354 protein-coding genes, 12 tRNA genes and 11 pseudogenes (2 of these 377 only partly in view) are annotated in these 461,373 nt (G+C 71.0%); 166 read left to right on the top strand and 211 right to left on the bottom strand.

The annotated features are described in order from the left end of the window. The 6 genes and pseudogenes from OG206_RS22600 to OG206_RS22575 form a co-directional block, all read right to left on the bottom strand. Positions 1-464 carry the 5' portion of an SMI1/KNR4 family protein gene (locus tag OG206_RS22600; protein WP_327118916.1) on the bottom strand. The gene continues 145 nt to the left of window position 1, outside the view, so the window shows 464 of its 609 coding nt (coding positions 1-464); the start codon lies at positions 462-464; its stop codon lies beyond the left edge, outside the window. Positions 465-835: 371 nt separating this feature from the next. Next, positions 836-1,213, bottom strand: a complete 378-nt coding sequence (locus OG206_RS22595; protein ID WP_327118914.1) for a hypothetical protein — start codon at positions 1,211-1,213, stop codon at positions 836-838. A gap of 130 nt (positions 1,214-1,343) precedes the next feature. Continuing rightward, positions 1,344-2,183: pseudogene (locus OG206_RS22590) on the bottom strand (FUSC family protein); the annotation flags it as partial. Between the two features lie 590 nt (positions 2,184-2,773). After that, positions 2,774-2,847, bottom strand: a tRNA-Ile gene (locus OG206_RS22585). Between the two features lie 209 nt (positions 2,848-3,056). Then, positions 3,057-3,129, bottom strand: a tRNA-Asn gene (locus OG206_RS22580). A gap of 5 nt (positions 3,130-3,134) precedes the next feature. Then, a tRNA-Asn gene (locus tag OG206_RS22575) sits at positions 3,135-3,207 on the bottom strand. Positions 3,208-3,388: 181 nt separating this feature from the next. Here OG206_RS22575 and OG206_RS22570 point away from each other — a divergent pair. The 4 genes from OG206_RS22570 (at position 3,389) to OG206_RS22555 (ending at position 8,988) form a co-directional block, all read left to right on the top strand. Further along, a complete protein-coding gene (locus tag OG206_RS22570) occupies positions 3,389-3,691 on the top strand; it encodes a YtxH domain-containing protein (protein ID WP_327122363.1) in 303 nt (100 codons plus the stop codon). 80 nt (positions 3,692-3,771) lie between these two features. Beyond that, the gene (locus tag OG206_RS22565) at positions 3,772-5,217 is read left to right on the top strand and encodes an FGGY family carbohydrate kinase (protein WP_327118912.1); all 1,446 of its coding nucleotides are present in this window, start codon (positions 3,772-3,774) and stop codon (positions 5,215-5,217) included. A gap of 112 nt (positions 5,218-5,329) precedes the next feature. Continuing rightward, positions 5,330-7,063, top strand: a complete 1,734-nt coding sequence (locus OG206_RS22560) for an ABC transporter ATP-binding protein (RefSeq protein WP_327118910.1) — start codon at positions 5,330-5,332, stop codon at positions 7,061-7,063. Next, positions 7,063-8,988 carry an ABC transporter ATP-binding protein gene (locus OG206_RS22555; protein WP_327118908.1) on the top strand — a complete coding sequence of 642 codons (1,926 nt, stop codon included), beginning with the start codon at positions 7,063-7,065 and terminating at the stop codon, positions 8,986-8,988. Before OG206_RS22560 ends, OG206_RS22555 begins: the two co-directional genes overlap by 1 nt. Positions 8,989-9,018: 30 nt before the next feature. Here OG206_RS22555 and OG206_RS22550 read toward each other — a convergent pair whose 3' ends face one another. The 6 genes from OG206_RS22550 to OG206_RS22525 all read right to left on the bottom strand — a co-directional run bounded on the left by OG206_RS22550 (position 9,019) and on the right by OG206_RS22525 (position 16,491). Beyond that, entirely contained in the window at positions 9,019-10,095 is a 1,077-nt protein-coding gene (locus tag OG206_RS22550) for an RNA polymerase sigma factor (RefSeq protein WP_327118906.1), read from the bottom strand. A 178-nt stretch (positions 10,096-10,273) separates the two neighbouring features. Further along, complete coding sequence (gene dnaG, locus OG206_RS22545) at positions 10,274-12,181, bottom strand: DNA primase (RefSeq protein ID WP_327118904.1); 1,908 nt, start codon at positions 12,179-12,181, stop codon at positions 10,274-10,276. A 99-nt stretch (positions 12,182-12,280) separates the two neighbouring features. After that, the gene (locus OG206_RS22540; RefSeq protein ID WP_327118902.1) at positions 12,281-13,540 is read right to left on the bottom strand and encodes an NAD(P)/FAD-dependent oxidoreductase; all 1,260 of its coding nucleotides are present in this window, start codon (positions 13,538-13,540) and stop codon (positions 12,281-12,283) included. Positions 13,541-13,658: 118 nt separating this feature from the next. After that, positions 13,659-14,987, bottom strand: a complete 1,329-nt coding sequence (locus OG206_RS22535; protein ID WP_327118900.1) for a deoxyguanosinetriphosphate triphosphohydrolase — start codon at positions 14,985-14,987, stop codon at positions 13,659-13,661. A 35-nt stretch (positions 14,988-15,022) separates the two neighbouring features. Beyond that, positions 15,023-15,925, bottom strand: a complete 903-nt coding sequence (locus OG206_RS22530; RefSeq protein ID WP_327118898.1) for a sirohydrochlorin chelatase — start codon at positions 15,923-15,925, stop codon at positions 15,023-15,025. A 254-nt stretch (positions 15,926-16,179) separates the two neighbouring features. Continuing rightward, a complete protein-coding gene (locus OG206_RS22525; protein ID WP_327118896.1) occupies positions 16,180-16,491 on the bottom strand; it encodes a hypothetical protein in 312 nt (103 codons plus the stop codon). Positions 16,492-16,779: 288 nt separating this feature from the next. Here OG206_RS22525 and OG206_RS22520 point away from each other — a divergent pair, with 288 nt between their 5' ends. Both OG206_RS22520 and OG206_RS22515 read left to right on the top strand, forming a co-directional pair. After that, a complete protein-coding gene (locus tag OG206_RS22520) occupies positions 16,780-17,541 on the top strand; it encodes a SanA/YdcF family protein (RefSeq protein ID WP_327118894.1) in 762 nt (253 codons plus the stop codon). Positions 17,542-17,608: 67 nt separating this feature from the next. Next, positions 17,609-19,684 carry a molybdopterin oxidoreductase family protein gene (locus OG206_RS22515; RefSeq protein ID WP_327118892.1) on the top strand — a complete coding sequence of 692 codons (2,076 nt, stop codon included), beginning with the start codon at positions 17,609-17,611 and terminating at the stop codon, positions 19,682-19,684. On the opposite strand, the gene OG206_RS22510 is transcribed toward OG206_RS22515, so the two are convergent. The 3 genes from OG206_RS22510 to OG206_RS22500 are packed head-to-tail and all read right to left on the bottom strand — an operon-like array spanning position 19,647 to position 21,068. Further along, positions 19,647-20,105 (bottom strand): gamma-glutamylcyclotransferase family protein, encoded by a 459-nt coding sequence (locus OG206_RS22510; protein WP_327118890.1) that lies wholly within the window; start codon positions 20,103-20,105, stop codon positions 19,647-19,649. The two genes, OG206_RS22515 and OG206_RS22510, sit on opposite strands and share 38 nt — an antisense overlap. Continuing rightward, a complete protein-coding gene (gene cutA, locus OG206_RS22505) occupies positions 20,102-20,440 on the bottom strand; it encodes a divalent-cation tolerance protein CutA (RefSeq protein ID WP_327118885.1) in 339 nt (112 codons plus the stop codon). The genes OG206_RS22510 and cutA overlap by 4 nt, the downstream gene beginning before the upstream one ends. Positions 20,441-20,495: 55 nt before the next feature. Next, the gene (locus OG206_RS22500; protein ID WP_327118883.1) at positions 20,496-21,068 is read right to left on the bottom strand and encodes an NADPH-dependent FMN reductase; all 573 of its coding nucleotides are present in this window, start codon (positions 21,066-21,068) and stop codon (positions 20,496-20,498) included. 69 nt (positions 21,069-21,137) lie between these two features. On the opposite strand from OG206_RS22500, the gene OG206_RS22495 reads away from it, so the two are divergent. The 4 genes from OG206_RS22495 (at position 21,138) to OG206_RS22480 (ending at position 24,139) form a co-directional block, all read left to right on the top strand. Next, positions 21,138-21,932, top strand: a complete 795-nt coding sequence (locus tag OG206_RS22495; RefSeq protein WP_327118881.1) for an aminotransferase class IV family protein — start codon at positions 21,138-21,140, stop codon at positions 21,930-21,932. Between the two features lie 62 nt (positions 21,933-21,994). After that, entirely contained in the window at positions 21,995-22,456 is a 462-nt protein-coding gene (locus OG206_RS22490; RefSeq protein WP_327118879.1) for a DUF5990 family protein, read from the top strand. Positions 22,457-22,819: 363 nt separating this feature from the next. Further along, on the top strand, positions 22,820-23,485 hold the full coding sequence (locus tag OG206_RS22485; protein WP_327118877.1) for a hypothetical protein: 666 nt from the start codon (positions 22,820-22,822) through the stop codon (positions 23,483-23,485). A 21-nt stretch (positions 23,486-23,506) separates the two neighbouring features. Continuing rightward, entirely contained in the window at positions 23,507-24,139 is a 633-nt protein-coding gene (locus OG206_RS22480; protein WP_327118875.1) for a class F sortase, read from the top strand. On the opposite strand, the gene OG206_RS22475 is transcribed toward OG206_RS22480, so the two are convergent. After that, on the bottom strand, positions 24,140-24,931 hold the full coding sequence (locus OG206_RS22475; RefSeq protein WP_327118873.1) for a sulfite exporter TauE/SafE family protein: 792 nt from the start codon (positions 24,929-24,931) through the stop codon (positions 24,140-24,142). Positions 24,932-25,079: 148 nt separating this feature from the next. Here OG206_RS22475 and OG206_RS22470 point away from each other — a divergent pair, with 148 nt between their 5' ends. From OG206_RS22470 to OG206_RS22455, 4 genes are all read left to right on the top strand, one after another. Further along, positions 25,080-26,318 (top strand): NAD(P)/FAD-dependent oxidoreductase, encoded by a 1,239-nt coding sequence (locus OG206_RS22470; RefSeq protein WP_327118871.1) that lies wholly within the window; start codon positions 25,080-25,082, stop codon positions 26,316-26,318. Then, on the top strand, positions 26,318-28,903 hold the full coding sequence (gene nirB / locus OG206_RS22465; RefSeq protein WP_327118869.1) for a nitrite reductase large subunit NirB: 2,586 nt from the start codon (positions 26,318-26,320) through the stop codon (positions 28,901-28,903). Before OG206_RS22470 ends, nirB begins: the two co-directional genes overlap by 1 nt. Further along, the gene (gene nirD / locus OG206_RS22460) at positions 28,903-29,262 is read left to right on the top strand and encodes a nitrite reductase small subunit NirD (protein WP_327118867.1); all 360 of its coding nucleotides are present in this window, start codon (positions 28,903-28,905) and stop codon (positions 29,260-29,262) included. Before nirB ends, nirD begins: the two co-directional genes overlap by 1 nt. Before the next feature lie 116 nt (positions 29,263-29,378). Then, positions 29,379-30,545 carry an alkaline phosphatase PhoX gene (locus OG206_RS22455; RefSeq protein WP_327118865.1) on the top strand — a complete coding sequence of 389 codons (1,167 nt, stop codon included), beginning with the start codon at positions 29,379-29,381 and terminating at the stop codon, positions 30,543-30,545. Between the two features lie 58 nt (positions 30,546-30,603). Here the strand turns inward: OG206_RS22455 and OG206_RS22450 are convergent, their stop codons facing one another. After that, positions 30,604-31,020, bottom strand: coding sequence for a VOC family protein (locus OG206_RS22450; RefSeq protein ID WP_327118863.1), 417 nt, complete (start codon positions 31,018-31,020; stop codon positions 30,604-30,606). Between the two features lie 165 nt (positions 31,021-31,185). Between OG206_RS22450 and OG206_RS22445 the strand changes: the two genes are divergently transcribed. Beyond that, the gene (locus OG206_RS22445; protein WP_327118861.1) at positions 31,186-31,770 is read left to right on the top strand and encodes a DUF4287 domain-containing protein; all 585 of its coding nucleotides are present in this window, start codon (positions 31,186-31,188) and stop codon (positions 31,768-31,770) included. A 4-nt stretch (positions 31,771-31,774) separates the two neighbouring features. On the opposite strand, the gene OG206_RS22440 is transcribed toward OG206_RS22445, so the two are convergent. The 6 genes from OG206_RS22440 to OG206_RS22415 form a co-directional block, all read right to left on the bottom strand. Beyond that, positions 31,775-32,788 carry an ArsR/SmtB family transcription factor gene (locus tag OG206_RS22440; protein WP_327118859.1) on the bottom strand — a complete coding sequence of 338 codons (1,014 nt, stop codon included), beginning with the start codon at positions 32,786-32,788 and terminating at the stop codon, positions 31,775-31,777. Between the two features lie 475 nt (positions 32,789-33,263). After that, the gene (ppdK, locus tag OG206_RS22435) at positions 33,264-35,975 is read right to left on the bottom strand and encodes a pyruvate, phosphate dikinase (protein ID WP_327118857.1); all 2,712 of its coding nucleotides are present in this window, start codon (positions 35,973-35,975) and stop codon (positions 33,264-33,266) included. A 573-nt stretch (positions 35,976-36,548) separates the two neighbouring features. Beyond that, positions 36,549-37,697 (bottom strand): tRNA dihydrouridine synthase DusB, encoded by a 1,149-nt coding sequence (gene dusB / locus OG206_RS22430; protein WP_327118855.1) that lies wholly within the window; start codon positions 37,695-37,697, stop codon positions 36,549-36,551. Between the two features lie 116 nt (positions 37,698-37,813). Then, positions 37,814-38,017 carry a DUF6243 family protein gene (locus OG206_RS22425; RefSeq protein WP_327118853.1) on the bottom strand — a complete coding sequence of 68 codons (204 nt, stop codon included), beginning with the start codon at positions 38,015-38,017 and terminating at the stop codon, positions 37,814-37,816. Between the two features lie 223 nt (positions 38,018-38,240). Further along, positions 38,241-38,444 carry a hypothetical protein gene (locus OG206_RS22420; RefSeq protein WP_103513797.1) on the bottom strand — a complete coding sequence of 68 codons (204 nt, stop codon included), beginning with the start codon at positions 38,442-38,444 and terminating at the stop codon, positions 38,241-38,243. 93 nt (positions 38,445-38,537) lie between these two features. Then, positions 38,538-39,920, bottom strand: a complete 1,383-nt coding sequence (locus tag OG206_RS22415; RefSeq protein ID WP_327118848.1) for a glycine--tRNA ligase — start codon at positions 39,918-39,920, stop codon at positions 38,538-38,540. Between the two features lie 217 nt (positions 39,921-40,137). Between OG206_RS22415 and OG206_RS22410 the strand changes: the two genes are divergently transcribed. The 4 genes from OG206_RS22410 to OG206_RS22395 all read left to right on the top strand — a co-directional run bounded on the left by OG206_RS22410 (position 40,138) and on the right by OG206_RS22395 (position 43,320). Then, a complete protein-coding gene (locus tag OG206_RS22410) occupies positions 40,138-41,100 on the top strand; it encodes a metal ABC transporter substrate-binding protein (protein WP_327118846.1) in 963 nt (320 codons plus the stop codon). A 77-nt stretch (positions 41,101-41,177) separates the two neighbouring features. Beyond that, on the top strand, positions 41,178-41,918 hold the full coding sequence (locus OG206_RS22405; protein WP_327122362.1) for a metal ABC transporter ATP-binding protein: 741 nt from the start codon (positions 41,178-41,180) through the stop codon (positions 41,916-41,918). Next, a complete protein-coding gene (locus OG206_RS22400) occupies positions 41,918-42,817 on the top strand; it encodes a metal ABC transporter permease (RefSeq protein ID WP_327122361.1) in 900 nt (299 codons plus the stop codon). The genes OG206_RS22405 and OG206_RS22400 overlap by 1 nt, the downstream gene beginning before the upstream one ends. Before the next feature lie 65 nt (positions 42,818-42,882). Continuing rightward, complete coding sequence (locus OG206_RS22395; protein ID WP_327118844.1) at positions 42,883-43,320, top strand: Fur family transcriptional regulator; 438 nt, start codon at positions 42,883-42,885, stop codon at positions 43,318-43,320. A 40-nt stretch (positions 43,321-43,360) separates the two neighbouring features. Here OG206_RS22395 and OG206_RS22390 read toward each other — a convergent pair whose 3' ends face one another. The 4 genes from OG206_RS22390 to leuA all read right to left on the bottom strand — a co-directional run bounded on the left by OG206_RS22390 (position 43,361) and on the right by leuA (position 47,730). Further along, entirely contained in the window at positions 43,361-44,173 is an 813-nt protein-coding gene (locus OG206_RS22390; protein WP_327118842.1) for an isoprenyl transferase, read from the bottom strand. A gap of 22 nt (positions 44,174-44,195) precedes the next feature. Further along, entirely contained in the window at positions 44,196-44,942 is a 747-nt protein-coding gene (recO, locus tag OG206_RS22385; RefSeq protein WP_327118840.1) for a DNA repair protein RecO, read from the bottom strand. 90 nt (positions 44,943-45,032) lie between these two features. Next, positions 45,033-45,734 carry a TerB family tellurite resistance protein gene (locus OG206_RS22380; RefSeq protein ID WP_327118838.1) on the bottom strand — a complete coding sequence of 234 codons (702 nt, stop codon included), beginning with the start codon at positions 45,732-45,734 and terminating at the stop codon, positions 45,033-45,035. Between the two features lie 202 nt (positions 45,735-45,936). Next, the gene (gene leuA, locus OG206_RS22375) at positions 45,937-47,730 is read right to left on the bottom strand and encodes a 2-isopropylmalate synthase (RefSeq protein ID WP_327118836.1); all 1,794 of its coding nucleotides are present in this window, start codon (positions 47,728-47,730) and stop codon (positions 45,937-45,939) included. A gap of 292 nt (positions 47,731-48,022) precedes the next feature. On the opposite strand from leuA, the gene OG206_RS22370 reads away from it, so the two are divergent. Both OG206_RS22370 and OG206_RS22365 read left to right on the top strand, forming a co-directional pair. Next, positions 48,023-49,099 (top strand): M4 family metallopeptidase, encoded by a 1,077-nt coding sequence (locus OG206_RS22370; RefSeq protein WP_327118834.1) that lies wholly within the window; start codon positions 48,023-48,025, stop codon positions 49,097-49,099. Positions 49,100-49,152: 53 nt separating this feature from the next. Further along, positions 49,153-49,419, top strand: a complete 267-nt coding sequence (locus OG206_RS22365) for a protealysin inhibitor emfourin (RefSeq protein ID WP_327118832.1) — start codon at positions 49,153-49,155, stop codon at positions 49,417-49,419. A gap of 45 nt (positions 49,420-49,464) precedes the next feature. Here OG206_RS22365 and OG206_RS22360 read toward each other — a convergent pair whose 3' ends face one another. From OG206_RS22360 to OG206_RS22330, 7 genes are all read right to left on the bottom strand, one after another. Then, the gene (locus tag OG206_RS22360) at positions 49,465-50,493 is read right to left on the bottom strand and encodes a GTPase Era (RefSeq protein WP_327118830.1); all 1,029 of its coding nucleotides are present in this window, start codon (positions 50,491-50,493) and stop codon (positions 49,465-49,467) included. 51 nt (positions 50,494-50,544) lie between these two features. After that, on the bottom strand, positions 50,545-50,898 hold the full coding sequence (locus OG206_RS22355) for a cytidine deaminase (protein WP_327118828.1): 354 nt from the start codon (positions 50,896-50,898) through the stop codon (positions 50,545-50,547). 61 nt (positions 50,899-50,959) lie between these two features. Beyond that, the gene (locus tag OG206_RS22350; protein ID WP_327118826.1) at positions 50,960-51,313 is read right to left on the bottom strand and encodes an MmcQ/YjbR family DNA-binding protein; all 354 of its coding nucleotides are present in this window, start codon (positions 51,311-51,313) and stop codon (positions 50,960-50,962) included. Next, positions 51,310-52,593, bottom strand: a complete 1,284-nt coding sequence (locus tag OG206_RS22345) for a hemolysin family protein (protein WP_327118824.1) — start codon at positions 52,591-52,593, stop codon at positions 51,310-51,312. The genes OG206_RS22350 and OG206_RS22345 overlap by 4 nt, the downstream gene beginning before the upstream one ends. Next, the gene (ybeY, locus tag OG206_RS22340; protein ID WP_277334053.1) at positions 52,590-53,087 is read right to left on the bottom strand and encodes an rRNA maturation RNase YbeY; all 498 of its coding nucleotides are present in this window, start codon (positions 53,085-53,087) and stop codon (positions 52,590-52,592) included. Before ybeY ends, OG206_RS22345 begins: the two co-directional genes overlap by 4 nt. A gap of 12 nt (positions 53,088-53,099) precedes the next feature. Continuing rightward, complete coding sequence (locus tag OG206_RS22335; RefSeq protein WP_327118820.1) at positions 53,100-55,202, bottom strand: PhoH family protein; 2,103 nt, start codon at positions 55,200-55,202, stop codon at positions 53,100-53,102. Positions 55,203-55,328: 126 nt separating this feature from the next. After that, entirely contained in the window at positions 55,329-56,432 is a 1,104-nt protein-coding gene (locus OG206_RS22330; protein WP_327118818.1) for a carbohydrate kinase family protein, read from the bottom strand. Between the two features lie 378 nt (positions 56,433-56,810). Between OG206_RS22330 and OG206_RS22325 the strand changes: the two genes are divergently transcribed. Beyond that, on the top strand, positions 56,811-58,169 hold the full coding sequence (locus OG206_RS22325; protein ID WP_327118816.1) for an MFS transporter: 1,359 nt from the start codon (positions 56,811-56,813) through the stop codon (positions 58,167-58,169). On the opposite strand, the gene OG206_RS22320 is transcribed toward OG206_RS22325, so the two are convergent. The 7 genes from OG206_RS22320 to hrcA form a co-directional block, all read right to left on the bottom strand. After that, positions 58,133-59,125: an adenosine deaminase gene (locus tag OG206_RS22320; RefSeq protein WP_327118814.1), complete on the bottom strand. Its 993-nt coding sequence runs from the start codon at positions 59,123-59,125 to the stop codon at positions 58,133-58,135. The genes OG206_RS22325 and OG206_RS22320 overlap by 37 nt on opposite strands. A 10-nt stretch (positions 59,126-59,135) precedes the next feature. Then, complete coding sequence (locus OG206_RS22315; RefSeq protein ID WP_327118812.1) at positions 59,136-60,044, bottom strand: ribonuclease Z; 909 nt, start codon at positions 60,042-60,044, stop codon at positions 59,136-59,138. 234 nt (positions 60,045-60,278) lie between these two features. Next, positions 60,279-60,638 carry a histidine triad nucleotide-binding protein gene (locus OG206_RS22310; RefSeq protein WP_327118810.1) on the bottom strand — a complete coding sequence of 120 codons (360 nt, stop codon included), beginning with the start codon at positions 60,636-60,638 and terminating at the stop codon, positions 60,279-60,281. A 100-nt stretch (positions 60,639-60,738) separates the two neighbouring features. Then, a complete protein-coding gene (locus OG206_RS22305) occupies positions 60,739-61,485 on the bottom strand; it encodes a 16S rRNA (uracil(1498)-N(3))-methyltransferase (RefSeq protein ID WP_327118808.1) in 747 nt (248 codons plus the stop codon). Further along, positions 61,482-62,555, bottom strand: a complete 1,074-nt coding sequence (locus OG206_RS22300) for a nitronate monooxygenase (RefSeq protein WP_327118806.1) — start codon at positions 62,553-62,555, stop codon at positions 61,482-61,484. The genes OG206_RS22305 and OG206_RS22300 overlap by 4 nt, the downstream gene beginning before the upstream one ends. 123 nt (positions 62,556-62,678) lie before the next feature. Next, positions 62,679-63,818: a molecular chaperone DnaJ gene (gene dnaJ, locus OG206_RS22295; RefSeq protein WP_327118804.1), complete on the bottom strand. Its 1,140-nt coding sequence runs from the start codon at positions 63,816-63,818 to the stop codon at positions 62,679-62,681. Further along, complete coding sequence (hrcA, locus tag OG206_RS22290) at positions 63,819-64,835, bottom strand: heat-inducible transcriptional repressor HrcA (protein WP_327118802.1); 1,017 nt, start codon at positions 64,833-64,835, stop codon at positions 63,819-63,821. 164 nt (positions 64,836-64,999) lie between these two features. Between hrcA and OG206_RS22285 the strand changes: the two genes are divergently transcribed. Both OG206_RS22285 and OG206_RS22280 read left to right on the top strand, forming a co-directional pair. After that, positions 65,000-65,722, top strand: coding sequence for an MBL fold metallo-hydrolase (locus OG206_RS22285; protein WP_327118800.1), 723 nt, complete (start codon positions 65,000-65,002; stop codon positions 65,720-65,722). A 25-nt stretch (positions 65,723-65,747) separates the two neighbouring features. Next, positions 65,748-66,566, top strand: coding sequence for a DUF3097 domain-containing protein (locus tag OG206_RS22280; RefSeq protein WP_327118798.1), 819 nt, complete (start codon positions 65,748-65,750; stop codon positions 66,564-66,566). Positions 66,567-66,612: 46 nt separating this feature from the next. Here the strand turns inward: OG206_RS22280 and hemW are convergent, their stop codons facing one another. The 4 genes from hemW to lepA form a co-directional block, all read right to left on the bottom strand. After that, positions 66,613-67,845, bottom strand: coding sequence for a radical SAM family heme chaperone HemW (gene hemW, locus OG206_RS22275; RefSeq protein WP_327118796.1), 1,233 nt, complete (start codon positions 67,843-67,845; stop codon positions 66,613-66,615). A 58-nt stretch (positions 67,846-67,903) separates the two neighbouring features. Beyond that, positions 67,904-69,805 carry an ATP-binding SpoIIE family protein phosphatase gene (locus OG206_RS22270; protein WP_327118794.1) on the bottom strand — a complete coding sequence of 634 codons (1,902 nt, stop codon included), beginning with the start codon at positions 69,803-69,805 and terminating at the stop codon, positions 67,904-67,906. Positions 69,806-69,978: 173 nt separating this feature from the next. Continuing rightward, positions 69,979-71,868 (bottom strand): AMP-dependent synthetase/ligase, encoded by a 1,890-nt coding sequence (locus tag OG206_RS22265; RefSeq protein ID WP_327118792.1) that lies wholly within the window; start codon positions 71,866-71,868, stop codon positions 69,979-69,981. 314 nt (positions 71,869-72,182) lie between these two features. Then, positions 72,183-74,057: a translation elongation factor 4 gene (gene lepA / locus OG206_RS22260; RefSeq protein ID WP_327118790.1), complete on the bottom strand. Its 1,875-nt coding sequence runs from the start codon at positions 74,055-74,057 to the stop codon at positions 72,183-72,185. A 215-nt stretch (positions 74,058-74,272) separates the two neighbouring features. Here lepA and rpsT point away from each other — a divergent pair, with 215 nt between their 5' ends. Then, positions 74,273-74,539: a 30S ribosomal protein S20 gene (gene rpsT, locus OG206_RS22255; RefSeq protein WP_014156344.1), complete on the top strand. Its 267-nt coding sequence runs from the start codon at positions 74,273-74,275 to the stop codon at positions 74,537-74,539. 328 nt (positions 74,540-74,867) lie between these two features. Here the strand turns inward: rpsT and holA are convergent, their stop codons facing one another. Beyond that, entirely contained in the window at positions 74,868-75,857 is a 990-nt protein-coding gene (gene holA / locus OG206_RS22250; RefSeq protein WP_327118783.1) for a DNA polymerase III subunit delta, read from the bottom strand. Positions 75,858-75,959: 102 nt separating this feature from the next. Between holA and OG206_RS22245 the strand changes: the two genes are divergently transcribed. Continuing rightward, positions 75,960-76,205, top strand: a complete 246-nt coding sequence (locus OG206_RS22245) for a hypothetical protein (protein WP_327118781.1) — start codon at positions 75,960-75,962, stop codon at positions 76,203-76,205. A 28-nt stretch (positions 76,206-76,233) separates the two neighbouring features. On the opposite strand, the gene OG206_RS22240 is transcribed toward OG206_RS22245, so the two are convergent. After that, complete coding sequence (locus OG206_RS22240) at positions 76,234-77,079, bottom strand: arylamine N-acetyltransferase family protein (RefSeq protein ID WP_327118779.1); 846 nt, start codon at positions 77,077-77,079, stop codon at positions 76,234-76,236. Between the two features lie 111 nt (positions 77,080-77,190). Continuing rightward, positions 77,191-77,802: pseudogene (locus OG206_RS22235) on the bottom strand (ComEC/Rec2 family competence protein); the annotation flags it as partial. Between the two features lie 188 nt (positions 77,803-77,990). Between OG206_RS22235 and OG206_RS22230 the strand changes: the two are divergent. After that, positions 77,991-78,908 carry a hypothetical protein gene (locus tag OG206_RS22230; protein WP_327118777.1) on the top strand — a complete coding sequence of 306 codons (918 nt, stop codon included), beginning with the start codon at positions 77,991-77,993 and terminating at the stop codon, positions 78,906-78,908. Positions 78,909-79,059: 151 nt separating this feature from the next. Here OG206_RS22230 and OG206_RS22225 read toward each other — a convergent pair whose 3' ends face one another. Then, positions 79,060-79,260: a helix-turn-helix domain-containing protein gene (locus tag OG206_RS22225; RefSeq protein WP_327118775.1), complete on the bottom strand. Its 201-nt coding sequence runs from the start codon at positions 79,258-79,260 to the stop codon at positions 79,060-79,062. Positions 79,261-79,446: 186 nt separating this feature from the next. On the opposite strand from OG206_RS22225, the gene OG206_RS32630 reads away from it, so the two are divergent. Next, on the top strand, positions 79,447-79,767 hold the full coding sequence (locus OG206_RS32630; protein WP_442805883.1) for a transposase: 321 nt from the start codon (positions 79,447-79,449) through the stop codon (positions 79,765-79,767). 285 nt (positions 79,768-80,052) lie between these two features. Here the strand turns inward: OG206_RS32630 and OG206_RS22220 are convergent, their stop codons facing one another. Continuing rightward, a complete protein-coding gene (locus tag OG206_RS22220) occupies positions 80,053-80,187 on the bottom strand; it encodes a hypothetical protein (RefSeq protein ID WP_327118773.1) in 135 nt (44 codons plus the stop codon). A 107-nt stretch (positions 80,188-80,294) separates the two neighbouring features. On the opposite strand from OG206_RS22220, the gene OG206_RS22215 reads away from it, so the two are divergent. Then, the gene (locus OG206_RS22215) at positions 80,295-81,329 is read left to right on the top strand and encodes a hypothetical protein (protein WP_327118771.1); all 1,035 of its coding nucleotides are present in this window, start codon (positions 80,295-80,297) and stop codon (positions 81,327-81,329) included. Between the two features lie 382 nt (positions 81,330-81,711). Then, positions 81,712-83,187: a hypothetical protein gene (locus tag OG206_RS22210; protein WP_327118769.1), complete on the top strand. Its 1,476-nt coding sequence runs from the start codon at positions 81,712-81,714 to the stop codon at positions 83,185-83,187. A 515-nt stretch (positions 83,188-83,702) separates the two neighbouring features. Here the strand turns inward: OG206_RS22210 and OG206_RS22205 are convergent. Both OG206_RS22205 and OG206_RS22200 read right to left on the bottom strand, forming a co-directional pair. Continuing rightward, the gene (locus OG206_RS22205) at positions 83,703-85,772 is read right to left on the bottom strand and encodes a Shedu anti-phage system protein SduA domain-containing protein (RefSeq protein WP_327118767.1); all 2,070 of its coding nucleotides are present in this window, start codon (positions 85,770-85,772) and stop codon (positions 83,703-83,705) included. Positions 85,773-85,884: 112 nt separating this feature from the next. Beyond that, the gene (locus tag OG206_RS22200) at positions 85,885-86,019 is read right to left on the bottom strand and encodes a hypothetical protein (RefSeq protein ID WP_327118766.1); all 135 of its coding nucleotides are present in this window, start codon (positions 86,017-86,019) and stop codon (positions 85,885-85,887) included. Between the two features lie 123 nt (positions 86,020-86,142). Between OG206_RS22200 and OG206_RS22195 the strand changes: the two are divergent. After that, positions 86,143-86,350 (top strand): annotated as a pseudogene (locus OG206_RS22195) (helix-turn-helix domain-containing protein); the annotation flags it as partial. 19 nt (positions 86,351-86,369) lie between these two features. On the opposite strand, the gene OG206_RS22190 reads toward OG206_RS22195, so the two are convergent. The 3 genes from OG206_RS22190 to OG206_RS22180 all read right to left on the bottom strand — a co-directional run bounded on the left by OG206_RS22190 (position 86,370) and on the right by OG206_RS22180 (position 91,208). Further along, on the bottom strand, positions 86,370-88,895 hold the full coding sequence (locus OG206_RS22190) for a helicase C-terminal domain-containing protein (protein WP_327118764.1): 2,526 nt from the start codon (positions 88,893-88,895) through the stop codon (positions 86,370-86,372). A 287-nt stretch (positions 88,896-89,182) separates the two neighbouring features. Beyond that, complete coding sequence (locus OG206_RS22185; protein WP_327118762.1) at positions 89,183-90,409, bottom strand: helix-turn-helix domain-containing protein; 1,227 nt, start codon at positions 90,407-90,409, stop codon at positions 89,183-89,185. Beyond that, a complete protein-coding gene (locus OG206_RS22180) occupies positions 90,402-91,208 on the bottom strand; it encodes a hypothetical protein (RefSeq protein WP_327118760.1) in 807 nt (268 codons plus the stop codon). The genes OG206_RS22185 and OG206_RS22180 overlap by 8 nt, the downstream gene beginning before the upstream one ends. 243 nt (positions 91,209-91,451) lie before the next feature. On the opposite strand from OG206_RS22180, the pseudogene OG206_RS22175 reads away from it, so the two are divergent. Then, positions 91,452-91,566 (top strand): annotated as a pseudogene (locus tag OG206_RS22175) (IS5/IS1182 family transposase); the annotation flags it as partial. Between the two features lie 513 nt (positions 91,567-92,079). Here the strand turns inward: OG206_RS22175 and OG206_RS22170 are convergent. The 10 genes and pseudogenes from OG206_RS22170 to leuS all read right to left on the bottom strand — a co-directional run bounded on the left by OG206_RS22170 (position 92,080) and on the right by leuS (position 108,015). Continuing rightward, complete coding sequence (locus OG206_RS22170) at positions 92,080-93,222, bottom strand: hypothetical protein (RefSeq protein WP_327118758.1); 1,143 nt, start codon at positions 93,220-93,222, stop codon at positions 92,080-92,082. A gap of 329 nt (positions 93,223-93,551) precedes the next feature. After that, entirely contained in the window at positions 93,552-93,965 is a 414-nt protein-coding gene (locus OG206_RS22165) for a hypothetical protein (protein WP_327118756.1), read from the bottom strand. After that, on the bottom strand, positions 93,962-96,031 hold the full coding sequence (locus OG206_RS22160; RefSeq protein WP_327118754.1) for an integrase: 2,070 nt from the start codon (positions 96,029-96,031) through the stop codon (positions 93,962-93,964). Before OG206_RS22160 ends, OG206_RS22165 begins: the two co-directional genes overlap by 4 nt. Continuing rightward, positions 96,028-97,947: a hypothetical protein gene (locus tag OG206_RS22155; RefSeq protein ID WP_327118752.1), complete on the bottom strand. Its 1,920-nt coding sequence runs from the start codon at positions 97,945-97,947 to the stop codon at positions 96,028-96,030. Before OG206_RS22155 ends, OG206_RS22160 begins: the two co-directional genes overlap by 4 nt. After that, positions 97,931-99,397 (bottom strand): hypothetical protein, encoded by a 1,467-nt coding sequence (locus tag OG206_RS22150; RefSeq protein ID WP_327118750.1) that lies wholly within the window; start codon positions 99,395-99,397, stop codon positions 97,931-97,933. The genes OG206_RS22155 and OG206_RS22150 overlap by 17 nt, the downstream gene beginning before the upstream one ends. Positions 99,398-99,515: 118 nt before the next feature. Continuing rightward, positions 99,516-101,543, bottom strand: a pseudogene (locus tag OG206_RS22145) (ComEC/Rec2 family competence protein); the annotation flags it as partial. Then, positions 101,540-102,163 (bottom strand): helix-hairpin-helix domain-containing protein, encoded by a 624-nt coding sequence (locus tag OG206_RS22140; RefSeq protein ID WP_442805882.1) that lies wholly within the window; start codon positions 102,161-102,163, stop codon positions 101,540-101,542. The pseudogene OG206_RS22145 and the gene OG206_RS22140, both read right to left, overlap by 4 nt. Positions 102,164-103,121: 958 nt before the next feature. Then, entirely contained in the window at positions 103,122-103,967 is an 846-nt protein-coding gene (locus tag OG206_RS22135) for a DegV family protein (RefSeq protein ID WP_327118746.1), read from the bottom strand. A gap of 216 nt (positions 103,968-104,183) precedes the next feature. Then, positions 104,184-104,879 carry a hypothetical protein gene (locus tag OG206_RS22130; RefSeq protein WP_327118744.1) on the bottom strand — a complete coding sequence of 232 codons (696 nt, stop codon included), beginning with the start codon at positions 104,877-104,879 and terminating at the stop codon, positions 104,184-104,186. A gap of 262 nt (positions 104,880-105,141) precedes the next feature. Then, positions 105,142-108,015, bottom strand: coding sequence for a leucine--tRNA ligase (gene leuS / locus OG206_RS22125; protein ID WP_327118742.1), 2,874 nt, complete (start codon positions 108,013-108,015; stop codon positions 105,142-105,144). A 484-nt stretch (positions 108,016-108,499) separates the two neighbouring features. Between leuS and OG206_RS22120 the strand changes: the two genes are divergently transcribed. Then, positions 108,500-109,753, top strand: coding sequence for a hypothetical protein (locus OG206_RS22120; RefSeq protein WP_327118740.1), 1,254 nt, complete (start codon positions 108,500-108,502; stop codon positions 109,751-109,753). Next, complete coding sequence (locus tag OG206_RS22115) at positions 109,750-111,324, top strand: NADH-ubiquinone oxidoreductase-F iron-sulfur binding region domain-containing protein (protein ID WP_327118738.1); 1,575 nt, start codon at positions 109,750-109,752, stop codon at positions 111,322-111,324. Before OG206_RS22120 ends, OG206_RS22115 begins: the two co-directional genes overlap by 4 nt. Positions 111,325-111,395: 71 nt before the next feature. On the opposite strand, the gene OG206_RS22110 is transcribed toward OG206_RS22115, so the two are convergent. From OG206_RS22110 to OG206_RS22070, 9 genes are all read right to left on the bottom strand, one after another. Further along, positions 111,396-111,468: transfer RNA gene (locus OG206_RS22110), tRNA-Ala, on the bottom strand. Positions 111,469-111,611: 143 nt separating this feature from the next. Next, positions 111,612-111,845 carry a hypothetical protein gene (locus OG206_RS22105; protein ID WP_327118736.1) on the bottom strand — a complete coding sequence of 78 codons (234 nt, stop codon included), beginning with the start codon at positions 111,843-111,845 and terminating at the stop codon, positions 111,612-111,614. A 424-nt stretch (positions 111,846-112,269) separates the two neighbouring features. After that, a tRNA-Ala gene (locus OG206_RS22100) sits at positions 112,270-112,342 on the bottom strand. Between the two features lie 117 nt (positions 112,343-112,459). Continuing rightward, a complete protein-coding gene (locus OG206_RS22095; protein WP_327122359.1) occupies positions 112,460-113,113 on the bottom strand; it encodes a histidine phosphatase family protein in 654 nt (217 codons plus the stop codon). Then, positions 113,110-113,541 (bottom strand): ribosome silencing factor, encoded by a 432-nt coding sequence (gene rsfS / locus OG206_RS22090; protein WP_327118734.1) that lies wholly within the window; start codon positions 113,539-113,541, stop codon positions 113,110-113,112. Before rsfS ends, OG206_RS22095 begins: the two co-directional genes overlap by 4 nt. Positions 113,542-113,601: 60 nt before the next feature. Then, positions 113,602-115,362 carry an LCP family protein gene (locus tag OG206_RS22085; RefSeq protein WP_327118732.1) on the bottom strand — a complete coding sequence of 587 codons (1,761 nt, stop codon included), beginning with the start codon at positions 115,360-115,362 and terminating at the stop codon, positions 113,602-113,604. 19 nt (positions 115,363-115,381) lie between these two features. Further along, a complete protein-coding gene (gene nadD / locus OG206_RS22080; RefSeq protein WP_327118729.1) occupies positions 115,382-115,999 on the bottom strand; it encodes a nicotinate-nucleotide adenylyltransferase in 618 nt (205 codons plus the stop codon). Between the two features lie 39 nt (positions 116,000-116,038). Then, positions 116,039-116,200: a hypothetical protein gene (locus tag OG206_RS22075; protein WP_327118727.1), complete on the bottom strand. Its 162-nt coding sequence runs from the start codon at positions 116,198-116,200 to the stop codon at positions 116,039-116,041. Between the two features lie 84 nt (positions 116,201-116,284). Next, the gene (locus OG206_RS22070) at positions 116,285-116,437 is read right to left on the bottom strand and encodes a hypothetical protein (protein ID WP_327118725.1); all 153 of its coding nucleotides are present in this window, start codon (positions 116,435-116,437) and stop codon (positions 116,285-116,287) included. A 110-nt stretch (positions 116,438-116,547) separates the two neighbouring features. Here OG206_RS22070 and OG206_RS22065 point away from each other — a divergent pair, with 110 nt between their 5' ends. After that, a complete protein-coding gene (locus OG206_RS22065; protein ID WP_327118723.1) occupies positions 116,548-117,714 on the top strand; it encodes a M48 family metallopeptidase in 1,167 nt (388 codons plus the stop codon). Here OG206_RS22065 and OG206_RS22060 read toward each other — a convergent pair. From OG206_RS22060 to proB, 5 genes are all read right to left on the bottom strand, one after another. Next, on the bottom strand, positions 117,647-118,768 hold the full coding sequence (locus tag OG206_RS22060; RefSeq protein ID WP_327118721.1) for an SCO2583 family membrane protein: 1,122 nt from the start codon (positions 118,766-118,768) through the stop codon (positions 117,647-117,649). The genes OG206_RS22065 and OG206_RS22060 overlap by 68 nt on opposite strands. A 620-nt stretch (positions 118,769-119,388) precedes the next feature. After that, positions 119,389-119,976, bottom strand: a complete 588-nt coding sequence (locus tag OG206_RS22055; RefSeq protein ID WP_327118719.1) for an SCO2584 family spore wall biosynthesis protein — start codon at positions 119,974-119,976, stop codon at positions 119,389-119,391. A 77-nt stretch (positions 119,977-120,053) separates the two neighbouring features. Then, entirely contained in the window at positions 120,054-121,337 is a 1,284-nt protein-coding gene (locus OG206_RS22050) for a glutamate-5-semialdehyde dehydrogenase (protein WP_327118717.1), read from the bottom strand. Positions 121,338-121,434: 97 nt separating this feature from the next. After that, on the bottom strand, positions 121,435-121,920 hold the full coding sequence (locus OG206_RS22045) for a hypothetical protein (RefSeq protein ID WP_327118715.1): 486 nt from the start codon (positions 121,918-121,920) through the stop codon (positions 121,435-121,437). Between the two features lie 121 nt (positions 121,921-122,041). Continuing rightward, the gene (proB, locus tag OG206_RS22040; RefSeq protein WP_327122358.1) at positions 122,042-123,169 is read right to left on the bottom strand and encodes a glutamate 5-kinase; all 1,128 of its coding nucleotides are present in this window, start codon (positions 123,167-123,169) and stop codon (positions 122,042-122,044) included. Positions 123,170-123,443: 274 nt separating this feature from the next. Between proB and OG206_RS22035 the strand changes: the two genes are divergently transcribed. Further along, positions 123,444-124,871, top strand: a complete 1,428-nt coding sequence (locus tag OG206_RS22035; RefSeq protein ID WP_327118713.1) for a polysaccharide pyruvyl transferase family protein — start codon at positions 123,444-123,446, stop codon at positions 124,869-124,871. 94 nt (positions 124,872-124,965) lie between these two features. On the opposite strand, the gene OG206_RS22030 is transcribed toward OG206_RS22035, so the two are convergent. Continuing rightward, positions 124,966-126,273 carry an acyltransferase family protein gene (locus OG206_RS22030; protein ID WP_327118711.1) on the bottom strand — a complete coding sequence of 436 codons (1,308 nt, stop codon included), beginning with the start codon at positions 126,271-126,273 and terminating at the stop codon, positions 124,966-124,968. A gap of 293 nt (positions 126,274-126,566) precedes the next feature. Between OG206_RS22030 and OG206_RS22025 the strand changes: the two genes are divergently transcribed. Further along, complete coding sequence (locus tag OG206_RS22025; RefSeq protein WP_327118709.1) at positions 126,567-128,594, top strand: glycosyltransferase family 2 protein; 2,028 nt, start codon at positions 126,567-126,569, stop codon at positions 128,592-128,594. Positions 128,595-128,652: 58 nt separating this feature from the next. Beyond that, positions 128,653-129,252: a dTDP-4-dehydrorhamnose 3,5-epimerase gene (gene rfbC, locus OG206_RS22020; RefSeq protein ID WP_327118707.1), complete on the top strand. Its 600-nt coding sequence runs from the start codon at positions 128,653-128,655 to the stop codon at positions 129,250-129,252. Positions 129,253-129,328: 76 nt separating this feature from the next. Here the strand turns inward: rfbC and OG206_RS22015 are convergent, their stop codons facing one another. The 10 genes from OG206_RS22015 to rplU form a co-directional block, all read right to left on the bottom strand. Beyond that, positions 129,329-130,123, bottom strand: a complete 795-nt coding sequence (locus OG206_RS22015) for a class I SAM-dependent methyltransferase (protein WP_327118705.1) — start codon at positions 130,121-130,123, stop codon at positions 129,329-129,331. 188 nt (positions 130,124-130,311) lie between these two features. After that, complete coding sequence (rfbD, locus tag OG206_RS22010) at positions 130,312-131,196, bottom strand: dTDP-4-dehydrorhamnose reductase (protein ID WP_327118703.1); 885 nt, start codon at positions 131,194-131,196, stop codon at positions 130,312-130,314. Next, entirely contained in the window at positions 131,193-132,179 is a 987-nt protein-coding gene (rfbB, locus tag OG206_RS22005; RefSeq protein ID WP_327118701.1) for a dTDP-glucose 4,6-dehydratase, read from the bottom strand. Before rfbB ends, rfbD begins: the two co-directional genes overlap by 4 nt. Beyond that, complete coding sequence (locus OG206_RS22000) at positions 132,176-133,243, bottom strand: glucose-1-phosphate thymidylyltransferase (protein WP_327118699.1); 1,068 nt, start codon at positions 133,241-133,243, stop codon at positions 132,176-132,178. Before OG206_RS22000 ends, rfbB begins: the two co-directional genes overlap by 4 nt. A gap of 159 nt (positions 133,244-133,402) precedes the next feature. Next, positions 133,403-134,647, bottom strand: coding sequence for a glycosyltransferase family 2 protein (locus tag OG206_RS21995; RefSeq protein ID WP_327118697.1), 1,245 nt, complete (start codon positions 134,645-134,647; stop codon positions 133,403-133,405). 246 nt (positions 134,648-134,893) lie between these two features. Then, positions 134,894-136,999: a hypothetical protein gene (locus OG206_RS21990; RefSeq protein WP_327118695.1), complete on the bottom strand. Its 2,106-nt coding sequence runs from the start codon at positions 136,997-136,999 to the stop codon at positions 134,894-134,896. Positions 137,000-137,226: 227 nt separating this feature from the next. Next, on the bottom strand, positions 137,227-138,726 hold the full coding sequence (locus OG206_RS21985; RefSeq protein WP_327118693.1) for a bifunctional cytidylyltransferase/SDR family oxidoreductase: 1,500 nt from the start codon (positions 138,724-138,726) through the stop codon (positions 137,227-137,229). A 279-nt stretch (positions 138,727-139,005) separates the two neighbouring features. Beyond that, positions 139,006-140,442, bottom strand: a complete 1,437-nt coding sequence (obgE, locus tag OG206_RS21980; RefSeq protein ID WP_327118691.1) for a GTPase ObgE — start codon at positions 140,440-140,442, stop codon at positions 139,006-139,008. Between the two features lie 143 nt (positions 140,443-140,585). Continuing rightward, positions 140,586-140,843, bottom strand: a complete 258-nt coding sequence (gene rpmA, locus OG206_RS21975; RefSeq protein WP_014045902.1) for a 50S ribosomal protein L27 — start codon at positions 140,841-140,843, stop codon at positions 140,586-140,588. A gap of 14 nt (positions 140,844-140,857) precedes the next feature. Beyond that, the gene (rplU, locus tag OG206_RS21970; RefSeq protein ID WP_015577124.1) at positions 140,858-141,178 is read right to left on the bottom strand and encodes a 50S ribosomal protein L21; all 321 of its coding nucleotides are present in this window, start codon (positions 141,176-141,178) and stop codon (positions 140,858-140,860) included. Between the two features lie 358 nt (positions 141,179-141,536). Here rplU and OG206_RS21965 point away from each other — a divergent pair, with 358 nt between their 5' ends. Next, positions 141,537-142,148, top strand: a complete 612-nt coding sequence (locus OG206_RS21965) for an acyltransferase (RefSeq protein ID WP_327118668.1) — start codon at positions 141,537-141,539, stop codon at positions 142,146-142,148. Positions 142,149-142,206: 58 nt separating this feature from the next. Here the strand turns inward: OG206_RS21965 and OG206_RS21960 are convergent, their stop codons facing one another. The 19 genes from OG206_RS21960 to OG206_RS21870 all read right to left on the bottom strand — a co-directional run bounded on the left by OG206_RS21960 (position 142,207) and on the right by OG206_RS21870 (position 170,780). Then, the gene (locus OG206_RS21960; RefSeq protein ID WP_327118666.1) at positions 142,207-143,490 is read right to left on the bottom strand and encodes a nucleotide sugar dehydrogenase; all 1,284 of its coding nucleotides are present in this window, start codon (positions 143,488-143,490) and stop codon (positions 142,207-142,209) included. Continuing rightward, positions 143,487-145,115 (bottom strand): glycosyltransferase family 2 protein, encoded by a 1,629-nt coding sequence (locus tag OG206_RS21955; protein ID WP_327118664.1) that lies wholly within the window; start codon positions 145,113-145,115, stop codon positions 143,487-143,489. The genes OG206_RS21960 and OG206_RS21955 overlap by 4 nt, the downstream gene beginning before the upstream one ends. After that, positions 145,112-146,689: a glycosyltransferase family 4 protein gene (locus OG206_RS21950; protein ID WP_327118662.1), complete on the bottom strand. Its 1,578-nt coding sequence runs from the start codon at positions 146,687-146,689 to the stop codon at positions 145,112-145,114. Before OG206_RS21950 ends, OG206_RS21955 begins: the two co-directional genes overlap by 4 nt. Continuing rightward, positions 146,679-147,656: a Gfo/Idh/MocA family protein gene (locus OG206_RS21945; RefSeq protein ID WP_442805955.1), complete on the bottom strand. Its 978-nt coding sequence runs from the start codon at positions 147,654-147,656 to the stop codon at positions 146,679-146,681. The genes OG206_RS21950 and OG206_RS21945 overlap by 11 nt, the downstream gene beginning before the upstream one ends. A gap of 38 nt (positions 147,657-147,694) precedes the next feature. Next, the gene (locus OG206_RS21940; RefSeq protein ID WP_327118658.1) at positions 147,695-148,813 is read right to left on the bottom strand and encodes a DegT/DnrJ/EryC1/StrS family aminotransferase; all 1,119 of its coding nucleotides are present in this window, start codon (positions 148,811-148,813) and stop codon (positions 147,695-147,697) included. A gap of 204 nt (positions 148,814-149,017) precedes the next feature. Beyond that, complete coding sequence (locus OG206_RS21935) at positions 149,018-153,172, bottom strand: Rne/Rng family ribonuclease (protein ID WP_327118656.1); 4,155 nt, start codon at positions 153,170-153,172, stop codon at positions 149,018-149,020. A 229-nt stretch (positions 153,173-153,401) separates the two neighbouring features. Next, a complete protein-coding gene (locus OG206_RS21930; RefSeq protein WP_327118654.1) occupies positions 153,402-154,181 on the bottom strand; it encodes a TIGR03936 family radical SAM-associated protein in 780 nt (259 codons plus the stop codon). Between the two features lie 122 nt (positions 154,182-154,303). Next, complete coding sequence (locus OG206_RS21925) at positions 154,304-155,437, bottom strand: hypothetical protein (RefSeq protein ID WP_327118652.1); 1,134 nt, start codon at positions 155,435-155,437, stop codon at positions 154,304-154,306. Positions 155,438-155,513: 76 nt separating this feature from the next. After that, entirely contained in the window at positions 155,514-157,439 is a 1,926-nt protein-coding gene (locus tag OG206_RS21920) for a TIGR03960 family B12-binding radical SAM protein (protein ID WP_327118650.1), read from the bottom strand. A gap of 50 nt (positions 157,440-157,489) precedes the next feature. Further along, positions 157,490-159,016 (bottom strand): CYTH and CHAD domain-containing protein, encoded by a 1,527-nt coding sequence (locus OG206_RS21915; RefSeq protein WP_327118648.1) that lies wholly within the window; start codon positions 159,014-159,016, stop codon positions 157,490-157,492. 46 nt (positions 159,017-159,062) lie between these two features. Beyond that, positions 159,063-160,253: a rod shape-determining protein RodA gene (gene rodA / locus OG206_RS21910; RefSeq protein ID WP_327118646.1), complete on the bottom strand. Its 1,191-nt coding sequence runs from the start codon at positions 160,251-160,253 to the stop codon at positions 159,063-159,065. Next, positions 160,253-162,430 (bottom strand): penicillin-binding protein 2, encoded by a 2,178-nt coding sequence (gene mrdA / locus OG206_RS21905; protein ID WP_327118644.1) that lies wholly within the window; start codon positions 162,428-162,430, stop codon positions 160,253-160,255. The genes rodA and mrdA overlap by 1 nt, the downstream gene beginning before the upstream one ends. A 73-nt stretch (positions 162,431-162,503) precedes the next feature. Next, positions 162,504-163,166, bottom strand: a complete 663-nt coding sequence (mreD, locus tag OG206_RS21900; protein WP_327118642.1) for a rod shape-determining protein MreD — start codon at positions 163,164-163,166, stop codon at positions 162,504-162,506. An 11-nt stretch (positions 163,167-163,177) separates the two neighbouring features. Further along, positions 163,178-164,224, bottom strand: a complete 1,047-nt coding sequence (gene mreC / locus OG206_RS21895) for a rod shape-determining protein MreC (RefSeq protein ID WP_327118640.1) — start codon at positions 164,222-164,224, stop codon at positions 163,178-163,180. 98 nt (positions 164,225-164,322) lie between these two features. Beyond that, positions 164,323-165,342 carry a rod shape-determining protein gene (locus OG206_RS21890; protein WP_104785636.1) on the bottom strand — a complete coding sequence of 340 codons (1,020 nt, stop codon included), beginning with the start codon at positions 165,340-165,342 and terminating at the stop codon, positions 164,323-164,325. Positions 165,343-165,634: 292 nt separating this feature from the next. Next, positions 165,635-166,048: a nucleoside-diphosphate kinase gene (ndk, locus tag OG206_RS21885; RefSeq protein ID WP_033299402.1), complete on the bottom strand. Its 414-nt coding sequence runs from the start codon at positions 166,046-166,048 to the stop codon at positions 165,635-165,637. 92 nt (positions 166,049-166,140) lie between these two features. Next, on the bottom strand, positions 166,141-166,509 hold the full coding sequence (locus OG206_RS21880) for a DUF4233 domain-containing protein (RefSeq protein WP_327118634.1): 369 nt from the start codon (positions 166,507-166,509) through the stop codon (positions 166,141-166,143). A gap of 3 nt (positions 166,510-166,512) precedes the next feature. After that, complete coding sequence (gene folC, locus OG206_RS21875) at positions 166,513-168,036, bottom strand: bifunctional tetrahydrofolate synthase/dihydrofolate synthase (RefSeq protein ID WP_327118632.1); 1,524 nt, start codon at positions 168,034-168,036, stop codon at positions 166,513-166,515. Positions 168,037-168,158: 122 nt separating this feature from the next. Continuing rightward, complete coding sequence (locus OG206_RS21870; RefSeq protein WP_327118630.1) at positions 168,159-170,780, bottom strand: valine--tRNA ligase; 2,622 nt, start codon at positions 170,778-170,780, stop codon at positions 168,159-168,161. 137 nt (positions 170,781-170,917) lie between these two features. On the opposite strand from OG206_RS21870, the gene OG206_RS21865 reads away from it, so the two are divergent. Then, positions 170,918-171,955: a hypothetical protein gene (locus OG206_RS21865; RefSeq protein ID WP_327118628.1), complete on the top strand. Its 1,038-nt coding sequence runs from the start codon at positions 170,918-170,920 to the stop codon at positions 171,953-171,955. 70 nt (positions 171,956-172,025) lie between these two features. Here OG206_RS21865 and clpX read toward each other — a convergent pair whose 3' ends face one another. The 5 genes from clpX to OG206_RS21840 all read right to left on the bottom strand — a co-directional run bounded on the left by clpX (position 172,026) and on the right by OG206_RS21840 (position 176,743). Beyond that, complete coding sequence (gene clpX / locus OG206_RS21860) at positions 172,026-173,327, bottom strand: ATP-dependent Clp protease ATP-binding subunit ClpX (protein WP_327118626.1); 1,302 nt, start codon at positions 173,325-173,327, stop codon at positions 172,026-172,028. A 156-nt stretch (positions 173,328-173,483) separates the two neighbouring features. After that, positions 173,484-174,167: an ATP-dependent Clp protease proteolytic subunit gene (locus OG206_RS21855; RefSeq protein WP_327122357.1), complete on the bottom strand. Its 684-nt coding sequence runs from the start codon at positions 174,165-174,167 to the stop codon at positions 173,484-173,486. 66 nt (positions 174,168-174,233) lie between these two features. Then, positions 174,234-174,839, bottom strand: coding sequence for an ATP-dependent Clp protease proteolytic subunit (locus OG206_RS21850; RefSeq protein ID WP_327122356.1), 606 nt, complete (start codon positions 174,837-174,839; stop codon positions 174,234-174,236). 273 nt (positions 174,840-175,112) lie between these two features. After that, entirely contained in the window at positions 175,113-176,516 is a 1,404-nt protein-coding gene (gene tig, locus OG206_RS21845) for a trigger factor (protein ID WP_327118624.1), read from the bottom strand. A gap of 150 nt (positions 176,517-176,666) precedes the next feature. Then, a tRNA-Pro gene (locus OG206_RS21840) sits at positions 176,667-176,743 on the bottom strand. 179 nt (positions 176,744-176,922) lie between these two features. Here OG206_RS21840 and OG206_RS21835 point away from each other — a divergent pair. After that, positions 176,923-176,996: transfer RNA gene (locus OG206_RS21835), tRNA-Gly, on the top strand. A 54-nt stretch (positions 176,997-177,050) separates the two neighbouring features. On the opposite strand, the gene OG206_RS21830 is transcribed toward OG206_RS21835, so the two are convergent. Further along, on the bottom strand, positions 177,051-177,245 hold the full coding sequence (locus tag OG206_RS21830; RefSeq protein WP_073746901.1) for a hypothetical protein: 195 nt from the start codon (positions 177,243-177,245) through the stop codon (positions 177,051-177,053). A gap of 480 nt (positions 177,246-177,725) precedes the next feature. Here OG206_RS21830 and OG206_RS21825 point away from each other — a divergent pair, with 480 nt between their 5' ends. Next, the gene (locus tag OG206_RS21825) at positions 177,726-178,889 is read left to right on the top strand and encodes an acyltransferase family protein (RefSeq protein WP_327118614.1); all 1,164 of its coding nucleotides are present in this window, start codon (positions 177,726-177,728) and stop codon (positions 178,887-178,889) included. Between the two features lie 47 nt (positions 178,890-178,936). Here the strand turns inward: OG206_RS21825 and OG206_RS21820 are convergent, their stop codons facing one another. Continuing rightward, positions 178,937-179,437, bottom strand: coding sequence for an HD domain-containing protein (locus OG206_RS21820; RefSeq protein ID WP_327118612.1), 501 nt, complete (start codon positions 179,435-179,437; stop codon positions 178,937-178,939). Positions 179,438-179,588: 151 nt separating this feature from the next. On the opposite strand from OG206_RS21820, the gene OG206_RS21815 reads away from it, so the two are divergent. Next, positions 179,589-180,767 (top strand): cation:proton antiporter, encoded by a 1,179-nt coding sequence (locus tag OG206_RS21815; protein ID WP_327118610.1) that lies wholly within the window; start codon positions 179,589-179,591, stop codon positions 180,765-180,767. A 120-nt stretch (positions 180,768-180,887) separates the two neighbouring features. Here the strand turns inward: OG206_RS21815 and OG206_RS21810 are convergent, their stop codons facing one another. Then, positions 180,888-182,033: a PP2C family protein-serine/threonine phosphatase gene (locus OG206_RS21810; protein WP_327118608.1), complete on the bottom strand. Its 1,146-nt coding sequence runs from the start codon at positions 182,031-182,033 to the stop codon at positions 180,888-180,890. Between the two features lie 105 nt (positions 182,034-182,138). Here OG206_RS21810 and OG206_RS21805 point away from each other — a divergent pair, with 105 nt between their 5' ends. Further along, complete coding sequence (locus tag OG206_RS21805) at positions 182,139-183,371, top strand: GNAT family N-acetyltransferase (RefSeq protein WP_327118606.1); 1,233 nt, start codon at positions 182,139-182,141, stop codon at positions 183,369-183,371. Between the two features lie 21 nt (positions 183,372-183,392). On the opposite strand, the gene OG206_RS21800 is transcribed toward OG206_RS21805, so the two are convergent. Further along, positions 183,393-184,214 carry an Fpg/Nei family DNA glycosylase gene (locus tag OG206_RS21800; protein WP_327118604.1) on the bottom strand — a complete coding sequence of 274 codons (822 nt, stop codon included), beginning with the start codon at positions 184,212-184,214 and terminating at the stop codon, positions 183,393-183,395. A gap of 74 nt (positions 184,215-184,288) precedes the next feature. Further along, positions 184,289-184,777 carry a ribose-5-phosphate isomerase gene (locus OG206_RS21795; protein WP_327118602.1) on the bottom strand — a complete coding sequence of 163 codons (489 nt, stop codon included), beginning with the start codon at positions 184,775-184,777 and terminating at the stop codon, positions 184,289-184,291. Between the two features lie 250 nt (positions 184,778-185,027). On the opposite strand from OG206_RS21795, the gene OG206_RS21790 reads away from it, so the two are divergent. After that, positions 185,028-186,467 (top strand): amino acid permease, encoded by a 1,440-nt coding sequence (locus tag OG206_RS21790; RefSeq protein WP_327118600.1) that lies wholly within the window; start codon positions 185,028-185,030, stop codon positions 186,465-186,467. Positions 186,468-186,680: 213 nt separating this feature from the next. On the opposite strand, the gene OG206_RS21785 is transcribed toward OG206_RS21790, so the two are convergent. Continuing rightward, positions 186,681-187,274 (bottom strand): biotin transporter BioY, encoded by a 594-nt coding sequence (locus OG206_RS21785; RefSeq protein WP_327118598.1) that lies wholly within the window; start codon positions 187,272-187,274, stop codon positions 186,681-186,683. A gap of 258 nt (positions 187,275-187,532) precedes the next feature. Between OG206_RS21785 and OG206_RS21780 the strand changes: the two genes are divergently transcribed. From OG206_RS21780 to OG206_RS21770, 3 genes are all read left to right on the top strand, one after another. Beyond that, positions 187,533-188,927: an amino acid permease gene (locus OG206_RS21780; RefSeq protein WP_327118597.1), complete on the top strand. Its 1,395-nt coding sequence runs from the start codon at positions 187,533-187,535 to the stop codon at positions 188,925-188,927. Between the two features lie 118 nt (positions 188,928-189,045). After that, positions 189,046-190,461: an amino acid permease gene (locus OG206_RS21775; protein WP_327118595.1), complete on the top strand. Its 1,416-nt coding sequence runs from the start codon at positions 189,046-189,048 to the stop codon at positions 190,459-190,461. A gap of 36 nt (positions 190,462-190,497) precedes the next feature. Beyond that, on the top strand, positions 190,498-191,148 hold the full coding sequence (locus OG206_RS21770; RefSeq protein WP_327118592.1) for a CatB-related O-acetyltransferase: 651 nt from the start codon (positions 190,498-190,500) through the stop codon (positions 191,146-191,148). Here the strand turns inward: OG206_RS21770 and OG206_RS21765 are convergent. Continuing rightward, positions 191,136-192,101 carry an ArsR/SmtB family transcription factor gene (locus tag OG206_RS21765; protein WP_327118590.1) on the bottom strand — a complete coding sequence of 322 codons (966 nt, stop codon included), beginning with the start codon at positions 192,099-192,101 and terminating at the stop codon, positions 191,136-191,138. The two genes, OG206_RS21770 and OG206_RS21765, sit on opposite strands and share 13 nt — an antisense overlap. Positions 192,102-192,160: 59 nt before the next feature. Here OG206_RS21765 and OG206_RS21760 point away from each other — a divergent pair, with 59 nt between their 5' ends. Together OG206_RS21760 and OG206_RS21755 are read left to right on the top strand one after the other, a co-directional pair. Next, on the top strand, positions 192,161-193,354 hold the full coding sequence (locus tag OG206_RS21760; protein ID WP_327118589.1) for an MFS transporter: 1,194 nt from the start codon (positions 192,161-192,163) through the stop codon (positions 193,352-193,354). Between the two features lie 165 nt (positions 193,355-193,519). Next, positions 193,520-194,161 (top strand): superoxide dismutase, encoded by a 642-nt coding sequence (locus tag OG206_RS21755; RefSeq protein ID WP_327118587.1) that lies wholly within the window; start codon positions 193,520-193,522, stop codon positions 194,159-194,161. A 116-nt stretch (positions 194,162-194,277) separates the two neighbouring features. Here the strand turns inward: OG206_RS21755 and OG206_RS21750 are convergent, their stop codons facing one another. The 4 genes from OG206_RS21750 to OG206_RS21735 form a co-directional block, all read right to left on the bottom strand. After that, positions 194,278-197,496, bottom strand: coding sequence for a penicillin acylase family protein (locus OG206_RS21750; RefSeq protein ID WP_327118585.1), 3,219 nt, complete (start codon positions 197,494-197,496; stop codon positions 194,278-194,280). Between the two features lie 200 nt (positions 197,497-197,696). Further along, a complete protein-coding gene (locus OG206_RS21745) occupies positions 197,697-199,166 on the bottom strand; it encodes a pyridoxal phosphate-dependent decarboxylase family protein (RefSeq protein ID WP_327118583.1) in 1,470 nt (489 codons plus the stop codon). Continuing rightward, positions 199,156-200,529 (bottom strand): MFS transporter, encoded by a 1,374-nt coding sequence (locus tag OG206_RS21740; RefSeq protein ID WP_327118581.1) that lies wholly within the window; start codon positions 200,527-200,529, stop codon positions 199,156-199,158. Before OG206_RS21740 ends, OG206_RS21745 begins: the two co-directional genes overlap by 11 nt. Before the next feature lie 119 nt (positions 200,530-200,648). Continuing rightward, entirely contained in the window at positions 200,649-201,299 is a 651-nt protein-coding gene (locus OG206_RS21735; RefSeq protein WP_327118579.1) for a mycothiol-dependent nitroreductase Rv2466c family protein, read from the bottom strand. Positions 201,300-201,431: 132 nt separating this feature from the next. On the opposite strand from OG206_RS21735, the gene pepN (OG206_RS21730) reads away from it, so the two are divergent. From pepN (OG206_RS21730) to pepN (OG206_RS21705), 6 genes are all read left to right on the top strand, one after another. Further along, on the top strand, positions 201,432-204,014 hold the full coding sequence (gene pepN / locus OG206_RS21730; RefSeq protein ID WP_327118577.1) for an aminopeptidase N: 2,583 nt from the start codon (positions 201,432-201,434) through the stop codon (positions 204,012-204,014). Positions 204,015-204,139: 125 nt separating this feature from the next. Continuing rightward, positions 204,140-205,147, top strand: a complete 1,008-nt coding sequence (locus OG206_RS21725; protein WP_327118575.1) for a hypothetical protein — start codon at positions 204,140-204,142, stop codon at positions 205,145-205,147. Between the two features lie 124 nt (positions 205,148-205,271). Continuing rightward, on the top strand, positions 205,272-205,955 hold the full coding sequence (locus OG206_RS21720; RefSeq protein ID WP_327118573.1) for an alpha/beta fold hydrolase: 684 nt from the start codon (positions 205,272-205,274) through the stop codon (positions 205,953-205,955). A 278-nt stretch (positions 205,956-206,233) separates the two neighbouring features. Further along, positions 206,234-209,545, top strand: coding sequence for a S8 family serine peptidase (locus tag OG206_RS21715; RefSeq protein ID WP_327118571.1), 3,312 nt, complete (start codon positions 206,234-206,236; stop codon positions 209,543-209,545). Between the two features lie 186 nt (positions 209,546-209,731). Next, positions 209,732-210,760 carry an aspartate-semialdehyde dehydrogenase gene (locus OG206_RS21710; protein WP_327118569.1) on the top strand — a complete coding sequence of 343 codons (1,029 nt, stop codon included), beginning with the start codon at positions 209,732-209,734 and terminating at the stop codon, positions 210,758-210,760. Positions 210,761-210,995: 235 nt separating this feature from the next. After that, the gene (gene pepN / locus OG206_RS21705) at positions 210,996-213,572 is read left to right on the top strand and encodes an aminopeptidase N (RefSeq protein ID WP_327118567.1); all 2,577 of its coding nucleotides are present in this window, start codon (positions 210,996-210,998) and stop codon (positions 213,570-213,572) included. Positions 213,573-213,744: 172 nt separating this feature from the next. Here the strand turns inward: pepN (OG206_RS21705) and alc are convergent, their stop codons facing one another. From alc to OG206_RS21680, 5 genes are all read right to left on the bottom strand, one after another. Beyond that, positions 213,745-214,890: an allantoicase gene (gene alc / locus OG206_RS21700; RefSeq protein WP_327118565.1), complete on the bottom strand. Its 1,146-nt coding sequence runs from the start codon at positions 214,888-214,890 to the stop codon at positions 213,745-213,747. A 76-nt stretch (positions 214,891-214,966) separates the two neighbouring features. Next, positions 214,967-215,908, bottom strand: coding sequence for a LysR family transcriptional regulator (locus OG206_RS21695; RefSeq protein WP_327118563.1), 942 nt, complete (start codon positions 215,906-215,908; stop codon positions 214,967-214,969). A 78-nt stretch (positions 215,909-215,986) separates the two neighbouring features. After that, positions 215,987-216,217 (bottom strand): hypothetical protein, encoded by a 231-nt coding sequence (locus OG206_RS21690; protein ID WP_442805881.1) that lies wholly within the window; start codon positions 216,215-216,217, stop codon positions 215,987-215,989. A 56-nt stretch (positions 216,218-216,273) separates the two neighbouring features. Further along, positions 216,274-218,433 carry a 4-alpha-glucanotransferase gene (gene malQ / locus OG206_RS21685; RefSeq protein ID WP_327118561.1) on the bottom strand — a complete coding sequence of 720 codons (2,160 nt, stop codon included), beginning with the start codon at positions 218,431-218,433 and terminating at the stop codon, positions 216,274-216,276. Then, complete coding sequence (locus OG206_RS21680; protein WP_327118559.1) at positions 218,434-218,745, bottom strand: hypothetical protein; 312 nt, start codon at positions 218,743-218,745, stop codon at positions 218,434-218,436. 302 nt (positions 218,746-219,047) lie between these two features. Between OG206_RS21680 and OG206_RS21675 the strand changes: the two genes are divergently transcribed. Continuing rightward, positions 219,048-222,047 carry a beta-N-acetylglucosaminidase domain-containing protein gene (locus OG206_RS21675; RefSeq protein WP_327118557.1) on the top strand — a complete coding sequence of 1,000 codons (3,000 nt, stop codon included), beginning with the start codon at positions 219,048-219,050 and terminating at the stop codon, positions 222,045-222,047. On the opposite strand, the pseudogene OG206_RS21670 reads toward OG206_RS21675, so the two are convergent. After that, positions 222,023-222,621: pseudogene (locus OG206_RS21670) on the bottom strand (HNH endonuclease). The gene OG206_RS21675 and the pseudogene OG206_RS21670 overlap by 25 nt on opposite strands. A 316-nt stretch (positions 222,622-222,937) precedes the next feature. Here OG206_RS21670 and OG206_RS21665 point away from each other — a divergent pair. The 18 genes from OG206_RS21665 (at position 222,938) to OG206_RS21580 (ending at position 249,666) form a co-directional block, all read left to right on the top strand. Beyond that, positions 222,938-224,002 carry a mechanosensitive ion channel family protein gene (locus tag OG206_RS21665; RefSeq protein WP_327118555.1) on the top strand — a complete coding sequence of 355 codons (1,065 nt, stop codon included), beginning with the start codon at positions 222,938-222,940 and terminating at the stop codon, positions 224,000-224,002. Positions 224,003-224,160: 158 nt separating this feature from the next. Next, positions 224,161-225,366, top strand: coding sequence for an ROK family transcriptional regulator (locus OG206_RS21660; RefSeq protein ID WP_327118553.1), 1,206 nt, complete (start codon positions 224,161-224,163; stop codon positions 225,364-225,366). Between the two features lie 86 nt (positions 225,367-225,452). After that, entirely contained in the window at positions 225,453-226,787 is a 1,335-nt protein-coding gene (locus OG206_RS21655; protein ID WP_327118551.1) for an ABC transporter substrate-binding protein, read from the top strand. Between the two features lie 6 nt (positions 226,788-226,793). Then, on the top strand, positions 226,794-227,735 hold the full coding sequence (locus OG206_RS21650) for a carbohydrate ABC transporter permease (RefSeq protein ID WP_327118549.1): 942 nt from the start codon (positions 226,794-226,796) through the stop codon (positions 227,733-227,735). Positions 227,736-227,738: 3 nt separating this feature from the next. Further along, entirely contained in the window at positions 227,739-228,638 is a 900-nt protein-coding gene (locus OG206_RS21645; RefSeq protein ID WP_327118547.1) for a carbohydrate ABC transporter permease, read from the top strand. Between the two features lies 1 nt (position 228,639). Next, entirely contained in the window at positions 228,640-229,905 is a 1,266-nt protein-coding gene (locus OG206_RS21640) for a 6-phospho-beta-glucosidase (protein ID WP_327118545.1), read from the top strand. After that, the gene (locus tag OG206_RS21635; protein WP_327118543.1) at positions 229,896-230,870 is read left to right on the top strand and encodes an N-acetylglucosamine kinase; all 975 of its coding nucleotides are present in this window, start codon (positions 229,896-229,898) and stop codon (positions 230,868-230,870) included. The genes OG206_RS21640 and OG206_RS21635 overlap by 10 nt, the downstream gene beginning before the upstream one ends. A gap of 293 nt (positions 230,871-231,163) precedes the next feature. Continuing rightward, complete coding sequence (locus OG206_RS21630) at positions 231,164-232,489, top strand: hypothetical protein (protein WP_327118541.1); 1,326 nt, start codon at positions 231,164-231,166, stop codon at positions 232,487-232,489. Positions 232,490-232,500: 11 nt separating this feature from the next. Continuing rightward, a complete protein-coding gene (locus OG206_RS21625) occupies positions 232,501-233,535 on the top strand; it encodes a glutamate ABC transporter substrate-binding protein (RefSeq protein WP_327118539.1) in 1,035 nt (344 codons plus the stop codon). Between the two features lie 44 nt (positions 233,536-233,579). Continuing rightward, positions 233,580-234,917: a hypothetical protein gene (locus OG206_RS21620; RefSeq protein ID WP_327118537.1), complete on the top strand. Its 1,338-nt coding sequence runs from the start codon at positions 233,580-233,582 to the stop codon at positions 234,915-234,917. Continuing rightward, entirely contained in the window at positions 234,914-237,637 is a 2,724-nt protein-coding gene (locus OG206_RS21615) for a serine/threonine-protein kinase (RefSeq protein WP_327118535.1), read from the top strand. Before OG206_RS21620 ends, OG206_RS21615 begins: the two co-directional genes overlap by 4 nt. Before the next feature lie 2 nt (positions 237,638-237,639). Then, positions 237,640-239,001 (top strand): protein phosphatase 2C domain-containing protein, encoded by a 1,362-nt coding sequence (locus OG206_RS21610; protein ID WP_327118533.1) that lies wholly within the window; start codon positions 237,640-237,642, stop codon positions 238,999-239,001. Between the two features lie 129 nt (positions 239,002-239,130). Further along, the gene (locus OG206_RS21605; RefSeq protein ID WP_327118531.1) at positions 239,131-240,492 is read left to right on the top strand and encodes a vWA domain-containing protein; all 1,362 of its coding nucleotides are present in this window, start codon (positions 239,131-239,133) and stop codon (positions 240,490-240,492) included. Positions 240,493-240,599: 107 nt separating this feature from the next. Further along, the gene (locus OG206_RS21600; protein WP_327118529.1) at positions 240,600-241,889 is read left to right on the top strand and encodes an FHA domain-containing protein; all 1,290 of its coding nucleotides are present in this window, start codon (positions 240,600-240,602) and stop codon (positions 241,887-241,889) included. 99 nt (positions 241,890-241,988) lie between these two features. After that, on the top strand, positions 241,989-242,393 hold the full coding sequence (locus tag OG206_RS21595) for a globin (protein ID WP_327118528.1): 405 nt from the start codon (positions 241,989-241,991) through the stop codon (positions 242,391-242,393). Between the two features lie 214 nt (positions 242,394-242,607). Then, positions 242,608-245,937, top strand: a complete 3,330-nt coding sequence (locus tag OG206_RS21590; RefSeq protein ID WP_327118526.1) for an ABC transporter permease — start codon at positions 242,608-242,610, stop codon at positions 245,935-245,937. A 1-nt stretch (position 245,938) separates the two neighbouring features. Further along, positions 245,939-248,713, top strand: coding sequence for an FtsX-like permease family protein (locus tag OG206_RS21585; protein ID WP_327118524.1), 2,775 nt, complete (start codon positions 245,939-245,941; stop codon positions 248,711-248,713). Further along, positions 248,710-249,666 carry an ABC transporter ATP-binding protein gene (locus tag OG206_RS21580; protein ID WP_327118522.1) on the top strand — a complete coding sequence of 319 codons (957 nt, stop codon included), beginning with the start codon at positions 248,710-248,712 and terminating at the stop codon, positions 249,664-249,666. The genes OG206_RS21585 and OG206_RS21580 overlap by 4 nt, the downstream gene beginning before the upstream one ends. 22 nt (positions 249,667-249,688) lie before the next feature. Here OG206_RS21580 and OG206_RS21575 read toward each other — a convergent pair whose 3' ends face one another. From OG206_RS21575 to OG206_RS21545, 7 genes are all read right to left on the bottom strand, one after another. After that, positions 249,689-250,387: a hypothetical protein gene (locus OG206_RS21575; protein WP_327118520.1), complete on the bottom strand. Its 699-nt coding sequence runs from the start codon at positions 250,385-250,387 to the stop codon at positions 249,689-249,691. Further along, on the bottom strand, positions 250,384-250,806 hold the full coding sequence (locus OG206_RS21570) for an acyl-CoA thioesterase (RefSeq protein ID WP_327118518.1): 423 nt from the start codon (positions 250,804-250,806) through the stop codon (positions 250,384-250,386). The genes OG206_RS21575 and OG206_RS21570 overlap by 4 nt, the downstream gene beginning before the upstream one ends. Positions 250,807-250,811: 5 nt before the next feature. Continuing rightward, positions 250,812-252,476, bottom strand: coding sequence for an energy-dependent translational throttle protein EttA (gene ettA, locus OG206_RS21565; protein ID WP_327118516.1), 1,665 nt, complete (start codon positions 252,474-252,476; stop codon positions 250,812-250,814). Between the two features lie 183 nt (positions 252,477-252,659). Then, positions 252,660-254,102 carry an LAETG motif-containing sortase-dependent surface protein gene (locus tag OG206_RS21560; protein ID WP_327122354.1) on the bottom strand — a complete coding sequence of 481 codons (1,443 nt, stop codon included), beginning with the start codon at positions 254,100-254,102 and terminating at the stop codon, positions 252,660-252,662. A 232-nt stretch (positions 254,103-254,334) separates the two neighbouring features. After that, positions 254,335-254,760, bottom strand: coding sequence for a single-stranded DNA-binding protein (locus OG206_RS21555; RefSeq protein ID WP_327118514.1), 426 nt, complete (start codon positions 254,758-254,760; stop codon positions 254,335-254,337). Positions 254,761-254,970: 210 nt separating this feature from the next. After that, positions 254,971-256,986 carry a YfjP family GTPase gene (locus OG206_RS21550; RefSeq protein WP_327118512.1) on the bottom strand — a complete coding sequence of 672 codons (2,016 nt, stop codon included), beginning with the start codon at positions 256,984-256,986 and terminating at the stop codon, positions 254,971-254,973. Further along, complete coding sequence (locus tag OG206_RS21545; RefSeq protein WP_327118510.1) at positions 256,983-258,626, bottom strand: dynamin family protein; 1,644 nt, start codon at positions 258,624-258,626, stop codon at positions 256,983-256,985. The genes OG206_RS21550 and OG206_RS21545 overlap by 4 nt, the downstream gene beginning before the upstream one ends. Before the next feature lie 317 nt (positions 258,627-258,943). On the opposite strand from OG206_RS21545, the gene OG206_RS21540 reads away from it, so the two are divergent. Beyond that, positions 258,944-259,016 (top strand) — tRNA-Arg (locus OG206_RS21540). Positions 259,017-259,199: 183 nt separating this feature from the next. On the opposite strand, the gene OG206_RS21535 is transcribed toward OG206_RS21540, so the two are convergent. After that, positions 259,200-263,276: a carboxypeptidase regulatory-like domain-containing protein gene (locus OG206_RS21535; RefSeq protein WP_327118508.1), complete on the bottom strand. Its 4,077-nt coding sequence runs from the start codon at positions 263,274-263,276 to the stop codon at positions 259,200-259,202. A 976-nt stretch (positions 263,277-264,252) separates the two neighbouring features. Between OG206_RS21535 and OG206_RS21530 the strand changes: the two genes are divergently transcribed. The 7 genes from OG206_RS21530 to OG206_RS21500 all read left to right on the top strand — a co-directional run bounded on the left by OG206_RS21530 (position 264,253) and on the right by OG206_RS21500 (position 271,622). Then, entirely contained in the window at positions 264,253-265,524 is a 1,272-nt protein-coding gene (locus tag OG206_RS21530) for a phosphoribosyltransferase family protein (protein WP_327118506.1), read from the top strand. A 146-nt stretch (positions 265,525-265,670) separates the two neighbouring features. Next, positions 265,671-266,279: a GNAT family N-acetyltransferase gene (locus tag OG206_RS21525; protein ID WP_327118504.1), complete on the top strand. Its 609-nt coding sequence runs from the start codon at positions 265,671-265,673 to the stop codon at positions 266,277-266,279. Positions 266,280-266,550: 271 nt separating this feature from the next. Further along, positions 266,551-268,074 carry a sugar ABC transporter ATP-binding protein gene (locus OG206_RS21520; protein ID WP_327118502.1) on the top strand — a complete coding sequence of 508 codons (1,524 nt, stop codon included), beginning with the start codon at positions 266,551-266,553 and terminating at the stop codon, positions 268,072-268,074. After that, positions 268,071-269,123: an ABC transporter permease gene (locus tag OG206_RS21515; RefSeq protein ID WP_327118500.1), complete on the top strand. Its 1,053-nt coding sequence runs from the start codon at positions 268,071-268,073 to the stop codon at positions 269,121-269,123. Before OG206_RS21520 ends, OG206_RS21515 begins: the two co-directional genes overlap by 4 nt. After that, on the top strand, positions 269,107-270,147 hold the full coding sequence (locus OG206_RS21510; RefSeq protein WP_327118498.1) for an ABC transporter permease: 1,041 nt from the start codon (positions 269,107-269,109) through the stop codon (positions 270,145-270,147). The genes OG206_RS21515 and OG206_RS21510 overlap by 17 nt, the downstream gene beginning before the upstream one ends. A 57-nt stretch (positions 270,148-270,204) precedes the next feature. Then, a complete protein-coding gene (rhaS, locus tag OG206_RS21505; protein WP_327118496.1) occupies positions 270,205-271,290 on the top strand; it encodes a rhamnose ABC transporter substrate-binding protein in 1,086 nt (361 codons plus the stop codon). Between the two features lie 17 nt (positions 271,291-271,307). Then, positions 271,308-271,622, top strand: coding sequence for an L-rhamnose mutarotase (locus OG206_RS21500; protein ID WP_327118494.1), 315 nt, complete (start codon positions 271,308-271,310; stop codon positions 271,620-271,622). Positions 271,623-271,782: 160 nt separating this feature from the next. Here OG206_RS21500 and OG206_RS21495 read toward each other — a convergent pair whose 3' ends face one another. The 9 genes from OG206_RS21495 to iolC all read right to left on the bottom strand — a co-directional run bounded on the left by OG206_RS21495 (position 271,783) and on the right by iolC (position 284,602). Then, positions 271,783-273,372, bottom strand: a complete 1,590-nt coding sequence (locus OG206_RS21495; RefSeq protein WP_327118492.1) for a vWA domain-containing protein — start codon at positions 273,370-273,372, stop codon at positions 271,783-271,785. A gap of 125 nt (positions 273,373-273,497) precedes the next feature. Next, positions 273,498-274,382: an ABC transporter permease gene (locus OG206_RS21490; RefSeq protein ID WP_327118490.1), complete on the bottom strand. Its 885-nt coding sequence runs from the start codon at positions 274,380-274,382 to the stop codon at positions 273,498-273,500. Continuing rightward, positions 274,379-277,147: an alpha/beta fold hydrolase gene (locus OG206_RS21485; RefSeq protein WP_327118488.1), complete on the bottom strand. Its 2,769-nt coding sequence runs from the start codon at positions 277,145-277,147 to the stop codon at positions 274,379-274,381. The genes OG206_RS21490 and OG206_RS21485 overlap by 4 nt, the downstream gene beginning before the upstream one ends. Positions 277,148-277,260: 113 nt before the next feature. Continuing rightward, the gene (locus tag OG206_RS21480; protein WP_327118486.1) at positions 277,261-277,914 is read right to left on the bottom strand and encodes a DUF4291 domain-containing protein; all 654 of its coding nucleotides are present in this window, start codon (positions 277,912-277,914) and stop codon (positions 277,261-277,263) included. 156 nt (positions 277,915-278,070) lie between these two features. Then, a complete protein-coding gene (locus OG206_RS21475) occupies positions 278,071-279,570 on the bottom strand; it encodes a CoA-acylating methylmalonate-semialdehyde dehydrogenase (RefSeq protein WP_327118484.1) in 1,500 nt (499 codons plus the stop codon). A 14-nt stretch (positions 279,571-279,584) separates the two neighbouring features. After that, positions 279,585-281,522 (bottom strand): 3D-(3,5/4)-trihydroxycyclohexane-1,2-dione acylhydrolase (decyclizing), encoded by a 1,938-nt coding sequence (iolD, locus tag OG206_RS21470; RefSeq protein ID WP_327118482.1) that lies wholly within the window; start codon positions 281,520-281,522, stop codon positions 279,585-279,587. After that, positions 281,519-282,403, bottom strand: a complete 885-nt coding sequence (iolB, locus tag OG206_RS21465; RefSeq protein WP_327118480.1) for a 5-deoxy-glucuronate isomerase — start codon at positions 282,401-282,403, stop codon at positions 281,519-281,521. The genes iolD and iolB overlap by 4 nt, the downstream gene beginning before the upstream one ends. 130 nt (positions 282,404-282,533) lie before the next feature. Beyond that, complete coding sequence (locus OG206_RS21460) at positions 282,534-283,439, bottom strand: Cgl0159 family (beta/alpha)8-fold protein (RefSeq protein ID WP_327122353.1); 906 nt, start codon at positions 283,437-283,439, stop codon at positions 282,534-282,536. Between the two features lie 62 nt (positions 283,440-283,501). Continuing rightward, positions 283,502-284,602, bottom strand: a complete 1,101-nt coding sequence (gene iolC, locus OG206_RS21455) for a 5-dehydro-2-deoxygluconokinase (protein WP_327118478.1) — start codon at positions 284,600-284,602, stop codon at positions 283,502-283,504. 191 nt (positions 284,603-284,793) lie between these two features. Between iolC and OG206_RS21450 the strand changes: the two genes are divergently transcribed. Together OG206_RS21450 and OG206_RS21445 are read left to right on the top strand one after the other, a co-directional pair. Beyond that, the gene (locus OG206_RS21450) at positions 284,794-285,720 is read left to right on the top strand and encodes a sugar phosphate isomerase/epimerase family protein (protein ID WP_327118476.1); all 927 of its coding nucleotides are present in this window, start codon (positions 284,794-284,796) and stop codon (positions 285,718-285,720) included. Positions 285,721-285,931: 211 nt separating this feature from the next. Further along, positions 285,932-286,123, top strand: a complete 192-nt coding sequence (locus tag OG206_RS21445) for a helix-turn-helix transcriptional regulator (protein WP_327118475.1) — start codon at positions 285,932-285,934, stop codon at positions 286,121-286,123. A 118-nt stretch (positions 286,124-286,241) separates the two neighbouring features. Here OG206_RS21445 and OG206_RS21440 read toward each other — a convergent pair whose 3' ends face one another. Continuing rightward, positions 286,242-287,285: a zinc-dependent alcohol dehydrogenase family protein gene (locus tag OG206_RS21440; protein WP_327118473.1), complete on the bottom strand. Its 1,044-nt coding sequence runs from the start codon at positions 287,283-287,285 to the stop codon at positions 286,242-286,244. A 324-nt stretch (positions 287,286-287,609) separates the two neighbouring features. On the opposite strand from OG206_RS21440, the gene OG206_RS21435 reads away from it, so the two are divergent. Continuing rightward, positions 287,610-287,915, top strand: a complete 306-nt coding sequence (locus tag OG206_RS21435) for a heavy-metal-associated domain-containing protein (RefSeq protein ID WP_327118471.1) — start codon at positions 287,610-287,612, stop codon at positions 287,913-287,915. Between the two features lie 206 nt (positions 287,916-288,121). Then, positions 288,122-290,611, top strand: coding sequence for a heavy metal translocating P-type ATPase (locus OG206_RS21430; RefSeq protein ID WP_327118469.1), 2,490 nt, complete (start codon positions 288,122-288,124; stop codon positions 290,609-290,611). A gap of 509 nt (positions 290,612-291,120) precedes the next feature. Here OG206_RS21430 and OG206_RS21425 read toward each other — a convergent pair. Together OG206_RS21425 and recD2 are read right to left on the bottom strand one after the other, a co-directional pair. Further along, positions 291,121-292,419, bottom strand: a complete 1,299-nt coding sequence (locus OG206_RS21425) for a citrate synthase (RefSeq protein ID WP_327118467.1) — start codon at positions 292,417-292,419, stop codon at positions 291,121-291,123. A gap of 197 nt (positions 292,420-292,616) precedes the next feature. Further along, positions 292,617-294,848 (bottom strand): SF1B family DNA helicase RecD2, encoded by a 2,232-nt coding sequence (gene recD2 / locus OG206_RS21420; RefSeq protein ID WP_327118465.1) that lies wholly within the window; start codon positions 294,846-294,848, stop codon positions 292,617-292,619. Between the two features lie 213 nt (positions 294,849-295,061). On the opposite strand from recD2, the gene OG206_RS21415 reads away from it, so the two are divergent. After that, positions 295,062-295,568, top strand: a complete 507-nt coding sequence (locus OG206_RS21415) for a DUF6584 family protein (protein ID WP_327118463.1) — start codon at positions 295,062-295,064, stop codon at positions 295,566-295,568. Between the two features lie 271 nt (positions 295,569-295,839). Then, positions 295,840-296,574, top strand: a complete 735-nt coding sequence (locus OG206_RS21410; protein WP_327118461.1) for a class I SAM-dependent methyltransferase — start codon at positions 295,840-295,842, stop codon at positions 296,572-296,574. Positions 296,575-296,615: 41 nt separating this feature from the next. On the opposite strand, the gene OG206_RS21405 is transcribed toward OG206_RS21410, so the two are convergent. The 4 genes from OG206_RS21405 to OG206_RS21390 form a co-directional block, all read right to left on the bottom strand. Next, positions 296,616-298,556, bottom strand: coding sequence for a glycosyltransferase family 2 protein (locus OG206_RS21405; protein WP_327118459.1), 1,941 nt, complete (start codon positions 298,554-298,556; stop codon positions 296,616-296,618). A gap of 320 nt (positions 298,557-298,876) precedes the next feature. After that, positions 298,877-299,710, bottom strand: coding sequence for a sugar phosphate isomerase/epimerase family protein (locus OG206_RS21400; protein ID WP_327118457.1), 834 nt, complete (start codon positions 299,708-299,710; stop codon positions 298,877-298,879). After that, complete coding sequence (locus OG206_RS21395; RefSeq protein ID WP_327118455.1) at positions 299,707-300,849, bottom strand: dihydrodipicolinate synthase family protein; 1,143 nt, start codon at positions 300,847-300,849, stop codon at positions 299,707-299,709. Before OG206_RS21395 ends, OG206_RS21400 begins: the two co-directional genes overlap by 4 nt. Then, positions 300,846-301,997 (bottom strand): Gfo/Idh/MocA family protein, encoded by a 1,152-nt coding sequence (locus tag OG206_RS21390; RefSeq protein ID WP_327118453.1) that lies wholly within the window; start codon positions 301,995-301,997, stop codon positions 300,846-300,848. The genes OG206_RS21395 and OG206_RS21390 overlap by 4 nt, the downstream gene beginning before the upstream one ends. A 110-nt stretch (positions 301,998-302,107) precedes the next feature. On the opposite strand from OG206_RS21390, the gene OG206_RS21385 reads away from it, so the two are divergent. From OG206_RS21385 to OG206_RS21365, 5 genes are all read left to right on the top strand, one after another. Continuing rightward, positions 302,108-303,172, top strand: a complete 1,065-nt coding sequence (locus tag OG206_RS21385; protein WP_327118451.1) for a LacI family DNA-binding transcriptional regulator — start codon at positions 302,108-302,110, stop codon at positions 303,170-303,172. Positions 303,173-303,256: 84 nt separating this feature from the next. Further along, the gene (locus OG206_RS21380) at positions 303,257-306,370 is read left to right on the top strand and encodes a type 2 lanthipeptide synthetase LanM family protein (protein ID WP_327118449.1); all 3,114 of its coding nucleotides are present in this window, start codon (positions 303,257-303,259) and stop codon (positions 306,368-306,370) included. Then, positions 306,367-306,561, top strand: coding sequence for a hypothetical protein (locus OG206_RS21375; RefSeq protein ID WP_327118447.1), 195 nt, complete (start codon positions 306,367-306,369; stop codon positions 306,559-306,561). Before OG206_RS21380 ends, OG206_RS21375 begins: the two co-directional genes overlap by 4 nt. Before the next feature lie 78 nt (positions 306,562-306,639). After that, the gene (locus OG206_RS21370; protein WP_327118445.1) at positions 306,640-309,555 is read left to right on the top strand and encodes a helix-turn-helix transcriptional regulator; all 2,916 of its coding nucleotides are present in this window, start codon (positions 306,640-306,642) and stop codon (positions 309,553-309,555) included. 212 nt (positions 309,556-309,767) lie between these two features. Further along, positions 309,768-311,651 (top strand): AfsR/SARP family transcriptional regulator, encoded by a 1,884-nt coding sequence (locus OG206_RS21365; RefSeq protein WP_327118443.1) that lies wholly within the window; start codon positions 309,768-309,770, stop codon positions 311,649-311,651. On the opposite strand, the gene lanKC is transcribed toward OG206_RS21365, so the two are convergent. The 3 genes from lanKC to OG206_RS21350 all read right to left on the bottom strand — a co-directional run bounded on the left by lanKC (position 311,638) and on the right by OG206_RS21350 (position 316,078). Continuing rightward, positions 311,638-314,253, bottom strand: a complete 2,616-nt coding sequence (gene lanKC, locus OG206_RS21360) for a class III lanthionine synthetase LanKC (protein ID WP_327118441.1) — start codon at positions 314,251-314,253, stop codon at positions 311,638-311,640. The two genes, OG206_RS21365 and lanKC, sit on opposite strands and share 14 nt — an antisense overlap. A 75-nt stretch (positions 314,254-314,328) precedes the next feature. Further along, positions 314,329-315,666 (bottom strand): MFS transporter, encoded by a 1,338-nt coding sequence (locus tag OG206_RS21355; RefSeq protein WP_327118439.1) that lies wholly within the window; start codon positions 315,664-315,666, stop codon positions 314,329-314,331. A gap of 253 nt (positions 315,667-315,919) precedes the next feature. Then, positions 315,920-316,078 (bottom strand): hypothetical protein, encoded by a 159-nt coding sequence (locus OG206_RS21350; RefSeq protein ID WP_327118437.1) that lies wholly within the window; start codon positions 316,076-316,078, stop codon positions 315,920-315,922. Between the two features lie 360 nt (positions 316,079-316,438). Between OG206_RS21350 and OG206_RS21345 the strand changes: the two genes are divergently transcribed. From OG206_RS21345 to OG206_RS21315, 7 genes are all read left to right on the top strand, one after another. Then, complete coding sequence (locus tag OG206_RS21345) at positions 316,439-317,524, top strand: radical SAM protein (protein WP_327118435.1); 1,086 nt, start codon at positions 316,439-316,441, stop codon at positions 317,522-317,524. Further along, positions 317,521-318,255 carry an iron-containing redox enzyme family protein gene (locus OG206_RS21340; RefSeq protein ID WP_327118433.1) on the top strand — a complete coding sequence of 245 codons (735 nt, stop codon included), beginning with the start codon at positions 317,521-317,523 and terminating at the stop codon, positions 318,253-318,255. Before OG206_RS21345 ends, OG206_RS21340 begins: the two co-directional genes overlap by 4 nt. Then, positions 318,252-318,497: an aroma-sacti cluster domain-containing protein gene (locus tag OG206_RS21335; RefSeq protein WP_327118431.1), complete on the top strand. Its 246-nt coding sequence runs from the start codon at positions 318,252-318,254 to the stop codon at positions 318,495-318,497. Before OG206_RS21340 ends, OG206_RS21335 begins: the two co-directional genes overlap by 4 nt. An 87-nt stretch (positions 318,498-318,584) precedes the next feature. Next, positions 318,585-321,701, top strand: a complete 3,117-nt coding sequence (locus OG206_RS21330; protein ID WP_327118430.1) for an AAA family ATPase — start codon at positions 318,585-318,587, stop codon at positions 321,699-321,701. Between the two features lie 3 nt (positions 321,702-321,704). Beyond that, positions 321,705-322,586: a S8 family peptidase gene (locus OG206_RS21325; RefSeq protein WP_327118428.1), complete on the top strand. Its 882-nt coding sequence runs from the start codon at positions 321,705-321,707 to the stop codon at positions 322,584-322,586. A gap of 4 nt (positions 322,587-322,590) precedes the next feature. Beyond that, positions 322,591-323,166 (top strand): GAF domain-containing protein, encoded by a 576-nt coding sequence (locus tag OG206_RS21320; protein ID WP_327122352.1) that lies wholly within the window; start codon positions 322,591-322,593, stop codon positions 323,164-323,166. 109 nt (positions 323,167-323,275) lie between these two features. Beyond that, positions 323,276-324,064: a sugar phosphate isomerase/epimerase family protein gene (locus OG206_RS21315; protein ID WP_327118426.1), complete on the top strand. Its 789-nt coding sequence runs from the start codon at positions 323,276-323,278 to the stop codon at positions 324,062-324,064. A 1-nt stretch (position 324,065) separates the two neighbouring features. Here OG206_RS21315 and OG206_RS21310 read toward each other — a convergent pair. Next, a pseudogene (locus OG206_RS21310) lies at positions 324,066-324,212 on the bottom strand (EamA family transporter); the annotation flags it as partial. Between the two features lie 274 nt (positions 324,213-324,486). On the opposite strand from OG206_RS21310, the gene OG206_RS21305 reads away from it, so the two are divergent. Next, on the top strand, positions 324,487-326,325 hold the full coding sequence (locus tag OG206_RS21305) for a glycoside hydrolase family 3 protein (RefSeq protein ID WP_327118424.1): 1,839 nt from the start codon (positions 324,487-324,489) through the stop codon (positions 326,323-326,325). A 57-nt stretch (positions 326,326-326,382) separates the two neighbouring features. On the opposite strand, the gene OG206_RS21300 is transcribed toward OG206_RS21305, so the two are convergent. From OG206_RS21300 to OG206_RS21290, 3 genes are all read right to left on the bottom strand, one after another. Further along, complete coding sequence (locus OG206_RS21300) at positions 326,383-327,864, bottom strand: S28 family serine protease (protein WP_327118422.1); 1,482 nt, start codon at positions 327,862-327,864, stop codon at positions 326,383-326,385. A 76-nt stretch (positions 327,865-327,940) separates the two neighbouring features. Continuing rightward, complete coding sequence (locus OG206_RS21295; protein ID WP_327122351.1) at positions 327,941-328,300, bottom strand: hypothetical protein; 360 nt, start codon at positions 328,298-328,300, stop codon at positions 327,941-327,943. A gap of 213 nt (positions 328,301-328,513) precedes the next feature. Next, positions 328,514-332,248: an ABC transporter ATP-binding protein gene (locus OG206_RS21290; RefSeq protein ID WP_327118420.1), complete on the bottom strand. Its 3,735-nt coding sequence runs from the start codon at positions 332,246-332,248 to the stop codon at positions 328,514-328,516. A 180-nt stretch (positions 332,249-332,428) separates the two neighbouring features. Between OG206_RS21290 and OG206_RS21285 the strand changes: the two genes are divergently transcribed. Continuing rightward, positions 332,429-332,791: a hypothetical protein gene (locus OG206_RS21285; protein ID WP_327118418.1), complete on the top strand. Its 363-nt coding sequence runs from the start codon at positions 332,429-332,431 to the stop codon at positions 332,789-332,791. Positions 332,792-332,849: 58 nt separating this feature from the next. Here OG206_RS21285 and OG206_RS21280 read toward each other — a convergent pair whose 3' ends face one another. The 3 genes from OG206_RS21280 to OG206_RS21270 all read right to left on the bottom strand — a co-directional run bounded on the left by OG206_RS21280 (position 332,850) and on the right by OG206_RS21270 (position 337,102). After that, entirely contained in the window at positions 332,850-334,532 is a 1,683-nt protein-coding gene (locus OG206_RS21280) for a thiamine pyrophosphate-binding protein (protein WP_327118416.1), read from the bottom strand. After that, positions 334,529-335,497 carry an agmatinase gene (speB, locus tag OG206_RS21275; protein ID WP_327118414.1) on the bottom strand — a complete coding sequence of 323 codons (969 nt, stop codon included), beginning with the start codon at positions 335,495-335,497 and terminating at the stop codon, positions 334,529-334,531. Before speB ends, OG206_RS21280 begins: the two co-directional genes overlap by 4 nt. A 141-nt stretch (positions 335,498-335,638) precedes the next feature. Then, positions 335,639-337,102 carry a sodium:solute symporter gene (locus OG206_RS21270; RefSeq protein WP_327118412.1) on the bottom strand — a complete coding sequence of 488 codons (1,464 nt, stop codon included), beginning with the start codon at positions 337,100-337,102 and terminating at the stop codon, positions 335,639-335,641. Positions 337,103-337,235: 133 nt separating this feature from the next. Here OG206_RS21270 and OG206_RS21265 point away from each other — a divergent pair, with 133 nt between their 5' ends. Then, positions 337,236-338,714, top strand: coding sequence for a PucR family transcriptional regulator (locus tag OG206_RS21265; RefSeq protein WP_327118410.1), 1,479 nt, complete (start codon positions 337,236-337,238; stop codon positions 338,712-338,714). A gap of 178 nt (positions 338,715-338,892) precedes the next feature. Then, positions 338,893-339,303, top strand: a complete 411-nt coding sequence (locus tag OG206_RS21260; protein ID WP_327118408.1) for a RidA family protein — start codon at positions 338,893-338,895, stop codon at positions 339,301-339,303. 14 nt (positions 339,304-339,317) lie between these two features. Here the strand turns inward: OG206_RS21260 and OG206_RS21255 are convergent, their stop codons facing one another. Further along, positions 339,318-339,626 carry a hypothetical protein gene (locus tag OG206_RS21255; protein ID WP_327118407.1) on the bottom strand — a complete coding sequence of 103 codons (309 nt, stop codon included), beginning with the start codon at positions 339,624-339,626 and terminating at the stop codon, positions 339,318-339,320. A 347-nt stretch (positions 339,627-339,973) separates the two neighbouring features. On the opposite strand from OG206_RS21255, the gene OG206_RS21250 reads away from it, so the two are divergent. The 9 genes and pseudogenes from OG206_RS21250 (at position 339,974) to OG206_RS21210 (ending at position 349,865) form a co-directional block, all read left to right on the top strand. After that, on the top strand, positions 339,974-340,768 hold the full coding sequence (locus OG206_RS21250; RefSeq protein ID WP_327118406.1) for a helix-turn-helix domain-containing protein: 795 nt from the start codon (positions 339,974-339,976) through the stop codon (positions 340,766-340,768). Next, on the top strand, positions 340,758-340,982 hold the full coding sequence (locus OG206_RS21245) for a DUF397 domain-containing protein (RefSeq protein ID WP_327118404.1): 225 nt from the start codon (positions 340,758-340,760) through the stop codon (positions 340,980-340,982). The genes OG206_RS21250 and OG206_RS21245 overlap by 11 nt, the downstream gene beginning before the upstream one ends. Before the next feature lie 38 nt (positions 340,983-341,020). Continuing rightward, positions 341,021-341,170, top strand: a pseudogene (locus OG206_RS21240) (DNA-binding protein); the annotation flags it as partial. A gap of 177 nt (positions 341,171-341,347) precedes the next feature. Beyond that, entirely contained in the window at positions 341,348-342,640 is a 1,293-nt protein-coding gene (locus OG206_RS21235) for an ABC transporter substrate-binding protein (RefSeq protein ID WP_327118402.1), read from the top strand. A 31-nt stretch (positions 342,641-342,671) separates the two neighbouring features. Further along, positions 342,672-343,616, top strand: a complete 945-nt coding sequence (locus tag OG206_RS21230) for a carbohydrate ABC transporter permease (RefSeq protein WP_327118400.1) — start codon at positions 342,672-342,674, stop codon at positions 343,614-343,616. 14 nt (positions 343,617-343,630) lie between these two features. Next, positions 343,631-344,458: a carbohydrate ABC transporter permease gene (locus OG206_RS21225; protein ID WP_327118398.1), complete on the top strand. Its 828-nt coding sequence runs from the start codon at positions 343,631-343,633 to the stop codon at positions 344,456-344,458. A gap of 47 nt (positions 344,459-344,505) precedes the next feature. Next, positions 344,506-345,507 (top strand): LacI family DNA-binding transcriptional regulator, encoded by a 1,002-nt coding sequence (locus tag OG206_RS21220; RefSeq protein ID WP_327118396.1) that lies wholly within the window; start codon positions 344,506-344,508, stop codon positions 345,505-345,507. Positions 345,508-345,563: 56 nt separating this feature from the next. Next, entirely contained in the window at positions 345,564-347,498 is a 1,935-nt protein-coding gene (locus OG206_RS21215; RefSeq protein WP_327118395.1) for a cellulase family glycosylhydrolase, read from the top strand. 39 nt (positions 347,499-347,537) lie between these two features. Continuing rightward, positions 347,538-349,865, top strand: a complete 2,328-nt coding sequence (locus OG206_RS21210) for a glycoside hydrolase family 3 N-terminal domain-containing protein (RefSeq protein ID WP_327118393.1) — start codon at positions 347,538-347,540, stop codon at positions 349,863-349,865. A gap of 63 nt (positions 349,866-349,928) precedes the next feature. On the opposite strand, the gene OG206_RS21205 is transcribed toward OG206_RS21210, so the two are convergent. After that, positions 349,929-350,369: an Asp23/Gls24 family envelope stress response protein gene (locus OG206_RS21205; RefSeq protein WP_327118391.1), complete on the bottom strand. Its 441-nt coding sequence runs from the start codon at positions 350,367-350,369 to the stop codon at positions 349,929-349,931. 515 nt (positions 350,370-350,884) lie between these two features. Here OG206_RS21205 and OG206_RS21200 point away from each other — a divergent pair. From OG206_RS21200 to OG206_RS21185, 4 genes are all read left to right on the top strand, one after another. Next, positions 350,885-352,042 (top strand): acyl-CoA dehydrogenase family protein, encoded by a 1,158-nt coding sequence (locus OG206_RS21200; protein ID WP_327118389.1) that lies wholly within the window; start codon positions 350,885-350,887, stop codon positions 352,040-352,042. A gap of 20 nt (positions 352,043-352,062) precedes the next feature. Further along, positions 352,063-352,938: an acyl-CoA thioesterase gene (locus tag OG206_RS21195; protein ID WP_327118387.1), complete on the top strand. Its 876-nt coding sequence runs from the start codon at positions 352,063-352,065 to the stop codon at positions 352,936-352,938. A gap of 28 nt (positions 352,939-352,966) precedes the next feature. Further along, entirely contained in the window at positions 352,967-353,926 is a 960-nt protein-coding gene (locus OG206_RS21190; RefSeq protein WP_327118385.1) for a cation diffusion facilitator family transporter, read from the top strand. Between the two features lie 129 nt (positions 353,927-354,055). Next, complete coding sequence (locus OG206_RS21185) at positions 354,056-355,288, top strand: cytochrome P450 family protein (RefSeq protein WP_327118383.1); 1,233 nt, start codon at positions 354,056-354,058, stop codon at positions 355,286-355,288. A 13-nt stretch (positions 355,289-355,301) separates the two neighbouring features. Here the strand turns inward: OG206_RS21185 and OG206_RS21180 are convergent, their stop codons facing one another. Beyond that, complete coding sequence (locus OG206_RS21180) at positions 355,302-356,450, bottom strand: epoxide hydrolase family protein (protein ID WP_327118381.1); 1,149 nt, start codon at positions 356,448-356,450, stop codon at positions 355,302-355,304. Positions 356,451-356,515: 65 nt separating this feature from the next. Here OG206_RS21180 and OG206_RS21175 point away from each other — a divergent pair, with 65 nt between their 5' ends. Beyond that, positions 356,516-357,478 carry a helix-turn-helix transcriptional regulator gene (locus OG206_RS21175; protein WP_327118379.1) on the top strand — a complete coding sequence of 321 codons (963 nt, stop codon included), beginning with the start codon at positions 356,516-356,518 and terminating at the stop codon, positions 357,476-357,478. A gap of 28 nt (positions 357,479-357,506) precedes the next feature. On the opposite strand, the gene OG206_RS21170 is transcribed toward OG206_RS21175, so the two are convergent. Next, the gene (locus tag OG206_RS21170; protein WP_327118378.1) at positions 357,507-358,298 is read right to left on the bottom strand and encodes a phosphatase; all 792 of its coding nucleotides are present in this window, start codon (positions 358,296-358,298) and stop codon (positions 357,507-357,509) included. A gap of 100 nt (positions 358,299-358,398) precedes the next feature. Continuing rightward, on the bottom strand, positions 358,399-358,758 hold the full coding sequence (locus OG206_RS21165) for an HGxxPAAW family protein (RefSeq protein WP_327118377.1): 360 nt from the start codon (positions 358,756-358,758) through the stop codon (positions 358,399-358,401). 92 nt (positions 358,759-358,850) lie between these two features. Between OG206_RS21165 and OG206_RS21160 the strand changes: the two genes are divergently transcribed. Continuing rightward, positions 358,851-359,354, top strand: a complete 504-nt coding sequence (locus OG206_RS21160; RefSeq protein ID WP_327118375.1) for a MarR family winged helix-turn-helix transcriptional regulator — start codon at positions 358,851-358,853, stop codon at positions 359,352-359,354. Here the strand turns inward: OG206_RS21160 and OG206_RS21155 are convergent. After that, on the bottom strand, positions 359,351-359,965 hold the full coding sequence (locus tag OG206_RS21155) for an SACE_7040 family transcriptional regulator (protein ID WP_327118373.1): 615 nt from the start codon (positions 359,963-359,965) through the stop codon (positions 359,351-359,353). The two genes, OG206_RS21160 and OG206_RS21155, sit on opposite strands and share 4 nt — an antisense overlap. Before the next feature lie 110 nt (positions 359,966-360,075). Between OG206_RS21155 and OG206_RS21150 the strand changes: the two genes are divergently transcribed. From OG206_RS21150 to glmS, 10 genes and pseudogenes are all read left to right on the top strand, one after another. Further along, a complete protein-coding gene (locus OG206_RS21150; RefSeq protein WP_327118371.1) occupies positions 360,076-361,692 on the top strand; it encodes a carboxyl transferase domain-containing protein in 1,617 nt (538 codons plus the stop codon). Positions 361,693-361,705: 13 nt separating this feature from the next. Next, a complete protein-coding gene (locus OG206_RS21145; RefSeq protein WP_327118369.1) occupies positions 361,706-363,751 on the top strand; it encodes an ATP-binding protein in 2,046 nt (681 codons plus the stop codon). A gap of 17 nt (positions 363,752-363,768) precedes the next feature. After that, on the top strand, positions 363,769-364,686 hold the full coding sequence (locus OG206_RS21140) for a hydroxymethylglutaryl-CoA lyase (RefSeq protein ID WP_327122350.1): 918 nt from the start codon (positions 363,769-363,771) through the stop codon (positions 364,684-364,686). Between the two features lie 8 nt (positions 364,687-364,694). Continuing rightward, positions 364,695-365,861 carry an acyl-CoA dehydrogenase family protein gene (locus tag OG206_RS21135; protein ID WP_327118367.1) on the top strand — a complete coding sequence of 389 codons (1,167 nt, stop codon included), beginning with the start codon at positions 364,695-364,697 and terminating at the stop codon, positions 365,859-365,861. Between the two features lie 163 nt (positions 365,862-366,024). Further along, on the top strand, positions 366,025-367,053 hold the full coding sequence (locus OG206_RS21130; protein WP_327118365.1) for an ABC transporter substrate-binding protein: 1,029 nt from the start codon (positions 366,025-366,027) through the stop codon (positions 367,051-367,053). Between the two features lie 85 nt (positions 367,054-367,138). Then, positions 367,139-367,646: pseudogene (locus tag OG206_RS21125) on the top strand (SidA/IucD/PvdA family monooxygenase); the annotation flags it as partial. Further along, positions 367,633-367,962: pseudogene (locus OG206_RS21120) on the top strand (GNAT family N-acetyltransferase); the annotation flags it as partial. The pseudogenes OG206_RS21125 and OG206_RS21120, both read left to right, overlap by 14 nt. Next, positions 367,959-368,545: pseudogene (locus tag OG206_RS21115) on the top strand (IucA/IucC family protein); the annotation flags it as partial. The pseudogenes OG206_RS21120 and OG206_RS21115, both read left to right, overlap by 4 nt. 104 nt (positions 368,546-368,649) lie before the next feature. Further along, entirely contained in the window at positions 368,650-368,925 is a 276-nt protein-coding gene (locus OG206_RS21110) for a hypothetical protein (RefSeq protein WP_327118363.1), read from the top strand. Positions 368,926-368,981: 56 nt separating this feature from the next. Beyond that, positions 368,982-370,811, top strand: a complete 1,830-nt coding sequence (glmS, locus tag OG206_RS21105; protein WP_327118361.1) for a glutamine--fructose-6-phosphate transaminase (isomerizing) — start codon at positions 368,982-368,984, stop codon at positions 370,809-370,811. A gap of 108 nt (positions 370,812-370,919) precedes the next feature. Here glmS and OG206_RS21100 read toward each other — a convergent pair whose 3' ends face one another. Continuing rightward, positions 370,920-371,441: a universal stress protein gene (locus OG206_RS21100; RefSeq protein ID WP_327118359.1), complete on the bottom strand. Its 522-nt coding sequence runs from the start codon at positions 371,439-371,441 to the stop codon at positions 370,920-370,922. Positions 371,442-372,265: 824 nt separating this feature from the next. Here OG206_RS21100 and OG206_RS21095 point away from each other — a divergent pair. The 4 genes from OG206_RS21095 to OG206_RS21080 all read left to right on the top strand — a co-directional run bounded on the left by OG206_RS21095 (position 372,266) and on the right by OG206_RS21080 (position 377,314). Continuing rightward, positions 372,266-373,498 (top strand): helix-turn-helix domain-containing protein, encoded by a 1,233-nt coding sequence (locus tag OG206_RS21095; protein ID WP_327118357.1) that lies wholly within the window; start codon positions 372,266-372,268, stop codon positions 373,496-373,498. A 9-nt stretch (positions 373,499-373,507) separates the two neighbouring features. Then, positions 373,508-374,116 carry an oligoribonuclease gene (gene orn / locus OG206_RS21090; protein ID WP_327118355.1) on the top strand — a complete coding sequence of 203 codons (609 nt, stop codon included), beginning with the start codon at positions 373,508-373,510 and terminating at the stop codon, positions 374,114-374,116. Positions 374,117-374,239: 123 nt separating this feature from the next. Continuing rightward, positions 374,240-374,312, top strand: a tRNA-His gene (locus tag OG206_RS21085). A 389-nt stretch (positions 374,313-374,701) separates the two neighbouring features. After that, on the top strand, positions 374,702-377,314 hold the full coding sequence (locus OG206_RS21080) for a carboxypeptidase regulatory-like domain-containing protein (protein ID WP_327118353.1): 2,613 nt from the start codon (positions 374,702-374,704) through the stop codon (positions 377,312-377,314). A 158-nt stretch (positions 377,315-377,472) separates the two neighbouring features. Here OG206_RS21080 and OG206_RS21075 read toward each other — a convergent pair whose 3' ends face one another. The 10 genes from OG206_RS21075 to OG206_RS21030 form a co-directional block, all read right to left on the bottom strand. Further along, positions 377,473-378,657: an RNA polymerase sigma factor gene (locus OG206_RS21075; protein ID WP_327122349.1), complete on the bottom strand. Its 1,185-nt coding sequence runs from the start codon at positions 378,655-378,657 to the stop codon at positions 377,473-377,475. A gap of 8 nt (positions 378,658-378,665) precedes the next feature. Next, positions 378,666-379,073, bottom strand: a complete 408-nt coding sequence (locus OG206_RS21070; RefSeq protein ID WP_327118351.1) for a YciI family protein — start codon at positions 379,071-379,073, stop codon at positions 378,666-378,668. Positions 379,074-379,356: 283 nt separating this feature from the next. Beyond that, a complete protein-coding gene (locus OG206_RS21065) occupies positions 379,357-380,403 on the bottom strand; it encodes a LacI family DNA-binding transcriptional regulator (protein WP_327118349.1) in 1,047 nt (348 codons plus the stop codon). Between the two features lie 225 nt (positions 380,404-380,628). Next, entirely contained in the window at positions 380,629-382,089 is a 1,461-nt protein-coding gene (locus tag OG206_RS21060; protein ID WP_327118347.1) for a GH1 family beta-glucosidase, read from the bottom strand. Positions 382,090-382,274: 185 nt separating this feature from the next. After that, positions 382,275-383,201 carry a carbohydrate ABC transporter permease gene (locus tag OG206_RS21055; RefSeq protein WP_327118345.1) on the bottom strand — a complete coding sequence of 309 codons (927 nt, stop codon included), beginning with the start codon at positions 383,199-383,201 and terminating at the stop codon, positions 382,275-382,277. Positions 383,202-383,216: 15 nt separating this feature from the next. Continuing rightward, on the bottom strand, positions 383,217-384,215 hold the full coding sequence (locus OG206_RS21050) for a carbohydrate ABC transporter permease (RefSeq protein ID WP_327118343.1): 999 nt from the start codon (positions 384,213-384,215) through the stop codon (positions 383,217-383,219). A gap of 169 nt (positions 384,216-384,384) precedes the next feature. Then, positions 384,385-385,707, bottom strand: coding sequence for an ABC transporter substrate-binding protein (locus OG206_RS21045; RefSeq protein ID WP_327118341.1), 1,323 nt, complete (start codon positions 385,705-385,707; stop codon positions 384,385-384,387). Between the two features lie 641 nt (positions 385,708-386,348). After that, on the bottom strand, positions 386,349-387,818 hold the full coding sequence (locus OG206_RS21040) for a glycoside hydrolase family 18 protein (protein ID WP_327118339.1): 1,470 nt from the start codon (positions 387,816-387,818) through the stop codon (positions 386,349-386,351). Positions 387,819-387,946: 128 nt separating this feature from the next. Then, on the bottom strand, positions 387,947-389,410 hold the full coding sequence (locus OG206_RS21035) for a sensor histidine kinase (protein ID WP_327118337.1): 1,464 nt from the start codon (positions 389,408-389,410) through the stop codon (positions 387,947-387,949). After that, positions 389,407-390,111 carry a response regulator transcription factor gene (locus OG206_RS21030; protein ID WP_327118335.1) on the bottom strand — a complete coding sequence of 235 codons (705 nt, stop codon included), beginning with the start codon at positions 390,109-390,111 and terminating at the stop codon, positions 389,407-389,409. Before OG206_RS21030 ends, OG206_RS21035 begins: the two co-directional genes overlap by 4 nt. A gap of 78 nt (positions 390,112-390,189) precedes the next feature. Between OG206_RS21030 and OG206_RS21025 the strand changes: the two genes are divergently transcribed. Then, the gene (locus OG206_RS21025; protein ID WP_327118333.1) at positions 390,190-390,732 is read left to right on the top strand and encodes a hypothetical protein; all 543 of its coding nucleotides are present in this window, start codon (positions 390,190-390,192) and stop codon (positions 390,730-390,732) included. 6 nt (positions 390,733-390,738) lie between these two features. Here the strand turns inward: OG206_RS21025 and OG206_RS21020 are convergent, their stop codons facing one another. Both OG206_RS21020 and OG206_RS21015 read right to left on the bottom strand, forming a co-directional pair. Then, on the bottom strand, positions 390,739-391,626 hold the full coding sequence (locus tag OG206_RS21020; protein WP_327118331.1) for a spermidine synthase: 888 nt from the start codon (positions 391,624-391,626) through the stop codon (positions 390,739-390,741). Positions 391,627-391,716: 90 nt separating this feature from the next. Beyond that, positions 391,717-392,088, bottom strand: coding sequence for a hypothetical protein (locus tag OG206_RS21015; RefSeq protein WP_327118329.1), 372 nt, complete (start codon positions 392,086-392,088; stop codon positions 391,717-391,719). Positions 392,089-392,330: 242 nt separating this feature from the next. On the opposite strand from OG206_RS21015, the gene OG206_RS21010 reads away from it, so the two are divergent. Then, positions 392,331-393,686 carry a tetratricopeptide repeat protein gene (locus tag OG206_RS21010; RefSeq protein WP_327118327.1) on the top strand — a complete coding sequence of 452 codons (1,356 nt, stop codon included), beginning with the start codon at positions 392,331-392,333 and terminating at the stop codon, positions 393,684-393,686. 136 nt (positions 393,687-393,822) lie between these two features. Here OG206_RS21010 and OG206_RS21005 read toward each other — a convergent pair whose 3' ends face one another. Both OG206_RS21005 and OG206_RS21000 read right to left on the bottom strand, forming a co-directional pair. After that, positions 393,823-394,575 (bottom strand): SDR family NAD(P)-dependent oxidoreductase, encoded by a 753-nt coding sequence (locus OG206_RS21005; RefSeq protein ID WP_327118325.1) that lies wholly within the window; start codon positions 394,573-394,575, stop codon positions 393,823-393,825. A gap of 283 nt (positions 394,576-394,858) precedes the next feature. Then, complete coding sequence (locus tag OG206_RS21000) at positions 394,859-395,455, bottom strand: histidine phosphatase family protein (protein ID WP_327118323.1); 597 nt, start codon at positions 395,453-395,455, stop codon at positions 394,859-394,861. A gap of 311 nt (positions 395,456-395,766) precedes the next feature. Here OG206_RS21000 and OG206_RS20995 point away from each other — a divergent pair, with 311 nt between their 5' ends. From OG206_RS20995 to OG206_RS20960, 8 genes are all read left to right on the top strand, one after another. Then, on the top strand, positions 395,767-396,714 hold the full coding sequence (locus OG206_RS20995; RefSeq protein ID WP_327118321.1) for a phosphatase PAP2 family protein: 948 nt from the start codon (positions 395,767-395,769) through the stop codon (positions 396,712-396,714). Next, positions 396,611-397,795 carry a hypothetical protein gene (locus OG206_RS20990; RefSeq protein WP_327118319.1) on the top strand — a complete coding sequence of 395 codons (1,185 nt, stop codon included), beginning with the start codon at positions 396,611-396,613 and terminating at the stop codon, positions 397,793-397,795. Before OG206_RS20995 ends, OG206_RS20990 begins: the two co-directional genes overlap by 104 nt. Further along, positions 397,786-399,405, top strand: coding sequence for a hypothetical protein (locus OG206_RS20985; protein WP_327118317.1), 1,620 nt, complete (start codon positions 397,786-397,788; stop codon positions 399,403-399,405). The genes OG206_RS20990 and OG206_RS20985 overlap by 10 nt, the downstream gene beginning before the upstream one ends. Then, positions 399,402-400,736: an AAA domain-containing protein gene (locus tag OG206_RS20980; RefSeq protein WP_327118315.1), complete on the top strand. Its 1,335-nt coding sequence runs from the start codon at positions 399,402-399,404 to the stop codon at positions 400,734-400,736. Before OG206_RS20985 ends, OG206_RS20980 begins: the two co-directional genes overlap by 4 nt. A gap of 73 nt (positions 400,737-400,809) precedes the next feature. Then, positions 400,810-401,151 carry a hypothetical protein gene (locus OG206_RS20975; RefSeq protein WP_327118313.1) on the top strand — a complete coding sequence of 114 codons (342 nt, stop codon included), beginning with the start codon at positions 400,810-400,812 and terminating at the stop codon, positions 401,149-401,151. 174 nt (positions 401,152-401,325) lie between these two features. Beyond that, positions 401,326-402,012 carry a hypothetical protein gene (locus OG206_RS20970; protein WP_327118311.1) on the top strand — a complete coding sequence of 229 codons (687 nt, stop codon included), beginning with the start codon at positions 401,326-401,328 and terminating at the stop codon, positions 402,010-402,012. Then, positions 402,003-402,076: transfer RNA gene (locus OG206_RS20965), tRNA-Lys, on the top strand. Before OG206_RS20970 ends, OG206_RS20965 begins: the two co-directional genes overlap by 10 nt. 257 nt (positions 402,077-402,333) lie before the next feature. Further along, the gene (locus tag OG206_RS20960) at positions 402,334-406,500 is read left to right on the top strand and encodes a carboxypeptidase regulatory-like domain-containing protein (protein ID WP_327118309.1); all 4,167 of its coding nucleotides are present in this window, start codon (positions 402,334-402,336) and stop codon (positions 406,498-406,500) included. 97 nt (positions 406,501-406,597) lie between these two features. On the opposite strand, the gene OG206_RS20955 is transcribed toward OG206_RS20960, so the two are convergent. Further along, a complete protein-coding gene (locus OG206_RS20955; protein ID WP_327118307.1) occupies positions 406,598-407,839 on the bottom strand; it encodes a M6 family metalloprotease domain-containing protein in 1,242 nt (413 codons plus the stop codon). 401 nt (positions 407,840-408,240) lie between these two features. Between OG206_RS20955 and OG206_RS20950 the strand changes: the two genes are divergently transcribed. Next, positions 408,241-410,079, top strand: coding sequence for a putative bifunctional diguanylate cyclase/phosphodiesterase (locus OG206_RS20950; RefSeq protein ID WP_442805880.1), 1,839 nt, complete (start codon positions 408,241-408,243; stop codon positions 410,077-410,079). A 40-nt stretch (positions 410,080-410,119) separates the two neighbouring features. Here the strand turns inward: OG206_RS20950 and OG206_RS20945 are convergent, their stop codons facing one another. Together OG206_RS20945 and OG206_RS20940 are read right to left on the bottom strand one after the other, a co-directional pair. Further along, entirely contained in the window at positions 410,120-411,220 is a 1,101-nt protein-coding gene (locus OG206_RS20945; RefSeq protein ID WP_327118305.1) for an LLM class flavin-dependent oxidoreductase, read from the bottom strand. An 88-nt stretch (positions 411,221-411,308) separates the two neighbouring features. Beyond that, positions 411,309-412,073 (bottom strand): maleate cis-trans isomerase family protein, encoded by a 765-nt coding sequence (locus OG206_RS20940; RefSeq protein ID WP_327118303.1) that lies wholly within the window; start codon positions 412,071-412,073, stop codon positions 411,309-411,311. Between the two features lie 176 nt (positions 412,074-412,249). Here OG206_RS20940 and OG206_RS20935 point away from each other — a divergent pair, with 176 nt between their 5' ends. The 6 genes from OG206_RS20935 (at position 412,250) to OG206_RS20910 (ending at position 417,483) form a co-directional block, all read left to right on the top strand. After that, entirely contained in the window at positions 412,250-413,209 is a 960-nt protein-coding gene (locus tag OG206_RS20935) for a D-2-hydroxyacid dehydrogenase (protein WP_327118301.1), read from the top strand. Positions 413,210-413,427: 218 nt separating this feature from the next. Further along, a complete protein-coding gene (ehuB, locus tag OG206_RS20930) occupies positions 413,428-414,330 on the top strand; it encodes an ectoine/hydroxyectoine ABC transporter substrate-binding protein EhuB (RefSeq protein WP_327118299.1) in 903 nt (300 codons plus the stop codon). Between the two features lie 19 nt (positions 414,331-414,349). After that, positions 414,350-415,084, top strand: coding sequence for an ectoine/hydroxyectoine ABC transporter permease subunit EhuC (gene ehuC, locus OG206_RS20925; protein WP_327118297.1), 735 nt, complete (start codon positions 414,350-414,352; stop codon positions 415,082-415,084). After that, positions 415,081-415,725: an ectoine/hydroxyectoine ABC transporter permease subunit EhuD gene (gene ehuD / locus OG206_RS20920; protein WP_327118295.1), complete on the top strand. Its 645-nt coding sequence runs from the start codon at positions 415,081-415,083 to the stop codon at positions 415,723-415,725. Before ehuC ends, ehuD begins: the two co-directional genes overlap by 4 nt. Continuing rightward, the gene (ehuA, locus tag OG206_RS20915; RefSeq protein ID WP_327118294.1) at positions 415,715-416,548 is read left to right on the top strand and encodes an ectoine/hydroxyectoine ABC transporter ATP-binding protein EhuA; all 834 of its coding nucleotides are present in this window, start codon (positions 415,715-415,717) and stop codon (positions 416,546-416,548) included. Before ehuD ends, ehuA begins: the two co-directional genes overlap by 11 nt. Before the next feature lie 176 nt (positions 416,549-416,724). Next, positions 416,725-417,483: an IclR family transcriptional regulator gene (locus OG206_RS20910; protein WP_327118293.1), complete on the top strand. Its 759-nt coding sequence runs from the start codon at positions 416,725-416,727 to the stop codon at positions 417,481-417,483. A 51-nt stretch (positions 417,484-417,534) separates the two neighbouring features. Here OG206_RS20910 and OG206_RS20905 read toward each other — a convergent pair whose 3' ends face one another. The 6 genes from OG206_RS20905 to OG206_RS20880 form a co-directional block, all read right to left on the bottom strand. Then, a complete protein-coding gene (locus OG206_RS20905; RefSeq protein ID WP_327118292.1) occupies positions 417,535-419,151 on the bottom strand; it encodes a glycoside hydrolase family 13 protein in 1,617 nt (538 codons plus the stop codon). Positions 419,152-419,222: 71 nt separating this feature from the next. Continuing rightward, entirely contained in the window at positions 419,223-422,168 is a 2,946-nt protein-coding gene (locus OG206_RS20900; RefSeq protein ID WP_327118290.1) for a carbohydrate-binding protein, read from the bottom strand. Positions 422,169-422,196: 28 nt separating this feature from the next. Next, positions 422,197-423,084, bottom strand: coding sequence for a carbohydrate ABC transporter permease (locus OG206_RS20895; protein WP_327118288.1), 888 nt, complete (start codon positions 423,082-423,084; stop codon positions 422,197-422,199). 14 nt (positions 423,085-423,098) lie between these two features. Continuing rightward, entirely contained in the window at positions 423,099-424,079 is a 981-nt protein-coding gene (locus tag OG206_RS20890) for a carbohydrate ABC transporter permease (protein WP_327118286.1), read from the bottom strand. 2 nt (positions 424,080-424,081) lie between these two features. Beyond that, on the bottom strand, positions 424,082-425,446 hold the full coding sequence (locus OG206_RS20885; protein ID WP_327118284.1) for an extracellular solute-binding protein: 1,365 nt from the start codon (positions 425,444-425,446) through the stop codon (positions 424,082-424,084). A gap of 167 nt (positions 425,447-425,613) precedes the next feature. Continuing rightward, complete coding sequence (locus tag OG206_RS20880) at positions 425,614-426,624, bottom strand: LacI family DNA-binding transcriptional regulator (protein WP_327118282.1); 1,011 nt, start codon at positions 426,622-426,624, stop codon at positions 425,614-425,616. A gap of 245 nt (positions 426,625-426,869) precedes the next feature. On the opposite strand from OG206_RS20880, the gene OG206_RS20875 reads away from it, so the two are divergent. Beyond that, positions 426,870-426,943: transfer RNA gene (locus OG206_RS20875), tRNA-Lys, on the top strand. Between the two features lie 59 nt (positions 426,944-427,002). Here OG206_RS20875 and OG206_RS20870 read toward each other — a convergent pair. The 3 genes from OG206_RS20870 to OG206_RS20860 all read right to left on the bottom strand — a co-directional run bounded on the left by OG206_RS20870 (position 427,003) and on the right by OG206_RS20860 (position 431,372). Continuing rightward, positions 427,003-427,593, bottom strand: a complete 591-nt coding sequence (locus OG206_RS20870; RefSeq protein WP_327118280.1) for a lytic polysaccharide monooxygenase auxiliary activity family 9 protein — start codon at positions 427,591-427,593, stop codon at positions 427,003-427,005. Positions 427,594-427,768: 175 nt separating this feature from the next. Next, positions 427,769-430,060, bottom strand: coding sequence for an SPFH domain-containing protein (locus OG206_RS20865; RefSeq protein ID WP_442805879.1), 2,292 nt, complete (start codon positions 430,058-430,060; stop codon positions 427,769-427,771). Between the two features lie 37 nt (positions 430,061-430,097). After that, the gene (locus OG206_RS20860; protein WP_327118278.1) at positions 430,098-431,372 is read right to left on the bottom strand and encodes a peptidoglycan-binding protein; all 1,275 of its coding nucleotides are present in this window, start codon (positions 431,370-431,372) and stop codon (positions 430,098-430,100) included. Positions 431,373-431,542: 170 nt separating this feature from the next. Here OG206_RS20860 and OG206_RS20855 point away from each other — a divergent pair. From OG206_RS20855 to OG206_RS20845, 3 genes are all read left to right on the top strand, one after another. Then, positions 431,543-431,616, top strand: a tRNA-Lys gene (locus OG206_RS20855). Between the two features lie 319 nt (positions 431,617-431,935). Next, complete coding sequence (locus OG206_RS20850; protein ID WP_327118276.1) at positions 431,936-433,840, top strand: glycosyltransferase family 2 protein; 1,905 nt, start codon at positions 431,936-431,938, stop codon at positions 433,838-433,840. After that, entirely contained in the window at positions 433,837-435,771 is a 1,935-nt protein-coding gene (locus OG206_RS20845) for a kelch motif-containing protein (protein WP_327118274.1), read from the top strand. The genes OG206_RS20850 and OG206_RS20845 overlap by 4 nt, the downstream gene beginning before the upstream one ends. A 34-nt stretch (positions 435,772-435,805) precedes the next feature. Here OG206_RS20845 and OG206_RS20840 read toward each other — a convergent pair whose 3' ends face one another. After that, complete coding sequence (locus OG206_RS20840; RefSeq protein ID WP_327118272.1) at positions 435,806-436,576, bottom strand: GbsR/MarR family transcriptional regulator; 771 nt, start codon at positions 436,574-436,576, stop codon at positions 435,806-435,808. Positions 436,577-436,799: 223 nt separating this feature from the next. Between OG206_RS20840 and OG206_RS20835 the strand changes: the two genes are divergently transcribed. From OG206_RS20835 to OG206_RS20825, 3 genes are read left to right on the top strand one after another with little or no spacing between them, the layout of a single operon-like run. Further along, positions 436,800-437,468, top strand: a complete 669-nt coding sequence (locus OG206_RS20835) for a DUF4097 family beta strand repeat-containing protein (RefSeq protein WP_327118270.1) — start codon at positions 436,800-436,802, stop codon at positions 437,466-437,468. A gap of 14 nt (positions 437,469-437,482) precedes the next feature. After that, a complete protein-coding gene (locus OG206_RS20830; protein WP_327118268.1) occupies positions 437,483-438,445 on the top strand; it encodes an ABC transporter ATP-binding protein in 963 nt (320 codons plus the stop codon). Then, a complete protein-coding gene (locus OG206_RS20825; RefSeq protein WP_327118266.1) occupies positions 438,442-439,227 on the top strand; it encodes an ABC transporter permease in 786 nt (261 codons plus the stop codon). The genes OG206_RS20830 and OG206_RS20825 overlap by 4 nt, the downstream gene beginning before the upstream one ends. Before the next feature lie 201 nt (positions 439,228-439,428). On the opposite strand, the gene OG206_RS20820 is transcribed toward OG206_RS20825, so the two are convergent. From OG206_RS20820 to OG206_RS20795, 6 genes are all read right to left on the bottom strand, one after another. Beyond that, positions 439,429-440,442 (bottom strand): glycoside hydrolase family 6 protein, encoded by a 1,014-nt coding sequence (locus OG206_RS20820; protein WP_327122346.1) that lies wholly within the window; start codon positions 440,440-440,442, stop codon positions 439,429-439,431. Between the two features lie 288 nt (positions 440,443-440,730). After that, positions 440,731-441,420: a class F sortase gene (locus tag OG206_RS20815; RefSeq protein ID WP_327118264.1), complete on the bottom strand. Its 690-nt coding sequence runs from the start codon at positions 441,418-441,420 to the stop codon at positions 440,731-440,733. Between the two features lies 1 nt (position 441,421). Beyond that, a complete protein-coding gene (locus OG206_RS20810) occupies positions 441,422-441,982 on the bottom strand; it encodes a hypothetical protein (protein WP_327118262.1) in 561 nt (186 codons plus the stop codon). 66 nt (positions 441,983-442,048) lie between these two features. Next, positions 442,049-442,843 carry an HAD-IIA family hydrolase gene (locus OG206_RS20805; protein ID WP_327118261.1) on the bottom strand — a complete coding sequence of 265 codons (795 nt, stop codon included), beginning with the start codon at positions 442,841-442,843 and terminating at the stop codon, positions 442,049-442,051. Between the two features lie 142 nt (positions 442,844-442,985). Continuing rightward, entirely contained in the window at positions 442,986-443,855 is an 870-nt protein-coding gene (locus OG206_RS20800) for a hypothetical protein (RefSeq protein ID WP_327118259.1), read from the bottom strand. A 240-nt stretch (positions 443,856-444,095) separates the two neighbouring features. Then, positions 444,096-445,226 carry an ROK family transcriptional regulator gene (locus tag OG206_RS20795; protein ID WP_327118257.1) on the bottom strand — a complete coding sequence of 377 codons (1,131 nt, stop codon included), beginning with the start codon at positions 445,224-445,226 and terminating at the stop codon, positions 444,096-444,098. A gap of 56 nt (positions 445,227-445,282) precedes the next feature. On the opposite strand from OG206_RS20795, the gene OG206_RS20790 reads away from it, so the two are divergent. Both OG206_RS20790 and OG206_RS20785 read left to right on the top strand, forming a co-directional pair. Beyond that, positions 445,283-446,389 carry a Gfo/Idh/MocA family oxidoreductase gene (locus OG206_RS20790; RefSeq protein ID WP_327118255.1) on the top strand — a complete coding sequence of 369 codons (1,107 nt, stop codon included), beginning with the start codon at positions 445,283-445,285 and terminating at the stop codon, positions 446,387-446,389. After that, positions 446,386-446,865 carry a heme-degrading domain-containing protein gene (locus OG206_RS20785; protein ID WP_327118253.1) on the top strand — a complete coding sequence of 160 codons (480 nt, stop codon included), beginning with the start codon at positions 446,386-446,388 and terminating at the stop codon, positions 446,863-446,865. The genes OG206_RS20790 and OG206_RS20785 overlap by 4 nt, the downstream gene beginning before the upstream one ends. 105 nt (positions 446,866-446,970) lie before the next feature. Here OG206_RS20785 and OG206_RS20780 read toward each other — a convergent pair whose 3' ends face one another. The 4 genes from OG206_RS20780 to OG206_RS20765 all read right to left on the bottom strand — a co-directional run bounded on the left by OG206_RS20780 (position 446,971) and on the right by OG206_RS20765 (position 449,715). Next, positions 446,971-447,831 (bottom strand): fumarylacetoacetate hydrolase family protein, encoded by an 861-nt coding sequence (locus OG206_RS20780; RefSeq protein ID WP_327118251.1) that lies wholly within the window; start codon positions 447,829-447,831, stop codon positions 446,971-446,973. Positions 447,832-447,954: 123 nt separating this feature from the next. Continuing rightward, the gene (locus OG206_RS20775; protein WP_327118249.1) at positions 447,955-448,725 is read right to left on the bottom strand and encodes a YidC/Oxa1 family membrane protein insertase; all 771 of its coding nucleotides are present in this window, start codon (positions 448,723-448,725) and stop codon (positions 447,955-447,957) included. 83 nt (positions 448,726-448,808) lie between these two features. After that, complete coding sequence (locus OG206_RS20770) at positions 448,809-449,141, bottom strand: DUF6412 domain-containing protein (RefSeq protein WP_327118248.1); 333 nt, start codon at positions 449,139-449,141, stop codon at positions 448,809-448,811. A gap of 43 nt (positions 449,142-449,184) precedes the next feature. Further along, a complete protein-coding gene (locus tag OG206_RS20765; protein WP_327118246.1) occupies positions 449,185-449,715 on the bottom strand; it encodes a winged helix-turn-helix transcriptional regulator in 531 nt (176 codons plus the stop codon). 130 nt (positions 449,716-449,845) lie between these two features. Here OG206_RS20765 and OG206_RS20760 point away from each other — a divergent pair, with 130 nt between their 5' ends. The 3 genes from OG206_RS20760 to OG206_RS20750 all read left to right on the top strand — a co-directional run bounded on the left by OG206_RS20760 (position 449,846) and on the right by OG206_RS20750 (position 452,863). Further along, on the top strand, positions 449,846-451,243 hold the full coding sequence (locus OG206_RS20760; RefSeq protein ID WP_327118244.1) for an MFS transporter: 1,398 nt from the start codon (positions 449,846-449,848) through the stop codon (positions 451,241-451,243). Between the two features lie 198 nt (positions 451,244-451,441). Further along, a complete protein-coding gene (locus tag OG206_RS20755; RefSeq protein ID WP_327118242.1) occupies positions 451,442-452,449 on the top strand; it encodes an SEC-C domain-containing protein in 1,008 nt (335 codons plus the stop codon). A 201-nt stretch (positions 452,450-452,650) separates the two neighbouring features. Continuing rightward, positions 452,651-452,863, top strand: coding sequence for a DUF4287 domain-containing protein (locus OG206_RS20750; protein ID WP_327118240.1), 213 nt, complete (start codon positions 452,651-452,653; stop codon positions 452,861-452,863). 23 nt (positions 452,864-452,886) lie between these two features. Here the strand turns inward: OG206_RS20750 and OG206_RS20745 are convergent, their stop codons facing one another. Further along, a complete protein-coding gene (locus OG206_RS20745) occupies positions 452,887-455,190 on the bottom strand; it encodes a SpoIIE family protein phosphatase (RefSeq protein ID WP_327118238.1) in 2,304 nt (767 codons plus the stop codon). A gap of 304 nt (positions 455,191-455,494) precedes the next feature. Between OG206_RS20745 and OG206_RS20740 the strand changes: the two genes are divergently transcribed. Genes OG206_RS20740 through OG206_RS20730 form a run of 3 tightly spaced genes read left to right on the top strand, consistent with a single transcriptional unit; the run spans position 455,495 to position 460,500 of the window. After that, entirely contained in the window at positions 455,495-457,024 is a 1,530-nt protein-coding gene (locus OG206_RS20740) for an ATP-binding protein (RefSeq protein WP_327118236.1), read from the top strand. 58 nt (positions 457,025-457,082) lie between these two features. After that, on the top strand, positions 457,083-460,013 hold the full coding sequence (locus tag OG206_RS20735; protein WP_327118234.1) for a Z1 domain-containing protein: 2,931 nt from the start codon (positions 457,083-457,085) through the stop codon (positions 460,011-460,013). A 19-nt stretch (positions 460,014-460,032) separates the two neighbouring features. After that, positions 460,033-460,500: a very short patch repair endonuclease gene (locus tag OG206_RS20730; protein ID WP_442805878.1), complete on the top strand. Its 468-nt coding sequence runs from the start codon at positions 460,033-460,035 to the stop codon at positions 460,498-460,500. Here OG206_RS20730 and OG206_RS20725 read toward each other — a convergent pair. Then, positions 460,435-461,373: the 3' portion of a DNA cytosine methyltransferase gene (locus OG206_RS20725; protein WP_327118230.1), read on the bottom strand. It continues 357 nt past the right edge of the window; only the last 939 of its 1,296 coding nucleotides appear in the window; its start codon lies off the right edge, out of view — the gene reads right to left on this strand; it ends in the stop codon at positions 460,435-460,437. The genes OG206_RS20730 and OG206_RS20725 overlap by 66 nt on opposite strands.

The raw sequence follows: 461,373 nt of genomic DNA, 5'->3' as shown, positions 1-461,373 counted from the left end.
TCGCCGAACGACACCTCCCCGATTTCACCGAAGTGACCGGGCCGGTGGTCGACGAAAAGCAAGTCGCCGGTGACGCTCCCCGCGAATGGAACCCACTGGCGATGAGCGGTCCTTCCGACCACCTCCTCCTCGTAGCCGTCCTCGACAGCGTCGCGCGCCATGGAGACGAGGTACAGATGAGATTCCAGAATCTTGTCGGAAGCCAGAGGGCTGTACCCGACAAAAAATGCCCCGGGTTCCATGCTGGACCTTCGGGGCGTGACACCGTCGACCGCTTCGAGAAGAGACCGCAGTTCGGAGTGGAGTGAAAATCCTATCTCGTTCTCCAGCGCCGACACCTCGGAAGCGGGCACGCCCGGGCGAAGCACGGAAAAATCACCAGGGGCATTCGCCCGGAGCCAGCCTTCAAATCGCCGCCACAGAAGCCGGAGGTCACGGGTCCCGTCCGGCGCAGAGCTATTCATTCAGTATCCTCCGTGCTTGCAGTCGCCCAGAATGTGCGTGAACACCGAAAAGCAATTGTCATCCTATCGAAAACCGGCGTCTGGCCGTACGCCCACCAGTCATTGATACGCGAAGGTGCGCTTGCGAGCTTCGCCCCACTTCTGGAAGCGCCGCCGTCACCGCGCCGGCCGTGAGCCGGAGCCTTCGACGGTGTCGGAGTGGGCCGGTCAGGCGGATGACGCAGCGGATGCCGGTCGGCGTAGTACCGGCTCCGCCCGCTGCGAACGACTGGCCGGTGGCGCGGGCCGACGTGACCGCGGCCGACGCGGCACTCGGGGTACGTTCCGCGACCCTGCGCCGCAGGTGCGACGGAGGGCCCCGGCGCCGGCGGTCAGACCCCTTCCACCCGAATGGGATGGCCTGTCAGGAACTTGTCCATGCCGTCGGCATCCGAGGTGAAGACCGTGACCTCGAAGCCGCGCTCCGCAGTCTTGACGGCCACGGCAGCCAAGACTGCATCAATGGCGTATTGGTGCCCGAGCAGCCCGGCGGTCTTCAGCATGCCGCGGGCCAGGGAGATCACCTGGTCATCGGTGTGCTCCACATCGATCCGGGACAACGCCCAGTCCCACAGCCCCTGGCGCGCACCCTGTTGAGGGTTCCACGCCTCCAGCGTGGTGAGCGCGCTGGTGACGACAGCGATGTCCAGGCCGGGCGCCGCCTTCACCAAGGCCGCCATCTGACGGTCGCCCTGGACCGTCTTGGACAACGCCTGGGAGTCGAGGACAAAGGCGCGCCCCACCGCACGACGAACGCCACACGCAAAACGCCGCCAGAAAACGCGTTTCCCACGTTGCGGACTGCGTCGCCTATGGGAGCGCTCGCCGTCGCCAGGACAGTCACCCACCCCGGTGCGCGGGTCCTGAGCCATCGCCTTCAGCCTCTGTGGCCTCCCGCACCCGCTGCTCCTCGCGCACGGAGCCGACATCGCGCTCCAGAGGGGTGCGGCTCACGGCTGTCGCAAGGTCCTCCAAGGCGTGCTTCTGCAGGTCCGCCTCGCGCCGTAGCGCTGGGCTCCGGGCGCAGGCGCCGTCCCACGCCTGGAGAGCTCTCTCCACGCGTCCCCAGTCCGGATTCCTGTGCCCGCGCATGTCGGCTGCCGCCTGCGCCGTGTCCGCTTCCAGGGCCTTGGCGAGCTCCTTCGCCTCGAGGGCGGAGGGGTCCTCGTCCTGCGGGACGTGGTGCTGCATGAGCGTTGCCGCCCTGTCGAACTCTTTGAGCGCCTCCTGTGCCTGCTCCGCCTCACGCGAAGTCAGGCCCCTGGGGCGAACCGGTTCCTGCTTGGCCTGGTCGTATGCCTCCTGCCAAGCGGCACGCGCTCTCCTGCTCGCCAGTTGGGCACTGCGCATGTCGGCACGGCGCTCCCTGGTCGGCTCGGCGTAGCTGCGGAGTACCGCGGCCGCGTAGTGGCCGTTGGCGGCGAGCCAGTCCGCGAGCCGGCCCGGCAGCCGGGACGTCTCCCACGCCGGAAACACCGCGTAGGCCAGCATCGCCAGGGCCCCGCCCAGCAAGGTGAGTACCATCCGCTCCGGAACCGTCTGTTCCCATGCCTGGCCGCCCATGCCGAGCAGGAAGACGACGTACGCGGCAGTGAAGCACTGGGAGTAGGCGTAGCCGGTGCGGACCAGGGTGTAGGACAGTCCCGCCGAGACCACCGCCAGCGCACCGAACACGTAGGCGCAGGCCGCAGGATCACACTCGGGTCAGGCGAGCGGAGTCGGCCGCTGCTCCTGGTACACCGGCTGCGTGACACATCCGATCAGCGATCCGAAGCGCCCGCTGATGACAATGGCCCAACGGAACATCGGGCAGAAGACGCCAGCGAACACCGACGTCAGTAGGGGCACCACCGAGGTCCTGCCCAGGTGCACACCCAACCGCACGGCAGGAGCGCGCAGGCCGGGCCTTGAACCCTACGAACGCGGTGTCTTCCCCGTCCTGCCCGACCGCTCAACGGGCCTCGCGCTGCGTCGCCCAGCGCCAGCGGCGCACAGGCCCCGGAACTCAAGGCGAACCAGAGTTGACTCAGCGGCTGGGAGAAGGGGCGAGGGCTGCACCGCTTGCCGCCGCATTCGACCACAGCCGTGGGACCGCACCACGACGCTCTCTCAGCGACCGCCGCAAAAGGCCAGGTCAGACGCATCCAAGGTGCGCTGACACGCTGCAACAGCGGGTCAGTACCGCACGACGCGCGGCTAGTACCGCACGGAAAACCGCCCCAGAAAACGCATTTCCCCAGGTCAGAACGATTCTGCCTGGGGATGCTGGGTGGGGCGGGTGGGACTCGAACCCACGGCCGACGGATTATGAGTCCGCTGCTCTAACCGGCTGAGCTACCGCCCCGTATCGGCGTGGCGCGTACACGTGTGCGCGCCGTCTGCCGCAGCATAGCCGGTCATACGATCTCCTGCTGCGGGTGGTCGGCTTCGCGCGACCATGAAGACCTCGCTGCGTGCTGCCCGGTTCCGGACGCGGGGAAAACACCCCGAAAGAGTCAGCGGCGGCCTCGCGGGCACAAGAAAAAGGACCCCGCAGGGTCCTTTTCCGTTCCGCTCCCCCGACTGGACTCGAACCAGTAACCCTCCGGTTAACAGCCGAATGCTCTGCCAATTGAGCTACAGGGGATCGCGCTCCCCCGACTGGACTCGAACCAGTAACCTGCCGGTTAACAGCCGGCTGCTCTGCCAATTGAGCTACAGGGGATTGCTGCGTTGCCTCGAATCGTACCTGCCTGGCGGCTGCCGAGCGGCGCGCGTTCGCTGCGACACATACATTAGCGCAAGCAGGGGGGTGCTCCGCCAATCGGTATGCCCCGGGGTGATCTCGGGCGTGCGCGGGTAGGCGGGCAGCACACGTCGCACGGAGCGAAGGAAGGGTGGCAGCCATGCGGTACCGGCTCACGTTCATCGCCGGAGTGGCCCTCGGTTACGTGCTCGGCACGCGAGCCGGGCGCGAGCGTTACGAGCAGCTGAAGAAGTCGGCGCAGCGGCTCGCCGAGAATCCGGCGGTGCGCAACGCGGCGGAGTCCGCCGCGCACGGTGGCCGGGAGTTCGCCGGCAAGGCGTACCACTCGGTGAGCGAGAAGGTGGGCGACAGGGTGCCCGTGTCCGTCTCCGACCGGGTGCGTTCGCTGAAGGAGCGCAGCGGCCAGAACGGCAGCGACGACTGGGGCACGACCAACACCTGAGGCCAACACCTGAGGACCTTTCCCGTACCGGGCACCCGCCCGGTACGGGAAAGGTCCTCAGGTGCGGCAGAATCTTGGGTATGGGCATAGTCGCCGGCTTGGACAGTTCGTCCGCCTTCACACACATCGTCGTCTGCGACACGGACACCGGTGCGGTGCTGCGGCAGGGGTACGCCGCACATCCCATCGAGGCCAAGGCCTCCGAGGTGGATCCGCAGGCGTGGCTGCTCTCACTCGGTGAGGCGGCCTCCGGGGGGCTGCTCGAAGGCGTACAGGCGATCGGTGTGTCCGCGCAGCAGCACGGCCTGGTGCCGCTGGACAGCCAGGGCAACCTCGTGCGCCCGGCTCTGCTCGGCAACGACCGGCGGGCGCAGGCCGCCGCGGCCGACCTGATCGACGGACTCGGGGGCCGGCAGGCGTGGGCGGAGGCCGTCGGAGCCGTGCCGCAGGCCGCGCAGCCGGTGGCGAAGCTGCGCTGGCTGGCGCGGACCGAGCCGGAGAACGCGCAGCGGGTCGCCGCCGTCCTGCAGCCTCATGACTGGCTGGTGTGGCAGTTGCTCGGCCGGCCTGCCCGGCGCACGACCGACCGGGGTGCCGCGTCCGGGACCGGCTACTGGTCCGCCGGCTCCGGGTCCTACCGCCCCGATCTCGTGGAGCTCGCGCTCGGCCGCCAGGCGGCGCTCCCCGAGGTGCTCGGCCCGGCCGAATCCGCGGGGACGACGCCGGAGGGGCTGCTGATCTCGGCGGGCACCGGCGAGACGATGGCGGCGGCCTTCGGGCTGGGCGTGGCCGTGGGGGACGCGGTGGTCTCGCTCGGTGCCTCGGGTTCGGTGATGGCCGTGCACCACGAGGCGCTGGCCGATCCGACGGGGATGATCACCTCCTTCGCCGACGCGACCGGGATGCACCTGCCGGTGGTGTCCACGTCCAACGCGGTGCGCGCGCTGCGCGGAGCGGCCGAGATGCTGGACGTGGGCGGGCTGGACGAACTGTCCGCCCTGGCCATGAAGTCGACACCGGGCGCCTCCGGGCTGGTGCTGCTGCCGTACCTGGAGGGTGAGCGCACCCCGCACCTGCCGCACACGGCGGGCACGCTGAGCGGGCTGCGCCGCGAGTCGATGAAGCCCGAGCACCTGGCGCGGGCCGCCTTCGAGGGCATGCTGTGCTCGCTGGCCGACGCACTGGACGTGCTGCGCGGCAGGGGCGTGGAGGTGCGGCGGGTGTTCCTGCTGGGTGCGGCGGCCGAGCTGCCCGCCGTGCAGGCGCTGGCGCCCGCGCTGTTCGGAACCCAGGTCGTCGTGCCGCAGCCCGCGCAGTACGGGGCGCTGGGAGCCGCCCGGCAGGCGGCGTGGGCGCTCGGGGTCTCGCAGGGCACGCTCGATCCCCGCACTCCCCCGGCCTGGCACGGCGCCGCGGCGCAGGTGCTGGAGCCGGGCGAGGAGCTCGCCGTGGGCCGCGCCGTACGTCAGCAGTACGGAGCCACCCGGGACCAGATCCACCCCGGGGCGTTCGACACGACCGTCTGAAGGGGCAACGGTCCGGATTTGACCCGGGCTTGAGGAAAAGTGTTGGCCGCCACGGCGCGGTGTACCGGAGTATGGATCGGCCTCTGCCCTTCGCCGACTCCGAGAGACTCGTGTGCTCATAAAAATCCTGCGGACCTACCTGGGTCCGTACAGACAGCCGATCCTGCTGCTGGTCCTGCTCCAGCTCCTGCAGACCTCGGCAAGCCTCTACCTGCCCAGTCTCAACGCGGACATCATCGACAACGGTGTCGTGCGGGGGGACACGGACTACATCCTGCGCTACGGCGCGGTGATGATCGCCGTGAGTGTCCTCCAGGTCGTCTGCAACGTCGGGGCGGTCTACTACGGCGCCAGGACGGCTTCCGCGCTCGGACGGGAGGTTCGGGCGTCGGTCTTCGGCCGGGTGCAGTCGTTCTCCGCGCGCGAGGTCGGCAGGTTCGGTGCTCCTTCGCTGATCACGCGTACGACCAATGACGTGCAGCAGATCCAGATGCTCGTGCTGCTCGCCTTCACCCTGATGGTGTCGGCGCCCATCATGTGCGTCGGCGGGGTCATCCTGGCGCTCGGCCAGGACGTGCCGCTGTCGGGCGTCCTGCTGGCCGTGCTGCCCGTCCTCGGCATCTCGGTGAGCCTGATCGTGAGGCGGATGCGTCCGCTGTTCCGCACGATGCAGGTGCGGCTGGACACGGTGAACCGGGTGCTGCGCGAGCAGATCACCGGCAACCGGGTCATCCGCGCGTTCATACGGGACGACTACGAGGAGGGGCGCTTCCGGGGCGCGAACACCGAACTGACGGACGTGGCGCTGTCGACGGGCCGTCTGATGGCCCTCATGTTCCCGACCGTGATGACGGTGGTGAACCTGTCGTCGATCGCGGTCGTCTGGTTCGGTGCGCACCGGATCGACAGCGGTGGGATGCAGATCGGGGCACTGACGGCCTTCCTGGCGTATCTGATGCAGATCGTCATGGCGGTGATGATGGCCACCTTCATGTTCATCATGGTGCCGCGCGCCGAGGTCTGCGCGGAGCGCGTCCAGGAGGTACTGGACACCGAGTCGAGCGTGGTACCGCCGAGCGCCCCGGTCACGAAGCTGCTCAAGCACGGCCACCTCGAGATACGGGGTGCGGAGTTCCGCTACCCGGGTGCCGAGGAGCCGGTGCTGCGGGCGGTCGATCTCGTGGCTCGGCCCGGGGAGACGACCGCGATCATCGGGTCGACGGGCAGCGGGAAGTCGACGCTGCTCGGCCTCGTGCCGCGGCTGTTCGACGCGACGGACGGCGATGTGCTCGTCGACGGTACGGACGTGCGGACCCTGGATCCCGCCCTGCTGGCGAAGACGGTGAGCCTGGTCCCCCAGAAGCCGTACCTGTTCTCGGGGACGGTCGCGACGAACCTGCGGTACGGCAATCCGGACGCGACCGACGAGGAGCTGTGGCACGCCCTGGAGGTGGCGCAGGCGAAGGGCTTCGTGGAGGAGCTCGAACACGGCCTGAACGCACCGATCGCGCAGGGCGGCACCAATGTGTCCGGCGGACAGCGCCAGCGCCTCGCGATCGCGCGGACGCTGGTGCAGCGGCCGGAGATCTATCTCTTCGACGACTCGTTCTCGGCACTGGACTACGCGACGGACGCCGCCCTGCGGGCCGCGCTGTCCGAGGAGACGGCGGCGGCGACCGTGGTGATCGTCGCGCAGCGGGTGTCCACGATCCGTGACGCCGACCGGATCCTGGTTCTGGACGAGGGCCGGCTCGTCGGGACCGGCAGTCATCGCGAGCTCATGGACGGAAACGAAACCTACCGGGAGATCGTGCTCTCCCAGCTGACGGAAGCGGAGGCCGCCTGATGGCCGGGCCTGGCGGACGGATGATGTCCATGGGACCCACCGAGAGGTCGATGGACTTCAAGGGGTCCGGGAAGCGGTTGCTGAGACGGTTCAGCAAGGAGAAGTCGTCGCTGTCCCTGATGCTGGGGGCGGGGACGCTGAGCGTGGCGCTCTCCGTGGCGGGGCCGAAGATCCTCGGTTCTGCCACGGACCTGATCTTCGCCGGGGTCGTGGGCCGGGAGCTGCCGAAGGGCACGACGAAGGAGCAGGCCGTCGAGAACCTGCGGGAGAAGGGCAGCGGCGGTCTCGCGGACGTGCTGTCCGGGGTGGACTTCACCCCCGGCAGCGGCATCGACTTCGGAGCGGTGGGCAACGTCCTTCTGGTGGCGCTGGCGGTGTACGTCGCCGCGGGACTGCTGATGCTGGTGTCGACACGGGTCTCGATCAGGGTCATCAACCGGGTCGTGTTCCAGCTGCGCGAGGACCTGCAGACGAAGCTGGCGCGGCTGCCGCTGTCGTACTTCGACCGGCAGCAGCGCGGTGAGGTGCTCAGCCGCGCGACGAACGACATCGACAACATCTCGCAGACGATGCAGCAGACGATGGGCCAGCTCATCAACTCCCTGCTCACCATCGTCGGCGTACTGATCATGATGTTCTGGATCTCTCCGCTGCTGGCCCTGGTGGCGCTGGTGACGATCCCGCTGTCGGTGGTCGTCGCGACGCGGATCGGGAAACGCTCGCAGCCGCACTTCGTGGCGCAGTGGAAGGTGACGGGCGCGCTCAACGCGCACATCGAGGAGATGTACACCGGCCACACGCTGGTCAAGACGTTCGGGCGGCAGGAGGAGTCCGCGCGGGACTTCGCCGAGCAGAACGACGCGCTCTACGAGGCCGGCTTCAAGGCCCAGTTCAACAGCGGGATCATGCAGCCCCTGATGATGTTCGTGTCCAACCTGAACTACGTCCTGGTCGCGGTCGTCGGTGGTCTGCGGGTGGCGTCGGGCTCCCTGTCGATCGGTGACGTACAGGCGTTCATCCAGTACTCCCGGCAGTTCTCGATGCCGCTGACCCAGGTCGCCTCGATGGCGAACCTGGTGCAGTCGGGCATCGCGTCGGCCGAGCGGGTCTTCGGCCTGCTGGACGCCGAGGAGCAGGCGCCCGACCCGGACACGGCCGAGCGGCCCGCGGAGCTGCGCGGCAGCGTCTCGCTGGAGAACGTGTCCTTCAGGTACGACCCCGAGAAGCCGCTCATCGAGGACCTCTCGCTGAGCGTGGAGCCGGGCCACACGGTCGCGATCGTCGGACCGACCGGCGCGGGCAAGACGACACTGGTCAATCTCCTGATGCGGTTCTACGAGGTGACGGGCGGCCGCATCACCCTCGACGGGGTCGACGCCGCGCGGATGACGCGCGACGAACTCCGTTCGGCCATAGGCATGGTGCTCCAGGACACCTGGCTGTTCGGCGGCACGATCGCGGAGAACATCGCGTACGGCGCCTCGCGCGAGGTCACCCGGGAGGAGATCGAGGAGGCGGCGCGCGCGGCCCACGCCGACCGCTTCGTCCGTACGCTGCCGGACGGCTACGACACCGTGATCGACGACGAGGGATCAGGGGTCAGCACGGGTGAGAAGCAGCTGATCACGATCGCCCGGGCGTTCCTCTCCGACCCGGTGATCCTGGTGCTCGACGAGGCCACCAGCTCGGTGGACACCCGGACCGAGGTGCTGATCCAGAAGGCGATGGCACGGCTGGCTCACGGCCGTACGAGCTTCGTGATCGCGCACCGCCTCTCCACCATCCGGGACGCCGACGTGATCCTGGTGATGGAGAGCGGCTCGATCGTCGAACAGGGCACGCACGACGAACTGCTGGCGGCCGGCGGCGCCTACGCCCGGCTGTACGCGGCGCAGTTCGCGCAGGCACTGGCGGAGGTCGACTGATTCAGCCCACCCCTCATGCGCCGGTCGGGCTCAGTCCAGGTAGCCGCGGAGCTGGTCGGCGAAGGCGTGGTCCCGCAGCTTGTCGAGCGTCTTGGACTCGATCTGGCGGATGCGTTCGCGCGTCACGCCGAAGATCCTCCCGATCTCCTCGAGCGTGCGGGGCCTGCCGTCGTCCAGTCCGTAGCGCAGCTGGACGACCTTCCGCTCGCGTTCTCCGAGGGTGGAGAGGACCGTCTCCAGGTGCCGGCGCAGGAGGAGGAAGGCGGCCGACTCGACGGGGGACGCGGCGTCGCCGTCCTCGATGAGGTCCCCGAAGGCGACGTCGTCCTCCTCGCCGACGGGGGCGTGCAGGGAGACGGGTTCCTGGGCGAGCCGCAGGACCTCGCCCACGCGTTCGGGGGTCAGGTCCAGCTGGGCGGCGACCTCCTCGGCGGTCGGTTCGTAGCCGCGCTCCTGGAGCATCCGGCGCTGGACGCGGACGACCCGGTTGATCAGCTCGACGACGTGCACCGGGACCCTTATGGTCCTGGCCTGGTCCGCCAGGGCGCGTGACATGGCCTGGCGGATCCACCAGGTCGCGTACGTGGAGAACTTGTAGCCCCGGGCGTAGTCGAACTTCTCGACCGCCCTGATGAGGCCGAGGTTGCCCTCCTGCACCAGGTCGAGCATGGTCAGGCCGCGTCCGACGTAGCGCTTGGCCACGGAGACGACGAGGCGGAGGTTGGCCTCGATCAGCCGGCGTTTGGCCATCCGCCCCATGACGACGAGCCGGTCCAGGTCGACGGCGAGCCGGGTGTCGGGGTCGGGGGTGCCGGCGAGGCGTTCCTCGGCGAAGAGCCCGGCCTCGACGCGGCGGGCGAGCTCGACCTCCTCGACCGCGCTCAGCAGCGGTATCCGCCCGATCTCGCGTAAGTACTGGCGGAAGAGGTCGGAGGACGGGCCGCCCGCCTCCCGGCGGCTCCGCGGCTCCGGGGGCCGGGGGGGCTCCACCGGTTCCTCCAGTACCGATTCGGGTGTACCCGCCGTCTCCGGGTGTCGTGAGGCCCGGTTCTGCACGGGAATCGCCGGGACGTGCTCGGTCGTGGTCGGCGCGGTCCGGGTCTGCACGGGGGCGGCCTCCAGGTGATCGCTGCCGGATCGCGGGGATGGGGGTCCGCCCTGGGTGGACCGGCCGCGCTCCGATGACTCAGGCACCGCCACCCAGTGTGGGGTACGGCACATCACTGTCACGAGGGGCGTGCGGTGACTTTTTGCGTCCGGTGGGTGACAGGGTGCTGATCGTCGCTCAGAGCGCGTCGGCGCCGTGGCTCCGCAACGACTGCGCGTACTGCTGGAGGACCCAGACCTCGTTCTGGGCGGCGGCCAGGTCGTCCGGGGCCACGTTGCTCCCCAGCCGGGCCAGGCTGCCCTGGACGTCGTCGATCCTGCGGTCGACGGCCCGGAGGCGGACCTGGACGAGCTGCATGCCGGCGTAGGTCTCGTCGATGGTCTTGCCGTGGAAGACCTCGACGGCGAGCTCGGTGACGAGCTTGCGCACGGTGTCGTCGGGGGTCGCGTCGAGTACCTGGACGAGGTACTCGCGGGTCTCGGCGACACCCATCTCGGCGCCGCCCGCCTCCGCGATGCACTGGCGCACCGCCGCGTAGGGCGGGGCGGTGAACTCGTCGATGCCGTAGGCGTCGAAGGCCGGCGACACCAGGGCGGGCTTCTGCAGGGCGAGCTTGAGCAGCTCTCGCTCCGTGCGGTGCGCGGGGCTGCGGAGGTTCAGCGCCGGGCCGGACGGCGCCGTGGGTGCCTGGATCCGGTGCTGCGGGGCACCGCCCCGGGAGGGCTTGCCCGGCGCGGGTCCGCGCTCGCCCCGGCCGCGGGCCCACTGGGCGAGCTGGTTGACCCGGTGGACGACGAACTCCTGGTCGAGGATGCCGACGAAGCCGGCGAGCTGGACGGCCACCTCCCGCTGCACGCTGCTGGTCTTGATCTTCGCGACGACGGCGGCGGCCTCGTCGAGCGCGGCGGCCCGGCCGGCGGGGGTCTCCAGGTCGTAGCGGGCGACGATCTGCCGGAGTGCGAACTCGAAGAGCGGGGTGCGGGGTTCCACCAGGTCGCGCACGGCGTCGTCGCCCTTGGCCAGTCGCAGGTCGCACGGGTCCATGTTGTCCGGGGCGATCGCGATGTACGTCTCGGCGGCGAACTTCTGGTCGTCCTCGAAGGCGCGCAGGGCGGCCTTCTGCCCGGCCGCGTCACCGTCGAAGGTGAAGATCACGCGGGCGCTGCCGTTGTCCATCAGGAGCCGTCGGAGGATCTTGATGTGGTCGTTGCCGAAGGCGGTACCGCAGGTGGCGATGGCGGTGGTGACCCCGGCCAGGTGGCAGGCCATGACGTCGGTGTAGCCCTCGACGACGACGGCCCGGCTCGCCTTCGCGATGTCCTTCTTGGCCAGGTCGATGCCGTACAGCACCTGGGACTTCTTGTAGATCGACGTCTCGGGGGTGTTGAGGTACTTCGGACCGTTGTCGTCGTCCCGGAGCTTCCTGGCGCCGAAGCCGACGATGTCCCCGGAGGTGTCGCTGATCGGCCACATCAGCCGGCCCCGGAAGCGGTCGATGGGGCCGCGGCGGCCGTCCTGGGAGATGCCGGAGCTGATGAGCTCCTTGTCGCTGAAACCCTTGCCGCGCAGGTAGCGGGTGAGGTGGTCCCAGCCCGTGGGGCTGTAGCCGACACCGAAGTGGGCCGCCGCGTCCTGGTCGAAGCCGCGCTCGGCGAGGAACTTCCGGCCGATCTCGGCCTCGGGGCCGTTCAGCTGCTCCCGGTAGAAGTCGGCGGCGATCTTGTGTGCCTCGACCAGGCGGATGCGTTCGCCGCGCTGGTGGGAGGGGTTGTAGCCACCCTCCTCGTACCGCAGGGTGATGCCCGCTTTGGCGGCGAGGCGCTCGACCGTCTCCGAGAAGGTGAGGTGGTCGATCTTCATCACGAAGGCGATCGTGTCGCCGCCCTCCTGGCAGCCGAAGCAGTGGAACAGGCCCTTGCCGGGACTGACCTGGAAGGAGGGGGACTTCTCGTCGTGGAAGGGGCACAGGCCCTTGAGGTTCCCGCCGCCCGCGTTGCGGAGCTGGAGATACTCGGAGACCACGGCGTCGATCGGGACCGCGTCCCGGACCGCCTTCACGTCGTCGTCATTGATCCTGCCTGCCACGCGTGAAGTCTACGGGTGGGCCCGGACATCCGGGACCGGCCGTGCGGGCGGGCCGGTCCCGTCGTGGGACCCGCCCGCCCCAGGGGCGGGCAAGGCGGGTCAGAGCAGGGAGTCCAGGGGCACCGACGGGTCGCCCAGGGCCTCCGGGTCGACCGGTACGGCGGCCCGGACCAGCTTCTGGATGTCCTCGGTGACGTCCCACACATTCACGTTCATCCCGGCGAGGACGCGGCCGTCCTTCAGCCAGAAGGCGATGAACTCGCGTTTGCCGGCGTCCCCGCGCAGCACGACCTGGTCGTAGGAGCCGGGCGGCGCCCAGCCCGAGTACTCCAGCCCGAGGTCGTACTGGTCGGAGAAGAAGTACGGCACCCGGTCGTACGTCACGTCCTGGCCGAGCATGGCCTTGGCCGCTGCCGGTCCGCTGTTCAGGGCGTTCGCCCAGTGCTCGACGCGCAGCCGGCCGCCGAACAGCGGGTGGTCCACGGACGCGATGTCCCCGGCGGCGTAGATGTGCGGGTCGGAGGTGCGCAGGGAGGCGTCGACGAGGACCCCGCCGCCCTGGTCCCGTGCCGCCATGTCGAGCCCGGCCGCCTCGGCGAGCGAGAGGCGCGGCGCCGCGCCGATCGCGGCGAGCACGTCGTGGGCCGGGTGCTCCTCGCCGTCGTCGGTGCGGACCGCGAGGACCATGCCGTCCTCCCCGGTGATCTCGGTGAGGCGGGCGCCGAAGTGGAAGCGGACGCCGTGCTCGGCGTGGAGGTCGGCGAAGATCTGGCCGACCTCGGGGCCGATCACGTGGTGCAGGGGGGTCGGGGAGGGCGCGACGACGGTGACCTCCGCGCCGTAGGTCCGGGCCGCGGCGGCGATCTCCAGTCCGATCCAGCCGGCTCCGGCGATCACCAGGTGGCCGTTGTCGCGGCCGAGCGAGGCGAGGACGTTCCGCAGCCGGTCGGAGTGGGCGAGCCGGCGCAGGTGGTGCACGCCGACCAGATCGGTGCCCGGGATGTCGAGGCGGCGGGGCTCCGCTCCCGTGGCGAGCAGCAGCTTGTCGTAGTGGACGACGGTGTTGTCGCCGAGGAGCACGGAGCGGCCCGCGCGGTCGACGGAGGTGACCACCTGGCCGAGGTGGAGCTCGATGTCGGCGCCCGCGTACCAGGCGGTCTCGTGGACGAAGACGGAGTCCCGTTCGTCCTTGCCCAGCAGGTACCCCTTGGACAGGGCGGGCCGTTCGTACGGCTGGTCGCGTTCGTCGCCGATGAGGATCACCCGGCCGCTGAAGCCCTCCGCCCGGAGTGTCTCGGCTGCCTTCGCTCCGGCGAGTCCTCCGCCGACGATGACGAACGTCCGATGTGCGTCGACCACTTGATGCCTCCTCGGTACTGTGCTGTGCGGCGCCACCACCCGCGAGCGTCCCGCACGCAGCGTGATGGCGAAAGAGGGTGTGCCCCGATCGGGCCGAAGCCACCGGCATGTGGCCCGGTCATGGTCCAGTCTGCCGGGCGCCCGTGAGCGTTCGGTGAAGGGAGCGCGCGGAGGCGTCGGTGAGTGCGGCGATCTGGTCGACGAGTACCCGCTTGCGGGCCCGGTCGTCGGGCGCCGTGGCGAACAGGGTGCGGAACTGCGGCTCCAGGCCCTCGGGCGCGCGGGCGGTGAGCGCCGCGGCGAGTTCGGCGATGACGATCCGCTGGTCGGCGCGGATGGCCTCCTGCTCGGCACGCTGCATGACGTAACGGTCCGCGACGGCCTTGAGCACGGCGCACTCGTTGCGGACGGAGCGCGGGACGACGAGCTCGGCGCCGTAACGGCCGAGCCGTCCGGGTCCGTACCGCTCGTGGGTCGCCGCCTCGGCGGCGAGGCAGAACCTGCCGATGAGCTGGCTCGTGGCGTCCTTGAGCCGGGCCTGGGCGACCGCGGTGCCGTCGTAGCCGTGCGGCCACCATTCCTGGGCGGTGAGCCGGTCGAGGGCTTCGGCGAGCTCCTGCGGGTCGGTGTCCGCCGGGACGTACCGTCCGATGGCCACCTCCCAGATCTCCCGGCGCTCCGGATCGGAGAAGAGGCAGCCCGGGTCGACGTGTCCGGCGTGCAGGCCGTCCTCGAAGTCGTGCACGGAGTACGCGACGTCGTCGGACCAGTCCATGACCTGTGCCTCGAAGCACTTGCGGTCCTGCGGAGCACCCTTGCGGACCCACTCGAAGACCGGCAGGTCGTCCTCGTACACCCCGAACTTCGGTGAGCCGGGGTCCGTGGGGTGCGCGCCCCTGGCCCAGGGGTACTTGGTGGCGGCGTCCAGCGCCGCCCGGGTCAGGTTGAGCCCGACGCTGACGAGTTCGCCGCTGCGGGGATCGCGCACGAAGCGTTTGGGTTCGAGGCGGGTGAGCAGGCGCAGCGACTGGGCGTTGCCCTCGAAGCCGCCGCAGTCGGACGCGAAGTCGTTGAGTGCCTGTTCGCCGTTGTGGCCGAAGGGCGGGTGGCCCATGTCGTGGGAGAGGCAGGCCGCCTCGACGAGGTCGGGATCGCAGCCGAGTGCGGCGCCGAGTTCCCTGCCGACCTGGGCGCACTCCAGGGAGTGGGTGAGCCGGGTGCGCGGGCTGGCGTCCCAGGCCCGTCCCCGGGTGCCGGGGGTGACGACCTGGGTCTTGCCCGCGAGCCTGCGCAGGGCGGCGGAGTGCAGCACGCGGGCACGGTCGCGCTGGAACGCGGTGCGCCCGGGCCGTTTGTCCGGCTCGGTGTCCCAGCGCTCGGTGTCGGCGGCGCCGTAGGGCGTCGCGCCGCGCTCCTGGGTGTCCGGGGTGTGGTGCGTACCGTCCATGCACCGACAGTAGACGTCCGGGCTGACAGGAGGGCTCAGGCGGAGGCCAGGAGGCGCGCGTGGGCGAGGGCGTCGAGCGCGGGCGCCGCGGCGGTCAGGGCCTGGTCGTAGCGGTGGAGCAGGAGGCGCGCCATGGCGGGGTGCGAGCCGAGCGGGGCGGCGGCGATCCCCGGGGCGGCGTCGGCGGAGGCGGTCGCGAAGCGCCCGGGGGCCGTGAAGTAGGAGGCGACGGCGACCCGGTGGCGGCCGCGTGCGGCGAGGGCGCGCACAGCGGCGGGCACGGTGGGGGTGGCGGCCGAGGCGTAGGCGGGCACGACGGGCACCCCGCCGAGGCGCGCGCTGAGCATGGCCGCGGTGCGACGGGCGTCGACGCCGGAGTCGGGGTCGCGCGAACCGGCGGCGGCGAGCACGACTCCGGCGCTGCGGCTCGTGCCGTCCCCGTCCCGCCAGCCCGCCTCGACGAGCCGCTCGTACAGGGTCTCCACGATGAGGGGGTGCGGTCCGAGGGGTGCGGCGACGCGGGTCCGCAGGCCGCTCGCGGCGGCTGCCCGGGGCAGGTCGTGCCGGACGTGGTGGCCGCGGCCGAGGAGCAGCGGCACGAGCACCGCCTCGCCCTGCCCGATCCCGGCCAGGGTGTCCGGGAGGAGGGGTTCGTTGAGCTCGATGTGGCCGAGCCGCACGTCGAGTCCGGGCCGCAGCTCCCGTACCCGGTCCAGGAGCTCCAGGGCGGTCCGCAGGGCCTGCGGGTCCCGGCTGCCGTGTGCGACGGCGACCAGGGTGGGGCCGGGGATTCGGGTGCGGTGCATGGGCCTGCGGGTTCCGTTCAGGGAGACGAGGCTGAGCTGGGTTCCGAGCTGGGAGGTGATGCGTGTCAGGAGTTGCGCCGTGCTGTCGAGGGGCAGGGCTTCACGGGGTTGTTCCGGTGCCGGCTCCGTCATGCACCGAATCGTGCCGGGCGGACGTTGCCGGGCCGTTTCGCACCGGTGACGGGTGTTTGCCTGGGCCTCACCGAGCCTCGTCCCACGGTGTCAGCTTGTCGTTCGTGGCCGCCGTCGAACGCGGCTCGGACTCTGCCGGTGGCCCGGCCACGACGGACCGCTGCGTCGCCGTGGCCCGGGAACCGCCACGGCAGACCGGCTCGTGGACGGCCCGGGCCGGCATGCCTGCCACCGCCTGAGGTCGAACGACGAGCTCACGAGCCGCCTTCGTGCGGGGGCTGTCGCCCGCCGGTGTCCGGCTCGGAACGCGGGGAGCGAAGCATGATCATCAGGAAAGCGGCTGTGGCGAGGGCCGTCCCGAGCACCACGGACACCAGGGCCGCGTCCGAGACGGTCCGCCAGGTGGCGCCGGTCGCGGGCCGGCACGTCGGATCGCAGTCCCACGAAGTCGCCCGATGCCTTCTGGCGGACCAGCCGGCGGCCAGACCGAAGCCGAGGAGCAGGACGCCGGCCCAGAACATTCTGCGGACCACGAGCAGGTACCTGCGCGAATGGGTGTCGACCATCACACCACGGTCCCAGGTGACGGAGCTGACGGGCAATGGGGTGAGCCGGGTTTCGACCTCGTGCGTCGGGTCCCGGGCCGGCGACGCCGTTGCACAGGAGCTCGGCGGCGAACGGTGACCGTTACGGGACACCGGCCGGACGCCGGGGCTTCGTACCGCACTTCCGCACGCGCTGGGCAACTCCTCACGCCTCGCCGGCAGGAACCGCTGGGGGCCCGGCCGAACCTTTCGTCCCCGCCGGGCGTCCCCCTGGGTGAGAAGTCCGGTACGAGCTCGGGGGGGCGCTGCATGCGGCTGGGGACGACGGAGCGGTTCGCGCCGGCGCGACGGTGGGCGGGGAGGCGGGGACGGCTGTCGTCCGCGCTGCCGCGGCTGCCGAGGACCCGGCGGGGGCAGCGGCGGCTGGTGCAGGCGCTGATGCTGGCCTGCGCCGTGGCCCTGGCGCCCATGGCCTGGCTGCACGCCTCGGCCGACGCCCGGGTGCGGACCGCGGCCGACGCCCCGGCGGCACAGGTGGCCGTGGTGTTCGGGGCGGGCCTGTGGCAGGGCAGGCCGTCGCCGTACCTCGCGCACCGGCTGGACGCAGCCGCCGAGCTGTACAGGTCCGGAAAGGTGCGGGTCGTGCTCGTCACCGGGGACAACAGCCGCGTGGACTACGACGAACCGGACACCATGCGCACGTATCTCACCGCCCGCGGGGTTCCGGACACGCGCGTCGTCAGCGACTACGCGGGGTTCGACACCTGGGACTCCTGTGTCCGGGCCAAGAGGATCTTCGGCGTCGACCGGGCGGTCCTGGTCAGCCAGGGCTTCCACATCCGGCGCGCGATCGCCCTGTGCCGCTCGGCCGGGATCGACGTGTACGGGGTGGGGGCCGACGACGTACACGATGTGACCTGGTACTACGGCGGGATCCGGGAGGTCTTCGCGGCGGGGAAGGCGCTCCTGGACGCGGTGTTCGAGCCGGATCCGCACTTCCTGGGCCCGCGGGAGTCCGGGGTGACGGAGGCGCTCGCCGACGACCTCACCGCGGCCGGCGGGGCGGGCTGAGGGGCGTGTACCGGGGGCGTAACCGGACGCACCGGCCGTCGTAATACCCGGCTCGCACGCTGGGTGCATGGCCCGCACCGACACGTCCACGCATTGCCCGTACTGCGCGCTCCAGTGCGGGATGAAACTCCGGCCCGTCGCCGATGGCGGGGTGGTCGAGGTCGTCGAGCGTACGGAGTTCCCCGTCAACCGGGGCGCCCTGTGCGGCAAGGGGCGCACGGCACCCGCCGTGCTGGCCACCGGTGTCCGCCTGACCGGGCCCCTCGTCCGCGACGCCGGCGGCGATCTGGTGCCGGCCGGCTGGGACGAGGCACTGGGACGGATCGCGGAGGGGCTGCGCGGGACCCGGGCGGAGTACGGCGCGGACGCGGTGGGGGTGTTCGGCGGGGGCGGGCTCACCAACGAGAAGGCCTACTCCCTCGGGAAGTTCGCCCGGGTGGTGCTGGGCACGTCGCAGATCGACTACAACGGCCGCTTCTGCATGTCGTCGGCGGCCGCCGCGCACCAGCGGGCCTTCGGCCTCGACCGGGGGCTGCCGTTCCCGCTGGAGGACGTCCCCCGGACGGGGTGCGTGATCCTGGTCGGCTCGAACCTCGCGGAGACGATGCCGCCCGCGCTCCGCTACCTGACCGAGCTGCGGGAGAACGGCGGCCGGCTGATCGTCATCGATCCACGCCGCACGAGGACCGCCGAGCAGGCCGACCTGCACCTGGCCCCGCGGCCGGGCACCGACCTGGCCCTCGCGCTCGGCATGCTGCATCTGGTGGTGGCGGACGGCCGGGTGGACGAGGAGTTCGTCCGGACCCGGACGCATGGCTGGGACGAGGCGCGGGCGGGCGCGATGGCGCACTGGCCGGAGCTGGTGGAGCGTCTCACCGGGGTGCCGGTGCCGCAGCTGCGCGAGGCCGTGGAGATGTTCTGCGGGGCGGGGAGCGGGATGGTGCTCACCGCGCGGGGGCCCGAGCAGCAGGCGAAGGGCACGGACACCGTCGGGGCGTGGATCAACTTCTGTCTGGCGACCGGCCGGGCGGGCCGTCCGCTGTCCGGGTACGGCTGCCTGACCGGCCAGGGCAACGGTCAGGGTGGCCGTGAGCACGGTCAGAAGGCCGACCAGCTGCCCGGCTACCGCAAGCTCACCGATCCTGCCGCGCGCCGCCATGTGGCCGGGGTCTGGGGCGTCGACCCCGACACGCTGCCGGGGCCCGGCCGCAGCGCCTACGAGCTGCTGGACGCGCTCGGGCGGGACGTCAGGTCGCTGCTGGTCATGGGGTCCAACCCGGTGGTGTCGGCGCCGCGCGCGGGGCACGTCGAGGAGCGGCTGAGGTCGCTGGACTTCCTCGCGGTCGCGGACGTGGTGCTCTCGGAGACGGCTGCGCTGGCCGATGTGGTGCTGCCCGTGACCCAGTGGGCCGAGGAGAGCGGGACGACGACCAGCCTGGAGGGCCGCGTGCTGCTGCGGCAGCGGGCGGTCACGCCGCCCGAAGGGGTGCGCAGCGACCTGGAGGTGCTGCACGCGCTCGCCGGGCTCCTGGGGCACGGGAAGGGGTTCCCGGCGGACCCGGAGGAGGTGTTCGACGAGCTGCGGCGGGCCTCGGCGGGCGGCCCGGCCGACTACGCGGGCATCACGTACGCCCGGATCGCGGCGGAGGACGGGGTGTTCTGGCCGTGCCCGGACGAGGCGCACGCCGGGACGCCGCGGCTGTTCCTGGAGCGGTTCGCGACGGACGACGGGCTGGCCAGGTTCGTCCCGGTCACGCACCGGCCGCCGGCGGAGGAGACGGACACGGAGTACCCGGTGGTGCTGACCACCGGGCGCGTGGTGGCGCAGTACCAGTCGGGGGCGCAGACCCGCCGGGTGGCGGAGCTGAACGCGGCGGCGCCCGGGCCGTTCGTGGAGCTGCATCCGCGGCTGGCCGAGCGGATCGGGGTGGCCGAGGGCGAGAGGGTCGCGGTCACCTCCCGGCGGGGGCGGGCGGTGGCACCGGCGAGGATCACCTCGTCGATCCGGCAGGACACCGTCTTCATGCCGTTCCACTGGCCGGGCGAGGGCCGGGCGAACTCGCTGACGAACCCGGCACTCGACCCGGTGTCGCGGATGCCGGAGTTCAAGGTGTGCGCGGTGCGGGTGGAGGCCGCCGGGTGAGCCAGTCACCGCCGGGCACCACCGTGCCGCCGGTCCGCAGGGAGCGGGTGACGGCGGTGGCGGCGAGGTAGACCCAGGCGCGGACCGGCCCGGGAGGAGGCGGGTGGTCCGCCCGGGGAAGGACCGTCCGGACCACCCGCTCGTAGAGGTTGCGCGGGTGGTCAGGGCCGAGGTACTCCTCCAGGTCGTCCAGGAGCCGGAGCAGCTCCGTGTACGAACCCGGCGCGGCGGTGACCAGGGCGCCGGAGACCGTGCCGTGGCCGTCGATCGCGTACGGGTAGCCGGGACCCTCGTAGAGGAGGGCCCCGGGCAGCACGGCGGGCCGCTCGTCGCGCGTGCGGCCCCGGAGGAATCGGTCGTGGTTGTGCTCGCCCGGCAGCAGGGTGCCGTACACGAAGAACGGCAGCGGCACCTGCGTCACAGGTCCGCCGTGGGTGCCGTCTCGGTGCTCACCCAGGCGAGGTAGCGGCTGCTGCCGCGCACGACGGGCGTCGCGATGATCTCGGGTGTGGCGTAGTCGTGCGCCGCTACGAGGTGGGCCTCCAGTGCGTCGTAGCGCTGTGCCGTCGTCTTGAACAGCACCTGCCACTCCTGGCCGGTCTCCACGGCGTCCTGCCACCGGTAGACGGAGGTGACGGGAGCGGAGATCTGCGCGCACGCGGCGAGCCGTGCGTCCACCGCTCCCCGGGCCAGGGCATGGGCCTTCTCCTCGCTGTCCGTCGTGGTCAGCACGGTCAGCACTGCGGGCTCGGTCATCCCGGGCCTCCTCGTCCTCGGCGTTCGTGACCACCCGATTGTCGCCCCCGGGGCGTCAGTTCCCGTAGGGGTGCCGGGTCCTGGCGTCGCGCAGTGCCCGGCCCCACCAGACCAGCTGGTCGAGCAGCCGTTCGGCCGCGCCGTCGGCAGGTCCGGGGTCCTTGGGCTGCCCGCTGTCGTCGAAGAGCGCGCCCGCACCGTGGAAGGAGACGGTGTCGCGCACGGTGGTCGCGTGGAGTTCGGCGAAGACCTGGCGCAGGTGCTCGACGGCCCGGAGGCCGCCGGAGACACCGCCGTACGAGACGAACGCGACGGGCTTGGCCTGCCATTCGGCGAAGTGCCGGTCGATGAGGCTCTTCAGCGGGGCGGGGTACGAGTGGTTGTACTCGGGGGTGACCACGACGAAGGCGTCGGCCTCCGCGAGACGCGGCACGGCGCGGGCGCCCGGAGTCTCGGTCTCGGCGACGTCGACCGCTCCGGCCTCGATGCCGGGGTGGTCGGCCGCCCGGCCGAGGAACCAGTCCGCGACGACGGGTCCGAAGCGGCCTTCGCGGTTGCTGCCGAGGATGACGGCCACCTTCAGCGGGGCGTCGGAGGAGCCGGGAACACGGGGTGTGGTGAGGTCCATGAACGGAAGAGTCACACCTCGACCAAGGTTGAGGTCAAGCGTGTCGGGCCGGCCGCCTACGGTGGGGCCATGACGACTCCCGCAGCCACCCCGTACGCGGAGTTCGACGGCCGCCCCGCCACGCCGGACGACCTCCGGATCCCGGCCTTCGCCGGCTACGGCCACTTCACCGCGATGCAGGTCAGGGACCGGACGGTGCGCGGCCTGGACCTGCATCTGGAGCGGCTGGACTCGGCGAACCGCGAACTCTTCGGGCCGCCCCTTCCCGGACACCGGGTGCGGGAGCTGATCGGACACGCGCTCGACTCCACCGGGACACGGGACGCGTCGGTGCGGGTGCACGGCTTCATGCCGCCGGGCAGCACGGAGACGGTGACGATGGTGGCGGTCCGCGGGCCGGCGGGGATGACCCGGGAACCGCGGCGCCTGATGTCGGTCCCCTACGCGCGTTCCGTGCCCCACATCAAGCGCCCGGGCGAGTTCGGCCAGACCTACTACCGGGAGCTGGCCGGGCGTTCGGGCTTCGACGAGGCGCTGCTGACCCTGCCCGGCGGAGTGGTCACCGAGGGCTCGATCACCAACATCGGCTTCTGGGACGGCACGTCGGTGGTCTGGCCGGACGCTCCGGCACTGACCGGCATCACCATGGCACTGCTGGAGGACGGACTCGCCCGCGCGGACCGGCCTTCGGTGCGGAGGCCGGTGACGCTGGACGGCCTGGGCGCCTACCGTGCCGCCTTCCTCAGCAATGCGCAGGGGATCGCGCCGGTCCGGCGGATCGACGGCACCCCGTTCGCGGTCGACGAGGACCTGATGAAGCAGATCGGACAGGTCTACGAGGACGCCCCCCGCGACGCCGTGTGACCTCGCCCGGGGTGCGCGGCCGGGAGCTCACCGCCGACCGCCGGTACGGGACCATGGGCCCCATGCAGATCCACATCGAAGCCTCAGACCTTCCGGGCCGCACCTGCGGTCCCGGCACCGGCTTCGCCGGTTTCGACAACATCCATGTCGGCGTGCAGCGCAAGGACCGGCCGGGCGAGCTGCTGGGCCTGCACCCGGGCGACGCGCCCCGTGCGGAATGGACCCTGGACTGCACGGCCGTGTCCACCGCCGAGGGGGTCGGGATCTCGGGGCCGTACATCCAGAACCGGCTCGGCGGGCATTTCGTCTACCTGTCCTGGGGCACCGTCGACGGGTCCGGCGACTTCACCATGTTCCGGCGCGCCAAGCTGATGATCGGGGACATCGGTCCGGAGGTCGTCGAGGCCGCGGCACGGACCGGGCACCTCACCGCGCGACTGCGTCTGACCGACGACCAGGGCGGACCGAGGTGCGGCCGTGTGCGCCCGCCGGACATCACCTGGTCCGCGACCGAGGGGGCGTGAGGGCCCGGCGATACGCGGGGACATGGCACCGCCCCCACCGGTCCCGGGGGGGGATGGGCCGGTGAGGGCGGTTGCCGGGGGCCGGCGGGGGCTGCCGTCCCGTGGGGGGGTGTGGTGCGTTTGCCCGCCCCCGGCAACCCCATTCATGTGATGTACGCCACACCCGGAAGGCGGGGGTGTCACCCGATCGGCACCGGACGCGCTCCGCCGCCGCCACCGGCGCCGCGACCTGCACGGAACGGGTGCGAAGGGCGCGTCACCCGGGGCCGTACGGGTGAGAGCTGACCGTGCGTCAGCGTGCGGCCCGGCCGCACGACCCGTTACCTCGGAGGGAGGACACATCCGTCTGCCCGGAGGATTCCCATGCGCAGCCCCGCCCGCCTCGTGACCGGTACAGCCGCCGCGGCCCTCACCGCCGCCGCGCTCGGCCTCGCCGCCGCCCCGTCCGCCCACGCGGACGTGACCGGCCTCGGCAGACCGGAGATCACTGCGGCGGTGGTACCGGCCCCCGGTGCCGCGGAGTGCGGGTCCGAATACCCCGCGGGGACGGGGGACCCGGACGCCTCGGCCGCCTGCGACACCGATGCGGCACCCGCCGACGAGCCGGCGCCGGACGCCGTCGACGAGCCGGCCGCCCCCGAGGACCTGGCTGCCACGGATCCCCTAGTGGCGGCCGACGACCCGGCGGCGCTGTCCGGGTCGCTCCGGCCGGAGACCGACGAGGACCCGCTGGAGGACCCGTTGGCGGACGACCTCGGCACCGGCATCGCGGAGAAGCCGGGGACCCGGCCCGAGCCCCTGACCCCGCCCGGCACCGACCCCGGGCATGCCAAGCCGCCCACGGGCAGGCCCACGACACCGCCGGGAAACCGGCCCAGTGAGCCGTCCGGTCACGTCAGGACGGGAGTGGGCGGGAGCGCCGCACCCGACACCGCCCAGCTCGCGGCCGGAGCCGGCCTCGTCGCGGCGGCGGCCGGCAGCGGCATCCTGCTCCTGCGCCGCCGGCGCTCGGACGGCGCGCACGGCTGAGCCGGCCCGGAGGAGGACGACGTGAACAGCACCGCGCTGCAGGCCAGGGCCTGGTTGGCCGGCATCGTCGCGCTGTGCGGTCTGTGGCTCGTCGAAGAGGGCGCGGCCGCCCGGCTCGCCGCACCCCAGCCGTCCACCGGGGAGGCGTTCGCCGCCGGCCCCGGGGTGCGGCCCGGAGCACCGGTCGCCTCGCCCCTGCACCCGTCGGCGCCGGTCAGGATCCGCGTCCCGGACATCGGTGTGGACGCGCCCATGACGGGGCTCCGGCTGGGCGCGGACGGCAGCCTGGACGCGCCCCCGGCCGAGCGCCGCAACCTCGCGGGCTGGTACGAGGACGGCACACCCCCCGGTGCGAAGGGGACGGCGATCGTCGCCGGTCACGTCGACAACGCCGACGGGCCGTCCGTCTTCTACTCCCTCGGGTCCCTGAAGAAGGGCGCCCGGATCGAGGTCGACCGCGGTGACCACCGCACGGCGGTCTTCTCGGTCGACGCGGTCGAGGTGTACGACAACGACCGTTTCCCTGACGAACGGGTCTACGGCGCCACCGCCCACGCCTCGCTGCGCCTGATCACCTGCGGCGGCGGCTTCACCCGCGAGACCGGCTACCTGGGCAACGTGGTCGCGTACGCACATCTCACCGAGGTGCGGTGATCAGGCGGTCCACTGGTCGAAGCCGAGCTTGGCGACGAGCGAGAACACCACGACCAGCAGGACCCCGCGCACGAAGCCGCTGCCCTTCCTGAGGGCCATGCGCGCACCGAACATGCCGCCGGCCAGGTTGAACACGGCCATCAGCGCGGCCAGCTGCCACAGGACGGTGCCCTGGTAGGCGAACATCGCCAGGGCTCCGGCGTTGGTGCAGACGTTGACGATCTTCGCCGTGGCGGAGGCGGTGACCAGGTCGAGGTGGAGGACCGCGGTCAGCGCGAGCACCAGGAACGTGCCCGTGCCCGGCCCGAACAGCCCGTCGTAGAAGCCGATGCCGCCGCCGACCAGCACGATGGCGGTCACGGTGCGCGCCCGGGTGACCTCCCGGCCCGTGCCGTCGCCGGCCGCCGCCGTGCCGAAGGAGGGCCGCAGCATCACGAAGGCGGCGACGCCGAGCAGGACCACCATGATCACCGGACGCAGTACGTCGCTGCTGATCCCCGCGGCGAAGAAGGCGCCCGTCATCGACCCCGCGAGCGCCGTGAGCCCGATCCGGACGGCGGTCCCGACCTGGACCGGCGCCTTGCGGACGTAGGTGGCGGCGGCGCCCGAGGTGCCGACGATGGCGACCGCCTTGTTGGTGCCGAGGATGTGCGCGGCCGGGACGTGCGGAAGGCCCAGCAGCAGGGCGGGCAGGAGGAGCAGCCCACCGCCGCCGACCACCGCGTCGATCCAGCCGGCAGCGGCGGCCGCGAGGCACAGGAGGACGAGGGTGGTCAGCGTGATGTCGGGCATGAACGCGACCTTAGGCAAGCGATAGGTGCCCCGTCCAACCAGTCTCGCCGCGCCTCACAGGAGCCGTGAGGGCGCGCTGAGCGCAAGGTTCCTCCCGGGAAACAGGAGGGATGCGGTCGGGTAACACCGGCCCCGCAGTCTCTTCGTCATGAGGACACGGAGCGGGAACACGGCGCAGGTGGTGGTGATCGGCGCCGGGATGGCGGGCGCGCGGCTCGCCGCCCGGGTGCCCGGTGTCACCGTCATCGGCGAGGAGGCCCACGCACCGTACAACCGGGTGCTGCTGGCCGAGGTCCTCGCGGGCCGGTACGAGCCGGACGTGATCGCGCTGCCGCCCGCCGGGGTGCGGCGCGGGGTGCGGGTCGTGCGGATCGACCGGGCGGCCCGCGAGGTCCTGTGCGACGACGGCGGCGTCATCGGCTACGGGCGCCTGGTGCTGGCCACCGGCTCGAACCCGGTGCTGCCACCGCTGCGGGGTATCGGCCGCACACTTCCGGACGGGGTGCATCCCTTCCGCACCCTCGACGACTGCCTCGCCCTGCGGGCCGCTGTCCGTCCCGGATCGCGCGCCGTCGTCATCGGCGGCGGGCTCCTCGGCGTGTCGGCCGCCCGCGCGCTGGCGGAGTGCGGCGCCCAGGTGGTGCTGGCCCAGCAGGGCGAGCACCTCATGGAGCGGCAGCTGGACGCCGAGGCGGCGGGGCTGCTGCGGCGCCACCTGGAGGCGCTCGGCGTCGAGGTGCACACCGAGAGCCGGGTTCGCGGACTGCGCTGCACGGACGGTGCCGTCCCGGCGGTGCGTGCGGTGGAGATGGCCGACGGCTACGAACTGGAGGCCGAGATCACGGTCCTGGCCTGCGGGGTCCGCCCCAGGACGGGTCTGGCGCAGGCCGCCGGCCTCGACGTCCGCAAGGGCGTGGTCGTGGACGACGAGCTGCGCACCTCGGACCCGTACGTCCACGCCGTCGGCGACTGCGCCGAGCACGACGGGACGGTGTACGGGCTGGCGGGCGCGGCACTCGAACAGGCCGACGTCCTGGCCGAGGTACTGGCGGGCCGGACGGCCCGCTACCGGGGCACCCGAGCCCTGACCCGGCTCACCCTGCGCCCCTCCGCGGCCGTCCCGGTGGCCGCCGGGGCCCCCGGCGGCCTCGACCTGGCCGCCTTCGGCGACTCCCGCCCGATGCCGGGGGACGACGTGGTGCGGCTGGCCGACGCCACCCGGGGCGCCTACCGCACGGTCGTCGTCCGGGGCGACCGGCTCGCGGGCGGCGTGCTGTTCGGCGATCTCGGCGCGGTCGGCACCCTCGCCCGGACCTGGCAGGACGACGAGCCCCTGCCCGCCGACATGTCCCTGCTCCACCTGCTCACCAACGACGGAGGCCTCTGATGCCGGTGCCCACTCCCCCGACCGCCCCCACCGCGAGTGTGCCGACGATCGTGGTCGTCGGGCACGGCATGGTCGGGCAGCGGTTCCTGGAAGCGCTCGCCGACCGCGGTCTCACCGCCACCGCGGGCACGGCCCGTGTCGTGGTGCTCTGCGAGGAGCCCCGCCCCGCGTACGACCGGGTGCAGCTGACCTCGTACTTCGCCGGGAGGACGCCGGAGGACCTCTCACTCGTCGAGCCGGACTTCATGGCCAGGCACGGTTTCGAACTGCGCGTCGGCGATCCGGCGGAGAGCGTCGACCGTGAGGCGCGCACCGTCACCGCGCGCTCCGGGGAGACCTTCGCCTACGACACGCTGGTGCTGGCCACCGGCTCGTACCCCTTCGTCCCGCCCGTGCCGGGCAAGGACGCCGAAGGCTGTTTCGTCTACCGCACCATCGAGGACCTCCTCGCGATCGAGGAGTACGCGAAGGGCGCGAGGACGGGCGCGGTCGTCGGCGGCGGGCTGCTCGGCCTGGAGGCCGCCGGCGCTCTCAAGGGCCTGGGACTGCGGACGCACGTCGTGGAGTTCGCGCCCCGGCTGATGCCCGTCCAGGTCGACGAGGGCGGCGGGGCCGCTCTCCTGCGCACCATCGAGAACATGGGGCTCTCCGTCCACACGGGGGTCGGCACCCAGGAGGTCACCGCGGGCGAGGACGGCCGGGTGGACGGCATGTCCCTGTCGGACGGCTCCTCCCTCGCGACGGACCTCGTCGTCTTCTCCGCCGGGGTGCGCCCCCGGGACCAGCTGGCCCGTGACTGCGGTCTGGAGGTCGGCCCGCGCGGCGGCATCGTCGTCGACGAGCAGTGCCGCACCTCCGACAGCGACGTGTTCGCGATAGGCGAGTGCGCGCTGGCCTCGGACGGCCGGGTGTACGGCCTGGTGGCACCGGGCTACGAGATGGCGGCGGCGGTCGCCGAGGTGATCGCCGGCAACGCGGCCTCCTTCACCGGCGCCGACCTCTCGACGAAGCTGAAGCTGCTCGGTGTGGACGTGGCCTCCTTCGGCGACGCGCACGGCGCGGCAGAGGGCTGCCTCGACGTCGTGTACGCGGACTCCCGCTCGGGTGTCTACAAGAAGCTGGTGATCGGGCAGGACGGCACCCTGCTCGGCGGTGTCCTGGTCGGTGACGCCGACCAGTACGGCACGCTGCGGCCGATGACCGGCACGGTACTCCCGGTCGCCCCCGAGCAGCTGGTGCTGCCGGCCGGTGCGGGCGGTCCGGTCACGCTCGGCCCGTCGTCGCTGCCCGACGAAGCGGTGATCTGCTCCTGCCACAACGTCACCAAGGGTGCGATCTGCGAGCACAGCACGCTGCCCGAGGTGAAGAAGTGCACCAAGGCCGGTACGGGCTGCGGAAGCTGCGTCAAGGTCATCGGCCAGCTGCTGCCGCAGCCCGAGGACCAGGGGCTCTGCGGCTGCTTCGCGTACACCCGGAGCGAGCTGTACGAGATCGTGCGCACCCTCGGTGTCACGTCGTACGCCGAGCTGCTCGACTCGCACGGCCGCGCGGAGGCCCGGGGCGGTGACGGCTGCGAGGTATGCAAGCCGACGGTCGGCTCGGTCATCGCGTCCCTGGCCCCGACGGTCGGCGCGAGCGGTTACGTGCTGGACGGCGAGCAGGCGGCGCTGCAGGACACCAACGACCACTTCCTCGCCAACCTCCAGCGCAACGGCTCCTACTCGATCGTGCCGCGCATCCCCGGCGGTGAGATAACCCCGGAGAAGCTCATCGTGATCGGCGAGGTGGCCCGGGACTTCGGCCTCTACACGAAGATCACCGGCGGTCAGCGCATCGACCTGTTCGGCGCCCGCGTCGACCAGCTGCCGCTGATCTGGACCCGGCTGGTGGAGGCGGGCTTCGAGTCCGGGCACGCCTACGGGAAGTCGCTGCGGACGGTCAAGTCCTGCGTGGGGCAGACCTGGTGCCGCTACGGCGTGCAGGACTCGGTGAGGATGGCGATCGACCTGGAGCTGCGCTACCGGGGTCTGCGCTCCCCGCACAAGCTGAAGTCGGCGGTCTCGGGCTGCGCCCGCGAGTGCGCGGAGGCCCGTGGCAAGGACTTCGGGATCATCGCCACCGCACAGGGCTGGAACCTGTATGTCGGCGGCAACGGCGGCGCCACCCCGCGCCACGCGGACCTGCTCGCCCAGGATCTGTCCGACGCCGAACTGGTGCGTCTCATCGACCGGTTCCTGATGTTCTACATCCGCACGGCGGACCGCCTGGAGCGCACCTCGACCTGGCTGGACCGCATCGAGGGCGGCCTGGACCACGTGCGCGACGTCGTCGTCCACGACTCGCTGGGACTGTGCGACGAGCTGGAACGCCTGATGGCCGACCACGTCGCCGGCTACCGGGACGAGTGGGCCGAGACCATCAACGACCCGGAGCGTCTGCGGCGCTTCGTCACCTTCGTCAACGCCCCCGACGCCCCCGATCCCTCGGTCAGGTTCGTCCCGGAGCGCGACCAGGTCAAACCCGACCTGGACATCCTCGCGGGCCCGGTGCTCGCCATCCGTACTCTCGAAGGGACCCCCTCCTGATGACGACCACGACGATGGAGACCGCGCGGGACACCGGGACGCTCCGGCTCGCGGACGGGGACGACTGGCTGACGCTCTGCGACCGCTCGCAGCTGACCCCGGGGCGCGGCGTGGCGGCGCTCCTGCCGGACGGGCGGCAGGTCGCGCTGTTCATGGACCGGGCGGGGCGGGCCTACGCGATCGACAACCGCGACCCGTTCACCGGCGCGTACGTCCTGTCCCGGGGCCTGCTCGGTTCCGCGGGCGGCCGGCCGTTCGTCGCCTCACCGCTCCTGAAGCAGCGCTTCGACCTGGAGACGGGCGCGTGCCTGGACGACGACGCCGTGTCGGTGCCGGTCTTCCCGGTCCGCGCGGACTGACCGCGCCCTGTTCATGACACGTTGGAGCTGTGTCCACCACGCGCCTCTACTGTCCTGACGTTCGACCCGCCGGGCCGACCGGGCCGGCGGGCCAGCACGTCACCCGTGGAGTGATCGTGGAACGTCGGACCTTCTTGCGCACAGCGGTGATCGGTTCATCGACGGCGGCCTTCGGCGGCACCCTGTGGAGGGGTGCGGCCTCCGCCGCCCCCGCCCAGCCGGCCACCGGTCCGTACGGTGCGCTGCAGGCCGCCAACGCGAACGGCATCCTGCTGCCGAGCGGCTTCACCAGCCGCATCGTCGCGCGTTCGGGGCAGACCGTCCCCGGCACCTCGTACACCTGGCACAGCGCGCCCGACGGAGGCGCCACCTTCACCGACGGCAGCGGATGGATCTACGTGTCCAACGCCGAGGTGTCCTCGGGCAGCGGCGGCGGGGCGAGCGCGGTGCGCTTCGACGCCTCGGGGACCGTCACCTCGGCGTACCGCATCCTGTCCGGCACGAACAACAACTGCGCCGGCGGCCGCACCCCGTGGAACACCTGGCTGTCCTGCGAGGAGGTCACCCGCGGGTTCGTCTACGAGACGGACCCCTGGGGCGTGAACGCGGCCGTGCAGCGTCCGGCACTCGGCCGCTTCAAGCACGAGGCGGCGGCGGCCGACCCCGACCACGGCTACGTCTACCTGACCGAGGACGAGACGGACGGCCGCTTCTACCGCTTCCGTCCCACCACCTGGGGCAGCCTGTCCGCCGGCACCCTGCAGGTCCTGGTGGCCGGCACCGGCACCTCCGGACCGGTGACCTGGACGACGGTCCCCGATCCGGACGGATCGCCCACCCAGACCCGCTACCAGGTCTCCGGCGCCAAGGTGTTCAACGGCGGCGAGGGCTGCTTCTACGCGGCCGGCACCTGCTGGTTCACCACCAAGGGCGACAACCGGGTGTGGGCGTACGACGCGGACTCCTCGTCCCTCTCGCTCGCCTACGACGACTCGCTCGTCACGAGCGGCACCGCGCCGCTCACCGGCGTGGACAACGTCACCCGGTCCGCCTCGGGCGACCTGTACGTCGCCGAGGACGGCGGCACCATGGAGATCTGCCTGATCACACCCGCCGACACGGTCGCGCCGTTCCTGCGGATCAGCGGCCAGTCGGGCTCGGAGATCACCGGGCCCGCCTTCTCCCCCGACGGGAAGCGGCTCTACTTCTCCTCGCAGCGCGGTACCAGCGGCAGTTCCTCGGGCGGCATCACCTACGAGGTCACGGGGCCGTTCCGCTCCTGACCGGTCCCCGGCGCGGCTGTCGTGGTGCGTGCACCGCGGCAGCCGCCCCGTCCGGACGTCAGGCCTGTCCCTCGACCGCGGCCGGGTCCATCCACACGACCTCCCAGATGTGGTGGTCGGGGTCCTGGAAGGAACGGCCGTACATGAAGCCCTCGTCCATGGGCTCGTTGGCCGGCGAGCCGCCCGAAGCGAGCGCGGCGTCGGCCATCTCGTCGACCTCGGCGCGGCTCCCGGCGCTCAGGGCGATGAGGACCTCGGTGGTCGCCGACGCGTCGGCGATCTCCTTCTTGGTGAAGTCCTTGAAGCGCGGCTCGCTGATGAGCATGGCGAAGATCGTGTCACTGATGACGAGACAGGCGGTCGTGTCGTCGCTGAACTGCGGGTTGAAGCCGAAGCCGAGCTTCGAGAAGAAGGTCTTGGTCGTCTCCAGGTCCTTCACCGGCAGGTTCACGAAGATCATCCGAGGCTGAGGCATGGTTCCCACTCTTCCGTCCGGCACTCTGCGGTGCTCCGGCGCGCTCCCTGCGAGCGCTCACAAGAGGTAGACGGCCGCGGCGCGCGGAACTCATCGCCCGGGACGGGGCGGCTTCCCGCGCGTCACCGCCGGTGCCGCGCGGAGGGGGCGCATAGCTTCGGGGGCATGAGCGGATCGACGGGCCGAAGGATCACCGAGAAGCTGTCGGACGACGCCCTGCGGGGAGCGACCGGCCGGAGCTGGGCGGACTGGTTCGCCGTGCTCGACGCCTGGGACGCGACGCGGCGCACCCACGCGGAGATCGCCGCGTACCTGGGCACGGAACACCGGATGGGCGGCTGGTACGCCCAGTCGGTCACCGTCGGGTACGAACAGGAGCGCGGCCTGCGGGAGGTGGGGCAGTCCTCCGCGGGCGACTGGAACACCTCGGGCAGCCGGACCCTCGCGGCGCCGCCGGAGCGCGTCCTGGACGCCTTCACCGAACCGGTGCTGCGCGGGCGCTGGCTGCCGGACGTGGAACTGTCCGTGCGCGGCCTGCGGCCCGGCAGGTCCCTGACCGCGGGGTTCCGCGACGAGTCCGGGGAGGCCGCCGGAAGCATCTCGGTGCGGCTGGAGGCCCTGCCGCACGGGCGCACGCGCGTGGGCGTGGGCCACGGGAAGCTGGCGGACGCGGGGGCGGTGACACGCTACAAGGCGTTCTGGAAGGAGCGTCTGGCCGTCCTGAAGGCGGTGCTGGAGGAACGGGGCTGAGCGGTCAGGACAGGGCGAGCGGGGCCCCGCCCCGGAGCAGCGCGTCCCCCAGCGGGGTCAGCGTGTGCAGGACCGAACTGCCGTGCCGCAGGGTGCGGACGAGGCCGGCTTCGCGCAGCACGCAGGCGTGCTGGCTGGCGGAGGCCAGGGACACCCCGGTCCTGCGGGCCAGTTCGCTGGTCGTGCAGCCGTTGCCGATGGACCGCAGGACCGCGGAGCGGGTGTGGCCCACGAGCCGGCCGAGCCAGGGCCCCGGCTCCGCGAAGGCCGGGGCGTCGGGGTGGGTGACCGGGTAGACGAGGACGGGCGGCAGGAGCGGGTCCCGGTAGACGACGGGGGTGCCCCGGCAGAAGTACGAGGGCTGCAGGAGGAGACCCCGGCCGTCGAGGTGCAGTTCCCGGTCGACGGGGTAGTCCGCCTCCAGCACCGGCGCACGCCAGCGGATCATCGGGGGCAGGGTGGCGAGGAGTTCGTCCGCCCCGCCGTCGAGCAGAGCCCGCCCCCGCACCGCGCGATCGGCCTCGACGCTCGCCCGGATGTGCGGCCAGTAGGGTTCGACGGCGGCACGGTGGTAGGCGCGCAGGGTGGAGATGAGCCGGCCCAGCGGCTCCGTGCGCCCCTCGGCGAGCGCGTCCGGCAGGGCGTCCGCGGTGGGGCCGCCCGACGGCCGCCTCAGCAGAGGGGCGTTTTCGGCCAGAAGCGCGGTTTCCGCGCGGATCCGGTCGGCCGGGGTGTCGCGCAGCGCTTCCGTTCCGGTGTCGAATCCGAATGGTTCGGCACCCTCGGCGGAAGGCGTCAGGAAGTCGGGGAAATAGCCGCGGGGCGGAACGAGAGCCGACAGCAGACGTGCTTCACCATTCAACCGGGTCCGGGATTCCTTGCGCCATTTCCCGAACACCGAGGAACCCCGCCGGTCCCTCAGCCTGTGAAAACTGAGGATGGTTTCCCACATCGCGTCCGGCCTCGCGGCCATCCGCACCCGCGAAAGGTCCATCCCGGACACATGGATACGCAGCACCGAACCCCCACCTGTTGCACCCGCAATTGCCCCCGTCGAAGGGTATGCACAGCGTCACAGGAGGTCACCACGGGGTTTCGGCCACAGTTGAAAAGCCTCGCCCGTATCCGCCGCACCCGAAAGGCTGTACGACGTCGGGTACGCATCCGGCGTCACCGAAAGAGCGGGTGAGGGCCGTGGGGGGCTTTGCCCGTTCGGCGGCGGTGAACGACGGTGCGGCTCCGTGCCCGGCAGGGGTAAGCGGGTGCGGCCCAGGGGTGGGGATCCCTGGGCCGCACCCCGGCGGCCGGCCCCCGATTTGCGCACCGAACGGTGAAAAGAAACAACGTTGAACGGTTCGCGATTCAATTGACGAAGCGGCGGCACCCCCGCACAGGGTGCCGCCGCTTCCGGGTAATCCGGCTCCGCCGTCGGATCGTCGAGGGTGTAAGTGATCCGACGGCGGCACCGGAGTCGCGTCGCTCCCCGCAGGGACTCAGCGACTGTCGCTGCCCCTGGATTCGGCGGCAGCGCGGCCCGCTTCCAGCCGGGCGACCGGAATGCGGAAGGGCGAGCAGGAGACGTAGTCCAGACCCACCTCGTGGAAGAAGTGCACCGACTCCGGGTCTCCGCCGTGCTCGCCGCAGATACCGAGCTTCAGGTCCGGGCGGGTGGCCCGGCCGGCCTCCACGGCGCTGCGCACGAGGGCGCCGACGCCGTCCTTGTCGATCGTCTCGAACGGCGACACCCCGAAGATGCCCTTCTCCAGGTACGCCGTGAAGAACGAGGCCTCCACGTCGTCGCGGGAGAAGCCCCACACCGTCTGCGTGAGGTCGTTCGTGCCGAACGAGAAGAACTCCGCGGCCTCGGCGATCTGACCGGCGGTCAGCGCGGCGCGGGGCAGCTCGATCATCGTGCCGATGCTCAGCTTCAGCTCCGTGCCGGTGGCCGCCTCGACCTCCGCGATGACCCGGTCGGCCTCCTCGCGGACGATCTCCAGCTCCTGGACGGTGCCGACGAGCGGGATCATGATCTCGGCCCGCGGGTCGCCCTTGGCGTTCTTGCGCTGCGCGGCCGCCTCGGCGATCGCGCGGACCTGCATCGCGAACAGCCCCGGGATGACCAGGCCCAGACGGACCCCGCGGAGCCCCAGCATCGGGTTCTGCTCGTGGAGCTTGTGCACGGCCTGCAGGAGGCGCAGGTCGTTCTCGTTGGCGTCCTTGCGGGACTCGGCGAGCGCGACGCGCACCGAGAGCTCCGTGATGTCGGGCAGGAACTCGTGCAGCGGCGGGTCGAGCAGCCGGACCGTGACGGGCAGCCCGTCCATGGACTCGAACAGCTCGATGAAGTCGGCCTTCTGGAGCGGCAGGAGCGCCTCCAGGGCGGCCTCACGCTCGTCGTCGGTGTCCGCGAGGATCAGCTTCTCGACCATCTCGCGGCGCTCACCGAGGAACATGTGCTCGGTGCGGCACAGGCCGATGCCCTGGGCGCCGAAGCGGCGGGCCCGTGCGGCGTCCTCGGCGTTGTCCGCGTTCGCCCGTACCCGCAGACGGCGTACGCGGTCGGCGTAGGCCATGATCCGGTGCACGGCGGCGACGAGCTCGTCGGCGTCGTCGGCGCCCGCGTGCATGCGGCCCTCGAAGTACTCGACCACCGGGGACGGCACGACGGGGACCTCACCGAGGTACACCTTGCCGGTGGAGCCGTCGACCGAGACGAGGTCACCCTCCTCGACGACGGTGTCCCCGACCGTGAGCCGGCGCCGCTTGGTGTCGACCTCGATCTCCTCCGCGCCGCACACGCAGGTCTTGCCCATGCCCCGGGCGACGACTGCGGCGTGCGAGGTCTTGCCGCCGCGCGAGGTCAGGATGCCCTCGGCGGCGATCATCCCGTCGAGGTCGTCGGGGTTGGTCTCCCGGCGGATGAGGATGACCTTCTCGCCGGACCGCGACCACTTGACGGCGGTGTACGAGTCGAAGACGGCCTTGCCCACGGCCGCGCCCGGGGAGGCGGCGATACCCCGGCCGAGCAGGACACTGGCGGCATCGTGGTCGAAGCGCGGGAACATCAGCTGTGCGAGCTGGGCACCGTTGACCCGCTGGAGCGCCTCGGCCTCGTCGATGAGGCCCTGGTCGACGAGCTGGGTGGCGATCCGGAAGGCGGCACCGGCGGTGCGCTTGCCGACCCGGGTCTGCAGCATCCAGAGCTGCCCGCGCTCGATGGTGAACTCGATGTCGCAGAGGTCCTTGTAGTGGGTCTCCAGCGTCTCCATGATCTTCATCAGCTGGTCGTACGACGCCTTGTCGATCGACTCCAGCTCCGCGAGCGCCACGGTGTTGCGGATGCCCGCGACGACGTCCTCCCCCTGCGCGTTCTGCAGGTAGTCGCCGTAGACACCCTGGTGGCCGCTGGCCGGGTCACGGGTGAAGGCGACGCCCGTGCCGGAGTCGGGCCCGAGGTTCCCGAAGACCATCGAACAGATGTTGACGGCGGTGCCGAGGTCGCCGGGGATGCGCTCCTGCCGGCGGTAGAGCTTGGCCCGGTCGGTGTTCCACGAGTCGAAGACCGCCTTTATGGCCAGGTCCATCTGCTCCCGGGGGTCCTGCGGGAAGTCGCGCCCGGCGTCCCGCTCGACGATCCTCTTGAACTCCTTGACCAGCTTCTTGAGGTCCGCCGCGTCGAGGTCCACGTCGACGGTGACGCCCTTGGCCTCCTTGGCGGCCTCCAGCGCCTCCTCGAAGAGCTCCCCGTCCACACCGAGCACGGTCTTGCCGAACATCTGGATGAGACGGCGGTAGGAGTCCCAGGCGAAGCGCTCGTCCCCGGCCTGCGCGGCGAGGCCGACGACGGAGGCGTCGGAGAGGCCGATGTTGAGGACCGTGTCCATCATCCCGGGCATCGAGAACTTGGCGCCGGAGCGGACCGAGACCAGCAGCGGGTCGTCGGCCTGGCCGAGCGTCTTGCCCATCCGCTTCTCGAGCGCCGCGAGGTGCGCACCCACCTCGTCGCGCAGCGGGGCCGGCTCGTCGCCGCTGTCGAGGTAGACCTTGCACGCCTCGGTGGTGATCGTGAAGCCCGGAGGGACGGGAAGCCCGAGGTTGGTCATCTCCGCGAGGTTGGCGCCCTTGCCACCCAGAAGATCTTTCAGATCCTTGTTGCCCTCGGTGAAGTCGTAGACGAACTTCTGGGGATCTTTGTTTTCCGACACGGGTCTCGACTCCTCGAGGACGCGGTGGCTGCCCTGACGGCGAGGAACATACCCAGATCGAAGGTGTCTGGGTACGGCCACTTGCGCGTCGTGAGGTCTCAACCACCCGTCCGCCAGCAGATCGAAAGTGGTGCGGTGCCACGGTCCGACGTCCGCGTGCATTCATCTCTTGAAGACAAGACCACCGAGCGTGCGCAAATTCCCGCGACATGAGCACGCAGAGTGCCGGATGACTTGATCGATCAAAGTAAAGTCGCCTGGCACCCAGTGCCGTCATTTGAGAAGTACAGCGTCAATCAAAGCGCTCATCTGAGCCAAACACTTCTCAGGGGTGGCGAGAATCACGCCCCAAGGCGCGCTCAGATGTCATCATCCGGACGCTCGCAGGGCCGGTGCACGTCACTCTGCGGCAACGGATCGCGCACGAGGAGTCAACTGACGGTGCTTACCGAGGGCGCGCTACACGCCCGCCGTCGATTTTTGACAGAAGTCGCCCGGAAAGCACAGGGCGGGCCCGCTCAATTGAGCGGGCCCGCCCTGGGGCACTCGGTGCCGCCGTAAGGGAGGCTGCGCTCAGCCGCCGGAGGTGTCCAGCTCCGCGTCGGCGCCCACACCCGCGCAGTCATAGGGGTCGTTGAGCCAGCCGTCCGGAAGGGCCACCCGGTTGTTGCCCGAGGTGCGCCCACGGGGCCCGTCCGCGCCGTCCGGCCACGGCTGGTCGAGGTCCAGGCGCTGGAGCTGCCCGGCCAGTTCCTCCAGCGTCGATGTGACCGCGAGGCACTTGCGCATCTCCGAGCCGACGGCGAAGCCCTTGAGGTACCAGGCCACGTGCTTGCGGAAGTCGATCACCCCGCGGCTCTCATCGCCCATCCACTCCCCCAGCAGCGTGGCGTGACGCACCATGACGCCGGCCACCTCGCGCAGGCTCGGCCTCTGCCTCGCGCCCGTGCCGTCGAAGGCGCCGGCCAGGTCACCGAAGAGCCAGGGCCGCCCGAGGCAGCCTCGGCCCACGACCACTCCGTCGCAGCCCGTCTCACGCATCATCCGCTGCGCGTCCTCGGCGCTCCAGACATCGCCGTTGCCGAGGACGGGGATCTCCGGAACGTGCTCCTTGAGCCGAGCGACGGCGTCCCAGTCGGCCGTGCCGCCGTAGTGCTGAGCGGTGGTCCTGCCGTGCAGGGCGACGGCGCTGATGCCCTCCTCGACCGCGATGCGGCCGGCGTCGAGGTAGGTCATGTGGTCGTCGTCGATGCCCTTGCGCATCTTGATCGTGACCGGGAGGTCGCCCGCCTGCGCGACGGCCTCGCGGAGGATCGCACGCAGCAGCGGCCGCTTGTACGGGAGCGCGGAGCCGCCGCCCTTGCGGGTGACCTTGGGGACCGGACAGCCGAAGTTGAGGTCGATGTGGTCCGCGAGGTCCTCGTCGACGATCATCCGGACCGCCTTGCCGACGATGGCCGGGTCCACTCCGTACAGCTGGATGGAGCGCAGCGTCTCGCTCGCGTCGAAGTGGATGAGCTGCATCGTCTTCTCGTTGCGCTCGACCAGGGCGCGTGTGGTGATCATCTCGCTGACGAACAGTCCCCTGCCCCCGGAGAACTCGCGGCAGAGCGTGCGGAAGGGAGCGTTGGTGATGCCCGCCATGGGGGCGAGCACGACCGGCGCCTGCACGGTGTGCGGGCCGATCCGGAGCGCGGGGGGAGCGGGAGCGAGCGTGGTCATGGCCCCATTGTCCCGTACTCGGCGCGGGGCCCGGATACCGCCCTTTACGGGGGCACGCGAGGCGGGCCCGGTCACCGAGGTGGTCCGGGCCCGCGCTCGTACGGGTGGCGAGGAGGTCAGCTCCCGGCCGGTGCGTCCCCGTCCGGGGCGGCACCGGCCGACGCGGCGCGCTCACGCATCTTGCGCACCAGCTCCTGCTTCTTGTCCTCGGCGTCCTTGCGGTCCTTGTCGCGCGCGGGACCGGCGCCCTGCTGTTCGGCGCGGGACAGCTTCTTGCGCTGTCCGCCCACACCGAGGAGGTTGTTGCGGCTCTTGGCCACGGGGTTCTCCCATTCGTGGTGAGAAGTGAGGTCCGGGGTGACCGGAGATCACCGGGGGATCGGTTCGATGGGTGACGGGCGGCGAGGGCCCGTCACACGCTCACTCGTAGATCTGGAAGAACGAGGACATGCCGAAAAGGTACCCCGGTCCGGCGGTCGCCCTCACCAGGTTTTTCCCGCGCGGTCCGGCGGCGCCCTCACCCCGGCGCGCGCCCGGCCCGGTTCACGCGGTCGGGTCGACCGTCGCCTGGTGGGCCTCGGTGAGGTGCTCCTCGGCCTTCAGCCAGGGCAGGAACTGCGCCCCCTTGCGCCATCCGCAGGTGCCGCAGGTCAGCTGCCGCTGCATCCCCGACTTCCGTACGTGGACGACGTGTTCGCGCCCGTGCTGGTCCCATCTGCTGACCTTGCTCGTGGTCATGGACGGCATCCTGGCCTCCCCTGTGGACGAGTTCGCCCAGTGTGCACGAAGCCCCCGGTTCCGTAGGCCGGAACCGGGGGCTTCGTCAGGGGTTCACCACACTCAGCAGCCCAGGAGGCGGGAGCCGAGGTAGCCCTGGATCTGGTCCAGGGAGACACGCTCCTGCTTCATGGTGTCGCGCTCGCGCACGGTCACCGCGTTGTCGTCGAGGGTGTCGAAGTCGACGGTGACGCAGAACGGCGTACCGATCTCGTCCTGACGGCGGTAGCGGCGGCCGATGGCGCCCGCGTCGTCGAACTCGATGTTCCAGTTCTGCCGCAGGTCCGCGGCGAGGCCCTTGGCCTTCGGCGACAGCTGCGCGTTGCGGGACAGCGGCAGGACGGCGACCTTGACCGGCGCCAGGCGCGGGTCGAGGCGCATCACGGCACGCTTCTCCATGACGCCCTTGGCGTTGGGCGCCTCGTCCTCGCTGTAGGCGTCGAGGAGGAAGGCCAGCATCGAGCGGCCGACACCGGCCGCCGGCTCGATGACGTAGGGCGTGTAGCGCTCGCCCTTCTCCTGGTCGAAGTAGACGAGGTCCGTGCCGGAGGCCTCGGAGTGCGCCTTGAGGTCGTAGTCGGTGCGGTTGGCGACGCCTTCCAGCTCGCCCCACTCGCTGCCGCCGAAGCGGAAGCGGTACTCGATGTCAGCGGTGCGCTTGGAGTAGTGGGAGAGCTTCTCCTTCGGGTGCTCGAACCACCGCATGTTCTCCTCGCGCAGGCCCAGGCCGGTGTACCAGTTCCAGCGCTGCTCCATCCAGTACTCCTGCCACTGCTCGTCCTCGCCCGGCTTGACGAAGAACTCCATCTCCATCTGCTCGAACTCGCGCGTGCGGAAGATGAAGTTGCCCGGAGTGATCTCGTTCCGGAAGGACTTGCCCATCTGCGCGATGCCGAACGGCGGCTTCTTGCGCGAGGTCTGCTGCACCTGGCCGAAGTTGGTGAAGATGCCCTGGGCGGTCTCGGGACGCAGGTAGGCGACCGAGCCGGTGTCCTGCGTGGGGCCGAGGTGGGTGGAGAGGAGCCCCGAGAACGCCTTGGGCTCGGTGAAGGTGCCCTTGTTGCCGCAGTTGGGGCAGTTGAGGTCGGCCAGGCCGTTGACGGGCGGCTTGCCGTGCTTCTCCTCGTACGCCTCCTCCAGGTGGTCGGCGCGGTAGCGCTTGTGACAGGAGGTGCACTCGGTGAGCGGGTCGGAGAACGTGGCGACGTGTCCGGAGGCGACCCAGACCTCGGGGGCAAGGATGACCGACGAGTCGAGACCGACCACGTCCTCGCGCGCGGTGACCATGTAGCGCCACCACTGGCGCTTGAGGTTCTCCTTCAGCTCGACGCCCAGGGGCCCGTAGTCCCAGGCGGCCTTCTGGCCGCCGTAGATCTCACTGCTGGGATAGACGAAGCCACGGCGCTTGCTCAGGCTGACGATGGTGTCGATCTTGTCGGCGGCCACGGTGCTCTCTTCATTACGACGGCGGAACTGGACAGGGGCGGCGCGGAGCGCCTCGCTGAGGGGATGTGCACGAGGCGGGCGGGCGAATGCCCCAGATTACCGGCGGGCGCACCCCCCGGATCAAATCGGTGGGGCGCATAGCGGTACCAGGGCTGCGATCCGGGCATCTCATCAGCCTTGTTGACAATCGTTTCCAGTTTTGTTGAAAATGACTGTCATGAACGTACGCCGCCTGATACCCACAGCCGCCGTCGCCGGAGCAGTCGCCCTCGGCCTCACCGCGCTCTCCGCCTGTTCCTCGTCCGACGCGGCCGAGGGAGGGAAAGACGGCAAGCTGGACGTGGTGGCGTCCTTCTACCCGATGCAGTTCCTCGCCGAGGAGATCGGCGGGACGCACGTCTCCGTCACCACCCTCACGAAGCCCGGCGCCGAGCCGCACGACCTGGAGCTCTCCCCCCGGCAGATCGGTGGCCTGAGCGACGCCGACTACATCCTGTTCCTCAAGGGCGTCCAGCCCGCCGTGGACGACGCGGTCGCGCAGGCCGGTGTGAAGAACACCGTGGACGCGTCGAAGCTGACCACGCTCGAGAGCCACGGCTCCGAGGTCGGCCACGACCACGGCCACGACGAGGGCGAGGAGCACGGCCACGAGGACACCGGCCTGGACCCGCACATCTGGCTGGACCCGGTGAAGTACGCCGAAGTGGCCAAGGGCGTCGGCAAGTCCCTGGAGAAGGCCGACCCCGGCAACGCCGCGGACTACCGCAAGAACACGGACACCCTGGTCGCCGAGCTGAACGAGCTGGACACGGCGTACAGGACCGGGCTGAAGGACGCCGCCACCAGGACGTTCATCACCACGCACTCCGCCTTCGGATACCTCGCCGAGCGCTACGGCCTCACCCAGGAGGGAATTGCCGGCATCGACCCCGAGGCAGAGCCCAGCCCGGCACGCATCGACGAGATCCACACAGCCGCCGAGAAGAGCCGGGCCACCACCGTGTTCTTCGAGACGCTCGCCAGCGACAGGACCGCGAAGACCCTGGCCAAGGACCTCGGCCTGAAGACCGGCGTCCTGGACCCGCTGGAGGGAATCACGGACAAGTCCGCGGGTGCTGACTACATCGAGGTCATGAAGTCCAACCTGACCGCGCTGCAGAAGGCGCTCGGCGCGAAGTGACCCACGAACTGCCCGTACCCGCAGCAGCACCGGAGGCGACCGTGCCCGAGCCGAGTACGCCCGAACCCGTGATCAGGATGTCCGGAGCGACGGCGACGCTCGGCGCGCGCCCCGTGCTGCGCGGCGTCGACCTCGCCGTCAACCGTGGCGAGGTCGTGGCGCTGCTCGGCGCCAACGGCTCCGGCAAGTCGACCGCCGTACGGTCCGTCATCGGCCAGGTTCCGCTGACCGGTGGCACCGTGGAGCTCTTCGGCACGCCGCTGCGGCGCTTCCGCCAGTGGGCCCGCATCGGTTACGTGCCGCAGCGCACCACGGCGGCCGGCGGTGTCCCGGCCACGATCCGCGAAGTCGTCGCCTCCGGGCGGCTGTCCCGCACGAGGCTCGGACTGCCCGGCCGGGCGGACCGGGCCGCGGTGGACCGTGCGATCGGGCTCGTCGGCCTCGGGGACCGTGCCAAGGACTCGGTGAACGCCCTCTCGGGAGGCCAGCACCAGCGGGTCCTGATCGCCCGCGCCCTCGCCTCCGAGCCCGAGGTGCTGATCATGGACGAGCCGATGGCGGGCGTCGACCTCGTCAGCCAGGAGATCCTCGCCACGACGCTGCGCGAGCAGGTCGCCGGCGGTGCCACGGTGCTGCTCGTCCTGCACGAGCTCGGGGCCCTGGAGCCCCTGATCGACCGGGCGATCGTCCTGCGCGACGGCTGCGTCATGCACGACGGTCCGCCCCCCCAGGCCACGGGCCAGCACGCCCTTCCCGGCCACGACCACGTACATCCCCACGCGGCCTCCGAGCCCGTCCGGACGGGACTGCTGACCTGATCATGCTGGAATTCCTGAACCCTCCCTTCATGCAGCGGGCCCTGCTCGCCGCGGTCCTGGTCGGGATCACCGCGCCCGCCATCGGCATCTACCTCGTCCAGCGCCGCCAGGCCCTGATGGGCGACGGCATCGGGCACGTGGCCCTGACGGGTGTCGGCCTCGGCTTCCTGCTCTCCGTCAGCCCCGTCTGGACGGCGACGCTCGTCGCCGTGGCCGGCTCGGTCGTGATGGAGCTGATCCGCTGGTACGGCCGCACCCGCGGCGACATCGCGCTGGCCATGCTGTTCTACGGCGGCATGGCGGGAGGCGTGATGCTGATCAACCTCTCGGACACCGGCTCCAACGCCAACCTGACGTCGTTCCTCTTCGGCTCCCTGTCGACGGTCTCCGAGGAGGACGTCACCGCGATCGTGGCGCTCGCCGCCTTCGTGGTGCTCGTGACGGTGGGGCTGCGGCGCCAGCTGTTCGCGGTCAGCCAGGACGAGGAGTTCGCCCGGGTGAGCGGCCTGCCGGTGCGCGCGCTCAACCTGCTGGTCGCGGTGACCGCCGCGATCACCGTCACCGTGGCGATGCGGGTCGTCGGCCTGCTGCTGGTCAGCGCCCTCATGGTGGTGCCGGTCGCCGCCGCGCAGCAGATCTCGAAGTCCTTCAAGGTGACGTTCGTGCTGGCCGTCGTCATCGGTACGGCGGTCACCCTGGCCGGCACCGTGACCTCCTACTACGAGGACGTGCCACCGGGCGCGACGATCGTGCTGATGGCCATCGCCGCCTTCGTCCTGCTCACCGCGCTCGCCACGCCGCTGGCACGCAGGCGTGCCAGAGCGAGCGAGGCCGAGGCGGCCCGGTGCACCCTTGAGGTACCGGCGGCCCGCCCGGCCAAGGACGACGTGCGGGTGTGACCGTGACCACGGAACGGGCTGGCACAATGGCCCGACACACGCACGGGCGACACGAGGAGGCAGCTGTGGCGACGGCGCCGATCAGTGGCACGAACGCGGCTCCGGTGCGCGGCCGGTCCACCCGGCAGCGGGCGGCGGTCGCGGCGGCGCTCGACGAGGTCGACGAGTTCCGCAGCGCCCAGGACCTGCACGACGTACTCAAGCACAGGGGCGACTCCGTCGGGCTGACCACCGTCTACCGCACCCTCCAGTCCCTCGCCGATGCCGGTGAGGTCGACGTGCTGCGCACCACGGACGGCGAGGCCGTCTACCGGCGGTGCTCGACGGGTGACCACCACCACCACCTGGTGTGCCGCGTCTGCGGGAAGGCCGTCGAGGTCGAGGGCCCGGCGGTGGAGCAGTGGGCCGAGACCATCGCCTCGCAGCACGGCTACGTGAACGTGGCCCACACGGTGGAGATCTTCGGGACCTGCGCGGACTGCGCGGGCGGCGCGAAGAAGTGAGTCCGGCGGGGCCCCGGCACCGGGGCCCCGCCGTGCCGTCTCAGCCCTCTGCGATCTCCTCGGCGCCTCCGAAGCGCCGGTCGCGCTTGGCGAATTCGAAGCAGGCGCGCCACAGGTCACGGCGGTCGAAGTCCGGCCACAGGACGTCCTGGAAGACCATCTCGGCGTACGCGCTCTGCCAGATCAGGTAGTTGGACGTGCGCTGCTCGCCGCTGGGACGCACGAAGAGGTCCACGTCCGGCATGTCCGGGTAGTAGATGTACTTCGCGAACGTCTTCTCGTTGACCTTCGACGGGTCGAGCTTCCCGGCCGCGACGTCCTGGGCGATGCGCTGCGCGGCGTCGGCGATCTCGGCCCGGCCGCCGTAGTTGACGCAGAAGTACAGCGTCATCCTGTCGTTGTCCTTGGTCTGCTCCTGGGCGACCTGGAGCTCCTGGACGACGGACTTCCACAGCTTGGGCATGCGCCCGACCCAGCGGATGCGGATGCCGAGTTCGTCCATCTCGTCGCGGCGGCGGCGGATGACGTCGCGGTTGAAGTTCATGAGGAACTTCACCTCGTCCGGCGAGCGCTTCCAGTTCTCCGTGGAGAACGCGTACAGCGAGAGGTTCTTGACGCCCATCTCGATGCAGCCCTTGAGGACGTCCATGACGACGCCCTCACCGACCTTGTGGCCCTCGGTGCGCGGGAGTCCCCGCTCCTTGGCCCAGCGGCCGTTCCCGTCCATCACGACGGCCACGTGCTTGGGCACGAGCTCACCGGGGATCTTCGGCGGGGTGGCGCCGGAGGGGTGCGGCTCGGGGGTCTTGTACTCACGCCGGTTACGGCCGCCGAGCATCCCGCGTACTGCCATGGGCTTCTCTCGTCTCCCTGTGTCACTTCTCTACGTACCGCAGCGAGCGCAGACCGCGCTCCAGATGCCAGTGCAGATAGGCGGACACGAGTCCGCTCCCCTCCCTGACATGACGCGCCTCGCACGCGTCCGCCGTCTCCCAGTCACCGGTGAGCAACGCGCTCAGCAGTTCGACGGCCTCCGCCGAGGGTACGACGCTGCCGGGTACCCGGCAGTCGGCGCATATGACGCCGCCCGCCGCGACGGAGAAGAACCGGTTCGGTCCGGGCATTCCGCACCTGGCGCAGGCGTCGAAGCTGGGGGCGTAGCCGTTGACGGCGAGCGAGCGCAGCAGGAACGCGTCCAGGATCAGGTTCGGTGCGTGCTCGCCGCGCGCGAGGGTCCTCAGGCCGCCGACCAGCAGCAGGTACTGCTGGACCGCCGGCTCGCCCTCGTGGTCCGTGAACCGCTCGGCGGTCTCCAGCATCGCGGTGCCGGCGGTGTAGCGGCCGTAGTCGGAGACGATCCCGCCACCGTACGGAGCGATCGTCTCGCTCTGGGTGCAGAGCGGGAGCCCCCGGCCGACGAGTTCGCTGCCGCGCGCGAAGAACTGCACGTCCACGTGGGAGAAGGGTTCGAGCCGCGCCCCGAACTTGGACTTGGTGCGGCGCACTCCGCGGGCCACGGCGCGCACCCGGCCGTGGCCGCGGGTCAGGATCGTGATGATCCGGTCGGCCTCGCCCAGCTTCTGTGTGCGCAGCACGACGCCGTCGTCCCGGAACAAGCTCATGCGCCCATTGTCGCCCACGGGAGCACAGGCGCGGCAGAGGGTTCCCCGGGCCGGGGTGCGACACCGCGCCGCCGTGGCCCTCAGGAGGCCCTAGGAGGGCGTACGGGCGGCGGCCGCGAGCAGGGCGGCCGTGTCGGCCGGGCAGAGCCTCAGAGCGCTGCCCACCGTGGTGAGCACCTCTCGCTCCGCCTGGTTGTACGCCCCGTCCGCGAGCGCGATCCTGGCGCCCTGCAGCAGGACGGCTTCCCGGCCCGTCGTGGCCAGGTGCGGTGCGAGGGGTTTCAGGGCCTCGTGCAGTTCGATGGCGAGGGCCGCCCCGCACGCCTCCGCCGCCGGGCCGGCGCCGCCGGCCCCGGTCTCGGCGGCGAGCACCTCGACGATGGTGAAGAGCTGCTCCTGGGTGCAGTCGTCGAGACCGGCCTCGCGGACCGTGGCCGCCGCGGTCTCCAGGACCGTGCGGGAGGTGGTGCCGCCGGCGGCGAGCACGGCGAGCGTGACGGTGTGCACGGCCTCCCGCAGCATCGCGGAGAAGCGCGTGGTGGTGGGGTGGTCCAGGACGTCGGTCCCGAAGTGCGTGCCGCAGGCGGCGCACTCGACGACGGGCCCCGCGCTGCCCCGGGGGAGCAGCGGCAGACCGAGGACGGTCAGACGGTGGCGCCCGGTGAGGCGGCGGTAGTTGCGGTCACCCCCGCAGCCGGGGCAGAAGAACTCGCCGTCGCCGACGGTTTCCCAGACGGTGCGGCTGCCGCAGATACGCAGTCCTGTGGCGCGTTGTCCTTTGGCTGTCCGCACGTCGCACACCTCCGTAACCCCACGGCAACATTGCCGCGCTGGACGTGATGTTAGCCACATGCGTGATGTGGCGTCAGCATTCCGGACGTCACAACCCCCGGAGATGGCCGAACCCCGCCCACCCTCGACGGGTGAACGGGGCTCCGTAGCCGCACGATTCGGCACTCTTGCGGGTGTCTGCCCGGTATGCCGCGCGATGACGTCAGCGGCCCGACCGGTTGACCGCCGAGACGACAGCCTTCAGCGACGCACGCGTGGTGTTGGCGTCGATTCCGATGCCCCACAGCACCTTGCCGTCGATCGCGCACTCGATGTAGGAGGCGGCCTGCGCGCTCGCACCCTCGCTCATCGTGTGCTCGGTGTAGTCCAGCAGGCGCGCGTCGATGCCGATGGCCTGCAGCGCTCCGAAGAACGCGGAGATCGGGCCGTTGCCCGTGCCGGTCAGCACCGTGTCCGAGCCGTCGACCGTGGCCTCGACCGTGATGGTGTCCTGCCCGTCGGAACCGGTCGTCGTCTGGCCGGACCGGATCTGCACGCGCCCCCAGGCGTTCTCGGGGTTGGGCAGGTACTCGTCCGCGAACGCCGACCAGATCTCCGCGGGCGTCACCTCGCCACCCTCGGCGTCGGTCTTGGCCTGAATGATCCGGGAGAACTCGATCTGCATCCGGCGGGGCAGGTCGAGCTTGTGGTCGTTCTTCAGGACGTAGGCGATGCCGCCCTTGCCGGACTGCGAGTTGACACGGATGACGGCCTCGTAGGAGCGTCCGACGTCCTTCGGGTCGATCGGCAGGTAGGGCACGGCCCACTCGATGTCGTCGACGGTCACGCCCCGGGCGGCCGCGTCCGCCTCCATGGCGTCGAAACCCTTCTTGATGGCGTCCTGGTGGGAGCCGGAGAAGGACGTGTAGACCAGGTCGCCCGCGTAGGGGTGGCGCGGGTGGACCTCCATCTGGTTGCAGTACTCGCTGGTGCGGCGGATCTCGTCGATCTGCGAGAAGTCGATCTGCGGGTCGACGCCCTGGGAGAACAGGTTCATGCCCAGGGTGACCAGGTCGACGTTGCCGGTGCGCTCGCCCTGGCCGAACAGGCAGCCCTCGATGCGGTCGGCTCCCGCCATGATCGCCAGTTCCGCGGCGGCGACGGCCGTACCGCGGTCGTTGTGCGGGTGGACCGACAGGCAGACGTACGGCCGCCGGGTCAGGTTGCGCGACATCCACTCGAAGCGGTCGGCGTGGGTGGACGGCGTCGAACGCTCCACCGTGGCGGGCAGGTTGAGGATGATCTCGCGGCCTTCCTCGGGCTGCCACACGTCGCAGACCGCCTCGCAGACCTCCAGGGCGAAGTCCAGCTCGGTGTCGGTGAAGATCTCCGGACTGTACTGGTAGCCGAAGATCGTCTCGTCGCCCAGGATCTTGTCCGCGTACTCCATGACCAGGCGTGTGCCGTCCACGGCGATCTGCTTGACCTCCTCCTTCGTGCCGCGGAAGACCACGCGGCGGAAGGTGGGGGCGGTGGCGTTGTACAGGTGGACGGTCGCCCGGCGGGCTCCGCGCAGCGACTCGACGGTGCGCTCGATCAGTTCCTCGCGCGCCTGGGTCAGGACGGAGATCGTCACGTCCTCGGGGATCGCGCCCTCTTCGATGATGGAGCGCACGAACGCGAAGTCGGTCTCGCCGGAGGACGGGAAGCCGACCTCGATCTCCTTGTATCCCATGCGTACGAGCAGGTCGAACATCTCACGCTTGCGGGCCGGCGACATGGGGTCGATCAGGGCCTGGTTGCCGTCGCGCAGGTCGGTCGACAGCCAGCGGGGAGCTTGCGTGATGCGGTTGTCGGGCCAGGTGCGGTCGGAGATGTCCACGGCGTCGTACCCGCGGTACTTGTGGACCGGCATCCCGGACGGCTTCTGCAGCTGCTTCGCGTTGGTCACCGGGGTCGGGCCGCCCACGGGAGTGGCTGTGGCGTCGGCGTGCACACGGGAATTCGCGGGGGTCATGGCGTACGGCTCCTCTGAGGTCCAGCAGGGGCGGCCGACTGTGTCGCTGCGACAGCGAACTCCGCGGGGAGGGAGCCGGCCTACGACTACAGGCCCTCGCCGCGGCAGCTAAGAAGGAGCAGCCCGAAACGCATGATGCGGCAACACTAACCGAGGGGCGCCCGATACGTCGGTCCGTATCAGTATGCGGGATCGGCGCCTTGTAAAGGCTGAACGGTGATACATCACTCTATTTCGTCAATCACGATCGCAAGCAGTGACAGAGTGGTGACTCAGTGCCACAGTCATTTACATGCAGCCTCGACCGAACAACGGGCTCCTGCCCGTCTTCTGCACCATCGTTCCGCCCCACCTCCTCGACAAGCTGGCCCAGGCGGACGACCCGCTCCTGGCCGAACCCGCACGACGCACCCTGGAGGCCGACGGGGCCCGGCGTCACCACCGGCAGGTGACCGCGCTGGCCCGGACGCCGCAGGCCCACGTCACCTCCGCACCGGTCCCCAGCAAGCCCCACCGCACCCTGTACGACTGCCGGCACAGCACGTACCTGCCGGGCCGCAAGGTCCGCGACGAGGGCGACGAACCCACCAAGGACGCCAGCGTCAACCGCGCGTACGCGGGCCTCGGCGCGACGTTCGACCTGCTGCTCACGGAATACGGGCGGAGCTCGATCGACGGTGCGGGACTGCCGCTCATCGGTTCCGTGCACTACGACGAGAAGTACAACAACGCGTTCTTCGACGGCGAGCAGATGGTCTTCGGGGACGGCGACGGGGAGATCTTCCTCGACTTCACCCTCGCGATCGACGTCATCGCCCACGAGCTGGCGCACGGACTCACCCAGTACACCGCCAACCTGGCGTACGAGGGCCAGTCGGGCGCGCTCAACGAGTCGGTGTCGGACGTCTTCGGGGCCCTGGTCAAGCAGTACTCGCTGGGTCAGAGCGCCGACCAGGGCGACTGGCTGATCGGTGCGGAGCTGCTCGCCCCCCGGGTGAGCGGGGTGGCCCTCCGCTCGATGAAGGCACCCGGCACGGCGTACGACGACGACGTGCTCGGCAAGGACCCGCAGCCCGCGTCGATGGACGACTACGTCGAGACGGAGGAGGACAACGGCGGGGTGCACATCAACTCCGGCATCCCGAACCGGGCCTTCCACCTGCTGGCCACGGCGCTCGGGGGCAACGCCTGGGAGCGGGCCGGACGCATGTGGTTCGACGTGCTGACCGGCGGCGAACTCACCCAGGACGCGTCCTTCACGGACTTCGCCAAGCTGACCGTCGCGGCGGCGCAGCACAGGTTCGGGGAGGGCGACGAGGCCGAAGCGGTGCTCAAGGCCTGGTCGGAGGTGGGCGTACCGACCAGGTGACCGGGTAGGTAGGAAGCGGACCGTCCGACCGGGCCAGGCAGGAGCCATCACGCATGCGTATTCGGGTCAGGCGGACCGGCGGGTTCGCCGGCATCGCCCGCGACGGCGAGGTCGACACCTCGGGACGGCCGGACGCCGCGGAATGGGAAGCCCTGGCCGAGGCGGCTCTCGGCGCGGGCCGGGGCGGGCCTCCCGCGGGCGTGCCGGACGGATTCCGCTACACGATCACGGTCGGCGACCGGACGGTCGACTGTGCGGACCCCCGGCTCACCCAGGAGCAGCGGACGCTGATCTCCCGGGTCCTCAAAGAGGGGGCGTAGCCCCGGGTCCGCCGCCGCACTCCGCGGGACCGGACCCGGGGGCCGTCAGAATCCCAGCTTCCGCAGCTGCTTCGGGTCGCGCTGCCAGTCCTTCGCGACCTTCACGTGCAGGTCCAGGAAGACCGGGGTGCCGAGCAGCGCCTCGATGTGCTTGCGCGACTTCGTGCCGACGTCCTTCAGCCGCTTGCCCTTCGGACCGATGATGATGCCCTTCTGGCTGGGCCGCTCGATGTAGACGTTGGCGTGGATGTCCAGCAGCGGCTTGTCCGCCGGGCGGTCCTCGCGTGGCAGCATCTCCTCGACGACGACCGCGATGGAGTGCGGCAGTTCGTCCCGGACGCCTTCCAGCGCCGCCTCGCGGATGAGTTCCGCGACCATGACCATCTCGGGCTCGTCGGTGAGGTCGCCCTCGGGGTAGAGCGGCGGGCTCTCGGGGAGCAGGGGGGCGATGAGGTCGGCGAGCAGGCCCACCTGGCCGGCTCCTCGCTTGTCACCACCCTTGTCCGAGGAACCGCGTCCCCCCTCCCGCTCCTCCTCGACGGCGGAGACCGGCACGATCTCCGCCCACTCGAAGCCCAGCTCGTCGGCCAGCGCGGCGACGGCGAGCAGCTGCTCGGCGAGCACCTTGGACTCGACGAGGTCGGTCTTGGTGATGATCGCGATCTTCGGGGTCTTCTTGATCCCGGCGAGTTCCTTGACGATGAACTTGTCGCCGGGGCCGAGTTTCTGGTCGGCGGGCAGGCAGAAGCCGATGACGTCGACCTCCGCCCAGGTGGTCCGCACGACGTCGTTCAGGCGCTCCCCGAGCAGGGTCCGCGGCTTGTGGAGGCCGGGCGTGTCCACCAGGATCAGCTGGGCGTCGTCGCGGTGCACGATGCCCCGCACCGTGTGCCGGGTGGTCTGGGGGCGGTTGGAGGTGATCGCCACCTTCTGACCGACCAGAGCGTTCGTGAGGGTGGACTTGCCCGCGTTGGGGCGCCCCACGAAGCAGGCGAAGCCGGCCCGGTGGGGGGCGTTGTTCTCAGCCTGCTGGGCAGCGGCTTCTGTGTTCGGTCGAGCGCTCATGGCGCCCATTCTCCCCGATCCCGGCGGCGGCGATGCACAGCAGGGCGCGACGGCCCCGAATCAGCCCGCCGCGGCGGCGGAGCGGACCGTGCCGTCGGGGGCGGCGAGCAGCACGGGTGTCTGCGGCCCGCCCAGGTCACGGACGGCGGCGCGGTCCGCGTCGGACACGGTTCCTGCCCCGGAGACCACAGCCGCGGCCTCCAGCGACGTGGCACCACTGGCCACCGCCATCGCGACGGCCGTCTGCAGCGCGCTGAGCTTCAGCGAGTCCAGGGTCACGGTGCCCGCGGCGTACGTACGCCCGGTCTCGTCCCGTACCGCCGCGCCCTCCGGCACTCCGTTGCGGGCACGGACGCTGCGTGCCAGCGTGACGATCTTGCGGTCCTCGGGGCCGAGGTCGGTGATGTCGGTCATGTGCCGAGCATACGGAGGAGGCAGGGGCGCTCTCCGCGACGGGGTGTGTTCCGTCCCGGCGCTACGGCCGGTCCAGGCGCAGCCGTTCCGCCTTCGGAAGGCCGGCCACCACGAGGTCGTAGCTGTCCTCCACGAGCTCCCGGACCATCCGGTCCGGGAGCTCGGAGACCGACACCGTGTTCCAGTGGCGCTTGTTCAGGTGCCAGCCGGGAACGATCGCGGCGTGCTCCTTGCGGAGCCGCAGGGCCTCGTCCGGATCGCACTTCAGACTCGCCTGCAGCGGAGAGGCGTCCAGGGCACTGAGTGCGAACATCTTTCCCAGCACCTTGAAGACGGAGGCCTCGGGGCCGAAGGGGAACTCCTCCGTGCTCGCGTTGAACTCCAGGCAGAACCTGCGCAGTTCCTGGGGGGTCATGCCGCCTCGCTTCCCTCCGGCTCCACGAGCACCGTGACGATCTTGTTCCTGCGGCCCGCCGGCGACTCAGCCGTGAGGCGGAGCTTGCGTCCGTCGGGAAGGTCGACGATCGAGGAGGCTCCGGAGATCGGGACCCGCCCGAGCGCCTTCGCCAGCAGCCCGCCGACCGTCTCGACGTCCTCGTCGTCGTACGCGTCGAGGCCGAACAGCTCCCCTAGGTCGCCGATGTCGAGCCGGGCGGTCACCCGGAAGCAGCCGTTCTCCAGCTCCTGGACCGGCGGGAGCTCACGGTCGTACTCGTCGGTGATCTCGCCGACGATCTCCTCGAGGATGTCCTCGATGGTGACGATGCCGGCCGTGCCGCCGTACTCGTCGATGACGACGGCGACGTGACTGCGGTCCTGCTGCATCTCGCGGAGGAGGTCTCCGGCGTTCTTCGTGTCGGGGACGAACGCGGCGGGACGCATAGCCGTGGAGACCACGTCCGCCTCCGCCTCCCGGTTGATGTGCGTCTTGCGGACCAGGTCCTTCAGGTAGACGATGCCGACGATGTCGTCCTCGTTCTCCCCGGTGACCGGGATGCGGGAGAAGCCGGAGCGCAGCGCGAGGGTGAGCGCCTGCCGGACCGTCTTGTACCGCTCGATGCAGACCAGGTCGGTGCGGGGCACCATCACCTCGCGCACGAGGGTGTCCCCGAGCTCGAAGACCGAGTGCACCATGCGGCGTTCCTCGTCCTCGATGAGCGACTCCTGCTCGGCGAGGTCGACCATCGCCCGCAGTTCGGACTCACTGGCGAACGGCCCCTTGCGGAAGCCCTTGCCCGGGGTCAGCGCGTTTCCCAGGAGGATCAGCAGCTGCGGGACGGGCCCCATGATCCTGGCCAGGGGCAGCAGCACGTACGCCGCCGCCGTGGCGGTGTTCAGCGGGTGCTGACGGCCGATGGTGCGCGGCGAGACCCCGATGGCGACGTAGCTGACGAGGACCATGATCCCCACCGCGAGTGCCAGCGCCTCCCAGGTCTCGGTGAGTTCCTGGAGGCAGGCGTAGGTGACGAGCACGCCGGCCGACGTCTCGCAGGCGACGCGCACGAGCAGCGCCACGTTGAGATAGCGGGTGGGGTCGGCGGCGACCTGCGCGAGCTTGGCGCTTCCGCGCCGCCCGGCGCGCACGGCCTCGGCCGCCCGGAAACTGGACGTGCGGGCGATTCCGGCCTCGGCGCACGCGGCGAGCCACCCGACGACGACCAGCAGGATCGCGCCCGCGACGAGGGGAAAGCTCACGAGACGGTGGGGGCGGGGGACGGGCCGGTCAGGCCGCGCTCGCCGCGCCAGCCGTCGACGATCGCCGCCTGGAGGCCGAACATCTCCGCCTTCTCGTCCGGCTCCTCGTGGTCGTACCCGAGGAGGTGCAGCACCCCGTGGACGGTGAGCAGTTGCAGCTCCTCGTCCATCGAGTGCTGCGTCTCGGCGTCCTCGCCCTGCTTCTTGGCGACCTCCGGGCACAGCACGATGTCACCGAGGAGGCCCTGCGGGGGCTCCTCGTCGTCCTTGGCCGGCGGGCGGAGTTCGTCCATCGGGAAGGACATGACATCCGTCGGGCCCGGGAGGTCCATCCACTGGATGTGGAGCTGCTCCATGGCGGCGGTGTCCACCACGATCACCGAGAGTTCGGACAGCGGATGGATCCGCATCCGGGCGAGGGCGTAGCGGGCGATGTCGAGGATCGCCTGCTCGTCGACCTCGGTTCCGGACTCGTTGTTGACGTCGATCGACATGGTGCGCTGCGACTACTTCCCGTTGCGGCCGGTACGGCCCTCTGCGTTGTCGTACTTCTCGTACGCGTCGACGATACGGCCGACGAGCTTGTGCCGGACGACATCCTGCGAGGTGAGCCTGGAGAAGTGCACGTCCTCCACGCCGTCCAGGATCTCCTGCACCTGACGCAGACCGCTCTTGGTGCCGGTCGGCAGGTCGACCTGGGTGACGTCACCGGTGATGACGATCTTCGATTCGAACCCGAGCCGGGTGAGGAACATCTTCATCTGCTCGGCGCTGGTGTTCTGCGCCTCGTCCAGGATGATGAAAGCGTCATTGAGCGTGTTGTGTGTCAGCAGGTAATCCTGGGTGACGTACAGCGAGTCCTCGGCCGCAACCTGGATGCACACGGCCTCCTCGCGGCCGGCCGGTTCGATGCTGTCGATGAAGCGCGTCGGGCGACCGCCGCCCCCGGCCGCGTGGTATTTCTCGGCCTTGCGGGCGAGCCGGAAGGGCTCGATGCCTTCGGGGAGCCGGATGTCGACGATGTGCGCGTCGTGGCGGTGATGCACCTCGCGGCCCTTCGCCATGCCCGGTGCACGCCCCTCGGCGGCCCTGCTACGCGTGTACGCGACTCCGCCGAGCGATCGCACGAGCGAGATCACGTCGTCGCGCAACATGATCGATGCCGTCCCGTACTGGATACGGCACGTACGGTCCGCCTGAGTGACCGGTCCGCCGTCCGCGTCCAGCAGTCCCTGCAGTACGGCAAGACGGACATCGGCGGAGTTGGACAGGTAGGCGTCCGGGACGAACTTGGAGTGCGAGCGGGTACCCAGCAGGTCGAGTTCACGCAGGGCACAGGTGACCGGGTTCTCCAGCGTGATCACGTCTCCCGGGGCCTTGACCCGGTTCAAAACGTAGCCCGGTCCACCCTTGTGCCGCACGGAGACGCCGGTCAGCGCCCCCTCGAGCGCCTCGGCCAACTCGGGATCCGCAGTGGCGAACGAAGGCGTCGTGGACCCCGTCAGGCACCCGTCCCCGAGCAGCAGACCCAGCGCGTACGGGTCCATCGGCACCTCGCGCTCGGGGAAACCGACCGGTGCGGTGAGCATCGGCAACTCGTACCTGCGGGTGTGTGCCGCCCGGAGATTGCCGATCATGTCCTTGGTCTCGAGGACCCGCCACGGCTTGTCACGCCGCTTGTCCGATGCCGTGCGGACCGTCCACAGGTGCTCGCCGCAGCACAGGGTCCACGATCCGTCCTGGGCACTGACGCGGTAGATGTCCTTCTCGCCCTGCGGGTAGACGCCCAGCACCGGAGTCGGCTCGCCGTTCGACCCGATGACGAGGTCGCCGACGTGCAGATCACCGATCGGCCGCCACCCGTCCGGGGTGAGGACGTTGGTGAAGAGCGGTTGGGCGCGTCCGCGCATGTAGGCCAGTGGTGCGACCTCGATCGTGCCCGCGGCCATGAGCCGGGGGATCGAGTCGGGGTCGAGCATGTCGTGCAGGGCGTCGTAGAGCGGGCGCAGGTACGGGTCGATCTTGTCGAAGAGGGTGCCCGGCAGGAAGCCGAGCCGCTCACCGGCCTCCACGGCGGGCCTGGTCAGGATGATCCGGCTGACCTGCTTGGACTGCAGGGCCTGGACCGCCTTCGCCATGGCGAGGTAGGTCTTGCCCGTACCCGCGGGGCCGATCCCGAAGACGATGGTGTGCTTGTCGATCGCGTCGACGTACCGCTTCTGGTTCAGCGTCTTGGGACGGATCGTGCGTCCGCGGTTGGACAGGATGTTCTGGGTGAGCACCTCCGCGGGGGTCTCGGTGCCGTCCCCGTCGCCGTTTCCGCTCGCCCTGAGCATGGCGATCGAGCGTTCCACAGCGTCCTCCGTCATCGACTGCCCGGTGCGCAGCACCAGAACCATCTCGTCGAACAGGCGCTGGATCAGCGCGACATCCGCCGCGCCTCCAGTCGCACTGATCTCGTTGCCCCGGACATGGATGTCGACGGCCGGGAACGCCGTTTCGATCACGCGCAGCAGGGAATCGCCCGACCCCAGGAGCATCACCATGGGGTGTGCGGCCGGAATGCTGATCCGGGCCGTCGCCTGCGGCTGTGTAGGTGACTGCGTCATGGGCCGGCCCTCGGGCCTGCGCATACCTCCCGTTGCAGGGCCGTCGCTGCTCGACTGCCTCTGGAGTACCAGCGTACGACTCCGCACCGACATCGCAGAGAGATTTACCGGGTGATCATCTGCCCTTCACTGCCGGAAGCCGATCGTCGGAACGGCCCGGCGCAACGGCCACGCCCTGCTCGTCTCGGGCAGCAGTTCCTCCAGGAAGGCGTAGCGCTCCAGCGCGGCCGGGTCCTGTTCGGCGAAGGTGCGCACCTGCTGCCACCAGGCGGCGACCTCCGCCCATCCGGGGGCCGAGAGGGAGCCGCCGAACTCCTGCACCGAGAGGGCGGCCGTCAGTCCGGCGAAGGCGAGGCGGTCGGCGAGCGGCCAGCCGGCCAGGGTCCCGGTGACGAAGCCCGCGACGAAGACGTCACCGGCCCCGGTGGGATCGAGCGCCTCCACGTCGATGGCGGGCACCGAGGCGGTCGCGCCGGTCGCCCCGTCCACCGCGTAGGCGCCGTCGGCCCCCAGGGTGACCACGGCGAGGGGGACCCGTTCGGCCAGGGCGTGGGCGGCGGCGCGGGGGCAGTCGGTACGCGTGTAGCGCATCGCCTCCTCGGCGTTGGGGAGGAAGGCCAGGCAGTGACCGAGGTCGGGCAGTGCGTCCAGGTCCCAGCGGCCGGACTCGTCCCAGCCGACGTCGGCGAAGAGCGTCGCGCCGTTACGGGCCGCGTCGGCCACCCAGGGCTCGCTGCGGCCGGGCGTGAGCGAGGCGATGGCGGCGCGGGCGCGCGGCGGACAGGAGGGCAGCGTGCGGCCGGGCACCGCCGACGGGCCGGGGTCCGGGGCCTCGTGGCCGTGCGACACCATCGTGCGTTCGCCCTCGTAGGCCATGGAGACGGTGACGGGCGAGTGCCAGCCGGGGACCGTGCGGGACATGGACAGGTCGATGTGCTCACCCTGTTCGAGGGCGTCCCAGCAGTACTCGCCGTAGTGGTCGTCACCGAAGGCGGCGGCCAGGGACGTGCGCAGGCCCAGGCGGGCGAGGGCGGTGGCCATGTTGGCGACGCCGCCGGGGCTGGATCCCATCCCGCGCGCCCAGGACTCGGTCCCGCGCACGGGGGCGCTGTCCAGTCCGGTGAAGATGATGTCCAGGAAGACCGGGCCGGTCAGGAAGACGTCGCAGGCCGGGTCCTGGGGGGCGCGCAGCCCGAGCAGCGGGTCGATGCCCGGATTACCTGTACTCACCTTGCGCTCCCGGCCGTGGCGGATCTGATCAGTGCGAGATCCGGCCAGTCTGCCGGATCGGCAGCGCCGTCCGGAGCGTACGCGCCGGGCCTCGCATACTCGCCCTCACCTGCATAAACATGCGCTGTTACCCGGCCTTGCCGTGCATAAACATGAGAGTGACCCAGATCACATCGAGCCGACTTTCCGTCGCCAGTGCGTGCTTGATACAAATTGGCCCGCGAGCACCGTTCGGGACAGTTGACGACGAGTGCCGCTTCTCCCGCTTTTTCTCGCTTTACCCTCCCCTGCCTTTCTGCGCCCCACCCTCCCCTGCTCCACCCCGCTCCGCCCTCCCCTGCCTTCTCCTGCCTCTTCGGCATGTCCTCAGGAACGCCCATGTCCTCGCGCCCTCGCGCCGCGTGGCCCTTGGTGGCCGTGTTCACCGCCGGTTACCTCGCCGCCTATCTGCTCCCCACCATCGTCGGCCGCCTCAGCACCTGTCTGGGGCTGAGCCCGGCCCACGCCGGCCTGGTCGGCAGCGCCCTCCTGCTCAGCTCGGCCTCTGCGGGCTTCACGCTGGCCGGACGCGTCGAGAAGTACGGTTCGCGCAGACCGGCGCGTGCCGGCCTGGTCCTCGCCGGACTCGGCTACGGCTGCGCGGCGCTGACCACCTCGGTGCCTCTGGTCGTACTCGGTGCGGTGATCGGCGGATTCGGCTCCGGCACGGCGACCGCCGTGGCGGCGTCGGGCATCGCGGCGCAGAACGACCCGCACCGGACGTCGTCGCTCGGACTGCTCAGCGTCTCGGCGACGGCGGGCGCCCTCTACCTCACGATCCCTCACCTCGGCGGCGGCCACCGGCTGCCGTTCGCGTCGATCGCACTGGTCGCCCTGCTCGTCTGGCCCGCCACGTCCCGGCTGGGCGGCTCCGTGCCCGCGGGTGCGGCCTCACCCGTCCAGGGGCGGCTGCCGCACCGCCGCTCCGGCCTGGTGCTGGCGGGCGGGATGCTTGTCTGGTCCATGGCGCAGAACGCCCTCTGGGGCGTCAGCAGCCGTATCGGCGTCGGTCAGGCGGGGCTCTCCGAGGTGACCGTCGGCGCCGTGTTCGCCGCGGCGCTCGGCGCGGGCCTGCTCGGCGTCATGGGCGCGGGCGTGCTGGGTGCCCGGCTCGGGCGGGCGGTACCGATCGGCCTGGGGACGATGATCATCGCGGGCAGCATCGTGCTCAGTTCGTCCGCCGACGACCTCGGGTCGTTCGCGACCGGTGAGGTCGTGTGGAACACCTTCTACCCGGTGGTCCTGTCCTACCTCATCGGTCTGGCCGCCTCGCTGGACGTGCGCGGCCGCTGGGCCGTCCTCGCGGGCTCGGCGTCGTCGGTGGGCGTGGCCTGCGGCCCCGTCCTGGGGAGCGTGCTCTCCCAGCAGGCGGGCTACGCCGTGATGGGCCTGATCCTGGGCGCGGCCACACTCCTGGTCGCCGCCCCGGTCACCGCCGTCGCGCTGCACACCGGCGGACGCCCGCTGGTGCCCGGTTCGGTCCGCCGCAGGGGTGGAGCGCCCGCCGCGCTCCTCGCCGCCACGACCGGCAGCCTGCCCGGCGCGGTGCCCAAACTGGGTGCGCCGGAGCAGGCGGTCACGGAGATCAGCGTCCCCGGCCTCCGGCGGAGGCGGCTGGTCCGCAGCGCGATCCGCACCGCCGGCCCCGCCGGTTCGGCCGGTCAGTCGAACGCGTACGCCTCGACCTCGGAGAGGTAGCGCGCCCTGCGCTCCTCGTCGTGGTCGAGGAAGGCCGCTTCGAACGAGTTGCGGGCCAGCGTGCGCAGCTGTTCACGGTCCAGGCCGAGTGCCTCGTGGACGGCGTGGAAGGTGTCTCCGACGTAACCGCCGAAGTAGGCGGGGTCGTCGGAGTTCACCGTGCAGAGCAGTCCGGCGGCCATCATGGCGGGCAGCGGGTGCTCCTCCAGTACGTCGATGGCGCGCAGCCGTACGTTGGACAGCGGGCAGAGCGTGAGGGCCACCCGGTCGGCGACCAGCCGCTTCACCAGGTCCGGGTCCTCCATCGCGCGCAGTCCGTGGTCGATGCGCTCGACGCCCAGGACGTCCAGGGCCTCGCGGATGTAGGCGGGTGGGCCCTCCTCGCCCGCGTGGGCGACCTTGCGCAGCCCGAGAGCCCCGGCCGCCTCGTACACCTCGCGGAACTTGGACGGCGGGTGGCCGACCTCGGCCGAGTCGAGACCGACGGCGCTGATGCGGCTCAGGTACGGCTTCGCGGCCTCGAGAGTCTCCAGCGCCGACTCGGCGGACTTGTCACGCAGGAAGCACATGATCAGCTGCGTGGAGATGCCGTGCTTCTCCACGCTCTCGTCCAGCGCCCGGCCGAGCCCTTCGACGACGGTCCCGATCGGCACGCCCCGGTCGGTGTGGGCCTGGGGGTCGAAGAAGATCTCCGCGTGCCGGACGCCCTGCGCCGCGGCACGGGTGAGGTAGGCGTCGGCCAGTTCGGCGAAGTCCTCCTCGGTGCGCAGGACCGCCATGAGCGCGTAGTAGAGGTCGAGGAAACTCTGCAGGTCGTCGAAGAGATAGGCGGTGCGCAGCTCCTCGGTGTCCGCGTAGGGGAGGTCCACGCCGTTGCGTGCCGCGAGCGCGAAGGCCAGCTCGGGTTCGAGGGTCCCCTCGATGTGGAGGTGGAGCTCTGCTTTGGGGAGGTGCACGGTGATCTCGTTACTGGTGGCGGGTGGGTACGGGAACCCTGATGAGGTCCTGGGCGATGGTCAGTCCGCCTTCGAAGCCGGCTGCCCTGGCCTGTTGTTCGAAGACGTCGGGGTCGCTGTAACGCTGGGAGAAGTGCGTCAGCACGAGGTGCCGTACGCCCGACTCCTTCGCCACGCGCGCCGCCTGTCCCGCGGTGAGGTGGCCGTGGTCGGCGGCGAGCCGGCCGTCCTCGTCGAGGAACGTCGACTCGATGACCAGCATGTCGCATTCCTCCGCGAGCGCGAACGCGCCGTCGCAGAGCCGGGTGTCCATGACGAAGGCGAAGCGCTGTCCGCGTCGCTCCTCCGAGACGTCCTCCAGGGTGATGCCGCGCAGGACGCCGTCCCGCTGGATGCGTCCCACGTCCGGCCCCGCGATGCCGTGCTCGGCCAGCTTCCCGGGCAGCATGCGCCGCCGGTCGGGTTCGGTGAGGCGGTATCCGAAGGACTCGACCGGGTGCGAGAGCCGGCGGCTGTCGAGGGTGTACGCCGCCGTGGTCGCGAGGACTCCGTCGGCGGCCACGGGGACCTCCGCAAGCTCGACGGACTCGCGGTAGGCGGTCGAGTACCGCAGCCGGTCGAAGAAGTGCTGTCCGCTCGCCGGGAAGTGGGCGGTGACGGGGTGCGGGACCTGGTCGAGGTTGATCCGCTGGATCACACCGGCGAGGCCCAGCGCGTGGTCGCCGTGGAAGTGGGTGACACAGATCCGGTCGATGTCGTGCGCGGCGACACCCGCCCGCAGCATCTGGCGCTGCGTTCCCTCCCCCGGGTCGAAGAGGATGCCTTCACCGTCCCACCGCAGCAGATAGCCGTTGTGGTTGCGGTGGCGGGTGGGGACCTGGCTGGCGGTGCCGAGGACCACGAGTTCTCTTACGGACACGTCGCTTCCGGGGTCGTTCGTCGGATCGGGGCGGATCGGGCGCCGGGACCTCCGCCGTGCGCCCCGATGGGCAGGGCGCGGACCGAGCGGCGTCAGCCGGCCGGGGCCCCGGCCGCCGCCGGCGCCGCGTGCGGGAGCGCCCGCCCCGGCGCGGTCCGTACGGGAGGACCTGGGCCTCTCGTTCGGATCATGCTGGGCTCGCGGGCCCTGGCACCGCGCCTCGCGGCGTGGTCGCTAGCCGGGGGGCCACTGCATCCCGCGTCCGCCCAGGACGTGGGCGTGCGCGTGGAAGACGGTCTGTCCGGCGCCGGCACCGGTGTTGAGGACGACGCGGTAGCCCGATTCGGTGAGCTTCTCGTCCGCCGCGACCAGGCCGGCTTCACGCAGCACGTCCGCCGCGATCTGCGGCTCGGCGGACGCGAGCGTGGCGGCGTCCGGGTAGTGCGCTTTGGGGATGACCAGGACGTGCGTGGGTGCCTGGGGGTTTATGTCGCGGAAGGCGATGGTCGTATCGCTCTCGCGGACGACGGTGGCCGGGATGTCCCCTGTCACGATCTTGCAGAACAGGCAGTCGGTCTGCGGCTCTCCCGCCATGGCCCGGTCCCCTCGGTCGTTCGGTCTCGTGATCAGTACACCGGCATGCTATCCGGCCGCACCGGAGCGGCGTGGGTGGCTCCGCGGGGACGGCCGGGCGTCAGCCCCAGCGCCCGGTGCGCCCCATCAACAGGGCGGCGGCCGCCGTACCGGCCGTGGAGGTGCGCAGCACGCTGGGCCCGAGGCGGTAGGCGGGCGCGCCCGCCTCCGCGAAGGCCGCCAACTCCTGGGGGGACACGCCGCCCTCCGGCCCGACGACCAGCACGATGCCGCCCTCCCCGGGAAGTACGGCGGTCGCGAGCGGCTCACTGCCGGAGTCCCGGTCCTCGTGCAGAACCCCGGCGAAGTCGGCCCCGGCGAGGAAAGCGGCGACCTGCCTGGTCGTCATGAGGTCGGTGACCTCCGGGAAGCGCACCCGGCGGGACTGCTTGCCGGCCTCCCGCGCCGTGGCGCGCCACTTCGTCAGGGATTTGAGCCCCCGGTCGCCCTTCCACTGCGTGATGCACCGGGCCGCCTGCCAGGGCACGATCACGTCGACGCCGGTCTCGGTCATCGTCTCCACCGCGAGCTCCCCGCGGTCGCCCTTGGGGAGCGCCTGGACGACGGTGATGCGGGGCGTGGGCTCCGGCTCCTCGTGGACGCGCGCGAGGCCGGAGACGACGAGCCGGTCCTTGCCCTCGGCCGCGCGCACGACGCCCTCGGCCCAGTGACCGCGGCCGTCGGTGAGGACGACGTCCTCCCCGGGATTCAGCCGTTTCACGGAGACGGCGTGCCGTCCCTCGGGGCCGTCCAGGACGAACTCCGACCCACTGGGGAGGTGTTCGACGACGAAGACCGGTGCCGTCACGGGGCACTCCTCACGTTCACTGCCGCACGCGCGGCTTCCATTTCTGCGGCGAGCAGCCCGACGAGCTCTCCCGCGGGCATCTCTCGGGCCATCCGGTGCCCCTGCCCCGCCCACAGGGCCATGCCCTGGGCGTCGCCCGTCCTGGCGGCCGCACCGCGCAGCGGGCTGGTCACCTGGTGGACCTGCGGGTAGGCGGCGGGGGCGTAACGCCCGTGCTCCCGCACGAAGCGGTTGACCAGTCCGCGCGCGGGCCGTCCGGAGAACGCGCGGGTCAGGGCCGTGGTCACGAACAGCGGGTCGGTCAGGGCCTGTTTGTGCAGCGGGTGCGCGCCGGACTCCGGGCAGGGCAGGAACGCCGTGCCGAGCTGTGCCGCGTCCGCGCCCGCCGCGAGGACCGCCGTGATCTGGGAGCCGCGCATCAGTCCGCCGGTCGCGACGAGGGGCAACGCCACGGATTCTCGGACCTGGGCGATCAGGGAGAGCAGGCCGGTGCCGGCGAGACCGCCCTGCGGGTCGTCGTGGTGCGTGGACTGGTGGCCGCCCGCCTCGACGCCCTGGACGCAGAGGGCATCTGCCCCCGCCCACCGGGCGTTCCGTGCCTCCTGGGCCGAGGTGACGGTGACGACGGTGAGCGTGCCGACGGCGGCGAAGGCTTCGAGGACCTCGCGCGCCGGGCAGCCGAAGGTGAAGGAGACGACGGGCACCGGGTCCTCGAGGAGGATCGCCACCTTGGCCTCGTAGCCGTCGTCGCCGCAGGCGTCCGGGTCACCGAGCGGGGTCTCGTACCAGGCGGCCTCGCCCGCGAGCTGATGACGGTAGACCTCGACGGTGCTCGGGTCGGCGACCGAGGGCTGCGGTATGAAGAGGTTCACGCCGAAGGGCCGGGCGCTCGCCCTCCGCATCTCCCGGATCTCCTCGTACATCCCGTCCGCGGTCTTGTAGCCGGCGGCGAGGAAACCGAGCCCCCCGGCCTCCGCCACGGCGGCCACCAGTCCGGGGCGGGACGCGCCGCCCGCCATGGGGGCCTGCACGATCGGGTACCGGCAGAGATCGGTCAGGGCCAAGGACATGACCGCATCGTGCCACGTCCGGTGAACCGTGCCGAATCAGTCGTTCCGCGGTGCGCGCGGGCTGTCGTGGAAACACCGCACCGCCCGCCGGTGAGGAACCGGCGGGCGGTGCGGTGAAAGGGGTCAGCGGCCGTTGAAGGCATCCTTCAGACGGGAGAAGAGCCCCTGCTGTCCTGGCTGGAACTGGCCGGTGGGCCTCTCCTCGCCGCGCAGCTTGGACAGCTCCCGCAGGAGGCGCTCCTGCTCGGGGTCCATCTTCGTCGGGGTCATGACCTCGACGTGCACGATGAGGTCGCCGCGGCCGTTGCCGCGCAGGTGCGTGATGCCGCGCCCGTGCAGCGGGACCGACTGGCCGGACTGGGTGCCCGGCCTGATGTCGATCTCCTCCAGGCCGTCCAGCGTCTCCAGCGGCACCTGAGTGCCGAGCGCCGCCGCCGTCATCGGGATGGTGACCGTGCAGTGCAGGTCGTCACCGCGCCGCTGGAACACCGGGTGCGCCAGCTCGTGGATCTCGACGTACAGGTCGCCGGCCGGGCCGCCGCCGGGGCCGACCTCCCCCTCGCCCGCGAGCTGGATCCGGGTGCCGTTGTCGACACCCGCCGGGATCTTCACCGTGAGCGTGCGGCGGGATCGGATACGGCCGTCCCCCGCGCACTCGGGGCAAGGGGTCGGTACGACCGTGCCGAAGCCCTGACACTGCGGGCAGGGACGCGAGGTCATGACCTGGCCGAGGAAGGACCTGGTGACCTGGGAGACCTCACCGCGGCCGCGGCACATGTCACAGGTCTGCGCGGAGGTGCCGGGTGCGGCTCCTTCGCCACTGCAGGTCGTGCAGACGACCGCGGTGTCGACCTGGAGGTCCTTGGTCGTGCCGAAGGCCGCCTCGGAGAGGTCGATCTCCAGCCGGATCATCGCGTCCTGGCCGCGGCGGGTGCGCGAACGGGGTCCGCGCTGCGACGCCGTGCCGAAGAACGCGTCCATGATGTCGCTGAAGTTGCCGAAGCCGCCGGCCCCGAAGCCTCCCGCGCCGCCACCGCCGCCCGAGGAGGACAGCGGATCGCCGCCGAGGTCGTAGACCTGCTTCTTCTGCGGGTCCGACAGCACCTCGTAAGCGGCGTTGATCTCCTTGAACCGCTCCTGGGTCTTCGGATCCGGGTTGACATCCGGGTGCAGCTCGCGGGCGAGCCGACGGAATGCCTTCTTGATCTCGTCCTGAGATGCGTCGCGGCGCACGCCGAGTACGGCGTAGTAGTCCGTGGCCACTTACGACTCCGCCAGGATCTGTCCGACGTAACGTGCCACTGCGCGTACCGCTCCCATCGTTCCGGGGTAGTCCATGCGGGTCGGTCCGACCACGCCGAGTTTGGCGACTGCCTCGTCGCCCGAACCGTAGCCGACCGCGACGACGGACGTGGCGTTGAGGCCCTCGTGGGCGTTCTCGTGCCCGATCCGTACGGTCATGCCCGAATCCGTTGCCTCACCGAGCAGCTTCAGCAGCACGACCTGCTCCTCCAATGCCTCCAGCACCGGCCGGATCATCACAGGGAAGTCGTGTCCGAAGCGGGTGAGGTTGGAGGTGCCGCCGATGATCAGCCGCTCCTCCGTTTCCTCGACCAGAGTCTCGAGGAGGACGGAGAGCACCGTCGACACGGTTCCCCGGTCCTCGCTCTCGAACGACTCCGGCAGATCCTGCACCAGCTGCGGGACGTCCGCGAACCGCCGCCCCACGACCCGGCTGTTGAGCCGGGCCCGCAGATCGGCCAGTGACGTGTCACCGAACGGAGCAGGGCAGTCGATCATACGCTGTTCGACCCGGCCCGTGTCCGTGATCAGCACGAGCATCAGCCTGGCGGGGGCCAGGGACAGCAGTTCCACGTGCCGCACCGTCGAACGGGTCAGTGAGGGGTACTGCACGACGGCGACCTGTCTGGTCAGCTGTGCGAGCAGCCGCACCGTGCGGCCCACGACGTCGTCGAGGTCGACGGCGCCGTCGAGGAAGTTCTGGATGGCCCTGCGCTCCGGCGACGACAGGGGCTTGACGCCCGCGAGTCGGTCGACGAAGAGGCGGTAGCCCTTGTCCGTCGGAATACGCCCCGCACTGGTGTGCGGCTGGGCGATGAAGCCCTCGTCCTCCAGCACCGCCATGTCGTTACGGACGGTGGCCGGGGAGACCCCCAGGCTGTGCCGTTCCGTGAGCGCCTTGGAACCGACCGGCTCCTCGGTGCCGACATAGTCCTGGACGATGGCGCGCAGCACTTCGAGTCTGCGTTCGCTGAGCACCGCGCACACCTCCAGCTGTTGTTCTCCGGTGTCTGCCTGGCACTCTGCGCGTTCGAGTGCCAGCTATCCCCCGGTCAGTGTACGGGGGTGGGGCGGGCCCGGGGCAAGGCCGACCGGCCGGTCCGTCCTGGGACCGCGCAGGTCGATGCCGATAGCGTCGTCCTATGGACGCCTCTTGGGAAGAGTTCGGCTGGGAGCGGTTGGGCAACGGTATCGGGCGCCGGCGCCTCCCCGTCTGGGACGCGACCGTCACCCTGGTGGCGGGGGCGGACTCCGTGCTGCTCCACGACACCGGTTCGACGCTCCGCGAAGGGGCGGAGGTACGGGCGCAGGCAGAGGCCCTGCTGGGCCGGAGGGTGACGCATATCGCACTGAGCCATCCCCACTTCGACCATGTCCTGGGGACCGCCGCCTTCGCCGGTGCGGAGGTCTACGGCGCCGTCGGCACGGCGGAGCTGCTGGGGCGTGGCGCGGACGCGCTGCGCGCGGACGCGGTGCAGCACGGGATGAGCGAGCGGGACGCGACGGCGGCCGCGGACGCGCTGGTGGCTCCGCGGCATCAGGTCAGCGGTGAGTGGACGCTGGACCTCGGCGGCGGACTCCAGGTGCTGCTGGCCAACGTGGGACCCGGCCACACCGGGCACGATCTCGCGGTGCTGGTGCCGGGCTCGCCGGTCGTGGTGCTCTGCGGGGATCTGGTCGAGGAGTCCGGCGAACCGCAGGCGGGCCGCGACGCGGTTCCCTCGCACTGGCCGGCGGCGCTCGACCGGCTGCTGGAGCTGGGCGGCGAGGACGCGCTGTACGTTCCGGGGCACGGGGCGGTGGTGGACGCGGCGTTCGTGCGCGCCCAGCGCGACCGGCTAGCCGCCCGGTTCTGCGTGTCGTGAAAGGGCCCCCGCTTATCGTCGTGCCATGCGCAGCTACCAGCCGGACCTGACCCCGCCGTGGAAGAGGTCCTCCCCCGCCCCCGAGGTCCCCGCCGAACCCGATCTGGTCGTCGAGGAGGCCGTGACCGGTTTCTGCGGGGCGGTGATCCGGTGCGAGAAGACCGCCGAGGGGCCGACGGTGACGCTGGAGGACCGCTTCGGCAAGCACCGGGTGTTCCCGATGGTGCAGCGCGGCTTCCTGCTGGAGGGCAGGGTGGTCACCCTCGTACGCCCGTCGGCGGGCGGTCCGGCAGGTCCTTCCCGGACGGCGTCGGGTTCGGTTGCGGTGCCGGGCGCCCGGGCACGGGTGGCGCGGGCGGGGCGCATCTACGTCGAGGGGCGGCACGACGCGGAGCTCGTCGAGCGCGTCTGGGGCGACGACCTGCGCATCGAGGGCGTGGTGGTGGAGTACCTGGAGGGGATCGACGACCTCCCCGCGATCGTGCGCGAGTTCGCACCCGGCCCCGACGCACGGCTGGGTGTGCTGGTCGACCATCTCGTGCCGGGCTCCAAGGAGTCCCGGATCGCCGCACAGGTCACGGACGCGAACGTGCTCGTGGTGGGACACCCGTACATCGACGTCTGGGAGGCCGTGAAGCCCTCGTCCGTGGGCATCCCCGGGTGGCCCGTCGTTCCGCGGGGCCAGGACTGGAAGACGGGCGTGTGCCGTGCGCTGGGCTGGCCCGCGAACACCGGCGCGGCCTGGCAGCACATCCTGTCCAGGGTCGCCTCCTACAAGGACCTGGAGCCGCAGTTGCTGGGCCGGGTCGAGGAGCTGATCGACTTCGTCACCCTGCCCGGCTGACCCGTCCCGGCGGGGACCGGCCGCGGGAAGCGGCCGGGCCCCGCTCTCAGTCCACCAGGTCCCGCACCACGGCGTCGGCCAGCAGGCGGCCCCGCAGCGTCAGGACCGCGCGCCCCTCGGCGTACGGTCCTGGCTCCAGCAGCCCGTCCGCGACGGCGCGGCCGGCCGCCGCGAGGCCCGCGGGGGCCAGCAGCGACAGCGGGCAGCCCTCGACGAGCCGCAGTTCCAGCAGGATGCGTTCGACCCGCCGGTCCTCGTCGCCCAGGACCTCGCGGCCCGCGCCGGGCGAACGGCCCTCCGCCAGGGCCTGCGCGTACGCTCCGGGGTGCTTGACGTTCCACCAGCGCACTCCGCCGACGTGGCTGTGCGCCCCGGGCCCTGCGCCCCACCAGTCCGCGCCGCGCCAGTACAGCTCGTTGTGCAGGCAGCGGCCCTCGGGGGTCCGGGCCCAGTTCGACACCTCGTACCAGGAGAAACCCGCCGCCGCCATCGCCTCGTCCGCGATCAGGTAGCGGTCGGCGTGGACGTCGTCGTCCGTCATCGGGACCTCGCCCCGGCGGATGCGGCGCGCCAGCTGGGTGCCCTCCTCCACGATCAGCGCGTACGCCGACACATGGTCGGGCCCGGCACCGATCGCCGCGTCGAGAGAGGCCCGCCAGTCGTCGTCGGACTCGCCGGGGGTGCCGTAGATCAGGTCGAGGTTGACGTGCTCGAAACCGGCTTCCCGCGCCTCGGCGACGCAGGCCTCCGGCCTGCCCGGCGTGTGCGTGCGGTCCAGGATCTTCAGGACGTGCTGCCGGGCGCTCTGCATGCCGAAGGACACACGGTTGAAGCCGCCCTCGCGCAGGGCCGTCAGATACGCCGGGTCCACGGACTCCGGGTTGGCCTCCGTGGTGATCTCGGCGTCCTCGGCGAGGCCGAACTCCTCACGGATCGCGGCGAGCATCCTGACGAGGTCGGCGGCGGGCAGCAGCGTCGGGGTTCCGCCGCCGACGAAGACCGTGCGGACGGGGCGGGGGTCGTCGCCGAGCACCTTGCGCGCCTGGCGGACCTCCTCGACGAGATGGGCCGCGTAGTTGTCCCGGGAGGCGAGGGCACCGCCGGAGCCCCGCAGCTCGGTCGCGGTGTACGTGTTGAAGTCGCAGTAGCCGCAGCGGGTGGCGCAGTAGGGCACGTGCAGGTAGAAGCCGAGCGGCCGGTCGGCTGCGCCTTCCAGGGCGTGGCGGGGCAGCGCCCCGTCGTCGGGCACGGGCTCACCATCGGGCAGTACGGAAGGCATACCGTCCATTGTCACTCGCCGCCGGAGCTCCCCGGCACGCCTGACTGTGGGCCCGGTCTCAGTCCACCTGGATCACCATCAGGGCGAGGTCGTCGTCCGGCGGGCGCTCGGCGAAGGTGTGGACGGCCCGCTTGATCCGGTCGGCTATCCCGGCGGCGGAGAGCCCCGCGCAGTCCGCCAGCACCCGTGCGAGACCGTCGCCGTCGTCGAACATCAACCGCCCCGAACGCCGCTCCGTGACCCCGTCCGTGACGCAGAGCAGACTCTCGCCCGGCGCCAGGTCGAAGGTCTGGCTGTCGTACGCCACGTCCTCGACGACCCCGAGCAGCACCTGCGGCTCCGCCGCCGGGCGTACGGATCCGTCGGGGCGCAGCAGCAGCGGCAGCGGATGACCGGCGCTGGCCACGGTGCAGCGCACGCTGCCGTCCGGGAGCGGCACCAGGTCGCCGTACAGCAGGGAGAGGAAACGGGACTGGGGGCCGTCCTGGATCTGCTGGCCGCCCGCCGCCGCGACCATGAGGGCGGCGGCTTCGGCCGCCTCCATCGCGTCGTCGAGGAGGAGCCGGTTGAGCCGGTCGAGGACCTCGCCGACGCGGAAGCCCTCCCGGGAGAGCAGGCGGAGCCAGGGACGGGCGAGCCCGGTGACGACGGCGGCCTCGGGGCCGCTGCCCTGGACGTCACCGAGGACGAAGCACCAGCGGCCGCCGGGACACGGGAAGAGGTCGTAGAAGTCCCCGCCGACGACACCGTCGTCCCCCGGCTCGTACACCAGGGCACTGGTGACGCCGGGTATCTCGGCGACCTTGCTGGGCAGCAGGCCGCGCTGCAGGATGCGGCTGATGGTGGCCTGGCGGGTGTAGGCGCGGGCGGCGCCCACGGCGAGGCCGACACGGCGTACGAAGTCCGCGAGGAGGGCGACGACCTCGTCGGGGATGTGGTCGACGCCCTCGCGTCCCACGAGGACCGCGCCGAGCGTCCGCCCGCCCGAGACGATGCGGTGCGCCAGGGCGGCTCCGGTGACGCTCTCACGCTCCGCCGTGGCGCTGCCGGGCCAGGGCATGGGCACGGGGCCGGTGCCGACGCTGCCGGGCAGCCGGAGCGGTTCCTTCTCCAGCGCGGGGCGCAGCAGCGCCGTGCGGGCCTCGTCGCTGTGCCAGACCCCGGCGAGCCGGGGCACGGCACCCGGGCCGCCGCTCTCGCTCTCCAGCCATATGGCGCACCAGTCCGCGAGCCGGGGCACCAGGAGCGGGCCCGCGGTCGCGGCGACCAGGTTCTCGTCGAGCTGGCCCGCGAGCATGCCGGACGCCTCGGCGAGGAACGAGGGCCCTCCGCGGCCCGCCCAGCCGGCGTCGTCGCGCTCCGGCCTCCCGCCCGCGGGGGCGAGGCTCCCGGCCGGACGCGGGCGCGGCCGGGAGGCCGCCTCTCCGGCGGGCGGGGCGTCGGGCAGCCCGAACCGGTCGTCACCGGGCAGGCGGGCCCAGACGGTCTTGAGGCCGGTGCGGTAGGTGATGCCCCAGGACTCGGCGAGGGTGGCGACCAGCTGCAGCCCACGGCCGTATTCGGCCGGATCGGGCCGCTCGGTTCGGCCGTCGCGCACCGAACGTGCCGGGTGGTGGTCGGTGATCTCCAGCACGAGCGCGAGCGGCTCGGGTCCGGCCGAGTCCTCCAGCCGGATGAGCAGCTCGACCGTCGTACCGGCGTGCACGACGGCGTTGGTGACCAGTTCGCTGGCCACGGTCAGCGCGTCGTCGGTGAGCCGCTCGCCGAACTCGCCGGTGTTCGGCAGACCGAGCCCGCTCCAGTCGGCGAGCGCGGCGCGGACGAACCTGCGGGCCGCGGACGAGGCCTGCGGGATACCCGGCAGGCTCGTGTGCGCGACCGGACGCGGGTCGTCGCCCTGACCGGCGACGACGGTTGCGGGACGGTGCACGATGTCCCGCTGCAAGGGAATGGGCCCCACGGTGCGGCTCCTGACAGTCTCGCGAACGCCGCTGACGTTCTACGACAGAGTGACAGACCGGCCGTGCCCATAAGCGCCGAGTGACGGAAGTCGCCCGAGTCGGGCGGCAACGGGACAGGGGCCGGTGGACGCCTCCGCGTCCACCGGGCCCTGTCCGGCTCACCGAACCCGGCTCACTTCTCGCGGGAGCCCGCGTACATGTCGTCGATGAGGTCCTGGTACTCGCGCTCGACGACCGGCCGCTTCAGCTTGAGGCTGGGGGTGAGCTCACCGTGCTCGATGTCGAGGTCGCGCGGCAGCAGCCGGAACTGCTTGATGGTCTGCCAGCGCTGCAGGCCCTCGTTGAGGCGCGTCACGTAGCCCTGGACGAGCTCCACGGCCTGCGGGGACGCGACGACGTCGGCGTACGGCTTGCCGCCCAGGCCGTTCTCCTCGGCCCAGCCGAGGATGGTCGGCTCGTCGAGGGCGATGAGGGCGGTGCAGAAGTTCCGGTCGGCGCCGTGCACCAGGATGTTGGACACGAACGGGCACACTGCCTTGAACTGTCCCTCGACCTCCGCGGGGGCGATGTACTTGCCGCCGGAGGTCTTGATCAGGTCCTTCTTGCGGTCGGTGATCCGCAGGTAGCCGTCCTGGGACAGCTCGCCGATGTCACCGGTGTGGAACCAGCCGTCGGACTCCAGCACCTCGGCGGTCTTCTCGGGCAGCCGGTGGTAGCCCTCCATCAGGCCGGGACCGCGCAGCAGGATCTCGCCGTCGTCCGCGATGCGGACCTCGGTGCCGGGGAGCGGCTTGCCGACGGTCCCGGTGCGGTAGGCCTCGCCGGGGTTGACGAAGGAGGCGGCGCTGGACTCGGTGAGGCCGTAGCCCTCCAGGATGTGGATCCCGGCACCGGAGAAGAAGAGACCGATGTCGGGGGCGAGCGCGGCCGAACCGGAGACGCAGGCACGGAGCCGGCCGCCGAAGGCCTCGCGGAGCTTCGCGAAGACGAGGGCGTCCGCCACCTTGTGCTTGGCGCCCAGCGCGAAGGGCACGGAGGCCCTGCCGGTGCGGCGGAAGTTGTCCTGCGACACCGTCGCGTACTCGCGGGCGACGCCCGCCGCCCACTGGAAGATCTTGTACTTGGCGCCACCGCCGGCCCGTGCCTTGGCCGCGACCCCGTTGTAGACCTTCTCGAAGATCCGGGGCACGGCCGCCATGTAGGTGGGCCGGACGACCGGCAGATTCTCGATGATCTTGTCGACGCGTCCGTCGACCGCCGTGACGTGGCCGACCTCGATCTGACCGGAGGTGAGCACCTTGCCGAAGACGTGCGCGAGCGGCAGCCAGAGGTACTGGACGTCGTCCGCGGTGATCAGGCCGGTGGCCACGGTCGCCTTCGCCATGTACGACCAGTTGTCGTGCGGCAGCCGTACGCCCTTGGGGCGGCCGGTGGTGCCCGAGGTGTAGATGAGGGTCGCCAGCTGGTCAGGGGTGATGGCGGCGACGCGGTCGGTGATCGCGTCCGGGTTCTTGACCAGGTGTTCGGCGCCTCTGGCCTCGAGCTCGGCCAGGGTGAGGACCCAGCCCTCGGGGTCGCCCTCGACGGGGTCGACGCCCGCCGGGTCGATGACCACGACATGGGCGAGAGCGGGCAGCCCGGCCCTGCTCTCCCTGGCCTTCGCCAGCTGGGCGGCGTCCTCGGCGATCAGGACACGGCTGTCGGAGTCGGCCAGGATGAAGGCGGACTCCTCGGTGTTCGTGGACGGATAGATCGTCGTCGTGGCCGCGCCCGCGCACATCACGCCGAGGTCCGCGAGGATCCACTCGACGCGGGTGGAGGACGCCAGCGCGACCCGCTCCTCCGGCAGGACGCCGAGCCCGATCAGCCCGGCCGCGATGGCGTGGACCCGCTCGGCGGCCTGCGCCCAGGTCAGCGACTTCCAGTCGTCCGGGCCCTCGCCCGAGGCGGCGGGCACCGGGTAGCGGTAGGCCTCCCCCTGCGGGGTGGCCGCCACGCGGTCGATGAAGAGGGACGCCACGGAGGGCGGCCGGCTGTCGATCAGGGTCTGTGTGTCGCTCACGACGTCCTCCGGGCCTGCGGCATTGCTACGACCGGTTTCTTGGGGCTGCTGCTGCTTGTATTCCTGCTTCTCGTTCCCGCTCGGCCTGCTTGTTTAACTGGCGAGTAACTAACGGGTGGTGATCAGAGTAGAGCGCGCGGGACCCTGGCGTAAGGGGCAACAGGCCGCCGCTTCATAACGAACCTGGCCCCTGTGCCGCGGACGTCCGCGGCACAGGGGCCAGTTGGGCTACTCCCGGGTACTTCCAGGTCGTCGCGCTCCCGGTGACCACCGGGGCGCGCTCCTGGTGACGCCAGGGCCGGGTGTGACAGGGGTTACTTCTTCGCCTTGCCCTCGCCCGCGGACTCGTCGGTCGACAGCACGGAGATGAACGCGTCCTGCGGCACCTCCACGTTGCCGACCATCTTCATCCGCTTCTTGCCTTCCTTCTGCTTCTCCAGCAGCTTCCGCTTACGGGAGATGTCACCGCCGTAGCACTTGGCGAGGACGTCCTTGCGGATCGCGCGGACGGTCTCACGGGCGATGACCCGGGAGCCGATGGCCGCCTGGATCGGCACCTCGAAGTTCTGCCGGGGGATGAGCTTCTGCAGCTTGGCCACGAGGCGGACCCCGTAGGCGTAGGCCTTGTCCTTGTGCGTGACCGCGGAGAACGCGTCGACCTTGTCGCCGTGCAGCAGGATGTCGACCTTGACCAGCTGGGCGGACTGCTCGCCGGTGGGCTCGTAGTCCAGGGAGGCGTAACCGCGGGTCTTGGACTTCAGCTGGTCGAAGAAGTCGAAGACGATCTCGGCGAGCGGCAGGGTGTAGCGGATCTCGACCCGGTCCTCGGAGAGGTAGTCCATGCCGAGCAGGGTGCCGCGCCTGTTCTGGCAGAGCTCCATGATCGCGCCGATGAACTCGCTGGGCGCGAGGACCGTGGCCCTCACGACCGGCTCGTGCACCTTGTCGATCTTGCCCTCGGGGAACTCGCTCGGGTTGGTGACGACGTGCTCCGAGCCGTCCTCCATCTCCACGCGGTACACCACGTTCGGGGCGGTGGCGATGAGCTCCAGGCCGAACTCGCGCTCGAGGCGCTCGCGGACCACGTCGAGGTGGAGCAGGCCGAGGAACCCGACGCGGAAGCCGAAGCCGAGCGCGGCCGAGGTCTCCGGCTCGTACACGAGGGCGGCGTCGTTGAGCTGGAGCTTGTCCAGGGCCTCGCGCAGGTCCGGGTAGTCCGAGCCGTCCAGCGGGTACAGGCCGGAGAACACCATCGGCTTGGGGTCCTTGTAGCCGCCCAGCGCCTCGGTCGCCCCCTTGTTCAGGGAGGTGATGGTGTCACCGACCTTGGACTGCCGGACGTCCTTCACGCCGGTGATGATGTAGCCGACCTCACCGACGCCGATGCCGTCGGACGGGGTCATCTCCGGGGAGGAGACACCGATCTCCAGCAGCTCGTGGGTGGCGCCGGTCGACATCATCTTGATGCGCTCGCGCTTGTTGAGCTGGCCGTCGACGACCCTGACGTAGGTGACGACTCCGCGGTAGGGGTCGTAGACCGAGTCGAAGATCATCGCGCGGGCCGCCTCGTCCGCCAGGCCGACGGGGGCGGGGACGTCCCTGACCACGCGGTCGAGCAGGGCGTCCACTCCGACACCGGTCTTCGCGGAGACCTTGAGCACGTCCTCGGGCTGGCAGCCGATGAGGTTGGCCAGCTCCTCGGAGAACTTCTCCGGCTGGGCGGCCGGCAGGTCGATCTTGTTGAGCACCGGGACGATGGTGAGGTCGTTCTCCATCGCCAGGTAGAGGTTGGCGAGCGTCTGCGCCTCGATGCCCTGGGCGGCGTCGACCAGCAGCACCGTGCCCTCGCAGGCGGCCAGGGAGCGGGATACCTCGTAGGTGAAGTCCACGTGGCCCGGGGTGTCGATCATGTTGAGGATGTGGGTCGAGCCCTTGCCCTCGCCCTCGGTGGGCGCCCACGGGAGACGGACCGCCTGGGACTTGATGGTGATGCCGCGCTCGCGCTCGATGTCCATCCGGTCGAGATACTGAGCGCGCATCTGCCGCTGATCGACCACTCCGGTCAGCTGGAGCATCCGGTCGGCAAGCGTCGACTTGCCGTGGTCGATGTGCGCGATGATGCAGAAGTTGCGGATCAGCGCCGGGTCGGTACGGCTCGGCTCGGGCACGTTGGTAGGAGTCGCGGGCACGCAGGGTCCTGATTCTTGAGACGCCGAACGCCGTGTCTCGGGTCGATGTCGGGTCGGACGGATCGATACGTAGCCTCCATGCTCCCACGCCTGCGGGACCGGAACCGGTTTGGGCCGGTCCGAGGGTGACTGCTACCGTGGGCAGCTGTGCCTCGTGGCCCTCAGAAGCGGCGTGGCGCACATAGAAGATCCAACGAACCTGAAAAGGCTCTTTCGTGGCGAACATCAAGTCCCAGATCAAGCGGAACAAGACGAACGAGAAGGCGCGCCTGCGCAACAAGGCCGTCAAGTCCTCGCTCAAGACCTCGATCCGCAAGGCCCGTGAGGCTGCCGCTGCCGGTGACGTCGAGAAGGCCACTGTGGCCGTCCGTGACGCGTCGCGCCAGCTCGACAAGGCTGTCTCGAAGGGTGTCATCCACAAGAACGCCGCCGCCAACAAGAAGTCGGCGCTGGCTCTCAAGGTTGCCGCCCTCCAGGGCTGAGCTACTGATGTGATCGCCGGAACGGAATCAGCGGGCCCTCTCTCCCGCTCCTGACCGGCACCCCGCGCCGCACACCGAACCTGCGTTCGCCACGCGGGTGCGGCGCACCGTGCTTTGACCGAAGGCCCCGGCCGAAGTCCTCCCCAGGACGACGGCCGGGGCCTTCGCGCGTGCGTGGGGCGGGAGCCCTGGGCGCTGCGCGGCGCTTTGGCGCCGGCGTTGGGGGGCCCTCTGGGCTCGGCGGGGGCGCTGGACTCGGCGAGAGTGCTGCTGGGCGGCTCGGCTCGACGAGGGCGCTGGGTACGGGGGCGGCTGGGTACGGGGCCGCTCAGCGGCCGCCGGAGCGGGCCGCGCGGGCGATGGCGACCACGGCTTTCTCCAAGGCGTACTCAGGGTCGTCGCCACCACCTTTGACCCCCGCGTCGGCCGCCGCGACCGCGATCAGTGCCGCGGCGACACCGTCCGGAGTCCATCCCCGCATCTGCTGACGTACCCGGTCGATCTTCCACGGCGGCATACCGAGCTCACGGGCGAGATCCGCGGGCCGCCCGCCGCGGGCGGAGGAGAGCTTGCCGATCGCCCGGACCCCCTGAGCGAGAGCACTCGTGATCAGGACGGGGGCGACACCGGTCGACAGCGACCAGCGCAGCGCCTCCAGTGCCTCCGCGGCGCGGCCCTCGACCGCCCGGTCGGCGACGGTGAAGGACGATGCCTCGGCACGGCCCGTGTAGTAGCGCCCGACGACGGCCTCGTCGATGGTCCCCTCGACATCCGCGACGAGCTGCGAGGCGGCGCTCGCGAGCTCCCGCAGGTCGCTGCCGATGGAATCCACCAGCGCCTGGCATGCTTCGGGCGTCGCGGAGCGACCGAGCGCACGGAACTCCGAACGGACGAAGGACAGCCGCTCGGCCGGCTTGGTGGTCTTGGGGCACGCCACCTCGCGCGCCCCGGCCTTCCGCGCCGCGTCCAGCAGCCCCTTGCCCTTGGCTCCGCCCGCGTGCAGGAGCACGAGGGTGATCTCCTCGGCAGGAGCCCCCATGTACGCCTTGACGTCCTTCACGGTGTCGGCGGAGAGGTCCTGGGAGTCGCGCACGATCACGACCTTGCGCTCGGCGAAGAGCGAAGGACTGGTCAGTTCGGCGAGAGTGCCGGGCTGCAGCTGGTCCGGGCTGAGATCGCGGACGTCCGTGTCGGCGTCGGAGGCGCGGGCCGCCGCCACCACGTGCTGCACGGCGCGGTCCAGGAGCAGGTCCTCCTGGCCCACGGCGAGCGTGACGGGAGCGAGCGGGTCGTCGGTGGAACTGCGTCTGGTGGCCATCGCGCTCCAGCATCCCACGCGCCACCGACATCGATACGTGTAAGCGGCTTCCGGCGGCTGCAGGCGCTCAGGGCAGTCCGGTGCGTACCGGAGAATGGCCGGGTGAGCGATGTGAGACACGTACTGGTACTGCCCGACCGGGATTCGGCCGAGGCGGTCGCCGAGGAGCTGCCCGACCGGTTCCCGGTCACCGAGGAGCCCCAGCTCGTCCGGGACGCACTGGCCGGGGAGGACGACGCCGAGGACGCCCAGTGGCTGGTGGTCGTCGAGGACCCGGCAGGACGGCTGGACTCCGCGGCACTCGATACCTTCGCCGCGGAGTACGAGGGCTGGCTGGAGACTCCGTAGCCCGGAGTATCGGCAGATGCCGCGTATGTCACTCCCTCAGGGCCGCCGCACGCGCTTCCGGCACCTGATCCAGCACCATTCCGAACTGATCGAGATAGGCCAGGAGTACGTCCTCGTCGGTCGCCAGCTCCTCCGTACGACGTTTCCCGCGCACGGTGGAGATGAGGGTACGGCCGCGAAGTGTCACCCGTCCGTCCTCGGTCAGCCGCGAGCAGACGACGGACCGGGTGAAGTGGGACTCGGGCGAGGTGCGGTGGTACCAGGAACCAGCCCGGAAATCCGAGAGTGCACGCGGTCGCAGATCGAGACGGAACTGCCGGGAACCGTCCCGCAACAGGTCGAGGTCTCCTCGCGGTGCCTCCCTGAAGCGAAATCTTCCGCTCGTGTCCTCCTGCTCCGCGCGGGAGTCGAGGGCCAGCGGTTTCACGGCATGGTCGCCGAACCCCACATCGGCGAGCCACGGGCCCGTACCGTCCTCCGTCTCCACCCGCAGCGCGACGTGGTCGTACGGAATACCGAGGCGCCCTCCGTCGCCGAAGACCCGGGCCTGGAGCAGCGTGACCCGGAAGCCCAGGCCGCGCAGCAGTGCGGCGAAAGCGCCGTTGAGTTCGTAACAGAAGCCGCCCCGGCGGTGCGTGACGATCTTGTCGACGAGCCTCTCCTCCTCCAGGGCGATGTCCTGGCCCACATGGATGGACAGGTTCTCGAAGGGCACGGTCATGAGATGGCGGCGCTGCAGTTCCCGCAGAGCGGGCGCGTCGGCCCGGGAGGGGCGTGCGACTCCGATGCGCTCCAGGTAGGCGTCCACACGCGCTCCGGCGAGGGCGGGGGCCGCCCCGGGCGGTCCTTGGGTGGTCCCGGGGGATTCGTCCATGACGGAAGTCTGCCCTCGTGCGCGGGGTGGCGCCATGAGCCGGTGGACCTGGAGGCTTTCGTCTTGCCGGTCACCGGCCCACGCACCGGAACCCGTGCCCTTTTTTCCCGTTCATGACCGAGCCGCCGCAGCAAGCCCCCTACCGCTTCCCGTGACCGCGATCGGACCGTCCCTGTCGGTCCGCAGGATCTCCGCCCCCGTCGCTTCGAGCGCTTCGAGCGTGCGGGCGGCGGGATGCCCGTACGGGTTGTCCACGCCGCAGCTGATGAGGGCGAGCCGAGGGCGGGCGCTGCGCAGCAGGGCGGAGTCCTGATGTGCGGAGCCGTGGTGCGCGACCTTGAGAACGTCCACCCGTGGTAGCGCCGGAAAGGCACGCAACACCCCCTGCTGGGAAGGGGGTTCGAGGTCACCGAGCAGCAGCAGGGTCAGCCCTCCCGACCGGACCAGGAGCGTGACACTGGAGTCGTTCGGCTCCTCGGTCACCGGAGCCGGCAGCGCGCCCCGCCCGGCCGCGGCGGGCCACAGCACCTGCCAGTCGACCGGGCCTGCCCTGCGCCGCTCACCCGGAGCGGCCCGGACCAGCGGGATGTGGGCCGCCGCGGCCGTCCGCTTCACGAAGGCGGCCTGCTCGGGTGGTTCGTCGAGCACCGTCGTCTGGATCGCGCCGACCTCGCGGCCCCGCAGCACGCCCGGGAGACCGCGTACGTGGTCGGCGTGCACGTGTTCTCCACCGTCGTGCACTCTCATGAGAGTGCCACTCGTTGACTCAACCAGGCTGGCAATGGGGCTTCTTGCCGCTCGGTCTCACGGCGGTGAGAGTTAGGCTTCCTGCCCGAGATCCACGCGGAAGAGTGAGACTTCGGCGTTGCGCAACAGGCCGCTGGAATGGTGTCCAGCAGGTAGGAGTGGCGATGAACACGGACGACGCAACAGAGTCCGTTCTGCGGCTGATGATTGACAAGCCGCGGGAGCTGACGGCCTTCGCTTCCCTGATCGCTGGTCTGCGGTTTCAGGGGTTGTTGGCTGAGCTGATAGGAAGCCCCGAGCGACAGGAATGCACATATAGGTATTCTCCAGCGATTCCCGTCGACGCGGAAATCAAGATCAACGGCGTCGCCGGATTCGTCGATCACACCGTGGTGCCATCACCGCAGGAGAACCCTCTTCGCATTGCGACGCAGGATACCGTCGCCCACGAGCTGATCGATCTTCTTAAAGATCTGGCAGCGGAAGCACCGGGCGGCGGCCTTTGGGTATCGATCAGTGCTGGGCCATGGATGGGTGCGAGCAAGAAGGAGCGTGATCGCCTTTATCGTCGCGTGGTGGAAATGGCCAGCAAAGCGGTCGAGCGAGGCAAGCCCTTTGTCGACCTCAGAAGACCTCCGCAGGGGCCGTTCCCCCTGCCCACCATCGACTTCTGCGAAGCCCCTGATGCCGACCACCGGGTCACCATCGCCTTCGATGATCTAACAGCAGGCTGGTCTGGACACGTGTCGCGCGATGGTCAAGGCTGGTCTTGCAACGTGGGAGAAATGCGTAGCAGCGTGGGGCGCGCGATGGAAAGCAAGCTCAAAAGACAGCTTGCCCGCGTGCGCGCGGTCGCACCGGATAAACCCATCGGACTCCTGCTCGATAGCCGACCGATGCGCGGGAAGAAGGGAAAACCGGAGCCGGTGTTTGACCTTCCGCCGCTAATCCTCAGACAATTGCTTTTTGAAATCACCCAAGACTGGCCCGGCGTTCTAACCAAAGCATGGCTGATTTCGCCCCTCGGACTGAGTTCAATCCATGGAGATCCTCGGACATTCGACTGGGAACTCCCTGGCTAAACTCCACGCGACGCCGGGACGCAATGATTTAGCCTTTTGGCACTCAGCCCGCAGCATCTGATTGTCGCGGTGAGCCGGGCGGCGACCTCAGCGGCGGGCGGTCAGCTGCTGGTCGGCCCCATTTTATCGATGGGACCAAACCTAGGCATTGTCACTCGCTCGGCTCATCGAAGACGCTTAGGAGCGACGACGGGGAAATCTGGAGCCCCCTCGACAAGCTGAGGATTGTAGTCAAGCTCGGATTGCGGCGCCCATGCTCGATGTAGACCACACCCCGGAAGCTCATTGCGCTCCTATCCGCTAGCTCTTCCAGCGTGAGCCCTTGCTCCTCACGCAACTTACGCAAATGCATACCAAAGCTATGGAGGGCAGGGCTTGGGTGATCCGGTACTGGCACACCACTGACTCGAACAGCGGCACCCGCTTGACCGCCATGAACAGCTGTGCATAATCAGTGTTGCTTCTGGCCTGAGTGGCTAGCACTTGTTAGCGACCGAGTCGGATGCAGTCCTACTATCAGCTGCGGAGTGATTAACGTATGCCCGCTCACCGCAAGTATCCACAGGAAGTCATCGAACGCGGGGTGCAACTGGTTCTTGAGATGAGGGAAAGATCACCAGACCGTTCAGGAGTGGTACAGGAGGTGGGAGAGCTCCTAGGCATTCATCCCGAAGCTTTGCGGCATTGGGTGAGAAAGGCTCAGACAGAAGGCCGGGGTGGCACTGCATCTCAAATCACCGACGCGGAGCTCATCCGTCTTCTACAAAAAGAGATCATGGAACTACGACGCAAGAACACCGTGCTAAAGGCGGCGGCAACGATGTTCGCCTCTGACCTAAATGCAATAAATCATACCTGACTGCTTCCCCGATAGGCATCTTCACATTCAAGGACTAGAGCAATTAGGCGAATTCGCTAAGCAAGATCTCGCCCAACAATTCATGGGCCGGCTGACCGCATGGTGTTCCGAATTGGCGCCCCAGTCTCATAGTTGACGACGAGGTAGATGTGCGCCGACTTCCCCTGCTTGAAGATCGTTTCCGAACACGTCGCGCAGTCGACTTGACCACCACTGCGGACTCGTTTAGACGCGGGCGCCGTTGCTGAGCTTGCAGTCAGATCTCAGCAACGGCACGCGGACGGCTCACATGTTCCGCAGGTGCCAGAACACCAGCTCCAGCACCAGCCGCAATCCCAGCCGCAGCGCGACCTTCCGCCACGCGGCCCAGCTGAGGCTCCTCTCCAGCGCGCGCTCCTGCCCCTGCTCGTACTCCGACATTCTGGTGTCCCTTCTGCGTTGTCGAGAGCCCATCGGACCGCAGATGTTGGAATGAAAGTCGGCAGAAAACTGGACCCCGCGCCAGCGTCTGCGCGTAGCGTCGGGTCATGAGCCGTACCAACGAGCCGCCCACCGCGTTCGGTCCCGTCCGGCAGGCCCTCAATGCCGCCGGCTACGGCCTGGACGTCTACAGCGACCGGACACTTCTTCGGGACTACAGGGCGCGCTTCATCCCGCGCCTGCCCGTAAACGCCACGGCCGAAGAGTTCGACAACGCAGTCACGGCCGCGAAAATCTGCGCTATGGCACGTTCTGGCGGCCACCTGTGCCCGGTGCTGGGGTGGAGGATGCTGGCGATGAACCCGGATCCCCTCGCCACCCGGGAGATCCGGACTGCAATCCGCAAAGGCGTTGAGAACCTGAAGAGATACGAGGACGGACCGCCGATCCCCAAGATCAACGCCCAATCGGGGAAGGCCATCGAGGCGTTACTTCCCGTCTCCCCTAAGCCAGTGCTGGAGATGGTCGCCCACCTCGCCCGATCCCGCGGGCTCAGCCAGGCGCAGATCGATACCTTCGTCAAAGACGTGCAGGAATCCACCGGAGAGAGACCCGACAAGCGATCGCCGAGCACCGGCCTGCGCAATGCCTTCCGGATCATGTGCGCCGAGATCGGGGAGCCTCTCACCGAGCTGAGCCAAAAGGCCCTGGACGATGCCTTCCTCTCCTCCAACCCTCCAGCGAGACGCCTCCGCGAGCTCATTGAAGAACAGGGCCACAAGTCTGGAGCCAGGCCAAGCGGCGGCATGGTCAGCCTGATCGACATGGTCAGCACGGCCAACCTCACCGACACCGACCGCGCGCTGCGTCTGCTGGATGAAAGCGGCAACGATGCCGTACGGGGAGCGGTTCTGCATGTGGGCCAGGCACGGCGTACGGGAGACTTCCCGCAAGAGGACCACCACATGCAGAGGTGCCGGGCCGCCGCCGATTGGGACGCGCTCATGACGTGCCAGATCCTCGACCCAGCCACCTACCTGTGGTGGAGAGCCTCCCACGGGGAAGCCGGCCCGCTGCTGTCCTTTGCCACGCATTTCCTCGCCGAAGTAGCCCGTGGCGCGCGGGAGGAGGGCGAATGCTGACGCCGAGGCCCGCGCCACCAGCCCCGTAATCCTTGGAGGCGGCGGCCCTGTTACTGCTGCTCCTAGCCCTGCCTCCGCGCGCCTCGCCGACATCGTCGACTGGACGAGTTGGACGTTCTCGACGTCGGCGTCGCCACCTCTGCGCGCTGCGGACAGCCTCCCGACGAAGGACCCTGAACCCGGGGCACGGGAAGGTCGAACGTCCAGCCCTCGTATCCGTGCCCGCACGCGGGACAGGGGCTTGAGGAGCATCTATGTCAGATCGTGCGCGGCGCCGACGTTGGCCAGGTGGGCGGCTGACTAGGCGTCGGTAGCCGTTCTCGTGCGCGAGATATCAGGCCAACAGAGCTCGCCACCGCGTGTGCTCGGCCAGACTGTCGGGGTGATCGAAATTGCGTGGGCTGCTCTGGGCATGGTCCTTGAAGTGGTCTTGTTCCTGGTCAGCTTGTTCCTAGTGCTTGCACTGCCGGGCATAGTCGTATGGGGGATATCGGAGACGGTCGACCCGCGTGACGTGTTGCGGATCCGGTGGTTCCTGCAACGGCTGCTTTCCCTGGCCGAACTCGTCGGACGGGCTCTGCTCGCCACGGGCGAGTGGGTGTACTCACACACTCTGGGCCGTGTAGTGACCTCCTACGTCCGGTGGAGCAGGCGCAGGGTTGCGGAGCATCTGGCGTGGGTGAGGCGGCCTTTTGGCCCGGATGCCTACAGGCTGTTTCCTGTTGGCCGGCACGTGCGCGCTGCGTTGCGCTCGTGGCATCAAATCGCGCCGCTGGCTGCGGTCGCCTACCTCGTCAAGGCGTTCTTCCTGTTGCAGATCCTGCTCAACCTGGGGGGCATCGTCAATTTCGTCATCAGGTGGTCGTCCCATGTGTGGGCGGAGAGCGAAAAAGCTCCCGTTGTGTGGTGGGCGCCCGGCGGCGGCTTGTGGGGTCCGGCCCGGCAGGTCGATTGGACCGGCGAGCAACCAGACATCGATGTGACGGTAGTGACGATCTTCCGGGCCTTCGGTGAGTCGATCTGGAGGAAAGCAGCCCAATATCTTCCAGCACTGGGTGCCCCGGAAGGCCGCCCCGCCGAGGCGGCTACTGCGGTGTTCGGGTTCGTTCTGGCTGCCGCGCTTCTCCTTGCGCTACGAGCCGTGCTGGGACTACTCGGCCAGCACGGGCCGACCCGGGCAGACAGCAGGCGCGGTCCAGGCTTCGCCGCCCCTCCTCCTCGCGGGTGGTGGCTGCGGTCGCTGCTGAGTCTGCACCCGGGAGCGGCCAGGCGTACCCGGCCTGTCGCGGTTCTGATCGATTGTGTCGGCCGCGCGGGGGCGGCCCGGCGTCACTACTACCAGACCGTCATGCAGCCCCATAGCGCTGTCTACGTTCCGCGCGTGGACCTCTCCAAGGTTGAGCAAGTGGTGTGGTCGGCGTGGAAGGTCCGGCATCGTCAGGTGCCCGGACCGCGCCGGCGCGAGTACCGGAAGCATGCGGCCGACGTAGTAGGCGCGGTCCGGCGGCTAGAAACACGGCAGGACATCGACGCCGACACAGGCCAGGTGTTCGAGGAGATGACGCGCATGCTGGTAACAATTACTGAACGGTACGCGCAAGGCCGCATACTCGCCCTGCTCGATCCCAAGGACTTGAAAGACGTAGATCCCGCCGTCAATCGCGAATGGGTGCGGCTGGTCATCCTTGGTGTGGTGATGACCGGTGCCGCCATCGCAGCAGGCTTGTCGAAGCTCTCGGCTGCCGGATCGACTCAGATCATTGCCGTGGTCGGCGCCGTCACTTGGGCGCTTTTGTACCGTGATCGGCTGGCCCCGGGCGATGTGCTCGATGTGATGCGTGGCCAGAGCCGCAAGTGACCGCATGAGACCGACATGGACCCGGGCCGTTTCGTTTGGATCATCTGGCAGATCAGAGGAAGATGCCCGGGATGGTTCGATCTGCCGGCATGAATCGCCGCCGTCAGCGGTGGCGCACTGGCCGGAAAGCCTCTCCTCGGCGCCGCAGTCGGCGCCGGCTTCGGCCTGTCGGCCCTCCACCAAGCAGCCAGCCAAGATCACAGCCATCTCCGCAGCGGCGCCCCCGTCGCCGGCTACCTCCATAGCGTCGAACAGTCTCTCACCCCTCAGTTAGCTCCTGCAGCACCTCGCCCTGCCCCCGTGAAGCCCGGCCAGTTCGGAGACCGGAGCGAAGACACGCGGCCAGACCGGCAAGTCTCCAACTGCTTCGCCCCCCGAAGGTCGGGCACGCGGTCGGCGGAGGTCACCTGATTCGGTGGTCAAGATCGTGCGGCAAGCAGCCACGCCACACCCTGGTACCGCCCGCCGGCCGGGAGACAATGGGGTCGTGGGCGAGCACAGTACGTGACCTCTGCTTAGCGATCTTCGACGATGAAGCACGCTCGCTGGTAGAGCTCGTCGAACGTGATGATCTCGACGTCCTGGATCGATGTCCGGTACAGCTCGAAGGAGTTGATCTTCTCCGGGTTCACGGCGCCATGGTGAGTGAACTCGAGCAGACTCCCGATCACCACGATCTGCCGGGGCCGGGTAGTGGACAGTTCGATGCCGGTCGGGGTGCCGTCGTCGTCGTAGATGCGGGTAAGGAATTCGCGGGAGATGTGCTGCTGGGCCTTGCTGGCGGTCTTCTGCACCTGCGCCACGCCGCCGCCCAGTTCTTTGGAGGCCTGGTAGACGCCTGCGCGGTACGGGGTCTTGGCGAGTAGCTCCGTGTCGTGGGTCTTGATTTCGCAGAAGAGCATGCTGCTGATCAGGCCCTTGGAACGCATGATGGCGTCGATACGTTTCCCGGCTCCGCCGAATATGTCCGCACCGGTGGTGATGCGCTCCAGCTTGCCGTCGTCGATGGATTCGCAGGCGATGAGGTTGAGTCCGTAGCCGAAGATCCACTGGTTCGCCTCGAAGAAAGCCTGCCAGACCGCTTCCGGCCCGCGCGTCGTTGCCAGACCCTCCTCCTGTTGGAAATAGTCCGGATCTGTCAGTAGCTGCTCGAACCTCTGGAGCTGCTCTCTGCGGTTGCTGATCAGCCGGATGTCCTCCTCGGTGAGCCCACCGCCGATTGCGGTCCTGACCGCACCGAGAACCATCGTCCGGTCCTGGCCGGTCAGCAGCTGGGTCAGGTGGACCTCGTCCCTGGCCACGAGATGGAGGGAGCCGCCGGGCGTGCTCAGCCCCGTGCAACCCTGGAGGAAGTTGATGACCTTCCAGAAGTTCTCGTGGACGTCCCCGGTGTCGACGAGCGCTTTGACAGCCCGGGTGGCCCCGTTATCGGGCATCGTTTGCGTGGCGGAGACCTCCCCTGCCTTCCTCTTATCCCTCTTCCACAGCTTGATCCTCGGCGTGAAGGTGTCGCCCTTCTTGATGATGGTGACGTTGCACAGTGTGGCCACCCGGGGCCGGTCGTCGAGGACGAAGTCGGTGATCATCCGGCGTGCGCGGGTGTCGTAGAGGTAGTGGAACCCGCTGCTGTCCTGCGAGCCGCGGATCTCCAGATCGGCGAAGTCCCCGCAGGTGACGTCGAACTCGGTAGTGGAGAAGGGGAGGCGGAGACCGCGAACGATGGGGGTAGCGGGTGCCGCAGCCTGAGTCCGCCAGTCCGGCGAGATGTTGGGCAGAGGCCGGGTATCACCTTCAACCACGAGGTCCAGGACGTCGGTACGTCCGAGCTGGCTGAGCAGGTGCTCCAGGGTCCGCCAAATCACCTCCTTCATCTCCGGGGTACAGGCGGGCTGGAGCTCGCGCTCCACAGTCAGGACCGCCTCGTAGGTGTCCGCTGTCCAACTGTCACCAGGCATGGGGTGGATGAAGCCACCATCGCGGCGCAGGGTCAGGACAGCGGTGCGTAGCAGGTCGCGTGCGGTCTCCTCGCCGGCGCAGTCCAAGAGGCTGTAGGTCTGCCCGAGGACCAAGTCGAGCTTGCTGGTGTCGTCGTCGTTCAGCGGCAGCGGGACCAACAGGCCCGTGGGCGGTAGTCGGACCGGCGTGTAGATAGGGCGGCCAGAGAGGAACTCGTAGGCACGCAGGCGCCATCCGTCCGGAGCCAGCAGCCGGTTCAGCTCCTCGACCTGTTTCGTGGCCGCCTCGACGTCGGCCGCGACCTCGGGATGAACGGTTCGTGCGAGGAAGGCGAGCAGCACCTCGTCCGGTCCGTCGGAGAGCTCCAGCCGGGAGTCCTCGAAGATCCAGTCGTCAGGCAGGTCACAGTTGTTAAACCGGTGCTGCTGTATGTCGGCGCGGACAGTCGGGAGTCGGCTGTCCGCGGCCGTAGGTCGGTCCAGGTCGTATAGGACCTCCAGGAACGCAACCTCGTCCAGCTTCCCCCACCAGGGGCTCGATATCCCGCGCAGGTAGTTGAAGATGTCGTGCCGCGTCACCATTGTGATCGATGGCTGCGCATGTGTCGGGGCGGGGTTGCTGGACGTCATGTGTCCAGGATGGAGGGTAGAGCAGTCACGCGTCGGCCTATCGGGACTTTCCATCTCCCGAACGATCGGGCCTGCCTGCCGTCGTCAGGTGAGAGATGCGCGGGCAGGCGGTTCACTGTTCGTTCCCGGCCCCGGTCCCGTCCCACAGACGGGCGAAGTCCTCCATCTTCCGCTCCCGCGTGTCGAACCACTCCGCCCGCGACCACTGGGCTTCCTGCTTGCGCTTCTCGGCATTCTCGCGGCGCATCCTCTCGTGAGCGTTTTCAGAGTGGTCACCGATGGAGTGACGGCGTCGAGGGCGCAACGCACGAGGCACCTGTGCCGTTGAGGGAGACATTCGAGGTCTCAACTCACCAGCGCAGGTGCCTCATTGGTTGCCTATCCTGTCGCGCTCGACCTGCCTCACGCGCAGGTCGAGCGGGTAACCTTGCTCATCGTCACCCGCGAGGGTGACCACCGCTGCAAGCTCCCGCCGCACCAACGCGCGCGCTCGTCGCTCTGGTGTACCTGCGCAAGCACGACACCCTGCCCCAGATAGCCGTCGGCTTCGGGATCCCGGTGGCACCGCCCACGCCTATACCGCACGCCCAGACAAGGTCACGCCGGCGCCGGTCGCGCCGTCTCCGCGAAGGTAGCGAGGAGCGCTCCCGCAGTGAGCTTGGCCCGGGCGAACTCGGCAGCGACGGCCTGCTCATCGGCCCATCTGCCTTGGCCGGCGGCCAAGGCCGTGGCAACGCTTGCCACGGCCTCCCTCAGATCGTCGAGCTTCGACGGCGTAACCACCCGCAGGCCGGGCAGAGGCGGACTCTGCTCATGGAGCATGCTGCTTGGGTGAAGCATGACCGGAGTAGCCCGGACGCTGGGATCGATCGATTCATGCCACCGAACGCTCCCGCCGAGCTGATCAATATCGTCCTTGGAGATCGAGTTAGTGGTGCAGCCTGTCTTGAGCTCGATGATGCCGTGGTGATCGCTCGTCATGGCCCACCGACTGTCCGGGCCGATCTTGAACGTCTTGTCAGGCCGATCGCTACGGAACCCGAGATGGCATCCCAACAGTTCCCATGCAGCCTCAGCGTCATCCGCCCTCTCCTCATCGCCCCACACGATGCGGTCGAAAATCTGACGGACGCCGAGCACCAATTGGACGCCGTCTGAGTAGGTCCGCCCGAGGAATTTGGAAGCGGCACGGGCCTGGACAGCCGTAGCCCTGATCCGGCGCGGAGTCACATCGTCGACCGGCCGCTGAACCCTTGGGTTCTCCATGACTGCGGTTGCCAGTACGTTCTGTGCGGCAAGGGGGTCTACGTGATGAAGGTAAGTCGCCTTCTGTTCCATCAGCCAGCCGCGTAGTGCCTTGTCCTCCAGGCTGTTGATGGCGACCTGAAGGCGATCCGCCGAGGCCCGGTACTGTCCAACACAGGCCAGGTCGAACGCCTCTCGGCCAGCTGTGGCCTCAGCACGAACGTTACTCACTTGCTCGTACTGGACATCGGCCAGGGCCCGCCGACTCGGGGTCAGCCAGTGTTGTTGGCGTTCCAAACAGGCATCGATGGCTTCCCTCACCTGCGGCAGTCCCTCGCCGGCGATCATGTCAGCGACACGCTGGCTTACTCGCAGTTGCGCACGGGTCGCGGGGGAGAAGAGATCAAGACGACGGGGATCACGAATGGCGAGACCGAGCTCGGCACCCATGAGAAGAACTGCACAGTAGTCTTCTCGGTCCCGCACCCCACGGCCCATGCCTTGCTCGATCCGCTGGATACCCTGGGCCACCCGGAAGCGGCTGTCGGGAAGAAGAGATGCCTCCCGACGTTCGGCAGCGTCCAAGGGCAGGGGCACCCCATCGAGGATGAGTAGTCGGCAGGCGTCGTTGGGCAAGTCGATGCCGTCGTACTTGTTCACCAGTACGACGAGTCCGACGTGCTCAGCCTCGCGCAGCTCCTTGACCCCGGCCTCCAAGGTGTTCGCCGCGTGAGTCCGGTCGGCGTACGGCTTCCAGGCAGTAGCCCGATTCGCGCTGGGCACGATGACGACCACGTTGACCGGCTTGCTGTCAGGCACGCCGTCACCGTTTCGGTCACCGTGTGCAAACTGCTGAGCCATGCGGCGCACTGCTTCTTCATCCAGTGCCGGATTAAGGGCAAGCGGCGCGAGGATCAGTCGGTCGCCCAGGTCTGCGGCACTGCCCGGGGTGACCGGACGCGACAGAAGTGGCGGAGCAGCATCCAGGACAGTGGCCAAAGCGCTGTCGTCCGCCAGGGTTGCTGTCAGGTAGACGCGGCGCTGAGCATTGGTGAAGGCCGGGATCGCGCTGACGGGAGGGCACGGAGGCCGGATCTCCACGCCGCGGCTTGTCACGGACGCGGCACACAAAGGCAGCACGTCCGCAACGAGCGGCCAGGTATACTTGAAGGTTTCATCATCTCCGTGTGGGTGGAGTAGATCCATGACCTCTTGGTGCCGATCGGACCAGGCCCAGAAGGGGATGCGCACGAGTGCGGAGTAGTCGCCGGCCTGGACATCACGCCAATGCTTGGGGGCCTGATCCTTCAGTTCGCCTGCGAACATGGCCACGAGCGTGTCGTGGACCTTGTGTTCGCGGGGGATGAAGAGCTGGAACTGGCCAGTGACGGTCGTCAAGGCTGCGTGAGCGTCATCGATGACGACGACGCCGAGCGGCATGGTCGGGCGGTTGCTACCAGCTACTCCGAATACGGACATGCCATTGAACAACTTCTTGAAGTTGGTCACGAGGATGGATCGCTCCGCCTGAAAGGCGGGATCTCGTGGATCCACGACCGTCGCGAGCCCGAGCCTCGCGGCTTCCTCCCGAACCTGACCGGTTGCGTAGTGAGTGTCTCCTGCGAGATAGACGGCCTTCCCAACACCTTCATTCAATGTGCTTTGGGCGATCAACAGGCCCGCAGCAGTCTTGCCACCGCCCGTGTTCTGCTTGATCACTACATCTCTGTCGGTGCGACGCTCGAACCAGCGGTCCAGCACCTCGCCCTGCTCATGACGCAGATAGGCCCACGGCCGGGGGCCTGCTACATAGATGTCCCGTGGTCGCAGCAGCGGTTCGGTTTCACCAGAGTCAACCTTGCTCCAGTCCAACGGCACGTTGAGCGCCCCCTTCGATCTGATCTACTCGCCCCATCATCGCGCCATCGAGGCGTCCGCCGAGGTCGATTTTCAACACCGCGACTATGGATCGGCGAGTTCAGACCGGAAGGAAGAGGCTCAGAGCTTCCAAGACTCGGGGCAGGCGGAGAAGGGCACAGGTTGCAGATCCCTGGGTGCGGCCCAACACGACCAGCATGCGGGCGATCCTCTCGACGACTAGCAGCGCCACAATGAGAATCGGATGCCAGGGCTGAAGCTTCCTTTCAAAGCACTTCAGCCCGGAGTCACACGGCTTCAGATGCTTGGGGCGCGCTACTGACCAGTCGAAGGATCGGACGATCTCCCTCTATGCCGAGAATCTGCCGAACTTGAGGAACTGTCCAGGCCAGCTCACGTGCAAGTTCCGTGACCGACAGACCGTGATCGCAAGCGAGGCTGAATGCTTGAGACAACAGCGCGGGCTGCTCGCTAGGGAAACCAGCCAGGGGTTCCGGAGCGAATCCGGGCTGCCCCTTTAGCTCATTCAAGCGCTGGTAGGCGCGACTGGCCGAGGAGTCTGACAGGAGGCCGAGTTCTCGGCAGCGGTAGAGCAGAGAGTGTACCGAAACCCCCCACGCATTTCGCAGTTGTGACAGCTTGTGCAAATCTGCCCGACTAGGCAGCTCAGGCAGGATCGACTCGCGGGGCGTGAGGAATTCTGCTGCAAAAGCATCAGCCTCCCGCTCCTGAGTGATGTCACCTGGAGTAGCTTCGCCGTGCAGGGTCAAGTGGCCCAACTCATGGGCTGCGCTGAACCGATGCCTGTAGACATCATCCGTCCTGTTCGGTGTCAGCACGATCATCGGGCGCGGAAGGTGTGATGTGGAAAAGGCGTCGACGGAACGCAGATCCTCGTCGCGCTGGGGAGTGATCACCACTATTCCGTGTGCTTCCAGTCGCCGAACTAGGTGAGTAATTGGTCCGGTGCCTAGCCCCCATGCAACTCGCAAGGCTCGGGCGGCTGAGGCTGGATCACTGGGTAGTTCAGTACCCGGGTGGACCTCGCCACCGGTAAAGCCGGGCAGGTCCACCATCGGCAGCTGGACACGCTTCTCCAGCGCATAGGTCAACTCCCAGACCTGCTCAGTAAACGCGACAGCCTTGGCACGCTGATAGGCTCGGGTGCTGCGAAGACTGCGAAAGTGCGCAGCCGAGGGGTCCAGCCGTGCGTGAGGACGCCCTGACAAGAAGAATGTCAACGGCACATTCAAAGTTTCAGCCAGCCGCGGCAACAAATCTGGGCGAGGTCGGTTGGTGCCCATCTCGTACTGGCTTACTGCGGCCGGCGTCACCCCGAGTTCGTCGGCCAGCCGCCTCTTAGTCATCCCAACAAGGTTGCGCGCCTGAGTTAGCCGGGCGGGATCGAATACCTCGTGAACCGCCGCGGGTGAGGGCTGCCCCAGGCTGACGCGGCCTTTACGCAATCCGCGTCCAGACGTGGTGAACAGTGTCGGCTGGTTATCCTCATTCATTACTGTCTTCTGCCTCAGGAATGGCTGGTTCTCGTTCAGCGGACGGACGGTGGGCGACCTCGGAGCGTGGAGTGACGACCAACGAAGGAATGGCACCCTCGGCGAAACCGCGCGTGGGGATGTCAGTGCCCGCGCCGTGAAGGCTGCCACGAGCGTCACTGGAGGACTGCGCGACTGCGATGCTCATGTCGAGCCGCTCGGGTGACCACGACATCGTGCCGTCGTCTTCCAGTGAGTTCGGAGTGCCCCACCAGGCGCCCAGAACTTCGTCGCTGTCAGAGTTAGCGACGTACGCGATGTACACCACCGTCAACTTCTCGGCCCTGGCCGCCGAGGCCGCATCGGCTACCGACGGATCCGTCACCACCTCGGAGGAGCCGAGGACGTCGAACAGCGTCTGCGCCGGCTCCACGCCGTTATCCCGGGACACCTGTTTGGGAATCTTCGTGCTTAGTTTTGCACTGGAGATCGGCTCCTTCAGCGACGTGGCGTGTCGAAATGGGATCAATACGCACCCGTTGATTACGGCCAGGCTGTACGACGCCCCCTTGGGTTTACGCGCCTCGTACCCAGGCATGTCCGCCAAGTCGAACTGTTCGATGACCTGGCTATAGCGCGTAGCCCACATGCTGCCGTAGGGCCGCTTATCCTTGGCTCCCGCGTTCTTAGCTGCCACTTGGACCAAGCGGGCTGACCGCTGACCGCGCGCCAGCCCGGTGACGACGCGCTTCGTCACCTCTGCGGCCTGCTCACCGAATCGCTCGACGGCCCACTGCGACGGCGTGACCCCATCAGCCATGACCCCTCCAAGGGCTAGCCACTTATCGAAGGTAGATCAACATAGCACGCTAGCTTAATTTCTGTGCATCCATTGCCCACTTTGGTGACTTGCGCACGCTGGTTCACTCACAGACCAGCGGTGCGAGTCGAGCCCAGCGCCTCGAAGGGCGGGGTGATGGCTAGAGGATGCCTCCTTGACCTCCTCGTCGATCGATCGGATATGTCCGTCCGATTAGTGATCACTGATGCGATATGAGACCGGATCGAGCTGGCGATACCCGACCGATCCGGTCTGCGGTCGACGATGCGCCGACCACCGTCGAACCTTGGAGGCCATCGCGTGGAAGTACCGCACCGGCTCGTCGCGGCGAGACCTGCAAGACGACCATCGACGAGATCAAAACCCACCTGGGCGGTCCCCGCTTCGTCCTGCGCTCCCAGCATCCGGTCGGGGCCGAGCAGGAGATCTTCGCGTTCCTCCTCGTGCACCACGCCCTGCGCGACCTCATGCACCAGGCCGCCCAGCACGAGAGAGAGGACCCGGACCGGATGTCCTTCACCCGCACCTTGCGCGTCGTCCGCCGGCAGACCTCCAGCCAGGTGGGACTTTCCCCCCACCCGGCTCACCCGGGCGCTCACGCAGACCCTGCATGAAATCACCGAACGTCTCCTGGAACCACGACGGTTACGGTCCAACCCGCGAGTGATCAAACGCAAAATGTCCAACTGGGCGCTCAAACGCACCGAACACAACAATCCGCCTCGCCCGGACACCCCAGTCGTCGTCCTTGCTAAGCCCACCAAAACATCCCCAACCCCACGGACGAAGCCCTAAAGCACCGGTATTGCATCTAGGCGCGGAAACCCGAAAACGAGCAATAGCGGGAGGGTCAGAAGAACGTCGTCAGCTCGACGCGCTTGTCCTGCGAATTGAACTTGAGTCCGATCGTGAAGGTCCGGTACCGACCGTCCTCCACCTTGACATCAACCAGTGCTGTGTAAAGCAGGTTCCCGTACTCGTTGAGGCGCAGGTTATACAGGTAACCCTGTGCTACCAGTCTGCTGACTGCGGCCTCCAATGCGGGCTGGCTCAAGGTGAGCAGGCCGGCCTGCTCCAAAGAGTCACGGTGCTTGCCGTCCTGGAGGTACCCATAGCGAGCCGGCGTCATCCAGATGTCGGGGGCTTCCAGGTGTGCGGCATCAGGGCTGAGTGCGGTGAGCGCTGAACGGTTGTCTTCACGGTTCCGGCCGGTGAGTTGGCTGTTTATGCGATAGCCAAGGAACGGCAGGAACAGCTCGTGGAGCACGGGCCTAGGCGTAAAGCCGAGCGCCTCAAACGGCAGCCCTGCGCCGTTGGGCGTCTCGCCGGGTTCGGCCACGCCTTCCAGCATCATGTCGCCCACGCGAAGGCCAGAATTCGCCAGGGATCGGCCCAGGATCTCCTTGAGGACGCTGCGGTCAGTGCAGTCGGCGTGCCCGACGTAGGCGGGGTGCTCTGCGGCGCTGGAGATGAGCGTGCTGGCCTGCTCCTTGGACAGGTTCGTGACGTACACGCAGTACACCTGAGATGGGTGGATGACCGTGAACGGCTGGTGGTAGACGACGTCCCTGTCCATGACCGCCTGCACTTCATCGCGGGTGCCGTAGAGGATGTCGCCGCGCAGGATGGAGTTGACGGGGACTCCTTTTCGCGGTCGCGGCAAACCCGCTATCCACGCCTCCGCCACGTCAATGCCGTAGAAGCCGTTGGAGCTCAAGGAGGCCACAGCGGAGTCGAAGAGGAGAGCGATCTCTTTGCGGCGGTGATCCGGCACCAGCGCCTTAGCGAGGCTGCTGTAGGCGATGCCAAACTCGTCCAGGGTTTGGGTGAGCTTGAGGTGATCGGCACGCATGATGCGGTTCAACGCCCCGTCGGTCAGGTCAAACATGTCCCGCATCGCATCGAGGACGACGTTGTTGTGGGTCGTGACCGAGTGGATGTTGAATGGTTCGGCCAGCAGCTCGTCCCATGTCACCGGGCCATCGGTGGCCATCGGCGCCTCCTCGTGTAGGGGTCGCCGCAAGATGGGCGAACTAGAGAGACTAAGCGGCGAAGTACGCGCGTACCCCTCCAATTTCCACCGCCACGCCCAATAGCCAGCCACAACCGGTCAGTTTTCGCCAGCTTGGTCGCGCCTCCGGCAGCATCCCACGAAGGAAGGCTGCGTTTCGGTCTCAATGGAGAGGCTGGCCTTCTCGGCCTCGGCCTGGTCATGCGGTTCCAACAAGAAGGCGACTTCACTCGCACCCGCCCCGTCATGCTGGCACCCGAGTGGGTGGTGAGCACCTTCGACGATCCGCTCGCCGATACGCGTGAACGCGCTCAGCTCTTCGGTCGAGGCGGCAGTTCGAAGATGTTGCCCTCCGCTTGGTGCTCGGTCCGAAGCAGCTGATTGTCGTGGTAGAGCGAGGCGACGACCGTAATCGCGGCGGTCAGTTGCCGGTTGAGCTCGGTGATCTCCTTCTTGGCCGCAGCGAGCTGACGGCGGAGGTCGTTGCTGTCGGCGTCTCGGCGGGCCTCGCCAGGAGTGAGGCTGCCGTGGGTGTCTATATGAGTGTCCCAGTCGGCCAGCACCGCCTTCGCGCGGAACATCGTGGCTGGGCTGACGCCCGCTTCCAGGGCGAGGTTGTTCTTCGTGAGCCGGCCGTCGCTGTGCTGCGGCTTGCCCGACACGAGCCGGTCCATGGCCGCGCGGAGCTTGTGCTCGGCCTTGGCCGAGACTCTCGCGTCGCTCATCGTCCGGCCTTCCGCAAAACGGCCCGTGCCTCGTCCCGCTGTTGTTCGAGGGCCGCGCGGTGGCCGGAGGCCAGGCGACGGGTGTCCAGGAGCTTGGTGAGAGACCGTTCTTCGCTGTCCCAGATCTCGACGTGTTGGGGGCCGATCATGCTGTTGCCGCACCGGTCTGGGCGACAGCGGTCCGGCAGGGGTCCGGTGTGTCCGGGCGGGATCACGGCGTTCTCCAGACAAACGGCGCCAGCCGGGTTGGCGGCGTCGAACAAACAGTTGTTCAAGGTGCCGAAGCGGATGGAGACGCGGGCCTGCCGCAGCAGCGCGTGCTCGACCGTCGCGTCACCGTCCTGGGCCGCGACGGACTCGCGGATCTTGTCGAAGGTCCGGGTCAGCTGCTCAGCGCCGGGGCCGAAGCCGATCGGTTCGTTCTCCTTGTGGACGTCGAAAAGATCCCGCAGGCCCCGGAAGCGGGCGGCTTCGATCGCCCCTTCGAGGTGTTTGGCCCAGGATGCCGCAGAGGCTGCATAGCCCTGGGTAGTGCGGTTGGCCAAGGCCCGTGAGGCAACGTGTTTCAGCTGGATGCCCAGGGCGATCTCGGACCCAGGGAACTGGTCGGTCAGCATACTCATGGTCCTGCGGAACATGTGTGGGGCGACCCGCTCGGGTGGGATGGGCTCCAGCCCGTTGACTGCGGTTCTGGCGTTCACGTGCTCGACGAACGCCTTGATCCCCGCGGCGGCAGTGAACCTTTCCGCGTTCCTGATCTGGCCGTTGAGTCCAGTGAACAGTCGCTCGGAGTGCGGGGTGATCGCCTCGGCCAGAGCCAGCGCTCGGGCGACCGGCTCGATGATCCACCAGTGCTTGCGCGGAAAGTCCTCCTCGTCCTTGACCTCTGCCGAGACCACGGCCGGCGCCCCGAAGTGCTTGACCACCGAGCCCTTGAGAACCTCCTGGACTTCCGAGTCGCGCATCATGCTCAACGCGGTGACGAAGATGTAGCAGGCGACCCGGAGCATCTGGATCTCCCGCGCCAGGCCGCGGAGATCGATCCCCCAGCTCCAGCCGCCCAAGGTGCCATCAGCGCGTTCGACCTGGGTGTACTCACTCAGCAGGCTCGCCGTCGCACACTGCCCGCGGTCCACCGCCTCCTGGACAATCGGGCGGAGGGCCCGGATGTTGCTGAAGACGTGCGCCCGCGCGTCGATGCCGATCAGCAGGGACAGCAGATTCCAGTAGACCGTGCCTGCATCCGTGATCCGGGACGGCTTCGACTCGTGGTGCATCGGGACGGAGCTCCCCGGCGTGGCCAGCCAGGCTCGCAGTCGCTTCTCCGCCCCCACCGACGAGTTCACCGCTTCTGTCTGAAGTTGTCGGTAGCGCTCCTCGGCTCGCAGGATGTCCGGGGCGAACTTGTTGATGTAGGTCCAGGCGGCTCGGATTAGCGGGAACCACACCTGCGGCGGAATGACCGGGGTCGACAACCTTCCGCGACCGTCCGATGTGGAACCCGCGACCGCCCGCGCGGACATTCCCGGCCAGGGATCGCAGGTCAGTCCGCCGTCGGTCAGCAGCGGGCCGCAACGCTCAAGCTCACGGATTAACTTGACGTGACTCACCACGGTGCTGAGGCTCAGCTCCTCCCGCAGCTCGGCCACACGAACGTGCAACTGGTGCTCCGGCCAGGCCCCCAAGTCGTGCGGCAGTCTCCGCTCCGTCGCCCATGCCTCCAGACCCCGCAAAGCGCTGAGCATCTTGATGGCCGTCCGCGCCTTGACCGGCCGCCGGGGTGCGGGGATGCCCGCAGCCATCATCCTGGGATGCCGCGGATTCAACGCGATCATGGCCAGCTCGCGCGCCCGGAGATTCCAGAGGCCACTAAAGCCGTTGAACTTCATCTTCCAATCAGCCGGGTGCAAGTTGGCCGGGCGCCGCAGCGCCCCGTTGAGATTCCACTCGTCGTGCTGTCCAAAGACGGGACTGATCGCGCCCGGCAGGAGAGGGTGCGAGCCCAGAACGGGCTCGTCGATGCCAAAGGCCGTTGTGACCAGTGAGCTGGGGACGGTGCGGTTCATGCATCAAACTCCGCTCGTGCAGCAAGGGGAAGGTGCAAGGTGGCGGTGCCGTCAGCGATGTGCCGACGGGCCGCTGCGATGTCGGCCTCCGTCCGGTCAGCGAGGACCGCCGCCAGGTTGGCGGCGGTCTGCTCCCAGAGGGTGTGGAAGTGGATCGGGCTCAGTCGGGTGCGCAACCGGTCCAGGTGGTCGGCGAACAGCAGCAGCTGGGGCAGGTGGGAGGGGAGAATCCAGGCATTGCGGCATTCCAGGCAGCGCAACGGTGCGACCGAGCAGAGATCACCGGAGCGGGAGAAGGGCGAGTCGAACGGATCACGGCAGCTAGTCACCCCCATCTCCAGAGCCCCGCTTCGCAAGTCCTCGACCTGCCCAGCACTCAGTCCGAGTTCACCAAACGCTGGTGAATCCGCCTGGTGGAGAGCCGCCTCGGCCGTGGTGTCCACGACGACCGGGCCCGCGATGGCTTTTTCAAACCACGATTGTTGAGCGGCCGTGATCACCTGTCCGGAGATCACCCGCAGTGTGGTGCCCTGCGCATAGTGGCCGCGGAACGTCTCCTCGTGGTGGTCGTCTGCGATGTCCGCGATGCGGCCACCGAAGGCGACGGCCTTCTCCACCTTCGTCGACTTCCTCAGCCGGCGGATGTCGGCCGGGCCCTCCAGTTCGAGCCCCACCGCCTTCACCCAGTCCTGAAACAGCCGCAGTCGCCCCTGGCTGACGGTGAACTCCCACGTGCTCGTCGGCAGCGTCCCCTGCAAGAACAGCGGCGCGGGACGCTTTCCATACAGATCACGCAGCGGCGCGGTCACGTCCATCAGCCGCCGGACGATCTCCGACACTTCCAGGCGAGGCCGGTCCGCGTACTCGTGAACGTGCTCAACCTCAGTCGCCCTGTCGACCCGGCTGAAGGCCCTGCGGTGAATCCTGCGGGCCCGGTTCTTCGTCATGGTCAGCCGGACGCCGCCTGCGGTGAACTCCACCGACTCATCAGACAGACCTGTTACCTCCTCCGGGGCATGGCCTGTCGCGGCCACCAAGAGCACCCGGAAGGCATGCAGGTCTCGACCGTTGGGATAGAGCTGATGCAGCAGGCCGCGGACCAGGAAGTAGCAGCGCATTCCACTGCTCGATCCAGTGACCTTGACGTACTCCGGGATGAGCGCCCGCAGCTCCGGCGACAAGGGGAACACAACTTTCGCGGCCATCTCCCGGGGTGAGACAGCCTGATGAGATAGGGCCCAGAGAAGGTCAGGCATACGGGACCAGCCGCGTTCCGCAGGATGGCCCCCGGCAGCGACCATCGCCCAACCGGCTTCCAGCCGCTTACTGAGCCGGCTGACGTCTTCCCATGCGGCCCTGACCAGCGCGGCCTTGTCCTTGCGGGAGTACTCGTCCAGCTCGTTCGAGGCGCCCCAGGACAGCCCGTGCTGGTCTGCGGCCACCCGTCCCAGCCTCTCAGCGACCTCCCGGTCCGAATGCCGCTGACGCCGGCTGATCAGAATGCGGAGATTCGCCGCAAGCGACGCTGGACGCGTCGACCCCTGAGGCCACCGGGCCGGCAGCGAGTATTCCCAGGCCAGCAGCACCTCAGCCAGATCCGGGTCCGCTCCGCCCAAAGACGCCGTCGGAGCCCGCCCTGGCAGATGCGCGTCAACGAACTCGCAAAAGAGGGTGATGCTCTGGCGGTGGAAGATGGCCGTGCCCGTCCGGCGAGCAGCCACCTCGACATATTCCGCCCACTCGTCCGCCAGCTCCTGCGCCAGCAGTTGGCAGGCGAAGCGCGACGGGTCGAACCGCAGAACGCTCTTCTTCCCATTGGCTTCCAGCGTGACCACCTGCCGCACCCCGATCCGCGCCGGACCAAGGGCAGGGTCGTCGTGCCGGAAGTCCCGGCTTCGCTCACCGCGGCGTGGCATGACCGGCTTCCTCAACATCCATGGTCCGCAGGGCGATGTCCGCGTAAGTGTCCCCATCGCTCGCCGCCCACTGGGCGAACACGGCGTCAACGTAGGCCATCGGGTCTTCCAGGTAGCGCAAGTACTCGTAGGTCGTGGCTGGGCTCGCATGACCGAGTCTGCGGCTGACAATCAGTAGCGGATTGAAGGCAATATGCTCGGCGAGCGTCGCCATGCCCGCCCGGACTACCGACCGCTCGCGCTCGGCCGCCCGCCGCATCAAGAAGTCCAAAAGCCGCAGGGCAAACGTGTGCCTCAGATCGTGGAATCGATAGCGTTTCAGGGGGATTTGAGGGGCCAGAACGTCGTCCCGGACAGTCGTCATCCGGTCCCATGCCTGGCAGCGGATTCGGTCCCACGACGATGAGGTGAGCATCAGGCTGCCGTGTCCGATGAACACCGCCAGAGGCTCAAGCCCGGCCGGTCCCTCGTGGACTGTGACCCGCCGCAGCCTCGGCGACATCGCCGACCAGGTAAATTGCCGTTCCCTGCCCTGCCAGCACCCCCTCAGTCGGCCGCGCGCGTAGTCGATCTCGCTGACCACGAGCAGCTCGCGATGGCGCCTTTCAAGCGTGCGGACCAGGCCCTCGGCCATCTCCGGCCGCTCGATCAGCAAGAACCGGTCCACCGAGGTCAGCGCGTCGCGCGGGACAAAGACGGTGCGGTGCTTCTTGTATTTCGCGCATGCTTGGAGGTCGAATTGCACGACCTCTCCGGCCCGCCGCATCCCGACCGCGAGCTCCGGCAGCAGCACCGTCGACCACTCCTGTGGTCGCATCCCGGTCATCAGCCCCAGGTCCGCAGCTGCTCGGCTGCGGTTCGGCGCCCAGCCGCGAAAGGACCGATCGACCTCGCCACCCAGCGTCTGCCCGCCCAACCCGATGTCCCGGAAAAACACATACTGCCCTAGCGACAGGTGCCGGATGTCCATGTCCCGGCTCAACCCGCTGGACAGCGGGTTCGAGGAGCCGACCGCCCGCAGCGGTGACGTGCGCCGCAGCCCCCGGCCGACCATCCAGTCCAGCAGTGTGTTGATCACCGACGCTTCTCGGTCCCAGGCCGTTCCGCCCACCGGCACATCCTGCAACTCGATCCGCGACCGCCGGTAGGCCACCAGATCGGACTCGGCCGCAGTCCCCAGCTCGCGGCCTCGCTCGGCCAGAAACTCCATCAGCCGCAGCACGATGTACGCGTAGTGCCGCAGCGTGTTCTCCGGATCACGCCCCAGGTAGGCCAGGTACCGAAACCAGGAACAGGCCGGCTCCACCGGCCGCATCTGCCCGTCCACGATCACGGGCAGACGATCCGGCAGAGCCCGGAAGTCCAGCCGTCGTACAGCCTCCGCGCCCACCCCGCTGTACAACTCTGGCCGTTCCTGTACACGGGCCCGGCTGACGAAGAACAGATCCACTTACCCCTCCGACTGAGAGAACCCAACACCGTCAGAGGTAACGAGGAAGCTCGCACACAGTGTTGGGCGGCCCCTGCAGGGCCGCCCTCAATGAGAGCGTCTGAAACTATCGGGAGAAGAAGTGGGTGAGAAGCAGGAGGGGAACACGGGTGATGTCCAGGTCGCGCAGGCACCCGTCGACAAGGCGTGGTTCGGGGCCGGCGTCGACGACCACCCCCGAACCCTCCCCCGTGGCGAGCACCATGGCGTCGCCCTGTCCGACGTCGCACAGGGCGAAAGCCCAGCCGGGAGGCGGCCAGCCCGTCATGAGCCGGGTGAGTGGCACCGGTCTCCATACCGCCAGGACGAGCAGAAGCGCGGCAGTCGAGCAGAGCCACGGGTGACGGGCCAGACGGTGGGCGGAGAGCAGCAGCACGACGGTGAGGACGGCCAGCAGGGCGGCACCGCGCCAGCCACCGGGCCAGTCCGCCTCCGCCCCAGGAAGGGCCGCCCCGGTACGGGCCACGTACGCGACCCAGCTGACGGGCCAGCCCGCAACCGTGGCCAGTCCCACGGCCGCCGGCATCCACAGGGGGGCCGCGGCGAGTGAGGCGAAACCGAGGACCGTCGCAGGCGCCACCGCGAACTCGGCCAGCAGATTGCAGGGGATCGCCACCAGGCTGACCCGTGAGGCGAGGACCACGACCACGGGCGCACAGACCGCTTGGGCGGCTCCGGCGGCCGCCAGCATCTCGGCCGGCCGGGCCGGGACCCCGCGTCGTTGCAGCGCACCGCTCCACCGCGGGGCCAGCGTGAGCAGCGCCCCGGTGGCGAGCACGGAGAGCAGGAATCCGTAACTGCGGGACAGCCACGGGTCGTACAGCACCAGGAGCAGAACGGCCGCGGCGAGTGCGGGAATCAGCGATCTGCGCCGTCCCGTTCCGATCGCGAGCAGGGTGATCAGACCGCACGCCGCCGCGCGCAGGACACTCGGTTCGGGGCGGCAGACGATCACGAAGGCAAGCGCGATGGTCCCGCCGAGGACGGCAGTCATGCGCAGCGAGATCCCCAGCCTGGGTGCCAGTCCGCGACGTTCGCTGCGCAGGGCCGTGCCCGGTGGCCCGATGAGGAGGAAAAGCAACACGGACAGGTTGGCACCGGAAACCGCGAGCAGGTGGGTGAGGTCGGTGGCCTTGAAGGCGTCGTGCAGGTCGGGCGGGACACGGGAGGTGTCTCCGACCACCAGCCCGGGCAGCAGAGCACGGGCGTCGGGGCCGAGCCCGTCGGTGGCCTCCCGGAGGCCGGAGCGCAGTCGCCCCGCACCACGTTGGAGGAAAGTCGGTCCGGCACTCGTCCTCGGTGGCTCGTCCGCGTCGATACCGAGAACGGCTGCGATGCGTTCACCCTCGTGACGCGGTGGTGCGAGGCGCCCGCTGACGCGGAGCCGGGTCGAGGGCAGCAATTGCCGCCAGTTCGCGACCGCCCGACCGGGAGCGACCATGACGAGAACCGGGGTACGGAGTGCGGTGACCCGCCCGTCGGGAGCCGTCAGCCGGGTGACCTCGGCGTCGATGAGAAGGGATACGGGCGTGCTGTGATCACCCTGGACACGGGGGCGGGTCTGTCGCGGGTCGGACGTCAGGGTCACGTCGGCCTCGACGCTCGCATACACCTGCGCCAGCCCCGGGACGGGCCCGCTGCGGGAATCCGCTCCGTGCAGCCCTCCCGCAGCCGTGCCGGCGGCGGCGCACAGGAGCATCCCGGCAGCGGCGGTGGCACGCGGCGTGGCGCGCCGCACCCACCCCGCGGGGCCCGTCGGCTGCCGGGGTGTGTCGGAGTGCGCGGCCCGCCGCGGGATTACCCGCGGAGGCGCCCCCTCGGAGTGCGCCGTCCACCGCGAACTCGCCCGCAGGGGCCACCCGTCGGCGGGCCCTCCCGCGGTTCGGGACCGGGCGGTTCGGGACCGGGCGAGGAGGCACACGCCCGCGCAGGCGCAGAGAACGGCTCCCACCGCCGCCCAACGGCCGGGCGCGCCGAGAGCCACCGCTGCCGCTCCCCACGCCGCCAGCGCGGGAGGCACCAGCCGGAGATCGGCCGGAGCTTCCTGCTGCGGGTGGGCGGCTCCCAGCCGAGATCCCGATTCCCCGTGCACATCGGTGCTGTTCACGGCGTGACCAGTGCCCGTAGATCCGCGAACCGGCGATCGCCGATCCCGTTCACCTCACGGAGCTCGTCGACGGAGCGGTAGCCGCCGTGCGCGGTCCGGTAGTCGATGATGTGCTGGGCGAGAACGGGACCCACCCCCGGCAGGGTCTCGAGCTGCTCGACGGTGGCCGCGCCGAGACTCAGCGGCGTCACCGGTCCGGTGCGCCCGGGCCCTGCCCCCGTGCCTCCGTCCGGTGCAGGCTGTGCGGCAGGCAGCCCCACCGCGACCTGCTCGCCGTCCGTCAGAACGCGCGCTCGGTTGAGTCCCGTGACATCCGCTCCTTCACGGACGCCTCCCGCGGCCCGCAGCGCGTCCGCGACACGGGAACCGACCGGCAGGTACTGGATCCCGGGATGGCGCACCTTCCCGCTCACGTCGACGACGATGCGTCCTCCGGGAGTCGGGCCGGCCGACGACCCGGCGGTCAGGGGCGAGGGATAGCCGGGCCCGGGAGCGCCAGGCGTGCCCGCCTGGACGGCTGCGGCCTCGGCCACCCGTTCGGGAGCACGAACGGTCTCGGGCCGAGCGGACCAGAAATGGGTCGCCGCAAGGATCAGGGCGCCGGCGAGGACGACCGCCACCGCTGCGAGCGCACGCGGTTCAAGACCGCATCGGAGCTGCAACCACAGAGGGAGGCGGTCCCGCAGTGCGGGTCCGGCCTCCCGCCACCACCGTGCCCGCGCTGCGGAGGCACGGGGCACTTCCTGGTCAGGTGGTCGGAGCGGGCCCGCAACGGCCGGAGCGGACAGCCCAGCGGGCTCCGGGCAAGTTCCACGGCCCGGCGGGCGGAGCAGCCGCCCGGCCACGGGCGGCGCAGTCGTCGCACCGCGCACCGGACGCGCCTCCGGGACCATGCGAGGGCTTGCGCCGGGCGTCGCACACCACCGGGCAGCCGAAGCCGAAGCCGCAGTCGAAGCCGTCGCTGTGCTGCCGGGCCCCGGTCGCGCCGCCGGCACGGCGGGCGTCGGCGGGCCCCCGGTGGAAGCGGCCGGCTCGTCCTGGTCAGCAGCCCAGGACGGTGCCGCGCGAGCCCGCCCGGGCGCGACAGGGGGCGCGACATCCACGCTCGCTCCCGCATTCGTCGGCAGGGGGCGCTCGCCCGCCATCAGCGCGTCCGCCCGTAGCCGCGAGGCCGCCGCGGCCTCGGCGTCGAATCCGCGCGCGAGGCGCCTCCGCCCGTGCCGGGCTCCGTAAGCGGTTCCCGGCGAGGTGCCGGCCGCGCCGCCCGGGCGGACACCGGATCTGTGCCGGGCACGCCCGGTGGGGCCGGTCCCGCGCACCGGACGCCGATCAGCGCGGTGCGTGTTCGCGCCGGCACGCTGGGAGGGATGCGCGTGTACCTGTCCGGTCCGGTCGTGAGCGATGCGCGGCGCGTCGCTGGATTGCCGCTGCGGGACGGCCGGAAGGCCGGGCGTCGGGAGTGATCGGTAGCTCATGCCGCACGACGCTAGACACTTCTGCCGGAATGCGCCGACGCGCCCGATATCCGGTGGATAACTCACCGGTTGTGCATATCTTCGCCACCCGCAGGGATGGAATTCAGCGCGGAGAGACGACAGCGCCCAGCAGTCCGGGCCCGGTGTGCGCTCCGATGACCGCGCCGACTTCGCTGACGTACAACTCGACCAGTCCGGGCACCCGGCCCCGCAGTCGCTCCGCGAGCCGTTCGGCTCCTTCCGGCGCGGCCAGATGATGCACGGCGATGTCCACCGCGCCCGAACCGGCCTGCTGCGCGACGATCTCCTCGAGCCGGGCGATCGCCCTGGAAGCGGTCCGCACCTTCTCGAGCAGTTCGATACGGCCGCCGTCCAGCCGGAGGAGCGGCTTGACCGCGAGCGCGGATCCCAACAGCGCTTGAGCGGCGCCTATACGACCGCCCCGGCGCAGGTAGTCCAGCGTGTCGACGTAGAAGTAGGCGGACGTGTCCGCAGCCCGCTTCTCGGCTGCGGCGACCGCCTCTTCCGGACCGCCCCCCGCTTCCGCGGCCTCGGCGGCAGCGAGCGCGCAGAACCCCAGGGCCATGGCCACCATGCCCGTATCGACGACACGCACGGGCACGGGTGCGTCCTTCGCCGCCAGCAGCGCGGCGTCGTACGTCCCGGAGAGCTCGGCCGACAGGTGGAGGGAGATCACGTCGGTGGCGCCGGCGTCCGCCACGGCGCGGTAGGTCGCGGCGAAGACCTCGGGACTGGGCCGCGACGTGGTCACGGAGTGGCGTTTCTGCAGGGCCAGAGCCAGCGACCGGGCCGAGATCTCCGTGCCCTCCTCCAGTGCTTGATCACCCAGGACCACGGTGAGCGGCACCGCGATGATGCCGTGCCGTTCCATCGTCCGGCGTGGCAAGTAGGCCGTTGAATCGGTGACGATAGCGACATGGCGGGACATGAGCCGGAGATTACCTTCCAGGGCGGGGGCGCGGCAGCCCGGGACCGATCTACTGATCATTTCCGCTCGCCCTGCAAACATTCATCCGTCGAACTCGGACACGCGTCGACCAGCCCGGACACACACGGTCAACGTCGCCGCCCATGTACATGCAGGTTCCTCACGGGCCCTCAGCGGGGCGCGACCGCGCGACCGGTCACCCGGCTTTCCGCCGGTTCAGTTCGTCGTCTCCGGCTTGGCCGACTTCTGCCACGGGTAGCCGGTATCCGAGCGAGGATCCGGAGAGGTGATCGCCTGCGGTGACGGCTCGTCCGCCGGAGCGGTCCAGTGGTGCCCGGCAACGTCACCGCCCTGTGTCTGCGGTTCCTCGGTCGTCCAGTGCCGCAGGGCGCCGGCCTCCACGTCGATCTGTGCGTTCAGCGCGGCCAGGTCGTCGTCGGCGAACTGCCTGGCCCGGTCACGCGCCGCCCAGCGCAGCGATTCCGCCGAGTGCGTGATGCGCTCGGTGCGCTCCTTGAGGCCCGGGAGCAGGGAGGCCACGGTCGCCCGGTCGGGCTCGCGCTCCAGCCGCTTGAGGTCGTGATCGAGCTCGCGCCCATGGGCACTCAGCCGGTGGAACAGGTTCAGCGACTCCGAGAGGGAGGCGTCCTCCGCCGCTCCGGCGTTCAGCGCCTCCTGCGTGGCCCTCATCGACGTCCGCAGAGCGAGCCTCAGCTGTGCGAGCTCTCCCGGTACCCCCGGCTGCCCGTAGCTCTTCGCCCGCAGTGCGGTGTCCTCGACGGAGCGGCGCGCCTGCGTGATCGTCCGGTCCACGCCCCGCTTGGCGGCCCGCACCGCCTTCACACCGGCGTACACACCGAGCGCCACGAACGCGACGAACAGCAACGTCAGGATCAGGATCGCGGCTTCCATGGACGCCCCTCGGTTGTCGGTTCGGCTGCCGGTTGCGGCCCGCCCCTCCACCGTAAACGGAACGGGCAGGCCGAGGGTTCCGGAGGAACCCCCAACCTGCCCGTAGGGGAAAGCCCTGGCCGCGGGGAAAGTACAGGCCGGGGCACCCCTGGCCGTACGGAAAGCCCGGGCGTGCCCCGACGGACTTCCCGGGTCACTTCTGCGGCTCGCCCCACAGGACACGGAGCGCCCCACAGGAGACGGGGCGGTCCGCAGGACGCCCCTATGCGGGGACGATGTTGACCAGCTTCGGCGCCCGGACGATCACCTTGCGGATCCCGGCCCCGCCCAGGGCGGCGACCACGTTCTCGTCGGCCAGGGCCAGCGCCTCCAGTTCCTCGTCCGTGATCGACGGGGAGATCTCCAGGCGCGCCCTGACCTTGCCCTTGACCTGTACCACGCAGGTGACGGTCTCGTCGACGACGTAGGCGGGGTCGGCGACCGGGAAGTCCTGGTGCACGACGGACTCGGTGTGGCCCAGCCGGCGCCACAGCTCTTCCGCCACGTGCGGCGCCAGCGGTGCCACCAGCAGCACCAGTCGCTCGGCGACCGACCGCGACAGCGGAGCGCCCGTCTTCGTCAGGTGGTTGTTCAGCTCGGTGACCTTGGCGATCGCGGTGTTGAAGCGCATCCCCGCCATGTCGTGACCGACACCGTCGATGGCCTTGTGCAGTGCCCGCAGCGTGTCCTCGCCGGGTTCCGCGTCGACGACGGTGACCTCACCGGTCTCCTCGTCGACGATGTTGCGCCACAGACGCTGCAGCAGCCTGTACTGGCCGACGACCGCCCGGGTGTCCCACGGGCGCGAGACGTCCAGGGGCCCCATGGCCATCTCGTACAGGCGCAGGGTGTCCGCGCCGTACTCTCCGCAGATCTCGTCGGGCGTCACCGCGTTCTTCAGCGACTTGCCCATCTTGCCCAGGACGCGGCTGACCTTCTCGTCGCCGTGGAAGTACGCCCCGTCCCGCTCCTCGACCTCGGCGGCCGGGACCGCGATACCGCGGCTGTCCCGGTAGACGAAAGCCTGGATCATGCCCTGGTTGTACAGCTTGTGGAACGGCTCGGCGGACGAGATGTGCCCCAGGTCGTGCAGGACCTTGGACCAGAACCGGGCGTACAGCAGGTGCAGAACGGCATGCTCGGCGCCACCGACGTACAGGTCGACACCGCCGGTCGGCAGGCCGTCGCGCGGCCCCATCCAATACTGCTCGATCGCCGGGTCGACCAGTCGCTGGTCGTTGTTCGGGTCCAGGTAGCGCAGCTCGTACCAGCAGGAACCGGCCCAGTTGGGCATGGTGTTGGTCTCGCGGCGGTAACGTCGCGGGCCGGCGCCGTCGCCCAGGTCCAGCGTGACGTTGACCCAGTCGGCGTTGCGGGACAGCGGGGTCTCGGGCTGGGTGTCGGCGTCCTCCGGGTCGAAGGTGCGCGGCGAGTAGTCCTCGACCTCGGGCAGTTCCAGCGGCAGCATCGACTCGGGCAGCGGGTGGGCGATGCCCTCCTCGTCGTAGACGATCGGGAAGGGCTCACCCCAGTAACGCTGACGGCTGAACAGCCAGTCGCGCAGCCTGAAGTTGACCGTGCCCTCGCCGACCCCGTGTGTCCGCAGCCACTCGGTGATCTTCGCCTTGGCCTCGACGACACCCAGGCCGTCGAGCGAGATCTCGCCGTTCGCGGAGTTGACCAGCTTCGCCTCGTACGAGGAGAACGCGTCCTCCCACGTGGAGGGGTCCAGTCCGCGGTCGTCCGACGGCTCGACGACGCAGCGCATCGGCAGCTCGAAGGCGCGCGCGAAGGCGAAGTCGCGCGCGTCGTGCGCCGGTACCGCCATGATCGCGCCGGTGCCGTAGCCCATCAGGACGTAGTCGGCGATGAAGACCGGCACCTTGTCGCCGCTGACGGGGTTGGTCGCGTACGTCCCGGTGAAGACACCGGTCTTGTCCTTGGCCTCCGCCTGGCGCTCCACATCGGACTTGGCCGCGGCCTGCTTGCGGTACGCGGTGACCGCCTCGGCCGGGTTCGCGTGGCCGCCGGTCCACACCGGGTGCGTTCCCTCGGGCCAGGCGGCGGGGATGATCCGCTCGACCAGCTCGTGCTCCGGCGCCAGCACCATGTAGGTGGCACCGAACAGCGTGTCCTGCCGGGTGGTGAAGACGGTGATGTCGCCGGCACCGTCGACGGGGAAGTCGACGCGCGCCCCCTCGGACCGGCCGATCCAGTTGCGCTGCTGCAGCTTGATGGCCTCGGGCCAGTCCAGGCCGTCCAGGTCGTCCAGCAGCCGGTCCGCGTACGCGGTGATCCGCATGTTCCACTGGCGCAGCTTCGCCTTGAACACCGGGAAGTTGCCCCGCTCGGACCGGCCGTCGGCCGTCACCTCTTCGTTGGCCAGCACGGTGCCCAGACCCGGCGACCAGTTGACGGGAGCGTCCGAGGCGTAGGCCAGGCGGTACTGCCCCAGGACGTCGGCACGCTCGGCGGCGGTCAGCGCACCCCATGCGCGGCCGTCCGGCAGCGGGCGCTCACCGTTCTCGAACTGGGCGACCAGGTCGGCGATCGGGCGGGCACGGTCGGCCTCGGTGTCGTACCAGGAGTTGAAGATCTGCAGGAAGATCCACTGGGTCCACTTGTAGTACTCGGCGTCGATCGTCGCGAAGGAGCGGCGCTTGTCGTGGCCCAGGCCCAGCCGTCGCAGCTGGACCTTCATGTTCTCCATGTTGGCCTCGGTGGAGGCCCGCGGGTGCGTGCCCGTCTGTACGGCGTACTGCTCGGCCGGCAGACCGAACGCGTCGAAGCCCAGGGTGTGCAGGACGTTGTGCCCGGTCATCCGCTGGTGGCGGGCGTAGACGTCGGTGGCGATGTACCCCAGCGGGTGGCCGACGTGCAGACCGGCGCCCGAGGGGTACGGGAACATGTCCATGATGAAGCGCTTCGGCTTCGCCGCCAGCCCGGAGCCGTCCGACAGGTCACCGGTCGGGTTGGGCGCCTCGTACGTCCCCTCGGCGTCCCAGAAGTCCTGCCAGCGTGCCTCGATGTCGGCGGCCATCGCTGCCGTGTAGCGGTGCGGCGCGGCCGCCTCGGCCGCGGAATTCGTCTCGCTCATGATCCTCAAAGCTCCATCGATCGTCATCTGCCGGCGCCCACCGTCTACGGACACACGTCTACGGAAACGAAAAATCCCCTCGCACAGGAGGGGACGCCGCGCCGAGTCCGACCAGGCGTTCTCACCGGTCGGGAGTGGTCAGCGCGGCTCGCTGAGCAGAAGGCATACGGCACGCATGGCGTCAGGGTACCGCACGGGCCCGGAGCCCGGCCCGGCAGTTACCCGGCGAACGCCTCACTCAGGACCCGCCCCGACCGCGAACCCTGGGCACATGATGGGCACGAACCCTCCGCAGGACCTACACAGTCCGGGGGTTACTCCGCGTACTGCCCCCTATCGGGGCAACACTTCAAACCTCGTACCGGCCAGTATGCGGCGACCTAGCATGCGGCAACGGGACCGCTTTGCCGAACCATTCGGAGTCGCCCCCATGAAGCCTCATCGCAGGATCCGCTCGTCCCCCTCCATGAGTCCGAGTCCAGGTATGAGCCGCCAGACACAGGGCGGAATGACCGTCGCGGCGCTGGTCCTCATTCCGCTGCTCGCCGTCGCCGGGAGCGACGGCATGCGCACCGCGTTCGACTTCACCACCGGCGTCCTGACGCTGGTGTTGCTCACCGCGGCCGTCGCATGGGGCCTGCTGGCCACCGACCGGCTGTTCCTCTCGACCCGCCAGCGGCTCGTCTGCCAGGGCATCCACCGGGCCGCCGCCGTCAGCTCGCTCGGCCTCCTCCTGCTGCACGGCACGGTGAAGGTCGCCCTCGGGCACGTCGGTCTGCTGGGTGCCCTCATACCCTTCGGCACGGGTGTCGGCGGCACCGCCGGTCTGATCGGCTTCGGCTCGTTGGCCGGACTGCTCATGATCGTCACCGCTGCCACCGGCGCCATGCGCAGCGCGTTCGCGACACCCGGCAAGATCGCCGGCCGCTGGCGCGCGCTGCACGCACTGGCATACCCGGCATGGTGCTCCGCCCTGGTACACGGTCTGTACGCGGGTCGGCAGCCGGCGACCTGGGTCGTCGTGATGTACATGCTCTGCCTCCTCGCTGTGGCGGCCGCGCTCTGTCTGCGGCTGCTCCCCGGCCCGGCCAGGAGGCTGATCGTCGAGCTGGTCACCGACCTGATCGGCTCGGCGGGGCCGCCGTCGGCATCCGACCCGGTCGTCCGCTCCTCGCCGCTCCCCGGTGCGGAACACGCGCCGCCGCAGCCACGCCGGGGTCTGCCGCCGGACGCTCCCGGCTGGGGTGACGACGACCGCGGCGTACGCGGCACCCCGGTCCGCCCCCGGACACTGGCGGCACCGTCGTCTCCGCCCCTCGACGCACCCGGGTTCGGGTACGGGTCCGCGGCGTACGGCCAGGCACCGTTCGAGCAGACTCCCTACGCGCAGCCCCCGTACGAGCAGCCGCGTTACGAGGCTCCGTCCTACGAGGCGCCGTACGAGGCCCCGCCTCGCGTCTCCGACCGGCTCGGGCCGGCACCGGGGGCGTCCACCGGAACGCGGCCGGGCATCTCGGCGGCGTACCGGGCGGTCTCCCGGGCGTCCGCCGCCTCGCAGGAGGGAACGGACGCCCGCTGGCCCGCCCCCTCCCCCGCTCTCCCGGCTCAGGCACCCACGCCCGCGCAGACCGCTTATCCGGCCACCGCATCCGACCAGGAGACCGAGCAACTGCCCGGGCCGCTCTACCCGCCCCCGGCCGGGGCACCCTGGCACGCACCCGCAGGAGAACGACCTTGAACGTCCCCCTCCCCGATGTACCCGAGGTCCGCGTCGTCGGCCTCCCCCAGCTGACCACCGGCTTCGACCTGGTGGAACGCCTCGATCTCGCCATGCACCTGAAGGTGCACGGCCCGCTCGAACCGATGACGGGCGAGCGACTCGCCGAGCTGGCCGAGGCCATCTCCCTGCGCGGCCGGGGCGGCGCGGGATTCCCGTTCGGTAAGAAGCTCCGCGCGGTGGCGAAGGCGTCCATACGGCGCGGGGTGAGGCCCGTCGTCGTGATCAACGGCAGCGAGGGCGAACCCGCCTGCCGCAAGGACACCGTGCTGCTCAACCGTGCTCCGCACCTCATCCTGGACGGCGCACTGCTCGCCGCCGAGGCACTCGGTGCCCGCACGCTGGTCGTGGCCGTCACCCGCAACTCCACGGAGATATCCGTCCGGGCCGCCCTGGCCGAACGCGGTCTGTCCGACAAGCGCGGCCAGCACCTGCGAGCCCGCGTCGTGCGCACCCCCGAGCGCATGGTCTCCGGGGAGGCGTCCGCCGTCATCCGGGCCGTGAACGGCGGTCCCGCACTGCCTCCGGGGCGCCGCGAGCGCGCGGCCGAGTCGGGCGTCGCCGGCGCACCGACACTGCTGTCGAACGCGGAGACGTACGCCCAGCTCGCGGTTGCCGCGCGTATCGGTTCCCGCCGCTACGGGCACACGGGCCTGCACGACGAACCGGGCACGGTCCTGCTCACCGTCTCCGGGGCCGTGGCGACCCCGATGGTCATCGAGGTGCCCACCGGGGTACCCCTGCGGTACGTCCTGCAGCTCGCGGGAGCCCCGCCCCTGCCGCAGGGGGTCCTCACCGGCGGCTATCACGGCAACTGGATCGACGCCATCGCCTCGCACGATGCCGTGGTCTCCAGAGCCTCCCTGGCGGCGGCGGGCGGAGCACTCGGCGCCGGGGCCATCCTGCCGATCGGCCCCGACACCTGTCCGATCGGCGAGTCTCTCCGGATCGCCAACTGGCTGGCCGCCGAAACAGCCGGCCAGTGCGGGCCCTGCAAGCTGGGACTGCCGGCGGCGGCGGGCGGCCTCTCGGACGTGCTGAACGGCGGCGGGCCGGCGGCGCTGGAGGCACTGCGCGAGGTGACCCAGGCCGTGAAGGGCCGCGGGGCCTGCAAGCACCCGGACGGCTCGGCCCGCTTCCTGTCGTCCACCCTCTCCGCCTTCACGGACGACCTCGCCGCACACGTTCTGGACGGTGGCTGCGGACGCGAGACGCTGGGCGTGCTCCCGCTGCCCGCCGCTGGATACGAGGACCTGGAGGAGTCCATCCCGAGCGGGGAGAAGCTCGCCGTGGACTGGACGCTCTGCCAGGGACACGGGCTCTGCGCGGACATCGTCCCCGAGCTGATCAGACTGGGGCCCGACGGCTATCCCGCACTCGCGGACGCCGCCGTTCCGATGCACCTGCGGGGCCGGGCCCAGCGAGCGGTACGGCGCTGCCCGGCACTGGCTCTGCGCATGGAACAGGCACCCGCCGAACGCCCCGCACTGCCCAGCGCCCAGCGCAAGGCACTGGGCAGCGGCCGGGGCTGACCACCCCGACGAGAGAGGACCCGAACAACGAGAAGCGGGTCACCCGATGTGGATGACCCGCTTCTTCTCTGTGGAGCTAAGGAGAATTGAACTCCTGACCTCCTGCATGCCATGCAGGCGCTCTACCAACTGAGCTATAGCCCCGTGTTGTTTGCCGCCCGGTTTCCCTGGCGACATCGAGAACATTACACGGTCCCCCCGGCCCATCAAAAATCGTTTCCACCTGGGCTCGGCCCGACCGGCAGCCGGCCCCCGGCGTACGGTTCGTACGGCTCCGGCCGCCCCCGTCAGGCGGTCGCGAAGGAGTAGAACCGCTTGAGAGTGCAGTGCTCCTCAAGGAGCCGTCCGTAGATCGGCTCCCCTTCGAGCTCTCGGTACGTCTCGATGGCGTCGCCTTTTATGATCAGCGCCCGCGCGCACTCCTCGCACCAGTACTGGAACTCCGCGTTGACGGGGTCCATGTCCCTGACGATGGGCGTGCCGCTGCCGCACCAGTCACACTTCCGCCTGTGTGCACCCATCCGGTCAGCTCCGACTGTGGCCGCAGGCCGTGCACGCGAAGGAGTTCTCTCGCGGAACGGCGTAGCCGCCGTCCGCGGTGGGGCCATGGGTCGCGGTGAGGGCAAGCGGCGGGTCGGGGACCCGTACGCGGCTCGCAGGCATCGCGCTCCCTCCCGATCGGTCCGTCGCCCCCTCCGGCGCTCCGATTCTGCCATGGCCCCGCAAGGGGGTCAGCCCGACGACGGCCCCGTCACCCGCCTTTGGCCTGAAGGAACGGCACCGCGCGGGCCGACACGTCGCCGGGACAGGGGCCCGGGCACCCTGTCGCCCCTTGTGCCCGGCGGGGCAGGGCAGTTGGGGAGGCGCCCGCGCGAGTCGCCCTTCCCGTCCCCAACAGGGGGCGAAAAAAGATCCCGTCCCCTGTTGGGGACGGGATCTTGACTGTGGAGCTAAGGAGAATTGAACTCCTGACCTCCTGCATGCCATGCAGGCGCTCTACCAACTGAGCTATAGCCCCGCTGTCCGCTGTGTTTCCCTGCGTTTCCGCGCTGCGAACAAGAAGAACTTTAGCCTGCGACAAGCCGGAAAGCGAAATCCGGTCCCGACCGGCGGTGGAAGGGCCTCGCGGCACCCGTCAGTCGTCGTCCCCGAGCACCGGTTCGGGAAGCGTCCCGGCGTTGTGCTCGAGCAGGCGCCAGCCGCGGGCGCCCTCGCCCAGAACGGACCAGCAGCAGTTCGACAGCCCGCCGAGCCCTTCCCAGTGATGGGACTCGAGACCGAGCAGACGGCCGATGGTCGTCCGGATCGTGCCGCCGTGACTCACGACGACGAGCGTCCCCGCGTCCGGCAGCTTGCCGGCGTGTTCCAGGACGACCGGGGCGGCCCTGTCGGCCACCTCGGTCTCCAGCTCGCCACCGCCCCGGCGCACGGGCTCGCCGCGCTTCCACGCGGCGTACTGCTCGCCGAACTGCTCGACGATCTCCTCGTGCGTGAGCCCTTGCCAGGCACCCGCGTACGTCTCGCGCAGGGCGGAGTCATGCGCGACGGCCAGGCCCGTGACCGAGGCGAGCTCGGCGGCCGTGGCCGCTGCCCGGTTCAGGTCGGACGCCACGATCGCGTCCGGCCCCAGCGAGGCGAGCAGCCGGGCGGCCCGACGGGCCTGCCCGACGCCGGCCTCGGTCAGCTCGATGTCCGTGGACCCCTGGAAGCGCCGCTCCAGGTTCCACGCCGTCTGGCCGTGGCGCCAGAGGACGATCCTGCGGCCTCTGCCGCTGCTGCTGCCGTTCAGCTCTGCTCACCTTCCGTGCCGCCGTTGAGCTGGGCGTGCTCCTCGGCCTTGCCCCGGGTCTTGACCGCGTCCTCCGGAAGGGCGATCTCGGGGCAGTCCTTCCACAGTCGCTCGAGCGCGTAGAACACGCGCTCCTCGCTGTGCTGGACGTGGATCACGATGTCGACGTAGTCGAGCAGGATCCAGCGGGCGTCGCGGTCGCCCTCGCGGCGCACCGGCTTGGCGCCGAGCTCCTTCTGCAGCCGCTCCTCGATCTCGTCGACGATCGACTTGACCTGGCGGTCGTTGGGAGCCGAGGCCACGAGGAAGGCGTCGGTGATCGACAGGACGTCGCTGACGTCGTAGGCGATGATGTCGTGCGCGAGCCGGTCGGCCGCCGCCTGGGCGGCGGCGGTGATGAGCTCGATGGAGCGGTCCGTGGCGGTCACATGCAGGCTTTCGTCGGCGGTCAGATCAACCTCTAGGGTCTCACGGACCGCCGACAGCCCTTACGACGTCTGCTTCGGGATCTCGTAGTCCTGACCGAGGACCACGGTCACGTCCGCGTTGGCGGCGGGCTTGCCCTTCTCGGCGGCGCTTTCCGGCAGCCCGAGTGTCTTCGCGACCTCGACCGCCTTCGCCTTGTCCTCCGCGGCCCCGTAGACCACTGCGGAAGAGGCCACCGTGTCCGCCCTGCCGCCGTCGACGAAGGCGTAGCCGCCGTTGACCAGCTGGACCCGGGCGCTCTCGGTACCGCGGGTGCTGCCAGTGGCGTTCTTGATCCCCACGCGCACCGCCGCGTCCTGGTCCGGAGCCTTCACCTTGCCGCCCAGAACGTCCTTGACGACGCTCTCGGTGGCACTGTCGGTGAGGGTGCCGTCGTTCTGGACCGGAAGCAGTTCCGTCTTGTAGTCACCGACCTTGGCGTGGCCGGCGAGCTTCGCGAGCGAGGCACCGAGGTCCTGCTCCGGCAGGGACGGATCGAGGATCTGCGCGAGCGTCTCGATGGTGACGGTCGCCGCCTTGGGGTCCTCCGAGAGCTTGCGGAGCACGCCGCGCATGACCTGCCCGAAGCGCATGAGCTGGTTGGCCTCGGGCTCACCCGGCCCCTGGTAGGTGGCGTACGCGACGGCCGTCTGACCGCTCAGCGTCTGGCCCTCGCCCTTGCGTACCAGCGGTGAAGCGCCCTTCTCGGCGGCGGGCACGGCTGTGTCGGTGTCGACCTCGATGTTGCCGACGAGCTCGACGAGGTTCTCGAGGTAGGGCGTGTCGAGCCGCCAGGTGCCGCTGATGCTGGTGCCGAGCAATGTGTCGATCGCTTCGCGGGTTCCGCTGGAGCCGTCGTCGTCGACGGACTTCCCCAGGGTGGTGGTGGAACCGTCGTCCCCGGCCACCGCGAGGGAGTTGGGCAGAAGGACGGTGGTGCCCTGCTTGGTGGTGACGTTGTCGACGAGCAGCGCCGTGGAGGTGCCGCCCTTCTTGGTGTTGTGCAGGTGGACGACTATGACGTCCCTCTTCTGCGGGCCGGCGGCCGCGGCACTCTGCTCGTCCTTGCCCGCGACACCCGGGATCTTTCCGGCGAACCAGAGGTAGCCGGCTCCGCCTACGACCACGAGTGCCACGACGACTATCAGCGCGACCATCCGGTTGTGCCCGCGCCGCCGTGCCTCCTCGCGCCGCTCGCTCCTGCTCTCGGTGAATTTCAGCCAGTCGATGACGTCTTCGGAGTTCTCGTCCGGCTCCTCGATGAAGGAGAACTGCTCCGTGCGGTAGTCGCCGTCGGCGCGGCGCTGCCCGGGCACACCGGGACCTGCCTGCGGCTCGGGCTCGCGCCGCTCGTCCGGCGGCGGAGCTGCGACGGGGGCGGGGGCGGGCGCCGGGGCGGCGGGGGCCGGGACGGGGGCGGCGGCCCACTGCTGGGTGGAGTCGTCCACGACGGGCTGCGTGCCGGTGCCGTAGCCGTGACCGGCGTAGCCCTCGTCGTACCCGTACCCCTGCTGGGCCTGCTGTCCCTGCTGCTGCGCGTGCTGGGCCGCGTACGGGTCGTACTGCTGCGTTCCGGCGTACGGGTCGTAGCCGTAGCCCTGCGGGGACTGTCCGTCCTGCGAGGACTGTCCGTCCTGCGGGGTCTGCTGGGTCTGCTGTTGCGTGTACGGGTCGTACTGCTGCTGCCCCTGCTGCTGGTAGACCGGCTGCCCGTACTCGTCGTAGCCGATGATCTGCGGCTGCTGCTGGTAGTACGGGTCGTACGGGTTCTGGCGGTCGGTCACAGGTGCCCCTCTCCGTGGCTCATTCGCCGCGGTACAGCTGGCGCTTGTCGATGTAGCGGACGACACCGTCCGGCACCAGGTACCAGACCGGCTCCCCTTGCGCGACCCTCGCCCGGCAGTCCGTGGACGAGATCGCCAGTGCGGGCACCTCCACCAGCGAGACACCGCCCTCGGGCAGTCCGTCGTCGGTCAGCACGTGACCCGGCCGGGTCACACCGATGAAGTGGGAGAGCGAGAACAGCTCCTCGGCGTCCCGCCAGGTGAGGATCTGGGACAGGGCGTCGGCGCCGGTGATGAAGAACAGGTCCGCGTCACCGTGGGCCGTGCACAGATCCCGCAGCGTATCGATCGTGTAGGTCGGACCGCCACGGTCGATGTCGCTGCGGCTCACCGAGAACTGCGGGTTGGACGCGGTGGCGATGACCGTCATGAGATAGCGGTCCTCGGCCGGGGACACCTGCTTGTGGCTTTTCTGCCACGGCTGCCCCGTCGGCACGAAGACGACCTCGTCCAGGTCGAAATGGGCGGCCACTTCGCTGGCAGCCACGAGGTGGCCGTGATGGATCGGGTCGAACGTCCCGCCCATCACGCCGAGTCGGCGCTTGCCGCGTCCGGTAGGCACTTTCTGCTCTCCCATGCGTGCAGACCCTACTGGCACAGCTGTTCGCCCTCCGCCTCAGCGGTCCCGGTTGAAGCGGGTGGTGACCCAGAGCAGGAGCAGCAGCACGAAGAGCGCGCCGCCACCGGTGAGGTACGGGCTGAGGCTTTCGTGGTTGCCACCCTGCTCACCTTCGGCGGCGAGGTTGACCAGCTGGTGCGCGGTGCTCGTGAGGCTCATCTTCTGCAGGACCTATCCATCGGGGATCTGGAGGGAGACGTCGCGCACATCGTATGCGGGCGCCGCGGGCACGCTCACGCCGACTCAGTCGTTGTTGTCGTCGTTGCGGTATCCGCGCAGCAGGAACCAGCCGAGCAGAGCGGCTCCCACGAGCGAGACGAGGAGTACGACGCGGAGCGTGTCGCCCGGCCCCTGGTCCTCGGACACGGCGGCGAGCAGTACTGCGATGTGCGGCATTCCGGGCGCTCCTCAAAGTTATCCACAGCCCCCCGCACACCGTAGCGCCAGCACATACGCTGGCTTTTGTCAGGGGGACGAGAGACGTCTCGTACGAACAGGGGGCATCCATGACCGACACCGGCCACGAGGGCGTGCCGAGCAGGCAGCGCAAGCGATTCCCGGGCATCTCGTCCCGGGCGTACGAACACCCGGCGGACCGCTCGGCGCTGGTGGCCCTGCGGAAGCTGAGCGGCTTCGACACCGTGTTCAAGGCGCTGAGCGGCCTGCTTCCCGAGCGCAGTCTGCGACTCCTCTTCCTGTCGGACTCCGTCCGGGTGAGTGACGCGCAGTTCGCGCATCTCAACGACATGCTGCGGGACGCCTGTTACATCCTTGACCTGAAGAAGGTCCCGTCCATGTACGTCACGCAGGATCCGCGGCCCAACGCCATGTGCATCGGTCTCGACGAGCCGATCATCGTGGTGACGACGGGGCTCGTGGAGCTGCTCGACGAGGAGGAGATGCGGGCCGTCGTGGGCCACGAGGCGGGCCACGCCCTGTCGGGTCACTCGGTGTACCGGACGATATTGCTCTTCCTCACCGGTCTCGCGCTCAAGGTGGCGTGGATCCCCCTGGGCAATGTCGCGATCATGGCGATCGTGACGGCACTGCGCGAGTGGTTCCGCAAGTCGGAACTGTCCGCCGACCGGGCAGGGCTGCTGGTGGGGCAGGACCTGCGTGCGTCGATGCGCGGGCTGATGAAGATCGCGGGCGGCAACCACCTCCACGAGATGAACGTGGACGCCTTCCTCGCCCAGGCCGACGAGTACGAGAAGGGCGGAGATCTCCGCGACTCCGTGCTCAAGATCCTCAACGTGCTGCCCCGGACACATCCGTTCACCACGGTGCGTGCCGCCGAGCTGAAGAAGTGGTCGGAGTCGCGGGACTACCAGCGCCTCATGGACGGCCACTACCCCCGGCGCGACGAGGACAGGGACACCTCGGTGACGGACTCCTTCCGGGAGTCCGCGGCCCACTACGCGGACACGGTGCGCACGAGCCGGGACCCGCTGATGAAGCTCGTCGGTGACATCGCGGGCGGTGCCGGCGACCTCGGAGGCAAGCTCCGGGACAGATTCACCGGGGCGAGCGGTGGAACCCCGGCAGGGGGCGGGGCCACCGGCAAGGGCGGCGCGTCCACCTCGGACACCAGGACCGGCACCGACGCTACGGGCGGCTCCGAGGGGACTTGGCGGCGTCCGGGCCCCGAGGAGGAGCCGGAGGCTGGGAGCTGACCGCCAGGGTGCCGCAGAGGGCCGCTGTGGGCACGCCCGTGGCGTAGGGATCGGTGCCGGCGGGACCCCGGGTGTCCGCTCGCTCGCCGGCGAGCAGCGGACGGAGGACACCTGCCATGTCGGCGGAGCAGGACTGGGGGCCGGCCTGGACGTATGCGCTGCGGACCTCGAGCCGGTGGAGCCGGATGTCCTCACGGTCGAGGAAAAAGCGCAGCACGCGGCGCACGGTGAACAGCGAGGCCGCGTCGGCCCGGTGGGGGCCGGACACGGCGGGGCGCAGCGTGTACGTGAAGGTGTGGTCGGACACGACTTCCAGGGTGTCCGCCCCGGCCTCCGCGTAGGTGAAGGTGCCCTGGACCCGGATCTCCGGGTCGGCCAGTTCCACCTCGGCCGGGTCGAAACGCACCAGCCAGCCGGTCGCCAGGTGCTCACCGTCGGCGGACGGCGAGCCCACGCTCCGGTCGAACTGCACCGTCTGGTCCGGGTCGAGGAGGCGCCCGACCGGCCGGACGACTCCTCCGGTGAGGACGTCGGGGTCCAGCGCCGATGCGACCAGGTAGTCCTTGACCGTGGTGAGGCCCATGGTCACCTGGCTGTCCGAGAAGTTCTTCGTCCTCCGTACGGCCGGAAGGTTGATGCCCGAGGCGCCGGTGCGGAAGCCCGCGGCCGGGCCGTCGTCCAGGAGGGACTCCGGTGTTCCCGCGGGCACCGGCCCTTGGGGGGCGAGCGGGACGACGGTCGTGTGCAGCGATTCGGCACGCCGTCCTACGGGGGCCGGATAGGGGTTCCGGAAGCCCATGTAGACGGCGGTGGCGAACGCCAGGGCGATCAGCACGACGAGCGCTATGCCGGCCCTGGAGCGGCGCCGGCGGGCAACCTTGCCAGGGAGGGACCGCACGGCGCGGGCAGGTTCGCCCATGCGTTCCCTGGCGGAGAACTCCTGCAGCTTGGCGGCGCGCACAAACGATTCGTCGAAGACGAGCGAGCGGTACTCGTCCTCACCGCCCGAAGGGTTCTCGGGCGTCCCTTCCGGCGGTTCTCCGCGGCCTGCCATGACTCCTCCCGATCTCCGCGCGCCGCCGGTGAGGGCGGGCGCTGGGGTGCGCCCCAGCCACGCGGCTGCCGGCGGACCTGTCCGTCACGGGTTCGGTATCAGGCCCTCTCCCCGGAGACGGGGACGGGAGGAGGGGTCACAGGGTCGTACTTTCAGATTGGGTCGATCGTCATCACGGTAAACGCCGCCCAGGTAGGAGCGCAGTCGGAAGCCCGGCAGGGTTCGCCGACGGGCCGGCCCCGCACGGTCTCGCCGGCCGGGCTCGATCGCGCGACTGTGCTCCCGCATCCGTACGGGTGCCGCTCACAGGGACCGGGGGCTCCGGCAGCGGAGCATCCCCCGCCCATTACTCCATCCGGGTTCCCCCACCCGACGTCGACGGCGGCCAACCGCGCTGCGCCGGGCCCCAGCCTTTGCGCCGGGCCCCAGCCTCGACGCCGTACCCTCCCGGAACCGGTACGGCGTCCTCAGCAGCGGGCGTCCACAGATGTCCTGCTGGACCGCGCCCGGCGGGACAGCCATGCGCGGCACACAGCCGTGCGGCCGGGACAGCTACGAGGGCAGGGCAGGGCAGGGCAGGGCAGCCCAGCGGCAGGGCAGCCCTACGGCGCCGACTCGGCTCAGGGCGTGCGCGGGACCGCGGAGACGGCCGGGCGGGAGTGGCCGGCGGAGAGCGAGGGAGTCGGGCCCGGCTTGTCCACGCCGCTCGTGGCCGGGGGCGGCACCTTTTCCTGCCGGTTGTTCGCCGCGCCGCGGTAGACCGCGCTGAAGGCCAACGCGACCATCCCGATGCCTATGAGCACGGCCAGCAGCCAGGCGATCGGCCGGTGCCAGTGTGCCGTGCCGCGGTAAGGACGCAGAGCGCCGCCGTCGGGCCCGTAGGGGTCGGAGGCGGCCTCCCCTGCGCCGTCGGGGTCCCAGAAGCCACCGCGAGCCCTGTGACGGCCGTACGCGCCGTCCGGCCCGTAGTCGTCGTGGGAATCGGCATCGCGGGAACCACGACGGAAGCGTGCCCTGCTCGCCTCTGCTTCTGCGCGGGCCTCCGCGGCGGCGAGGAGTCGCTCGACCGCGCTGGGTTCGTGGATCTCGGCGGACCGCACGAAGTCCTCGTCGAACACCACGGAGGCGAAGTCCTCGTCCGCGCCCCCGCGGTCGTCGTCGGGCTCCCAGCCGTCCTGGAACGGCCTGCCCCCCACGTCGTCCGGCACGGATTCAGCGTAGCCCCCGACAGGGCGATTCGGGCAGAGAGCGCACAGAATCGCCCGCACCGCCGGGGGCCGCGCGGCTAACGGATGTGACCGTCCCCCGTGACGATGTACTTCGTCGATGTCAGCTCCGGAAGCCCCATCGGGCCCCGGGCGTGGAGCTTCTGGGTGGAGATGCCGATCTCTGCCCCGAAGCCGAACTGGCCGCCGTCGGTGAACCGCGTGGACGCGTTCACGGCCACCGTCGTGGAATCGACCAGCTGGGTGAACCGGCGGGCCGCGGCCTGCGAGGTGGTGACGATCGCCTCCGTGTGGCCGGAGGACCAGAGCCTGATGTGCGCCACGGCACCCTCCAGTGACTCCACGACGGCGGCCGCGATGTCGTAGGAGAGGTACTCGGTCTCCCAGTCCTCCGGCGTCGCCGCCACCACCGTCGCCTTGGACCCCTCGGCGTAGGACAGGACCCGCTCGTCGCCGTGCACCGTCACACCCGCGCCGGCCAGGGCGTCGAGGGCCAGGGGCAGGAACTCGGCGGCGATGTCCTTGTGGACCAGGAGGGTCTCGGCGGAGTTGCAGACGCTCGGGCGCTGCGCCTTGGAGTTGACCAGGATCTCGACGGCCATGCCGAGATCGGTCTGCGCGTCCACGTACACGTGGCAGTTGCCGGTGCCGGTCTCGATGACGGGGACGGTCGACTCCTCCACGACCGTACGGATGAGGGAAGCGCCGCCGCGCGGGATGAGCACGTCGACCAGGCCGCGGGCCCGCATCAGTTCGCGCACCGAGTCGCGGTTCTCCCCCGGCACGAGCTGCACCGCGTCCGCCGGGAGACCGGAGCCGCCCACCGCGTCACGGAGAACCCGCACGAGAGCCGTGTTCGAGGCGTACGCCGACGAGGAGCCGCGCAGCAGCACCGCGTTGCCCGACTTGAGACACAGAGCGGCGGCGTCGACCGTCACGTTGGGGCGGGCCTCGTAGATGATGCCGACCACCCCGAGCGGTACCCGGACCTGGCGCAGGTCGATGCCGTTCGGAAGGGTGGAGCCGCGGACCACTTCGCCGATCGGGTCGGGCAGGGCGGCCACGTCCCGGGCGTCCGCGGCGATGGCGCGGATTCGCTCCGGGGTGAGCGTCAGCCGGTCGACGACGGACTCGCTCGTCCCGGCTTCCCGGGCCCGCGCGATGTCCTCGGCGTTGGCCTCGATGATCTCGCCGGTGCGCACCTCGAGCGCGTCCGCGATCGCCAGAAGGGCGTCGTCCTTCGCCGCGCGCGGGAGTGGCGCGATGTCGTCGGCGGCGGCGCGTGCCCGGTAGGCGGCCTGGGCGACCGGGGACATGTTGTCGTACGGCGAAAGCGTGGTCATGCCCGCAGGGTAGTGCGCCCGCTGCGGGCATCCCTCACGTATCCCGTGATGCGAGACGGGCGTTTCGGCGCCCGTGCACCCGGTCCGGTACACCCGGTCAGTACGGGTGCACCCCGACCGGGGCCGCCGGTGGCGGACCATAGCCCTCGGCGATGCGCAGGTGGTACGTCTGCCTGTCGATGACCTCGAGGCCGACGATCTCCCAGGGAGGCAGCCGGGCGCTCGACCGGTGCTCTCCCCACAGCCGGAGGGCCACCGCCGCGGCGTCGTGCAGGTCCCGGGCCTCTTCCCAGTAGCGGATCTCGGCGTGGTCGTTGGCGTACCGGCTGGTCAGCAGAAAGGGGTGATCGTGCGCCAGCTGTTCGAGCCCGCGTCTGACCTCGCTCAGTGGCGTCTCACTGCCGGAGACGCTGAGGGTGATGTGCCACAGCCTGGAGCGGATCCACTCCTCGTCCGTCACCCCCGGTTCCTGCTCGGGGGCCTGGCCGTCGGGGGCGTCGACGAAGTCGGCCCCCGCTCCGACGCTGGTCAGGGCGCGGCTGCCCGTTCCGCGGGGCGGCGCCCCCGGGCGCGCTCGTCTCACCGGCGGCCTCCTGTGAATGTGTAGCTGTCCTGACCCCTTTGTGTCCCCGTGACAAAGTTGACCAGTCCGGAGCGGGGTATGGGGCGGTTTTCGTGAAGGTCTCCGCCCGAAGGCTGGACTTTCAGCCGTTTCGGGGGCCCGGATGAGGTGTGAGGACGACGAGATCGTCCCTGTGTACGACCTCCCGTTCGTAGGCGGGCCCGAGTTCGCGCGCGAGGTCGCGGGTGGACCTGCCGAGGAGCTGGGGGATCTCCTTGGCGTCGAAGTTGACGAGTCCGCGGGCCACCGCGCGGCCGGCGGGGTCCCTCAGTTCGACCGGGTCACCGGCGGAGAATTCGCCCTCCACCGCGCTGATCCCGGCGGGAAGCAGAGACGTACGGCGTTCGACGACGGCACGCACCGCCCCTTCGTCGAGGGTCAGGGCGCCCTGGGGTGTCGAGGCGTGGGCCAGCCAGAGGAGCCGGTCGGCCGAACGGCGTCCCGTGCGATGGAAGTGTGTGCCGGTGTCCCGCCCCGAGAGGGCGTCCGCCACCCGGCTGGCGGATGTGAGGACCACCGGAATTCCGGCGGCGGTCGCGATCCGGGCGGCTTCGACCTTGGTGACCATGCCACCGGTGCCGACACCGGCTTTGCCGGCGCTGCCGATGACGACGCCCTCCAGGTCGGCAGGGCCGTGGACTTCGGCGATGCGCGTCGTGCCGGGCGTGCTCGGGTCGCCGTCGTAGAGCCCGTCCACGTCGGACAGGAGGACGAGGAGATCGGCGTGCACGAGATGGGCGACGAGGGCGGCGAGCCGGTCGTTGTCGCCGAACCGGATCTCGTCCGTGGCCACCGTGTCGTTCTCGTTGACGACGGGGAGGGCGCCCATCTCGAGGAGTTGGTCGAGCGTGCTGTAGGCGTTGCGGTAGTGCGCCCGCCGGCTGGTGTCGTCGGAGGTGAGCAACACCTGGCCGACCCGGACGCCGTAACGGGCGAAGGAAGCGGTGTAGCGCGCCACGAGCAGCCCCTGGCCGACGCTGGCGGCGGCCTGCTGGCGCGCCAGGTCCTTGGGCCTGCGGACGAGTCCGAGGGGCGCGAGCCCCGCCGCGATGGCGCCGCTGGAGACGAGGACGATCTCGCGTTCCCCGCCGCTCCTGACCTTGGCCAGCGCGTCGACCAGCGCGTCGACCCGGTCGGCGTCGAGGCCTCCCGCGGCGGTGGTCAGCGAGGAGGACCCCACTTTGACGACGATCCGGCGGGCACCGGTCACGTCCGGCCTGAGCCCGGCGTCGCCCTCCGGGGGTGTGCCGAGTGCGCCTTCGGAATCCCTTGCCCCTGACACGTACGCCTGTCCCCATCACGTCGTCCTGCGCGGTTCCCCTCAATCTACGCGAGGGGCCCGCACCGCACCGGACCGTCTCAACTGCTGACGCGGTACGGAGGCGGCCCTACGGACGAGCCGCTCCGACGATCGTTCCGACATGCCCACGAATGGAGTCATTTACGTAATCTCCACAGGCCTTTCATCGGGCTACCCTCCTTAGGTGACTGATGAACCCACCCGCCAACGACGCATTCTTCTCCGATCAGGTAAAAGCCCCTTCGATGTGGACACGCTCGAACAATCGCTCCACAGAGATGTTTTCGCCACGAACGCGGGCAACCTGATCTTCAGCGACGCGTCGCACAAGATCCTCACGACTCCACGGGCAGAGGTCTTCTCCAACGGCATCCGTACCGATCCGTCGGCGGCCGACCGCATAAACGAGGAGTTCGACGTATTCGTCGTTCCTCTGGCGAACGCGTTCCGTCCCACCTTCGAGCGACCCCTGAAGCGGATGACACAGCTGATCAAGAAGCTGCGCATTCCCGTCGTCGTCCTGGGTGTCGGCGCGCAGGCCGACCTCAAGTACGACGCGGCCAGGCTGAAGCCCATGGAGCCGACGGTCAGGGAATTCGTCACCGAGGTGCTCAACCGCAGTGCGTCCATCGGCGTGCGGGGGGAGTTCACCGAGCAGTACCTGAAGAACATGGGCTTCCGGGACGTCGAGGTCATCGGATGCCCCTCGATGTTCATGAACGGCGAGACGTTCACGCTCGAGAAGAAGTCCGAGTCGCTCACCGCGGAATCCCGCATCTCGGTGAACGGCTCCCACAGCGCCGTACGGTCACACGGCCTCGACGCCATCATCCGGCAGGCTCACCAGCGGTATCCGCATCTCCGGTTCGTCGGGCAGAACCTCCTCGAGGCCCAGCTGCTCCACTGGCGGGAGACGTCGAACCCGATCGGCGCCCAGACCTCGATGCCGACTCATCCGTCGCACCCGATGTACCGCGAGGGCAAGGTCCGGCTCTACATCGACCCGGCCACGTGGATCGAGGAGCTGCGCGCGTTCGACTTCTCGTTCGGTTCCCGCATCCACGGCAACATCGCCGCGCTGCTGGCCGGAGTCCCGAGCACCGTGCTCTGCAGCGACTCGCGGACCCTGGAGCTCTGCCGGTACTTCGGCATCCCGCACCGCAAGATCTCCGAGACGCCGAAGAACATCGACCCCGCCGAGCTGTACGAGGCGGCCGACTTCGGCGAGCTGGTGAACGGCCACAAGGAGCGGTTCCTCCGGTTCACCGGCTTCATGGAGAAGAACGGCCTGGAGAACACCTTCCACCACGGCGACAGCGGCAAGGCGTTCGACGCGCTGCTCGCCAAGCGCGCCCTGCCGGCCGCCGTCCGCCCGTGGACCGACACCGACGCGGAAGCGATGAGCAGCCGGTTCAGCTTCATGCAGAGCCGTCTGGCGGAGCTCTCCGAGCAGAACACCCTGCTGCTCAGCCAGCTCGAGGGGAAGACCGGCCGGCCGATCAGCATCAAGCTCCAGGGCAGCGAGGGAGCGACCGCGTGGCCGTCCGCCTACCGGCGTGCGCGGCGCGTGGTGGGGCGCCCGGTCCGGAGGCTTCTGCGCCCGGAGCAGTGACGGGCGGGCCCGCCCGTCCCCCTGCCCGCCGCCGGTGCCCGTGCGGCGAGCGGGGCGGGCAGGGTGACGGGCGGGCCGCGCGTGATCAATGCGGCTAGCGCGTCGCGCCCGCTCGCCCACCGCTCGCCGGGACCGCGTCGGCGGCTTCGGGAGCGAGGCCGGCCGGAGCGGACCCGGAGCCCTGCGTGCCGGGGGCCGCCGGCCGGGCCGCACCGCCCGCCTCCGCCGCCCCGGGCCGGACCGCACGGGGCGATCCGAGGTCCTTGAGGCGCATCGAGGGACGCTCCACCAGGTGCCACGAGAGCACCGCGGCGGTCAGGGCGCCGGCGAGGGACATCGCCAGGTAGGGCCAGAAGCCCCAGCGGGTGAATCCGACCGCGACCAGCGACTGCTGGACGACGAAGCCGTAGATGTACATGCCGTACGAGTAGTCGTGCCGGGCGCCGATCCGCCGGAACGGTGCGGGCAGGCGGATGGCGAGCCACAGCAGCAGGTAGGCGAAGGCGGGCAGCCCGACGACGAAGAAATATCCGAAGCGCAGGCTTCCGAGGAAGACCAGCCCGGAAACCACGCCCAGATGATCGCTGACCGGAATCCGCTCGCGGTAGAGCTCGATGGCCGCCCCGAGAGCGAAGGCAAATCCGAGATAGAGGACGACGTCCGGGTCGAAGCGACCGGTGACCTGGAAGAACTCGATACTCGCGTGGTAATTGGAGTCGTCGAAGCCTGACCAGAACGGCACGTCCATCGCGTCCCGGACGATCAGCACCCCCATGACGCCGACGATCAGGAGCACGATCCGGCGGGCCCGCGTGAGTGCGCCCGTCACGGCGAGCAGGGCGACCCCGAAGTAGCAGAGCACCTCGTAGCGCAGCGACCACAGAGCCGCGTCGATGCTGGGGCTGTGCGCGAGGCCCGACTCACCCGCGGTGGCCACCACGCCGGACACGTCGTTCTGCCGGGGTGCGACGGCCCAGTTGGACGTCATGTAGCTCCACGGCCCCTCGGAGTGGCCCCAGAAGCCGCCCAGGCCGCCCTGCTGCCGCCAGTACAGGAAGGGAGCGACCACGAAGGCGGTCACCGCGAGGCAGACCCACAGCCCCGGCAGCAGCCTCAGAGCGCGGTGCCACAGGAAGCGCCCGAGAGGCAGCCGCTTTCCGCTGCGGGTGACGAGGATCCCCGAGAGGACGAAGAAGCCGTAGACCGACATCTTGCCGAGGTCGGTCTGGCCGTGGCTGAAGTGGTGCCCGAACTCCTTGTCCCCGAATCCGAGGATCCGGGCGTGGGAGACCACGACCGCGGAGGCCAGGGACAGGCGGAGCAAACCCAGGCTGTTGTTGCGGCCGGAGAAGAGTTCGGCGACCGAGCCGCGCGACCAGCGCACCTCACCTGGACCGCTCACATTGCGCCAACGGATGGCGGCCTCCCGAAATCGATTGGATAGCACGCGCCGCGGCCCGATCGTCGTGCGTATCGGAAGGGCGAGGGGCGGGCGGCCCGGACGGACCCGGGTGTGATGGGCCGCCTGCCTCGGGCCGGCGACCCTGGAACCTTACCCTCTGTCCCGGGACCCGAACTGTTCGATCCGCGCAAGCGCTAGAGTGCAGGCGGGCGGCGGCCCCCCGTGCTTCGAAGTCGACTGCCGGTCCCAACCCCCACCTTGTCGTCCATGGTTCTCAGAGATGGGGCACAGTCGTGTCAGTCAAAGTGAGTGTCGTCATCCCGGTCTACAACCCGGGCAAGTACATCGATCCCTGCATCGATTCCCTGTTGCGTCAGACCCTTCCCGCGGACGAATTCGAAGTCCTCTTCGTCAACGACGGGTCGACGGACGACACCCGCGAACGGCTCGAGAAGCTGGCCACCCAGCACTCGCATTTCCGAGTGATCACCATCCCGAATTCGGGCTGGCCGGGAAAGCCTCGCAACATCGGGGTCGCGGAGGCCGCCGGCGAGTACGTGCAGTTCGTCGACCAGGACGACTACCTCGCCCCCGAGGCGCTGCAGCGCCTGTACGCGATGGGTGACCGGAACGGCTCGGACATCGTCATCGGCAAGGTGGCCAGCAACTTCCGCGGCGTCCCGCACGGTGTCTTCAAGAAGTCGCGCGAGAAGTGCACCCTGCGCGACGCCCCGCTGTACGACAGCCTGACCCCGCACAAGATGTTCCGCACGGAGTTCCTCCGCGAGAACGGGATCGCCTACCCGGAAGGGAAGCGCCGTCTCGAGGACCAGCTCTACATGATGCAGGCCTACTTCCCCGCGAAAGTCGTCTCCATCCTCGGCAACTACACCTGCTATTACTACTCCAAGCGCGACGACGGAAAGAACGCCGGATCGGCGAAGATCGTCCCGACCGGTTACTACGGAAATCTCCGCGAAGTGCTCGACGTGGTCGTCGAGAACACCGAGCCAGGTGAATTCCGTGATCTCCTTCTCCGCCGCTTCTACCGCGTGGAGATGCTGAGCCGTCTCAGCGAACCCGCCGTCCTCAAGTACACGCCCGAGTTCCTCGACGAGATGTGCGACGCCGTCGAGGACGTGGCGAAGGACTTCATGGACGACGGAGTCCACGACGGGCTCGGCCCCGTCCAGCGGCTGCGGTCGACGCTGCTGCGCAACGACGACCGGCAGGGCCTCCTGCGGATCGCCCGGTTCGCCGCGTCCGTCAAGGCGGCCGCACGGCTGGAGGAGTTCGCCTGGCAGCCGGACGGCACCGTCGCCGTGGCCGTCACCGGCCGCCTCGTGCACGGTGACGACAAGGCGCCGCTTCGGCTGCTCAACCGCGAGGGCCGTTACTACCTCCACCCCGACTACACGGACGGGCTGATGCCCGAGGGCGAGCTTCTCGACGTCACCGACGACATCGACGGGTTCGCGGCGGAGATCTCGCTGCGCAACCGCGACACGGCCGTCGAATGGCCCTTCCCGGCGAAGTTCACGACCGGGTTCAAGGAGCTCGGCGACGGTGTCTGCGAGGTCGTCCTGAGCGGCTCCGGGACCATCTCCTCGGAGCGAGTGAAGGGGCGCGGCCGGGTGTCGCGCGGATTCTGGGACGTGTGGGTGCCGCTGCGGGGCCTCGGGCTGGTGCGCAAGGCGAGGCTCGGCTCCGACCGTGCCGAGCAGGTGGACGCGGCGTGTCTGCCCGCCTCGCTGGGATCCCCGGCCCGAGCCGTCATCCCGTACTTCACCGAACCGCACGGCAACCTCACGCTCGACGTCGCCCGTCGCAGCAAGAGGCTGGCTCCCTACCTCGAGGACCGGGCGGCCCTGCTGGTCGCCTCCAGCCGGCCCGAACTCCGGCTGGACCTCTTCACCTCGGAGGGCACCGCCCCCTCGACGGTGCAGCTGGTGCTGAGCTCGCCCTCCGCGTCCCACACCCTGCCCGCCGTGCTGCGGCCCGTGGAGGGGCGTGCCCACCTCCCCCTGCCCTCGGAGGCGCCGAAGGTACCGGCCGGCTCCTGGAGCCTCTCCGTCCGCCTGGACGGCGGGACGTACGCCCCGCTCGCCCTGTTCGACGTCACCGTGGACTCGCGCGGACGGATCGTGCTTCCCACCGGGCTGCCCCGCGCCGACGCGGAGCTCACCCGCAGGGTGTCCGCGCAGCAGCGGAAGACGACCATTCGCCGTGCGCTGCGCCGGGTCGGTGGTCCCCTGACCCGCCGGCTGCCCAGCGGGGCCCGCAAGCGCGCACGCCGGCTCGCCGCGCGGATCGTCGGCTGACCGCGCGCGCACGAGGCACGAGTACCAGCACCTTCACCAGCACAAGGACGTGATCGACATGCGGCAGCTTTCCATCTCCGGGGCCCTGGTCCACGAACCCAAGATCTTCCCGGACAGCCGCGGCAGTTTCCACGAGTGGTTCCAGGCGCCGTCCTTCGCCGAGGGCGTCGGGCACCGGCTGAGGCTCGAGCAGGCGAACTGCTCGGTCTCCAGCCGCGGCACACTGCGCGGAATCCACTTCGCCGACGTACCGCCGAGCCAGGCCAAGTACGTCAAGTGCGTCCGAGGCGCCGTGCTCGACGTCATCGTGGACATCAGGGTCGGTTCACCGACGTACAAGCAGTGGGAAGCGGTGCGGCTCGACGACGTCGACCACCGGTCGGTGTATCTCGCGGAGGGCCTCGGCCACGCCTTCATGGCGCTGACCGACGACGCGACCGTCGTCTATCTGTGTTCGGAGGGGTACTCCCCCGGCCGCGAGCACGGCATCAACCCGCTCGACCCCGAGCTGGGCATCGAGTGGCCCGCCGATGTCGCCCCGCTGCTCTCCGACAAGGACGCGGCGGCTCCGACGCTGGCGGAGGCCGAGGCGGAGGGCCTCCTGCCCTCCTACGAGGACTGCCTGGCCCACTACGCCGAGCTGGCCGCCCGCGGCTGATCCCGCGGCGGGCCGCACACGAAGCCCCCGACCGTCCTCGACGGTCGGGGGCTTCGTCACGTCCGCGGGACCGGGGTCAGGCCGTGACCTTCTCCACGCTCCTGCGGAGCGGAGCGAAGGCGGAGCGGGGGCGCCGGAGGTTGCGCGCCCGCGCGAGGGCCGGCCAGAGATCCAGGCCGAGGAGCTCCTCCGGCTTGACCGCGTTCTTGCGGACGAGCACCTCGTCGGGCACGTTCTGCGGGTCGGGTACGACGTACTCCTCGATGATCCCGTCGTAGGCGTTCTTCAGGACCTGGCTCCCGGGGTCGGCGCCGAGGACCACCAGGACCCCGGTCGGCTCGGTGTCCACTTCGATGACGAGCAGGTCGGGACGGAAGCGGCGCAGCACCTGGGCCACCTTGTAGACGTCGCCGGTCCAGAACTGGGTGTGGCGGTCCCTGGCGGCCTCGTCGACGTCGCGCGGGAGCATGTCGTCCAGGACGATCACGCTCGACCAGCGGGAGTGCCGCTCGACGTTCATGAAGTCGCGCAGGGCGTACTCGAAGAGGTGCATGCCGTCGATGAAGGAGAGTTCCAGCTTCGGGTCGGCACCGAGGAGGTTCAGCGGATCCCGGCGGGCGAGGGCTCGGAACGGGTTCCGGCCGTTGCGCAGGTGCAGCAGCGGGTCCTTGCGTGCGAAGAAGTCGTCACTCGTGGCCCTGACGAGATGAACGTCGCAGCTGATGTCCGTCACCACGCGGAAGGCCGGGTCCACAGCGACGGAGGGCACCCTGGAAAGGGCCAGGCTCCGGCCGTCGTTGACGCCGATCTCCAGGTAGTTCCGGGGACGGTATACACGGTGCAGAGACCGGAGGAACTCATGGCGATTCACGTGGAGCAGCCCTTCGACAGGGACCAACTGGCCAGGTTTTCGAGCAAGCTATCCCATGAATGTGTCGTACGGGAGGCTTTACGTACGACATCTCCGCGGCCTGCGGACGATGAAGTCCGGATACGGCGACGGCCGGGTTCCTCCCCGTGGGAGGAACCCGGCCGTCGCTCCTGTCGCACCGCCGGACGTCAGGGCCTTTCCGCGGCGAGCAGCCCCGGGAAAGCCTCGCCGAGCGCGGACCTCCAGTCGCGGACCGGCTCGATTCCGGCCGCCTTCCAGCGGTCGTGCCCCAGCACGCTGAACGAGGGCCGGGGGGCGGGCCGCACGAAGGCCTCGCTGGTCGTGGGACGGACCCTTTCCGGATCCGCTCCCAGCAGCCGGAAGATCTCCCTGGTGAGTCCGAACCAGGTCGCGTCACCGGCGCTGGTGCCGTGGTAGACACCGGCCGGAGCGGTGCCGGCGAGAGCGCCCAGCCCCAGCAGGACGAGCCGGTCGGCGAGGTCCACGGTCCAGGTCGGCTGCCCGCGCTGGTCGTCCACCACGTCGAGGGTGTCCTTGACGCCCTCCAGCCTGATCATCGTCCGGACGAAGTTGCCGCCGCCCGCGCCGTACAGCCAGGCCGTCCTGACGACGTATCCGGTGTCCGGCAGCGTGTCCAGCACCGCGCGTTCCCCGGCCAGCTTGGTACGGCCGTACGCGCTGCGCGGTGCGGTGGGGGCGTCCTCCGGGTAGGGGTGGGCGGCGTCTCCGGCGAAGACGTAGTCCGTGGAGACCTGCAGGAGTACGGCGCCGTACTCCCGGCACGCCTCCGCGAGCACCGCCGGGCCCTCGCCATTGACGCGGAGCGCGGCTTCCTCGTCCGTCTCCGCGTCGTCGACGGCGGTCCAGGCGGCGCAGTTGACGACCACCGCGGGGCGGTGCTCCTCGAAGGCGGCACGCACCGAGGCGCTGTCCGCGATGTCCACGGCGTCCCGTCCCGCGGCCACGGCGGGGATGCCGGCACCGGCGAGCCGGGCCAGGACGTCCTGGCCCAGCATTCCGGCTGCTCCGGTGACGAGCCAGGCGGCACTCACAGCGCCGCCCGGTCCTTGAGCGGCTCCCACCAGGCGCGGTTGTCGCGGTACCACTGCACGGTCTCGGCCAGGCCGGTGGCGAAGTCCTTGCGGGGCTCGTAACCGAGCTCCTCGCGGATCTTCGTGCAGTCGACCGAGTAGCGCCGGTCGTGGCCCTTGCGGTCCTCGACGTAGGTGACGCTGGTCTCCCAGTCGGCGCCGCAGGCGTCCAGGAGCAGACCGGTCAGCTCCTTGTTGGAGAGCTCGGTGCCGCCACCGATGTTGTAGACCTCGCCGGCACGGCCCTTCGTGCGGACGAGCTCGATGCCCTGCACGTGGTCGTCGATGTGCAGCCAGTCGCGCACGTTGGCGCCGTCGCCGTACAGCGGCACCGTTCCGCCGTCCAGGAGGTTGGTGACGAAGAGCGGGATGACCTTCTCGGGGAAGTGGTGGTGCCCGTAGTTGTTGGAGCAGCGGGTCACCCGCACGTCGAGACCGTGCGTGCGGTGGTAGGACAGGGCGATCAGGTCGCTGGACGCCTTGGCCGAGGAGTACGGCGAGTTGGGCTCGAGCGGGTGGGTCTCGGGCCAGGAGCCCTCGTCGATCGACCCGTAGACCTCGTCCGTGGAGATGTGGACGAAGGTCTTGATTCCGGCCAGGTGTGCGGCGTGGATCAGGGTGTGCGTTCCGACGACGTTCGTGCGGACGAACTCGGCACCGCCGTCGATGGAGCGGTCCACGTGGGACTCGGCCGCGAAGTGCACCACCTCGTCGTGCTGGGTCATCAGCTTGCCGACCAGCTCGGCGTCACAGATGTCACCCTCCACGAAGGTGAAGCCCGGGTGGTCACGGACCTCGTCGAGGTTGGCCGGGTTGCCCGCGTAGGTGAGCGCGTCGAGGACGGTGACGGCGACGTCGCCCGGTCCCTGGGGGCCCAGCACGGTACGGACGTAGTGGGAGCCGATGAATCCGGCCCCGCCTGTCACCAGGATGTTGGTCGTCATGAGGAGATCTGCACCTTGCTGTGGTCGCCGAGCACGAGTCGGTGGGCGGAGGGGTTGCGGGGCGCGGGGGTGACCTCGACGTCCCGGCCGATGAGCGAGGCCTCGACACGGCGCACACCGGTGATGGACGCGCCGCGCAGGACGATGGAGTACTCGATCTCGCTGTCCTCGATCCGGCACCCCTCCGAGACCGACGTGAAGGGGCCGACGTAGGCATCGCTGATGACCGCGTCGGCTCCGATGATCACCGGGCCGACGATACGGCTGCTCGTGACGCGTGCCCCCGCCTCGATCCGCACCCGTCCGATGATCTCGCTGCTCTCGTCGACCGTTCCCTCCGTGGAGGGCTTCAGGGTCTCCAGGACGGAGCGGTTGACCTCCAGCATGTCGGTGACGTTGCCGGTGTCCTTCCAGTATCCGGAGATGGTCGTGGAGCGGACGTCGCGCTGCTGGTCGATCAGCCACTGGATGGCGTGGGTGATCTCCAGCTCGCCGCGCCAGGACGGCTCGATCGAACGCACGGCTTCGTGGACGGCCGGGGTGAAGAGGTAGACGCCGACGAGTGCCAGGTCGCTCTTCGGTTCCTTCGGCTTCTCCTCGAGGGACGCCACCCGTCCTTCGGTGTCGAGTTCCGCGACACCGAAGGCGGTCGGGTTGGGCACCTTCGTCAGCAGGATCTGCGCGTCGGGGCGGTCCACACGGAACTCTTCGACCAGTCCGCTGATACCGCCGACGATGAAGTTGTCGCCGAGGTACATGACGAAGTCGTCGTCCCCCAGGAAGTCGCGCGCGATGAGCACCGCGTGCGCGAGGCCCCGGGGCTCGTCCTGCGGGATGTACGTGACGTCGATCCCGAGGGCGGACCCGTCGCCGACGGCCTCGCGGATCTCTGGCGCGGTGTCACCCACGATGATGCCGACGTCGGTGATCCCTGCCTCGGCGATGGCTTCCAGCCCGTAGAAGAGGACGGGCTTGTTCGCCACCGGGACCAACTGCTTGGCCGACGTGTGCGTGATGGGGCGAAGACGGGTGCCCGCCCCACCGGAGAGTACGAGAGCCTTCACGATGTCCCTGTCCCGATGATGATGATATGTAGATCCCTTGAGGGACCTTGAATATTGTGCGAGTTTATCTCCGAGTTCGACGCGGCTCGGCCACCAGGCACCCCGCCGGACCTGAACGGCCCCAGGGTGCGGCGACCGGGCGACCGGCCGTGCGGGCCGTCAGCCGGTGCTCAGGCGGGCCCGCCAGCCACGGAACTCCCTGCGCAGCCGCCGGACGATGCGCCTCAGCACCGACGGCCGTTCCGTCTGCGGCCTCAGGATGCGCTTCGGCCTCGTGACCCGGTCCCCGCCGTGCCAGTCGGGGACGGTGACCTGGTAGTCGGCGTCCCGGAGTCCGGCCGCCTCGTCCCGGAAGTGGGGGTAGGCCAGGAAGAGCTTGTCGCCCTTGGCCGAGCGGACCAGTTCGGGGACCTCTCCGGTCCGGATGAACTTCAGCACGTCGGTCAGCAGGTCGAGGCGGCCCTGGGCGACACAGGCGAGCCTCAGCCGCTCGGCCACCTTGATCCGCCGGGCCACACCGTTCGTCCAGTAACTCCGCATCAGCGGAGCCGCGAGTTCCAGCTTGTGCCGCTGTTCGTCTTCCGGCTGCTTCAGGAACCCGGGACCGAACTGCTGGAGCATTCCGACGGTGAAGGGCCTGACCATGAGGTAGTCGCGTTTCGGACCGGCCGGCTCCAGCCTGTGGATGAGCTCCATCATGGCCGCCATGGAGTCGAAGCGCAGGGTGTAACTGCCCCGCTTGGTGGCGTGCTTGCCGTCGTCGCGGCCGACCAGGTGATAGCAGGTGTAGTCGGCGATGACGGAGACACCCGCGCCGCGCAGATACGCCTCCATCGTGAAGAGGGCGTCCTCACCCGTCTCGAGTCCCTCGTCGAACCGCAGGCCGATGCGTTCGAGCAGTTCACGCCGGAAGAGCTTCTGCGCGCTGAGCGTGTAGATGACCTTGGACCGGTGCACGTCGACGCGCTCCTCGGTCCGCGCCCACATCGACTTGGGCGCCCCCCTGTTGACGCCGACGACCTTGCCCAGCACCACGTCGGTGCCGGCCCGGTCCCCCATCGCGACCATCCGCTCCAGGGCCTCTTCGCCGAAATAGTCGTCCGCGTCCAGGAAGAAGACGTATCGCCCCCGGGCGAGCCCGAGACCGACGTTGCGGGGCCCGCTGGGGCCACCGGAGTTCTCCTGCCGGACGACGCGCATGTCGATCTCGGTCCGGGCCGCGAACTCCTCGAGGTACTCCCCCGTGCCGTCGGTCGACCCGTCGTCGACAGCCACGATCTCCATGCGGCCGGCCGGGAGCGTCTGCGCTTCGACGGACTCCAGGCAGCGGATCAGGTACGGCATCGCTTCGTAGGCACCGATGATCACGGTCACATCGGGTGCGGTGGTAGTGGTGGCGCCCATCTCTCCTCGGTTCACACATAAGCGTACCAATCAGGAGAAACGATGGAACGGCGATATACCCCCCGTTCCGGGCACGGACACGCCGAACGGCCCGTACGTTCCCCTCCCCGAGAAGGAGACGGACGGGCCGTTGCATGGGTTGCGTCGCGAATCGGACGGATTTCGAACACCTGGAGGACGACCGGATCACACCTGCCCGTCATCTCCGCATCCGGCCGCCCCGGTCACGCTCCGGGCGGACCGCGCTCAGCGGACCGCCGAGGGGCCCGCGCCGATGCCCGCATCGGCATCCGGCCCGGCGGGCACGTCCGGGTCGACCGCGGCATCCGCCTCGGCGACGACCTCAGCCGTGCCGTCGCCCGCCCCGCTGGACGCCGCCTCCGCGTCAGGGAGGGGAGCGGGGGGCTGCTGCCCGCCCAGGCGCTGCGCGACACCCGCGTTGCGGGCCTCGGCCTTGACCGCGAGGGCCCGGACGGCGGCGTCGAACTGCTCCATGGAGGTCGGCTCGTCCGGACCCAGCAGATAGGTCTTCAGCTCGTGGCGGGCTTCGGCCAGCGGGTCCGCCGCCGGGTCGGTGACGGCGGACAGAAGCTCGTCGATCTCCTCTGCGCTGTTGGAGAGAATGACGGCCGCACGCACGGCGGTGTTCTGACGCTTGAACTCCTCCGCGCCGAGCTCGGCCGAGTCCGTGACCGCGTAGGGCTTGCCGCTCGCGATGAAGTCGGACACCACGCTGGAGATGTCGGAGACCATGGCGTCGGACTCGTTGAAGCAGTCGTACAGCTTCGGCTGCGCACCCGTCACCGTCATGTGCTCCCACCAGCCGAGGGAACGCCAGTAGGCGTCGTTCCACTCGGTCCGCAGCGTGGAGATCTCGGTCTGACGGGCCGGGTCGGCGAGCGAGAGGCGGGACTCCTCCGACTCGTCGCCCCCGGCGCGGCCCGGCTTCGAAAGCTCCGCCAGGCGGGCCTCGATACGGACGAGTTCCGCCTTGGCCGCAGTGTGCCCGGCAGCGGCGGCCGAGGCCTCCTTCACCCACCTGGGGTCCGCGGCACGCTTCTGCGCAGCGGTCTCGATCAGGTTCCTGATCTTCGCGTCGACAGCCTTGGCCTTGGCACTGCGGATACCGGTGAAGGGGTGCGGCTTGTAGATGACCCGGACCGGGTTGTCCGCCTTCAGCAGCCGACGGACGATCTTCTCACCGGCCAGCAGCAGCGAGGTGTTGCCGGGGTTGTCGTCCCAGCCCTCCCACGTGGGGGCGTACAGCACCGTGGGAACGGGGTTCCTCGTGGTGCCGGTCCAGCTCTTGATCGGAGCGAGCTGGGGGCGTCCGACCTCGACGATGTCCTCGTCGCGGACACCGACGTCGGCGAGGGCGTAACGGTCGCGGCCCGCGCGGCCGGCCGTCCACACCTCGTCGTACACCTTGGAGTAAGGGTTGACGCTGGCCAGCTTGTCGCTGTCGCCGTGGCCGATGAAGACGTGCTTCATGGTCGGGACGCGCAGCATGTGGATGTTCTTTCCGACGTTCGCCGGATACAGGCAGACCCGGACGCTGGAGAGGTCCATGTTCATCAGGTGGGTGCCGGCGGGCACGCACACCACGGGCACGGACGTGTCCGCGAGCTGCGGGACGAGGTTCCGCTCGCGCATGACGATCAGCGGGCGTCCCTCGACGGCGGCCATGGTGTCGAGCCACATGTTGCCCTGGTAGGCGGACTCGCTGGAGCCGGAGAAGTAGAGGACGACCGTCGGCTGGTACTCGCGCAGCCAGGCGTCGAGCGCCTTCAGTACCGCGGGAGCCGAGGGCGCCTGCCGCTTCTTCCGGAGATAGGGGACGAGCAACGCGGTGTAGAGGCCCGCGAGCAGCAGCGTCACACCGGCACCGATGTACCCGATGACGTCTTCGCCCGTGCCCGCCGCGAGCAGCACACCGGCCACCGCGGGGAGGTCGAGGTGCAGCATCTTCTCGCTGGAGCGGTGCAGCAGGGCGCGCGGCGGGGCGTCGGGGATGCGTATGGCGTGCAGGTCCACGTTGCGGGTGACGATGGGCAGGCTGCGTCGCAGCCGGATGAGTGTCGTCAGCGCGCCGTGCGGGGCCTGCAGCCCGTAGAAGAGCAGGAAGCAGGCGACCGCCGCGTAGAAGAGCGGTTCCTCGGCGAGGTCCAGCCGGGCCAGCAGGAGGATGATCATCAACTGGCGGAGGAGGAAGCGGATGGACAGCCCCGCCCGCACCTTTCCGAGCCTGTTGACCAGATAACTGCCGCGCTGGTGCAGGTACCAGTCCGCGAGGTAGGTGACAGCCGTGGCCGCCGCGAAGAACCAGATATCGGGGACAAGAGCGGCGACCATGACGCAGGGATAACCCAGCATCATCAGTATCGCTGCCGCCAGTTCTGACCGACTGCCCACACGGGCCAGCCGGATGGCTGTCGAAATCACGAAGAACCTGCTCCAGGGGGTGCCGGTTGTTTCACGTATTGAGGGAAATGTGAAGATGCGGCTTCACGCATACGGGCCCCTGGAATCACCTTTCAGCGATTACAGGGGCCCGTTAAAAAAGCAATTGTCAAGAATTATTACACATCTTCTTGACGGTCCAGTACCGAGGCCAGGGCCTGCTCGAATCCCGAAGCCTCGGTGACATCACGCGTCGGATCCTGCTGACGTACGTCGATGACGTGACCCGTCATCGCGGACAGGAGGACGTCGAGCGAGGTGCGCGCGACGGCCTCGGAGGAGAGCAGCGAACCCTCCGGCTCCTGGCCGAACGCCTTGGTCCTCATGGGGGTGGCGGTGCGCTCCGGGTTCACACAGTTGACCCTGACACCCTCGCCTGCCCACTCGTCGGCCAGCGCCTGGGTGAGGTTCACCATCGCGGCCTTGGTGGAGGAGTAGAGGCTGTACTCGGCACGGCCCCGGGTGTAGCTGCTGGAGGTGTACAGGAGCAACTGCCCCTGCGTCTCCGCCAGGTACTTGTACGAGGCGCGCGCGATCTGCACCGGCGCCAGGTAGTTGACGTTCAGCGCTTCCTGGATCGTCGCCGGGTCCGTCTCGGCCAGCTTGCCGATGCGCAGGACGCCCGCGGTGTTGATGACGTAGTCGATGCGGCCGGTCTCGGCGTACGCCTTCGACAGCGCGTCGTCGATGTGCTCCGGGTTCTCGACGTGCGTACCCGTGGTGGAGCGGCCCAGTGCGTAGACGGTGGCACCGTACTGCTCGGCCAGCGTGGCGATGTCGGCACCGATGCCGTACGAGCCGCCGAAGACGACCAGGGTCTTGCCCGAGAGCAGCTGGCGGTAGGCGGCCTCGTCTGCCTGGCGCGGGGCGGCGGTCGAGGCGAGCTGGAACAGCTTGTCGGTGATGAAGACGTCGACCGGCTGCGTCACCTTCATGTTGTACTCGTCGCCCGCGACCACGTAGATGGGCACGTCGGGGAGGTACCGCAGGACGACCGAACAGTCGTCGGTGGCCTGGAAGTTCGGGTCACCGGCCGCGACGGCGTACGCCTTGCGGATGGTGGACAGCTTGAAGGCCTGCGGGGTCTGGCCGCGGCGCAGCCGGGACCGGTCCGGGACGTCGGTGATGAACTCGCCGTCCTCGCCGTGGGTGCGGGTCACGATGATGGTGTCGGCGGACGGGATGGCGACGTCGACGGCCTGGTAGCGGTCGAGGGCGTCGACGCAGTCCTTGATGACGCGCTGCGACAGGAGCGGGCGGACCGCGTCGTGGAACAGGACGTTGCGGTCCTCACCGTCGGCGAGCCCTTCCCCGAGGGCCGCGATGGCACGCTCGGTGGTCTCGTTCCTGGTGCTGCCACCCTCGATGACCTTGACGACCTTGGTCAGCCCGGCCTTGGCGACGATCTTCTCGACGTCGGGCACGAAGCCCGGCGCCATCAGCACGATGACATCGTCGATGCCCTCGGCGTTCTCGAAGATGGTCAGCGTGTGCTCGATGACTGCCTTACCGGCGATCTTCAGCAGCTGCTTGGGGATCGACAGCCCCACACGTTGACCGGTCCCACCGGCGAGCACGACCGCTGTGGTCCGGGGCTTGGCTTCATGCGGCACAGACACAGACGACCTACCTTGCGATGACAGGGGGGAACTGTGTGATGGTCGCACTCTCCGCGACCGTCTCGCAAGGCGGACGTTTACCGGTGCTTGCCCCTGGGAAACCCGCAGTTCACTGCCTGGCCAGGCACATTGGCCTCCGCGACGCCCGGGCCCGCAGTGACGGACTCCACAGATGTGTGACGCAATCTGCACATGAGCGGTCGCCGCAGGCTCGTCACCTGGCGGTTCTCGGTGAATCCGGGGGCGTCCCCGCAGTGCGGGGACGCCCCGTGCCCGGGCCTAGAAGGGGTCGAACTCGTCGTACTCGCGCTGCGCGTCGTCACGCTCGGAGTCACGGTCACGACGCCGCTGCGCTGCGGGACGCGGGGCCTCGAGACGGTGGTCCTCACCGCGTCGTCCCAGCATCTCGGCGCCGGCGGCCATGGTCGGCTCCCAGTCGAAGACGACCGAGTTCTCCTCGGCACCGATGGCGACGCCGTCGCCGGCCTGGGCGCCGGCCTTGCGGAGCGCGTCCTCGACACCGAGGCGGTTGAGCCGGTCGGCGAGGTAGCCGACGGCCTCGTCGTTGTTGAAGTCGGTCTGGCGGATCCAGCGCTCGGGCTTCTCGCCGCGCACGCGATAGATGCCGTCCTCGTCCAGGGTGACCGTGAAGCCCGCGTCGTCGACGGCCTTGGGACGGATGACGATCCGGGTCGACTCCTCCTTCGGCTGCGTGGCCCGCGCCTCGGCGATGATCCCGGCAAGGGCGTAACTGAGGTCGTTGAGGCCCTTGTGAGCGATCGCCGAGACCTCGAAGACGCGGTAGCCGCGTGCCTCCAGGTCGGGACGGATCATGTCGGCGAGATCCTGCCCGTCCGGGATGTCGACCTTGTTGAGCGCGACGATGCGCGGCCGGTTCTCGAGACCGCCGTACAGCCGGAGCTCCTCCTCGATCATGTCGAGATCGGAGACGGGGTCGCGGTCCGACTCGAGCGTCGCGGTGTCCAGGACGTGCACGAGGACGGAGCAGCGCTCGACGTGCCGCAGGAACTCGAGGCCGAGGCCCTTGCCCTGGCTGGCGCCCGGAATGAGACCCGGGACGTCGGCGATGGTGTATACGGTCGAGCCCGCGGTGACGACGCCCAGGTTGGGGACGAGCGTCGTGAACGGGTAGTCCGCGATCTTCGGCTTGGCCGCGGAGAGCACGGAGATCAGCGAGGACTTGCCCGCGCTCGGGTAGCCGACGAGGGCCACGTCGGCGACGGTCTTGAGCTCGAGGACGATGTCCCGGCTCTCGCCCGGCTCACCGAGCAGAGCGAAGCCGGGCGCCTTGCGACGGGCGGACGCCAGCGCGGCGTTGCCGAGCCCACCGCGGCCACCCTGGCCGGCGACGAAGGTGGTGCCCTGACCGACGAGGTCGGCCAGGACGTTGCCGGCCTTGTCGAGGACGACGGTGCCGTCCGGGACGGGCAGGACGAGGTCCTGGCCGTCCTTGCCGGAGCGGTTGTCACCCGCGCCCGGCTGGCCGTTCGTGGCCTTGCGGTGAGGGTGGTGGTGGTAGTCGAGCAGAGTGGTGACGGACTGCTCGACGACGAGGATCACGTCGCCGCCGCGTCCGCCGTTGCCCCCGTCGGGACCACCGAGCGGCTTGAACTTCTCACGGTGCACGGAGGCCACGCCGTGGCCTCCGTTACCCGCGGCGGCATGCAGCTCGACGCGGTCCACGAAGGTGGTCATGGTTGGTGCCTCCAGGTACAGCGGGAAAAAAAATACGGAATGTCTCTAGTCGTAACGCGCCGAGGGCGGACCCGCTTCCCCGCATACCGGGAAAGCTGAGATCCGCCCTCGGAAGGTGCTGTGTCGTTCGGTCGTCGCCAGACTCAGGCGGCGACGGGAACGATGTTCACGACCTTGCGGCCACGGTGCGTACCGAACTCCACCGCACCGGCGGTCAGCGCGAACAGCGTGTCGTCGCCGCCACGGCCGACGCCCGTGCCCGGGTGGAAGTGGGTGCCGCGCTGGCGGACCAGGATCTCACCGGCGTTGACGGCCTGACCGCCGAAGCGCTTCACGCCGAGCCGCTGAGCATTGGAATCGCGCCCGTTCCGAGTGGACGATGCGCCCTTCTTGTGTGCCATGTCTCCTCAGTCCCTTACTTCGCAGCCGCGGGGATACCGGTGACCTTGATCGCCGTGTACTGCTGGCGGTGACCCTGGCGACGGCGGTAACCCGTCTTGTTCTTGTAGCGAAGGATGTCGATCTTCGCGCCCTTGTGGTGGTCCACGATCTCGGCCTGGACCTTGATGCCGTCCAGCACCCACGGGTCGCTGGTCACGGCGTCACCGTCGACAACGAGCAGGGTCGAGAGCTCGACCGTGTCGCCAACCTTGGCGGTGGAAATCTTGTCAACCTCAACGATGTCGCCGACAGCAACCTTGTGCTGGCGACCACCGCTGCGCACGATGGCGTACACGCGGATCTCTCTCTCACTCGGAACGGATCCCCTGATGCCAGCCGCCCGCGCAGGCCGGAGCCCACGACAGTCCGGAAGGATGAGCGGCCTCCCCCGGGGACGGATCACCGGGAGGGATGTGCTCAGGGGGTAGGCGCACAGAAACACGCCGAGGGTCAAGATTACGGGGCGGACCCCGGGGGGTCAAACCGGCTCTCCCCCGCCGCCTCCGTCCGAACGGGCGCCGCGAACGGTCGTCCCGCGCGTGATTCCACGGCAGACGGAGCAACTCGTTCCGCCCGCACGGCGGGAGGTCGCGGAGCGCACGGGCGAGCGACCGTACGCTTTGTCCTGTTCCGCTCCCCGAAAGGTGCCGCAGGTGAACTACACGGTCCAGCCCACCGCACAGGTCGACGAGAGTGCCGAGATCGGGGACGGCAGCAGCGTCTGGGAGCTCGCCCAGATCCGTGAGGGCGCCAGGCTCGGCGAGGGCTGCGTGATCGGCCGCGGGGCGTACGTGGGAACGGACGTCCGGATCGGCAACAACGTCAAGCTGCAGAACTACGCCCTGGTGTACGAGCCCGCCGAGCTCGGTGACGGTGTCTTCGTCGGCCCCGCCGTGGTCCTCACCAACGACCGCAACCCGCGCTCCGTCGATCCCGAGGGCAGGCAGAAGCGCGGGGGCGACTGGGAGCCGGTGGGCGTGACGGTGGCCGAGGGCGCCTCGCTCGGCGCACGGTCCGTGTGCGTCGCACCCGTACGGATCGGCCGCTGGGCCATGGTCGCGGCGGGCGCCGTGGTGACCGGCGACGTCCCGGACTTCGGGCTGGTCGTGGGCGTGCCGGCCCGCCGGATCGGCTGGGTGGGGCGCAGTGGCGTGAAGCTGGCCGAGCGGCCGGACGAACCGGGCGTCTGGGAGTGTCCGAGGACCGGCGCACTGCACGACGAGACCGACGGGGTGCTCACGGAGCGTGCCCCCCTGGCACTCTGACGCGGGAGGCGCGTGCCGGATCCGCCCCGCCGGGGCCGCGCCGCGGCCGGCCCGCCGGTCAGCCGCCGATGACGACCCGGCGCACGCCCGCCCATCGGGCCGGGTCCGTCGTACGGCGGCCGTCGACGAGGACGCGGACGTCGGGCAGGGTGTCCGCGGACAACTCGCGGTACTCGGGGTGGTCGGTCTGGAGGATCGCCGCGGTGACGGCCTGGTTCTCGTGCGGGACCAGCCCCTGGGCCTTCAGTTCCTCGGGGCTGTACAGGGGGTCCGAGACGAACGGCACCGCTCCACGCTCCCGCAGCGCCTCGACCACACCGAAGACACCGGAGAACGCGGTCTCCTTGACGCCGCCGCGGTAGGCGGCGCCCAGCACGAGGACGCCGACGCCGTGCAGGTCGCCGTAGGCGGCGGCCAGCAGGTCGACGGCGTAACCGGGCATCGCCGCGTTGGCCTCGCGGGCCGCCCGGACGACGGTGGCATCGGGGTCGTTCCACAGGTACATCCGCGGGTAGACCGGGATGCAGTGGCCGCCGACGGCGATTCCGGGCCGATGAATATGACTGTAGGGCTGGCTGTTGCACGCGTCGATGACCTGCTCGACGTCGATGTCGTGCAGGTCGGCGAAGCGGGCGAACTGGTTGGCCAGACCGATGTTGACGTCCCGGTAGGTGGTCTCGGCGAGCTTCGCCAGTTCGGCGGCCTCCGACGTACCGAGGTTCCAGACGCCGTTGGGGCGGGGCAGGTCGTCGCGCTCGTCGAAGTCGAGCGCGGCCTCGTAGAACTCGGTGCCGCGCAGCGTCGACGCCTCGTCGATGCCGCCGACCAGCTTGGGGTAGCGGCGCAGGTCGGCGAAGACGCGGCCGGTCAGGACCCGCTCCGGGGAGAAGACGAGGGGGAAGTCGCGTCCGGGTGTGAGGCCGGATCCCTCCGCGAGCATCGGAGCCCAGCGGTTACGGGTGGTGCCGACCGGCAGGGTGGTCTCGTAGCTGACGAGCGTGCCGGGGCGCAGGCCCGCGGCGACGGCCTTCGTCGCCGCGTCCATCCAGCCGAAGTCCGGGGTGCCCTCGCCGTCCACGAAGAGCGGGACGACGATCACGACGGCGTCGGACGCCGCGACCGCGGCCGTGGTGTCCGTCGTCGCGGAGAGCAGGCCCGCGCCGACCGCCTCCTTGAGCTTGACGTCCAGGTCGTGCTCGCCGGGGAACGGCTCGGTCGCCGCGTTCACCAGGCCCACGACCTCCTCGTCGACGTCCGCGCCGATGACCGTGTGGCCCTTGGCGGCGAACTGCACGGCGAGCGGGAGCCCGATCTTTCCCAGTGCGACTACGCAGATGTTCATCGGCTTCGCTTCCTCTTCGGTCTCAGCAGACTCCACAGCCTGCTACCCCGTACGCCCCGGGGCTCCACGAGTGGAGCCGTCGTGACCACGAACCGGCCCTTGGTGTTCGGACGCGCCGCGACGCGGTAGGGACCGGGCTCGCCCCACCGGCGGGCCAGCGGCATGGGCCGCCCCTCGGTCCGCACCGGGATCTCGTAGGTCGACCCCGCGACGTCGACGTAGACGCGCAATCCCTTGCTGGCGGAGACGGCCGGGACCGGGACGCGGGCGCTCACCTGCGTGCCGCGTCCGTCCGCGGCCGGCTCGACGGCGAAGTCGCCGGGTGCCGGGGGGCGGACGTCCTGCCCCTGCAGCCTGCGGGCGCCGGGCCGGTCAGCGCTCTGCGGCATGGCTCCCTGCACCAGGGCGACCACCGCTGAGGACACGTCTCCGGTGACTCCGAGCCGCACCCGCACGGTGAGCCGGAGGCCCGCGCCCGACTGCTCCCAGCCGGCCGACTCGAACTCCGTCCCCGCCGCGAGCCGGCCCGCCACCGTCTCGCCGAGGACCTCGTAGTACCGGTCGTCCAGGCCGACCGCGGGGTCCCGGAAGCCCGGGTAGGCGGCGAAGGCGCGGTCGCCTTCCAGCCGGAAGGGCGGGGCTCCGTGTGCGGCCTCGTCCGTGATGGTCCTGCTCAGGGCCTCCACGGCCCCGCGCCCGGCCAGACCGAAGCGGACCCGGCGCCTCACGCCCGTACCGTCGCGCAGCGCCTCCGTGTAGTACGTGTCGAGCAGCACGGAGAGCCCGTCGCAGAGCTGCCGCCGGGTACCGAGGTCGAGTGCCGGGAAGTCCGTCATCAGGAGCTTGGAGAGTTCCCAGGCGAAGTGGCGTGCCAGGATCGCGTCCCGTCGCGGCCCCGGCGCGACGAGACCGGCGACGTGGTCCATGATCCGCGCGGTGCACCGCAGCCGGGCCAGGTGGTCGGCCCGGTAGGTGATGTTGCTCGCGTCGCCACGCTTCACGGCGTAGTAGCAGGTGTAGTCGGCGAGTACGGAGATCCTGCGGGCCCGCACGCAGGCCTCGATGGTGAACGGCTGGTCGCTGCCGACCGGCAGGTCCTCGGGGAAGCGCAGGTGATGCTTTTCCACCAGGTCACGTCTGAACAGCTTGGTGTTCGCCAGTGTGAACGGCAGAGGGGAGTGGTACAGGCTGATGTCGGGGGCGTTCTCCGCGTACAGCTTCTGGTGCACGTAACGCCCGTTGACCCCGACCATCCTGCCGGCGACGACGTCCGACTCGTGCGTGTCCGCGTAGGCCACCAGCCGTTCCAGGGCCTCTTCGCCGAGGTAGTCGTCCGAGCCGACGAAGTAGACGAAGCGCCCGGTGGCCTTGTCCAGTGCGCGGTTGCTGGGGGCGGCCGGGCCACCCGAGTTGGCCTGGTGCAACACGGTGACCACACCTGGGTACCGATCGGCGAACCGGTCGAGTTCGCCGCTGCTGCCGTCCGTGGATCCGTCGTCGACCGCGATCACTTCGAGGCGTTCCAGCCCGATGCTCTGCCCCACCAGGGAGTTCAAGCACTCCGTCAGGTAGGGCATCGTGTTGTACACGGCCACGATGACGCTGACGTCGGGGCACGCGGTCATGACGTCACCGGGGCCATCCGTTCACCCACCGGGGCACGCACGCCCTCGACGAGCCTGGAGTACACACCGTCGAGGACAGCCGCCTGCGCCTCCCAGGTCCATTCCGTGAGCATGCCCGGCCGGTCGTAGGCGTCCCGGTAGCGCTGCGGGTCGGCCAGGACAGCGGTCACGGCCCGTACGTAGTCCGCCACGTCCTCGGCCGTGAAGACCTCGCCCTGTCCGGTGGCGGCGACCGTACCGCCCATCGTCCGGACATCGCTTACGACGAGGGGGAGCCGCGCGTGCGAGTACTCGAAGAACTTCGTGATCAAGGCGATCTCGTGGTTCGGCCAGTGGTGGATCGGGATGACCCCGACGTCCGCCGCTGCCAGGTGGCGGACGACCTGGTCGTGCGGCACGTAGGGCAGGATGTGCATCCGGTCGGCCGCGCCGAGTTCGGCCGCTCGCGCCCTGAGGGCCTGCATGTAGGGCGAGTTGCCGCGCGGGACGATGAAAGCGGCATGTGTGGCCGGGAGCTGCGGCAGGGCTTCGATCATGATGTCAAGACCCCGCTGCGGGGCCGCGGAACCGCTGTAGACGGCCAGCGGCACCTCGGGACCGATTCCGCACAGCTCCCGCAGGTCGGGGACGGGCTCCGCGGCCCGGTCCTCGGGAATCAGGGCGTCGGGGGCGTTGAGCACCACCTCCGGCAGGTCGACCAGCCCGTGGTGCTCCGCCAGCATCTGCGCGAGGGTGGCCGACACGGTGGTGACCGCGTCGGCGTACTTGGCGTGTTCCCGCTCGTGGGCGCACTGGGCGACGTGCCAGCGGGGGTGCGGGTTCCAGGGCTTGATACCGGGCAGGTACTCGTGCGCGTCCCACACCAGTTTCACGGTACGGCCCTTGGCCTCGGCCCGTAGTTTGGCGCGCGCGCCCACGCCCAGCATCCGGAAGTCGTTCGCATGGATCAGGTCGGGTTCGAGACGGTCGATGACCTTCCCGTAGGCGAGCTCCAGGTCCCACAGACCGGGGTCGAGCCGGCGCCAGGCCCGCTCCCCCATCACCCGGACCCAGAAGGCCGTGGTGAACCGGTCGAGCGGGGTGTCCATGTCCTTGCGGCGAACCTCCAGCGCGGCGGTCTGCCGGGCGCGGAGCCGGACCCACTTGCCCACGCCCCGGGACAGCAGCCGCGTCGGCAGCAGGCGTGTGCGCGCGAGGGCGGATCCGCTCCGCCCGGTCTCGATGACCCGGAGGTTGAGCTCCGCGCGCCATGCCTTCATCCGCTGCTTGCGGTACTCGGCCAGCGGACCCGGCGGGTACGCGAGCGGGGCGCGGAGGACCGCCCGGCGGTATTCGTGACGGCGCCGGTGCAGGGGCGTCGGCACCGTCAGCAGGCGTACCCGGGCCTCCCCCAGCCGCCAGCTCCTCGCCTTCTTGTCGGGCGACTTGCCCAGAAGCACCACGTCCCAGCCCGCGGCGGCGGCGGACCAGGCCTCCTTCTGCACCCGGGAGTCGCCCTTCACGCCGTTCTCGACCAGCATGACGATCTTCCCGCGGTGGCGTGGGGGCTCCTCCGCCGGGCGGTCAAGCACCATGGCCGACCGCCGCCTCCGCCTCGAAGACCACCGTGCGGCCGCTCCTCGCCGAATCCAGCAGTGAGGCGGCCACCTCCACGGTGCGCAGCCCCTGCCGCAGCGTGCAGATGTCGGAGGAGTTCCCCTGCACGGCGTCCCGGAAGAGTTCGTGCTCGACGAGCAGCGGCTCCCGCTTGGGAATCGCGTAGCGGACCATGTCCCCCTCGGAGACCCCTCGGAAGGCGCTGAGTGCCTCCCACTCGGTGGCGACCGAGGCGTTCGAGTAGAACGTCAGGTCGGCGGTCAGGGTGTCGGCGATGAGGCAGCCCCGCTCCCCGGTGACCGAGGTGAACCGCTCCTTGAGCGGGCTCAGCCAGTTGACCAGGTGGTTGACCATCGTCCCGTCGCTGAGCCGGCCGACCGCGCTCACCATGTCCTCGTACGGGCGGCCCGACTTCGACACGGTGTGGGCCGCGATCGACACGTAACTCCGGCCGGTCATCCAGGCCGTCAGGTCGATGTCGTGGGTGGCGAGGTCCTTGACCACTCCGACGTCGGCGATGCGGTGCGGGAAGGGGCCCTGCCGCCGGGTCACCACTTGGTACACGTCGCCGAGTTCGCCGGTCTTCAGGCGGCTGCGCAGCGAGCGCAGGGCGGGGTTGCACCGCTCGATGTGGCCGACACCGGCGACCAGGTTCCGCGACTCGAAGGCATGCACGAGACGCAGGGCGCCCTCGACGGTGTCCGCGAGCGGCTTCTCGACCAGCACGCAGACGCCGGCCTCGGCCAGCTGCAGGCCGACCTCCTCGTGCAGGCCCGTCGGACAGGCCACGACGGCGTAGTCGACCCCGAGGGACAGGAGGTCTTCGACACCTGACAGGACGGGTGCTCCCTGGGCCCAGCCGTTCTTGTCGCCCAGCGGATCGACCACGCCGACCAGCTCGACGCCCTCCAGGGCCATGAGTACACGGGCGTGGTGACGGCCCATGGAGCCGAGGCCGATCAGACCGGCCCGCAGTCCGGCGTTCACTGCATTGCCTCCAGAGCGTTGACGGCGACGGCCACGCGCTTCAGATCCTCCGGCGTGAGGGACGGGTGCACGGGCAGGGAGACGGCCTCGGCGGCGGCCCGCTCCGTCTCCGGGAGGTCCCAGAGACGTCCGGCCTTCTGGTCCGGCTCCCAGTAGGGCTTGAGCCGGTGGATCGGCGTCGGGTAGTAGACCGCGTGGCCGATGCCCGCCTCGGCGAGCGATGCCATCGCGGCGTCCCGGGCACCGCGGACGCGCACGGTGTACTGGTGGTAGACGTGCCGGGCCCCCTCGGCGACCGGCGGCGTGGTGACGCCGGGGTGGGTGATGTGCGAGTCGAGGAAGGCGGCGTTGGCCCGGCGCTGCTCGGTCCAGGCCCCGAGCCTGCCGAGCTGCACGCGGCCGACGGCGGCGGACACGTCGGTCATCCGCATGTTGGCGCCGACGACCTCGTTGGCGTAACGCTGCTCCATGCCCTGGTTGCGCAGCAGCCGCAGCATGCGGGCCAGCTCGGCGTCCGCCGTGGTGACCATGCCGCCTTCGAGGGAGTGCATGTTCTTGGTCGGGTAGAAGCTGAAGGCGCCGCCCGCGCCGAACGCACCGACCGGGGTTCCGTTCAGCGCCGCGGCGTGCGCCTGGCACGCGTCCTCGACCACGGCGAGCCGGTGCTTGCCGGCGACGCGCATGAGCCGGCCCATCGCCGCCGGGTGACCGTAGAGGTGCACCGGCATGACCGCGGCGGTGCGCGGCGTGACCGCGGCTTCGACCGCGGCCGGGTCGAGACCGAAGCTTCCCGGCTCGATGTCCGCGAACACCACGTCGGCGCCGGTCAGCCGTACCGCGTTGGCGGAGGCGGCGAAGGAGAACGAGGGGACGATCACCTCGTCACCCCTGCCGATGCCAAGGGCGAGGAGAAGCAGGTGCAGGGCCGACGTGCCGGAGTTGACGGCGACGCAGTGCCGCCCGCTCACCAGGCCGGAGAAGTCCTCCTCGAAGGCGGCGACCTCGGGGCCCTGTACGACCCGGCCGCTGCGCATCACGCGGACCACTGCCGCGATCTCGTCCTCTCCGATGACGGGACTGGCTGCGGGAACCGGCTGCTCGTTGATGCTCGTCATCGACGCCCTCCTTGACGAGTGCGCCGATCGCGCGCTCCTCGCCCTGCCACACCAGGGATGCATCGAATCATGACACAGAGGACATATGTAGCGCAGGAATGAGGCTCCTCGACCGGCCGGGACGTCGCAGCCCCGCAACGCACGCGTCCCGCCCCCAAGAGCTCGGGGCGGGACGCGTGCGGGCGAACGAGTGTTACGGGGTCATCAGCGGCCCGCCGACTCCCCCTCGTCGGTGCGCGCGGAGGCGACCACGGAGGGCGACGACTGCTCGGCCGCGACGGTCTTCTTCGCCGCTGCCTTCTTGGTCGTCGCCTTCTTCGCCGTGGTCTTCTTCGCGGCCGTCTTGGCGGCGGCCTTCTTGGGGGCGGCCACCTTCTTCGCCGTGACCTTCTTGGCCGTCTTGCGCGCGGCCGTCTTCTTCACCGGAGCATCGGATTCCGAGACCTCGGCCTCGGGAGCCTCCGGCGTGTCGGAACCGTCACCGGTGACCACGACGACCGCGGCTTCCTCGGCGCCGGCCGGAGGCCCGGCGGGAGCCGTGGCCTTCCGGGTCGCGCGCCGACGCGCACGCGGTGCCGGAGCCTCGGCTTCCGCCGCCTCGTCCGAGGGGGCGGGCGCCGGGGCCTTGACGACCGGGTCCTCGATCGCGACGGGGTCCGCAGTGGGCTCGGCCGGGTGCACCGGGGGCGTCACGTCGGCCTGCTGGGGCGAGCCCGCCGGAGCGGTCGCCTTGCGCGTCGCCCTGCGCCGGGTGCGGGCCACGGGCGCGGCCTCCACCTCGGGGGCCGCCTCCGCCTCGGGAGCGGTCTGCGGCGCCGGGGCCTCGGCCTCAACGACGGGCTCCGCCTGCGGCTTGTCCTCGGCCACCGGTGCCGGTACGGGCTCCGCCACCGGGGCGGGCGCACCGGCCGGGGCCGTGGCCTTGCGGGTGGCGCGCCGGCGGCCGCGTCCACGCCCTGCCGCCGCCTCCGCCTCGGCGGGGCTGCTGTACAGCTCCTCGTCGGCGACGAACTCCGGCTCGGGCAGCGCCACCGGGGCGGCGACCTCGGCCGCCACCTCGGCTTCGGTCTCGGCCGTGGGCTCGGCCTGGTCGTGCTCGTGGTCGTGGTCGTGCTCATGTCCGGCGCCACCGCGGCCGCGCTTCTTGGACCGCTTGCCGCCACCGCCGCCACCGGCGGACGCCGGCTGCTCCATGTGGACGATCACGCCGCGTCCGTTGCAGTGGACGCAGGTCTCGGAGAAGGACTCCAGCAGACCCTGACCCACTCGCTTCCGCGTCATCTGGACCAGGCCCAGCGAGGTGACCTCGGCGACCTGGTGCTTCGTACGGTCGCGTCCCAGGCATTCCAGCAGACGCCGCAGCACCAGGTCCCGGTTCGACTCCAGCACCATGTCGATGAAGTCGACGACGACGATGCCCCCGAGGTCGCGCAGCCGCAGCTGACGCACGATCTCCTCGGCCGCCTCCAGGTTGTTCTTGGTGACGGTCTCCTCGAGGTTTCCGCCCTGCCCGGTGAACTTGCCGGTGTTGACGTCGACGACGACCATCGCCTCGGTCTTGTCGATCACCAGCGAGCCGCCGCTCGGAAGGTAGACCTTGCGGTCCAGGGCCTTCATCAGCTGCTCGTCGATGCGGTACGTCGCGAACACGTCGACCTCGGAGGTCCAGCGCGACAGACGGTCCGTCAGGTCCGGTGCGACGTGCGAGACATAGCCGTGGATGGTCTCCCACGCGTCGTCACCGCTGACGATGACCTTCGAGAAGTCCTCGTTGAAGATGTCCCGGACGACCCGGACCGTCATGTCCGGCTCGCCGTAGAGCAGCGTCGGCGCGTTGGAGCTGCTGGTGTTCTTCGACTTCTTCTGGATCTCGTCCCACTGCTGCTGCAGCCGCTCCACGTCACGGCGCAGCTCGTCCTCGCTGGCGCCTTCGGCGGCGGTGCGCACGATGACGCCCGCGTCCTCAGGAACGATCTTCTTGAGGATGGTCTTCAGCCGCGCCCGCTCGGTGTCGGGCAGCTTCCGGCTGATGCCGGTCATCGAGCCCTCGGGCACGTACACCAGGTAGCGGCCGGGCAGCGAGACCTGGCTGGTCAGGCGGGCGCCCTTGTGGCCGATCGGGTCCTTCGTCACCTGGACGAGGACCGACTGGCCGGACTTGAGCGCGGTCTCGATGCGACGCGGCCCGTGGGCCATGCCGAGCGCCTCGAAGTTGACCTCGCCGGCGTACAGGACGGCGTTGCGGCCCTTGCCGATGTCGACGAAGGCCGCCTCCATGGACGGCAGTACGTTCTGGACCTTGCCCAGGTACACGTTGCCGACGTAGCTGGTGGCCTGCTCCTTGTTGACGTAGTGCTCGACGAGCACGTTGTCCTCGAGGACGCCGATCTGGGTGCGCTCGCCGCTCTGGCGGACGACCATGACGCGCTCGACGGCCTCACGGCGGGCCAGGAACTCGGCCTCGGTGATGATCGGGACGCGGCGGCGGCCCTGCTCACGGCCCTCGCGGCGACGCTGCTTCTTGGCCTCCATGCGGGTCGAGCCCTTGATGGACTGGACCTCGTCGAAGCCGGTGCCGGGCTCGCGCTCGGCCGTTTCCCTCCCACGCCGTTCACGCGGCTCGCGGACCTTGACGACCGTGCGCTCCGGGTCGTCCGCACCGCTGCCCGCGTCCTCGCCGGAGGCGTCCCCGCTGCGACGGCGGCGACGGCGACGCCGACGGCTGCTGCTGGACCCGGAGGAGGACTCGTGCTCGTCGTCGTCCTCGTCGTCCTGGCCCTGCTCGTCCTCGGCGTGGTCCGCCGCGGAGTCGTCCTGCTGCCCGTCGTCCGAGTCGCCCGCCTCACCGCGACGGCGGCGACGGCCACCCCGACGGCGACGGCGCGAGGGCCGGTCCCCGTACTCGTCCGACTCGTCGTGCTCGTGCTCGGCGTCCGTCTCGGCCTCGGCCTCGTACTCGTCCTCGACGGGGGCTGCGGCCTGGGCCGCCTGCTCGGCGGGAAGCGTGACCGGGGTCGCGGCCGGCTCGGTCTCGACGGCCTCGCCGCGGCGGCGGCGCCTACGGCGCGAACCGCCCTGCGCAGCGGCTTCGGCGGCCTCCGCCGGAGCGGCGGGCTCCGCCGCCTTCACGGGCTCCGCCTTGCGCGGCGCGCGCTCCGGCGCCTTCTGCTCCTCGGCCTCGTCGCTCTCGTCGTACGCCGATGCGGCGGCCGCAGCGGCGGCCGCGGTCTCCGGGGTCTGGAACATCGGCTCGGCGAAGACCGGGGCCTGGAACACGGCCACGGCGGGGCGCGTCGCGCGACGGCCCTTGCGGGCCGGCTCCTCGGCCTTGCCGGTGAACTCCGGGCGGCCGGCGGCCGCGGTGACGCGACGGCGCTGACGGCCTCGCGGTGCGGCCTCCTCGACCTGATCGGTCTCGGTGGCCAGCTCCTCGGCCACGGCGGCGGGAAGGCTCTCGGCGTTCTCGGCGGCCGCCTCGGCGACCTCCTCGACGGGCTGCGGGGGGCCGGCCGGAGAGCTCGCCTTGCGGGAAGCACGGCGGCGGCCACGCGGAGCCTCGGCGGGCTCGGCTTCGGCCACCGGAGCGGCCACGGGCTCGGCCGGCGTCTCGGCCTGCGTCTCGGCCTGCGAGGCCTGGCCGGCGTCGGCAGCCTGCGGCGCACCGGCCGGAGCCGACGCGCGGCGCCTGGTGCGGCCACGCGGGGCGGCGGCCGGTTCGGCGGTCCCGGCCACTTCGGCGACGGGTTCGGCGGCCTTCACAGGCTCTGCCGCGGGAGCGTCCTCGGCGACGGTCTCGGCCTGCGGCGGAGCGCCGGCCGGAGCGGTCGCCTTGCGCGTGGCGCGGCGACGGCCGCGCGGGGCGGGGGCCTCGACGACGGGGGCTTCGTCGGCCTCCTCCTCGACGTCCTCGACCGGAGGTTCGGCGACGGGCTCGGCGACCTCGGCGGCCTGCGGCGCACCGGCCGGAGCCGTCGCCTTGCGCACCGCGCGACGACGGGCGCGGACCGGCGGACCGGCCTCGGCCGTCTCTTCGGCGGCGGCAGGGGCCGGCGTCTCCACGACGGGCTCGGCGACGGGCTCCACGACCTCGGCGGCCTGCGGCGCACCGGCCGGAGCCGTCGCCTTGCGCACCGCGCGACGACGGGCGCGGACCGGCGGGGCGGCCTCTTCGGACTCGGTGGCCTCGGCGGCGGCCGCTACGGCCGGTGTGGCGTCCTCGGCGGGGGCGGTACCCGGCGCGCCCGACGGCGGGCCTGCGGGGCGGGATGCCGCACGGCGCCTGCGGCGCGGCGGCAGCTTGTCCCCGGGGGTGTTGTCTTCGGCGTTACCGGTCGTGCCGGTTTCGTTCTGCTCGTGCATGCGGGCGGTTCTCCCGTCGCGCTCCCGGGCGCCACGCCTGAGTCCGGTCCGACGCGATTCGCGCGGTGTGCGCGATACCGCCGTCCGGGGCGCGGGCGCCGCACGGGAACTGATGTCTGGCTCGCCGGTTCCGTACGCGCTACGCACGGCCTGGCGAAAGTCTTATGGGGCGGTGCGCGGCCCGACCCAGATGGCTCCCGAGTCAGAGGGCTGCGCTACAACGACCGCCTTACGCGGAACCCGCACCTTCCGGCGCCGTCGCGGCGGCGGCCGGATCGGCCGTGGAAACGGCCGGGGCTGCCTCGCGGTCGGGCGCGAGCGGGTCGGTCACCGTGCCGGACTCCTCGTCGAAGAGCCCCTGCGCCAGCCTGGTCACCGCTGCGGGGACCGGCGGCGTCAGGTCGGCCACGGCTCGGAGGCCTGAAAGGACGTCGTCGGGTCGCACGGCAGGTGTCACGTGCCGCACTACCAGCCGCAGTATCGCACAAGGCCCGTCCCCGGGCCTATCGGGCTGTGGATCAAGGGCCTGCAGGTCGGCGACGGCGGCGCGGGCGTCGAAGCTCCGCATGCCGTTCTTCGCCCGGCGCTGGACCTCGACGGTCTCGGCGTCCAGGAAGGCTGCCACGGCCCTCTTCGCGTCCTCGACACCGACCCCGTCCAGTCGCATCTCCCATACGGAGGCGGTCAGGCGTTCGGCGAGGCCGGAGGTACGGACCTCGACCGCGTCGATCACGTCGAGGCCGTCGGGCATCGACGCGTCGAGCAGCCCGCGGAGCGTTTCGGGGTCCCGCGCCTCGGTGAGGGCGATCTCCAGGAACTCGGCCTCGCTGCCCGTACCCGTGGGGGCGGCGTTGGCGTACGACACCTTGGGGTGCGGGGTGAAACCGGCCGAGTAGGCCATCGGCACCTCGGAGCGGCGCAGTGCCCGCTCGAAGGCACGCTGGAAGTCTCTGTGACTGGTGAACCGGAGGCGGCCCCGCTTGGTGTAGCGCAGTCGGATGCGCTGCACCGCCGGTGCGGGCGGCGGGCCTTCGGGCTGTCGCTTGCCCAGTGGTTCTTCTCCTCGGTGCGGGGCGACCGCGGTGGCGTGCCGCCCACGAAGTACAGGGTGCCCCGGGGTGCCGCTCCGGCTCACCCCCGCTCGACGGTTTTACCGACCTGCGGGGAGATCTCGGACGCGGGCGCCGCGCTGGGGACAGTCGTTGTCCTACCCAGGGTACGCGCAGCCGACCCTCCTGTTTTCCGCGCGTCCCCGACCTGCGGCTCTCCCACCAGTGCCCGCCAGGCGTCGCGGCGCGCCAGGCGCAGCGTCCCCCGGGCCGTGGACAGCGCACCGCGGACCGCGCGGACCGCGTCCAGGGCGGCCTGCCGGGCGGGAGCCCAGACCGCGTCGCGCAGGAAGCGGCCCACCGGTGTGCACACCGCGCGGAAGACCCACACCGCCGGCGCACCGACCAGGTGGCGGCCCAGCCAGGCCAGCACCCGGCCGACCGCGCGCGAGATGAACCCCGCGATCCGCCAGGCGACGCCGACGGCGGTCACGATCTCCCGGCCGAGGGGGGCCAGGACGCGTCGGTACACCCATGCGCCGGGGAGCACGAGAAGCGTCACGACCAGCCATGCGCCACCGGTCCACAACCCCCGCCCCAGAACCACCAGCCCCCGCCCCACCCTGCCCAGCACCCACGCCACGCCGTGCCCCAACGGCGTCAGCACCCTCCCGTACAGCCACTCCGCCGGCAGCACCACAAGGGTCGTCACCAGCCACACGGCACCGATGCCGAGCGGCCTGAGGAGGTATCGCCACACCCCGACCGCCGGCCACACCAGCAGAAGGGTGACGAGCGCGGCCACCGCCGGGACCAGCAGTCGGGTGTACACCCACCGCAGTCCGTGTCCGGCCGGGACGAGTACGGCCGAGTGGAGCCACACCAGCGGGACGACGACCCCGTAGTGGACGACCGGCACCACGACGTAGCGCCACAACCCCACCCAGGGCCACACGAACAGGGCCACGGCCAGCCACGCAAGGGCCTTGGCGGCAGGAGCGAGCACCTGGTCGCAGAACCACTCCGCCGCCCGGGACAGGGGGCGCAGCAGCAGGCGGTCGAGGAGGCGGCCACCGGCCACGAGCAGGTCCCAGAGCATGCGGACCGGCAGGACGAGCACCAGCACCACGATCCGCACCGGAATCCTGATGAGGGTGGTCAGACAGCCCTCTCCGCCCTCGTACGGCGTGGGGGTGCGGTGCTTGTCGAAGTCCATGCCGGGGAAGACGCGAACGCCCGGCCCAGGGTTTCCCTGGGCCGGGCGTCCGTCATCGGGCTGTCACCCGGAGGGTCTACTTCACGACCGTGAGCGGCAGGAGCTTCTTGCCGGTCGGGCCGATCTGGATGTCCAGGTCGAGCTGCGGGCACACGCCGCAGTCGAAGCACGGCGTCCAGCGGCAGTCCTCGACCTCGGTCTCGTCGAGCGAGTCCTGCCAGTCCTCCCAGAGCCAGTCCTTGTCGAGGCCGGAGTCCAGGTGGTCCCAGGGCAGGACCTCCTCGTACGTCCGCTCGCGGGTGGTGTACCAGTCGACGTCCACGCCGAAGGCGGGCAGCGTCTTCTCGGCGCTCTTCATCCAGAGGTCGTAGCTGAAGTGCTCGCGCCAGCCGTCGAAGCGCCCCCCGGACTCGTACACCGCGCGGATGACGGAACCGACGCGGCGGTCGCCACGGGAGAGCAGGCCCTCGACGATGCCGGGCTTGCCGTCGTGGTAGCGGAAGCCGATGGAGCGCCCGTACTTCTTGTCGTCCCGGATCTTGTCCCGGAGCTTCTTGAGCCGGGCGTCGGTGTCCTCGGCGCTGAGCTGCGGGGCCCACTGGAAGGGCGTGTGCGGCTTGGGCACGAAGCCGCCGATGGAGACGGTGCAGCGGATGTCGTTCTGGCCGGAGACCTCGCGGCCCTTGGCGATCACGTTGACCGCCATGTCGCCGATCTGGAGGACGTCCTCGTCGGTCTCGGTGGGCAGGCCGCACATGAAGTACAGCTTCACCTGGCGCCAGCCGTTGCCGTACGCGGTGGACACCGTGCGGATCAGGTCCTCCTCCGAGACCATCTTGTTGATGACCTTGCGCATGCGCTCGGAGCCGCCCTCGGGGGCGAAGGTGAGTCCGGACCTGCGGCCGTTGCGGGTGAGCTCGTTGGCCAGGTCGACGTTGAACGCGTCGACGCGGGTGGAGGGCAGTGAGAGGCCGATCTTGTCCTCGGTGTACCGGTCCGCGAGGCCCTTGGCGATGTCACCGATCTCGGAGTGGTCCGCGGAGGAGAGCGACAGGAGGCCGACCTCCTCGAAGCCGGTGGCCTTGAGACCCTTCTCGACCATCTCGCCGATGCCGGTGATGCTTCGCTCCCGCACGGGGCGCGTGATCATGCCGGCCTGGCAGAAACGGCAGCCGCGGGTGCAGCCGCGGAAGATCTCGACGGACATCCGCTCGTGGACGGTCTCGGCGAGGGGGACGAGCGGCTGCTTCGGGTAGGGCCACTCGTCGAGGTCCATGACCGTGTGCTTGGACACGCGCCACGGGACACCGGACCTGTTCGGCACGACGCGGCCGATGCGGCCGTCGGGGAGGTACTCGACATCGTAGAAGCCGGGGACGTAGACGCCGCCCGTCTTCGCGAGGCGGAACAGCACCTCTTCGCGGCCTCCGGGCCGGCCCTCGGCCTTCCACGCGCGGACGATCTCGGTGATCTCCAGGACCGCCTGCTCGCCGTCGCCGATCACCGCGCAGTCGATGAAGTCCGCGATCGGCTCGGGGTTGAACGCGGCATGGCCGCCCGCCAGCACGATCGGGTGGTCCACGGTCCGGTCCTTGGACTCCAGCGGGATGCCCGCGAGGTCCAGGGCCGTGAGCATGTTGGTGTAGCCGAGCTCGGTGGAGAAGCTCAGGCCGAACACGTCGAAGGCGCCGACGGGGCGGTGACTGTCCACGGTGAACTGCGGCACGTGGTGTTCGCGCATCAGCTCCTCGAGGTCCGGCCACACGCTGTACGTGCGCTCGGCGAGGACGCCGTCGCGCTCGTTGAGCACCTCGTAGAGGATCATGACGCCCTGGTTGGGGAGCCCGACCTCGTAGGCGTCCGGGTACATGAGTGCCCAGCGGACGTCGCATTCGTCCCACGGTTTGACGGTGGAGTTGAGCTCACCGCCGACGTACTGGATGGGCTTCTGCACATGCGGGAGCAGAGCTTCGAGCTGTGGGAAGACCGACTCGGCAGACATCTGAGGACCTTCGTAGCTGGCAGGGGTGACCATCTAGCGTAACCCGGTGCTCAGCGTTCCAGTGCCGCCCGCAGCCGGGGCCGCGACGCCCGCGCCCACACCTCGGGGAGTTCCCGTTCCCGCGCCTGCGCCGCCGCTTCCTCGCGGCCGTACAGGAGTCCCCAGGTGAAGGCGGACTCACCCGCTCCGTCGGCCTGGACCGCGAGGGTACGCAGGGCCTGCCGGGCCACGACGCTGTCCTGGTGGTCGCCGAGGACTGTCTGCACGGACTTCATCCGGCGGGAGAACTTCTTGGCGGGCGCGCCCAGTGCGGGCCTCGCGAGGTCGGCGGCGTAGCGGACACGTTTGGTGGCCTTGCGCGCCTCGTGCATCGCCACGTCACGCTCCGGGCCGGGCGGCTGTTCGAGGGCGTGGCCGACGCGTTCGGCAAGGCGGGCGTAGTCCTTGAGCACCGCGCGCGGCAGGGCGTCCTTAGGGGCCTTGGCGGCAGCGCGCCTGAGCGGGGGATCTTCGATGAGGGCGTACAGAGCGTCCAGCAGGTCGAGATAACGCTCGCTGTCGAGTACGTCGCCGATCCTCTGTCGCGCCCCGGAGGCCGCCGCGACGGATGACAGGTCCAGTCGGGCGGTCACGGGACCCAGGACCAGGGTGTCGGGCAGCCCGGCGACACGGGAGCGGAGCCGGGCGTCGAGGACTTCCTGGTCGCGTCCGGTCCCGAGCTCGCCGGCCAGCCACTTGAGTTCGTCGCGGAGCGGATCGGTGACGGTGCGGTCGAGGATCCTGCGGTACGTCCTGAAGGCACTGCGCAGCCTCCGCGTGGCGACCCGCATGCGGTGGACGGAGTCCGGCAGGTCGCGGCGCACGGCGGGATCGAGCCGGACGACGGCTTCGGTCTGGCGGCGCACGTAGGCGAGCACGTGGTCGCCCGCAGTGCGCGGGGGCCCGTCCTTCCGGGTCTTCGGCCGGTTCTCGGGAGCCGTCTCGGCCAGTGCCCTGGCGAGCTTGGACGGGGAGGCGGAGGAGTGGACACCGGCCTTGCGCAGCCGCCGCTCCACGGCGTCGAGGACAGCGGGGTCCACGTCGTCGGCCAGTTCGACCTCCAGCTCCGTCCAGGCCGCAGTGGTGCCGCGGCCCTTTTCCGTGAGGCGTTCGGCGAGGACTTCGTCGACGCTCAGTTCGGCGAGCAGGGCGCCGTCCTCGTCGAGGAGGTGATGGACGTCGCGCGCGGAGAGGATCCGGACGACGGGGGCCACCTTCGCGTGGCGCACGCGGGAACGGAGCAGTCCGGCCAGTTCGGCCGGCAGGTCGTCGCCGAGCGGGGCCCGGATCTCGTCGCGGACGTCGGCGGAGACAGGGAACTTGAGGTGCCACCCGGCGTCGCCGCCCCCGGTCCGGCGCCTCAGTGTGAGGGAGCCGGCGGCCAGTCTGAGGTCCTCGGTGTCGTAGTAGACGGCGTCGAGTTCGCTCAGGCCCCGGTGGACGACGGACGAGACCCCGGCTGCACGGGTCAGGTCCGGCAGCCGGGTCTCGGGAGTCGCTTCGTACTTCCGCTCGACCTCACGCTTCGAGTCCGCCATAGGACGAATCTATCCGCGATCGGCGCGGTCACGCAGCCCGTGGCGCTCAGGCAGTTATCGGCCGCTGCACCCGGATCGACTGGAGCAGCCCGATGGCCACCCAGACGGCGAACATCGAGGATCCTCCGTACGACACGAAGGGCAGCGGGAGTCCCGCCACCGGCATGATGCCGAGCGTCATGCCGATGTTCTCGAAGGACTGGAAGGCGAACCAGGCGATGATCCCGGCGGCCACGACGGTCCCGTACAGCTCGGTCGTCTCGCGGGCGATCCGGCAGGCGCGCCACAGGATGACGCCGAGCAGGACGATGATCAGCCCGGCTCCGAGGAACCCGAGCTCCTCACCGGCGACGGTGAACACGAAGTCGGTCTGCTGCTCGGGGACGAACTGGCCCGTCGTCTGCGAACCGTTGAAGAGACCGGTCCCCGAGAGTCCGCCGGAGCCGATCGCGATGCGGGCCTGGTTGGTGTTGTAGCCGACTCCGGCCGGGTCGAGCGCCGGGTTGGCGAAGGCCGCGAAGCGCGCGATCTGGTAGTCGTCGAGGACCCCGAGCTGCCACACGGCGACAGCGCCCGCGGTGCCCGCCCCGAGGAGTCCGAAGATCCACCGGTTGGACGCCCCGGAAGCCAGCAGCACCCCGAGCACGATGACGGCCATCACCATGACGGAGCCGAGGTCGGGCATCAGCATGACGATCGCCATCGGGATGACGGCCACACCGAGCGCCTTGGCGACCGTCCGGTGGTCGGGGTGCTGCTGGTCGCCCGCGTCGACGCGGGCGGCGAGCAGCATCGCCATGCCGAGGATGATCGTGATCTTGGTGAACTCGGACGGCTGGAGCGAGAACCCGCCAGGCAGGAGGATCCAGGCGTGCGCGCCGTTGACGGTAGCGCCGAGCGGGGTGAGGACCGCGAGGACCAGCACGACCGAGATGCCGTAGAGGACCGGCACCGCGCCCCGGAGGGTGCGGTGGCCGAGCCACACGGTGCCGATCATCAGCCCCAGGCCGATTCCGGTGTTCAGCGCGTGCCGGAAGAGGAAGTAGTACGGGTCCCCGTGGGTCAGCGAATCGCGTCCACGGGTCGCCGACCAGACCAGGAGCGAGCCGACGAACGAGAGCGCGACCGCCGAGCCGAGCAGGGGCCAGTCCAGCCGTCGCACGACGGAGTCGCGGGCGGCGAGCTTGGCCCAGGCGGACCGCTCCGGGGCATAGCGCGAGACGGAGAAGCCTGCCATCAGTCACGCCTCCCCGGGGCTCCGCCGAGGACAGCGGCAAGGGCCTGCGTACCGTCTTCGGCGGGCGGCTCGGGGACGTAGGGCTTGATCTTCGGCGACTCGATCTGGCCGTCGGGCTTGATCTTCGGCAGTGTCTTCTGGGGCTTGGGCAGCAGGGCCTTCTTGAGGTTCTGCTTGCCGGCGGAGTCGAGTCCGTAGAGCGCGTTGTAGATGTTGCGCACGGCGGGACCGGAGGCCCCGGAACCCGTACCACCCTGAGAGATCGTCATGACGATCGAGTAGTCCTTGGTGTACGTGGCGAACCAGGAGGTCGTCTGCTTGCCGTAGACCTCGGCCGTGCCCGTCTTGGCGTGCATCGGGATCTTGTCCTGGGGCCATCCGCCGAACCGCCAGGCGGCGCTGCCCCGGGTCGCGACTCCCGCGAGGGCTTCGTCTATCTCGTCGCGCGTGTCTCCCTTGAAGGGCAGCTTGCCGTGCGACCGGGGCTTGATCTCCTGGACGGTCTTTCCGTCGCCGCTGACGATCGCCTTGCCGACGGTCGGGTCGTACAGGGTTCCGCCGTTGGAGATCGCGCCGTAGATGGTCGCCATCTGGATCGGCGTGACGAGCGTGTCGCCCTGGCCGATGGAGTAGTTGACGGAGTCACCGGCACGCATCTTGTAGCCCTCGATGCAGCCTTCGTACGCGATCTTCTCGACGTACGTGCCGTCCTTCTTGCCCTGCTTGCACCACGACGTCTTGTTGGCGTCGTAGAAGCTCTGCTTCCACTGGCGGTCGGGGACGCGGCCCGATACCTCGTTGGGGAGGTCGATGCCGGTCTCCTTGCCGAGACCGAACTGGTGGGCCGTCTTGTAGAACCAGTCGCCCGGGTCCTTTTTCGGCTTGTTTCCGCCGTCCTTCTGCCACTCCTTGTGCGCCAGGCCGTAGTAGACCGTGTCGCAGGAGACCTCGAGGGCACGGCCGATGGTGATGCTGCCGTAGCCCTGGGACTCGAAGTTCTTGAAGGTCTGGCCGCCGATGGAGTACGAGCTCGGGCACGGGTAGTTGCCGTCGAACGGGTAACCGGCGTTGACCGCGGCGGTCGAGGAGATCACCTTGAAGATGGAGCCCGGGGCCGCCGTGCCCTGGATGGCCCTGTTCAGCAGTGGGAAGTTGGACTTCTTGCCGGTGAGCTTGGCGTAGTCCTTCGCGGAGATGCCGCCGATCCAGGCGTTGGGGTCGTACGTCGGCAGGGACGCCATCGAGACGATGCGGCCCGTCTTGGCCTCCATCACGACGACCGCGCCGGAGTCCGCCTTGTAGAGCTGGTTGGTGTTGCGGTCCATCTCCTTGCGGGCCGTCTCCATCGCCTTGTTGAGCTCGTACTCGGCGACGGCCTGGACCCGGGCGTCGATGGACGTGACGACGCTGGCACCGGGCTCCGCCTCGTCGTTCTGCGCCTGGCCGATGACCCGGCCGAGGTTGTCGACCTCGTAGCGGGTGACACCGGCCTTGCCGCGCAGTTCCCTGTCGTAGGTGCGCTCGAGGCCGGAGCGGCCGACCTGGTCGGAGCGCAGGTAGGGCGACTCGGTGTCCTGGGCCTTGGTGACCTCGTCGTCGGTGACCGGCGAGAGGTAGCCGAGCACCTGGGCGGTGTTGGCCTTGCCGGGTGCGGCGTAGCGGCGTACGGCGGTGGGTTCGGCGGTGATGCCCGGGAAGTCCTCGGCCCGCTCACGGATCGTGAGGGCCTGCTGTGTCGTGGCCTCGTCGGTCACCGGGATCGGCTGGTAGGGCGAGCCGTTCCAGCAGGGCTGCGGGGTCTTGGCGTCGCAGAGCCGGACCTTGTCCTGGACGTCCTTGGCCTTCATGTCCAGGACATCGGCCAGCCGGGTGAGGACGCCGACGCCGTCGTCCTTCATCTTCATCAGCTCGGTGCGGCTGGCGGACACCACGAGGCGGGTCTCGTTGTCGGCGAGGGGCACGCCCCGTGCGTCGAGGATCGCTCCCCGGACGGCGGGCTGCACGACCTGCTGGACGTGGTTGTTCTTGGCCTCGTCCGTGTACTCCTGCCCGTTGCGGATCTGGAGGTACCAGAGCCGGCCGCCGAGCGTCAGGAGCAGGGAGAAGACGAGGACCTGGATGACGACGAGACGGATCTGGACCCGCTGGGTCCGTCCGGTCTCCGGAATGTTGCTCACGGGGCGCCCCCGGTGGTCGTCGGGCCGGGGTCACGGGGGTCGCCCCCGGTGCTCGTCCGGTGCCGGTACGGCCTCACAGTCGCTTGACCCCCTTGATCCTTCCCGCGCGTGCGGCGCGGCTCCGTGCGGCCCTCAGGCGCATCCCGCCCCGCTGGCTGCCGATCCGCAGCCCGGTGCCCGTGGCCAGCCAGCCGGCGGCGACGTCTCCGCTGCCGGAACTGTCGGCCACGGGGTCGTTCTCGGTACGTCTGGCGAGCGCCATGATCAGCGGAACCGTGAACGGCGCGAGGAGCAGGTCGTACACGGCGGCGGTGAACAGCAGGCTGCCCAGGCCCACATGGCGGGCCGCGGTGTCGCCCACGAGGGCGCCGACCCCGGCGTACAGCAGGGTCGATCCGATGGCTGCGGCCACCACGAAGGCCATCGGGGTGAACGCCGACTTGAGCTGGCCCTTCTCGGGCCGGGCCATTCCGGCGATGTAACCGATGAGGCAGAGGACCAGGGCGTAGCGCCCGGCCGCGTGGTCGGCGGGGGGCGCCAGGTCTGCGAGGAGGCCCGCGCCGAAGCCGATGAGGGCGCCGCTGACGGGTCCGTAGACGAAGGCGAGTCCGAGGACGACGAGGAGCACCAGGTCGGGCGTGGCGCCCGGCAGTTGGAGGCGGGCGAGTACGGAGACCTGGATGACGAGGGCGACCACGACCAGGGAGACGGAGAGCAGCGTCCGGTTGATACGCATGGGGATCAGCTCTATTCCTGGTCGTTCGCCGCGTCACCGGCGGGTGTGTCGGCGTTCGCGGAGGGGCTGCCGGAGGCGTCCGGGTCGGGCTTCTCGTTGACGTTCCCGACGACCTTCCCACTGGCGTCGACGAGGTCGCCGTTGGGCTGCACGGTGACCGTGACGGTCGGGGTGGGCTTGGGCTTCTCCGGCTTCTTGGGCTGCTTCGGCAGGACCATGTCGCGGGGGTCCTCGCGGGGGGCCTGGACGACGACGCCGACGATGTCGAGCTTGGTGAAGCCGACGAACGGGCGGACGTAGACGGTCCGGGTCAGGTCACCGCCCGAGGGGTCCACGCGCACGACCTGTCCGACCGGCACGCCGGGGACGAAGGGCTTGTCCTTGCTGGACCCGAAGGTGACCAGCCGGTCGCCCTTCTTCACGTCGGCCTTGCCGTTGAGGAACTGGACCGAGAGGGGCCGGGAGCCCTGTCCGGTCGCGAAGCCGAGCTCGTCGGTCTTCTCCAGGCGGGTGCCGACGGTGAAGTCGGGGTCGTTGGCCAGCAGGACGGTCGCGGTGTCGGGGCCGACCGTCGTGACCCGGCCGACGAGCCCCTCGCCGTTCAGCACGGTCATGTCGCGCAGGATGCCGTCGTTCGTCCCCGCGTCGATGGTGATGGTCCAGGAGAAGCCCTGGGCCGCTCCTATGGCGATGACCTCGGCGCCCTTGATGCCGTACTGGCCGGCTCCGGCGCTCTTGAGCATGGTGTCCAGCTGACGGACCTTGCTGGTGTTGCGGTCGTCGCTGCCGAGCCTGGTCTTCAGTGCGGCGTTCTCGTGCTCCAGAGCCGCGATCCGGTCGTGCCGGTCACCGGACTCCCGTACGGCGCCGATGGCGTTGCCCACCGGGTCCACCGCTGCCGCGACGCCGTTCTCCACCGGTCCGAAGACCGTGGCGGCGGCCTGCCGGGCCCCGTCCACCGGTGACTCCTCGCCACCGCGGATATCGACCGTGATCAGGGCGAATGCGATGGCGATCAGCAGCACCAGGAGCAGCCGGCTCTCTCGTGTGTCCCTCACGTGCGGCGGCCGTGCCTTCCTCGTCGGAATGTTCGTGCCTGTATACCAACGTTCCGCCGTACGGGGCGGTTTGCGCCCGTACGGCGGAACATCGTTTTCTACCTTCGGGGCTGGGCGTCCAGCACCTGCTGCAGCGCCTCGAACTCCTCGACGCACTTGCCGGATCCGAGTGCCACCGAGTCCAGCGGGTCCTCGGCGATGTGGATCGGCATGCCCGTCTCGTGGCGCAGGCGCTCGTCGAGACCCCGCAGGAGCGCGCCACCGCCGGTGAGGACGATGCCGCGGTCCATGACGTCACCGGAGAGCTCCGGCGGGCACTTGTCGAGCGTGGTCTTCACGGCGTCGACGATCGCGTTGACCGGTTCCTCGATGGCCTTGCGGACCTCCGTCGCCGAGATGACGACGGTCTTGGGCAGGCCGGAGACCAGGTCGCGGCCACGGATCTCGGTGTGCTCGTCCTTCTCCATCTCGAAGGCCGAACCGATGGTGATCTTGATCTGTTCGGCGGTGCGCTCACCGAGGAGGAGGGAGTACTCCTTCTTGACGTGCTGGATGATCGCGTTGTCCAGTTCGTCACCGGCCACCCGGATCGACTGGGCAGTGACGATTCCGCCGAGCGAGATCACGGCGACCTCGGTGGTGCCGCCACCGATGTCGACGACCATGTTTCCGGTGGCCTCGTGGACCGGCAGTCCGGAGCCGATGGCCGCGGCCATGGGCTCCTCGATGATGTGCACCTGGCGGGCGCCTGCCTGCGTCGACGCCTCGATGACGGCGCGTCGCTCGACTCCTGTGATGCCGGAGGGCACACAGACGACGACCCGGGGGCGGGCCAGGTAGCGGCGCTTGTGGATCTTGAGGATGAAGTAGCGGAGCATGCGCTCCGTGATCTCGAAGTCGGCGATCACACCGTCCTTCAGCGGCCGCACGGCAACGATGTTGCCCGGTGTGCGGCCGATCATCTTCTTGGCCTCGGCGCCGACCGCCAGGATGCCGCCGGTGTTGGTGTTGATGGCCACGACGGACGGCTCGTTCAGTACGATGCCGCGCCCCCTGACGTACACCAGCGTGTTGGCAGTCCCGAGGTCGATAGCCATGTCACGGCCGATGAACGACATTGAGTTCCCCTTGTTCCCCATGAGGATGCGTCGGGCCTTCCCGGAAAGCGAAGAATGGCTTGTTCAGGTAGGCGAGGGTTGGCGCTGCGGGCGTGGAAGCTTCCATCGTAGTGCCGTATGCACGGACACAGCGCGAGGGTCCTTCGCCATGACGAGCGGAACGGCTGTCCGTTCCACCCATGGTGACGTTACGTCGGAGGGATGCGTTCCCGCGATACGGGACCCTATGCCGAAGGGCGACCGAATTACTTCGGTCGCCCCAGGTCATGAGCGCTGTTTGGCGGAGCCGAAGTCAGGAAAGGCCGGGAAAGAAAAGCTTGAGTTCTCGCTCTGCGGACTCCTCGGAGTCCGAGGCGTGGATGAGGTTCTCCCGGGTGACCGTGCCGAAGTCACCGCGGATCGAGCCGGGCGCGGCGGCGATCGGGTCGGTCGGACCGGCGAGCGCGCGGACCCCCTCGATCACCCGCTCGCCTTCGGCCACAAGAGCGACGACGGGGCCGGAGGCCATGAATTCGACGAGGGGCTCGTAGAACGGACGGCCCTTGTGCTCGCCGTAGTGCTGCTCCAGGGTCTCCTGGTCGAGCGTGCGCAGCTCCAGCGCGGTGATCGTCCAGCCGGCCTTGCGCTCGATGCGGCCGACGATCTCGCCGATCAGCCCACGCCGGACGGCGTCGGGCTTGAGAAGGACGAGGGTGCGCTGGGTCATGTGCGGCTCCTTGCAGACTTCCGGTGCGGGGTGCGGGTGAGGGCGAGATTACAGGGCTGTGGGAGCGGCCCGACGGCCGGGCTCACTCTGCGTCATCCTTGGGCCGGAGCCTGGGCGCTATCCTGCGCCTCGGCCTGCGCCGCCCACCGCGCCTTCGCCTCGTCGATCTTGCGGCCGTAGTGCACGGACGCCCACCACAGGGCGCCGAAGGCGATCCCGAGGATGTACATCATCGGGACGAAGAAACCACTCAGGACCAGCGCGATCTGCAGCGCCCAGCCGAGCTGGATGCCACCGGGCCTGGTGATCACACCGCACAGCAGGACGGACAGCAGCATCCCGACTCCGCAGACCGTCCACACGGTGCCCATGGACATGCCGTCGAGCTTCATCGCCACGAGTCCGGCGAATCCGATGACGAAGAACTCCCCGATCAGCGTCGATGCACAGAGCGTACGCACAGATCAGCGCCTTCCCAGGAGCAGCCGGGCCTCGCCGACCGTGATCACGGAACCGGTCACCAGGACGCCGGCGCCCGCGTATTCGGCATCCTCCTCGGCCAGGGTGATGGCCGCCTCCAGGGCGTCGTCCAGACGGGGCTCGACCTGGACGCGCTCGTGGCCGAAGACCTCGACGGCGATCGCGGCGAGCGCGTCCGCGTCCATGGCGCGCTCACTGGAGTTCTGGGTCACGACGATCTCGGCGAAGATCGGCTCGAAGGCTTCGAGGAGCCCCCGGACGTCCTTGCCGTCGCTGGCGCCGACGACCCCGATGAGGCGCGTGAAGCTGAACGCCTCGCTGACCCCCTCCGAAGCCGCGAGGGCACCGGCCGGGTTGTGCGCCGCGTCCAGGACGATCGTCGGGCTGGAGCGCACGACCTCCAGGCGGCCCGGCGAGAGGACCGAGAGGAAGGCCTTGCGGACCACTTCGACATCGAGACTGCGGCTCTGCTCCGCACCGATGCCGAAGAACGCCTCGACGGCTGCGAGCGCCACCACCGCGTTGTGCGCCTGGTGGGCGCCGTACAGCGGCAGGAAGATGTTGTCGTACTCGCCGCCCAGGCCCCGCAGGGTCAGGAGCTGGCCGCCGACTGCGATCTCCCGCGAGACGATGCCGAACTCCATGCCCTCACGGGCGACCGTGGCGTCCACCTCGACGGCCTTCTTCAGCATGACCTGCGCGGCGTCGACCGGCTGCTGGGCCAGGATCACCGTCGCGTCCTGCTTGATGACGCCGGACTTCTCCTCGGCGATCTCGGCCGGCGTCGTGCCGAGCCGGTCCGTGTGGTCGAGGGAGATCGGTGTGATCACGGCGACCGAACCGTCGATGACGTTCGTCGCGTCCCAGGTCCCGCCCATGCCGACCTCGACGACCGCCACGTCGACCGGCGCGTCCGCGAACGCCGCGTACGCCATGCCCGTCAGCACCTCGAAGAAGGAGAGCCGGTAGGGCTGCTGGGCGTCGACCATCTCGACGTACGGCTTGATGTCGTTGTACGTCTCGATGAAGCGCTCGGCCTCGATCGGCGCACCGTCCAGGCTGATGCGTTCGGTGACCGACTGGACGTGCGGCGAGGTGTAGCGCCCGATACGGAGGTCGAAGGCGCCGAGCAGCGCCTCGATCATCCGGGCCGTGCTGGTCTTGCCGTTGGTCCCCGTGATGTGGATCGAGGGGTAGGCGCGCTGGGGCTCGCCGAGCACGTCCATCAGGGCGGCGATCCGGGTCACCGAGGGCTCGAGCTTGGTCTCGCCCCAGCGGCCCGCGAGCTCCTGCTCCACGGCGCGCAGCGCTCTGTCCGTCTCGGGGTCGGCGGGGCGGTCGGGGACCGCCTCGCCCTGCGGCGGGCCGGACTGGGTGCGCAGCGTCCGGCTCCCGGCCTCGATCACCGCCAGGTCGGGGTCGCGCTGGGTCTCTTCGTCGACGATCTCCGCGAAGGTGTCGTCGGGATCTGACGCGTCGTGCCGGTCTGAAGGGCGGGGCTCACTCACAGGGCCAGTCTACGGATGGCGCCGGACATCGCGCGCAGCGCCCGCCGCGGTACGCACCCGGGCACGGCGAAGCCCCCGCACTCCCGGTCGGTCGGGGGTGCGGGGGCTCCGTACTCAGGTCATCAGCCCTGCGGCAGATTCGCCAGCTGGGCGGTGATCCGCTCGATGTCGGCCTCCGCCTTGGCGAGCCGGCCGCGGATCTTGTCGACCACGTTGTCCGGCGCCTTGGCCAGGAATGCCTCGTTGCCGAGCTTTCCGGTGGCCTGGGCCTTTTCCTTCTCGGCCGCGCCCAGGTCCTTCGTCAGGCGCTTGCGCTCCGCCTCGACGTCGATCGTGCCGGACAGGTCGAGGGCGACCGTGGCTCCGGCGACCGGGAGGGTCGCCGTCGCGTGGAAGTCGTCCCCGGCGGGCTGCAGGCGCAGCAGTTGACGGATGGCGGCCTCGTGCGGCGCGAGCACCGTGCCGGTGACCGTCAGCTCGGCCGGGACCTTCTGGCCGGGCTGCAGCCCCTGGTCGGAGCGGAAGCGGCGGACCTCGGTGACGACCTGCTGGACGAGCTCGATCTCCTTCTCGGCCGCGTCGTCGCGGAAGCCGCTGTCCTTCGGCCAGTCCGCGACGACGACCGACTCCTTGCCCGTGAGCGTGGTCCAGAGCGCCTCCGTCACGAACGGGACGATCGGGTGCAGCAGGCGCAGGGTCACGTCCAGGACCTCGCCGAGGACCCGCGCGGAGACCTTGGCCTGCTCACCACCGGCGAAGAAGGTGGTCTTGGACAGCTCGACGTACCAGTCGAAGACCTCGTCCCACGCGAAGTGGTAGAGCGCGTCGCTGAGCTTCGCGAACTGGAAGTCGTCGTAGAACGCGTCGGCGTCGGCGACGGTCTTGTTCAGCCGCGACAGGATCCAGCGGTCGGTGGCCGACAGCTGCTCGACGGGCGGGAGCTCGCCCTCGACCGTCGCACCGTTCATCATCGCGAACCGGGTGGCGTTCCAGATCTTGTTGGCGAAGTTCCGGGACGCCTGGACCCAGTCCTCCCCGATCGGGACGTCGGTGCCGGGGTTGGCGCCCCTGGCCAGGGTGAAGCGGACGGCGTCGGAGCCGTAGGTGTCCATCCAGTCCAGCGGGTCGACGACGTTGCCGAAGGACTTCGACATCTTCTTGCCGCGCTCGTCGCGGACGAGGCCCGTGAGGGCGATCGTCTTGAAGGGGACCTCTCCGTCCATGACGTACAGGCCGAACATCATCATCCGGGCGACCCAGAAGAAGATGATGTCGTGGCCGGTGACCAGGACGTCGGTCGGATAGAACTTCTTGAGGTCCGGCGTCTCCTCGGGCCAGCCGAGCGTGGAGAACGGCCACAGGCCGGAGGAGAACCAGGTGTCCAGGACGTCGGTGTCCTGGGTCCAGCCCTCGCCTGTGGGCGGCTGCTCGTCGGGGCCGACGCAGACGACCTCGCCGTCGGGGCCGTACCAGACGGGGATGCGGTGGCCCCACCAGAGCTGGCGCGAGATGCACCAGTCGCGGAGGTTGTCGACCCAGTCGAAGTACCGCTGCTCCATCTCCTTGGGGTGGATCGCGACCCGCCCGTCGCGGACCGCGTCACCGGCGGCCTTCGCGAGGGTCTCGACCTTGACCCACCACTGCAGCGAGAGGCGCGGCTCGACCGTGGTGCGGCAGCGGGAGCAGTGGCCGACGGAGTGGACGTACGGACGCTTCTCCGCGACGATCCGGCCCTGACCGCGCAGCGCGCCGACGATGGCGGAACGGGCCTCGAAACGGTCGAGCCCCTCGAACGGACCGGGGACGGTGATGACGCCCCGCTCGTCCATGACGGTCATCGACTCCAGGCCGTGACGCTGTCCGATGGCGAAGTCGTTCGGGTCGTGCGCCGGCGTCACCTTGACGGCGCCGGTGCCGAACTCCGGGTCGACGTGGGTGTCCGCGACGACCGGGATGGTGCGGTCGGTGAGGGGCAGTTTGATGCGTGTGCCGACGAGGTGGGCGTACCGCTCGTCGTCGGGGTGGACCGCGACGGCGGTGTCGCCGAGCATCGTCTCGGCGCGGGTCGTGGCGACGACCAGCGTGTTCTCGCCCTCGCCGTACTGGATCGAGACGAGCTCGCCGTCGTCGTCCTGGTAGTCGACCTCGATGTCCGAGATGGCCGTCAGACAGCGCGGGCACCAGTTGATGATGCGCTCGGCGCGGTAGATCAGGCCGTCGTCGTACATCTTCTTGAAGACGGTCTGGACGGCGGCCGAGAGGCCCTCGTCCATGGTGAAGCGCTCGCGGGACCAGTCGACGCCGTCACCGAGGCGGCGCATCTGCCCGAGGATCTTGCCGCCGTACTCCTCCTTCCACTGCCAGACGCGCTCGACGAACTCCTCGCGGCCCAGGTCGTGGCGGGACTTGCCCTCCTCGCCGAGCTGCTGCTCGACCTTGTTCTGGGTGGCGATGCCTGCGTGGTCCATGCCGGGAAGCCACAGAGTCTCGTATCCCTGCATCCGCTTGCGGCGGGTGAGGGCGTCCATGAGCGTGTGCTGGAAGGCGTGGCCGAGGTGCAGGGAGCCGGTGACGTTGGGCGGCGGGATGACGATCGTGTACGGAGGCTTCTCACTCTCCGGGTCGGCCGTGAAGTAACCGCGCTCCACCCAGCGCTCGTACAGCTTCCCCTCTACCTCGGCCGGCGCGTACTGGGTCGGCAGTTCGGGGATGCTGGCTGGCTGCTGCGCTGCGTTCTCGGTCACGGCACACAGTTTAGGGGCGTCACAGTCGTGCACTGAAACCGGTTTGTTGAGTAACGGTGTGCCCCCGGATGCCCTGTGCGGACGCGGCTTCCGTCAGGATGTGCGGAACGCATAAGCATCTGGAGGGGGACAGCACCATGAGCCACAACCAGCCGGGGCCGTACGGCGGTCAGCCGCCGCAGGGCCAGCCCGGACCCTACGGTCAGCAGCCGGGCCCGTACGGCCAGCAGCCCGGCCCCTACGGCGGTCCGCCGCCCCAGGGGCCGCCGCAGGGCCAGCCCGGCTACGGATACCCGCAGCAGGCCCCCCAGGGCGTTCCTCCGCAGCAGCAGCCCCCGCAGCCGGGATACGGCTACCCGCAGGGCCAGCAGCCGGGGCCGTACGGCCAGCAGCCGGGCCCGTACGGGCAGCAGCCGCCCACTCCCCCGTACGGCGCTCAGCCGGCGTACCCGGGCATGCCTCCTCAGCCGGGCGCCCCGAAGAAGAAGACGGGTCTGATCATCGGCGCGGCCGTGGTGGCGCTGGCGGTTGTCGCGGGCGGGGTGTACTTCCTCACGTCGGGCGGCTCCAGCAACAGCGATGTCGCCGACTCCACCAAGGGCTACAAGCTGACACCGGCCGCCTCGGTGGACGACTACAGGCAGGACGCCTCGAAGGGCGAGCCGGAGTCGACGATGACCGGCAAGGACAAGGCGGATGCGGAAGCCATGGGGGTCAAGAACCCTCACCAGGTCGGTGCCCAGTACCTGAGCGGTGACCTCAAGCAGAACCCCCTCACCACGAAGATGCTCATGCTCCAGGGCGCATGGGGCGAGATCGGGGACCCCGCGCGGGTGATCGACGGCTCCTTCAAGAACGCCGAGAAGGAAGCGGCGACGAGCGAGGACACGAAGGCGTCCCTGGTCGGCAGCCCCAAGTCGGTCACTCCCGCCGGCTTCGAGGGCGCACTGATGAAGTGCCAGGACGTCAAGATCGTCAACGAGGACGCCGACGGCTCCGCGTCGAAGGGGCCCAAGGAAATGACCATGCCGGTCTGCATCTGGGCCGACTACAGCACCGTGGGTGTGGTGATCGGTTTCGACATCGGCGGAGCCATGACCAACAAGCCGATGACCCAGGACGAGGTGGCGGCACTCGCGGCCAAGCTGTACAACACCTCGCGCACCAAGATCTGACCCGACCCGTAACGCCGAAGGGGCGCCCGGCCGTTGGCCGGGCGCCCCTTCGGCGTGTGTGCCGCCGCCGCTACGCGGACTTCTCGTGCCGGCCGCCGCCGTCGTTCTTGCCGATCGTGCGCGGCTCGCGCGGGACCAGCGTCGGGTTGACGTTGTTGCGGACGACGTCCGGGGTGATGACCACGCGGGCCACGTCCTTGCGCGACGGGACCTCGTACATCACGGACTGGAGGACTTCCTCCATGATGGCGCGCAGACCGCGCGCGCCCGTCTGGCGGAGGATCGCCTGGTCGGCGATGGCTTCGAGGGCCTCGCGCTCGAAGTCCAGCTCCACGCCGTCGAGTTCGAAGAGGCGCTGGTACTGCTTCACCAAGGCGTTGCGCGGCTCGACCAGGATCTGGAGCAGCGCCTCGCGGTCCAGGTTGTGGACCGAGGTGAGCACGGGAAGACGGCCGATGAACTCGGGGATCATCCCGAACTTCACCAGGTCCTCCGGCATGACCTCCTGGAACTGGTCGCTCGCCTGGATCTCCAGCTTGGAGCGGATCGTCGCGCCGAACCCGATGCCCTTGGCGCCGGCCCGCGACTCGATGATCTTCTCCAGACCGGAGAAGGCACCGCCCACGATGAACAGCACGTTCGTCGTGTCGATCTGGATGAACTCCTGGTGCGGGTGCTTCCGTCCACCCTGCGGCGGCACGGAGGCGGTGGTGCCCTCCAGGATCTTCAACAGGGCCTGCTGCACGCCCTCGCCGGACACGTCCCGCGTGATCGAGGGGTTCTCGCTCTTGCGCGCGACCTTGTCGATCTCGTCGATGTAGATGATCCCCGTCTCGGCCTTCTTGACGTCGTAGTCAGCGGCCTGGATCAGCTTGAGCAGGATGTTCTCGACGTCCTCGCCGACGTAGCCGGCCTCCGTCAGCGCCGTCGCGTCCGCGATGGCGAACGGGACGTTGAGCATGCGGGCCAGCGTCTGCGCGAGAAGGGTCTTGCCGGAGCCCGTGGGGCCCAGCAGCAGGATGTTGGACTTGGCGAGCTCGATCGCGTCGTCACGATTCGAACCGCCGCCGTTCTCCCCGGCCTGGACCCGCTTGTAGTGGTTGTACACAGCGACCGAGAGGGCCTTCTTCGCGGGCTCCTGCCCGACGACGTACCCCTCGAGGAACTCGTAGATCTCACGCGGCTTGGGGAGTTCCTCCCACCGCACCTCGGAGGTCTCGGCGAGCTCCTCCTCGATGATCTCGTTGCAGAGATCGATGCACTCGTCGCAGATGTACACACCGGGTCCCGCGATGAGCTTCTTCACCTGCTTCTGGCTCTTTCCGCAGAACGAGCACTTGAGCAAGTCGCCGCCATCACCGATGCGTGCCACGAGGTGCTTCCCCTTCGCCTGGGAGCAGCCTGGTTCAGCGGCTCCTGGTGCCTCTATCCGACGGTACCTTGCCTGGCCCCCCGTACGGGCCCCCCTTGGCACGGTTCACACGGCCGTGGTCGTGGATACGGAATGTGCCAAGGGGAAAGACCGACGTCAGACGGACGCGCCGGCTGTGGTCTTACGGGTGGAGACAATCTGGTCCACCAGACCGTACGCGAGTGCGTCGTCCGCGGTAAGGATCTTGTCCCTCTCGATGTCCTCGCTGATCTTCTCCAGCGGGGTCGTGGAGTGCCTGGCCAGCATCTCCTCGAGCTGCGAGCGCATCCGCAGGATCTCCTGGGCCGCGATCTCCAGGTCGGAGAGCTGCTCGCGGCCGGTCTGCGAGGACGGCTGGTGGATCAGGACACGGGCGTGCGGGAGCGCCATGCGCTTGCCCGGGGTGCCCGCGGCCAGCAGGACGGCGGCGGCGGAGGCGGCCTGTCCCATGCAGACGGTCTGGATGTCCGGCTTCACGAACTGCATGGTGTCGTAGATCGCGGTGAGCGCGGTGAACGAGCCGCCGGGGCTGTTGATGTAGATCGAGATGTCGCGGTCCGGGTCCATCGACTCGAGGCACAGCAGCTGCGCCATGACGTCGTTGGCCGAGGCGTCGTCGATCTGGACGCCGAGGAAGATCACGCGCTCCTCGAAGAGCTTCGCGTACGGGTCGTACTCACGCACACCCTGCGAGGTGCGCTCCACGAAGCGCGGGACGACGTAGCGGTTGTCCACCTGCGGGCCGGTGTAGAGGCCGCTCGCGGAGGCGCCGGGGAAGTTGTTCATGTGGGTGTTCACCATCCTGGTGGCGTTCATGGGGCTGGAGGTCTCGGCGTACGAGAGGGTGCGGGGTGGTGCACGCCTGGGTCAGGCGCCGGTGCCGCCGCCGCCCGGGATGCCCGACGCGAACGTGATGATCTCGTCGATGAGGCCGTAGTCCTTGGCCTCCTCGGCGGTGTACCAGCGGTCGCGGTCACCGTCACGGATGATCGTCTCCACGGTCTGACCCGAGTGGTGAGCCGTGATCTCCGCCATGCGCGTCTTCGTGCGGAGGAGGTACTGGGCCTGGATCTTGATGTCCGAGGCGGTACCACCGATGCCGGCCGAACCCTGGTGCATGAGGATGTCGGTGTTCGGGAGCGCGAAGCGCTTGCCCGCGGTGCCACCGGTGAGCAGGAACTGGCCCATCGAGGCCGCCATGCCCATACCGATGGTGACCACGTCGTTCGGGATGTACTGCATGGTGTCGTAGACCGCCATGCCTGCCGTCACCGAGCCGCCGGGGCTGTTGATGTAGAGGTAGATGTCCTTGTCCGGGTCGGCGGCAAGGAGCAGAAGCTGTGCGGTGATCTTGTTGGCGATGTCATCGTCGACCTGCTGGCCGAGGAAGATGATGCGCTCGCCGAGCAGTCGGCTGTAGACCTGGTCACCGAGGCCTCCACCGAGGGACGGCTCTCCGGCGGCGTAGGGCATCAGATTCGTCACGTATCCACCTGCTCGTCTCTGACGGCTCCGGCCGTCTCAGCGTCTTCGTACCGGGTGGGCCGGGACTACCCGACCCTTCCTCTTCATGGACCCTAACGCGCAGGTGGGACAACGCCATCCCGCTTCCCCAACTGTTCGCTGGGAGCGCAAGGTCGGCAGTCCGCACAAGGGTTCCAGGGTGCGGACCGATACGACGGCGGGCCCCGGACGCGGTACGTCCGGAGCCCGCCGTGCGGTTCAGATCAACGAGGGAAGCAAGGCTCAGGCCTCGTTCTTCTCGTCCTTCTTCTCGTCGGCTGCCTCGGTGTCACCCTCGGCGGCCTCGACCGCCTCCGTGGTCTCCGTGGTCTCCTCATCGTCCTCGAGCTCGACGACCTCACCGTTGGTGTCGGTGACCTTGGCGGCCTCGACGACGACGGCGAGCGCCTTGCCGCGGGCGACCTCGCCGACGAGCATCGGCACCTGGCCGCCTTCGACGACGGCCTGGGCGAACTGGTCGGGGCTCATGCCGGAGGAAGCGGCGCGCCGCATGAGGTGCTCGGTGAGCTCCTCCTGGTTGACGTTCAGCTTCTCCTTGTTGACGAGCTCGTCAAGGATGAACTGGGTCTTGATGCCCTTGATGGCCTGCTCGGAGGTCTCGGCCTCGAACTCCTCGAGCGTCTTGCCCTGGATCTCCAGGTACTTCTCGAGGTCGAGACCCATCTGGCCGAGCTGGTGGTGCTCGAGGTTGTGCTTGCGGGTCTGGACCTCGTCCGCGAGCAGCTTCTCGGGGATCGGGACCTCGGCCAGCTTCAGCAGCTCGTCGAGGACGCGCTCCTGGGCCTGCGTGGCCTGGTCGTACTGCTTGGTGTTCTCGAGGCGCTTGCGGCTGTCCTCGCGAAGCTCGGCGAGCGTGTCGAACTCGCTCGCCATCTGCGCGAAGTCGTCGTCCAGCTCGGGCAGTTCGCGGGCGGCGACGGCGGTGACCTTGACGGTGACCTCCGCCTCCTTGCCCTCGGCGGAGCCGCCCTTCAGCTCGGAGGTGAAGGTGGCCTCGCCACCCGCCTCCAGGCCGGTCACGGCCTCGTCGATGCCTTCGAGGAGCTCGCCGGAACCGATGGTGTACGAGACACCCGCGGCCACGCCGTCCTCGAGGACCTCTCCGTCGACCTTGGCCTCCAGGTCGATCGTCACGACGTCACCCTCGGCGGCGGCGCGCTCGACCGGGTTGGTGGAGGCGAAGCGCTCACGGAGCTGCTCCACGGCCTTGTCGACGTCCTCGTCGGTGACCTCGAGTGCGTCCACGGTGACCTCGATGCCGGAGTAGTCCGGGATCTCGATCTCGGGACGGACATCCACCTCGGCGGTGAAGGCCAGCAGTTCGCCGTCCTTGAGCTCGGTGATGTCAACCTCGGGCTGGCCCAGAACGTTGAGCTCACCCTCGTTGACAGCCTCGGTGTAGAACTTCGGGAGGGCGTCGTTGACGGCCTCCTCGAGCACCGCACCGCGGCCGAACCGCTGGTCGATGACGCGGTTGGGGATCTTGCCCTTGCGGAAGCCCTTCACCGTGACCTGCTGGTTGATCTTCTTGTACGCCGCGTCGAGGCTGTCCTTGAGCTCCTCGAAGGGCACCTCGATGCTGAGCCGAACCCGGGTCGGGTTCAGGGTCTCCACGGCGCTCTTCACGGTTCGGTCTCCTTGGTGGCTGACTTCTTGGGGTTCTGCTGGGCCGCCGATCGGCGGCTTCGCGGACCGAGCCCGGTACATCAGACACACGGGCACGCATTTTGCATAGTAACGGCAAGGGGGATGACTCCCACAATGCGATCTTGCCGGTGGTCGGGGTGGCCGGATTCGAACCGACGACCTTCCGCTCCCAAAGCGGACGCGCTACCAAGCTGCGCCACACCCCGTCGGTGCGTCACGAAGGGTACATGCAGACGAGCGGTGCGTCGGCCTCTTCGCTCGGACCGTCACCGGAGCGTCGTGGAGCCGTCACGGGGGCGCGCCGATACGGGTGTGCGCGCACCTTCCCGGACCCGCTACGATACTTCCTGTACCGCGGTCCGCACGGACCTGCGGTGCGGCGCTTGCGGGCGTAGCTCAATGGTAGAGCCCTAGTCTTCCAAACTAGCTACGCGGGTTCGATTCCCGTCGCCCGCTCCACACGGAGAACCCGGTCCGGCAGTCAGCTGCCGGACCGGGTTCTTTCGTATGCCGTCAGAAACTGATCTGGTTGATCGTGTCGGCTATCGAGTTCATGAATCTGTTGATCGACGGCGCCATGCCCGTCGAGGCGAGGAAGAAGCCGAACAGCACGGCGACGACCGCCGGCCCGCCCTTGATGGACCCGCCGCGGATCAGCACCACCAGGACGATCCCCAGCAGAAGCACCACAGACAGTGAAATGGCCACGACTGATCACACCCTTGGTCGGTCCGCCTTGCCGGCCCGGTGGCATGCGGCCCGGCACACCTCCGTCGCGTCCATCGTGCCACCAACTCCCCTGTGACTGCTGCTGGGTGACGGAGCGGACTGACCGGATCGCGCCATCCTCGCGCCCGCGCGCGCCCGGGTGCGCTCCGGCACGGGCAAGGCCCCGCAAGGGAGGTGCGGCCCGCCGACCGCATTCCACGCATCCGCTCTTCTCAGAGTGGTTCGAATATCGGCCGACGTGATCGTTTCTCTATCCCCACACTTCGTCCACAGCGAATTGACAGGTGTTCATGCGACGTAATTCACCCTCGCCAAAAACCCGATGAAATGCACCATTTAAGCCGGATGAATCACTACACAACGGACAGAAGTCGGTGGTTTCGCTTTCGAGTACTCGGGCAGACGCGATATCTCCTGCGGGTTTTACGCGTACCGATCGACGGGTCTAAGGTGCATGAGATGTCCCAAGCTCCGAGCGAAATTCAGCGGTCCCCGATCACCCCGGAGAGCCGGGAGTCGGAGCCCAGACACCCGCAGACCCTGACGGCCGCCGGGCCCCCCTCCACGACCCCCGGAACCGCCCCTCTGCGCCCCGCGACGCCGGCACCGGCCAAGCGGCGCGACGCGTACTTCGACAACGTGAAGTACTTCGCCATCGTGCTCGTCGCCGTGGCCCACGCGTGGGAACCGGTGATGGACGGCAGCCGCACCGCTCGGGCGCTGTACATGGTCGTCTACACCTTCCACATGCCGGCGTTCATCCTCGTCTCCGGCTACTTCTCACGCTCGTTCGACATGAGTGCCCCCAAGGTGAAGCGTCTGGTCACCGGAGTCCTCGTGCCGTACGTGCTCTTCGAGACGGCGTACTCGCTCTTCAAGCGCTTCGCCGGAGGTGTGGACGACACGCAGATCACCCTGCTCGACCCGCTGTTCCTCACCTGGTTCCTGATCGCGCTGTTCATCTGGCGCGTCACCACCCCGATGTGGCAGTCCCTGCGCCATCCGCTGCCCGTGGCGCTGACCGTCGCCGTGCTCGCCTCGGTGACTCCGGGCATCGGTGACGACCTGGACCTGCAACGCGTCTGCCAGCTCCTGCCGTTCTTCGTGCTCGGCCTGCTGATGAAGCCCGAGCACTTCCAGCTGGTCCGGCGGCGCGAGGTGCGGCTGATGGCCCTCCCGCTGTTCGCCGGAGCGCTGCTCTTCGCGTACTGGGCGGCGCCGCGCATGCAGCTGGGCTGGTTCTACCGCAGCAGCGCCGCACAGGAGCTGGACGCCCCGTGGTGGTCGGGGGCCGTGATGACCCTCGCCATGTTCGGGTGCGCGCTGCTCCTCACCATCGGCTTCCTGGCCTGGGTCCCGCGTCGGCACATGTGGTTCACCGTGCTGGGCGCCGGCACGATCTGCGGCTACCTGCTGCACGGCTTCCTGGTGAAGGGCGCCGGTTATTACGGGCTGTTCGACCGCTACGAGTGGCTCAAGGGCCCGGCCGGACTGACCGTCGTCTCCCTCGTCGCGGCCGTCGCGGTCACCCTGCTGTGCACCCCGCCGGTACGTCGCGCGCTGCGCTTCGCCACCGAGCCGGACATGAACTGGGCCTTCCGCCGGAATCCCGCCAAGCGCTGAACCGTCCGGATCGGCCCCGTCGCGACGGCGCCGGCCCGGTCCGCAGGTCAGCCGGCTTCGGGGTTGGCTTGATCCCGCCGGTCGCCGGGCCTTCCGCCCGCCGCGAGCCCGAGCAGCCCACGCACCTGCGCATACTTCTCGGTCAGCCGGGTACGGGTCGCCGGTTCCAGGACCGCGAGCCGGTCCGGATCCGCGTTGTGGGCGAGATCCGACTCCTTGATCAGCAGCGCTCCGGGTGTGGCGAGAATCCGCCCGGTGTACGCGTAGAGGTCCTCGCCGTCCCGCTTGGTGACGGCGAGGACCATTTCCTTGACCTGCCGGGGCAGCGCGGCGTCGTCCAGCCACTGCCGGGAGAGCACACCGTCCTCCACCGCGTCGTGCAGCCAGGCGGCCGCGATCTGTTCCTCACTGCCGCCCCGGATCCGCACGCCCTCCGCGACCGCGGCCAGGTGCTCGGCGTACGGGCGCCCGGCCTTGTCCGTCTGGAGGCGGTGGGCCTCGCGAGCTACGGACTCCACTTCGGACAGGGTCAGATACGCGGTCGGCATGGGCCGACTGTACGCCGCGCTCCGATGTCCTCCGACGGGTCCGGAGAGCCAGGCACGATCGTTCGGTAAACTAATTACTGACGATTTCTTGACGCTCTCTTGACCAAGTGAAGGAGACAGGCTCATCGGACACGCAGACACGCTCATCGCCATGGGAGGCGCGTTCCTCGCGGCCGCCGTCCTCGCCCGCGTGGGCGGGCGCATCGGACTGCCCACCATCCCGCTCTTCATCCTCGCCGGCATCCTGCTCGGCCCCCACACGCCCGGGGTCGTCCTGCTCGACGATCCCCACGACCTGGAGATGCTCTCGGCACTCGGTCTGGTGCTGCTCCTCTTCTACCTCGGCCTCGAGTTCCACCTCGACGACCTGAAGAAGGGCGGGCGCACGATGGCGCTCGCCGGCGGCACCTACCTCGCCCTGAACGTCGGCGCGGGTCTCGGCTTCGGCTTCGCGCTGGGGTGGGGCACCTCGGAAGCACTGGTGCTCGCGGGGGTGCTCGGCATCTCGTCGTCGGCCATCGTCACGAAAGTCCTGGTGGACCTGGGCCGCATCGGGAACCCGGAGACCCGCCCGATCCTCGGCATCATCGTCGTGGAGGACGTCTTCCTCGCGCTCTACCTGGCGGCGCTGCAGCCCATCCTGTCGGGCGCGGACAGCCTCGGCGCCGCGGTGCTCGACGGCGGGAAGGCGTTCGGCTTCCTGCTGCTGCTCGCCGTGGTGGCGCGGTTCGGCACGAAGCTGATCAGCAAACTGATCAACACCCGGGACGACGAGCTCCTCGTCATCTCCTTCCTGGGTGCGGCGGTCTTCGTGGCCGGGATCTCGGAATGGTTCGGGGTCGCCGACGCGATCGGTGCGTTCATGGTCGGCCTGATGCTGGGCAGCACGTCCTCCGGGGAGCGCATCCTCAAGCTGGTGCACCCGCTGCGGGACGCCTTCGGGGCGATCTTCTTCTTCGCCTTCGGGCTGTCCATCAACCCCGGCGACCTGCCGAGCGTCCTGTGGCCGGTGCTGGCCGCCGTCGCGGTGACCGTGGCGATGAACGTCTTCGCGGGCATGGCCACGGCGAGGATCTACGCCTTCGGCCCCGGGGCCACCGCGAACATCTCCACCACCCTGCTGGCCCGGGGCGAGTTCGCGCTGATCCTCGCGACGATGGCCGCGGGGGCGGGCCTGGACGAGCGGCTTTCGCCTTTCATCGCCGGGTACGTGCTCCTGCTCGCGGTCCTCTCGCCCCTGGCGGCCGGCCGTTCGCACTGGCTCGCCCGGATCCTGCCCGGGGGCCGGACCCGGGAGCGGGAGGCGGACAAAGAGGCGGTAACGGTCTGAGCGGGCGGACGGCACGGGTGCGCGGGCCCGGGGATCCGCGCACCCGGCATCACCTCACGTTCGAGTGACGATCGGGGCACCCCATTGACGCCTGTACCGTTTCAACCGGTTGCGCACGGTTCAAGCGCGGCGGGACAACAGCAGCAGTGCGCGGTCGTCGTTGACGTCCTTCGCGCATGCCTCGATCAGATGCCAGGCGGCGCCCTCGAAGCCCGTCGCGACGTAACGGTCGGCCTCGCCGGTCAGCCGGTCGATGCCCTCGGCGATGTCCCGGTCGGAGGCTTCCACCAGTCCGTCCGTGAACAGCATCAGGACGTCACCGGGGGCCAGCGAACCCTTCACCGCGTCGAACTGCGCCCCGTCGTAGACCCCCAGAAGGGGTCCCTCGGCCACCATCTCCTCCCACCGGCCGCTCCCCGCGTGCAGTTGGAGCGCGGGGGGATGGCCGGCCGAGAGGAGCTCGTAGTCGCCGGACTCCAGGTCCAGGACGAGGTGGATGGATGTGGCGAAACCCTCATCCCAGTCCTGCCGCAGGAGATAGCCGTTGGCCGCGGGGAGGAAGCCGTGCGGCGGCAGGGAGCCCAGGAGCCCGCCGAACGCCCCGGACAGCAGCAGGGCGCGGGAGCCGGCGTCCATGCCTTTGCCGGAGACGTCGGTGAGCACGACCTCCAGGGTGCGCCCGCCGTTCGTACGGGCGGCGACGACGAAGTCGCCGGAGAAGGACTGCCCTCCCGCCGGGCGGAGTGCCATCTCGCGGTGCCAGCCCTGGGGCAGCCTCGGCAGGGCGCTCTGGACGCGGATCCGCTCCCGCAGGTCGAAGAGCATGGTGCCGCCTCGCCGCCACGGCACCCCCACCCGGGCCCTGAACTGTGCGAGGACCAGGCCGAAGAATCCGCAGGCCGCGACGACCAGGACCGTGCCCGGCGTGACCCGGGCGGGCCCCTCCGTGTAGGGGCCGAGGGCCAGGGACTCCACGATCAGGGCCGCGGCCGCGGTGGCGTAGAGGCTCAGCAGGCTGGCGGGGCGCAGCAGCAGGCCACCGGCGACGATCGGCAGCGCCAGGGCCGTCGGTGAGCACCAGACCGGGTTGAGCAGGGTGCATACGGTGATCACCGGAATGATGACCAGGAGGCCGGCCAGGGCTATCCAGTCGCTCCCGTCACCGCGGAAGTAGTCGACTCCGGACCTGCGCAGCGCGATGCGCGCCCGGTGCATGGATCTTCGCCACCGGGCGGTGTATGTGTCTGCTCCTCTGCGACGGGCCATTGCCGGGACCTTATCCACCCGGAGGCCTCCGGTGCAGGGGTACCCCCGTGGCAATGCCCTGGAAACCGGGTCGCCGGGGCTTCGCGGCCCTGGTAGGCAGTGCGCATGACCACAGAATTGCGTGTGCTGTCCCGCACGGACTGGGAAGCCTGGCTCGGTTGTCTCGAAGTGGCGTTCGGCGGCGTTCCGATCTCCGCGAAGGGCCGCGAGATGTACACCGAGCTCGCAGAGCCGGACCGGGCGCTCGGCCACTGGGACGGCCCGGACTGTGTGGGGACGGCCGGGGCGTACAGCTTCCGGGTGACCGTGCCGGGCGGCAGGGCGGTCCCGGCCGCGGGGGTCACGATGGTCAGCGTCGCCCCGACGCACCGCAGACAGGGACTGCTCACGGCATTGATGCGGCGTCAGCTCGACGACGTCCGCTCCTGGGGGGAGCCCATCGCGGTGCTCACGGCTTCGGAGCCCGGGATCTACGGACGGTTCGGCTACGGCGCCGCCACGACGGAGACGAATCTGCGGATCGACACTTCGCGGGTCCGGCTCGCCGCGCCTGCGGGCACGGACGGGGTGCGGCTGCGCCGGCTCCCACCGGCGGAGGCCCTCGACGCGTGCGAGGCGGTGTACGGGCGGCTGGCGGCGTCGCGGCCCGGCACTCCGCTGCGGCAGCCGGGCTGGGAGCGGGTGGCGGTCAACGACCCGGAGAGTGATCGGCAGGGAGGCTCGCCCCTGCAGTGCGTGCGCGCGGAGCGCGACGGTGAGGTGACGGGCTACGTCACCTACCACCTCCGCCCCGCCTGGGACGACTCCGGGCCCAAGGGCACGGTGGCGGTGCGCGACCTGATGGCGCTGGACCCCGCCTCGTATGCGGCACTGTGGCGTTTCCTGTTCGGGATCGACCTGACGTCGGTGGTCGAGTGCCGCAACCGGCCCGCGGACGACGCGGTGCTCCGGCTGGTCTCGGACGTACGGCGGTGCGAGGTGCGGCTGCGGGACGGGCTGTACGTCCGGCTGGTCGAGTTGGATGCGGCGCTGGAGGCGCGGAGCTATCGAACGCCGGTGGACGTGGTGCTGGAGGTGGAGGACGCCTTTTGCCCCTGGAACGCGGGGCGTTGGCGGCTCACGGCGGACGCGGAGGGCGTCGCCACCTGCCGCCGCACAGAGGAGGAACCCGAACTCGCGCTGTCGGTCGCCGAGTTGGCGGCCGCCTATCTGGGCGGGGTGTCGCTGACGACACTGGCGGCCGCCGGACTCGTACGGGAACTGCGGGCGGGCGCGCTGGCCGCGGCGGCCCTCGCCTTCTCCTCGGACACGCAGCCCTGGTGCCCGCACGGCTTCTGAGGACCGGGGCGCGGGGAGAGGCTAGCGTCGGCCCGCGGACGGCTGGCAGGACGGGCACCAGAAGAGGTTACGGGCGGCGAGTTCGGCCGTGCGGATACCGGCGCCACAGATGTGACAGGCCTGCCGGGCCCGCCGGTAGACGTAGACCTCGCCGCCGTGGTCGTCGACCCGCGGCGGCCGGCCCATCGCCTCGGGCAGGTGCTCGGGCCGGACGGTGTCGATCCGGTTGTGCCGCACGCCCTCGCGCATCAGGACGCGCAGATCCGCCCAGAGCGCGTCCCACTCACCGCGCGTCAGGTCCTTGCCCGGGAGGTAGGGGTCGATGCCGTGCCGGAAGAGGACCTCGGCCCGGTAGACGTTGCCGACCCCGGCGACGACCTTCTGGTCCATCAGCAGGGCGGCCACCGTGACGCGGCTGCGGGAGACGCGCTGCCAGGCACGCTCGCCGTTCTCGTCGGTGCGCAGCGGGTCCGGGCCCAGCCGGTCGTGTATCGCGCGCTTCTCGGGGGCGGTGATCAGGGCGCAGGTCGTGGGGCCGCGCAGATCGGCGTGGTGGGAGTCGTTGAGCAGGCGCAGCCGGACGGTCCCGGTGGGCGGCGGGGCGGGGACCGTGCCGAAGCCGAGCTTGCCGAAGAGGCCCAGGTGGATGTGGATCCACACCGATCCCTCGAAACCGAGGAAGAGGTGCTTGCCGTGGGCGTCGACACCCGTGAACGCGCGGCCGTCCAGCAGCGCGGCGCTTCCGGCGAAGGTGCCCTGCGGGCTGCTCACCCGCACCGGCCCGCCGGTGAACCGCTCGTGGTGGTCGGCGGCGAGGCGGTGGATCGTATGCCCCTCGGGCACGGCGGGTCTCCTGGGAACGCGGGTGTGCCGCCGGGCGGGAGCCCGACGGCACGAGGGAAGCGGTGCGGGGCCGGTCAGCCCTGCTGCGGATGGTGGGCCGGGACCGGGGGGAGTTCGCCGGTGTTCTCGTACGCCGAGAGCATCTCGATGCGACGGGTGTGGCGCTCCGCACCCGAGTAGGGGGTGCCCAGGAAGATCTCGACGAACTTCGTGCACTCCTCGGCCGTGTGCATGCGGCCGCCGATGGCCACCACGTTGGCGTCGTTGTGCTCGCGGCCGAGAGCGGCGGTCTGCTCGCTCCAGGCGAGCGCGGCGCGCACACCCTTGACCTTGTTCGCGGCGATCTGCTCGCCGTTGCCGGAGCCGCCGATGACGATGCCGAGGCTGCCCTCGTCGGCGACCGTCCGCTCGGCGGCGCGGAGACAGAACGGCGGGTAGTCGTCCTGGGCGTCGTAGATGTGGGGACCGCAGTCGACGGCCTCGTGGCCGTGGGCCGTGAGCCACTCGACGAGGTGGTTCTTCAGTTCGAAGCCGGCATGGTCGGAGCCGAGGTACACGCGCATGGTGCGAAGTGTGACACGGACGGGGCGGGGTAATCGTCAGCGGGGTCGGGACCCACCGGGCTGTTCCGGGGGGCGCTTCCTGTGCGGGACCTGTGTGCCATGCCACTCCGGCAACAATCGGGTCAAGGAACCGGACGAGGGGGTTCCGTTTCTGGTTCCGGTCGGGCTTGAATGCGTGGCCTTGCCTCCGCACCACCCCAGGCGGAGGCAACACCGACACACGTGATCAGAAAACGTAAGGATTCGATCCATGACGTCGCAGACGACTCTGGCAGGTCCGGGCCAACAGCCCGGGGAGCCGGGTAAGCCCGGCTCCCCGGACGGGCTCAAGGCCGGTCTCAAGAACCGTCATCTCTCGATGATCGCCATCGGCGGCGTGATCGGAGCCGGCCTCTTCGTCGGTTCCGGCGCCGGTATCGCAGCCGCGGGGCCGGCCATCCTCCTGTCGTACGCGCTGGTCGGCCTGATGGTCGTCTTCGTCATGCGGATGCTCGGCGAGATGGCCGTCGCCCGGCCGAGCTCCGGCTCCTTCTCCGCCTACGCCGACCAGGCCCTGGGCCGCTGGGCGGGCTTCTCCATCGGCTGGCTCTACTGGTTCTTCTGGGTCGTGGTGCTCGCCGTCGAGGCCACGGCGGGCGCCAAGATCCTGGAGGGCTGGGTCCCGGGCGTCCCGCAGTGGGCCTGGGCGCTGATCGTCATGGTGGTGCTGACGGCGACCAACCTGGTCTCCGTGGGCTCGTACGGCGAGTTCGAGTTCTGGTTCGCCGGGATCAAGGTCGTCGCGATCGGCGCGTTCGTCGTCGTCGGCCTCCTCGCGGTCTTCGGCGTGCTCCCGGGCTCGGACGCCGGGGGGTCCGGGTTCGCCCACCTCACGGACACCGGCGGCTTCTTCCCCGAAGGGCCGGGAGCCGTCCTCACCGGTGTGCTGATGGTCGTCTTCTCCTTCATGGGCAGCGAGATCGTGACGCTGGCGGCGGGTGAGTCCGAGGACCCGCGGCGTGCCGTCTCCAAGGCGACCAACAGCGTGATCTGGCGTATCGCCATCTTCTACCTGGGGTCGATCCTCGTCGTGCTGACCCTGCTGCCGTGGAACGACCCGTCGATCGTCGAGGACGGCTCCTACGTCGCCGCGCTCAACGTCATCGGCATCCCGCACGCCGGCCAGGTCATGGACGTCATCGTGCTGACGGCCGTGCTCTCCTGCCTCAACTCGGGCCTCTACACGGCCTCGCGCATGGCCTTCTCGCTCGGACAGCGCGGCGACGCCCCCAAGGCGTTCGCCACGGTGAACAAGCGGGGCGTGCCCCAGGTGGCGATCCTCTCGTCCGTCGTGTTCGGCTTCGTCGCGGTGTTCTTCAACTACCAGTGGCCGGACACGGTGTTCGCCTTCCTGCTGAACTCCTCCGGCGCGGTCGCCCTCTTCGTGTGGCTGGTGATCTGCTTCACCCAGCTGCGGATGCGCGGCATCATCCTGCGCGAGTCGCCCGAGAAGCTCGTCGTACGGATGTGGCTCTTCCCCTACCTGACCTGGGCGACGATCGCGATGATCTCCTTCGTCCTGGTCTACATGCTGACCGACGACGCGGGACGCGAGCAGGTGCTGCTCTCGCTGCTGGTCGCGGCGCTGGTGGTGGCCGTCTCGCTGGTGCGTGACGCCCGCAGCCGGAAGGCGGCGGCACCGGTCGAGTGACCGCCCCGCCCGCCTGACGGCGGGGCCGGGTATGCCGGGAAGGCTCTCCCTCGTCGCGCCGGCAGGCGTACGGGCGGAGAGCCTTCCTCATGAGGGCGGCGGCGCCCCCGCGCGGGCCTGCGGGACGGCCACGGCCCCGGGACACGCGAGAGGCCCGCCGGTCCGGTGTGTCGCGTCACGACCCGGCGAGCCTCTTCGGTGGTGTGTACGGGGTCAGCCGCGACGCCCCACGAGCTTCCACGATGCGGGGAGGGCGCCCATGGCCAGCGCGGCCTTGAGGGCGTCACCGATCAGGAAGGGCACCAGGCCGGCCGCGACGGCGGCACCGAACGACATGCCGGTGGAGAGCGCCAGGTAGGGCACACCGACCGCGTAGATGAGCAGGGAACCGACCGCCATGGTGCCCGCGGTGCGCAGGACCGAGCGGTCGCCGCCGCGCCGGGCGAGGCCGCCGACGACCGTGGCGGCGAGGAGCATGCCGAGGACGTAACCGAAGGACGCGCCGCCGGCCCCGGAGCTGCCTCCGGAGAACCACGGCATGCCGGCCATGCCGACGAGCGTGTACAGGGCGAGGGAGAGGAAACCGCGGCGGGCGCCCAGGGCGGTGCCGATGAGCAGCGCGGCGAAGGTCTGGCCGGTGACGGGAACCGGGGAGCCGGGGACGGGCACGGCGATCTGCGCGGCGATGCCGGTGAGCGCGGCGCCGCCGAGGACCAGTGCCGTGTCGACGGCGTAACGGTTCCGGGCCGCGGGCAGCAGGTCGGCGAGGACCGCTCCGGAGCGGGCGGGGGCGGCAGCAGTGCTCATCAGGACTCCGCGGGTGAGATCGGCAGGGCAGGACTGATGGTGACGTTAGCCGACTGAATATCGCTCGATCACCATCAGCCGCCCACAAAGCGGTGGTTGACGACTTAGTCGGGTTCGCACAAAGGAGAGTGCGCAATCTCTTCTTGACGTGATGCTGGTCACTGAGGTGAGGGAGCGCCCGGGCCATGGTTCAGGAAGGGGCACCGGGCCGTGAGACTGTAGGTTCCCCATAAATGATCCGAGAGTGACCCGCACCTCATGCACGACGCGCCCCCCACGCACTCCTCCGTGCCCTCCGAGCCCCTGACGCACGGCCTGAAACAACGCCATCTGACGATGCTCGGTCTCGGCGGTGTCATCGGAGCAGGCCTCTTCGTCGGCTCGGGTGCCGGGATCGCGGTCGCCGGGCCGGCGGTCGTCGTCTCGTATCTGATCGCGGGCACGCTGGCGATGCTCGTGATGCGGATGCTGGGCGAGATGTCCGCGGCGATGCCCGCTTCAGGGTCGTTCTCCGTCCACGCGGAGCGCGCGCTCGGCCGATGGGCCGGTTTCGGGGTGGGCTGGCTCTACTGGTTCCTGCTGGTGGTGGTCCTGGCCGTGGAGGCGACCGCCGCCGCGCAGATCGCCCACGGATGGGTGCCCGCGGTGGACCAGTGGCTGTGGGTACTGGTGTTCATGGCCGTGTTCACCGCGGCCAATCTGACGGCGGTCAAGAACTTCGGCGAGTTCGAGTTCTGGTTCGCCGCGCTCAAGGTGACCGCCATCGTGGCGTTCCTGGTGCTCGGCCTGCTGGCCGTCCTCGGTCTGCTCCCCGACACGCATCCGGTGGGCCTGACGAATCTGACCGGCCGGGGCGGTTTCCTGCCGAACGGCTGGAGCGGTGTCGTCTCCGGCGTACTCACGGTGGTGTTCGCCTTCGGCGGGCTGGAGGTCGTCACGATCGCGGCGGCAGAGACCGACGATCCGGCGCGCGCGGTGGGCCGTGCGGTGCGCGGCGCGGTGGTGCGCATCCTCTTCTTCTACGTGGGATCGATGCTGGTCATCGTGACCGTGCTGCCGTGGACCGCGCAGCGGGCGGGGCTGAGCCCGTACGTGAAGGTCCTGGACTCCCTGGGCGTGCCGTCGGCCGGGCAGATCATGAACATCGTGGTGTTCGTCGCACTGCTCTCCGCGCTGAACGCCAACCTGTACGGATCGTCACGCATGATCTTCTCGCTGGCCGAGCGCGGGGAGGCGCCGCGCGGACTGCTCACGATGTCGGGCGGACCGGCCGGCAGCGGCGTCCCCCGGCGTGCCGTCCTGGCCTCCGTGGCTTTCGGGTTCGTCTCCGTACTGCTCAATCTCCGGTGGCCCGACACCGTGTTCCTCTACATGCTCAACTCGGTCGGCGCGGTGCTGCTGTTCGTGTGGGGCCTGATCGCGGCTTCCCAACTGCGGCTGCGGCGCAGGCTGGAGCGCGAGGCCCCCGGCGGACTGGCGCTGCGGATGTGGTGTTTCCCGTATCTGAGCTGGGTGACGCTGGCCGGTCTGCTGGCCGTCCTGCTGCTGATGCTCACCGACGACGCGGCCCGTCCGCAGGTGCTGTGGTCGGCGGGGGCCACCGGTGCCGTGCTGGTCGTGGCCGCCGTGAGGGAGTTGCGGGCCCGGCGGTAGGCGGGTGCGCACGATGTGTGAACCCGGTGACCGTATAGCGGACAGCCGTTCCTTGTGGCCGGGGCCCGTGTTCAGACTGTGGGCCGTCCCCTGTCCCCACCAGTGAACAGAGCTGTCCATGTCCCGGACCTCCGCGCCGCCCCCCACGGACGCAGCCGCCCCCACCGCCGACTCCGCCCTGACCCACGGCCTCAAGCAGCGCCACCTGTCGATGATCGCCCTCGGCGGTGTCATCGGTGCCGGACTGTTCGTGGGCTCGGGTGCCGGCATCGCCTCGGCGGGCCCCTCCATCGTCGTCGCCTACGGCATCTCCGGACTGCTGGTCATGTTCGTGATGCGGATGCTCGGGGAGATGTCGGCCGCCAACCCCGCGTCCGGCTCCTTCTCCGTCCACGCGGAACGGGCGATCGGACCGTGGGCGGGCTTCACCGCCGGGTGGTCGTTCTGGGTGCTGCTCTGCGTCGCCGTCGGCCTGGAGGGCATCGGCGCCGCGCAGATCGTCACGGGCTGGCTGCCCGGGACCCCAGAGTGGGCGTGGGTGGCCCTGTTCATGCTGGTCTTCCTCGGCACGAACCTGGCCGCGGTGAAGAACTTCGGCGAGTTCGAGTTCTGGTTCGCCGCGCTCAAGGTCGTCGCGATCACCCTCTTCCTGGTCCTCGGCGTGCTCGCGATCCTGGGTGTGCTGCCCGGCACGGACTCCCCCGGGACCTCGAACCTCACCGCGGACGGCGGATTCCTGCCCCACGGCTCGAACGGGTTCATCATCGGGCTGCTGGCCTCCGTCTTCGCGTACGGCGGCCTGGAGACGGTCACCATCGCGGCGGCGGAGTCGGAGAACCCGGTACGGGGCGTCGCCAAGGCGGTGCGTACGGCGATGTGGCGGATCGCGGTCTTCTACGTCGGCTCGATGGCGGTCATCGTCACACTCGTCCCCTGGGACGACCCCCAGGTCGCCGAAGTCGGCCCCTTCTACGCGATGCTGGACCACCTCGGCATCAGCGGTGCCGCGGAGATCATGAACGTGGTCATCCTCGTCGCCCTCCTCTCCGCGATGAACGCCAACATCTACGGCTCCTCCCGCATGGCTTGTTCCCTCGTCGCCCGCGGCCAGGGCCCGAAGATCCTCGGCAAGGTCTCCTCCGGCGTCCCGCGCAACGCCGTGCTCGCCTCGTCGGTCTTCGGCTTCCTCTGCGTGCTGCTGAGCTACTGGCGCCCCGAGGACGTCTTCCCGTGGCTCCTCAACATGATCGGCGCGGTGATCCTGGTCGTCTGGATCTTCATCGCCGTCTCCCAGCTGATCCTGCGCAGGCGGACCGAGCGGGAGGAACCGGACCGGCTCGTCGTCCGCATGTGGCTCTTCCCGGTGCTGACGATCGTGGCCCTGGCCGCCATGGCCGGCATCTTCGTCCTGATGCTGCGCCAGCCCGGCACGCGCGACCAGCTGCTGGCCACCGGTGCGCTGACCGCCGCGCTGATCGTGACGGGCCTGGTACGCCAGAAGCGGGCGGAGCGCGCCACCCCGGCCCATAACTGAGTGCATGCGGCACGGTCCTTCTGCGAGGGTCCCCCCATGAGTCCTCTTCTCCCCGCAGATCCGACCGTGCTGCACCCGATGCCCGGCCAGCCGCGGGTGGTGCAGCTGAAGCCGCTGGTCACCTCCCCGCTCATCGAGGCCGGCGCGTACTCCTACTACGACGACCCCGATGACGCGACGGCCTTCGAGACCCGCAACGTGCTGTACCACTACGGTCCGGAGAAGCTGGTCATCGGCCGGTTCTGCGCCATCGGGACCGGGGTGCGGTTCATCATGAACGGCGCCAACCACCGTATGGACGGGCCCTCCACGTTCCCCTTCCCCACCCTGGGCGGTTCCTGGGCCGACCACTTCGACCTGCTGACCGGGCTGCCCGGCCGGGGCGACACCGTGGTCGGCCACGACGTGTGGTTCGGCCACGGGGTGACCGTGATGCCGGGCGTACGCATCGGCAACGGTGCGATCCTCGCGACCGGTTCGGTCGTCACCTCCGACGTGCCGGACTACGGCATCATCGGCGGCAACCCGGCGAAGCTGATCCGCACCCGCTACGACGAGAAGGACGTCGCCCGGCTCCTCGCCCTCGCCTGGTGGGACTGGCCCGCCGAACACATCACCGAGCACGTGCGCGCCCTCATGTCCGGCAGCGTCGACGACCTGGAGGCGGCCGCGCCTCAGCCCGGCTGAGCCCGCAGGAGCACGTTGCCGGCCTCCGTACGGAAGTAGAGGACGGAGCGGCCCGACCTGCGACGCCCGGCAAGACCGGCGTCCAGCAGCACCCTCAGGTGTCTGCCCACCGATCCGAGCCCCTGACCGGTCAGTGCCACCAGCTCGGTGGTGCTCCGGGGCCGGTCGAGGAGCACGAGGACACCGGCACGCGCGGGTCCGAGCAGCCGGCCGAGGCTGTCGGGCACCACGGGCCGGCCGGCGTCGGTGAGGACTCCCGAACAGGCGTACACGATCGCGTACCGCTGCGCCGCCGCGTCCCAGGAGACCCACCCCTGGCGGGGTGTGACCGGGATGAACACCAGCGTCGCGTCGTCCAGTTCACGTGGCGGGTAGTCACGCGGGTTGACCTGGAGCCTGCTCCCGCCCAGCCACCGCATGCCGGGGTTCAGGGTCTCCAGCGCCGCGGCCCAGCCGCCCCGGCTCAGCTGACCGGCACGCGCCACGATGTCCGCCTCGATGATCCGGCGCCGGCGCGGCCAGTCCGGGCGCACGAGGTGCTCCCACACCCATTCCAGCAGTCCGGCGGCGCACCCCGGCAGGTCGGCGTCTCGGAACGCCGCCGGCAGCGGGCCCCCTGCCGAGACCTCCAGGTCGGTGCGGGCGTCCTCCGGGGACGTCCCCCGCACCCGGTCGAGTTCCTGGGCGAACGTGCTGGGGCCGCTGGGCGTGGGGGTGAGGAAGTCCGCGTTCCAGTGGCCGCCGAGTCCGGTCCGTACGAGACGGGCTGCGACCGGATCGCCGGTGAGGCGCTCCCGGTAGGCGGGTCCGTGCGTGTCCAGCCAGGAGCGCTCGGCGGGGTTCGCCGCTGTCCCGCGCTCGAGGAACTGGAGCGTCGCGGTGACCTCGGCCAGTTCCGACACGACGAATCTGCCTGCGGCCAGTGTGTCCGCGTTGACCTGCCACCACCCCATGTTTCGCCTCCCCGCGAAACAGTAACGGCCGCACGGGGCACCGGCCGAGACTCCGCGGCATGCTCACCTACCGGGAAGTCTTCCGCGTGCCGCAGTTCGGTGCCCTCTTCGCGACCGGCGCCCTGCAGGGCGCGGCCTCGACCACGGGCGGTCTGGCGCTGGGGATCCTCGTGTTCGCGGCGACGGGGTCTCCCCTCCTCTCGGCCCTCTCCATGTTCGGCTCCTCACTCGCCCAGGTGCTCGGTGCGACGCTGCTGATGTCGGCGGCGGACCGGCTCCCGCCGCGTGCGGCGCTGAGCTGCGCCGCCCTGGCCTTCGGACTCGGGACGGCCGTCCTCGCCGTGCCCGGGCTGCCGCTGCCCCTGGTGTTCGCCGTCGTCCTGGGAGAGGGGGCGGTCGCCGCGGTGATCGGCGGGGTGCGGTACGGGCTGCTCGACGAGGTCATGCCCAGGGACGCCTACCTGCTGGGGCGTTCGGTGCTCAACATGTGCTCGGGCGTCACGCAGATCTGCGGTTACGCGGTGGGAGGCGTCCTGGTGGCCGTCCTGTCCCCGCGCGGCACACTCCTCGTCGCCGCCACGCTGTACGTCGCCGGAGCCGCCGCGGCCCGGTTCGGCCTCACGCGCCGGCCGGCACGAGTGGCGGGGAGGCCGTCGGTGGCCGAGACCTGGCGGACGAACGCGTTCCTGTGGTCCTCGGCCCCCCGCAGGCGCGTCTACCTCCTGCTCTGGCTGCCCAACGGCCTCGTCGTCGGCTGCGAGTCCCTCTTCGTCCCCTACAGGCCGGACCGTGCGGGGCTGCTCTTCGCCTGCGCGGCGTTCGGCATGCTGATCGGGGACACGGTCACGGGGCGTTTCCTCCCGGTGCGGTGGCGAGGGCGGCTCGGCATCCCGATGCTCCTGCTGCTCGCCGTTCCCTATCTGCTGTTCGCGCTGCGGCCGGGGCTGTCGTGGGCGCTCGCTCTCGCCGCCCTGGCATCGACGGGCTTCTCGGCGAGCCTGCTGTTCCAGGAGCGGCTGATGGCCCTGACCCCGGACTCGGCGGCCGGCCAGGCCCTCGGCCTGCACTCGTCGGGGATGCTCGCGCTGCAGGGCGTCGCGGCGGCACTCGCGGGCACCGTCGCCCAGTGGACCTCCCCCGCGACGGCGGTGGCGGTGATGGCCGCCGCCTCTGCCGTGGTGACCCTTGCCCTGGCGGCAGGGCTGCGGCGCGACGGCGCGCGGAGCGCCGCCCCACGCGTTCCCGTCGTCTGAGGACGAGCTGCAGCGGTTACGTCGTCGTCCTCCCGCCCGTGCCGTCCCTACAGGGTTGCGAGGCTCAGGACCACGGGCTGATCACTTCCGCGGCTTCCTCCTGCTAGCCTGCAATTGCGAAGGACTTGCAATAACAACCAGGCAGCAGTTGGAGGGTTCGAACCCATGGCCACGTACACGCTTCCGGAACTCCCGTACGACTACGCGGCGCTCGAACCGGTCATCAACCCGCAGATCATCGAGCTCCACCACGACAAGCACCACGCGGCGTACGTCAAGGGTGCGAACGACACCCTGGAGCAACTGGAGGAGGCCCGCGACAAGGAGGCCTGGGGCGCGATCAACGGCCTGCAGAAGAACCTCGCGTTCCACCTCTCGGGCCACATCCTGCACTCGATCTACTGGCACAACATGACCGGTGACGGCGGCGGCGAGCCCCTCGCGGCGGACGGTGTCGGCGACCTGGCGGACGCGATCACGGAGTCCTTCGGTTCGTACGCCGGCTTCAAGTCCCAGCTGACCAAGGCCGCGGCGACCACGCAGGGCTCCGGCTGGGGCGTCCTCGCCTACGAGCCCCTCAGCGGCAGGCTGATCGTCGAGCAGGTCTACGACCACCAGGGCAACGTCGGCCAGGGCTCGGTCCCGGTCCTGGTCTTCGACGCCTGGGAGCACGCCTTCTACCTGCAGTACAAGAACCAGAAGGTGGACTTCATCGAGGCGATGTGGCGCGTCGTCAACTGGCAGGACGTCGCCAGGCGCTACGCCGCCGCCAAGGAGCGCGCCGACGTACTGCTCCTCGCCCCCTGACGGACCCGATGCGTCCTGCCTCGTGATCGTCTTCTCAACCTTCACAGGGCAGGCGGATGAAAGGAGAGCCCCCGCGAGGACGTGACTCGCGGGGGCTCTCCCATGGGCGGGCCGCGTCAGCGGGCGAAGACGCCTATCTCGTTGAGCGAGTAGCGGTTGTCGGTACCGCGTTGTGTGCCGTACACGCGCACGTACCGCGCGGTGACAGGTGTGAAGCCGCGGTTCTCCACCCCGCCGCGTCCCGCTGTCGTGGTGTGCACGGTGCGCCATGTCGCGTTGTCGGGCGACACCTCGATCCGGTACTGCCGTGCGTACTGGTCCGACCAGTTCAGCGCGACCCTGCCCACCTGGCGCGAGGCGCCGAGGTCGACCGTGATCCAGGCGGTGGAGACCGTCTTGCTGGCCCACCGGGTGGAGAGGTTTCCGTCGACGGCGTTCTTCGGCGGGTAGGAGACGACCACCGCGTCCTGGTAGTCCGACGCGGTGACCGCCTTTCCTCGGGCGAGGTCGGTGAGGTCGTCGGTCCGCCGGGCCGGGAACTCCACGACCTGCTGGTACGTCGGCCGGTTCTGCCAGGCGATGCGGGGCACGGTGATGCCGCCCATCGCTCGGTGCACGATCGAGTCGGCGCACACCTGGTCACCCGCGGCGGAGCAGTACGTGTCCGCCGGGTAGATCCGCGCCGCCGGGGTCGCCGCCGCGGCGGTCAGGGTGGACAGCAGCACCTGGCGGCAGGCGGCGAGCGCCCCCGACCCGCAGAACGTGGCGTTGAGCGGGCTGCCGACGGTCCTGCCGAGCACCGACCTGAGGTCCTTGTCGACGTACGCCCACCAGCCGTGCTGGAAGGACGAGCCCTTGTGCGCCTCGCTCGCGGCGATCCCGGACCCGGTGGCGCCGCTGCCGTTCTGTCCGCCCGAGGGGGACTCGTTGACCGGGGCGACCCGGGTCAGCGCCTGGTACAGATCGGCGCCCAGGCCGGGGGTGAAAACGCCCTCCACCAGCAGCGGCCACCACGCGTCGAGGGTGCGGATCGCTTCGGCGTGGGCGTAGGTGCCGGAGCCCTTGGCGGTCTCCCTGCGGTGCCCGCCGGCTGCCTGCCAGGCACGCAGCTTCTCCACGGTGGCGGACAGGGCGGGATCGGTCACCGCGGCGGAGTCGATGACCTCCAGGACGGTGGGCAGCACCCGCTCGGCCCGCAGGTCGGCGGTGGCCGCGTCCTCCATCGCCCTCACCAGCGCGGTACGGGTCACGCCGCCGGCCTCGACCAGCGCGGCCACGCGGGCGTCGAGGATGTCGGCACGGTGGACGGAGCCGTTGCCCCAGGCGGAGGCGAACCCCTTGGCCTGCTTGTTGTTCCAGCTGATGTAGTAGTCCTGGTCCACGGACTGCGGGTGCTCGGCGGGCGGGGTGACGGCGGAGGTGTTGACCGCCGGGTCCCAGTCCTTCCACTCGTACGCCGCGGTGGCGAGGATCGGTTTGTCCGGATCCGTGTTCGCGGCCCGGACGGGGTTCGCCCCGGAGTTGTAGTACGCCGTGTGGTCGGCGTCCGCGTAGAACCAGTTGAAGGTGTAGCCGATGTTCTGTGCGGCGCTCTGGAAGGTCTGCGCGGAGGTGATCCGGCCCGGGTCGTTGAACTGCTGGAAGCCGATCACCGAGTCGATGTCGTGGTGATAGGTGGAGCGCAGCGCCGTGAAGGCGACCGGCTTGCCGCCCACCTTGCCGGTGTGGGTGACCAGTCCGTAGGCGGTGCGCTCGGTGACGAGGTCGTAGGAGCCGGCCCCGGTGCCGTCGGCGATCGTAGGCGACCAGCTGTTCTTCCTGGTCAGCGTCTCGAACGGGGTGCACGTCCCGCGCAGCAGGTAGTTCTTCGACGCGGTCGTGGGCGTCGCACCGGAGGGCTCGCAGAGCTCGACGGCGAAGGTGTCGGTGATGTCCTGATTGGCCGAGGTCGGACTCCAGGAGTAGTCGAGGCCGCGGCCGATCTCGACGTAGAAGCTCAGGCCGGGGAAGGACGCGCCGCGTGAGCGGAGGCCCGGCCCGTCGAGTTCCTGGACCATGAGCAGCTGGGGTGCGTAGTAGCCGGTCTGCGGACCGTAGACCGCGACGGGGTGGCCGGAGGCCGTGTGCGCGCCGGAGACCACCAGGGCGTTGGACATGCCCTTCTTCGCGGTGATCAGGTCGCCGGGCAGCACCCCTTCGGCGGCCTTCGCGGCCGGGGCCGCGGTGGCGCCGGTACCGGTGCCGTTGCGCGCGTGCTGGTACGCCGTCACCGACCCGCCGTCCGGTACGGCGACACCCACCGGCGAGACCGGCGAGTTGGCGTAGGGGTAGGTGCCGCCACGCCGGGTCGTCGTCGCCTCGCTGTCGTCCTGGGCCCGCCAGGCCGTGTAGGCCGTCCTGCCCGCGCTCGCGCCGTAGTGCTGCTGGAAGGCGAGTTCGGCGAGGGCGTTCTCCACCTCCCCGCCTCCCCCGCCGCCGAAGATGGCTCCGATGACGGAGGAGATGGCGACGACGTCGGTGGCGGTGAAGTCGGCGATGGACGACCCGTGACCGGTCAGCTCGTACTCACCGGGATAGGTGGCGGCCCCGACCGTGTCGTCGACGAACGCGTTGATCCCCGAGACGTAGTCCTGGATGTCACGGTAGGCCTGCGCGCCGGCCGCGCCGGAGTCACGGACGCGCTCCAGCTGGGTCCTCAGGTCGTCCTCGGTGTACGGGGCGACGGCCCAAAGGCTCTGCTCCAGACTGCGGTTGCCCGCCGCACCGCCCGCGAAGGACGACAGTGCGCCACGTCCTACGTGGCGCAGGACGTCGATCAGCCAGAGCCTGTCCTGCCCCGCCGCGTAACCGGCCCCGAACTCGGTGCCCGAGCGGGTGGTCCCCTTGATGTGCGGGGTGCCGGTGGCCTTGTCACGGGTGATCGTGACGTCGGAGCGGGGTGAGACCGTGCTCTCCACCTGTCCTGCCGGCACCCCGAACGACGCGTCGTTGAAGTACGCGGCGAGCTGGTCCTCGGTCAGCCCGGAGTAGTCGTGCAGGAGGTTGTCGTACGGCTCGATCTGGTCCGCCGAGTGCTTGGGGCGGGTGCCGATGGTCTGGTGCAGCAGAATCCCGGCGAGTGTGGCGTGGCCGTTCTGGCCCGCCGGGAGGATGTCCTGGCACTGGCCGAGGCAGGGATCACCGGCGGCCGGCACGGGGTCGACACCTGCCGCGGCACGGGCCGGGGAGGCCGTGACCAGGGGGACGAGCAGGGCGGCCGCGGCGAGTGCGGAGACGAGCGCGGTGCGGAGTCCCGCACGGCGCCGTGGCGGCGGGGGGACGGGGGCAGGGGTCACCGGAACCTCTTCGGGAAAGGAACGGGGGGTGGGGTGCGCCGGAACACTAGCGGTGCCCGAGCCCCGCGCACAGACCCTGGGAGGATCATCCGTACGACTGCAACAGGCCGTTCACGCAAGGGCTTTGAGGCTCTCCGCGTGATCCTGGGCGGCGCCGCTCCCGTGCCGGCCGGCACGGGAGCGGTCACAGGGCCCGATTTTCAGATCCGGAAGACGGAGCCGATGAACTCGGCGAGCAGCCGCTCCTTGAGCGGACCCGGCAGCGCGTCCAGCAGGACGAGTACGGGCGCCATCCGGCCCGGGAGTCCACCGCCGCCGCCGAGTCCGGCGAAGGCGAGGACGGCGGCGATCTCCTCCGGGCCCAGCGTCGCGGGATCCAGCCCGGCCGCGAACGAGGCGAGGGCCGGGTCCACCGTCACCGGGTCCAGGGTGCGGGCTTTCGCCAGCGCGGCGGTGAGGTCGTCGAGGAGCGGGCCCACCTGGCCGACGGTGGCGGGCGTCAGGGTGAGGTGGAGGTTGGGCGGCAGGCCGTCGAAGGAGAGCTGCGGCTGGAGGTACCAGCCCAGCCCGCGCATCTCGTCGGCCAGGTGGAGCAGAAGACTGAGGTCCGGGGACCCGCCCTCCTCCCCCGCGACGGTGAACGCGACGAGTCCGGCCGCGGGATCGCCGAGGACGCGCACGCCGTCGATGGACCTCAGCCCGGCGAGCAGCAGGTCCGACGCCTCCCCGACCCGGCCGGCGAGCGCGGTGTATCCCTCTTCGCCGACGTGCTGGAGGACCGCCCACGCCTGGGCCAGCAGACCGCCGGACTTGGTGCCCTGCACCGTCGGGTTGACGACGGGGTAGCCGGGCCAGCCCGCGTGCGCGAAGTACTGGTGGCGGCGGAGCCCGGCGTCGCGGTAGAGGACGACGGAGGCGCCCTTGTCCGCGTAGCCGTACTTGTGCAGGTCCACGGAGAGGGAGGTGACGCCCGGCACGGACAGGTCGAAGGGTTCCACCTCGCGCCCCGCGCGCCGCAGGTACGGCAGGATCCAGCCCCCGATGCAGGCGTCGACGTGGCAGAGCACCCCCCGTGCGGCGGCCGCCGCCGCTATCTCGGCGACGGGGTCGATCACTCCGTGCGCGTACGAGGGCGTCGAGGCGACCACCAGCACGGTGCGGTCGTCGAGCGCGGCGGCCATGGCGTCGGCGTCGGCGCGGAAGGTGACGGGGTCGACGGGTACGACGACGGGGTCGACACCCAGGTAGGCCGCGGCCTTGTGAAAAGCGGCGTGAGCGGTGGACGGCAGCACCATCCGGGGCTCGGTGATCCCGCGCTCGGAGCGGGCGTGGTCGCGGGCGGTCTTGACCGCGAGCAGGATGCTCTCCGTGCCGCCGCTGGTGAACGTCCCCTGGGCGCCGGGGGCACCGAGCAGGGCGGCGACGGCCGCCACCAGGTCGTTCTCCAGCCGCGCGACGCTCGGGAAGACCGTGGGGTCGAGCGCGTTGACCGTCGCGAAGGCGGTGTACGCGTCGGTGGCCAGCTCGTCCAGACCCTCCAGCCCGGCGTCGTAGACGTAGGCGAAGGTACGGCCCCCGCGCGTGGGCGCGTCCGCCTCGCGCAGGGCGCGCAGTTCGGCGAGCACCTCGGTGGCGGGGCGGCCGTCGGGCAGGGCGGGTTCAGTCGGCACGGGCGGGCTCTTCCTGGAGGGGACGGGGCACGGTCGGAGTCGCGCGGTAGCGGCTCAGCAGCAGAAGGCTCGCGGCGGCGAGCACGGCGGGCAGGACGCTCATCCCCGCGGTGATCCCGTTGAGTGCCGCCCCCGGCTGCTCCACCTGGTGCGCGGCGTCCGACGAACGGAAGCCGGTCACGGCCAGGACGAGGGCGAACGCGCCCGCACCCAGGGCGAAGGCCAGGGTCTCGGCGGCGGTCCACAGCCCCGTGAAGGTGGCGGCCCTGCGCCTGCCGGTGGCCGCGGCGTCTGCAGCCAGGGTCTCCGCGAGCATCGTGAGGGGCAGCAGCTGCAGCCCGGCGTAGGCGATACCGACGAGGACCACCGCCGCGTACCCGACCGCCTGGCCCGCGACGCCGGTGAGACCGAGGAGCACGGCGCCTGCCGTGTAGAGCAGCGACGCGCACCACTGGGCGTACGTCACGCCCTTGCGCCGGGCCAGCCGGTTCCACAGGGGCATGAAGAGGACCAGCGGGCCGATCAGACAGACGAACAGCGGGGTGACGGCGGTCGCCGAGCCGAGGGTGTAGGTCGCGAAGTACTGGACCCCGGCGAGCATCACACCGATGGCGAGGGCCTGGAGCGTCCACATCCCGGCCAGGTACAGGAACGGCCTGCTGGAGCGGGCCGCGGCGAGCTGCGCCCGGAGGGAGGGTTCGGCCTCGCTGCGGGCGACGGCCGGGGCGCGGCGGGTGGCGGCCCACGCCCCGAACATCCCGGCGGCCAGGAGCACGGCGACGACGGCGCCCATCGTCCGGTAGCTCTGCGGGGTGTCGCCGTCGGCGTGGGCGATGGCGGGGGCGAGCGCACCGGACAGCAGGATCGCGACGCCGAGGAACCCCACCCGCCAGCCGAGGACGCGCCCGCGTTCGTGCGGGTCCTCGGTCATCTCCGCGGGCATGGTCACGTACGGCACCTGGAAGACGGCGTAGGCGGTGGCCGCCAGGAGGAACAGGACGCTGACGTAGGCGGCGGCCGCGGCACCGCGCAGCGGCGGCGCGGCGAAGATCAGCGCGAAGAGCGGCGGCAGCGTGCAGGCGCCGATCAGGAGGAACGGGCGACGCGGCCCGCCGGGCAGCCGGCTGCGGTCGGAGAGCGCGCCGACCAGCGGGTTGACGAGGACGTCCCAGGCCTTGGGCAGGAACACGGCGGCGCCCGCCACGGCGGCGGGCACGGCGAGGACGTTGGTGAGGTAGTAGAGCAGGATCAGGCCGGGCACGGTCGCGAAGGTGCCCGTGCACAGGGAGCCGAGCCCGTATCCGATCCGCACGGTGGGCGGGAGGGGCGGGGCCGCGGGACGGTCCGGACCGGCAGCTGGCATGGCCAGATCATGAACGACGGTTCATCTCTCCGGCAATACCCGGGGACGTCCGCGACACACGGCCGACACACTGCGGGCCGGACCGGTGCGACAGGTCCGGCCCGCGATGTGGTGCGAGGTCAGTCGAAGACGGGGCCCTGGGTCCGGGTCCGCTTGAGCTCGTAGAAACCGGGGATGGACGCCACCAGCAGGGTGCCGTCCCAGAGCTTCGCCGCGTCCTCGCCCTTGGGGGCGGGGGTGACGACGGGGCCGAAGAAGGCGACCTGCTCGCCGTCCGCGCCCGGCACGGCGATGACCGGGGTGCCGACGTCCTGGCCCACCTTGTCGATGCCCTCCTGGTGGGAGGCGCGCAGCTCCTTGTCGTACGCGTCGGAGTCGGCGTACTCCAGCAGGTCGGCCGGCAGGCCGACGTCGGCCAGGGCGCCCGCGAACGCCTCACGGGTGAGGCCCTCACCGTTGTTGTGGATGCGGGTGCCGAGCGCGTTGTAGAGGGGGCCGACGACCTCGTCCCCGTGCTTCTGCTGCGCGGCGACGACGATGCGGACGGCTTCCCACGCCGTTTCGCGCATCATCTCCGCGTACTTCTCGGGCAGCTCGTCCAGCCTGCTCTCGTTGAGGACGGCCAGGCTCATCACGTGCCAGCGGACCTCCACGTCGCGGACCTTCTCGACCTCCAGCATCCAGCGGGAGGTCATCCACGCCCAGGGACAGAGCGGATCGAACCAGAAGTCGACCGGAACCTTGCCGCCGGCCGTGCTGTTCTCGGGCATGTCTCTCCTCATGAGATCGGTCTGCACCTTCTCGCAGAACACCACGGAGCACTCCGGCCATTCCCGTGCGCGTCGGCGGATGGCCGCATGCGAGGATCAAAGGTGTTCGAATGAGACACGAAGGAGTGTTCCGTGCCCGGTGAAAACCTTTCCCGCGACGAGGCCCGCACAAGGGCCGAGCTGCTGACCGTGGACGGATACGAGGTCGCCCTCGACCTGCGTTCCGCCGTCGGCGAGCCCGGCGGGGAGGCCGGTCCGCGCACCTTCGGCTCGCGGACGACGATCCGCTTCCGTGCCGCCCGTGCCGGGGCGTCGACCTTCGCCGATCTGGTGGCCCCGGCCGTGAGCGCCGTGACGCTGAACGGGAAGGACCTGGACCCGGCGGCCGTCTTCGACGGCACCCGGATCGCGCTGGACGACCTCGCCGAGGGCGACAACGTCCTGGTCGTCGACGCGCTGTGCGCGTACAGCCGGACCGGCGAGGGGATGCACCGCTTCGTCGACCCGGAGGACGGCGAGGTCTACCTGTACACGCAGTACGAGCCGGCCGACGCCCGGCGCGTCTTCGCCAACTTCGAGCAGCCCGATCTGAAGGCGCCCTACCGCTTCGAGGTGACGGCGCCCGAGGGATGGCGGGTGTGGAGCAACGGCGCGGAGGAGTCGCAGGACGGCGAGGTCCACCGGTTCGCGGAGACCCTGCCGATCTCGACGTACATCACGGCGGTCGTCGCGGGCCCGTACCACTACGTGAGCGACACCTACACGCGCACGTCCGACGACGGCGAGAAGCTGGAGATCCCCCTGGGCGCGATGTGCCGTAAGGGGCTCGCGCGGCACTTCGACGCGGACGACATCTTCACGATCACGAAGCAGGGCCTGGACTTCTTCCACGACCACTTCGATTACCCGTACCCCTTCGGGAAGTACGACCAGGCGTTCGTGCCCGAGTACAACCTCGGCGCGATGGAGAACCCGGGCCTCGTCACCTTCCGCGAGGAGTACATCTACCGCGGCAAGGTCACCTCGGCGTCCTACGAGCGCCGCGCCAACGTCATCCTGCACGAGATGGCGCACATGTGGTTCGGTGACCTGGTCACCATGCAGTGGTGGGACGACCTGTGGCTGAAGGAGTCCTTCGCCGACTTCATGGGGACGTTCTCGATGGTGGAGGCGACCCGTTTCACCAACGGCTGGATCACCTTCGCCAACAACCGCAAGGCCTGGGCGTACCGCGCCGACCAGCTGCCGTCCACCCATCCGGTCACGGCCGACATCCGTGATCTGGAGGACGCCAAGCTGAACTTCGACGGCATCACGTACGCCAAGGGCGCCTCCGTGCTGAAGCAGCTGGTGGCCTACGTGGGCAGGGACGCGTTCCTGGAGGGCGCGCGCCGCTACTTCAAGCGGCACGCCTACGGCAACACCCGGCTGGGCGACCTGCTGTCGGTGCTGGCCGAGACGTCCGGCCGCGACATGACGGCCTGGTCGCGCGCGTGGCTGCAGACCGCGGGCGTCAACACCCTGACCCCGGTCGTGACCTACGACGACGAGGGCCGCGTCGCGGAGCTCGCCGTGACGCAGGAGGCCGCCGCCTCGCATCCCGAGCTGCGGCCGCACCGGGTCGCCGTGGGCCTGTACCGGCTCACCCCGAAGGGCACCGTGGAGCGGTACGCCCGCGCCGAGACCGACGTCGCGGGCGAACGCACCGTGGTCGCGGAGCTGGCCGGGGCCGAGAAGCCCGATCTGGTGCTGGTCAACGACGACGACCTCACGTTCTGCAAGATCCGCTTCGACGAGCGCTCGCTTGCCACCCTCCGCGAGCACCTCGGTGACATCACCGACCCGCTCGCCCGGGCGTTGTGCTCGTCGGCGCTGTGGAACCTGACGCGTGACGCGGTGCTGCCGGCCCGGGACTTCGTCTCCCTGGTGCTGTCGTCCGCCGGCCGCGAGTCGGACATCGGGGTGCTGCAGATGCTGCACACCTGGGCCCGGTCCGCCGTGGACCACTACGCGGCGCCGGTCTGGCGCGAGGAGGGCGGCCGGGCCCTGGCCGAGGGCGCGCTGCGTGAGCTGCGGCGCGCGGAGCCGGGGAGCCAGCACCAGCTGACGTGGGCCCGGTTCTTCGCCGCGGTGGCCACGTCGGACGCGGACCTCCGGCTGCTGGGCGGGCTGCTCGACGGCTCGGCCGTGATCGAGGGCCTGGACGTCGACCAGGAGCTGCGGTGGGCCTTCCTGTCCCCGCTGGTCTCGCACGGTGCGGCGGACGAGGCGGCCGTGGACGCCGAACTCGCCCGCGACGACACCGCGTCGGGCAAGCGTCACCACGTGCGGTGCCTCGCGTCTCGCCCCTCGGCGGCGGTCAAGGCCCAGGCGTGGGCGACGGTCGTCGAGTCGGACAAGTTGTCCAACGCCCTCGTCGCGGCGACGATCGCCGGTTTCGAGCAGGCTTCGCAACGTGAGCTGCTGGCGCCGTACTCGGCGTCGTACTTCGAGGCGATCGAGCGGGTGTGGGCCGAGCGCTCCATCCAGATCGGCATGGACGTGGTCAAGGGCATGTTCCCGGGGCTGCAGGACGACCCGGCGACCCTCGCCGCGACGGACGCGTGGCTGACCTCGCACCCGGATGCGGCACCGGCTCTGCGGCGGCTGGTGCTGGAGGCGCGGGACGACCTGGCGCGGACGCTGCGGGGCCAGGAGCGCGACGCGGCGGCGTGAGGAACCCGGCGCGACCGTTCTTTTCGTTACTCGAACTGTTGTGCTTTTGGACGGCGTTGTCCTGGAATGTCGACGGCCGTGTAACACGGGCTATCGCGGCACGGACCTGCGGGAACCTCCCCGGCATGACCCAGAACACCCCGCCTTCCCCCCACACCGTCGCCGCGGTGCGCCACCGCGTGCAGTCCGCCGCCCAGCTGCGCGCCCGGGGCGTGAGCGCAGCGCAGATCGCCGCCCAGTGCCTGCCCGGGGGCCCCTGGCAGCAGTTGCTGCCCGGCGTCTACCTTCTCCACTCGGGCAGGCCGACGGACGAGGACCGGGTGCACGGCGCACTGCTGTACGGCGGCAGGCCTCCGGCCGCCGCCCGCCGGAGCGTCCCGGCGCAGACCGGGCCGGGTTACGGCGAGGCGATGGTCACCGGGCTGGCGGCCCTGGCGTTGTACGGCTTCGTCTCCGCGCCCCCGACCATCGCACTGCACCGCATCGACGTCCTGGTGCCGCGCACCAGGCGGCTGCGGTCCACCCGGTTCGTCCAGGTGACCAGGGCGGCCGTCCTGCCGAGGCCGCAGCGGCACTCCGGGGTGCCGCTGGCGCCGGTGGAGCGGGCTCTCGCCGACACGGTGTCCGCGCTCACGGACGCCTCGACGGTCCGCCGGATCCTGACCGAGGCGGTGCGCGGCGGACACTGCGAGCCGGCGGCGGTCGTGCGGGAACTGAACGCCGCCAAGCTGCTGGGCCGCCCGCACGTGGTGGACGCCGTGGACGCGCTGCTCGTCGAGGGCCGCTCGGTCGCCGAGGACCGGCTGTACGAGATGGTGCGCACCCACGGGCTGCCGGAACCCCTGTGGAACGTGGAGTTGTCGCTTCCGGGCGGCCGCTTCCTGGGCGGGGTGGACGCGTACTGGCCGGAGCAGGCCGTCGCGCTCGAACTGGGCGTCCGCTCGCCCCGGGACGACCGGGTCGCCTTCGCCGCGGAGCGGGAACACCTGGAACGCCTCGGGGTCACGGTCGTACGGGTGGCCCCGAGGCAGTTGCGCGAGGTCATGGCGCAGCAGGCGGTGGTGCTGCGCACGGCGATGATGGCGGCCGAGGACCGCGAACCCGCCGCATATGTGGTGGTCCTGCCGCGCTAGGTTGGCCGGCTCGGCTTGGGCCGAGCCGCAGTCTTCGAAGATCGCAGTCTGACCGGAGTCCGGTGTCAGAGCATCGCGGTAGCGTGCCGGAGGCCAGATCTGACGACTCTCCGGGAGAACCACCGTGGACATCCTGCTCATCGCCGGCTTGTGGCTCGACGGGTCCGCATGGGACGACGTCGTGCCCGAACTCACCACGCTCGGCCACCATCCCGTGCCGCTCACCCTCCCGGGTCAGGGTGATGGAGCCGCTTCCGCGACGCTCGACGACCAGTTGGCGGCAGTGCTTGCCGCGGTTGATGCGGCGCCCGGAAAGCCTCTGGTGGTAGGGCACTCCGCGGCATCGACCCTTGCCTGGCTGGCTGGCGACGCACGACCGGAGAAGGTGGCCAAGGTCGCCTTGATCGGCGGCTTCCCCGCCGCCGACGGGGCGGCCTACGCCGATCACTTCGCGATCGAGGGCGGCTCCATGCCCTTCCCCGGTTGGGAGCCCTTCGAGGGCGCGGACGCCGCTGACCTGGACCAGCAGGCCCGGGACCGCTTCGCGTCCGCCGCCGTTCCTGTCCCCGAAGCGGTCGCCAGGGGAGTCGTGCGCCTGAGTGACGAGCGCCGCTTCGACGTCCCCGTCGTGGTCGTCTGTCCGGAGTTCACCCCCTCCCAGGCCGAGGAGTGGATCGCCGCCGGTGAGAGTCCTGAGCTCGCCCGCGCTGCTCACCTTGAGTACGTGGACCTCGACTCGGGACACTGGCCGATGGCCACCCGCCCACGCGAACTCGCCCGCGTCCTGGCGAAGGCCGCCAACTCCTAGCGGTGCCGGGTTGGGTGTTCAGGCCGCGGTCGGAAGTGGTCTGAACACCCCAGTGGAGGCCCTTCTCGCTGCGGCCGCGGGCCTGCTCCCTGCACGACCCCGACCCGGCGAACCCCATGCGGTCAGAGCACTCACTGGCGCAACCGGACCAATGGCGGATCTACGCCATGTCCCGTTTTGGTCCCCGTCAACCCTCCACAAAACCCTGTCATTTACGAAATGCTGAGCGGTCATCGGGTACCGAATTCCGGACTCTCTCTTTCTTTCACTCAACAGGGATGCTCATGACCAAGGAATCCCCCAGCTCCATACCCGGGGCGAGACGCGCGGCCCGCATCGCGGCCGCGGCCGGCCTGGCGGCCGCTCTGGCCGCCTCCGGCGCCGCCCCGGTCTTCGCCGCCGACGACCCCGCGCCCGCCCCGGTGAAGCCCGCCGCCGCGAGCGTGAAGGGTGACAAGCTGGGCGAGGCCGACGCCGGTGTACTGGCGAAGGCCGAGGCCGAGGGCGAGAAGAACGTCACCATGATGGTCGCCACCAAGCCCGGTGCGACCGAGCAGGTGCGCGAGCAGCTGGACGCCGTCAAGGGGTCCGTACTGGGGCAGACGTACGACAAGCTCGGCTACGTCCGGGCGACCGTACCGACCGCGAGCGCCGAGGCCACCATCAAGGCGGCGCAGAAGCTCTCGTCCGTCCAGGGGATCGACCTCAAGCAGGAGATCAAGCTGGACGACCCGACGCCCGCGGGCGACCGGGCGGCAGGGGCCAAGCAGCAGAAGGCGACCGGAAGTTACCCGGCGCCGGGCAAGCGCACCCCCGCGAAGAACCCGTACAACCCGTCCTTCGAGACGGGCGCCGTCGACTTCGTGAAGCAGCACCCGAAGGCCGACGGCCGCGGGATCACCATCGGTGTCCTGGACTCCGGTGTCGACCTCGGCCACCCCGCGCTGCAGAAGACCACCACCGGCGAGCGCAAGATCGTCGACTGGGTGACGGCGACGGACCCCGTCAACGACGGCGACAAGACCTGGCTGCCGATGACCGCCTCCGTGGCCGGCCCGACGTTCACCATCGGGGGCCGCACCTACTCGGCGCCGGCGGGGTCCTACAAGATCCAGCTCTTCTCCGAGGCCGCCACCAAGGGTGGCGACATGGCCGGGGACCTGAACCGGGACGGCGACACCACGGACCAGTGGGCCGTGCTCTACGACCCGGTCACCGGCACCGTCCGCGTCGACCTGGACAACGACGCGAACTTCGGCAACGACGCCGTGCTGAGGCCGTACAAGGACAAGCACCAGGTCTCCTACTTCGGTACGGACGACCCGCGGACCGACGTCGTCGAGCGCATCCCGTTCGTCGTCGAGACCCGCAAGAACGTCGTCTACAACGCGGCCGGCGCCAAGGCCGACTTCGTCAACATCGGCGTCATCGAGAGCGAGCACGGCACCCACGTAGCGGGCATCACCGCGGCCAACGGCCTGTTCGGCGGCAAGATGAACGGCGCGGCGCCCGGCGCCAAGGTCGTCTCCTCGCGTGCCTGCACCTGGTCCGGCGGCTGCACCAACATCGCGCTGACCGAGGGCATGATCGACCTCGTCGTCAACCGCGGCGTCGACGTCGTCAACATGTCGATCGGCGGTCTGCCGGCGCTCAACGACGGCAACAACGCGCGCGCCGAGCTCTACAAGCGCCTCATCGACATGTACGGCGTCCAGCTGGTCATCTCGGCCGGCAACGACGGCCCGGGTGTCAACACCATCGGTGACCCCGGCCTCGCCGACCACGTCATCTCGGTGGGCGCGTCGATCTCCAAGGAGACCTGGGCCGCCAACTACGGCTCCGACGTCACCAAGAAGTACGACATGCTCCCCTTCTCCTCGCGCGGCCCGCGTGAGGACGGCGGCTTCGCGCCGACCCTGACGGCGCCCGGCGCGTCGATCAACACCACGCAGACCTGGTTCCCCGGAGGTCCGGTCAAGGAGTCGGGTTACACCCTGCCCGCCGGCTACTCCATGCTGCAGGGCACCTCGATGTCCTCGCCGCAGGCCGCGGGCGCCACGGCGCTGCTGCTGTCGGCCGCGAAGCAGAAGCACATCGAGCTGCCTCCGGCCGACCTGCGTACCGCGCTGACGAGCACCGCCACCCACATCAACGGTGTGCCCGCGCACGCCCAGGGTGCCGGTCTGATCAACATCGTCGGCGCCTGGAAGCAGATCGAGAAGCAGGGCGCCCCGGCGCACGAGTACGCGGTGAAGGCCCCGGTCGACACCGCGATCGACTTCGCGCTGAAGGACCCGGGCTTCGGCACCGGCCTGTACGACCGTGAGGGCGGCCTGAAGGCCGGCCAGAAGAAGTCGTACGACGTGACCGTCACCCGCACCACGGGTCCGGACAAGGCCGTGAAGCACAAGCTGTCGTGGAAGAACAACGACGGCACCTTCTCCCTGACAGGTTCGAGCACCGTCTCGCTGCCGCTCGGCACGCCGGTGACCGTCAAGGTGCAGGCGAAGCCGCGCACGGAGGGCGTCCACAGCGCGATCCTGCAGGTGGACGACAGCCGGACCTCGGGCGTCGACCAGCAGATCCTCTCCACCGTGGTCGTCGCCAAGGACCTCGTGAAGCCGGGATACGCCTTCTCGACGTCCGGCTCGGTGCAGCGCAACAGCACCACGTCGTACTTCGTGAACGTGCCCCAGGGCGCGAAGACCCTCGAGGTCGCGCTCAGCGCCCTCCGCTCGGGCAGCCAGACGCGGTTCATCTCCATCCACCCCTACGGGGTCGCGGTGGAGGACAGCTCCACGATCTTCTGCTACCCGAACTACGAGAGTGCGGCCAACACCTGCCGTCCCGACACTCGCTTCTACAAGGACCCGCAGCCGGGAGTCTGGGAGATCGAGGTCGAGTCCCGCCGTACGTCGCCGCTGCTGGACAACCCGTACAAGCTGGACGTCTCGCTGCTCGGCGCCACCTTCGACCCGGCGGTGCGGACCATCCCCGAGGCGAAGATCGGCACCCCGGCCGTCGTGGACTGGACCGTCACGAACAACGCCGGTGACCTCAAGGGCTCGCTGAAGGGCGGCTCGCTCGGTTCGGCGGACGTCGAGCGTCCGTCGATCTCCACGGGCGGCGAGTACGTCAAGGAGGTCACCATCGGTGAGGGCGTCGAGAAGCTGGACGTCGCCATCGGCAACACCTCGGACCCCAACGCCGACATCGACCTGTTGGTCTTCTCCGAGGACGGCACCCAGGTCGGCGCGTCCACGTCGGCGGGCTCCGAGGAGTCCGTCAGCCTGGTGAAGCCGGCGGCCGGCACGTACACCGTCGTCATCGACGGCTACTCGGTCCCGGCCGGGACCACCGAGTACGACTACCGGGACGTGTACTACGCCCCGTCGCTCGGCAAGATCAAGGTCGACGAGTCGAAGGCCGTGAACCTGGCCAACGGCGCGTCCGCCCAGGTCGGCGCCGAGGTCGTCGTCGCCGGAGCCGCTCCCGAGGGCCGTCAGTTCTTCGGCGAGGTCCACCTGGTGAACGCACGCGGCACCGCGGCGGGCACCGGCAGCGTCGTGATCGAGAAGGTCACGCCGTAGCCGTCATGGCGGTGTGATCCCTGCGACATGTGAAAACTGTGGGGCGGGCGCTCTCAAGGGCTCCCGCCCCACAGCCGTGTGCGCGGCCGGTCCGCCGGACGGACAATGGATTGGACAAGGGGGCCATGGACATAAGCATCATGGACCGGCAACCGTGTCCGTTCGCACATCCGTGAGGGAGTCCCAGTGAAGGTCGGAATCGTCGGCGCCACCGGTCAGGTCGGCACAGTCATGCTCAGGATTCTGGCCGAGCGGAAGTTCCCCGTCGCCGAACTGCGGCTCTTCGCCTCCGCCCGCTCCGCGGGCTCCGTCATCGCGTACGAGGGCACGGACGTCACCGTGGAGGACGCCTCCACCGCGGACTACACGGGCCTCGACATCGTGCTGTTCTCCGCGGGCGGCGCCACGTCGAAGGCGCTGGCCGAGAAGGTCGCCTCGCAGGGCGCCGTGGTGATCGACAACTCCTCCGCATGGCGTAAGGACCCCGAGGTACCGCTGGTCGTCTCCGAGGTCAACGCTCACGCGATCGCGAACCGCCCCAAGGGCATCATCGCCAACCCGAACTGCACCACGATGGCGGCCATGCCCGTGCTGCGCCCCCTGCACGACGAGGCGCGGCTCGACGCGCTGACGGTGGCCACCTACCAGGCGGTGTCCGGCTCCGGGCTCGCCGGTGTGGCGGAGCTGCACGGACAGGCGTCCAAGGTCGTCGCCGACGCGGACAAGCTGACGCACGACGGCGAGGCCGTGGACTTCCCCGAGCCGGCCGTCTACAAGCGCCCGATCGCCTTCAACGTGCTGCCGCTCGCCGGCTCGATCGTCGACGACGGTTCCTTCGAGACGGACGAGGAGCAGAAGCTCCGCAACGAGTCCCGCAAGATCCTGGAGATCCCGGAGCTCAAGGTGTCCGGCACCTGCGTCCGGGTCCCGGTCTTCTCCGGTCACTCCCTGCAGATCAACGCCCGCTTCGGCCGCCCGATCAGCGTCGAGCGCGCCTACGAGCTGCTGAAGGACGCGGAGGGCGTCGAGCTCTCCGAGATCCCGACCCCGCTCCAGGCGGCCGGCAAGGACGCCTCGTACGTGGGCCGCATCCGCGTCGACGAGACCGTCGAGCACGGCCTGGCGCTGTTCGTCTCCAACGACAACCTCCGCAAGGGCGCCGCGCTGAACGCGGTGCAGATCGCGGAGCTGGTCGCGGCGGAGCTGAAGGGCTGACGGCCCACCCCACTCGCACGGAAGGGCGGCACCCCGTACCGGGGGCCGCCCTTCTCGCGAGTAGGAAAAGGAAGCCACCCGCAGACGCCGGGTCCGCTCCGAAACCGGGCGGCGTACGCGGTACTGATCGGAGGGTGGCCCTCACACCGGGAGGTCCGCCTGAAACGGACATCGCGCTGCGCCCGTTCCACGTGGAAGGATGGCCGAAAACGTCGGATATCAAGGAGATGACCGCGTGCCTGGCACGAATCTGACCCGCGAAGAGGCACAGGAGCGGGCGCGCCTGCTGACCGTGGACGCGTACGAGGTCGATCTCGACCTCTCCGGAGCGCAGGAGGGCGGTACCTACAGGTCCGTCACCACCGTGCGCTTCGACTCCGCCGAGGCCGGCGCGGAGACCTTCATCGACCTGGTCGCCCCGGCCGTGCACGACGTCGTGCTGAACGGGAAGGCGCTGGACGTCGCGGCGGTCTTCCGTGACTCCCGGATCGCGCTGCCGCACCTGCTGTCCGGTGCGAACGAGCTGAAGGTCGTCGCCGACTGCTCGTACACCAACACCGGTGAGGGCCTGCACCGGTTCGTCGACCCGGTCGACGAGCAGGCCTACCTCTACACACAGTTCGAGGTCCCGGACGCCCGCAGGGTGTTCGCCAGCTTCGAGCAGCCCGACCTGAAGGCGACCTTCCGGTTCACGGTGAAGGCCCCCTCGGGCTGGACCGTGATCTCCAACTCGCCGACGCCGGAGCCCAAGGACGACGTCTGGTCCTTCGAGCCGACGCCGCGTATCTCCACCTACATCACGGCGCTGATCGCGGGCCCGTACCACGCGGTGCACAGCAGCTACGAGAAGGACGGCCAGTCCGTCCCGCTCGGTATCTACTGCCGGCCCTCCCTCGCCGAGTACCTCGACGCGGACGAGATCTTCGAGGTCACGCGGCTGGGCTTCGACTGGTTCCAGGAGAAGTTCGACTACGCGTACCCGTTCGCCAAGTACGACCAGCTCTTCGTCCCGGAGTTCAACGCGGGCGCGATGGAGAACGCGGGCGCGGTCACGATCCGCGACCAGTACGTCTTCCGCTCGAAGGTGACGGACGCCGCGTACGAGACGCGGGCCGAGACCATCCTCCACGAGCTGGCCCACATGTGGTTCGGCGACCTGGTCACCATGGAGTGGTGGAACGACCTCTGGCTCAACGAGTCGTTCGCGACGTACACCTCCATCGCCTGCCTGGCGGACGCGGAGGGCTCGAAGTGGCCGCACTCCTGGACCACCTTCGCCAACTCGATGAAGACGTGGGCCTACCGCCAGGACCAGCTGCCCTCGACGCACCCGATCATGGCGGACATCCAGGACCTCGACGACGTCCTGGTGAACTTCGACGGGATCACGTACGCGAAGGGCGCATCGGTCCTCAAGCAGCTGGTGGCGTACGTCGGCCGGGACGAGTTCTTCAAGGGCGTCCAGGCCTACTTCAAGGCGCACGCCTTCGGCAACACGCGCCTGACGGACCTGCTGGGCGCGCTGGAGGAGACCTCCGGCCGTGACCTGAAGACCTGGTCGAAGGCGTGGCTGGAGACGGCCGGGATCAACATCCTGCGCCCGGAGATCGAGACCGACGAGCACGGTCACGTCACCTCCTTCACCGTCCTCCAGGAGGCCCCGGCCCTGCCCGCCGGCGCCAAGGGCGAGCCGACGCTCCGCCCGCACCGGATCGCGATCGGCTGCTACGACCTGGACGAGGCCGGGAAGCTGGTCCGCACGGACCGGATCGAGCTGGACGTCGACGGCGAGCGCACCACCGTGCCGTTCCCCGCGGGCACGGCCCGTCCGGCGGTCGTCCTGCTCAACGACGACGACCTGTCGTACGCCAAGGTCCGCCTCGACGAGGAGTCCCTGCGGGTCGTCACCGCGCACCTGGGCGACTTCGCCGAGTCCCTGCCCCGGGCACTCAGCTGGGCCTCGGCCTGGGACATGACGCGCGACGGCGAACTGGCGACGCGCGACTACCTCGCGCTGGTCCTCTCCGGCATCTCCAAGGAGTCGGACATCGGCGTCGTGCAGTCGCTGCATCGCCAGGTGAAGACGGCCCTCGACCTGTACGCGGCGCCCGAGTGGCGCGAGGCGGGTCTGAACCAGTGGACCGAGGCGACGCTGGCGCACCTGCGCGCGGCCGAGCCGGGCGGTGACCACCAGCTGGCCTGGGCCCGCGCCTTCGCGGCGACGGCCCGCAGCCCGCTGCACCTGGACGTGCTGCAGTCGCTGCTGGACGGCTCGCAGGTGATCGAGGGACTGACCGTCGACACCGAGCTGCGCTGGGCGTTCGTGCAGCGTCTGGCCGCGACCGGCCTCCTGGACGAGGAGGAGATCGCGGCGGAGTACGAGCGCGACAGGACGGCCGCGGGTGAGCGCCACGCGGCGTCCGCGCGTGCGGCGCAGCCCTCCGAGGAGGCGAAGGCCGAGGCGTGGGCCTCGGTCGTCGAGTCGGACAAGCTGCCGAACTCCCTCCAGGAGGCCGTCATCGACGGGTTCGTCCAGACGGACCAGCGTGATCTGCTGGCTCCGTACACGGAGAAGTTCTTCGCCGCGGTCAAGGGCGTCTGGGACTCCCGGAGCCATGAGATGGCGCAGCAGATCGCGGTGGGCCTGTACCCGGCCCTCCAGGTCTCCCAGGAGACCCTGGACGCCACGGACGCCTGGCTGGAGTCGGCGCAGCCGAGCGCCGCGCTGCGCAGGCTGATGTCGGAGTCCAGGTCGGGTGTGGAGCGTGCGCTCAGGGCCCAGGCGGCGGACGCCGCGGCGGCGACCGCCTAGCGGACCCGGCGGGAACGTGTAGGGGCGCCTCCGGCGGGAGGCGCCCCTCTCGCGTGGGCGGGGCCGCTGGCGCCCGCGGGTGCCGTCACCCGGGACCGGCGCCTGTGACCGCCCGGCGGGCGGGCGCCTGGGCGCGGCCGCCGGCCGGGCGGGTGTTCGGGAAGGACGGCCCTCAGGCCACCGACTCCTCGTAGCGGCGGACCAGTTCGGCCGCGCCCGCCTCGGTCGGTGAGCCGTGCAGACGCATCCGGGCCACTCCGCCGTCGGGGAAGGCGTCGAGGCGTACGTGGGTGACCACGGCCTCGGCGTCCAGGACGAATCGGTGCGCCGTGTCGGGCTGGAGCCTGGTGCGGGGGATGATCTCGAACCACTCGCCGTCGCCGTCGCGTCCCTGGAGGCTGATCCAGCCGGCCGAGTTGCCCTTGAGGTAGGCCGTGTCGATCTCGACGGCGCGCACCGCGCCCTGGGCGGGCAGCCGGAAGCGCACCCAGTCGTTCGTGTCGCGGACCCGGCGGCGGCGGTTCTCCCAGCCGTCGTCCATCTTCCGAGACGTACCCGGCAGGATGATCTGGGCCGGCGAGGAGTAGAAGCGGTCCGAAGCGTCCTCGTACATTCCGCCGTTCAGGATCGAGAGCAGGTCGATCGTGCCGAGTGCGGCGATCCAGGCCGGGTCCGGGACGACCTCGCCGTGCACACGGAGCCGGGCGATGCCGCCGTCGGGGTGCTGGCGGAGACGGACGTGGGTGTAGCGGCGGTCGGCGGTGATCTCGAAGGCGTTGGCCGCGTGGCCGCGTACGGGGGTCGGCGGGACGATCTCCTCCCACTTCACGTCGTCGGCGAGGAGTCGCTCGGGGCTCGGGGCGCCGTCGAGGGCCGTGGCCTGGACGGAGACGCGCTGGGGGTAGTTGCCGCGGAAGTGGGCGGTGTCGACGACGATGCCCCTGATGATCCCGGGAACACCGAGGCGGACGATCGCCCAGTCGTGGTCCCCGGGCGCGGGGAAGGGGTGGTCCGCGTCGGCGCCGCGCCGGCGGCGGGTCTCCCAGCCGTCCATGATCTTTCCCTTGTGGCCGAAGCGCTCGGGGTCGAAGACGGCGGGTTCGCGGATCAGCAGGTTCTCGCGCTCGGCGAAGAACTCGTCGTTGGCGGCGATCACGCCCGCGCCGAGCCGGCGGTCCGCGAGGTCGACGAGGTCGGTGAAGGGGAGGCCGGTGGCGTCCCGGTAGTCGGCGTACGGGTCGCCCCCGCCGTAAGGGGCCGCGTCGTTCGCGTGGGGGTCGGAGTCGTTGAATGCGGTCTCGCTCGCGTCGGTGGTCATGACCCGACTTTCGACCCCACCAACCCATCAGGTCCATCGAAAGTTTTCGTACGGTCATTTCACTTCTTCTTAACGATCATTCTCCTCGACGGTCTGGCTGGTCCCCGGCCAGATCCCCCGCCACCCGCCGCAGGGCCGTCAGCACCCGTGCCACGGCGGGGCCGCGCCCGGCGCCCTGCCTCACTGCGGCCACCACATGCCGGTGCGGGCGGTCCGCCTCCAGGACCCGCATGGCCACTCCGTCGCCGCAGCGGTCGGCGGCCGACACCATCCGGGGCACCAGCGCCACCCCCATGCCCGCCTCCACCATGGCCAGGATCGCGGTCCAGCCCGAGGCGCTGTGGGCCTGCTCCGGGACGAAGCCCGCCGCTTCGCACGCGGCCCTCGTGATCTCCGACCAGGGGCCGGACCCGCCGAAGATCCAGGGCTCCGAGGCGAGACAGGCAAGCCGCAGGCCGGGGGTGCGGGCGAGTCGGTGATCCGCGGGCAGCGCGACGTCGAGCGGGTCGGCGAGCAGCGGGACGAGGGTGAAGCGGGGGTCGCGGGCCGTCGGGGCGTGCGCCGCGAGGGAGAGGGCGAGATCCACGTCCCCGGCCGAAAGCAGCTCGTACGCCTGGGCCGCCTCCGCCTCCCGGACACGCACCTCGGGACCGGGGCGGCCTCCGGCCCGCAGGAGCCGGACGGCCGGTACGACGAGGGCGGGTACGGCCGTCGAGAACGCGCCGACCCGCACCTGTCCGGCCTCGCCGCGCAGATAGCCGGTCAGTTCGGCGTCCGCCTGCTCCAACTGGGCGAAGACCGCTTCGGCGTGGCGCAGCACGAGGTGGGCGGCGTCGGTCAGGCGGACCCTGCGCCCCTGCGCTTCGAGCAGCGGCACCCCGAGCTGCCTGGCGAGGTTGGTCAGCTGCTGCGACACGGCCGAGGGGGTCATGAGGAGGGCCTCGGCCGTCGCGGTGACCGTGCCCCGGTCGCGCAGCGTGCGCAGGATGCGGAGCTTCTTGACGTCCCACTCGGTCATGGGCGCAACCTACCCGGGACCGGACATGCCGGTGCGCCGCGCGGTACGAGGTACCGGCGGCGCACTCGGGAGATCTGTCTAGGCCTGCTTCTTGGACTTGTCGAGGACCATGACGAGGCCCACGATCACCAGGAAGATGAGGATCGGCAGCCCGACGTAGAGACCCAGGGTCTCCAGCACGCTCAGGCCGGACCCCGGGTCGTCACCGTCGTCGCGGGTGAGCGCGAGCGCGGGGGACGACATGAGCAGCATCATCAGCGTCGTACCGGCCGCGACGGCGCCGGCGCGCATAGCGTTCTTCTTGTCCACGGTGCAAACGTAGCGAACGCCTGCGACGGGCGCGCGTCCGGGGGTGCCGTACGGGCTCACGGGGCACCCCGACGCTTCGGCGCGCCCCGGCCGTTCGGGCCGCCCGTGCCGCCGCGGGGCGGTGCGAGCACGGCCATCAGCCGGTGCAGCCGTGGTGACGCGGCGATCTCCTCCAGCGTGACGGGATGCCCCTCCGCGTCGGCGATGGGCAGGCGCCAGTTGGGGTACTGGTCCCAGGTGCCGGGGAGGTTCTGCGGGCGCCGGTCGCCCACGGTGTCCGGGAGCCACACACCCGCCATCCGGGCCGGGGTGCGCATCAGGAAGCGGTGCACCGCGCGGACGGCACCCTCCTCGTCCCCCTCGCCCTCGGGCAGCAGCCGCAGCCGGGCCAGGTAGGCGAGCCATTCCGCCGTGTCGGCGGCGTCCTCGGCCAGTTCCCGCTCCAGGTCCCGGGTGAGCAGCCCGAGGCGGTGACGGAGTGTCACGTGGTCACCCGTCAGCCGGGCGGCCGTGGAGGGCAGATCGTGGGTGGTCGCCGTGGCGACGCAGTCCTCGCGCCACTTCTCGGGGGCGAGCGGCCGCCCGGTACCGTCCCAGTCGCGCTCGAACCAGAGCACGGAGGTGCCGAGCACCCCGCGCCGGGCGAGCGCCTCGCGCACGCCCGGTTCGACGGTCCCGAGGTCCTCCCCGATGACGACGGCACCGGCCCGGTGCGCCTCCAGTACGAGGACCGCGAGCATGGCCTCCGCGTCGTGGCCGACGTAGGTGCCCTCGGTGGGCGGACGCCCTTCGGGCACCCACCAGAGCCGGAAGAGGCCCATGACGTGGTCGATGCGCAGGGCCCCGGCGTGGGCGAGCAGACCGCGCAGCAGGTTGCGGTAGGGGGCGTACCCGGAGGCCGCGAGGGCGTCCGGGCGCCAGGGGGGCAGGCCCCAGTCCTGGCCGTGGGCGTTGAAGGCGTCGGGGGGCGCGCCGACGGACATCCCGTGCGCGAAGGCGTCCTGCTGGGACCAGGCGTCGGCGCCGTCGGGATGCACGCCCACGGCGAGGTCGTGGACGATCCCGACCGCCATGCCGGACTCCCGTGCGGCGCTCTGGGCGGCGGCGAGCTGGGTGTCGGTGAGCCAGGCGAGCCGGCAGTGGAAGTCGACCCGGTCCATGAGGCCGGAACGGGCGCGGGCGCTCTCCGGGGAGCGCGGGTTCCGGAGTCCCTCGGGCCATTCCCGCCACCGGGAGCCGTGCACCTCGGCCAGTGCGCACCACAGGGCGTGGTCCTCCAGGGCGCGCCCCTGCTCGGCGAGGAAGTCGCAGTAGGCGGCGCGGCGGCCGGGTGTCAGGGGGACCTGGTGGATGAGCTCCAGCGCCTGCTTCTTGAGTTCCCACACGGCGTCACGGTCGATCAGCGCGCCCTTGTTCAGCACGGCTTCGCGCAGCGCGGCGGCCTCCTGGCGCAGGTCGTCGAGCGCGGCCCTGCCGGGCTCGGGGACGTGGCCGTACTCCGGGATCGACTCGATGTGGAGGTGGACCGGGTCGGGGAAGCGCCGCGAGGAGGGCCGGTAGGGGGAGGGATCGGTCGGCTTGCCGGGTACCGCGGCGTGCAGGGGGTTGACCTGCACGAATCCGCTGCCCAGGGTGCGGCCCGACCAGTCGGCGAGGTCGGCCAGGTCACCGAGGTCGCCCATGCCCCAGGAGCGGGCGGAGAGCAGCGAGTAGAGCTGGACCAGGAAGCCGTGCGTTCGTCCGGGGGGCCGGGGCACGCGGTCGGGGGCGACGACGAGCGTGGCGCCGGCGTGGTGGTGGTCGGGGGTGCGGACGGTCAGCCGGTGGACGCCCGGCGGCGGTCCGGCCCACCAGGAGGGCACGGCCGCCGCGCCCCGGGCCGGCGCCGGCGTCACCCGCATCGTCAGGGGCGAGGACGCGCCGGCGGCCTCCGGCTCGGGGTCGACCGTCACGGCCGACCCGGTCGGCAGCGCGGTCAGCGCGGCCGGAAGCGGCTCTCCCGACCAGACCACGACCGTCGGCGGGAGCAGGCGGGAGGCCGCTGCGGACTCGGCCGCGGCGAGTGATCTCCCCACCTCGGCGGGCGTGGCGGCTTCGACGCCCAGCGCGGCGAGCACGGCCGTGACCGTGTCGTCGGGGACGGACACCGTGACATCCGCGGACGGGGAGAAGGAGGTGGCGACGCCGTGCAGTTCGGCGAGCCGGGACAAGCCCATTCAGACTCCTGGGGACTCCATGCCCCCTGCGGTGCCGGGTGCTGTCGGCTCGCTGGTCAGAGGGGCGACGGCGGCGAGCGGTGGCTCGCTCGTGAGAGGTGTGGCGTCGGCGAGCGGAGGCTCGCTGGTGAGCGGCGCGTCGGCGAAGGCCGCTTCACCGGTCAGGTCGGAGACGTAGGCGAGCGGCAGCTCGCTGATCATCGGAGGGACGGTGGCGGTCGGGGACTTCTTGGCTGCCGGCGGATCGCAATCCATGAGGCTCGGTACCTGTTTGGAGAGGGCGGAGAGCAGAAGCTGTGCGGAAGCGGGCACGTAGGCCTCCTGGCCGTGGACGACAGGACAGGGCAGACCTACCCAGCCGGCGCGGCCGCAGACGTGAACGTGACATACGCGTTATACCAACGAGCTGAACGTGCCGTGAGTCACATTCGGTTCCCCGCATGCCGGGTCTGGGCGGTTTTCGGCCACTCGGCAGCACCCGCGCGTGCGCCCCGCCCGGATCACACGTCACCCCCGGCATATCCGGCACGACGGCCACGCGGATTGACACTCTCACCCCCGGATGGTGGGCTCGGACGTCACTGGCGGGGCGGAGTCAGGACGAAGGGGACACTGTGCGGATCGGGCCCAGGAGGTACGCGGCGGCCGTCGCCGTCGCCATGATCGGCGGGCTCCTCGGTCCTCTGGCACCCGTGGCGGCCGGAGTGCCGGCAGTCCCCGGTGGCCCCGGGGCGACGGCGGCCCCCCGCACCGGGGCGGCGGCCCGGCTGCCGGCGGTCTGGCCGCGCCCGCAGTCCATCGAGGCCACCGGCCGCTCCGTGCCGCTGGGCACCGACGTCACGCTCCTCGCCGACAGCGATTCCGACCCGTACGCCCTGGACGCACTCCGGGAACTCCTCGCCGACGCCGGTGTGCGCACCGTGCACGAGGCCCTGCCCGGCCGCGGCCCGGTGATCCGGCTCGGCGGTACGGACGCGGGCGTCGCGCTGCGGGACCTGCGTGCTCCCGGGCGGGCCGATCTGCCGTCCGGGGGCTATCGCCTCGCCTCGGGGAGGACCGGGGGACGCCCCACGGTGGCGATGGACGGTGTCGGTGAGGACGGCCTGTTCCACGCCGTCCAGACCCTGCGCAGGCTCGTCACGGACGGCACCGTCGCGGGTGCCGTGGTCCGCGACTGGCCCGGCACCGCCGTGCGCGGGACGGCCGAGGGCTTCTACGGACAGCCGTGGACCCAGGAGGAACGGCTCTCCCAGCTGGCGTTCATGGGCCGTACGAAGCAGAACCGCTACCTGTACGCGGCCGGGGACGACCCCTACCGTCAGGCCCGCTGGCGTGAGCCGTACCCCGCGGACCGGCGTGCCGGCTTCCGTGCGCTGGCCGGGAAGGCGCGGACCCAGCACGTGACCCTCGGCTGGGCCGTCTCCCCCGGGCAGGCGATGTGCATGGCGTCCCAGGGTGACGTCAGGGCGCTGACGCGGAAGATCGACGCGATGTGGGATCTCGGGGTGCGGGCCTTCCAGCTTCAGTTCCAGGACGTGAGCTACAGCGAATGGCACTGCGACGAGGACGCGGAGACGTTCGGCAGCGGGCCGCGGGCCGCTGCCGCGGCGCAGGCCCGGGTCGCGAACGCCGTCGCCCGGCACCTCGCGGACCGGCACCCGGACGCGGAACCGCTCGTGGTGATGCCGACGGAGTTCTACCAGGACGGCGCCACCGACTACCGCACCGCTCTGGCCGCCGGGCTGGACCGCCGGGTGCAGGTCGCCTGGACCGGTGTCGGCGTCGTACCGAGGACGATCACCGGGCGGGAGCTCGCGGGTGCGCGGGCCGCGTTCCGGCGTCCCCTGGTCACCATGGACAACTACCCGGTCAACGACTACGCGCAGGACCGGATCTTCCTCGGCCCCTACACCGGCAGGGACCCGGCGGTGGCGAGCGGCTCCGCCGCGCTGCTGGCCAACGCCATGAAGCAGCCCTCCGTGTCCCGCATCCCGTTGTTCACGGCGGCGGACTTCGCCTGGAATCCGAAGCACTACCGGCCGCAGGAGTCCTGGCAGGCCGCCCTGGACGACCTCGCCGGCGGGGACGCCTCTGCCCGGGCGGCGCTGGGCGCGCTGGCGGGCAACAGCGCCGCGTCGGTGCTGGGCGGCGACGAGTCCGCGTACCTGCGGCCGCTGCTGACCGCGTTCCGGGAGTCCCGCGCGGCCCAGGGTGCGGCGGGCGTCGCGGCTCGCGACAGGGCGGCGAGAGAGCTCAGGGACGCGTTCGGCGTGATGCGGCAGGCGCCGGAGCGCTTGGCGGACACCGCGGACGGGCGCCTCGGGGACGAGGTGCGGCCGTGGACCGAACAGCTGGCCCGGTACGGCCGGGCGGGTGAACTGGCCGTCGGCGTGCTGCGCGCGCAGGAACGCGGTGACGGGGCCGCCGCCTACCGGGCCCTGCTGGCGCTGGAGCCGCTGCGTGAGGAGATCGGCGCGAGCCCGGCCACGGTGGGCAAGGGTGTGCTGGACCCGTTCCTGGACCGGGTCGTCTCGGAGGCCGGCGCCTGGAACGGCACCGACCGCGACCCGGGCACCGTGACCCGGAGCGCGGACGGCTACACGGTCCGGCTCGACCGGGCCCGGCCGCTGAAGGCCGTCACCACGATGACCCGGCCGGACAGCGACGCGGCGGAGGCGGTCCTCCAGGCCCATGTGCCGGGCGAGGGCTGGCGCCGGATCGGTTCCCTGTCCGGGACCGGCTGGACCCAGACGGAGGGCGGGGGCCTGCGGGCGGACGCCCTTCGGGTCGCCTTCGCCTCGGCCCGTCCGGTGTTCGCCGGTCCCCGGCCCCCGGGTGTCACCGCAGCACCGGCGGCCGGGGAAGCGCCGGACGTGCGGGCGGTGGTCCCGTGGTTCGGCGACGAGCCGGCGGCACGGCTGGCGCTCGCCCGCAGCAGGACGGACGCTGTCATCGGCGGCGGCACGCACCGGGTCGAGGCACGGCTGGCGGGCGGCCGCCCCGCCGAGGTGAGGGGCAGGCTGACGGCGAAGGCACCCGAGGGGATCGAGGTGAAGGTACCGAAGCGGACGACGGTGCCGCGCGGCGCGCGCACCCACGTCCCGGTGGACATCACCGTGCCCGCGGACACCCCGGCCGGCGAGTACGAGGTTCCGCTGAATTTCGGCGGCGAGAAGAGCACGCTGACCGTACGGGCCTTCCCCCGCACGGCCGGCCCCGACCTCGCGCGCACGGCGAAGGCCTCGTCCTCGGGGGACGAGACCCCGGACTTCCCCGCCTCGGCGGCCTCGGACGGCGATCCCGGGACCCGCTGGTCCTCGCCGGTGGAGGACGGCGCGTGGTGGCAGGCGGAGCTGCCCCGGCCGGTCCGGCTGGGCCAGGTCGTGCTGCGCTGGCAGGACGCGTACGCCTCCCGCTACCGCGTCCAGGTCTCGGCCGACGGCCGCACCTGGCGTACCGCCGCGACCGTGCGGGAAGGCGCCGGAGGGCGCGAGTCGGTCCGCATGGACGCGAAGGACACCCGCTTCATCCGGGTCCGGGGCGACGGACGCGGAACGCGGTACGGCTACTCGCTGTGGTCGGTGGAGGCCTACGCGGTCGCCGGACAGCCCTGAGGGCGGCGGGACGGCGAAGGCCCGGCCGACCGCGCTGTCAGGCCGAGACGCCGTCGATGCGGGCCATCACGTCGTCCGCGCCGAACGGCTGCAGGTAGGGAAGCCAGCGCGGATCCCGGTGTCCCGTCCCGATGATCCGCCAGGCGAGCCCGCTGGGCGGAGCCGGCTGATGGCGCAGCCGCCACCCCAGCTCGGGCAGGTGGCGGTCGGCCTTGACATGGTTGCAGCGGCGGCAGGCGGCCACCACGTTGTCCCAGGCGTGCTGTCCGCCGCGGCTGCGCGGAATGACGTGGTCGACGCTGGTGGCGGCGGCCCCGCAGTACATGCAGCGGCCTCCGTCCCTCGCGAAGAGGGCCCGGCGTGTCAGGGGTACGGGGCCTCGGTAGGGGACCCGCACGAACCGCTTCAGGCGGACGACGCTGGGCGCCGGCAGGGCACGGGTGGCACTGTGCATGAAGGCGCCGGATTCCTCGAGGCAGATGGCCTTGTTCTCGAGGACGAGGACGAGCGCGCGGCGCAGGGGTACGACGCCGAGCGGCTCGTACGAAGCGTTGAGAACCAGGACGTGCGGCACGTGGATGCCTCCTTGTACGCCGGCGACGCGTGGCTCGCGCCGGGACGATCCGATCTCAGTCTCTCCTCATGCCTGGTCCGAGCGCCACCACGTGCGGGTAACGGGCACGAGGGATTTTCCTCACCGCCCGGCCGCACGCGGTCCCCGGACGTCCCGGAACCGGCGCCTCAGCGGGGCGGCGGACCCTGCATGGGATCGGCCACACAGCGTGTATCCCCGCGTGAGTCCCGTCTCTCCCCCCGCCGGAGCAACGAACCACTCCTCCGGCTTCGTTAGTGTTGACGGTCCGCCGTCGCCCCACCTGGAGGTCCCCGTCGTGCCCTTGTCCGCCCTCCTGGCCGTCGCACCGTCGCCCGGGACCCCCGGCTCGCTGGACGAAGCCGCCGAGCGGGCCGGAAACGCCGCGGGCTGGGTCGAGGAGAACTGGTCCACCTGGCTGAACACCGGTCTGCGCATCATCCTGATCGCCGCCATCGCGATCGTGCTGCGCTACCTGATCCGGCGAGCTCTCACCAACCTCATCGACCGGATGAACCGCAGCGCCCAGGCGGTGGAGGGCACCGCTCTCGGCGGTCTGCTGGTCAACGCGGAGCGTCGCCGCCAGCGCTCGGAGGCGATCGGTTCGGTCCTGCGCTCGGTCACGTCGTTCCTGATCCTCGGCACCGCCTCCCTGATGATCCTGGGCGCCTTCAAGATCGATCTGGCTCCGCTGCTGGCCTCTGCGGGTGTGGCCGGTGTGGCGCTGGGCTTCGGCGCCCGCAACCTCGTCACCGACTTCCTCTCCGGAGTCTTCATGATCCTCGAGGACCAGTACGGCGTCGGCGACCAGATCGACGCGGGCGTCGCCTCCGGCGAGGTCATCGAGGTCGGTCTGCGGGTCACCAAGCTGCGCGGCGACAACGGCGAGATCTGGTACGTCCGCAACGGTGAGGTGAAACGGATCGGCAACCTCAGCCAGGGCTGGTCCACGGCCGGCGTCGACGTCACGGTCCGCCCCTCCGAGGACCTGGACGTGGTCCGCAACGCGATCAGCGGCGCGGCCGAGGCCATGACCAAGGAGGAGCCCTGGTCGGAGCGGCTGTGGGGCCCGGTCGAGGTGCTCGGCCTGGACGCGGTGCTGCTCGACTCGATGACCGTGAGGGTCACGGCGAAGACGATGCCGGGCAAGTCGCTGGGTGTGGAGCGCGAGCTGCGCTGGCGGATCAAGCAGGCGCTCGACTCGGCCGGCATCCGGATGGTCGGCGCCCTGCCGCTCCCGGCGGAGGGCGAGTCCACCGCCGATCCGACGGCGGGCATGGCGGCCCCCTCCGCGTACGCCTCGACGACCTCGCCGCAGTCGCTGGCGGCGACCCCGATACCGCCGCCGAACCTCGCGAAGTAACACGGCCGGACGCCGCGGCGGACATCGCCGCACCGGATCCGCCCCCGCAGGTAACGCTTCGGTTGCCTCGGGGGCGTTTTCCATTGACGGCCGCATGACGTCACGCCTACGTTCCTCAATGGACAGGAAACTTTCCTAACAGAGGGCAGGTGTCACTCATGGCCGGAACCACCCCGGGCACCCCCCGCGTGCTGCGCGCCATGAACGACCGGGCAGCCCTCGATCTGCTGCTGGAGCACGGGCCGCTCACCCGCACGAGGATCGGGAAGCTGACGGGCCTGTCCAAGCCCACCGCGTCGCAGCTCCTGGCCCGGCTGGAGGCGGCGGGGCTCGTCGTCGCCACCGGCACGAGCGAGGGGCGGCCCGGTCCCAGCGCCCAGCTGTACGCGGTCAACGCCGGGGCCGCCCATGTGGCGGGTCTCGACGTGACCGCCCAGCGGATCGTCGCAGCCGTCGCGGACGTGACCGGCGCGACCGTCGGCACCCACGAACTGCCCACCTCCGGACGGCGCGCCGGAGGCGTGGTGCGCCAGGTGACGGACGCCCTGGACGGCGCGGTCAAGGACGCCGGCATCACCCGGGCCGATGTGCACCGGGTCGTCATCGGCACCCCCGGAGCGTTCGATCCCGGCACGGGCCGACTGCGCTACGCCTCGCACCTGCCCGGCTGGCACTCCCCCACACTGCTGGACGAGCTGGCCGCCTGCCTGCCGATGCCCGTGGAGTACGAGAACGACGTGAACCTGGTCGCGGTGGCCGAACAGCGGCTCGGTGCGGCCCGTGGCCACGAGGACTTCGTCCTCCTGTGGAACGAGGAGGGCCTCGGCGCCGCCCTCGTCATCAACGGCAGGCTGCACCGCGGCTTCACCGGCGGTGCGGGCGAGGTCGGCTTCCTGCCCGTGCCCGGCACCCCGCTGGTGCGCCAGGTGGTGAAGGCGAACGCCGGTGGTTTCCAGGAACTGGCGGGCGCCCAGGCCGTACCGAGGCTCGCCACGGCCCTGGGCATCGAGACCCCGCACCAGCCGTACACGGAAGTCGCCGCAGGGCTCCTGGCCCGGGCCGCCGCCGAGTACGAGCGGGAGCCGGCCCTCACCGAGCTCCTGCGGCAGTACGCGCAGCGCCTCGCCACCGGGCTCGCGTCCGTCACCGCCGTGCTCGACCCGGGGCTGATCGTCCTCTCGGGCGGGCTGGTCTCCGCCGGCGGCGAGCGGCTGCTGTCCCTGGTCCAGGGCGAGCTCGCCGAACTGGCCGCGTCCCGGCCGCGTCTCGCCCTCGGGCTCATCGACCGGCATCCGGTCCTTCGGGGCGCCCTGGAACGCGCCCTGGCGGACACCCGCGACGAAGTGTTCGACACCTCTCGCTGACCCCGCAGCACTCCGCCGCACCTCCCGCTCCACTCCCTGCCCCACTCCTCCTTCTCCTTCGTCCCCCTGCCCCTGGGAGCTTTGTCATGCGCAGATGCCGCACGCTGACCACCACGGCCGTCGCCGTCGCCGCGATCTCCGTACTCGCCACCGCCTGTACGGGCCAGACCGAGTCCGGTGCGAACGACGACCCGAACGCGAAGACCACGATCAACTTCTGGCACGGCTGGAGCGCGCCCTCCGAGGTGAAGGCCGTCCAGGACAACGTGGACCGGTTCGAGAAGACCCACCCCAACATCACCGTCAAGGTCGTCGGCAACATCAATGACGACAAGCTCAACCAGGCGCTGCGCGCGGGAGGTTCGAACGGGCCGGACGTGGTGTCCTCCTTCACCACCTCGAACGTGGGCAAGTTCTGCTCGTCCGGAGCCTTCGCCGATCTCGGGCCGTTCATCGAGAAGTCGAAGCTGGACCTGGAGAAGACCTTCCCCAAGGTCCTGCTGGACTACACGCAGTTCGAGGGCAAGCGGTGCGCACTGCCGCTGCTCGCCGACGCGTACGGGCTCTACTACAACAAGGACGCCTTCGAGAAGGCCGGCATCACCGCGCCGCCGAAGACGATGTCCGAGCTGGCCTCGGTCGCGAAGAAGCTGACGGTGAGCAAGGGCGACAGCTACGAACAGCTGGGCTTCATGCCGACCTTCCACGGCTACGAGACGGTGGCCGACCACTACCTGTCCTCGTGGGACCACGCGTACTTCGACGCCGAGGGCAAGTCGAACATCGCCGAGGACCCGGCGTTCGCCGAGATGTTCACGTACCAGAAGAAGCTGGTCGAGGACCTGGGCGGATACGAGAAGCTGGAGAAGTACCGGGGTACGTTCGGTGACGAGTGGGGGGCGAAGCACCCCTTCCACACCGGCCAGGTCGCGATGCAGTTGGACGGTGAGTGGCGGCTGGGCATGGCGACGGACGCCAAGGTGCCGTTCGAGATCGGCGTGGCGCCCATGCCGGTCGCCGACGACGAGGCCGACAGCTACGGCAAGGGCTTCCTGTCCGGCACGATCATGGGGATAGCCCCGGCCAGCAAGAAGCAGAACGCGGCCTGGGAGCTCATGAAGTTCATGACGAGCGACACGCAGGCGGTGGTCGACTTCGCGAACGGCATCCGTAACGTGCCGTCCACCTTCGCGGCGCTCAAGTCGCCCGGCCTGAAGTTCGACCCGCGCTTCAAGACGTTCCTCGACATCGCGCAGCACCCGAAGTCCAGCACCCCGGACGGCGCGGTCAACGGCTCGACGTATCAGCAGACCATCCAGGACTTCGGCTTCCAGTACGAGAAGGGCGCGGTGAAGGACCTGAAGGCCGGTCTGGCGAAGACCGCCGCGCAGATCGACACCGACATCGCCAAGGCGGAGTAGTCGCCGATGACCACGCACACGCTCCGCTCCAAGCGCCGCAGGTCGGCGCTGCGGACGGCGGCCTTCATGTCGCCCTGGCTGATCGGGTTCGCCGTCTTCTTCGCGTACCCGATGATCTCGACCGTGTACTTCTCGTTCATGAAGTACGACGGCTTCGGGGCGCCGTCCTTCAACGGGCTGACGAACTGGACGTACGTCTTCGGCGACTACCCCATGTTCTGGCCGTCGCTGCGCAACACGCTGTGGCTGGTGCTCGTCATGGTCAGCTGCCGGGTGGTGTTCGGCCTCGGCATCGGCATGCTGATCACGAAGATCAGGACGGGTACGGGACTCTTCCGCACCTTCTTCTACCTGCCCTACCTCGCGCCGCCCGTGGCCGCGACGCTCGCCTTCGTCTTCCTGCTGAACCCGGGTACGGGCCCCGTCAACGCGATCCTGGGCGACGTGGGGCTGCCGGCTCCGGGCTGGTTCAACGACGCCTCCTGGTCGAAGCCGGCGCTCACGATGCTCGCGGTGTGGGGCATCGGGGACCTCATGGTGATCTTCATGGCGGCGCTCCTCGACGTGCCCCGTGAGCAGTACGAGGCAGCCGAGCTGGACGGCACCTCGGCCTGGCAGCGGTTCCGCTTCGTCACGCTGCCGAACATCTCGCCGATCGTGCTGTTCGCCGTGGTCACGGGGGTGATCCAGGCGATGCAGTACTACACCCAGCCCCTCGTGGCCGGGAAGGTCGCGTCGGGGGTGATCGGCGGCTCCGGGCAGCAGTTCGAGCCGGGATATCCCGACAAGTCGACACTCACGCTGCCCCAGCTGGTCTACAACCTCGGTTTCCAGCGCTTCGACTACGGCTCCGCCTGCGTCGTCGCCCTCGTCCTGTTCGCCCTGGCCATGGCCTTCACCGCACTGCTGATGCGGGGCCGCAACAACCTGATCCAGGCCGGTGACTGAGTCATGACCCAACTCCTCGACCCGCCCCGGCCCTTCACGGCCGACCGGGCGTCCACGCCCGCCGGACGCACCGCCCGCCGCAAGGCACTGCTGCACTGGATCGCGGTGCACTCCCTGGGCGTCGCGGCCGCGCTGTTCTTCGTCCTGCCGTTCGTCTTCGTCCTGCTGACCTCACTGATGAGCGACCAGCAGGCACTGACCAGGGACCTGACGCCCGACACCTGGGAGTGGGAGAACTACCGGCGGGTCCTCGACACCCCCGGCTTCCTGACCTGGTGGCGCAACACCCTCCTGTACGCGGGGGTGGGCACCGTCCTGACGGTGGTCTCGTCCGTGCCCGTCGCCTACGCGCTGGCGAAGTTCCGCTTCCGGGGGCGCCGGCTCTCCCTGATGCTGGTCATCTCGATGATGATGCTGCCGCCGCAGGTCGTCATCATCCCGATGTACCTGTTCTGGGCGAAGCAACTGGACCTCTCCGGCACGCTCTGGCCGCTCATCATCCCGATGGCGTTCGGCGACGCGTTCTCCATCTTCCTGCTGCGACAGTTCCTCCTCACGATCCCCGACGAGTACCTGGACGCGGCGAGGGTCGACGGCTGCGGCGAATTGCGCACCCTGGTCAAGGTCGTGCTGCCGATGGCCAGGCCCGGCATCGCGGCGATCGCCCTGTTCCAGTTCTTCGCCGCGTGGAACGACTACTTCGGGCCGCAGATCTACGCCTCCGAGAACCCGGCCGCATGGACGCTGAGTTACGGCCTGGAATCCTTCAAGGGCGCACACCACACCGACTGGAACCTGACCATGGCCGCGACCGTTCTGGTCATGGCCCCCGTGATCGCCGTCTTCTTCTTCGCCCAGAAGGCATTCGTCGAGGGCGTCACACTGACCGGAGTAAAAGGCTGATATGAAGCTCGCAGTAGTGGGTGGCGGGTCCACCTACACACCCGAACTGATCGACGGTTTCGCACGTCTGCGGGACACCCTGCCCATCGAGGAGCTGGTGCTCGTCGACCCGGCGGCCCACCGGCTGGAGCTCGTCGGCGGTCTGGCGCGGCGGATCTTCGCCAAGCAGGGCCACCCGGGGCGGATCACCACCACGGCCGACCTGGACGCGGGGGTGGAGGGCGCGGACGCGGTGCTGCTCCAACTGCGTGTCGGCGGGCAGGCCGCCCGGAACCAGGACGAGACCTGGCCGCTGGAGTGCGGCTGCGTCGGCCAGGAGACCACCGGGGCCGGAGGTCTCGCCAAGGCGATGCGCACGGTGCCGGTGGTCCTGGACATCGCCGAGCGGGTCAGGCGCGCCAACCCGGACGCGTGGATCATCGACTTCACCAACCCGGTGGGGATCGTGACCCGGGCTCTGCTCCAGGCCGGTCACAAGGCAGTGGGGCTGTGCAACGTCGCGATCGGCTTCCAGCGGAAGTTCGCACGGCTGCTGGACGTCGCTCCGCGTGAGGTGCACCTCGACCACGTCGGTCTCAACCACCTCTCGTGGGAGCTCGGGGTGCGCCTCGGCGGCCCGGACGGCGAGGACGTCCTGCCGAAGCTGCTGGCCGAGCACGGCGACACGATCGCGGGCGACCTGCGCATGCCCCGGCAGCTCGTGGACCGGCTCGGTGTCGTCCCCTCGTACTACCTGCGGTACTTCTACGCGCACGACGAGGTCGTCCGGGAGCTCGGCACGAAGCCGTCCCGGGCGGTGGAGGTCGCCGCCATGGAGAGGGAACTCCTGGCCATGTACGGCGATCCGGCGCTGGACGAGAAGCCGGAACTGCTCGCCAAGCGCGGCGGCGCCTACTACTCGGAGGCGGCCGTGGACCTGGCGGCCTCCCTGCTCGGCGGGAGCGGTTCCGCGGTGCAGGTGGTCAACACGTACAACAACGGCACGCTGCCGTTCCTCCCGGACGACGCGGTGATCGAGACACAGGCGCGTGTCGACGGCACGGGCGCCGTCCCGCTCGCGGTCCCCGCGCTCGACCCCCTCTACGCGGGGCTCATCGGGTCCGTCACGGCCTACGAGGACCTGGCGCTGGACGCGGCACTGCGCGGCGGCCGGGACCGGGTGTTCAAAGCGCTGCTCTCGCATCCGCTCGTGGGCCAGTTCGAGTACGCCGAAGCCCTCACGGACCGGCTGATCGCGCACAACCGGGAGCACCTGGCGTGGGCGTGAACGCATCGGTCCTCGCCATCGACGCGGGGAACAGCAAGACCGATGTGGCACTGATCGGCGAGAACGGCTCGGTCCTGTCCACGGCGCGCGGCGGTGGCTTCCAGCCGCCGGTCGTGGGGGTGGAGCCGGCCGTCGACATCCTGGCGGCGGTGGTCGGGCGGGCGCTCGCGCTGTGCGAGGAGGACGTCGCGGGCGTGGCGCACGTGTCGGCGTGCCTGGCGAACGCCGATCTCCCCGTCGAGGAGGCCGAGCTGGCCGAGGCTCTGCTGCGGCGCGGGTGGGGCGGCACGGTGGAGGTGCGCAACGACACCTTCGCGATCCTGCGCGCCGGGGTGGACGAGCCGCGCGGGGTGGCCGTCGTGTGCGGCGCCGGGATCAACTGCGTGGGCATGGTGCCCGACGGCCGCACCGCCCGCTTCCCGGCGATCGGGCGCATATCGGGTGACTGGGGCGGGGGTTCGGGGCTCGCGGACGAGGCGCTGTGGTTCGCCGCGCGGGCCGAGGACGGCCGCGGGGAGCCGACGGAACTGGCCCGCGCGCTGCCGGGGCACTTCGGGCTCGGATCGATGTACGAGCTGATCGAGGCGCTGCACCGAGGGCTGATCCCCGACGGGCGCCGCCACGAGCTGACTCCGGTGCTGTTCGCGACGAGCGCCGCCGGGGACGCGGTGGCGGGCGCCCTGGTGGACCGCCTGGCGGACGAGGTCGTCGCCATGGCGTCCGTCGCGCTGGGCCGGCTCGGCCTGCTCGCGGAGGAGGTACCGGTGGTGCTGGGGGGCAGCGTGCTCGCTGCACGGCACCCCCGGCTGGACGACCGGATCGCGGCACTGCTCGCCGAGCGCGCGCCCGAGGCGGTGGTACGGGTGGTCGCCCAGCCCCCGGTACTGGGGGCCGCGTTGCTCGGCCTCGACCATGTGGCGGCGCCCCCGGCGGCCCACGGGAGGCTGCGCTCGTACTACGCCTGACACAATGGCACCACAGGTGGGGGCGTCACGCGGCTTCGGCGCCGCGTGACGCCCCTTCCGCACGGGAACCGATCCGGCGCGCCATACGTGTTCATGGTGGGGGAGATCGATCCGGTGCGGATCCAGTTGTTCCTGGTGAATACCGTTTCGTGCGGCCATACTTCTGGCCGGGCACCAGTCCTCCTCGGCAGGGGGCCGGGGCCGTCGTCAGTGACCGAGGGGGAGGTCAAGTGACATACCCGCCGAACGGGGCCGCACCACGGGAGCCCGCGCCGGGGCCGCAGGCAGCGCCCATGACCGTACCCGCGCCGCGCCGTGCTGCCCGGGTCGTCGCCGTCGACCGGCTGCGCTCCGCGGCGACGACCGAACCGGGCCGGCTGCAGATCTACGGCGCCGTACTCGCTCTGCTGGTCGTGGTGTTCGGCGCGGTCACGTACCTGGAGATCGCGGCCCGGGCCGAGGCCGCGCACGACGTGGTGACCCGCAGCCAGCCGCTCAGCGCGGACGCGGCGGACATCTACCGTTCGCTGGCGGACGCGGACACGATGGCGGCGAGCGGTTTCCTGGCGGGGGCTCAGGAGCCGAAGGACGTGCACGAGCAGTACGAGAGGGACATCAAGGAGGCCTCCAGGCTCCTGGTGAAGGCGGCGGCGAGCACCGACGCCTCGACGTCCTCGCACCGGGAGATCACCACCCTGGGAGAGCTGCTGCCCGAGTACACCGGGCTGGTGGAGCGGGCGCGGGCCAACAACCGGCAGGGGCTTCCGCTCGGCGGCGCCTATCTCCGGTACGCCAACCAGAAGATGACGAACGAACTCCTCCCCGCGGCCGAGCGGTTGTACGCCGCGGAGACCGCCAGTCTCGGCACCGACACGTCCGACGCCCGCAGGTGGCCGTTCCTCTCGCTGGCCGCGGGGATCGTGACGCTGGCCGCGCTGGTGTGGATGCAGCGGCGCAACTACCGCAGGACGAACCGCGTCCTCAATCACGGGCTGCTCGCCGCGACGGCGGCGGCGACGGTGGTGCTGCTGTGGCTGGCCGTGGGACACACGGTGGCCAGGGCCGAGATGCGCGACGCGATGGTCCACGGTCAGGAATCCCTCGACGTCCTGAACAAGGCCAGGATCAACTCCCTGAAGGCACGGGCCAACGAGAACCTCACGCTGGTAGCCCGGGGCGCGGTGCTCACCCCGGACGGCACGCGGGACAAGTACGAGACCGACTTCGGCACGGGTATGAAGGCCCTCGCCGCGCAGCTCGTGAGCGCGGAGGAGCTCGCCGACGACTCCAGTGGGAGCAGGCCGGTGGCGAGTGCCGTCAGCAGTGTGTCCGAGTGGCAGGACCGCCACAAAGAGGCCCGGACGACGGACGACCGGGGCGACTACGACGGTGCGCTGAAGCAGATCATCGGTCCGAAGGGCTCCACGGGTGAGTGCTTCGAGCGGGTCGACGATGCGCTGCGGCAGGCGCTCGCCCATGAGCAGGGCGAGTTCGACGCCGCGGCCAGGAGCGGGCGCGGGGCGCTGGGCGGGCTGCCGATCGGGGCCGCCGTCCTCGCCGTACTGGGTGCGGTCGCCGCGATCGTCGGGGTCAACCGCAGGCTCTCGGAGTACCGGTGAGGGGACGAGCGATGACCGGGGCGAAAGGCTGGGCCGCACGCGGCAGGATGCGCGGCTGGGGCGGCGTGACGGGCATGGCGGTGGCCTGCGCCGTCACTGCCTGCCTCACCCTGCTGCCGCTCGCGCACGGCGACGGGACGTTCGGCGCCGCGGGTGCCGGACACGGCGCCACCTCGACGGTGCCGCTGCAGGCCGACACCTGTGAGGACCCGGAGGCGAGCCTCCCCCCTTCGGGTGCCGACGGCCCGAACATCGCGAAGATCCGCGAGCGCGGGAAACTGATAGCCGGTGTCGACCAGAACAGCTTCCGGTGGGGGTACCGCAATCCGGAGAGCGGCACGCTCGAGGGGTTCGACATCGACCTGGTGCGGGCCATCGCCGAGGACGTACTCGGCGATCCCGACGCGGTGATCTTCCGGGCCATACCGACCAACCAGCGCATCGCGGCGCTGGAGCACGACCGGGTCGACGTCGTCGTGCGGACGATGACGATCAACTGCAAGCGTCTCGACCAGGTCGCGTTCTCCACGGCCTACTTCCAGGCCGGTCAGCAGGTGCTGGCCCCGAAGGACTCGGACATCAGCGGGTACGACGACTCGCTGAAGGGGAAGCGGGTCTGCACGGCCGAGGGTTCCACGGCGAACGACGCGCTGAACGAGAGGTCCTACGGCGCGGTGTTCGAGGACGAGCACGAGGGCACGGCGCGGGACCCCGACCGGCTGACCGTGCCCAACCAGCTGGACTGCCTGGTCCGGCTGCAACTGGGCGAGGTCGACGCGGTGGTCACGGACAACGCGCTGGCGGCCGGCCAGGCGGCGCAGGACCCGGCGGTCGAACTCAAGGGTGACAAGCCGTTCACCACCGAGTACTACGGCGTCGCCGCCAAGCTCGGCGCCGACGACCTGGTGGCGCGGGTCAACAAGGTGCTGGTCGACTACCGCCAGGGCGGGACGGACAGCCCCTGGATGGTGTCGTACCGCAAGTGGCTGGCGACGGGCCTGCCGGGCATCACCGGACCCCCGGCGCCGAAGTACCGGAGCAACTGACCAGTCCGGGCCCCGGCCCGGCGAATCGAGCGGAGAGGTGATCGATGGGCGTGGCGGGATCCTTCCCCAGCTTCGCGGGGAGGCCCCCCGGCCCGGTCATGGGCCGGGACGAGGCGGACCGTACGCTGGCCCGGCTCGGCGCGGAGCACGAGGCCATCGAGACCTCGCTCTTCGCCCTGGAGGAACATGCCGGCCGCCGGCTCCTGGAGGGCGCCGGTCTGACCGGTGTCACCAAGGAGCGCTGGGCCTCCGCCGAGCAGTCGATCACGCTGCTGTGGACGTACTTCGAGGCCTATGCAGGGGCACTCGCCTCGGCCCGTGAGATCCGGGCCAGGCGCCGCTATCCGGGCAGGAGCGACCTGATGGCCCTGACCGACCTGCTGCGCGGCGACGGCGTGACCGTGGCGAACCAGGGAGCCTCCGGCCCGGGCGCCTCGCTCACCGGTCCTGCCCGGCTCTCCGAGCGGTTCACGCTGGAGGAGCTGGTCGCCCGGATGAACGACCTGTACGCCCATGCGCTGGACATGGTCCTCTCGTCGGACTCCGTGTGGTCGGCGCTGCCCGCCCGGATAGACCTGCTGGCCGCCGAGCTGCGCCGCACCGGGTCGCTCGCACACTCCGTCGGTGTGCGTCCCGGGGAGCATCCGGCCGGGGACGACCTGGTGTCGATCGCCGAGGAACTGACCGCGCTGCGGGCGCAGGTGATCTCCGATCCGCTGGCCTTCTGGGTGCCGGCTCCGGGCAGTGCCGCGCCCGGCGGAGGGCGTCCCGACACCACGCGCTACGACCGGGCGGCCCGTGCTCTGGAGGACGTGCGCCGGGAGATCGAGGCGGTGCTCGCGGTCCGGCAGGACGCCGAGCAGCGCCTGGCCCAGGTGCGTGACCTGCTGTCGCGCGCGAACCGTACGCTCACCGAGGCGCGTTCGGCGCGCGGTGAGGTGCTGGCGAAGATCGCCGCCTCGGAGGTGCCCGCGGTGAGCGGCCCGCCCACCGCGCTGCACGAACGGCTGGCGGCCGCGTCGGAGTACCGCAGGCACGCCCAGTGGAACCGGCTGTCACCGCTGCTCGACTCGCTGGAGCGCGAGGCGGAGGACGAGTTGATGCGCGCCCGGGAGTCGCTGACGTCCGTCACGGCGCCGCTCGCGGTGCGGGCGGAACTGCGCGGCAGGCTGGACGCCTACCGGGCGAAGGTGGCCCGGCACGGCCTGGCGGAGGATCCGCTGCTCATCGAGCGGTACGACGCGGCCCGCCGGATGCTGTGGAGCGCCCCGTGCGATCTGCGGGTCGCCGGACAGGCGGTGCTGCGCTATCAGCAGGCCGCGACCGATCTGCTGACACCGCGCTCCCGGGGCGGGCACGACGGACAGGGGGAGACATCATGAGTGCGCAGTGCCAGCGCCCCGGGTGCGAGGGCGGTTACGAGGACATGGGCGGCGGTGAGCTGTACTGCGACACGTGCGGCCTCGCACCGGTCGTGTCCCCGACAGGCATGGTGAGTTCACCGCCCACGGGTATCGCGGGCGGCGGCAGGGCCGGCGGCCGCGGGAGCGGCAGCACCTCGCAGCGGACCGGCTCGCGGGCGTCGGCGCGGGCGTCGTCCGGCTCGTCGCCCTCCCGGCGTTCGGTCTCCGGGCGGCTCTCCCGCTCGCTGTCCGGTTCCTCCACCTCACCTTCGGTGTCCGTCCGCTCCTCGGGGTCCTCGACGGCGTCCGCTTCCGGGCGCGGCAGGCTGGGCGTGGGACTCGTCCTCGTCCCGGACGTGCCGAGGCCCGATCCGCGTACGGCGGTGATGGAGAATCCGGAGGTCCCCGAGAGGAAGCGATTCTGCTCGCGGTCCGACTGCGGCGCCCCGGTGGGCCGCTCCCGCGGCGAACGGGCCGGCCGCACGGAGGGGTTCTGCACCAAGTGCGGCCATCCGTACTCCTTCGTGCCCAAGCTGCGCGGCGGCGACATCGTGCACGGGCAGTACGAGGTGGCGGGCTGCCTGGCGCACGGCGGGCTCGGCTGGGTCTATCTCGCGGTGGACCGTGCGGTCTCCGACCGCTGGGTGGTGCTCAAGGGCCTCCTGGACACCGGTGATCAGGACGCCATGGCGGCTGCCATCTCCGAACGGCGCTTCCTCGCGGAGATCGAACACTCCAACATCGTCCGCATCTACAACTTCGTGGAACACCTGGACCAGCGCACCGGTTCGCTGGACGGCTACATCGTCATGGAGTACGTCGGCGGCAAGGCGCTCAAGGAGATCGCCAACGAGCGCCGCACTCCGGCCGGGAAGCGGGACCCGCTGCCGGTGGAACAGGCCTGCGCGTACGGCATCGAGGCGCTGGAGGCGCTCGGCCATCTGCACAGCCGCAACCTGCTCTACTGCGACTTCAAGGTCGACAACGCCATCCAGACCGAGGGCCAGCTCAAGCTCATCGACATGGGCGCGGTGCGCAGGATGGACGACGACGAGTCGGCCATCTACGGGACCGTCGGCTACCAGGCCCCCGAGGTCGCGGAGACCGGCCCGTCCGTCGCCTCCGACCTGTATACGGTCGCCCGGACGCTCGCGGTCCTCACCTTCGACTTCCAGGGCTACACGAACGTCTTCGTGGACTCGCTGCCCGCCCCGGACAACATCGACGTGTTCCGGCGGTACGAGTCCTTCTACCGGCTGCTCGTGCGGGCCACCGACCCGGACCCGGCCCGCCGCTTCTCCTCCGCCGGTGAGATGGCCGAGCAGCTGACGGGTGTCCTGCGGGAGGTCGTCGCGCTGCAGACGGGCAGGCCGCGCCCGGCGCTCTCGACGCTCTTCGGGACGGAAGTGCGGGTGACGGACACCGAGTTGTTCGCCGAGCCGGCGGGCGACGCCTCCGCGCTCGGCGCCCGGCGGGCCCCGGCCGCCGGGCGGGGCCGCTCCGGACGGCGCCGCCCGCCGGCCCCGGTGCCTCCCGCACCCGCTCCGGCCCCCGCCTTTCCCCCGCCGCTCGCCCCCGCTGTCCCGCAGGGTGCTTCCCCGGGCGCGGCTCCGGTGTACTCGCCCGACACCCACGTACGGGGGGCCACGACCGGCGCCGCACCGGCACGGGCCGCCGTACCGGCCCCGCGCGCACCGGTCCCGGACCCCGTGCCGCTCCCCGTCGGGTACCCGGGCGCCGGCCCCCGGCTCGTCGTGTTCGACGCGCGGGCCACCTCGCTGGCCCTCCCCGTCCCCCGGGTCGATCCGAACGACCCGAACGCGGGATTCCTGGCCGGGGTGATGGCGTCGGCCCCGGCCGAGCTGATCTCGGCACTGCACTCCGTGCCGGCGGCCTCGCCGGAGACCCGGCTCCGGGAGCTCCGCGCCCGCCTGGAGATGAGCGAACTCGACGCCGCCGTGGCGGCCCTGACGGCGGTGGAGAGGCAGCACCCCGACGACTGGCGGGTCGTGTGGTACCGCGGGATCACGTCCCTGGTGACCGGTGACCGGGAGAACGCGGCGCTGTCCTTCGACGCGGTCTACGACGCCTTCCCGGGAGAGCCCGCTCCGAAGCTGGCCCTGGGGATCTGCGCCGAGGTGCTGGGCCAGCTCGACAACGCGGCGGAGTACTACCGGTTGGTGTGGATGACGGATCCGAGCTTCGTCAGCGCCGCGTTCGGCCTGGCCCGGGTCCAGATCGCCGCCGGGGACCGCACAGGAGCGGTACGCACCCTGGAGTCCGTACCGGAGTCGTCGATCCACTACACGGCGGCCCGGGTGGCCGCGGTGCGCGCCCGACTGCGCGAGCGCGCACCCCACGAGCCACTGCTCGACGACCTGTCGGCGGCCGCTGAGCAGGTGACGGCGTTGCAGGGGTACGGCCTGGACGCGGTGCGCCGCGAGCAGTTGTCGACCGAGGTACTGGGTACGGCGCTCGACTGGGTACTCTCCGGTAGTCCCACGGCTCGGCCGGCCGCTCCGTCCTCGCCCGCAGCCGCGGGCCCGAGGACGGTGCTCGGCAGCGAGCTGGACGAGCGGGGCCTCAGGTTCGGCCTCGAACGCTCGTACCGGATACTCGCCCGGCTCGCTCAGCGGGGCGACGAGAGGATCGAACTGGTGGAGCGGGCCAACCGTTTCCGCCCCCGGACCTGGGTGTGAAGATGTCACAGATCCACCAGCGGGCCTCCTTGCCGGGGTGCCCCAGCTGCGAGGAACCGCTGGAGACGGGCGACCTGTTCTGCGGGGCGTGCGGATACGACCTCTCGGCCGTGCCCGCTCCCCCCGGCGACCGCCCCACCGTCGCCATCACGGTGCCGGCACAGGGCGCGGCGACCGGGGCGGATGCTCCGGTGGAGTGGCCGGCCGCCTCCGAGACCGACAGCTCCGACCTGCCGGCGCCCACGCACCGCCCGGCCGACCTGCCGGGGGTGGACTCGGGCGGCCGGCCCCTGGCCGCCTCGGCACCGGCGGCCGTCCGCCACGACGAGCCGGGCAACCCCGACGGCGAATGCGGTGTCGAACGCGGCGGCGGGGCGGCCGACTTCGAGCTCGCCGCGCCCGACCCCCGCACGGTCGAGCACGCGACCGCCGGGGGCGCGGTCGTGAAGGTCTGCGTGGCCTGCCGCTCGGGTCATGTGGATACGGACGGCTACTGCGAGAACTGCGGCCACGCCCAGCCCCGCGAACGCGACCACATGGAGCAGGAGCTCGGCGCCGTTGCGGCGGTCAGCGACCGGGGGCTGCGGCACCACCGGAACGAGGACGCGTTCGCGGTGTCCTGCACCGGCCTGCCGGACGGTTCGCAGGCCGTGGTGGCCATCGTGTGCGACGGCGTCTCGTCGGCGAGCCGGCCGGACGAGGCGTCCGCCGCGGCGGCGAGCGCCGCCAACGAGGCCCTGCTGGAGTCGCTGCCGCGCGGCACGCATCCGCAGCAGGCGATGCACGAGGCGATCCTGGCGGCCTCCGAGGCCGTCAACGCCCTCGCTCAGGAACCCGGTCAGGCGCTGGAGCACGATCAGCACCGCCACCAGAACGCCCCTGCCTGCACCCTGGTCGGCGCGATCGCGGCGGGTGGTCTGCTGGTCGTCGGCTGGGTGGGCGACAGCCGTGTCTACTGGGTGCCGGAGGACCGCTCCCACCCGCCGGCCCGGCTCACGGAGGACGACTCCTGGGCGGCGCAGATGGTGGCGACCGGCCTGATGAACGAGGCGGAGGCGTACGCCGACGAGCGCGCCCACGCCATCACGGGCTGGCTCGGCGCCGACGCCTACGAACTGGAGCCGCACACCGCGTCCTTCAAGCCGGACCGGCCCGGACTGGTCGTGGTGTGCACCGACGGCCTGTGGAACTACGCGGAGGCCGCGGCGGAGATGGCCGCGGCCCTGCCGCACGACGCCCGCGAACGGCCGCTGCACGGTGCCCAGGTGCTGGTGGGTCACGCGCTCGACGGCGGGGGCCACGACAACGTAACAGTGGCGCTGCTGCCGTTCGCCGTGGTGCCCGCGGGGGCAGGATCGGCCTGAGCCACGCTCGGTCCGCCCGGCGGGTCCGGTGATCCGTCCTGTCCGTACGCCATTACCGTCCCACGTCCTGAGCCCTGCCCGAACGACTGTCCCCGACCGACATACGTGGAGCCTCAAGGAGCCGATCAGATGGCCAACTTCTCCAAGTCGAACGTGCCGAAGTTCTCCGTCGAGGTGTACCAGAACGCGTACCTGCCCGAGGGCGGCCGTGAGGTCAACGCGATCGTGACCGTCACGTCCACCGGCGGGGGGACGACCGGCGGGGTGCCGCTGGGCGACGCGGTACCGGCGCCGAGGGACTCCGCCGGAGCGGGGCCCGGCGCAGCCGTGGTGCTCATGGTGGACTGCTCGGGGTCGATGGACTACCCGCCGACGAAGATGCGCAACGCCCGCGACGCGACCGCGGCGGCGATCGACACCCTGCGCGACGGCACCCGGTTCGCCGTGGTCGCGGGCACCCACGTCGCGAAGGACGTCTACCCGGGCAACGGACAGCTGGCGACCGCCGGTCCGCGGACCAAGGCCGAGGCCAAGGAGGCCCTGCGCCGGCTGAGCGCGGGAGGCGGGACCGCCGTCGGGAGCTGGCTGCGGCTCGCGGACCGGCTGCTCGGGTCGGCCGACGTCGGCATCCGGCACGGCATCCTCCTCACCGACGGCCGCAACGAGCACGAGTCCCCGGAGGACCTGGGGGCCGCTCTGGAGTCCTGCGCGGGCCGTTTCACCTGTGACGCGAGAGGTGTGGGCACCGACTGGGAGGTGAAGGAGGTCACAGCGATCGCCTCCGCCCTGCTCGGCACGGCGGACATCGTCGCCGACCCGGCGGGTCTCGCCGGTGACTTCACGCGGATGATCGGGAACGCGATGGGCAAGGAGGTCGCGGACGTGGCGCTGCGGCTCTGGACGCCCGTCGGCGTGGAGATCGCGTTCGTCAAGCAGGTCGCGCCGACGCTCGCCGACCTGACCGGCCGCCGGACCGAGGCCGGGCCGCGCGCGGGGGACTACCCCACCGGCTCCTGGGGCGACGAATCCCGTGACTACCACGTGTGCGTCAGGGTTCCGGAGGCCGGGATCGGCCAGGAGATGCTGGCCGCCAGGGTCTCGCTGATCCTGCCGCCCCCGCCCGGCGGCGGCACTCCGCGGACGCTTTCGCAGGGTCTGGTGCGCGCCGTCTGGACGGACGACATGGCCGCGTCCACGTCGATCAACCCCCAGGTGGCGCACTACACAGGACAGGCTGAACTGGCACACGCCATCCAGCAGGGACTGGATGCGCGCAAATCGGGAGACTTCGACGGCGCCACGGCGAAACTGGGCCGAGCCGTACAGCTCGCCTCGGCATCCGGAAACGCCGATACCGCGAAACTGCTTTCGAAGGTGGTCGACGTCGTCGACGCGGCGACCGGTACTGTGCGACTGAAGGCGAGGGTCGCAGAAGCGGACGAGATGACACTCGAAACGCGCTCGACCAAGACTGTTCGTGTCAAGAAATAGCCACACGAACGACAACGACAGAACCGTACGGAAGGCCGACCGGCCGTACGGCGCACCGACGAGCATGGCGGCCTCCGGGCCGGACGAGGAGAGGGGGAAGCGCCGACATGCCGACCTGCCCGAACGGACACCAGTCGGGTTCCGAGGACTGGTGCGAGGTCTGCGGACATCGCATGACCGGGACGGACGCGCCCTCGGGCGCGGTTACGCCGCCTCCTCCGCCGCCCGCGCCCGGCTACGGCTATCCGCAGCGGCCCGGGACCGGCGAGCCGACCGTCCAGGCCGAGCTCTGCCCGCAGTGCCGCACCCCGCGTGAGCCGATGGCGCCGTTCTGCGAGGAGTGCCGCTGGAACTTCCTCACGAACACGGCGACGTCCTACACCCCGCTCGCACCGCAGGGCGGTGCAGGCGGCCCCGTGCCCGGCCTGAACCTGCCGCCGGGCTTCCAGGCCCAGCAGGGCCCGCCGCCCCAGCAGCAGCGCGACCCCTTCGAGTACCAGGGTTCGCGGCCCTCGCAGGTGAACCGGCCCGCGGAACCGCTCTCCCCCGAGCAGGGCGGCCGGCCCGGTCCGCCGCCCTCGTTCCGGCAGGGGCCGCCGCCTCCGCCCTCCTTCCAGCAGCAGTCGCCGTCGCCGTTCGAGCGGCAGGGACAGCAGCCGCCGTCACCGTCCCCGTTCGACGGGCAGGAGGGCGGCCGGGGTCCTGGTACGCAGAATCCGTCCGGTGCTCCGTCCCCGTTCGAGCCGCACCGCCAGGGGCCGCCGCCGTCGCCGTCCTTCCAGCAGCAGTCGGCGCCGCCCGCTCCCGCGCAGCCGCAGGCTCCGCAGCCCGGTGGCGACGACGACTGGATGCTGCCACCGCCCTCGCGGCAGCAGGTCCCTCAGGGGTTCCAGCAGAGCCCGCAGGGCCCCCAGGCACCTCGGCCGCCGCAGGTCCCGCAGCAGCAGTTCCCCGGCCAGGGCCCCGCACAGGGCGGCCCTGAGCAGGGGCCGGGCACCTGGACGGCGGTCATCGCCCCGGACCGCGACTACTTCCTGGCGATGATGCAGCGCAGCGGGCCCGAGGCGACCGGCCTCAATCTGCCCGCGTACTCGCCGGAGCAGCATCTTCCGCTCACCGGCGGCCAGATCACCATCGGCCGCCGCCGGCACAGCACCGGTGAGTCACCCGACATCGACCTGGCCGTGCCGCCGGAGGACCCGGGCGTCTCGCACCAGCACGCGGTGCTGGTGCAGCAGCCCGACGGCACGTGGGCGGTCGTCGACCAGAACTCCACCAACGGCACCACGCTGAACGGCGCCGAGGACCCGATCCAGCCCTATGTCCCCGTCCCGCTCCAGGACGGCGACCAGGTGCACGTCGGGGCGTGGACGACCATCACGGTCCGCCGCGACTGATCCTGCGGCCCCGGGCGCGTGACGCCCTCCGGCGGAGGACCGGGGTCCTAGGACCCCGGTCACCGGCCGACGGGCGCGCGCGTCTGCGACGATGGACCTGTGACAGAGATTCCGCGCGACACGCTTCAGGAGCAGACCTTCTACGAGCAGGTCGGCGGCGAGGACACCTTCCGGCGCCTGGTGCACCGCTTCTACCAGGGCGTCGCGGAGGACCCGCTGCTGCGCCCGATGTACCCGGAGGCGGATCTCGGGCCGGCCGAGGAGCGCTTCAGGCTGTTCCTCATGCAGTACTGGGGCGGTCCGCGCACCTACAGCGACGAGCGGGGCCATCCCCGGCTGCGGATGCGGCACGTCCCGTTCCGGGTGGACAGGGCGGCGCACGATGCCTGGCTCGGGCACATGCGTGTGGCGCTCGACGAACTCGGCCTGACGCCCGAGCACGAGCGTCAGTTGTGGGACTACCTCACCTACGCCGCGGCCTCGATGATCAACACGGCCGACTGATCCGGAGCTGATCGGTCGCGTGCGACACGGCGGCCCGATCCGGAGCCGGCCCGATCAGTCGCGTGCGGAATTCGGTGCTTGATAGCCGCATAACGGTCACGATCCCATCAAGTTGCGGCCACAAGCGGTTTCCAGGAGCCCGTGCACTCTGAAAGCATCCAAGGGACGCCGGGGGCGTGAGAGGCGTACGGCTGCTGAGGGTGCGGGGGAACAGGTGACAGGGTTCGTCTTTCTGCGGGTGCGCGCGCACCGGCTCCTGCTCGCCGCAGCACTGCTGGCCGTCCTGCTCACCACCTGTGTACTGGCCTCACTCACCGCGTTCTCCGGTTCCATAGGCGACGCCGCGCTGCGGCACACGCTGACGCACCGCTCCGCGGAGCAGGCCTCCCTCTTCGTCTCCGCCGACGTGGACCGTGAGCGGCGCGACGAGGCCGACGCCCTGGTGCGGCGGGCGGCCGGCGACACGTTCGACGGGCTGCCCGTGACCGTGCGGAAGCTGGAGAGTTCGGGCCCGTACGCACTGCCGCGCGCTCTTCAGACGGCAGCCGAGCAGCGTGGCGAGCCCGATCTGACACATCTCGCCTCGCTGGACCGCAGCAGGGTGCGCCTCACGGCGGGGCGCATGCCCGATGCCGGGGCCGGTGCGGCGGACACCCCGGTGCAGGTGGCGCTGCCGCGTGCCGCGGCCGAGGCCCTGAAACTGAAGCCGGGCTCCACGCTCACCCTGACCGACCGGGTGGGCGGGACTCCGCTGAAGGTCGAGATCACCGGGCTCTACGAGGCGTCCGACCTGGCCGACCCCTACTGGCGGCTGGACCCGCTCGGCGGGCGCGGTGTCCGCGAGGTCGTCTTCACCACCTACGGCCCGCTGCTGGCGGACCCGGCCGTGGTCGGTTCCGCCCGTGTCAGTGCCGGTCCGCTGTCGTGGGTGGCCGCCGCGGACTTCGGCACGGTGACCACAGGCCGGACCGAGGCCCTGCGCAAGGCCTCGACGGACGGGCCCAAGGCCCTTGCCGCTTCCGGGATGTTCGGGGACGGACCGGCGGTGCGCACCTCGCTGCCGACCGTCATCGACCAGATCGAGCGGGCGCTGCTGGTGTCCCGCTCCACGATCATGATCGTCGCCGTCCAGCTCGTCCTGCTCGCCGGTTACGCGCTGCTCCTCGTGGCCAGGCTGCTGAGCAGCGAACGTGGCGGCGAGACGGAACTCCTCCGGGCCAGGGGCGGTTCGCGGGGCCGTATCGCTTCCCTCGCCGCGATCGAGGCGCTGCTCCTGGCGGTGCCCGCCGCCGTCGTCGCTCCGCTGCTCGCCGGGCCGCTGACCCGGCTGCTGGCGCGGCGGAGCGAGCTCGGCCGGATCGGGCTGCGGCTCGACGGCGGGGTGGACGGCACGGTCTGGCTGGTGGCCGCCGCCGTGGCACTGATGTGCGCGCTCGCGGTCGTCGCACCCGCGCTCGCCGCCGGTGGGAGCGGCCGTCGCACGGGCCGCGGATCCGCGCTGCCCGTTCCGGTGCGGGCGGGCGCCGACATCGGGCTGCTGCTGATCGCGGGAGTGGCGTACTGGCAGCTGGACCGGCAGACCGGGGCGTCCGGCGGTGGCGCGCTCAGCGGGGACCGCGGCGGCGAACTCGGCATCGACCCGCTGCTGGTCGCCGCTCCCGCACTGGCCCTGCTCGCCGGGACCGTGCTGACGCTGCGGCTGCTCCCGCCCGCCGCCAGGCTCGCGGAGCGTCGTGCCGCGAGCGGCCGGGGGCTGTCGGCGGCCCTGGCCGGATGGCAGTTCAGCCGTCGTCCGCTGCGCGGCGCGGGGCCGGTGCTGCTGCTGGTCCTCTCGGTCGCGATGGGCATGCTGGCCATCGGGCAGAGCGCGTCGTGGGACCGGTCGCAGGACGACCAGGCGGACTTCAGGTCGGGTGCGTCGGTGCGCATGGTGGGCGGGCTTTCCGGCGACCCGGCGAACGCCGCCCCGTACTCGGAGTTGCCGGGGGTGCGCCAGGCAGCCCCGGCGTACCGCACGACGGCCGACCTGTCCGGCGGCCGGACGGCCGAGATACTCGCCCTGGACACCGCGCACGCGGACGAGCGGCTGCTGATGCGCGAGGACCTCTCGGGGACGACGTCGCCGCGGAAGCTCTTCGACGCGGTGGCACCACCGAGATCCGTGCGGACGGGGGTCGTCCTGCCCGAGGGCAGCACGCGGGTGCTGTTCGACCTGCGGATCGGCGACACTTCGGCGGCCGGCGGGGCGTCCCCGTCCCGGGCGGCGCCGCTGGTGAGTGTGCTGCTGGAGGACCGTTACGGGATCGGCTACCGGGTGGGTGCCGGAACCGTCCCCGCCGACGGGCGTATCCACCCGAAGTCCTTCCCCGTGTCCGCGTCGGGCCAACTGGCGGTGACGGGCTTCGAGGTGGACAGCCAGGTGCCGGAGGGGCCGGCGGACCGTCTGGTCTCCGTCACGAGGATGCGCGCGCTCACCAGCGGGGGCGTCGAGCGGCCGGTGCCGGCCTCGGACGGGGTGCGCTGGCACGCCGCCGCGACCGTGACCGAGGCCGGTGAGACCCGCCCGGGCGAGAAGGCCGAGGCGGTCACCGGGTCGGGCTCGTCCCCCGCGTTCCGCTACGGCACCGGTGCCGACACGGAGGACGGTGGATTCTGGGCGGGTGAGCCGGTCGGCACCCTGCGCATCACCGCTGACCGTCCTGCGGCGCCGGCACTGAAGGCGGTGGCCACGGAGGCGTATCTGAAGTACGCGGGCGCCGAGCAGGGGCAGGAGGTCGACCTCACCCTGGCGGGCAACACGGTCCGGGTGACCCTGGTGAAGTCGGTGCAGCAGCTGCCGACCACCGGCCCGGGCGCGGCCACGGCTGTCGCCGAGGGTGCCGGGACCGACGCGTCGGTCAAGCCCGGAGGGGCCCTTCTGCTGGACCTCAGAGCCGTGTCCGAGGTGCTCGCCCACCGGTCGGGGGCCACACTCGCCCCCACCGAGTGGTGGCTGAGCACCGCACCCGGCGGCGGCCCGCAGGTGGCGGCGGAGCTGCGCGCGCTGCCGGACACGGACCCGGCGCAGGTGCGGGTGCGGGACGAGGTGGCGCGGGAACTCGCCGACGATCCGCTGGGGGCCGGGCCGCAGTCCGCGCTGCTGGCGGCCGCCGTCGTGGCCGCCGCCCTGGCCGCGGTCGGATTCGCCGTGGGGCTCGTCGGTTCGCAGCGGGAGCGGGCCGCCGAGTTCGCCGTACTGCGGGCACTGGGCGCGCCCCGCCGCCGTCTGGCCCGGATGATGGCCGCCGAGCAGGGGGTGCTGATCACCCTGGCGTTGCTGATCGGGTTCGCCCTCGGGGCCGTGCTGACCAGAGCCGTCGTGCCCCTCGTCGTACTCACCGGGCAGGCGGCCAGGCCGGTGCCCGACGTGCAGGTGCTGCTGCCCGCCGGTCAGGTCGCCGTCCTGCTGGTCTCGGTCGCCGCGCTGCCGCTGCTGTTCGTCGCGGCGATCACACTGCGCCGCGCCGATCCCGCGGTGTCGCTGCGCCACCAGGGGGACAACTGACATGAACGCCAAGAAGATTCAGGCCGCCTGCGCCCCCTGGGTGCGCACACGGCTGCGTACCGCCCCCGGGATCTCCGCCGCCCTGGCGGTCCTGGTCCTGCTGACGGCCTTCCTCGCCGCCGCGTTCCCGCGTGCGGTGGACGCCTACGAGACGAAGGCGCTGCGCCACGACATCACCGACGCCCAGCCCGGGCAGAGCGTCCTGGAGGTGACGACACCACCGCCGGCGCTCGGGCAGGCCCCGTCGGTCCGGGAGCGCGCGATGCGCGAGGACGCGCTGTCCGAGGCGGACCGGGCGCTGGCGAGGACGTTCCCCGCGCCCCTGCGTGCGGACGTGCCTCGCTCCTCGTACGGGGTGCACACGACGACACCCGTCGTCGCGCAGGAGCCCTGGCTGCCGCGCCCCGACGCGGTGCCGCCGCAGTTCACCTACGCGGCGCCCTCGGCGCTCCCCGAGCACAGCACCCTGCGGTCGGGGCGCTGGCCGGCCGTGCACGGCGAGGTGACGCAGGAGTCCCGCGAGGTCGAGGCCGCCGTCACCACGGAGACCGCGGCGGAGCTGCGGATGAAACCGGGCTCCACGATCTCCGTGCCCACCACGCGCGGAACACCGCTCACCGTACGGATCACCGGCATCGTCACGCCGCTGCGGCCGAAGAGCGGCTACTGGGCGGTGGACCCGTTGCTCCGCGCCCCCTCCCTGGTCAGGGACCCGGGGTCGCCGACGCCTGTCTTCTACTGGAGGGCCACGCTGCTGCTGCCCTCGGACGCCGCGCCCGCGCTGCTGGCGACCATGAGCGAGCCCGAGCTGTACTGGCGTTTCGCCCCGGACGCCTCTGATCTCACCGCGGCCGACGCGTCCCGCCTGGGAACGTCCGTGGCCGTGATGGAGAACGGCCCCGGGCTCCTGAAGCTGCGCGACATCGCCGGCCCGAACACCACGCTCACCACCGACCTGGACGCCATCGCCGGCGCCCACCTGGCGATGCGTGCCGCGATCGACTCCGTCGTCACGGTCGCCGCGATCGGGATCGGCGCGGTGGCCGCCGTCGTCCTGCTGATGACCGGTGGGCTGATCGGGGCCCGACGTCACCACGAACTCGCCCTGCTGCGCTCGCGCGGCGGGTCGCTGCGGGGCATCGGCGGGCGGCTGCTCGCCGAGACCTCCGTGACCGTGCTGCCGGCGGCGGCACTCGGACTTCTCCTTGCCGTGCTGCTCGTCCCGGAGGCACGGTTCCTGCCCGCCGCGGTGGGAGCCTGCGCCGTCGCGGCGCTGGTCTGTGTGGTGCTGCCGCTCCGCACCACGCTGCAGCACCGCAGGCCGCTGCTCCACGGGGCGCGCGACGACATGGTGAACGCCCGGCCCTCGCGACGGCGCACGGTCGCCGAGCTGACCCTGCTCGTCCTGACGGTCGGCGCGGTCGCCGCGCTGCGCCGCCGGGGTACGTCGACGGGGTCGGGGACCGACCTCCTGATCAGTGCCGCCCCGGTCCTGGTGGGCCTGATCGCGGCCCTCGTGCTGGTACGCCTGTACCCCCTGCCGCTGCGGCTGGCGTCCCGCCCCGTGGCGCGGCTGCGCGGTGCGGTCGGCTTCCTGTCCTTGGCCCGCGCCGGCCGCGCCTCGTCGAGCGGAACCCTGCCCCTGCTGGCCCTCCTGGTCGCGCTGACCACGGCGGCCTTCGGCGGCTCGGTCCTCGCCGGCGTCGCCGACGCGCGTGACGCCGCCGCGCTGCGGGCGGTCGGCGCGGACGCGAGGATCAGCGGTGAGGGAGCGCTCAAGCCGGTCCCGGACGCGGTCGTGCGCCGGGTGCGGGCGGTGGACGGCGCCGAGGGCGTCGCGGCCGTCCGCATCGAGTACACGACCCCGCTGGCGGCGTCCGCGGACGTCAGGTCGGACACGAAGCGCGTGACCCTGATCGGTGTCGAGCCCGGCTCCTACGCACGGCTGGCCCGCGACACCGGGCTGCCCGCCTTCCCCACGGACGCGCTGTCGGGCGGCGGCCGGGGCAGGGACGAGGCGCTCCCCGCGGTGGCCTCGCCCGCACTCGCCCGGCGGCTCGGGGACCGGCCGCACACCGTCCGGTCCCAGGCCGGGGACATCAGCGTGCGGGTGGCCGCCGTCCTCCCCCGGACGTCCGCGGTCAGCGACTCCGAGTTCCTGATCGTCGACTCGGCGGCGCCCGCCATGGGCAGGCCCACCACCCTGCTGGTCACCGGGTCCTCTCTCGATCAGGCCCAGCTGCGGGCGGCGGCGCGCGCGGCGGGTCCGGAGTACGCGGTACGGATACGGGCCGTCGAGCGCGGGGTGTTCGTGGACACCCCGATGCAGGCGGGCGCCGAACAGATCTACGGGGCGGCTGTCGCGGCGGGCGCCGGATACGCGCTGCTCGCCGTGCTTCTCTCCCTGCTGCAGACCGCGCCGGAACGCACCACGCTCCTGGCCCGGCTGCGCACCATGGGGCTCACCACCCGGCAGGGCCGGCGGCTGCTCGCGTTCGAGGCGATGCCGCAGGCGCTGCTGGCCGCGTTCGGCGGGCTCCTCGTCGGCTGGGCGACCATCGCCCTGCTGGCACCGGGCATCGACCTGGCGGCGCTGGCGCTGGCGGGCGGGGCTCCTGGAGAGGCGCACGCCGTCTCGCTGCGGGCGGACCCGCGCTCACTGGCGCTCCCGGCGCTGGGCGTGGTCGTCCTCGCCGGCGCCGTGGCCGGCGTCCAGGCGTGGTGGGCGAGCCGCCGCGGATCGATCAAGGAACTCAGGGCAGGAGACACCCGGTGACATCGTCGACAGAGACCACCCTGGCGGAACTGGAACAGCGGGCGGCGGCGCGCCGTGACCGGCCGTCGTACGGACACGACTCCCTGATCGCCTGCGACCGGCTGGTCCGCATCTTCTCCGCGGACGGGGTGGAGGTGCAGGCGCTCCAGGGACTCGATCTGCTGGTCACCAAGGGCGAGTTGATGGCGCTGGTCGGGGCCTCGGGGAGCGGCAAGTCGACCCTGATGAACATTCTGGCCGGCCTGGACGTCCCCACCGCGGGATCGGCGAAGGTGGCGGGCTGCGATCTGCTCTCGATGGGGCCGAAGGAACGGCTGCGCTACCGGCGCGACGTCGTCGGCTTCGTCTGGCAGCAGACCTCCCGCAATCTGCTGTCGTATCTGACCGCCGCCCAGAACATCACGCTCCCGATGCAGCTGCGCGGGGGCGGCCGGAACCGCGAACGGGCCGCGCGCGCCGAGTCGTTGCTGGAGATGCTGGAGGTCGCGGACTGCCGGGACCGCCGCCCCGCCCAGATGTCCGGCGGGCAGCAGCAGCGGGTGGCGATCGCGGTGGCCCTGGCCAACAACCCCTCGGTGCTGCTCGCCGACGAACCGACCGGTGAGCTGGACTCGGCGACGGGCGAGCAGGTGTTCGCCGCGTTCCGCCGGGCCAACGAGGAACTCGGTACGACGATCGTGATCGTGACCCACGACCAGGCCGTGGCGAGCGAGGTACGCCGCACGGTCGCGATCCGGGACGGCCGCACGTCGTCCGAGGTCCTCCGGCGCACCGAGGTGGATGCCGCGACGGGGCAGGAGTCCCAGGTGGCACGGGAGTACGCGATGCTCGACCGGGCGGGCCGGCTGCAGCTCCCGGCGGACTACACCGAGGCGCTGGGGATGGAGCACCGGGTGATGCTCGAACTGGAGCGGGACCACATCGGGGTGTGGCCGGACGCGCCGAAGGAGTAGGCCCGGGGGCGGGAGGGAGGGCTCAGACCGTCCCGACGGTCACGGCGAGGGTGCCGAGGCCACCGCCCGTGCCCCGCACGGCGATCGAGCCGTACGGTGTGCGCAGCCGCATCCACGAACCGGTGGTGAGCAGCGCGACGGGGAAGCCCGCCGCCGCGCGCAGGAAACCGAGCGACTGGGCGGCGTGCACGGCACGCAGCGGGAGCTCCGTCTCCCCGACCGTCCGGGACCAGATGTCGCGGCCGATGAGGTCGCGCTCCGTCCTGGTGCGCCGCTCCTCCGGAAGCGCCGCGTCGCGTGACCGGAACTCGGCCACGGCGTCGGCGAGCGCGGTGCGCAGGTCGACCGGCCCGGGCAGCCCGGTGCGCTCCCGCCAGCCGCCACGCGGCGGCAGCACCCCGGCCCAGGGCGGCCCGGTCACGGGCACCGGCAGGGAGCCGACACCGGCGGCACCGTCGTCCGCCCCGCCCGTGTCCAGCGCTTCGAGGAGTTCCCCTGCCGACACGGTGACGTCGAAGTCGTGCGTCCCGGACAGCCGGACCGTACGGATCGCGAGGACCTCGAACGACGGCGGCCGGCCGAAGACCGCGAGCGCGCCGCCGCCCGCCTGGAGGCGGACGGCGGCGGCCCGGTCGTAGTGCAGCAGCCTTCCGAGGAAGGCGGCGAGGTCCGCCGCCTCCCTCGCGTCGGCGAACCGCAGCGACCGTACAGGCACTGTCATACGACGGCGGGCTCCTGGTCGAGGTACTCCTGCAGGAAGTGCTTCTCCTCGGCCGTGATCCGCCGCGGCCGCTCCTCCGCCAGGTTGTACGGCACGACGACCGTCGACGCCCGTACGTAGACCTGGTCCGGGTCCTTCACCTCGTAGGCGATGGTGAGCGACGCGGCGGTTATCTTCGTGACCCAGGACTCGATGGTCACCGGCGCGTGCCGGTGGACCAGCGGGCGCACGTAGTCGATCTCGTGCCGGGCCACGACGGAGCCGCCCGAGAAGGACGGCGAACCGTCCCCCGGCGCCAGCCGGAACATGAAGTCGATGCGCGCCTCCTCCAGGTAGCGGAGGAAGACCACGTTGTTCACGTGGCCGAAGGCATCCATGTCCGACCAGCGCAGCGGGCAGCTGTAGATGTGACGGGCCAAGTCGATCAGCCTCGCGTGAGCTTCTTGTACGTGGCACGGTGCGGGCGGGCCGCGTCCGCACCGAGGCGCTCGACCTTGTTCTTCTCGTACGACTCGAAGTTGCCCTCGAACCAGTACCACTTGGAGTCGCCCTCGTACGCCAGGATGTGCGTGGCGACGCGGTCCAGGAACCAGCGGTCGTGGGAGATGACCACCGCTGCTCCGGGGAACTCCAGCAGCGCGTTCTCGAGCGAGGACAGGGTCTCCACGTCGAGGTCGTTGGTGGGCTCGTCGAGGAGCAGCAGGTTGCCGCCCTCCTTGAGCGTCAGCGCCAGGTTCAGGCGGTTGCGCTCACCACCGGAGAGGACACCGGCCGGCTTCTGCTGGTCCGGACCCTTGAAGCCGAAGGCCGAGACGTACGCCCGCGAGGGCATCTCGACGTTGCCGACGTTGATGTAGTCCAGCTCGTCCGACACGACGGCCCAGAGGGTCTTCTTCGGGTCGATGTTGGCGCGGGACTGGTCGACGTAGGAGATCTTGACCGTGTCGCCGACCTTGATGGCGCCGGAGTCCGGCGTCTCCAGGCCCTGGATCATCTTGAACAGCGTGGTCTTGCCCGCACCGTTCGGACCGATGATGCCGACGATGCCGTTGCGCGGCAGCGTGAACGACAGGTCGTCGATGAGGACCTTGTCGCCGAAGGCCTTCGACAGGTTCTCGACCTCGACGACGATGGAACCGAGCCGCGGGCCCGGCGGAATCTGGATCTCCTCGAAGTCCAGCTTCCGCATCTTGTCCGCCTCGGCCGCCATCTCCTCGTAACGGGCGAGACGTGCCTTGGACTTGGTCTGGCGGCCCTTGGCGTTGGAGCGGACCCACTCAAGCTCTTCCTTGAGCCGCTTCTGACGCTTCTCGTCCTTGCGGCCCTCGACCTTGAGGCGGGTGGCCTTCTTCTCCAGGTACGTGGAGTAGTTGCCCTCGTAGGGCAGTGCGCGGCCGCGGTCGAGCTCGAGGATCCACTCGGCGACGTTGTTCAGGAAGTACCGGTCGTGCGTCACGGCGACGACGGCGCCCGCGTACTTCGAGAGGTGCTGCTCCAGCCAGTTCACCGACTCGGCGTCGAGGTGGTTGGTGGGCTCGTCGAGGAGGAGCAGGTCCGGGGCCTCGATGAGCAGCTTGCAGAGCGCCACACGGCGCTTCTCGCCGCCGGAGAGGTTGTTGACGGGCCAGTCGCCGGGCGGGCAGCCCAGGGCGTCCATGGCCTGTTCCAGTTGCGCGTCCAGGTCCCACGCGTTGGCGTGGTCCAGGTCCTCCTGGAGCTTGCCCATCTCGTCCATGAGCGCGTCGGAGTAGTCGGTCGCCATGAGCTCCGCGACCTCGTTGAAGCGCTTGAGCTTGCCCATGATCTCGGCGGCGCCGTCCTGGACGTTCTCCAGGACGGTCTTCGACTCGTCGAGCTTCGGCTCCTGCATGAGGATGCCGACGCTGAAACCGGGCGAGAGGTAGGCCTCGCCGTTGGACGGCTGCTCCAGGCCCGCCATGATCTTCAGCACCGTGGACTTACCGGCGCCGTTGGGCCCCACGACACCGATTTTCGCGCCGGGCAGGAAGTTCAGGGTGACGTCGTCGAGGATCACCTTGTCGCCGTGCGCCTTGCGCGTCTTGCGCATGGTGTAGATGAACTCAGCCAAGAGAAACCGTCCGGCAGCAATAGAGGTGTGGGCAGATACACCCATCTTGCCTGACGTCCGCACCCGGACGGAAACCCGTCCGGTTCCCGGTACCCGCGTCCGGACCGCCGGGAAGCCGGAGAGCCCGGTACGGATGTCCGTACCGGGCTCTCCACCGGCGCTTTCGCGCCGTACCGCTACACGTCACTCACCGCTGCTCTGCGTCTTCTTCCTGCGGAGGAAGAAGACCGCGCCGCCGCCGAGGACGACGAGGGCGATCGCGACACCCGCGATGACGGGGGTGGCGCTGGATCCGCCGGTCTCGGCGAGGTCGCCCTCGGCACCGGTGGAGCTGGTGCCGGTCTGGGCCGGCACCGGCTCGGAGCCACTCTGGGTCTCGGTGTCGTCACCCGGTGCGGGGGTGCCGGCCGTCTTGCAGTCCAGGACGCCCTTGAAGTTCTTGCTGAAGCCACCGGGGCCGGTGATCGTGAAGTCGTACGCCTGGTCCTCGGCGACCGGGATCGTCACCGTGCGGGTCTCGCCGGCGGCGATGGTGTGCTCGGCACCGGCCAGGGTGAAGGTGAACGGCTCGTCGCCGTTGTTGGCCGCGGTGATGTCCACGCCGCCCTTGGCGCAGTTCTTCTCCGCCGTGAGCGCGGGGACCGCGCCCTTCTCGGCCCAGGTCGCGCTCGCCGCGGCGGTGACGGTGGACTCGCTGGAGCCGGCGAGGATCATGGTCTGGCTCTTGGTCAGCCCGGCGAAGACCCGGCCCACGGGCACGGAGGTCGAGGCCTGGACGGAGAACGAGGCGGAGCCGTCGGTGGCGTCCTCGGGGACGGAGAAGTACAGGTCGGCGCCGTCTGCAGCCTCGGTGACGGGCTTGCCTGCCTTGTCGGTGACCTGGACCCCGCTGGCGGCGGCGTCGGCGGGCGGTACCACCGAGACCTGGCCGGCGTCGGTGTGGACGGTGACCGGACCCAGCTTCTCACCGGCCTTGCCGGAGACCGCGGCCGGAGACAGCCCCACGGACGCCTTGGGCTCCGCGAGATTTTGGGCGTTCTCCTCCAGCCAGTCGGCGAGCTTCTCGGCGTTCGCGTCCTTGGCCGTCACGTCGGCCTTGTCCGAGAAGCGCCAGATGGCGACCTGGGTGCCGGCGGCGGCGGTCTTCTCGTCGAGCGGGCCGGTACCGGCCTTCTCGGCGAGCGCCGCGAAGTCGTTGACCTGCGGGTAGGAGTGCTGCAGGATCCAGCGCACCTTGCCGGCGTCCTCGTTGGCGCCGAGCGAGGACTGGTCCCAGGGGGTCTCCGAGTACTTCGCACCGTCCTTGGTGGGCGTGTGGAAGTCGATGCAGTACGTCTGGATGGTGCCGCCGCCGTCGACCTTCATCTCGAACAGGCCGGCGGGCAGCTCCTGGGGCTTCTTGCCCTCACCGGTGTTGAGCTCGGCGAAGCCGTAGGTCTTCAGACCGTCCAGCACGGCGACCGCACCGCCCTGATGCTGGCCCGTCTCGTCCGCCGGCGCGGCCGTGGCGGCCGTCGCTGCGACGATCGTTCCCGCAGCGACCAGCCCGGTGGCCAGCATCGCGGCGGCCGCCCTGACGAGACCGCGGCCGTGGCCCTTGCTCCGGCCCCCTGGGGAGCCCTCCATCGCCGCCGTCGACGACGAAGTGGACGCTGAAGACACAGAAAACACAGAATTCCCCTCCGGGCGAGACCTTCACGCATGAGTCGCGTGTGGGAGGTGCCTCGCCAGCAAACTCAAGTGCCGCATGAGTACTGGGGAATCGTAAGGATCGAACGAAGAGCAGTCCCCCGTCATGCCGTCAGATAAGCATTCCGACTCGTAATCGTTACAGCTTTCATCGGCGCGCCCCCGTTGTTCAGGACACCGATGCCATTTCCGTGGCCGGTTTCTGACGATGCGTAGGCGCAATGAGAGCGGGATCGGCTCTGACCACGCGCCGGAACGCGGCCGTCCCCCTGGTCAGGTCATGTCCCACCGCCACCGCGTCGATGTCCACGGACGTTTTCCACACCCCGTCGCGTTCCTCCTCCCGCACCCTCAGACGCCCGTGCACGACGAGCGGTTCGCCCACGGAGACCGAACCGGACAGGTTCGCCGCGAGCGTGCGCCGGGCCCACACCGTGTAGAAGCTGGTGCGGCCGTCCGCCCAGCTCTGCCGCTCGCGATCCCATCGCCTGGGCGTCACCGCGAGCCGGAAACGAGCCGTCGCCCCCGCCTCCGTCTCCCGGAAGTCCACCGGGGTCGCGCTGTTTCCCACCAGCGTCACCAAGGTCTCGTTCATTTCCGTCCCCCGTTTCCGTCGCGTTCCGCCGCACTTCTCCGTGCGTCGCGTCCGCAGCCTTCAGCACTTTCCGTCCGGCTTTCCGGCGCACCGTCCTGCCTGCACCGATGCGGTGCGAAGACGTCCTGTCCGGGGCGTCTGTCCGGTGCGTCTGTCCGGTCCGTGCACACCATCCTGGGGGGAAACGGGAAATCGCGCCGGGGCTGTGGATTACCGGCCGGTTGTGGAGAACTCCGTCACCGTCACATACCGTTCCCGCACCTCGCGATAGCGCGCCAGTTCCGCCGCCACCGGGTCGAGCACCCTGGCCCGGCCGCAGCCCGCGGCGGCTTCGCGCAGGCGCCGTTCCGCCTCCTGCCCGTAGCGCCGCGCGGGGCCCCGCGCGGCGGCCGCGCACGACCATTCGACGAGCGGTCCGCCGATCACTCCCGCCAGCATCAACAGGGCCGGGACGATCAGCCCGGGTTCGAGGAAGCCCACGATCTGGCCCAGCAGCCAGAGTCCGCCGAAGATCTGGAGCAGGGTCATGGAAGCCTGCGCCAGCACCGCGGCGGGCCACCACGCAGGACGCGGCGGCCGTGCCGCCCGACCAGCGGGGGTGCCCGTGAGGGGTACGGCCCCGGCCGCACCCGTTCCGCGCCCGGCCGGGAACGCCGTCTTCCCCGCGGTGCCCGGACCGCCCGGATCCGTTGCGGCGGAAGCGGTGTCCCCGCCCCTGCCGCGGCCTCGACCGGCCGAGGCCGTCTGCGCGTTCCGCGCCAGCTCGTCCAGCGCCTCGGGGAGGCCTTCGGCGCCGCTCACCGCCGCCTCGCGCACGGCCTGCGCCCAGGGGGCCGGCAGACCGTGCACCGCGTCGTCCGCCAGCGTCCGCACCGCCTGTTCCACGCGCTGGCGGGCGGTGAGCTCCTCCTCGGGCGGCGCGAGGGCCTGTGCCATCAGGTCCAGACCGCCGAGCTGCCGGGTGGACTCGTACCAACGCCACAGACGCAGCCACGGCGTTCCGCACGCCCGCCCCGCGTTCCTGCGCCACTCGCGCTCCGCCGCCTGTCCCGCCGCGGCCGCGCCGACGGCTTCGGCCAGCCGGTCGGTGAACTGTTCGCGGGCCCGTTCACCGAGTCCGGGCCGCCCCTCCGCGACGTACACCTGACGGAGCCGGGCCGCGGCCGCGTCGACGTCCGCGGAGAGCCTGCGCGCCGCCGCCGTACGGTCCTGGACGAACCTGCCGAGGAGTTCGCGCAGGTCGGCCACTCCGGCTCCGGTCAGGGCGGACAGCGACATGACGGTGGCGCCCGGCTCGCCGTGCTCCCCCACCGCCATGCCGTCCTCGTCCAGCAGCCTGCGCAGGTCGTCGAGGACGAGGTCCGCGGCGTCGCCGGGGAGCCGGTCGATCTGGTTGAGGACGACGAAGGAGACCTCCGCGTGCCCGGCGAGCGGCCGCAGGTAGCGCTCGTGCAGGGCGGCGTCGGCGTACTTCTCCGGGTCGACGACCCAGATCACCGCGTCGACCAGGGCCAGCACCCGGTCGACCTGGGCCCGGTGACCGGTCGCCGCAGAGTCGTGGTCGGGCAGATCCACCAGGACGAGCCCCTGGAGCGCCTCGTCGGCCGGCGTACTGCCCTGGACGGGCCTGCGCCGCAGGCGGCCGGGGATGGCCAGCCGGTCGAGCAGTCCGGCGGCGCCGTCGGTCCAGCTGCAGGCGATCGGCGCGGACGTGGTGGGCCTGCGCAGCCCGGTGTCGGAGATCTGCACGCCGGCGAGTGCGTTGAAGAGGGTGGACTTCCCGCTGCCGGTGGCCCCGGCGACGGCGACGACGGTGTGCCTGGAGGAGAGCCGCTGGCGGGCCGAGGCCTCGTCGAGCACGCGTCCCGCCTCGGCGAGGGTGTCCCCGTCCAGCCGGGCGCGGGAGAGCCCGACCAGCTCCCGGAGCGCGTCGAGCCGGGGCCGCAGGGGGCTGCCCGGCAGTCCGTACGCCTCGACCTGGGTCCCGGCCTCGTCCTGGGCCGTACGCTCCCCCTCGGCCCGCTCCTTCGACGCCTCGGCGGCACGGCGCGCGATGAGCCCGTCGTCCCAGCGCCGCTCGTCGCCCCCGCCGGACTCGTCGGGGATCTCTGGTGTCCCTGGCGTCCCGGGCTTCTGCAGGATGCCGGGCGCCTCGGGGTTCTCGGGCGTCTCGGCGTTCCCGCTCCCCGGTCCGTGTCCGTGGTCCTGGTCGGTGACGGCAGTCATCGCTGCTTCCTCTCCTTCTGCAGTACGGACAGCGCGGCGATGAGTTCGGCCTGTGGCTCCGGGGCCACTTCGAGCGCGTCGAGCGGCGCGAGCCGCCGGTCGCGTTCGCCGTGCAGGACCTGGCCGAGGCAGGTGGTGAGCAGCGCCCCTCCCTTGTCGCGCAGGCGCAGCGCTCCCTGGGCACCGATCCGTTCGGCGAGCTGCTCGCCGGCGCCCCTCGCCCGGCGTCCCCCGAGCAGGGCCGCCGCGAGCAGCGCCGCCACCGTCTCGGCGTCCGGCGCCGCGTTGCGTTCCAGCAGTCGCGCCTCCTCCTCGGCCAGCTCCTCCAGAACCCTCCTCCAGCGCCGTACGGCCATGCCGACACGACCCTGGATGTCCTCGGCCGGGCCCCAGCCTCCGGCCTCCCGGCCCGCGTCCTCGAACCGGAAGATCCCGGCGGCGGGTTCGCGCCGCCAGGTCGTACGGATCTGCTCGTCCGCCGCGGCCACCGCGCACTGCAGCAGAGCGGTGAGGCTCTCCACGAGTGCGTCCAGCAGCTCTCCCGCCGTGCTGTAGAGCGGGTAGCCGCGCCAGCGGGTGCGGGCGCCGCCCGCGAGCACGGCACCGTCCTTCAGCCGCCGTCCGACGCGCGACAGCTCCTTCCCGTACGCCTCCTCGACCACACCGGTCAGCCGGACGGCCGCGGCGTACTGCGCGGCGACCGCCGCGGCGAGCTCGGGCATCCGCACGTTCAGCGAGTCGATGACCCCGGACGCCGTCCGCCCCACGGCCTGCTGACGGGCCGCCGGGTCCTGCGCCCGGTGGGTGAGCCAGGCCCTGAGGGGTGCCACGGCGGTGGTGGGCAGCAGCCCGCTGCCGCCTCCCGCGGACTCGGGCAGCTCCGGGATCGTGAACCGGGGCACGTCGCCCAGACCGGCCCGGGTGAGCAGGGCGGCGTACTGGCGGGAGACCTCGCCGATCACCTGGTGCGGCACCCGGTCCAGGACGGTGACCAGTGAAGCGTCGTACTCCTTCGCGGTCCGCAGGAGGTGCCAGGGCACGGCGTCGGCGTACCGGGACGCGGTGGTCACCATGATCCACACGTCGGCGGCGCAGATGAGTTCGGCGGCGAGCACGCGGTTCCGTACGACGAGCGAGTCGATGTCAGGCGCGTCCAGGAGGGCCAGCCCGCGCGGCAGGGTCGCCGCCGTCTCCACGCGCAGCACGGACTCGTCGTGGTCCCCCTCGGCACCGAGGTGGTCGAGCCCGTCGGGGTCCCGGGGCCGCCCCGGGGGCAGCCACACCCGGGTCAGCTGCGGCAGCACGCGCACCCCGGCGAACCAGTGGTGGTCGTCCGGATGGCAGACGAGCACGGGGGTTCTGGTGGTCGGGCGCAGCACCCCGGCCTCACTGACCCGGCATCCCACCAGCGAGTTGACGAGCGTGGACTTGCCCGCGCCGGTGGATCCGCCGATCACCGCGAGCAGCGGTGCGTCGGGGTCCTTGAGGCGAGGTACGAGGTAGTCGTCGAGCTGGGCGAGCAGTTCGGTCCGCGTCTGCCGGGAGCGCGGGGCTCCGGGCAGCGGGAGTGGAAGACGCACGGCAGCGACACGGTCGCGCAGGGCGGAAAGTGCGTCGATGAGCTGGGGCCGTACATCCATGGTTACCACATGTGAAGAATGCCCAATTTTGACGGCTTTTTGAAGCGTATAGGCCCCTCTGCGCGGCGGATCCGTTCCGGGGGACAGAGGGGACGAGTGGGGCGCAGGCATAACGAGTGCACAACACCCGTGGCGTGAGGCGCGAAAAGCGGTGCACGAATCGCACCTACCTGCGATTATCGGTTCGCTTCACTGAACCTCCACATCGTGCCACGCAGGTGAAGCAACCGGGACGAGGCGATCTGAGCCCTATCCTTGTCCCGGCAGCGTCGCGGATGGCTTGAACCCACGCCCTCCGGGACACCGGCCGACACCCGGCCCCCGTAGCTCAGTGGATAGAGCAGGCGCCTTCTAAGCGCTTGGCCGCAGGTTCGAGTCCTGCCGGGGGCACACCGTCCGCACCACCTTCAGGCCCTCCTACCCGGAGGGCCTTTTCGCTGGTCGAAGGCACACCGGAGGCCCGCCGTAGAGCGCGCAAAAGCGCCCGGCCAACTCCGGCCGGCCACGATTCCTCGCGGAAAGGGCGGGCCGCCCCCGGAGGAGTGGCCCGCCCCTGTCTCATGTGCCGTCGCGCTACTGCTTCCTGAGGGTGAAGTTACTGATCACCGTCCCGCCCTTGACGAGCTTCACCGTGGCCGTGGTCGGCGCGTAGCCGTCCTTGGCCGCGATGAGGGTGAGCGGGTTGTTGCGGGTGTCCAGCCACAGCGCGTAGGTGCCGTCGGCAGCCGTGCGCAGTGTGTAGGTGGACGCCCAGCTGTCGATCTCGACGGTCGCCCCCGCGATCGGGGCCGTGGTCCCGTTCGCCGCCTTGCCGAGGATCGTGCCCGTGATCTTGCCCCACGTCTTCGGCGGGTTCACCGTCAGCGACACGGGGAGCTTCGAGCCGCCGTACGGCGTGTCGGTGCTGAACGCCAGCGACGCGCGGTACGTACCCGGCTGGGTGATCTCGGGTACCGACGCGTCCAGCGAGACGGTGAACGTCGCGCTGGCACCCGGCTGGACGGTCAGTTCCTGGCTGCTCTCGCTCAGCCACGAGACGTCCCCGGTCCCGTCCTGGTCGTACCCCGCGAGGTACTCGGCCTGGGTGGAGGGCGTGTTCGGCGCGTCACCGCCACCCAGCTTGTAGAAGCCGAGGGCGCCGGCGCCGCGGTAGGTGGCGACGTTGGCGTTCGGCAGGGCGTTCCACGCGCCGGAACTCGCGTCGAAGGCGAAGCTCTGGTTGATCAGCGCGTTGTCGCTGACACCGCCGGTGGAGACGAGTTGCCCGTTGGCCGCGGCGTACGACGCACCCCACGCCGCGATCGGCATGTCCGCGACCTGGCTCCAGCTGTCGGAGTCCGGGTCGTAGGAGTAGGCGTGCTTGAGCACGCTCTGACCCGAGGTGCCACCGGCGCAGTACAGCTTGCCGCCGATGCCGCCGCAGGACTCCCACGCCACGGTCTCGGGGTAGTCCGCGATCTGCGACCAGCTGTCGTTGCCCGGGTCGTACACACTGCCGTTCTTGCTGCCACAGACGTCGGTGCAGCCTCCGATCACGTACAGCTTGCCGTCGAGGACCGCCGTGCCGGCGCCCGCGAACGCGTGCGTGGTGGCAGCTCCGGTCGTCCAGCTGTTCGCCTCGGGGTCGTACACCTCCAGCTTCGTGTCAGGGGTTCCCGTCTGGAGCCAGCCGCCCACGACGTAGAGCTTGCCGTCGATGAATCCGGCCGAGGGGCCCTCTCGTCCGTCGGTCGCGGACGCCTTCTTCGACCACGCTCCGGTTTCCGTGTTCAAGCCGTACAGATCGCTCGAGACACCGGAGCCGCTGTACCCGAATCCGGTGTAGACGATGCCGTCGTGCACGGCGCCGATGTTGCTCATGGTCGCCTGCGGCAGGTTGGGAGCCGTCTGCCAGGTACCGTCCGCCGGGGCGGCGGCGGGGCTCGCCGCGGGACCGGCCTTCGTGGAGGCGGCCCCGGCCCGTGCCTTGCTCGGTCCGGTCGGGTACGTGCCCTTGATCCTCTGGAGCGGCGCACCCTGCTTCTGGTCCTGAGGCTGGTACTTGCCCGCCTGCTCGGACATCTTCAGTGTGGCGGCCGCGCCACCGGTGTTCCTGACGGTGACCTTCTGGGTGGCCTGTCCACCCCACGCGACGGTCTTGGTCACGGTTTCCGGGGTCACGCTCAGCCGGCCCGCCGCGAGGGTGAAGCCGGTGGACGCCGCACTGTCGACTGCCGTCCTCACGGTCTTCGACTGCTTCGTGTAACGGCTCTTCGACGCGGTGATGCTGTGCTTGCCCAGGTCGGGCGTGAAGACCGAGTAGAAACCGTCGGAGACGTCGGGGTCGTCCGGCGTGGCGACGGTCGTGGTCGTCACGGTCGGCGTGTCGTCGCTTGTCACGGCGGCGCCCGTCACGCCATTTCCGGTGTTGGCGTCCGTGACTTCACCGACGAGCAGACCTCCGGGGATCGCCTCGAGCGTGCGCTCCCCGATGAAGACGTCGTCGATCTTCCACCACCAGCCGAAGAATCCGACGAAGTGGAATCGCAGGGTGACGTTCTGGACCCCCGCGTACTCGTCCAGCGGGACGGTGATCTTCGAGGCACCGTTGGTCGAGGAGACGGCGGACCACACGGTCTTCCAGGTCTCCCCGCCGTCGTCGGACGCGTCGACGGTGGCCTCCTGGCCGCCCGACGCAAGGTAGTCGGTGGCGAAGGACGCCACCGGGTGACTGTCGGCCGAGAAGTTGTAGGAGGGGCTGATCAGCTGGGAGTCCGTGGTCGAGCCGGGACCCGCGTTGTCGCTGTCGGCGATGGCGAAGGTGCCGGCGCCGCCGGTCGTGTTGCCACGCGCGCCCGGGTCGTCGAACTGCCAGCCGGAATCGGTCGAGTTGACGACCTTCCAGCCCTCCGGCGGTGCGGTGGTGTCGAACGGCTCCGTCTTGCCCGTGTCCTTGACCTCGTAGCCGGGTGCCGTGTCTCCGAAGGCGTTCGCCTTCACCGCTATGTTCGTGGTGACCGGCGCTTCGTCCACCGTGATCTTCTCGCTCACGGCGCTGTACCCGCGGGTGGCCGACGCGATGTTCAGGGTGTAGCCGTGGTTCTCGGGCAGCGACAGGCTGTAGGAACCCGTGGCCGGGTCCGTCCAGACGGGGGCGCCGGGGACGCCCTCGACGGAGACCCGCGCGTACAGCGGCCAGCCGTGGCCGCTGCCGTCCGTCACCTTGCCCGAGACCGTCTGGTTCGGGACGGCGGTGAGGGCGAAGTTCTTCGTCAGCGCCGCGCCGTCGGTGACCTCCACCGACGAGGCCGCCGCCGACTTGTAGCCGTAGGCGTCGACAGCGATGTCGTACGTGCCCGCCGGCACGCTCAGCTTGTAGGAGCCGTCCGAGCCGGACCTGGCGAGGTTGTCGCCGACCGTGACCGTCGCGCCGGAGAGCGCCTTGCCGGTGGCGGCGTCCGTGACCGTGCCGGATACGGCACCGTGCGGGCCGCTGCGGAACGCGTCCACGCCGTTCGGCGTGCCGAGCCCGGTGGGGCCGTCGTAGCCCGTGCCGCCTTCGCACAGGTAGCTCGGGGTGCAGGACCCGTTGCTGCCGCCTGTCACGTCGTTGAGTCCCGCACCGTTGCCCGCGTACGGGTACGCGTTCGGGTACGTGCCTGCGACGGGCGTGCCCGCGACCGCGTACGTCGCGGCGATCAGGGGCGACGCGGCGCTGGTGCCGCCGTACACCGCCCAGCCGCCACCGCCGTACGTCTGGTAGACCGATACACCGGTCGCCGGGTCCGAGACCGCGGAGACGTCGGACAGGGCGCGGTTGGCGCACCCCGTGTCCTTCTGGAACGCCGGCTTCGGCTCGTAGAGGGAGCAGCCCGAACCGGCGCCGTCCCAGACGCTCTCGGTCCAGCCGCGCTCCGTGCTCGTGTCCCGGTGCAGCGCCGTGCCACCGGCCGCCGTGACGTACTGGGACGCGGCCGGGTAGCTGACCCCGTAGCCGAAGTCACCGGTCGACGCGACCACCGCCACGCCCGGGTGGTTGTAGTACGCGTCGTACTCGGTCGTCTCGGCCGGGTCCTCGCCGCCGCCACCGCGGTAGTCGGTGCCGTAGGAGTTGGACACGAACTTGGCGCCGAGCGCGACGGCCTGGTTGACTGCCGCGCCCAGGCTCTCGAAGCTCGCGTCGTCCGCCTCCACGAGCAGGATGTGGGCGTTCGGGGCCGCTGCCGACACCATGTCGAGGTCGAGGGAGATCTCTCCCGCCCAACCCGGGTCGGGTGCCGGGTAGTTCGTGCCGCCGCGCTGGTCCACCTTGGTGAAGCAGCCGTTGGCCGTGGTGCACTCCGGCAGGCCGAACTGCTCGCGGTACACCGCGAGGTCGCTCTCCGCGGTCGGGCTGTCGTAGGCGTCGACGACGGCGATGGTCTGCCCCGCACCGCCGTTGTCCGGCAGGTTGTACGCGCTGCGCAGGTCCGTCGCGCCGAAGCCTGCGGGAGCGTCCGAGGCCGGCCTCAGCCCCTTGATCTCCTTGACGTCCGTGCGGCGCAGCGAATAGCAGGTGGCCTCACCCGGCTTCGCCACGCCACAGCTCGCCTCGTACGCCACGCGGGCGTCGGCGGCGGGCGAGGTCCCGGCGGCGCCGGCCGCCGGGACCTGCAGACCCAGGACCCCCATGGCGGCCGCACTCAGAACCGCGAGCCCCCCGCCGATTCTCTGCCGCGCCTGTCCGCGCCGCTTCGGTATTTCTGATCTGCCGGACCCGTTCGATCTCTTCGATCTTGCCGCTGTGCGCAAGGCTATGACTCCATGCTGCGAGCAGGGGTCGGCCCGTGATTATCCCGGGGCGACAGCGAATGGACGTATTCGCCGGGAGCCAATTAGTGAGGCGCGTGCGATCAAGGTCAATACACGTTGCGTTACCGATTAATGACGCGTGGTCACCAAACGTACGAAGGTTGTGGAAAAGCCGTGAGAACGGCGTGAGCACGCCGGAGGGGCTCTATCGCGCGCTAAGTCATCACTTGTCCGCCACGTGAATCAGGCCTATCCCGGGAATCGGCGGGACGAACGATCAGCGCCCGGCTGCGCGCGTAGATGTCCGTGTTGCGCTTCCGGTCCACGGTCGCCGGACTCCGCCCCGCTACTCGCGCTCAGGTCCCATCGACCCGCGACCTGCGTGAATCGGTCCGGGCCGGAGGGAATACCCTCACCCACCGGCCTCCCCGGGCCCGTTGCGCACGGAGAGACCATGTCGGACATGCGCGCCACAGTGGAGTGGCCGACTTTATTTCCTCTGTCAAGGAAGCAGGATTCCGGCCCCGGCGGGAAAATCTCCCGTGCCCAGTCGCTCCGGCGCCGGACGCGAGAGCACGGCGACTCTCGCGACGTCCGGCGCACGGGTCGGAAAAGGGGATGAACAGGACAGGCGCGCCCCGCTCCGGCTTCGTCGTCCGGACCGCACCGGACCTCCTGACCGCATGACTCCGTCCCACCGGGAGTGCGGTGCCGCGGGCCAGCGGACCCCTGCGAATTCCCTACCGCCGAAAGCGGCCGCCCCCCGACTTGCCGAACCAGCACAGATGGGTTTGTTTCGAAGAAGGGGCGTGCGCGTGCGCTGCCGCGTCCCCTTCTCTGTTGGAGGTGAACCACCGTGCTGTTCACCGACCGCGCGGACGCCGGGCGACAACTGGCCGAGGCCCTGCGGCACCTGGAGCTGCGCGACCCCGTCGTCCTGGGGCTGCCGCGCGGCGGAGTCCCCGTGGCTTACGAGGTGGCCCGGGCTCTGGGTGCGCCGCTCGACGTGATCGTGGTCCGCAAGCTCGGTGTGCCGCACCACCCGGAGCTGGGCTTCGGCGCGATCGGTGAGGGCGGTGTGCGGGTCATCAGCGATGAGATCGTGCGGCATGCCGGTGTGCGGGAGGCGCAGGTCCGGTCCGTCGAGCGCGCCGAGGAGGCGGAGCTGCTCCGGCGGGCGGCTGCGTACAGGGCGGGCAGGACGCGCCTGCCGCTGCACGGCCGCGCGGTGGTCGTGGTGGACGACGGGGTCGCCACCGGTGCCACCGCCAGGGCGGCCTGCCAGGTGGTCCGGGCGCAGGGGGCCGCCTATGTCGCACTGGCCGTGCCCGTGGCGTCGCCGGACGTGGCCGCGCGCCTGGGGGAGGACGTCGACGAGATCGTGTGCCTGTCCACGCCGGTCCTCTTCTCCGCGGTGGGCGAGTGGTACCGGGACTTCTCCCAGACATCCGACGAGGAGGTCGTGGCCCTCCTGGCCCGGGCGCCCGCGGACGGCGTCACGGCCGAGACCGTCGAGGTCGACGCGGGCGGGGTTCCGCTCACCGGCGATCTGGTGCTCCCGGCGGACGCGGGCGCCGTCGTGGTGTTCGCCCACGGTTCCGGCAGCAGCCGTCTCAGCCCGCGCAACCGCGCCGTGGCCACGGCCCTGAACCGCGCCGGTCTGGGCACGCTGCTCTTCGACCTGCTCACCCCGGGCGAGGAGGTCTACCGGGCCAACGTATTCGACATCGGGCTGCTGTCCGCGCGGCTGTCGGACACCACGCGCTGGCTCAGGAACCGGGTGGCCGTGCCGGTCGGATCGTTCGGCGCAAGCACCGGCGCGGCGGCGGCGCTGCGTGCCGCGGCCGCCCCGGACTCGGGCATCGGAGCGGTGGTCTCGCGCGGCGGCCGGCCCGACCTGGCCGGTGTGGACCTCTCCGGGGTACGGGCGCCGACGCTGCTGATCGTCGGCGGCGAGGACACCACGGTGATCGACCTCAACCGGCAGGCCCAGGCGGCGCTGTACTGCGAGAACCGACTGGAGGTCGTCCCGGGCGCCACCCACCTGTTCGAGGAGCCGGGCGCCCTGGACCGCGTCGCGGACCTCGCACGGGACTGGTTCACCACCCATCTCCTCCCCCCGGGCTGAGCCGCGCGTGGCCGGTTTCCGGGGTCGTGCACCGGCGGGGTAGCGACGGCGGTCGGATCGTACCGGCCGCGACGCCGGCCCCGCCCCTATCCTTTCCGCAGCGGTTCCGGCGCTCGGGACCGGGTCCGGAGCGGAGGGGCGGCGGCATGCGGGTCCGGCTGATGACGAGCGGGCTCCTTCCCGCGTACGCCGACGGCATCCGCCGGGTGTACGCCGACGTGTTCTCGGCTCCGCCGTGGAACGAGGACCCCTCGGCGGCCGGACCGTACGTCGAACGCCTCATGGCCGACGCCCTGCGTCCCGGTTTCACCGCGGCACTGGCCCTGGAGCCCGGCACGGGCGCGCCTCCCCGCGGGGCGGAAGGTCCGGGCCCCTGCGACGAGGTGGGCGGCTTCGCCACCGCGTGGACCACACCCGGCGTGTTCCCCACCGACCGCGGCTACGGCCACGTCGCCCGGGCGCTGGGGCCCGGGCGCGTCTCCGCATGGCTGTGCGGGGCGCTGGAGGTCGACGAACTGGCGGTCTCCCCCGCCGCGCGCGGTGCCGGCCTGGGCGCGGCCCTGCTGACGGCCGTCACGGGCGCCGCACCGGACGGACGGTGCTGGCTGCTGACCTCCGTGCACGCGGAGGCGACGCTGCGCTTCTACCGGCGTGCGGGATGGCATCCGGTCCCGGTGACCGTGCCGGGAAGAGCGGGGCTCACCGTCCTGCTCGGGCCCGGGCACCCGGCGGCTGCCGGGCTCGCCCACTGGTGAGGGTCCGGACACACCTGGCGCGTCGCGTGAGTGGAGCGATGCGCAACCGTGACGTGAATCGATTCAAAGAGCGCGAAGATAGTGGCCTGCCTCGAAGCCTGTCAAGGGTGCCCACCCATTCCCCCCATTCAGGTCGTACATCGTCCCCATTCCTGGAACTTCTCGCCATCAACCCATTGACTGTGCCCGCAATCCCCGTTTAGCTTCCGAGCAACCTCATTGAAACCTTTCACGGCGCGTGGAGCGACCAGGCCACCGCTGAGGAGCTCCCATGAACCAGTCCGCCCCGGACCCGGCCCCGGTCCTGGCCCTGAAGGGCGTGAGCAAGTCCTTCGGTGCCGTACGGGCCCTGCAGGACGTCTCCCTGCAGTTGTTCCCCGGCGAGGCGCACGCGCTCGCGGGTGAGAACGGCGCAGGCAAGTCGACCCTGATCAAGGCCCTCGCCGGAGTGCACAGGCCGGACAGCGGCGAGGTGCTCCTCGACGGGGAGCGCGTCGTCTTCCACGGCCCGGCCGACGCGCGGGATGCCGGCATCGCCGTCATCTACCAGGAGCCGACGCTCTTCCCCGACCTGTCCATCGCCGAGAACATCTTCATGGGCCGGCAGCCCCGGCGGACGCTGGGCAGGATCGACCGCAGGGCCGTCCACGAGACCACCGCGGGCCTGATGCGCAGGCTCGGCGTCGATCTGGCGCCGGACCGGCCGGCCCGCGGCCTGTCGATCGCCGACCAGCAGATCGTCGAGATCGCCAAGGCGCTCTCCTTCGACGCCCGCGTCCTGATCATGGACGAACCGACCGCGGCCCTGACCGGCAGCGAGACCGCACGGCTCTTCGCCGTCGTCCGCGCGCTGCGGTCGGAGGGCGCGGCGGTGCTCTTCATCTCGCACCGCCTCGACGAGATCTTCGAACTGTGCCAGCGCGTCACCACCCTGCGCGACGGACGGTGGATCTCCTCCGAACCGCTGGACGGGCTCACCGAGGACGACCTGGTCCGCAGGATGGTCGGCCGTGACCTCGACGACCTCTATCCGAAGCAGGACGCCGAGGTCGGCGAGGTCGCCCTGTCGGTGCACCGGCTGACCCGCGAAGGCGTCTTCCGTGATGTGTCGTTCGACGTCCGCCGCGGCGAGATCGTCGCGCTCGCCGGGCTCGTCGGCGCCGGCCGGACGGAGGTCGCCCAGGCGGTCTTCGGCGTCGACCGTGCCGACGCCGGCGAGGTGAAGGTGGGCGGCACGGTGCTGCGCCCCGGCTCGCCCACCGCAGCGATGGACGCCGGCCTCGCGCTCGTACCCGAGGACCGCCGTCAGCGCGGACTGGTCATGGATATGTCCATCGAGCGCAACATCGGCCTCACCGGCCTGGGCGAGGTCCGCAAGCGCGGACTCGTCAGCCGGGCCCTGGAACACGACCGGGCCGCCGACTGGGCCGTACGTCTCCAGCTCAAGTACAACCGGCTGGCCGACACCGTGGGCGTGCTCTCCGGCGGCAACCAGCAGAAGGTCGTGCTGGCCAAGTGGCTGGCGACCGGCCCCGCCGTGCTGATCGTCGACGAACCGACCCGCGGGATCGATGTCGGCACCAAGGCCGAGGTCCACCGGCTGCTGTCCTCGCTCGCGGCAGACGGCCTCGCCGTCCTGATGATCTCCTCCGACCTCCCCGAGGTCATCGGCATGGCCGACCGCGTGCTCGTGATGCACGAGGGCCGGCTCGTGGCGGAGATACCGCGGGAGGGCGCCACCGAGGAGTCGGTCATGGCGGCGGCCACCGGACGCAACGAGAGGGCAGCGGCATGACCACCACCATCGGGAGTCCCCCGGACACCGTGAAGGCGCCCGAGCGGAGCGCGTCCTCGCTCGTGGACACGGTCTTCCGGGCGCGCGAGATCTCCATCGCGGGCGCCCTCGTGCTGCTGGTACTCGGCACGTACCTCGCCAACCCACGCTTCCTCTCCGACCAGGGCATCAAGGACCTGCTGCTCAACGCGTCGATCCTGGTGCTCCTCGCGGTCGGTCAGTCCGCCGTGGTGATCACGCGGAACATCGACCTGTCCGTCGGCTCCGTCGTCGGCCTGTCCGCCTTCGCCTGCGGCAAGTTCGTGGCGGGCAGCGAGCACGGGGTGGTGACGGTGATGCTGCTGGGCATCGCCATCGGTGTGGTCTGCGGGCTCGTCTCGGGAGCCCTTGTCAGCTTCGGCAGGGTTCCGGCGCTCGTCGTGACCCTGGGCATGCTCTACATCATCCAGGGCGTCGACTACTGGTGGGCGCAGGGCGAACAGATCAGCGCCTCCGACGTGCCGGACGCCGTCCTGGGGCTGGGCAGCGGCAGCGTGCTCGGTATCCCCTACCTGCCGCTGCTCGCGGTGGTCCTGCTCGCCGCGACGGCGTACTTCCTGCGCAGCTACCGCTCGGGGCGCGAGCTGTACGCGATCGGGTCGAGCCCCGAGGCCGCCCGGCTCGCCGGCATCCCGATCCGCCGCCGGGTGCTCGCCGCCTACGCCTTCTCCGGGGCGGTCGCCGGCTTCGCCGGTGCCCTGTGGCTGGCCCGCTTCGGCACCGTCGTCGCGGACAACGCGCACGGCTGGGAACTGACCGTCGTCAGCGCCGTCGTCGTCGGCGGTGTCGCGATCACCGGCGGCACCGGGACCGTCTGGGGTGCCGCGCTCGGCGCCCTGCTGCTCACCACCATCGGCAGCGTCCTGGTCGTACTGAAGGTGGACTCCTTCTGGCAGGGCGCCATCACCGGCGCGCTCCTGCTGCTGGCCATCAGCGTCGACCGGATCGTGAACCTGCGGATGACCGCCGCACTGAGGAAGAGGAGCGCCCGTCATGACCACGGCGCCTGAGACAAAGAAGGCTCCCGCCGCGCGGGCCTCGCTCGCACGCGGCCTGGCGCTGCGCTGGGACACCGCCGTCGGTGTCCTGCTGGTGGCGGTCCTCGTCGTCGGGCTGGGCACCACGGAGGGCTTCGGTTCCGGCGAGAACCTCGCGTTCGCTTTCAACGACATCGCCGAAGTCGCCCTCATCGCCCTGCCGATGACCCTGCTCGTCGTCGCCGGCCAGGTCGACCTGTCGGTGGCGTCCATGCTGGGCCTGGGCAGTGCGCTGACCGGTGCGCTGTGGGAGGCGGGCTGGGCGTTCGAGATGATCGTGCCGGTGGTGCTCCTGGTGGGTGTCGCCGGAGGCCTCCTCAACGGCTGGCTCGTCACCAGGGTGGGACTGCCCTCCCTGGCCGTCACCATCGGAACGCTGGCGCTCTACCGTGGTCTCGCCTCCGTGGCACTCGGCAGCGACGCGGTGACGGACTTCCCGCAGACGTACGCCGACTGGGCCGTCGACACGACGACGGTCCCCGGGACCTTCCTCACTTATCCGGTCGTGCTCTTCGCCGTCCTGGCCGTGATCACGGCCGTCGTACTGCACGCCACCGGGCTCGGCCGCTCGCTCTTCGCGATCGGCGCGCAGGAGGAGGCCGCGTACTTCGCGGGCATCCGGGTCAAGCGGATCAAGCTGCTGCTCTTCGTCGTGACGGGGCTGTTCTCCGCCTTCGCCGGGGTCGTCTTCACCCTCCGGTACGGAAGTGCCCGCGCGGACAACGGACTCGGCTTCGAGATGCTGGTCATCGCGTCCGTCCTGCTCGGTGGAATCGACTTCGACGGCGGGAAGGGCACGCTCTTCGGCGCGGTCGCCGGGGTCCTGCTGATCGGCGTGCTGAAGAACCTGCTCACGCTCAACGACATCGCCAACGAGGTGCAGGTGATCGTGACCGGTCTGCTGCTCGTGGCGTCCGTCCTCACGCCGCGGGTCATCGCCGCGGTCGTCGAACGCCGGCACAGGCGTGCCGCGAACACCCCCTCGCCCCAGCCGTAACCCCCTCCCCCTTCGCTCGGTACCTCTCAGCTCCTTCTCCGAAAGGCACACGCCGCCATGATGCTCCGCAATGCCGCTGGGCGCCGCGCCGTCGCGACCGCAGCCACCGCCGTCTCCCTGGCCCTCGCCCTGACCGCCTGCTCCGGCACCACGAAGGACAGCGAGGACAGCGGCGGTGCGAAGACCGGCAGCTCCGCGAAGGCCGACCCGGACGCCCCGCTGAAGAAGGGGCTCAAGCTCGCCTTCCTGCCGAAGCAGATCAACAACCCGTACGAGAAGATCGTCGACGAGGCGGGCATCGCCGCGGCGAAGGAGTACGGCGGCACGGGCAAGGAGGTCGGTCCGTCCGACGCGAACGCGTCCTCGCAGGTCTCCTACATCAACACCCTCATCCAGCAGCGTCAGGACGCGATCCTCGTCGCGGCGAACGACCCGAACGCGGTGTGCGGTCCGCTCAAGCAGGCCATGAAGAAGGACATCAAGGTCGTCGCCTACGACTCCGACACGGCAAAGGACTGCCGCCAGCTCTTCATCAACCAGGCCAGCTCGGAGGAGATCGGCCGCAGCCTGGTCCAGCACCTGGGCGAGCAGATCGGTTACAAGGGCAAGATAGCGATCCTGTCCGCGACGCAGAACGCGACGAACCAGAACACCTGGATCGAGTTCATGAAGGAGGAGCTGAAGCTCCCCAAGTACAAGAGCATGCAGCTGGTGAAGGTCGCGTACGGCGACGACGCCGACCAGAAGTCCTTCCAGCAGACCCAGGGCCTGATGCAGGCCTACCCGGACCTCAAGGGCATCATCTCCCCCACGACGGTGGGCATCGCCGCCGCCGCGCGCTACCTGAGCGACTCGTCGTACAAGGGCAAGGTCGTCCTCAACGGCCTCGGCACGCCGAACCAGATGCGCAAGTACGTCAAGGACGGCACCGTCGAGCAGTTCTCGCTCTGGAACCCGGAGGAGCTCGGCTACCTCGGCTCCTACGCCGCCGCGGCCCTGGCGTCGGGGCAGATCACCGGTGCCGAGGGCGAGACGTTCAAGGCGGGCAAGCTCGGTGAGTACACCGTCGGCAAGGACGGTGAGGTCATCCTCGGCGAGCCGACCGTCTTCGACGCCAAGAACATCGACACGTTCGACTTCTGAGCGAGGGGCTCCTCTCCATGCAGCGCGTCTGCTTTCTGCTGAAGGTCCGTGCGGACCGCACCGCCGAATACCGTGAGCGTCATGCCGAGGTGTGGCCGGACATGCTCGAAGCCCTCTCGGAGGCCGGCTGGCACAACTACTCGCTGTTCCTGCGCGAGGACGGCCTGCTCGTCGGCTATCTGGAGACGGAGGACTTCCACGCCGCCCGCGAGGCGATGGCGGCGACGGAGGTCAACGCGCGGTGGCAGCGGGACATGGCCGCCTTCTTCGAGCAGCCGGAGGCCGCCGACGAGGCGATGCTCCCGCTGACCGAGGTGTTCCACCTGGCGTAGGGCCACCGGCCGGACCGCACCTCGCCGGCCGGCACCACCGCCGCCCTGGCTGCCCTCCCCGGCAGCCAGGGCGCCGTCGTGACCGTGATGCCGGGAGCCGCCTGCGTCCCGCGAGCCGGCCCGGCGGGGACGGTCCCCCGCCGGGCCCGGGCCCGCGGTGTCAGCCGACTTCGCCCTCGTTCCCGCGCCCCGGCGGCTCGTCGCCGTTGCTCAGCCGGTCCGCCTGCTCGATCATCGTCGCGAGCTTCTGCACCGAGCTGTCCTCGGTGGAAACGGCCAGTGTCCGTGCCCGCTCGGCGAGTTCACCGAGCGCGGGCGTGCCGGGCAGGTCACCGCCGCGCAGGGTGTCCGCGAAGTAGGCGGCGACCGCCGTCACCTGGAGCCGTGCGCCGGCCTCGCCCCAGAGCTTTCCGTCGACCGCGCCGGTCTTCACCGAGCCGGTCGCCTCGTGCGCCTCCCTCGTCCCCGGGTCGAGCCAGCGCACCGTCGCCGTCGCCACATGCCCGGAGGCACCCGCTCGGAGCCGCACGGCGTAGAGCGCGGTCACCGTGTGGCCGGGGCCGACCTCGCCGCCGTCGACGCCGTCGTCACGGAAGTCCTCGTCAGCGACCTTCCGGTTCTCGTAGCCGATCAGCCTGAACTGCTGGACGGTCCCGCGGTCGAACGCCACCTGGGCCTTGGCGTCCCGGGCGCGCAGATCGAGGTGGGCGGGCAGCTGGTCGACGAAGACCTTCCTGGCCTGCGACTCGTCCGCGATGTAAGTGGTGTTGCCGTCGCCCTTGTTGGTCAGGCGTTCCATCAGCTCGTCGCCGTAGTCGCTGCCGACGCCCACGCCGAACAGCGTGATGCCGTACTCCTCGCGTGCGTCGCCGATCCGTTCCAGGATCGCGTCGGCGTCGGTCTCGCCGGTGTTGGCGAGCGCGTCGGAGAGCAGGACCACCCGGTTGGTGGCGCCCTTGCGGTGGCCTTCGACCGCCTCGTCGTAGCCGCGTTCGACACCGGCCGCGACGTTGGTGGAGTCGGCGGGCCGCATCTCCTCGATGGCATCCCTCACCTTCGTGCGGTTGCCCCCCAACCGGGTCATGGGCAGCCGGGTCTCGGCCTCGTCGCTGAAGGTGACCAGGGAGACGGAGTCGTCGTCGCGGAGTTCGTCGGCGAGGATGCCCAGCGAGGTCCTGGCGAGGTCGAGACGTCCGGGCTCGGCCATCGATCCGGAGATGTCGACGACGAAGGTCAGTGCGGCGGGCGGTCGTTCACCCGTGGCCGCTGCGGGCCCGGTGGCCAGCCCCACGCGTACGAGCGACCAGTCGGTGGCCCCCGCGCCGGGCCGGGCTCCGTCGACGGTGACGGAGAAGCCGTTGCCCTTCGGCGTCCGGTAGCCCTGGCGGAAGCTGTTGACGAACTCCTCGGGGCGCACCGTGTCCGGCGCGGGCAGCTGCCCGTCGCCGAGGGTACGGCGCGCGTACCCGTAGCTGGCGGTGTCCACGTCGAGTGCGAACGTCGACAGGTAGTCGGGCGCCACGCTCTCCCGGGTGCCGCTGTCCTTCGCCGCCCCGTCCGCGTCCTCCCGCTGCTCCGGCGCGGCGGGCGGGGGCTGCTTGCCGCCGGCCGGCCCGCCGCTGCCGGTCGACCGGTCGACGGACGACTCGGCCCCGTCCGGACTCGACCCCGCGCAGCCGGTGATCAGAGCCGCGCCCAGGAGCAGGGCCAGTGCTCCTCCGTACGTCCTCGTCCTCGTCCCGCGTTCCATGCGTACCCCCACGTCGTCGACATCTGTGAATGTGACGTGCGGGGAGGCCCCGTGGAGTCGTCGGAAGCGTTGCGGAACAGTCTCGATGGCGCAACGGCCGCCGATGACGTGGCGGAACGTCAACGTCAGGACACGATGTCCTTACGACTGAACCCCCGGAAGGCCAGGGCGAACAGGATCAGGGCATAGGTGATGGACACGGCTGCGCCCTTCGCCATCCCGCCCCATTCGAGATCGGGCTGGAGCGCGTCCGCCCAGGCGAACTGCCAGTGAGCGGGCAGGAATTCACGCCAGGTGCCGAGTGCCGTGACGGCGTCCAGGACGTTGCCGACGATCGTGAGACCGACCGCACCGCCCACCGCGCCCAGCGGTGCGTCCGTCTTCGTCGACAGCCAGAACGCCAGTCCCGCGGTGACGAGCTGGGAGACGAAGACGAAGGCGACGACGAGCGCGAGCCTCGGCACGGTGTCCGCGGTGGTGAGCGCGCCCCCGGTGGGCAGCTTCAGCGGCCCCCAGCCGTAGGCCGCCGCCCCCACGCCGAGGGCGACGAGCGGCAGCAGCACCATCGCGGCCAGGCTGAAGCCGAGGGCCACGACGAGCTTGCTCCACAGCAGCCGCGAGCGGGGCACCGGGGCCGCGAGGAGGTAGCGAAGCGAGGACCAGCTCGCCTCGGAGGCCACGGTGTCCCCGCAGAAGAGGGCCACCGGTACGACCAGCAGGAAGCCGGCGGAGACGAAGAGGCAGGTCGCCGCGAAGTTCGCCGCCGACTCCGTGGCGACGTCCATCAGGTTGATCCGGGAGCCGCCTCCCCCGCCCTCGCCGCCGCCCGGGGTGCCCCCGATCGCGAAGGCGATGACGAGGATGAACGGCAGGGCGGCCAGCACCCCGCCCATGAGCAGGGTGCGTCGCCTGCGCAGCTGCCTCATCGCCTCCACCCGCAGCGGCAGGGTGCGGCGGGCACGGTAGCCGGGGGCCTCCGGGAGCGCCCGGATCTCTGTTGCGGAGCTCATGCGGATCCTTGGGAGATGAGGGTGAGGAAGGCGTCCTCGAGGCGGCGGTGCGGCCCGACGCCCGTCACCGGCACGTCGAGACGGACCAGGTCGGCGACGAGCTGGGCGGCGCCGGCGCCGTCGAGGCGGACGAGCAGACCACGGCCGTCGTCCACGCGCACGGCGGAGCCGATGCCCGGCAGGGCGCCCACCTTGTCCACGAGCGGCTCGGCGACCTCGGCCGCGGTGGTGACGAGCAGCATGTCCCCGGACCCGGTGATCTCGGCGACCGGACCGGCCTGGACCAGCCGGCCGCGGTCCATGACCACGAGGTGGGTGCAGGACTGCTCGACCTCGGACAGAAGGTGGCTGGACACGATCACGGTGCGGCCACCGGCCGCGTAGCGGATCATGACGTCGCGCATCTCGCGGATCTGGGGCGGGTCGAGGCCGTTGGTCGGTTCGTCGAGGATGAGGAGGTCCGGCATGCCGAGCATCGCCTGGGCGATGGCGAGCCGCTGCCGCATGCCCTGGCTGTAGGTGCGCACGGCACGGGCCAGGGCGTCGCCGAGTCCGGCGATCTCCAGGGCCTCGTCGATGTGCGCGTCCTCGGCCGGGCGGCCGGTGGCCTGCCAGTACAGCTCCAGGTTGGAGCGGCCGGACAGGTGGGGCAGGAAGCCCGCGCCTTCGACGAAGGACCCCACGCGGGACAGCACGGGTGCCCCGGGGCGGATGGCGTGGCCGAAGACCCGGATCTCGCCGGAGTCGGGGGTGATGAGTCCCATCAGCATGCGCAGCGTGGTGGTCTTGCCGGCGCCGTTGGGTCCGAGGAGGCCGAGGACCTGCCCCTTCTCGACACGGAAACCCAGGTCGCGGACGGCGTACCGGTCCACGGACTTGGCGTACTTCTTGGACAGGTCCGTGATCTGCAGCGGTACGTCCGCGAGCGCGGGGTCCGGTGCGGGTGTCGTGGTGCGACGGCGTGCGGTGAGCAGGAGGACGGCGGCGATGACGACCGCCGCGGCCGGGAGCCCCCAGGTCCACCAGGGCAGGACGGCCGAGGCGGTCTTCACTGCGGGTGCCGTGGGGACGGTCAGCGGTCCGTCGAGGGAGACGGTGTAGGTGGCGGGCTCGGCGGGTGAGGCGTAGCCGAGGTCGGTGGCGGAGAGCACGAGCCGCAGCCGGTGTCCGGCGTCCACCTCGTGGTCGACGGCGGGCAGGGTCAGCTCGACCGGCTTGCCCTGCCGGCCGGGGGTGATCCGGTAGGGGGCGACGAGCTGGGAGGGGAGTACCTGCTGCTTCCCGTCCGGTGAGACGTCGTACACCTTGCCGAACAGCACCGCGTCGCCCTGGTCCGCCTTGACGTTCACGCGGACGGTGGGCGAACCGGTGACGCGGACGGCGCTGTCCAGCGGCGCGGACTCGTAGCGGGCGTACTGCCCGGGGAAGTCGGCCGAGAGCCCGACGCCGAGGGACGACAGCTGGGAGAGGCCGCCGCCGACGCCCGGGACGGCGGAGATGGAGGGCGGGCTCGCCCCGGCCGGGTTGCGGAACGTCTGCGTCGCGCCGCCCGCCGCGGCGCTCCGTCCGCCACCGGTGGTGGCGGCACGGCCGTCGCCCCGCTGAGCGTCCTGCCCACCGGTGGCAGGGCCGCCGCCCGTGGCGGGCATCGGCGGGGCGCCGGTCAGGGGGATCTCGCGGCCGCCGCCGGTCAGTCCGGGATAGGTGGCGCTGCTCGCGCCGCGCTTGAGGGCGGCGCCGTCGGTGGAGTCGACGCCTCCGGTGCGGGTCACCCGGAATCCGGGGCCGGTACCGGCGCCCTTGTCCTGCTTCAGATACCGGTCGAACCAGTCACCGACCCGGCCCTGGACGCGATCGCCCTCGTCGTCCCCGCCGTCGTGTCCGCCGGCGATCCAGTCGACCGAGACGGGTGCGCCGTTGGAGCCGATGGCCCTGGCCATCGCGTCGGACTGGCCGAGCGGGAAGAGCGAGTCGCTCTGTCCCTGGACGATGAGCGCGGGCACGTCGATGCGGTCGGCGACCGCGACGGGGGAACGTTCCGTCAGCAGTGCGCGCGCCGCGGCGTCCGGTTTGCCGCTGACGGCGACCCGCTCGTACATGTCGCACAACTGCTTCTGGAACCTCTGGCAACCGCCACCGGACGTGACGAAGATCCCCGCCCAGAGCTTCTTGAACACACCGTCCGGGAAGAGCGCGTCGGCGAGGTTCCAGTAGCTGATCACGGGCGCGATGGCGTCGACGCGCTTGTCGTACCCGGCGGCGAGGAGGGACACCGCCCCTCCGTAGGAGGCGCCGGTGACACCCACCCGGGGGTCGCCCTTCTTGTCGAGCTCGACCTCGGGCCGGTCCGCCAGCCAGTCGATGAGGCCCGAGACGTCCTTGACCTCGCCGTCGGGCGCGTTGAGCGTGATCTCGCCGCTGGTCCTCCCGAAGCCCCGGGCGGACCAGGTCATGACGGCGTAGCCGTCGGCGGCCAGCTTCTCGGCCTGGGCGCGTACGTCGTTCTTGCTGCCGCCGAAGCCGTGCCCGATGAGGACGGCGGGCCTGCGCTGCGAGCCGCCGGACGTGAAGTACGAGGTGTCGACGGACACCCCGTTCATCCTCATCATGCGGTCGTGCCGGTACACGGACGGCTCGCCGTCGTCGTCGGCCGCGGCGGTCCAGGTACCGGCGCCCACGAGTACGGCGAGGGCGGCGACGACCGCGGCCCACCGGCCTGGGGTACGGGGCAGCCGGTGCCGCCACCGGGAAGTCGAGTGGTCCATGACCCGACCCTAAACGGAGTACGCGGCGCCCCGGGAAGCCGCCAGGGTGAGCTGACCGGCCTCCCTGAGAGGTACGCCGCGCAGGCCCGTACTCCGTACGCGGTACGCCGTGCTCACGAACGGCGCCTTTCGGCGGGTGCGGGCGACCAGGGGGTGTTCGCCATGCTGACGTGGGAGTTCGCCAGCCCGTCCGGCACGGTGCAGCCCGGGTCGTAGGGCGTTTCCCGGGGAAGCAGCGCGGTGGCCTCGTCGTGCCGCCCGGCTCCGACGAGGCCGTGGATGTCGTGCGCGAGCGGCGTGACGTCGCGCACGGAGACCAGCCACTCGTCCGCGTACCGCCGTGCCGCCTCGCCGCCGAGCCCGAGCTGGAGGGAACGGTACGGCAGCGGGTTCAGGCGGAGGTCGCGCTCGGGGTCCCACTGCACCCGGGTGGGGCTGCGGCGCAGAGCGCGCTGCCAGGCAGCCCGGTCGGGGTGCACTCCCCTGACGTAATGGGAGAGTTCGGCGTTCTCCAGCGCCCAGGCGAAGCCGTCCCGGGTGATCTCGACGGCGAGCACCATCTCCTGGCCCTCCTTCGTGCCCCAGCCGCAGCGGTACATCATCCAGAGGAAGCTCGGCTTGATCCAGGTCATGCGGTCGCGCTTCCAGGCCGCCGGGAACCGTCCTTCGCGGGCTGCCGGGACACCGATGGCGGGCGAGTAGGCCTGGTAGACGGTGAGCGTGTCGGCGGTGTGCCGGGCGCGGATCTCCCGGTGCGGTGCGGTCATGGCCCCAGGATGGGCCGGACGCCGTGCCCCGGGCCACGGGTTTTCGGCTGCGGCCGGCGCGGACGGCGGCCCGGCCGTGCACCCCGCTTGCATGTCGCGGGCAGGCCTGCGGCCCCCGTCCGTGAGGGGAACGGGGGTCGCAGGCCGGGGAGGCGGTCAGTGGTTGCGGGGGAAACCGAGGTCCACGCCGGCGGGGGCGTCGGCCGGGTCGGGCCAGCGGGTGGTGACGACCTTGCCGCGCGTGTAGAAGTGCACGCCGTCGTTGCCGTAGATGTGGTGGTCGCCGAACAGGGAGTCCTTCCAGCCGCCGAAGGAGTGGTAGCCGACCGGCACCGGGATCGGCACGTTGACGCCGACCATGCCCGCCTCGATCTCCAGCTGGAAGCGGCGGGCCGCGCCACCGTCGCGGGTGAAGATCGCCGTTCCGTTGCCGAAGGGCGACGCGTTCATGAGGGCGACGCCGTCCTCGTAGGTGTCGACGCGCAGGACGCACAGGACGGGACCGAAGATCTCGTCGCGGTAGGCGTCGGAGTCGGTGGAGACGTTGTCCAGGAGGGACAGGCCGATCCAGTGGCCGTCCTCGAAGCCCTCGACCGTGTGCCCGGTGCCGTCCAGGACGACGTCGGCGCCCTGCGCGGCGGCCCCGGTGACGTAGGAGGCGACCTTGTCCCGGTGGGCGGCGGTGATCAGCGGGCCCATCTCGGAGGTGGGGTCCGCGCCGGGACCGATCTTGATCTTCTCGGCGCGCTCGCGGATCCTGGCCACCAGCTCGTCCGCGATCGAACTCACCGCGACGACCGCCGAGATGGCCATGCAGCGCTCACCGGCGGAGCCGTACGCGGCCGACACAGCGGCGTCGGCCGCGGCGTCGAGGTCCGCGTCGGGGAGGACCAGCATGTGGTTCTTCGCGCCGCCGAGCGCCTGGACGCGCTTGCCGTTGGCGGAGGCCGTGGCGTGGATGTAACGGGCGATGGGGGTGGAACCGACGAAGGAGACGGCGGCCACGTCCGGGTGGGCGAGGAGACCGTCGACGGCGACCTTGTCACCGTGCAGGACGTTGAGCACACCGTCGGGCAGGCCCGCCTCGGCGGCCAGCTCGGCCAGCAGGTTGGCGGCCGACGGGTCCTTCTCGCTGGGCTTCAGGACGAAGGTGTTGCCGCAGGCGATGGCCAGCGGGAACATCCACATCGGCACCATGGCCGGGAAGTTGAACGGTGTGATGCCCGCGACCACTCCGAGCGGCTGGCGGATCGAGGAGACGTCGACCTTGCTGGAGACCTGGGTGGACAGCTCGCCCTTGAGCTGCGTGGTGATTCCGCAGGCCAGCTCGACGATCTCCAGGCCCCGGGCGACCTCGCCGAGAGCGTCGGAGTGCACCTTGCCGTGCTCGGCGGTGATCAGCGCGGCGATGTCGTCGCGGCGGGCGTCGAGCAGGGCGCGGTAGCGGAAGAGGACGGCGGTGCGCGCGGAGAGCGAGGAGGTGCCCCAGCTCTCGTACGCGGTCCTCGCTGCGGCGACCGCGGCGTCGACCTCTTCGGTGGAGGCGAGCGCGACCCGGGTGGTGACGGCGCCGGTCGCGGGATCGGTGACCGGACCGTGGTTGCCCGACGTGCCCTCGACGGTCTTGCCACCGATCCAGTGGTTGACGGTCTTCATGACGGTGGTCTCCTTCACAGGTGGCGGCGTCGGGCTGCGATCTGCCGGTCGTACTCTTTCCTGGCCTCGACCGCCGACGGGCGGGTCGCGGTTTCGGCTACGGGAACATCCCACCACGCCTGTGCCGGAGGAGGCCCCGACACTGTGTCTGCCGTTTCGGTCTCTACGTAGACACAAGTGGGGCGGTCCGCGCTACGCGCCTCGGCGAGGGCCCGGCGCAACTCGCCGACCGACCCGGCCCTCAGTACGTGCATGCCGAGTGACGCCGCGTTGGCCGCGAGGTCCACGGGCAGCGGGGCGCCGGTGAACCCGCCGCCGCCGGTGCGGTGCCGGTAGGCGGTGCCGAAGCGTTCGGCACCGACGGACTCGGAGAGGCCGCCGATGGACGCGTAGCCGTGGTTCTGCAGGATGACGAGCTTGATGGGGAGCCCTTCCTGCACGGCGGTGACGATCTCGGTGGGGTTCATCAGATACGTGCCGTCGCCGACGAGCGCCCAGACGGGACGGCCGGGGGCGGCGAGCTGCACCCCGAGGGCCGCCGGGATCTCGTAGCCCATGCAGGAGTAGCCGTATTCGAGGTGGTACTGGCGCGGGGAACGGGTCCGCCACAGCTTGTGGAGGTCGCCGGGGAGCGAGCCGGCCGCGTTGACCAGGATGTCGTCCTCCGTGACCAGCTCGTCGAGCAGGCCGAGAACCTGGGCCTGGGTGGGCCGGGCGTCCTCGTCGTCGGCGGCGTACGCGGCGTCGACGCGCCGCTCCCAGCGTTCCTTGGCGTCGGTGTAGCCGGTCTCGTAGGCGGGGTCGACGTGGTACCCCCGGGCTCCGAGGGCCTCGCCGAGCGCTTCGAGGGAGGTCCGGGCGTCCGCGACGAGGGGGAGGGCCGACAGCTTGTGGGCGTCGAAGCCGGTGATGTTGAGGTTGAGGAAGCGGACGGCCGGGTCGGCGAACAGGGTGCCGGAGGCCGTGGTGAAGTCCGTGTAGCGGGTGCCGACGCCGATGACCAGGTCGGCCTCGCGGGCGAGTGCGTCGGCCGTGGCGGTGCCGGTGTGACCGATGCCGCCCACGTCGGCGGGATGGTCGTGGCGCAGGGACCCCTTGCCCGCCTGGGTGGAGGCGACGGGGATGCGGGTGGAGGCGGCGAACGCGGCGAGCGTCTCCTCGGCCGCGCTGTGGTGGACACCGCCGCCCGCGACGATCAGGGGACGGCGTGCGGCGCGAACCGCCCTGACCGCCTGCTCGAGCTCGAACGGGTCAGGGGCGGGCCTGCGGACGTGCCAGACGCGGGGCGCGAAGAACTCGGCGGGCCAGTCGTACGCCTCGGCCTGCACGTCCTGCGGCAGCGCGAGGGTGACCGCCCCCGTGGCCGCCGGGTCGGTGAGCGTGCGCATGGCCTGGAGGGCGGCGGGGATCAGCGCCTCGGGACGGGTGATCCGGTCGAAGTAGCGGGAGACGGGGCGCAGGCAGTCGTTGACCGACACGTCACCGCTGTGCGGCACTTCGAGCTGCTGGAGCACGGGGTCGGCGGGACGCGACGCGAAGGTGTCCCCGGGCAGGAGCAGCACGGGCAGGTGGTTGACGGTCGCCAGGGCGGCGCCGGTGACGAGGTTCGTGGCGCCTGGCCCGATGGAGGTGGTGACGGCATGGGCGGAGAGCCGGCCGGACTGGCGGGCGTACCCGACGGCGGCGTGCACCATGGCCTGTTCGCTGCGGCCCTGGAGGTAGGGCATCGCGTGGCCGCACTCGACGAGGGCCTGTCCGATGCCGGCGACGTTGCCGTGGCCGAAGATGCCCCAGGTGGCGTCGATCAGGCGGTGCCGCCGGCCGTCGCGCTCGGTGAACTGCTGGGCGAGGAAGGCGATCAGGGCCTGCGCGGTGGTGAGCCTGCGGGTGGGCGCGGTGGTGAGTCCGCGGGTGTGCGCGGCTTTGTCGGACGTGCGGCGTGGGGTCGTCACCGGGCGGCCTCCTGGCCGTGGAAGGGCAGTCGTGGGTCGACGGGCTGCCCGGGCCAGGTGTCCCGGACCCAGCGGTGGTCGGGGTGGTCGCGGATGAGCCACTCGCGCTGCTCCCCCGGGCCGGCCATCACGTTGAGGTAGTACAGGGTGCGGCCGGGCGGGGCGATGGACGGGCCGTGCCAGCCGTCGGGGATGAGGACGGCGTCGCCCGTGGAGATCTCGGCGAGCACGTCCGCGCCGCCCGCCCGGGAGGGCGAGACCCGGTGGTAGCCGAGGCCGTCGCCCTCGACCTCGAAGTAGTAGATCTCCTCGAGTTCCGCCTCGGTACCGGGCAGGTGCTCGTCGTGTTTGTGCGGGGGGTAGGAGGACCAGTTGCCGCCGGGGGTCAGCACCTCCACGGCGATGAGGCGGTCGCAGTCGAAGGTGTCGGCCGCGGCGAAGTTGTTGACCTGGCGCGAGCAGACACCCGCACCGCGCAGTTCGACCGGTACCTCCGGCGCGGGACCGTAGCGAGCGGGGAGTCGTCGCTCGCACTTCGCTCCTGCCAGGGCGAAGCGGCCTCCTGCGCCGGAGGCGATCTGGGCGCGTGCGTCGCGTGGGACATAGGCGAAATCGCTCACTGCGCTGAACACGTTGTCCCTGCCCAGCAGTTCAAAGATCTCACCTGCCGCCTGCACCGTACAGCCACCGGACAACGGCAGAACGATCCATTCGCTCTCCCCGGTTACCAGGCTATGAACACCACCCGGCTCGAGTTCCAGCACACGCAGACTCGACCGGTCCCACCCGGCCCGCTCCGGGTCGATGTCGAGGGCATACGGACCGCGCGCGGCGTGGCCGGACCTGAGGTGGTAGCGCTGCTTCTCGTCGGGCGTCGTCATGGCCTCATCCCTACCCGCCCGTCAGGCCGCGTTCACCTGACCCGGCTGGTGCTGATCTTGTAAGCCCTGCCACCTGCCAGGCGTCAGGCGAAGTGAGCCAGGTATCCCCCTCGTTCACGAGGGGGAGGTTTCAAAGAAGTCCCACGGCCGTGTCGACCGCGCCTGCCACGTCGCCGTCGGCGGGATAGAGCAGCGACCGTCCGACGACCAGCCCCTGGACGGTCGGCAGCCGCAGCGCGCCCCGCCATCGCTCGTACGCGGTGTCCGGGTCCTCCGCGACCTCGCCGCCGAGCAGGACGGCGGGGAGGGTGGAGGCCCGCATCACCCGCTCCATGTCGTCGGGGTTCTCCGTGACGGGGACCTTGAGCCAGGTGTACGCCGACGTGCCGCCCAGCCCCGAGGCGATGGCGATCGACGTCGTGACGGCCGTGGCCCCCAGGTCGGTGCGGATACCCCCGGGGGTGCGCCGGCAGAGGAACGGCTCGATGAAGACGGGCAGCCGGTGGGCGGCCATGGCGTTCACCGTGCGGGCGGCGGTGTGCAGGGTGTCCAGGGAACCGGGGTCGTCGTGGTCGATCCTCAGGAGCAGCTTGCCCGCGTCGAAGCTCCGCCGGGAGAGGTCGACGGGTCGGAGGCCGGTGAAACGGTCGTCGAGTTCGAAGGCTGCGCCGGCGAGTCCCCCGCGGTTCATGGAACCGATGACCACCCGGTCCTCCAGCGCGCCCAGGAGCAGCAGGTCCTCCAGGACGTCGGCGCCCGCGAGCACGCCGTCGACCCCTGGGCGTGACAGCGCGAGGCAGAGGCGTTCGAGCAGGTCGAATCGGTCCGCCATGGCGAGTTCGTCGTCGCCCACGGCGAGGGCGCCGCGGGCGGGGTGGTCCGCGGCGATGATCATCAGACGGCCGGTGGGCCCCAGGAGCGGGCGCCGGCGGCGGGCTTCGGCGGCCTCCGTGACGGCTTCGGGATGTCGTGCGCGCAGCCGGACGAGATCCGCCACGCCGGCGGCGGCGGGCGAGGGCTGCGCAGGGGAGGGCACCGGGGTCGGGGTCCGCGGGTACTGGGGCGGGGTCGGCGGGTACTGGGGCGGGGTCGGCGGGGTCACTGTGCGTCTCCTGGGGGTGCCGCGACTCCTGTGGTCCGGGAGTCCGCGGTGGCCCCCAGCGGCACCGCGGCTCCCGCTGGTCCCGTCCGCGTGGGGTCGGGTGCGGCCACGGCACCGGCGGACAGCGCCGCCTCGACCTCGCCGGGGAACGGCATCGCCGACGAACAGGCGAGGCGGGAGGCGACGATGGCCCCTGCGGCGTTGGCGTACCGCATCACGCGTTCCGTGTCCCAGCCGGAGAGCAGCCCGTGACAGAGCGCGCCGCCGAACGCGTCCCCGGCTCCCAGCCCGTTCACGACGTCGACCGGGAGGGGCGGGATCTCGGCGGTCGTGCCGTCGCGGTGGACGGCGAGTACTCCGTCCGGCCCCTGTTTGACCACGGCCAGTTCCGGACCGGCGGCAAGCAGGGCACGGGCCGCCGCGTGCGGTTCGCGTTCACCGGTGGCGATCTCGCATTCGTCGATGTTCCCGACGGCGACCGTGGCGTGGGCGAGCGCCTCCCGGTAGCGGGCGGGTGCGGCGGAGCCGTGCTCCGCCGGGTCCCAGAACATGGGGCGCCAGTCGAGGTCGAAGACGGTGGTACGGGCACGGCCCGGCGGGTCCTCCGACGCGGCTGCCGTGCTGCGGGCCCGCAGGGCGCTGAGGGTCGCGGTCCGGCTGGGCTCGGCGCAGAGACCGGTGCCGGTCATCCAGAACACGCGGGCGTCACGCACGGCGTCCAGGTCGAGTTCGTCGCCGTCGATCTCCAGGTCGGGTGCCTTCGGCTGCCGGTAGAAGTAGAGGGGGAAGCGGTCCGGTGGAAAGATCTCGCAGAAGGTGACCGGGGTCGGGTACTCCGCCACCGCGCTCACCCACCGGTCGTCCACCCCGAACTCCCGGAGTGCCTGGTGCAGATAGTCACCGAAGGCGTCCCGGCCCGTCCTCGTGATCACGGCCGCCCGGCGTCCCAGCCGGGCCGCGGCCACCGCCACGTTGGCCGGCGAGCCGCCCAGGAACTTCCCGAAGGTCTCGACGTCGGCCAGCGGTACACCGGTCTGCAGCGGGTAGATGTCCACCCCGATCCGGCCCATGGTGATCACGTCGTACGGCTCAGGCATACGCATCCCTTCGACCCGGTGCTCCGGCCCGGTACTCGTCCGGGGAGGGCCCGGCACTCAGCCTGGGAACCGGCTGCTCGCCGGGCGGCCGACTCCCAGGTCTAGCCCTGACCCGACGCTCTGTCAACACTTTGTCCGGACATAAGGACGAAGCCTTGACACTCCCTGCCGAGGGCTGGAGGGTGGGCGATATGACCTCCTCCGTACCCTCTCCGACCCGCATCCACATCGGCTCGGCACCCGATTCGTGGGGGGTGTGGTTCCCCGACGATCCGCTGCAGGTGCCCTGGGAGCGTTTCCTCGACGAGGTCTCCGAGGCGGGCTACGAGTGGATCGAACTCGGCCCGTACGGCTACCTCCCGACCGATCCCGCCCGTCTCGCGGACGAGACCGCCAGGCGCGGCCTCTCCGTCTCCGCGGGCACCGTCTTCACGGGATTGCACCACGGCCCCGCGGTCTGGGACCGGACCTGGGAGCATGTCGCGGGCATCGCCGCACTCACCCGGGCGATGGGGGCCGGGCATCTCGTCGTCATCCCCTCCTTCTGGCGTGACGACAAGACGGGAGAGGTGCTGGAGGACCGCACGCTCACCGCCGGGCAGTGGCGGGACCTCACCGCCCAGACCGAACGCCTGGCCCGCGAGGTGCGGGACCACTACGGACTGCGGATCGTGGTGCACCCGCATGCCGACACGCATGTCGACACCGAGGAGAACGTCAGCCGCTTCCTCGACGCCACCGACCCCGACCTGGTCTCCCTCTGCCTGGACACCGGCCACTACGCCTACTGCGGCGGCGACAGCGTGAAGCTCATCGAGACGTACGGCGAGCGGATCGGGTATCTGCACCTCAAGCAGGTCGATCCGGTGGTACTCGCCGATGTCGTCGCGGACGAGGTTCCCTTCGGTCCGGCCGTCGCCCGCGGGGTGATGTGCGAACCCCCCGGCGGGGTACCCCCGCTGGAGCCGGTACTGGACGCGGCACGCGCCCTGGGCACCGACCTGTTCGCCATCGTCGAGCAGGACATGTACCCCTGCCCGCCCGACAAACCGCTCCCCATCGCCCGCCGGACCCGCGAGTTCCTCAGAGGCTGCGGACCCGCACGGCCTTCCTCCTGAACCGGCCCGCCCCCTGAGCCCGGCAGTCCCTCCGGGCCCCGGAGCGGCGCGCCGCGCCCCTTGACCCGCTCTCGCCTCAGCAGTCACTCCTCTGTCACGTATGTCCGCGTTCTGCTCGACCTCTGTCACGGGCCGGCGACGCCCCCTGCCCCGTATGCGGCGCTCTCGTTCACGGAGCAGAGGCGAACCGACGTACGGAGAGGTGTCATTCATGACGGACAGAGCGCTCTGGTCGTACAAGGACATTGCGGCACACATCCAGGTCCAGCCGGACACGATCCGCTCGTACCGCAAGCATGGCCTCCTCCCGCCTCCCGACGACGTACGGAACGGGAAGCCCTACTGGTACGTGGACACGGTCCTCGCGTGGATCGCGTCCCGCCCCAGCAACCGGGGCCGTTGAGACGGCGCCTGAGCGCGGGCGCCTCTCGCCGGAACGGCGCTTCCCGGCCGCCCGTCCGCTGCTCCCCCGCTTCCGCCCCTGTCCGCCGCCCCGTCCGCCCGCTCGACGGCAGACTCGGCTACGACGGCTCGATGATCGTCACGCCCGCCCCGGGGGCGCCGCCCATAGCCGCGAGCGCCGCCGGGGCCGCGTCCAGGGCGATGGTGGAGGTCACCAGCAGATCCGGCCGCAGGACCCCCGCCCGCACCATGTCCAGCATCGGCGGATAGTCGTGCGCCGCCATGCCATGGCTGCCGAGGATCTCCAGCTCCAGCCCGATCACCCGCGCCATGGGCACGACGGGGTCACCTCCCGCCGACGGCAGCAGCCCGACCTGGACGTGCCGCCCCTGCCGGCGCAGGCTCCGCACCGAGGCGGCGCACGTGACGGGCGAGCCCAGCGCGTCCAGCGACAGATGTGCGCCGCCGCCGGTCAGGTCACGCACGGCCTCGTCCGCTCCGGACGGGTACGCGGAAGCGTCCACACACTCCGCCGCGCCGAACGCCCGCGCCAACTCCAGTGCCTGCGGCGAGACGTCGACCGCCACCACCCGCGCTCCGCACGCGACCGCGACCATCGCCGCTGACAGCCCGACCCCACCGCAGCCGTGCACGGCGACCCACTCCCCAGGTGCCACCCGCCCCTGTCGGACCACCGCCCTGAACGCCGTGGCGAACCGGCATCCGAGCCCCGCCGCGGTGGCGAAGGACATCTCGTCGGGCACGCCGACCAGATTCACGTCCGCCTGCTCCAGCGCCACGTACTCGGCGAAGGATCCCCAATGGGTGAAGCCCGGCTGGGTCTGCCGCTCACAGACCTGCTGCGCGCCCGCCGCGCACGCGGCGCACCGGCCGCATGCGCAGACGAAGGGCACGGTGACCCGTTCACCCGGACGCCAGTTGTGCACACCGGCGCCCACCGCCTCGACCGTTCCCGCGAGTTCGTGCCCGGGCACGTGCGGGAGGACGATGTCGGGGTCGTGCCCCATCCAGCCGTGCCAGTCACTCCTGCACAGCCCCGTGGCACCGACGCGCACCACGACACCCCCGTCCGGGACCGTCGGGTCGCGGAGATCCCGCACGCGGGCCTCCTGTCCGAATTCCTCGAAAACCACTGCCCGCATCCGCCCCGCCTCCCGTGGTTGGTCCGGATCGTGCCCGTCCGGATCGCGCCGTCCCGATCGCGCCGTCCGGATCGCCGATCCCGGGGAATCTACGCCCCGGCCGCGATCCTGTCGCGAGCGGACGGCGTACGTCGGGGGACTGAAGTCGGTGATCCACCGCTATCCCGAACCCCTGGCCTGCGACACGCACGGTGGAGTGACCAGCGATCGCCCTTAATACCCCCTAGGGGTATACTTGGCCGTGCAGGTGGGCGCACCGCGCCCCCCGGCGCCCCCTCGCGCCCCACCTGCTGCGTCCAGTGTGCCTGCGAAGAGGAGAACGTCATGACCGCCGAGACCGAGACCCCCAGGGCCGCCGGCTCCTGCTGCTCGTCCACCGGTTCCTGCCAGGACGGCACGACCGACGTCCAGGTGGGCGGCGTCACCACCGTGTACGAGGTGAAGGGCATGACCTGCGGCCACTGCGAGGGGGCCGTGTCCGAGGAGATCTCCGGGATCGAGGGCGTCACCTCCGTGAAGGCGGAGGCCGGAAGCGGGCGGGTCACGGTCGCCTCGGCCGCCCCGCTCACCGAGGAAGCGGTGCGCGCCGCTGTCGACGAGGCGGGCTACGAGCTCGTCGGCCGCGCCTGACCGCACCGGGACGGTCACGCACCCGCGGACCGCACCGCCGCGCCCGGGACCACCGGGCGGCCGCGACAGTCCCGCACCCGGGGATCGCGCCCCGCCCACTCATGCCCGCGGCACCCCCGTACCCGCACCTCCGTCGGGCCGTTCCTCCACCCGGTCAGCAGATACTGGTGGGGAACGGCACGACCGCTCGACCCAGGAGTCCGCACATGGCCGGCACCACGGCATCCGAGGCCCCCGCGGAGGAGACCTCCGAGACCGAGTTCACGATCGGCGGGATGACCTGCGCCTCGTGCGCGGCGCGCGTCGAGAAGAAACTCAACCGGATGGACGGGGTCAGCGCCACCGTCAACTACGCGACCGAGAAGGCCCGCGTCTCCTTCGGCGCAGGAACCGCGCTCGAAGACCTCGTCGCCACCGTCGAGAAGACGGGCTACACGGCCCGTCCGGTCCGCCCGGCCCCGGCGCCTCCGCCCCCACCCCCGACAGCCGGGGAGGATGCCGCTCCAGGAGCCGACCAGGCCCGCCGGGACGGCGAGGACAGCGCGTCCGAGGACACGACCGCCGCCGCGGGCGCGATCCCGCCCGAGGACGCCTCCGACACGGCGGCCGACGGAGCTCTCGCAGCCCTCAGGCAGCGCTTCCTGGTCTCGGCGGCGCTCGCCGTCCCGGTCGTCCTGATGGCCATGATCCCCGCACTGCAGTTCGACAACTGGCAGTGGCTCTCCCTCACCCTCGCCTCCCCGGTGGTCGTCTGGGGCGGGCTGCCCTTCCACCGCGCCGCGTGGGCCAACCTGCGGCACGGCGCGGCAACGATGGACACGCTCGTGTCGATCGGGACGCTCGCCGCCTTCGGCTGGTCCCTGTGGGCCCTGTTCCTCGGCGACGCCGGTATGCCGGACATGCGGCACGCCTTCGACGTCACCGTCTCCCGGTCCGATCCCTCGGCCACCATCTACCTGGAGGTGGCGGCCGGAGTCACCGGCTTCCTCCTGCTGGGGCGCTACCTGGAGGCACGGTCGAAGCGGAAGGCGGGTGCCGCCCTGCGCGCACTGCTGCACCTGGGCGCCAAGGACGTGACGGTCCTCCGCCCCCGGGCGGCAGACCGCCCCGGAGCCCAGCGCGCAGCAGCGGAGGCGAACCCCGGTACCCCGACGGACACGACGCCCCGGCAGGAGGCCTCACCGCACGAGGCTTCCGCCCCGGAGCTCACGGAGGTACGGGTCCCCGTCGACGCCCTCCTCGTCGGTGACCGCTTCGTCGTACGGCCCGGGGAGACGATCGCCACCGACGGCACCGTCGTCGAGGGACGCTCCGCGATCGACACGTCCATGCTCACCGGGGAGTCGGTCCCCGTGGACGCCGCCCCGGGCGACTCCGTCACGGGCGGCACGCTCAACGCGTCCGGGCGACTGGTCGTCGAGGCCACCCGGATCGGCTCCGACACGCAGCTCGCCCGCATGGCCCGGCTCGTCGAGGACGCCCAGAACGGCAAGGCCTCCGCCCAGCGCCTGGCGGACCGCATCTCGGCCGTCTTCGTCCCCGTGGTGCTGCTCATCGCCCTGGCCACCCTGGTCGCCCAGCTCCTCGTCACAGACGACGTCACGGCCTCGTTCACCGCGGCGGTCGCCGTCCTGATCGTGGCGTGCCCCTGCGCCCTGGGACTCGCCACCCCCACCGCCCTCATGGCGGGCACCGGACGCGGCGCACAGCTCGGCATCCTCATCAAGGGGCCCGAAGTGCTGGAGACCGCCCGCAGGGTCGACACGATCGTCCTCGACAAGACCGGCACGGTCACCACCGGCCGGATGACCCTGGGACGCGTCCACACGGAACCCGGCACGACCGAGGCCGAAGTACTGCGGCTCGCGGGCGCCCTCGAGCACGCGTCCGAGCACCCCGTGGCCCGCGCCGTCGCCGCCGGAGCGGCCGCCCGTACCGGCGGGGCGCTCCCCGCTCCGGTGGACTTCACCAGCGTTCCCGGCCTCGGCGTGCGGGGCGTCGTCGAGGGCCACCACGTGCTGGCCGGCCGGCCGCGGCTCCTCGCCGACGCCGGGATCGCCCTGTCACCGTCACTGGCCGCGGCGCTGGCGGACGCCGCAGGACAGGGCAGCACCACCGTCACCGTGGCATGGGACGGCCGGGCGAGAGGGGTGCTGGAGGTCGCCGACACGGTGAAGGAGGGCAGCGCCGAGGCCGTCACGGAGCTGCGCGCGCTGGGGCTGAGGCCGATCCTTCTGACGGGCGACAACCGGGCGGCCGCAGAGGCCGTGGCCCGCGCGGTCGGCATCGACGAGGTCCACGCAGAGGTCCTGCCCGAGGACAAGGCACAGGTCGTGCGGGGCCTCCAGGCGGAAGGCCGTTCCGTCGCCATGGTCGGTGACGGGGTGAACGACGCCGTCGCCCTCGCGGTCGCCGACCTGGGCCTTTCCATGGGTACGGGGACCGATGCGGCGATCGAGGCGGGCGATCTCACACTGGTTCGTGGAGATCTCAAGGTGACCACTGCCGCCATCCGGCTGTCACGGCGTACTCTGTCGACTATCAGAAGCAACCTCTTCTGGGCCTTCGGCTACAACGTGGCCGCACTGCCTTTGGCTGCGTTCGGGCTGCTCAGCCCCATGATCGCGGGTGCGGCGATGGCGTTTTCGTCGGTGTTCGTCGTGACGAACAGTCTGAGGTTGCGCTCCTTCACATAATTTCTACAAAGAGACTTAGATCACACCGATTCGAGGGTAACCATCTGATGGGTTGGTGAGTCTAAGAGTGCGATGTCATGGATGTCTTGGGGGACGTCCGATGGAGTGTCTTGGGGGACGCTCCTGGCGATCGCCGGCCGGGGCACGTGCACCGGGGAGCTTTGAGCGGCCCTCCCGTACGTACCCCGGCAGCCGCACAGCAGGACAGAACTGAATACGCGTCACCGGCAGAACAAACGGAGTTCAGGCTCCCTTCAGACGCCCGGCCGGATCCCGTGGGGGGAATCCGCTCCGGGATATGGAAAACGCCCCGTCCGTCGACCCGTGGGGGGATCGGCAGGCGGGGCGTTTTTCCGCATGCAGGCGTACGCGCCGCTCCACCCCCGGACCACAGGTTCCACGAACGCCGAATCGCCCCGACACCGCGCTCCGAAAGTCGGGCGCGGTACGCGGGGCGAAGGATGCCGGCCGGATCGGCCGGGTACGGCAGCGGCTCAGGCGAGCGGGATTCAGCGACTCTCGGCCGGGACGAAGTCGCGCAGGACCTCGCCGGTGTAGATCTGGCGCGGGCGGCCGATGCGCGATCCCGGCTCCTTGATCATCTCGTGCCACTGGGCGATCCAGCCGGGAAGGCGGCCGAGCGCGAAGAGCACGGTGAACATCTCGGTCGGGAAGCCCATGGCGCGGTAGATCAGACCCGTGTAGAAGTCCACGTTGGGGTAGAGGTTGCGCGAGACGAAGTACTCGTCGGAGAGCGCGTGCTCCTCCAGCTTGAGCGCGATGTCGAGCAGCTCGTCGGACTTGCCGAGCGAGGACAGCACGTCGTGCGCGGCAGCCTTGATGATCTTGGCGCGCGGGTCGAAGGACTTGTACACCCGGTGGCCGAAGCCCATCAGGCGGACGCCGTCCTCCTTGTTCTTGACCTTCTGGATGAAGGAGTCGACGTCGCCGCCGTTGGCCTGGATGCCCTCGAGCATCTCCAGGACCGACTGGTTGGCGCCGCCGTGCAGCGGGCCCCACAGGGCGGAGATGCCCGCGGAGATCGAGGCGAACATGTTCGCCTGCGAGGAGCCGACCAGGCGCACGGTGGAGGTCGAACAGTTCTGCTCGTGGTCCGCGTGCAGGATGAGCAGCTTCTCGAGCGCCGAGACGACGACCGGGTCCGGCACGTACTCCTGGGCGGGCACCGAGAACGTCATGCGCAGGAAGTTCTCGACGTAGCCGAGGTCATTGCGCGGGTAGACGAACGGGTGACCGATCGACTTCTTGTACGCGTACGCCGCGATCGTCGGGAGCTTGGCCAGCAGCCGGATCGTCGAGAGGTGACGCTGCTCCTCGTCGAACGGGTTGTGGCTGTCCTGGTAGAAGGTGGACAGCGCGCTGACGACCGAGGACAGCATGGCCATCGGGTGGGCGTCGCGCGGGAAGCCGTCGAAGAAGCGCTTGACGTCCTCGTGCAGCAGCGTGTGCTGGGTGATCTCGTTCTTGAAGGCCGACAGCTCGTCGACCTTGGGAAGGTCACCGTTGATCAGCGTGTAGGCGACCTCGAGGAACGTCGAGCTCTCCGCGAGCTGCTCGATCGGGTAGCCCCGGTACCGCAGGATGCCCTGCTCGCCGTCGAGGTAGGTGATGGCGGATTTATAGGCGGCCGTGTTGCCGTATCCGCTGTCCAGCGTCACCAGGCCGGTGTTGGCCCGGAGCTTCCCGATGTCGAAGCCCTTGTCGCCGACGGTGCTGTCGATCACCGGGTAGGTGTACTCGTCATCGCCGTACCGCAGTACTACAGCGTTGTTGGTGTGCTCGCTCACGTCATCCCTCACCGACGTAGTGCCTCTTCTTCGAGGTGCCCTGACTGTCTCCACCCTCCCCCATTTGGCTCAGGAGAGTGCACTCGGGGTCGTCCATTGGACCTACTGGCGGCACTGAGTGCCGTCAACTTTCTCATCCTGCCCCCTGGACCCCGGTTCCGGAAGAGCTCAGTGATGTTTCCCACCGTTTTGATCGATCATTTTTCCGGGAAGTCTCCGGCCGTATCGCTCCGAAGCCGGAAATCCAGTGCCGTACAGCGTCTGCCTGCGGAAACGGTGCGGACCGCCTGACCGATGGCCTTCCGTGAACCGACCAGCACGACAAGCCTCTTGGCCCTGGTCACCGCGGTGTACAGCAGGTTCCGCTGCAGCATCATCCAGGCGCTGGTCGTGACGGGAACGACCACCGCCGGGTACTCGCTGCCCTGCGAGCGGTGGATCGTCATCGCATAGGCGTGGGCCAGCTCGTCCAGTTCGTCGAAGTCGTAGACGATCTCCTCGTCCTCGTCCGTCAGGACCGTCAGCCTCTGCTCGTCCGGGTCGAGGGCGGTGACGATGCCGACCGTGCCGTTGAATACACCGTTCTCCCCTTTGTCATAGTTGTTTCTGATCTGTGTCACCTTGTCGCCTACCCGGAAGACCCGCCCTCCGAACCGCTTCTCGGGCAGGTCCGGGCGTCCGGGGGTGATGGCCTGCTGGAGCAGCCCGTTGAGATGGCCGGCGCCTGCCGGGCCGCGGTGCATCGGGGCGAGGACCTGTACGTCACGGCGTGGGTTCAGACCGAACCTGGCGGGGATGCGGCGGGCGGCGACATCGACGGCGAGTACGCCGGCGTCCTCCGTCTCGTCCTCGACGAACAGGAAGAAGTCGTCCAGCCCCTGGGTCAGGGGCGGCACCCCGGAGTTGATCCGGTGGGCGTTGGTCACGACGCCGGACTTCTGGGCCTGCCGGAAGATGGTCGTCAGCCGGACGGCGGGGACGGGCCCGCCCTCGGCGAGCAGATCCCGCAGCACCTCCCCCGCGCCGACCGAGGGAAGCTGGTCCACATCGCCGACCAGCAGGAGATGGGCACCGGGTGCCACCGCCTTGACGAGCTTGTTGGCGAGCAGCAGATCCAGCATCGACGCCTCGTCGACGACGACCAGGTCGGCGTCCAGCGGCCGTTCCCGGTCGTAGGCGGCGTCCCCGCCGGGCTTCAATTCCAGGAGCCGGTGCACGGTGGACGCCTCGGCGCCGGTCAGCTCGGACAGCCGCTTCGCCGCCCGCCCGGTGGGAGCGGCCAGCACCACCTTCGCGTTCCGGGCGCGGGCCAGCTCGACCACGGAGCGGACGGTGAACGACTTCCCGCAGCCGGGGCCGCCGGTGAGCACGGCGACCTTCCTGCTGAGCGCGAGCCGGACGGCAGCCTCCTGCTCGGGGGCGAGCGTCGCGCCCGTACGCCGGGCGAGCCAGGTCAGCGCCTTGTCCCAGTCGACGTCCTGGAACGCCCGCATCCGGTCCTCCGGTGTACGCAGCAGGCGCTGCACCTGGGCCGCGAGGGAGATCTCGGCGCGGTGGAACGGCACCAGGTACACGGCTGTGACGGGCTGCCCGTCCTCGGGCCCCGGCACCCTCTCGCGCACGACACCTTCCGGGTCCTCGGCGAGTTCGGCGAGGCAGTCGATGACGAGCCCGGTGTCCACCTGGAGGAGCTTGACCCCGTCCGCGATCAGCCGCTCCTCGGGCAGGAAGCAGTGCCCCTGGTCGGTGGACTGCGACAGCGCGTACTGGAGTCCGGCCTTGACCCGCTCGGGGCTGTCGTGAGGGATGCCGACGGCCTGGGCGATGCGGTCGGCGGTGAGGAAGCCGATGCCCCAGACGTCGGCGGCCAGCCGGTAGGGCTGGTTCTTCACGACGGAGATCGACGCGTCCTCGTACTTCTTGTAGATGCGGACCGCGATGGAGGTGGACACACCGACGGTCTGGAGGAAGACCATGACCTCCTTGATCGCCTTCTGCTCCTCCCACGCCGCGGCGATCATCTTCGTGCGTTTCGGGCCGAGACCCGGCACCTCGACCAGGCGTTTCGGCTGCTGCTCGATGATGTCGAGGGTGTCCACGCCGAAGTGGGTGGTGATGCGGTCGGCCATGACGGGGCCGATGCCCTTGATCAGGCCCGACCCGAGGTAACGGCGGATGCCCTGGATGGTGGCCGGGAGGACCGTCGTGTAGTTGTCGACCTGGAACTGCCTGCCGAACTGCGGATGGGTGCCCCAACGCCCCTCCATCCGCAGGGACTCACCGGGCTGGGCACCGAGCAGCGAGCCGACGACGGTGAGCAGGTCGCCGGCCCCGCGGCCGGTGTCGACGCGGGCGACGGTGTAGCCGTTCTCCTCGTTGGCGTAGGTGATCCGCTCCAGGACACCTTCGAGCACGGCCGTGTTGGACATGGGACGACGCTACCGGCTGCCACCGACAGTCTGCCCCCGCTCACCTCGGAGCCGCCTCGCACTGCCGTCCTTCCGGCCGGAGGCATGCCGAACGTCCCTTACGGCACGGGGACGTTCGGCCCGCGCCGGGAGGGACGGGCGTCGCTCCGCACGGGGCGGGCGGCGCCTCAAATCCGGTCGACTCGCGGGAGGGCCCGCACCGATGATGCAGCCATGGCACTGACCGACACCCTGGCGCGCGTCGACGGCGACCTCGCCGCCGGGCGCATACCGATGGCACGACAGCGGCTGCGCGGGCTGGTCTCGTCCTTCCCGCACGACCACACACTGCGCCGCCGGCTGGCCGAGGTGTACCGGCTGTACGGCGACCCCGCCGAGGCCGGACGCTGGATGTACCTGGAGCAGGACCGCTCCGCCGACGAGACCGCCGCCTTCGACGCGCGGTACACCGATCCCGTGCGCCGGATGAGGGCCCTGGCCTGGCGTGGACCGGAGGCGGCCGCGGGTTCGGCCTTCGCCGTGGGGGAGCTGGCATCCGCACGGCGCTCGGCGAGCGCCTCCGCGGGCCGGGCTCTCGACTGGGACACCCTCCCGGACACCGGGAACGGCACCGCGGACGACGGCTCCTTCGGGCAGTCCCTGGCCGCCCTGGGATGCCTGGCCGTCACGCTCGTGTTCCTCGCGATCTGGGTGAACGGACTGGTCGGCCTCTTCGACTGACCCGCCGGGCACCGGGCCCGGCGGGTCGGATCCCCGGCGTTCGGGACGGCTCCCGAGGTCGTGGAGAAAGGCGGCCGTGCGCCGCCCTGCGGCACCCCGTAGCGGCCCGCGAAGGGCCCCTGCGGGGGAGATCACCGGCACCCGGACCCAGGACCTCACCCGCGGACCGAAGGGTGCTCACACCTCCCCCCCGAGCCGCTTAAAACACCCTTTGACCTGGGCTTATACCCTCCACGCGACTATGCTTGCGCTGTCTGGAAGGGGGTTCCGAATGGACCGGAACATACGCTCGGTGGACGACGTCCTGAAGCTCATGGACAGCCTGTTCGCGCCGGAGGCCGACCGGTGGACGCAAGGGGCGGGGGCCTGGTGGGACGGCTTCTACGCGGACAGGTCGAAGCCTGTGCCCTTCTTCGTGGCGAAGCCCGACGAGAATCTCGTCTCCTGTCTCGACAGGGCCCTGATCACGCCGGGGCGCGCCCTCGATCTCGGCTGCGGCCCGGGGCGCAACGCGCTGTTCCTCGCCTCGCGGGGCTTCGACGTCGACGCGGTCGACCTGTCGCCCGGCGCCATCGCCTGGGCCCGCGAACGAGCCGTCGAGGCGGGAGCGGATGTCCGGTTCCACTGCGGTGACGCCTTCGCCGAGGGGGCGCCGGCCGGGCCGTACGACCTGATCCACGACTCCGGCTGCTTCCACCACCTGCCGCCCCACCGCCGCGTCAGCTACCTGGGGTTCCTGGAACGCAACCTCGTTCCGGGCGGACACCTCGTCCTCGGCTGCTTCGCCTCCGGTGCGATGGGGTCCGAACTGCCCGACGCGGCCTTCTACGGCGAGGCGGGCCTGCTCGGCGGCCTCGCCTACACGCCCGAGGAGCTGCGCTGGATCTTCGCCGACCTGGAGGAGATCGAACTCCGGCGGATGCGGGACGAGCCGGCCGGCTCCCCCCTCTTCGGCAAGGACTTCCTCTGGACCGCACTCTTCCGGAAGCCGTACCGGACGTCCTGATCCACCTCGGCGGGCGGCGCGGGGCCGGGGCGCCCGCCCCCTCAGCGCGCCCGGCCGGGCAGCCGTCGCCGTACGCGCCGGACCTGACGGTTGTCGGCGACCGTGTCGAGGATCCGGCGCCCGGTGCCCGCCTCGTAGGCCGGGCCCTCCAGCCGGAGCAGTGTGCCGCCGCGGACCACGGCGTACGCGACCGGCGCGGCCGCCTTCGGCAGGGTGACCGGATGGCGTCCGTCCGGCAGCTTCAGACGGGCGGGGAGGCGCAGCAGCGCCGTCGGCCCCTCAGGGTCGGGGACCACTTCGGCGGTGACCTTCAGGGCGGCCACGGTGACCTTGACGCGGGCCGGGGCTCCGGGCACCGCGGCGATGTACGGCAGCGGGAGCGTCAGCTCCCCCCGCCCGGCGTTCGCTGCCGAGGCACCGGCCGTGTCGGGGCCGAGTCCGCGCAGGCGCTGGTCCATGTCGAGGGCGAGCTGACCGCGGCCGGTGGTCCAGTACGGGAGCCCGAGCCCTCCGTCGAGAAGCGCCGGGCCCGCCGCCGGCCCGCTGGGAGCGCCCTGCCCGGTCACGCGGACCATCCGGTCGATGCCCAGCAGGTTGACGAAAGCCCACACGTCGTACACCCCGCGCTCGAGCCGCTGTCCGCCGGCCAGCCGCTGCGGGTCGAGGCGCAGTCGCCCGGAGGCGCGGAGCAGGGACCTGCCCTCCCCCGCCGGCTGCAGCCGCACCTCCAGGTCGCCTTCCGGGTACCACCAGTCCTCCCGGTCCCGGTCCTTGACGACCAGTTCCGCGTACGCCATCCGGAACGGGTCGCGGACCTCCCATCCGTCCTCGGCCCCCGTCACGCCGGTCAGCAGCTCCGGGTCGAGCCACCACGTCCCGTCGCGTTCGGTCAGGACCATCGGCTCTCCGTCACCGCGCAGCAGTTCCAGCATGATGTCGGCCACGAGGCAGCCGTCCTGCCAGTACGGGGTGCCGAGCGTGCTGCGGACGGACACGGCGCTGACGTGCTCCGCGAACGCGGACGCACCGTCGAAGGCGCCGCGTTCGAGCAGCTCGGCCCGCAGACCGCTCACCGCGGGCAGCCCACGCCGTACGGCGGCCGGGAACTCCTCCAGCGCCACCTCGCGGGCCGTGTCGAATCGCCGGCGCTGCTCGGCCGGGTCCTCGCGCAGGATCTCGGGCTCGCGGGCCCTGGACAGGACCTCGACGTGGTAGAGGCGGTGGAGGAGCCGGTTCTGCAACGCGTCGATGTCGTCGGAGGGGTCCGTGCCGTCCTTGATCAAGCCGATGACGGTACGGAGATTGGGCCAGAATCCGTGCCGTGGATTGAACCGGTGACGGGTGTTGTTGCCACCGTCGTCCCGCTTCATCCAGTAGTAGCAGGGGTAGTCGGCAAGGACCGATATCCGTTCCGCCTTCAGATAGGCGGCGGTGACGAAGGCCAGGTCCTCCATGATCCACGGGCCCTCGGGGAAGCGCAGTCCGTGCTGCTCGACGAAGGCACGACGGAACATCTTGTGCGGCGACATGCTCTGCATGAGTTCGTCGTTCTCGATGGTGCAGTTGTCCAGCGTGTGCCGGAACAGCCGCCGGGGCCGCACCATCGTGCTGGACATCTTGCCGATCACCACGTCGGCCCGGTTGCGTGTCGCGTGCTCGTACAGCCGCTCGAGGGCCTCGGGTCCGAGCATGTCGTCGTGGTCGACGAACTGCACGTACTCGCCCTTGGCGTGCGCCATGCCGAGGTTGCGCGGCGCGCCCGGCCAGCCGGAGTTGGGCTGGGTGTGCACGTGGACGTGGCGGTGTGCCGCCGCGAGCTTCTCCAGCCGTGCCAGGGTGTCGTCCGTGGAGCCGTCGTCGACGTAGATGACCTCGTACTCGTCGGCCGGAAGGCTCTGCCCGAGCAGCGACGGGGCGCACTCGTCGACGTATTTCCCGGTGTTGTGGACGGGCACGATCACGCTGACTTTGAGTCTGGGCATTCCATGGACCTTCGTGTGTGCGGGCGCGGGGCGTCCGGGCCGCCCGTCGCAGGACCGAGCGGCGGGGGCCGGGACCGGTTCCGTTCCGACGAGCCCCGGACGGCTCACGTAACGCCTCGCGAGGTGTCGCACGGGCGCCTCGCGAAAGCGGAATGGGGCCCGGCCGCCAGGCCGGACCCCCCTCGCTTTCCCCCTCCGTCGGGCTTCCCGAATCCCCCCGGACCCCTCCCCGGAAGTCCCGACGCTGAGTACGACAGGGGAAGGCGCGGAATAGTTGTACGCCTTGACCGTCTCTTTACCCAAGGCGTCCGGCAGGGCTCTCAGCAGGCATGATCCGTGTAACGCGCGGCGACTTCCGCGACCACCTCGGCGCCGTCGCGGGCCCACAGACTCTCATTGAAGATCTCGACCTCGATCGGTCCGTCGAACCCGGCCGCCTCCACCTGGGCGCGGAGCGCACGGAAGTCCACGCAGCCGTCCCCCAGCTGACCTCGGCCCACAAGGACTCCGGCCGGAAGCGGAGTGATCCAGTCGGCGAGCTGGAAGGAGTGGATCCGGCCGCCCGCACCGGCCCGCGCGATCTGCGCGGGCGCCGTGTCGTCCCACCAGACGTGGTACGCGTCGACCACCACGCCGACCTGCTCGGCGGGGAACCGCTCGGCGAGGTCCAGCGCCTGGGACAGGGTGGAGACGACGCAGCGGTCCGACGCGAACATCGGGTGCAGCGGTTCGATGGCGAGCCGCACGCCGCGTTCCTGTGCGTACGGCGCGAGTTCGGCCAGTGCGTCGGCGATCCGCTCCCGGGCGGCGTGCAGGTCCTTCTGCCCGTCCGGGAGTCCGCCCGAGACGAGGACCAGGGTGTCGGTGCCCACGCCGGCGGCCTCGTCGATCGCCGCCCGGTTGTCCCGCAGGGCGCGGGCACGCTCGGCGGGGTCGGTCGCGGTGAGGAAGCCGCCCCGGCAGAGGCTGGTGACGGCGAGGCCCGCCTCCCTGAACAGCTTCCCCGCGCGCTCCACCCCGTACGCCTGCACGGGGGCCCGCCAGAGGCCCACCTGTCCGATCCCGGACGCGGTGCAGGCCTCGACGAGGTCCGGCAGGGAGAGCTGCCGGACCGTCTCCTGGTTGACGGACAGGCGGGACAGGGCGGTGCTCATCGGCCACCTCCGTGGACGGCCAGCAGCGCGCGCATGCGGGACTCGGCCAGCCCCGGGTCGGGGAACAGGCCCAGCCGGTCGGCCAGTTCGTACGCCGTCGCCAGGTGCGGCAGCGAACGGGCCGACTGCAGGCCGCCGACCATCGTGAAGTGGTCCTGGTGGCCCGCGAGCCAGGCGAGGAACACCACGCCCGTCTTGTAGAAGCGGGTCGGCGCCCGGAAGAGGTGGCGGGACAGCTCGACCGTGGGATCGAGGAGATCCCGGAACCCCTGTACGTCCCCGGTGTCCAGGATCCGCACCGCGTGTGCGGCCAGCGGGCCGAGCGGGTCGAAGATGCCGAGCAGCGCGTGGCTGAAGCCCCGGTCGTCGCCCGCGATCAGCTCGGGGTAGTTGAAGTCGTCACCGGTGTAGCAGCGCACCCCGCCGGGGAGACGACGGCGGACGCCGACCTCCCGCTCGGCGTCCAGGAGCGAGACCTTGATGCCGTCGATCTTGTCCGGGTGCTCCGCGATGACCTTGAGGAAGGTGTCGGTGGCGGCGTCGAGGTCCGTGCTGCCCCAGTACCCGTCCAGAGCCGGGTCGAACATGGGGCCGAGCCAGTGCAGGACGACCGGCTCGGTGGCCTGGCGCAGGAGGTGGGCGTACGCCTCCAGGTAGTCCTCGGGGCCGTCCGCCGCGGCGGCGAGTGCGCGGGAGGCCATCAGGATGGGCTGCGCGCCGCTCTCCTCGACCAGGGCGAGCTGCTCCTCGTACGCCGCGCGCACCTCGGGCAGGGTTGCCGGGCCCGTGAGCTGGTCGGTGCCCACACCGCAGGCGATCCTCCCGCCCACGGCCTTGGCCTCGGCGGCGGAGCGGCGGATGAGTTCGGCGGCCCCGGCCCAGTCCAGGCCCATGCCGCGCTGGGCGGTGTCCATGGCCTCGGCGACCCCCAGGCCGTGTGACCAGAGGTGGCGGCGGAAGGCGAGGGTGGCGTCCCAGTCGACGGCGGCGGGGTCGCCGGGGGCGACGTCCGCGTACGGGTCGGCCACGACGTGCGCGGCGGAGAACACCGTGCGGGAGGCGAGCGGCGCGCCGGACGGCTTCAGGTCGAGCGGAATCGTCCGGGGTTCGTACGGACCGTGCGGGAGCTGGATGGTCACAGGCTCAGCTCCGGTACGTCGAAGCGGCGGCCCTCGGCCGACGACCTGAGGCCGAGTTCGGCGAGCTGGACGCCGCGGGCGCCGGCCATGAGGTCCCAGGTGTAGGGCTCGTCGAGGACGACGTGGCGCAGGAAGAGTTCCCACTGGGCCTTGAAGCCGTTGTCGAACACCGTGTTGTCCGGGACCTCCTGCCACTGGTCGCGGAAGGGCTCGGTGACCGGCAGGTCAGGGTTCCAGACCGGCTTGGGCGTGGCGGAGCGGTGCTGGACGCGGCAGCTGCGCAGCCCGGCGACGGCGGAGCCGTGGGTGCCGTCGACCTGGAACTCGACGAGTTCGTCGCGGTTGACGCGCACGGCCCAGGAGGAGTTGATCTGGGCGACGGCGCCGCCCGCGAGCTGGAAGGTGCCGTAGGCGGCGTCGTCGGCGGTGGCGGCGTAGGGCTTGCCCTGTTCGTCCCAGCGCTGCGGGATGTGCGTCCGCACAAGCGCCGAGACGCTCGTGACCTGGCCGAACAGCTCGTGCAGGACGTACTCCCAGTGCGGGAACATGTCGACGACGATGCCGCCGCCGTCTTCCGCGCGGTAGTTCCAGGAGGGGCGCTGGGCGTCCTGCCAGTCGCCTTCGAAGACCCAGTAGCCGAACTCGCCCCGCACGGAAAGGATCTCGCCGAAGAATCCGCCGTCGATGAGGCGCTTCAGCTTGAGCAGGCCCGGCAGGAAGATCTTGTCCTGGACGACGCCGTGCTTGATGCCGGCGTCACGGGCGAGGCGGGCGAGTTCCAGGGCTCCCTCGACGTCGGTGGCGGTGGGCTTCTCGGTGTAGACGTGCTTGCCGGCGGCGATCGCCTTCTTGATCGCGTCGACGCGGGCGGAGGTGACCTGGGCGTCGAAGTAGAGGTCGACGGATTCGTCGGCGAGGACCGCGTCGAGGTCCGTGGACCACTCGGTCAGACCGTGCCGGGCCGCGAGCGCCTCCAGCGCGTGGGCGCGGCGGCCGACGAGCACGGGCTCGGGCCACAGCACGTCGCCGTCGCCGAGGTCGAGGCCGCCCTGCTCCCGGATCGCGAGGATCGAGCGCACCAGGTGCTGCCGGTATCCCATGCGTCCCGTGACGCCGTTCATGGCGATGCGCACTGTCCTGCGTGTCACGAATGTTCCTCCATGCAGCCGTAGCAAGCGCTTTCTATACGGTATGACGCTAGCCTGCCGACAGCGGCCCGGACAAGAGGGGCCGCTTCACAACTCCTCGGAGGAGAGCCATGACAGTCACCCTGGCGGACGTCGCGGCCCGCGCCCGGGTGTCCCCGGCCACCGTGTCCCGTGTCCTGAACGGCAACTACCCGGTGGCGTCGTCCACCCGGGAACGGGTCCTGCGCGCGGTGGACGACCTGGACTACGTGCTGAACGGCCCCGCCAGTTCACTCGCCGCCGCCACGTCCGACCTCGTGGGCATCCTGGTCAACGACATCGCCGACCCGTTCTTCGGGATCATGGCCGGGGCGGCGCAGAGCCAGATCGGCGGGCCCGGCGACGGGTCCGGACGGGCGGGCGGGGAGAAACTCGCCGTCGTCTGCAACACCGGCGGATCCCCCGAGCGCGAACTCACCTATCTGACACTGCTCCAGCGCCAGCGGGCCGCCGCCGTCGTCCTCACCGGCGGCGCGCTGGAGGACCCCGCCCACCAGGCCGCGATGACGGCGAAACTCACGAAGCTCGCGGACGCCGGGACCAGGGTCGTCCTCTGCGGACGGCCGCCGCTCCAGGAGGGCGACGCCGTGCTCGCCGCGCTGGCCTTCGACAACCGGGGCGGGGCCAGGCGCCTGACCGAGCATCTGATCGCCCTGGGGCACCGGCGCGTCGGTTACGTCGCCGGCCCGCTGGAGCGCACCACGACCCGGCACCGGCTGGAGGGCCATCGCGAGGCCATGAAGGCGGCGGGGCTGTACGGCGACGAGGAGAACGTCACCGTGCACGGCCCGTACGACAGGAGCTCCGGCTACGACGCCACACTCGAACTCCTGCGCCGCGAGCCCGGCATCACGGCGGTGGTCGCCGCCAACGACACGGTGGCACTGGGTGCCTGCGCCGCCCTCCGGGACCGGGGGCTCCGCATCCCCGAGGACGTCTCGGTGGCCGGCTTCGACGACCTGCCGTTCTCGGTCGACGCCGTACCCGCGCTGACGACCGTACGGCTCCCCCTCTACGAGGCCGGGGCGCGCGCAGGACGGCTGGCGATGGGCAAGGAGACCCCGCCGCCCGGGGGCATCGTGACCATCGAGGCCGAAGTCATGGAACGCGGATCGACGGCACCGCCTTCCCGCTGACCTGGTACTCCCGTACCGTCCGGCCGTCGCACCCCGAAAGATGGGGGCGACTCCCCCATGTGCGGGAACCTCGCGCCCTCCAGGATGGGCACGGGAGAACCGCTGGGGCCTCCCTGGACCGGGGAGGTGAACGCGGTGGTGGAGAGGGAAGCGATCAGCGGTACGGCGCCGTCGGACGGCGAGGACCACGCCCCGGTACCGGACACCGCCGGCCTCTTCGGATTCCAGGAGCACGGCGAACCCTGGTGGGTTCCCGGCACGGTCGGACCGCGCCCGGCAGACGAACCCGAGTGGGCCGGTTTCGCCCGTGAGGCGGTCGGCCGGGCGCCGCGCTCGGCACGGATCGCGGACCGGGCCTACCCGGAACTGACCGGCTTCGTCCTGGTCGTCGCCCCGTTCGCGGCCCGGGCGGCCGACCGGATGGTGTCCGCGATGTCCGGGGACGCCGGCAGGCGGCCGGGACCGGGCTCCTGCTCCGCCGGTGTGGTGGACGGCTTCCGGCGCGACGTCGAACGGCGCCTGGCCGTGCTGGCCGCCCGGACCCTCGTGTCGGAACTGCACGACGCGCGGATCGCGGGCAGGCTGACGGGCTCCGGGCCGCGTGAGCGCTTCCGGGATTTCCTGCGGCTGACCGCGAGCCGGGCGGGCCTCACCTCGCTGGTCACCGCCTACCCGGTCCTCGCCAGGATCCTCGCGCGGGCGGCCATGAACGCGGCGGACGCGTTCGCCGAGATGCTCGGCCGGCTCGCGGCGGACGGGGGACCCCTCGCTTCCTCCGCGGTGCTCGGGGACCGGGGCACGGCCCGGCTCACCGACTACGGGCCGCACACCCTGACCGAGGTCGAGGCAGGTACGGGCGACAGCCACCGCGGAGGCCGGTCGGTGATGCTGCTGCGGTTCGCCGACGGCGCCCGTCTGGTCTACAAGCCGCGCCCGCTCGCCGCGCACCGGCACTTCGACACCCTGGTGCAATGGTTCAACTCCTTGGAGGGGACGCCCGGTCTGCGCGCGCCCCGGGTCCTGGACCGGGGCGCGTACGGCTGGGCCGAGTTCATCGAGGACGCCCCCTGCCGCTCGGCGTCCGGGACCACGCTCTTCTACCGGCGCCTGGGTGCGCTGCTGGCCCTCCTGCACGTCCTGGACGGCACGGACCTGCATCACGAGAACCTCATCGCCTGCGGGGCGCATCCCGTCCTGGTCGATGTGGAGACGCTGTTCCATCCGCCGCTGACCCAGGTCCCGCCCGCCGATCCGGCCGCCCGCGCCCTGTACAGCTCGGTGCACCGTGTCGGGCTGCTCCCGCAACTGCTGGTCGGGGACACCACCGCGCTGGACATGTCCGCCGTCGGTGGCGGCAGGGCCGCCTCCTCACCGCTGGAGACGGCCTCCTGGGCTGCGGCGGGCACCGACACCATGCACCTGGTGCGCGCCACCGGACGGTTCGGCGATTCGGCCAACCGCCCCACCCTCGACGGGGCTCCGGCCGATCCCTTCCGGTTCACCGACGCCCTGTGCGACGGTTTCCGCACCGCCTACACCGCCGTCAGCGACTCGCGTGACGAACTGCTCGGCCCACGCGGCCTGTTGCGCCTCTTCGCGGACGACGAGACCCGTTTCGTCCCGAGGCCGACCTGGACGTACGCCACCCTGCTGCACGAGTCCACCCACCCGGATCTGATGCGGGACGCCGCCGAGCGCCAGCAGGTGTTCGCGCTCCTGCGCACCGGCGCCCTGGGCACCCCCGCGCTCGCCGGCCTGGAGGACGAGGAGATCGCGGAACTGTGGCAGGGCGACGTCCCCGTGTTCACGACGCGTCCGGGACTGACCGAGGTGTGGAGCGGCAACGGGCGCAGGCTGCGGGGGCCCGTCGGGCCCAGCGGGCTGGCACGGGTGGAGGCGAAGGTCCGGGCCCTGGACACCGTGGACCGGCTGGACCAGGAACGGATCATCCGCACCGCCATGGTGAGCACCTCCACCGAGCCTCCGCACGCCGCCGCCGGGTCCGGGAGACCCAGGACCGAGGCCACCGCCCCGGAACCGGAGCGGCTGCTGTCCGCCGCCCGTTCGGTGGGTGACCAGCTCGTCTCGCTCGCGTACGACAGTGGCACCCGGGCCAACTGGCTCGGTCTGGAGCTGCTCGGCGAGCGCTACTGGCGTCTCACGCCGCTGGCGGCCGACCTCGCGGGCGGCTACACCGGGCCCGCGCTGTTCCTCGCACAGCTGGCGTCCCTGACCGGGGCCGCCCGGTACGCCAGTGCGGCCCGGGCCGCACTGGCGCCCCTGCCCGGTCTGCTGGACGCGCTGCACCTGCGTGGTGACGACCTCGGGGTGCTCGGCTCCGGCGCCTTCTCCGGCCTCGGGGGCATCGCGTACGCCCTCACCGAGGTCGGGACGCTGCTGGACGACAGCCGGGTACTGGACTGGGCGGGGCCCGCCACGCGGCTGGCCTGTGCGGCGAGTTCGGCAGAGGAGGGGCTCGGGGTGCGCGGCGGCACGGCCGGGGGGCTGGTGTCACTGCTCGCCGTTCACCGCGCCACCGGCCGGACCGAGGCTTGGCGCGGCGCCGAGCGGTGCGCCGAAAGGCTCGTGGAGACGGCACCGCCGTCGTCCGCCGGGTTCGCGGACGGGGCGGCGGGCATCGGCTGGGCACTGCTGCGGTTCGCCGGGGCGGGGGGCGGCACGCGCCACCGGACCGCCGGACTGGACGCCCTGCGCGGCGCCGTACGGGTGGCGGGCGGCGGCCGGGCCTGGTGCGAGGGGACGACGGGGGTCGCACTCGCGGTCGCCGACAGCCCCGAGGCCCTGGCCGATCCGGAGCTCCGCGAATGGCTCGCGGAGCAGGCCGGTGACGTGGCCCGGGCCGCACCGCAGGCGGACGACAGCCTGTGCCACGGGGAACTGGGCGTCCTCGAACTCCTCGCTCACGCCGCCCTGCCCCGGCTGCGCCCGCACTGGCTGCGCCGGACCGGCACGCTGCTGGCCGCCGCCGACCGGGCGCAGTCGCGCTGCGGTACACCCGGACACGTATCTCACCCGGGGCTGCTCACCGGCCTGTCCGGCATCGGACACGGGCTGCTGCGGGCGGGGTTCCCCGACCGGATCGGCCCGGCACTGCTCATGCGCCACTCCACGGGGGCCGACCGGACCCGCGTACCCATGACGTTCTCGACCAACGACCAGAAGAAGAGGCAGAGATGACGCAGATCAGCGAGTCGGCCGGATACGTGGACGTCACCGTGGCGCACGAGGGCGCCTTCGAGCACCCCGCGGGCCGGATATCGCTGGGGAACAACGGCGGGCTGGGTCTGCGGAGCAGACTTCTCAGCGCCTCGGACGGGAACGTCGACGTCCCCGACCTGCCGTGGACGACGTTCACCGCCCCGATGTGACCGTTCCCCGCCACCGTGCACGTCATGACGGGAATGTGCCTACTGCCGCACTCTGTACGGCTCCAGTAGCCTGCGGCCATGCGTGCGAATTCGCCGGTCGTCGTCGGTCGTGACGAGGAGATCGGCCTGCTGAGCAGCGCCCTGGACGCCGCACGACGGCGTTCGGGGCGCGCGCTGTTCCTCGTCGGCGAGGCGGGGATCGGCAAGTCCCGGCTGGTGGGCGAATGCGCCTACCGTGCCTACGGGCTGGGCATGCCGGTGCTGCGCGGGCGGGCGGGCTCCACCGGCCTGGTCGTGCCGTTCCGCCCCCTGGTGGAGGCCCTCTCGTCCCATTTCCGTGCGGCGGGCACACCGACCGATCCGGAACTCACCCCGTACCACCCGGCGTTGGCCAGGCTGGTCCCGGAGTGGCGGAGCGGGGCGTCGGCCGGGTACACGGAGACCGTGGTCGAACTGGCGGAGGCCCTGCTGCGGCTGCTGTCGGTCCTCGGCAGGGACAGCGGCTGCGTGGTCCTGCTGGAGGACCTCCACGACTGCGACACGGAGACCGTCGCGGTCGTGGAGTACGTCATCGACAACCTGGCGGACCTCCCGGTCCTGCTGCTGGGCACCCTGCGCCCGGAGCAGGGCACCGCCCTGGACCTCGTGCGCTCCGCCGAGCAGCGTCACACCGCGACGGTGGTGGAGTTACGCGGGCTCGACGACGCGGACGTACGGACCCTGACCGGGGCATGTCTGGAGACACCGCCCGAGCTGATACCCGAAGAGGTCCAGCGGCGTCTGGTCGAACGCGCTGCGGGCAACCCCTACCTGGTCGAGGTGCTGCTCGACGACCTGCTAGACACCGGCAGGCTGCGGCGCACGGAGAGCGGGTGGGAGGCGGCGGGCCGACCCGACGGATCCCTCCCGTCGCGCATCCTGCGGAGCTGGGCCCACCGGCTGGACCGGATGGACGAGCCGGTGCGGGACCTGCTGCTGACGGCGGCGACCCTGGGCGGCCAGTTCTCCGTGGCGGTCCTCCAGACCGTCACGGGGCTGGAGGACCGGGCCCTGTTCACCCATCTCCGGTCCGCGGTCGAGACCGGTGTGATCGCACCCGACGGGGCGGCCCCCGACCGCTACACCTTCCGCCACACCCTGACCGCCGAGGCGCTGGTCTCCTCGCTCGCGCCGGCCGAGCGCGCCGCACTCGCCCGGCGCGCCGCCGTGGCGGTCGAGCAGTCGGGGGAGCCTCTCGACGAGGACCGACGGCAGCTCGTGGCCTCGCTGGAACTCGCGGCGGGCAACCGCGCGCGGGCGGCGCTCCAGTTCGCCGAGGCGGGTCGGCGGATGCTCGCGTCGGGTTCGCACGGTTCGGCCGTGGTGCTGCTGGAACGTTCCCTCTCCCTGGCGGCGGACGCCGATCTCCCAGCCGTCACCGAATCCCTGGCGGTGGCCCGGGCCGAGGGCGGCGACCTCGACGGGGCTCTGGCCCTGGCCGACGGTCTGCCGCCCCTCCCCGCGCGCACGGAGGCGGCCGCCCGGCGCGGGGACGCCCACATCAAGATCGCCTGGGTGGCGGTCATGGCGGAGCGCTCCGAGGACACAGCCCGTCAGATCAGCGCCGCACGAGACCTGTTCGGCCCCTCGCCGTCCCCGGCCCGCCGTGCGTCGCTCGCCGTCGTGGACGGTCACCTCTCCCTGCTCCCCGGGGAGGACCGCCGGGAGCCGGAGGCGGCCGAACGGGCCGCGCGCGATGCCGCCGGGACCGCCGAGGCGGAAGGGCTTCCGGTCGTGGCCTGCCAGGCCTGGCAGTTGCTCGCACTGCTCCACCGGGAGCGGGGATTCGACGCCGCCGACGCGTGTCTGGAGCGGATGCTCGCCCTGTCCACCGAGCACTCCCTGCCGCTCTGGCGGGTGGAGGCCTTGGTGCGTCTGGGGGTGAACGGCTTCATGCGGACCGGTGACGCGGCCCGCCTGCACTCGGCGCGGGCGGCCGCGGCGGAGCTGGGCTCCCTGCTGCTGGCGCAGACCGTCGACGGACTGCTCGCGATGAACGCGGTGATGTGCGCCCGGTGGGACGAGGCGGAGGAGATCACCGCACGGTCGGTGGAGGCGAGCGCCAGGATCGGCAACCACGGCGCGCACCGCTATCTGCTGCTGGCCGGGGCGGCGGCCGCGGCGCACCGGGGCCGCCGGCGGGAGACGGACCGGGCCCTCGTCGCGTTCCGCAGGGCAGGAGGGGAGCAGTCCGCGCTCGTGCCCCTGCGCCTGGGATTCTGCGGGGCGATCGGGGCGCTGCTGGAGGAGGACCGCCCCGCCGCCGTGGCCGCGCTGGACGCCGCCCTGGCCTGGGAGCGCGACCACCCCAGCTACTACTACCTGAGCGGCCGCTTCGGGCTGCGCCCGCTGCTGCGGGTGCTGTCGGGCGACGCGGTGCGCGCGGAGTACGAGGAGGTGGCCGGGGCGCCCGGTGCCGCCCTCGCATGGAACCGCCAGTTCCTGGAACTGTCGGAGGCGGTGCTGCTCGGCAGGGAGGGCGATCCCGCGGGGGCCGCGCGGCGGATGACGTCCTTCCTCGGCCGGTCCGAGGCATTCCCGGTGGCCCGTCATCTCGGTCTGCGGCTGGTCGCGGACGCGGCGCTCGCCGACGGGTGGGGCGAGCCGGTCGTGTGGCTGCGCACCGCCGAGGAGTTCTTCCACTCGGCCGGGGTGCAGCCGCCGGCGGCGGCGTGCCGGGCGGCACTGCGGCAGGCGGGGGTGAGCGTGACCCAGCACCGCGACGGACGGGACCGGATCCCTCCGCCACTGCGCACCAACGGGGTGACTCCGCGCGAGTACGAGGTGTTCGTGCTGCTGGCGGAGCGGCCGGGCAACCAGCAGATCGCCCGGCGGCTGTCCATCTCGCCCCGCACGGTGGAGAAGCACCTGGCCAGTCTGCTGAGCAAGACGGGCCGGGCGAACCGTTCGGCCCTGTGCGACTTCGCCGCGGAGTACGTGGTCGACCTGCCCTGAGCGTGCGTTCCCCCCATCCGGACGGCCGGCTCGCCCGCACCCGGCCGTCCGGATGGGGGAACGGTCCGTCAACATGGGGGCAACGGACGGCGGGGGTCGGGTGCGTCGCCCGGAAGATGCGGGGCGGCCACGGATGTGCACCGCTCCGCGTCGCGGCAGCATCGGCGGAGTACGGCAACTCGTCGCTCCTCCCCCGGCCAGGAGGCCCGCTGATGCCCCTTCCCCCCGTCCGCCCCGGTGGTCCCGGCACGGTGTACTTCTCCCTGCTCGGGCCGCTCTCGGCGGTGATCGACGGCAGGCCGCTGCCGCTCGGACCGCGTAAGCAGAGGCTGGTCCTGGCCACCCTGCTGTCACGGCCCAACACCCCCGTGCCGGTGGATGTGCTCACCGACGTGGTGTGGCCGGAGGGCCCGCCGCGGACCGCGCGCAAGAATCTTCAGGTCTATGTCAGCGCCGCCCGCGCGCTGTTCGGTTCCGTGGACGGCGACGACCGGGACCGGGTGGTGCACGACTGCGGCGGCTACCGGCTGCGGGTGGAGGAGGGCGAGCTGGACACCCTGCGCTTCAGGACGCTGGCCCGGGCGGGCCGGGCGGCGGCCGAGCGGGGCGACCTGCGCACCGCGGCCCGGCTGCTGCGGGAGGCGCTGGACCTGTGGGGGGAACGTCCGCCGCTGCACGACCTCAGGGACTCCGCCGAGGTGGCGGAGGAGGCCGAACGCCTGGAGGCCCGCTGCCTCACGGTCTACGAGGACTGGGCCGAGGCCGAGATCGAGACGGGCCGGGCGGGCGTCGCGGTGGACGGCCTGCGGGACCTCGTGGAACGCCATCCGTTCCGGGAGAGGCTGCGGGCGGCGTGGATGAACTCCCTTCACCAGACCGGGCGTCAGGCGGAGGCGCTGGCGGTGTACGACGACTACCGGCAGTTGCTCGCCCGGGAGCTGGGCCTGGAACCCAGTCCGGCGATGGCCGGCCTCTATCGGGCGATGCTCGGTGAGGGCCGGGCGTCCCGGCCCGCCGCGCCCCGGAGCGCGGCGGGCGGTGTGTCACTGCCCGCGGACAGCAGGCACTTCACCGGCCGGGAGGACGAACTGGCCTGGCTGCTCGACGTGTCGGGGAGCCCGGAAGGTGCCGTGCTGGTGGTCTCCGGCCCGGCCGGTGTGGGGAAGTCGGCCCTGGCCGTCCGGGCGGCCCACCTGCTCGCGGACTGCTTCCCCGACGGACGGGTCCATGTCCGGGCGCGCCGGGAGGACGGGGTGCCCCGCACCCGGAACGACATGCTGGACGAGCTGGGGCGGCTGTGCGGGGTGGGCGGTGCCGGCCGGCCGGACCCCGCGCAGGCCGGGGACGCCTGGCAGGACTGGCTGTCGCGGCACCGGGCGCTGATCGTGCTGGACGACGTGGCGGACGAGGCGTCGGTGCGCGGGCTGCTGCCCCGGTCCGGGCGGAGTTCGGTGCTGCTCACCGCCCGCGGGCAGCTCGCCGGTCTCGAAGCCGTGCACCGGACGGCGCTCGCCGCCCCCGGGGAGGACGAGGCACTGGAGCTGCTGGGGACGCTGATCGGCGGAAACCGGCTGCGTTCGGACCGGGCGGCCGCTGTGCGCATCGTGCGGGCGTGCGGGGGCCTGCCGTTGGCGGTGGCGGTGAGCGGGATGCGGCTCGCGGTGTTGCGGCACCTTCCGCTGGCGGAGTACGCGGACCGGCTCGACGACCCGGCGGCGGCCCTGGACGAACTGGTGGCCGGGGACGTGTCCGTACGCTCCCGGCTCGCCGCGGGCTGGCGGGACCTGGGGGCCCGCGACCGGGGGGCCCTGGCCCGTGTCGCGGGGCTCGCGTGGGACGGCGGCTTCACGCTGGAGCGGGCGATGGCGGCCCTGGACCGCGACGAGCGGGGCACGATACGCGCGGTCGAGTCACTCATCGACGCCGGTGCGGTGACCTCCCCCACGGGCGAGGTCACCGCACACGCCGCGCTGTACGAGGTGCCCCGGCTGCTCTGTCTGTACGTCCGCGAGGAGACGGGCCCCGAGGGGGCCGGCGTACGGGAGCCGGCCCCCTCCGCCGGGAGCGGTGCTTCCCCTCTCCTCAGCCGAGGGTGAGGAGGTCCAGCAGGCCGGGGAGTCCGTCCCCGGCCTGCTGGACGGGGACGCTCCGTCCAGCGGCGCCCCCGTCGCGGCCTCCGGACAGGAAGTGCAGGGCGAGCAGCAGACCCGCTGCCCCCGTGCCGAGGTCGGCGGAGAAGCGCCGCAGCGTCGCACCCGGGACGAGCAACCGGTCCCCGTCGGCGACGAGGTGCCAGGTGAGGTTGCGTACGGAGGCCAGGACGCCGGGCCCCGTCCGGGTCACGGGGTCGAGCTGGGCGGCTGAGGCCGCGAGACCCGCGCGCCCGGTGAACAGCCCCGGCTCACGGACGAATTCCATGGCGCAGCCCTTGGCCACGCCCGGGATGAGCGCGCTCAGTGCCTCGTCCTCGTAGCGGGCGGTGTACGCCTGGGCGACCAGTGCGACACCTGAACTGCCCTGTCCGAGATAGAGCAGATGGCGCCGGCCGTCCTTCACCTGGAGCGAGCCGTCGTCCATGGCGACGAGGTGTCCGGCCTCGCGTCCCAGGGCGGTGCGGGCGGCGCGGCGCAGCCATTCCTCGCCGGTCAGCGTGTGCAGTTCCAGGAGGAGCAGGGCGGCTCCGCTCAGCCCGCGCAGCAGCCCGGCCGACTCCGGCAGCCGCATGCCGTCCACCTGTTCGCCGCGCACCAGCCGGTCCAGGTCCCGGGCGGTGCGCAGGGCGCTGTCGACCAGTCGGGGGTCGGCGTCCGTACCGTCCGCGCGGGCCATGCGGAGTGCGGCGAGCGCGATTCCCGCACGCCCGGTGAGCAGATCCGCCGACGCCGTCGCCGGTGCGAGGGATGTCGCGCGCTCCCACACCTCACGCGCCTGCGCGGGGCGGCCCAGGAGGGAGAGCACCAGCGCGGCACCGGGCAGGCCGTCGTAGAGTCCGGCGGCTCCCGCGGGGTCCCTGCGCAGCGCGGCCGCGGCGAGCCAGTCGGTCCATTCCGCGGGGACGGGGGCTCCGGCCCGGTGCAGGGCGTAGAGGACGCCCGCCGCGCCGTTCACGAGGTCGGTGCCGCCGGTGGCGAAGAGGCCGGGGCCGCCCGGGAAGAGCCGGTCCGGGCGTCCGGGTGTGGCTCCGGCGTGGATCCCGGCCAGCAGGCGGGTGCGGATCCCGGCCCAGTCCACCTCCGGCCCGTCGAACAGGGCGGCCACCTCGTCCTCGCGCCGTCGCGAGGCGTCCAGGCCGTGGAGAAGTCCGGGCCGGCGGGGTCCCGCTCCGGCCGGGAGCCTGTACCGCCGTCGGGCCCAGCGTTCCAGGGTGAGGGCCTTCGCCCGCTCGAGTCCGGCCATCTCCATGACCGGCATCAGCATGCTGAGCCAGGTGGCCCAGAGCGCGTAGGCGTCGGCCTCCGTCCCGGGGGTGCCCTGCGGGGCCTGGAGGCCCTGGCCGCCGGCCAGCGGAGTGTCCGCGTCGTCGAGGGCGGTGGCGTACTCGAAGTCGACGAGGGCGATCCGCCCGTCGGGCCGGACGATGATGTTGGAGGGGTGCAGATCGCCGAAGCGCAGCCCGCGCGCGTGGATCGCCTCCAGTGCCCGGGAGAGTTCACAGGTCACCGACTCGGCCCACGCGACGTAGGGAGCGAGTTCGTCCGCCGTGTCCGCCCCGCGCACGAGGGCGAAGCGGGCGACGATCTCCTCCAGCAGGGTGTTCCCCTCGATGTGCTCCTCGATCAGGAAGTGGTGCTCCCACACGGCCCGCACCCCGTACACCCGGGGTACGCAGTCGAGTCCGGCCAGCGCCGTCAGCGCCCGGTGCTCCCGGTGCAGGCGGGTGACTGCGTCGTCGCCCGCACCGTCGAGTCCGCAGTGCGGACGTGCCTCGCGCAGCACCACGCGCCGTCCCGTCCCCCGGTCCTCGGCGAGGTAGATCCCGCCCGCGTTGGAGAACTGGAGGGCCTCGGTGACCGTGTACGGGAAGGTGTCGTCGCGGGCCGCGGCGCGGGCCGCGAGGTGCGGCCGCAGGGCCGCGGGGACCTCGACCCATGGGGGCGTCCTGAAGACCACCCCGCGTTCGTCCGGGACCAGTTCCCCCGACGGGTCCCGCAGGGCGAGGACCTGCCGGCCGTCGGCGTCGCGGCACCAGCGGGGGACGAAGGCGCCGTAGCGCGTGTAGACCGGCGCGTCGCCGATCCGCAGGTCGCTGAGGACGTAGGGGCCGCTGCGTCCCGCCAGTGCCTGGGACAGTTCCTCGGCCAGGGCGACGAACACGGTCTCGTCGGGCGGGTAGGCGGCGACGAACTTGCCGGCGCCGCTGCGGTGCATGTGTTTGTCCGCCATCAGCAGCAACGCCTTCTCGCTGCGCAGGAACTTGAAGGGAACCCGGTGGCGGAGGCAGATCCGGGCGGTGTCGCGGAGGGTGGCCTCGGCCTCGCCGGGGACGGTGGACACATGGATCTTCCAGCCCTGCTCGGCCGGTTTCACTCCCTCGGGCACCAGCGAGGTCCACAGGCCCACGGCCTGGCGGCTCCAGCCCTCCGGAGGCGGATCGGTGTCGAGCCGGTACCGGGACTCCTCGTCGGGCAGCCGGGCCGGGGTGTCGAAGTACGTACGGTCGGCGAGGCAGTACAGCTGGGTTTCCTGGATGCCTGGCACGCTCGGCTCTCTCTTCTCGACGCCCGTGGGACGGACGGACGGTGGCGTTGGGGCGGCTGGGACCTCTCCCCCGGATCAGTCCCCGGGGACGGCACGTCTCGCGGCGGCCGGCGTGTGGTCGGGTCCTGTCGCGGCCGCAGGACCGTCACCGTCCGCCGGACTGGGCCCGGTGGCCGGCTCCGGCGGGTCGGCGGATCCGGCCTCGCGGGGCGGGGAGGGCTCTGCCCGCGTCGAGGGGGCGAACGTGACCACGAGGGCGGACAGGGCCAGCACGCAGCCGGTCAGCGCGAACGCCCAGCGGGCGCCGAAGGCGGTCAGCAGCGCGCCCCCGGCCAGCGGCCCGAACGGCTGGACCATGGAGGACAGGAATCCCGCCGCGCTCTGGACCCGGCCCACCTTCTCCTCGGGGGTGACGACGAGGAGCTTCGAGAGGAAGCCGATGCTGGCGACGGTCGACAGGCACATGCAGAGCGCGCACATCAGCCCGGCGACCAGGGGCCGGCCGACCCAGGCCATCACCCCGGCGGCGGCCACACAGGTCCAGCAGGTGGCGACGATCAGGAGCCGGGAGTGCCGGTCGGGGCGGATGCGCGGGGCGAGCAGCGCCCCGCACAGTGCCCCGGCGGAGACACAGGTGATGACGAAGCCTCCGCCGACCCCGGACGTGCCCCCGTCGGAGAACGCGGTCAGGGCGGTGAAGGTCAGCGCCCCGAACGCGAAGTTCATGCCCAGCCCGAACACGAGGAGGACCGTACGCAGATAGGGCAGACCCCACAGGAAGGTGAGGCCCGCCAGGAGTTCGCGCCGGCTGAACACCGCACCGGCCTTCGCCCTGGCCTTGGAGCGGGTGCGTACGAGGGCCACGCAGACGGTCGACAGGAGCAGCCCCAGCGCCTCGGCCGCGAACGGCAGGGCCGGGTGGACACCGAACAGCGCGCCCCCGACGAGGGGTCCGACGAGCCGGGCCGTCTGGCTGCGTGCCTGGAGCCGTGCGGTGGCGGTACCCATCTGGTCGGCCGGGACGACCGCGCGCATCAGACCGAAGACGGCCGGCGCGTAGACGCTGCTGATCACCGCGCCCGCGGCCGCGACGAGCAGGACGAGGGGCATGGGGGCGTGCCCGAACCACACGGCGGCGGCGAGGGCGGTGACGACGGTCAGGCTGCCGACGTCGCAGAGCCTCATCAGCCGGCGGCGTTCGACGCGGTCCGCCATCACCCCGCCCGGCAGCATGGTGATCAGCACGGCTCCGACGGACACCGTCCCGACGGCCCCGGCCTGCACCGCGGAACCGGTCTCCTTGAGTACCAGGAGGGGAAGGGCGAGAGCGGTCATCTGCCCGCCCAGAACCGCGAAGAGGCCGCTCAGCCAGAGCAGCCTGAAATCCCTGTTGCCGCGCAGCGGCATGGTCATCGTGAACTCCCGGTGCTGGTCGGGCTCGTGGTGTCAGGTGCGGGGCCGTTCGGGGCCGTCCGCGGAGGGGGACCCGGCCCTCGCTCAGGGCTGGGCGGGAGCACGCGAGGGGACGCCGCACACGGGTGACGGCCACATGCGGCGGCGGGGCGGCTCCGTCACGACGGAACCGCCCCACATCACCGGGCCGGCCGGGCGCCACGGCGGGAGGACCTGCCTCGGCCTCCGTGGCGCCGCCCTGGTGTCTCTCCGGTCAGTTGGAGTCCATGACGACGCTGATCACGCTGACGCAGCTGCCCGGCGCCACGGACTTGTCGATGGCCGTCTCCTGGAGGTCCAGTACGGAGTGCGCCTCGACCTCGGGGGTCTCGTCGTTGTTGTCGTCGGCGGCGGGCTTGGTGTTCTCGGCCATGGTGGTCTCCGTCCACTCGTGACTGCACTGGTTCCGGGGGCCCTGAGGTGCCGGGTTTCCGGTGCGGCGGGCCGTTGCCTGCCGTTGCCGAGAAAGTTAGGGCGGCCCGCCTGGCGATCGCTTCGGCGGCGGTATGGCTCCGGTATCGGCCCAGTTCAGAGCGGCTCCGTGCGCCGCACACGGCTTCCTCGGCGGGTCCGGGACCCCGTCCGAGCTGCGCCCATACCGCTCCCGAACCATCGGTGGACCGGTGCCGAACCGCCGCCCCGCAGCCTGGGTGCACGTCCGCGCACGCCGGTGGCTCCACGGGAAACGGTCCCTCGGCGCGCACGCTCCGGCCCGAGAAGGAGGCGGCCCCGCATGGAACTCGGCGAACTCGTCGGACGGCGGCCCTTCCCCGCCGCCGGCCTGCTGCTCGGCCTCACCCGGCGCTGCCCGCTGAGCTGCGCCCACTGCTCGACCGGCTCGTCCCTGACGACGCGGGAGGAACCGGACGCGGGCCGTCTGGTGCGCTTCGTCGGCTCGTTCACCCGGGAGAACCGTCCCGACGTGGTGATGCTGACCGGTGGGGAACCGCTGCTGCTGCCCGCGCTCGTCGAGGAGCTGAGCGCCCGCGCCAGAGCCGCCGGGTCACGTACGGCGCTGCTCAGCGGCATGTTCTTCGCCCGCTCCCGGGAGATCCCGCCGCCGGTCCTGCGCGCGGTCAGGGGCGTGGATCACTTCTCCGCCAGCCTCGACGCCCACCACGAGCGGGAGATCCCCCGGGCCGACGTGTTCCGCGCGGTGCACCGGATCCGGGAGACGGGTGTGGCGGTGAGTTTCCACCTCACAGGTACGGGTGCCGACGACCCCTACCTCGCCGACATCACCCGCGCCGTCGACACGGAGTTCGGCGGCCAGGTCCCCTCGCTGGTCAACGAGGTGCGGGCGTTCGGCCGGGCCGCCTCCTGGGCCGCTCCCGCCCGTACCGGTCCGCCGGCCGGCACGGTGTCCCCGTGCGCGATGGCCGCCTGGCCGGTGGTCGCCTTCGACGGCGCGGTGCTGGCCTGCTGCAACCAGGACACCGTGGACCTGCGGCCGGCCCCCGCGCACCTGTACCTCGGGCACGTCGACACCGACGACTGGGCGACCGTGCGCGGCCGGGCCCTGGAGTCACCGGTGCTGCGCATGATCCGTACGGTCGGCCCCGCCCATCTGGCCGCGCGCGCCGGGGCCTCTCCCGACGGCACCTCGTACTGCCACGGCTGCCGGGCCCTGGGATCGGACCACAGGGTCGCCGACGAGGCCCGTTCGGTGGCGGCGGGTCCCGTCGGGGCGCTGCTGGACCTGACCGCGGCGCGCCGCGGGGCGGCGGAGGGCCCGGTGGGCGTCGTGCGGCACCACGGCTGTGCCGCGTACGCACCCCTCGTCGTGGCCCGTGTTCCCGCCGGGGACGGTTCCCGGTGAGCGCCCCGGCGCCGAGTTCGTCGGCCCGGCTGCGGGTCACCCTGCGGCTGCTGGACGCGGAACTGCTGCGCGCGATGGAGCACATGTGGCGCGCCGAGGAGCTGCTGCCACGCTACCGGCGCTATCTGTGCACCATGCACGCCGTGGTGCGGGCCTCCGTCCCCCTGATGGAACGCGCCCTGGACCGGGCCACGCTGCTGGACGTCTGCGGAGACCCGCTGGCCGGTCCGCTGGCGGCCTACCTGCGCGAGCACATCCGGGAGGAGGAAGGCCACGACGCCTGGCTGCTGGAGGACATCCTGGCGGCGGGCTCGCTGCCGGGGGACGCGCTCGGGCCGATGCCCTCTCCGGTCGTCGCCACGCTCGCGGGCTCCCAGTACTACTGGGTCGAGCACCACCATCCGGTGGCCCTGCTCGGCTACATCGCGGTGCTGGAGGGTTACGCGCCCGCCGCGGACCTGACGTCCCGGATCGCCGCGACGACCGGCCTGCCGGAGGCCGCACTGCGAACCGTGCGGGAGCACGCGGCGCTGGACACCGGGCACCTGGACGAGTTGTACGCGCTGCTGGACCGGCTGCCGCTGACCCGTGGTCAGGAGGCGGACGTGACGGTCAGCGCCCTGCACTCCCTCGACGCGCTCACCCGGCTGTTCGTCCGGCTCGGGCGCTCCGCGGCGGCACCGCTGCCACGGAGGGCCGGACCCTCCACACCGACGGGAGTCACCCCATGACCCGACCATCCGAAGGCAACGGCACCCCCCGGGCGCCCGGAGAGGGTGAACGGCCCGCGCTGCCCGACGCCCTGTACGAGGCCGGCCTGCCGGTGGACATGCTCACCGACGAACAGCGCCTCGTGCTCAGCGAGCTCACGGAGGAGGAGCTCGCCGTGCTGCTCGACATCAAGAGCCGGCTGGACGCGGTGGAACCCGAGGTCCAGGCCCACGGAGAGATCGCCGGCGGCGCCCTGTTCTGAGCGGTTCCCGCGCGGGGGCGGGGCCGGTGCGCCGGCCCCGCCCTCCCGGCTGCAGTGCGGCCCCACCCCCGGAGAGAAGGGAACGTCATGAACTGCACCACGTGCCGCCAGGACCTGCCGGAGGACGCCAGGTTCTGCTCGTCCTGCGGGACGCCGTGCGCCGTCGCCGCCCCGCCCGGGGAGGACGAACGCAAGCCGGTCACGGTGCTGTTCTGCGATCTCGTCGGCTCCACCGCACTGTCGGGGGTGCTGGACCCCGAAACCCTGCGCACGGTGACACTGCGGTACTTCGAGGCGATGAGCGCGGAGATCGTGGCCCGGGGCGGCACGCCGGAGAAGTTCATCGGCGACGCGGTGATGGCGGTGTTCGGTGTGCCGGTGGTGCGGGAGGACGACGCCCGGAGGGCGCTGGCCGCCGCTCTGGGCATGCGGGACGCCCTGGCCGCGCTCAACGAGGAGCTGCACGCCACCCTGGGCATCACGCTCGCCACCCGGATCGGTGTCAACACAGGCCAGGTGGTGGCCGGCGGCGACGCGTCGGCCCGTCAGGCGCTGGTGTCCGGTGAGACCGTGAACATCGCCGCGCGCCTGGAACAGAACGCCGGGGCCGGCGAGATCCTCCTCGGTCCGGACACGCTGCTCGCCGCCGGGCCCACGGTCTCCGCCGAGCCCACCGGGCCGCTCCGGCTGAAGGGCAAGCAGGACAGTGTGGAGGCCTACCGGCTGCTGGCCCTGGGGGCGGACGATCCGGAGCTGCTGCGCCGTTTCGACGTGCCCTTCGTCGGGCGCCGCACCGAGCGGGACGCCCTGGACGCCGCCCTGTCGGACACCGTTCGCGCGGGGCGGGCCGGGCTGCTGCGCGTCGTCGGCGAGCCCGGCATCGGCAAGACCCGGCTGATCCGGGAGTGGCTGGCCCGGCGGTCCGCTTCGGGGGTCCTCTCCTACGGCGCCGGCCGGTGCCGCGGACACGGGGACCAGGGCACGCTCACCCCCCTCGCCGACGCCCTGCGCGCCCTGCCGGGCCTCGTCCGCCAGGAGGCTACGGCGGCCGACGACGCGATGGCCCTGCTGTCCGCGGGCCTGCTGCGGGACGGTACGCCCAACGCCCCGTTCGAGGACATGTGCGCCGCGCTGGCGACGGTGCTGGGCCGTGCTGCCCGGGAGCGGCCCTTCGTGCTGGTGCTCGACGACACGCATGAGGCGGCGCCCCTGCTGACGCGCGCCGTGGAGCGGCTGGCGGACGGCTCGGGACCCGCAGGTGTGCTGATCGTCTGTGCGGGCCGGCCGGACGGGACGGCGGACCCCGCGGACTGCCTCCAGCTCACAGGACTGCCCCGCGAGGAGAGTGTGCGGCTCGCGGGCCTGCTGGCGCGGCTCGACGGGGGTGCGGGGCCGGTGGACGAGCGGCTCCTGTCCCGCGCCGGGGGCAATCCGCTCTACCTCGAACAGCTCCTGGTCGGCGGCCGGGCGGACGCAACCGGGTCCGGGCTGCCTCCCACGCTCCAGGCTCTGCTGGGCGCCCGGATCGGGGCACTGGCCCGGACCGAGCGGACCATGGTCGGCCTCGCCGCCGTGATCGGCCGCGAGTTCACCTCGGCGGAACTGCTGCTGCTGGAGACGTCCGCACGGCTGGCAGAACTGCGGGGGCCCGCGGCGGTGAACGTCTCCTCCGCCGACCGGGCGCACCGGCTGGCGCTCATCGAGGAGGTGCTGGTGGCGCTGACCGGGCGCCGGCTGGTGGAGCCGGGGACGGGGTCGGAGCCGGCGGCGTACCGGTTCAGCAGCGGGCTGGTGCACGAGGTGACGTACGCGTCGTTGTCCAAGCGCGCCAAGGCCGACCGTCATGCCTGGGCGGCCGAACTGCCCGCGGTGCTGCGGGCCGGTGACGGCGCCGTCGGCGGCCATCTCGAACGCGCATGCCGCTACCGGACGGAGCTCGGGCTGCTCGACGACCGGACCGGGCGGCTGCGCGGCCGTGCCGCCGCCGCGCTGGGCCGCGCCGGGGCCCAGGCGGCGTCCCGGTCGGACCTCGCCTGGGCGGACGACCTGCTGGAGCGGGCGGTCGAGCTGGATCCGGACGACGCGGGCTCGGTCCGCAGGCTCGGCGAGGTCCGGGTGGCGCTGGGGAGGACCGCGAGCGGGGCGCGACTGCTGCGCCGTGTGGCCGGGCTGGAGTCGGCGTCGGTGGAGTCCGCGCACGCCAGGCTGGCGCTCGCGGTGCTGGACCCCTCGGGTCCCGGCCCCGGGCTCACGGCGACGGCACGGGCGGTGCTGCCGGTCTTCGAGGCGGCGGGAGACGCGGTCGGCCGGGCCAGGTCCCATCTGAGGCTCGCCCAGCACCTCCAGCAGGCGGGCCGGCACGAGGAGGCGGCACGTGACCAGGCGTGTGCCCTGGAGCAGGCGGTCCTGGCCGGGGCGGAACCGGAACGGGCCGGGGCGCTCGGGGCCATCGGCATCTCCCTGTGGCGCGGTCCGGTGCCCGCCCCCGAGGCCGTGGCCCGCTGCCTCGGTCTGCTGGACGCACACGGGGAGGGCCGCCCGACGGTCAGGCTCACCCTGAACTGCCCCCTGGCGGTGCTGTACGCGCTCCAGGACCGGCCCCGCGAGGCGCACGCCTGCCTCGCCGAGGCCCAGGAGCTGGCCGGGAAACTGCGGTTCGCCGAGGCCGAGGTGTTCCTGCCCGTGTTCCGGGCCGCCGTCGAGGCACTGCTCGGACACGCCGGGTCGGCGCTGGAGCTGCTGGCCGGGGCCGACGAGGCGGCCCGGCGCGCCGACGCGGCGGGGCTGCGGACCACCGTGGCACTGGACGCGGCCCGGATCGAGCTGGACGAGGGCCGGCCCGGGCGGGCGGCCGGATGGATCGCGGGCATGGGGGAGGCGTCGGAGCTGAGCCCCGCCGACGCCGTCGACCTGAACGGACTCCGGGGCCGGCTGGCCGCCGCGGCCGGGCGGCCGGCGGAGGCTGCCGGTCACGCGGACCGGGCCGTGCGGGCGTCGCTGCTCACGGACTCCCCGCTGGTCCGGGCGACGGCCGAACTGGACCGGGCCCGCACCCTGTTCGCGCTGGGGCGGCGGGCCCCCGCGCTGGTCTCGGCGCGGGCGGCCCGGGAGCACTTCGTGAGCAAGGGGCATCTGCCGGGGGCCCGCCGGGCCGCCGGCTGTGTGCCGGACGAGGCCATGGTCACCACGACGGAGAGGAGCTGACCGATGGGAACCGTCGGAACAGGCACGGTCCCGGGGCAGGGACTCACCTGGAGCCTGCGCGGACGCGGCCCCGATGACGTACCCGTCCCCGCGGACGAGGGGCCGCCGGGCGGTCTGCCCGCGCGGCAGGCCACCGGGCGGGGGGTGCGGGTCTGCGTGGTGGACTCCGGTGTGGAGCTCGACCATCCGCTGGTGGGCCGGGTGGAGAGTTCCTGGGTGGTGGTCAAGGACCCGGAGAGCGGGGCGGTCACGGTCGAGCCGAGCGCCACCGGCGACACCTGCGGACACGGCACGGCGTGCGCGGGGATCATCCGCCGCACCGCGCCCGACTGCGAGATCCACAGCGTCCGGGTGCTGGGCGAGCGGTTCTCCGGCACCGGCGAGGTGCTGATGGCCGGGCTCCGCTGGGCCGTGGAGCAGCGCTTCGACGTGGTGAACCTGAGTCTGTCGACCACCCGCGCCCGGTTCGCCCCCGAGCTGCACGGCCTCGCCGACCGTGCCTACTTCGGCCGCACGGTGATCGTCGCCTCGGCGCACAACACCCCTGTGGAGAGCTTCCCCTGGCGGTTCGCCTCGGTGATCTCGGTGGGCAGCCACCAGGAGGACGACGAGCTGCACCTCTACAACCCGGACCCCCCGGTGGAGTTCTTCGGGCCGGGACAGAACGTGTCCGTTCCGTGGCTGGGCGGCCGGACGATCCGCACCACCGGGAACAGCTTCGCCACCCCGTACGTCGCGGGTCTCTGCGCCCGCGTCCTCTCCGGGCATCCCCGGATGACGGCTTTCCAGCTCAAGAACGCCCTCTACCTCTCCGCGGCCAATGTGCACGCGGACCCGCGTCCTTCCACAGCGGCAGGAGACACCCGTGACGACTCCGAGAACTGACGCCATGCTCACCTCCCCGTCCTTCCCCGCCCCGGGCGACGCCGCCCGGCACGAGCTGCTCCAGTCGGTCGTCGACGTGGCGCGGGCGATCTTCGGTGCGGCCGCCAGCTCCGTCTGCCTGCTGGACGAGGAGGCGGACGAACTGGTCTTCCAGGCGGTCTCCGGCGAGGGTGAGGCGTTCCTGGTGGGGCGCAGGTTCCCCGCGGGTCGCGGCATCGCCGGCTGGGTGGCGACCTCGGGTGAGCCGATGGTGGTGGACGACCTGAGCCGGAACACGTCGTTCGACCGCTCGCTGGCGGAGTCCACCGCATACGTCCCGGACGCGTTGATGGCCGCCCCGCTGATCAGCGAGTCACGCGTCCTCGGGGTGCTGGAGGTGCTGGACCCCTCCCCCCAGGCACGGTCGGGTGTCCGTGAACTGGACCTGCTGGCGATGTTCGCCCGGCAGGCGGCGGCGGCGCTGCGGGTGCTCGCCCCGCACACGACGGCCGTCGGCGGGCGGGTGCTGGAGGGCGAACGGCGCGAGGACGCGCTTCAGTTGCTGGGCAGCCTGGAGCGACTGCTGCGGGGCACGGGCTGAGGGGCCGTACGCTGGGCGCCGCGCGGGAGTGACGGCCGGTTCCGGGGGGCAGGAGCCGGGTGAGTGCCGGGCCGTTCCCGCGCAGGCTCCCAGCGGAAGGACACCGATCGTGAAGCTCGCTTTCTCGACCCTCGGAGTACCGGGCATGCCCGTCGCGGACGTGGTGCGGCTCGCGTCCGGGCACGGCTACCAGGGGGTCGAACTGCGCGCCCACCCGGAGGAGCCGGTGCACCCCGGCCTCGGCCCGGCCGAACGGGCAGCAGTAGCGGACGAGTTCAAGCGCGGAGGCGTCGAGATCCTCAACGTCGCCGGGTATGCGAAGGTCGCCGCAGCGGGTGACGACGAGCCGGTGCTCGCGGAGCTCGCCGGACTGGTGCAGCTGGCCCACGACCTCGGGGCGCCGTATGTCCGGGTGTTCCCGGGAGGCGGGGACCAGGACCCCGCCGAGGCCGACGCCGTCGCCGCCCGCCGGCTGGGCGCCGCTGCCCCGCAGGCCGCGGACCTGGGTGTGCGCATCCTGCTGGAGACCCACGACTCGCACCGCGCCGGGGCCGACGTGGCCCGCGTGGTGGGGACCGTCGGGCACGGGCAGATCGGCGCGATTTGGGACGTCATGCACACCTGGCTGGCGGGCGAGGAGCCGGCCGCGAGCCATGCCGTGCTGGCGCCGCACCTGGGGTACGTCCAGTTCAAGGACATCGCGTCGGCCGAGGACACCACGCCGCTCGCACTCGGCACCGGGGTGCTGCCCCTGAAGGCGTGCCTGGACACGCTGGACCCGGACAGCTGGGTCTGCTGGGAGTACGAGAAGCGCTGGTACCCCGGGGCTGCCGACCTGCCGGAGCTGCTGACCGCAGGACGTGAGCACATCCTGCGGCTCGGCTCACCGAAGCAGTAGCTCAGACGCGTACCCCTTCGGCCTCCGCCGGCGGTGGGGCGGCGGAGGCGCGGGGCCGGGCTAGCGAGGTGAGCGCCACCCCGCCTACCAGCAGGGTGAACGGGGCCACGGACGAGGCGGGATGGCGGCGGAGCAGGAAGCCCCAGGCGGCTGTACGCACTGTGGCGTACAGAGACGGCGCGGCGCCCGGCGGTCGTCGCCGCGATGTCCGCACTGCGGGGGCGCGGGCGGGCGCAGGACTGTCCTGACGGCGGGCCGGGCCCCGGACCCGTGGCGCCGGCACGGACGTCGCGGACGGGCCTCACCACGCCGCCACCCCCTCCGTGCGCCCGGCGCTTTCTCGGGCCGCCCCCTTGACTGGTAGTTACTTTCCATATATCCGTACTTCTTGGAAGTTTCTTTCAGTACCGGAAGGGGCTCACGTGCACTACCGCACCTCCAGGCGTACCCTCCTCACCGCGACGGCGGCCACGGCCGTGGCCGCCGTGACCGGAGTGGCAGCCGTTCCCGGCAGCGCCCAGGCATCCGCGTCCGGCGCGGCCTCCGACAGGCACCTCAAGCGGCTCATCGCCCGGATGAGCCTGGAGGAGAAGGTCGGCCAGCTCTTCGTGATGCGGGTGTACGGCCACTCCGCCACCGCGCCGGACCAGGCGGACGTCGACGCCAACATGAAGGAGATCGGGGTCCGCACGGCCGCCGAGCTGATCTCGACGTACCACGTCGGCGGGATCATCTACTTCGCCTGGGCGCACAACACCCGCGACCCGCACCAGATCGCGGACCTCTCCAACGGCATCCAGCGCGCGGGGCTCGCCGGACGCGTCCCGCTGCCGCTCCTCGTCTCCACGGACCAGGAGCACGGCATCGTGTGCCGCGTCGGGGAGCCGGCGACGCTGCTGCCCGGTGCCATGGCGCTGGGCGCCGGCGGTTCGCCTTCCGACGCGCGGAGGGCGGGCCTGATCGCCGGGGCCGAACTGGCGGCGATGGGCATCAACCAGAACTACGCGCCGGACGCGGACGTCAACGTGAACCCCGCCAACCCGGTCATCGGGGTGCGCTCCTTCGGCTCCGATCCCGAGTCCGTGGCCGCCATGGTGGCCGCCCAGGTGAAGGGTTATCAAGGCGCCGGGATCGCCTCGACGGCGAAGCACTTCCCCGGTCACGGCGACACCAGCACCGACAGTCACACCGGCCTCCCCGTCATCACCCACACACGGGAGCAGTGGGCGGAGCTGGACGCCCCGCCGTTCCGCGCCGCGGTGGCCGCCGGCATCGACTCGATCATGACGGCGCACATCGTGGTGCCGGCCCTCGACCCGTCCGAGGACCCGGCGACGCTGTCCCGCCCGATCCTCACCGGCATCCTGCGTGAGGAACTCGGTTACGACGGGGTCGTGGTCACCGACGCCCTGGGCATGGAGGGCGTCCGCACGAAGTACGGCGACGAGCGCGTCCCCGTCCTGGCGCTGCTGGCCGGTGTCGACCAGTTGCTCAACCCGCCGGACCTGAAGGTCGCCTGGAACGCGGTGCTGAACGCCGTGAAGAGCGGCGAGATCAGCGAGGCGCGCATCGAGGAATCGATCCTGCGCATCCTGCGGCTGAAGACAAGGCTCGGCCTGTTCCGCGACCCCTACGTCACCCACCGGGGGGTCGACCGCACGGTCGGAGTGAGGTCGCACCTCGCCGCGGCCGACCGGATCGCGGAACGGACGACCACGCTGCTCGCGAACGACGGTTCGCTGCTGCCGCTGTCCCGCCGCTCCCACCGGAACATCCTGGTGGTGGGGGCGGATCCGGCCTCACCGTCCGGGACGACGGGCCCTCCGACCACGACACTCGCCACGGCATTCGGGGAACTGGGGTACACGGCGACGGCGCTCTCGACCGGCACCGCTCCCACCCAGGCGAAGATCGACGAGGCGGTGGCCGCCGCCACGGGCAAGGACGCGGTGGTCGTGGGCACGTACAACGTGTCGGCGACGAGTTCTCAGCGCACTCTGGTCCGCGCGCTGGTGGCGACCGGCGTCCCGGTGATCACACTCGCGATCCGGAACCCCTACGACATCGCCCAGCTGGCGGGCACGGGGTATGCGGCGAGCCTCGCCGCCTACTCGTGGACGGACGTCGAACTGCGGGCCGCCGCACGGGTGATCGCGGGCCGGGCCGAGCCGGGCGGGCGGCTCCCGGTCCCGGTGCAGCGTGCGGACGCGCCCGCACAGACGCTGTACCCGGTCGGCTACGGGCTGTCGTACAGGTCCTGAGTCGGGGTGGGCCCACCGGGTAGGAACCACACCCGGCGGGCCCGCCCCCTTCGTGCGTTACGGGCGCAGCGTCCCCTGGTCCCGCTGGAGTTCGGCGTCCCGCTCGTCCAGCCGGGAGTCGAACTTCGCGAGGGGCTTCGCCTTCGCCGGGTCGGCCTGGACGGCCGCCGGCGCGACCCCCGCCCAGCGCAGGACGGCGGCGGTGGCCTTCGCCTTCTCGTCGGCGACGAGCCCGGCGACCTTCGAGCCGTGGTTGCCTCCGGGCACCGTGTAGACGTAGCTGTCACGGGCGCCCCGGCCGAGCCGGAAGGGCTCGGCGCCCCACGGGTCGTTCTCGCCGTAGACGTACAGCATGTGACGGGCGTTGTTCCTGACCCAGCTGTCCACGTCCCGCATGGCGGCGGGCTTGAACTTCATGGGGATGGAGCGCGGCACGAAGGAGCGCGGCGGCTGGTAGCCGTAGCGGCTCAGGTTGCCGAGCCAGGGCTGCTCGATGTCGGGCGAGCCGAGCTGGGTGCCGGCCTGGTAGTAGTACGGCGTGTAGGTCTCCAGGCCCTGGTCGGCGTAGGCGGAGAATCCCGAGATGCCGTCGACGGAGTCCCAGATCTCCTGGTCGGTGGCGTTCTTCGCGTCGGCCGGGACGGTCTCGCAGTCGGCGAGCAGGCTGTACTGCCAGAACGCCCAGACGTAGTCCATGACGACGGCTTCGTACGCCTTGTCGAGCGTGCCGACGGTGTTGAACGTCAGGCTGTTCCCGTCGGCGTAGGCCGCGAACTTCTTCTCCAGCGGCTCGCGCCGGACGAGGGCCTCGCGCTGGACGCCGGCCAGCCGGTCGCGGCACTCCTTGGTCCCGACCCGGGCGAAGAACCGGTCGTAGGCCGAGTCCTCGTCGTTGACCACGTCGTTGGGGGCGACGTAGGCGACGACGCCGTCCATGTCCTTCGGGTAGAAGCGCTCGAAGTAGGTGGCGGTCATGCCGCCCTTGGAGCCGCCCGTGGTCAGCCAGTTCTTGGAGTAGATCTTCTTCAGCGCGCTGAAGACGCGGTGCTGGTCGCTGGCGGCCTGCCAGATGTCGAGCTTCGACCAGTCGGCGGGGGCCGGACGGGACGGGGTGAAGAACCGGTATTCGAGGGACACCTGGTTGCCGTCGATGATCTGGGTCGGCTCGCTGCGGCTCGGGTTGGTCGAGACGTTGTAGCCGCTGGTGAAGAAGACCGTCGGCCGGGTCGTGTCCTTGTGCAGCAGGGTGATGCGTTGCTGGAAGGTGCCCTTGGACGGGTGCTTGTGGTCGACCGGCTGGGTGTAGTTCAGGACGAAGAAGCGGTAGCCGGGATACGGCTTCTCCTCGATCAGGCTCATCCCCGGGATGGCCAGGATGCGGTCCTTGATGTCCTCGTTGCTGCTCTCGCTGCTGCTGGAGCCGTTGCTCTGCTTCGCGGCCGGTTCCGCGGCGGTGGCCGCACCGGCCGAGGCACCGGTCGCACTCACTGTGCCTATGAGCACCGCGAGCGACAGAATGCCTCTGAGCGCCTTGCGCATGCACCCTCCCCTTGATTCACGACAGACGCCGTGAACCTAGCCGGGGAACACCTGTCACGCCAGCCCCGGTTGTCCGTCAGCAGAGGATCCAGCCGGTGGAGGCGGAGGAACCCGCGACGGAACCGGAGGCCCGCACGCAGCGGTTCAGCGCGTGCACCGTGACCGGACCCGCCCTCGTGGTGAACCGGCCGCTGTCGACCACGGCCCGGCCCCCTCGGGGCTGCAGCGACACCCGCATCGTCCGGCGCGCTCCCGGCTTCCCGGCCACGGCCACGGCGCACGCGTAGGAGCGGCTCTCGTAGACGCGCAGCGAGCCGGTGGCGAACTTGACCGTCTTGGCCAGCCGCCCGGAACAGCCCGACGCCGCCTCAACCGGAGCTGCTCCGGCAGGGCCGAGCGCCAGGCCGAGTGACCCCAGCAGAGGCAGGACGAGCATCGCCGCTCGCCCCGTCCGTCCCGGCGACACCGGCTGCCTCACCGCGCCGTCCCTCGCATCCACACGCTCGTCCTCTCGAACACACCGACCATCACCCGACACACGTACGTACGGGTGTACGACGCACGGGGAGGGCCATCGGGTTCCGGTACGGCGGGACGGACGGCGAGTGCGCTCCGGGACGTCCCGGAAGCACGAGCCGTCCGGCGGACCTCACACCCCGGCCGGGGTGTCCTCCCCTATGTCCTCCCCTATGAAGGTGCGCCACAGCCGGGCGTACGTGCCGTCCAGGGCCAGCAGTTCGTCGTGGGTGCCGTCCTCGGCGACCCGTCCCCGGTCCATCACCACGACCCGGTCCGCACGGGCGGCGGTGGTCAGCCGGTGCGCGACCACCAGCGTGGTGCGGCGGCCGGCCAGCCGGTCGGTGGCCTGGTTCACCTGGGCCTCGCTGGCGAGGTCGAGCGAGGCGGTCGCCTCGTCGAGCAGCAGGATGTCGGGGTCGACGAGTTCGGCCCTGGCCAGGGCGATGAGCTGGCGCTGGCCCGCCGAGAGGTTGCGGCCCCGCTCGGCGACCTCGTGCAGGTAGCCGCCGTCCAGGGTGGCGATCATGTCGTGCGCGCCCACCGCCCTGGCCGCCGCCTCGACCCGCGCGTCGGTCGCGTCGGGGAGGCCGTACGCGATGGCGTCACGCACCGTCCCCTCGAAGAGGTAGGCCTCCTGGGGCACGACTCCGAGCCGGTGCCGGTACGCCGTCCGGTCGAGCCGCCGCAGGTCCGTGCCGTCCGCCGTGACCCGCCCGCTGGTGGGGTCGTAGAACCGGGCGACGAGCTTGACCAGCGTGGACTTGCCGGCGCCCGTCTCACCGACGAACGCGACCGTCTGGCCGGCCGGGATCCGCAGGGCGACATCGGTGAGGGCCTCCTCGTCACCGGCGTACGCGAACGACACGTCCTCGAACGCGATCTCGCCGCGCAGCGACGTCACGTCCAGGGCCTGCTCGTGGTCGGCCGTGGACGTCGGCTCCCGCAGGAGTTCCTGGATCCGGCCGAGGGAGACGCTGGCCTGCTGGTAGCCGTCGAAGACCTGGGACAACTGCTGGACGGGGGCGAAGAACAGGTCGATGTAGAGGAGGTAGGCGACCAGCGCACCGGCGGTCAGCGTGCCGTTGTCGACACGGTGCGCGCCGACCATCAGTACGGCGGCCGCCGCGACCGAGGCCAGCAGTTGCACGAACGGGAAGTAGACGGAGATCAGCCACTGTCCGCGCACCCTGGCCTCGCGGTAGTGCTCGCTGCGCCGCGCGAACCGCTCGGCGCCGTCCGCCTCACGCCGGAAGGCCTGCACGATCCGCAGCCCGGCGACGGTCTCCTGGAGGTCGGCGTTGACGACGCTGATGCGCTCACGGGCGAGCTCGTAGGCCCTGACGCTCTTACGGCGGAAGACGTACGTGGCGACGATCAGCACCGGCAGCGTCGCGAAGACGACCAGCGCGAGCTGGATGTCCAGGACGAGCAGCACGACCGTGATGCCGAAGAAGGTGACGAGCGAGACGAAGGCGGTGACCACCCCGGTCTGCAGGAACGTGGACAGGGCGTCCACGTCCGTGGTCATCCTGGTCATGATCCGGCCGGTCAGCTCGCGCTCGTAGTAGTCGAGGCCGAGCCGCTGGAGCTGCGCGAAGATCTTGAGGCGCAGGGAGTACAGCACGCGTTCGCCGGTCCGGCCCGTCATCCGGGTCTCACCGATCTGGGCCGCCCATTGCACGGTCACGGCGAGCAGGCCGAGCGCCGCCGCCACCCACACCGCGCCGAGCGCCATCTTGGTCACGCCGTCGTCGATGCCGTGCCGGATCAGCACCGGCAGGAGCAGGCCCATGCCCGCGTCGACGGCGACCAGTCCCAGGCTCACCATCAGGGGCAGCCCGAAGCCGTGCAGCAGCCTGCGCAGGCCGTACGACTTCTCGGGGCGCACCGCGCTCGCCTCGTCGACGGCGGGGAGGTCGGTGGCCGGGGGCAGCGCCTCGACCTGGGCGAGGAGCTCGGGCGAGGCGGGCATGCCCGCAGCAGCGGCCGCCGTCTCGCGCTGCTCCTCCTGCCGGATCCACAGGGCGGGGGTGATGCCCTGGTCGACGTCGAATTCGCTGTCGAACTCGTCCTGCAGGGCGCGGTCGTCCTCGGCCGGCGCGGCCACGGCGGGCCGGTGTCCCGGGGAGGCGCCGCCCAGCTCGTCCGGGTCGGTGAGCAGCCGCCGGTAGAGCGCGGAGCGGCGTTCCAGCTCCGCGTGCGTGCCGATGTCGGCGAGCCGCCCCCGGTCGAGCACGGCGATGCGGTCGGCGAGGCCGAGGGTGGATCGCCGGTGGGCTATCAGCAGGGTGGTACGGCCCCGCATGACCTCCGCGAGGGCCTCGTGGATCTCGTGCTCGACGCGGGCGTCGACCGCGGAGGTGGCGTCGTCCAGGAGCAGCAGGCGGGGGTCGGTGAGGATGGCCCGCGCGAGCGCGACACGCTGGCGCTGGCCGCCCGACAGGGTGAGCCCGTGCTCGCCGACCTTGGTGTCGTAGCCCTGGGGCAGCTCGGTGATGAAGCCGTGTGCCTGCGCTGCACGCGCGGCCCTCTCGATCTCCTCCTGGGTGGCCCCCGGGTGTCCGAAGGCGATGTTGGCGCCGACCGAGTCCGAGAAGAGGAGGCTTTCCTCGGGGACGAGCCCGATGGCGGCGCGCAGCGACTTCTGGGTCAGCTCGCGGACGTCGTGGCCGCCGACCAGGACGGCTCCGTGCGACACGTCGTAGAAGCGCGGCAGCAGGAGCGAGAGGGTGGACTTGCCGCTGCCGGACGCACCGACGACGGCGACGGTCTCACCGGGCTCGATCGTGAGCGAGAAGCCGTCGAGCACCGGACGGTCGTCCTGGTAGCCGAAGCGGACGTCGTCGAACTCCACGCCCGCGGGGGCGTCTGCCGGGAGTTCCTTGCCGCCGTCCCGCATGGAGGGCTCGGTGTCGATCAGTTCCAGTACGCGCTCTGCGCCGGCCCGGGCCTGCTGACCGACGGTGAGGACCACGGCGAGCAGCCGGACCGGGCCGACGAGCTGCGCGAGGTAGGTGGAGAAGGCGACGAACGTGCCCAGGGTGATCTCACCCCTGGTGGCGAGCCAGCCGCCGAGCGCCAGCATCGCGACCTGACCGAGGGCGGGAACGGCCTGGAGCGCGGGGGTGTAGCGGGAGTTCAGCCGGATGGTGCGCAGACGGCCCGCGAAGAGCCTGCGGCTCACCTCGCGGAGCTTGCCGGTCTCCTGCTCCTCCTGCCCGAACCCCTTGACGACCCGGACCCCGGTGACGGCCCCGTCGACCACGCCCGCGACGGCGGCGGCCTGGCTCTGGGCGTACCAGGTGGCGGGGAAGAGTCGGGCCTTGGAGCGACGGGCGATGAACCACAGGGCGGGGGCCACGGCGAGGGCGATGAGGGTCAGGGGAAGCGAGAGCCACGCCATGATCGCCAGGGAGAGCAGGAAGAGGAGGATGTTCCCGATGGTCATCGGGAGCATGAAGAGGAGGCCCTGGATCAGCTGCAGGTCACTGGTGGCACGCCCCACGATCTGCCCGGTGGAGATCTCGTCCTGCCGCTTCCCGTCGAGTCGGGTGAGGGTTTCGTACATCTCGGTCCGCAGGTCGTGCTGGACGTCCAGGGCGAGCCGGCCGCCGTAGTACCTGCGGACGAAGGTGGTGATGTAGACGAGGACGGCCGCGCCGATGAGCAGGCCCGTCCAGAGACCGATCGAGCCCGTGCTGCCGGCGACCACGTCGTCGATGATCACCTTGGTGACCAGGGGGACGAGGGCGAGCACCCCCATGCCTGCGAGGGAGGATCCGAGAGCGAGCACCACGTTGCGCCGGTAGCGCCAGGCGTACCCGGTCAGCCTCCGGCCCCACCCCTGTTCCTCCGTGCCTGCCACCCGTACCTCCTGTGTCGCCCCGCTGCCTTGCCTGATCTACCAGAACTCCCCAACGCCGCCAGCTGCGGATTTCATCCTTCCGCAACAATTCCCGGCTCATGGTCCGGGACACAGCCCGGGTGGTCCTGGGACGACCGGGGTAGGGATGGGCGCGCGGACGACGCGATCACGGAACGGGGAATGACGATGGCGAACGACCAGAAGACCGATGCCTACCTCTGCGGCCGGCTGTACGCGGCGCTGGCGGAGCTGGGACGGCTCGCCGAGGGTGATCATCACTCGCTCAGCAGGTCCGAGGTGCAGAGGAAGCTGCTCCTGGAGCCGTCGAAGCATCTGACCGTGCACCTTCACCTGGCGGGGAAGTACCTGCACATGGCGACCGCCGGCAACAGGGGAGGCCACGCGGCCGCGGTGTTCAGGTCCCTCCCGGATCTGCTGCCCTCGGGGCGTGACCTGCCCGGCTCCCTGCGCGACAGCGCGCTGCAGGAGCGCTTCCACGAGGGCGTCGCCGTCCAGAAGGCGGAGATCGAGAAGTCCCGGTGAAGCGGGGGTGCGGCCGAGCCCGGGACTGTCCGCCCGGGCCCCGGCCGCACGGGTCCCGCTACAGGTGCGTCGGCTCGAACATCCTCAGCAGGGCGGGGAGCACCACCACGGACGGGCCGGGGGCCGCCAGTGCCTTGCCGAGGTCGGCGGCCAGGGACTCCGGGGTCGTGCGGACGGCGGGCACCCCGAAGGACTCGGCGAGGGCGACGAAGTCCGGGCGGGAGAGCTCGGTCGCCGTGGCCTCGCCGAAGGCGCCCGTCATGTACTCGCGCAGGATGCCGTAGCCCCCGTCGTCGACGATCAGCCAGGTGACGGGCAGGTCGTACTGCCGCGCGGTGGCGAGTTCGGCGATCGAGTACATCGCGCCGCCGTCGCCGGAGACCGCGAGAACCGGCCTGGTCCGGTCGGCGGCGGCTGCGCCGATCGCGGCCGGGAAGCCGTAGCCGAGGCCGCCCGCGCCCTGCGCCGAGTGCATGGTGTTCGGGTGGCGGGCGTCGAAGGCGGACCAGGCCCAGTAGGCCAGGATCGTCATGTCCCAGAAGCTGGGCGAGGTGTCGGGCAGCGCCTCGCGCACGGAGTCGAGCACCCGCTGTTCCAGGGTGAGGTCCTGCGCCGCGATGCGGTCGTGGACCTTGCCGAGCAGCGCTCTCACGCGCTCGGCCGCACTCTCGTCCCGGCGGGGCTCCACCGCGTCCAGGAGGTCGGCCAGCGCCTCCCGGGCGTCGGAGTGGATGCCGAGCGCGGGGTGGTTGGACTCCAGCTTCCCGGCGTCGGCCTCGATCTGGATCACCCGGCCGCGCGGGGCGAACGTGTGGTAGTTGGAGGACAGCTCACCGAGTCCGGAACCGACGACCAGCAGCACGTCGGCGGACTCCAGGAAGTCCGTGGTGTAGCGGTCCTCCAGCCAGGACTGGAGCGAGAGCGGGTGCTCCCACGGGAAGGCGCCCTTGCCGCCGAAGGTGGTGACGACGGGGGCGTCGATCTTCTCCGCGAGCGCGAGCAGCTTGCCCGCCGCGTCCGAGCGGACGACCCCGCCGCCGGCGATGATCGCCGGGCGTTCGGCGTTCGACAGCAGGTGGGCGGCCGCGACGGTCAGCTCGGGGCGCGGGTAGAGCTCGCGCGGGGTGGCGTCGATCGCGCTGACGACGGGCAGGACCGTCGCGGCGAGCAGCACGTCCTGCGGGATCTCGACCCAGACCGGCCCGTGCGGGGCGGTCAGCGCGGACTCCCAGGCGGCTGCGATCGCGGAGGGGATCTGCGACGCCGTGCGCACGGTGTGCACGGACTTCACGACACCGCGGAAGGACGCCTGCTGGTCGCGGAGTTCGTGCAGGTAGCCGTGACGTCCGCCGCCGAGCCCGGCGGTCGGGATCTGGCTGGAGATCGCCAGCACGGGGGCCGAGGCCGCGGCGGCCTCCTGGAGCGCGGCCAGCGAGGTCAGCGCGCCGGGGCCGGTGGAGAGCAGCAGGGGTGCGACCTCGCCGGTGATCCGGCCGTAGGCGTCGGCGGCGAAGCCCGCGTTGTTCTCCACGCGCAGCCCGACGTACGAGAGCGAGGACCGGCGCAGCGCGTCGAACATGCCGAGCGCGTGCTGGCCGGGCAGCCCGAAGACGGTGGTGGCGCCGAGTCCCTGGAGGGTCTCGACCACCAGGTCGCCGCCGTTGCGGCCGGGCGGCGGGTTCAGGGCCGCCACGGCCTGTGCGGCGGTGAGCTGCGGCCGGTCGTCGTGGTCGTGGCTCACTTGGTGCGGCCTTCCGCGATCTGCCGGGCCATGATCGTCGTCAGCTCGTACGCCGTGTGGGAGGCGGCGACGGACGTGATCTCCGCGTGGTCGTACGCCGGGGCGACCTCGACCAGGTCGGCCGAGACGAGGTGGCAGGAGGACAGCCCGCGCAGGATCTCCAGGAGCTCGCGCGAGGTGAGGCCGCCCGCCTCGGGGGTGCCGGTGCCGGGGGCGTGCGCCGGGTCGAGCACGTCGATGTCGATGGAGATGTAGAGCGGCCGGTCGCCGATGCGCTGCCGCAGCTGGTCGGCGATCTCGTCGACGCCGCGTCGCATGACGTCGGCGGAGGTCACGATGCCGAAGCCCATCTTGGCGTCGTCGGTGAGGTCCTGCTTGCCGTACAGCGGGCCGCGCGTGCCGACGTGGGACAGCGCCTCCGTGTCGAGGATGCCCTCCTCGACGGCCCGGCGGAACGGGGTGCCGTGGGTGTACTCCGCGCCGAAGTAGGTGTCCCAGGTGTCCAGGTGCGCGTCGAAGTGGAGCAGGGCGACGGGCCCGTGCTTCTTGGCGACGGAGCGCAGCAGGGGCAGCGCGATGGTGTGGTCGCCGCCGAGCGTCATCAGCCGGGCGCCGGTGGAGAGCAGGTCGTCGGCCGCCGCCTCGACGGTCTCGACGGCCTCGTTGATGTTGAAGGGGTTCGCGGCGATGTCACCCGCGTCGGCCACCTGGGCCAGCGCGAAGGGGGAGGCGTCCTGCGCGGGGTTGTAGGGGCGCAGGAGGCGCGAGGCCTCGCGGATGGCGTTGCCGCCGAAGCGGGCGCCGGGCCGGTAGGAGACGCCGCTGTCGAAAGGCACGCCGACGACGGCGACATCGGCGGTGCCGACCTCGTCGAGCCGCGGCAGCCGGGCGAACGTCGCGGGTCCGGCGTACCGCGGGACGCGGGAGGAGTCGACGGGACCGCGCGGCGCTTCGTTGCTGCTCATGGGTGCGGGTGCCTTTCGTTGGGCCATGCACGCCTTGTGGGCGTTCATACGGTAATCAGTGTGTCAGGAGACCGGGCCGTGGTCCGGTCCGGTGGCCGCCCCGGCCCCCGGTCCGGCCGGATCGGGGGCCGGGGCCGCGGGTCAGACGGTGACCGGGTCCTGGGGAGCCGGCTCCTCGGCGTCCCGGCCGGCCAGCCGTTCGCGCCAGGCGGTCAGCACGGCCGCGTCGGTCGGCTTCGTCGCCAGCGAGACGACGACGTACACGGCGAGCGACGCGATCAGCCCGTAGTAGACCGGCTCGTTGGCGAGGATCCCGTAGCCCGCCATCAGCCCGACCACGGCCGTCCCGCCGACGGCCACGGCGGCCAGCGCGCCCGCGGCCGTACCGCGCCGCCACAGCAGACCGCCCAGGATCGGCACCAGCAGCCCGCCGACCAGCAGGTTGTAGGCGACGGTCAGGGCCTCGACGACGTTGTTGAGCGCGATGGCGATCACGATGACGGCCACACCCATGATGAGGATGAACGCCCGGTTGCCCTTCACCTCGTCCCGCTCCTCGCCGCCCTCCCTGGCGACGGCGCCCCTCAGCCGCGACCAGATGTCGTTGTTGGCCACGGTCGCGCAGGCGATGAGCGCGCCGGAGGAGGTGGACATGACGGCCGCGAGTGCGGCGGCCAGCACCAGTCCGCGTACGCCGACCGGCAGTTCGTCCTTCACGATCGTCGCGAAGGCGGCGTCGGCGCTGGGCAGCTTCGGGTACATCACCTTGGCGGCGGTCCCGATGACGGCTCCGGCGACGGCGTACACCAGACAGTACGTACCGGCGACGGTGCCGCCCCAGCGCGCCGTGCTGTCGCTGCGGGCGGTGAACACGCGCTGCCAGATGTCCTGGCCGATGAGCATGCCGAAGGTGTAGATCAGGACGTACGTGAAGATCGTCTCGCCGCCGATGCCCAGCGGGTCGAAGTACTCCGTCGGGAGCTTCGCCTTCATCTCGCTGAAGCCGCCCGCCTTGACGACGGCGATCGGCAGGAGCAGGAGCAGGACGCCGATCGTCTTGACGACGAACTGCACCATGTCGGTGATCGTGATCGACCACATGCCGCCGAGCGTCGAGTACGCGACGACGATGGCGCCGCCGAGGATGATCGCGACAGTGCGGTTCACGTCGAACAGGACGTCGAAGATGGTGGCGTAGGCGATGGTCGACGTGACCGCGAGCATCAGCGTGTACGCCCACATCACGACGCCGGATATGACTCCGGCCCGGCCGCCGTAGCGCAGGTCGAGCATCTCGGAGACGGTGTAGACCTTCAGCCGGGCGATGCGGGCCGAGAAGAAGACGGACAGGGCGAGCAGCCCGAGGCCGATGGTGAAGACCATCCAGGCACCGGAGAGGCCGTACTGGTAGCCGAGGCCCACGCCGCCGATCGTCGAGGCACCGCCGAGGACGATCGCGGCCATGGTCCCGGAGTACATCCAGGGACCGAGCCTCCGTCCGGCGACGAGGAACTCGCTCTTGGACTTGGCGCGGCGCATGCCCCACCAGCCCATGGCGAGCATGCCGGCCAGATAGACGACGATCACCGCGTAGTCGACAGCCATGGGCCTTCCTCCGTCTCGATTGCGCTCTGGATCCGCTCTGAGTCGTGTGGTCAGGAAGACGCTAGGTGGCCGAAAGCCGACGCTGAAGTGTACGTTTCCTCCATCCTGGTCGCACCGAGTGGATGGACCATCCATGCCGGACTCCCCCGCCGGACCGCCCGCCCTCCCGATCCCGCTGGCCGAACTGCTGGCCAGGGACGAACTGGGCCTGCGCCGGATCGCCGGTCCGGAGCACGCCGACCTGCTGTGGGTGCACACCTCGGAGATGGCCGACCCGTATCCCTATCTGCTCGGCGGCGAACTGCTGCTGACGGCCGGCGTCCTGCTCACCGACGCGGACACCTATGTGGCCCGGCTCGTCCAGGCGGGGGCGGCGGCGCTGGGCTTCGGGGTGGCACCGGTGTACGACACGGTTCCGGACGCCCTGGTGGAGGCCTGCGAGCGGCACGGCCTGCCGCTGGTGGAGGTGCCCCGCGAGACCCGCTTCACCGCGATCGCCCGCGCGGTGTGGCGCCTCATGGCCGAGGCGCGGCACCGTGAGCTGCGCCGGGTGACCCGGGCCCAGCAGGCACTGGCGACGGCAGCGGCCCGCCCGGATCCGGTGCCCGCCGTGCTCCGGCAGCTCGCCGTGCAGCTGGACGGACGGGTCGCGCTCCTCGCGGCGGACGGCGAGGTGCTGCACGCGGCGGGCGGGCGCACACCACCGGACGTGCGCACGGCACTGGCCCGGCTGGCCCGGGTGGTGGCCCCCGCGCCCCTGCCCGGGATGCCGGCCGCCCCCGGCCGGAAGCCGAGTCCCGCGTCCGCGACCGACACCCGGAGCGGCACCCACCTCTTCGCGTACGCGCTCGGCGGCGCCCAGGGAATGGCCCTCGCCGTGGCGACGCCCCGTCGCGACGCGGGTGACCACACCGTCGCGGGGATCGCCGTCGTGCTGCTGTCCCTGCTCACCGCCCCGCACCAGGGCGCCGACTCGGCGGGCCGTTCGGCGGCGCTCGTACGCCTCCTCCTGGGCGCGGCCCCGCAGGACGTCGCGCCGCTGCTGGGCGAGGGGGACTCCTGGACGGTGGTCCACGCCCGCCGCGCCGACCGCACCCCGCCCGACGCGCTGAACGCCGGGGCCCTGGGCGCGGCACTGGGCTCCGCGCTGTCGGACGTGGACCGGGAGACCGTACGGGTGCTGCTCCCCGGCCACCACGAGCCGGTGGGCCCGCAGCCGGGCTGGACTCTCGGCGTATCCGGCCCCGCTCCGGTCAGCGCCCTGCCCGACGCCGACACCCAGGCGTCCCGAGCCCTGGGCCACGCCGAGGCGACCCGCGCCCCTCTCAGCACCCACCGGCCCGACGCGGGGGGCCTGGCCGGCCTCGTCCCGGCCGACCGCGCCGAGGCCCACGCCCGCGCCCTGCTGGCCCCGCTCACCGAACCCCTGGCCGAGACGCTGCGCTGCTGGCTGAGCCTCCACGGCAGCTGGGACCGCACGGCGGTGGCGCTCAAGGTCCACCGCAACACGGTCCGCCAGCGCATCGCGCGGTGCGCGGCGCTGCTGGACATGGACCTGGACGACATGGACGTGCGGACGGAGCTGTGGTTCGCGCTGCGGTCGTACGCGTAGGCAGCGCGGGGCGGACGTGCTGTACATCGCTTGCGCCCGCCCGGTCCTGTCGGAGTACGGGTCCAGCAGCGAGATGCCCCACGCCCCGGTCGACAGGGCGTAAAAGACGAGGCGGGGACGGGCCGGGGCCTGTGAGGATGGACTCTTTCCGCCGCCCCCTTCGAAGGACGTGAACCCCATGCCCCGTACGGTCACGCTCATCCGGTCCGCCGCCCTGTCCGATGTGGCCGATTACGCCTACGCCGCGACCGCACCCGCCGACGCGCGGCTGATCTTCCTCGCCGGTGCCTGCCCGCTGGACGACGACGGTTCGACGGTGGCGGTGGGCGACTACGCGGGCCAGGCGGCGAAAGCGTTCGAGAACATGCGCACCGCCCTCGCCGACGCGGGCGCCTCACTGGAGGACGTCATCAATACGCGGGTGCTCGTCGCCTCCTCACGGCAGAAGGACCTGGTGACCGCCTGGGACGTCGTCCGGGCCGGCTTCGGCGACCACGACGCCCCCAGCACACTGCTGGGCGTGACGGTCCTCGGGTACCACGACCAGCTCGTGGAGATCGAAGCGGTCGCAGCGGTGCTCGACGCCTGACGGCTGTCGCCCGCTCAGACATCGGGGCCGGGACCCAGGGCCGCGAGGCGTTCACCTCGGCTCCTGGCGATCCGGTGGACGTCACCCAGCGACTCGGCCAAGCGCGCTACGACGTACCGCAGTTGCGGTGTAGTCACCTGCCGGTCGTCGAGCATGTCGGCGGCGTGGTCGAGCAGTTCGGCCGCCATGGCGAGCTGAACCCCCTCCATGTCGTCCGCGACCCGGGAGACGTATCCCGTGCCGTCACCGAGGACATAGCAGGGCTTGCCCTCCGGGCCGGCCCACGGCAGCAGTCGTGCAGTGTCAGGTGTCCGACCGGTCATACGATCCGTCCCATGCCGCACCCCGGGCAGGGCCTGATGTCGATTCCGTACATCGCGAGCCAGAGAGGCCGCTCCGGCAACGATTCGTGCTCGGGGGCAGACAGCCGGAGCTCTGGGAACGGCGGCACCGGCCGAAGGCGGCGCAGCAGCGCCTCAAGGATGCGGATGGTGCAGTGCAGCACGTCGTCAACTCCGTTGTATGCGGGGGCAGTACCCGAGGTCGTCGGCTGAGCGCGGACCTCGTGCATGTGTCGCTGAGTAGCGATCCACTCACAGAGTGGGACGACTCGGCCTAGGCTCGCCAGGGGGTCGTTGGTGACAAATGCTTCGTCACATGGGAGTCGACGTTGAGTAACAGCTATGGGGACTGGTTCAAGGAACAACGCGTGGCCGCAGGACTGACGCAGCAGGAGTTGGCCGACGCGGCCGTCATGACCCGTTCGCACATCGCGCACATCGAGGCGGGGCGGCGCGCTCCGTCGAAGGAGGACGCGCGACGCCTCGACAAGGCTCTGAACACGGGGAACGTGCTGAGCAGCTTCCTGCCGGAGGACGACGGCACGATCGCCGACTACTTCGAGACAGCCCGGCAGCTCGAACGCCAGGCAACGATGATCCGCGAATACGCCCTGACGTTCATGCCCGGCATCCTGCAGACGGAACGCTACGCCCGGGCAGTTCTCAGCGCCGCGTTCCCTCCCAGGAGTGAAGCGGAATGTGACAGGCACGTTGTCACACGCCTGGAACGGGCGAAGATCCTCACCGACACGGTGACGCCGGTGGTCTGGGCGCTACTCGACGAGGCCACCCTGAGACGCCCGGCCGGCAGCCCGGAGATCATGGCCGAACAGATCATGCACGTGGTCCGGCTGGGAGAGTGCGGCCGGGTGCGCGTACACGTCCTGCCACTGGGTGTCGGCATCCACCCCATCAGCCAGGGAATGGTCTCGCTCATGTTCTTCGAGGATCAGCCGCCCGTCGCGTACAGCGAGGGGCTGTCCACGGGGAAGATCCACGAATCTCCGGCCGTTGTCGCCCGGTTGCAGGACATCTACGCTCTCGCACTGAGCGACGCACTTCCACAGAGAGAGTCGCTCGCCATGTTGCGAGCGGCGGCTAAGGACTATGGCTATGAGGACTGAACGCACGATCCCGGACGCCTCCGTGATGCACGGATGGCGCAGGTCGACGCACAGCGGTCCGGAGTCAGGCAGCTGCGTCGAGGTCCTGGACGGCCACCCCTCCGGCATCCCCGTCCGCGACTCCAAGTCCCCCCAGGGCCCTGCCCTGGTGATACAGCCCGCAGGCTGGTCGTCATTCGTCGCCGCCGTCAAGACGGGCCGCCTCTCCTGCTGAGCCACATACCCCACCCCGGCCGAGGTCGTCGCCATCCGAACACCGGCCTTCACGGCCACAAGTACGCCATCGACGCGGTGGTCGCCGGTCTGGCTCTGCGACAGCAGCGCCCCGTCGTGATGCCGACCTCGGACGTCGACGACATGGCGAAGCTCTGGGGCGACCGCGTACGCCTCGTGACTGTCTGACGCGGTCACTGCGCCCGACCAGGCCGACACGCCGGGCGCACCCCGCCCGAAATGCCGGGTTCTCCAGCATGCGCAACCGGGGGTTGACCATTCCCGCCCTCGCCCCTAGGTTTCTCGCAACCCGCTGGTACATCGATTAACCACCCTGGTCAACGTCCTGGTTGGAGACATCCCGCTGTGCGCTCACCCCTGAGTCGGCGCGGTTTCCTAGCCGCTGGTTCCGGCCTCGCCGCCGCTGCCGCGCTGCCCGCAATGTCCGGCTGCTCCACGCTCGCCTCGGCCGATTCCGACCCCGGCACGCTCGTCGTCCACACCCAGCTCGGGACCACCGCGCCGGGCTCCCCCACCTACACCGCCGCCGTCAAGGCCTTCGAGGAGGAGAACCCGGGGCTCCGGGTCAAGAACCTCGTCAACGGCGATGACCTGCCCCAGGTGTACGAGACCTCGCGGCTGGCCCGCAAGGAACCGGACGTGGTCATGGTCAACCTGTACGACAAGACGCTCGCCTGGACCGACGTCGGCGCCACCGTCGACGTCAAGGGCTACCTCGACGACTGGGGGCTGCGCGAGCGCGTCCTGCCCGCAGCCCTGACGGCGTGGACCGACGACAAGGGCAGGCTCCGCGCCTTCCCCTACTTCGCCACCAACTGGCCCGTCGCCTTCAACACCCACCTGCTCGACCGGGCCGGCGTCGGCGCCGTGCCCACCACCGGGGACCAGCTCATCGGTGCCGCCCGCAAGCTGCGGGCCAAGGGCATCGCGCCGGTCACCGTGGGCGGCAACGACTGGACGGGGCAGAAGCTGCTCGCCCAGATCATCCAGACCTTCCTCACCACCGACGAGGCGCGGCAGGTCTACACGACGGGCGACTTCAGCGGCAGCCGGGGCGCACGCGAGGGCATCGACTACTTCGTGTCGCTGCGCGACGCCGGTGTCTTCGCCGACAAGGCGCAGGGGCTGACCTCCGACACGATGACCACGCAGTACAACACCGAGGCGGCGGCCATCCAGTCCGCGATGTCCTCCGCGCTGGCGAAGGTGCCGGCGAAGGCCGCCGGGCACACCGAGGTCGGCGGGTGGCCGCTCGCGCCCGGTGCCGCACACGGGAAGCCGACCATCCTGCGCTCGTACACCCTCATCGGCTTCTGGGTCAGCCCCAACGGTGTCAAGAAGCTCTCCTCCGTCGAGAAGTTCCTCCGCTTCATGTACCGCCCGGACATCGTGTCGCGCTTCGTCACCGAGAGCGGCCGGGACATGGCACTCGTGACCGAAACGGTCAGCAAGGACTTCCCGCTGGTGGCCGCGGCCCAGCAGCTCGGCGACCTGGTCGGCCAGGTGCTGCTGCCCGACCTGTACGTCCCGCCGACCGCCACCCAGCCGTTGATCACCGCGACCAGCACCGCCTTCACCCGTGGGACGAGCGCGGCATCCGTGCGCTCCGCCCTGGAATCCGCCTACCGCACGGCCTGATCCGCGCGCCCGAGCCTCTGCGAGTCCTCCTATGACGATGCTCTCGTCCGCCCCGGGCGGCGCCTCGGTCCGCGGCCCGGCCGCCCACTCACCGTCCGCCACCACCACCACGAAACGCCGTACGCAGGGCGGGGTCATCCTCGCCGTGCCCGCGCTGGTCTGGTACCTGGTCTTCATGGTCGGCCCGCTGGTCGCCATCTTCGTCATCGCGGCCCTGCACTGGCCGGGCATGCTCCAGCCGGTCTCGTTCGCCGGTACCGGCAACATCAGCGCGGTCCTGGACGACCCGGTCTTCTGGGACGCGGTGCGGAACACCGCCGTACAACTCGCCGTGGCCGTGCCGCTGATGATCGTCGGCGCGTACATGCTCGGGTACTACGTCGCCCAGAAACCGCCGGGCCACCGGGTCCTGCGGTACCTGCTGTTCATCCCCGGACTGATCTCCACCCCCGCCAAGGCCATGGTGTTCTACGCGGTCCTGTCGCCGGACGGCCTGCTCAACGGCGCACTGGAGAAGGCCGGTCTCAGCTCGATGACCGATGCCTGGCTCGCCTCGCCCTCCACCGCGCTCGGCTCCCTCATCCTGCTCGACGTGTGGAGCGGCGTCGGGTTCACCGCCGTCCTGTTCGCGGCCCGGCTCGGCAGCGTGCCGGACGAGATCGGTGAGGCCGCGCAACTCGACGGCGCCGGTCACTGGCGCGCCATGTGGCGCATCCACTTCCCCGTCATCCGCGACTTCGTCGGGGTCGTGACGATGCTCCAGTTCCTCTGGACGCTCTTCGGTTCGGCGCAGAACGTGCTGCTGCTCACCCAGGGCGGCCCCGGAAGCGCGTCGACGACGTTGTCCTTCCTCGTCTACCAGAAGGCGTTCATCGCGGCCGACCTCGGCTACAGCCAGACCGTGGGCGTGGTCCTCTTCCTGGTGGGCCTGGCCGGGCTGCTCACCATCCGTCGCGTCTTCCGCCAGAACTACTGATCGGAGCAGGTCCCATGAAGTTCGGAAGGTCCTGGCTGCCGGCGCACATCCTCGCCTGGCTGTACATGGTGCTGCTGGTCGTCCCCCTCTACTACCTGCTGGTCTCGGCGTTCAAGACGAACGACCAGATCTTCGGGAGCCCGTTCTCCCTGCCCACCTCCCTCTCGACCGGCAACTTCACCGAGTCGTTCTCCTCGGCGCACCTCGGGCCGGCGGTCCTGAACTCGATGCTCGTCACCGTGCTGGCGCTGGTGCTGACCCTGGTGCTCGCGATACCCGCCGCCTTCGCGATCGCGCGTGCCGAGGGCCGTCTCGGGGCCCTGGTGGAGCGGGTGTTCTCGCTCGGCTTCCTGATCCCCACCTTCGCCGCCCTCTTCCCCACCTTCCTGCTGTCCGCCGCGACCGGGCTGTTCCACACCCGGGCGTTCATGGTGCTGTTCCTGCCGGCGACGGCGATGCCGTTGTCCGTCGTCATCCTGGTGCAGTTCATGCGGACCATCCCGCGTGAGATGGAGGAAGCGGCGCGGATGGACGGGGCGTCCACCTTCGCCGTCCTGCGGCACGTCTACGCCCCGATGTGCATGCCGGGCATCGCGACGATCCTGCTGCTGAACTTCCTGACCTTCTGGAACGAGTACCTCTATTCGCTCGTCATCATCGGCCCCGATCCGGACCTGCGGACCGTGCAGGTCGCCCTGCCCACGCTCAAGTCCCTGACGGGCACGGACTACGGCATCCTTACGGCGGGCACGGTGCTGACCCTGGTCCCGGTCTGGGTGGTCTACACCGTGCTCCAGAAGCGGATGCAGCAGGCTCTCGTCAGTGGGGCGGTAAAGATGTGAACGGACGTCCGGAGGGTCGTGCGGCCGTACGCCCCACGATCAAGGCCGTGGCAGCCGCCGCGGGAGTGTCGACCGCCGCGGTCTCCCAGGCCGTCAATGGCACGGGCCGGATCTCGGAGGCCACCCGCCGCCGGGTCCTCGACGCGGCCACGGAACTCGGCTGGTCGCCCAGCGCGTCCGCGACCGCGTTGCGCCGGGCCAGGACCCGTACGATCGCGCTCGTCGTGCGGCGGCCCACCGATGTGCTCGGCTCCGACCCGCACTTCAGCGAGCTGATCAACGGTCTGGAGGGCGAACTCGCGCCGCGCGGCTACGGCCTGCTGCTCCACCTGGTCGCCGACATGGTCCAGGAAAACGCGCTGTACGAACGCCTGGTCGCGGAGAGCCGTATAGACGGGGCCGTCCTGACCGACGCCCGCGCCGACGACCCGCGCCCGGCGCTGCTGCGCGGCATCGGCCTGCCCGCCGTGCTGCTGGGTGCCCCGGACCCCGGATCGCCCGTGCTCCGGGTGGGTCTCGGTCAGCAGGGAGCGGGGGTCCGGGAGGTGGTCGCCCACCTGCTGGACCTCGGACACCGGCGGATCGCGTATGTCGCGGGCCCGGCCGAACTGCTGCACACCCGGCTGCGGCTGGCCGCGTTCGAGGATGCCTTGGCCGAGGCGGGCCTGAGTCCGGTCGCCGTGCGGCACAGCGACTTCACCGAGCAGGCCGCCGTCGACGTCACCGAGGATCTCCTCGCGCTGCCCGGGCGGCCGACGGCGCTCGTGTTCCCCAACGACTCCATGGCCGTCTGCGGCATCGGCACGGCGCAGCGCGCCGGGCTCCGGGTACCGGACGACCTGTCGGTGGTCGGGTACGACAACCTCTCGCTCGGCCGCTGGGTCCATCCGCGGCTCACCACCGTCGACCAGCAGGTGCAGCGCGTCGGTGCCGCCGCGGCCCGCGCGCTGCTCGCCCAGTGCGGCGAGGACGTGCCCCCACCCGTACTCGACGGCCGGCCCCGTCTGGTCGTCAGGGATTCGACCGGCCCGCTCCCGACCCCGGTCTGAACCGCCGGAACCACTTCCGGCACCACCCCCGCACATCGAAGAGGACCCGTAGCACCATGCGACGCCACAGCGCCCAGCTCACCCACGACTCCGCCGTCCTTCCGTGGCTCGGCGCCAACTTCTGGTCCCGTACCGGCGGTCCGCTGATGTGGCGGAACTACGAGCCGGAGACGGTGCGCGAGGAGCTGACCGTGCTCAGGGAGCACGGTCTGAACATGACACGCTCGTTCTTCTACTGGCCCGACTTCCACCCGGAGCCCGGACGGATCGACGAGGAACTCTGCGACCGCTTCCACGACTTCCTCGACGCCCACCACGAGCAGGGGATGGGCACGGTCCCCACCTTCATCGTGGGCCACATGTCGGGCGAGAACTGGGATCCGGCCTGGCGCGGTGACCGGGATCTGTACGAGGACGTGTGGCTCGTCGGCCGGCAGGCGTGGTTCGTCTCGCAGATGACCCGCCGCTTCAAGGACCACCCGGCGGTGACGGGATGGCTGATCACCAACGAGATGCCCGGTTACGGCCGGATCTACCAGGTGGACCCGCCCTCCAGCGATGTCGTCACCGCCTGGGCGCAGTTCATGTGCGACGCCGTGCGCGCGGCGGGCGGCACCCAGCCGGTGTCGCTCGGCGACGGGGCCTGGGGGATCGAGGTGACGGGCCGCGACAACGGTTTCTCGCTGCGGGAGACCGCCGAGTACGTCGACTTCGTCGGGCCGCACGTCTACCGATCCGACACCGACCGGCCGCGGCAGCACTACCGGGCCGCGTTCGAGTGCGAGCTGGCCGCCGTGACCGGACAGCCGGTCGTCCTGGAGGAGTTCGGGCTCTCGACGGACACCGTCTCGGCGGCGAACGCCGGGATCTTCTACCGGCAGACCCTCCACAACTCGCTGCTGGGCGGGGCCACCGGCTGGATGGCCTGGAACAACACGGACTACGACGGCCTGTGGGAGCAGTCGCCGTACGACCACCACCCCTTCGAGATGCACTTCGGGATCACCGACAGCACCGGGCGGCCCAAGGCGCCGCTGCGCGAACTGGCCTCCTTCGCGAAGGTGCTGGAGCAGGTCGACTTCTCGCGCTGCCGCCGCGGTGACGCCGACGCGGCGCTCGTCGTGCCCGCGTTCCTGGAGCGGGGCTACCCGTACAGCCGGCCCGCCGACCGCCCGCTGATCTTCACCTCGCTGCACCAGGGGTACGTGGCCGCGCGGGGCGCGGACCTGCCGGTGGCCTTCGCCCGGGAGGCGGACGGACTGCCGGACGATGCCTCGCTGTATCTGCTGCCGTCGACCCGCCAGCTGACGGCCCGCACCCGCCGGGACCTGGAACGGCGGGCGAAGGAGGGGGCGACGGTCTACCTGTCGTTCTGCTCCGGCGAGTATCCGACCACGCGCGGCCCGTGGTTCCACGACCTGGACGGGCTGTTCGGGGTGGAGCTCCAGCTGTCCTACGGGGTTGCCGAACCGATCGAGGACGACGTCCTGGAGATGACGTTCACCGAGGACTTCGGCGGCATATCCGCCGGTGAGGTGCTGGCCTTCCCGGTCGCGGGCAACGAGGACAGCCGCGCCTATCTGCCGGTCGTCCCGGACGGGGCGCGGGTCGTGGCCACCGACGCGCACGGCCGCCCCGCGCTCCTGCGGTACGAGACGGGCGCGGGCCGTACCGTCCTGGCCACGTACCCGCTGGAGCACATGGCGGCCCGCACGGCACGCGCCAACCCGGAGCAGACCCACCGGCTGTACGCGGCGCTCGCGGAACTCGCGGGCGCTGCACGGCCGGTGACGGTCGACACCCCCTACGTCAGCGCCGACACCCTGGTGCGTGACGACGGCAGCCGTTTCGTCTGGCTGGTGAGCCAGTCGGGCGAGGAGCTGACCGTGCGCCCGGTCGCCGACGGGGAGCTGCGCGAGCTGACCGGCGGGGAGCCGCTGCGGGACGTGACCCTCGCCCCGTACGGCGTGCGCGTGCTCGAGCTGCGCTGACCGTCCCGTCCCGCCCGACCGCCCCGAGAAGAGCCACCGATGTCCGAGCCCCTGTTCCGCGATCCCGCGATGCCCGTCGCCGACCGGGTGCGTGACCTGCTGTCGCGGATGACGCTCACCGAGAAGGTGGGCCAGGTCAACCAGCGGATGTACGGCTGGGACGCGTACGAACGCACCGCCTCGGGTCACCGGCTGACGGACGCGTTCCGGGCGGAGGTGGCTGCCGGTGACGGCATGGGCGCGCTGTACGGACTGCAGCGCGCCGATCCCTGGTCCGGTGTGACGGCGGAGACCGGCATCGGGGCGGCGGACGGGGCACGGGTCGCCGACGCCGTGCAGCGGCACGTCGTGGAGAGCACCAGGCTCGGCATCCCCGTCCTGATGGTCGAGGAGATGCCGCACGGTCTGCAGGCGCTGGACGGGACCGTGCTGCCGGTGAACCTGGCGGTCGGCGCCACCTGGAACCCGGAGCTGTACGAGGAGGCGGCGGCCCTCGCGGCCGCGCAACTCAGGGCCCGCGGGGGGCACGTCGCGCTGGTCTCCGCACTCGACCTGGTGCGGGACCCGCGCTGGGGGCGGGCGGAGGAGTGCTTCGGCGAGGATCCGCATCTGGCGGCGCGCTTCACCGAGGCGCTGGTGCGCGGTGTGCAGGGTCCTGCCGGGGAGACCATCGCCCCGGGCCGGGCGGCCGTCGTCCTGAAGCACTTCGCCGGGCAGGGGGCCACGGTCGGCGGTCGCAACAGCGCGGCGACGGAGCTGGGCGAGAGGGAGCTGCGGGAGATCCATCTGGTCGCGGCGCTGGCGGGCGTACGGGCGGGTGCGGCGGGCCTCATGGCCGCGTACAACGAGTTCGACGGTGTCCCCTGTGTGGCCAACCACCGCCTGCTGACCGGGATCCTGCGGGAGGAGTGGGGCTTCGACGGCCTGGTGATGGCCGACGGCCTCGCGATCGACCGGCTGGTGCGGATGGCGGGCGATCCGGTGGCGGCGGGCGCGCTGGCGCTGCGGGCCGGGACCGACCTGAGCCTCTGGGACGACTGTTACCCGCGGCTCGCGGAGGCGGTCCGCCGGGGCCTGGTCGACGAGTCCGCGCTCGACACGGCGGTGGGGCGCGTGCTGGCGCTCAAATTCCGCCTCGGCCTCTTCGAGAACCCCTACACCACCGCGCGGCCCCCGGCCCCCGGGCGCCTGGAGCGACTGAGCGAGCGCGTCGCCCGCGAGTCCGTCACCCTCCTGGAACACGACGGAGCGACGCTGCCGCTCGCCGGCCGCCGTATCGGAACCGTCGCGGTCATCGGGCCGAACGCCGACTCCGTGCCGCAGCAGATCGGCGACTACACCGCCCCGCAGCGACCCGGCACGGGTGTCGGTGTGCTCGCCGGTATGCGGGCGTCGGCGCCCGCAGGCACCGACGTCGTGTACGCGCGGGGCTGCGGTCTCGTCGGCGGGGACCGGTCCGGCGTGCCCGAGGCGGTGGCCGTCGCCGCCTCGGCCGATGTGGTGGTGCTGGTGCTGGGCGGATCGAGTGCCCGGGAGTCCGGGACGCGCTTCGACGCCAACGGGGCCGCCGTGGTCGCTTCGGGGAACCCCGTGGAGATGACCTGCGGAGAGGGGGTGGACCTCGCCGAACTCAGCCTGCCGGAGGGCCAGTCGGCGCTGCTGGACGCGGTCGTCGCGACCGGCACCCCGGTGGTGGTGGTGCTGGTCCAGGGCCGGCCGCACGCCCTGCCGGACCTCACCGGCCGGGCGGCGGCGGTGCTGAGCGCCTGGTATCCCGGTCCGTGGGGCGGCAAGGCGGTGGCGGACGTACTGTTCGGCGGGGCCGAGCCGCAGGGGCGGCTACCCGTCTCCGTACCCCGCTCGGCGGCCCAGCTGCCCGTGTTCTACAACGGGAAGGACCACGGCTACCGGGGCTACGTCGACCAGCCCGCCACCGCACGGCACCCGTTCGGCCACGGGCTGTCGTACACGACGGTCGATTACGACGCCCCACGGCTGTCCCGTGCGGCGGTGGGGGCCGACGCGCTCGCACCGGACGGCGGGGACGGGCCCGTGCGTTGCGTGGTGCGGGTCTCCAACACGGGCGAACGGCCGGTGACGGAGACGGTCCAGCTCTACGTGCGCAGGGTGCTCGGCGGCACGACGTGGCCGCGGGTGCGCGAACTGCGCGATTTCGTCCGGGTGGAGATCGCGGCCGGTGCGAGTACCGAGGTGACCTTCACCATCGACGCGCGCACCCTGGCCTCCTTCACACAGGACGGGCGCTGGGCCGTGGAGCCGGGCGAGTTCGCGATCGGGACCGGACGGTCGTCCGGCCACACCAGGGAGGCGCGGCTCTCCGTGACGGCGGCGCCCGGCTCACGGTGACGCGTGAGCGGCCGCACGCCGTGAGCCGGCCGTTCCGCGCCCGGCTGTGCGGCGTCCCGGGACTCACTGCACGCGTGAGGACTGCCCGCGCGAGCTCTTTCCCTCGTCCTCGTCCTCGTCGTCGTCATCGCCCGGGACGTGGACGTCGAAGACGTTGATGTTGATCTCGACGACTTCGAGACCCGTCATGGTCTCGACGGCGTCCGTCACATGGGTCCTGATCCGGTCGGCGAGTTCGTGGATCGGAATGCCGTATTCCACCTCGATGTCGACATCGATCGCGGTCTGCTTCTCGCCCACCTCCACCTTGATGGAGCGGCCCGCCCCGCTGGATCCGGAGACCCTGCCGGTGACGGCGCCGAGGGCCTTCGAGGCGCCCTTGCCCACCGAGTGCACGCCGTCCGTCTCGCGGATGGCGATTCCGGCGATGGTGGACACCACGTTGTCGGAGATGGTGGTCGTGCCGCGTCCGGTCCGTTCCGCATTCCCGTCCACATCAGCCATGACTGCCTCACAGGTGTCGGTACGACGGGCCGGCTCGTTCTCACCGGCCCCTCGTTTCACTGTGCGCCCGCCCGCCACGTACCGCCATCGGGGCTACACAGTGCTGCGTGCCTCCACTCTCCGCGACCCGGGATCCATGACCAATCCGGGGGCGGCCCGGCTCCGAATCAACGCCGAGGGTCCGGAACCAGCCCTCACCTCCACCGTCCGGGGGCGTGGTCCGCCCTCGCCCCCGGACGGCACCCGGGCGGGGCCGTGCAGGACACCGGCCTCCGCGGCGACCGCTGTCAGCGCGTACAGCGCGGCCGGACCCGCGTTGCCACCGCGCCTCGATCCGCTCGGTGATCTCCGGCCGATCCTCCCCCTCGCCACTGACAGCCCCTGCCGGGAAAGGGCGGCGGCGTGCTCAGCATCACCCTGGACAGCCACCGTGACCGCCGGGTAACTTTTGACCTGGCCTGAGCAAGCGCTTAGCCACTGCGAACGAAGCCGAAGCTGACACCAGGAGGCACCCCGTGCGCCGTACGGTTTACAACGAGGACCACGAGGCGTTCCGGGAGACCATCCGCGCCTTCATCGAGGCCGAGGTCGTCCCCGTCTACGACGAGTGGTTCGCGGCGGGCCAGGCGCCCCGCGACTTCTACTACAAGCTCGCCGAGCTGGGCATCTTCGGCATCGAGGTGCCCGAGGAGTACGGCGGCGCGGGCGAGGAGTCCTTCAAGTTCGAAGCGGTGCTCTACGAGGAGACCGCGCGCGCGGGCGTCTCCTTCGGCGGCTCCGGCGTCCACGTCCTGCTCTGCCTGCCGTACCTCAAGGCGTACGCCACCGAGGAGCAGAAGAAGCGCTGGCTGCCCGACTTCGTCTCCGGCAAGTCGATGTACGCGATAGCCATGACCGAACCGGGCACCGGTTCGGACCTGGCCGGCATGAAGACCACCGCCAAGCTCTCCGAGGACGGCACGCACTACGTCCTCAACGGCGCCAAGACCTTCATCACCGGTGGCGTCCACGCCGACAAGGTCATCGTCTGCGCCCGCACGGACGCCCCCAGGGCCGACGACCGCCGCCACGGCATCTCGCTCCTGGTGGTCGACACCAAGTCCGAGGGCTACTCGGTCGGCCGGAAGCTCGACAAGCTGGGCCTGAAGGTCTCCGACACCGCCGAACTGGCCTTCGTCGATGTCAAGGTGCCCGTCGAGGACCTTCTCGGCGAGGAGAACAAGGGCTTCTCCTACCTCGGCCAGAACCTTCCGCAGGAGCGCCTGGGCATCGCCGTCGGCGCCTACGCGCAGGCCGCGGCCGCCGTGCGGTTCGCCCAGCAGTACACGCAGGACCGCACCGTCTTCGGCAAGACCGTCGCGTCGTTCCAGAACACCAAGTTCGAGCTGGCCGCCTGCAAGGCCGAGGTCGACGCGGCCGAGGCCGTCTGCGACCGGGCCATCGAGGCCCTCGACGCCGGCGAGCTCACGCCGGCCGAGGCCGCCTCGGCGAAGCTGTTCTGCACCGAGGTCGCGCACCGCGTGATCGACCGCTGCCTCCAGCTGCACGGCGGCTACGGCTTCATGAACGAGTACCCGATCGCCCGCCTCTACACGGACAACCGGGTCAACCGCATCTACGGCGGCACCAGCGAGGTCATGAAGTCGATCATCGCCAAGTCCATGGGCCTCTGAGAGCGGCTACGTTCTCCTCCATGAGCGCAGCACTCGACTCCCTGCTCGATCTGCTCGACCTGGAGCGGATCGAGCAGGACATCTTCCGGGGCACGAGCCGTTCTGCGGTCGTACCCCGCGTCTTCGGCGGCCAGGTCGCGGCCCAGGCCCTGGTCGCCGCCGGGCGCACGGTGCCCGACGACCGTGGTGCCCACTCCCTCCACGCGTACTTCCTGCGTCCGGGGGACCCGGGGGCGCCGATCGTCTACACCGTGGACCGCATCCGCGACGGGCGTTCGTTCACCACGCGCCGGGTCGTCGCGGTCCAGCACGGCAAGCCGGTCTTCCACCTCTCGGCGTCCTTCCAGGTGCACGAGGAGGGCATGGACCACCAGGCGGACATGCCCGCCGCCCCGGACCCCGAGACGCTGCCGACGGCCGCGGAGATGCTGCCCCGGTACGCCGGCCGCTTCAGCGATCCGCGCATGGTCGACCGTCTGCTGGAGGCCCGGGCCGCGGTCGACCTGAGATATGTGGACGCGCCGCCGTTCGCCACGGCGGGTGAGCCGCGCGAGCCGCGCTCACAGGTCTGGTTCCGCACCCACGGCAAACTGGCGGACGACCCGCTGCTGCACGTCTGCATGGCGACGTACGTCTCCGACATGACCCTGCTCGACTCGGTCCTTCTCGCCCACGGGCGCGGCGGCTGGGCGATCGGGGACGTCGTGGGGGCCAGCCTGGACCACGCGATGTGGTTCCACCGCCCGTTCCGCGCGGACGAGTGGCTGCTCTACGACCAGCAGTCGCCTTCGGCGTCCGGCGGCCGCGGTCTCGGCCAGGCCAGGATCTACACCGCCGACGGGAAGCTGGCCATCACGGTCATCCAGGAGGGCCTGGTCCGCGTCCCGAGGGACTGAAGCCACACGTTCGGACATACTGCCCACCATGAGTGACGAGCAGGCCGGTGGCGGCGGGTCCACGTTCACCGTCGTCGTCGCGGCGGTGGCGAACCTCGGGATCGCCGCGGCGAAACTGGTGGCGGGACTGATCAGCGGGTCGAGCGCGATGCTCTCGGAGGCGGCGCACTCGGTCGCCGACACCGTCACGGAGGTCATGCTCCTCACCGCCCTGAAGCGCAGCGAGAAGCCGGCCGACGAGGACCACCCGCTGGGATACGGCCCCGAGCGGTACATCTGGGCGATGCTCGCCGCCGTCGCCACGTTCGTCGGCGGCGCGGTGTTCTCCCTCTACGACGGCATCCACACCCTGGTGAAGGGCGAGGAGCTGGGCGACCCGCTCGTCTCGTACATCGTGCTCGCGGTGGCCTTCCTGCTGGAGGGCTTCTCGCTGCGCACGGGGCTCCGGCAGGTGCGGGGCGAGGCGGCGCGGCTGCGGGTGCCCGTGCCGTCGTATCTCCACCGGACCCCCGACACCGCGGTCAAGGCCGTGGTGATGGAGGACTCCGCGGCCCTGGCGGGCCTCCTCCTGGCCGCCGGCGGCCTGCTCGGCGGACAGGTGAGCGGGTCCGCGGTGTGGGACGGCGTCGCGTCGATCCTCATCGGCGTGCTGCTGGTGTACGTGGCGTGGGTGCTCTGCCGGGCGAACGCCCAGCTGCTGATCGGCCGGCCGCTGCCCGCGCAGATGAGGGCCGGGGTGCGCGAGGAGCTGCTGTCCGTGCCGCACATCGTCGAGGTGCTGGAGCTGACCACGCTGATCCAGGGACCGTCGGAGATGCTGGTCGCGGCGAAGGTCGACTTCCGGGACGCGTCGACGGCGGCGCAGGTCGAGTGGGCGTGCGAGGAGGCGGAGCAGCAGCTGCGGGAACGCTACCCGTCGATCCGGCGGGTGTACCTGGATCCGACACCGGGGCGCGCACAGCGCTCGGCGGCGCGCTCCGAGGGCTGAGCCGCACGCGGGCGGCTTCCCGTGCGCCGGTTGCGGTCCGGAACGCGGACGTGCGTCAAGGCGCCGGGTCCGGGCTGGTGGTGACGGGTAGAAACCTGCCGATTTCTTCGCAGACGAGGAGACCCGGCCATGGACCAGCACCCCGCCCCCGTCGTGCTCGACCCCGCCGCCCGCGACGCGGACGCCGAACACCGGCTCCTACGGGCCGAGGGGCCCGCCACGCGCATCGACATCCTCGGTGTCCCCGCCTGGTCGGTGACCGACCCGGCGCTGCTCAAGAACCTCCTGACGAGCCCGGACGTCTCCAAGGACGCCCGCCGTCACTGGCCCGGCTTCGAGGACGCCGTCCAGACCTGGCCGCTGGCCCTGTGGGTCGCCGCGACGAACATGTTCACCGCGTACGGGGGCGACCACCGACGGTTGCGCGGCACCGTCGCCCCGGCGTTCAGCGCACGTCGCGTCGCCGCGCTCAGGCCGACCGTCGAGGGCATCGTCGACGGACTCCTGGCGGGCCTGGAGGCCGTACCCCCGGGCGACGTCACCGATCTGCGGGAGCGGTTCGCGTATCCGCTGCCCATCGCGGTCATCGGACACCTGCTGGGCGTGCCGGACAGCCGGGCCGACGAGTTCCGCGCTCTCGTCAACGACGTCTTCGACACCACCCTGACGCCCGCCGAAGCGGCCGGGAACGCCGCGCAGTTGTACGCCATGCTGGACGCCCTGATCGCCGCCAAGCGTGCCGCGCCCGGTGAGGACATGGCCTCCGCGCTGATCCGCCTCAGCGAGGAGGGGGCCGAGGGCCGGCGGCTGTCCGAGGAGGAACTCCGCGACACGCTCCTGCTGATGATCAACGCCGGTTACGAGACCACCGTCAACCTGATCGACCAGGCCATCACGCTGCTGCTCTCCCGCCCCGGGCAGTTGGCCCACGTGCGCGAGGGGCACGCGACATGGCTGGACGTCGTGGAGGAGACGCTGCGACACTCGCCGCCGGTCAAACACCTCCCCCTGCGCTATGCGGTCGCCGACATACCGCTGCCCGGTGGCGGGCACATCGCGAAGGGGGAGGCGATCCTCGCCTCCTACGCGGCCGCCAACCGCCATCCGGACTGGCACGACGACCCCGACGCCTTCGAGGTCACCCGGATCACCAAGGAGCACCTCGCCTTCGGACACGGCATCCACTTCTGTCTGGGGGCCGCCCTGGCCAGGATGGAGGGCGAGGTCGCGCTGTCCCGCTTCTTCGACAGGTTCCCGGAGGCGGGACTCGCCGCGCCGGAGCAGGACCTGGAACCGGTGGCCTCGCTGATCAGCAACGGCCACCGGTCCCTGCCCGTGCGCCTGCGTCCCCGGGAGGATTGACCCCGGCAGGCTCTCAGCCGAGGTCCGCGAAGAACTCCCGCACGTCCTCGGTCAGGAGCTCGGGCTGCTCCAGGGAGAGGAAGTTGCCGCCCCGGTCGAACTCGGTCCAGCGGACCACGTTGTGGTCGCGTTCGGCGAACCGGCGGACGGCGACGTCGGACGGGAGCGCGACGGCCACGGCGGTGGGGACGGTGCCGCGCTCCTTCGGCGCCCAGGCGGCCGGGTCGTGGGCCATCTCGTAGTAGAGATGGGCCGACGACCCCGCGGTGCCGGTGAACCAGTACACGCTGACGTTGGTGAGCAGGGTGTCCCGGTCAACCGCGTCCTCGGGGAGTTCCTTCGCGGTGTCGGTCCACTCCTTGAACTTCTCGACGATCCAGGCGAGCTGACCGGCCGGCGAGTCGTTCAGGCCGTAGGCGACCGTGTCCGGCCTGGTCGACTGGATGGCGTTGAAGCCCATCTTGTCGTCGCGGAACCGCTGCAGCCGCTCCAGCCGGGTCTGCTCGGACTCCGTCAGGCCGGCGAAGTCCGCGGGGTCCTCCGAGGGGAAGGTGACCAGGCCGTTCACGTGGATGCCGATGATGCTGCCGGGCGCGATCCGGCCCATCTCGCCCGCGGTCCATGCCCCGCCGCCATTGCCCTGGACGCCGTAGCGGTCGTAACCGAGGCGGGTCATGAGCTCGGTGAACGCCCGGGCGATCCTGCCGGTGTTCCAGCCGGGCGAGGTCAGCGGGCCCGAGAATCCCACCCCGGGGGTGGAGGTGACGACGACGTGGAAGTCGCGCGAGAGCGGTTCGATGACGTCGACGAACTGGACGAACGATCCGGGCCAGTCGTGGATCAGGAGCAGCGGGGTGGCGTCGGGACGGTCCGAGCGGACGTGCGCGAAGTGGATGTCCTGGCCGTCGATCTCGGTGACGTACTGGGGGAAGTCGTTGAGCCGCGCCTCGGCCTTGCGCCAGTCGAAGCCGTCCGCCCAGTACGCGGCGAGGTCCTTGAGGTAGTCGGCGGGCACGCCGCGCGACCAGTCCCCGACGCCCTCCACGCCGGTGTTCCAGCGGGTGCGGGCGAGACGGTCGCGCAGGTCTTCGACGTCCGCCTGCGGGATGTCGACCCGGAAGGAACGGACGGGCTGAGCTGCGGTGTTGTTGCTGTTCTCCATGAGTGGAATTCTAGGATCCATATAGGCACGGTTCATTCCTAAAGAGACAGGCGGGCCGCATCCCGATGCTCGAAACCTCCGCGCGCCTCCTGCGGCTGCTCTCGCTGCTGCAGACCCCCCGTGAGTGGCCCGGTACGGAACTCGCCGAGCGCCTCGGCGTGAGCGGCCGGACCGTGCGCAACGACATCGAGCGGCTCCGTACCCTCGGCTACCCGGTGGACGCGTCGCGCGGCTCGACGGGCGGCTACCGGCTCGCCGCCGGCAGCGCGATGCCCCCGCTGCTCCTGGAGGACGACGAGGCGGTGGCGGTCGCGGTGGCCCTGCGCAACGTCTCCGGGAGCGCCCTGGCCGGTACGGAGGAGACGGCGGGCAGGGCCCTGGCCAAACTGGAGCAGGTCCTGCCCTCGCGGCTGCGCCGCCGGGTCCGCGCCCTCCAGCAGTACGCCGTCCCGGTCCCGGCCGACCGGCCCGCGCCGCACACCGACACCGAGCTGCTGATGACGCTGACGGCCGCCTGCCGTGACCACGAGCGCCTGCGCATGGAGTACCGGGACCACGCGGGCGCCACGGCGCGCCGCCTGGTGGAGCCTCAGCGCGTCGTGAACTGGGGCCGCCGGTGGTACCTGGTCGCGTGGGACGTGGACCGCGACGACTGGCGCACCTTCCGTGTGGACCGGCTCACCCCGCTGCTGCCGGCCGGTCCGCGCTTCGCGCCCCGCCGGGACCCGGAGGGCGACGCGGCGGCGTACGTCGCGGGCAAGGCGTCTGCGGCGGCGTGGCGCCACCGCGCCCGGGTGACGGTCCACGCCCCGGCCCGCGCCGTGCTGGAGCGGATCAACCCGGCGGTGGGCACGGTGGAGCCCGTCGACGCGGACACCTGTGTCCTGGACACCGGCGCCGACTCCCTGGACTCGCTCGGCGTCCACCTGGGCATGCTGGGCTTCGACTTCACCGTGACCGGGCCGCCCGAGCTGGTCCGTCATCTGGAGGAGCTGGCGGGGCGCTACGCCCGGTCGACGAGGGCCTGAGCCCCGGCGCGCCGGGGCTCACGGCTCGTCACGCGTCGGCGGGGAGCAGTCCGGCGGCGTCCAGGAGGTACTCGGTCATCGGGTCGTAGAACCGCGGGTCGGCGACGTGGTCGTCGAGCGGGACGGTGACTTGGAGGGTGCCCTCCGCCTCCCCGAGGAAGAGTGCGGGGTCGTTGCAGTCCGCGTAGCCGATCGAGTCGATGCCGCGCTGCCCCGCACACCCGGCCCACCCGTGGTCGGCCACGACGAGGTCGGGCATGGGCCGGCCCTCGCGCTCCAGGGCGTCCAGGATGGTGGCCATGGGGACCGGGGAGTGCGTGTGCCAGAGGGTGGCCCCGCGTTCCAGCACGGCGACGTCGGCGAACTGGAAGACCATGCCCTCGTCGGCCATCAGCCCGCCGGGGATCCTGACGATCTCGCATCCGGCGGCCCGCAGGGCGTTCGCGGTCTGCCGGTGGACGTCGAGCAGTCCGCCGGGGTGGCCGGTGGCGAACAGCACCCGCTCGCCGTCTGCCGCCGCCTTCCGCAGGCGGGCCGCCATCCGGTCCAGGGCGTCGACCGTCAGCTCCGGGTCGATGGTGTCCTGCCCCTGCCGGTGCTCGGGGTCGTCGACGACGCCGCACCGCTCGGCCATCACGGCCAGCACGTCCTGCTCGTCGGTCCACCGGTCACCGAGCTCCACGCCCAGCCAGAAATGGCGGTTGCCGTTGGCGAGCTGGCGGTAGTGGGAGAGGTTGTTGTCCCGGGGGGTGGCGACATCGCCCGCGATACGTGTGCGGACGAGGTGCTCGACGAGGGCGGCGCGGCTGGGTATGGGCATGCACCCATTGTGCCGTCAGGGGCGCGCCACGTGCCGGGCGTCCCGTACCGCGGAATCCGATGAGATCCCGTCGCGCCGGTTCCGGGGCCGGGCGCGGCCCTCACACCGCGGCGGGCCGGGAGGCCGGTGCCGGATCGGCGGTGGCGGCCGCCCGGGACCGGCCCCGTCCGGCCATCCGGCAGCCGAGGCAGTCCGGGTGGCCGGGGCGGACCCCGGTGTCCCTGACGCGCCAGTCCTGGGCCGCCTTCGGGCGCGGCCCCGTGGCTTTGCCCCATCCGGCCAGATGGAGTACCCAGCAGGCCGGCGCCGCCAGGACGACCACCGCCGCCCCGGCCCACAGGACCGCCGCGGAGGCGGTGACGACCCCCGCCCCCAGCACCGCGCCGCCCAGGACGCCCATGGCCGTACCGGTCCAGCCGGCCACGGTGTGGCCCAGGTCGTGGTCACCGTGTGCGCTCACGTCGGCTCCTCGGGATGTGATAGTTCAGCGACCGGTGGTCACCCGGCCAATAGCTTATAAACTAAGTAACTTAGATACTAAGGGGAATCCGCGTGAACGGCAAGAAGCGCCCGGAGGCGACGGCCGACCAGGCGCTGCAGGCGATGGACCGGATGATCGCGCTGGCGCAGTTCGGGCAGCACGACATCGCCGGGCGGCTCGGCCTCAACACCACCGACCTGACCTGCCTCGGCTTCGTGATGGAGGCGGCCCTGTCCGGGGAACCGCTGGCCGCCGGCGACCTCGCCGAACGCGCACGGCTGACCACCGGCGGGGTGACGGGCGTGCTCAACCGGCTGGAGAGGGCCGGCTTCGCCAGGCGGCAGCCCGTCCCGGGCGACCGGCGCAGGGTGCACGTCGTGATGGAGGAATCGGCACAGGAACGCGTCCTCGCGGTGTACGGCCCGTTCTACGCCCGCCTGGGCACCCTGTTCGCCGACTACGGGCCCGACGAGATCGCCGTACTGGCCGACTGGTTCGGCCGCGCCCGGGCCGCCCTGCAGGAGTCGCTGGACGAGATCAGGGCCGGGGAGGGCGGTCCGGGGCCCGACGCCTAGACGGCGGCCGCCGCGAACGCGCCGCGCGCGAGCCGGTGCAGCAGCGCGGCGGTCGCCGAGCGGTCCGGAAGGGCCTCGGGGCGGGTGAGGTGGGGCGTGGAGTTCAGCAGGCCGAACACCGCGTGGACGGTGACCCTGGCCTCACCCTCCGCGAGAGCGGGATAGAGAGCGCGCACGGCCTCGACCCAGACCTCGACGTACTGCCGCTGGAGCTGGCGCACACGCTTGCGGTCGGTGTCGCGCAGCCGGTCCAGCTCGCGGTCGTGGAGCGTGATCAGGGGCCGGTCGTCCAGCGCGAAGTCGATGTGGCCCTCGATGAGGGCGTCCAGCAGCGCCTCGGGGGAGCTCCCCCGGGAGGCTCCGTCCTCGGTGACGCGCAGCCGCCCGCCCGCCAGCAGGCGCTCGCTGATGCCGACGAGCAGCTCGGCGAGCATGGCGTCCTTCCCCGGGAAGTGCCGGTACAGGCCGGGCCCGCTGATGCCGACCGCCGCCCCTATCTCGTCGACCCCGACACCGTGGAAGCCGCGCTCGGCGAAGAGGCGGGCGGCCTCCCGGAGGATCTGCTCGCGGCGGGTGGGAGCCGCGACTCGGGCGGCGGCATGGGTGCTCATGAGGATTCATTCTAGACAGGCGGGTTAGCGCTCGTTAACCTGAGCGCAATGCGTTAACGCTCATTAACTCTCATCCGACTACTGCGGTACGGGCAAGGGGGCTCGACAGGATGCAGCAGGCACCGGTCCTGGTGAGTGCGGCCGATCCCGCCTCGGAGGCCTGGCAGGCCAACGAGGCGGCGCATCACGCACTCGCCGAGGAGCTGCGCACGCGGCTCGCCACGGCACGGCTCGGCGGGGGTGAGAAGGCCCGCGCCCGGCATGTGGCGCGCGGCAAGCTGCTGCCCCGGGAGCGCGTGGACGCGCTGCTCGACCCCGGCTCGCCCTTCCTGGAGCTGGCCCCGCTGGCTGCCGAGGGGCTGTACGGGGGTGCCGCGCCGGCGGCCGGTGTGATCGCCGGGATCGGACGGGTCAGCGGCCGCGAGTGCGTGATCGTCGCCAACGACGCGACCGTCAAGGGCGGCACGTACTACCCGATGACGGTGAAGAAGCACCTCCGCGCCCAGGAGGTGGCCCTCGACAACCGGCTGCCCTGCCTGTACCTCGTGGACTCCGGCGGCGCGTTCCTCCCGATGCAGGACGAGGTGTTCCCCGACCGGGACCACTTCGGACGGATCTTCTACAACCAGGCGCGGATGTCGGGCGCCGGCATCCCCCAGATCGCGGCGGTCCTCGGTTCCTGCACGGCGGGCGGCGCCTATGTGCCCGCCATGAGCGACGAGGCCGTCATCGTCCGGAACCAGGGCACGATCTTCCTGGGCGGCCCGCCGCTCGTGAAGGCCGCCACCGGTGAGGTCGTGACGGCGGAGGAGCTGGGCGGCGGCGAGGTGCACTCCCGCACGTCCGGGGTCACCGACCACCTCGCCGAGGACGACGCGCACGCGCTGCGGATCGTGCGGAACATCGTCGCGACACTCCCGGACCGCGGGCCGCTCCCCTGGTCCGTGGAGCCCGCCGAGGAGCCCGAGGCAGATCCGGCCGGGCTGTACGGCGCGGTGCCGGTCGACTCGCGTACGCCGTACGACGTCCGCGAGGTCATCGCCCGGGTGGTGGACGGTTCGCGCTTCGCCGAGTTCAAGGCGGAGTACGGCCAGACGCTGATCACCGGCTTCGCCCGGATCCACGGCCACCCCGTCGGGATCGTCGCGAACAACGGCATCCTGTTCGCCGAGTCCGCCCAGAAGGGCGCCCACTTCATCGAGTTGTGCGACCAGCGCGGCATCCCCCTGGTGTTCCTGCAGAACATCTCCGGCTTCATGGTCGGCAAGGACTACGAGGCCGGCGGCATCGCCAAGCACGGCGCCAAGATGGTCACGGCCGTCGCGTGCACCCGGGTACCGAAGCTGACCGTGGTCGTCGGGGGGTCCTACGGCGCGGGCAACTACTCCATGTGCGGCCGGGCCTATTCGCCGCGCTTCCTGTGGATGTGGCCCAACGCCAAGATCTCCGTGATGGGCGGCGAACAGGCCGCGTCCGTGCTGGCCACAGTCAAGCGGGACCAGATCGAGGGGCGCGGCGAGGAGTGGCCCGCCGAGGACGAGGAGGCCTTCAAGGATCCGGTCCGCGCGCAGTACGAGGAGCAGGGCAACGCCTACTACGCCACCGCCCGCCTCTGGGACGACGGTGTCATCGACCCGACGGAGACACGACAGGTGCTGGGTCTCGCCCTGACCGCGTGTGCCAACGCCCCGCTGGCCGAGCCCAGTTTCGGCGTCTTCCGGATGTGATGTGAGGACTTCCATGTTCAGCACTGTTCTGGTCGCCAACCGTGGCGAGATCGCGGTCCGGGTCATCCGGACCCTGCGCGAACTCGGCGTACGGTCGGTCGCCGTCTTCAGCGACGCCGATGCGGACGCCCGCCACGTGCGGGAGGCCGACACGGCGGTGCGGATCGGCCCCGCACCCGCGGCCGAGAGCTATCTGTCGGTGGAGCGGCTGCTGGACGCCGCCCGCCGCACGGGTGCCGAGGCCGTCCATCCGGGATACGGCTTCCTCGCCGAGAACGCGGGCTTCGCGCGCGCGTGCGCCGATGCCGGGCTCGTCTTCATCGGCCCGCCCGCCTCGGCGATCTCGCTGATGGGTGACAAGATCCGCGCCAAGGAGACCGTCGCCGCTGCCGGTGTTCCCGTGGTTCCCGGGTCGTCCGGCAGCGGACTCACCGACGGACAACTGGCAACGGCCGCCCGGGAGATCGGCATGCCCGTCCTGCTGAAACCGTCGGCGGGCGGCGGGGGCAAGGGCATGCGGCTGGTGCGCGACGAGCTGTTGCTCGCGGACGAGATCGCCGCGGCCCGGCGCGAGGCGCGGGCCTCGTTCGGTGACGACACCCTGCTGGTGGAGCGGTGGATCGACCGGCCGCGCCACATCGAGATCCAGGTGCTCGCCGACGGTCACGGCACCGTGGTCCACCTCGGCGAGCGCGAGTGCTCGCTCCAGCGCCGTCACCAGAAGATCATCGAGGAGGCACCCTCGGTCCTGCTGGACGAGGCGACCCGGGCCGCGATGGGCGAGGCGGCCGTGCAGGCGGCCCGTTCCTGCGGGTACGTCGGCGCGGGCACGGTGGAGTTCATCGTCCCGGGCAACGACCCGGCCTCGTACTACTTCATGGAGATGAACACCCGTCTCCAGGTCGAGCATCCCGTCACCGAGCTGATCACCGGTCTCGACCTGGTGGAGTGGCAGCTGCGGGTCGCCGCGGGCGAGCGCCTCCCGTACGCCCAGGACGACATCACCCTCACCGGGCATGCCGTCGAGGCCAGGGTCTGCGCGGAGGACCCGGCGCGCGGCTTCCTGCCGTCCGGCGGCACCGTGCTGGCGCTGCACGAACCGCAGGGCGACGGGACCCGGACCGACTCGGGCCTCAGCGAGGGCGTCCCGGTCGGCAGCACCTACGACCCGATGCTCTCCAAGGTCATCGCGTACGGCCCCGACCGTGCGACCGCCCTGCGCAGACTGCGCGCCGCGCTGGCCGACACGGTGGTCCTCGGCGTCCCGACGAACGCCGGCTTCCTGCGGCGTCTGCTGGCCCATCCGGCGGTCGCCGCGGGCGAGTTGGACACGGGGCTCGTGGAGCGTGAGGCGGACGGTCTCGTGCCGGACGGTGTGCCGGAGGAGGTGTACGCGACGGCGGCGCTGCTGCGGCAGGCTCCGGTGCCTTCGGCCGGCTGGACCGACCCCTTCTCGGTGCCCAGTGGCTGGCGGCTGGGCGGCACTCCCGCCGAGACCTTCCACCACTTCCGGGTCCCGGGCCACGAGCCGGTGCGGGTGGGGCTGCGTACGCATGCCGGAGGCGGCGCCCGCCTGTCGTTCGGCCACGCGGGCGAGCGCGAGGGGACGCCGGACACCTGCGGTCCCGTTCCCCCGCCGGTCCCCTCGGCTGATGCCCGGCTCGTCGAGCGGTCCGGGCACCGTGTCGTCGTCGAATCCGACGGGCTGACCCATGTGTTCAGCTGCGCGTCGGCCCCGGACGGGATCTGGCTCGGCCGGGACGGGGAAACCTGGCACGTCCAGGACCACGACCCGGTCGAGGCGTCCCTGGGCGGCGCCGCCCGCTCCGGCGCGGACACGCTGGCCGCGCCCATGCCCGGGACCGTCACGGTGGTGAAGGTGGCCGTCGGCGACGAGGTCGCCGCCGGACAGAGCCTGCTGGTCGTGGAGGCGATGAAGATGGAGCACGTCATCTCCGCACCGCACGCCGGGACCGTCACCGAGCTGGACGTCGTCGCGGGAGCCACCGTCGCCATGGACCAGATCCTGGCCGTGGTGGCCCCGAAGGAGGAGTCGTGACCGGCACCGGACTGCCCATGACGGTGCCGGCCCCCGGGCTGCCGTCCCGGGTCCGCATCCATGAGGTCGGCGCGCGCGACGGCCTGCAGAACGAGAAGTCCGTCGTACCGACCGAGGTGAAGGCGGAGTTCGTCCACAGGCTCGCGGCGGCCGGGCTCTCCACGATCGAGGCGACCAGCTTCGTCCACCCGAAGTGGGTGCCCCAGCTCGCCGACGCCGAGCAGCTGTTCCCGATGCTCGGTGACATCGGCGCGGCGCTTCCCGTCCTCGTGCCGAACGAGCGCGGTCTGGACCGCGCGCTCGCACTCGGCGCGCGCCGGGTCGCCGTGTTCGGTTCGGCGACGGAGACGTTCGCCGGCCGGAACCTCAACCGCACGGTGGACGAGTCGCTCGCCATGTTCGAGCCCGTCGTCGCCCGGGCGCGGGAGGCCGGCGTGCATGTGCGCGGCTATCTGTCGATGTGCTTCGGCGACCCGTGGGAGGGCGCCGTGCCCGTCCCACAGGTCGTCCGGGTCGCGAAGGCCCTCGTGGACCTCGGCTGCGACGAGCTGTCCCTGGGTGACACGATCGGCGTCGCCACCCCGGGCCATGTGGGGGCCCTGCTCTCGGCACTGAACGAGGCCGGGGTCCCGACCGCCACCATCGGGGTGCACTTCCACGACACCTACGGCCAGGCGCTGTCCAACACCCTGGCCGCGCTCCAGCACGGGGTGACCACCGTCGACGCCTCGGCGGGCGGCCTGGGCGGCTGCCCCTACGCGAAGAGCGCGACCGGAAATCTCGCCACCGAGGACCTCGTGTGGATGCTCGACGGCCTCGGTGTGGACACCGGAGTCGATCTCGGCGCACTCACCGCCACAAGCGTGTGGATGGCCGAACAACTGGGCCGCCCGAGCCCGTCCCGTACTGTCCGCGCGCTGTCCCACAAGGAGTGAAGCACCCCATGTCCCTTGACCACCGGCTGACCGCCGAGCACGAGGAACTCCGCCGTACCGTCGAGGAGTTCGCGCACGATGTGATCGCCCCGAAGATCGGCGACTTCTACGAGCGCCACGAGTTCCCGTACGAGATCGTGCGCGAGATGGGCCGCATGGGCCTCTTCGGCCTGCCGTTCCCGGAGGAGTACGGCGGCATGGGCGGCGACTACCTCGCCCTCGGGATCGCCCTGGAGGAGCTGGCCCGCGTCGACTCCTCCGTGGCCATCACGCTGGAGGCGGGGGTGTCGCTGGGCGCCATGCCCGTCTACCGCTTCGGCACCGAGGAGCAGAAGCAGCGGTGGCTGCCGAGGCTCTGCGCGGGCGAGGCGCTCGGCGCGTTCGGGCTGACGGAGCCGGACGGCGGCTCGGACGCGGGTGGCACGCGCACCACCGCCGTGCTGGACGAGGCGGCCGGCGAGTGGGTCATCAACGGTTCCAAGTGCTTCATCACCAACTCCGGTACGGACATCACCGAACTGGTGACGGTGACGGCGGTCACCGGCCGCAAGGAGAACGGCGCCCCGCTCATCTCCTCGATCATCGTGCCGTCCGGCACCCCCGGTTTCACGGTCGCCGCCCCGTACTCCAAGGTCGGGTGGAACGCCTCGGACACGCGTGAGCTGTCGTTCTCCGACGTGCGCGTGCCGGCGGCGAACCTGCTGGGCGAAGAGGGCCGCGGGTACGCCCAGTTCCTGCGGATCCTGGACGAGGGCCGTATCGCCATCTCGGCGCTGTCGACGGGCCTGGCCCAGGGCTGTGTGGACGAGTCGGTGAAGTACGCGAAGGAGCGGCACGCCTTCGGGAAGCCGATCGGCGCCAACCAGGCCATCCAGTTCAAGATCGCCGACATGGAGATGCGGGCGCACATGGCCCGGATCGGCTGGCGGGACGCGGCCTCGCGGCTGCTGGCGGGCGAGCCGTTCAAGAAGGAGGCGGCGATCGCGAAGCTGTACTCCTCGACCGTCGCGGTGGACAACGCCCGCGAGGCGACGCAGATCCACGGCGGCTACGGCTTCATGAACGAGTACCCGGTGGCCCGGATGTGGCGCGACTCCAAGATCCTGGAGATCGGAGAGGGGACGAGCGAGGTCCAGCGGATGCTGATCGCCCGGGAACTGGGCATGGGCGCCTGACCGTCGGGCTCCGACGGGTCCGCCGACGACCTCGAGCCGCTCTCCCGGACGACGGGAGGGCGGCTTTTCCCTTGCCCCGACCACGTCCGGCGTGTGAGGTTAGGCTAACCTTCCCTCGAATCGTCAGCGGTCGCCCTCGGCGCGTACGAAAGCAGACTCACTCATGCCCAACCTCCGGACCAGCCCACTCTCCCGCCGCGGCCTGCTGGCCGCCGGAGGCGCCGTAGGCCTCGGTGCCGCTCTCGCAGCCTGCGGGGACAGTGACACGAAGGGCTCCGGCTCGGGTTCGGGCGCGGAGAAATCCGGCCCCTGGTCCTTCAGGGACGACCGGGGCCAGAGCGCCGAGGCGAAGTCGACGCCGAAGAACATAGTCGCGTTCATCGGCGTCGCCGCGGCGCTCCACGACTACGGCATCGAGGTGAAGGGTGTCTTCGGCCCGACGAAGACCGCCGACGGCAAGCCCGACGTGCAGGCCGGTGACCTCGACATCAGCAAGGTCGAGGTACTGGGCAACGTCTGGGGGGAGTTCAACGTCGAGAAGTACGCGGGCCTCGCGCCGGAGCTCCTGGTCACCGCCATGTGGGAGAAGGACGCCCTCTGGTACGTGCCGGACGAGTCCAAGGACAAGATCCTCAAGCTGGCCCCGAGCGTCGCCCTGTGGGCCGCGCAGACCACGGTCCCCAAGGCGATCCAGCGTCACGAGGACCTCGCGGCGTCCCTCGGCGCCGACGTGAAGGCCAAGAAGGTCACCGACGCGAAGGCGGCCTTCGAGAAGGCGGCCGCCCGGCTGCGCGCCGCCGCGAAGTCCCAGCCGAACATCAGGGTGCTGGTCGGCTCGGCCAGCCAGGACCTCTTCTACGTCTCGCTCGCCAAGACGTCCGCCGACACCCTGTACTTCCAGGAGCTCGGCGTGAGGTTCGTCGAGCCGAAGGTCGACAAGGCCGGCTTCTTCGAGGAGCTGAGCTGGGAGAACGTCGACAAGTACGACGCGGACATCATCATGATGGACAACCGCTCCTCGGCCCTCCAGCCCGACGCCCTGACCTCCAGGCCGACCTGGGCCCAGCTGCCCGCCGTAAAGGCCGGGCAGGTCATTCCGCGCACGACGGAGCCCGTCTACTCGTACGACAAGTGCACCCCGATCCTCGACGCCCTCGCCGAGGCGATCGAGAAGGCCGAGAAGGTCGGCTGACCCCTCGCCCGGCACCTGACACGACGGCCCGGCCCGGATCCACTCCGGGCCGGGCCGTCGTACGTCGGGGCCCGCGCGGGAAGGAATGGCGCGGGCGGACGGCGTCTTCACCAGCGGTGGCACGCAGTCCAACCTGCAGGCGCTCCTCATCGGGATCGGGCTCGGTCCGTTCAACCTCGGACTCGCGTGCCTCACCGAGCCGGTCGGTGAACTGCACGGGGTGTTCGTGGAGTCCAAGCCGGACTTCGAGTGGCACTCGGGGATGTTCCTCGAAGGCGCCCACCTCCGGACGCCGTTCATGTCGGACCTGGCGACGATGGCCGACCCGACGTCTCCGTACTCCTTCCTGCAGGACCTGAAGGAGCGCGGCAGGCTCTACTCGTTCCACATCCGGGAGAACTTCTACCCGCTGCGCACCGAGTACGGACTACTGCCGGTGGGCCGCCGCCCGGCTGAGCAGTATCAGGTTCAACCAAACCGTTCAGTCGGTTAACCATGAGGAGGGCGACGGCCTCTACACCGTCCGCACGGCGGACAGCGCCTTCGGTGCCCGTCACCTTGTCCTGGGCACCGGTACTCCGCTACGACCCCACCGAGGCCGAGCTCCGGGGGCTGTACGAGGCGGAGCCCGGCGACGTCGGGACGCACTTCCCGGTGGCTCCGCCCGAGACCCCGGTGCACGGCTACACCCTCGCCGTGATCCGCACCGTCATGGAGACGCTCTTCGCGGATCCCGCGGTGCGCAGGGTGGTCGTCGAACCGGACGTCACCAACACCGCCGTGCACGCGCTGAACGAGGCCGTCGGCTTCGAGGTGATCGGCGAGATCGCCAAGCCGTGGAAGGACGCACTGCTCAGCGTCTGCACCCGCGAACAGTTCGCCGCCGCGACCACCGGAGCCCGCCGATGACCCCGCACCCCTCCCCCGCCACCGCGTCCGCCTCCGAGGCCGTCGCCCACCTCACCCCGGAGCGCTGGGCCGCCGCCTGCCGGGCTGCTGATCCGGAAAGCCCTGGCCGAGTTCTCCCACGAGCGGCTGCTGACTCCCGAGCCGCGCTGGGCTTCTTCGTCGAACTGCGCTCCACACTGGGCCTGTCGGCGGAGATCCTGCCCGTGTACCTGGAGGAGATCTCCTCCACACTGGCCGGAACCGCGTACAAGCTGACCAAGGAACCGACCACGTCGGCACAGCTCGCCGTGGCCGTTTCCAGGCCATCGAAACGGGCATGACCGAAGGGCACCCCTGTTTTGTCGCCAACAACGGGCGGCTCGGTTTCGGGGTGGACGAATATCGTGCGTATGCCCCCGAGGCGGCGGCCGGAACCACACTCGTCCGGCCGGCCGCCCGGCGTGATCACGCCACGTTCACCGCGGGCACCGGCCTCGACTACCCCGGCCTGATCGCCGACGAGCTGGGCGAGGAGACCCCCGGCCGGTTCGCCGCGCGGATGACGGGCCTCGGGCTCGACCTCGACGACTACCTGCTGGTCCCGGACCTGAGCGACATTTCTACCAAACGAGCCACGCCGCATGAGATTCCTGCCCGATATCGGGCAGATTTCTTGCATAGCGAGCCCGATCCACGCAATATCGACGAGTGCTCGAACGCCGCCCCACGCATGACGACCTCATCGACCACCTCGTACGCTCCACCGCGCTCCAGCGCGGCGAGGCGGCCAGGGTGATCCTCGACGTGCTGGCGTACTTCGACGAGACGACCGAGGCCTTCGTCCGGCGCCGCCACCGCGAACTGCAGTCGGGCGGCCTGGTCAACCCGGAGATCTTCGAGCGGATCGCGGCCGAGCTGCCGCACCGCGCGGTGGCACCGCAGGAACTCTCGCTCCGCCAGCTGCGGCGCATCGTCTACGGCTGAACGGGACGCGCGCGGCCGGGCACGGAACTCTGTACGTCGATGGAGGGCAGGAACCCATGTGCGGAATCGTCGGTTACATCGGGAAGCGTGACGTGGCACCGCTGCTGCTGGAAGGCCTGCAGCGGCTGGAGTACCGGGGCTACGACTCCGCGGGCATCGTCATCACGGGCAAGGCCGCCGCGGGCAAGGCCGGCACCCTGAAGACGGTCAAGGCCAAGGGCCGGGTCCGCGAGCTGGAGGCTCGGGTCCCCAAGCGCTTCGCCGGCACCACAGGCATCGCCCACACCCGCTGGGCCACCCACGGAGCCCCGAGCGACGAGAACGCACACCCGCACCTGGACGCGGAGAACAAGGTCGCCGTCGTCCACAACGGCATCATCGACAACGCCTCCGAGCTCCGCGCGAAGCTCGTCGCCGACGGGATCGTCTTCCTCTCCGAGACCGACACCGAGGTGCTGGTCCACCTGATCTCCCGCTCTCAGGCGCTCACCCTGGAGGAGAAGGTCCGCGAGGCGCTGAAGTCCGTCGAGGGCACGTACGGCATCGCCGTCCTGCACGCCGACTTCAACGACCGCATCGTCGTCGCCCGCAACGGCTCCCCGGTCGTGCTCGGCATCGGCGAGAAGGAGATGTTCGTCGCCTCCGACGTCGCGGCCCTGGTCGCGCACACCCGCCAGATCGTCACCCTGGACGACGGCGAGATGGCCACCCTCAAGGCCGACGACTTCCGCACGTACACCACCGAGGGCTCGACCACGACGGCCACGCCGACCACGGTGGAGTGGGAGGCCGAGTCGTACGACATGGGCGGCCACGACACGTACATGCACAAGGAGATCTCCGAGCAGGCCGACGCCGTGGACCGCGTGCTGCGCGGACGCATCGACGACCGCTTCTCCACGGTGCACCTGGGCGGGCTGAACCTGGACGCCCGCGAGGCCCGCGGTGTCCGCCGGATCAAGATCCTGGGCTGCGGCACCTCGTACCACGCGGGCCTGATCGGCGCCGGCCTCATCGAGGAGCTGGCCCGCATCCCCGCCGACGCCGAGCCCGCGTCGGAGTTCCGCTACCGCAACCCCGTGGTGGACCCCGACACCCTGTACGTCGCGGTCTCCCAGTCCGGTGAGACCTACGACGTCCTGGCGGCCGTGCAGGAGCTCAAGCGCAAGGGCGCACGCGTCCTGGGCGTGGTGAACGTCGTCGGCTCGGCGATCGCCCGCGAGGCGGACGGCGGCATGTACGTCCACGCCGGCCCCGAGGTCTGCGTCGTCTCCACCAAGTGCTTCACCAACACCGTCGTCGCCTTCGCGCTCCTCGCGCTGCACCTGGGCCGTATCCGCGACCTGTCGGTGTCCGACGGCAAGCGGATCATCGAGGGCCTGCGCAGGCTGCCGGAGCAGATCGGCCAGATCCTCGAGTCGGAGGACGAGATCAAGAAGCTGGCCGAGGAGTACGCGGGCGCGCAGTCGATGATGTTCATCGGCCGCGTCCGGGGCTACCCCGTCGCGCTGGAGGCATCCCTGAAGCTCAAGGAGATCTCCTACATCCACGCCGAGGCGTACCCGGCCTCCGAGCTGAAGCACGGCCCGCTCGCGCTCATCGAGCCGGCGCTCCCCACCGTGGCGATCGTCCCGGACGACGACCTGCTGGAGAAGAACCGCGCGGCGCTTGAGGAGATCAAGGCCCGCAGCGGACGCATCCTCGCCGTCGCCCACCGCGAGCAGGAGAAGGCCGACCACACGATCGTCGTCCCGAAGAACGAGAACGAGCTGGACCCGATCCTGATGGGCATCCCGCTGCAGCTCCTCGCCTACCACACGGCTCTGGCCATGGGCCGTGACATCGACAAGCCGCGCAACCTGGCGAAGTCGGTCACCGTCGAGTAGCGGACACCGCCCGCCCGCTCCGGGAAGGCATCGGAAAGGCTCCTGACGGACCGTCAGGAGCCTTTCCGATGACCGGTATGACGATGAGACTCAGGGCGCGACGACGGCTCAGGGGATGACGATGACCGGGCGCTGGGCCCGGCGCGCGAGACGGCCCGCCACGGATCCGAAGATGCGGCCCACGATGCCGTGCGTCGAACCGACGACGATCGCGTCGGCCGAGTACTCCCGGCCGACCTCCTCCAGCTCGTGGCAGATGTCCCCGCCGCGCTCGACGAGGACCCAGGGCACCTCGGCGAGGTAGTCGGCGCAGGCCAGCTCCAGCCCGAGGACCTCGGTGCGGTGGTCGGGCACGTCCACGAAGACGGGCGGCTCACAGCCCGCCCAGACCGTGGTGGGAAGCCTGTTCGCGACGTGGACGATGATCAGTCCCGAGCTGTGCCGGTGCGCCATGCCGATGGCGTAGGCGAGGGCGCGCTCGCTGGACGTGGAGCCGTCGAAACCGACCACGACGCCATGCCGGAAGGCGGGATCGCAGGAAGGGCGCGACTCTCCGACCGTCTGGGGCTCCGACCCTGGGTCGGCTACCTGCTTGCGGTCTGCGGGTTCAGGGATTTCGTGACCGGCCATCGGTGTCTCGGCGAAGAGAGTCCTCGTGAGGAGAGAGCGGTTCGGAGGTGGGTCTGCGAGCGTCGAAGCTGTGTCCGGGAAACATCTTCCCAACCCCCTACCCCCAAGGGTACGGCGCCACTCCTCCGCTGCCCAGTCCTCGCGAAGCCGCGTGCGGCAATGGAGGGAGCATGCCGGACACGGCCCCGGTATGGCAATGCCGGTTGTGTTCTACATGCAGCTCACGCCGACAGCTGACATCTCTCGGCCCGGCTTCGCGCCGGCTCCCGCGCGGATTCGTGCAAGGCGGCCGAATGCGCCACCCGACCCGTCCACAGGGGTCGTCACACCCAGCCATCGCCTGGCTGCGCACCGTTGACCCTCGGCGCCCGGACAGCCCACAGGGGCACCTGAGGCGCACGGAGGCTCATGCGGCCGAGGGGCGTGCGCCGGTCGCATGACTGGAATACGCGCACGCGACCGTCGGTTTTCAGCCAACTTCACCTGAACCCCATTTCCTTGGTGTCATGGCTGCCCAACCCACGTGCCAGCAGGCAGGAATAGACCGCGCGGTACGCTTTGACCCTATGGGGACGGGCCATGATCGCGATGCGCACTTCCCAGGGGGCTCCGTGGGTGAAACGCTTCGTGATCGAACGCTTCGCGCCAAGTTGCCTTGTCGACATAGTGCCGGTGGGGGAACGTGTCACGTCGGCACCACGGGACGCAGTAGATTCGATCTTGAGTCGAAGGCTGGGGACGCGTGCAAGACCGAGGGGAAACGTGCAGGAGCGACAGGCCCGTAGGGACCAGGAAGACGCGAACACCGAGGGGGGCTTAGCGTCATGAGCCAGGACTCCGCCACCGCGACGGAGGCGGCACGGAAACTTTCCGGGCGGCGACGCCGGGAAGTGGTAGCCGTACTGCTGTTCAGCGGCGGCCCGATCTTCGAGAGCTCCATTCCGCTCTCAGTCTTCGGAATCGACCGGCAGGACGCGGGCGTTCCGCGCTACCGCCTGCTGGTCTGCGGGGGCGAGGAAGGACCGCTGCGCACCACCGGCGGGCTCGAACTCAGCACGCCGTACGGCCTGGAGGCGATCAGCAGGGCCGGCACCGTCGTGGTGCCCGCCTGGCGGTCCATCACCTCCCCGCCGCCCGCCGAGGCTCTGGACGCGCTGCGCCGCGCCCACGAGGAGGGGGCCCGCATCGTCGGACTGTGCACGGGGGCCTTCGTCCTCGCCGCGGCCGGCCTGCTGGACGGCCGGCCGGCCACCACGCACTGGATGTACGCGCCGACGCTGGCCAAGCGCTATCCGTCGGTGCACGTCGATCCGCGTGAGCTGTTCGTCGACGACGGCGACGTGCTCACCTCGGCCGGGACCGCGGCCGGAATCGACCTGTGCCTCCACATAGTCCGCACCGACCACGGCACCGAGGCCGCCGGGGCGCTGGCGCGCCGGCTCGTCGTGCCACCGCGGCGCAGTGGCGGCCAGGAGCGCTACCTGGACAGATCTTTACCCGAAGAGATCGGCTCCGACCCGCTCGCCGAGGTCGTGGCCTGGGCGCTGGAGCATCTCCACGAGCAGTTCGACGTGGAGACGCTGGCCGCGCGTGCCTACATGAGCAGGCGGACCTTCGACCGCAGGTTCCGTTCGCTCACGGGCAGCGCACCGCTCCAGTGGCTCATCACCCAGCGCGTGCTGCAGGCGCAACGGCTCCTGGAGACCTCCGACTACTCGGTCGACGAGGTCGCCGGACGCTGCGGCTTCCGCTCGCCCGTCGCGCTGCGCGGTCACTTCCGCCGCCAGCTGGGCTCCTCCCCCGCCGCGTACAGGGCCGCCTACCGGGCCCGCCGTCCGCAGGGCGGGGTGCTGGAGAGCGTCACCGCGGCGATCGAGACGTCCGTGCCCGTCCAGGGCGCGGCATCGAGCCGGCGAGCCGCTGCCGCGGCCTCCCCCGGCCCGTCCCCCGTCACCGCGTCCACGGGTCCGGGGGGCGCCGTGGAGCGCTTCGCAGCGGGCCCCGAGGCGTACGTTCCGGGCCGCCCGGCCCTGCCGGGGCAGCGCAGCGCCCCGTAGGGTGGGCTCATGAACGATCGCATGGTGTGGATCGACTGCGAGATGACCGGGCTCTCGTTGACGGATGACGCACTCATCGAGGTGGCCGCACTGGTCACCGACTCGGAACTGAACGTGCTCGGCGACGGGGTGGACATCGTGATCCGTCCGCCGGACGCGGCCCTGGAGACCATGCCCGAGGTGGTGCGGCAGATGCACACCGCCTCGGGCCTCCTCGACGAGCTGGCCGGGGGCACGACCCTGGCCGACGCCGAGGAGCGGGTGCTGGCGTACATCAGCGAGCACGTGAAGGAGCCCGGCAAGGCCCCGCTGTGCGGGAACTCGGTCGGTACCGACCGCGGTTTCCTGGCGCGGGACATGCCGTCGCTGGAGGGTTACCTCCACTACCGCATCGTCGATGTGTCCTCGGTCAAGGAGCTGGCGCGCCGCTGGTACCCGAGGGCGTATTTCAACAGTCCGGACAAGAACGGGAACCACCGGGCGCTGGCGGACATCCGCGACTCGATCACGGAGCTGCGCTACTACCGGGACGCGGTGTTCGTCCCGCAGCCAGGCCCGGACTCGGCCCGTGCCAAGGAGCTCGCGGCACGCCACACCCCGCCCGCCGGACAGCAGTAGGAGACCCGCTGGTCACGGGCGCTCGGGAGCCCGTGCACCACGCCCGTGGAACTCGGGCGCGAGCACCCTCCCGGACCCTGTACACTTTTTCTCGGCCGGTCAGGAAGTGGACCGGGCGACATGGTGGGTATAGCTCAGCTGGCAGAGCACCTGGTTGTGGTCCAGGATGTCGCGGGTTCAAGTCCCGTTACTCACCCTCTCAGGGGAAGCCCCTGATCTGCGGAAACGCAGGTCAGGGGCTTCTTCGTGTTCCGGGCCGGCCGAACCACGGCCGAACGCCGCCGGATTTTCGATCTGACCTGTGATCCCGTGGCGACGACCAGGAAGCGGGTCCGCAAGGTCGGAACGGCGCGTTTCGTTTCCAGGTCGGCCGGCTCCAGGGAGGCGCGGCAGGGTCTCACACCGCCCCCATCGGCCCGGAAAGTCCGTTCCGGAAGGGTTGCGTTCATTCCTGCCCGGCGAAACACACCCGCAACGCCAGATGCATTGACAAGAAACTTGAGTGGACACGTAATTGATCACCGGCGGGTCCCACCCAGCTGCGATCGGACCCGTTGGCGGGTCCCTGGTACGAATCGGTGAACTGTGTCCACATCCTCCGCGAGAAGCACCCATCCGGCCTTCCGCATACTCGGCCGCGGCGCCGCCACCCTTGGCGCCGCGGCCCTGGCCCTACTGGGCGCCCAGCCGAGCGCACTGGCCGTAGCGCCGGCTGCCCCGGCCCACTCGGCGCCGGCTCCCGTCACCCACGCCGCCGCCTCCCTGGAACCACTGTGCGGTTCCCCGGGTGAGGGAGAGGCGGCCTGCCTCGCCCTCCGGGCGGCCGACCAGACGCCGCTGCTGAGGCTCAGCGCCGCGACGACTCCTCCCGGACTGGGCCCGAAGGACATCCAGAGCGCGTACAGCCTGCCCGCCGACGGGGGAGCGGGTCAGACGATCGCCATCGTCGACGCGTACGACAACCCCAACGCGGAGGCCGACCTGGCCGTCTACCGTGCGCAGTACGGCCTGCCGCCCTGCACGACCGCGAACGGCTGCTTCAAGAAGGTCGACCAGCGCGGAGGCACCGACTACCCGCAGACGGACAACTCGTGGGCGGGCGAGATCGCCCTCGACCTCGACATGGTCTCCGCGGCGGCCCCGGGCGCGCACATCCTGCTGATCGAGACGGACAACGCCGGTCTGGAGAACCTCGCCGCCGGCGTCGACAGGGCGGTCGCCCTCGGCGCCAAGTTCGTCTCGAACTCCTACGGCAGGACAGGTGACCTCGAGTCCGACCTGGCCACCTACGGCACCCACTACGACCACCCCGGCGTCGCCGTGGTGGCGGCAAGCGGCGACTACCGGTACGGACTCCAGTTCCCCTCGACGCTGCCCTTCGTGACGGCGGTCGGCGGCACGAACCTGAGCCCCGCCCCGGACACCGCCCGTGGCTGGACGGAATCGGTCTGGACGCGAGGAAACTACGGGCCCGGGTCCGGCTGCGCGCAGTACCAGGCCAAGCCCGAATACCAGAAGGACACCGGCTGCTCGGGCCGCACCGTCGCGGACGTCTCCGCCGTCGCCGACAACGTTGCCGTCTACCACACGTACGGCAATGACGGCATCGGCTGGCAGCGGTACGGCGGCACGAGCGTCTCCGCCCCGCTGATCGCCTCGGTCTACGCCCTCGCGGGTAGCCCCCGCCCCGGCACCCACCCCGCCGCCTACCCCTACGCAGCCGACGGCGCCGGGCTCAACGACGTCACCTCCGGCACCAACGGTCCCTGCGACACCGACTACCTCTGCACCGCCGGCCCGGGCTACGACGGCCCGACCGGTCTCGGCACGCCCGCGGGCCTGGCCGCCTTCCGCAGCGGACCGCACGGCACACTCTCCGGAACCGTCAAGGACTCCGCGACCGGCAAGCCGGTCGCCCGCGCCACCGTCGGCTCGGGCCTGGACGTCGCCGTCACCGACGACAAGGGCGCGTACAAGCTCGACCTTCCCGCGGGCACGATCGACGGCCTGACGGCACGTTCCTTCGGCTACACCACCTCGGCACCTGCGGCCCTCTCCGTCGCGGACGGCCAGACGTACACGCGGGACTTCCGGCTGAACGTGATCAAGCGCCAGAAGGTCCGAGGCACGGTCGAGGACGGCTCGGGCCACGGCTGGCCGCTCTACGCGAAGATCGCCGTGGACGGTTCCCCCGAAGCCCCCGTGTGGACCGACCCCGCCACCGGCCGTTACGAGCTCTCCCTGCCCGAGGGGGCGACCTACTCTCTGAACGTCGCCGCCGACCTGCCCGGCTACGAGCCCGCCGAGCGGAAGGTGCCGGTCGGGAAGCACGCGGTCACCGGGAACTTCGCCCTGACGGCAGACCCGGACACCGCCGAGGCGGTCGGTTACCGGCTCGAACGTGACGGTACGACCGAGACCTTCGACTCCACGTCCTCGGCGCCGCAGGGCTGGACCGTGGCCAATGCCCACGGCACCGACAACGGTTGGCAGTTCGACGATCCGTTCGGACGCGGCAACATGACCGGCGGTACCGGCTCCTTCGCCATCGTCGAGAGCGACAACGGGCCGTTCGGCCCGCACCAGGACACCCAGCTCACCAGTCCGGTGTACGACCTGTCCGGCGGCCGGTCCGCCGAGCTGGAGTTCAAGACGGCGTACCTGTACAACCCGTCCAACCAGAAGATGAGCGTGGAAGCCACCACCGACGGCGGCGCGACCTGGGAGACGGCGTGGGCCTCCTCCCCCTCCGGCCACGGCCCCGCCGAGCGACGCACGGTGCACGTGAGCCTGCGGCCCTACGCGGGAGAGAAAGCGGTGCAGCTGCGCTTCCACTTCGTCGCCGACTGGGGATACTTCTGGTCCGTCGACGACGTGTACGTCGGTACCCGGGACCTCGCCCCGGTTTCGGGTGCTCTGGCCGTCGGCACGGTCCGTGAACGTGGCACAGGCACAGGACTGACGGGTGCCACCGTCGCGGATCCGCGGTACCCGGCAGCCGTCGCGGTCACCACCCCGACGCCGGAGGATCCGGCGATCGGCGACGGCTTCTACACGCTGTTCGTCGCGAGCCCGGGCAAGGGCGGCAGCAAGGTCACGCTGCGGGCGGGCGCCCCGGGCCACACCGACGCCGAGAGCAGGACCACGGTGCGGAAGGACGACGCGGTCCGTCAGGACTTCCGCCTCACGTCCGGCTGATCCACAGCCTTCCCGCCGCCGGCGTCCAGGCGCCGCCCGCGCCCGGTGTTCGACACCATGGACGGGCCCGGAGTCGCGAAACGACTCCGGGCCCGTCCATGTTTCCGTGCGGCTGTCCGGCCGATGACACTCGGACCTCGTCGTCCGGACGCGGCCGGTCAGCGGGGCCGGCGGGCGTTGAGCCGGGCGGCCTGGCGGGTCAGGTGGTCGCGCTCGGCGAGGTCCGGCGCCTTGTGTGCGGCCTCGGCGTACAGCCGTGCCGCTGCCACCGGGTCGCCGTCGCGCTCGTGGAGGTACGCCGCCACGGCGGCGTGGCGGGGCAGTGACGGGTCCAGCGCCGCGAGTGCCGCCAGGCCGGCGCGCGGTCCGTCGGCCTCTCCGACGGCCACCGCGCGGTTGAGGCGGACGACGGGGTTGTCCGTGAGCCCCGCCAGTTCGTCGTACCACTCGACGATCTGGACCCAGTCGGTCTCCTCGGCGGTGGGCGCGTCGGCGTGGAGGGCCGCGATGGCCGCCTGGGCCTGGAACTCGCCCAGCCGGTCGCGGGCGAGGGCCGCCTGGAGGATCGCGACGCCCTCGGTGATCGCCTCGGTGTCCCACCGGCCGCGGTCCTGTTCGGCGAGCGGGACCAGGCTGCCGTCGGACGCGGTCCGGGCGGGGCGCCGGGCGTGGTGGAGCAGCATGAGGGCGAGCAGCCCCGCCGCCTCGGGATGGTCGACCAGCGCCGCGACCTGCCGGGTGAGCCTGATGGCCTCGGCGGCCAGGTCGACATCGCCGGAGTAGCCCTCGTTGAAGACCAGGTAGAGGACGCGCAGCACGGTGGCGACGTCGCCGGGCCGGTCGAACCTTCGTCCGGCTTCCGTCTTCCCCGGGGCGCGGGTGACCCCGTTGCCGGCCAGCGTGCGCTTGGCGCGGCTGATGCGCTGCGCCATGGTCGCCTCGGGCACCAGGTAGGCCCGGGCGATCTGGCGGGTGGTGAGTCCGCCCACGGCGCGCAGCGTGAGCGCGACCGCGGACGACGGTGTCAGCGACGGGTGGGCGCACAGGAAGTAGAGCTGGAGTGTGTCGTCCACCGCCGGTGAAGGCCCGGGGGCCGGCTCCTCCTCGACGAGGCCCTCACGCCGGCGGCGGGCGGCGTCCGCCCGTGTCGCGTCGAGGAACCGCCGCCAGGCCACGGTGACCAGCCAGCCCTTCGGTTCCCGTGGCATGTCGGACGGCCAGACGCGGACCGCCTCGACCAGTGCGTCCTGCACGGCGTCCTCGGCCGCCGCGAAGTCGGCTCCGCGGCGGACGAGGACGGCGAGCACACTCGGTGTGAGGCTGCGGAGAAGGGCCTCGTCCATCGGTGAGGTCACTCCGTGATGGTGGGCGGCGCGGTCAGGAAAGGGCGCACCTCGAGCCACTCGTGGATCGGCTTCCCGCCCGCCCCGGGGGCGGCGGACAGTTCACCGGCGAGCTCGACGGCGCGCTCGTAGCCGTCGACGTCGATCACCATCCAGCCGGCGATGAGGTCCTTGGTCTCGGCGAACGGGCCGTCGGTGACGGGTGGGCGCCCCTCACCGTCGTAACGGACCCACGCTCCCTCGGGAGCGAGCGCCTGGCCGTCGACGAATTCACCGGTCTTCTCGAGCCGGGCTGCGAAGTCGTGCATGTACTGCATGTGCGCCGAGATCTCCTCCGGCGTCCACCGGTCCATCGGTACGTCGTTGGCAGGAGCCGGGGCGCCGCGGTAGTGCTTCAGCAGCAGGTACTTGGCCATGGTGTCTCTCCTCGCTGGTGCGACCCATTCCGGCCGCTCTCACTACGGGGACGGAGCGGGTCACGGGTTCTCGACATCGCCCGCGCGGTCCTCCCCCGAAGACCGCGTGAGCCGCGCATCCGACGTAGCGGCCCTGCCGTGCAATCCCCCGACGCGGCAGGGCCGTCCACCCATCGGACGCCCCCGGTGCCGGCGGTCAGGCAGGGTGATGAGGGCCTCGTATCCGCGCCGTGCGGCGATGTCCACAGCCTCTCTCGGTGCAGGATCTGCCGCCCGCCACCCCTCAGGACGACTCCCGCACCACCAGTTCCGTGGGCAGCACGATCCGCGGGCGCTCCCGGGTGCCGTCGCCCTCCGTGCGGTTCGCGATCTCCTGGAGCAGGACGCGGGCCATCGTGCGGCCCATCTCCTCGATCGGCTGGCGGACGCTCGTCAGCGGCGGGTCCATGTGGCGGGCCACCGCGGAGTCGTCGAAGCCGATCAGCGCCACGTCGTCCGGGATGCGGCGGCCGGACTCACGCAGGACCTGACGGGCGCCCGCCGCCATCACGTCGGAGGCGGCGAAGACCGCGTCGACATCGGGACGGCGTTCGAGCAGTTCGCGCATGGCGCGGGCGCCGCCCTCCTCGCTGAAGTCGGCGGGGGCGATCAGCCGCTCGTCGGGGTCGAGGCCCGCGGCGGCGACGGCCTTGCGGTAGCCGTCGAGGCGGCGCTGCGCGCCGTACACGTCGAGCCGCCCGGTGATCGTGGCGATGGAACGGCGGCCTCGCGATATGAAGTGGTCGACGGCCGCGCGGGCCCCCTCGAAGTTGTCGGAGTCGACGGAGGGCAGCGTCTCCGCCGCGTGTCTGCGGCCGCTGATCACCGAGGGCATGCCGAGCTGTTCGAGGAGATCGGGCAACGGGTCGTCGGCGTGCACGGAGACCAGGAGCACACCGTCGACGCGGTGCGCGGTGAGGTACTGCGCCAGCCGTCGGCGCTCGCGGTCGTTGCCCGCGAGGGTCAGCAGCAGTTGCATCTCGGTGTCGGCGAGGGCTGCGCCGACACCGCGCACGATGTCGGAGAAGTACGGCTCGGCGAAGAACCGTGTCTCGGACTCGGGCACCACGAGGGCGATGGCGTCGGTCCGGTTGCCCGCGAGGGCGCGTGCCGCACGGTTGGGGACGTACCCCAGTTCGGCGACGGCGGCCTCGACGGCCTCCCGGGTCTGCGCGCTGACCCGCGGCGAGCCGTTGATGACGCGCGAGGCCGTGCCCCGCCCCACTCCGGCCCTGGCCGCTACCTCTTCGAGCGTGGGCCGCCCGCCACTCCGTACTCGCGCTGCCGCCATGGCTGCCTCCCGTTCGCGGTCAATTTCTCACAGCGCCCTGGTCAATCCAAGTCCCGCTGTCCGATCCCTTGACACTCGTCCGGACCGAGCGGTCCCTCCGGGGTGCCACAACTTTTGGGAGCGCTCCCAAGCCTACGGGTCCGGTGCGGTGGGCGCGCGCGACGGGACATGGGAAAGCGGGACCCGGCGGTCTGCCGGGTCCCGCTTCGGGTGCGGGCCGGAGGGTCAGACGGTGCCGTCGGCGGCGGGCAGTCCGTGCCGGCGGATCACGTCGGAGTACCAGTGGGCGCTCGCCTTGGGGATGCGGCGCTGCGACGCGTAGTCGACGTACACCGCACCGAAGCGCTTCGAATAGCCGTACGCCCACTCGAAGTTGTCCATCAGGGACCACAGGAAGTAGCCGCGGACGTCCGCTCCGTCGGCGATCGCGCGCCGCACGGCGTCGAGGTGCCCGTGCAGGTACGCCACCCGCTCGGGGTCCTCCACCTTGCCCTCGGGCGAGACGTAGTCGTCGAAGGCGGCACCGTTCTCGGTGACCATCAACGGCAGCCCGGGGTGCTCACGGTGAGTGTCCATCAGGAGGTTGTAGAGCCCGTCGGGATCGATCGACCAGTCCATCGCGGTGCGCTCCTTCCCCTCGGCGAGGTGGAAGGCGATGTGCTCGGAACCGGGCCACGGGGAGTGGGCGCTGGCGCCGTGCGCGTCGCTGCGCGCGTAGCTGGCCCCCTCCACGGGGTCCGAGACCAGCGTCGGCGTGTAGTAGTTGATGCCGAGCGCGTCGACCGGACGGGAGATGGTGGCGAGGTCACCGTCCTTGACCAGCTTCGACCAGTCCACCAGGTGCGAGGTGTCCGCGATCAGGTCCTCGGGGTACGCCCCGTGCAGCATCGGCCCCGTGAAGACGCGGTTGCCGACGGCGTCGATGCGGCGGGCCGCGTCCACGTCGGCCGGGCTGTCGGTGAGCGGGCGGACCTGGTGAAGGTTGAGGGTGACCGAGGTCTGCGCGGCAGCGGGGAGCAGGTCGCGCAGGACCTCGACCGCCCGGCCGTGCGCGAGGTTGAGGTGGTGGGCCGCCTGCAGCGCCGCCGCGGGCTCGGTGCGGCCCGGGGCGTGCACGCCGGAGCCGTATCCGAGATAGGCCGAGCACCACGGCTCGTTGAGGGTGGTCCACATCCCGACCCGGTCACCGAGGGCGCCGGACACGATGGCGGCGTAGTCGGCGAACCTGTCGGCGGTCACGCGCTCGGGCCAGCCGCCGGCGTCCTCGAGCTCCTGGGGCAGGTCCCAGTGGTAGAGCGTGGCGACGGGCATGATGCCGGCGTCGAGCAACTCGTCGACGAGCTTGCGGTAGAAGTCCAGGCCGCGCTCCACGGCCGGTCCGCGGCCGGTGGGCTGGACCCGGGACCACGACACGGAGAAGCGGTACGCCTTGAGTCCGAGCTCCTTCATCAGGGCCACGTCGTCGCGGTACCGGTGGTAGTGGTCGGCGGCGATGTCACCGGTGTCGCCGTTGCGGACCTTGCCGGGGGTGCGGCTGAAGGTGTCCCAGATGGACGGCGTACGGCCGTCCTCGGCGGCAGCACCCTCGACCTGGTAGGACGCGGTCGCCGCGCCCCAGATGAATCCCGTGGGGAACTGCGCCTCGGGGGCCTGCTTGAGGGTGGTGTCGGGTCGTACGGCAGTCATACGGGAGCGCTCCCATGGGTGGAGGGGGACTGGGCGGGAAGTGCACGGGCCCCGGCCCCGTACGGCCTGTGGTCAGGTACAGGCCGTACGGGACGGCTTGGCGGCCGGACCGGGGACGGCGGGCCCGGGTCGGGCCTGGGCTGAGCGGGTGCCGGGATCGGACCGGGGCGGATCGGCGGGCGGGGTCAGCCCTTGACGGCGCCGGACATGATTCCCCCGACGATCTGCTTGCCGAAGATCACGAAGACGACGAGCAGCGGCAGGGTGCTGATGAGCGCGCCGGCCATGACGATGCTCTGGTCGGGCACGTAGGACGCGCTCAGCTGGCCGAGGGCCACCTGGAGCGTCGGGTTCTGCTGGTTCAGTGCGAGGTACGGCCAGAAGAAGTCGTTCCAGGCCTGGACGAAGGTGAGCATGCCGAGCACCATCATGGCCGGGCGGGCCACCGGGAGCACGATGCTCCACACGATGCGGAGGTTGTTCGCCCCGTCCACCCTGCCCGCCTCGATGAGCTCGTACGGCAGCGCCTCCAGGAGGTACTGGCGCATGAAGAACACGCCGAACGCGCTCACCAGGGTCGGGAAGATCACCGACTCCAGCTGACCGCCCCAGCCGATGTCGGACATCATCATGAACAGCGGTACGACGCTGAGCTGCGGGGGGATCGTCAGCGTCGCGATGACGGTCGTCATCAGCGCTCCGCGCCCCTTGAAGCGCATCTTGGCGAAGGCGTAACCGGCCAGGGTGCAGAAGAACAGCGTCGCCAGGGTGATGCTGCTGGACACGATGACGGTGTTGACGATGGCCTTGCCGAGACTGGCCTGTTCCCAGGCGGCCTCGAGGTTGTTGAAGAGGTTGCCGCCGGGCAGGAGCGGAGGCGTGGTGTCCAGGACCTCGTCCTGGGTGCGCGACGCGGCGACGAGCGTCCAGTACAGCGGGAACAGCGAGCCGAGGCCGACGACGGCGAGGGCGATGTAGGCGAAGGGGCCCGCGTGGTGCTGGCGGCCGGCGCCCTGCTTGAACCGGCTGCGGCGCGGGGGCTCGTCGTGGCTGCCGGCTGTCTTGGAGACACGGCGGCGGTCCGGCGCGGTGACGGTGTGTGTGGTGGTCATTCGAATCGCTCCCCGTCAGGCCGCGGTCTTGCGCACGAAGCGCCCGATGAGCCAGTTGATCGCGGCAATGAGCAGCAGCAGGACGAGCATGGCCCAGGCGACCGCGGCGGCCGGACCGAGGTGTCCGAGGTTCCAGCCGTAGTTGTAGAGGTAGATGCTGAGGGTCTCGTACTGGTGCTCGGTGCCGCCCTGGGCTCCGATCTGGCCGCCTTCGAGCAGCAGGGGTTCGCCGAACAGCTGCATGGATCCGATGGTCGAGATGACGATCGTGAAGAGGATCGTCGGCCGGAGCGAAGGGATCGTCACGTTGCGGAACTGCTGCCAGCGCGAGGCCCCGTCGAGCGATGCCGCCTCGTAGAGGTCGGACGGGACCGCCTGCATCGCGGCCAGGTAGATCAGCGTGTTGTAGCCGGTCCACCGCCAGATGACGATGACGGCGATGGCGATGTTGGACGACCAGTGGCCGTTGGCCCAGTTCGTCTCACCGGCGCCGAAGAAGCCGAGGACCCAGTTCAGCAGCCCGCCGTCGGCCCGGAACACCAGGGCGAAGACGAGGGCGGCCGACGCGACCGAGGTGGCGTAGGGCGTCAGGATCACGGTGCGCCAGAAGGTGCTGGCCCGCAGTTTGTAGTTCAGCAGGTGGGCCAGGCCCAGCGCGATCATCAGCTGCGGCACGGTGGATATGACGCCGATGACGAAGGTGTTGGTGACCGCGGTCCAGAACTCCGAGTCCTGGAGGATGTTGCCGAAGTTCTCCCAGCCGACCCACTCCATCTGGTCGAGGCCGGTCATCTCCACCCGGTGGAGGGCGATCCAGCCGGTGTAGACGAGGGGGTAGAGCCCGAAGGCCCCGAAGACGAGGAAGAAGGGCGCGATGTAGGCGTACGGCGACGCCTTGTCGTCGAAGCGCCACAGCCGGCTGCGCCATGCCTGGCGGCGCGCGGTCATGGGCTTGGGGGCGTGACGGCCGGGCCGTGAGCCGTGTGCGCCCCTCGTGGGGGTCGTGGTTGCCACAGGTGGGAGTCCTTCCCTGGGGTGTGCCGACACCTCAGGGGCAAGGCCGGACCTCCGGTCGGGTCCGGCGGGGTGTCGGAGAAGGTGCGCGGTGCCGGTGGGGGAACCGGCACCGGTGCGGGCCGGCCGGGACGCCGATGGGCGTCCCGGCGGCCCGCACCGGCGAGGATCAGCCGATCACCTTGTCGATGGCCTCGGTCGCGGCCTTCCAGGCGTCGTCCGGCTTGGTGCCGCGCTGCTCCATGTTGTTGATCTGGGTGGAGATGCTGTCCTTGATGACGCCGTCCTTCGGGCCGAGCACGGCCGCGGGGATGACCTTGGCCTCTTCGGCGTAGATCTCACCGATGGGGGCGTTGTTGAAGTACTCCAGCTTGGCGGTCTTCACGTCGGGGAGCTCGTAGGCGCCCTTGTTCGACGGGAAGAGCCCGGCGGCCTTGAACACGGCGGCCTGCTGCTCGGGCGCGGTCAGCCACTTGACGAGCTCACCGGCCTCCTTGACGTGCTTGCCCTTGGCGGGCACGGAGAGGAAGGAACCGCCCCAGTTGGCCGCGGTCGTACCCGGGGTGCGGGCGATGTCCCACTTGCCCTTGAACTCGTCACCGGCGTACGTGGAGATCTGCGCCGCCATCCACGCGGGGCAGGCCACGGTGGCCATCGTGCCCTTGCGCAGGGCCGCCTGCCACGGCGGGCTGAACTGGGCCAGGCCCTGGGTCAGCTTCTTGTCGACGGCCTGGGCGGCGAGCTCCCAGCCCGCCTTGACGCCGGCGCTGTCCTTGTAGATCGCCTTGCCGTCCTTGGAGTAGTACTGCTCCGAGTCCGAGCTGACCACGCCGTTGTACATGGCGCTGGCGGAGTCCATGAAGAAGGTGCCCTTGGGGGCCTTCGCCTTGTACGCCTCGCCGAGCGCGAGGTAGTCCTCCCAGCCGCCGGCGAACTTCGCGGCGACCTCGGTGCGGTCGGAGGGCAGTCCCGCCTGCTCGAACAGGTCGCGGCGGTAGCAGATCGACATCGGGCCGATGTCGGTGCCGGCGCCTATGACCTTGCCGTCGTCGGTGCTCGCCTGCAGCGCCTTCCAGTTGACCCACTGCGCGGGGTCGACGACCTTGGAGAGGTCGGCGAAGGCGTCCGCCTTGGTGTCGACGAGCTCCTTCACCCGGCCGACCTCGATGCCCTGCACGTCGGCGAGCCCGCTGCCCGTGTTGAGCTGCTGGAGGAACTTGGGGTAGTAGACCGTCTCCTGGGCCGTGACGTTCTCCTTGACCGTGATGTTCGGGTGGAGCTCGTGGTACTTCGCGAAGAGCCCCGCCTCCTTGTAGCCGAACTGTCCGAAGTCGGCGACGGTCAGGGTGATGTTCCCGTTGGCGTCGGCCTCGTCGGAATCCGATCCCGAGTCGCTGCAGCCGGTCATCAGCAGGGCGGCGGCCGTGAGGCCCGTGGTGGCCATGACGGCGGTTCTGCGGCTTCGACCTGCGACGGTGCGGGTGATGCGCATTCCACTACTCCTTGTTCCAGGGTGGGACTGGCGTTCGTGCTCGGCATACGCGCTGGTGGTGCGGGTGCCAGTGGTACGGAGAGGACATGGGCGGTGCCGTCCCCGTACGAGCGAAAAACCTCGATCGATATGGGAGCGCTCCCATGCGCTGATGCCGGAACATTGCTGCCTCAAGGGGGCGGGTGTCAAGAGTTGAAGACGCTTCTGTTGCCCGAGCGTGTCCTGCAAGTCACGCGAATGTGTCCGACCGAGGGCTTGCGTTTACCCGCACGCGCTGCATGCCCCACCCTCGGACACCTCAATCGCCCCAGGTCAGTGCGATGCTGAGCGTCATTCACCCGCTCGTACCCGCGGTGGGCGGCGGCCGGCCCTGATCTCGGCGCCGGGGTGCCGACCGGGCCCTTCACCCGGAGGGTGCCCGCCGGAAGATGAACGGGGCGGGCTCGAGCGCGGCGCGCAGGGCGGCTGTCGGGGGTCTCCGTGTTCTTTCCCCGAACTCCGCAGCGCGACCCGGAGGTTCCGCTTGGGCCCGCCGGAGGCGTCCGGCGGGCGCCCCGCACATGGGGGCGCGCCCCGGCCGGTTGTGGGGGGTGTGGGGCCGGCCGGGGCGCGCGCTGAGGTGTTGGTTCTGGGGGTGCCGGCTATTCGAAGGTGCCGAACGCCTTGGTGAAGGCCAGCGGCTCCTGGACGATCGAACTGCAGGTCGCGTCCGCGGTGGGCTTGGCCCCGCCCGGGCACTGCGCGTCCCGGGTGCCGGACCACATCGCCAGCCGGCCGATGCCCTTCTCCTCGGCGAACGTCACGAGCTGCGTGGCGTCCTCGACGGTGAAGATCTCGGTGGCGACGTCGTTCACCCCGATCATCGGGGTGACCGCGACCGTCTTCCAGGCCGCGGCGTCGGAGAGCCCGAGCACGCCCTTCAGCTGGGCCTGCGTGGCGGTGGCCGCCTGGGTGGCGTAGTCGCCCATGTCGCCGCTGTAGGACGCCCCGTAGTCCATCGCCATGATGTTGACCGCGTCGATCCTGACGCCGTTCCGCTTCGCGTTCGCGACGAGGTCCACGCCCGGCTGGGTCAGGCCCTCGGGCATCACCGGCAGCGTGAAGGAGACGTCGAGCCCGGGGTGGTCCTTCTGGAGCTGCGCGATGGCCGCCGAGCGGCGGGAGTTGGCCGCGGTGTCGGGCAGCGCGCCGCCCTCGATGTCGAAGTCGACCTTGGTCAGCGCGTAGGCGTCGACGACCTTGCCGTACGCCGTGGCGAGTTCGGCCGCCGAGGAGCAGTGCAGGGCGAGTTCCGCTCCGGCGGCGCCGCCGAAGGACACCCGCACGTCGCCGCCACCGGCCCGCAGTGCGGTGATCTGGGCTGCCACCTTGTCGTCGCCGAGCCCCGTCACCCCGCCCCACAGCGGGGCGCAGTTGCCGCCCGAGGTGATGAACGCGAGGTTGAACTCCTTGACCCCCGTCCTGGAGACGGTGTCCAGCAGGTCGTACGAGGGGGAGAGGGAGGTGTCGACGTACGGGGCGAATCCGGCGCCGGTGGCCGTGCCGGGGGTGTCCGTGGGCCGGGGCGTCGCGGGCGGGGTCGTCGCGTCCTCCGTCGGCGTGGCCGTCGCCGTGGGTTCCGGGGTTCCGGTCGGGGTCACGGTCGGGCGTCCACTGGGCTCCGGGGTGGCTCCGCCGTCCGCGGAGCACGCGGTGTCGTCGATGAGACAGCCCGTGGGATCGGCGGCCTTCGCCGACGAGGTGGTGACGAAACCGACCGTCACGGCGCCGCCGGGGGCGAGGTCCTTGTTCCAGCTCGCTGGTTTCACGGTGACGTGGTTGCCGGTGACGGTGTACTCCCCGTTCCAGAGCGAGTCGATCTTCGTCCCGGAGGCGAGGTCGAATTCCAGCGTCCACCCGGACCGGGCCGGTCCGGCGTCGTTCGTGATGACGTACTGCCCGGTGTATCCGCCCGTCCAGCCGCTGGTCCTCGTGTACGCGGCACCGACCGCCGCTGCCTGCGCCGTGCCGGTGAGTGCGAAGACCGTGCCGCCGACGGCCGCCGCGGCGACGAGGGCGCCGAGCACCTTCGTGCGGGTGCTCGTCGTGCGGCGGTGCGTGCTGGTGCTCATCGCGTCTGCCTCTGTCCTGCGGGGGGGTGATTGCGTCTGCACGCTAGCCGCCCCGAAACGGGCACATGGCACTAATGGGAAGTGAGTTGATGTTCTTAGGGTTCGCTTAAGGAGCGCATCGGCGCTGGTTAAAGATCGGACCCCGCGCCCGAGGAACTTGGGGACTCCGCGTTCCGTCCCCTCACCGAGCGTCGCTGCCGCTTGCCGTCCCGTCCGCCCACCCGGTGCCCGCGGCGGGTGCGTTCGGCCGGACCGCCGTCGAGCCCGATCCAGATGCGCACCTCCGTGCCGCCGAGCACGGAACGCCCGATCCGCAGGTCGCCGCCGGTGGACTCGGCGACCCTCCGCACGATGTCGAGGCCGAGTCCGGTGGAGCCGACGGCGTCCCGAGCGCCGTCGCGTCCGCTGGCGCCGCGGGTGAGGGCGGCCGCCGGGTCGGGGATGCCGGGCCCGGCGTCCGAGACCAGCACGAGCACCGCGTCGCCGCTGTGGTGCACGTCGACGGCGAAGGCGGTCCCTTCCGCTGTGTGGCGGAAGATGTTGCCGAGCAACGCGTCGAGCGCGGCGGCCAGTTCGGGCCGTGCCACCGGAATGCGTACGGTGCGGTCCACCCCGGCGAGGCGCACCGTGCGTCCCTCGTCCTCGGCCAGGGCGGACCAGAACCCCATGCGCTCCCGGATGACCTCGGACGCGTCGCACCCCGCGCCGGCGCCCGGCGGACCGCCCTGGGTCTGCGGGCGCTGCTCACGCGCGGTGCGGATGATCGTGTCGACCTCGCGCTCCAGATGCTCGACCGCGGACCGGGTCTGGTCGGCGGCGGGGCCCTCGCCCAGCGATGCGGCGTTCAGGCGGAGGACGGTCAGCGGGGTCCGGAGCCGGTGCGACAGGTCGGCGGCCAGTTCCCGCTCGTTGGCCAGGAGCTGGACCACCTGGTCGGCCATCGAGTTGAACGCCGCGGCGGCGGAGCGGAGTTCGGCGGGCCCGTCCTCGGGCACCCTGGTCCCCAGCCTGCCCTCACCCAGGTCCTGCGCGGCGCCCGCGAGGCGCTGGGCGGGCTCGACCATGCGTACACCGAGCCGGTCGGCGACGGCCACCGAGCCGACGATCAGCGCGATGCCCACGCCGGCGAGCACCAGCCAGGCGGTGCCGACCCCGTTGGACACGTCGTCGTCGGCGACGAAGACCTCCACGACGGCGATACCTCCCGAACCCAGCGCGGTGGGCTGGAGCAGGACGGAACCGCCGCGCACCTCGGCGATCGACGCGCGGCCCGACCTGCCCACCGTCTCCACGTCCTCGCGGGTGGCCCGACGGGTGCCGATCTCCAGCCGTGTGCCGCCCGGTTCGGTCGCGGGGACGTGCACGGCGAGCCGGCCCCGGCCGCCGGGGTCGGTGGACAGGACGGCGCGGGTCAGTTCCTCGCGGTCGGTGGTGATGGTGAGGGTGGGGCCGATGGTGGCCGCCTGTCGTTCGGCGTCGGAGAAGGCCCGGTCGCGGGCCATCTCCTTGATGACGAGGCCGAGCGGTACGGCGAAGGCGATCACGACCATGGCGGTGACGGCCAGGCAGACCTTGACCAGCGCCCATCTCATACGGGCTGCCCCGGCGGCGGGGGTTCGAGCTTGACGCCGACGCCGCGCAGGGTGTGCAGGTAGCGCGGCCGGGCGGCCGTCTCGCCCAGCTTGCGCCGCAGCCAGGACAGGTGGACGTCGATGGTCTGGTCGTCGCCGTAGGACTGCTGCCAGACCTCCGCCAGCAGTTCACGGCGCGGTACGACGACGCCGGGGCGCCCCGCGAGGAAGGCCAGCAGGTCGAACTCGCGCCGGGTCAGGTCCAGGGTCGTGCCGTCCAGTTCGGCCTGCCGTCGCAGAGGGTCGATGGAGAGCCCGCCGACCTGGATGACGCGCGGGGGCGGTGCCTGGCCCGCGGGCCCACGGGTACGGCGCAGCACGGCGGCCATCCGGGCGGAGAGGTGCTCCACCGAGAAGGGCTTGGTCAGGTAGTCGTCGGCGCCGTCGTTGAGCAGCCGCACGATCTCGGCCTCGTCGTCCCGCGCCGTCGCGATGATCACGGGTACGTCGGTGATGGAGCGCAGCATCTTCAGCGCCTCGGCGCCGTCGAGGTCGGGGAGCCCGAGGTCGAGGATGACGACGTCGAAGCGGTGGTGCGCGACCTCGCGCAGCGCTTCGAGCGCGGTCCCGACGCTGCGCACCGTGTGGGAGGCCTCCGTCAGGTGCCGGATGAGGGCGGAACGCACGAACTGGTCGTCCTCGACCACAAGCACACTAGGCATGCGCCGCACCGTAACCCATACGGAGGAAGCCGGTCCCGTCCGGGACAGCACCGGGGCGGGTGGTGCAGGATGTGCCCGATGCAACGAGGATTCGTACACGCGTTGGCGTGGTCGCTCGCCACGGGGGCAGCGGTGACCCTGTCGTGGTGGGGCGTGCACACGGTGATGTCGGGGACGGCGTACGACCCCCCGCGCGCCGTGCCGATCTCGGTGGGCGTGCGGGCGGCGGACGAGCCGGTCTCGTCCTCCACGCGCCGTGCGGCACCGCCCTCGCCGACCCCCACGGCGACCAGCGCCGAGCCCCCGGCCGCGGTCCGGCCCTCGCGGCGGCCGTCCTCCCGGCCACCGTCCGCCGCGCCGGGCCCGGCGAAGTCCCCGAAGCCCTCGGCCGCGGCCGGCGAGGTGAAGAGCTACCCGACGCGCGGCGGCCGCGTCGTCCTGGAACTGACCGCCGACGCGGCGACGTTGGTCTCGGCCACACCCGAGCAGGGCTGGTCGATGCAGGTGTGGACGAATCCGGAGTGGATCCGGGTGGACTTCAGCGACGGCGCGGGGGCGACGGTGTCCGTGTTCTGTACCTGGAACGGCCATCCGCCGGTCGTGGAGATCGTCGATCAGTGAGCGCGCTCAGGAGAAGGCACCGGGCGGCGGAGCCGGGGATGCCTTGGCCGCGGCGTCGGTGACGACGGCGGCGCCGCCGGTGAAGTCGGCGAGCGCGCGGCCGTGTTCGACACGGCCGGGGTGCGGGTCGCCGGCGACCCGGCGGGTCAGTTCGGCGACGGCGATCGGCAGGTCGGAGGCGACCAGGACCGCGTTGCCGAAACGACGGCTGCGCCAGACGGTCGGGTCCGCAGCGAGGGCCAGTTCGGGGAACAGCGAGGCGGCCGTGGCGATCTGGCCGCGCAGGTGGGCCAGCGGCGGGCCGTCGGCGAGGTTGGCGGCGTACTGGCCGCCGGGCTTCAGCACCCGGCGCACCTCGGTCAGGAACTCGGCGGACGTGAGGTGCGCCGGGGTCCTGGCCCCGCTGAACACGTCGGCGATCACGAGGTCCGCCCAGCCGTCCTGGACCTTGCCGAGGCCCTCGCGGGCGTCCATGGAGCGGACGCGTATCCGGGCCTGCGGATCGAGGGGGAGTGCGCGGCGGACGAGCTGGACGAGGGGTGCGTCCACCTCGACGACCTGCTGGGTGGAGCGGGGGCGGCTCGCGGCGATGTAGCGGGCGAGGGTGAAGGCCCCGCCGCCCAGGTGGACCGCCTGGAGGGGGCGTCCGGGGGGCGCGGCGAGGTCGATGACGTGGCCGAGCCGCCGCTGGTACTCGAAGGAGAGGTGCGCCGGATCGTCGAGGTCCACGTGGGACTGCGGGGCGCCGTCCAGGAGCAGCGTCCACGCGCGCGGGCGCTCACGGTCGGGGACGAGTTCGGCGAGGCCGCCGTCCACCGTCTCGGCGACGGACTCCTGTTGGCGCTCGGACCGCTTGCGGTCGCCCGCGCCCCTGGCCGCTCCTCGACGTGCCACGCGCGCTCGTCCTCGTCCACCGGATCCGGGCCGGTCACCTGGGGATGTCCGGCTGCGGGCGGGGGATCCGCCCACCCCTTCATTATGGCCTCAGCGGCAGTTGTCGGCCGCCTCGATGAGCCGGGCCGCCTGGTCGAGGGCGGCCCTCAGGACCGCGGGGTCGGTGACCGGGGCCTCCGCGGCCGGCGGCAGGAGCCAGCCGCCCCCGGTGACGGGCGGCTCGGCGGGGACGCGCAGCCCGCGGCCGTCCGTCCTCGTACAGGCGCTGCCGGGTACGTCCCACGCTTCGGCGGTTCCGGGCGGCACGAGGAAGCCGAGGACGGCGCACGCCCCGTCGTGCAGGACGGGGCCGACGGCCTCGTGGTCCGAGCCCCTGCGCAGGATGTCCACGGCTTCCAGCCCCTGACGTGCCGGGACTGTCACCAGGTCGCACGGTGTGGATTCCGAGCCCGTGTGCGGCAAGGGAACCCCTCCTTCTCGTCTCGAGACCGGGCCACGCCCCGTCGCCACATGGACCAACGCGCCGACGGCGTCAAGGGCTACGGCGGCACGCCGCCGCAAAGGGTGGCAGTTCATGGCGGATCACGGGTGAGATGTCCGGTTTATAGGTAAACGCAGCGTACGGACGTCGTCACAGCAGGTACGTTCTTGCTCCGCCGGGACACCGGAAGCAGGAGCCCGGCTGCGCCAGAGAGGGCCCCGCCATGGTGTCGACACGGGCAGTTCCCAACCTCGCCTTCCGGCGGCTGCGCGCACAGCGCTCCGCGGGTGAGTTCGCGGCAGCGGTCCGCAGGGCCGCCCGCGAGATCGGTGAACAGGTCGCGTGCGACGCCCGGTACATCGGACGCGTGGAGTCCGGCGAGATCCGCTGCCCCAACTACGCGTACGAACGGGTGTTCCTGCACATGTTCCCCGGGGCGACCCTGGCGGACCTGGGCTTCTCGGACCGCGAGAGCGTGCGCGGCCGGGGGGCCCGCAGCACGTCCGCGCCCCCTCCCACCACACCCCCCACGCTCGACAGTGACATCCACGAGGAGAGCGACGTGCTGCGTCGCGTGTTCATGACCAGCGGTACCGCCACGATGGCCGCCGCGTCCCTGGGCCTGGGCGGCCGGTCCGCCGTGGCGGGCCCCCTCGACGTCCCCGCCCAGCGCCGGGTCGGCGAGGCCGAGGTGAGCGCCGTCGAGAAGGCGGTCCGCCAGATCCGGCTGCTGGACGACCGGCACGGCGCGGACGGGCTCTACCGCCGCGCCTCCCAGCCGCTGCGGGCCGCGTACGCGCTGCTCGACGCGGGGACGGCGAGCCGCCGCAGCACCGTCGACCGGCTGCACGCCGGCGCCGGTGAGCTGGCGATCTCGGTGGGCTGGCTGGCCCACGACTCGGGGCGCGTCGACGACGCCCGCTCCCATTACGCGGAGGCCCTCGCCACGGCGCGGCTGGCCGGGGACGCCGCGCTGGAGGCGCACGCGTTCTGCAACGCCTCGTTCCTGGCCCGCGACACGGGCCGGGCGCGGGAGGCGGTCCGCGCGGCGGAGGCCGGGCAGCGCGCGGCGGGTCCGCTCGGTTCCCCGCGGCTGCTGGCCCTGCTCGCGCTGCGGGAGGCGGGCGCCCGGGCGTGGCTCGGGGACCGCACCGGGTGCGAACAGGCGATCGGCCGGGCCCGCACGGCGTTCGATCGGGGGCCGCGCGACGCGGACCCGGAGTGGATGAGCTTCTTCCGGGAAGCGGAGCTCGAACTGCTGGAGGCGCAGTGCTGGTCGGCCCTGGGCGACTGGCCGAGGGCGGCACGCCATGGCCGGCGGGCCACCCGGCTGCAGGACCCGCACTTCACCCGGAACCTCGCGCTGTACCGGGCCCAGCTGGCCGGTGACCTGGCGCGCGCGGGCACGGCGGACGAGGCCGCGGCTGCGGGGCACCAGGTGCTGGATCTGCTCGACCGGGTCCAGTCCTCCCGCATCAGGGGGATGCTGGCGAGCGCCGTACGCGTGCTGAGGCCGCGCGGCGGTCCGGAGGTGACGGCCCTGCTGGCCCGCTACGAGGAGCTCCCGCCCAGCGCCTGAACCGGCCGCCCGAGCTCGGGGACCGGGCTTGGCCGCGGCCTCCAGCGCGACGTGCGGATCTCGGGACAGCCCTTATCGATCATTGAGCGCGACGCGCGAGGCCGGCTCGGCGCCGACGCGCCGAGCCGGCCTCTCCTCAGATCGCGAGGGCCCCGCCGTCCACCGGGAGGAGCACACCGTGGATGTGTGACGCGTCTTCACTGGCGAGGAAGATCACAGCCGCGGCGGTGTCCTGAACGCTGCCCGTACGCCTGTCCGGGTTGCCCTCGGCGAGCTTCTCCAGGAGGGGGCGGAGTTCCTCGTTCCCCCCCGTGACGGTGGGTCCGGGGGCGACGGTGTTCACCCGCACCCCGTCGGCGGCCAGCTCCGCGGCCCACGACCTCGTCAGCGAGTGCAGACCTGCCTTGCTGGCGCCGTACAGCGAGGTGAACTTGATTCCCTCCACGCCGCCGATCGAGCCCATGTTGATCACCGAGCCGCCGCCGCTCTCCACCATGCCGGGCACCAGGGCGGCCGTCAGAAGGTACGGGGCCTTGATGTTGACCTCCAGGACCTTGTCGATCTGTTCCTCGGTCGACTCCGTCATGGGGTGAGGCGGCACGAGAAAGGCCGCGTTGTTGACGAGAATGTCGATCGGCCGACCCGCCAGGGCCGTCGCCTCCTGCGCGAGGCGGCGGACCTCGGAGCCGCCCGCAGAGAGGTCCGCCTCGACGAAGTGGGCGACGCCGCCTTCCGCGACGATCCCGTCGACGACCTGAGCACCGGAGTCGGAGCCGAGCCCGGTCACGACGACGATGGCGCCCTCGCGGGCCATCGCCTCCGCGACACCGCGCCCGATTCCGCTCGTCGAGCCTGTGACCAGCGCAGCACGTCCCTCGAGACGATTCATGTCAGTACCTCCGGTTGTCGCGGTGATGTCGATGGACGCGGGGCGGCTAAACCTCTCGTTGAACCCATCCAAAGTTACTTGCCTGAGCAAGCATACCCGGTAATTGCTTAAGCAAGTAGTGACCTGGGTCTCCCGGGGCACGGCAGAGATCTCGGAGGATCGTGGTGACCTGGGATTTCGCGGCTTCCGGGCAGTGGTTGGTCTCGCACCCGGCGGGCGGGACGTGGCCGATCTCCCGCTCCGGCCGGGGCACGCGAGCCCAGCATGAACCGGACGAGAGGCCCTAGCGGTCCAGGTGACCCGTGTCGTTCCAGCGTTCCAGGGCGGGAAGGCCGTACGCCCAGCCGAGCACCGACAGCGAGGTCGGCTCCAGGCGGATCCGCGCGGCGAAGGACACGTCCTCGCCCAGCCACCGCGCGCCCAGCGCCCGCAGGATGTGCCCGTGGGCGAAGACCAGCACGTCGCGGTCGGCGGACCGCGCCCACGCCACCACCTCGTCGGCCCGGTCCGTGAGCTCGGCCAGGGTCTCGCCGCCGGGGACCCCGTCGCGCCAGATGAACCAGTCGGGCCGGTCCGCCTTGATCTGCGCGGGGGTCAAGCCCTCGTAGTCGCCGTAGTCCCACTCCATGAGCGCGTCCCACGGCTCGGCCCGGTCCCCGAAGCCCGCGAGTCCGCACGTCTCGGCGGCCCGGACGAGCGGGCTGGTCCGCACCTCCACTCCGGGCAGGCCCCCCCAGGGCTGCCGGTGCAGCCGCTCGCCGAGCAGCTTGGCGCCCTCGCGACCGGTGTCGAGGAGGGGGATGTCGGTCCTGCCGGTGTGGTTGCCCTGCACCGACCACTGTGTCTGGCCGTGCCGGGCGAGCAGGATGCGCGGTGCCATACGGCTCTCCCTGAAAATACTGAGATCCGATGATCCGGGGACCCTAGGATCTGACGGGTCCGGGACTGCGGTGTCCGGGACAGCTTCGGAGCGGCGATCGCGGGCAACCGGTGGGGGACGGATGCGGGCGAGGGCCCCGCTCCATCATCCCGCACCTGCTCCACGGGCAACCCGCGGGGCGGTCCCGGCGTCCCTCGCCTCGCACGAGCAGGGGCGTTCGCAGGGGACGCCCCCGGGAGAGAACAGTGCCCACGACCGCCGTACGGTTGAACGCCCGCCGTCGACCGCATGAACCTGGGGAGAGCTACCGGATGCCGCACGCCACCACCGCGACACCGTCCTCCGGTCACCGGCCCCGATGGTGGACGGAACTCCCGCTCATAGCGGTGGTGTACGGGCTGTACTCGGCAGGACGGCTCCTGGTCAGGGAGGACGTCCCCGCGGCCGTGGAGCACGGGCTCGCGATACTCCGCCTGGAGAAGGCACTCCACCTGAACGCCGAACACCCCCTCAACCGGCTGCTGACCGCCCACCCCTCCCTGGGGATACCCGCCGACTTCGCCTACGCCTCGCTGCACTACCTCGTCACCCCGGCCGTACTGATATGGCTGTTCCGGCGCCGTACCGCGGCCTACCGCGCGGCCCGCACCTGGCTGATGACCTCCACGCTCCTCGGCCTCGTCGGCTTCACACTGATGCCGACCTGCCCGCCCCGGCTGCTCGACGCCCACCACGGTTTCGTCGACACGATGGCCCAGTACAGCGCGTACGGCTGGTGGGGCGCCGGCGCGAGCGCCCCGCGCGGACTCAGCGGGATGACCAACCAGTACGCGGCGATGCCGAGCCTCCACGTCGGCTGGGCCCTGTGGTGCGGTGTGCTGCTGTGGCGGCACGGCCGCCACCCCCTCGTCCGGGCAGCCGGCGTCGCCTATCCGCTGCTCACCGTCCTCGTCGTCATGGGCACGGCCAACCACTATTTCCTCGACGCCGTGGCCGGTGCCGCCGTGATGGCCGTGGGGGCTCTGCTGACCAGGCCGTTCATGCGAATCGCGGACGGCGCCAAGGGCAGGGTCGCGGCCGTGTTCGCCCGGACCCCGGCCGCCGCCGTCCCCGTGCAATCCACGTTTGTCAGTGACGGATGCAAGACTTCGGCGGGTGAGCGAATACCCGGCAGGCGGACCCCCTCCGCAGATTCCAGCGACGCGAACACCGGCTTCGCGGCCCAGGCCAGCGACGACGCTGCGGCAGCGGCTCGCTGAGCTGCGCGGTCCGTCCGTCGCGCCGCATCCGCTCGACGCACGCGCCCTGGCCGCGCTCGCCGCGAACCCGGGATGCAGGCGACGCGCCCTGCTCGACGGCGCGGGTGTCGACAAGGCCGGGCTGGCCACCGCGCTCGGCTCGGGCGCCACGTTCGGCCAGTCGCAGTTCGCGTTCGTCCGGGGCAACGCCTTCGAGGCGAAGGTCAAGGCCGACGGCGGCACGGAGCTGCTGCGCCTGCTCTTCGAACGCCTCGGTGACGGGGCGGACTCCCCCGGCGAGGCCTCGGTCCCCGACCTGACGGCCGCCGGCCCCGAAGGACGCGCCGCGCGCACGGCGCTGGCGCTCCGGGAGGCCACCGAAGCGGGCGGCTGGGCGCTGCTGGACCACCCGATGCTGGCCCTGGAGGTGGCGGGCTCCCCCGCCTATCTGGAACCCGACGCCGTGGTGGTGCACCCCGACGGCACCTGGACGGTCGTCGAGATCAAGTCCTTCCCCATGATCGACGGTTCGGCGGACGCCGCGAAGGTCGGTGCGGCCGCGCGCCAGTCCGCCGTCTACGTCCTCGCGCTGGAGCGGGTCGCCGCGGTGACCGAGGGCGCCCGGGTCGGGCACCGGGTCCTGCTGGTCTGTCCGAAGGACTTCTCCAACCTGCCGACCGCCTCGGTCGTGGACGTGCGCAAGCAGCGCGCCGTCACCCTCCGCCAGCTGACCAGGCTCACCCGCGTCGAGGACATCGCGGCGGCGCTCCCCGAAGGCACGACCTTCGACCCGGACCGGACCCCCGAGGAACTCGGCACCGCCGTGGAGGCGGTCCCCGCGGCCTACGCGCCGGAGTGCCTCGCCGCCTGCGAGCTGGCCTTCCACTGCCGGGCGAAAGCACGGGCGCGGGGCGCTGTGGAGTCGCTGGGGCGGAGCGTGCGGGGCGAACTGGGGGGCCTGACGACGGTCGCCGGGGTGCTGGCCGCCGCGGCCGGCAAGGAGGGCGACCCCGCGGACCCGACGGTCGCGGCCCTGCGCCGGGCCGCCGCGCTGCGGGCCGAAGCGCTCCGGAGCGCGAGGGACGGCGCCGCATGTCGCTGATCACCACACTGGCCCGGCTCGAGGCGGTGGACAGCGGGCGCGCCCAGCCGCTGGCGACCGTGCGCCACCGCCATCTGACCGACGGGCCGCTCGTACTCGTGCCGCTGACCACCGCCGGTGAGGCCGGCGCCCCGCTCGGCGCGCTCGTCGGCACCGACCGCACGGCGCCCCGGCTGCTGGTGGTGGCACAGCCGCGCGACCGCGACCTGCGGTTCGCCTTCCTCGCCGAACTGGCCGAGGCGGTGCTCCCGCACATCGAGTCCCGCGCGGATGCCGTCGAGCCCGCGGAGCGCAGAGAGACCGATCCGGAGACCGGCAAGAAGGTCAAGGTCGAGGTCGAACTCTGCTCGGACGCCGCCCAGCTGGTGGTCCCCAGCCGGGCGGGCATCGACTTCGTGCGGCTGCTGGGCCGGTCCATGCGCTTCCGCCGCACGGTGGAGGACGACCCGGACACGCCGTATCCGGCACCCGCCCGCGTGCCCCTGCTCGGGCGGTGGCTGACGCACTACGGCGAGCGTGCCCGGGTCCCCGGTTCGTCGCTGCTGCTCGCCACGACCGATCTGCTCAACCGCCACTGGGCGACGGGGCAGAGCAGCCTGGAGGACCAGCATCTGGGTGCGCTGCTCGCCTGGGTCGACCCGCCGGCCGGCGGGTCCGGGGCGGAGGCGGCGCTGCGGGCGGAGCTGGACCGGGATCCGGCCGGCCAGCTGGTCTGCCCGCCGGCGGGGCCGGCGACGGACCCGGCGTTCGACAACAAGCTGCTGGCTCCCGCGATCGAGCGGTTCGACCGGGCGCGCACGGCGCTGGCGGCGGCCGAGGACGGTCTCTCCGCGGACGCCCGGCTCGGCGAACTGGCGGCCGCCGAGCGGGACATCAGGTCCCTGCTCGCCGGCGTGCTGCTGCCCACGTGGGACGCCGTGTGGCGGGGGCTCGACCTGCTGCGGGAGCTGCCGGAGGGGTCCAGGGCCGAGGACCGATGGACCCGGGACCGCTGGTCCTTCACCGCGCACCGGGACCGTGTGCGGGCGGGCGAGCCCCCGCAGCCGCGCCGTGACGACGCGGTGACGGCGGCGCAGAAGCTGGCCTCGCGGGAGACGGCCCAGGCACAGCTGGACGCCCAGGAGGCTCTGGACGACCCGCTGGTGCTGGCGGGGCGCCGGCTCGCGGGCGAGGCGTTCGTCGGGGAGGTCACGGAGGTGCGGATGGCGTACAGCGAGTCGAAGCGGCCTGCACCGCGCCCGCTGGTCACCGTCCGCACCGCCGAACGCCCGCATCTCGGCGGGCGGACCAAGGTGTACCGCTCGCTGGAGGGCAAGCCGCAGACGGCGGAGTTCGTGGGACATGCGGAGGCGGGGGGTGACGGGCACGCGGAGGACGCGGACGCCGTGCACCTCGTCCTGCGGATCACCGACCGCATGGGGCGCGGCAAGGAGCCCGCGCCGGGTTCGCTGCCCGAGCCCGGCGACCGGATCGCCTGGACGCTGTTCGAGCACGACCAGCGGGGCGGTCCGAAGCTGCCCGACCCGGACGACACCCCGTGGACGCACGGCGGGCCGCCCGGCGGCTCGTCGGAGCAGCCCGACCCCGTGACCGCGGAGGACCTCCTGTGACAGCCGTGACCGACCCGGGCGCCGCCGCGGCCAGGGCGACCGACGCGATCCTCGGGGACACCCTCCGCGGCACGTCGCGCGGCATCGTGGTGGACTCGCCGCCGGGCGCGGGCAAGTCGACGCTGGTGGTGCGTGCCGCGCTGGAGCTGGCCGCGGCCGGACGCCCGCTGATGGTGGTCGCGCAGACCAACGCCCAGGTGGACGACCTGGTACTGCGGCTGGCGGAGAAGGCCCCGGACCTGCCGGTGGGCCGCCTGCACAGCAGCGACTCCGATCCGTACGACAAGGCGCTGGACGGCCTGGACCACGTGCGGAAGTCGGCAAAGGCGGCGGATCTGGCCGGGCTGGACGTCGTGATCTCGACGGCGGCCAAGTGGGCCCACGTGAAGAACGTGGAGCCGTGGGGGCACGCGATCGTCGACGAGGCGTACCAGATGCGGTCGGACGCCCTGCTGGCCGTGGCCGGGCTGTTCGAGCGGGCGCTGTTCGTCGGGGACCCGGGGCAGCTCGATCCCTTCTCGATCGTGGGCGCGGACCAGTGGGCCGGTCTGTCGTACGACCCCTCGGCGAGCGCCGTCTCGACACTGCTCGCTCACAACCCCCAGCTGCCGCAGCACCGTCTGCCGGTGTCGTGGCGGCTCCCGGCGTCGGCGGCCCCGCTGGTCTCGGGCGCCTTCTACCCGTACACGCCCTTCCGTAGCGGCACGGACCACGGCGACCGGCGGCTGTCGTTCGGGGTGCCCTCGGACGGGTCGGGCCCGGACCGGGTGCTGGACGAGGCCGCGGAGTCCGGGTGGGGACTGCTGGAGCTCCCGGCCCGGCACACCCCGCGTACGGACCCGGAGGCGGTGCGGGCGGTGGCGCTGGTGGTGCGCAGGCTGCTGGACCGGGGCGGCGCGGCGACGAGCGAGCGTGGTCCGGACCCGGTTCCGGTGACGGCGGAGCGGGTCGCGGTCGGCACGGCCCACCGCGACCAGGCGGCGGCGGTGCGGGCCGCGCTGGCCGAGCTGGGTGTGACGGGCGTGGCGGTGGACACGGCGAACCGCCTGCAGGGCCGTGAGTTCGATGTGACGGTGGTCCTGCATCCGCTGTCGGGCCGTCCGGACGCGACGGCGTTCCATCTGGAGACGGGCCGGCTGTGTGTGCTCGCCTCGCGGCACCGGCACGCGTGCGTGGTGGTGTGCCGGGAGGGCGTGGCGGACCTGCTGGACGAGCACCCGTCGACGGAGCCGGTCCAGCTGGGCGTGACGGTGAAGTTCCCCGACGGCTGGGAGGCGAATCACGCGGTTCTGGCACACCTCGCCGAGCATCGCGTGCATTGGTCGCCCTGATCCTGGGCAGCGCTCTTGCGCCCGGCTGGACAATGGAAGGTGGCCGTCCGGCCGTACGAGGAAGGAACACCACATGGCACAACCCGAGCGGAACGAGCGGCAGAGGCTGCGTCCGGCGCCGCTGCTCTTCGAGCCGTCGGCGGCGGCAGCCGACCCGGAACACTTCTTCGACCTGGAGTCGATGGACGATCCCAAGGAGCTCCTGGCCCGGGCGACGGAGCTGACGCTCGCCTTCCGGGCGGCCACCGACCGCGCCGTGGAGTTCCAGGCCGTCGCGGCCGCCCAGCTCGCCGATCCACGCAGGTTCGACCGGCTCACCGCGGCTGACATAGCGGAGCGGGCGGAGTGGACCGAGGACTATGCCAAGAAGATGATCGAGTTCGGCAGATCCCTGCTGGACAACCCCGCGCCCTGACTCCGCCGGCCCCGCGGGCCTGACCGGCCGGCCGGTGGGCGGCGGGCCCGGCCGCGCGACGGCGGGTACACCTGTGGCATATGCCGCCGGGCAAGATACTCCGTCCGGGTTCGCCCTGTCCGGCTTTCCGCAACTCTCGGGAGCGGAAGCATCACGCCCGGTAGACATGACGCCATGAGTGCTTGGCTGAGTGACGAAACGACCCTGCGGACCGGTACCGACCCGGGCCGAGGTGTGGACATCTTCACGCTGCTGCGGGAGCGGACCGACGACCGGGCCGCCCAGGTCACCGCCTCGGGGGCCGCCTGGCTGGCCGGCGCCTCGCCCTACCCCCGCAGCACGCTCTCCCGGTGGGAGGCCAGTCCCGGTTCTCCGGGCGTGCTGCCGTGCGGCTCCTCCTTCGACATCGTGAACGTGCCCGCGCTGTTCGGCCGGCGGATGCTGGAGCGGCTCTGGGCGGAGGGCCCCGGCTCCGGCCCGGTCGCCACGCACCGGGGCCGGATGCTGCTGTTCGCCTCGCCCGGCACCGCGCAGCGGCTGCCGTCCCTGCTGGCCTGGGAGGAGTGGGGCACCGGCTCCGGGGACGGCCCCCGGGAGCAGCAGGGCGCCCTGCCCCCCGTGCTCTGCCACGGGACGGGCGACGCGGTCACCGTCCCGCCCCTGGCCGGCGTCGCAGGGGCCGGCGGGCCCCGCTGGGTGGTCGCCCCGGACACCCGGAACCCCTGGCTGCCCGGGCCGGACGTACTGCTGTGGGCCTGCGTAAGAGTGGGCAGGTCGGCGGCCCCGTCGACCACCGGATATTCGATTTTTCCTCCCGCCGATCCGGGTGCTAATGTCTACGACGTCACCAGGCGCCGTTAGCTCAGTTGGTTAGAGCAGCTGACTCTTAATCAGCGGGTCCGGGGTTCGAGTCCCTGACGGCGCACAGACGGAAGAAGCCCCCTCGCGGAAGCGAGGGGGCTTCTTCGTGTGTCCGGGACGGACGCCGGACCGGCGAGCGGCTTCCGAAATCCGGATACGTCCGCATCGGGCTGGACCACGGCGCGACCGGGTCCGTTCTTTCTGCCCTGACGGCGTTGACACGCGAGCAAGATCACTCCGCTAATGGACTCCGGCCGCAGCAAGATCGCCGCCGAACCTTCTCGATTCCGATGCCTTGCGTGTTGACAGGAGAGCCGGACATTGCGCGCGTTACACATATCCCGCCCGCCCCTCAGGCGGCCGCTGTTCACCTGGCTGGCGGCGCTCAGCGCAGCCGCGGTGGCCGTGCTGGGAGTTCAGACACCGTCCTACGCCCAGAACCCGTCCCTCGCGACCGGGACCGTGGCCGCACCCACCGCGGCGGGTGACGCACAGGTGCCCTTCGAGGCTTCCTGCGGTGCCGCGAAGAGGGGAGAGGCCACCTGTTTCGCCCTGCGGCGCACCGATGTGAAGCCGTCGAAGGGCCTGCGGACGGCGGCTGCTCCGGGCGGCTTCGGGCCGGCCGACCTGCGTTCGGCCTACAACCTGCCGGCGGACGGCGGTGCGGGGCAGACCATCGCCGTCGTCGACGCGTTCGACGACCCGACCGCCGAGGACGACCTGGCGGTCTACCGCGAGCAGTACGGCCTGCCCGCCTGCACCACGGACAACGGCTGCTTCAGGAAGGTCGACCAGCGCGGCGGCACCGACTACCCGCAGCCCGACCCCGACTGGGCCGGGGAGATATCCCTCGACCTCGACATGGTCTCCGCGGTCGCCCCGAACGCCCACATCCTGCTGGTCGAGGCCGACAGCCCGAGCTTCGAGAACCTCGGCGCCGCCGTGGACAAGGCGGTCGAGCTGGGTGCCAAGTTCGTCTCCAATTCCTACGGGACCGACTACCGCTCCGGCAGCGGTGAGGACCCCTCGGACTCGACGGAGATGGAATCCCACTACGACCACCCCGGCGTGGCGATGGTCGCCTCCTCGGGCGACTTCGGATACGGCGTGACCTACCCGGCCGCGTCGCCGCACGTGACCGCGGTGGGCGGCACCTCCCTGGCCGCCGACAGCGGCACCGAGCGCGGCTGGTCGGAAACCGTCTGGGACGGCGCCGGGTCGGGATGCTCGCTCTACCAGCCGAAGCCCGCCTTCCAGAAGGACACCGGCTGCGAGAACCGGGCGGTCGCCGATGTCGCCGCCGTCGCCGACCCCGCCACCCCCGTCGCCGTGTACCAGACGTACGGCGGCGGCGGCTGGGCGCAGTACGGCGGCACCAGCGCCGGCGCGCCCATCATCGCCGGTGTCTACGCGAACGCCGGCACCCCTGTCGCCGGCACGTATCCCAACTCCTATCCCTATGCAGCGGGTTCCGGCCTGCACGACGTGACCGGCGGCAGCAACGGCACCTGTACACCGGCCTACCTCTGCTCGGGAACCGCCGGATACGACGGCCCGACGGGCCTGGGTACCCCCGACGGCCTGCGGGCCTTCCGCACCGGCCCGCACGGGAGACTGTCCGGCACCGTCACGGACCGGTCCGCGGGCACGCCGCTCGCGGGTGCCGTGGTCAGCGCCGGTGACGGCTTCACCGCACGCAGCGGAGCCGACGGGCGCTACACCCTCGACATCCCGGTGGGCACGCACGACGTCACCGTCGACGCCTACGGTTACGCCACCGGCGCCGCCGAGGACGTGGCCGTCACCGACGGTGCCACGCTCGACCGGGACTTCGCGCTGACGCCCGTGCCGAGTCAGCCGGTCTCCGGCAAGGTCACCGACGGCTCCGGTCACGGCTGGCCGCTGTACGCCAGGATCACCGTGGACGGGGTCCCCGGCGGCCCGGTGTGGACCGACCCGGCCACCGGTGCGTTCACACTCGGCCTCCCGCAGGGCCACGCCTACACTCTGCACGCCGAGGCGTCCCTGCCCGGCTACACACCCGCGACCAGGACCGTCACGGTCGGCGACACACCCCAGTCACTGAAGGTGCCGCTGTCGGCGGACCGCTGGAAGGCCACCGCTCCCGGCTACGCGGTGCACCTGGCGGGACCCACCGAGCACTTCGCCGCCACCGGCTCGGCCCCCCAGGGCTGGAAGGTCGTCGACGCCGACGGCACCGAGGCCGGCTGGTCCTTCGACGACCGGGGCGGACACGGCAACCAGACCGGCGGTGAGGGCTCCTTCGCCGTCGCCGACAACGCGACGATCGGGACACCCTTCGACTCCCAGCTGATCAGCCCCGCCTTCGACCTCACCGGCACGGCCGATCCCGAGCTCGCCTTCAGCGCCATGTACTGGGCGTTCGGCGACGACGCGATCTCGGCAGACGCGAGTTCCGACGGCGGAGCCACCTGGAAGACCGTGTGGAGGACGACGGCCGGCTTCGGGGACCACGAAAGGGTCGAGGTCCCGCTCACCGGCTTCGCCGGCGAACCGGACGTCCGGGTGCGTTTCCACTTCGTCACCGAGTTCGCGTGGTGGTGGGGCATCGATGACGTCTTCGTCGGCAACCGCGACTACGCTCCGACCCCCGGCGGCCTCGTCACCGGCGTGGTGACCGACGCCAACACCGGCAAGGGCCTGGTGGGCGCCACCGTCACCGCGAAGGACGACCCGAAGATCACCGCGACCACGGTCGCGACCCCCGGAGACCCCGCGCTCGACGACGGCCTCTACCTGATGTTCTCGCCGGGCCCCGACAAGCGCGAGATCACCGCCGCCAGGTCGCGCTACACGCCGCTGACCAAGTCGGTGGCGGTCGCGGCCGACGGCACCGTCCCGGCCTCCTACAAGCTCGAGGCCGGGCAGCTGGCCCTGAACCCGGATTCCGTCGGCGCCGCGGTCGGCTGGGGCAAGTCGGCCACCCGCAGTCTGACGGTCAAGAACACCGGCGGCGCACCCGCCACGGTCACGGTCGGCGAGAGGTCCGGCGGCTTCCACCTCCAGTCCGCCGGCACCGGCGCACCGCTGCAGACCGTCAAGGGGGACTTCTCCCCGCACGCGAGCAGGGCGGGGAAGACCGCGGCCGGGCGGAAACCCGCCGCCACCGCCTCCGGCACCGCATGGCAGAGCGCCCCCGACCTCCCGGACACGACCCTCGGCAACGCGGTCGGCACATCCGAGGGCAAGGTGTACTCCGCCTTCGGATTCAACGGGCTCGACGTCACCGACCAGATGTACGCCCTGGACCCGGTCGTCGGCAGCTGGACCGAACTGGCCCCCGCGGCGGACCCCCGGGAGGCCCCCTCGGCCCAGTTCATCGACGGCAAGTTCTACGCCGTCGGCGGCTGGCGTCCGGACAACACCACCGACCCCAAGCTGGAGATCTACGACCCGGCCACCGACAGTTGGAGCACCGGCGCGCCTGCCCCCGCGCCGTACGCGGGGCAGGGCAACGCGGCTCTCGACGGCAAGCTCTACACCGTGGGCGGCTGTGACGTCCGGTGCGGCACCGTCGAGGCGTACGCGTACGACCCCGACGCCGACGCCTGGTCCCGGATCGCCGACTACCCGGAGCGGACGGCCTGGGAGTCCTGCGGAGGCATCAACGGCAAGCTGTACTGCGCCGGAGGGAACGCCGACTCCGGTGGCGAGAGCGATCACGCCTATGTCTACGACCCGGCCGCCGACACCTGGACGGCGCTCCCCGATCTCCCGATCCCGCTGTGGAGCTCGTCCTACACCGCGGCGAACGACCAGCTCGTGATCTCGAGCGGCGTCACCGACAACGCCCTCACCAACCGGGGTTTCGCCTACGACCCGGAGGCCGGTGCCTGGTCCACCCTGCCGAACGCCAATGTCGCGACGTACCGCGGCGGCGCCGGACTCGGCCTGTACAAGGTCGGCGGCGGGAGCGCTCCCTACACCCCCAGCAACACGGTGGAACTCCTGCCGGGTTACGACCAGGGCGGGGCGACGGACGTCACCTGGCTGAGCGCGGACACCAAGGGGTTCACCCTGCAGCCGGGCGCGAGCACGACCGTCACCGTGACGCTGGACGCCTCGGTACCCGAGGTCGTGCAGCCGGGTGACTTCTCCGCCGTGCTGGCGCTCGACAACGACACCCCGTACGGGATACGCAAACTTCCGGTGTCGCTGCGCGTCAGCCCGCCGAAGACCTGGGGCAAGATCACCGGAACGATCCGCGGCGTCCAGCGCGACGGCACCGCCGCGCCGCTCGCCGGAGCCACCGTCCAGATCACCACGTGGGCGGCGAGTTACTCCCTCCGGACGGCCGTCGACGGCACCTACTCCCTGTGGCTGGACTCCCGGAACAACCCGCTGCAGGTCATCGCCGCCAAGGACGGCTACCAGCCCGCGGCCACCACTCTGAAGATCACGAAGGGAGCGGTCGTCACCGGCGACTTCACCCTGAAGAGGCAGTAACCACCGGGACGGAGGGGCGGGGCGGTCCCCGGGGACCGCCCCGCCCCGCCGCATCGGGACCCGGCGGCCCGCCGTCGGCAGCCACCCGCGGTTCCGGTCAGATGCCGGTGGTGACCCGGACCGTCCACGCTCCCGACTTCGTCCGGTCGGTGACCTCGACGCGGATGCGCTCCCCCGGCACGGAGTACCGCTCGCCCTCCCGCAGGGGGGCGTCCGCGAGGGGCGGGTAGACCGACCGGTCCCAGCAGGCGTCGGAGCGGGGGTGTGTGTCCAGCACCTCGACCGGCCCGCCGCCGGACGGCGTGGCGTTGCGGATGCGGTAGATCAGCACCCCCTCGGTGCAGGTGGTGCGGTCGTTGCCGGTGGCGCTGCGGGCCTCGATGGCCAGTGCGGTGTCCGATCCGGTCCTGATGACGGCGAGCCGGGTGCCGAGGGACGCGCCGGGCACGGGCACCTCGGCCATGGGCTCCAGGGTGAGGTCGGCGGCGCCCTGCACGCAGACCACCTGTTCCCCGCCGAGCCATCCGAGCTTCCACTTGTGCCAGCCGAACAGGTCGGGTGAGAGGCCGAACTGGCTGCCCATCACGTCCCAGTCGCCGACGTAGGTGTCCCAGTCGCCCTTGCCGTCCTCGGGCCGGTGGTACAGATCGGCCAGGTCGAAGACGTGCCCGGTCTCGTGCGCCAGGACGTTACGGTCCGGGGGGTGCTCCTCGAAGACGGTGACCACGCGCCGGATGTCCGTGCCGTCGGCCCGCAGGGGCCGGTCGAAGTTGACGACCTTCGTGGCGTCGGAGTCGACTCCCGGCGCGTCCGGGTCGGCCACGAGGTAGACGATGTCGTAATCCGAGAAGTCGATCCGTCCGTCGGCCGCCGCGATGGCGTCCCGCAGATAGTCGCTGCGCCGCTCGGAGCCCCAGTCCCGCTGTATCCCGTACCAGGTGGAGGGGCGGGGCATGCGGATCCACTCCCGCTGGGGATGTGCGCGGAGTTCGAACTTCCCGTACGAGGCGCGCTCGAAGAAGCGGGTGGTGGAGGGGAAGTAGTCGGCGGCCAGCACGTCGGGGGGCACCGCGGGCTCGGAGTCCGGGAACGACAGGAAGACCATGACCGCGTCGAGGCCGCGGTCGGGGCGCGGATAGGAGCCGTTCCACGTGTCGAGGCCCAGGGAGTGGTGGGCTCCGGTCCTGGGCAGCGCGCAGGGTCCCGCGTCGCGCGAGGCCGCCACGGCGGGGCCGGCCACGAGTCCGGTGGCGGCGAGCGCCAGGAGGGAGGTGAAGGCCGCCGCGGCGCTGCGCAGGCTCGGCCTTCCCACTCCCCCGGGTCCGTGCTGACGCGGCACATCTACCTCCGGGTGGCGAATGCGGACTTCTCCTCACCCTGAGCCGAGTCGACGGCGTACGCCCTGTTGTGCTGCCCCACACGGGTCAGCCTGGTCACCATGCCCCCGACGAGGTTCACTCACGGAAAGTCACAATCGCTCACCCTGGAATCCAAAGAGACCAGATCGTCACAGAATCGATCATCTCTGCGCAAAATGCAGAACGACGCCATACGAGGGACAGCCGTGGGCCATGCGCATGCCGTGGGCCCGAAACGTCGGGCACGCTGGTACCGCCGATGCGCCACCCTCTATGCTTCACCTCGTTTTCCCGCGTGGCCACCGCCTCCGGCGCGGCACGCCACCCGGAAACCCTGCCCGGCGACAACTGTTCACGACGATCTGCACAGTGGGAGCGAGTGGTGAGCGGAACCCCCGAAGGGCCGACGCCCGGAACGGGCGTGACCCGCGGCACCCGGCCACCGGAGGTCACGGAACGTGACCATCAGCGGTCCGGTCTCTCCGAGCTGCGTGACTACCGCGCCGCCTTCTCGGCCGCCGCCCTCCCCATGGCCGTGGTCGACGACCGGGGTCAGGTCGTCCGGGCGAACGACGCGCTGGGGTGTCTGCTCGGCGCCGACCCCGCGGCCCTGGCGCACCGGCCGGCGGCGGAACTCGTCGGCCTCACCTCGGACAGCTCCACCTGGCGTGCGTACGGCGAGGTGCTGAGCGGCGAACGCCACCGGCTGCGGTGCACCCTGCGGCTCAAGCACGCCGACGGAAGGCCCCTGTGGGCGGAGGTCACCGTCGTACCCATGGGAGACCCCGCCACCGGCACGGGCCGCGTCCTGCTGTCCCTCGCCGACGTGAGCGACCGGCGCGAACTGCGCGAGCGCCTGCGCCATCTGCGCATACACGATCCCGTGACCCGCCTGCCCAACCGCACCCTGTTCTTCGAACGCCTCACCGGCGCCCTGGAGACCCCGCCCCTCCAGGAGGGCGCTGCGCGGCGGGAGGGCCGGATCGGTCTCTGTTATCTCGACATCGACGGCTTCAAGGCGGTCAACGACACCCTGGGGCACCGCATCGGCGACCGGCTGCTCGCCGCCGTCGCCGGACGGCTCACCGACTGCGCCGAGGCCGACGCGCACCACGCCGGCGGGCACCTGGTGGCGCGCCTGGGCGGTGACGAGTTCGCGATCCTGATCGAGGACTCGGCGGGCACGCACCAGCTCACCGAACTCGCCCGTTCGGTGCTCACCGCGTTGCAGCGCCCGTTCGACGTCTCGGGGACCCGGCTGTCGGTGTCCGCGTCGATCGGCGTGGTGGAGCGGGCCACGGCGGGCACCTCGGCCACCGCCCTGATGCAGGCCGCCGACACCACGCTGTACTGGGCCAAGGCGGACGGCAGGGCACGCTGGACCCTCTTCGACCCCGAACGCAACGCGCACCGGATGACCCGGCAGGCGCTCTCCTCCACGCTCCGGCCCGCCGTGGACCGCGGTGAGTTCACGCTGGAGTACCAGCCGCTGGTCGGCATGGCCGACGAGGTCGTACGGGGTGTCGAGGCCCTGGTCCGCTGGAACCACCCGCGCTTCGGGCTGCTGGCCCCGAGCCGGTTCGTGCCGATCGCGGAGGAGGACGGCACGATCGTCGAGCTCGGCCGGTGGGTGCTGCGTACGGCCTGCCGCCAGGCGCGCTGCTGGCAGCTGGAACACCCGGACGAAAGGCCCCTGTTCATCAGCGTCAACGTCGCGGTGCGGCAGGTCTGGGACTCGGACCTGGTCGCCGACGTCGCGGAGATCCTCGCGGAGACCGGTCTCGATCCCGGCCTGCTGCAACTGGAGCTGACCGAGTCCGCCGTGATGGGTTCGTCGGGCCGGCCGCTGCGGGTGCTCCGGGCGCTCAGCGACATGGGGGTGCGGATCGCGATCGACGACTTCGGTACCGGCTACTCCAACCTGGCCTATCTCAGCCGGCTGCCCGTCTCCGTACTGAAGCTGGACGGCTCCTTCGTGCGCGGCTTCCGTTACGAGGACGGCGCGCATCCCAGCCCGGCCGACGAGACGATCGTGGAGGCCATGGTGCAGCTCGCGCACCGCCTGGGCCTGACGGTCACCGCGGAGTGCGTGGAGACCTCGGGCCAGGCGGAGCGCCTGCGCCGGATCGGCTGCGACACCGGGCAGGGCTGGCTCTACTCGCGCGCGGTGGCGCCGGAGCGCATCGCCGAACTGATCGGCACCCGGCCCCTGGAGGGCTGAGCCCCGGGGCCGGGTGCCGGTGATCCGGGAGTGTCGCCGGTCAGGCCGCCCCGGGCAGCCCATAGGCGTCCGCGATCAGCTCGTACGAGCGCAGCCGCGCCTCGCCGCCGTGCGCGTTGGCCGTGATCATGAGCTCGTCCGCACCGGTGCGCTTGGCCAGGTCGTCCAGGCCGCTGCGGACCTCGTCCGGCGTGCCGTGGACGATGTTCTTCAGCCAGCCGTCGACGAACTCGCGTTCCATGGGGCTGAAGTCGTGTGCCTCCGCCTCCTCGGGGCTCGGCACCAGGCCGGGGCGGCCGGTGCGCAGCCGGACCATGGACAGGGCGCCGGTCAGCACCTGTCGCCTGGCCTCGCGTTCCTCGTCGGCCGCCAGCGCCGAGACCCCGATGAGGGCGTAGGGGGCGTCGAGCGCCGCGGAGGGCCGGAAGGACTCGCGGTACAGGTCGAGGGCGGGCACGGTGTTCCGCGCGGAGAAGTGGTGGGCGAAGGCGAAGGGCAGCCCGAGGACACCCGCCAGCTGGGCGCTGAAGCCGGAGGAACCCAGCAGCCAGACGGGGGGCCGGGCGGCCGACTGGACCCCTCCGGGCGAGGTGGCCTGGACGGGGCCGGGGACGGCGTGGATCCGGGCGTAGGGGTGGCCGTCGGGGAAGTCGTCGTCCAGGAAACGGGTGAGCTCGGCCAGCTGCTCCGGGAAGTCGTCGGCGCCCTCGTTGAGCCGGTCCGTGCGGCGCAGAGCGGCCGCGGTGGCTCCGTCCGTGCCGGGTGCGCGGCCGAGGCCGAGGTCGACGCGTCCGGGTGCCATCGCCTCCAGGGTGCCGAACTGCTCCGCGATGACCAGGGGCGCGTGGTTGGGGAGCATCACACCGCCGGACCCGAGCCGGATGCGTTCGGTGTACGCGGCCAGGTGGGCCAGGATGACGGCGGGCGACGAGGAGGCCACACCGGGCATCGAGTGGTGCTCGGCGACCCAGTAGCGGTGGAAACCGCGCCGCTCGGCGAGCTTCGCGATGTCCACGCTGGTGCGCAGGGCCTGGCTCGCGGTGCGGCCCGCGCCCACACTCACCAGGTCGAGCACGGAGAGGGGGACGGGAGCCGTCCCTCCAGCGGTGCCGCGAATCCCGTCGCCTCGGTTCTCTTCCACGTGTTCGGCCTCTCCGGTGCGTCTGCGTATCGGAGGGTGCAAACAGGAGGGTGGCTCCGCTTATTCCCGCGCCGCCGCGTCGGCGCGGCTATTCGCGCACCTCGATACCCCGCGGCTCACCGGCGCCCACCGGGGGTTCGCGGGTCGCGAAGAGGGTGCCGAGGGTCGGCGCCCAGATACGGCGTTCGGCGAGCCTGAGCCCCTCCCAGACCGCCACCTGGTTCGCGGTCAGGACCGGCTTGCCGAGCAGTTCCTCCAGCTCGGGGACGAACGCGGCGGTGTGGAGGGCGTTGTCGGGGAGCAGGACCACCTCGGCGTCGGGGTGGTTGCCGGCCACGGCCAGCTCCTTGACCCGGTCCACGTCCGCGGACGCGGCGTCGGACGCGTTGATGATGCCCGCGCCTCGCGTCGCGGTCACTTCGACACCCCCGGCCCCGAGGAAGCCGGCGAAGAGCGCGGCGACGTCCTCGGTGTAGGTCGCCGCTACGGCGACCCGGGACGCGCCCAGTTCGCGCACCGCGTGCACGAAGGCGAAGGAGCTGCTGGAGGCGGGGAGCCCGGCCGCCCTGGCCAGCTCCGCGATCTGCTCGTGCGCGCCGTCCCAGCCGTAGGCGAAGCTCCCGCCCGAGCAGGCCCAGACCAGCGACTCGGCGCCGGCCATGCGCAGCTCCTCGACACCGGCGGCCAGGCGGTCGGGCGTACCGGCGTCGCGGAGGGAATCGGGCCTGCGGGCGTCCTCGTCGATATCGGTGTGGAACACCGGCACCCTGATGTCGCTGTCGAGCATGACCTCCATCCGCGGGAAGTCGTCCTCCGCGGAGTGGCCCGGATAAAGAAGTCCTACGGTCGTCATGTCCATCCTTCCCGTGCGTCCGGATGTCGTGCCTCCACCGCTGCCCCTGTCTGGGACAAGTATTCCCCTTTTGGGGGCATACTGCCGCCCGCAACGCCCGTGACCTGCGGTTTCCTCAGAGGCACAGGAGGCCGTGTTGACGGGCGTGTGCCCCGGTGCGAGCGTGGTCATTCCTGATGACCACTCCCGTGATCCTCGTCCTGGACACCGACCCGCCACCACGCCTGGGCCGGCTGACCGGCCGCGCCCACGTCCGGTACGCCGACGCGCGGACACTCGCCGCACAGCTGCCGGAAGCCGATGTGCTGCTCGTCTGGGACTTCACCTCCGACGCCGTCCGCGAGGCGTGGCCGGGCGAGGGACCCCGCCCCGGCTGGGTGCACACGGCGAGCGCCGGGGTGGACCGGCTGCTGTGCCCGGAGCTGGCCGCGTCGTCCACCGTCGTCACCAACGCCCGGGGCGTCTTCGAGCTGCCGATCGCCGAATACGTCGCCGGCCTCGTGCTCGCCTTCGCGAAGGACCTGCCCGGCACGCTGGCGCTGCAGCGCGAGCACCGGTGGCGTCACCGCGAGACGCGCAGGCTCGCGGGCAGCCGCGCGGTCGTCGTCGGCGCGGGCCCCGTCGGCCGGGAGATCATGCGGCTGCTGCACGGCCTCGGCGTCCGGGTGGCGCTCGTGGGGCGCACGGCACGGCGGTCGATCCACGGCGTCGAGGACCTGGACCGGCTGGCCGCCGGTGCGGACTGGGTGATCTCCGCGGCTCCGCTGACGGACGCGACGCGCGGGATGTTCGACGCCCGGTTCTTCGGCCTCCTCCAGCCCTCGGCGCACTTCGTGAACGTGGGCCGGGGACAGCTGACCGTCGAGGGCGACCTCGCCGAGGCGCTCCGCAGGCGGTGGATCGCGGGCGCGGCGCTCGACGTGTTCCAGGAGGAGCCGCTGGACCCTTCGAGCCCCCTGTGGGATGTGCCGGGCCTCCTGGTGTCCCCGCACATGAGCGGCGACACCGCCGGCTGGCGCGACCGGCTGGGCGAGCAGTTCGTTTCGATGTACGAGCGCTGGGCATCCGGTGACTCGCTGCCCAACGTGGTGGACATACGGCGTGGTTACGTCCCGTCTCCGGACATCCCGCTCTGACATTCCGGCATAACGGCCAGTCATGAACGTACCGGCCGGGGGCGATACGCCCCGCACACCGGCCGTCGCCCTCCGCCCCCGACGGAACACGGGAAGGTCTCCCTCCGGCCACCGTTCGGTCACATGACAGCGCTTCCTGCATAGACGTCCCGGACCGGGCAGGTGCTCAGCCTGTCCGGAACGTTCGACACCCCGATTTCTTCAGGAGACCGCGAACCATGGCTGACTTCCCTCACCTGTCCCGCAGGGGCTTCCTCAACCGAACCGCGGCCGTGGGAGGTCTGCTCGTCGTCCCCGGCCTGCTCTCCGCGTGCAGCAGGACCGGCTCCGGCGCGGCGGACGGTGAGGGCGCCCTGGACAAGCTCCGCAAGCAGGGCTTCGTCCGTGTCGCGTACGCCAACGAGGCCCCGTACGGCTACATGGAGGGCAAGCAGCTCAAGGGCGAGGCGCCCACCCTTCACCGGGAGATATTCAAGGCGCTCGGCGTCGACGAGCTGAAGCCCACCCTCTCCGAGTGGGACGGGCTGATCCCCGGACTGCAGGCCGGGAAGTACGACGTGGTCAGTGCGGGCATGGCCATCACCCCCGAGCGCTGTGCCAACGCCCTCTTCTCCGAGCCCGAGTTCATCTCGCCGACCGCACTGATGGTGAAGAAGGGCAACCCGGGAAAGCTCACCGACCTGGCGTCCGCCGAGGCCGCGGGGGTCACCGTCGGGGTGATGTCCGGTGCCGTCGAGGCCTCGTACGCCAAGGGTGCGGGCATCCCCGAGGACAGGATCAAGACGCTGCAGAAGCCGCAGGACGGCGCGGACGCCGTGAAGGGCGGGCGGGTCGACGCCTTCCTGCTCACCGGCATCTCCCTGCGCTGGCTGGCGAAGACCAACCCGGACACCGAGGTCACCGAGGCCTTCGTGCCGGAGCTGGACGGCAAGCAGCAGTTCTCCCCGGGCGGCGCGGTGTTCCGCCAGGGCAACGAGGACCTGCGGGACTCCTTCAACCGTGAGCTGAAGAAGATCGTCTCGGACCGGTCGCGCTATGTGGGCCTGCTGCGGGACTACGGCTTCGGCGCGACGGAGGTCCCGCCGGCCACGCTGAAGACCGCCGACCTGTGCAAGGGCTGACGGGAGCGGACCACACCGTATGAGTGACTTCTTCTCCACCTTCCTCGACGAACTGCCACAGATCAGATCGGGGCTGTGGGTGACGCTGGAGGCGACCGTACTCGGCTCGCTGCTCGCGCTGGTGCTGTCCTTCGTCCTCGGCCTGATGGCCGGGAGCCGGCTGCTGTCGGTGCGCGGGGTCTCCCGGACCGTCGTGGAGTTCTTCCGCGGCACCTCGCTCTACGTCCAGCTGTTCTGGTTCTACTACGCGATGCCGCAGCTGACGGGCTACGAACTGGCGCCCCTTCTCTGCGGGGTGGTGGCCTTCGGCCTCAACTTCGGCGCCTACGGCGCCGAGATCGTGCGCGGCGCGGTCAACTCCGTGCCGCGCGCGCAGTACGAGGCGGCCGTGGCACTGAACATGACCCCGTTCCACCGGATGCGGAAGGTGATCCTTCCCCAGGCCTGGGTACAGATGATCCCCTCCTTCACCAACCTGCTGATCCAGCTCCTGAAGGCCACACCGCTGCTGTGGCTGCTCTCCGCGGCCGACCTGATGACGGCGGTCGAGCACGTCCGCAGCCTGACCGGTGAGAGCCTCACGGCCTACCTCCTGCTGCTCGCCGTCTACTTCGTGCTCGCCTACGCGCTGACACTGCTGATGAACCTGCTGGAGCGGAACGCCAAGCGGCGCCTCGGCCTGGACACCGGCGCGGCAGGTGTGTTCAGGACCCGCGGAGCCGAACCCGTCACGACGGCCGGAGGCACCCGGTGAACCGGACATTCGACTGGGAGGCGGCCCGCGAGGCCCTCCCCCTGCTGCTCGAAGGCTTCCGGGTCACCCTGCTCGCGACCCTGCTCGGCACACTGGTGGCGGCGGTGCTCGGACTCGCGATCGCGGTGGCCGGACGGGCCCCCTCCCGGCTCGTCACGCTGCCGGTGAAGGCGGTCATGGAGTTCGTCCGCTCCACCCCTCTGCTGGTGCAACTGGTCGGCGCGGCCGCCGTCTTCACCTCCGTGGAGCCGCTGACCGTCGGCATCGTCGTCCTGGGCGTCCACTACGCCGCGTACACCTCGGAGGTGTACAGGGCCGGGATCGACGGCGTGCCCAAGGGGCAGTGGGAGGCCTGCCGGGCCCTCTCGCTGTCGCCCCGGCGCACCTGGCAGGCGGTGATCCTGCCCCAGGCGGTGCGCAACGTACTGCCCGCCCTCGGCAACTACGCCGTCTCGATGTTCAAGGAGACCCCGTTCCTGGCCGTGATCACGGTCCAGGAGATGGTCTTCGAGGCCCGGAAGTACGGGGCCGACCACTTCGCGTACACCGAGGCCTGGACGCTCGCGGGTCTGATCTTCCTGATCGCGAGCTACCCGACCTCGCTGCTGATGAGAAAGCTGGAGAAGCGCCTTGGCCACTGAATCCGCCCCCATCGAGGACCCCGCGGACGCGGCTCCGGCCACCGGGACGACCGGTGTGGAACCCCTGGTCCGCTTCGACAGGGTCGTCAAGCGCTACGGCGACCACGTGGTCCTGGACGAGCTGGACTTCACCGTCCGGCGCGGTGAGCACGTCACTCTGATCGGGCCGAGCGGTTCGGGGAAGACCACGATCCTGCGGCTGCTGATGACGCTGGAGCGGGTCAGCGACGGCGTGATCTGGGTCGACGGCTCACCGCTGTCCCACGTGCGTACGCCCTCGGGCGCGCTGAAACCCGCGGGCGAGAAGGATCTGCGCGTGTCCCGGAAGAAGATCGGGATGGTCTTCCAGCAGTTCAACCTCTTCCCCCACATGAAGGTCCTGCAGAACATCACCGAGGCGCCGGTCAACGTCCTCGGGATGGACCGGGACGAGGCGGAGACACGGGCCCGGGAGCTGCTCGACCTGGTGGGGCTCGCCGGCAGGACCGACGCCCACCCGTCGCAGCTGTCCGGCGGACAGCAGCAGCGCGTCGCGATCGCCAGGGCGCTGGCGATGCGCCCGGAGATCCTGCTCCTCGACGAGGTGACGTCCGCGCTGGATCCCGAGCTGGTGGCCGGTGTGCTGGATCTGCTGGTCGACATCGCCAGGAACACCGACATCACGATGCTCTGTGTGACCCACGAGATGAACTTCGCCCGGGACGTGTCGGAGAAGGTCCTGATGTTCGACGCGGGGAAGGTCGTGGAGTCCGGTTCGCCGGAAAAGATCTTCTCCGATCCGGAGCACGAACGTACACGCGCATTCCTGAACGCGGTGCTGTGACCTTGCTGTTGGCATAGTGCGCATGACTGCGTCATATGCCTCCGGGGTGCGCCCCTGCTGACAAGGCCGGGGCGCACCAATTACTCGTCAACACCCTCTCCGAACAGGTGCCTTGGCGACTATCGTGGGACGGAAGCGTGCGATCACGACCTGGCAGAGGACCTGAGGGGGAACCCGTGGCGTTGAAGCCGGAGCCGAAGGCGCCGTTCCATTCGGTGCAGTACGCCCTGCGTGTGCTCGAATCGGTGTCCACGCACGGTGACGGCGTGACCGTCGCCCAGCTCTCCCGGGAGACAGGACTGCCGACCGGGCACCTCGCACCCCTCCTGCTGACCCTGCGCCGTGAGGGATACGTCGAACAGGTCACCGACGGTGCGTACGTCATCGGAGCCTCGCTCCTGGAACTCGGCTCCGGATCGGCCCGCCGGCAGGCCCTGGAGGCGAAACTCCAGCAGACCCTGGCACAGCTCCGGGACTCGGTCGGCGCGGCGGTCTACGTCAGCCGGTACGTCGACGGCGAGATCCGTGTGACGCAGGTGGCGGACGGGCCGCGCACCCCCGCCGTCAACGAGTGGGTGGACTTCCGCTCGGCGGCCCACGCCAGCGCGATCGGCAAGTGCCTGCTGACGCAGCTCGACCAGAACGGCCGTCGCGACCACCTCTCCCGGCACCGGATCGCGCGGCTGACGTCCCGGACCATCACCAACGAGAAGGTGCTGTTCTCCAAGCTGGACAGCCAGCCGGCGACGGTGCCCGTCCTCGATCTGCAGGAGTACGCCGTGGGCACCGTGTGCGCGGCGGTTCCGCTGACGGCGGGTTCGTCGGCCGGCTGCCTGGCGCTGTCGCTGCCGATCGAGCACGCGCACCGGCTGCGGGCCGCCGCGGCCACGCTGAACCGGCGCGCGGCGCCCGTGCTCCTGTCGCTCGCGCTCTGAGTCCGGACACGAAGGCGTTCCGGGAACCCGGAAGCGCCTCCACGCCGACGCTCAGAGGGAGAGCCACACCGTGGTGTCCGGCGGGACCGCGCCGTCCGGGAGCGGGCCGCTGGCGAGCAGGACCCGCGCGCCGTCCGGGAGCCCGATCGCCGCGGGCGACGCGTTGAGCAGGCAGCGGAAGCCGTCCTGCCGGTCGAAGCACACCGTCCCGGGCCCGGCATCCACCCAGGTCAGCGTCTCGGGCAGGGGGACCAGGCGTTCGCGGCGCAGCGCCAGCGCGGTGCGGTAGAGGTTCAGGAAGGACTCCGGATCGTCCTGCTGCGCCTCCGCGCCCAGCCCGGACCAGGACGCCGGCTGCGGCAGCCAGGAGGGCGCGGCGCCGTCCGGCGAGAAGCCGAGCGATGTACCGGAACCGCTCCACGGCAAGGGCACCCGGCAGCCGTCGCGGCCCCGGTCCGTGCCGCCCGAGCGCACGTAGGTGGGGTCCTGGAGCAGTTCGTCGGGCAGGTCCTGCACCTCGGGGAGGCCCAGTTCGTCCCCCTGGTAGACGTAGACCCCACCGGGCAGGGAAAGGGTCAGCAGCGCGGCCGCCCTGGCCCGGCGGCGGCCGAGCACCGGGTCGCTCGGGTCGAGCAGCCGCTTGTCGCCCATGTCGAACGAGGTGTCCTCGCGGCCGTAGCGCGTGACGTGGCGGATCGTGTCGTGGTTGGACAGGACCCAGGTGGGCGGCGCCCCCACCGGTGCGAGTCCGGCGAAGGTCTCCGCGACGACCCGGCGCAGCGCGTCCGCGTCCCACGCGCAGCACAGGAACTCGAAGTTGAACGCCGAGTGCAGCTCGTCGGGGCGGAGGTAGCGTGCCGACTGCTCGGGGGTCGGCAGCCAGACCTCACCGACGAAGGTGCGCTCGCCGTCGTAGGTGTCGAGGATCTTGCGCCAGGACCGGTAGATGTCGTGCACCGCGTCGCAGTCCTGGTAGGGCAGGTCCGTGACGTCCGGGTCCGCTCCGACGTCGGGCAGCCCGGGCTTCTTGGCCAGTCCGTGGGCCACGTCGATGCGGAATCCGTCGACGCCCCGGTCCAGCCAGAAGCGAAGGACGTCCTCGAACTCGGCCCGCACCTCGGGGTGTTCCCAGTTCAGGTCCGGCTGTTCGGGGGCGAACATGTGGAGGTACCAGGGCCCGGGGCTGCCGTCCGCCTCGGTCACCCGGGTCCACGCGCTGCCGCCGAAGTAGGACGTCCAGTCGTTGGGCGGGAGTTCGCCGTCCGCGCCGCGGCCCGGCACGAACCAGAAGCGGCTCCGCTCCGGCGATCCGGGGCCGGCGGCGAGCGCGGCCCGGAACCAGGGGTGCTGGTCGGAGCAGTGGTTGGGCACCAGGTCGATGAGGACGCGCAGGCCGTGCCCGTGGGCCTCGGTGATGAGCCGCTCGGCTTCGGCGAGGGTGCCGAAGAGCGGGTCGATGTCGCGGTAGTCCGCGACGTCGTAGCCTCCGTCGGCCATCGGCGAGGTGTACCAGGGGGTGAACCACAGGGCGTCCACGCCGAGCTCGCGCAGGTACGGGAGGCGGCTGCGGACGCCGGCGAGGTCGCCGGTGCCGTCTCCGTCGCCGTCCGCGAAACTGCGTACGTAGATCTGGTAGATCGCGGCGTGCCGCCACCAGTGGGTGGTCACTGAGACTCCTTGCTCGGTATATATGAGGTGGTGCGGGCCCGCAGGTCAGGGGCGGGCCCGCACCGGTCGGGCTACCAGCCGGTGTTGCCGGCGCCCCGGGTGATCGCGAAACCACCCGCACTGGAGAGACCGCCGGCGGCCGCGCCGCTCACGGTCACGCGGGAGAAGGTTCCGGCTCCCGCGGAGTCGATCTCGATGCCGTACAAACCGGCCTTGTCGATCTTGAGTCCGTCGACGGTGAGCCCGCTGACGTTCTTCTGCCAGGAGACGAGCAGTCCGCTGTAGGTGCTGTCGAGGATCTCGTTGTCCTTGACCAGGACGGGTGCGGTGATGTCGGAGGAGTCGGCGTAGATCCAGAGGGCACCGAGCTTGCTCTGCCAGTTCGGTTCGTAACCGCCCGTGCGTGTCAGGGTGTTGCGCTGTACGGACGTCGTGCCGCTGAAGGGCACCGGTGCGAAGCGGCTGCTGATGGCGATGCCGGACGAGCCGGTGACCGTGTCGGCGAGGATGTTGTCCTCGACCCGGTTGTCGTTGCCGCCGTAGATGCCGACCGCGTTGGCGAGCATCGGGAGCTGCACGGTGTTGAAGCGGAACGCGCTGTCGGTGACGGCCTGGGCCTCGGAGAACATCGCGAGTCCGTCGTCACCGGTGTTGCGGACGCTGCTCCGGGAGACCTCGGTCGCCCTGGTGCCCTTGTGGAGGTTGACGCCGTCCGCGAAGGTGTCGCGGATGCGGAGCCCGGAGGCGTACAGGCCGTTGGTCGGGGCGTCGATCCAGAGGCCGACCTTGGTGTGCTGGATCCAGAGGTTCGTCAGGGTGGACCCGTTGCCGAAGTCGCCCTCGATCGCCGCGTCGAAGTTGGCGTCGTCACGGTAGGAGACGTCACCGGCGATCATCAGGTCCTGGACGTTGCTGGTGCCGCCGCGTCCGAAGAGCCCGCCCTTGCCGTTCTTGCCCCGCAGCACGGTGTGCCACTGGCCGGCGCCGCGCAGGTCGGCGCCGGCGAGGTCGACGTGCCCGGAGATGTCGTACGTGCCGGCGGGCAGCCAGAGCCCCTTGCCCTGGGAGGTGGCCGTGTTCAGCGCCGTGTTCAGGGCGCCCGTGTCGTCGCCGGAGTCGTTCGGGGTGACGCCGAGCGTGGTCGCGGAGACGAAGCCGGTGGACGGCATGGTCAGCGCGGCGGGCGCGGTCTCGGTCTCCACCAGGTCGAGGGTGTAGGAGGCTGCGGTGTCGCCCGCGTCTTTCTGGAACTTCAGCACGGTGCCGGCCGGGAGCGTCCCGGTCAGCAGCGTGCGGGTCTCGTCGAAGAAGTGGTGGCCCGAGCCCTGGGAGGGGTTGTTGGTGTACGGGTAGCCGCCGTAGACCCAGCTGTACTTGGAGGTGAGGGGCAGGTCCCGGAGCTGGGTGCCGTCGGCGTAGACGCTGAGGGTGGTGTCGATGCCGGTGCCCGCCGCGTTGTCCGGGACGGAGTAGCGCAGGGTCAGGGCGTTGGCGGGCTTGGTCAGCGTGAACTGCACGTACTCGCCGGTGGCGTCCAGGACGACGGCCTTGCGGCCGGATGCCTCGGACGGGACGGTCAGGTAGGTGCGGTCGGGACCGGTCGTGCCGGCGTCGGTGCTGCCGCTCTCCGCCTCGTAGGCGGTGTACGGCATGGTCGCGCCCCGGGTGCTGTCGGGCGTGGAGCCGGTGACCTCGATGCCGTCGAGCTGGAGGGTGCCGTTGTCCCCGGAGGCGGTGCGCAGGGTGACGTGGTTGAGCGCGGCCCGCAGGGGCACGTCGGTGGCGGCGCTCTTCCAGGCGCCGCCGGTGCCGGGCAGGGTGAGCCGCCGGACGGTGGTGCCGTTGGCCAGCAGGGTGATGGTCGACGCGGTGGCGTCGGGGGTGCGGTAGCGCACGGTCACCGGGTACGTCGCGGCGCCGGGGGCGTTCACCGCGAACACGGCGCGGGCACCGGTGGCGGTGAAGCCGGAGAGGTAGCCGCTTCCCTCGTAGCCCGTGACGGCGGTGGCCCTCGCCGGTCCGCCGGAGGCGAAGGCGTCCTCGGCCTGGTGGGTCAGGGTGGTGGGGCCGCCGGGGTCGGTCGGCACGGTGGGGGTGGCCGGGGTGAGGCTGTCGATGTTGACGTTGCCGCTGTCGGCGGTGGTGAACGTCCAGGCGACGGTGTTCGCCCCCTTCGCGTACGTCACCGCCTCCTGCTGCGTGGCCCAGGTGTCCCAGTTCGCGGTCGCCGGGAGGCTGACCTGGCGGACCTTGGCCCCGTTGACGTACAGGCTCAGCGTCATCGTGGCGCCGGTGCCGTTGGCGTACCGCAGGGCTGCCGAACCGGCCCCTGCCTCGGCGGAGTTCACGCCGAAGGAGACGGAGGCGGAGCCCTTGTTGGCGTCGGTGAGGCCGCCCGCGAAGCCGGTGCCCGTGAAGCCGGTGTGGTCGGCCGCGGCGACGGCACCGCCCGAGAGCTGTGCGGACTCCGCCTCCAGGGCGCCGGCCGGGGTCGGGGTGCCCGTGCCCGCGGACGTGTCGGCGGTGCTGTTGTCGATGTTGACGTTGCCGCTGTCGGAGCCGGTGAACGTCCAGGCGACCGTGTTGGCGCCCTTGGCGTAGGTGACCGTCTCTCGCTGCGTGGCCCAGGTGTCCCAGTTCGCGGTCGGCGGCAGGCTGACCTGGCGGACCATGGCCCCGTTGACGTACAGGCTCAGCGTCATCGTCGCGCCGGTGCCGTTCGCGTACCGCAGGGCTATGGAGCCGGTGCCCGCGGCCTGGGCGGTCACGCCGAAGGACACCGAGGCGGATCCCTTGTGGGCGTCGGTGAAGCCGCCGACGAATCCGGATCCGGTGTAGCCGCCGTGATCGGTGGACACGGCGGCGCCCCCGGACAGCTGGGACGACTCGGCTTCCACGGTGACGGTGGCCGCCTGGGCGGCCCCGACCCCGTACAGCACGGTGCCGAGCAGGGACGCGAGGACGGGGAACGTGAGCCGGACGGCGGCCCGGGAGCGCTTTCTTGGTGCAGGAGACACGGCAGTGTGCCCTTCCCTTGGGGGCGGGTCAGCCCTTGAGGCTGCCCGCGGTGAGACCCGCGATGATGTGGCGCTGGAAGATCAGGAAGAGGACGAGCAGGGGGATGCTCGCCATGACCATCCCGGCCAGCAGCTGGTTGGCCGGCATGAACTCCGAGAGCCGGTTGAGCGCGACGGTGATCGGCTGCTTCGCCTCGTCGGGGAGGACGAGCATGGGCCAGAGGAAGTCCTTCCAGACTCCGACGACCGCGAAGATCGACACGACGGCGAGCACCGGGCGGGAAAGCGGCAGGACCACCGACGCCAGGACCCTGAGCGTGCCCGCTCCGTCGATCCGTGCGGAGTCGAGGAGTTCGGCGGGTATCTGGTCGAAGAACCGCTTGAGGATGAAGATGTTGAAGGCGTTGGCCGCGGCGGGCAGCCAGATCGCGAACGGTGTGTTGATCAGGTTGACGTGGAAGAGGGGCACGTCGACCACGGCCAGGTACGTCGGCACGAGCAGCGCCGACACCGGCAGCATCAACGTCGCCAGCATCAGGCCGAGGACGACGTTGCCGAGCACCGGCCGGAGCTTCGACAGGGCGTACGCGGCGGACACGTCCACCAGCAGCTGTGTCAGCCAGGCGCCGAGGGCGAGCACCAGCGTGTTGAGGAAGAAGTGGCCGAGCCCGACGTTCGTCCACGCCTCGGTGTAGCTCTCCGGGTGCCAGCTCTCCGGGAACAGGGTGGGGTTCGGGTCGGCCAGCTCGGAGGAGGACTTCAGCGCACCCGACGTCATCCAGTAGAGCGGGAGGACGAAGGCGACCGTGAAACCGGTCAGGGTGGCGGCGAGCACGAAGCGGTAGAGGAACCGGCCGGTGCGGCGGTTCATCTCGGCGGGCGCGATCAGTGTGCGTGCGGGGGTTTCGGCAGCCATGGCGGTACTCCCTCTCAGCCCTTGCTCCGGGTGAGGCGCAGATAGACGACGGAGAAGAGGCCGAGCACGACGAAGAGCAGCGTGCTCATGGCGCTGGCCAGGCCGAAGTCGTTGTAGACGAAGGCGTAGCGGTAGAGGAGCAGGAGCACGGTGACGGTGGCGTCGTCGGGTCCGCCGCCGGTGAGGACGAAGGGTTCGACGAACACCTGCATGGTGCCGATGACCTGGAGCAGCAGGGTGATCATCAGGATGAACCGCATCTGCGGGATCGTGACGTGCCACAACCGCTGCCGGATCGACGCGCCGTCCAGCTCGGCGGCCTCGTAAAGCTCTCCCGGGATTCCGCCGAGCGCCGCCAGGTAGATCAGGGTGGTGGTGCCCATGTTGGCCCAGGTGGAGACGAGGACCAGGGAGACCATGGCGAGGTTCTCCGACTCCAGCCACTGCTGGGCCGGCAGCCGGAGGGTCTCCAGCACGGTGTTGAACAGGCCGGGGCCGGGGTCGTAGAACTGGCGCCAGAGCAGCATGGTGACGATGGGCGGCAGCATGACCGGCAGGTAGACGGTCATGCGCAGATACGGCCGGCCGTGCCGCAGCTCGTTCAGGACGACGGCGGTGGCGAACGGGGCCGCGAAGCCGAGGACCAGGGCGAGCAGGGTGAAGTAGCCGGTGTTCTGCCAGGCGGTCAGGAACAGCGGGTCGTCGAACAGCCGCCGGAAGTTGTCCAGACCCACCCACCGGGCGGGTTCGGCGAAGGTGACCTGCTGGAAGCCGAGCAGGACCCCGCGCACGATCGGGTACCAGGAGAAGAGGGCGAAGCAGAGCACTCCGGCGGCGAGGAAGAGGTAGGCGGCCAGGTTCTCGCGAACGGCCCTGCGGAACCGGGAGTTCCCGGCCGCCGCCCCCGCCCGTGTCCCGGCCGGGGGCCGGGGCGAAGGCAGAGGGTCCTCTTCCGTGCTCTTCTCCGCGGCTGCGGAGAGCGGCTGGGCGGACATCGTCACTTCACCGAGGCGAGCACGACGTCGGCCTTCTTCGCGGCCTCGGCCAGCAGCGCGTCGATGTCCGCGTCCTTCTTGGTCAGCACCGACTGCATGACACCGTCGAGGATCGTGTAGAGCTGCTGTGCGTTGGGCGGCTCGACCTTGGTCTCCACCTGGGCGTTCCGCTCGATGAACGGCTGGTAGTTCTCGACCGGGGTGTTGGCGTACTGGTCGTGGATCTTGTCGATCTCCGCCTGCGCCTCGCCCGCGAGGAGCCGGGGCTGCGGCAGTCCGATCGGCACGCCGGCGGCCTTGGCCCGCTTGCTGTCCACCGCCTCGCGCTCGGGGCTGCGCAGGTACTTCCACTGGACCCACTGCAGCCCGGCCTTGATCTTCTCCGGGGACGCCTTCGGGTTGAACATGAAGCCGTCGCCGCCGCCGAGGGTCGCGGTGCCGGGGAGCGCCGCGAGGCCGTACTCCGCGTACTCCCGCTCGAACTGTTTGACGATGGTGGGGATGTTGTCGGGTCCGGCCATGTACATTCCGAGCTTGCCGGAGCCCATCATCTTCTGGACGTCGGCTATCTCCAGGAGCTGACGGGTGCCCATGCTCTTGTCGGTCCAGCGCATGTCGTGAAGGGCCTGGAGTGCCTTGTGGCCCGCCTCGCTGTCGAACGCGGCCTTCCACCTGCCGTCCTGCCGGGTGGCCACGTCACCGCCCATGGAGTAGATCCACGAGGTCAGGTGCCAGCCGCCCTGGTTGTTCTTGCTGTAGTCGGCGTATCCGACGGTGCCGTCACCGAGCGCACTGATCTTCTTCGCGGCGGTGCGGACCTCCTCCCAGGTGACCGGCGGCTTCGCGGGGTCGAGTCCGGCCTTGGTGAACAGCGCCCGGTTGTAGAGAAGACCGAGCGAGTAGTTGCCGGTGGGCAGTCCGTACGTCCGGCCGCCGGCGTCCTTGAAGACCTTCATCAGCGCGGGGTCGATGTCCTCGAAGAACGGCACCTCCCCGACGTACTTGCTGATGTCCGCGGCCTGGCGGCGCTGGATCAGTCCGGCGGGGTCCGTGAAGTAGACGTAGTACACGTCCTCCAGCTGACCGCCCGCGAGCTTCGCCGCGAACGTCTTGGGGTCCATCTGGCCCTCGCGGGCGTCGATCCTGATCTTCGGGTGGCTCTTCTCGAAGACCTTGACGTCCTCCAGGAAGTTCGCGCGGTCGACCGCCTGCGTCTTGGCCGGCATGCCGTTCACGCTGATCGTGACCACCCCGTCCTTGTCCACGCCGGAGGGCGAGGAGCCGGATCCGCCGCACGCCGTGAGCGCAAGAGCGAGAGCGGCGGCCGTCGCCGAGCCGAGAACCTGACGTCTGCTGATGCCTGGCATGCCAACCATGGGATTCGCGCCTTCCTGGAGGTCCGCTGCGGGGCTGTCGGACCCCGAGCACTGAGCTGCGCTGAAGGTAGAAGCCCGTTACGCAAGAAGTCAATGCATTAACGCAAGAAAGTAATCTCCGCGGCTTGCGCAAGAAACACGGATGACCCCCGGGACCCTCAGGCCGGCCGGGCGGCCGTGGAGCCGCGGACGATCAGCTCGGTGTCGAACATCATGAGCTCGTTTGCGCCCGCATGGCCCTCGATCTGCGCCGCCAGGGAGGCAACGACCGCCGAGGCCATCGCCTGGATCGGCTGCCGTGCGGTGGTCAGCGGCGGGTCCGTGGCCACCATGAACGGCGAGTCGTCGAACCCCACCACGGAGAGGTCACGCGGTACGGACACCCCCTGCCGGCGGGCGCCGCGGACCGCCCCGAGCGCCAGGGCGTCGCTGGCGCAAACGATCCCGGTGACCCCTTCGGCCAGCAGGCGCGGCAGGGCGGTCGCACCCCCCTCCATGGTGAAGAGCGCGTGCACCACCAGGCGCCGCCAGTCATCGGCGGCGACACCCCGGCGGGCGCAGAAGGCGGCGAAGCCGGCGAGCTTGCGGGCCGACGGGACGTGCCCCACCGGACCGAGGACCATACCGATCCGTTCGTGACCCAGGGCCGCGAGATGGGTCAGCGCCTGGTCGGCGGCGAGCGCGTCGTCCACGCGGACCTGGGCGACCCCGGGGTTCTCGTCGGCGGCGTTGATCAGCACCATCGGGATCCTGCGCTCGCGCAGCGCACGGCCGTGTTCCGGACCCGCGTCGGCGTAGCTGGCCCCGATGAAGACGATGCCGCCGATGTTCTGCTGGAGCAGCATCTCGATGTAGTGCGCCTCGGAGACGCCGTCGGCGGTCCGGGTGCACAGCACGGGTATGAGGCCGCGCTTGTTCAGCAGTCCGCACAGCGCCTCGGCGAAGGCGGAGAAGATCGGGTTCTGCAGATCGGGTACCACCAGGCCGATGAGGGCGGCCCGTTCCGCCCGGTACCGGCGGGGCCTTTCGATCCCGCAGACGTCGAGCGCGCTGAGCACCGCCTCGCGGGTCGCGCTCGCCACATCGGGGCTGCCGTTCAGGACGCGACTGACCGTCGCCTCGCTGACACCCGCGTACTCGGCCACTTGAGAGAGTCGTCGTTTCGCCACGGAGTTCACCCTACAAAGAGCTACGCAAAAATAAAGATCACTTACGAAAAAAACCGACGAACTTGTCACGACCGGCTTCCCGCAGGATCGGTACAGGGACTCGAGGGCATCGGTACAGGGGCCCGGAAGGGAGCGGACCCCGTCGGGCAGGAGGGGCTCGGGGGCTCCCGTACGCGCATCGACGAGGCGGCCGGGTGCGTGTCGTCAGCACCCCCGCGGGCCAGGTATTATTTTCGAGTCAGCCGGCGCCGTTAGCTCAGTTGGTTAGAGCAGCTGACTCTTAATCAGCGGGTCCGGGGTTCGAGTCCCTGACGGCGCACCGACACCACAGTGGGCGGTCTCCCTCCGAGGAGACCGCCCACTGTGCGTTGTGCTGGATCAGAACTGCACGTCGGAGCACGCGTAGAACGCGTTGGTGGTGTCCGCGACGTTCCAGACGGCCAGGATGATGTGCTTGCCGGTCTTCTGGGTCGGCATCGAGCCCTGGTGCGTCAGCGTCGCCGGCGGCTGCTGGTTCCCGTACGGGACCGTCATGAAGGGCTGCGATTCCAGGGCGGCCCTGGTGAGCGGCTTGGTGGGGTCCCAGCCGTTCTTGGTGATGTAGTACCGGAAGTCACTCGTGGAGTGGCGTGCGGTGAACTGCCAGCGGAAGCTGTAGCCCTGCCCGGAGGTGACCCTGGTGGCGGGCCAGCCGCCACCGCGTGGGTCGTCGAGCTGGGCGAACTGACCGTTCCCGCCGGAGCAGATCTTGCCGTCCGCCGGCCCTGCCGCCGGGAAGCCCTTGGGCCCCTCGACGCTCTGCGGCTCCCACTGGATGTTGCCGCAGTTGGTGACGGTGCCGTTGGCACAGAGCTTCTGCCGGCTGATGGGGGTGTCCGTGTAGCCATGGCTGCTCGCACTGCCGGTCGCGAACATGGAGACGCCCGCTATCGCCAGGCCGATGACGGCCGCGCTTGCTCTTTTCCGCATGCTGTGTCGCTCCTCGAGAACGTGGGGGATGTTCTGGGGATGATCCGAGCCGTGCTGCGCGCATCACTCTTGCGGTCTAGACCAAGTCCAGATTATTGACATGCCATGAACATGTCCAGACCAATGTGGGCCGGGTTTGGGCGCACCACCGTGGTGCGGACGGAGGCGTTCGGGCTCACTCGCCGCCGCTGCGGCCGGTGTAGAAAGCCACCGTCAGATCCCGGACCAGCGCCTTGTGTTCGTAGGCGTCGAGTTCGACGATGCCGCGTGCGGTCAGTCGGCCGACGGTGTCGTCCACCGCGTCGACGACCGAGGTGAGAACCCCGTCCCGGTGCTTGGCGTCGATGGCCGCCACCCGGCACCGCTGCATCGCGGCCGCGACCTCGGGGGCGTACTCGATACCGGTCGGCTGGGCCGAGTACACCTCGACGCCCACGGGTTCGCAGTCCGCCTTCAGCACCCGGGTCAGCGCGTCGCCGACCGCCTCGGCGTCGCGCAGGGTGCGGGTTTCCTCGTGGAAGGCGTCGGCAGGGAGCTGCGAGAGCACGCGCGCCAGCGCCGCCTCCACCTGGTCACGCAGATAGCGCTCGTGGTCCGCGACTCCGAGCGCTGCCCGCACCGTGTCCTTCACCCGCCAGACGACGAGGACGACGACCCGCAACGCGGTGCCGCTCGCGTCCACGGCGGGCAGCGGCTCGCTGCGCCAGTGCCGAAGCCGTACGTCGACGCGGCGCCGCAGCAGGAGCGGGGAGACCCAGAGGAGTCCGGTGCGCCGGACGGTGCCCCGGTAGTCCCCGAAGAGGGTCAGCACCGAGGCGTGCCCGACCCGCCCTCGCCCGAGCCCGCCGAGCGCGAAGAGCACCACGGTCACCAGCAGGCCGATCAGCGCCCAGGCCCCGGTGCCCATACCGGCGTACGGACGCGCCCCGATGCCGAGCCGGTCCGGCACGGCGGCCGGGAGTGCACCGTGCCACCACAGCACGGCGAGGCCCGCGACCGCGCCGGCCGCGGCGGTGAGCAGCGCCGCCCAGCCCGGCAGGGCGGGTCCGGGACGCTCGGCGAGCCGGGGGTCGGCGAGCGGTGCGTGCCGGCCCGGCCTGCGCGTCTGCGGCGAGCGCGGCATGGGCGGGCGCCGCACACCGGCCCTCTGCGTGCCGGCCGTCACGTCGGATCCGCTGTGGTCCTCGTCGCGGAAGAGCAGGTGGACGGGGATGGGCGCGGTCGTCTCGGTACTGATGACGGGGTGCCGGCGCCCCGCGCCCCACCAGGCGACGGGGTCGGCGGCCCCGACGGTCATCGTCACCGGCGCACGGGCCTCCTCGCGCGGCCGGGCCGCGCCGTCGGACACCGCGCCCGCCCATTCCGGGAGCAGGGCCGTGTCGGCATACGCCGACAGCGCGCCCTCGTCCTGCGGCAGACGGTCCGCGCCGACGGACGGCAGCCGGGAGTCGGGGCCTTCCGATGCCGCCTCCATCAGCGGGGCGGGCGTCGGCCCGGCGGCCGGGCCCTCGCCGACCACCGGCCCGGGAATCGCAACCGCTCCGTCCGCCGTCGGCAGTGCCGGACCGGTCACCGGGGCGACGTCCACCGCCGGCTCGGACTCGGTCACGGCGACGGCGTCCAGGCCGGCCACAGCATCCCGGTCGGGCGCGGGTCCTAGGTCGATCACCGGCACGGCGTCCGCCACCGGCCCCGTGTCCGCCACGTGTACGGCGTCCGCCACCGGTACGACCGACTCGGCCGCGTCCTGCACACCTCCGGCCTCCGGCACCCGCACCGGGTCCGGGTCCGACGGAGGCCGGATCCCCCAGGCCGGCTTCGGCTCGCCCGCAGGACCCGCGCCCCACCTCGGCCGCGGGTCGCCCAGTGCCGCCCACCTCGGCTGCGGGCGCTCCGGCGGCTCGGCCGTCGCATCCACCTCGGCCGCGGCACGGGCCACCACCCGGCCCGTCCCCCACCGGGGCCTCACCTTCGGCGCGGGCTCGCGCACGGGCTCGTCGTCGGTGGCCGGCAGCAGGTCGAGCACGGGTCCGAGATCGGGCGGGGCGCCGCCCGAAGCCCTGCCCACCCCGGCCACGGCGTCCAGCGCGGGCCCCAGGTCGGCCGGGATGTCCTCGATGTCCACCGCCGCGAGAGCGACCTCACCCGGGGCCGCGCCGGGCACCCAGGTGGACCCGGGTGCGTCCGGCGCTTCCGGCGCTTCCGGCGCTTCCGGCGCTTCCGGCGCCTGCTCCGGCACGGGTGCCGGCGCGGGCCCGGAGTCGTCCGCCGATGCCGGCGGCGTCGCGGCGAGAGGCACGTCCTCCGTCACCGGCAGGCCGTCGGCTCGCGCGCCGTCCTCCGCGGGCCGGGCGTCGCCCGGTGCCCCGGCCGCCGTGTCACCCGCGCCGGGTCCGGGCACGACGACCCGCGGACCCCTCTCTCCCAGCTCGTCCCATTCGCCCCGTACGTTCTCCGTGGATCGCATTCCCGCCTCCGTCATGTCCGTTCCGTCACCTGAGCCGTCACGCGAAGAGCCGGCGCCATGTCTCCGGCCCCGGGTATCCGTCCGCCGCGCCGCCGCTCCAGCCCTGAGCCAGCTGGAAGGCCTCCACATTGCGGCGGTCCGCCTCTGTCCAGTTCGGCCCGGGGCCCGTCGCGTAGTGCTTGCCGTATCCCTTCTCCACCAGGCGTGTGCCGAGCTTCTGGACGTGGGCGTTGGACCGGCCGGGCGCGAAGAAGCTCCGGCCGGGGTACGCCTCGGTCCCGCCGGGGCTGCCGCCGGCCCCGGCGGCGGGGATCCGCTTGCCGGTTCCGGCGACCAGCAGCCGCCAGGTGTGCGGGCCGGGGACGCCGTCGGCCTCCTTGCCCTTCCACCCCTGCGCCAGCTGGAACGCCTGCGTGGCCCGCTTGTCCGCGTCGCTCCAGCGCGGTCCCGCCCCCTGCTTGTAGAAGCGCTTGCCGCCCTGGGCGATGAGCAAGGTGCCGAGCCGGGTCACGTGGGCGTTGTCGGCGCCCGGGCCGAACTTCCCCGCCCCCGGGAACGCCGTCGCCGACCCGGCACTGACGACGCCCTTGTAGCGGTAGGCCACGTACTTGGAGGAGTTGCTCCAGTACGCCATCGGCGTCGTCGCCTTCCGCGCGTTCGGGCGCGTCAGTTCGTAGGCGAGGTAGTGGCTGTGGGTGTGGTCGCTCCAGCCGCCGAAGACCGTGACGTGGGAGCCGACCGCGGGGTCGGCCAGGTTGTGGAAGAGGAGGATGTCGCCGGGCTGCAGGTCGGCCCGGGCGATCTTCGTACCGAAGGTGGCGAGGCTGCCGGTCCATTCGTTGCTGCCGAGGTTCCAGACCATCGACACGAAACCGGAGCAGTCCTGCCGGTACCCGTCCGACCAGTACGCAGCCATGTCGTACGGGACCTTCGCCGTCACCCACTTCTTGGCCCGGTTGATGATGTCGGCGCGGGTCGTCGTGCGCTGGACCGAGCCGGGGGTGGAGGGCGGGCCCGGAGTCCCGCCGCTGTTCAGGGGCCCCACCGATCCCTGCGGGGTGACCGGCTGCGGGTCGGCCGACGTGCCGGCCCGGGTGTCCCGGCCGGCGGCGGCCGCGGCCGCCTCGTCGGCCCCGCAGGAGAGCACCATGCCCGCCGCGGTGACGAGCACCAGGGCACGCCGCACGCCGTGCGCCGCGGGGTGGCCTCCGTACCGTACGGGCAGCGCGGCGGCCTCGCGGCGCCCCTGGGCGCACCCCACGCATCCGCAGTCGGCGGCGGGGTCGTACTCCTCGAAGACCGGCACAGTCATGCGACTACTCCTCTTCCCTCGGCAGCCGTCCAGAGCTTCCGCGACTTAGCTTTCTTGGCATAACTCATGTTGACGGACTAAAGGGACAAAACGACCATGCGACAGGCCGGGCGGCCAGGAATTGGTCAGGAGCACCCCCGCCCATCGGGTAAAGTTCTCCAGGTCAGCAGGCGCCGTTAGCTCAGTTGGTTAGAGCAGCTGACTCTTAATCAGCGGGTCCGGGGTTCGAGTCCCTGACGGCGCACGCAACAGCAAGGCCCCTTCACTCATGGTGAAGGGGCCTTGTTCGTGCTCCGGCCCGGCGCGGAAGCGCCCCCGGGGCGCCTTGGGCCACCCCCGTACGCCCCCTTCGTACTATTCCGCAAATCATACGCATGGCTGACAAGTAGCCCTTTTCACCCTTGCCCTCACGCTTCGCTCTCGGACAGCCTGACCAGGTGCCGCCCGGGGGGCCGCGAATCCCCGGACGGATGATCGACGAGCGGTCTTCTCGCGGGACGGGGGCCCCGCTCGGTGCGAACAGGTACGAATCGCGCAGGAATCCTGCGTGCGGGGGGATGACCATGACGTCGACGCCGTCGGGCGACCGGCAGCACCACGACCCGTCCGAGACCATGCGGCTGCGCCTACCGCCGCAACCCCGCCCCGGAAGGCGGAGACAGCAGCGGAAGCCGCTGCCGCGCTACGACTACGAGCACTACAGCCGGCTCGCCGGGCCCCTGACCCGGCCGGACACCGACCTGCCGTACACCGTGCGTTACCGCTCGCTGCTCTCGCGGGAGACCCACCGGATACGCGCGGCCCTGCTGCTCGGCGCCGCCCCGCTCGTCTCGCTGGGCCTGTTCGTCTGGCTCATGCAGCCCGAGCACTGGACGGAGCGCGACCCGAACCTCCGGGACGACACCCTGCTCGTCCTCGACGTCGTGATGCTGGTGTCGATCGGCCTCATCGAGCTCTTCCGCACGATGAACGTGCTGTCCAACGCGCACGCGACCCTCGTCGCCCGCGACCCGGTCCCCGTCGTGCCCGAGAGCGGCACGCGGGTGGCCTTCCTCACGTCCTTCGTCCCGGGCAAGGAGCCCCTGGAGATGGTGACGAGGACACTCGAAGCGGCCGTCCGGATCCGGCACCGCGGGCCGATGGACGTCTGGCTGCTGGACGAGGGCGACGACCCGGCGGTCAAGGAGGTCTGCGCCCGGCTGGGGGTGCGCCACTTCTCCCGCAAGGGGGTGGCCCGGTGGAACCAGGCGACGGGCCCGCACCGCGCGAGGACGAAACACGGCAACTACAACGCCTGGCTCGACGCCCACGGCGACGCCTACGACTTCTTCGCCTCGGTGGACACCGACCACGTGCCACTGCCCAACTACCTGGAGCGGATGCTCGGCTACTTCCGGGACCCGGACACCGGCTTCGTCATCGGCCCGCAGGTCTACGGCAACTACGACACGTTCGTCACGAAGGCCGCCGAGTCGCAGCAGTTCCTGTTCCACGCCCTGATCCAGCGAGCCGGAAACCGCTACGGCGCCCCCATGTTCGTCGGCACGAGCAACGCGGTCCGGATCAGCGCCGTCAAGCAGATCGGCGGCCTCTACGACTCGATCACCGAGGACATGGCCACGGGCTTCGAGATCCACCGCCACCGCAACCCCCTGACCGGCAGGAAGTGGCGGTCGGTCTACACCCCGGACGTCCTGGCCGTCGGCGAGGGGCCGACGGCGTGGACCGACTTCTTCACCCAGCAGCTTCGCTGGTCCCGCGGTACGTACGAGACGATCCTCAAGCAGTACTGGAAGGGCTGGTTCTCGCTTCCGCCGGGCAGGCTCTTCCACTACACGATGATGATCATCTTCTATCCGATGTCGGCCCTGAACTGGATCCTCGCCGCCCTGAGCTGCGCCCTCTTCCTCGGCATGGGTGCCTCGGGTGTGCAGATCGACCCGGTGATCTGGATGATGCTGTACGGCAACGCGTCGGCCCTCCAGATCGGCCTCTACGTCTGGAACCGCCGCCACAACGTCTCGCCGCACGAACCCGAGGGCTCCGGGGGCCTCGCGGGCATGGTGATGTCCGCGCTCTCCGCGCCCGTCTACGCACGCTCCCTGATGGACGCGGTGCTGCGGCGCCGGAGTTCCTTCGTGGTGACGCCCAAGGGCGACTCCTCCAGCCCGGACACCCTCTTCGGCACCTTCCGCATCCACCTGTTCTTCATCGTGGTCTTCGGCGGTTCGATCGTCGCTTCCTTCGTCCTCGGGCACAGTCACCCGGCGATGCTCACCTGGGCCTGCCTGGCCCTGCTGATCACCGCCGCGCCGATCGCCGGCTGGCGGTACACGGTCCGCGCGGAGCGGAAGAGGCGCCGGAGCGAGCCACCGGCACCACCCGCCGGGCCCGCGCCGCCCGGGGAGCCGGCCGCGGCGGAGGACGAGCAGACCATGCGGATCGCCCTTGGGGGACGTAACCGATGAAGTACCGCCCGAACCGCCGTACCCGCCGCCTGGCGATCGGTACGGCGGTGGTCCTCGCGCTCGCGGCGACGAACGGCCCGTGGCTGCACCGCTTCGGCACCGAGCGCTACCGCGCGTACGCGATCAACAAGCCGGACTACAAGGCGGCGAACGGCCACTGGGACTTCCTGGACGTCCCCTCCGGGTACCGCATCAACACGATCCACGCGGCGCTGCTGCACACCGGCAAGGTGCTCCTCGTCGCCGGTTCCGGCAACAACCAGAAGAACTTCGACGCGAAGACCTTCCGTTCGGTGCTGTGGGACCCGGAGAGGAACACGTACAAGGACGTCCCGACGCCGAAGGACATGTTCTGCGCGGGCCACACCCAGCTGCCGGACGGGAAGCTGCTCATAGCCGGCGGCACGAAACGGTACGAGAAGCTGGAGGGCGACGTCACCAGGGCCGGCGGCCTGATGATCGTCCACAACGAGGACCCGGACAAGCCGGTCACGGTGCCCGCCGGGACCCGCTTCACCGGCAGGGGCAACGGCAGGACCTTCGTGTCCAAGGACCCGGTGCTGGTGGAGAGGGCCAGGAAGGTCTTCGACAGGCGGACCGGTGCCTTCGTCCGCACGGAGCCCGGTCTCGGCCGGATCTACGTCGAGGCGCGGAAGTCCGGCGCGGAGTACGGGACGGGCGCCGAGGACAACTACCGGCTCTCCGGGCTCTCCGGCTCCGACGCCCGCAACGTGTACGGGATCGCGCAGAAGCTGGCCCTCGACAAGAAGGACTTCCAGGGCATCAGGGAAGCCTTCGAGTTCGACCCGGTCGCCGAGAAGTACATCGCCGTCGACCCCATGAAGGAGGCCCGCTGGTATCCGACGCTCACAACCCTGGCGGACGGCAGGGTCCTCGCGCTCTCCGGTCTGGACGAGATCGGCCAGATCGTGCCGGGCAAGGACGAGATCTACGACCCGGAGACCGGGAAGTGGGCGTACACGGGCGTGGTCCGAAGGTTCCCCACCTACCCCGCGGTCTTCCTCATGAGCGACGGCAAGCTCTTCTACTCCGGGTCGAACGCCGGTTACGGCCCCGCCGGTGCGGGCCGCGATCCCGGTGTGTGGGACCTGGAGTCCAACACCTTCGAGAAGATCCCGGGGCTCGGCGACCCGGACCGGATGGAGACCTCGGCGACCGTACGGCTGGCTCCCGCGCAGGACGAGAAGTACCTGGTGATCGGCGGCGGCGGGGTCGGTGAGTCACGGCGGTCCAGCGAGAAGTCACGGCTGGTCGACCTGACGGAGGACCACCCGCGCTTCACGGACGGCGCGTCGCTCGGCGAGGGCACCCGCTACCCGAGCGCGTCCCTGCTCCCCGACGATTCGCTGCTGGTCACCGGCGGCTCCAACGACTACCGCGGGCGCGGCGGTTCGGACGTCCTCCAGGCCAGGCTGTACGACGCGCGGTCGGACTCCTACCGGCGGGTCGCGGACCCGGCGGTGGGCCGCAACTACCACTCGGGGTCCGTGCTGCTCCCGGACGGCCGGGTCATGATCTTCGGCTCCGACCCGCTGTACGCGGACCGGGCCGGCACACGGCCGGGCACCTTCGAGCAGCGCATCGAGATCTACACGCCTCCCTACCTCTACCGGGACGGCCGGCCGGAGCTGACGGCGGGGCCCGCGCGCATCGCCCGGGGCGGCAAGGGGCTGTTCACGACCCGGCACGCCTCGTCGATCACTTCGGCGAAGCTGATGCGCCCCGGTGCCGTCACGCATGTCACGGACACGGACCAGCGGTCGATCGCGCTGGGGCTGGAGAAGTCCGGCGACAGCATCACCGTGACGGTCCCACGGAACCGGGCCCTGGTCCCTTCCGGCTGGTACATGCTCTTCGTCACCGACGCCGACGGCACGCCGTCGGAGGGCATGTGGGTCGAGGTCCCCTGACCCTTCGCTCCCCACCCGAGCACGGCCGGGGCCGCTACGTACGGTCCGGGCCGTCCGGCTCGGCCGCGCTCCCGGAGGACGGGCCGGGCTGAGTTCCGGGTTTCGTGAAGAGCACGTCGCGAGCCTGTTCGGCGGCGCGCGTGATGCTCTCGGACACGAAGTCCATGAAGCGGGCGACGTTTTCGAGGCGGGTACCGGCCTCGGTGCCAGGGCCGAGGACTCCGACGCCCTGCCGCGCGGTCGCGACGAGCTGTTCGGTCGCGCGGGCACTGGCCATCATCGACTGGAACCAGACGTCGTTGTCGACGCAGTAGCGCTCGCGGCGGCGTTCGTCGCGCTCGCGGCGGACGAGGCCCTGGCTGTCGAGGAACGCCATGGCCTTGGAGACGGACGCCGGGCTGACCTGGAGGCGTTCGACGAGTTCCGCCGCCGTGAGGGTGCCGGAGTCGGTGATGGTGAGGGCGGCCAGCACCCGGGCCATCATCTTCGGCATGCCCGACTGCATGAGGACGGTGGTGTAGGACTCCTCGAACGCCCGCACCTCCTCCGCGTCCCGCCCGGGAGCCACGGGTGTCGCCGACGGGTCCCGGGGCGCGGCCTGCTTGCGGCGGTGCGAGCGGTGTTCGGTGGCGCGGTGGGCGCGGTCGGCGCGGTACGCGGTGGGCCCGCCGTTGCGCATGACTTCGCGCGTGATCGTCGAGGTGGGGCGGTCGAGACCCCGGGCGATCTCCGCGTAGGCGAGGTCGTCCGCCAGTCCCAGCGCGATCTGCCGGCGTTCCTGCTGGGTGAGCCTGCCTCCCGGCACAGGGCGTCTCCTTCGTGGTCCGTGAGGCACCGACCATAGCGTTCACCTTCATTCCATTGCAACGACCACCTCTCGCTTGTTGCATTAGCCCGCAGAATCATTGCAACAAAATAGCGGCAACTACCTGCGATTACTGGCTCCTTACGCAATAACGTCATTGCCGGGACCATGAACGCAACGTAGCGTTTCTGTTGTCAGAAACGAGAAGCCCAAGGAGCACACCATGCAGAAGTTCGACACCCCCGCCCCGGTCTCGGTCGTCGTCGACGTCCCCGCGGGACGCATCCGGTTCATCGCCGCCGACCGCGCCGACACCGTCGTCGAGGTCCTCCCGGCGGACGCCTCGAAGAGCCGGGACGTCAAGGCGGCCGAGCAGACCGAGGTCGTCCACGCCGACGGAGTCCTGCGGATCGACGGCTCGACCGCGAAGAGCCGCGTCCTCGGAACCTCCGGATACGTCGAGGTGACGGTCCAGCTGCCCGTCGGCTCGCATGTCGAGGCCAAGACCGCCGACGCCGAACTCCGGGGCGTCGGACGGCTCGGCGACGTCACCTTCGACAGTGCGCAGGCCACCGTCAAGCTCGACGAGGCCGCGACCGCCCGCCTCACCGTCCTCGCCGGCGACATCACGGTCGGGCGCCTCGGCGGCCCCGCCGAGATCAGCACCAGGAAGGGCGACCTGACCGTCACCGAAGCGCTGCACGGCACGGTCACGCTGCGCACCGACAAGGGCGACATCACCGTCGGCGCCGCCCGCGGCGTCTCCGCCTCCCTGGACGCCGGCACCACCTACGGCCGGATCCACAACGCGCTCAGGAACACCGACGGCACTCCCGACCTCACCATCCACGCGACCACCGCCTACGGCGACATCACCGCCCGCAGCCTCTAGAAGGAGCTCTCCCCATGACGAACCCGGCCATCAGCGCCAACGGGCTTCGCAAGTCCTACGGCGACAAGACCGTCCTGGACGGCATCGACCTGGCAGTACCCGAGGGGACGGTCTTCTCCCTCCTCGGCCCGAACGGGGCCGGCAAGACCACAGCCGTCAGGATCCTCTCCACCCTCGTCGCCGCCGATGCCGGCGACCTGCGCGTCGCGGGCCACGACCTGGCCTCCGACCCGCAGGCGGTCCGTGCGGCGATCGGGGTGACCGGGCAGTTCTCCGCCGTCGACGGACTCATCACCGGCGAGGAGAACATGCTCCTCATGGCAGACCTGCACCACCTGCCCAAGGCCGAGGGACGCCGCGTCGCCGCCGAACTCCTCGAACGCTTCGACCTGACGGACGCGGCGAGGAAACCCGCCTCCACCTACTCCGGCGGCATGAAACGCCGCCTCGACATCGCCATGACCCTCGTCGGCAGCCCCCGCGTCATCTTCCTCGACGAACCCACCACCGGCCTCGACCCCCGCAGCCGCCACACCATGTGGCAGATCATCCGCCGACTCGTCACCGACGGCGTCACCGTCTTCCTCACCACCCAGTACCTCCAGGAAGCAGACGAACTCGCCGACCGCATCGCCGTACTCCACAACGGCACCATCGCCGCCGAAGGCACCCCCGACGAACTCAAACGCCTCGTCCCCGGCGGCCACATCCGGCTCCGCTTCACCGACCCCACCGCCTACCGCACCGCCACCACCACCCTCACCCCCACCACACACGACGACGAAGCCCTCTGGCTCACCCTCCCCTCCGACGGCAGCCAACGCGACCTGCGCACCCTCCTCGACCTCCTCGACACCCACCACATCCACGCCGACGAACTCACCGTCCACACCCCCGACCTCGACGACGTCTTCTTCGCCCTCACCGCCCCCACCCTCCCCACACAGCCCAACCAGCCCAAGGAGAACGCCCGATGAGCAGCCTCACCCTCGCCGTCCGCGACTCGACCACCATGCTGCGCCGCAACCTCCTGCACGTACGGCGCTACCCGTCCCTCACCCTGAACCTGCTGCTCACCCCGGTCATGCTGCTCCTGCTCTTCGTGTACGTCTTCGGCGACACGATGAGCGCGGGCATCGGGGGCGGCGGCCGGGACGACTACATCGCGTACATCGTCCCGGGCCTGCTGCTGATGACCATCGGCTCCACCGTGGTCGGGGCCGCGGTGTCCGTCTGCACCGACATGGCCGAGGGCCTCATGGCCCGCTTCCGCACCATGGCCATCCACCGGGGCTCCGTGATCATCGGACACGTCGTCGGCAGCGTCCTCCAGTCGCTCGCCGCCGTGGTCCTCGTCGGCGCCGTCGGTGTGGCCATCGGCTTCAGATCCACCGACGCCACCGCCCTGGAATGGCTCGCGGCCTTCGGGCTCCTCTCCCTGTTCGCCCTGGCCCTCACCTGGGTCGCGGTGGGGATGGGCATGGCCAGCCCTAACGCGGAGGCCGCCGGCAACAGCGCGATGCCGCTGATCCTGCTGCCTCTCATCTCCAGCGCCTTCGTCCCGCTGGACTCCATGCCCGGCTGGTTCCAGCCGGTCGCGGAGTACCAGCCCTTCACGCCCGCGATCGAGACCCTGCGCGGACTCCTCCTCGGTACCGAGATCGGCGGCAACGGGTGGATCGCCGTCGCCTGGTGCCTGGGCCTCACGGCCCTGGGGTACCGCTGGTCGAAGGCGCAGTTCGACCGCGACCCCAAGTAGGCGGCATGAGCACGCGGGCCACCGCCCCCGCACCGGTCCACTCCGAGGTGGCGTACGCCGGCACCATCACGGTCTGCACCACCGCCTCTCCGCGCAGCCGCCTCACCACCGGGCCTGCGCCCGGGCGCACCACGCACTGTCCGGACAGCCACCAGGCCTGCCGGTCGAGGGCCCGCACGACGGGGCACCCGGCCGGCGGGCCTATTTCTTCGCCCGGGCCAGTTCCCGTGCGTACGCGGGCCACCAGTCGCCCGCCTTCGGGCCGCCCCGGCACTCGCCGTCCGACTCGCCGGGCCGCTTGATCCACAGGTAGGCGTCGACCAGTTCGTCGCCCGTCTCCGTGGTCGGCGGCTCTCCGAGGGCGCGGCCCGGCGGGTTGCACCAGGCCTCCGCCGGATCGCCTCCCTCGTACGGCCCGTTGCCGTTGCGGCTGGTGTCGATCACGAACGGCTTGCCGCCGACCTTCGCCGACAGCCGCTTGCCGAAGTCCGTACTCTCGGCCGTCGTGCGGAAGTTGGACACGTTCACCGCGAACCCGTCCGCCGCCTCGATCCCGGCCCGCCGCAACGGTTCGAACAGCGCGTCGGGGGACTGCCATCCGGCGTTGCCCGCGTCGAGGTACACCGTGGTGCCGGGTTGTCGCTTCAGGCGCTCCACCGCGCCCTTGAGCAGGCCGTAGCGCTCCGCGTGGTACTTCCGCGGGGTACAGCCGTCGACCAGGTGCAGTACGGCGTCCGGTTCCAGGACCACCGTGGCCCGGCGGTCGCCGATGCCCTGCGCGACGCCGTCCAGCCATGCGCGGTACGCGTCGCCGTCCGCGGCCCCGCCCTGCGAGAACTGGCCGCAGTCCCGGTGCGGGATGTTGTAGAGGACGAGCACCGCTTCCCGGCCGGCCCGCTCGGCCGCCTCGGTGAGGCCCTGTGCCGCGCCCCGGGGGTCGTCCGGGCGGAGCCACTCGGCCACGGGCTGTTCGGCGATCCTCCGGATCAGTTCGGCGTCACCGGGCTCGCCGTCCTTGGCGTAGGCGGCGGCCTGACGTGCGGCGCTCCCTTCGGGGTTGACCCAGTACGGGCCGTCTCCCCGGGGCCGCTGATCGGCGGTGGCTGCCGGGTTCTTCCCGGCCCCGCCGTCGGACGACGAACACCCGGCCAACAGCAGGAGGGCCACGGTCCCGGTTGCGCCACTCGCCCGCAGCCGGGTGCAACTGCCGTACATCCACTCCCCCTTGTGCTGATGCACTGACCGTCGGTTCCATCCAAGCACAGCGGTCCGGCCGCCGGACGCTCCCGCCCGGATCCGGACAACCTGCCAGATAATCACTGGGCCTCGCGGAGGGGTCGGCCTAGAGTGACGTGTCGGTACGAGCGGCCCGACCTCCCACGCAGCGTCCGTGTCACTCCCGCGACCGGACGGCGTGGTGGAGGACCGGCCCGGTCGGCGCTCCGAGGGGGAGCGGGCGCCGGCCGGGCCAGGTTGTCTCCGCACTTCCGGAGACCGGACGTCTCAGGCGTGGCTCTTCCGGCCGCTCTTCCCGCCCGTGCTCTTCTCGTCCGTCAGGTAGGCGGAGACGACGACGTTGGCCGTGTACGCGTGGGCCTCGCGGTCGTACGTTCCGCCGCAGGTGATCAGGCGCAGCTCGGCCCGCCCGTCCTCGCGCGGTCCGTACGCCTTCTGCGCGTCGAAGCGCTCCCGGGTGAAGACCTGGACGTCGTCGACGGTGAATTCGGCGACCTTGCCGTCGGACCGGCTCACCCGGACCTTCTCGCCGGGCCGGACCGCGCTGAGTCCGTAGAAGACGGCGGGCTTCGTCTCGGTGTCCACGTGGCCCACGAAGATCGCGGCGCCCTCGGTGCCGGGTTCGGTGCCGTCGGCGTACCAGCCGACGTCCTTCGGCGTCGCGTACGGCGGTGGCTCGATCGCGCCTTCGCCGTCCAGCCCGCGCCGCACGATGCCCGCGTCGATCCCGATGGAGGCGATCTCGACCCGTTGCGGCGCGGCCCCGTCGAGGGGGTCGTGGGCGGGGGGCAGCGGGACGCCCAGGGGGCGTCCGACCGCGGCGACGTCTCCCGTCGTGGGGGCCGAGTTCCCGGCGGTGGCCGCGCGGCCCCACAGCCACAGTCCCAGCAGGAGTACGGCCCAGGCGACACCGGTGAGCAGGCGCCCGGTTCCGGCGGGACGTTCCGTGGTGGTCATGTCAGTGCTGGGCCGGGCGGCGGCGGCGCGTGCTGCGGAACGCGACGGCCACGGCGGCGACGGCGCCGAGCCCGAGGCCGATCACCGCGTGCCGGGTGCCGGGGCCCTCGGAGGCGGCCTTCTCGGCGAGTGCGGCGGTTCCTCCGCCGCCGGCCCGGACGGGGGCGACGGGCGACGGGCGGCCGTGGTGCACGACGGTGACCGTGCCGGTGGCCTTGCCGTGGCCGTCCTTGCAGGTCACCCAGATCTCGTAGTCGTCGGGTGCCGCGTCGGAGCGGATCCGGGCCGTCGCGGAGAGGCCCTTCCCGCCGGCCGGGGCGAAGTGCGCCTCGGAGGCGAACGCCTCGGAGTTGCCCCGGGCCGACCTGCCCTTGCCGCAGACGTCGACCCAGAGCTCCACCTCCCCGCCCGGGGAGACGCGGGACGGGTTGACGGAGACCGTTCCTGAGCGCTTTTCGTCCCTGGAGTCGTCGGCTTTCGACTGGGCCTGGGCGGCGGACGCGGGAAGGGCTATCGTCGCGGCCGCGACTGCGGCACAGAATGTGATGGACAGTGAACGCATCGTAAACCTCCTGAGAGAAGGTTCACGCGTGGGGCGGCATCCCGCATCCGCAGTCGGCCGGTCGGGTTACGGCAGCGGGAGGTCCACCAGGTCGACCAGGTCGGCGATCGAGTCGACGACCGTGGACGGCCGGAAGGGATAGCGGTCGACGTCCGCCATGGTGGTGAGACCGGTGAGGACCAGGAAGGTCTTCATCCCTGCCTCCAGACCGGCGAGCACGTCGGTGTCCATCCGGTCGCCGATCATGGCCGAGGTCTCGGAGTGCGCGCCGATGGCGTTGAGGCCGGTCCTCATCATCAGCGGGTTGGGCTTGCCCGCGAAGTACGGTGCCTTGCCCGTGGCCTTGGTGATCAGCGCGGCGACCGAGCCGGTCGCGGGGAGCGGGCCCTCGGCGGACGGGCCGGTCTCGTCCGGGTTGGTGCAGATGAAGCGGGCGCCGTCGTTGATCAGCCGGATCGCCTTGGTGAGCGCCTCGAAGCTGTAGTTGCGGGTCTCGCCGAGGACGACGTAGTCGGGTTCGTGGTCGGTGAGGACGTAGCCGATGTCGTGCAGCGCGGTGGTGAGCCCGGCCTCGCCGATGACGTACGCCGTGCCGCGCGGCCGCTGGTCGTCCAGGAACTGGGCGGTCGCCAGGGCGGAGGTCCAGATGTTCTCCACGGGCACGTCCAGGCCCATGCGCTTGAGGCGGGCGTGCAGGTCGCGCGCGGTGTAGATGGAGTTGTTCGTGAGGACGAGGAACGGCAGACCGGAGTCCCGCAGCCGCTTGATGAAGGCGTCGGCGCCGGGGATCGGTGTGCCCTCGTGGATGAGGACACCGTCCATGTCGGTCAGCCAGGATTCGATCGGCTTGCGCTCTGCCATGTGACGGGCTCCTGCCGTAGGCGCTGTGCGCTCGGGGTGCTGGACGCCGGCGGCACCGCGCTGTGCAGCGCCGACGCCCCGATTTTAGGCTGCCCGCTCCGCCGGAAGGAACTGTTTGATCAGGGGGGACCCCCGGTACGGATCACCGGCGGACCGCCCGGAGCCGTCGCGCGAGGATCATGGCGGCGCCTCCCGCGAGGACGAGCGCCCCGGCGGCGAGACCGGCCGGGAGCACGGACGTCCGTCCGGTGCGGGCGAGTTCGGGCTGCGCGTCGCCCGTCCCGTCGCGCATGCCCTGGGTGTCCGCGGGTGCCTCGGTACCGCTGTCGACGATGGCGAAGGTGTACGCCGCCGACTCCCCCACCCACTCCCCGTCGGCCGGCTCGCCCCCGGCTCCCGGGTCGTCCTGGGCGGTGCGCCGCTGGACGATGGCCGCGTGGGCGGTGACCTTGCCCGGCAGGGTGTCGGAGGTGAAGGCCATCCGCACTTCGACGGTGACCGTCTTCTTCGCCGGGACGGTGAAGCCGGGGAAGTCGTCGCCCTGCTCCCCGCTGCCGAAGACGCCGATCTGCTCGTCGCGTTCGGTGGACTCCCAGTTCACCCGGTGTTCGTCGTCGGGGTGGGCGCGCTCGGTGAACTCCAGCTGGATCTGTTCGGCCGCCAGCTTCCGGTCCTCGTCGGTGAGCACCAGGACGGGGTGGATGGAGTGGCACGCCTCGGCCGTGGTGTTGGTCAGGTCGAGGTACCAGGTCCCGTATCCGCCGCCGGAGGCGTAGGTGTCGGGGCCGCCGTGGATACGGGTCTCGATGGGGAAGTCGTCGGCGGCCGGGTCGCCGCACCCGGGCAGCTCCGGCCCCGTGACCACGGCGCCGGTCGCGGCGGGAGCCGTGACCGGGATGGCGATGGCGGCCGGTACGCCGAGGAGGCCGGCCGGGACGACGAGGCCCGCGGCCAGTCCGAGCCGGGCGAGGGCTCGGCCGTCGCGCGGTCGTGCGGGTGGTCTGGTGGGCATAGGGGGTCACCCTTTGCTGCTCGCGAACGGTCGGGGGCGGAGGCCACCGGCCGTGGCGGTGGCGCTGCCGTGCGCGGCCGGACGCCGGGACCGTCGCCCGCGTGTCAGTGCCCGACGCTGCCACGCGCCTGCGGGGGGAGCCACCCGCGGGCGGCGTACACCGCCCGTTCGGGCGTCGAAGTCCGCTCGACCGGCGGTGCGAGCCCTCGCCGCCGGCCCCGGATCGCGCTCCGCGTCGGGTCAGGCGGGCGCGCCGCCGTCCTCCCCTGCCCGGCCGAAGAGCGGGGCGAGGACCAGGTGCGCCGCTCCCTCGGCGACCGGGCGGTCACCGCCGCCGGCCACGGTGACGGGTACGGCGGTGCCCGTGCCCTCGCGCCGGGCGCGCTCCTCGATGACCGCGCGGACCCCGTTCACGTAGGCGTCCTCGTCGGCGGCGACCGTACGGCCGCCGAGGACGACCCGGTCGATGTCGAGCAGTCCGACGAGGTTGGCGGCTCCCGCGCCGAGGACCCGGGCCGCTTCGGCGACGTCCCCGCGGGCGGCGGCGGCGAGGCAGAGGGCTTCGATGCAGCCGCGCCCGCCGCAGTCGCACGGAGGGCCGTCCAGCTGAAGGGTCTGGTGGCCGAACTCGCCCGCGCCGGTGCGCGCCCCGCGGTGCACGGTCCCGCCGAGGACGAGCCCGGCGCCGAGACCGGTGCCCAGGTGGAGATAGACGAAGTCGGCGTCGGCGGGTTCGCGCAGGGCGAGGCCGAGCGCGGCGGCGTTGGTGTCCTTGTCGACGACGACGGGCAGTCCCGTGTGCTCGGCGAGGGCGTCGCGCAGCGGGTACCCGTCCCACCGGGGGAAGCCCGTGACCCGGTGCAGCACGCCCTCGCGGTGGTCGAGCGGACCGGGGAGCGCCGCGCCCACGCCGAAGACGCGGCGGTCCTCGGCCCGGGGGACGTCCGCACGTACCGTCTGCACCGCGTGGGCCGCCGTCGCCAGGACCTCGGGTGCGGGGGCTCCGAGGTCGAGCGGGAAGGTGCGGGTCGCGACCGCCGTGCCGGCGAGGTCGGCCAGGACGGCGGTGAGTTCGTCGCGGTCCAGGTGGAGTCCGACCGCGTATCCGGCGTCGGGGACGAGCCGCAGCACGGTGCGGGGCTTGCCGCCGGTGGAGGCGAGGCGGCCGGCTTCCGCGGCGAGGCCCTCCGCCCGCAGCCTGGCGGTGATCTTGCTGACGGCCTGCGGGGTGAGGCCGGTGCGCTCGGCGAGCTCCAGCCTGCTGATGCCCTGCTCACCGGCCGTGCGCAGCAGGTCGAGCACGAGCGAGGCGTTGTGGTGGCGCAGGGCCGGCAGGTTCGCCCCGCCGCTCCTGCTGCTGCTCCTGTTCACCGCACCATTGTCCCCATCGCTTGCACTTTGGCAACAGCGTTGCTTAAGTGGTTCGCATGACTGCCCACGTTCCTCTCCGCGTCGGGCTCGTCGGCTACGGCCTGGCGGGTTCCGTCTTCCACGCCCCGCTGGTCTCCGCGACCGAGGGCCTCGTCCTCGACACGGTCGTCACCTCCAGCGAGGAACGGCGGGCCCAGGCCCGCGCCGAGTTCCCCGACGTGCGCCTCGCGGCCTCGCCCGACGAGCTGTGGCCGCGCGCGGACGAGCTGGACCTGATCGTGATCGCGTCGCCGAACAGGACCCACGTGCCGCTCGCGCGGGCGGCGCTGGAGGCGGGTCTGCCGGTGGTCGTGGACAAGCCGATCGCCGGCACCGCCGCCGAGGCCCGTGAGCTGGCCGAGCTCGCCGCGGAGCGGGGCCTCCTGCTCTCGGTCTTCCAGAACCGCCGCTGGGACAACGACTTCCTCACGCTGGCCGGACTGATCAGGGACGGCGAGCTCGGCGAGGTCCAGCGCTTCGAGTCCCGTTTCGAGCGGTGGCGTCCGCAGCTGAAGGGCGGCTGGCGCGAGTCGGGCGATCCGGAGGAGATCGGCGGACTGCTCTACGACCTGGGCAGCCACATCGCCGACCAGGCGCTGACGCTGTTCGGGCCCGCGGTCCAGGTGTACGCGGAGTCCGATGTGCGCCGCCCGGGTGCGGCCGCCGACGACGACACCTTCATCGCGATCACCCACGCGAACGGTGTCCGCTCGCACCTGTACGCCGCCGCCACCACCGCCCAGCTCGGCCCGCGCTTCCGGGTGCTCGGCTCGAAGACGGGTTACGTGAAGTACGGCCTGGACCCGCAGGAGGCGGCCCTGCGCGAGGGTCAGCGTCCGCGGGCGGGAGCGCCGTGGGGCGAGGAGCCGGCGGAGCTGTGGGGCCGGATCGGTTCGGGCGAGTCCCCGCTGACCGGTGGCGGCGATCCCGTCCCCACCCTGCCGGGCGACTATCCCGCGTACTACGCCGCGGTCACCGCCGCCCTGCGCGGCGAGGGCGAGAACCCCGTGACGGCGCTGCAGGCCGCGGCCACGCTGGAGGTCCTCGAGGCCGCGCGGCGCTCCGCGCGTGAGGGCACGTCCGTCACCCTCACCCCCCACCACGACGAGGAGCGGCACGCATGAACACCGGTGCTCCGACCATTTCCGAGCTGATCGCGCAGGAGCGCCGCCTGACGCTTGCGCACTTCGGCTACGACGACGCGTACGCGCTGGGCGGCCTGCTGGTCACGCTGGCCCGCGAGCGGCACGCCCCCGTCGCCATCGACATCCGGCGCGGCGGCCAGCAGATGTTCCACGCCGCGCTGCCCGGTTCGAGCGCGGACAACGACGCCTGGATCGACCGCAAGCGCAGGGTGGTGGAGCGGTACGGCGAGAGCTCCTACCTCGTCGGCACGCGTTTCCGTGCCAAGGGCACCACCTTCGAGGACTCCTCCCGGCTGGATCCGGACGTCTTCGCCGCGCACGGCGGGTCGTTCCCGATCGCGGTGGAGGGCGCGGGCGTGATCGGCACGGTCACGGTCTCGGGCCTGCCGCAGGCCGAGGACCACGCGCTGGTGGTGGAGGCGCTGGAGCGCTTCACGACACGGCCCCAGGCCTGAGGGCCACCCGACAGGCTCCGAGAATCCCCGTACGCGAACGGCCGCCGGGAGATCCCGGCGGCCGTTCGCGGGCTTACGCCCCTCGCGGCCGAGCCGCGTGCGGTCTCAGGCGTCCTTGAGTTCCTGGCGCTGGCGCCCCAGCCCCTCGACCTCCAGTTCCACCACGTCCCCCGCCCGGAGGAAGGGCTTCGGCTCGGGCCGGCCCATGGCCACACCTGCCGGGGTGCCGGTGTTGATGACGTCGCCGGGGTGGAGCGTCATGAAGTGGCTCAGGTAGCGGACGACCTCGCCGACCGGGAAGATCTGCTCGGCCGTCGTGCCGTCCTGCTTCAGTTCCCCGTTGACCCACAGTTTCAGGGGCAGCGCCTGCGGGTCGGCCACCTCGTCCGCCGTGACGAGCCAGGGTCCCAGCGGGTTGAACGTCTCGCAGTTCTTTCCCTTGTCCCAGGTGCCGCCGCGTTCCATCTGGAACTCCCGCTCGGAGACGTCGTGCGACGTCGCGTACCCGGCGATGTGACCGAGCGCCTCCTCCGCGGAGTCGAGGTAGCGGGCGGTGCGGCCGATCACGACGGCGAGCTCGACCTCCCAGTCGGTCTTCCGGCTGCCGCGCGGCACGAGCACCGTGTCATCGGGGCCCACCACGGTGTCCGGTGCCTTGAAGAACAGGATCGGCTCGTCCGGGATGGCCGCGCCGGTCTCGGCCGCGTGGTCGTGGTAGTTCAGCCCGATGCACACGATCTTGCCGATCCGGCCGAGCGGCGGACCGATGCGCAGTCCGTCGGCGTCCAGCGCGGGCAGCGCCTCGGGCGTACCGGCCGCCTCCCGCACCCGGGCCAGGGCCGGGGCGTCGGCGAGCAGCCTGCCGTCGATGTCGGTGACGAGGCCCGAGAGGTCGCGCAGGGACCCGTTCCGGTCAAGCAGCGCGGGGCGTTCCGCGCCCGCCGTACCCACTCGAAGCAGCTTCAACGGTCCATCTCCCCTTGGTCGAGGTCGAGCCCGTCGATGGGTTGCGGCCAGCGAGGGCTTGGCTGATCCTCCAAGACATCGGATCACCCCGCAAGACCCCGTTCACACACTGGACCCGATCCGTCAGAGGGCGGGTGCGAGTGCGGCCTCCGTCACCGGGACGCCGCGGTAGAGGTAGGCCCTCTCGATGGCGGTCCAGGTGGTGCTGGTGACGATGTACAGCGCGGCGGCGAGCGGCACGAAGGCCACCGAGAAGAGCGTCAGGAACGACATCAGCGGCATCACCTTCGTCATGGCGCCCATGCCGGGTACGGGCTGTCCGTCCGGGCCCGTGGCCGGGGTGACCGGGTTGGCCGCCATCTGCCGCTTGGTCCGGCCGTAGTTGAAGGTGGCGACGGCGGCGACGATCGCGAACAGCGCGAGATAGACCAGCCCCTGCCCGCCGAAGGGTCCGCCGTGGGCGAGGGCGTCGTGCCAGCGCTCTCCGAGGGGGGCGCCGAGGAGTTCGTGGCCGAGCAGCGAGTTGGGGTCGCCGCCGATCCTCTGGCTGGAGAAGAGGTGGTAGAGCAGGAAGAACGCGGGCATCTGGAGCAGGCTCGGCAGGCAGCCGGAGAGCGGGGACACCTTCTCCTTCGCGTGGAGCTCCATGAGCGCCTTCTGCATCTTGTCGGGGCTCTTGGCGTGCTTCTTGCGCAGCTCGGCGATCTGCGGCTGGAGCTTGGTGCGGGCCTTCTGGCCGCGCGCCGCCGCCCGCGACAGGGGGTGGACGGCGAGCCGTACCAGTGCGGTGAACAGGATGATCGCCGCGGCCGTCGACGCGTGGTGGAAGAGCGGCTGGAGCAGGTCGGCGAACGCGCCGACCAGGCTCGCGAAGGCGGACATGAAAGCGGACATGGGTGAGCCCTCCGGGGGTCTCGTCGTGCCGGGATGACTGGAACTCGGCAGGACGAACCGCGCAGAAGGTGGTGAAGGGTTCCCTACGCGGCCGTCAGGAGGGCGGCCCCGGGCGCTCGGGGCCTGCGGCGCCCTCGGGCGTCGGGGTCCCGTTGCGGCAGGAACGCGGTGCGCTTCTCGCGGTCGCGCATGGCCGTGCGCACCCTGGTGCGGGGTACGGGGCAGGCGCAGCGGGCGCTGATGACGGAGCAGACGAGGAGCGCCGAGCCGGCGGCCGCGGTGGCGGCGAGCGCGACGGCGGCGGAGAGGCTGCCGCCTTCGGCGAGGAGGACCTCGGCGACGAACAGGACCAGGAAGGCGGCGGGGCGGAGCAGGCGGGCGACCCCACGGCGCACACGGTTCATGTGGTCGCTCATCGTCCCTCCCGTTCACTTCGCGGCCGTCGGTGTCCTCCAGCCGTTATACACGATCGGTGTCCAGCGGCTGAAGCAGTCGCCGGGGGGCCAGGAGGGCCCGGCCGACCGGGTCGTCCGGGTCGGGGTCCAGTCCGGCGCCCGGACGCATCTCCACGTCCTCGGGCGCCACCTCGACTCCGCACGCCGAGCACTGGCCGTACGCGCCGAGCAGCGTCCCGCACGCGGCGTGGTGGAAGTAACGCATGGGCAGCGTGTCCTCGAAGTGCTCGCGGCCCCAGAGGCCGAGGGAGCGCAGGGTGGGCCAGAGTGCCTTGCCCCGGTCGGTGAGGACGTACTCCTCGCGCGGCGGCGACTCCTGGTAGCGGTGTTTCGCCAGGACGCCGGCCTCGGTGAGGGCCTGGAGGCGCGAGGCGAGGACGGCGCGCGGGATGCCGAGGTGGCTCAGGAAGTCGTTGTAGCGGCGTACGCCGTAGAAGGCGTCGCGCACGACGAGCAGTGTCCAGCGTTCACCGATCACTTCGAGCGCGCGGGCGATGGAGCACTGCTGTGCGGCGTAGTCCTTGCCGAGGGCCATGGGACCACTTTACCCGCCCAAGGTTCATTGAATGAACCTTGGCGTGCTAGCGTCACGCCTCCATTCGGTTCGTTCATCGAACCTTGGCCGTGAACCTGATCGCCAGGCGGGCCGTTCCCGGAGGGACGTCATGACCCAGCAGTCCGCACAGGCAGGCCCCGCCGCCGCCGCCCGCCCGGCCCGCCCGCCGCACCGGCCCGGCGCGACCCTGGCGGTGACGAGCGCCGCCACGACCGTCGCGCTGATGAACTTCACCGCGCCGACGACCGCCCTCCCCACCCTCGCCACCGCCTTCTCCACCCCGCCCTCCGCGCAGGCATGGCTGCTCAACGGGACCCCGCTCGGCCTCGCCGTCGTCCTGCTCGTCGCGGGCAGCCTCGCCGACGACTTCGGGCGGCGCCGGATCTTCCTCATCGGCACTCTGGGCCTCGGCGTCACCGCCGGACTCGGCGCCCTGACCACGGACACCCTCGGGTTCACCCTCGCCCGGGCGGGCCAGGGCGCGGCGAGCGCGGCGATCCTGGCCACCAGCCTCGGCCTGCTGGTCGGCGCGTATCCGGTCGGCCACGCGAGGATCAGGGCGATGGGCGTCTGGGGCGCGTTCGTCAGCGCCGGGATAGCGCTCGGCCCGCTGCTGTCGGGCTCGCTCGGCGCCGTCGACTGGCGCCTGACCTATCTCGCCCTGGGGGCCGGCGCCCTCGTCACCGCGGCCTTCGCCTTCCGCACGCTCGCGGAGTCCCGCGCCCCGCGCGCCGGCCGCCCCGACCTGGCGGGCGCAGCCGCGCTCGGACTGGCGATGACGGCGCTCCTGACCGCACTCACCCTCGGCCGGGACGGCTGGCTGCGCGCACCCGTCGGTCTGCTGCTGCTCGCGACTGTGGCCCTGACCGCCGTGTTCGCAGCGGTGGAGCGCCGGGCCGCAGCCCCGCTCATCGACCTGGGGCTGTTCCGCAGCCGCGCCTTCCTGGCGGCGGCGGCCGGAGGACTGTTCACGGGGCTCGCGGTGATCGGCCTCTTCAGCTATCTGCCCACGCTGCTCCAGCACTCGCTCGCCCTCTCCGCACTCGACTCGGCCTGGCTGTTCCTGCTCTGGTCGGGCACGTCGTTCGTGGTGGCGCTGCAGGCCCGGCGCCTGGCCGGCCGGATGGCCGCCCGTCACCAGCTGGCGGCCGGCTTCGCGCTCCACGCGGTGGCGGTGCTGCCGATCCTCGGAACCCTGACCGGCGCACCGGGCGGGGCGTCCGCCTCGGTGTGGCTGCGCCTCGTGCCGGCCCTGGTCGTCGCGGGTGCGGGCAGCGGCCTGATCAACGCGGCGCTGCCCCGCCTCGCCGTCGAGTCCGTGCCCCCGGACCGGGCGGCCATGGGCTCGGGCGCCAACAACACGGCCCGCTACCTCGGCTCCTCGGCCGGTGTGGCCGTGACGATCGCGGTGGCGCCCACCCCGGCGGGGGCGGACGGGGCGGTCCTGCTGTCGGCCGGCCTGGCGGTCGTGGCCGTGGTGGCCGTGCTGTTCCTGCGGGAGCGCTGAGCACGTCCGCTCGGCCGGGGGCAGCCGGGAGCCGCACCCCGCTCCGGCGTCCCGCGGGAGCGGGGTGCGCCACCGTGCGGGCGGGGCCCGTCCCGGGAGGGGGGCCGCCGGCCGTTTCCCCGGGGGTCTTCCGGCCTTCACCACCGCTCCAGCACGCTCCCTCTCCTCCCGCCCCCGTCCCGCAGTACCGTGTGGTCCATGCGCCCCGACACGCCTGCCGACCACACCACCGAAGCCGAGCGCCTGCTGCGCACCGCGGCGCAGTACCCCGAGGACCACGAGCCGCTGTTCCTCCAGGCAGCGGCCCATCTGGAGCTCGCGGGGGACCGCACCCGCGCGACCACCCTCTACGACGAACTGCTCGGATCGCCCGACATCCCCGTCGAGCAGCCGCACCTGGTCAAAGCCCTCAAGGCGGCCAACCTCTGGGAGTACGGCCACGAGGCCGAGGCCCGCGCGATCATCGACGGCATCCGCGCGGCCGGCCCGCTCGAAGCGGCGCCGTGGGAGATCGCCGCGGAGACCCTCGAAGCGCACGACGAGCTGGAGTCCGCCCACGACTTCTTCTCGACGGCGCTGACCCTGCTGATCGCCCCCGGCGAGGAAGTCCCCTACGCGACCCAGTCGTTGCTGATCGGACGGCACCGGGTGCGCAGGCTGATGGGCGTCGGCCACGACGCCTGGGACGAGCTGGCCGACACGCTGCACACGGCGGCCGTGCCGCTGGACGAGCTGCACGACCCGAAGCGCCTGTGGGCCCTCGGTTCGTCGGACCCGGGTGAGCTCCAGGCGGAGATCAACCGGCTCCGCGCCGAACTGGGCACCTACCGGACGGCGTTGTCCCGCCCCTTCCCCGTCGCGGTGCTGCGCTGGCCGGGCGACGAGCTGCGCGAACTGCTGGCGGCGTACCCGGAACTCGCCCAGGAGTACCTCTCGCACGAGGACCATCTCGCGCGCCTGGAGGCCGCGTTGCGCGACCTGCACGCGGCGGGCACGCCGAACCTGGGCATCGTGACGGGCACGGTCCCCTCCTACGAGGCGTTCGCCGCGTCGGAGGCCGCCTCGCCCTCCGACCCGGACCTCCTCCCCCAGTACGCCACGACGCTGGCTGCCCGCGGCCGGGCCGTCCCGTGGCCCCCGGCGCGCAGCGCGGCCTGCTGGTGCGGCGCGGAGCGCACGTACCGGGAGTGCCACGGGGCCGGCTGAACCGCGGGTGCGCCCGGCACGTCCGGGCGCACCCGCGCCCCGGGCCGGACACGGTCGTCCGCGCCGCCGGGCCGTCCGTCGTGTTCGCCGCCGCCGAGGCTGTCCGCTCCCACCGATGATTTCCACGGCCGCCCGCAGTCAGAAGCGCAGTACGGCGCACGATCACCACACGACGGCGGACACGACGGACGGGACGACGGCATGACCGACGCAGTGAAGGGCCCCGCGAGCTACTTCCCCTCGATCGAGAAGAAGTACGGCCGCCCGGTCACGGAGTGGAAGGAACTCATCCGCTCCTCGCCCCTGACCAGGCACATGGAGATCGTCTCCTGGCTCAGGACCGAGCACGGCGTGGGACACGGCCACGCGAACGCCCTGGTCGCGCACACCCTCGCCGAGGACAAGGCCGCGTAGGGCGCGTCCGGGGATGCGGCGCGTCAGGCGCCCTCCCGAATCGTCTGCTCGGACCAGACGGTCTTGCCGTCGGCGGCGTACCGGGTGCCCCACAGCGAGGCGAGGTGGGACATGATGAAGAGCCCCCTGCCGCCCTCGTCCACGGCTCCCGCGTACTTCATGTACGGCGCGGTGGTGCTGCCGTCCCGGATCTCGCAGATCAGTCCCCGGTCGAGGATCAGCCGCAGGACCACCGGCGGGGTGCCGTAGCGCACGGCGTTGGTGACGAGCTCGCTGACGATCAGCTCGGTCGCGTCCCCGGTGTCGTCCTCGATGTGCCAGTCGGCGAGCGTCTTGGACGTGAGGCGGCGCGCGGTCGCGGGTGCGGTCCTGTCGTAGGGCAGTTCCCATGCGGCGTACCGCTCCGGGGGCATGGCGTGGGTCCGGGCCAGGAGCAGTGCGGCGCCCCGGAGATCGTCGTTGTCGGGCAGGGAGCGGGCGACGGTCTCGCACAGGTCCTTCAGCGGCCGGTCCGTGGGAGTCAGCGCCTGGCGCAGCGCACCGGAGGAGGGCTGGGAGTAAGTCCGCAGCGCGTTGGTGTGGAGGGCGAGCAGACTGCCCTCGGGAAGCACGACGGAGACCGCGGCGACGGGCGCCCGGTCCGTGGCACCCAGCGGGGGCCCCACAGGCAGGCCCACCACGAAGGCGGCGCCGTCCGGTTCGACGACGAGGGGCGCGGGGTGGCCGGCGGACGCCACGGTGCACTTCTCGGCGAAGGGGTCGTACACGGCGTACGCGCAGGTCGCGGCCAGCGGCTCACGGTGCAGCGGGTCGCTCTGCGGCAGGTGGGCGCGTTCCTCGGCCAGCCGTGCCGCGGTGTCGTACAGCCGCGCGAGGAGTTCGTCGGGCTCCAGGTCCAGTGCCGCGAGGGCGTGGACGACGGTGCGCAGCTGCCCCATGGTGGTGGCCGCGTAGATACCGCGTTCGGCCACCTCCCCGATGACGAGGGCCGTACGGGCCCCGGACAGGGCGATCGTGTCGAACCAGTTCCCGGCTCCCCCGCCGGGCACCAGCAGGTGATCGCTCTCGACGGCGGGCTGGGGCGCCGGGCTCTGTGGCAGCAGCCTGCGCTGGAGGGCGCTGGCGATGGTGTACTCGTGCACGTAGCGGCGGGCGTTGTCGACGCCGAGGGCGGCACGGGACGCCATCGCGAGGGCCGCGGGCAGGTCCTCCTCGGTGAACGGCTCGGAGTCCCCGCACCGGTAGAGCGTCAGCAGCCCCAGCACCGCCCCGCGCACCGTCAGCGGCGCCACGAGGAGGGTGTGGGCCCGGAAGCGGCGGATGGAACCCGCCCGTGCGGGGTCGGCTTCGGCCCAGGTGAGGTCGTCCAGGGGGAGGACCCGGGCCCGCAGGTCGGAGACGGCCCGCTGGTAGGGCGTGCCGTACGGCACCGCGCGGATGTCGCCGATCGGATGGGCGGCCTCGTTCTCGCCCTTGTACCCCGCGCGCCTCAGCAGGACGTCGGGGCCGAGCGGTCCGGGCTGGGGCGTATCCCCGCGCAGGACGTCATCGACGACCTCGACCACGCCCACGTCGGCGTATCCGGGGACCAGCGCGCCGACGAGGTCGCGGCAGGTGGCCTCGACGTCCAGTGTGCGGCCCACGGAGTCGCGTACGGCGACGAGAGCCGCTTCCCGCTTCCTGCGCCGCACCCGGTCGCTGACGTCGACCACGGCGACGGCGGCCCCCAGCACCCTGCCGAGTGCGCCTCGCGGCGTCCCGTGCCCCTCCTGCAGACGGAACGCCGTCAGGGCGAGGGTGCGCGATCCGCCCGCCACCGCTTCGGGGCGGGTCTTGAACGGCTCCTCGACACCGGGCACGCCGGTGCGCATGACCTCGCGCACGAAGGCCTCCACCCGGTCCGGTTCCTCGAAGTCGCACACGGAGCGGAACGGCCGGCCGTGCAGCCGTGCGGTGTCCTCCGACCCGGCGGAGGGGTCGCTGACCCGCAGGACGTCGAGATCGGTGTCGAGCACGTGGAGCCGCACCCGCGCCTGGGTGAACACGACGTCCAGCAGCGCCGTCCCGACCGCGTCACCGTGCTCGCCCTCGTCCGGTACGGCCCAGAAGGCCCAGTCCGATCCGGCGAGGGGTTCCAGCCGCATCCCCGGCGCCTCGCCGTCACCGGCCGTACGCACGCTGTCTCCGGCCAGTACGTCCATGACGTGCAGTCCGAGCGCGTCGGCGGTCGCGGGACCGAAACGCCGCTCGGCCGCCCGGCTCCACCCGGTGACCACACCGGCACCGTCCACGACCATCAGGGGCGCATCAGCCAGCGCATCAGCCATGAAGCAAGCTCCTTAGCCCCCTCGCGGAGCCCGGGACGGACCTCCGCACTCGACGACCCGTACCGAACCAGCATCGGCCCCCGCTCCGGCGCCCGCTACCGGAGGACGGGGCGGATGGCGGGGCTCTGCCCTCCCGGCGGGGGCCGGGGGGCCTCTCTGCAACGTGGGGGCGAGTATCGGCCGCTGGCCGAATTCACCAGGGATTCCCCTATGTCTCACCTTTGCAATACGATCACATTCAACTTTTCAGCTCCGGGCCATCCACCCCACGCAGGCCCCGCTCCGTCTGTGCGAGGAAGCCCTCATGCCGCCGTATCAACCGTCCTCGGACTGGCAGTACGAGATCCCGACGAGCGGAAGCAAGCGCCTTCCGCCCGCCGCTCGTTACATCGAATCGCTCTCGCACCAGGGTTACGGATTCGAAGCGGCGATCGCCGACCTCGTCGACAACTCCATCGACGCGGGTGCGCGCAACGTCGTCATCAGTTTCCTGCGCGACCAGGACCGTCTGGTCAGCCTCCTGGTCGTCGACGACGGGCAGGGCATGAACGACGAGTCGCTCGACACGGCGATGACCGTGGGCGGCCGACAGGAGTACCGGGAGGACGCGCTCGGCCACTTCGGCGCCGGCCTCAAGGCCGCGTCCCTCTCGCACGCCGATTCGCTCACGGTCATCAGCCGTACCAAGCGCAGTCCGTCCACCGGCCGCCGGTGGCTGACGGCCCGCGCCCAGGCCGACTTCACCTGCGACATCGTGGACCCCGGCTACTGCCAGGACCTGGTCGACCGGTACGACGGACTGATCGAGTGGCACGGCACCATCGTCCGCTGGGACAAGGTCCGCGCGTTCGACACGGTCACCGCCGGGCAGGCAGACCGCTATCTCGACGACGCGATCGAGAAACTGGAGACCCACCTGGGACTTCACCTGCACCGCTTCCTGGCCGACGACACGTTCAACGTCGACATCGTGGTCGAGGACGTGACGACCAAGGAGGAGCTGGACCACCGCGGGGTCGAGCCGATCGACCCGTTCGGCTACCGCATGCCCGGCAGGGCCGGCTACCCGCGTACGTACACCGCCCCGGTCGAAGGGGTCGGTGAGGTGGCGCTGACCGCGCACATCTGGCAGCCGAAATCCCCGCTGGTCAGCTTCCGCGGGATCGGGCCGCTCGCCGAGCGGCAGGGTTTCTACATCTACCGCAACAACAGGCTCGTCCAGGCCGGCGGCTGGAACAGCACCCGCAGCGCCGAGGGGCATCTGGTGCTGGCCCGTATCGCCATCGACCTGCCTGCCGCGGCGAACGACGTCTTCAGCCTCACGGTCAAGAAGGACGGCGTCACGGTCACCCCCGCCTTCGCGCGAGGGCTGGAACAGGCGACGGACACGTCGGGACACACGTTCGCCGAGTACCTCCAGGAAGCGCTGACGACGTACCGGGACGCCGCGAAGCGGGTCACCGAGGTGACCCGCGACGCTGTCATCCCGGCCGGCAAGGGGCTCGAACCGAAACTGCGACGAACTCTGCGGGACGAGCTGCCGGAGCTGGACGGGGAGGAACCGATCACCTTCCGCTGGGCGTCCCTGGGACCGGACCTGTTCTTCGAACTCGACCGCGACGCACGTGAGGTCAGACTGAACAAGACGTACCGCCCGGCCTTCAACAGCGGGCGCAGGGGCGGTCTCAACGACGCGCCCGTCATGAAGAGCATGCTCTATCTCATGGTCGAGGAGATCTTCCGCAAGTCGCGGGTCCGGGCCACCCGCGCCGACAAGATCGCCCTGTGGAACAGCGTCCTCGTGACAGCGGCCCGCTGCGAAATGACCCGCTGATCCCTGCCGCTTCCCACCCCTGCCAGGCATCCGACGTCTCCGAGAAAGCCGTCCCGTCATGACCGACCACCTGTTCAACCTGCACGGCGACGTCCTGGGAGCAATGCGCCGGGGACCGAAGGCATTTGCGAAGCTGGCCTTCGTGCTCTCGGAGGTCCAGGAACCCGCCGACACCGACCTCGGCCACCTCCACGACCGCATTGTCACGGCCGGCCCGGGCGACGAACTCGTCGCCCTGTGGCACCGCACGCTGACCACCTGGGACCTGGCGGAACAGGCGGACTGGTCCGACGCCCCGCCGCGGACGGACGCCCGGCGCACGGACACGTACGACCGCCTCGGCTTCGGTCCGGACCTGCGCAAGGCCCTGGACGAGGCTGTGCCGGTGTTCAAGGAGCCCGGGGCCACGGTCATCAGCAAGGAGTTCACGTCCTGGTACTCCAGGGACGCGGCGGCAGCACGCGCCTTCTACTGGAACTCCTACGAGCAGACGCTCCGCCGTAAGGGCTGGTCCGACGCGGCCGTCGCAAGCCTGGACGAGGCCAGTCACGCAGTGGTCGAGCGCCTTTCCGACCCGACCCGCGCCGAGGCGTACGGCGCGCGGGGCCTGGTCGTCGGCTACGTGCAGTCGGGCAAGACCGCCAACTTCACCGGCGTCACGGCCAAGGCCATGGACGCCGGCTACCGCTTGGTCATCATCCTCGGCGGCACCCTGAACCTCCTCCGGGGCCAGACACAGCGCCGCCTGGACATGGAGCTGATCGGCCGGGAGAACATCCTGCGCGGAACCGACCCGGCGGACACGGACGCGCTGATCGGTGTCGACTACCAGGACGACGAGGACTGGCCGGCGAAGTTCGTCAGCCACGGCGGCCGGCCGTCGACGCGGGGTTCCTTCGACATCGAGCGCCTCACGACGCGGGACAACGACTACAAGAGCCTGGAAACCGGCATCCGGGCCCTCGAATTCGACAAGCAGGACCGCACCCGGCCCCTGTACGTCCCCGACAACCTCCATCACGCGGCCGCGCGCGTGATGGTGGTGAAGAAGAACTCTCCGGTCCTGGCCAAGCTGATCAAGGACCTGAAGAAGATCGGTCCGATCCTCGCCGAGGTCCCGACGCTGATCATCGACGACGAGTCGGACCAGGCGTCCGTGAACACGACGGATCCCAAGAAGTGGGAGGACGGCAAGGTCGTCCGAAAGGCCATCAACGGCCAGATCACACAGCTCCTCGATCTGCTTCCGCGCGCCCAGTACGTCGGCTACACGGCAACACCCTTCGCCAACGTCTTCGTGGATCCGGGCGACGAGGAGGACATCTTCCCCCGCGACTTCCTGATCTCGCTGCCCCGCCCGACCGGTTACATGGGCGTACAGGACTTCCACGATCTGGATTCCGAGGGCACCGCCGAGGAGACGCACGTACGCGGCATCTACGACAGCACCGGCGACCGCCTGCAGGAGGCGCTGGACGCCTTCGTCCTCACCGGCGCGCTGAAGCTGTACCGGGTGGAGCACGGCGTGTCCGAAGAGCCGTTCCGCCACCACACGATGCTCGTCCACCAGTCCGTACAGCAGAGGGAACACGCTGCCCTCGCCCTGCGCATCAACTCGATGTGGCACCGGTCGGCTTACACGGGCCAGGAAGGCCACGCACGCCTCGCCGCCCTGCTGGCCGCCGACTTCCAGCGCTACGCCGACGACGGTCTGCCGACCCCCACGTCGTACGACGATCTGAAGCCGTACGTATCCCGGGCCCGGCAACTGATCAACTCGGGCGGCGAACCCGTGATCATCGTCAACGGTGCCACCGAACGCGACTACGAACAGGCCGAGCTGGACTTCGACCGGACACCGCACGTGTGGAAGATCCTGGTCGGTGGCACGAAGCTCTCCCGCGGCTTCACGGTGGAGGGCCTCACGGTCACGTACTACCGCCGTACCACCCAGCAGGCCGACACCCTCATGCAGATGGGGCGCTGGTTCGGCTTCCGCCCCGGCTACCGCGACCTGGTGCGCCTCTACATCGGCCGTGAGGAACCGCTGGGGAAGAAGAACACCGTCGACCTGTACGAAGCCTTCGAGGCGATCTGCCGCGACGAGGAGACCTTCCGCGCCCAGCTCGCCCGCTACGCGACACTGGTGGACGGCAAGCCCCAGGTCACCCCGGCCCAGATCCCGCCACTGGTCTCCCAGCACCTGTCCTGGCTCAAGCCGGCGGCCCGGAACAAGATGTTCAACGCGGAGCTGGTGGAGATCCGCTCGCCGGGACAGTGGGTGGAGCCGACGGCGTATCCGACGGACGCGGCGGACCTGCGGCACAACACGGAGGTGTGGCTACCCGCGCTCCAGGCTCTGCGCCAGGATGTTTCCGTATTCGTCACGCTCTCCGACGACGACCGCGGAAACTACATCCGTTACCCGGCACTGACCGCGACTCTCAGCCATGATCAGCTACTCGGCATCATGAGCGGTCTCGTCTGGGGACGCCCGGAGCTGTTCGAACCTCACCTTGCCTACCTGCGGGACAACAGCGGCGCAGGGTGCGCCACCGACGACTGGACGCTGATCCTTCCCCAAACGTCTGGCATAACGAGCACAGCGGCAAGCGTCCTCGGCTCGCAGCCGCTCACCCTCGTACAACGGAAGCGGAACGCCCGCGGCGTCTTCAACCGCATCTCCGGTGTGGCCCACCGCCAGTCCGCCGAGCGGATCGCCGGCCGTCGCACGCTGAGCGCTGACGACCCGTTCGCGTCTCAGTTCCATGAGCCGCGCCGCGGAGCAGTGCTGCTGTACCCGGTAGTCGACCCCGATCTCGGCAATCCGGCCGACCTGGCAACTAGTCACGGCATTGATCCGGGCAAGGTGGTGCTGGCAGCGGCATACATCCCAGCCGCCGGCGCCGCAGAGACCTCGGTACCCTACGTTCGCTTCCGGGCAGTCGACTCGTCCCGCCGTAGTGAGGCCACTATTGAAGTGCCATGACGATGATGGGTGATTTGGAATGACTCCGGTGCCTGAGCCCGCAGACTGGACCCCGCCAGACGGTTCGTGGGCCTCTTCTGCCGCGCGCAGGAGAAACATGCAGGCGATCCGCAGCCGCGATACGCAACCGGAGCGGCTTATCCGGCGACTGGTACACGCGCACGGTCTGCGGTACCGAGTCGCCGCCAGACCGCTGCCGGACCTCCGCCGGACGGCAGACCTGGTGTTCCGTCCGGCGAAGGTAGCCGTGTTCATCGACGGCTGCTATTGGCACGGCTGCCCCGAGCACTACGTCGCCCCCAAGACGAACAAGGGCTACTGGTCAGAGAAGGTGGCGCGGAACATGGCCCGGGACCGCGATACCGACAAGCGCCTCATGGAGGCGGGATGGATGGTCCTGCGCTTCTGGGAGCATCAGGATTCAAGCGCTTGCGCCCTTAAGATCGTTGGTGCTGTCCGCGAGCGTCGGCGCGGCCTGTCCGGGTAGACGGGCTTCAACCACGCGATTGTGACGGTCACGCTCACGGGCAGCGTGCAGCACCTTCGCGATCGACTTGCCCACTGCAGCCGCGACCGGTGGCGGGAATGCGTTGCCCACCTGGCGGTATTGCGCCGTCTTGCCGCCGGAAAACTTCCAGTCGCTCGGAAACCCTTGAATGATCGCCGCTTGCTCGACCGTAAGCATGGGCCCGGTTTCCCGGAACAGGTCTCTGTCCTGGCTCTTCTTCCTCACGCTCTCCTCATGGGAGTTGGCAACACCAACCCCCGAGACCCCCAGAAGCGCCCAGGCGGCCTTGGCGCGGCTCGGCCCGAGGTCAGCACCTCCGTGCTTCTTCGAACCGCCGACAAGCGTGGGCGCAACGCCGAAGTCTTTTCTGCTCTCGGCCGCTTGCGCCTTCTCTTTCCACTGACCAAGTCGCTCTTCGGCAAGACGCGCCACGTCTCCACCCATCTTCAGGTACGGCGCATACCTGCGGTTCATGGACTCTTCAAGCGCCTTGAAGGCGCTCTTAGGACTCCCCTTAGCGGTGGGCCAAACAAATTCGATGCCCTCCATGACATCGTTGCGGATAGCCACAAGAATCGCCCTCGGGCGGAGCTGAGGAACACCGAAATCACTGGCTTCCAGCACCTCCCACTGGCACACCGTATATTCAAGCCCGGGGAAGTATTCTCGGACTCCCGTGACGGGATGCGTGGCCCAGCCACTCGCAAGGCGCGCCTCAATATACGTGCGGTAGTCTTCGAACTTTGCGTCTTTGATGCCGCGAACGTTCTCAATCATGACCGCTTTAGGGTGAAGCGCCTCAGCCAATTCGAGGATCCGGGGAAACAGATCACGCTCGTCATCCTTTCCCAA

The sequence above is a fragment of the Streptomyces sp. NBC_01341 genome (genome assembly GCF_035946055.1).
Lineage (GTDB): Bacteria > Actinomycetota > Actinomycetes > Streptomycetales > Streptomycetaceae > Streptomyces.
This window is presented reverse-complemented; position numbering and strand designations above follow the sequence as displayed.

Bases quoted from the DNA above. Each gene is read 5' to 3' on its own strand.
- OG206_RS22570 (WP_327122363.1), top strand. From the start codon at position 3,389: ATGCGGTACCGGCTCACGTTCATCGCCGGAGTGGCCCTCGGTTACGTG.
- OG206_RS22565 (WP_327118912.1), top strand. From the start codon at position 3,772: ATGGGCATAGTCGCCGGCTTGGACAGTTCGTCCGCCTTCACACACATC.
- OG206_RS22555 (WP_327118908.1), top strand. From the start codon at position 7,063: ATGGCCGGGCCTGGCGGACGGATGATGTCCATGGGACCCACCGAGAGG.
- OG206_RS22535 (WP_327118900.1), bottom strand. From the start codon at position 14,987: ATGGACGGTACGCACCACACCCCGGACACCCAGGAGCGCGGCGCGACG.
- OG206_RS22530 (WP_327118898.1), bottom strand. From the start codon at position 15,925: ATGACGGAGCCGGCACCGGAACAACCCCGTGAAGCCCTGCCCCTCGAC.
- OG206_RS22525 (WP_327118896.1), bottom strand. From the start codon at position 16,491: ATGGTCGACACCCATTCGCGCAGGTACCTGCTCGTGGTCCGCAGAATG.
- OG206_RS22520 (WP_327118894.1), top strand. From the start codon at position 16,780: ATGCGGCTGGGGACGACGGAGCGGTTCGCGCCGGCGCGACGGTGGGCG.
- OG206_RS22515 (WP_327118892.1), top strand. From the start codon at position 17,609: ATGGCCCGCACCGACACGTCCACGCATTGCCCGTACTGCGCGCTCCAG.
- cutA (WP_327118885.1), bottom strand. From the start codon at position 20,440: ATGACCGAGCCCGCAGTGCTGACCGTGCTGACCACGACGGACAGCGAG.
- OG206_RS22500 (WP_327118883.1), bottom strand. From the start codon at position 21,068: ATGGACCTCACCACACCCCGTGTTCCCGGCTCCTCCGACGCCCCGCTG.
- OG206_RS22495 (WP_327118881.1), top strand. From the start codon at position 21,138: ATGACGACTCCCGCAGCCACCCCGTACGCGGAGTTCGACGGCCGCCCC.
- OG206_RS22490 (WP_327118879.1), top strand. From the start codon at position 21,995: ATGCAGATCCACATCGAAGCCTCAGACCTTCCGGGCCGCACCTGCGGT.
- OG206_RS22485 (WP_327118877.1), top strand. From the start codon at position 22,820: ATGCGCAGCCCCGCCCGCCTCGTGACCGGTACAGCCGCCGCGGCCCTC.
- OG206_RS22475 (WP_327118873.1), bottom strand. From the start codon at position 24,931: ATGCCCGACATCACGCTGACCACCCTCGTCCTCCTGTGCCTCGCGGCC.
- OG206_RS22470 (WP_327118871.1), top strand. From the start codon at position 25,080: ATGAGGACACGGAGCGGGAACACGGCGCAGGTGGTGGTGATCGGCGCC.
- nirB (WP_327118869.1), top strand. From the start codon at position 26,318: ATGCCGGTGCCCACTCCCCCGACCGCCCCCACCGCGAGTGTGCCGACG.
- nirD (WP_327118867.1), top strand. From the start codon at position 28,903: ATGACGACCACGACGATGGAGACCGCGCGGGACACCGGGACGCTCCGG.
- OG206_RS22450 (WP_327118863.1), bottom strand. From the start codon at position 31,020: ATGCCTCAGCCTCGGATGATCTTCGTGAACCTGCCGGTGAAGGACCTG.
- OG206_RS22445 (WP_327118861.1), top strand. From the start codon at position 31,186: ATGAGCGGATCGACGGGCCGAAGGATCACCGAGAAGCTGTCGGACGAC.
- dusB (WP_327118855.1), bottom strand. From the start codon at position 37,697: ATGACCACGCTCGCTCCCGCTCCCCCCGCGCTCCGGATCGGCCCGCAC.
- OG206_RS22420 (WP_103513797.1), bottom strand. From the start codon at position 38,444: ATGCCGTCCATGACCACGAGCAAGGTCAGCAGATGGGACCAGCACGGG.
- OG206_RS22410 (WP_327118846.1), top strand. From the start codon at position 40,138: ATGAACGTACGCCGCCTGATACCCACAGCCGCCGTCGCCGGAGCAGTC.
- OG206_RS22405 (WP_327122362.1), top strand. From the start codon at position 41,178: ATGTCCGGAGCGACGGCGACGCTCGGCGCGCGCCCCGTGCTGCGCGGC.
- OG206_RS22390 (WP_327118842.1), bottom strand. From the start codon at position 44,173: ATGGCAGTACGCGGGATGCTCGGCGGCCGTAACCGGCGTGAGTACAAG.
- recO (WP_327118840.1), bottom strand. From the start codon at position 44,942: ATGAGCTTGTTCCGGGACGACGGCGTCGTGCTGCGCACACAGAAGCTG.
- leuA (WP_327118836.1), bottom strand. From the start codon at position 47,730: ATGACCCCCGCGAATTCCCGTGTGCACGCCGACGCCACAGCCACTCCC.
- OG206_RS22370 (WP_327118834.1), top strand. From the start codon at position 48,023: ATGCAGCCTCGACCGAACAACGGGCTCCTGCCCGTCTTCTGCACCATC.
- OG206_RS22365 (WP_327118832.1), top strand. From the start codon at position 49,153: ATGCGTATTCGGGTCAGGCGGACCGGCGGGTTCGCCGGCATCGCCCGC.
- OG206_RS22360 (WP_327118830.1), bottom strand. From the start codon at position 50,493: ATGGGCGCCATGAGCGCTCGACCGAACACAGAAGCCGCTGCCCAGCAG.
- OG206_RS22355 (WP_327118828.1), bottom strand. From the start codon at position 50,898: ATGACCGACATCACCGACCTCGGCCCCGAGGACCGCAAGATCGTCACG.
- OG206_RS22350 (WP_327118826.1), bottom strand. From the start codon at position 51,313: ATGACCCCCCAGGAACTGCGCAGGTTCTGCCTGGAGTTCAACGCGAGC.
- ybeY (WP_277334053.1), bottom strand. From the start codon at position 53,087: ATGTCGATCGACGTCAACAACGAGTCCGGAACCGAGGTCGACGAGCAG.
- OG206_RS22335 (WP_327118820.1), bottom strand. From the start codon at position 55,202: ATGACGCAGTCACCTACACAGCCGCAGGCGACGGCCCGGATCAGCATT.
- OG206_RS22325 (WP_327118816.1), top strand. From the start codon at position 56,811: ATGTCCTCGCGCCCTCGCGCCGCGTGGCCCTTGGTGGCCGTGTTCACC.
- OG206_RS22310 (WP_327118810.1), bottom strand. From the start codon at position 60,638: ATGGCGGGAGAGCCGCAGACCGACTGCCTGTTCTGCAAGATCGTGACA.
- OG206_RS22300 (WP_327118806.1), bottom strand. From the start codon at position 62,555: ATGTCCTTGGCCCTGACCGATCTCTGCCGGTACCCGATCGTGCAGGCC.
- OG206_RS22285 (WP_327118800.1), top strand. From the start codon at position 65,000: ATGGACGCCTCTTGGGAAGAGTTCGGCTGGGAGCGGTTGGGCAACGGT.
- OG206_RS22280 (WP_327118798.1), top strand. From the start codon at position 65,748: ATGCGCAGCTACCAGCCGGACCTGACCCCGCCGTGGAAGAGGTCCTCC.
- hemW (WP_327118796.1), bottom strand. From the start codon at position 67,845: ATGCCTTCCGTACTGCCCGATGGTGAGCCCGTGCCCGACGACGGGGCG.
- holA (WP_327118783.1), bottom strand. From the start codon at position 75,857: ATGGCCACCAGACGCAGTTCCACCGACGACCCGCTCGCTCCCGTCACG.
- OG206_RS22240 (WP_327118779.1), bottom strand. From the start codon at position 77,079: ATGGACGAATCCCCCGGGACCACCCAAGGACCGCCCGGGGCGGCCCCC.
- OG206_RS22230 (WP_327118777.1), top strand. From the start codon at position 77,991: ATGAACACGGACGACGCAACAGAGTCCGTTCTGCGGCTGATGATTGAC.
- OG206_RS22225 (WP_327118775.1), bottom strand. From the start codon at position 79,260: ATGCATTTGCGTAAGTTGCGTGAGGAGCAAGGGCTCACGCTGGAAGAG.
- OG206_RS32630 (WP_442805883.1), top strand. From the start codon at position 79,447: ATGCCCGCTCACCGCAAGTATCCACAGGAAGTCATCGAACGCGGGGTG.
- OG206_RS22220 (WP_327118773.1), bottom strand. From the start codon at position 80,187: ATGTCGGAGTACGAGCAGGGGCAGGAGCGCGCGCTGGAGAGGAGCCTC.
- OG206_RS22215 (WP_327118771.1), top strand. From the start codon at position 80,295: ATGAGCCGTACCAACGAGCCGCCCACCGCGTTCGGTCCCGTCCGGCAG.
- OG206_RS22205 (WP_327118767.1), bottom strand. From the start codon at position 85,772: ATGACGTCCAGCAACCCCGCCCCGACACATGCGCAGCCATCGATCACA.
- OG206_RS22200 (WP_327118766.1), bottom strand. From the start codon at position 86,019: ATGCGCCGCGAGAATGCCGAGAAGCGCAAGCAGGAAGCCCAGTGGTCG.
- OG206_RS22185 (WP_327118762.1), bottom strand. From the start codon at position 90,409: ATGAATGAGGATAACCAGCCGACACTGTTCACCACGTCTGGACGCGGA.
- OG206_RS22180 (WP_327118760.1), bottom strand. From the start codon at position 91,208: ATGGCTGATGGGGTCACGCCGTCGCAGTGGGCCGTCGAGCGATTCGGT.
- OG206_RS22170 (WP_327118758.1), bottom strand. From the start codon at position 93,222: ATGGCCACCGATGGCCCGGTGACATGGGACGAGCTGCTGGCCGAACCA.
- OG206_RS22165 (WP_327118756.1), bottom strand. From the start codon at position 93,965: ATGAGCGACGCGAGAGTCTCGGCCAAGGCCGAGCACAAGCTCCGCGCG.
- OG206_RS22160 (WP_327118754.1), bottom strand. From the start codon at position 96,031: ATGAACCGCACCGTCCCCAGCTCACTGGTCACAACGGCCTTTGGCATC.
- OG206_RS22155 (WP_327118752.1), bottom strand. From the start codon at position 97,947: ATGCCACGCCGCGGTGAGCGAAGCCGGGACTTCCGGCACGACGACCCT.
- OG206_RS22135 (WP_327118746.1), bottom strand. From the start codon at position 103,967: ATGTCCCGCCATGTCGCTATCGTCACCGATTCAACGGCCTACTTGCCA.
- OG206_RS22130 (WP_327118744.1), bottom strand. From the start codon at position 104,879: ATGGAAGCCGCGATCCTGATCCTGACGTTGCTGTTCGTCGCGTTCGTG.
- leuS (WP_327118742.1), bottom strand. From the start codon at position 108,015: ATGAGCGAGACGAATTCCGCGGCCGAGGCGGCCGCGCCGCACCGCTAC.
- OG206_RS22120 (WP_327118740.1), top strand. From the start codon at position 108,500: ATGAGCCGCCAGACACAGGGCGGAATGACCGTCGCGGCGCTGGTCCTC.
- OG206_RS22105 (WP_327118736.1), bottom strand. From the start codon at position 111,845: ATGGGTGCACACAGGCGGAAGTGTGACTGGTGCGGCAGCGGCACGCCC.
- nadD (WP_327118729.1), bottom strand. From the start codon at position 115,999: ATGGGAGAGCAGAAAGTGCCTACCGGACGCGGCAAGCGCCGACTCGGC.
- OG206_RS22075 (WP_327118727.1), bottom strand. From the start codon at position 116,200: ATGAGCCTCACGAGCACCGCGCACCAGCTGGTCAACCTCGCCGCCGAA.
- OG206_RS22070 (WP_327118725.1), bottom strand. From the start codon at position 116,437: ATGCCGCACATCGCAGTACTGCTCGCCGCCGTGTCCGAGGACCAGGGG.
- OG206_RS22065 (WP_327118723.1), top strand. From the start codon at position 116,548: ATGACCGACACCGGCCACGAGGGCGTGCCGAGCAGGCAGCGCAAGCGA.
- OG206_RS22060 (WP_327118721.1), bottom strand. From the start codon at position 118,768: ATGGCAGGCCGCGGAGAACCGCCGGAAGGGACGCCCGAGAACCCTTCG.
- OG206_RS22050 (WP_327118717.1), bottom strand. From the start codon at position 121,337: ATGACCACGCTTTCGCCGTACGACAACATGTCCCCGGTCGCCCAGGCC.
- rfbC (WP_327118707.1), top strand. From the start codon at position 128,653: ATGCGGCAGCTTTCCATCTCCGGGGCCCTGGTCCACGAACCCAAGATC.
- rfbB (WP_327118701.1), bottom strand. From the start codon at position 132,179: ATGACGACCAACATCCTGGTGACAGGCGGGGCCGGATTCATCGGCTCC.
- OG206_RS21995 (WP_327118697.1), bottom strand. From the start codon at position 134,647: ATGGGCGCCACCACTACCACCGCACCCGATGTGACCGTGATCATCGGT.
- OG206_RS21990 (WP_327118695.1), bottom strand. From the start codon at position 136,999: ATGGTCGCCGCTCTTGTCCCCGATATCTGGTTCTTCGCGGCGGCCACG.
- obgE (WP_327118691.1), bottom strand. From the start codon at position 140,442: ATGACCACCTTCGTGGACCGCGTCGAGCTGCATGCCGCCGCGGGTAAC.
- rpmA (WP_014045902.1), bottom strand. From the start codon at position 140,843: ATGGCACACAAGAAGGGCGCATCGTCCACTCGGAACGGGCGCGATTCC.
- OG206_RS21960 (WP_327118666.1), bottom strand. From the start codon at position 143,490: ATGAACATCTGCGTAGTCGCACTGGGAAAGATCGGGCTCCCGCTCGCC.
- OG206_RS21955 (WP_327118664.1), bottom strand. From the start codon at position 145,115: ATGACCGCGTGCCCCGACGTCAGCGTCATCGTGGCCGTGTACAACACG.
- OG206_RS21950 (WP_327118662.1), bottom strand. From the start codon at position 146,689: ATGGTGCTTGACCGCCCGGCGGAGGAGCCCCCACGCCACCGCGGGAAG.
- OG206_RS21945 (WP_442805955.1), bottom strand. From the start codon at position 147,656: ATGGGCCGTCACCACGCCCGTGTACTCATGGCCCTGGAGGGCGTCGAG.
- OG206_RS21940 (WP_327118658.1), bottom strand. From the start codon at position 148,813: ATGACGAGCATCAACGAGCAGCCGGTTCCCGCAGCCAGTCCCGTCATC.
- OG206_RS21935 (WP_327118656.1), bottom strand. From the start codon at position 153,172: ATGCACGAGCAGAACGAAACCGGCACGACCGGTAACGCCGAAGACAAC.
- OG206_RS21925 (WP_327118652.1), bottom strand. From the start codon at position 155,437: ATGGACTTCGACAAGCACCGCACCCCCACGCCGTACGAGGGCGGAGAG.
- OG206_RS21920 (WP_327118650.1), bottom strand. From the start codon at position 157,439: ATGTCTGCCGAGTCGGTCTTCCCACAGCTCGAAGCTCTGCTCCCGCAT.
- OG206_RS21915 (WP_327118648.1), bottom strand. From the start codon at position 159,016: ATGGCGGACTCGAAGCGTGAGGTCGAGCGGAAGTACGAAGCGACTCCC.
- rodA (WP_327118646.1), bottom strand. From the start codon at position 160,253: ATGGCAGGCTTCTCCGTCTCGCGCTATGCCCCGGAGCGGTCCGCCTGG.
- mreD (WP_327118642.1), bottom strand. From the start codon at position 163,166: ATGCGTATCAACCGGACGCTGCTCTCCGTCTCCCTGGTCGTGGTCGCC.
- OG206_RS21890 (WP_104785636.1), bottom strand. From the start codon at position 165,342: ATGTCGTTCATCGGCCGTGACATGGCTATCGACCTCGGGACTGCCAAC.
- ndk (WP_033299402.1), bottom strand. From the start codon at position 166,048: ATGACCCAGCGCACCCTCGTCCTTCTCAAGCCCGACGCCGTCCGGCGT.
- OG206_RS21865 (WP_327118628.1), top strand. From the start codon at position 170,918: ATGAGCCACAACCAGCCGGGGCCGTACGGCGGTCAGCCGCCGCAGGGC.
- OG206_RS21855 (WP_327122357.1), bottom strand. From the start codon at position 174,167: ATGGTGAACACCCACATGAACAACTTCCCCGGCGCCTCCGCGAGCGGC.
- OG206_RS21850 (WP_327122356.1), bottom strand. From the start codon at position 174,839: ATGCCCTACGCCGCCGGAGAGCCGTCCCTCGGTGGAGGCCTCGGTGAC.
- OG206_RS21825 (WP_327118614.1), top strand. From the start codon at position 177,726: ATGTCCCAAGCTCCGAGCGAAATTCAGCGGTCCCCGATCACCCCGGAG.
- OG206_RS21820 (WP_327118612.1), bottom strand. From the start codon at position 179,437: ATGCCGACCGCGTATCTGACCCTGTCCGAAGTGGAGTCCGTAGCTCGC.
- OG206_RS21815 (WP_327118610.1), top strand. From the start codon at position 179,589: ATGGGAGGCGCGTTCCTCGCGGCCGCCGTCCTCGCCCGCGTGGGCGGG.
- OG206_RS21810 (WP_327118608.1), bottom strand. From the start codon at position 182,033: ATGGCCCGTCGCAGAGGAGCAGACACATACACCGCCCGGTGGCGAAGA.
- OG206_RS21805 (WP_327118606.1), top strand. From the start codon at position 182,139: ATGACCACAGAATTGCGTGTGCTGTCCCGCACGGACTGGGAAGCCTGG.
- OG206_RS21795 (WP_327118602.1), bottom strand. From the start codon at position 184,777: ATGCGCGTGTACCTCGGCTCCGACCATGCCGGCTTCGAACTGAAGAAC.
- OG206_RS21790 (WP_327118600.1), top strand. From the start codon at position 185,028: ATGACGTCGCAGACGACTCTGGCAGGTCCGGGCCAACAGCCCGGGGAG.
- OG206_RS21785 (WP_327118598.1), bottom strand. From the start codon at position 187,274: ATGAGCACTGCTGCCGCCCCCGCCCGCTCCGGAGCGGTCCTCGCCGAC.
- OG206_RS21780 (WP_327118597.1), top strand. From the start codon at position 187,533: ATGCACGACGCGCCCCCCACGCACTCCTCCGTGCCCTCCGAGCCCCTG.
- OG206_RS21775 (WP_327118595.1), top strand. From the start codon at position 189,046: ATGTCCCGGACCTCCGCGCCGCCCCCCACGGACGCAGCCGCCCCCACC.
- OG206_RS21770 (WP_327118592.1), top strand. From the start codon at position 190,498: ATGAGTCCTCTTCTCCCCGCAGATCCGACCGTGCTGCACCCGATGCCC.
- OG206_RS21765 (WP_327118590.1), bottom strand. From the start codon at position 192,101: ATGGGGTGGTGGCAGGTCAACGCGGACACACTGGCCGCAGGCAGATTC.
- OG206_RS21760 (WP_327118589.1), top strand. From the start codon at position 192,161: ATGCTCACCTACCGGGAAGTCTTCCGCGTGCCGCAGTTCGGTGCCCTC.
- OG206_RS21755 (WP_327118587.1), top strand. From the start codon at position 193,520: ATGGCCACGTACACGCTTCCGGAACTCCCGTACGACTACGCGGCGCTC.
- OG206_RS21740 (WP_327118581.1), bottom strand. From the start codon at position 200,529: ATGCCAGCTGCCGGTCCGGACCGTCCCGCGGCCCCGCCCCTCCCGCCC.
- OG206_RS21735 (WP_327118579.1), bottom strand. From the start codon at position 201,299: ATGCCCGAGAACAGCACGGCCGGCGGCAAGGTTCCGGTCGACTTCTGG.
- OG206_RS21725 (WP_327118575.1), top strand. From the start codon at position 204,140: ATGACCCAGAACACCCCGCCTTCCCCCCACACCGTCGCCGCGGTGCGC.
- OG206_RS21715 (WP_327118571.1), top strand. From the start codon at position 206,234: ATGCTCATGACCAAGGAATCCCCCAGCTCCATACCCGGGGCGAGACGC.
- alc (WP_327118565.1), bottom strand. From the start codon at position 214,890: ATGACCACCGACGCGAGCGAGACCGCATTCAACGACTCCGACCCCCAC.
- OG206_RS21695 (WP_327118563.1), bottom strand. From the start codon at position 215,908: ATGACCGAGTGGGACGTCAAGAAGCTCCGCATCCTGCGCACGCTGCGC.
- malQ (WP_327118561.1), bottom strand. From the start codon at position 218,433: ATGGGCTTGTCCCGGCTCGCCGAACTGCACGGCGTCGCCACCTCCTTC.
- OG206_RS21660 (WP_327118553.1), top strand. From the start codon at position 224,161: ATGGCCGGAACCACCCCGGGCACCCCCCGCGTGCTGCGCGCCATGAAC.
- OG206_RS21655 (WP_327118551.1), top strand. From the start codon at position 225,453: ATGCGCAGATGCCGCACGCTGACCACCACGGCCGTCGCCGTCGCCGCG.
- OG206_RS21650 (WP_327118549.1), top strand. From the start codon at position 226,794: ATGACCACGCACACGCTCCGCTCCAAGCGCCGCAGGTCGGCGCTGCGG.
- OG206_RS21645 (WP_327118547.1), top strand. From the start codon at position 227,739: ATGACCCAACTCCTCGACCCGCCCCGGCCCTTCACGGCCGACCGGGCG.
- OG206_RS21640 (WP_327118545.1), top strand. From the start codon at position 228,640: ATGAAGCTCGCAGTAGTGGGTGGCGGGTCCACCTACACACCCGAACTG.
- OG206_RS21630 (WP_327118541.1), top strand. From the start codon at position 231,164: ATGACCGTACCCGCGCCGCGCCGTGCTGCCCGGGTCGTCGCCGTCGAC.
- OG206_RS21625 (WP_327118539.1), top strand. From the start codon at position 232,501: ATGACCGGGGCGAAAGGCTGGGCCGCACGCGGCAGGATGCGCGGCTGG.
- OG206_RS21620 (WP_327118537.1), top strand. From the start codon at position 233,580: ATGGGCGTGGCGGGATCCTTCCCCAGCTTCGCGGGGAGGCCCCCCGGC.
- OG206_RS21615 (WP_327118535.1), top strand. From the start codon at position 234,914: ATGAGTGCGCAGTGCCAGCGCCCCGGGTGCGAGGGCGGTTACGAGGAC.
- OG206_RS21610 (WP_327118533.1), top strand. From the start codon at position 237,640: ATGTCACAGATCCACCAGCGGGCCTCCTTGCCGGGGTGCCCCAGCTGC.
- OG206_RS21605 (WP_327118531.1), top strand. From the start codon at position 239,131: ATGGCCAACTTCTCCAAGTCGAACGTGCCGAAGTTCTCCGTCGAGGTG.
- OG206_RS21600 (WP_327118529.1), top strand. From the start codon at position 240,600: ATGCCGACCTGCCCGAACGGACACCAGTCGGGTTCCGAGGACTGGTGC.
- OG206_RS21585 (WP_327118524.1), top strand. From the start codon at position 245,939: ATGAACGCCAAGAAGATTCAGGCCGCCTGCGCCCCCTGGGTGCGCACA.
- OG206_RS21575 (WP_327118520.1), bottom strand. From the start codon at position 250,387: ATGACAGTGCCTGTACGGTCGCTGCGGTTCGCCGACGCGAGGGAGGCG.
- OG206_RS21560 (WP_327122354.1), bottom strand. From the start codon at position 254,102: ATGGAGGGCTCCCCAGGGGGCCGGAGCAAGGGCCACGGCCGCGGTCTC.
- OG206_RS21555 (WP_327118514.1), bottom strand. From the start codon at position 254,760: ATGAACGAGACCTTGGTGACGCTGGTGGGAAACAGCGCGACCCCGGTG.
- OG206_RS21550 (WP_327118512.1), bottom strand. From the start codon at position 256,986: ATGACTGCCGTCACCGACCAGGACCACGGACACGGACCGGGGAGCGGG.
- OG206_RS21545 (WP_327118510.1), bottom strand. From the start codon at position 258,626: ATGGATGTACGGCCCCAGCTCATCGACGCACTTTCCGCCCTGCGCGAC.
- OG206_RS21535 (WP_327118508.1), bottom strand. From the start codon at position 263,276: ATGGGGGTCCTGGGTCTGCAGGTCCCGGCGGCCGGCGCCGCCGGGACC.
- OG206_RS21525 (WP_327118504.1), top strand. From the start codon at position 265,671: ATGCGGGTCCGGCTGATGACGAGCGGGCTCCTTCCCGCGTACGCCGAC.
- OG206_RS21520 (WP_327118502.1), top strand. From the start codon at position 266,551: ATGAACCAGTCCGCCCCGGACCCGGCCCCGGTCCTGGCCCTGAAGGGC.
- OG206_RS21515 (WP_327118500.1), top strand. From the start codon at position 268,071: ATGACCACCACCATCGGGAGTCCCCCGGACACCGTGAAGGCGCCCGAG.
- OG206_RS21510 (WP_327118498.1), top strand. From the start codon at position 269,107: ATGACCACGGCGCCTGAGACAAAGAAGGCTCCCGCCGCGCGGGCCTCG.
- rhaS (WP_327118496.1), top strand. From the start codon at position 270,205: ATGATGCTCCGCAATGCCGCTGGGCGCCGCGCCGTCGCGACCGCAGCC.
- OG206_RS21500 (WP_327118494.1), top strand. From the start codon at position 271,308: ATGCAGCGCGTCTGCTTTCTGCTGAAGGTCCGTGCGGACCGCACCGCC.
- OG206_RS21495 (WP_327118492.1), bottom strand. From the start codon at position 273,372: ATGGAACGCGGGACGAGGACGAGGACGTACGGAGGAGCACTGGCCCTG.
- OG206_RS21490 (WP_327118490.1), bottom strand. From the start codon at position 274,382: ATGAGCTCCGCAACAGAGATCCGGGCGCTCCCGGAGGCCCCCGGCTAC.
- OG206_RS21485 (WP_327118488.1), bottom strand. From the start codon at position 277,147: ATGGACCACTCGACTTCCCGGTGGCGGCACCGGCTGCCCCGTACCCCA.
- OG206_RS21480 (WP_327118486.1), bottom strand. From the start codon at position 277,914: ATGACCGCACCGCACCGGGAGATCCGCGCCCGGCACACCGCCGACACG.
- OG206_RS21475 (WP_327118484.1), bottom strand. From the start codon at position 279,570: ATGAAGACCGTCAACCACTGGATCGGTGGCAAGACCGTCGAGGGCACG.
- iolB (WP_327118480.1), bottom strand. From the start codon at position 282,403: ATGACGACGCCCGACGAGAAGCAGCGCTACCACCTCAGGTCCGGCCAC.
- iolC (WP_327118478.1), bottom strand. From the start codon at position 284,602: ATGCCTGAGCCGTACGACGTGATCACCATGGGCCGGATCGGGGTGGAC.
- OG206_RS21450 (WP_327118476.1), top strand. From the start codon at position 284,794: ATGACCTCCTCCGTACCCTCTCCGACCCGCATCCACATCGGCTCGGCA.
- OG206_RS21445 (WP_327118475.1), top strand. From the start codon at position 285,932: ATGACGGACAGAGCGCTCTGGTCGTACAAGGACATTGCGGCACACATC.
- OG206_RS21440 (WP_327118473.1), bottom strand. From the start codon at position 287,285: ATGCGGGCAGTGGTTTTCGAGGAATTCGGACAGGAGGCCCGCGTGCGG.
- OG206_RS21435 (WP_327118471.1), top strand. From the start codon at position 287,610: ATGACCGCCGAGACCGAGACCCCCAGGGCCGCCGGCTCCTGCTGCTCG.
- OG206_RS21430 (WP_327118469.1), top strand. From the start codon at position 288,122: ATGGCCGGCACCACGGCATCCGAGGCCCCCGCGGAGGAGACCTCCGAG.
- recD2 (WP_327118465.1), bottom strand. From the start codon at position 294,848: ATGTCCAACACGGCCGTGCTCGAAGGTGTCCTGGAGCGGATCACCTAC.
- OG206_RS21415 (WP_327118463.1), top strand. From the start codon at position 295,062: ATGGCACTGACCGACACCCTGGCGCGCGTCGACGGCGACCTCGCCGCC.
- OG206_RS21410 (WP_327118461.1), top strand. From the start codon at position 295,840: ATGGACCGGAACATACGCTCGGTGGACGACGTCCTGAAGCTCATGGAC.
- OG206_RS21405 (WP_327118459.1), bottom strand. From the start codon at position 298,556: ATGCCCAGACTCAAAGTCAGCGTGATCGTGCCCGTCCACAACACCGGG.
- OG206_RS21400 (WP_327118457.1), bottom strand. From the start codon at position 299,710: ATGAGCACCGCCCTGTCCCGCCTGTCCGTCAACCAGGAGACGGTCCGG.
- OG206_RS21385 (WP_327118451.1), top strand. From the start codon at position 302,108: ATGACAGTCACCCTGGCGGACGTCGCGGCCCGCGCCCGGGTGTCCCCG.
- OG206_RS21380 (WP_327118449.1), top strand. From the start codon at position 303,257: ATGGGCACGGGAGAACCGCTGGGGCCTCCCTGGACCGGGGAGGTGAAC.
- OG206_RS21375 (WP_327118447.1), top strand. From the start codon at position 306,367: ATGACGCAGATCAGCGAGTCGGCCGGATACGTGGACGTCACCGTGGCG.
- OG206_RS21370 (WP_327118445.1), top strand. From the start codon at position 306,640: ATGCGTGCGAATTCGCCGGTCGTCGTCGGTCGTGACGAGGAGATCGGC.
- OG206_RS21365 (WP_327118443.1), top strand. From the start codon at position 309,768: ATGCCCCTTCCCCCCGTCCGCCCCGGTGGTCCCGGCACGGTGTACTTC.
- OG206_RS21355 (WP_327118439.1), bottom strand. From the start codon at position 315,666: ATGACCATGCCGCTGCGCGGCAACAGGGATTTCAGGCTGCTCTGGCTG.
- OG206_RS21350 (WP_327118437.1), bottom strand. From the start codon at position 316,078: ATGGCCGAGAACACCAAGCCCGCCGCCGACGACAACAACGACGAGACC.
- OG206_RS21345 (WP_327118435.1), top strand. From the start codon at position 316,439: ATGGAACTCGGCGAACTCGTCGGACGGCGGCCCTTCCCCGCCGCCGGC.
- OG206_RS21335 (WP_327118431.1), top strand. From the start codon at position 318,252: ATGACCCGACCATCCGAAGGCAACGGCACCCCCCGGGCGCCCGGAGAG.
- OG206_RS21330 (WP_327118430.1), top strand. From the start codon at position 318,585: ATGAACTGCACCACGTGCCGCCAGGACCTGCCGGAGGACGCCAGGTTC.
- OG206_RS21325 (WP_327118428.1), top strand. From the start codon at position 321,705: ATGGGAACCGTCGGAACAGGCACGGTCCCGGGGCAGGGACTCACCTGG.
- OG206_RS21320 (WP_327122352.1), top strand. From the start codon at position 322,591: ATGCTCACCTCCCCGTCCTTCCCCGCCCCGGGCGACGCCGCCCGGCAC.
- OG206_RS21300 (WP_327118422.1), bottom strand. From the start codon at position 327,864: ATGCGCAAGGCGCTCAGAGGCATTCTGTCGCTCGCGGTGCTCATAGGC.
- OG206_RS21295 (WP_327122351.1), bottom strand. From the start codon at position 328,300: ATGCTCGTCCTGCCTCTGCTGGGGTCACTCGGCCTGGCGCTCGGCCCT.
- OG206_RS21285 (WP_327118418.1), top strand. From the start codon at position 332,429: ATGACGATGGCGAACGACCAGAAGACCGATGCCTACCTCTGCGGCCGG.
- speB (WP_327118414.1), bottom strand. From the start codon at position 335,497: ATGAGCAGCAACGAAGCGCCGCGCGGTCCCGTCGACTCCTCCCGCGTC.
- OG206_RS21270 (WP_327118412.1), bottom strand. From the start codon at position 337,102: ATGGCTGTCGACTACGCGGTGATCGTCGTCTATCTGGCCGGCATGCTC.
- OG206_RS21265 (WP_327118410.1), top strand. From the start codon at position 337,236: ATGCCGGACTCCCCCGCCGGACCGCCCGCCCTCCCGATCCCGCTGGCC.
- OG206_RS21260 (WP_327118408.1), top strand. From the start codon at position 338,893: ATGCCCCGTACGGTCACGCTCATCCGGTCCGCCGCCCTGTCCGATGTG.
- OG206_RS21255 (WP_327118407.1), bottom strand. From the start codon at position 339,626: ATGACCGGTCGGACACCTGACACTGCACGACTGCTGCCGTGGGCCGGC.
- OG206_RS21245 (WP_327118404.1), top strand. From the start codon at position 340,758: ATGAGGACTGAACGCACGATCCCGGACGCCTCCGTGATGCACGGATGG.
- OG206_RS21230 (WP_327118400.1), top strand. From the start codon at position 342,672: ATGACGATGCTCTCGTCCGCCCCGGGCGGCGCCTCGGTCCGCGGCCCG.
- OG206_RS21225 (WP_327118398.1), top strand. From the start codon at position 343,631: ATGAAGTTCGGAAGGTCCTGGCTGCCGGCGCACATCCTCGCCTGGCTG.
- OG206_RS21215 (WP_327118395.1), top strand. From the start codon at position 345,564: ATGCGACGCCACAGCGCCCAGCTCACCCACGACTCCGCCGTCCTTCCG.
- OG206_RS21210 (WP_327118393.1), top strand. From the start codon at position 347,538: ATGTCCGAGCCCCTGTTCCGCGATCCCGCGATGCCCGTCGCCGACCGG.
- OG206_RS21205 (WP_327118391.1), bottom strand. From the start codon at position 350,369: ATGGCTGATGTGGACGGGAATGCGGAACGGACCGGACGCGGCACGACC.
- OG206_RS21195 (WP_327118387.1), top strand. From the start codon at position 352,063: ATGAGCGCAGCACTCGACTCCCTGCTCGATCTGCTCGACCTGGAGCGG.
- OG206_RS21190 (WP_327118385.1), top strand. From the start codon at position 352,967: ATGAGTGACGAGCAGGCCGGTGGCGGCGGGTCCACGTTCACCGTCGTC.
- OG206_RS21185 (WP_327118383.1), top strand. From the start codon at position 354,056: ATGGACCAGCACCCCGCCCCCGTCGTGCTCGACCCCGCCGCCCGCGAC.
- OG206_RS21180 (WP_327118381.1), bottom strand. From the start codon at position 356,450: ATGGAGAACAGCAACAACACCGCAGCTCAGCCCGTCCGTTCCTTCCGG.
- OG206_RS21175 (WP_327118379.1), top strand. From the start codon at position 356,516: ATGCTCGAAACCTCCGCGCGCCTCCTGCGGCTGCTCTCGCTGCTGCAG.
- OG206_RS21170 (WP_327118378.1), bottom strand. From the start codon at position 358,298: ATGCCCATACCCAGCCGCGCCGCCCTCGTCGAGCACCTCGTCCGCACA.
- OG206_RS21155 (WP_327118373.1), bottom strand. From the start codon at position 359,965: ATGAGCACCCATGCCGCCGCCCGAGTCGCGGCTCCCACCCGCCGCGAG.
- OG206_RS21150 (WP_327118371.1), top strand. From the start codon at position 360,076: ATGCAGCAGGCACCGGTCCTGGTGAGTGCGGCCGATCCCGCCTCGGAG.
- OG206_RS21145 (WP_327118369.1), top strand. From the start codon at position 361,706: ATGTTCAGCACTGTTCTGGTCGCCAACCGTGGCGAGATCGCGGTCCGG.
- OG206_RS21140 (WP_327122350.1), top strand. From the start codon at position 363,769: ATGACGGTGCCGGCCCCCGGGCTGCCGTCCCGGGTCCGCATCCATGAG.
- OG206_RS21135 (WP_327118367.1), top strand. From the start codon at position 364,695: ATGTCCCTTGACCACCGGCTGACCGCCGAGCACGAGGAACTCCGCCGT.
- OG206_RS21130 (WP_327118365.1), top strand. From the start codon at position 366,025: ATGCCCAACCTCCGGACCAGCCCACTCTCCCGCCGCGGCCTGCTGGCC.
- glmS (WP_327118361.1), top strand. From the start codon at position 368,982: ATGTGCGGAATCGTCGGTTACATCGGGAAGCGTGACGTGGCACCGCTG.
- OG206_RS21100 (WP_327118359.1), bottom strand. From the start codon at position 371,441: ATGGCCGGTCACGAAATCCCTGAACCCGCAGACCGCAAGCAGGTAGCC.
- OG206_RS21095 (WP_327118357.1), top strand. From the start codon at position 372,266: ATGAGCCAGGACTCCGCCACCGCGACGGAGGCGGCACGGAAACTTTCC.
- orn (WP_327118355.1), top strand. From the start codon at position 373,508: ATGAACGATCGCATGGTGTGGATCGACTGCGAGATGACCGGGCTCTCG.
- OG206_RS21075 (WP_327122349.1), bottom strand. From the start codon at position 378,657: ATGGACGAGGCCCTTCTCCGCAGCCTCACACCGAGTGTGCTCGCCGTC.
- OG206_RS21070 (WP_327118351.1), bottom strand. From the start codon at position 379,073: ATGGCCAAGTACCTGCTGCTGAAGCACTACCGCGGCGCCCCGGCTCCT.
- OG206_RS21065 (WP_327118349.1), bottom strand. From the start codon at position 380,403: ATGGCGGCAGCGCGAGTACGGAGTGGCGGGCGGCCCACGCTCGAAGAG.
- OG206_RS21060 (WP_327118347.1), bottom strand. From the start codon at position 382,089: ATGACTGCCGTACGACCCGACACCACCCTCAAGCAGGCCCCCGAGGCG.
- OG206_RS21055 (WP_327118345.1), bottom strand. From the start codon at position 383,201: ATGACCACCACACACACCGTCACCGCGCCGGACCGCCGCCGTGTCTCC.
- OG206_RS21045 (WP_327118341.1), bottom strand. From the start codon at position 385,707: ATGCGCATCACCCGCACCGTCGCAGGTCGAAGCCGCAGAACCGCCGTC.
- OG206_RS21040 (WP_327118339.1), bottom strand. From the start codon at position 387,818: ATGAGCACCAGCACGCACCGCCGCACGACGAGCACCCGCACGAAGGTG.
- OG206_RS21035 (WP_327118337.1), bottom strand. From the start codon at position 389,410: ATGAGATGGGCGCTGGTCAAGGTCTGCCTGGCCGTCACCGCCATGGTC.
- OG206_RS21030 (WP_327118335.1), bottom strand. From the start codon at position 390,111: ATGCCTAGTGTGCTTGTGGTCGAGGACGACCAGTTCGTGCGTTCCGCC.
- OG206_RS21025 (WP_327118333.1), top strand. From the start codon at position 390,190: ATGCAACGAGGATTCGTACACGCGTTGGCGTGGTCGCTCGCCACGGGG.
- OG206_RS21010 (WP_327118327.1), top strand. From the start codon at position 392,331: ATGGTGTCGACACGGGCAGTTCCCAACCTCGCCTTCCGGCGGCTGCGC.
- OG206_RS21005 (WP_327118325.1), bottom strand. From the start codon at position 394,575: ATGAATCGTCTCGAGGGACGTGCTGCGCTGGTCACAGGCTCGACGAGC.
- OG206_RS21000 (WP_327118323.1), bottom strand. From the start codon at position 395,455: ATGGCACCGCGCATCCTGCTCGCCCGGCACGGCCAGACACAGTGGTCG.
- OG206_RS20995 (WP_327118321.1), top strand. From the start codon at position 395,767: ATGCCGCACGCCACCACCGCGACACCGTCCTCCGGTCACCGGCCCCGA.
- OG206_RS20985 (WP_327118317.1), top strand. From the start codon at position 397,786: ATGTCGCTGATCACCACACTGGCCCGGCTCGAGGCGGTGGACAGCGGG.
- OG206_RS20975 (WP_327118313.1), top strand. From the start codon at position 400,810: ATGGCACAACCCGAGCGGAACGAGCGGCAGAGGCTGCGTCCGGCGCCG.
- OG206_RS20970 (WP_327118311.1), top strand. From the start codon at position 401,326: ATGAGTGCTTGGCTGAGTGACGAAACGACCCTGCGGACCGGTACCGAC.
- OG206_RS20940 (WP_327118303.1), bottom strand. From the start codon at position 412,073: ATGACGACCGTAGGACTTCTTTATCCGGGCCACTCCGCGGAGGACGAC.
- OG206_RS20935 (WP_327118301.1), top strand. From the start codon at position 412,250: ATGACCACTCCCGTGATCCTCGTCCTGGACACCGACCCGCCACCACGC.
- ehuB (WP_327118299.1), top strand. From the start codon at position 413,428: ATGGCTGACTTCCCTCACCTGTCCCGCAGGGGCTTCCTCAACCGAACC.
- ehuC (WP_327118297.1), top strand. From the start codon at position 414,350: ATGAGTGACTTCTTCTCCACCTTCCTCGACGAACTGCCACAGATCAGA.
- OG206_RS20895 (WP_327118288.1), bottom strand. From the start codon at position 423,084: ATGGCTGCCGAAACCCCCGCACGCACACTGATCGCGCCCGCCGAGATG.
- OG206_RS20890 (WP_327118286.1), bottom strand. From the start codon at position 424,079: ATGTCCGCCCAGCCGCTCTCCGCAGCCGCGGAGAAGAGCACGGAAGAG.
- OG206_RS20885 (WP_327118284.1), bottom strand. From the start codon at position 425,446: ATGCCAGGCATCAGCAGACGTCAGGTTCTCGGCTCGGCGACGGCCGCC.
- OG206_RS20870 (WP_327118280.1), bottom strand. From the start codon at position 427,593: ATGCGGAAAAGAGCAAGCGCGGCCGTCATCGGCCTGGCGATAGCGGGC.
- OG206_RS20865 (WP_442805879.1), bottom strand. From the start codon at position 430,060: ATGCGATCCACGGAGAACGTACGGGGCGAATGGGACGAGCTGGGAGAG.
- OG206_RS20860 (WP_327118278.1), bottom strand. From the start codon at position 431,372: ATGACTGTGCCGGTCTTCGAGGAGTACGACCCCGCCGCCGACTGCGGA.
- OG206_RS20850 (WP_327118276.1), top strand. From the start codon at position 431,936: ATGACGTCGACGCCGTCGGGCGACCGGCAGCACCACGACCCGTCCGAG.
- OG206_RS20845 (WP_327118274.1), top strand. From the start codon at position 433,837: ATGAAGTACCGCCCGAACCGCCGTACCCGCCGCCTGGCGATCGGTACG.
- OG206_RS20835 (WP_327118270.1), top strand. From the start codon at position 436,800: ATGCAGAAGTTCGACACCCCCGCCCCGGTCTCGGTCGTCGTCGACGTC.
- OG206_RS20830 (WP_327118268.1), top strand. From the start codon at position 437,483: ATGACGAACCCGGCCATCAGCGCCAACGGGCTTCGCAAGTCCTACGGC.
- OG206_RS20825 (WP_327118266.1), top strand. From the start codon at position 438,442: ATGAGCAGCCTCACCCTCGCCGTCCGCGACTCGACCACCATGCTGCGC.
- OG206_RS20820 (WP_327122346.1), bottom strand. From the start codon at position 440,442: ATGTACGGCAGTTGCACCCGGCTGCGGGCGAGTGGCGCAACCGGGACC.
- OG206_RS20815 (WP_327118264.1), bottom strand. From the start codon at position 441,420: ATGACCACCACGGAACGTCCCGCCGGAACCGGGCGCCTGCTCACCGGT.
- OG206_RS20810 (WP_327118262.1), bottom strand. From the start codon at position 441,982: ATGCGTTCACTGTCCATCACATTCTGTGCCGCAGTCGCGGCCGCGACG.
- OG206_RS20805 (WP_327118261.1), bottom strand. From the start codon at position 442,843: ATGGCAGAGCGCAAGCCGATCGAATCCTGGCTGACCGACATGGACGGT.
- OG206_RS20800 (WP_327118259.1), bottom strand. From the start codon at position 443,855: ATGCCCACCAGACCACCCGCACGACCGCGCGACGGCCGAGCCCTCGCC.
- OG206_RS20790 (WP_327118255.1), top strand. From the start codon at position 445,283: ATGACTGCCCACGTTCCTCTCCGCGTCGGGCTCGTCGGCTACGGCCTG.
- OG206_RS20785 (WP_327118253.1), top strand. From the start codon at position 446,386: ATGAACACCGGTGCTCCGACCATTTCCGAGCTGATCGCGCAGGAGCGC.
- OG206_RS20775 (WP_327118249.1), bottom strand. From the start codon at position 448,725: ATGTCCGCTTTCATGTCCGCCTTCGCGAGCCTGGTCGGCGCGTTCGCC.
- OG206_RS20770 (WP_327118248.1), bottom strand. From the start codon at position 449,141: ATGAGCGACCACATGAACCGTGTGCGCCGTGGGGTCGCCCGCCTGCTC.
- OG206_RS20765 (WP_327118246.1), bottom strand. From the start codon at position 449,715: ATGGCCCTCGGCAAGGACTACGCCGCACAGCAGTGCTCCATCGCCCGC.
- OG206_RS20760 (WP_327118244.1), top strand. From the start codon at position 449,846: ATGACCCAGCAGTCCGCACAGGCAGGCCCCGCCGCCGCCGCCCGCCCG.
- OG206_RS20755 (WP_327118242.1), top strand. From the start codon at position 451,442: ATGCGCCCCGACACGCCTGCCGACCACACCACCGAAGCCGAGCGCCTG.
- OG206_RS20750 (WP_327118240.1), top strand. From the start codon at position 452,651: ATGACCGACGCAGTGAAGGGCCCCGCGAGCTACTTCCCCTCGATCGAG.
- OG206_RS20745 (WP_327118238.1), bottom strand. From the start codon at position 455,190: ATGGCTGATGCGCTGGCTGATGCGCCCCTGATGGTCGTGGACGGTGCC.
- OG206_RS20740 (WP_327118236.1), top strand. From the start codon at position 455,495: ATGCCGCCGTATCAACCGTCCTCGGACTGGCAGTACGAGATCCCGACG.
- OG206_RS20735 (WP_327118234.1), top strand. From the start codon at position 457,083: ATGACCGACCACCTGTTCAACCTGCACGGCGACGTCCTGGGAGCAATG.
- OG206_RS20730 (WP_442805878.1), top strand. From the start codon at position 460,033: ATGACTCCGGTGCCTGAGCCCGCAGACTGGACCCCGCCAGACGGTTCG.